The following is a 458,480-nucleotide window of genomic DNA, read 5'->3' as shown; positions in this document are numbered from 1 at the left end:
CGCACCTCCACCGGCCTGGTGGTGGAAACCGGTTCGGCCCGCGAAACGCACCACTTCGCCCTGCTGGCAGGCTATGGCGCCGAAGCGATCCACCCGTACCTGGCCATGGACACCCTGGCCGATCTGGCCAAGGGCCTGCCGGGCGACCTGTCGCCTGAGAAGGCCATCTACAACTTCCAGAAGGCGGTCGGCAAGGGCTTGCTGAAGGTCATGTCCAAGATGGGCATCTCGACCTACATGTCCTACTGCGGCGCGCAGATCTTCGAAGCCATCGGCCTGTCCAAGGCGCTGGTGGACAAGTACTTCAAGGGCACCGCGTCCAACGTCGAAGGCATCGGCGTGTTCGAAGTGGCCGAAGAAGCGCTGCGCCTGCACACCGCCGCCTTCAGCGCCGACCCGGTGCTGGCCAATGCCCTGGACGCCGGTGGCGAATACGCCTTCCGCATCCGCGGCGAAGAGCACATGTGGACCCCGGACGCGATCGCCAAGCTGCAGCACTCGACCCGTTCGAACAGCTACAACACCTACAAGGAATACGCCCAGATCATCAACGACCAGTCCAAGCGCCACATGACGCTGCGCGGCCTGTTCGAGTTCAAGATCGACCCCTCCAAGGCGATCTCGATCGATGAAGTGGAACCGGCCAAGGAAATCGTCAAGCGCTTCGCCACCGGCGCCATGTCGCTGGGCTCGATCTCGACCGAAGCCCACGCCACGCTGGCTATCGCCATGAACCGCATCGGCGGCAAGTCCAACACGGGTGAAGGTGGCGAGGACGTCAACCGTTATCGCAACGAGTTGAAGGGCATCCCCATCAAGCAAGGTGCGACCCTGGCTTCCGAAATCGGCCGCGAACACATCGAAGTCGACATTCCCCTGCTGGAAGGCGACTCGCTGCGCTCGCGCATCAAGCAGGTGGCATCGGGCCGTTTCGGCGTCTCCGCCGAATACCTGATCTCGGCCGACCAGATCCAGATCAAGATGGCCCAGGGCGCCAAGCCTGGCGAAGGCGGCCAGCTGCCCGGCCACAAGGTCTCGGAATACATCGCCAAGCTGCGCGTGTCGGTGCCGGGCGTGGGCCTGATCTCGCCGCCGCCGCACCATGACATCTACTCCATCGAGGATCTGGCCCAGCTGATCCACGACCTGAAGAACGTCAACCCGCGCGCTTCCATCTCGGTCAAGCTGGTCTCCGAAGTGGGTGTGGGTACCGTGGCGGCCGGCGTGGCCAAGGCCAAGTCGGATCATGTGGTCATCGCCGGTCACGATGGCGGTACCGGTGCTTCGCCGCTGTCCTCAATCAAGCATGCCGGTTCGCCGTGGGAACTGGGCCTGGCTGAAACCCAGCAGACCCTGGTCCTCAACGGCCTGCGCAACCGCATCCGCGTGCAGGCTGACGGCCAGATGAAGACTGGCCGTGACGTCGTCATCGGCGCCATGCTGGGCGCGGACGAATTCGGTTTCGCCACCGCTCCGCTGGTGGTCGAAGGCTGCATCATGATGCGCAAGTGCCACCTCAACACCTGCCCGGTGGGCGTGGCTACGCAAGATCCGGTGCTGCGCGCCAAGTTCTCCGGCAAGCCGGAACACGTGGTCAACTTCTTCTTCTTCATCGCTGAAGAAGCGCGCCAGATCATGGCCCAGCTGGGCATCCGCAAGTTCGACGAACTGATCGGCCGCGCCGACCTGCTGGACCGTTCCAAGGCCATCGCGCACTGGAAGGCCAAGGGTCTGGACTTCAGCCGCATCTTCCATCAGCCCGAGTCGCACCTGCCGGTGTTCCACACCGACGTGCAAGACCACGGCCTGGACAAGGCACTGGACCACAAGCTGATCGCGCAAGCCAAGATCGCGCTGGAGAAGGGCGAGAAGGTTTCCTTCATCTCCCCGATCAAGAACCTCAACCGTACCGTCGGCGCCATGCTCTCGGGTGAAGTGGCCAAGCGTTACGGCGATGAAGGCCTGCCGGACGACACCATCCACATCCAGCTGCAAGGGACCGCAGGCCAGTCCGCCGGCGCCTTCCTGGCCAAGGGCGTGACCCTGGACCTGGTCGGCGAAGGCAACGACTACGTCGGCAAGGGCTTGTCGGGTGGCCGCATCATCGTGCGTCCCAACACCGAGTTCCGTGGCCGTGCCGTGGACAACATGATCTCGGGCAACACCGTCCTGTACGGTGCCATCAGCGGTGAAGCCTTCATCAACGGCGTGGCCGGCGAGCGTTTCGCCGTGCGCAACTCCGGTGCCACTGCAGTGGTGGAAGGCACGGGCGATCACGGTTGCGAATACATGACCGGCGGCACCGTGGTGGTGCTGGGCAACACCGGCCGCAACTTCGCAGCGGGCATGTCGGGTGGTATCGCTTATGTGTATGACCCGGAAGGCGATTTCGCCGGCAAGTGCAATACCTCGATGGTCAGCCTGGAGAAGGTCCTGTCCGACACCGAGCAGGAGCAGACCCTGGGCCGCGACATCTGGCACAGCCTGCTGCGCGGTGGCGAGCGCCAGACCGACGAAGCCATCCTGCGCGGCTTGATTGAACGCCACTTCAAGTACACCGGCAGCACGCGTGCGCGCTACCTGCTGGATAACTGGGCGGCGTCGCGCGCCAAGTTCGTCAAGGTGTTCCCGACCGAGTACAAGCGTGCGCTGGCCGAACTGGCCGCCGCTGCCCAAACGAAGAAGGAAAAGGTCGCTGCCTGATTCATCCTCAGGCAGTGATCGGACTAATCAATCAAGCACGCCGGCGGGCGTGGCGCCACCCGGAGTGAGAGCGCAGCCCGCCGCAATCCTTAGCGAGAATGTGAGAGGAAAATGGGAAAAGCAACCGGTTTCATGGAGTACCAGCGCCTGAAAGAGGCCAGCGAGGCACCTGCCACGCGTACCAAGCATTACAAGGAATTCGTCCTGCACCTGAGCGACGCTGACGCCAAGATCCAGGGCGCACGTTGCATGGACTGCGGCATCCCCTTCTGCAACAACGGCTGCCCGGTCAACAACATCATCCCCGACTGGAATGACCTGGTCTATCGCGGCAACTACAAGGAAGCCCTGGACACCCTGCACCAGACCAACAACTTCCCCGAGTTCACCGGCCGCATCTGCCCGGCACCCTGCGAAGCCGCCTGCACCCTGGGCATCAACAACGACGCAGTGGGCATCAAGTCGATCGAGCACTTCATCATCGACAAGGGTTGGGAAAACGGCTGGGTCGTGCCGCAACCGGCCGCCATCAAGACCGGCAAGAAGGTTGCCGTGGTCGGCTCCGGTCCTGCCGGCCTGGCCGCAGCCCAGCAGCTGGCGCGCGCCGGTCACGACGTGACCGTGTTCGAGAAGAACGACCGCGTCGGCGGCCTGCTGCGTTATGGCATCCCCGACTTCAAGATGGAAAAGTCGCACATCGACCTGCGCGTGGAACAGATGAAGGCCGAAGGCGTCACTTTCCGCACCGGTGTCTTCGTCGGCAAGGAATTCCCCGAGACCGTCAACAACTGGTCCAAGGAAAGCGTGACTCCGGAAGAGCTGAAGAAGGAATTCGACGCAGTGGTCATCGCTGGTGGTGCGGAGTCCCCGCGTGACCTGCCGGTGCCGGGCCGCGAGCTGAAGGGCGTGCATTTCGCCATGGACTTCCTGCCGCTGCAGAACAAGGTCAATGCCGGCGACAAGCTGAAGAACCAGATCATGGCCACCGGCAAGAGCGTGGTCGTCATCGGCGGTGGCGACACCGGCTCTGACTGCGTCGGTACCTCCAACCGTCACGGTGCAGCGTCGGTGACCCAGTTCGAACTGATGCCGCAACCGCCGGAATCCGAAAACAAGCCGCTGGTCTGGCCCTACTGGCCGATCAAGTTGCGCACCTCTTCCTCGCATGAGGAAGGTTGCGAACGCGACTTCGCCGTCACCACCAAGCGCCTGGAAGGCAAGGGCGGCAAGGTCGAGAAGCTGATCGCGGCGCGCGTCGAGATCAAGGACGGCAAGATGGTCGAAGTGCCCGATTCGGAATTCGAGATCAAGGCTGACCTGGTGCTGCTGGCCATGGGCTTTGTCTCGCCGGTGCAGCAGGTGCTGGACGCCTTCGGCGTCGAGAAGGATGCGCGCGGCAATGCCAAGGCCACTACCGATGGCGAAGGCTGCTACAAGACGTCGGTGGAGAAGGTCTTTGCTGCAGGCGACATGCGCCGTGGCCAGTCGCTGGTGGTGTGGGCGATCCGCGAAGGCCGCCAGTGCGCACGTGCGGTGGATGAATTCCTGATGGGTTCTTCGCTGCTGCCGCGCTGATCGGCATCTGGTATCGATCGGTAAATGATTTATATGATTTATATGATTTAAAAAGTATCAAGCAGTACGCAGTATTCCGCAGTTTTCGTTTGACCCTGGACCCGGATCGGCGCAAGCCGGTCCGGTTTTTTTTCGTCATGTGGTTCGTTCCACGCCCGTGCGCCAAGCCCCATGCGCTTTGGCAGCGCGTGTAAAATGGCCCATCGCCGCATGCCGGCACCATCCCTACGCACATTGCAATGGCAACCCCGATCCGCTACCGCATCACTTCCCTCGATCCTGCCTCCCATCTCTACGACGTCAGCGTCACCGTCGATAGCCCGGCCGCTGACGGCCAGCTCTTCTCGTTGCCGGCCTGGATTCCGGGCAGCTACATGATCCGTGAATTCGGCAAGAACATCGTGCAATTGCGGGGCGAATCCAATGGCCGCAAGGTGGCAGTGAAGAAGCTGGACAAGCACACCTGGCAAGCCGCCCCCTGCAAGGGCGCACTGACGCTGCACTATCAGGTGTATGCCTGGGACCTGTCGGTGCGCACGGCCCACCTGGACCGCACCCATGGCTTCTTCAACGGCACCAGCGTCTTCCTGGCCGCGCATGGGTTCGAGGAGGGCGAGCAGGTGGTGGACATCGTTCGTCCCGAAGGGGAAGACTTCAAGCGCTGGCGTGTGGCCACGGCCATGCCTGAACTGAAGGCCAAGCGCTATGGTTTCGGGACTTACCTTGCACCGAACTACGATGCGCTGATCGATCATCCGGTGGAAATCGGCGACTTTGCCCTGGCCACTTTCCAGGCGCATGGCGTGCCGCACGATGTGGTCATCACGGGCCGCGTGCCCAATCTCGACCTGGCGCGCCTGTGCGATGACCTGAAGAAGATCTGCGAGGCGCAGATCGCCTTCTTCGAGCCGCGCAGCAAGCGTGCGCCCATGGATCGCTACGTCTTCATGACGCTGGCCGTGGGCGATGGCTACGGCGGTCTGGAACACCGTGCATCGACCGCGCTGATCTGCTCGCGGGCCGACCTGCCGGTCAAGGGCAAGCCGGAGCAGACCGATGGCTACCGCACTTACCTGGGCCTGTGCAGCCATGAGTATTTCCACACCTGGAACGTCAAGCGCATCAAGCCGGCGGTGTTCGCGCCCTACGATCTGCGCCAGGAAAACTACACCTCGCTGCTGTGGCTCTTCGAGGGCTTTACCAGTTATTACGACGACCTGTTCCTGGTCCGTACCGGTGTCATCGATGTCGACAACTACCTCAAGCTGGTCGGCAAGACGGTCACGGGCGTGCTGCGCGGCAGCGGCCGCAAGAAACAGAGCGTGGCCGAATCCAGCTTCGATGCCTGGGTCAAGTATTACCGACAGGATGAAAACGCCACCAATGCCATCGTCAGTTACTACACCAAGGGCTCGCTGGTGGCGCTGGGGCTGGACCTGACCATCCGCAGCCAGACCCGTGGCCGCCGTTCGCTGGATGATGTGATGCGCGGTTTGTGGACGCGCTATGGCCGCGACTTCTACGACGGCAAGCAGCAGGGCGTGCCGGAAGACGAGATCCTGGCCATCATGGAAGAGTTGAGCGGCGCTGACCTCAAGCGTTTCCATGACCGTCACATCCGTGGTACCGAGGATGTGCCGCTGGATGAACTGCTGCCCGCCTTCGGTGTGGCCTATGAGGCCAGCGTACCTGCTGATGCCAAGCCTTGGCTCGGCGCACGCATCGGCAAGGAAGGCGGCGACGCCAAGCTGGCCGCCGTCTATGAGGGCGGCCCGGCGATGCAGGCGGGCCTGTCGGCCGGCGACAAACTGGTCGCCATCGATGGCCTGCGCGTACCGGCGGCGGGGCCTGACGGTTTGCTGGCGCGCTATCGTTTCAATGACACCGTGCGCATCCACGCCTTCCGCCGTGATGAACTGATGGAGTTCAGCGTCAGGCTCAAGTCCGATACCGCACCGCAGGTTGCGCTCAAGGCGCTGGCCAAGCCGGTGGCGGTGCTGCGTCAGCGCCAGGCATGGCTCACCCTGAAGGGCCGCTGATTTGACGCGGCGTCGCTTGTCTCAATGACGCAAGACGAAAAAAAACCCGCCAACGCAAATCGGCGGGTTTTTTCTTGCAGCAGAAAAAGCGAATTACTTGGCTTCTTCAGCGCCGCCAGCAGCTTCACCTTCAGCGGCCACTTGACCAGCCGGCACGGTGGCGGTGGCGATGGTCAGGTTTTCCTGGGTCACGGCGGTCACGCCGTTGGGCAGCTTCAGGTCAGCCAGGTGGATCGATTGACCGACGTCCAGCTTGGCCAGGTCGACTTCGATGAACTCAGGCAGGTTCTTCGGCAGGCAGGTCACGTCCAGTTCAGCAGCCACGTGGCTGATGATGCCGGCGTGCAGCTTGACGGCCGGGGAGATCTCGGCGTTCACGAAGTGCAGGGGCACCTTGGTGTGCAGCTTCTGGGAAGCATCCACGCGTTGGAAGTCAACGTGCAGGACCAGTTGCTTGAACGCGTGGACTTGGAAGTCACGCAGCAGCACTTGCTCGACCTTGCCGTCGATTTCCAGGTCCAGGATGGACGAGTGGAAGGTTTCCTTTTTCAGGGCGTGGTACAGCGCGTTGTGGTCAACAGCGATGTTCAGCGGGGCAGCGGTGCCACCGTAGACGATGCCCGGGGTTTGACCCGCGCGACGCAGGCGGCGGCTCGCTCCGGTGCCCTGTTCATTACGCGGAAAGGCGATGACTTTCATGTGATAACTCCAATGTTGGCGGGGCTCGTCGTGGAATCATTCCATGGACGGTTGCCCCGTGAGATAAATATTCCCCGCGACCAGGGAATACGAAAAAACCTCGCTGCGAAAAAACGCAGCGAGGCGAATGCAAAATCTTATTCAGCAAACAGCGACATCACCGAGTCACCCTTGGTGATGCGCTTGAAGGTCTCGGCCAGCAGGTCGGCGCAGGTCAGCTGACGTACCTTCGGGCAGCCGCGTGCAGCGGGCGACAGCGGAATGGTGTCGGTGACGACCAGTTCATCCAGCGGCGAATTGGCGATGCGATCGATGGCCGGACCCGACAGCACCGGGTGCGTACAGTAAGCCACGACCTTCTTGGCGCCACGTTCCTTCAACACTTCCGCTGCCTTGGTCAGGGTACCGGCGGTATCGACCATGTCATCCATGATGACGCAGTTGCGGCCTTCGACTTCACCGATGATGTTCATCACTTCGGAGACGTTGGCCTTCGGACGGCGCTTGTCGATGATGGCCAGGTCGCAGTTCAGGCGCTTGGCCAGCGCACGGGCGCGCACCACGCCGCCGACGTCGGGCGAGACCACCAGCAGGTCGTCGTAGTTCTTGTTGACCAGGTCGCCAAGCAGGATCGGCGAGGCGTAGATGTTGTCCACCGGGATATCGAAGAAGCCCTGGATCTGGTCTGCGTGCAGATCCATGATCAGGACGCGCTCGACGCCGGCTTCCTGCAACATGTTGGCCACGACCTTGGCCGAGATGGCAACGCGCGCCGAACGCGGGCGGCGGTCCTGGCGGGCATAGCCGAAGTAGGGGATGGCGGCGGTGATGCGACCAGCCGATGCGCGCTTCAGAGCATCGACCATGATCATGATTTCCATCAGGTTGTCATTGGTCGGTGCGCAGGTGGACTGCAGCACGAAGACGTCCTTGCCGCGAACGTTTTCATTGATCTCGACCATGACTTCGCCGTCGGAGAACTTCGAAACATTGGCCTTGCCCAGCGGGATACCGAGTTTCTCAGCGACGCCGCGCGCCAGTTCGGGGTTGGCGTTGCCCGTAAAAACCATCAGGTTCTCAAGTGCCATGTGGGTATCCCTGAATGCAATCGTTAAAAAGTCGAAAAGCCGACAATGCTTGACTTGTTCGGTCTCACATTGACGGCTTATTTTTCTGACTGGACCCGGGCCTGATCAAACAAGGCCTGTCCGAATTAAATGGCAGGGGAACAAGGATTCGAACCTTGGAATGCCGGAATCAAAATCCGGTGCCTTAACCAGCTTGGCGATTCCCCTACGCAACTTGCTGTTTGCCGTGCCGGCGCGCTCATCTTCAGGCGCTGCGTCTTCGTCAAACCAATTCTCTAATTCTCTATTACGACTGCACTAAATGGGCGAGAGGATGTTCCTGCATCGCTTTGGCTTTCCAGCCGATCCAGCGCGAAGGCAATTGCTTGAGCACTTCGTCTGCCTCATGTTCGTGTTCGAATGCACTAAACACACAGGCGCCAGATCCGGTCATCCTTGCACTCCCGAATTTGCCCAGCCACTCGACTGCTGCTGCCACTTCGGGGAAATGTGCGGTTGCCACCATTTCCAGATCGTTTTTCCCGAAGCTGGAAGCAACTTGTTTCGTCGCATCAGGAAAGTCCGTTATTCTGACGGGTTGCGTATCCCTTGTCAACAACTTTGATGAAAAAATTATTGAAGTTGGAACAGATACGCCCGGTTCGATCACCACATACCAGCACTCGGCGGTATGCAGTACCGACAATTCTTCACCCACACCTTCGGCGAATGCATTGCGGCCGAACAGGAAGAAGGGAACATCGGCCCCCAGCTTCAGGCCCATCTCCATCAGCGAGGCGCGATTGTAGCCGCATTTCCATAAATGATTCAAGACCAATAATGTCGTTGCCGCGTCCGACGAGCCGCCACCGACTCCGCCGCCCATGGGCAGCACTTTGTGCACCGTGATGTCGGCGCCCAGTTGTAGCTGGCCGCTGGCCTCGCGCAGCAGGTGCGCGGCACGGATCACCAGGTCCGATGCCTCAGGCACGCCGGGGACCTCATTGGTACGGCGGATCTGCCCATCCTCGCGCAGGCTGAAATCAAGCGTGTCGCAGCGATCGATCAGCTGGAAGGCCGATTGCAGCAGGTGATAGCCATCCGGGCGGCGGCCGGTCACGTGCAGGAACAGGTTCAGCTTGGCCGGCGCCGGGCAGGCGGTGAGGGTGGTGGTCATGCGCAGTGCGAATTCTTCAGTTGTGGATCAAACGCGGTGCAGGTTCAGCCATCAGGCATTCCATCAAGGCCTCTTCCAGCCATCGATGGCGATGCGGATCGCCACCTTGCCGGCCTGCGTGGTGCTGCGGGTGAGGTCGATGCGCTTGGGGCGCGCCTGGCCGCTGGCGGCATCGCTCTCCCAGTTGGCATAGGTGACGCGCCAGCCATCGCGGGTGGTGAAGCTGGCATCGTTCTCGCCGGCCCTGGCCACGAAGGGTTTGCCGCTGGCATCGATGCCGCTGCCCTGCAGCCACTGGCGCATGCCCGAGACCGGCAGCGGCCAGCCCAACGATTGCGCGGCCAGGGCATCCACATCGGCCGCTACCTGCGGTGCGCGGCCTGACTGCACCAGCGTGGCGATGCCGGGCTTGACGTTGATGGTGGCCACCGTCTGGCCCAAGGGCGAGAACATCTCCAGGTTCAGCTCCTGCGCGGTCTGCTTCCAGAAGAAGCTGCCGTGCAGGGATTGCGGACGGTCATCCTGCTCGTACTGCACCGAGATGCGGCCATCGATCTCGATGCTGGACTGGTAAGCCGGAGCAGTGGTGTCCGGTGCCACGGCATCCTGCGACACCGTGGCGCAACCGCCGAGCAGAGCCGCCAGGCAGAGGGCAGCGGCCACCGGGAAAGCGCGTGTTTTGCTCATAACTTCACATTGAGACGCGACAGCGTGCTTTTCAGGACTTCGTTATTGGGTTCCTTGAGGCTGACTTCGCGCCAGACCTTGCGGGCTTCGTCCTGCTTGCCATTGGTCCACAGCACTTCGCCCAGGTGCACGCCGATCTCCACATCCGGGCGCAGGCCATAGGCGCGGCGCATCTGGGTTTCGGCCTGTTCGGCGCGGCCCATGCGGAACAGCACCCAGCCCAGGCTGTCGGCGATGAAGGGATCTTCCGGCGCCAGGTCGGCCGCTTTCTGGATCAGTTCCAGCGCTTCCGGCAGGCGGATGTTGCGATCGGCCAGCGAATAGCCCAGCGCGTTGTAGGCGTGCTGGTTGCCCGGCGCCAGCTGCATCACCCGGCGCAGCGACTTTTCCATCTCGTCGAACTGGCCCAGTTTTTCCAGGACCATCGAATAGTCGTAGAGCAGGTCGGTATTGTTGGGGAAGCGCTGCAGGCCACCCTTGAGCACGTCGGCCGCTTCCTGGTTGCGGTTGGCATCGCGCAGCAGGCCCGACTCGGCCACCAGCAATTGCAGCTGTTCGCCATCGTTGGTCGATTCGGCTTGCGCATCTTCCAGCGCTTTGCGCGCGCCTTCGACGTCGTTCTTGCGGGCCAGCAATTGGGCGCGGCGTACCTGGATGTTCAGATAGCCTTCGGTGCCGGGTTCTGCCTGGTCCAGGTAGCGCAGGGCCGAATCCAGGTCGCGGCGCTCCTCGGCGATGCGCGAGAGCAGCAGCAGGGCCTGGCTGGGATCGCGGTCTTCTTCAGGCTGGGCCGAGAGCACTTGCAGGTAGCGCTGCAGATAGTATTCGGCATCCTTCAACTGGTCGGTCTGGGCCGAGAGCACGCCCAGGGCGAAGAGGGTGGTGGCATCTTCGCCGTCTTCCTTCAGCAGGGTCTCGAACTGGGTGCGCGCCAGCTTGAAATCCTTCGCCTCGACCAGGCTGCGGGCATAGGCCACGCGCACCTCGCGCGCATCCGGATACTTGCGCAGGAAGTCCGTCACCAGCCTGGTCGCATCCTTGTTGTTGGAGGCGACCTGGGCGGCGGTGAGTACGGCCAGTTCCGAATCGGGCTTGATCTTCATGGCAGCGGCGGCTTCGCGCTGGGCGGTGGCGCCGTCGCCCATGCTGAAGGCACCCTGGGCCAGGGCCAGGTGGGTTTCCATCAGGTTGCCGTAGGGCTTGCTGATGTTTTGCAGGATGGTGTAGCTGGCCTGCTTGTCCTTGGCCCGTGCCAGCAGACGCTGAATTTGCAGCAGCATCGGTCCGCGCGCCTGCGGGGCGGCATCGGCCAGGCGCTGGGTGAGCAGCGGTTCGATCTCGTCCACGCTGTCCGAGAGCATGATCAGGCCCAGGTAATTCTGCAGGGCTTCATCCGAATGCGGTGCCAGCTCGGTCCACAGGCGCACCGCCACCAGCGCTTCGCCGGCCTGGCGCGCGGCCACCGCCATCTCGGCGGCCCGCTTGGCCAGGCGCGGGTCGCGCGTCTGCTGGGCCGCAGCCAGCATGGTCACGTAGGCCGATTGCCATTGACCGCGCTGGAAGGCGATCTCGGCTGTCAGCACTTTGTAAAGGATGTCCTCGCTCAGCTCCATGGCCGGCAGCGTATCTTCCTGCTGCTGGACCTTGGCCTTGGGCGTCTTCTTGCGATTGGCCGGCTTCGAGGAAGCCGTCTTCTGGTCAGTGGCCGCCTGCGTGTTCTCCTTGTCGCCGGGCTGCTGGAAGCTTGCGCAGGCAGTCAGCAGCAGGGAACTGGTGAGGAGGGCGATGGTTTTTTTCAAGATGTCATCCTGACGATTCGAGAGAGTGTCGATTTTACGCGCAACAACCGTGGCGTTGCTGACGGCGCTGATAGTGCAGATAGCGCAGTGTAATCCATCTTTGACAAGCTTCTGTCCCGAGGTTGCACACGCGGCTTCAGGTCTTGATTTCGGCAAGTGCATTATCATATGCAGCTTCCCGCTAGCCCCCGGCTAGCCTTGATCTCCCCGAACGCAAGCCCATGCCTGAATTACCAGAAGTCGAAGTCACCCGCCGCGGGGTCGCGCCCCATTTGGAAGGGCGCACCGTCAGCGGCGTCGTGCTGCGTCATACCGGCCTGCGCTGGCCTTTCCCCGAGGGCTTGCATGCGCTCCTGGCCGGGCGCGTGATCCGCAGCACCGGGCGGCGCGGCAAGTACCTGCTGATCCATTTCGACCATGGCACGCTCATCGTGCACCTGGGCATGTCCGGCCACCTGCGCATCCTGCCGCCGGGCATCGCGCCACAGAAGCACGACCACTTCGACCTCGAAGTCGGCGGCCAGGTCATGCGCATGACCGACCCGCGCCGCTTCGGGGCCATCCTCTGGCATGACCTGGCCGACGGCCACATCGAGGAACACCTGCTGCTGCGCAGCCTGGGGCTGGAGCCGCTGGAAGACAAGTTCAGCGCCCGCGAGCTGTTCAACCAGACGCGCGGCCGCAGCGCGCCCATCAAGCAGGTGCTGCTGGCCGGCGACATCGTGGTCGGGGTGGGCAACATCTATGCCTCCGAAAGCCTGTTCAAGGCCCGCATCAATCCCAAGACCCCGGCCTACAAGATCAGCCTGGCGCGCTATGAGCGCCTGGCCCAGGCCATCCGCGAGACGCTGGCCGCCGCCATCGAGCAGGGCGGCAGCACCTTGCGCGACTTCATTGCGGTCAACGGGCAATCGGGTTACTTCCAGCAGAGCTATTTCGTCTACAACCGCACCGGCGAACCTTGCCGCATCTGCGCGGCGCCGATTCGCCAGATCAAGCAGGGCCAGCGCTCCACCTTCTACTGCGTGAGCTGCCAGAAATGAAGGGCATCGTCGAATCCCGCCGCAGGAAGGCGGCACCCGGTGAGGATGCGGGCGCGCAGTATGAAGATCCCTCCTTTTCGGCGCAGGTCATCGCCTGGCAGAAGCAGCACGGCCGCCACAAGCTGCCCTGGCAGAACACGCGCGATGCCTATCGCGTGTGGCTCTCCGAGATCATGCTGCAGCAGACGCAGGTAGCGGCCGTGATTCCGTATTACCAGCGTTTTCTGGAACGCTGCCCGGACGTCTTCGCGCTGGCCGCCGCACCCTCCGAGGATGTGATGGCGCTCTGGAGCGGCCTGGGCTACTACACCCGTGCGCGCAACCTGCACAAGTGTGCGCAGCGCGTCGTGGCCGAATATGGTGGCCGCTTCCCGGACGATCCGGAACTGCTGGCTGACCTGCCCGGCATCGGGCGTTCGACCGCTGCGGCCATCGCCGCCTTTTCCTATGGACGCCGCGCGGCCATCCTGGATGGCAACGTCAAGCGCGTCTTTGCGCGGGTGTTCGGGGTGGATGGCTATCCCGGTGCCAAACCGGTCGAAGACCAGCTCTGGCTGCGTGCGGTGGCCTTGCTGCCCGAAGAGGATATCGAGTCCTACACCCAAGGCCTGATGGACTTGGGCGCAACGCTCTGCGTGCGCGGCAAGCCTGCCTGCACGCGCTGCCCGCTGGCAGGACGCTGCGTGGCGCTGGCCGAGGACCGCGTGGCCGAACTGCCGGTGAGCAAACCGAAGAAGGCCGTACCGGAAAAGGAAACGGTGATGCTGGTCATCACCCAGGGCGAAGATGTGCTGCTGGAGCAGCGCCCCGACAGCGGCATCTGGGGCGGCCTGCTGTCGCTGCCGGAAATCGGCGCAGGCAATGCCGAACACTTCGACACCGCCGTGCGCACGCTGGTGGCGCCCTATGGCGAACTGGACGGTTGCCGCAAGCTGCAGCCGTTCTCGCACGTCTTCACGCACTTCAAGCTGCATGTGGCGCCATTCCAGGTAGCCCTCAAAAGCCGTACCCACCACATCGCCGAGCGCGCACTGGTGTGGTATCCGGCGCGCAAGCTGGCCGATGCGCCCTTGCCGGCGCCGGTCAAGAAACTCCTGCTGGGGGTGTTGCGGACAGACGATTTGCTGGCCACCGCCTGAACAGTTCACCTGACAGTTCAGGTTCTTGCACCTGACACTTCAAGCCCGCGCTCCTGACACTTCGGGAGCGCGCACCTGTCAGTTCAACTGGCGATGCCTGCACACCACCTGTTCAGTGGCGCGGAAATGACTGGCCAGTTGCTCAGCCAGATAGACCGACCGGTGCTGGCCACCGGTGCAGCCGATGGCCACCGTGAGGTAGCTGCGGTTGTCGTTCTTGAAGGAGGGCAGCCACTTTTCGACGAAGCTGCGGATGTCGTTGTACATGTCGGCCACTTCCGGATAGGCCACCAGGAATTCGATCACCGGCGCATCGCGCCCGGTCAGCGGACGCAGCTCGGCGTCGTAATGCGGATTGGGCAGCATGCGGACATCGAACACCAGGTCGGCATCCAGCGGCAGCCCGTGCTTGAAGCCGAAGGATTCGATGAGCAGGGTCAGCGGCGAGCGTTGCAGGTCCACCAGGTCCTTGATCCAGCGGCGCAGCTTGTTGGAACTGAGCTGCGAGGTATCCATCACCAGCGCGATGTCCTGCAGGTCGCCCAGCATTTCTTTTTCCAGCGCGATGCATTCGGTCAGGGTCAGGCGGTCATTGGGATTGCGGCCCGGCAGCAGGCGGTGCGACAGCGGATGGCTGCGGCGCGTCTCGGAGAAGCGGGTGATGAGGGTTTCGTCGGAGGCGGTCAGGAAGAACACCTTGACGTCATGGCCGTCATCGCGCAACTGCGCGATGTCGGTGCGCAGCGTGGCCAGTGAATCGGCACTGCGCGCATCGGTGGCCACGGCCAGCATGCTGGCACCTTCCTTGATGCGGGTCTGCACCAGGTCGCACAGCAGGGCGGGCGGGAGATTGTCGACGCAGAAATAGCCGGCGTCTTCCAGCACGTGAAGTGCTACCGATTTGCCGGAGCCGGATATGCCGGTGATCAGAACGATTCGCATGGCGGAATCATAACGCATCGCCCGCGCCTGCGTGGCGGCACGGGTAGGCCAATGTGCCACCGAAAGTTTTCCCGGCAAGCGGGAAAATGACGTCCGGCTTATTCGCCGTTCATGGCGCGCCGCTGGCGCTCGATGAATTCCTTGAGGGTATCGATGCCGCGCAATTGCAGGATGGTGTTGCGCACGGCAGCTTCCAGCAGCACCGCGATGTTGCGGCCGGCCGCCACGGGAATGACCACCTTGCGGATCGGCAGGCCCAGCACTTCTTCGTATTGCGCATCCAGCGGCAGGCGTTCGTAATTCTCTTCCAGCGTGCTGCGGCGGACCAGGTGCACGATGAGTTTCAGGCGCATCTTGCGGCGTACGGCGGTCTCGCCAAAGATGGCCTTGATGTCGAGCAAGCCCAGGCCGCGCACTTCCAGCAGGTTGGCCAACAGCGGCGGGCAGCGGCCCTCGATCATGTTGGGCGCGATGCGCGCGAACTCCACCGCATCATCGGCCACCAGGCCGTGGCTGCGCGAGATCAGTTCCAGCCCCAGTTCGCTCTTGCCCAGTCCCGATTCGCCGGTGATGAGCACGCCCACGCCCAGCACGTCCATGAACACGCCATGCATGGTGATCTGCTGGGCCAGCTTCTTGGACAGATACACGCGCAGATAGTCGATCACCTGCGCGGCCGGCAGCGGCGTGGAAAACAGCGGGATGTTCTTTTCGTCGCACACCGCCAGGATATCGGGCGGGGTCGACAGGCCCTGCGCGATGATGAAGGCCGGCGGCTCGCCGGCCACCAGCTCGGCGGTCTGGTAGGCGCGCGAGGTGTTGGAGAGGCGGTTGTAGTACTCGATTTCCTGATGGCCGAAGACCTGCAGGCGGCCGGGGTGGATCAGGTTGAGGTGGCCGACCTGGTCGGAGGCCGAGACGGCATCGCCCGAGATCAGGCGCTCGCCGCCGGGGAAGCCGGCGAACCAGCCCAGTTGCAGGGATTCACGGTTTTCTTCGTACAGCTGCTGAATCGACAACGCGGAATAATTGGGCATGGAGATCCGGATCTGCTCACAGGATAGGGTGCGGCCTTGCCGCCGGCTTGGTGCAGCCTGATTGTGCCGGCCTCAGCCGGCTTTTTCCATCGACGTCTGCCAGGTCACGATGCGGGCATGGACCACGGCAGGGTCGGACTCGACGGTGAGTTCATTGCGGAAGGCATCATCGGAAAACATCTCGGCGATTTCCGAGAGGATTTCCAGATGCTGCTGCGTCACGTTGTCGGGAATGAGCAGGAACACCAGCAGCTTGACCGGCTGGCCGTCAGGCGACTCGAAGGGAATCGGTGCGGCCAGGCGCATGAACAGCGCCAGCGGCGCCTTCAGGCCCTTGATGCGGCCGTGCGGCACCGCCACGCCGTGCCCCAGTCCGGTCGAACCCAGGCGCTCTCGTGCGAACAGGTTTTCGGAAACGGTGGAGCGCGCGATGCCGCTGTTGTTTTCGAAGGTCAGGCCGGCTTGTTCGAAAGCTCTTTTTTTGCTGGACACTTCCAGATCCAGAACCACGTTTTCTGGAGACAGGATTTTTGCGAGATTAGTCATGACGCTCATGGAATTGCTACGGACTGAAGCTTTGAGCAGGATTATAGGCTTCTTTGTCGATGGCGGAATGCTTTGAAAGCGCTGAACAGGAGGGGATTTCGGGCAGAAAACCCCGAATTGTTGCGAGTTGTTGTCTTAATTCAGATGATCGTTGGCAACATGTTGCCTGAAGGGACAGGATGCCGTGATGGTTGGCGATGATGTGCGCAGGCCGCACCCTGCGCATCTTGCGACTTGCGTCTTACATCTCGATGCGGCCGAAGATCAGCAGCACGTCGCCGTTGTTCTTGTTGGAGGACAGGCGCGGCACGTAGGCGAACATGATCTTGGCCTTCTGCGTGCCGATGGAGGCCAGCGGCAGCGGGACCGGGAAGGGCACGCTGTGGAAGTAATCCTGGCGGCTCATGAGCATGGCGGTGCCGCCTACGCCCAGTTCCAGCCCGGTATGGGCGATCGGGAACACCCATTCATAGGCATAGCCGGCCATGTATTGCGGATGGCGGTGCGAATCCTTGATGACGAAGCCGTACAGGGATTCATCATTGCCCTGCTCATTGCGCAGGGTCTTGCCGTAGCCCAGGCCCCAGGCATGTTCGTTGAGCTCGTTGAGCTTGTCGCGGGTGTAGGTGCTGCGGCCATGATGCGCCACGCCGGACAAATAGATGGCGCCATCGCCCTGGTTCCAGATGTTGGCGGCGTGGTCGCGGGTTTGCTGCCAGAGGCTGTACTGGTTGTCTTCGGCATGCGCGGCCGGGGCGATGGCCAGGGTGGCGGCGGCCGCTAGTGCCGCCAGTGCCGCATTGCGCAGCATTGGGGCAAAAGTGAAGAAGGCGGCCTGGCGCCGGGGCTGGAGGGTGGTTTTCATGGTTGTTTTGAACGGAAATGCAAAAAGCGCGACAACAGGAAGCGGGAAAATCACAGGATCAAGAGGCCGGTGGCCCGAAAGGCGAGTCGCCTGCAAGCTCATCTGCAAGGAGTGGACAGGGACGAGGGTAAAAAATATCCCGTAATGAGGGTATTGCTGAAAAACAAGATGTTACCAAATCACAATCGTGATCACTGTACACCCGGGGCGACAAGCTGACCGATTGCAAGATCTGGTAACAATTTGCTGACACGCTGCGGCAGGGCGCCGCAGCGGAGGGAGGTGTTACTGGCGGGCGTTGCGCAGTTGCGAAGGGGGCTTGGCGCTGGAGAAATTGCTGCGCCAGGGATTGATGTCCAGCCCGCCGCGCCGCGTGTAGCGGGCATAGACGGCCAGCTTCTGCGGTTTGCAATGGCGCAGGATGTCGGTGAAGATGCGTTCCACGCATTGCTCGTGGAATTCATTGTGTTCGCGGAAACCGATGATGTACTTCAGCAGCCGCTCCTGGTCGATGGGCGCACCCACGTACTGGATCTGCACGCTGCCCCAGTCGGGCTGGCTGGTCACCGGGCAGTTGGACTTGAGCAGGTGCGACACCAGGGTTTCTTCCACCGTGGCTTCCTCCGTATTGGCACGCAGCAGGCTGCCATCGGGATGGGCCGCGCCGGTGGCCGCTTCGATTTCCACATCGAGCCGGTCCAGCAGCAGGCCGGAGAGTTCACCAAACTGCATCTGCCCGAACTGCGAGGATTCGGTCAGCGTCACCTGCACGCTGGCACCGGCGGCCGCCGACAGGTCGGTGCGCATCTTGTCGATCAACTGGTCGGCGCTTTCCAGACGCTCCTGGTTGAAGGAGTTCAGGTACAGCTTGAAGGACTTCGATTCGATGATGTTGGGCGAATCGGCCGGCACCATGAAGGTGGCGATGGCGATCTGGGGTTTGCCGCGCAGGTTCAGCCAGGAGATTTCATAGGCCGTCCACAGGTCCACGCCGAAGAAGGGCAGGGTGCCGCTGATCTGCAATTCGGCGCGCTTGGGCGCGCGCGGAATCGGGAACAGCAGGCTCGGATCGTAATGGGTGGGATATTCCGAGCTCTTGCCCAGGGGCGAGCTTTCCGGCGAATGGCTGATGGTGGATGCGGACGGGTTGGTGTGGTCCATGTGAATACTCCTGCGGTGCTGCGGGTGACGTTCTGTGATGTTGCCGCCGCGCGTCGGTGAATTGGCGCGCGGCGTCGGCGTTGATCAGCCGAGGAAGAGCTTGTACAGCGGGTTTTTGGTTTCGTCCCAATGGCGATAGCCCAGCTGGGCCAGGAAGACGCGGAATTCCTTCATTTCCTTCTTTGGCACCTGCAGGCCGATCAGGATGCGGCCGACATCGCCGCCCTGGTTGCGGTAGTGGAACAGGCTGATGTTCCAGCCCGGGTTCATGCTGGAGAGGAACTTCATCAACGCGCCCGGACGTTCCGGGAATTCGAAGCGATACAGCAGTTCATCGCCCGCCAGTTCACTCTTGCCGCCCACCAGGTGACGGATGTGGACCTTGGCCAGTTCATCGTGGGTCAGGTCGAGCACGCCAAAGCCTGCCTTCTCGAAATTGCGCGCGATCTTGCCCGCTTCATCAGCGGCCGACACCTGGATGCCGACGAACACATGCGCCGCCTTGGCATCGCTGATGCGGTAGTTGAATTCGGTGACGTTGCGCGGGCCGACCGTTTCGCAGAAGCGGCGGAAGCTGCCGCGTTCTTCCGGAATGGTGACGGCGAAGACCGCTTCACGCGCCTCGCCGTTGTCGGCCATTTCGGCCACGAAGCGCAGGCGGTCAAAGTTCATGTTGGCACCGCAGGCGATGGTGATCAGGGACTCGCCCTTGATCGGCTTCTTGCTGGCTTTTGCACGCTCCACGTAAGCCTTGGCGCCGGCCACGGCCAGTGCGCCGGCGGGTTCGACGATGCTGCGGGTGTCCTGGAAGATGTCCTTGATGGCGGTGCAGACGGCATCGGTGTCGACGATGATGATTTCATCGACCAGCTCCTTGGCGATGCGGAAGGTTTCTTCACCTACCAGCTTGACCGCCGTGCCGTCCGAGAACAGGCCCACGTCCGGCAGGGCCACGCGGCGGCCGGCTTTGAGGCTGCGCGCCATGGCGTCGGAGTCGGTGGTCTGCACGCCGATGATCTTGATGTCCGGGCGCACCGCCTTGACGTAAGAGGCCACGCCCGCGATCAGGCCGCCACCGCCGATGGCCACGAAGATGGCGTGGATCGGCTCCGGATGCTGGCGCAGGATTTCCATGCCCACCGTGCCCTGGCCGGCGATCACGTAGGGATCGTCGAAGGGGTGGACGAAGGTCAGCTTCTGCTTCTTTTCCAGCGTCAAGGCGTGTTCGTAGGCATCGGTGAAGGAGTCGCCGAAGAGCACCACTTCACCGCCGCGCGCCTTGACGGCGTCGATCTTCACCTGCGGGGTGGTGGTGGGCATGACGATCACGGCGCGGCAGCCCAGGCGGGCTGCGGAGAGGGCCACGCCCTGGGCGTGGTTGCCGGCCGAGGCGCAGATGACGCCGCGCTTCAGTTGCGCCGGCGTCAGGTGGGCCATCTTGTTGTAGGCGCCGCGCAGCTTGAAGCTGAACACGCTCTGCATGTCTTCACGCTTGAAGTAAATTCGATTATCAATCCTTTGCGACAGCGTATTCGCCAGTTCCAGCGGGGTTTCTTGGGCGACGTCGTAGACGCGGGCGGTCAGGATCTTTTTCAGATAATCGTTACTCATGTTGGTCATCAATGAAGTGAAGTCAGGCGAGCAGCAGCGGGTTCAGGCGCGGTCATATCGCAATCAGGGTAAAAGGAATCAAGGCTGGGTAAGCCGCTTGGGATTTCCTCCTGGACAGGGCTGGCAGGTCACCGGTCCGGGCCAGGGGAACTGGACATTATAAGGGAGCCGGCCAAGGCGACGGCAAGCTTGGCGTGCCTGATGCCAGAGATGAATCTTTCTTCACTTCTTGAATTCAGGCCCGGCGGCACCAGCTAGAATGCACGCTGCGCCACCGCACCGGCTTGACGGGTGGCAAGTTTTCTTCCTGGCTGCGGCCAGCCGATTCCCCCTACCTGCCTCCTGCATGATCGAATCCGCCGTCCTCTGGCTGCTCAATATCCTCGCCATTCCTACCGTCGGCCTGACCTCGGTGTTCCTGATCAGCTTCATTTCGGCCACGCTGCTGCCGCTGGGCTCGGAACCGGCGGTCTTTGCCGTCATCAAGGCCAGTCCCGAGATGTTCTGGCCGGTGATCCTGGTGGCCACTTTCGGCAACACCCTGGGCGGTATCGTTGATTACTGGATGGGCTATGGGGCCAAGCAGGCTTTTGCCAAGGAGCGTTCCTCGCGCTGGTTCCACTGGCTGGAGCGTTTCGGCGCCAAGACCATGCTGCTGGCCTGGCTGCCCGGCATCGGCGATCCCATCTGCACCCTGGCCGGCTGGCTGCGGCTGCCGTTCTGGCCTTCGGTGTTCTATATGGCCATCGGCAAGTTCATCCGCTACGTGCTCATGACCTGGCTGCTGCTGAACGTGCCGGATGGCTTCTGGCACAAGCTGGGCAACTGGCTGGCGTAAATTTTTGGAAAGATGAAGGAAAACGGCGCCGCAAGGGCGCCGTTGGCATTTCTGGGGGAAAGTTGGAATTATCCTGCCAAAGTCGGCACCAGGTTCTCCAGCAGGCGGATGGCCAGGAAAGTGGCCGTCACGCCCAGCACGGCGAAGTGGCGGGTCTTGAGCTTCATGGCCAGGCCGGTGTCTTCGTTGAGGATGGCGGTGTGCATGGTGATCTCCTTGAGGCGTCGTCGCGGCCCGGTCAGGCCTTGCATTGGGCATAGTCGGCCAGGGTAATGGCCAGGTTTTCCAGGAATTCGGTCATCAGGGTTTGCAACATGGGGCCTCCTTGGCGGGATGGGTCAGGGCATGTCCCTGAGGGCTGAGTCATTGAGATGGATTATAGATTTTGATAATCGATTTATTGAAATTGATTGTCAATATGAATCCAATTGGCTGAGGCTATTGCCACGCCCCTGGCGGCAAACGTCGCCGATCCGCCGCACAAGGTCTCTCAAAGCTCATGCAAGCGCGCCCAAAACCCGGGTCGGGCCATCGCGAGTTTTGCCAATAGGCTAAAATGCACCTCCGGCAGCAGATTTACCTCATACATCGATGAACGCCCCCGCACAGATCCAGGCTTTGCTTACAGACGCGCCGCATGGCGCCGCGACCCCGCGCTTGCGCGAAATCCCGTACAACTACACTTCCTTCTCCGATCGCGAGATCGTGATCCGGTTGTTGGGCGAAGCTTCCTGGTCCCTGCTCGACGAGCTGCGCGGCAAGCGCCAGACCGGCCGTTCGGCGCGCATGCTGTATGAAGTGTTGGGCGATATCTGGGTGGTCCGCCGCAATCCCTACCTGCAGGACGACCTGCTGGACAACCCCAAGCGCCGCGCCGCCCTGATCGAGGCCCTGAACCATCGCCTGAGCGAGGTCGACAAGCGCCGCCTGGCCACCGACCTGGCCGAATCCGGCGACGCCGAGGCCCAGCGCCGCAGCGCCAGCGTGGAAGCCTTGCTGAAGGCCGCCCGCAAGGCCATCGGTGACTTCGCCGAAGAATTCCGCCAGACCTATGACTTGCGCAAGCGCGCCACCAAGGTGCTGGGCCGCTATACCGCCAAGGACAACATCAAGTTCGATGGCCTCTCGCGCGTCTCCCACGTGACCGACGCCACCGACTGGCGCGTCGAGTACCCCTTCGTGGTGCTGACTCCGGACAGCGAAGACGAGATGGCCGGCCTGGTCAAGGCCTGTATCGAACTCGGCCTGACCATCATCCCGCGCGGCGGCGGCACCGGCTACACCGGCGGCGCCATTCCGCTCACGCCCATGTCGGCCGTCATCAACACCGAAAAGCTGGAACAGCTGGGCGCAGTCGAGATGGAAATCCTGCCTGGCCTGGACAAGCCCTACGCCACCATCTACTCGGGGGCCGGCGTGGTCACCAAGCGCGTCTCGGATGCGGCTGAGAAGGCCGGCTTCGTCTTCGCGGTGGACCCGACCTCGGCCGAAGCCTCCTGCATCGGCGGCAACGTCGCCATGAACGCCGGCGGCAAGAAGGCCGTGCTGTGGGGCACCGCGCTGGACAACCTGGCCAGCTGGCGCATGGTTGATCCCCAGGGGGACTGGCTGGAAGTGACCCGCCTGGACCACAACCTGGGCAAGATTCACGACGTCGAAGTGGCACGCTTCAAGCTGGAATGGTCGCATCCCGGCGAAAAGGGCCAGAAGACCGAAGTCTTCAAGACCGAGATCCTGGAAATCTCCGGCAAGAAATTCCGCAAGGAAGGCCTGGGCAAGGACGTCACCGACAAATTCCTCTCGGGCCTGCCCGGCGTGCAGAAGGAAGGTTGCGACGGCCTGATCACCTCGGCCCGCTGGATCCTGCACAAGATGCCCAAGCAGACCCGCACGGTCTGCCTGGAATTCTTCGGCCAGGCGCGCGATGCGATTCCCTCGATCGTCGAAATCAAGGATTACCTCGACGCTGAAACCAAAAAGGGCGGCGCCATCCTGGCCGGCCTGGAACACCTGGACGAGCGCTACCTGCGCGCGGTCGGCTATGCCACCAAGTCCAAGCGCGGCGTGCTGCCCAAGATGGTGTTGATCGGCGACATCGTCGGTGACGACGAGAATGCCGTCGCCGCTGCCGCTTCGGAAGTCATCCGCATGGCCAACAACCGCGTGGGTGAAGGCTTCGTGGCCGTGAGCCCGGAAGCGCGCAAGAAATTCTGGCTGGACCGTTCGCGCACGGCGGCCATCGCCAAGCACACCAACGCCTTCAAGATCAACGAAGACGTGGTGATCCCGCTGAACCGCATGGGCGAATACACCGACGGCATCGAGCGCATCAACATCGAGCTGTCGATCAAGAACAAGCTGCAACTGCTGGCCGAACTGGACAGCTTCTTCGTCAAGGGCAACCTGCCGCTGGGCAAGAGCGACGACGCCGAGGGTGACGACATCCCCGCGGCCGAAATGCTGGAAGACCGCGTCCACCAGGCCGAGAGCTTGCTGGAGCAGACCCACGCACGCTGGTCCTACCTGCTGGCCAACCTGGACAAGCCGCTGGGTGAAGCCAAGGGCGAACTGGCCGCGCTGGGCCTGGAAAAGATGCTGCCGGTGTTCGAGCAGCGCCTGATCGACCAGCCCGAAGCCGCCGTCTTCCACGTGGTACAGGACCGCACTGTGCGCATCTCCTGGAAGCAGGAAGTGCGGGCGCAATTGCGCCAGATCTTCTCGGGCGCGGCCTTCAAGCTGATCCTGGAAGAATGCCAGGCCATCCACAAGCGCGTGCTGCGCGGCCGCGTCTTCGTGGCGCTGCACATGCACGCGGGTGACGGCAACGTGCACACCAACATCCCGGTCAATTCCGACCATTACGAGATGCTGCAGGATGCCCACGTTGCCGTGGCCCGCATCATGAAGCTGGCCCGTTCGCTCAATGGCGTGATCTCGGGCGAGCACGGCATCGGCATCACCAAGCTGGAATTCCTGACCGAAGACGAAATCGGCGAATTCCGCGAATACAAGAAGCGCGTGGACCCGGAAGGCCGCTTCAACAAGGGCAAGCTCCTGAACCTGCCCGGCATGGAAGCCGACCTGTCCAACGCCTACACGCCGTCGTTTGGTCTGATGGGCCACGAGTCGCTGATCATGCAGCAGAGCGACATCGGTGCCATTGCCAGCAGCGTCAAGGACTGCCTGCGCTGCGGCAAGTGCAAGCCGGTCTGCTCGACCCACGTGCCGCGCGCCAACCTGCTGTACTCGCCGCGCAACAAGATCCTGGCGACCTCGCTGCTGGTGGAAGCCTTCCTCTATGAAGAGCAGACCCGCCGCGGCGTCTCCATCAAGCATTGGGAAGAGTTCGAAGACGTGGCCGACCACTGCACGGTGTGCCACAAGTGCGTCACGCCTTGCCCGGTCGATATCGACTTCGGCGATGTCTCGATGAACATGCGCAACCTGCTGCGCAAGATGGGCAAGAAGTCCTTCAATGCCGGTACCAATGCGGCCATGTTCTTCCTGAACGCCACCGACCCGGCCACCATCAACGCCACCCGCAAGGTGATGACGCAGTGGGGCTTCAAGGCGCAGCGCCTGGGCAACGACCTGATGAAGAAGTTTGCCAAGAAGCAGACCCAGAAACCGCCCGCCACCGTCGGCAAGCCGCCGGTCAAGGAGCAGGTGATCCACTTCATCAACAAGAAGATGCCGGGCAACCTGCCCAAGAAGACCGCCCGCGCGCTGCTCGATATCGAGGACGACAAGATCGTCCCCATCATCCGCAACCCCAAGACCACCACGGCCGATACGGAAGCGGTGTTCTACTTCCCGGGCTGCGGCTCGGAGCGCCTGTTCTCGCAGGTCGGCCTGGCCACGCAAGCGATGCTGTGGAACGTGGGCGTGCAGACGGTGCTGCCGCCGGGCTACCTGTGCTGCGGTTATCCGCAACGCGGGACCGGCGACTTCGAAAAGGGCGAGAAGATCATCACCGACAACCGCGTGCTGTTCCATCGCATGGCCAATACGCTGAACTACCTCGACATCAAGACCGTCGTGGTGTCCTGCGGTACCTGCTACGACCAGCTGCAGGGGTATGAATTCGAGAAGATCTTCCCTGGCTGCCGCATCATCGACATCCACGAATACCTGCTGGAGAAGGGCGTCAAGCTCGAAGGCGTGACCGGTACCCGCTACATGTACCACGACCCCTGCCACAGCCCCATGAAGCAGCAGGACCCGCTGAAGACCGTCAACTCGCTCATCACCACGGTGGACGCGCAGAAGATCGAGAAGAACGATCGCTGCTGCGGCGAGTCGGGCACCTTCGGTGTGTCGCGTCCGGATGTTTCGACCCAGGTCCGCTTCCGCAAGGAAGAGGAAATGAAGAAGGGCAGCGACAAGGTCCGCGCCGATGGCTTCACCGGCGACGTCAAGATCCTGACCTCCTGCCCGTCCTGCTTCCAGGGCCTGTCGCGCTACAACGAGGATGCCGGCACCACCGCCGACTACATCGTGGTGGAAATGGCGCGTCACCTGCTGGGCGAAAACTGGATGCCGGAATACGTCGAGCGCGCCAACAATGGCGGCATCGAACGTATCCTGGTGTAAGCCATGAGTGCCTCCGTGGTTCCCGCTTGCGAGCTGTGCGCCGGCGATGGTGGCGAGGTGCTGTGGCAGCATCCGGCGTTTCGCGTGGTACTGGTCGATGAGGCCGATTATCCGGGCTTCTGCCGGGTGATCTGCCATGCGCACGTGAAGGAAATGACCGACCTCGCCCCGGCCCAGCGCACGCTGCTGGCCAATGCGGTGTGGGCGGTCGAGGCCGCCCAGCGCGAGGTGATGCAGCCCGAGAAGGTCAACCTGGCCACGCTGGGCAACATGACCCCGCACGTGCATTGGCATGTGATCCCGCGCTTCACCGATGATCGCCATTTCCCCAGCCCGGTCTGGGCCGAGCCGCGCCGTGCGGCCGATGAGGCCTCGCTGGCCGCACGCCGTGCACTGCTGCCGCAGTTGCGCGAGGCAGTGCGCCGGCATCTCGATGCGGCAGGCCTGACGGCCTGATGCCGGCAGCAGCCCGGCGTGCGGTGACGCCGCCGAGCGCAATGTTTCTACTCACCAATTTCAACAAGGGAGAGCCCATGAGCGCCCCGTCTTCTCCGGTTCCGGTGTCCTTCAAGGTGCGCAAGCTCTCGCGCGTGGTCGAAGTCGAGTTCGATGACGGCGTGATGTTTTCCCTGCCCTTTGAATTGATGCGTGTCCTTTCCCCCTCGGCCGAAGTGCGTGGCCACGGACCGGGGCAGGAAGTGCTGCAGACCGGCAAGCGCGACGTGGAGATCCACGGCATCGAACCGGTCGGCAACTATGGCGTCAAACCGCTGTTCTCGGACGGCCACGCGAGCGGCATCTTCACCTGGGATTACCTCTACCAGCTCGGCCGTGACCAGGCTGCCCTGTGGGAAGCCTACCTGCAGAAACTGGAAGCGGCCGGCTTCACCCGTGAAAGCGGGCGCGATCACCAGCTCGAGGCGGCAGGCGGCCATGGCTGCGGCCATTCGCACTGAGGAGCGCCTCCTGCTGATCCAGGGCAAGCTCTGCGCTGGCCCGTCTCTTATAATGTCGTCTTCATCGTTACAGGCCCAGCCATGACCAACACCACCCACTTCGGTTACGAAACCGTCAAAGAAGAAGAAAAGGTCCGCAAGGTCGCGGAAGTGTTCCACTCTGTCGCTGCCAAGTACGACGTGATGAACGACTTCATGTCGGCGGGCCTGCATCGCATCTGGAAAGCCTTCACCATCGCCCAGGCCGGCGTGCGTCCGGGCTTCAAGGTGCTCGACATCGCCGGCGGTACCGGTGACCTCTCCAAGGTCTTCGCCAAGCAGGCAGGTCCGAGCGGCGAAGTCTGGCTCACCGACATCAACGAATCCATGCTGCGCGTGGGCCGCGACCGTCTGCTCAACAAGGGCATCGTCACCCCGACCATGCTGTGCGATGCCGAGAAGCTGCCCTTCCCGAACAATTATTTCGACCGCGTCTCGGTGGCCTTCGGCCTGCGCAACATGACCCACAAGGATGCCGCCCTGGCCGAGATGCGCCGCGTGCTGAAACCCGGTGGCAAGCTGCTGGTGCTGGAATTCTCCAAGGTTTGGGAGCCGCTCAAGAAACCCTATGACGTCTATTCCTTCTCGGTCCTGCCGTGGCTGGGCAAGAAGGTGGCCAACGATGCCGACAGCTATCGCTACCTGGCCGAATCGATCCGCATGCACCCCGACCAGGAAACCCTGAAGCAGATGATGGAACACGCCGGCCTGGATCGCGTGCAGTATTTCAACCTGACCGCCGGTGTGGCTGCACTGCATACGGGCATTAAGATGTGATTAATGCTGGCCGCGCCAGCATTAAGGCTGGCTTAATTCTGCCCGGCGACAATGATGGCTCCGATGTGGCGGCTTGCTTTTCCCTCGGCCCGCTCGCCACGTCGTCATCATCCACAAGAGGCAAGCCCATGAAAAAAATATTCCTCGCACTGCTGCTGGCGATCACTTCGCTCTCCCTCATCATGTCGCCCGCCGAGGCCAAGCGCCTGGGTGGCGGTGGTTCCTTCGGCAAGCAATCCTCCAATTACTCGCGCCAGGCGGCCCCCTCTGCGCCGTCTTCGCCGTCCTATAGCCAGCCTGCACGTCCTGCCGCACCGGCCGCCACGCCGCAAAGCGCCCCCATGCCCAAGCCCGCCAGCCCCTGGCGCAATGTGCTGGGCGGAGCCCTGCTGGGCTTTGGCCTCGGTGCGCTGATGTCGCACTTCGGGATCGGTGGCGCGCTCGGCGGCATGCTGGGTTCGCTGCTGACCATCGCGTTGCTGTGCGCGGCGGTGATCTTCCTGATCCGCCTGTTTGCCCGTGGCCGTGAAGCGCAGAACAACAACCCGGCCTATGCCACACCGATGCCGGGCGTGAGCCCCATCGGCAGCGCTGCCGGTGCCACACCGGAGATCGGTTCCGGCCTGCGCGACATTAATCCGCCGCCGGCGGTCCCGCACGCGCCGCCTGCCGCCCTGCAAGGCAATGGCTATGGCGGCACTGCCCAGCCGGCGCAGATCCAGCAATGGGGCATCCCCGAAGGCTTTGATACGGCCGGATTCGTGCGCAATGCCAAGACCTATTTCATCCGCCTGCAGGCGGCGTGGGATCGCGCCGATGTCAACGACATCCGTGAATTCACCACGCCCGAGATGTTCGCCGAACTGCGCATGCAGCTCACCGAACGGGGCGCAGCCCCCAATGCCACCGATGTCGTGCAGCTCGACGCGCAACTGCTGGGCATCGAGACCATGGCCTTCGATTACCTGGCCACGGTGCGCTTCCAGGGTCTGATCAAGGAAGCGCCGGATGCCTCGGCTGAACCCTTCGCCGAGATCTGGAATCTCTCCAAGCCGCTCAACGGCAGCGGCGGTTGGGTGCTGGCCGGGATCCAGCAAGTCTGATGCAAGCGCAAGGCGCGCTGGATCAAGCCAGCCGCAGTGCCTGAACCTTGCCAGTGCGCCAAGCTGGTACACTTGAAACCGCCCGGCTTTTGCGGGCGGTTTTGTTTTGGCGGAGGGAATTCTTTCTGCTCCGGCGTACTCAACCTGTAGTCCTCCGATCCACCCCGATTCTGGAATCCATGTCCGTGCTGCCCGATCCGTCCACTCTTGTCTCCGGCCTCGATCCGATGAAACCTGCCGCTGCGGTGATCAACCACCTGCTGGCCCAGGAACCGTGGGCGCGCGACACCCTCATGGCCCACGCCGGCAAGGTCGCCTGCATCGATACCGGCGTCATGCAATTGCGCCTGAAGGTGACCGGCGATGGCTACCTGCAGGAGGTGCCGGCCGATGCGCTGGCCAATGTCACGATCCGCCTGAAGCTGTCCGACCTGCCGCTGATCGCCGCCAACCGCGAGCGCGCCGTCTCTTACGTCAAGCTGGAGGGCGATGCCGATTTCGCCAATGCCATTTCGCAACTGAGCCAGAAGCTGCGCTGGGATGCCGAGGATGACCTCTCCCGCGTGGTCGGCGACGTTGCTGCGACCCGCATCGTCTCCGGCGCGCGTGGCCTGTTTGAAGCCGCCCGCACCACCCAGCGCAAGCTGACCGAAAACCTTGCCGAGTATTTCCTGGAAGAACAACCGATGCTGATCCGCCCCCGCCAGTTGCAGGATTTTTCCGCCGACGTCGTGCGCCTGCGCGATGACCTGGAGCGCCTGTCCAAGCGCATCGAGAAACTGGAGCGTCGTTAAATGCTGCTGCGTTCCATGCGTCTGCTCAAGATCATCCGTGTCGCCATTCTCTACGGCCTGGATGAAATCATCGCCTCCGAATTCGCGCCGCCGCGCATCGCCCGCATCATCAACCGCATCTTCTTCTGGCGCGACCTGACGGCGCCGCGCGGTGAGCGCCTGCGCCGCGCATTGGAGGATCTCGGTCCCATCTTCATCAAGTTCGGCCAGGTGCTCTCGACCCGGCGCGACCTGATGCCGCCCGATATCGCCAATGAACTGACGCTGCTGCAGGACCGCGTGCCGCCCTTCGATTCCGAGCTGGCGGTCAAGCAGATCGAGAAGTCCTTGGGCGCGCATCCGGACCAGCTCTTCGCCAGCTTCGAGCGCACCCCGGTGGCCTCGGCCTCGATTGCGCAGGTCCACTTCGCCACCCTGAAGGATGGCAAGGAAGTGGCCGTCAAGGTGCTGCGTCCCGGCATGCGCGACATCATCGATCACGACATCGGCCTGATGCACGTGGCCGCCGACTGGCTGGAACGGCTGTGGGCCGATGGCCGCCGCTTGAAGGCCAAGGAAGTCGTGGGCGAGTTCGACAAATACCTGCACGACGAGCTGGACCTCATGCGTGAAGCGGCCAATGCCAGCCAGCTGCGCCGCAACTTCGCCGAGTCCACGCTGCTGATGGTGCCGGAGATGTATTGGGATTATTGTTCATCCTCGGTCATCGTGATGGAGCGGATGTATGGCATCCCGATCTCGCAGACCGAGCGCCTGCGCGCCGAAGGGGTCGACCTGTCCAAGCTCTCGCGCGATGGCGTGGAGATTTTCTTCACCCAGGTGTTTCGCGATGGCTTCTTCCACGCCGACATGCACCCCGGCAACATCCTGGTGTCGGTGGCCCCGGAAACCTTCGGCCGCTACATCGCGCTGGACTTCGGCATCGTCGGCACGCTCAATGATTACGACAAGGATTACCTGTCGCAGAATTTCCTGGCCTTCTTCCGCCGCGACTACAAGCGCGTGGCCGAGGCCCACATCGAATCCGGATGGGCGCCCAAGGAAACCCGGGTCGATGAACTCGAAGCGGCCGTGCGGGCCTGCTGCGAACCGATCTTCGACCGTCCGCTGAAGGACATCTCCTTCGGCCAGGTGCTGCTGCGCCTGTTCCAGACCTCGCGCCGGTTCAACGTGGAAGTGCAGCCGCAACTGGTGCTGCTGCAGAAGACCCTGCTCAATGTCGAGGGCCTGGGCCGTCAGCTCGATCCGGACCTGGACCTGTGGAAGACCGCCAAGCCCTATCTCGAACGCTGGATGAGCGAGCAGATCGGCTGGCGCGGTTTCGTCGAACAGCTGAAGGTGGAAGTGCCGCGCTACAGCCGCCTGCTGCCGGAACTGCCGCGCCTGGCGCATCAAGCGCTGACGCGCTACACCGAAGGCGAGAGCCAGCCGCAGAACACCGAGCTGATCCGCAAGCTGCTGGCCGAGCAGCGGCGCACCAACATGCTGCTGGGCGTGATCGTCTATTTCGGAGGCGGGCTCATCGGCGGCATCATCGTGATCCAGGTGCTGATGCACTTCCTGAAGTTCTATTGATGTAAATGATTTGGATGATTCAGGGAATCTGAAGAATTCTCTTCTGCAAGCGCCGGCCTATGCCGGCGTTTCGCATGGTTCAACCAAAAACAACAGAGGCGGAAATACCGTGGGAACCAACGACAACAGCCTGCCCGATGCACGCGTGCGTATGTTGCCCTACATCGTGGCGGCGACTTTCTTCATGGAGTATCTCGATACCACCATCATCGCCACGGCCTTGCCGCAGATGGCGCAGTCCTTCGGTGTCGGCCCCAACGAACTGAGCCTGGGCATGACGGCCTACATGCTCACGCTGGCCGTCTTCATTCCCGTCAGTGGCTGGGTGGCCGATCGCTTCGGTTCGCGCACCGTGTTCGGTATCGCCATTGCCATCTTCACGTTCGCTTCCATCCTGTGCGGTTTTTCGCAGAACGTGTGGGAGTTCACCGCAGCGCGTGTGCTGCAAGGCCTGGGTGGCGCAATGATGGTGCCGGTCGGGCGCATGATCGTCGTGCGCAGTACCGGCAAGGACAGGCTGATGAAAGCCATTGCCACCATCACCTGGCCGGCCATCGTGGCCCCGGTGGTGGGGCCGTCCATCGGCGGTTTCATCACCACGTACGCATCATGGCATTGGATTTTCCTGATGAACGTACCGTTCGGGTTTGCGGCGTTCATTGCCGTCATGCGCGTGGTGCGCAATGAACACGGCCACAGCAAGCGGCCGCTGGACGTGATCGGTTTCCTGCTCTCGGGCGCGGCGCTGACGTCGCTGCTGTATGGCACCGAGATCGCCAGCCATATGGAATCCAACATCAAGGTCGCGCTCGGTTTCGTGGCCTTGGGCGTAGTGCTCGGGTACTGCGCGTGGCGGCACATGCAGCGCATCGAACATCCGCTGCTGGATTTTTCCAACCTGCGCATTCCGACCTATTCGGTGACGGTGCTGACCGGTTCGCTCACGCGTATTGGCGTCGATGCAGTGCCTTACCTGATGCCCCTGATGTTCCAGATCGGCTTCGGCCTGACGGCGTTCCAGTCGGGGTTGCTGCTGCTGGCCACTGCCCTCGGCAATCTCGGCATGAAGGCGTTCACCACGCGCGTCCTGCAGCGCTTTGGTTTCCGTAGCGTGGCGGTCAACAATGCGGCCATCGCCGGTTGCCTCATCATCGCCTGCGGCCTGCTCACGCCGGGCACGCCGCTGCCGGTGATCCTGGGGGTGATCTTCTGCTACGGGCTGTCGCGCTCGATGCAGTTTTCGACCCTGGCCACGCTGGCGTATGCGGACATCAGCGATGCCCGCAAATCTTCGGCCAGCACGCTCTGGAGCGTGGCGCAGCAGATGACCATCGGCATGGGCATCGCCTTCGGTGCGCTGGCCTTGCGTATTGCGGCGGCGATCCGGGGCGAGGAGATCGATGCCACCGGCGCGCATTTCACGCTGGGCGATTTCCAGTGGGCCTTTGCCATGGCCGGCGTGGTGACGCTCATTTCAGTGATCGGCTATCGCGGCCTGGCGCGGGACGCCGGCAGCAATATCGGTGGCGGGATGCGCGCCGCGCAAGGCAAGCGCTGAACTGCGCTGGCGCTGCTTCAGCGCTGCGCCGAAAAGCGCTCCGCCAGCCGCTCGCGGCGGAAGTGCTCGACCACGAAATCGACGAAGACCCGCGTCTTGGCCGGCAGCAGCCGCGCTGCGGTGAAGTAGAGCGAGAGCATGCCGGTATCCACGTACCAGTCCGGCAGCACCCGCACCAGCGTGCCGCGATCCAGATAGAGCAGGGCATGCGGCATCGACACCAGCGTGATGCCCAGCCCCGCTTCGGCCACCTCGCAAGCCGCATTGGCATCGCTCATGGTCATGCGTTGCTGCAGTGTGACCGGTGCCTGCTGGCCCCCGTGGTCGCGTAGCGAGAAGGGCCGCACGCGCCCCGTCTGGGGCGAGCGGATCAGGATGCCCGCATGCTCGGCCAGGTCGGCCGGCGAGCGCAAGGCGGGATGCGCCTCCAGATAGGCGGGCGAAGCCAGCAGCACCCGATGCGCCGGGGCCAGCTCGCGCGCCACCACGCCGGGCGAGAGCTCGGTGCCGCCAGCGATGGCGGCATCAAAGCCCTCGGTGATGAGATCCACCGAGCGGTTCTCGAAATGCCAGTCCGGCTGGATGCCCGGATAGCGCCCCAGGAATTCTCCCAACAAGGGCACGATGTATTGCCGCCCGAAACCTGTCCCCATGCTGACCTTGAGCGTGCCGGCCGGCTGCCCGCCAGCGCTGGCGAGATTGGCCACGGCATTGCGGATGGCTTGCAGGCCGCCGCCCACTTCCTGCAGGAAGCGTTCGCCCGCTTCGGTCAGCGAGAGCTTGCGGGTACTGCGATGAAACAGCCGTACGCCCAGCGAAGTTTCCAGCCGTGCCACGTTCTTGCCCACGGCCGCCGAGGTCAGGCCGAGCTGGCGTGCCGCCGCCGAAAAGCTGCCGGCGTGGGCCGCAGCGACAAAGCATTCAATGCTGGTCATGGTTTCCATTGCTCGATTCTAAACCATTGGTTTAAAAAGAAGATAGGGATTGCCAGCTAGTCGCCACATAATCAAACGCCGATACTTGCTTCAACCCGGACGCATACAGCAGCACGCCGCTGCAGGCAGACGGGGCCAACCCATCACTTTCAAGGAGCAAGATCATGAACAAGCAAATTCAAACTAACGCCGCATCCGCTACCACCCTGGCCTCCAAGGTTGCTTTCGTGCAAGGCGGTTCGCGCGGCATCGGCGCGGCCATCGTGCAGCGCCTGGCCGCTGAAGGCGCCACCGTCGCCTTCACCTATGTCACTTCGCCGGACAAGGCGCAAGCCCTGGTCTCCCGCGTGGAAGCCGCCGGTGGCCGCGCCCTGGCGATCCAGGCCGACAGCTCCGATGCAGCCGCCCTGCAGCAAGCCATCCGCCTGGCTGCCGAGACCTTCGGCCGCCTCGATATCCTGGTCAACAATGCGGGCGTGCTGGCCCTGGGCCACATCGATGAGTTCAAGCTGGAAGACCTGGACCGCACCCTGGCCGTGAACGTGCGCAGCGTGGTCGTGGCCACCCAGGCCGCCGTGCGCTACATGGGCGAAGGCGGCCGCGTCATCAGCATCGGCAGCACCAATGCCGACCGCATCCCCTTTGCCGGCGGCGCCGTGTATGCCATGAGCAAGTCGGCGCTGGTTGGCCTGACCAAGGGCCTGGCCCGTGACCTCGGCCCGCGCGGCATCACCGTCAACAACGTCCAGCCCGGTCCGGTCGATACCGACATGAACCCGGCCAACAGCGACTTCGCCACTTCCCTGACTGGCCTGATGGCACTGCCGCGTTACGGCAAGGCTGAAGAAATCGCCAGCTTCGTGGCTTATCTGGCAGGTCCGGAATCGGGCTACATCACCGGCGCCAACCTGATGATCGATGGCGGTTTCTCGGCTTGATCACTGCCGGGCCCGTCACGCTCAGGACGTAAAAAAACCTCGCTCCGGTTTGCACCGGGCGAGGTTTGTTCGTGCGTGCGGCAATCAGGCAGTCAGGCGAACAGGCGCGCCAGCTCTACGCCCGGCTCTGGCGCACGCATGAAGGCTTCACCGACCAGGAAGGCATGCACGTCGGCATCGCGCATGCGCTTGACGTCGTCCGGCGTGGTGATGGCCGATTCGGTGACCACCAGCTTTTCCGGCGGGATGCGCGGCAGCAGGTTCAGCGTGGTGTCGAGCGTGGTCTCGAAGGTGCGCAGGTTGCGGTTGTTGATGCCGAACAGACGCGTCTTGAGCTTCAGGGCGGCTTCCAGTTCGGCCTGGTCATGGACTTCCACCAGCACGCTCATGCCCAGCTCATGGGCGCAGGCTTCCATGTCGGCCATCAGGCCATGGTCCAATGCGGCCACGATCAGCAGGATGGCGTCCGCGCCCCAGGAGCGCGCCTGGTAGATCTGGTAATGATCCATCATGAAATCCTTGCGCAGCACCGGCAGGGCGCACGCTGCACGCGCCTGCTTGAGGTAGTCCGGCGAGCCCTGGAAGAATTGTTCATCGGTCAGTACCGACAGGCAGGCCGCGCCATGTTCGGCATAGCTCACCGCGATCTCGGCCGGCTTGAAGTCGGGACGGATCACGCCCTTGGAAGGCGAGGCCTTCTTGACTTCGGCAATCACGCCGGCCTGGCCGTTGGCGATCTTGCCGCGCAGGCTCTCTTCGAAATTGCGCAGTTCCGAGCGCAGTTCGCTGTCGGTTTCCACCTCGCGGCGCAGGCTGGCGAGGTCGCGCTGCTGCTTGGCGATGCGGACTTCCTCGGCCTTGACGTCGAGGATCTTGTTGAGGATGTCGGACATGAGGTTCCTTGTCGGTTTCAATGTTTGCCGCCGAGCTGGCGGGTCACCTGGACGAACTGGTCCAGCTTGGCACGGGCCGCGCCGGAGGCGATGGTAGCGCGCGCCGTCTGCAGGCCCTCGGCGATGGAAGGCGCAACCCCGGCCGCATAGAGCGCGGTGGCGGCATTGATGACTACGATGTCGTGCACCGGACCGGGTTCCCCGCGCAGCGCTTCGAAGATTTTCTCCTTGGACTCTGTCGCATTGCCGACCTGCAAGTTGCGGCTGGCAAACATGGACAGGCCGAAGTCTTCCGGGTGGATCTCGTATTCGCGGATCTCGCCGTTGACCAGTTCGCCCACCATGGTGGCGCCACCCAGCGTGACCTCATCGAGGTTGTCACGGCCCCAGACCACGATGGCGTGCTGCGCGCCCAGGCGTTGCAGCACGCGCACCTGGATGCCGACCAGATCTGCATGGAACACGCCCATGAGGATGTTGGGGGCACCGGCCGGATTGGTAAGCGGACCGAGGATGTTGAAGATGGTGCGCACGCCCAGCTCCTTGCGCACCGGCGCCGCATGCTTCATGGCGGCGTGGTGGTTGGGGGCGAACATGAAGCCGATGCCGGTCTGGGCGATCGATTGCGCCACTTGCTCGGGTTGCAGGTTGATGTCTGCGCCCAGGGCTTCGAGTACGTCGGCGCTGCCAGAGGACGAAGAAACACTGCGTCCGCCATGCTTGGCCACGCGCGCACCGGCGGCCGCCGCCACGAACATGGAGGCGGTGGAAATGTTGAAGGTGTGCGCACCGTCGCCGCCGGTGCCGACGATGTCGAGCAGGCGCGAAGTGTCGGCCATTGGCACCTTGGTGGCGAATTCGCGCATGACCTGGGCGGCGGCGGCGATCTCGCCGATGCTTTCCTTCTTCACGCGCAGGCCCATGGTGAGGGCCGCGATCATCACCGGCGACATCTCGCCGCCCATGATCTGGCGGAACAGGGTCAGCATTTCATCGTGGAAGATTTCGCGATGCTCGATACAGCGCAGCAGCGCTTCTTGGGGAGTGATGGGCATGTCTTGTCTCGATGTGTGTAATGGTCTCAGCCGTGGGCGCTGCCGGTCAGGAAGTTCTTGAGCAGGGCATGGCCGTGCTCGGAGAGGATGGACTCGGGGTGGAACTGCACGCCTTGCAGGTCGAACTCCTTGTGGCGCACACCCATGATTTCGCCATCATCGGTCCAGGCGGTCACTTCCAGGCAATCCGGCAGGGTGGCGCGTTCGATGGCCAGCGAGTGGTAGCGGATCACGGTGTAGGGAGTGGGCAGGTCCTTGAAGACGCCCACGCCGGTGTGCGCGATCTTGGACGTCTTGCCATGCATGACCTGCTTGGCGCGGATGATGTTGCCGCCGAAGGCCTCACCGATGGCCTGGTGGCCCAGGCAGACACCGAGGATGGGCAGCTTGCCGGAAAATTCCTTCAACAGGTCCACGCAGATGCCGGCTTCCTTGGGGCTGCAGGGGCCGGGGGAGAGGCAGATGCGTTCGGGGTTGAGCTTCTTGATGTCATCCAGCGTGATCTCGTCATTGCGGATGGTCAGCACCTCTTCGCCCAGCTCGCCGAAGTATTGCACCAGGTTGTAGGTGAAGGAGTCGTAGTTGTCGATCATCAGCAGCATTTAGATTTCTCCGTCCAGGCCATCTTGCACTTGTTCAGCAGCGCGCAGTACGGCACGCGCCTTGTTTTCGGTTTCTTCCCATTCCATTTCCGGCACCGAGTCGGCCACGATGCCGGCGGCCGCCTGCACGTACAGCGTGCCATCCTTGATGACGCCGGTACGGATCGCAATGGCCACGTCCATTTCGCCACCGAAGGAGAGATAGCCGCAGGCGCCGCCATAGATGCCGCGCTTGGTCGGTTCCAGTTCGTCGATGATTTCCATGGCGCGCACCTTGGGGGCGCCCGAGAGGGTGCCGGCCGGGAAGGTGGCCTTGAGCACATCCAGGTTGGACATGCCGGGTTTCAAGATGCCCTCGACGTTGGAGACGATGTGCTGCACGTGGGAATATTTTTCGATCACCATCTGGTCGGTAACCTTGACGCTGCCGGTGGTGGCGATGCGGCCGATGTCGTTGCGGGCCAGGTCGATCAACATCACGTGCTCGGCGATTTCCTTGGGGTCGGCCAGCAGTTCGCGCGCCAGCTGTTCATCGCGCTCGATGGTGGAGCCGCGCGGACGGGTGCCGGCCAGCGGGCGGATGGTGATCTTCTTCTGGCCTTCGCCGATGGATTCGTTGCGCACCAGGATTTCCGGCGAGGCACCGACGATCTGCATGTCGCCGAAGTTGTAGAAGTACATGTAAGGGGAGGGGTTCAGCGAGCGCAGCGCGCGGTACAGCATCAGCGGCGAATCCACATAGGATTTCCGGAGGCGCTGGCCGATCTGCACCTGCATCAGGTCGCCGGCCATCACGTATTCCTTGGCGCGGGCCACGGCCTTGAGATATTCGTCCTTGGGGAATTCGCGGATCGTTTCGGTACGCACCGAACCGGTGGTCACCGGTGCATCGGCCGGACGGCGCAGCATGGCGCGCAGGTCGCGCAGGCGCTGGCGGCCACGGGAGAAGGCTTCCGGCTGGGTAGGGTCGGCGTAGACGATCAGGTAGAGCTTGCCGGAGAGGTTGTCGATGACGGCCAGTTCTTCGGTCAGCAGCAGCTGGATGTCGGGCAGGCCCAGCGTATCTTGCGGGGCGCTGTTTTCCAGGCGCTTTTCGATGTAGCGCACGGCGTCGTAGCCGAAGTAGCCGGCCAGGCCGCCGCAGAAGCGCGGCATGCCTGGGCGGATGGCGACCTTGAAGCGGGATTGATAGTCGGCGATGAATTCCAGCGCATTGCCTTGGGCGGTCTCGATGACCTCGTCATTCTTCAGCACCTCGATCTGCTGGCCGCTGCAGCGGATCTTGGTGGAGGCGGGCAGGCCGATGAAGGAATAGCGGCCGAAGCGTTCGCCACCGACCACCGACTCCAGCAGGAAGGTGTTCTTGCCGGTGTTGTGGCTTTGGGCCAGCTTGAGATAGAGCGTCAGCGGGGTTTCCAGGTCGGCGAAGGCTTCGGCGATCAGGGGGATGCGGTTGTAGCCTTCGGCGGCCAGCGATTTGAATTCGAGTTCGGTCATGTGTCACTCCAGACCGCCATTGTAGGGTACGCGGGCCTGGCCGCAGACCGGCGCGCCCACGCCATGAAGCCATGGACGCGATGCACGCGGATGCAGCGAAACAGGTGCGGACTCTCGTCAGCGGTGTCGTTATGAGAATTACGGGAAATGCGGAGGATGCGGTACCACAACAAACGACCCGGCACGCAGGTGCGGCCAGGTCCAGGCGTCAATTACTGCGCCCGGAATTGCCAGCGTCGCCACAGCCAGGCCTCAGGGGCGGCTGTCGGTTGAGCGGTTCGTTTGTTGTTACGAAACATTGATGTGGGTCGCGATCGGATCTTCGGTCTGTCGACCGGTGAGCTGACGGGGTGTCAGTCCACCGAGATTTGCTGCGCTGCTTCTACAAGCGTCGAAACTATACCATCCGAATCGACGTCGTGTATAGATTCACCGTGATTGTATCCATACGGAACATTCAGGACACGGCAACCGGCCGCGCGGGCAGCCTGGGCATCGTTGCTGGAGTCGCCGATGGCCACGACCTGGGCCGGTGCCAGGGCGAAATCCTCACAGACCTTCAGCAAGGGCATGGGATCGGGCTTCTTTTTCGGGAAGGAATCGCCGCCGTAGACGATCTCGAAGAAATCGCGCAGCCCCTTCTTTTGCAGCAGCGGCACGGCAAAGGCCAGCGGCTTGTTGGTCACGCAGGCCAGGCGCAGGCCCTTGTCGCGCAGGGCTTGGAGGCCCTCGACCACGCCCGGGTAGAGCGAGGAATAGTCGCCATTGATGGCCAGGTAATGCTCGGTGTAGCTCTCCAGCGCCTGCTGGAAGTATTGCGCTGCCTCGTCCTCTGCATAGTCCACGGCGAGCACACGCCGGATCAGGTTCTCGGTCCCCTTGCCGACGAAGTTGACGATGGTTTCCTGGGACAGGGGCGTGAGTCCCAATTCTTCACGCATGCGGTTGACCGCGACGTGGAAGTCAGCGGCCGTATCCAGCATGGTGCCGTCGAGGTCGATGATGGCGGCCTTGATATTGGTCAGATTCTTCATATGCCCTGGAAACCTCGTTGTTTGTTCGTCTGGCGAAGGGGAGGCGCGCTCAGACCTGGGCCAGTTCGGCGCGCATGGCGTCGATGACGGCCTTGTAGTCCGGCTTGCCGAAGATGGCCGAACCGGCTACGAAGGTATCGGCACCGGCGCGGGCGGCAGCGGCGATGTTCTCGACCTTGATGCCGCCATCGACTTCCAGCAGGATGTCGCGACCGGATTCATCGATGCGGCGGCGCACTTCGGCGATCTTCTTCAAGGCTTCCGGGATGAAGGACTGGCCGCCGAAACCGGGGTTCACCGACATGATCAGGACCATGTCCAGCTTGTCCATCACGTGATCCAGGTAATGCAGGGGCGTGCCGGGGTTGAACACCAGGCCGGCCTTGCAGCCGTTGTCGCGGATCAGTTGCAGGGAGCGGTCGATGTGCTCGGAGGCTTCCGGGTGGAAGGTGATGAGGTTGGCACCGGCCTTGGCGAAATCGGGAATGATGCGGTCCACCGGCTTGACCATCAGGTGCACGTCGATCGGCACCTGAACGTGCGGGCGGATGGCTTCGCAGACCAGGGGGCCGATGGTCAGGTTGGGGACATAATGGTTGTCCATCACGTCGAAGTGAATGAAATCGGCGCCGGCGGCGACGACATTGCGCACTTCTTCACCCAGGCGGGAGAAATCGGCGGACAGGATGCTGGGGGCGATACGGAAGGTCGGCATGGCTGTAAAGAAAGGATGGCTGAATCGACATTGGCCGCCGGGCGCAGGCGCAAAGGCGGCAAAACCGCTATTCTACCTTGCTGCAGCGCCCACCGGCCTGGCCGATGAGCTGGCAGGCTTGCCCGCAGCGGGCCGGACACGCGAAACGCATCGGCTTGCGCAGCCCGCTGAATTCGTGTGCAATCCGGGGTGGCCGTGCGTGCGCCTGTCGGGCCGGCGCGGCGGCAGCCCCTTCACAACACAGGAAATCCCATGGCAGCGTATGAGTTCACGGTGACGGTCAAGACCCAGTACCTGGAGGAACAATCCGATCCATCGCGTTCGCACTACGTGTTCGCCTATGCGATCACCATCGTCAATACCGGCACGGTCCCGGCCCAGCTGATCTCGCGCCACTGGGTCATCACCGACGCCAACAACCACGTGCAGGAAGTGCGCGGCCTGGGCGTGGTCGGCCATCAACCCTTCCTGCAGCCCGGCGAGCAGTTTGAGTACACCAGCGGTACGTCGCTCAAGACCCCACAGGGCAGCATGCATGGTGAATATTTCTGCGTGGCCGAGGATGGCGAGCAATTTGACGTGCGCATTCCCGAGTTCGTGCTTTCACTGCCGCGCACTTTGCACTGAATTTTTCTTCCTGAGGCGGGACGACGGATTTTTCAGCGCGGGTCGCTGTCTGTCGTCTCTCGCGCTGGCTGCTGTTTCTTTTCCTGCGTTTCTTTCTGCCTGGCGCTGACGGGCCGGCCGTTGTGTTCCTTGCGGCCCGAAAACATGGTCCACCAGACGATGAAGACCAGCACGAAGAAGGCGGCACTGGCCTCCAGGATCAACCACAACATGAATTTGTCTCCGATGTCATTGAATCGTTTTGCCAAGCTGTCGACGCTGCGGCGTCTTAGTGTACCCGCGATGGCGATTTCGGTCGCCGTTCTGCTGGCGGCCTGCCAGACTACGCCGCTGACCACGCCGGCTCCGACCCAGCCCTCGCCCAAGCCAGTGGCCCAGCCGGGGCCGGCCATGCGTGCTACCACCTTCGCCCAGTTGCCCGGCTGGACCAACGACGACCTGCGCGAAGCCTGGCCGGCCCTGCAGTCTTCGTGCTCGGTCATGATCCGCAAGCCCGAGTGGCGCGCTGCCTGTGGCGCGGCCCAGCAGGTCAATGCCAATGACCTGGGCTTCCTGCGCCAGTATTTCGAGACCTATTTCACGCCGTATCAGCTGTTCAATCCCGATGGCACCGACACCGGGCTGGTGACTGGCTACTACGAGCCGCTGCTGCGCGGTTCGCGCCGCCGTGCCGGGCCATATCAGACGCCGCTGTACCAGGCCCCGGACGACCTGCTGACCATCGACATGGCCAGCGTCTATCCCGAGCTGAAGAACCTGCGCCTGCGCGGCAAGGTGGTCGGACGCAAGGTCGTGCCGTATCCGACCCGCGCCGAGTTGATGCAGGGCAATAATCTGTCCGGCAAGGAAATCGTCTGGGTGGATGATCCGGTGGAGGCCTTCTTCCTGCAGGTGCAGGGCTCCGGTCGCGTCTATCTGCCGGAGTCGCGCGAGACCATTCGTCTGGCCTATGCGGACCAGAATGGCCGTCCCTACAAGTCGATCGGACGCTATCTGGTGGACAAGGGCGAGATGGAGCTATCCCAGGCGTCCGCCCAGAACATCAAGGCCTGGGTGCAGGCCAATCCGGCGCGCAAGGAAGAGTTGCTCAATGCTAACCCCAGCTATGTCTTCTTCAAGGAAGAAAAGCTGCCGGATCCTTCCAAGGGGCCGAAGGGCGCACAGGGCATCCCGCTGACCCCGCAGCGTTCCATCGCCATCGACCCGCAGCATGTGCCGCTGGGCGCGCCGGTGTTCCTGGCGACCACGCTGCCCAATAGCGACCGTCCGCTGCAACGACTGGTGGTGGCGCAGGATACGGGCGGCGCCATTCGCGGGGTGGTGCGGGCCGACTATTTCTGGGGCTTTGGCGATGAAGCCGAGGATCGCGCCGGGGCCATGAAGCAGCGCGGCATGATGTGGGTGCTGCTGCCCAAGGGGATGACGCCGCCGGGAGGCAACTGAATTTCGGTGAATTCCTTGCGGAAATGAAAAAGCCTGATCCCGTCGAGGAATCAGGCTTTTTTGCCGATGGCGGGGCTTATCTATAAGGATCAGCGCAGTACCAGCACCGGGATGGTCGAATGGGTCAGCACTTTCTGCGTCTTGCTGCCCAGGAAGATGCGCGAGAGCCCGCTGCGCCCATGGGAGGCCATGAAGATGGCGTCGCAGCCGTGCAGTGTCGCCGCCTTGATGATTTCTTCATCAGGATTGAAGGACATCACGATCTCGGTTTGGCAGGGCACGCCAGCGGCGGCCGCAGCGTCTGCGATCTTCTTGATGTGCTGGTTGGCCAAGGTTTTGACGTTTTCTTCATAAAGGGCAGGATCGATGGCCATTGAGCTCTCGGCCAGCGGCGAGAAGGGGTAGGGTTCGGCCACCGAGATGCCGACGATGCTCGCGCCGCTGTTCTTGGCGTAGTCGATGGCCGTGGCGATGGCCTTGTCAGAGCGTTCGGAGCCGTCCGTGGGGACCAGGATGTTCTTGAACATGTTCGCCTCCTTCTATATAGGGATAGGGAATGCGCCAGGGGCGCCAAGGGGATGACTCCAATATAGCCCCGTGGTGCCTTGCCCGCATGAAATTCTTGGCAGTCATTGCGCCAGGTCGGACTGGCGCATAATTTTTGGCTTATTCTTGCGGTTCGCCGTGCCGGTTGCTGCCACGCCCGGGCGGATTGCCGATTCATTCATAAGAAGGAGACCCACTATGAGCTACCAAAACATCCTGGTCGAGACCCATGACAAGGTCGGCCTGATCCGCCTGAACCGTCCCAAGGCCCTCAATGCCTTGAGTGACGACCTCATGAGCGAGCTGGGCACGGCCTTGCTGGCCTTCGATGCCCAGGAAGAGATCGGCTGCATCATCGTCACCGGCAGCGAGAAGGCCTTCGCCGCGGGGGCGGATATCAGCGTGATGGCCGGGTTTGATTATATGGACGTCTTCAATGGTGAATTCATTACCCGCAACTGGGAGACCCTGCGCCGCATCCGCAAGCCGGTGATTGCGGCGGTGGCCGGTTATGCGCTGGGCGGCGGCTGTGAGCTGGCGATGATGTGCGACTTCATCATCGCCGCCGACAATGCGAAGTTCGGGCAACCGGAGATCAAGCTGGGCATCATCCCCGGCGCTGGCGGTACGCAGCGCCTGCCGCGTGCGGTCTCCAAGTCCAAGGCCATGGACCTGGCGCTGACGGCCCGCATGATGGATGCGCAGGAAGCCGAGCGTGCCGGGCTGGTGTCGCGCATCGTGCCGGCCGACAAGCTCATGGAAGAAGCCATGGCGGCTGCGGTGACCATTACCGAGATGCCGCGCCAGGTGGCCATGATGGTGAAGGATTCGGTCAACCGGGCCTACGAGACCACCTTGTCCGAGGGGATGAAGTATGAACGTGCGCTCTTCTATAGCTGCTTTGCGACCGAAGACCAGAAGGAGGGCATGAAAGCCTTCCTGGAAAAGCGGCCGGCGGTGTTCAAGAACGCCTGATCACTTCCATTTGGATGCAGCAGAAAGGGCCGCCCGTCAGGGCGGCCCTTTTTTCTGAATGATTTACTCTTTTGTTCATATCGCCTGTAACCCACGCCAGTAAAGGGTTTGGCGTGAAGCGCGAGAGCTTGGAGAAGGCTTCGTCTAAATTATTTTCGATTATTTTTCAAAAAGTGCTTGCGCGGTACATGGGCCGCTGCTATAGTTCGCCCCCTGCTGACGCGACACACGAAGCGAAGTTGAAAAACAGAGCGACGAAGGTGGGCGAAGCAAAGAGTAGTGAAGCAGGTTGAAGGCGTTTTAAATGGAAGTAGTCAAGCGGTAGCAAAAGCGAAGACGAAAAAATTTAAAACGAATCGCAAAAAAGTAGTTGACGCGATAAACAAACTGCTACATACTCTCGTTTCTCTGCTGCTGACGAACAAAACGATTCGCAGCGATGCAAACAGCGCCAAGCGCGTTTGCGGCAGACAAGATCTTTAAAAATTAACAGCCGATAAGCGTGGGCGTTTAATGAAGTGCGACAGAACTTCGGTTCTGGAAACTTTAAATATTAAATGCTCACAAGAAATATAGGTAAGTTCGCAAGAAATTACCTGTCAGTATTTTGAGAGAGCGATGCCCTTCGGGGTAGTCAGAAATGACACAAAACAGAGATTAAACTAAAGAGTTTGATCCTGGCTCAGATTGAACGCTGGCGGCATGCCTTACACATGCAAGTCGAACGGCAGCATAGGAGCTTGCTCCTGATGGCGAGTGGCGAACGGGTGAGTAATATATCGGAACGTGCCCTAGAGTGGGGGATAACTAGTCGAAAGACTAGCTAATACCGCATACGATCTACGGATGAAAGTGGGGGATCGCAAGACCTCATGCTCCTGGAGCGGCCGATATCTGATTAGCTAGTTGGTGGGGTAAAAGCCTACCAAGGCGACGATCAGTAGCTGGTCTGAGAGGACGACCAGCCACACTGGGACTGAGACACGGCCCAGACTCCTACGGGAGGCAGCAGTGGGGAATTTTGGACAATGGGGGCAACCCTGATCCAGCAATGCCGCGTGAGTGAAGAAGGCCTTCGGGTTGTAAAGCTCTTTTGTCAGGGAAGAAACGGTAGTAGCTAATATCTATTACTAATGACGGTACCTGAAGAATAAGCACCGGCTAACTACGTGCCAGCAGCCGCGGTAATACGTAGGGTGCAAGCGTTAATCGGAATTACTGGGCGTAAAGCGTGCGCAGGCGGTTGTGTAAGTCAGATGTGAAATCCCCGGGCTCAACCTGGGAATTGCATTTGAGACTGCACGGCTAGAGTGTGTCAGAGGGGGGTAGAATTCCACGTGTAGCAGTGAAATGCGTAGATATGTGGAGGAATACCGATGGCGAAGGCAGCCCCCTGGGATAACACTGACGCTCATGCACGAAAGCGTGGGGAGCAAACAGGATTAGATACCCTGGTAGTCCACGCCCTAAACGATGTCTACTAGTTGTCGGGTCTTAATTGACTTGGTAACGCAGCTAACGCGTGAAGTAGACCGCCTGGGGAGTACGGTCGCAAGATTAAAACTCAAAGGAATTGACGGGGACCCGCACAAGCGGTGGATGATGTGGATTAATTCGATGCAACGCGAAAAACCTTACCTACCCTTGACATGGATGGAATCCCGAAGAGATTTGGGAGTGCTCGAAAGAGAACCATCACACAGGTGCTGCATGGCTGTCGTCAGCTCGTGTCGTGAGATGTTGGGTTAAGTCCCGCAACGAGCGCAACCCTTGTCATTAGTTGCTACGAAAGGGCACTCTAATGAGACTGCCGGTGACAAACCGGAGGAAGGTGGGGATGACGTCAAGTCCTCATGGCCCTTATGGGTAGGGCTTCACACGTCATACAATGGTACATACAGAGGGCCGCCAACCCGCGAGGGGGAGCTAATCCCAGAAAGTGTATCGTAGTCCGGATTGGAGTCTGCAACTCGACTCCATGAAGTTGGAATCGCTAGTAATCGCGGATCAGCATGTCGCGGTGAATACGTTCCCGGGTCTTGTACACACCGCCCGTCACACCATGGGAGCGGGTTTTACCAGAAGTGGGTAGCCTAACCGCAAGGAGGGCGCTCACCACGGTAGGATTCGTGACTGGGGTGAAGTCGTAACAAGGTAGCCGTATCGGAAGGTGCGGCTGGATCACCTCCTTTCTAGAGTGCGCACGAAGTTAAGCGTCCACACTTATCGGCTGTAAATCAAGAACAGTTATTTGGTGAAGCACGGTCTGCAGCACAACGCTGTGATGACTTGCTACTGATACTGATCCAAGCGGGTCTGTAGCTCAGCTGGTTAGAGCACCGTGTTGATAACGCGGGGGTCGTTGGTTCGAGCCCAACCAGACCCACCAAAGTTTCGGGGGTTTAGCTCAGCTGGGAGAGCACCTGCTTTGCAAGCAGGGGGTCGTCGGTTCGATCCCGTCAACCTCCACCAAGAAATGTCAAACCTAAGTCAGCGTTATGCGTATGACGTAGTGATTTAGGTTTGATCTTTTACGATCAATGGCTGTTTTTGTTCTTTAACAATCTGGAAGAAGTAAAGATTCATTTAAACGATCGCCAGGACTTCGGTTCTTGCGAAAGTAAAAATGGGTGTGATTGTATCAATCAAAGTATTACGAAGTGATCTTAGCAATTAGAAGACTTACTTTGGAATACGGCAAACGCTAAAACTCAACGCTTCATATAACGCTCTTGCAAAAGAGGCTAACGTTATAGGAACAAGCGAATAAGTGCACATGGTGGATGCCTTGGCGATTACAGGCGATGAAGGACGTAGTAGCTTGCGATAAGCTGCGGGGAGCTGGCAAACAAGCTTTGATCCGCAGATTTCCGAATGGGGAAACCCGGCCGTAAGGTCATCGTTATCTGAATACATAGGGTAACGAAGCGAACGTGGCGAACTGAAACATCTAAGTAGCTACAGGAAAAGAAATCAACCGAGATTCCCAAAGTAGTGGCGAGCGAAATGGGATCAGCCTGCAAGATTTAGCATCAACGATAGCAAAACGGAATGGAAAGTCCGGCCATAGTGGGTGATAGCCCCGTATGCGAAATCGATGGTGTGGAACTAGGCTTGCGACAAGTAGGGCGGGACACGTGAAATCCTGTCTGAACATGGGGGGACCATCCTCCAAGGCTAAATACTCGTAATCGACCGATAGTGAACCAGTACCGTGAGGGAAAGGCGAAAAGAACCCCGGAAGGGGAGTGAAATAGATCCTGAAACCGTGTGCATACAAACAGTAGGAGCCTCGTAAGGGGTGACTGCGTACCTTTTGTATAATGGGTCAGCGACTTACATTCAGTGGCAAGCTTAACCGAATAGGGAAGGCGCAGAGAAATCGAGTCCGAATAGGGCGTTCAGTCGCTGGGTGTAGACCCGAAACCAAGTGATCTATCCATGGCCAGGTTGAAGGTGCGGTAACACGCACTGGAGGACCGAACCCACTAATGTTGAAAAATTAGGGGATGAGCTGTGGATAGGGGTGAAAGGCTAAACAAACTTGGAAATAGCTGGTTCTCTCCGAAAACTATTTAGGTAGTGCCTCAAGTATCACCATCGGGGGTAGAGCACTGTTATGGCTAGGGGGTCATCGCGACTTACCAAACCATTGCAAACTCCGAATACCGATGAGTGCGAGCTTGGGAGACAGACGCCGGGTGCTAACGTCCGACGTCAAGAGGGAAACAACCCAGACCGCCAGCTAAGGTCCCAAAGATTGGCTAAGTGGAAAACGAAGTGGGAAGGCTAAAACAGTCAGGAGGTTGGCTTAGAAGCAGCCATCCTTTAAAGAAAGCGTAATAGCTCACTGATCGAGTCGTCCTGCGCGGAAGATGTAACGGGGCTAAGCCAGTCACCGAAGCTGCGGATATCCGTAAGGATATGGTAGGAGAGCGTTCTGTAAGCCTGTGAAGGTGTCTTGTAAAGGATGCTGGAGGTATCAGAAGTGCGAATGCTGACATGAGTAGCGATAATGCGGGTGAAAAGCCCGCACGCCGTAAGCCCAAGGTTTCCTGTTCAACGTTCATCGGAGCAGGGTGAGTCGGCCCCTAAGGCGAGGCAGAGATGCGTAGCTGATGGGAAGCAGGTTAATATTCCTGCACCGTCGTTAGATGCGATGGGGGGACGGATCGCGGAAGGTTGTCCGACTGTTGGAATAGTCGGTTTTTGCATCGAAGAAGGCTGTTAGGCAAATCCGGCAGCGTAATTCAAGGGTGTGAGACGAGCGAACTTGTTCGCGAAGCAATCGGAAGTGGTTCCAAGAAAAGCCTCTAAGCTTCAGTCTAACGAGACCGTACCGCAAACCGACACAGGTGGGCGAGATGAGTATTCTAAGGCGCTTGAGAGAACTCGGGAGAAGGAACTCGGCAAATTGGTACCGTAACTTCGGGATAAGGTACGCCCAAGTAGTTTGACTGGCCTGCGCCAGAAGGACAAAAGGGTTGCAATAAAATGGTGGCTGCGACTGTTTAATAAAAACACAGCACTCTGCAAACACGAAAGTGGACGTATAGGGTGTGACGCCTGCCCGGTGCTGGAAGATTAAATGATGGGGTGCAAGCTCTTGATTGAAGTCCCAGTAAACGGCGGCCGTAACTATAACGGTCCTAAGGTAGCGAAATTCCTTGTCGGGTAAGTTCCGACCTGCACGAATGGCGTAACGATGGCCACACTGTCTCCTCCCGAGACTCAGCGAAGTTGAAATGTTTGTGATGATGCAATCTACCCGCGGCTAGACGGAAAGACCCCATGAACCTTTACTGTAGCTTTGCATTGGACTTTGAACCAATCTGTGTAGGATAGGTGGGAGGCTTTGAAGTAGGGACGCTAGTTCCTATGGAGCCAACCTTGAAATACCACCCTGGTTTGTTTGAGGTTCTAACCTTGATCCGTTATCCGGATCGGGGACAGTGCATGGTAGGCAGTTTGACTGGGGCGGTCTCCTCCCAAAGTGTAACGGAGGAGTTCGAAGGTACGCTAGGTACGGTCGGACATCGTGCTAATAGTGCAATGGCATAAGCGTGCTTAACTGCGAGACTGACAAGTCGAGCAGGTACGAAAGTAGGACATAGTGATCCGGTGGTTCTGTATGGAAGGGCCATCGCTCAACGGATAAAAGGTACTCTGGGGATAACAGGCTGATTCCTCCCAAGAGTTCATATCGACGGGGGAGTTTGGCACCTCGATGTCGGCTCATCACATCCTGGGGCTGTAGCCGGTCCCAAGGGTATGGCTGTTCGCCATTTAAAGTGGTACGTGAGCTGGGTTTAAAACGTCGTGAGACAGTTTGGTCCCTATCTGCCGTGGGCGTTGGAAGTTTGAAGGGGGCTGCTCCTAGTACGAGAGGACCGGAGTGGACGAACCTCTGGTGTATCGGTTGTCACGCCAGTGGCATTGCCGAGTAGCTAAGTTCGGAAGAGATAACCGCTGAAAGCATCTAAGCGGGAAACTCGCCTTGAGATGAGACTTCCCGGGAACTAGATTCCCCTAAAGGGTCGTTCGAGACCAGGACGTTGATAGGTCAGGTGTGGAAGCGCAGTAATGCGTTAAGCTAACTGATACTAATTGCCCGTGCGGCTTGTTCCTATAACATTAGCTCTGTTATAGACAAGTTGAGCATATATTGTGTTTGCCCTAGTGCATCACACCCCAAGAATCTATTAAATACTTCTTCCAGTTTGGGTTAGTTGCTGCTCCATCGAGAGCAACTGGCTTTACAAGTTATGCCTGATGACTATAGCAAGTTGGTACCACCCCTTCCCATCCCGAACAGGACCGTGAAACGACTTCGCGCCGATGATAGTGCTGCAACCAGTGTGAAAGTAGGTCATCGTCAGGCTTGTTATCCTCAAGAACCCTCGTTACGAAAGTAGCGAGGGTTTTTGTTTTGTGCGTTCGGTTTGTGACTGCAGGGCAGTTGAGGCCAGGTACGGTTCGGATGATCGGGGCAACCAGGTTCAGCCAGCCACAGAAACGATGCACTGCATGCAGTCTGGCCGGTGCCAGACGCAGTCCCCACCAATCAGCGCACCAAAAACTGTTGCTACTGCCAACTCCTCCTGCCGACGATCAACGTCTGTTCTTAGTTTTATTCACAGCCAGAAGCGAATCCTGCCAGCCGCTGTGCATTTTTTTATAGACAGACATTTAGGATCTAAGGCACTCAATCGGCCGCAACTGCCCATCACAAGCGATGCCTGGGAATCCAAACCTTAGATTTATACACAGCCTGCGCCAGCAGCCCCGGCAGCAGTTAATTTATGCACAGGTAAAAATCTAAGATTCGGGAACAACTCACGCGCTGACATACAACCGCAGGCATTGGCAGCGCGACCTCACCCTTCCAAAACTACAGACAATAAAAAAGCCGGCAAAGCCGGCTTTTTCATTTTCAGCAGTAGCAGCTCAAGTCATCAGAACTTGTAAGCCACACGTGCCACGGCAAAGTTCACGCCGCCATTGGGCTGCTTGATGCCGCCGTTGGAGAAGTGCTGCAGGCGGATACCCAGATCCAGGCCATTGCTGAACACATAGCCGGCGCCCACGTGGTCACCGAACTGGAAGGCCGTCGACAGCACCTTGTCGTTGTTGCGGTAGAGCTTGGAGAACAGGTGCACGCCGATGCCGGCTTCGCCATAGAAGCCCTTGCCATCGTCACGCTGGAAGCGCAGCACCGGGGTCAGGCCCAGGTCGACCAGGTTGCCGCTGCTGCTGGTGTTGTTATAGTGGTTCATGCGCCAGTTGGCCAGCGACAGATCCCAGTAGCCACCGATGTGGGTGCCGTTGGACTGCCAGAAATTCCAGTTCGGGCCCCAGTTGAACTGGGCACCGATACGGGCCAGCTGGGTGCTGTTGCCGGTACCGTATTCCAGCGACATGCCGTCGATGGCATAGCTGGGCGACTGGATGGCAATGGCGGCAACGCCAGCAAAAGCGATCTTGGCGACCAGGCTCTTCATTTTAGTCATGGATTCTCTTTCAGCGCGTAAAGTGTTTTGAAGGATCTTTGCTTGTATTCGGCGCGGCGCCAGGGCATCCGCGAGGACGCGATATTCTCTCATAATCGTCACAAATGCATACTCGCGTGAAAGATTATGCCGCGTCCTTACCACACACAGCTTAAAGGCTCAGGGGCGATAGCTGTACTCAAGTCTTCCCGGCACGTCCACACGGATGGCCAGCACATGGCCGGACAGGGGATATTGCGCCAGCTCGGCATCGCTGCGGCCATTGCGGCCGGTGGTGATGAAGAGCGTGCGCAGATCCTCGCCACCGAAGGCCACCATGGTCGGGCATCGCGCCGGTAGCCGGATTTCCTGCAGGATCTCTCCCTGTGGGGAAAGCCGCAACACCCGGCCGCCCTCAAACATGGCGCACCAGTAAGCCCCTTCACTATCGACCGCCGCCCCATCGGGCCGGCCGCCATAGTCGGGTGCGCTCTTGTCGCTGTCGAACTGGCGCAGCAGACGGCATTGGCTGGTCTGGCCGGTGGCCAGATCGTAGTCATACACGTTGATGCGGTGGGCCGGCGTATTGGCGTGATACATCAGGCGCTGGTCCGAGCTGAAGGCCACGCCATTGGACGTCACCACCGCATGATGCGCGTCGCGCAGCACATTGCGCTCGAAGCAGTAGAGCGTGCCGCCATCGCGATCACGCGGCTCATAGATGGTGCCGCACCAGAAGCGGCCGGCCGCATCGCAGCGGCCATCGTTGAAGCGGATGCGCGCCGTATCGTAGGGCGCCTCCAGCAGCAAGGACAGTGCGCCATTGCCGGTATTGAGATGGAACATTCCCGTGCGCAAGGCCACCACCAGCCCGCCCTGGGCATGCTTGACGATGCTGCCGGGTTCTTCCGGCAACTCCCAGCGCTGGTGCTGCTGCGTACCGAACGCCAGCTTGTGCACCGCCTTGCCGGGAATGTCGATCCAGTACAGAGCGCCTTCCTCGGCGTGCCACAAGGGCGATTCACCGAGCAGCATCGGTTCGGAAGTCACGGGAGTGAGCGTGTCGGCAGAAAATACCGGAGATGCCTGGGACATGGGCTTGCCTGTAAGCATGAATGAGGAAGCGCTCATTATGCCGCGAGCCTCCCGTTTGATAAACCTGATCCGCAACCGCGCCTGCAGGCTGCGACGCCGAAAAGAAAAACGGCATGCGCACAGCATGCCGTCCTGGCTTACCTGATCGCTCACGTCGCCCGGGCCCTCGTCAGACCCGAACCGTAAACAATTTTCGATCCCCAGCTTAGTTGGACCACCCACCATCAATCATGTGGACAGACCCGGTGGTGAAGTTCGACTCGTCCGAGGCCAGATACAAGGCCAGTGCCGCCACTTCCTCGGCCTTGCCAATGCGGCCCATGGGCTGGCGCGCCACGAAGGCGGCACGTACTTCGTCTTCGCTCTTGCCGCTCTCCTTGGCTTGGGTGCTGATGCGCTGGTTCAGCGAGGGCGATTCGATGGTGCCCGGGCAGATCGCATTGCAACGGATGCCCTGCGCCACGAAGTCCGCCGCCACCGACTTGGTCAGCCCCACCACGGCCGCCTTGGAGGCGCCATAGGCGAAGCGGTTGGCCACGCCCTTCACGCTCGAGGCCGCCGAGGCGATGTTGACGATGGAGCCCGCCTTCTTGGCCAGCATGCCCGGCAGCACCGCGCGGATGGTGTGGAACATGGCCTTGGCATTGAGGTTGAAGGAAAAGTCCCAGGCCTTGTCATCGCACTCAAGGATGTTGCCCGCAGCCACATACCCAGCGCAGTTGAAGAGGACATCGACGCTGCCGACCTTGGACACCAGCGCCTTGATGGCGGCGTCATCGGTCACGTCCAGCAGATGTGTTTCCACACCGGCGATCGATGCCAGCTCTTCCAGATGAGGCTTGCTGATATCGGTGGCGATCACGCGCGCCCCTTCGCGCGCAAACAGTTCGGTGGAGGCGCGGCCAATGCCCTGGGCGGCGGCAGTGATGAGGACAGTCTTGCCGGCGAGGCGGCCAGTGGATGCGGACATGCTTGTTCCTTTGCGGTTAAACGAGTTTGCGGTTGGCCAGGTTCTTGTACAGCGCGGTGAGCCCGAAGGTCCACGGTGCGGTCTGGTCGCTGAAGTTGACCGTGTTCACCAGCGCGCCCAGCTTGGAGGTGGAGATCGTCACGATATCGGCCACCTGGTGGGTGAAGCCCTGGCCGGGACCGAAACGGTCCTGGGTCGGAGCGAACATGGTCCCCAGGAACAGCACCAGTCCATCCGGATACTGGTGATTGGGGCCGATCGCATGTTCCACCAGCTGCAGCGGATCGCGGCTGATCATGGACATCGAGCTGCTGCCCTTGAGCGTGAAGCCTTCCGTACCATCGACCCGCATTGTAAGTTCGGCGCGGCGCACGTCGTCAATTGAAAAGTTTGCGTCGAACAGGCGAATGAAAGGCCCGACCGCGCACGACGCGTTGTTGTCCTTGGCCTTGCCCAGCAGCAGGGCGCTACGGCCTTCGAAGTCGCGCAGGTTCACATCATTGCCCAGGGTCGCACCGACCACCTTGCCACGGCTGTTGATGGCCAGCACGATTTCCGGCTCGGGATTGTTCCAGGCCGACTTGGGGTGAATTCCGACCTCATCGCCCAGGCCTACCGACGACATTGGCTGTGCCTTGGTGAAGATTTCTGCGTCCGGGCCGATGCCCACTTCCAGGTATTGCGACCACACGCCTTGCTCCAGCAGCACTTCCTTCAGGCGCGCGGCTTCCGGCGAGCCCGGCACCACGCTGGAGAGGTTGTCGCCGATCACCGCCGTGATCGCCTTGCGTACCGATTCCGCCTTGCCGGCGTCGCCGCGTGCCTGTTCCTCGATCACGCGCTCCAGCATGCTGGCCACGAAGGTCACGCCGCTGGCCTTGACGGCCTGCAGGTCGATAGGCGCCAGCAGCCAGGGGCGCGAGGTATCACGCTGTGCGGCGTCGGCATTGTCCAGCAGCTCCTGCAAGGTCGCGATACGGGTCATGTTGGTGGCAGCGCGCACGGCCGCGGCGGGGTCGTCCAGCTCCAGCAGTTCGCTGGAGGTGGCGGCGATGAGCGTGAGGTCGTACGCACCGTCGGCATCGATCCTCACCAGCACCGGGCCCACGCCCGGTTGCCAGAGGCGGCCGATCAGCGTGGCCTGCGCGTGGTCTTCAGGCAGGTGGGCCTGGAGCGAAAAAGTGTGTGCCATGTTCTTGGTTCCTTATGTTGGAGGCGGGCCCGGACTACACGGGAAGCGGACGTCGCCACGATGTACGGTTCTGCAAGGGGGAGACTGACTGCGGGCGAAACATCCTCGTCCCCGTGGATGCCCGAAGGCAAGGATGCTTGGCCGGCAGCCCGTAGTGCGCGCGCTGGAGCGGCGCACTACGGACCACTACGGATAACACTAGCCCAGCCGCCGCCGGGCCTTGATGATCTGCATCAGCATCAGGTGTAGACGCCGATGTGCCAGGGCACGAATTCGTCTTGCCCGTAGCCATGCAGTTCGCTCTTGGTCTTCTTGCCGGAGGCGGTATCGAGGATCATCTGGAAGAAACGCTGGCCGATCTCTTGCGGTGTGACATTCCCGTCGGCAATTTCGCCGCAGTTGATGTCCATGTCTTCTTCCTGGCGTTGCCACAGCGCCGTATTGGTGGCCAGCTTGAGCGAGGGCGCCGGTGCGCAGCCGTAGGCCGAACCCCGTCCCGTGGTGAAGCAGATCATGTTGGCGCCGCCGGCGACCTGGCCAGTGGCGGAGATCGGGTCGTAGCCCGGCGTATCCATGAAGACGAAGCCGCGCGCGGTCACCGTTTCCGCATACTTGTAGACATCCACCAGGTTGGTGGTACCGCCCTTGGCGACCGCCCCCAGCGATTTTTCCAGGATGGTGGTCAAGCCGCCGGCCTTGTTGCCCGCTGAGGGATTGTTGTTCATCTCGGCATCGTTCTTGGCGCAATACTCCTCCCACCAGGCGATGCGGGCCAGCAGCTTTTCACCGACTTCGGGGGAGACCGCACGGCGGGTGAGCAGGTGTTCGGCGCCATAGATTTCCGGTGTCTCCGACAGAATGGCCGTACCGCCATGCCGCACCAGCAAGTCCACCGCCGCGCCCAGTGCCGGGTTGGCGGTGATGCCCGAATAGCCATCCGAACCACCGCACTGCAGGCCCAGCGTCAGGTGCTTGGCCGACACCGGCTCGCGCTTGATGTCATTGGCCTTGGGCAGCATCTTCTTGATCTTCTCGATCCCCAGCGCCACGGTCTTGGCGGTACCGCCGGTGCCCTGGATGGTGAAGGTATGAAAGTATTCGCCTTCCTTCAGGTTGTGGCTTTCCATCAGGCCCGAGATCTGGTTGGTCTCGCAGCCCAGGCCTACCACCAGCACGGCAGCGAAGTTGGGATGGGTGGCGTAGCCGGCCAGCGTGCGGCGCAGGATCTGCAGCGGCTCGCCCTGCGAATCCAGCGCGCAGCCCTGGCCGTGGGTCAGCGCCACCACGCCATCGATGTTGGGATAGTCGGCCAGCACTTCGGGATGGATGTCGCGGCGGAAGTAATCGGCGATGGCGCGCGCCGCCGTGGCCGAGCAGTTCACCGAAGTCAGCACGCCAATGTAGTTGCGCGTGGCCACGCGGCCATCGGGACGCACGATGCCCATGAAGGTGGCCGGCTCGGCGACGAAATCGACCGGCTTCACGTCCGCGCCGAAATGGTGTTCACGCGAGAACTCGGCCATGGCCAGGTTGTGCGTATGCACGTGCTGGCCGGGCGCGATGTCCTGGCTGGCGGTGCCGATGATTTGGCCATAACGCTTGACCGGCTCGCCGGTGGCGATGGCGCGGGTGGCCATCTTGTGGCCGGCCGGAATAAGGCCCTGGACCTTGAGGCCGCCTTCGTCCTGCAGCACGGTGCCGGAGATGAGCTGCTGGCGGGCGATGACGACATCATCGGCCGGGTTCAGGCGAATGATGGGAGAGTTGGCTTTCATGTGGGTCTCGGAGAACGTGGAGGCTGCAGGCTGGCCGCGCAGGCGGCGGGCGCATGCCGCGCTTTCTGGCGCGACATGCCGGAAACGACGGTCTTACTTGGGCGCGAACTGCGCCAGGTCAGGCATGGGGCTGCCCACCCATTGCTGGTAGATGCCGGGCAGCTTGCCATTCTTGAGGTTGGCAGTGATCCATTCGTTGAGCCACTTTTCCAGTGCCGGCTCGCCCTTGCGCAGGCCGATGGCATAGGGGATGTCCTTGATGGCGAACTTGGTTTCCAGGTTCTTGGACGGGTTCTGCTTGGCAATGGCCGAGGCCAGCGAATTGGGCGTGCACAGTGCATCGACCTGGCCCGAGATGATGGCCGCGGTCACGGTGGCATCGTCATCGAAGCGCACGATGTTGGTTCCCTTGGGGGCCAGCGGGGTCAGCAGCGAATCCTGCATGTTGCCGCGAACCACGGCCACGCGCTTGCCGACCAGGTCATTGAGGCCCTTGATGTTCTCGCCCTTGGGCGCGGCCACCACGAACTGCGAGGCGCCATAGGGCTGGGTGAAGGCCACCACCTTCTGGCGTTCCGGCGTGATCGAGAAGGACGAGATCACCATGTCGGCCTTGCCGGTCATCAGGAAGGGAATGCGGTTGGGGCCGGTGACCTGCACGATCTCCAGCTCCACGCCCATGTCCTTGGCCAGCAGGCGCGCGGTTTCCACATCCGAGCCCTGCGGCTCCAGCTTGGCGTTGGTCATGCCGAAGGGGGGCGCGCCGAGGTCGATGGCGATCAGTACCTTCTTGCGTGCCTTGATATCGGCCAGGGCATCAGCATGCGCGGCCTGGGCAAAACAAGCCAGGCCCAGCACGACGGCGGCGGCCTTGCGGGTGAAGTTGAACAGTTTTTTCATTGATGTCTCCTGGGTGATTGTAGGGATGCTGCTGACAACAAAATCCATACAAGATGGATATGCGACCTTTTACAGATCGCTTGATACGAACTTCTGCAATTCGGCCGTCTTGGGATTGCTGAAGAGTTCGTCGGGCGGGCCGATCTCCCACACCTGGCCCTGGTGCATGAACACCAGCACATCGGCCAGCTTGCGGGCAAAGGCCATCTCGTGCGTGACCAGTACCATGGTCATGCCGCCACGGGCCAGGTCTTCCATGACCTTCAGCACTTCGGCGGTCAGTTCCGGATCCAGCGCCGAGGTCACTTCGTCGAACAGCATCAGTTCCGGCGCCATGGCCAGCGAGCGGGCAATTGCCACGCGCTGCGCCTGGCCACCCGAGAGCTGCTCGGGATAGGCTTCCTTCTTGTTCTCCAGGCCCACCAGCTGCAGGACCTTGTGGGCGATCTTCTTCGCTTCCTCGGTGGACATCTTCTTGATGGTGGTCAGCGCCAGCGTGATGTTGCGCTCCACCGTCAGGTGCGGGAACAGGTTGTAGCTCTGGAAGACGATGCCGACCTGCTTGCGCAATTCGCGCAGGTTCAGCTTGTCCGGATGATGAATATCATGTCCGCATACATGGATGTTGCCGCCATCGACTTTCTCCAGACCGTTCAGGCAGCGCAGCAGCGTGCTCTTGCCCGAACCGCTCTTGCCGATGATGGCCACCATCTGGCCCTTTTGCACATCCAGCGAAACGCCATTCAATACCTTGTTGCTGCCGAAGCTCTTGTGCAGATCATTGATCTTAACGATGGCTGACATTCAATTTCCTTTCAAAGTGCTTGGACAGCGCCGACAGCGGGAAGCACAGGCAAAAATAGATGAGTGCGACGCAGCCGAACACGGTGAACGGCTGGAAGGTCGAGTTGTTGATGATCTGGCCGGCGCGCGAGAGATCGACGAAGCCGATCACCGAGGCCAGCGAGGTGTTCTTGACGATCTGCACCATGAAGCCCACGGTGGGTGGCGTGGCGATCTTGACCGCCTGCGGCAGGATCACCTTGGTGAGCTGTTCGAAGCGGTTGAAGCCCAGGCATTCCGAGGCCTCCCACTGGGTCTTGGGGACCGCCTGGATGCAGCCGCGCCAGATCTCGCCGAGGAAGGCGGCGCAATAGATCGCAAAGGAAATCCCGGCCGCCACCAGCGGGGTGAGCTTGAAGCCGGCGATGGCCAGCCCGAAGTAGGCCACGAACAGGATCACCAGCAGCGGGATACCCTGCACCACCTGGATGTAGGTACTGGCGATGCCCCGCAGAAGGGCATTGGGCGAGACCCGCCACAGGGCGATCACGAAGCCGGCCACGCCGCCGAAGACGAAGGCCACCAGCGACAGCACCACGGTCCAGACGGCGGCTTGCAGCAGGTATTCCACGTGCAGGAAACTGAATGCGTTCATCGCGCCTCCTTACAGGTTGGTGCCAAGCTTGCGCTTGCGCACGAAGGCCATCTGGCTGATTGCCCAGAATGCGCCACGGAACAGGAAGGACAGGGCGAGATACGCCACCGCGATGACCGCATACACCTCGAAGCTGCGGAAGGTTTCCGACTGCACCAGGTTGGCGGTGGCGGTCAGCTCTTCGGCCGAGATCTGCGAGGTGATGCTGGAGGCCAGCATCAAGAGGATGAACTGGCTGGTCAGCGAGGGATAGACGCGCTCCACCGCCGGCAGCAGCACCACGTGCCAGTACACGTGGAAGCGCGACATGCCCAGGCATTCGGCCGCCTCGATCTGGCCCGGATGAATGGAGTTGATGCCGGCGCGCATGATCTCGGTGGTGTAGGCGCCGACGTTGACGGTCAGCGCAATGACGGCAGCGGTCTCGGCGGTGAGCTTCCAGCCGATGCTGGCCAGGCCGAAGAACACCAGGAACACCTGCACCAGCAGTGGCGTATTGCGGATGATCTCGACATACGCCTGCACCAGGCCACGCACCAGCGCCAGCCGGCTCTTGCCGGCAATCGCACCGAGCGTGCCGACCACGAAGCCCAGGGCGATGGACAGGGCCGAGAGCTGTATCGTCAGCCAGGCACCCATCAAGAGGCGATCCCAGTTGGCGAACACGCTCATGAAATCGAAGGTGTAATTCATCGACGCTCCGTCCGTGCAGCGTCAGGGGAAGGGGGATACAGCAGCATGAGGGTGGTCTCCTTTTTGATTTTCCTGGGGGCGGCCTCTTGTTGTGTGACCTTGAGGTCGGGGCCTTGGCATGATTGCCGTTACTGCTGCGCCTTGCGGCGCGCCTGGGTCCGGGCGGCGTGGCTACAGCTGCCTGATGCCACCCGGTCGCAAGGTCGATTGCACGTGCTCGATCCCATTGACCAGCGGTGCACCGAAATCGGGAATGCTGATCTCGATGCTGTCACCGTCCTCGGTACGCACGCTGTAGGCGAACGACAGGTTGGCCGCGCCCATGAAGTGCGCATGCACGTCGCCCGCCTGCAGCAGGTGCGCGTACTTGAAGGTGTGGTACTCGAGGTTCTCGATGGAGTGGCACATGTTGTCGGGCCCGGTCAGGAATTCCTGTTCCCATATCACGCGGCCACGGCGACGGATACGCGTCATGCCGACCAGGTGCGCCGGCGGCAGGCCCACCAGCAGCTCCGGACCGAAGGCGCAGTGGCGCAGCTTGGAGTGGCCTTGATACAGGTAATTGCGGCGCTCCATCACGTGATCCGAAAACTCGTTGCCGATGGCAAAGCCGAGGCGGCGCGGACAGAGTGCATCATCGATCAGGTAGAGTCCGACGATCTCCGGTTCTTCGCCGCCGTCGAGGGCAAAGTCGGGACGCGGCAAAGGCTGGCCGGGCGCGACGATGCAATGGCCATCGCCCTTGTAAAACCACTCGGGCTGCACGCCCACGGTACCCGGCGCGGGGCGGCCGCCGGCGATGCCCCATTCGATCATCAGTTGCGTATCGGTCTTGTCGAGTTCATCGCCCTCGATGCGGCGATGCATCTTGTCGCGCGTGGTGGCGCTGCCCAGGTGCGTGGTACCGGCACCGGAGACGCGGCAGTGGGCCGGGTCGGGATGGTCCAGCGGGGCCAGGATGCGGCCCTCGGCCAGGATCGCGGCATAGTCTTCGCACTGGTCGGTATTGAGCAACTGGGCCAGGCGCTCCAGCCCGGTATGGCGTTCGATGGCCAGCAAGCCCAGCTCGCGCATGGTGCCGACCTCGCCCAGCACCTGGACGCTGGCGCCATTGACGATGCCCACGCGCCGTTGGTCATGCAGGTCGCGATATTGAATCAGCCTCACCAGGTCTCCTTTGCCGTCGTCATCCACATGGCCGCCGGTCAGCGGCGGTCAGGGTCCGGGAGCGCGATGTGCAGAACAGGACTTGAGATTCGCACGCGGCAGGAAACTGCCGCCAGGCGAAGCCACCTGTGGATCAATCTGCCCGTCGTCTCCTGAGCTTTTTTCACGCATCGCCGTGGGCAGGGGGCAGATGCGCTAGCATTGTGTTTTTTCCGGGACGACTATAAGAGGCTGAACCAAGGATGTCTAATGAGCTTAATTCATCGGGTGATAACCGACTCGGCGAGGAGGGCGCGGCAGGCGATGTGCTGCCTTCGGTCGGGTCCATCGTCAGCCGCCTGCGCTTTCGCCAGGTGGCGCTGCTGACGGCGCTCGACGAGCAGGGCTCCCTGCACAAGGCAGCCGAAGTGATGCACATGACCCAGCCGGCCGCCACCAAGGCCTTGCATGAAATGGAAGATGCCCTGGGCGTGACCCTGTTCGACCGCTCACCGCGCGGCATCGAGGCCACCGAGCTGGGCCGCTGCGTGATCCGCTATGCGCGCCTGATCCAGAGCGATGTCGCCAACCTGCGCGAAGAATTGCAGAACATGATCAGCGGGCGCGGCGGCCGCTTGTCCATCGGCACCATCATGGGGGCGGCGCCCTTCGTCACGCGTGCGCTGTCGCGCCTGCGCGAGATCCAGCCGGAAGTCTCCATTGAGATCAGCGAAGACACCAGTGCCCGCCAGCTGCTGCTGCTGGACCAGGGCCGCATCGACCTGATGATCGGCCGTTCCTCGGTCAGTTCGCAGCCCAACCTCTACCATTACGAAATGCTGCGCGGCGAGCCCATGTGCATCGTCAGCGGCATCGACCATCCGCTGGCCACGGCGCAGAAGGTGCGCCTGCAGGAGTTGGCCGATGCCTCGTGGATCCTCTATTCGAGCAACATGCCCATGCGCATCTGGATCGAGCACGAGTTCAAGCTGGAAGGCGTGAAGGTACCGGGCAACGTGATCGAGACCGCCTCGCCCTTCGTCACCATCACCCTGCTGGCGCAATCGAACATGGTGGCGGTGATGCCGCTGGACATCGCGCATTTCTTTGCTGCGCGCCAGATGCTGGGGATCCTGCCGGTAAACCTCAAGACCAGGATCGAGCATTACGGCATCGTCACCCGCAAGAACAGTACCTTGTCGTCGCTGGCCAAGATGTTCATCCAGATCCTGCGGCAGCAAAACTGAGCCAACGGCCGCGTTGCATTCCTGACGTTTTTTTACCGGCTAGGGTTTTTCCGGATGCCGCCAGGCGTGATTTTCCTGTTAGTGTTCGTCTGCGGTCGGGGTGGCCGCAGACTTTCCCTCAGAATCCGCTTTTTCCGGTTGGCCTTCATGAATTTGCGTCTTACGCGTGTGCGCACGCGCCTTGCTGCTCTCGGTCCTGTTTCCCTTCCTGCCTCTGCCGCTCGTGCCGTGCTGGCCTCGCTCTGCGTGACCGGCGCCCTGCTGCTGGCAGGCTGCGCCGCACAGAAGCCCGCGCCGCTCGACGAGGCCGCCCGGCAAGCCAAACAGGCCAAGCTGGACCAGGCCCTGGCACTGTTCTCGGCCAACCCGCCCGAAGGCTTGCCGACCGGCTGGGAACCGCTGGTGTTCACCCGCAAGAAGATTCCTACCGAATACCGTCTGGTGCAGGACAATGGCCGCAGCGTCCTGCACGCCTTTGCCGACCGCGCCTCCTCCGGCCTGCGCCATGCGGTCGACATCGACATCAACAAGAAGCCCTGGCTGACCTGGAGCTGGAAAGCCGCCGGCCTGATTCCCACGGCCGATCTCACTCACCGGGAAACCGATGATTCGCCGGTGCGCATCGTGCTGGCCTTCGATGGCGACCACGACAAGCTATCGCTGATGGATACCATCCTCTTCGATACGGCCAAGCTGCTGACCGGGCATGAGCTGCCCTATGCCACGCTGATGTATGTGTGGGATCCCAAGATGCCGGTCGGCACGGTGATTGCCAACGGCCGCACCGGCCGCATCCAGATGCTGGTGGTGGAAAGCGGTGCGGAGCATGTGGGGCAGTGGCGCAATTACCAGCGCAACGTTGCCGAGGACTATGAGCGTGCCTTCGGTGAAAAGCCCGGCCGCCTGATCGGCGTGGGCGTGCTCACCGATACCGACAACACCGTGCAGAAGATGCAAGCCTGGTATGGCGATATCCGCCTGATGCGCGATGCCCAGGTGGCGCCGGCTCCCTGAGCCTTGACGTGCTGCGGGCTCAGACCCCGCGCCACCAGGCGGCGACGTGGCCCCAGAAGCCCTTGGGGCCGGTCTCGAAGAGCCAGGGCTTTTCGCGCTTGAGCTTGTCCATCATGTCCTGCTCGGCTTTCTCCGAGACATTTCCATAGGCGCGCCCGAGTTTCAACAGGGTGCGCAGGGCTCCCAGCTTTTCCCGCGCCACCATGCCCGAGGCATGTTCGATGGCGATATGCGTCTCGCGCAATTCCTGCACCATGGCATGGGCCAGTTGCGAGGCGGGGGTCTTCAGGCGTTCCTGCACCACCGCGATATTGGTGGCGGACGCCTTGATCTGCGAGGCCAGCACGTCGATCTGCGTTTCGTCGCCCTTGGCCTGCTTGATGATGGCGCCGGCCCAGGCGCGCGAGGCATTGACCAGTTCCTCGGTGCCCCAGTCGTGGCGCACCGCAATCCAGAAACCGTAATTGGCCGCCTGTTCGATCAGGATCTGGACCACGTCCGGGAATTCCTTGTCCATCGCCCGGCGTGCCCAGGCGTACTGGCCCGAGAGCATCAGGTGCTGCACCGCCTCTTCGGTGAGGAAGTTGGTGTTCTCGGAGAGCTTGGCCAGCAGATAGCTGTCGAAGGAGGGTTTGACGAAACCCGAATCGATCTTGGTCGAGAGCCGCACGAAGTTGTGATAGTCGCGCTCCAGCGAGTCGTAGATATCATCCTTGAGGATGAGTTTGATCTGTTTCATGCGGCTTCCCCTCGGACCGTGTCCGATGTTGTTGTTCCCCCGGCAAGGCCATGCGGCGCGCCGGAGAAGTTGTGATGACGCGGTGTCAACGCTGATGCTGCCAGGAAACTTGTTATCGGCAGCTGTCGTGCCAAACTTTACGCCGCCCCTGCGGCAAGCACCTCAATAACTGCGCAAGCCATAGCGCTGCCGGGTTTCCCCGTCCGGCAACAATTGGTCGCGATACAGCGCCCAGGCGGGATCGGCCAGGATGGCGGTACTGGTCTTGCAGCCCTGGCAGAGCTGGGCATGCACGCCCGCCACCACTGCTTCGAGTCCATTGGGATCGGTCACGTAGAACCAGGATTGCTGCTGGCCCTGGCTGAAGGCGGTGCCGGCGTAGATGCTGCGGGTCTTCTTGCCGATGGCCGCAGCCATCTGGTCGGACAGGGCTTCGAGCCGGTCCTGCTCGGCCAGCGCCGGCAAGCCGTCGGGCGTGCCCGGCACATAGCTCACCCGCGTAACCACCACATACGGAAAGCCGGACAGCGGGAAGCTGCGCCGCAAGCCCATGTCCAGCTTGACCACTTTGATGCGATCGCCGCGCTGGGCCTGGTAGTTCCACCACTCCGGCTCAGGATCCTGCGCCAGCCCATGGCGCGCCAGCAGGAGCAGCAAGGCCAGGAGCAGGGCGCGCTTCATGGTGGCGTTGCCCTGTCAGCCGGCCAGCAAGGCCAGCAGCGCCAGCAGGGCGGGCAGACCCTGGATGTAAAGGATGGAGCGCTTGGCGGTGAGACCGCCGTAGATCCCGGCCACCAGCACGCAACTCACGAAGAAGATTTGCACCGCATGGTCGCCCGTGGCCAGGCTCCAGAACAGGCCGGCGGCGAGGAAGCCGTTGTAGAGGCCCTGGTTGGCGGCCAGCACGCGGGTGGCTTCGGCGGCTTCGCGCGACTGGCGGAAGGTCTTCAGGCCCAGCGGCTTGGTCCACAGGAACATTTCCAGGATCAGGATCCAGACGTGTTCCAGGGCGACCAGCAGGACCAGGACGGTGGCAAGCGTGTGCAAGGTTTCTCCCATTATCGTTATACGTTCTTGCCGCGCGCTCGCAGTTGCAGGGTGCGCCGGGCGGCGGGCTTAGGCGATCATGCCTGAAATGCGCCCGCTCGCCAATGCCCCGCAGGCCGCCGCTGCGCTTACTGCGCCTGCAGGAATTTCTCGGCCAGGCGCACCCAGTAAGTGGCGCCGATGGGCAGCAGGTCATCGTTGAAATCGTAGCTGGGGTTGTGCAGGTTGCACGGACCCAGGCCATGGCCCTGGTCGCGGTGGCCGCCATCGCCATTGCCGAGGAAGACGTAGCAGCCCGGCTTGTGCTGCAGCATGAAGGCGAAGTCTTCCGCGCCCATGGTCGGTTCGGTCGCGGCGTCCACATGGTCGGCACCGAACAGTTCGGTCAGCACCTCGACGGCGAAGGCGGTTTCCTTGGGATGGTTGATCAGCGGCGGATAGTTGCGGTTGAAGCGGAACTCGACCGTGGCATCGAAGGCGGCCGCAGTGTGCTCGGCAATTTCCTGCATGCGGCGCTCGATGAGGTCCAGCACCGGCAGGCTGAAGGTGCGCACGGTGCCGACCATCAGGGCTTCATCGGGGATGACATTGGTGGCGCTGCCGGTGTGGATCTGGGTGATCGACACCACTGCCGGGTCATTCGGGTTGACGTTGCGCGCCACGATGCTCTGCCAGGCCTGGGCGATATGGACCGCCGTCATCACCGGATCGATGGCCTTGTGCGGCTGCGCCGCATGCGATCCCTTGCCCTTGACGGTGACGTGGAACTCGTTGCTGGACGCCATCTGCGGGCCGGGCGTGACGCCGAAGTGACCGGCCGGGATGCCGGGCCAGTTGTGCATGCCGAAGACGGCATCCATCGGGTATTTCTCGAAGAGGCCATCCTGGATCATGCGCTCGGCACCACGGCCGCCTTCTTCTGCGGGCTGGAAGATCACGTACACCGTGCCATCGAAGTCGCCGTGCTGCGCGAGGTGACGGGCCGCCCCCAGCAGCATGGCGGTATGGCCGTCATGGCCGCAGGCGTGCATCTTGCCGGGATGACGCGAGGCGTGGTCGAAGGTATTGATTTCGGACATGGGCAGCGCATCCATGTCGGCGCGCAGGCCGATGGCACGCGGGCTGTCGCCCTTCTTGATGATGCCGACCACGCCCGTCACCCCTAGGCCGCGCACGACCGGAATCCCCCACTCGGCCAGCTTTTGCGCCACCACGTCGGCGGTGCGCACTTCTTCGTAACACAGCTCGGGATGAGCGTGGATGTCGCGGCGGATTTTCTGCAGTTCGGTGTGGAACTGGACGATGGGGTCGATGAGTTTCATGGGATTGAACCAATGCGCAGGGGTATGGAAAGGACTTATCTTACCGCGCCCGTCCATCAGACGGGCTGGGTGCAGGTGTGGCAAGCAAGGGTCGGACCAGGTACCAGTACGGGCGTCGCGCCGGGCCGTTTTGAGATAAAGTAGCGGCCTGGCCACCAGCGCGGCTGGCAGCGGAGATGGTGTTTCCGGCTTGGCTGCGTGCGTCCTGTGTCCTGTTGCGCCCACTGCGGGCTGTTTTCTCTCCGCTATTTTCTCTGCCATGACCACCACCATCGTCCGTGCCGCCTGTCCCCATGATTGCCCTGATACCTGCGCCCTGCTGGTGACCGTCAAGGACGGCGTCGCCACGGAAGTGCGCGGCGATCCGGAGCACCCGCCCACGGCCGGCGTGCTCTGCACCAAGGTCTCGCGCTATGCCGAGCGCACCTATCACCAGGACCGCCTGCTGCACCCCATGCGCCGCGTGGGCAAGAAGGGCGAGGGCAAGTTCGAGCGCATCAGCTGGGACGAGGCCATCGCCACCATCGCAGCGCGCCTGGGCCAGATCGCCCTGCGCGACCCCCAAGCCATCCTGCCCTACAGCTACGCCGGGACCATGGGCCAGGTGCAGGGCGAATCGATGGCCGGCCGTTTCTTCAACCGCCTGGGCGCATCGCAGCTGGACCGCACCATCTGTGCCTCGGCCGGTGGCGCAGGCTATCGCTACACCATCGGTGCGCGCATCGGCACCGACCTGGAGCAGGTCGATCACGCCAAGCTCATCATCATCTGGGGTGGCAATCCGATTGCTTCCAACCTGCATTTCTGGACTCGCGTGCAAGCGGCCAAGCGCAACGGAGCACGCCTGATCGCCATCGATCCGTATCGCTCGCTGACCGCCGAGAAATGCCACCAGCACATCGCGCTCTTGCCCGGGACCGATGCGGCCCTGGCGCTGGGCCTGATGCACGTGCTGATCGCAGAAGACTTGCTGGACCACGATTACATCGCACGCTACACGCTCGGCTTCGAACAACTCAAGGAGCGCGCGGCCGAATGGACGCCGGCCCGTACCGCTGAGGTGTGCGGCATCAGTGCGGACGAAGTGCAGAACTTGGCACGCGAATACGGCCGCGTCGCGCTGGCCGGGGAGGGCGCCTTCCTGCGTATCAACTACGGCCTGCAACGCGTGCGCGGCGGCGGCATGGCCGCGCGCAACGTGGCTTGCTTGCCGGCGCTGGTCGGTGCCTGGCGTCAGGCGTCGGGGGGTATCCAGCTGTCGGTATCGGACAGCTTCCCCAAGGATACGGCCGCCTTGAGCCGCCCCGACCTGGCTGCGCGTCATGGCAAGCCCAGCCGCATCATCAACATGAGCACCATCGGCGATGACCTGTTGAAGCCGGCCTCGTCCGATTTTGGTCCGCAGGTGGAAGCGGTGATCGTCTACAACTCCAACCCGGTGGCGGTGGCCCCGGAGTCGGGCAAGGTGGCGCAGGGTTTTGCGCGCGAGGATCTGTTCACGGTGGTGCTGGAACATTTCCAGACCGATACCGCCGACTACGCCGATATCCTGCTGCCTGCGACGACCCAGCTGGAGCACATCGACGTGCACGCTTCCTATGGCCACGTCTACATGATGGCCAACAATGCCGCCATCGCGCCGCTGGGCGAGGCCAAGCCCAATACCGAGATATTCCGCCTGCTGGCCGCCGCGATGGGCTTTGAAGAAGACTGCTTCAAGGACAGCGATGATCAGCTGGCCGCCGTGGCCTTCAAGCGCGATGATCCGCGCAGCGCCGGCTACGACTGGGAGCAATTGAAGGAGAAGGGCTGGCAGCGCCTGTCGGTGCCGGTGGCGCCCTTTGCCGAAGGCGGGTTTGCCACGCCCTCGGGCAAGTGCGAGTTCTATTCCGAGCAGATGAAGCGTGCGGGTCTCGATCCCTTGCCGACCTATATCGCGCCCTATGAATCGGTGGCCAGCAATCCGCAGCTGGGCGCCAAATACCCGTTGGCGATGATCTCGCCACCGGCGCGCAATTTCCTCAATTCTTCCTTCGTCAACGTGCAGAGCCTGCGTGATACGGAGGGCGAACCACACCTCGACATGCACCCGCAGGACGCCGCTGCGCGCGGCATTGCGCAGGGAGATACGGTGCGCATCTTCAATGATCGCGGCAGCATGCAGGCGCGCGTGCGCGTGACCGACAAGGCGCGCGTGGGGCTGGTGGTGGGCCTGTCGATCTGGTGGAAGAAATTTGCGGCCGATGGCAAGAACGCCAACGAAGTCACCAGCCAGCGCCTGACCGACATGGGCAATGCGCCGACCTTCTATGACGTGCTGGTGCAGGTGGAAAAACTGCAGCAGCCGGTCGTGGCCGCCTGAGCATTTTCATGCTGCGCCGTGGCTTGCGTGGTTCCGTACGCTGGGGGCTCACCCTGGTGGCGCTGGCAGCGGTGTGCGGGTTGACGGCCTGCTCCACGGTGTCGTATTACGCGCAGGCCGCGCACGGCCAGTTCTCGCTGCTGGCGCAAGCCAAACCGCTGGAGGACTGGCTCGATGACCCGGCCACCTTGCCCGCGCTCAAGGCCAAGCTGCAGACGGTGCGCGCGATCCGCCGCTATGCCGTCACTGAACTGGATCTGCCCGACAACGGCAGCTACCGCAGTTACGCACAACTGGACCGGCCCTTCGTGCTGTGGAACGTGGTGGCCGCACCGGAGCTGTCGTTGCAGCCCCGGCAGTGGTGCTTCCCCATTGCCGGCTGCGTGGACTATCGCGGCTACTATCACCTCAGTGATGCGCAGGCCTATGCCGACACGCTCAAGGCCGAAGGGTATGACGTGCAGGTCGCCGGTGTACCGGCGTATTCCACACTGGGATGGTTCGATGATCCGGTGATCTCGACCTTCATCCAGTATCCCGATGGCGAACTGGCGCGGCTGATCTTCCATGAGCTGGCGCACCAGACCGTGTATGCGCCCGGCGATACGTCCTTCAATGAAGGGTTTGCGGTGGCGGTGGAAGAGCTGGGGGTGGAGCGCTGGCTGGCGGCGCGCCACGATCCGGCGCTGGTCGAGGCCTACCAGCGCTTTGCCGCCCGCAAGCGCGAGTTCCTGGCCTTGCTGGACAAGTACCGTGCGCAGTTGAAGGAGAACTACGACAGCGACGCCAGCGATGCCGACAAGCGCCAGCGCAAGGCGGCCATCTTCGATGCGCTGCGCGCTGAATATGCGCAGATCAAGGTCACCCGATGGAATGGCTATGCCGGTTATGACCGCTGGTTTGCGATGCCGCTGTCCAATGCGCACCTGGCCCTGGTGGGGGCGTATCACGACCTGGTCCCCGCCTTCCGCCAATTGTTTGCCCGCAGCAGCGGCTTCCCCGATTTCTATGACAAGGTGCGCGCCCTGGCGCGCATGGACAAGGCCGCACGTCATGCTGCGCTGGGAGACGCGCCCTTGACCACGGGCAAGGCGGATGCGGAAATGTTTCCCGCCTGCACCATTGACCGGCCCAAGGACGGCGACCCGGCGTATCATGCCGGATGAATTTGCGCAGACGACCGGCTGCCTGGACAAGCTGATATGCCCGAACTGCCCGTGATATCGCCGCCGTTGCCAGCCATTTTGCAAAAAATCTCAAATTTGGGGCGCAAAAAGCTTGCCCCGCAGTCGAATGCTGGATAGCATCTGCGATAAATAAAAAAACACTCGTGCTTTTTTTTCGCTGTGCGCGCCAACGCGGTGGCCTTGCATCACCGTCCAGCCCCAGCGCACGTTATGACCGGAGACAGAGGACACACTATGGAAAGATTCTGGCTTGCATCGTATCCCGCAGGCGTTCCCGCTGACATCGACCCCAGCCGTTACGGTTCGCTGGTGCAGATGATCGAAGAGGCTTTCGCCAAGCATGCCGATCGCAACGCTTACGTCTGCATGGGCAAGTATCTCCGCTATGGCGAACTCGATGCCATGTCGCGCGCCATGGGGGCCTGGCTGCAAGGCCTGGGCCTGCAGAAGGGAGCGCGCGTGGCGATCATGATGCCCAACGTGCTGCAATACCCGATCGCCATCGCCGCCATCCTGCGTGCGGGCTACACGGTGGTCAACGTCAATCCGCTCTACACGGCCCGCGAGCTGGAACACCAGTTGAAGGATTCCGGCGCCGAAGCCATCTTCGTGCTGGAGAATTTTGCCTGCACGCTGCAGAAGGTGGTGGCCCATACCCAGGTCAAGCACATCGTGGTGGCCAGCATGGGCGAGCTGCTCGGCACCCTCAAGGGGGCCATCGTCAACCTGGTGGTGCGGCACGTCAAGAAGATGGTGCCGACCTGGTCGCTGCCCAATGCGATCTCCTTCAGCCGTGCGCTGTCGCAGGGCGAGGGCAAGACCTTGCAGAAGGTATCGCTGAGGCCCGATGACGTCGCCTTCCTGCAATACACCGGGGGTACCACGGGCGTAGCCAAGGGTGCCGTGCTGACCCATCGCAATTTGATCGCCAACGTGCTGCAGGCCGAAGAATGGCTGACTCCGGCGCTGAAGTCCGGCAAGCCCATTGACCAGCTGGTGTTCGTCTGCGCGCTGCCGCTGTATCACATTTTTGCGCTGACCGTCTGCAACCTGCTGGGCACGCGTGAGGGTGCGCTGAACCTGCTGATCCCGAACCCGCGCGACATTCCCGGTTTCGTCAAGGAGCTGGCCAAGTACAAGGTCAACACCTTCCCCGCGGTCAACACGCTCTACAACGCGCTGCTCAACAATGCCGATTTTGCCAAGCTGGATTTCTCCGGCTATCGCTGCTGTGTGGGTGGCGGCATGGCGGTACAGAAGAGTGTGGCGGACAAGTGGAAGAAGCTGACCGGTTGCCCCATCATCGAAGGTTACGGTCTGTCCGAAACTTCACCCATTGCCAGCGCGAACCCTTGCACCATCGATGAATACACCGGCACCATCGGCCTGCCGCTGCCGTCCACTGAAATCGCCATCCTCGATGACGATGGCCAGCCGGTGCCGCTGGGCCAGCCGGGCGAGATCGCCATTCGCGGGCCGCAGGTAATGCCGGGTTACTGGCAGCGTCCGGATGAGACCGCCAAGGTCATGACGCCGGACGGTTTCTTCAAGACCGGCGACATCGGTGTGATGGATGCACAGGGCTACACCAAGATCGTGGACCGCAAGAAGGACATGATTCTGGTCTCGGGCTTCAACGTCTATCCCAATGAAATCGAAGGCGTGGTGGCGCAGCATCCGGCGGTGCTGGAGTGCGCCTGTGTGGGCGTGCCCGATGAACACACCGGCGAAGCGGTCAAGCTCTTCGTGGTGCGCAAGGACAAGTCGCTGACCAGTGAGCAGCTGATGGCTTACTGCAAGGAGCAGTTCACCGGCTACAAGAAGCCCAAGTACATCGAGTTCCGCGATGAGCTGCCCAAGACCAACGTGGGCAAGATCCTGCGCCGCGAGTTGCGGGATGATCCTGCGAAGGCGCCGCAGAAACAGGCAGCATGAAACGAGCGCTGCCGTAATCTGATCTCCTTGCGTTCGTCAGTCAGTTTCTGCATCAAGGCCTGAGTTCGGTATTGCACCGGACTCAGGCCTTTTCAGTTTGGGCGTACATGACATGGTGGTGGTGAGTCGTCATTTTCCTGGGCAGATCCGATTCTCGGGAGAGGCAGGCCGGCTCCTTGCCTGAAGGGGTATCGCACCTTGGGGCGAAAATTCATGCAGTCGCCCGCCATCGTCATTCAGGAGTTGCGCGTTTCCATTTGGAAATATTAAAATGCGCGCCGGTGTTACATCAGGGAGGGAAACTTGATGAACACAGGAATCCTGCATGCGCAAAACCCTCCGGGGTCTGGAGCAGTTGCTTTCAGACTATCAGCACGCCCGCATTCTGCGGCTCACTTTCCCGCACAACGACGCTCCCCTTTCTGAACTGCTCGTCAACAAGCTTGACGCCAGCGAAGGGCTGTCACGCGACTTCGAATTCACCGTCGAGCTGTTGGCCGACAACGCCACGCTCGAACTCAAGGACCTCCAGGGCAAACTGCTCTGCGTGGAGCTCGTCCGCCAAGACGGCAGCCTGCGCTACTTCACCGGTTACGTCTTCAGCTTCCGCTTCGTCAGGACTGACGGCGATGTCGCATTCTACGAAGCCAGGCTAGGTCCGTGGCTGAAGTATCTCTCCTTGCGCTCGAACTGCATGCTGTTCCATGGCGTGCGCCTGCCGGCCGCGGCTTCAACAGCGTCGAACCAAAGATCTACGGCCTGCAAACGGCTACCGTCGTCGGCCCCAAGGGCGAAGAGATCTACACGGATGAATATGGCCGCGTCAAAGTCCAATTCCATTGGGACCGCGACGGCGAGTTCGACGAAAGGAGTTCGGCCTGGCTGCGCGTGGCCACTGCCTGGGCAGGTTCGAACTTCGGCGCGACCTTCATTCCCCGCATCGGTTGTGAAGTCATCGTGCAGTTCCTGGATGGCAATCCGGATCGCGCACTCATCACCGGCATGGTGCCCAATGCCGCCAACATGCCCGCCTGGGAGCTGCCGGCGAACAAGACCCAGAGCGGCATCCTGACACGCTCAACGCCCAAGGGCGGCTACGACAATGCCAATGCGCTGCGCTTCGAAGACAGGAAGGGTCAGGAGCAGTTATGGCTGCACGCCGAGCGCGACCAACTGACCGAGGTCGAGCACGACGAAGACAAATGGGTCGGCCACGATCGCCGCAAGACCATCGATCACGACGAGACCTCGCATATCGGACATGACCGCACCGAGACCGTCGACAACGACGAGACCATCACGGTCCACCACAACCGTACCGAGACGGTCGATAACAACGAAACCATCCGCATCGGCAGCAACCGCACCAAGACCATCGGCAAGAACCGCAAGGACCAGATCGGCAAGAACTGGTCGACCCATGTTGCGCGGATGAAGACCGAAACCATCGGCATGGCCTACCTGCAGAACGTCGGCATGGGCCGCATGGAAAACGTCGGCCTGGCCTACAACCTCAACGTGGGCACGGTGATGGCGACGGTGGTTGGCATCAACCAGATCACCAAGGTCGGCAAGACCCTGTCGATCACGGCGGGTGACGGAGCAGGCCAGGCAAGGCCCGCTCATTTTCTCCAAGACGCTGCTTGTCACGGGCCCACGCGAATGGCGCAAACGATCTGCCTTGCTTCGGGCGCTGACGCTGTTTGTGCTTCCCGCATGGAAGCTGAGCACCCCACAAGCCATCACGACACTGCCACTGCGTTACGAGTACGCCTATGGGGGCGAGAACAAGATTCTTGAAACCGAGCCAGCGGCCGCACGAGTGAACAAAAAGCATCGACTGCCAGGGCGCAAGCCGCTTCCTGAATCTGCGCCTGACGGCGATATGCAGAAAGCCATCGCCCATGCAGTGCATGAACACAATCCGATTGGTCTTGGCTTCGCAGAGGATTGGTATCTCCGTGCGACAAAAACGACCCGGATACCCGCGCCACAAATTCAAGCGCTCAATCAGCCCCCGCTGCGTTTTAGTGAAGCGTGCATGCCAGCGGGTTTGGGCATTGTCGGGCGTGCCTGGCAGCCCCGCCTGCGCTTCGCCGGCACGTACGACCCGCAGTGGCTGGAAGGCCGGCATCCCGGCTTGCCGGCTGATTTTGATTTTACGTACTGGAACGCTGCGCCTGCGGACCAGCAAGTCATTCCTCATCTGGATGGCGATGAAACCATCACGCTGTCCAACCTCTGCCCTGCGGGTGCCGCAACAGCAAGGAAGCAGAGGAAGCCGCAAGAGTTGCGCGAGAAGCTAAAGTCGCGAAGGAAGCTGCACCTGGCCCCCAGCCACCCAAAAAGCCCAAGAAGGACGTCACCGTCAAGGCCCGGCAGTTTAAAGTGCCTTGTTTCCATCCGTATGATAAGAAACAATTCATGCGGATGAGCAAGGAGGAACAGAAGGCGTTTTTAAAAGAAATGGCGGAGCAGCTTAGACGTCAAGAGGAGGCCATCAACAGTCTGACTGCTAGTGAATACGCGATGGCTAGGGATGCGTTTAAGAAAATGAATCGGAATCCGGCGGCCACCGCGGCACAAGCCACGCATCGGCAAAGTACCCTTAAAGACATATCTGACGGTATTGCCGAGAGCAATCGTCAGCAAGGCATGAGCAGGGTATGCGAATGGTCTCTTTTGTACAGTTGACCCTGATGACTATGAAGACCTCGTTGATGAGTGGCTTGCAGACACCGGATTGGATGAGATTGACGCGTTCCACGTGATTGCAAGGACTGCGTTTGGCGAACTCTATGTGTGTGGTGAGAAGACAGGATGCAGCGCCACGATTTATTGCGCCCTCAATTTGGTCACTGCATTAGAAAATGACTTGAAAGAAAAAACTAAAGAAGACCTGGACTTTTCAATCCGTTCTTTTTTTGCGTTCAGTGAGCCGACCGAGCTTGACATGAAAGATGAGGACGGGCAACTGCTCTTCGAACGCGCCAGAGCCAAACTAGGCCCTCTTGAACCGCACGAAATCTATGGATTCGAGCCCGCCATCGTCCTAGGAGGAAAAATTCTCCTCGAAAATCTGGCGAAAGTGAATGCCAATGTGCACCTGACAATTCTCCGCCAATTCGCAGAACCCGAATTGCCACTCTCAGGAATCGATATTGAAAAGTTACTCGACTCTTGAAACATGCCGTCACGACAGAACGACTAAAAATTCATCCAACCGCAGGCTCACGCTACCTGAGTTTGGAACGAATCAAACTTAGATATTGAGATGAGAGACGAAGACCTCGAATATTTCATTAGCAATATTGGCGAGGCTACCAAACGCTCGACGGTACCCGCCGCAAGCCTTGAAAAATGGCGCGATAAGCTACCCGATCAACTACTGAAATATTGGCAGGAAGAAGGATGGTGCGAATACGCAAATGGTCTGTTTTGTACAGTCGACCCTGATGACTATGAAGACCTCGTTGACGAATGGCTTGCTGATACGGGATTGGATGAGATTGACTCCTTTCATGTGATCGCAAGGACTGCATTTGGCGAGCTATATTTGTGTGGTGAGAGAACCGGGCGCAGCGTCACTATTGTATGCCCCCTCAATATGGTCACTGCCCTACAAAACAAATTGAAGGAAAAATCGAAGGAAGACCAGGATTTTTCCATCCGCTCGTTTTTTGCCTGTAGCGATTCGGCCCGGTTTGACATGAAGGACGAGGGCGGAGAGCCGCTCTTCGAGCGCGCCAGATCCAAGCTGGGTCCACTTGAACCACATGAAATCTATGGATTCGAGCCCGCTATCGTACTAGGAGGAAAAATGCACCTCGAAAATTTAGCCAAGGTGAATGCCAATGTGCACCTGACTATTCTGCGCCAATTCGCGGAGACGGAATTGCCACTCGCGGGGATCGATATCGATAAGTTGCTCGACTCTTGAAATATGCAGCCATGGCGGGCGACTCAACATTCAGCCAAACGCGGGCGTAGGTCACCTGATTTGGGAATAGATCACGCTAAGGCATTGAGATGAGAGACGAGGACCGCGGATTGCCGAATGACCGAGAAAACTATGACGAGCCGCTTTGACATCAAGCCGCATATAGGTACTGGAAATCTTCGATTTGGTATGACCCATGCAATCGTCGAAGAGTTGATTGGCGCTCCCTCCAGGAAGAAGAAAGGCTTCTTGGGAGAGACCATCGAGTACAGAGGAGAAAATGGACTATTGACCACTTACGGATTGAATACTAACGAGCTCGTTGAAGTGGGATTCAGCCGGAACATACTCGAATTGGAGTATGAAGGCATCAAGCTATTCACTGATCCACCACGGAAAGTATTCGGCAGCCTGGTCAATATCGACGGAAGTCCCTACGAAAGTGTTGGATTTATCGTGTTGCTCAATCTCGGTATGACGCTGACGGGATTTCATGATGATGATATTTACCAGCGGGCAGTCACCGTGTTTGCAAAAGGGCGCTGGGATGGTGAGCTTCGGGACTTGAAGCCTTTTGATTTAGCCAATTTTTAAATCCATTACATCGCAATACATCTAGCGAACAGAATTCTTAAATCGTTCAACGCAGTCAGATTTAAAAAATCGAAACGGCAATCTTGTAGCTTTGAATTTTTGACCGTCATGCAAGAACATATCATTACGTCTTACATAGGCGTCGGACCACTTAAGTTTGGAATGACTAAGGGCGAGGTTCATAAAATTTTAGGCGAGCCACTATCCGTAGAGAAAAGTCTCTTCTCGGAAGAATCAAAAGAGTTTTGGAGCGAGAACGGTCTGCAGCTAACTTTTTCGGAAACAGGCGAGAGGTTGTTAGAGATTAGTCTGTCTCCCAATCTTTCAGATGTCCAACTGAATGGACTCAAATTGTTCGAAGTTCCAGGTCCGTATGCTTTTAAGGTTCTGCATGATTGGGACAATGCACCCCTTTCAATTGCTGGTGCGAGCATCTTTCTCAAACTCGGATTGGCCGCCGGCGGATTCCTGTACGACGATGACAATGACAAATCAGTGACAGCGTTTGCAAATGGGCGATGGGATTGGCTGGCAAACAATCGAAGCCATTGATTGCCCGCGGTCTTGCTGGTGTTTTCCAAAAAAGAATGAATAGGAGATATTCAGAGAAAGACGCTGTCCGTGACCCCCTCCGGCAGCGGCTTTCCCCCTGTATGAATCTTCAGTCAGGCACCGGCGTCACAACCGGCTTGCCAGAAAAATGCGCCTGCAAATTGGTGAACGCCAGTTCCGCCATGGCCGTCCTGGTGACCAGCGTGCCGCTGGCCATGTGCGGCGTCAGCACCACGTTCTCCAGCGCGGCCAGTTCGGCCGGAATGTTCGGCTCATTCTCGAACACGTCCAGCCCCGCACCGGCGATCGTCCCAGCCTGCAGCGCCGCGATGAGCGCCTTTTCATCCACCACCGAACCGCGCGCCACATTGATGAGGAAGCCCTTGGGTCCCAGTGCCTCCAGCACCTCGGCATTGACCAGCGCGCGCGTCCCGGCACCACCCGGCGTGATCATCACCAGGAAATCAACCTCGCGCGCCAGCGAGACGATGTCTTCCGCATAGGTGTAAGGCACATCCTTGCGCGAACGGTTGTGATACGCAATCCGCATGTCGAACGCCGCCGCTCGCTGTGCAATGGCTTGCCCGATGCGGCCCAGGCCGACGATGCCCAGGCGCGCGCCGCTGACCTTGGTGGTGAAGGGGAAGGGCCCCTTCTTCCATTCGCCGCTGCGGGCAAAGCGGTCGGCCCGCACCACGTTGCGCGCCACGGCCAGCATCAGCGCAATGGCCATGTCGGCCACATCCTCGGTGAGCACGTCGGGGGTATGGGTCACATGGATGCCGCGCTCGCGGGCAGCCGGTACATCCACCCCGTCATAGCCGACCCCGAACACCGAGACAATCTCCAGCGCCGGAAAGCGCGCCATGAACTCGCGTCCGACCTTGGCTTCGCCATTGGCGGCAATGCCGCGCACCTGCGGCGCGATGGCAGCGAGCGCTTCATCGGTGAGCGGATCGAGGATGAGGTTGTGGCAGGTGAAGTTCTGCTGCAGCAAGTCCAGCAGGTGCTGCGGCAGGCGGGCGACGATGAGGACGACAGGGCGGCTGGAGGAGGTCATGGGCAGTATGAAGAAGGGGAAGAGGAAGACAGTGAGCGAGGCATAACGATACGTCTGCGCTGCACCCTGCGGGCTGAAAAATTTTCAAGCCCGCAGGAGGGGAAGGGCGGCGCTCATGTCGCCGGGCTGGCGCCCGCTTCGCGCACCGGATCCAGCGGCGGCAGCGGGCGCGGCTTGCGGTTTTCATCGGTGGCCACGTAGGTGAGGGTGGCTTCGGTCACCTTGACGATCTCGGTCTGCAGGCGATTGCGCTCGGCATACACCTCAACGTTGACCGTGATGGAGGTATTGCCGACCTTGACGATATCGGCATAGAAGGACAGCAGGTCCCCCACGAACACCGGATTCTTGAACAGGAAGGAATTGACCGCAATGGTCGCCACCCGCCCGTTGGCGCGGCGCGTGGCCGGCAGCGAGCCGGCGATGTCGACCTGGGCCATGATCCAGCCGCCGAAGACGTCGCCATAGACATTGGCATCGGACGGCATGGGCATGACGCGCAGCTGCGGCGCCTTGCCCGGCGGAAGTTGGGAAACGGTCGATGACATGGAAGGCTCCTTTGCAGGTGATGTCCGGCGGCGCGCCGGGATGGCTCTTATAATTCGGGTTTGCGGGTTTGCGCCCGCAGGCGCCGCAACGGCCTAGTGTATCGGATGTTGCCCTCCTGCTGTGTTGCCGTGCCCGCCCCCCTTTCAACCTGACCCGCCCATGCGCCGCTACCCCAATTCCGCCTCCTCATCGCAAGCCCCCATCAAACGCCAGCGCGGCGACTGGGAAGTCGTCCGCACGCTGCTGCCCTACCTGTGGACCTACAAATGGCGCGTGATGCTGGCGCTGGCCTTCCTGGTCGGGGCCAAGCTGGCCAACGTGGGCGTGCCGCTGGTGTTGAAGAGACTGGTCGATGCCATGACCATCACGCCGACCCATCCGCAAGCCCTGCTGGTGCTGCCCCTCGGCTTGCTGGTGGCCTACGGCGCGCTGCGGCTGGCCACGGCGCTCTTCACCGAATTGCGCGAACTCATGTTTGCCCGCGTCACGCAGCGCGCCGTGCGCACCATCGCGCTGCAGGTCTTCCGCCATCTGCATGCGCTGTCGCTGCGCTTCCACCTGAATCGCCAGACCGGCGGCATGACGCGCGACATCGAACGTGGTACGCGCGGCGTCTCCACGCTGGTCTCCTATACGCTCTTCTCCATCCTGCCCACCATCATCGAGATCGTGCTGGTGCTGGCCTACCTGAGCACGCATTACGACATCTGGTTCTCGCTCATTACGGCCGGTGCGCTGGTGCTCTACATCCTCTTCACCATCACGGTGACGGAGTGGCGCACGCATTTCCGCCGCACCATGAACGAACTGGATTCGCATGCCAACACGCGCGCCATCGATTCGCTGCTCAACTACGAGACAGTGAAATATTTCGGCAACGAGGAATTCGAAGCGCGCCGCTATGACGAAGGCCTGCAGCGCTATGAACGCGCGGCCGTCAAATCGCAGAGTTCGCTGTCGCTGCTCAACACCGGGCAGTCGGCCATCATCGCCATCGCGGTCACGCTCATCCTGTGGCGCGCCATCGCCGGCGTCATCGATGGCAGCATGACGCTGGGCGACATGGTGCTGGTCAATGCCTTCATGATCCAGCTCTACATTCCGCTCAATTTCCTGGGCGTGCTCTATCGCGAGATCAAGCAGAGCCTGGCCGACATGGAACGTCTGTTCTCGCTGCTGGAAGAAAACCGCGAAGTGGCCGACCGGCCCGGTGCCCAGCCCTTGAAGACGCAGGGTGCGGAGCTGCATTTCGAGCATGTCGACTTCAGCTACGAGCGCAATCGCCAGATTCTCTTCGATGTCGATTTCAAGGTGCAGGCCGGCACCACCACGGCCGTGGTCGGCCACAGCGGCTCGGGCAAGTCGACCCTCTCGCGCCTGCTGTATCGCTTCTACGATGTCGACCAGGGCGCCATCCGCATCGATGGCCAGGACCTGCGCAACGTCACGCAAGCCTCGCTGCGCCAGGCCATCGGCATCGTGCCGCAGGACACGGTGCTCTTCAACGACACCATCGAATACAACATCGCCTACGGCAAGCCGGGGGCCACGCGCGAGCAGATCGTGGCGGCGGCCAAGGCGGCCTATATCCATGACTTCATCGAATCGCTCCCTGAAGGGTATGCCAGCATGGTCGGCGAGCGTGGACTGAAATTGTCCGGCGGAGAAAAGCAGCGTGTGGCCATCGCCCGCACCCTGCTCAAGGATCCGGCCATCCTCATCTTCGACGAGGCCACCTCGGCCCTCGATTCACGCGCCGAGCAGGCCATCCAGCAGCAGCTCGAAGAGATCGCGCGCGAGCGCACCACGCTGGTCATTGCGCATCGCCTCTCCACCATCGTCAATGCGCAGCAGATCCTGGTGATGGACCATGGCCGCATCGTCGAACGCGGCACCCATGCCGGGCTGCTGTTGGCCGATGGCCTGTATGCGCAGATGTGGCTGCGCCAGCAGGCCGGCGCGGAAGAAGAGGGCGCCTCGGTAGTACCGCAGCCGGAGGGCGTGGCAGCGGGGGCCGAGCCCGGGGCCGAACCGACGGTGCTGATGCCGGCCGAGCGTCGCTGATGTCCGCGCCCGCGCGCGCAGCTTGCGCCGGCGCGGGCACAGCGGCACAATTCGCGCATTCGACCTAGAACGGGAAGTGGGCGGGCAATGGAAAGCAAATGGCTTGAGGATTTCGTCTCCCTGGCGGAAACGCGCAGTTTCAGTCGCTCGGCGGAGTTGCGGCATGTGACGCAACCGGCCTTCTCGCGGCGCATCCAGTCACTGGAAGCCTGGCTGGGCACCGACCTGATCGACCGCACCTCCTACCCCACGCGCCTGACCGCTGCCGGTGAAGTCTTCTACGAGCAGGCCGTGGCCATGCTGGGCCAGATCAACAACACGCGCGCGCTGCTGCGTGGCAAGCGGCCCACGGCACAGACCACCATCGACTTCGCCGTCCCCCATACACTCTCGCTGACCTACATGCCCAAGTGGTTGAGCGCCCTGGAGTCGGGCTTTGGCTCGATCAACACGCGCCTGATCGCGCTCAATGTCCACGATGCCGTGATGACCATCGTCGAAGGCGGCTGCGACCTGCTGCTGTGTTATCACCATCCGCGCCAGCCGGTGCAGCTCGATGCCAGCCGCTACGACATGCTGACCATGGGCACCGAAACCTTGCGCCCGTATTCGCGCTGCGACCGCAACGGCAAGCCGGATTACGTCTTTCCGGGCAGTGCCAAGGCTCCCGTGCCCTTCCTCTCCTACACCAGCAATGCCTACCTGGGCCGCATGGTGGAGCTGATGATGGCCGATACCAAGCGCCCGCTGCACCTGATGAAGCACTACGAGACCGACATGTCCGAAAGCCTCAAGATGATGGCGCTGGAGGGCCATGGGGTGGCCTTCCTGCCGGAATCGTCGGTGCTGCGCGAAGTGCGCAACCGCCAGCTGGCAAGGACCGACGGGCCCACCGGGGAGTGGGAAGTGGAGATGGAAATCCGCCTCTATCGCGAGCGCCCGACCGCCCAGCGTACCGGCAAGGCGCTGGTGGCGCGGCTGTGGGAATACCTGGTGGAGCTGGATGCGCAGCGGCAAGAAAAGGCCGAGCGCAGCGAACGGGGGGAGCGTCCCAAGGGGGCTGGCGGAAAAAGCCCGCGAACGGCTGAAAAACGCGATTCCTGATCAAAAATTAACAGGTGAAAATGGCGCAATCCCTTATCCATCAAGGGATTTCAAAGGTTATGCAAGCGCTGCATAATTGCATGCTCACAAAGCATTAGCCTTGTGTTGAGCGGCTGGCTACGATGGCGGCGCTGAATCGGACAGGCACGAATTTCCAGCAGGCGCACCCCGCGCCCGGCTGGCAGGCGCGCCTCCGTCGCCGCCTTCTTGCGCGCCCTGTGGTGCGGCTTGCAGGCCGCTGCCGACGGAGTAACATGCCTGGCGGACTTTCGGAATTTGCAGGCCTTTTGTCCTTGAACAGCACGGCTATCCAAAGGAGCGATTGCATCATGTCGAACGTACCTAATCACGAAGTGCCTTCCTATCTCGTCCCGCACGGCATCGGTCCGTGGGGTGTCTATCTCGAACAGATCGATCGCGTCACGCCCCACCTGGGCTCGCTGGCCCGCTGGGTGGAAACCCTGAAGCGTCCCAAGCGCATCCTGGTGGTCGACGTGCCCATCGAGCGCGACGACGGCACCATTGCCCACTTCGAGGGCTATCGCGTGCAGCACAACACCTCGCGCGGTCCCGGCAAGGGCGGCGTGCGTTTCCACCAGGATGTGACGCTGTCCGAAGTGATGGCCCTGTCGGCCTGGATGACCATCAAGAATGCGGCCGTGAACGTGCCTTATGGCGGTGCCAAGGGCGGTATCCGTGTTGATCCCAAGACGCTCTCGCGTGGCGAGCTGCAGCGTATGACGCGCCGCTACACCAGCGAGATCGGCATCATCATCGGCCCCAACAAGGACATCCCGGCGCCGGACGTCAACACTGATTCGCAGATCATGGCCTGGATGATGGATACCTACTCCATGAACCAGGGCAGCACCTCCTCGGGCGTGGTGACCGGCAAGCCCATCTCCCTGGGTGGCAGTCTGGGCCGTCATGAAGCCACCGGCCGTGGCGTCTTCGTGGTCGGTTGCGAAGCCGCTGCCAAGCGCGGCATGGACATCAAGGATGCCAAGGTGGCCGTGCAAGGTTTCGGCAACGTCGGCGGCATCGCGGCGCGCCTGTTCGCCGAAGCCGGTTCCAAGGTGGTGGCGGTGCAGGATCACGTGACCACCGTCTTCAATGCCGGTGGCCTGGACGTGCCGGCACTGCAGGCTTATGTGGCCAAGAATGGCAGCGTCAAGGGCTTTGCAGGTGCGGATGAAATTACCGACCGCGCCCAATTCTGGTCGGTCGACTGCGACATTCTGGTGCCTGCCGCACTGGAACAGCAGATCACCGAAGCCAACGCCAATCACATCAAGGCCAAGATCATCCTGGAAGGCGCCAACGGCCCGACCACCCCGGCCGCCGATGACATCCTGCGCGACAAGGGCGTGCTGATCGTGCCGGACGTGATCGCCAACGCCGGCGGCGTGACGGTGAGCTACTTCGAATGGGTGCAGGACTTCTCCAGCTTCTTCTGGACCGAAGATGAAATCAACCTGCGCCTGACCCGCATCATGCGCGAAGCCTTCGCCGCCGTCTGGCAGCTGGCCGAAGAGAAGAACGTGTCGCTGCGTACCGCGGCCTTCATCGTGGCGTGTACCCGCGTGCTGCAGGCGCGTGAAATGCGCGGCCTGTATCCGTGATGCAGTGATGCGGTAAAAAAACGGTCCGGCGAGCACCGGACCACCACGGCCAAAGACGGCGGCGCACTGCGCCACAGACCGTCGGCCGCATGATTCCAGAGCACTCTGGTTCGGAGGAGACGTGGTTGCTGTGCGCATGCGCACCGCAGGCCAACCAGCCTTGCGGCGCAAGATCTTCAGTGACGGACCCGGCATCAACATGCCGGGCGCTGCCGCATGTGCGGAGGATTCGGTACAGGCCTCCGCCGCCTGCCATCCCGTTCTCGTGCACGCCATGGGGCAGCCTGCGTCAGGCACCTTGCTTCATGCCGGCCGCACTCGCATTGGCCGCAGCAGCGCTGGCTTCCCTTCTTTCCTGCACTTTCCTGCATATCGCCCTGCAAGCGGCGTCCACACTGGCTCTTCGCCGGTGCTTCCCGATTCTTTCCAACCCGTGGTCTCTGCTGTCATGATGCTGCCTGCCGCAGCACGCGTATGCGCTCGCATGCCGCGTGCGCAGGGCGTTTCTGGCATGGATATTGCTGAACGGAATGGGGTTGCTGCCGTGCTGCCGAGGTCCTCGCCAGCGCTTCCTGCGAGGTGCGAAGCGCTCCTCATCGGGTCGGATCGTGGTACTGGCGCCATGAGGGTTTTTGCGGATTGCCAGCCCGGGCGGCATATGTCGTACAATGCGCCCGCCGACAGTTGCGCTTGGGTAATTTGCCAGCTTGCGTCCCACCGAGGGGGTGGTCATCGCCATCGATCGCCAGTGGTGGAGCAAACAAAGCTGGCAAAGAACTGTGTTAGCACACAGAATAGGCGACACGGCAGAGAACAATAACAGGCTCGTCAATACGGCCGGCCAGCCCGGTAGGGGCAGCGCGCAAGCGGATTCGCTACCAGGCCATTTGAACCGTTACGTAAAAAATTTTTCCAGGAGGTCACACAATGAAGTTATTGAAGCTAGCAGGGGTTTTGGTTGGGGCAAGCGTACTGATGAGCTCGGTGCATGCTGAGGAATTCACCGGCCGTCTGAAGAAGATCAAGGACTCCGGCACCCTGACGCTGGGTGTGCGCGATTCGTCGATTCCCTTCTCCTATCTGGACGACAAGCAGTCCTACCAGGGCTACTCGATCGACCTGTGCCTGAAGGCCGCGACCGCGATCCAGAAGAAGCTGGGCCTGACCTCGCTGAACATCAAGATGGTGCCGGTGACCTCGGCCACCCGTATCCCGCTGATCGCCAACGGTACCACCGACATCTCCTGCGACTCCGCAACCAACAACCAGGAACGCTGGAACCAGGTGGCCTTCTCGGTGACCGAGTTCGTGACCGCCAACAAGTTCCTGTCCAAGAAGTCGGCCAACCTGAAGACCCTGGATGACCTGAAGGGCAAGACCATCGTCTCGACCTCCGGTACCTCCAACCTGAAGCAGATCACCGCGCTGAACGCCGAACGCAACCTGGGCATGAACATCCTGGCTGCCAAGGACCACGCCGAAGCCTTCCTGATGGTGGAAACCGGCCGTGCCGCCGCCTTCGTGATGGACGACATCCTGCTGTCCTCGCTGGCCGCCAACTCCAAGGCCCCGGCTGACTACCAGGTTTCTTCGGAAGCCCTGTCGGTCGAGCCGTACGGCCTGATCCTGCCCAAGGGCGACAACGACTTCAAGAAGGTCGTCGACGAAGCCCTGACCGTGGTCTACAAGGGTGACGACATCAAGAAGATCTACGCGAAGTGGTTCCAGTCGCCGATCCCGCCCAAGGGTGTCAACCTGAACGTGCCGATGAGCCCGCAGCTGCAGACCGTGCTGGCCAAGCCGACCGACTCCTACGATCCGGCTGCCTACGCTGTCGTGCCGGAAGCGCAGAAGAACATGGGCAAGAAGAAGTAAAAAGCGCATTGCTTCGTGCAATCGAATGAAACGGGGGCCTGTCCCCCGTTTTGTTTAGCCGGGACTGTCCCGCTTGCCCTGCGGCAAGGTGCGGATGGCGCCGGCGCTGACCGGACAAGAAGCGGCGCGGCATTTGCCTGGTGACCGCGCCCGAGAACACAGACTTCGAACACAGACGAGGCCATTTATGCATTACAACTGGAATTGGGGAATCTTCTGGGAGATGTCTCCCGATGGCATCCCCTACATCGACACGCTGCTGGCAGGCCTGAAATGGACCCTGGCCACAGCCGCCTGCGCCTGGATCATGGCACTGATCCTGGGCACCATCTTCGGTACCCTGCGTACCACCACCAAACCTTGGGTGGTGCGCATTGCCAACGGCTACGTGGAACTGTTCCGCAACATTCCGCTGCTGGTCCAGATGTTCCTGTGGTATTTCGTGATGCCGGAGCTGCTGCCCGGCGCCATCGGTGACTGGATCAAGAGCCTGCCGGATGCGTCCTTCGTGACCGCGACCCTGGCCCTGGGTTTCTTCACCTCTTCGCGTGTGGCCGTGCAGGTGACCACCGGCATCCAGGCGCTGCCGCGCGGCCAGCGCATGGCCGGTGCCGCCCTGGGCCTGACCCCGGTGCAGACCTATCGCTACGTGCTGCTGCCGATGGCTTTCCGCATCATCATCCCGGCACTGACCAACGAGTTCGCCGCCATCATCAAGAACAGCTCGGTGGCCCTGACCATCGGTCTGGTCGAACTGACCGCCGCGACCTACTCGATGCGTGAATTCACCTTCCAGACCTTCGAGGCCCTGACCGGTGCCACCATCATCTATCTGATCATTTCCGTGATCGCGCTGTTCATGGCGCGCCTGCTGGAAAAGATTACGGCCGTTCCGGGCTACATCACCGGCGGCAGCACCAGCGCAGGAGGGCATTGATCCATGTTCAGCAATTTCGATTTCGACGTCATCCAGCGCTCGTGGGTCTACCTCTTCACGACGGGCCTGAAGTTCACGCTCATCCTGACCTTCTCGGCCATGCTGGGCGGGATCATCCTGGGCACGCTGCTGGCCATGATGCGCCTGTCGTCCAACAAGCCGCTGTCGTTCGTCGCCACCACCTACGTCAACCTGATCCGCTCCATTCCGCTGGTGCTGGTGATCTTCTGGTTCTACTTCCTGGTGCCCTTCATCGGCGCCTGGATCATCGGTGCCTCCGAACCCATCCAGGTCGGTGCGTTCCAGTCGGCCCTGATCACCTTCATCCTGTTTGAGGCCGCGTACTATTGCGAGATCATGCGTTCGGGCATCCAGTCCATTCCGCGTGGCCAGGTGTTTGCCGGCTATGCGATCGGCATGAACTACTGGCAGATGATGGGCAACGTGGTGCTGCCGCAGGCCTTCCGCAACATGACCCCGATTCTCCTGACGCAGACCATCGTGCTGTTCCAGGACGTCTCGCTGGTCTACGTGCTGGGCTCGGTGCCGGACTTCGTCACCAGCGCTTCCAAGATCGCGCAGCGTGATGGCCGCCTGGTGGAAATGTATCTCTTCGTGGCCGTGGTGTATTTCGTGCTGAGCTTTGGCCTGTCGACCCTGGTCAAGCGCTTCCAGAAAAAGATTGCCATCATCCGCTAAATGTCTTTGACGGCCGCCGCCCGCGCTCTGCAGCGCCAGGCTGGCGGCCAGTGAATCCAGAATTCAGAAATCCAGGAGAATCCAAATGATCGAACTCAACAATGTCAGCAAGTGGTACGGCAGCTTCCAGGTCCTGACCGACTGCTCGACTTCCGTCAAGAAGGGCGACGTGGTGGTGGTGTGCGGCCCGTCCGGCTCCGGCAAGTCCACGCTGATCAAGACCGTCAACGGCCTGGAGCCGTTCCAGAAAGGCACCATCACCGTCGATGGCGTCTCGGTGGGCGACCCCAAGACCAACCTGTCCAAGCTGCGCGCGCGCATCGGCATGGTGTTCCAGAACTTCGAGCTGTTCCCGCACCTCTCCATCCGCGAGAACCTGACCATCGGCCAGATCAAGGTGCTGGGCCGCTCCAAGGAAGAGGCTACTGAAAAGGGCCTGAAGTACCTGGACCGCGTGGGCCTCTTGGCACACAAGGACAAGTTCCCCGGCCAGCTCTCCGGCGGCCAGCAGCAGCGTGTGGCCATTGCCCGCGCACTGTCGATGGACCCGATCGCCATGCTGTTTGATGAGCCGACCTCGGCGCTGGATCCGGAAATGATCAACGAAGTGCTTGACGTCATGGTCGGCCTGGCCCAGGAAGGCATGACCATGATGGTCGTGACCCACGAAATGGGCTTCGCCCGCAAGGTCGCCAACCGTGTGGTGTTCATGGACAAGGGCCTGGTCGTGGAAGATTGCGCCAAGGATGAGTTCTTCGCCTCGCCGCGTTCGGAACGCGCACGCGACTTCCTGGCCAAGATCATCACCCACTGATCGCACGCATTCGCATCGCTGCAAGGGCTGCCCCGGCAACGGGGCGGCCCTTGTCGTTTGTGCCAGGTCAAAAGCGGGTCAGGGCTTGCCCTCCGGGGTGCTTGACGGCTACGGTAGAATGTCGCCCTTGAAGACATCGCGGCTGGCTCTCCACAGCCCGCATCGGCCGGGATGCCTTGCCTGATCCGTAATCCTCAGACCGACACCACTCCAAGACCGAAAGATCCGCAATGAGCAACGTACTGACCATCACCCGCCCGGACGACTGGCACCTGCACCTGCGCGACGGCGCCACCATGCAGGACGTGCTGCCGCATACGGCACGCCAGTTCGCACGCGCCATCGTCATGCCCAACCTGAAGCCGCCGGTGACCACCACCGAGCAGGCCGGTGCGTATCGCGATCGCATCTTGGCCGCCTTGCCCGCAGGCATGTCCTTCGAGCCGCTGATGGTGCTCTACCTGACCGACAACACCCCGCCCGAGGAAATCCGCCGTGCCAAGGAAAGCGGTTTCGTCAAGGCCGTGAAGCTCTATCCGGCCGGTGCCACCACCAACTCCGACGCCGGCGTAACCGACCTGTCGAAGTGCTACAAGACCCTGGAGGTGCTGCAGGAAGTGGGCATGCCCTTCCTGGTCCATGGTGAAGTGACCGATCCCGAGATCGACCTGTTCGACCGCGAAGCCGTCTTCATCGACCGCATCATGAAGCCGCTGCGCCAGGCCATGCCGGAACTGAAGGTGGTCTTCGAGCACATCACCACCAAGGAAGCGGCCGACTACGTGCTGGCCGGCGAAGGCCCGACGGCCGCTACCATCACGGCGCATCACCTGCTGTTCAACCGCAACGAGATCTTCAAGGGCGGCATCCGTCCGCACTACTACTGCCTGCCGGTCCTCAAGCGCGAGACCCATCGCAAGGCGCTGGTGGCGGCAGCCACCTCGGGCAATGACAAGTTCTTCCTCGGTACCGATTCGGCCCCGCACGCCAAGGGCGCCAAGGAGCACGCCTGTGGCTGCGCCGGCTGCTACACCGCGCTGCATGCGCTGGAGCTGTATGCCCAGGCCTTCGACAGCGCCGGTGCGCTGGACAAGTTCGAAGCCTTCGCCAGCTTCAACGGTCCGGACTTCTACGACCTGCCGCGCAATACCGGCACCGTGACCTTGCAGCGCGAGACCTGGGCCATTCCGGCCGAGCTGCCCATGGGCGATGCCACGGTGGTGCCGCTGTCGGCAGGCGAACAGATCCACTGGAAGATGGTCTGATCCGGTTCAGGGATCAGCCGAATTCCTTCGTCCCCGGCCGGCACGCCCAGGCGGCACGGCCGGGATGTCCATCACAACGAGAGAAAGGCGAGCTGTATGCAAGTCGTCGATGAACTGATTACCGATTTCGACAAGGCGCTGCGCGTGATCAGCGGCGTGGTGTTCGAGAGCCGTCCCAATCCGGGGCGCGGCCTGCCGGACGGTGTCATGAACGAGGCCGAGAAGCGCCACGCGGCCGGGCTGATGCGGGTCAACAACGTGGGCGAGGTCTGTGCCCAGGCGCTCTACGACGCCCAGGGCCGCTTTGCCCAGACGGAAGATATCAAAGCGGCCTTCAAGCGCGCCGGCATCGAGGAAGAGGATCACCTCGCCTGGACCGCCGAACGCCTGCGCGAACTGGGGTCGCATACCAGCCTGCTCAATCCGCTGTGGTATGGCGGCGCCTATGTGCTGGGCAGCATTGCCGCACGGCTGGGCGATGCGCGCAACCTGGGCTTCGTCTCCGAGACCGAGCGCCAGGTCGAGCACCACCTGCTGGGCCACCTGGACAAGCTGCCGGCCCAGGACAACCGCTCGCGCGCCATCGTGGACCAGATGCGCCTCGATGAGATCGAGCACGGGCAAGCCGCTCGTGACCTGGGCGCAGCCGAGGTGCCGGCGCCGGTGCGCGGGTTGATGAAGGCCATGGCCAAGGTCATGACTACGGTGGCTTACCGGATCTGAATCCGGAAGGCGGCCGCATCGCCGGACATGAAAAAAGCGGCCCCGGCCGCTTTTTTTCTTGCTGCATCCTGCCGCGGACCTTACTGCTGCTGGGCGGCTGCGGAGGAAGTATCGGTGAGGTCGTCGATGATCTCGAAGGAGTGCGTGATCTCGGCCGTCTTCTCCAGCATGATCGAGGCCGAGCAGTACTTGTCGTGGGACAGCTTGATGGCGCGCTCGACCACGTTGGTCTTGAGGTTGCGGCCGCGCACGGTGAAGTGGAAATGAATCTTGGTGAACACCTTGGGATCGGTCTCGGCGCGCTCGGACTTCAGGGTCACGTCGCAGCCGCGCACGTCCTGGCCGCTCTTGCGCAGGATCACCACCACGTCATAGGCGGTGCAGCCACCGGTGCCGGCCAGCACCACTTCCATGGGACGCGGGGCCAGGTTGCGGCCGCCGCCGTCGGGTGCGCCATCCATCGTCAGCAGGTGGCCCGAACCGGTTTCCGCCGTGAAGGTCATGCCGGACAAGCCGGTCCAACGTACTGTGCATTCCATCTGTCTCGTCCCAATCGGTTCAATGAAGCTGCGTATTGTAGCTTTTGACGCGCCCGCCTGCAGCCGGCGCAGGGAAGGGCATGTGAAGCTTCGTGATTTTTGCGCTGCAGAAAAATTGTTGAATGATTATTCCTGTTTCGCATTCCAACAGGGCTTGCAGCGACTTGTAACCCAATAGTGACGCCGCTTGCACACAGTTACAAATTTATTCGTATCGCGTTATTGCGTTGCACAAACCGCTTTGCTATATTGAATTCAACGGAAGTTTTTGCAGCACGTAACGATGTCTCCTCCACCCTCCTCATTGGTGTGGATTAAACCCGGAACCTCAGTGTCCGGGTTTTTTTTGTCCTTTTTCTGGCCAGGCCCAGCGCAAAGTTGTGCCAGCGGCAACGAAATGCCGTCTTCCGGCGATAAAACCCGGGCAAATTGCCGGATCGACGCCACAATCCCCCGAAACCTTTTGACGCTAAGTCCTTGAAAAGGCTATACTTGCCGGCTTTCCCATGCGCTCGGGAAGATAAAAGGATGAGTCCGCAAAGCGAAGTACAAAGGACAGCAGGTTCCGGCCGGCTGGCCCGCATGAGCGGAACCGCCATTTGAGCGTTTATATACTGATAGAGAAAGTCAAACATGAAGACCTTTTCCGCTAAAGCCCATGAGGTTCAGCGCGAGTGGTTCGTGATTGACGCGACGGACTTGGTCCTCGGACGTGTTGCCAGCGAAGTGGCACTCCGACTGCGCGGCAAGCACAAACCCGAATTCACTCCGCACGTCGATACCGGTGACTTCATCGTCGTCGTCAACGCAGGCAAGCTGCGCGTGACCGGCACCAAGGCCACTGAAAAGACCTATTTCCGCCACAGCGGTTATCCGGGCGGCATCTACGAAACCAACTTCCTGAAGATGCAACAGCGTTTCCCCGGCCGTGCGCTGGAGAAGGCCGTCAAGGGCATGCTGCCCAAGGGTCCGCTGGGCTACGCCATGATCAAGAAGCTGAAGGTTTATGCAGATGGCAACCATCCGCACGCCGCGCAGCAACCGAAACCCCTCGCCCTCTAAGGAACAGACATGATCGGTAACTACAATTACGGAACCGGCCGTCGCAAGAGTGCAGTGGCGCGTGTTTTCATCAAGGCAGGTTCGGGCAACATCATCGTCAATGGCAAGCCCGCCGCTGAGTACTTCTCCCGCGAAACCGGCCTGATGGTGATCCGTCAGCCGCTGGAACTGACCGGCAACGTCGAACGTTTCGACATCAAGGTGAACGTCCACGGTGGCGGCGAATCCGGCCAGGCCGGCGCTGTTCGCCACGGCATCACCCGCGCCCTGATCGACTACGATGCTGGCTTGAAGCCCGCTCTGTCCAACGCAGGCTTCGTCACCCGTGACGCGCGTGAAGTCGAACGTAAGAAGGTTGGTCTGCGCAAGGCACGTCGCGCAAAGCAATTCTCGAAGCGTTAATCGTTTCTTGCATTACGGAAAGCCGTCGGCATCTGTGCCGGCGGCTTTTTGCTTTTCTGCGTTGCCGCTGTGCTTTTGCAGGGGGCCGGGTGGCACTTGCTTGCGCAACGTCTCGTAGTGTGACGATAATTTCGGCTATTTGCGGAAATTACTGTCCGAGCGGAAATCAGCGGGAAATATTCTCCTGCTAAAATTGACCGCTTTTCAGCGTGCCATGCACGCACGTCCGGCGCTCGTTCGCCATGGCGTTTTTTCTTCGCCTTTTCTCGCAAGGACCAGACATGATCAAGGTAGGTATTGTTGGCGGAACCGGTTACACCGGCGTCGAATTGCTGCGTATTTTCGCGACCCACCCGCAAGCCCGGGTGGAGGCCGTGACTTCGCGCAAGGAAGACGGCATGCCCGTATCCGAGATGTATCCCTCCCTGCGCGGCCGCGTGGACGTGGCGTTCTCCTCCCCCGACAAGGCCCGCCTGACCGACTGCGACGTGGTCTTCTTCGCCACCCCGCACGGCGTGGCCATGGCCCAGGCGCCCGAACTGGTGGCCGCTGGCGTGAAGGTGATCGACCTGGCGGCGGACTTCCGCCTGCAGGATGTGGCCGCCTTCGAGAAGTGGTACAAGCTGCCGCACAGCTGCACCGACCTGTTGAAGGAAGCCGCCTACGGCTTGCCCGAACTGAACCGTGAAGCCATCCGCAAGGCCCGCGTGGTGGGCAATCCGGGCTGCTATCCGACCACCATGCAGCTGGGCTTTGCGCCCCTGTTGAAGGCCGGCGTGATCGATGCCTCGCACCTGATCGCCGACTGCAAGTCCGGTGTCTCCGGCGCTGGCCGCAAGGCTGAACTGAGCCTGCTGTTCTCGGAAGCTTCCGACAACTTCAAGGCCTATGGCGTCTCCGGCCATCGCCACTCGCCCGAAACCATCGAGCGCCTGTCGCACCTGACCAGCGACAAGGTCGGCCTGCTGTTCACGCCGCACCTGGTGCCGATGATCCGTGGCATGCATTCCACCCTGTACGCCCGCCTGACCACGGACATCGACAACGCCGCCCTGCAGGCCCTGTTCGAAGACGCCTACAAGGACGAGCCCTTCGTCGACGTGCTGCCCTTCGGTTCGCATCCCGAGACCCGTACCACGCGCGCCTCCAACATGCTGCGCCTGGCTGTGCATCGTCCTGACAATGGCGATACGGTGGTGGTGCTGGTGGTCCAGGACAACCTGGTCAAGGGCGCTTCCGGCCAGGCCGTGCAGTGCATGAACCTGATGTTCGGACTGGACGAAACCACCGGCCTGCAGCAGGTCCCGGTCCTGCCGTGAAGTACCGCTTGTGGCGTCGGCGCATGAGCATTTCGGCGCCGAAGATGACCATCAAACGCCATCTCCCGCTGCCGCTGCTGATCCTGCTGTGGGCAGCGGTGGTGGCCGTGGGAGCGGCGGCGGCGGTCTGGACCTACCAGCTGGGGCGCAACAACCTGCCGGGCCTGCATGGTGACGCGGGCGAGCAGATCGAGCAATTGAGCGAACAGGTCAAGAAGCTGACTGCGGAAAATGAGCGCTTGCAATCTGCCTCCAACGCGTCGCAAAATGAACTCAAGATCGCCCAGACGGCGCAGGCCACGATGGCCACCCAGGTCAAGAACCTGGAGGCGGAAATCAACCGCCAGAAGGAAGACCTGGCCTTCTTCGACAGCCTGCTGCCGACCAACCTGGGCGCGCCCGGCATCACCATCCAGCGCTTCAAGGCCGAGCAGGCCGCGCCCAACCAGCTGCGCTATCGCGTGCTGGTCATGCAAGGTGGTGGGGGAACGCAACAGTTTGCAGGAAACCTGCAACTTAGTGTCAATATGGTGCAGGGCGGCAAAAGTGTTACCATCAACTTCCCGGAAGGTAATTCCGCTGACCCGGCGCGCTACCGGCTCGCATTCAAGTATTACCAGCGGGTCGAAGGCCTGCTGACCATTCCTGAGGGCGCCATCGTCAAGTCGGTGGCCGTCCGTGTTCTCGACCGCGGCCAGGTGCGTGCCCAGCAGTCGGTAGATCTGTGAGGTGATTCCATGTTTTCACGCAAGACCAAAAGCACGATCGACAGCCTGATCGGCATGTCCACCAGCATCACGGGCGATGTCGGCTTCAAGGGCGGCCTGCGCATCGACGGCGCCATCACCGGCAACATCAACGCAGAAGCCGGCCAGCCCAGCGTGCTGGTCATTTCCGAGCACGCCAAGGTGGTCGGCGAGGTGCGCGCGGCGCATCTGATCGTCAATGGCGAGATCGTCGGCGACGTCCACTCCAGCGAATTGCTGGAGCTGCAACCCAAGGCTCGCATTACCGGCAATGTCTTCTACAAGGCGCTGGAGATGCACGGCGGTGCCCTGGTGTCGGGCAAGCTTAGCCATGACCAGCAGGTCGAGACGCCGTTGTTGAAGCTGGCTGCGTCGTCGGAAGCATGAAAATCCGCAAGCGCTTATAATGGCTTTATCGATCTAATGTATTGATCCGCCTCAAGCCCAGCAGGAGCCCGAAATGAACGCCGTAGCCGAACTGCAACAAACTGACATCCCCGCCCCGATCAACTTCAGCGACAGCGCAGCCGCCAAGGTGGCCCAGCTGATCGAGGAAGAAGGCAATCCCGACCTGAAACTGCGCGTCTTCGTGCAGGGCGGTGGTTGCTCGGGTTTCCAGTACGGTTTCACCTTTGATGAAATCGTCAACGAAGACGACACCACGATGAGCAAGAACGGCGTCCAGCTGTTGATCGACTCGATGAGCTACCAGTACCTGGTGGGCGCCGAGATCGACTACAAGGACGACCTGGAAGGCGCGCAATTCGTCATCAAGAACCCGAACGCCACGACCACTTGCGGTTGCGGCTCCTCGTTCTCGGTGTAAGCGCCGCCAGACTCCCCGCCTGGCGCAGCTTTGCGGGGAGATGAAGAAAAAGGACGCCTCGGCGTCCTTTTTTCATGTCCTGAAGCTTCATATCGCCCTGGAGCCACCGTGCGGCGGGCGTTTCCGGGAACGGCCAGGCGCCACCGGAAATGCCCGCACCAGCCTCAGCCCAGTTCGGTGAAGGCCTTGGCCGCAGCGGCGATGGTTTCCTCGATGATGGCATCGCTGTGCTGGGCCGACACGAAGCCGGCCTCGAAGGCCGACGGCGCGAAGTACACGCCTGCATTCAGCATCTTGTGGAAGAAGCGGTTGAAGCGTTCCTTGTCGCCCTGCATCACCTCGGCATAGCTGGTCGGCACCTTGGCATCGAAGTAGAGGCCGAACATGCCGCCGATGGCATCGGCCGCGAAGCTCACGCCGGCTGCCTTGGCGGCAGCGGCGAGGCCATCGGCCAGCTTGCGGGTCTGGGTGGTCAGATGGGGGTAGAAGTCCGGCTGCTGGATGATCTTCAGGGTCGCCATGCCGGCCGCCACGGTCACCGGATTGCCCGAGAGGGTGCCGGCCTGGTAGACGCCACCCAGCGGCGCCAGATGCTTCATCACCTCGGCGCGGCCACCGAAAGCGGCCACCGGCAGGCCGCCGCCGATCACCTTGCCCAGCGCCGTTAGGTCGGGAACGATGCCGTTCAATTCCTGGGCGCCGCCACGGGCTACGCGGAAGCCCGACATCACTTCATCGAAGATCAGGATGGCGCCGTATTCGGTACACAGGCGGCGCATGGTGCGCAGGAATTCATCCGAAGCACGCACCAGGTTCATGTTGCCCGCCACCGGTTCCACGATCACGCAGGCAATCTCGTTGCCGGCCTTCTTGAAGGCCTCTTCCAGCTGGGCGGCGTTGTTGTAGTCCAGCACCAGGGTGTGCTTGGCGAAGTCTTCCGGGACCCCGGCCGAGGTCGGATTGCCGAAGGTCAGCAAGCCGCTGCCGGCCTTCACCAGCAGGGAATCGGCGTGGCCGTGGTAGCAGCCTTCGAACTTGATGATCTTGTCGCGCCCGGTGGCGCCACGGGCCAGGCGCAGCGCGCTCATGGTGGCTTCGGTGCCGGAGGAGACCAGGCGGATCTGTTCGATGGAGGGCACCAGCTTGATGATCTCTTCGGCCATCTCGATTTCAGCCTCGGTCGGTGCACCGAAGGACAGGCCCCGTGCGGCTGCCTGCTGTACCGCCTTGACCACTTCCGGATGGGCGTGGCCGACGATGGCCGGGCCCCAGGAGCCGATGTAGTCGATGTAGCGCTTGCCTTCGGCATCCCAGAACCAGGGGCCTTCGGCGCGCTCGATGAAGCGCGGGGTGCCGCCTACCGAGCGGAAGGCGCGTACCGGGGAATTGACGCCGCCCGGCGTGCTTTGCTGGGCGCGGGCGAAGAGTGTTGCATTGGTCTTGGTCATGAGTGTGCGGACAATTCAGTCCGGAGGCAGAGAATCAGTTGATGGAAGGCGGCGCGTCCAGATCGGCGGGGTCTTCCGATTCGCGCGCCCAGAAATAGCGGTCCGGCAGCAGCTTGCCCATGCCGATGCGCTGCGCATTGGCCAGCGCGGCCAGCGTGAACTCCTGCGCTTCGGAAGCGGCCAGCGGCACTTCCAGGTCATTGGCCAGCATCGCGGCCATGGCCGCCGAGAGCGTGCTGCCGGCACCGACGAAGGAGCCTGGCAGGCGCGGCCAGGCATCCTGGCGCACCAGGCCGGATTCGTCGAAGAGCGAATTGGCCACTTCCTGCAGGTCGGTCTGGGTATTGGTCACCAGCAGGTATTCGCAGCCCATTTCGATGATGCGCATCGCATCGAGCTCCAGCGCATCGCCCGGTACCGGTTCGCGCCAGGTTTCGGCCAGACGGGTCAGCTCTCCGGCCGAGCAGATCAGCACCGTGGCCTGCGGGACCAGCAGTTCGCGGATGGCGATCAGACGATCATCCTCGTCTTCCTGGTTGGCCAGGGCGCTGATGAAGGGATCGAGGATCAGCGGCACGTCGGGATAGTCGGAGACGATCTCGGCAATCACCGAGATGTTCTCGATGCTGCCCAGTGCACCGACCTTGAAGGCGGCCACTGCCATGTCTTCCAGGATCACGCGGGCCTGGTCGGCGACCCAGTCGACTTCAACGACTTGTACGTCTTCGACGCGGGCGGTGTCGCCGATGAGCAAAGCCGTCACCACCGACAAACCGTGGCAGCCCATGGCGGCGAAAGTGGCGAGATCGGCCTGGACGCCCGTGGCGCCGACCGGATCGGCTGCGCCGAAGCTGAGGATGAGGGGAGGAGTTTGGTTTTGCACGTCGAGTAGATTAAGATAGCTGACTTAGCATTTTACTTGATTGATTTTAGGGATAGTCAGCCGTGACGAATAGCAGCCAAACCGAATTCAAAACCTGGATGTGCCTGATCTGTGGTTGGATCTACGACGAAGAAGCAGGCCTGCCCGAAGAAGGCATCGCCCCAGGTACCCGCTGGGACGACGTGCCCATCAACTGGACCTGCCCGGAATGCGGCGCCCGCAAGGAAGATTTCGAGATGGTCGCCATCTGATCGCTTCCTGATCGCCTGCACCGCCGCCGACGGCTTCGGCATTGCGTCCCGCCGCCATCTGCCCGGCGGCATGCTGGCGGCGCTTCCTTGGCCGGGAGCTGCCGCTCACCCTCCTGTTTTCCCGTTTCACGGGATTTGATCTACATCAAACTCTCGCTTTGTCACGGGTTTCGTCGCGTTTTCCCGTCATTTTTTTCTGCCTGCTGGTGCCATGTCTTTGCCGGGCGGAAAAGCGGCGAACTTTTCTGGGTAAAATCTTCTCCAGTACCAGCTTTGCCCGCATGACCGGATAACAGGACGCGCAGACGTCCGCCCGGATCCTGTATGGCATCTCCCCCTACGGTCTTGTCCATTGAGCCCAGCCCCGCCATCGCGCCGCTGGCCCGGTTCGGCGTGCGCGCAAGCGTGCGGCGGCATGGCCTTTATTAACCGTTTCATGAGGGCTGGTATGCCACACACCAAGGATTTCGTCATCAACGCGCCGGCCGCGCGCAGTTTTCCGGGCCTGCCCGAGCGCGAGGGGCTGGAGCAGTTCCAGGCTTCGCTGCTGGCGCGCATGGCCGCTTCCGACAACGAAAGCATGCGTTCGCGCCGGCTGGCGGTGGCCATGGGCGAGCACTGCTATCTCGTCCCGCTGGCCCAGGCCGGCGAGATCGTTCCGCTGTCCGGCCTCGCCATCACCCCCGTACCCGCCACCCGCGACTGGTTTCGCGGCCTGCTCAACATCCGCGGCAGCCTGATCGGCCTGGCCGACCTCATGGGCCTGGCCGGCGCCGCCCCCCAGCAAATCGGACGCAGCAGCCACGTCCTGCTGCTGGCCCACGGCCTGGCACCGCAATGCGGCTTGCTGGTGTCAAGGGTATTGGGACTGCGTGACATCACAGAAATGACCCAAATATCGAAAAATTACGATACGGAAATTCCCTTGTTGGGGCTTGCCGGACGTTATAAAGACGGCGGTGATCAGCAATGGGACGAACTGGACCTGTCGCTGTTGAGCCAGGACAGCCGTTTTCTGCAGATCGGCCGCTAGCTGCCGCCTCGCAAGCGGCAGGGAGGCGGGATCGGCAAGCCACTGCATCACCAGGCCTGTAAAACAGAAAAACCTGAGAAATCCAGAAGATTTGCGAGATCTGCAAAGAGGGAATAGGAACGCCGGCCATGGAACCGACCTTGCCGTACCTGTCGAAAAAGAAACTCCCGGCCGCCCGTGGGGCCGGCACCGGGAGCGCCGCCGTGGCCAGCGCCGATCCGCCCGGACAGGGCGGTAATGGCCTGCGCCTGCCCTGGCTGCACCGTTATTCCCTGCGTACCCAGACCAGGGTGCTGCTGGGCGTGCTGGCGCTGTCGCTGGCGGCCTTATGCCTGTTCATGTGGCTGGGCGCGCGCCTGTACCTGCTGGCGACCTTGCAGACCAACCTGGCCTCGGACCTGGTGATGCATTCCCAGCGCATTGGCAAGGCCGTGCCCAATGCCATCCAGGGCAATCCGCAGGCCTTCTTGCAGCTGGCGCAAAGCCGGCTCGAATTCAATCGCGGCCTGCTGCTGCTGAGCAGCGGTGGCCCTTATCAAGGTCAGAACATCGGGCTGCCCGACCCGGCGCTCAAGCCGGCGCTGGAGAACGTGGCCCGCATGTGGCGCCGCACCGACCTGGCGGCCGAGACCATCCTCGGCATGGAAAAGGAATTGACCGGCTTCGGCACGACCTTGAAGCGCCTCAACCAGCTGCTGCCCGTGATGCTGGACTTGAGCGAGCAGATCGCCATGCTGCAGTCCCAAGGCCGGCCCACCACGCGCGAGATGGCCGCTGCCAGCCAGCTGGTGATGCTGACCCTGCGCCTGGGCCGCAGCTCCAATGAATTCCTGACCTCCGAGGGCGTCAATGCGGAAACCGCCTTCATGCTCGGCAAGGACATCACCGCCTTTGGCGACCTGTTGAAGAGCCTGCTGGAAGGCAACGAGATGCTGCGCCTGCGTGCTGCCACCGATGCCGATTTGCGCGGCAAGCTGCAGGAGCTTACGCGGGTCTTCGGCGAATACCAGCCGCAGATCGCCGGCATCCTCGGCAACCTGCAGAATTTCATCGCGGCCAAGCGTTCCGAGCAACTGGTGTTCATGGAAAACGAAACCTTGAAACGCCACCTCACCGAATTGCAGGATGCCTACCGTGTCGCCCTCAAGGCGCGCTCCTGGACCTTCTGGGCCATGCTGTGCGCCATGGCGATGGCCCTGGTGAGCGCCATCGGCATCGCCCTGGTGCAATTGCAGAGCAGCCGCAACAATGCCGCCGCCGCTGAAGCCCGGCGCCAGGAAGCCGAACTGCAACGCCAGCTGGCTCAGCAGGAAGAAGAAAAGGCCATGCGCGCCAACCACCTGACCCAGGCCGCCGTGCTGCGGCTGATGACCGAGCTGCAGCGCGTGGCCGATGGCGACCTCACGGTGCACACCACGGTCTCGGACGACGTCACCGGTGCCATCGCTGACTCAGTCAACTACACCGTGGAAGCCTTGCGCGGGCTGGTCGAGCAGGTCACGCAGATGGCGGCCAAGGTGGCCTGGAGTTCCGAACACGTGCGCGGCACCACCACCGAGCTGGGTGCGGCCGCGCGCGCCCAGGCCCGGCGCATCCAGCGCATCGCCCAGGCCATGCTGGAGATGTCCAACCAGATCACCGGCATCTCGGTGTCGGCCGATGAATCCGCCGATGTGGCCCGGCACGCCGTGGTGGTGGCCGAGCGCGGCGCGCGCGCAGTGGAAGATGCAGTCAAGGCCATGGATGGCATCGGCGAGCAGATCCGCGAGACCTCCGAGCGCATCAAGCGCTTGGGGGCGTCCTCGCAGATGATCGGCGAGATCACCGACCTGATTTCGGACATCACTGAGCGCACCAATGTGCTGGCGCTCAATGCCGCCATCCAGGCGGCGTCGGCGGGCGAGGCCGGGCGTGGCTTCTCGGTGGTGGCCGAGGAAGTGCAGCACCTGGCCGAGCGCTCCAGCGCCGCCACGCGCGAAATCGGCGCGCTGGTGCGCATGATCCAGGCCGATACCCGTGACGTGGTGGTGGCCATGGAAAAATCCACCAACGGCGTCACCGATGGCGCCGTACTGTCGGACGCCGCCGGCAGCGCCCTGGCCGATATCCGCAGCGTCTCCAAGCGCCTGGCCGACCTGATCCAGGGCATGGCGGTATCGACCCGTGAACAGGCGGTCTCGGCCAATGGCGTGGCCCAGCAGATCCAGGGCATCCTGAGCGAGAACGACATCATCGAGCAAAGCCGCGAGCAGGTCGCCACGCTCTATGAAGAATTGTGGGATGCGGCGCGCCAGCTGGAAAGTTCGGTCTCGCGCTTCCGCGTCAAGGTTTCCTGAGTCAGTCATCCCATGACCACCAGCACCGAACACGTCCAGGGGCAAGCCATTTACGCAAGCGCTCGCACCACCGGCGGTGACGAACGTCTGCGCGACACCTTGCGCCCGCTGCTGGCCATCGTGCGCCAGCAAAGCGCAGCCTGGTTTGCACGCCTGGGCCAGGAGGACGACAGCCCCGGGCTGCCGGCGCTGGTGCTGCGCACGCTGGCGGCCCTGCGCGATTACGCCGGCAGCAGCGGTGCCACGGCATTTGCCGAATCGGCCTCGGCCTTGCTGGCCTCAATAGAGAACCAGGGCAGCGATGCCGCCGCACAGGCGCGTACACGCGGCCTGCTCGATACCGGCATCCAGACCCTGGCGGCACAGCTGGAAGCACCCCTGACACTGCCCACTTCCTCGCCCCCCGAACTGATCGATCCGGTGCTGCTGCCGGTCTTCCTGGAAGAGGCGCAGGAACTCATCGCCGGCATCGGCGAGACCTTGCTGGTGCTCACTGACAGCGAGCATCCCGCAGCGGTCGATACCGGTCTGCTGGCCGAACTGGCGCGGCCCCTGCATACGCTCAAGGGCAGCGCCCGCATGGTCGGTGCGCTGCACCTGAGCCGCTGCCTGCACGATATGGAAGGCGCCCTGCAGAGGCTGGGAGAGGGCAGCCCGGCACCGCAATCGGTGGCCGCGCTACTGGCCTTGTATGACCAGGCGGTGGAACACTTCAGTACGCTGGAGCAGGGCATGTTGGCGATACCGGCCGCAGCGCCTTCCACGCCTGCGCCTGGCGTGATGTCGATGGAAGGGCGGCTGACCGCGCCCCTGGTGCGCATCCGGACTACAGTGCTGGATAAGCTGCTGAATCAGGTAGGTGAAGTTTCCATCAGCCGCGCCCAGCTGGACAACGAAATCGGGGCGCTCCAAGGCGACGCACACCTTCTGGGTGAAGAATTGGATGCCATGGCACAGCAACTGCAGCGATGGCAGCGCAGCTGGGAGCCGGGCAGCGGGCAGCCCCGGGCCGAGGCCGCGACCGGCCTGACCGAACTGGCCAAGGCCATGGAAGCCGCCCTGGGCGCTGCCGTGGCACGCCAGAAGCGGCTGCTGCAACGGGTGGTGAAGACCCGCGAAGGCTTGCGCCAGCAAGGCCGCACCACGCGCGAGCTGCAGCAGGAGCTGATGCATGCGCGCATGGTCAAGTTCAACAGCATGGAGCCGCGCATGCAGCACCTGGCGCGCCAGGTGGCGGCCGAAACCGGCAAGCCGCTGGCGCTGGACCTGTCGGACTGCCGCCTGCAGATCGACCGCGCCATCCTGGAACGCCTCATGGGCCCGCTGGAACACCTGGTGCGCAATGCCGCCGTGCATGGCATCGAGGAGGCAGCGGCGCGCCGCGCGGCCGGCAAGCCGCCCAATGGCTGCCTGCGCATCCAGGCGGGCCACGAGGGCAATGAAGCCGTCATCCGCGTCAGCGACGACGGCCGCGGGCTGGACCTGGCCGCCATTGGCCACAAGGCGAAGCAACGCGGATTGGCGGGCGTGGAACAGTGGAGCGAAACGCGCCTGGCCGAGCTGATCTTCGAGCCCGGCTTCAGCACGCAATCGCAAGTCTCTGCCCTGGCCGGACGCGGCATCGGCATGGATGTGGTGCGCGCCGAAGTGGCTGCATTGGGCGGACGCATGACGGTGCATTCGCGGCCCGGACAGGGCGTACTCTTCACGCTCTACCTGCCGCTCTCGCTGGCGGTGCAGCAGGTCTGCCTGCTGCATCACGGACAGCAGCAGTACGCCATTCCTTCCACCCTCATCGACAGCGTCATCCAGCTGCGCAGCCAAGAGGCGCGCCAGGCCCTGGCGCGGCGCGCGCTGGAGCTCAATGGCCGGGAACTGCTGTTGCATCCGCTGCACGTCCTGCTGGACGAGCCGCCGCCGGGCACGGGCGAAGCCGCTTCGGCCTTTGCCTTGCTCATCAAGAACGGCGATGAACTGATGGTCATCATGGCCGACCACGTCAGCGGTAATCGCGAGGTGGTGGTCAAGCCGGTCGGGCCGCAGGTGGCGACCTTGGCCGGCATGGTCGGGGCTACCGTGCTGGGGGACGGGCAGATCGTGCTCATCATCAATCCGCTGCTGCTGGCCGGTTCGCGCCGCGTCGATGGCAGCGGCAGGGCGGCGGGCGTACAATAGCGGGCTTTGGGTGCGCGGCGCTCACGCCTGCCGTTTGCCCCTGCATCGTCTTTCGCCCGAGGTCCGTCATCGACTCCACACTCGTCTCCATCCTGCTGGCCACCACCTTGGCCGGCGTGGTCAGCATTACCGCTGCGGCGGTGTTCTCCTTCGCGCTGCTGTCGAAGGTGGTCGAGCGCATGGTCAGCCTGTCGGTGGGCATCATGCTGTCGACCTCGCTGCTGCATGCGCTGCCGGAAGCCTTTGAATCGCAAGCTGAACCGCATACGCTGTTCGCGGTGCTGCTGGGTGGCCTGCTGGTGTTCTTCCTGCTGGAGAAGACGGCCATCCTGCGCCACTCGCACCATCACGAAGACGATGGCCACGGCCATCACCACGGTCACGACAAGAAGGAAGCCGGCAAGGCCGGCTGGATGATCCTGGTCGGCGACGGCCTGCACAATTTCACTGATGGCATCCTGATTGCGGCGGCCTTCCTGGCGGATCCGCACCTGGGGCTGGTCACCGGGTTGGCCATCATCGCGCATGAGATCCCGCAGGAGATCGGCGACTTCATCGTGCTGCTCAACGCCGGTTTTTCGCGCACCCGCGCCTATGTCTACAACCTCATCTGCAGCCTGATGGCGGTGGCCGGCGGCGTGCTGGGCTACTTCATGCTGGAGCGCGGGATGGAGTGGATACCCTTCGTGCTGGTGTTTGCCTCCTCGGGCTTCATCTACATCGCCGTTTCCGATTTGATGCCGCAGATGCAGCGCCGCGCCACGCTGCGCGAGACGATCCCGCAGGTGATCCTGATTGCAGCGGGCGTGCTGATCGTGCTGGCGCTGACGCATCAGTCACACGTTCACTGAGGGCGTCCGGCCGCTGCGACGTGTCACGCTTCTGGCGCACTATCCAGCGCATGCCCACGCTGCAGACCAGGCCCAGCAGGCCGAAGAACAACAAGAGATCCTGGAGCACGATCCATCCTTTCATCGCCTCAAGGCGGGGTTGCGGATGGCTTCACTGTAGGGGTGCCGCGCGCGGTACGCCAATATCAAATCAGCCGGCCCGCCATCTCGAAACGAGATGGATGTGCCGCCAAAACCGGGCAGGGGAGAACAGCATGATTTCCATCCGGCAGTTGCGCTACTTCGTCGAGATCGTCGAGGCCCGCGGCTATACCCGCGCCTCCGAGCGCCTCTTCATCGCGCAATCAGCGCTGAGCCGCCAGATCAAGGAACTGGAAGCAGATCTCGATGTGGTGCTCATCAAGCGCGAGGCCAAGGCCTTCGAGCTGACCCAGGCGGGCCAGGATTTCTATGAGCGCAGCCGCCGCATCCTGCTCGACCTGGACCGCGCCGTAGCGCAGGCACGCACCATCGGCAAGGGCGAACACGGGGCCTTGCGCCTGCTGCATTCCAGCTCGGTGCCGCTGTCGGCACCGCTGGGTCCGACCCTCAATGCTGCGTTGAAGGATTTTTCCGGCATCTCGCTGGAAATCTCGCAGGCGCCCTCCGAGCATCAGGCCCGCGAGATCGTCGAAGGCAGTGCCGATATCGGCCTGGCGCGTTTGCCCATCCTGCGCGCGCATCCGAATCTGGAAAGTACCGTGCTCTACCGCGAGCGTCTGGTAGCGGCAGTACCTGCCACGCACAGACTGGCCGGCCGCAGCGAAGTGGAGATTGCGGAATTGCGGGATGAATTCTTCGTGACGGTGCCCCATCGCGATCGCGGCGGCTTGAGTTATCTGGTGGCCGAGCGCTGTATTGCGCACGGTTTCTATCCGCGCGTGGCGCGTGCCACCTCGCGCAAGAATTCCTTGCTGAGCCTGGTCAATGCGGGCTTCGGCATCGCTGTCGTACCGCAGAGCATGGCCAGTATTTCACTCTCGGCGGGCGTCAGTTTTCCCGCGCTCAAGGATGCCGATTTTCATTCGGAAGTGGCCCTGCTGCGCCGACGCGATGCGCCGGCCATGGTGCAGCAGTTCGTGGCGGCTTTCGCCGCCCGCCTGCAGGAGGCGGGGATCACGGGAATGACAGGAATCGAGGCACCCGACCTGCCATAGGGTGCGGCATGCCTCCCTGCAAGGATCAGTTGCCGGTGGCTACCGGACGCTGCGGATCGGAACTCCATTCGCTCCAGGAACCCGGATACAGATGGGCGCCCGGCAAGCCCGCCACTTCCAGTGCCAGCAGGTTGTGGCAGGCGGTCACGCCCGAGCCGCACTGCATGACCGCAGCCTGCGGATCGCCCACCACCGAGAGCCATTCCTCGCGCAGCTGCGTGGCACTCTTGAAGTGGCCATCGGCCTGCAGGTTGTCCTTGAAAAAGCGGTTCTTCGCGCCCGGAATGTGCCCGCCCACTGCATCGATGGTTTCGTTCTCGCCACGGAAGCGATCCGGTGCGCGTGCATCGACCACTTGCAGGGTTTGGCTCTTGAGATTGTCCAGCAGCGCTTGCGCATCCACAGTCTTCACCAGCGAGGACAGATCCTGGATGTTGCCCGGCGCAGCCGGTGCCGGCGTCTCGCTGGTCAGCGTTTCACCCAGCGCCTGCCAGGCTGCCATGCCGCCATCGAGCACGGCCACGTCGCTGTGGCCGATCCAGCGCAGCAGCCACCACAGGCGCGCGGCATACATGCCGCCGTGGGCGTCATACGCGACCACTTGCGTGTCATTGTTGATGCCCAGCTCGCGCATGGCCTGCACGAATTGCTGGCGGTCCGGTAGCGGATGGCGGCCATGGAAGCGGCCGGCGGCATCGGTCTTGGGACCGGAGAGCAGCTCATCCAGGTGGGCGAAGCGGGCCTGCGGCAGATGGCCGGCGGCATAGGCATCACGGCCGTAGGCGGGGTTGGTCAGGTCGTGACGGCAGTCCACGACCACAATGTTCAGATACTGCGCGCGCGATTTCAGTTCGCTGGCGCTGATGAGGATCTGGTAGGTCATGCGGCTCTCCTTTTGTTCATAGGCCCTGCAAGCGGGCAGGATTCAGGGATTCATTGATTCCTGGATTCAGACTTCGGTGGCGATCGGGTCCACCTTGGGTACGTTCTTGGCCACGGCCTGGCTCTTGCGCTGGTTGCGATACGTCGCCAGCATGCCGCTGGCCAGGATGATCGCCATGCCCAGCCAGCCAATCCAGCCCGGCGCATCATCCCAGATCAGCACGCCGAAGAGGCTGGAAAAGACGATGCCCGTGTATTGCAGGTTGGCCGTCACCAGGGTATTGCCGAGCCGGTAGGCGCGCGTCATGGCGATCTGCGCCGTGGTGGCCGTCAAGCCTATCATGAGCACCAGCAGCGCACCGATCCAGGAATGGCTGTGCCACAGCGGCACGCGTCCCGTTACCACGCTGCCGACCAGGCCGGCCAACACGCCCGTGGCAGAAAAGTAGAACACCACGCGGTACTCCGGTTCCCCCAACAGGCCCAGCTTGCGCACCTGCAGGTAGACCAGCGCCGAGAGCACGCCCGAGGCCAGCGAGATGGCGCCACCCAGCAACTGCTCGGCATTGAGCGATGGGCGCATCAGCAGTGCCACCCCGAGGAAGCTCAGCGCCACCGTGCCGGCCAGGCCCCATTCGAATTTCTTGTGGCCCTGCCACCAGCCGGCCACGAACAGCATCACCGCAATCCAGATCGAGGACATGTAGTTCAGCGTGGTGGCCGTGGCAATGGGCAGCAGGCTGAAGGAATAGAACCACATCCACAGCGAGACCACGCCCACGCCGCCACGGATGAGGTGGTCACGCGGGAAAGGCGTGCGCAGCGTGCCCCCGCGCAGGCGGATCAGGCAGAGGATGAAGAGCACGCCGATCACGCCACGGCAGAGCACGATCTCGGAGGTCGTGTAGTACTGGCTGGCGAGCTTGACGCACACGCCCATGACGGCAAAGAGGAATGAGGCGACGAGCATCCAGAGCGATTGCATGGCGACGGTTCAGTAGTGGGAGGGGAAAATGGGCAAGGCGCACGTATGGCGAGCACCAAAGAAAACGGCAGCCCCGGCGTGAACCGGGGCTGCCGTCGTGCAGCGGGAGCGGGAGAGGCGGATGCGGGAGGGCGGGCGACAATGACGGCGCAGACTACGTCCGTCGTGAGCTTGCCGCATTGCCTGCATCTGCTTTCCCCCTGCGCGGCCTGTTGGCCTGGTTATGGTGTGCTGGTTCCTTGCGGCACGTCCAGCTGCTGGCGATACCACTCGTGGAAGTGCTGCATGCCGTCTTCCATGGGCGACTGGTAGGGACCGACTTCGCTGGTGCCGCGATCCATCAGTATACGACGGCCGGCATCCATGCGCAGGGCGATCTCGTCATCCTCGACGCAGGTCTCCATGTAGGCCGCGCGTTCGGCTTCCACCAGCTCGCGCTCGAACAGGGCGATCTCTTCCGGATAGTAGAACTCCACCACGTTGGTGGTCTTCTGCGGACCGGTCGGCCAGAGCGTGGACACCACCAGCACATGCGGATACCACTCCACCATGATGTTGGGGTAGAGCGTGAGCCAGATGGCGCCGTACTTGGGCGGTTTGCCGTTGGAGAATTGCAGCAGCTTTTCCTGCCACTTGGCATAGGTCGGCGAGCCGGACTTGATCAGGCCGTGGTTCACGCCCACGGTCTGGACGCTGTAGTCGCGGCCGAATTCCCACTTCAGGTCGGAGCAGCTCACGAAGTTGCCCAAGCCCGGATGGAAGGGCTCGACGTGGTAATCCTCCAGGTAGACCTCGATGAAGGTCTTCCAGTTGTAGTCGCACTCGTGTACTTCAGTGTGGTCGTACAGGTAGCCGGAGAAATCCAGGTCGCGCGTCACGCCCAGGTTCTTCAGCTTGTCGGCGATGTTGACGCCGTTGTTCTCGAACAGCAGTCCATTCCAGCTCTGCAGCGGGGTCTTGGACAGGTTCATGCACGGCGTCTCGCCGAAATGCGGCGCGCCGATCAGTTCGCCCTTCAGATCATAGGTCCAGCGATGCAGAGGACAGACGATGTTGGTGGCATGGCCACGGCCATCGAGCATCTTGGCCTGGCGGTGACGACATACATTGGACAGCAGTTCAACCCCTTGCGCATTGCGCACCAGCATGCGGCCTTCGTTTTCCCAGGGCAGCGTGGAGTAGTCGCCAGCTTCGGGCACCATCAGCTCGTGGCCGACGTAACGAGGTCCCTGCTGGAAGAGTTGTTTCAGTTCCCGCTGATGGAGCGGTTCGTCAAAGTAGACGTGGACTGGAAGTTGCGCGTTTGAACGCGCCAATTTGGCAAAAGTAGCAAGATCGGACATTTCCGCCCCCAAATTAATTTGCACCAACCTAAGGAAGAAAATCCGCAAAAACCTATGTTCAAATAATATGAAGAGGAAATTTTGGACAGAACCGAGGATTATGCCACAAAACCCCCATAAGGGGCCGGGTTTTGTGGCCAAAATGCCAGTAAATTGGCCGAATTTACAAGCTCAGCTCGAAATCCGCTGACATTTCCACGCCCTTGATTGACTTGGGCAGCGCCGGTTTGTTCTAAAATACCGGGTTGGAATTTTGAATGGGTCGATATGCCTAGAACCTCTGCCGCCGGACCTTCCGCTGCTGCCTTGCCTGCCTCCTTCGAGGAGGCGATGGCCGAACTGGAACAGCTCGTGGCCCGCATGGAAGCCGGCGAACTGCCGCTGGAAGCCTCGGTGGCCGCCTACAAGCGCGGCTCCGAACTGGTGAAGTTCTGCGCCGGCCAGCTCGACAAGGTGGACAGCCAGGTCAAGCTGCTCGAAGGCGACATGCTCAAGCCGTTCAATGCGGCCGACGCTGCTGGCGGGGACGACTGATGAATGCACAGATGCCGGCCGCCAGCGCGCAGGCCCCGCTGACGTTTGCCGACTGGATGCGCCAGGTGCAGGGCGGCATGGAAGACGTGCTGGACCGTTTCCTGCCGGCGACCTCGGTGGTGCCAGCGCGCCTGCACGAAGCCATGCGCTATACCGCCATGGACGGCGGCAAGCGCGTGCGTCCGCTGCTGGTCTATGCCGCCGGAGACATCTTCGATACCCCGCGCGCGCTGCTGGACCGGGCGGCGGCGGCCGTGGAGATGATCCACGTGTATTCGCTGGTGCATGACGACATGCCCTGCATGGATGACGATGCCCTGCGCCGTGGCAAGCCCACGGTGCACGTACAGTACGATGAAGCGACTGCGCTGCTGGTCGGCGATGCGTTGCAGGCGCAGGCCTTCGATACCTTGTCGGCCCCGCTGGAGGCGGAGCTTGGCAAGAGCGATGCCGGCGTGACGGCGCGCCAGTTGCGCATGGTGAACCTGCTGGCCCAGGCCGCCGGTTCAGTGGGCATGTGCGGCGGCCAGGCCATCGACCTGGCCAGCGTGGGCATGACCCTGTCGCTGGCCGAGCTGGAACAGATGCATCGCCTGAAAACCGGTGCCCTGCTGCGCGCAGCGGTGCTGCTGGGCGCGCTGGGCGGCAAGGCGCTCGCCGCCGACGAGAGTGCAGCGCTGGACGACTACGCACGCGCCATCGGCCTGGCCTTCCAGGTGGTGGACGACATCCTCGATGCCACGGCCGACTCGGCCACGCTGGGCAAGACGGCGGGCAAGGATGCGGCGGACAACAAGCCGACCTATGTCTCGATCCTGGGCCTGGCCGAATCGCAGGCGCTGGCCGAGAAGCTGCGCGGCAACGCCCATGCGGCGCTGGCACCCTTCGGCGAGAAGGCGCGCCGCCTGCGCGAGCTGGCCGACCTGATCGTGCAGAGAAAGACTTAAGCGACGTAACCCGGCATGAAGACGGACCGCGCGGCATGTGCCAGGCGCGGGCTTCAGACCCCAACACGGTAAGAACAGATGCTCCTCAATACCATCAATGACCCGGCCGACCTGCGCCGCCTGTCCCGCCATCAATTGAAGCCGCTGGCCGAAGAGCTGCGCGGTTTCCTGCTGGACTCGGTCTCCAAGACCGGCGGTCACCTGTCCTCCAACCTGGGCACGGTGGAGCTGACCATCGCGCTGCATTACGTCTTCAATACGCCGCAGGACCGCATCGTCTGGGATGTGGGCCACCAGACCTACCCGCACAAGATCCTCACCGGCCGCCGCGAGCGCATGGGCACGCTGCGCCAGCAGGAGGGCATCTCGGGCTTCCCGCGCCGCATCGAAAGCGAATACGACACCTTCGGCACCGCCCACTCCTCGACCTCGATCTCGGCTGCGCTGGGCATGGCGCTGGCGGCCAAGACGCAGGGTTCGGACCGCCACGCCATCGCCGTCATCGGCGACGGCGCGATGACCGCAGGCATGGCCTTCGAAGCGCTCAACAACGCAGGCGTGCATGAGGACATCAACCTGCTGGTGATCCTCAACGACAATGACATGTCGATTTCGCCGCCGGTGGGTGCGCTCAACCGCTACCTGGCGCGCCTGATGTCGGGCAAGTTCTACGCCAAGGCACGCGACGTGGGCAAGTCCGTGCTGCCCGGCCCGGTGCTGGAATTGGCCAAGCGCCTGGAAGAACATGCCAAGGGCATGGTGGTCCCGGCCACCATGTTCGAGGAATTCGGCTTCAACTACATCGGCCCCATCGATGGCCATGACCTCGACTCGCTGATCCCCACGCTGCAGAACCTGAAGCACCTGAAGGGACCGCAATTCCTGCATGTGGTCACCAGGAAGGGACAAGGCTACAAGCTGGCCGAGGCCGATCCGGTGCTCTATCACGGCCCCGGCAAGTTCAACCCCAGCGAAGGCATCAAGCCCAGTGCGGGCGGCAAGCTGACCTATACCCAGGTCTTCGGCGACTGGCTGTGCGACATGGCCGCCGCCGACGAGAAGCTGGTGGGCATCACCCCGGCCATGCGCGAAGGCTCGGGCATGGTGGGCTTTGAAAAGAAATTCCCGAACCGTTACTACGACGTCGGCATCGCCGAACAGCACGCCGTCACCTTCGCCGCCGGCATGGCCTGCGAGGGAATGAAGCCGGTGGTGGCGATCTACTCGACCTTCCTGCAGCGCGCCTACGACCAACTGATCCACGACGTGGCCCTGCAGAACCTGGATGTGACCTTCGCCCTGGACCGTGCCGGCCTGGTCGGCGCCGATGGCGCGACCCACGCGGGCAATTACGACCTGGCCTTCCTGCGCTGTATCCCCAACATGGTGGTGATGGCGGCTTCCGATGAAGATGAGTGCCGCAAGATGCTCTCGACCGCCTATCAGTATCCGGGCCCGGCCTCGGTGCGCTATCCGCGCGGTGCCGGCATCGGTGCGACGGTGGAGAAGACGCTTGAGACCCTGCCGCTGGGCAAGGGTGAAATCCGCCGCCAGGGCAAGGATGTCGCCATCCTGGCCTTCGGCAGCCTGCTGGCACCGGCCCTGGGCGCGGGCGACAAGCTCAACGCCACGGTGGCCAACATGCGCTTCATCAAGCCGCTGGACGTGGAACTGGTCAAGCAGCTGGCCGCCTCGCACGATGCGCTGGTGACGGTGGAAGAGGGCTGCATCATGGGCGGTGCCGGTGCTGCCGTCTCCGAGGCCTTGGCCGCCGCCGGCATCAACAAGCCGGTACTGCACCTGGGCCTGCCGGACCGGTTCATCGATCATGGCGACGCTGCGCAACTGCTGGCGCAGTGCGGGCTGGATGCCGAGGGCATCGCGCAGTCCATCACCCAGCGCTTTGGCAAGGATGAACCCAAGCTGGTGGTCAACAACGGCTGAGGATGTGCGGTTGCGGGACTTAGTTTTTGCTGGAAGGAAACTAAATAAATCGTCACGCAACACTAAGTCATTGGGTCACCCAAACTGAAAACGCCCCGCCGGTTTCCTGCGGGGCGTTTCGCATTTCTCGTGCGGAGGAACACCGATCAGCGCTCCCGCCCCTTCTCCCACAGCACATCCTGTCCACCCGCCTCCCGGTTGAGCACGCGCGCCAGCACGAAGCACAGGTCGGAGAGGCGATTGAGGTACTGCCGCGCCGGGGCATTGACGCCAGCCTCGGCCTTCTCCAGCATCACCACGCTGCGCTCGGCGCGGCGGCACACGGTGCGGCACACGTGTGCCAGCGCGGCCATGCGCGAGCCGCCGGGCAGGATGAATTCCTTCAGCGGGGGCAGGGTGGCGTTGTACTTTTCCAGCAGGGCGTCCAGCCGCGCCAGGTGCGCGTCGGCCAGCACCGTATAGCCCGGGATGCACAGCTCGCCGCCGAGGTCGAAGAGGTCATGCTGGATCGACACCAGCTCTTCCCGCTGCGCGGCCGGCAGGTTCTCGCACAACAGCAGGCCCAGCTGCGAATTGAGCTCATCCACATCGCCCAGCGCCTGGATGCGCAGGCTGTCCTTGCCCACGCGGCTGCCGTCGCCCAGGCCGGTGCTGCCATCATCGCCCGTGCGGGTGGCGATTTTCGAAAGTCGGTTGCCCATCATTGCTCCTAGTTGATCCGCCGGGCAGCTTAAGCGCAAGCCCGGCCCAAGGCAAGCGCTTCCCATGCGCTGCGAGCAGTCGCGCGCCAGCTGGAAAAAACGCGTAAACAATTCACTTGATTTGGCCGATCGGGCAGCATGGAGGGGGACATTTGCGCAAACTAAAGTCGGCAAGAGAGTAAAATTCATTGATTGGATCAGTGGTCAGTCCACTGGAGCAGGCCGGGACGCCGCTTCATGACCCTGCATCTTCCCCGCACAAGACCACAAGAACACCGAGACACCAGACCCCTGAGAGACATTGCATGAACCACCTAGTTGACGCCCGGAAACTGAAACGCCCCGTGCCCCAGGCCCTGCTCGACGAGCTCAAGGCCCTCTTCGGCGAGCGCTGTTCCACCACCCTGGCCATGCGCGAGCACCACGGCCGCGACGAATCCTCCTACGATCCCATGCTGCCCGACGCCGTGGTCTTCGCCCACAGCACCGAGGAAGTCGCCGCCTTCGTCAAGCTCTGCAGCCAGTACGACACCCCCATCATCCCCTACGGCGCCGGCACCTCGCTGGAAGGCCACGTGCTGGCCCTGCAGGGCGGCGTCACGGTGGACCTGTCGCAGATGAACCAGGTCCTGGCCGTCAACGCCGAAGACCTGACCGCCACCGTCCAGGCCGGCGTCACCCGCAAGCAGCTGAACCAGGAGATCAAGGACACGGGCCTGTTCTTCCCCATCGATCCGGGTGCTGATGCCTCGCTGGGCGGCATGGCCTCGACCCGTGCGTCGGGCACCAATGCCGTGCGCTACGGCACGATGAAGGAAAACACGCTGACCCTGACCGTGGTCACGGCCCAGGGCGAGATCATCAAGACCGGCACCCGCGCCAAGAAATCCTCGGCCGGCTACGACCTGACCCGTGTCTACGTGGGCAGCGAAGGCACCCTGGGCATCATCACCGAAGTGACCGTGCGCCTGTATCCGCAGCCGGAAGCCATTTCGGCCGCGATCTGCTCCTTCCCCAGCGTGGCCGATGCGGTCAACACCGTCATCCAGACCATCCAGATGGGCGTGCCGCTGGCGCGTGTGGAACTGCTCGATGAAAACGGCGTGCGCGCCATCAATGCCCACGACAAGCTGAACCTGCCGGTCAATCCGCTGCTGCTGTTCGAATTCCATGGCAGCGAGAACGGCGTCAAGGAACAAGCCGAACTGGTACAGGACATCGCCAAGGAATTCCATGCGCTCGGTTTTGAATGGGCCACCCGCCCCGAAGACCGCACCCGTCTCTGGACCGCCCGTCACAACGCCTACTTCGCGCTGCTGCAACTGCGCCCCGGTGCCCGTGCAATTTCCACCGACTGCTGCGTGCCGATCTCGCGCCTGGCCGAATGCGTGCTGGCCACCAAGGCCGATTGCGAAGAGCAGGGGCTCATTCACGCCATCATCGGCCACGTCGGCGATGGCAATTTCCACGTGCAGATGATGGTGGACCCCAACGATCCGGCCGACATCGCCCGCGCCGAAGGCGTCAACGCCCGCATGGTGGCGCGTGCCCTCGGCATGGATGGCACCTGCACCGGTGAACACGGCGTGGGCCTGCACAAGATGGACTTCCTGATCCAGGAACACGGCGATGGCGCCATTGCCGTCATGCGCGCCATCAAGCATGCCCTCGATCCGAAGAACATCATGAACCCCGGCAAGATCCTGCGCTGGGAGCAGTGAGGTCGATGTATCACCCAGGCCAGGGGAGAAAAACTTAGTTTTATGCACCTGGCCTTTTAGTTCTTCGGCAATGCATTGTTAGTTTTCATCAGTTTTGCTTGAACCGCAGCAGGAATCCACCATCCATGGCCACCCGCCTTCCCCCCGTCCATGCCCTGTCCGCCTTCGAGGCGGCAGCCCGTCACAACTCGTTTGCGATTGCCGCCGAGGAACTGTGCATCACCCCCTCGGCGCTGTCGCACCGGATCCGCCTGCTGGAAGAGTTCGTGGGCGAGCGCCTGTTCTATCGCGACGGGCGCTCCATCGGCCTGTCCGAATTCGGCCGCCGCTACCTGGATGTGGTGCGCAGCGCCTTGCGCACGCTGACCGATTTCCCGATGCCCCACCGCAATGCGGCCGTGCAGCCCAAGATCAAGGTGATGCTGCCGCCGACCTTCGCGCGCCACCTGCTCATGCCGCGCATCGCCGACTTCACCCAGCGCCATCCGGAGATCGTGGTCGAACTGTATCTCTCGGTACCGCTGTATGACCTGTCGCTCTCGGAGAGCGATGTCGAGATCCGTTTCGGTGCCGGCAACTATCCCAACATCATCACCGAGAAGCTGTTCGAGGAACCGGCCTTCGCCGTGGCCAGCCCCGGCTACCTGAAGACCCTGCCGCCGATGAAGTCGCCCACCGACCTGCAGCACGCAACCCTGCTGCGTTCGGCGCTGGAGCCCTGGCAGCCCTGGTTCGAGGCAGCCGGCCTGAAGGATTGGGTGGAGCCTTCGTCCGGCCTGCGCGTGGACGACCTCGGCCTGCTGCTGGAAGCGGTGCGCCACGGCTACGGCATTGGTCTCACGCGCCAGCACTTTGCCGAAGAACTGCTGGCCCGGGGCGAGATCGTGGAATTGTTCGACGTGCGCCTGCGCACTCCGCCGCATGCGTATTACGTGGTCTACGAGCGCGCCGTGCGCGAGCGGCCCGAGGTCGATACCTTCATCAGCTGGATGCAGAACGCCTTCCGCAACATCTGACCCGGCTTTGTATCGCCCATCCCGTCCGGCCGCCCTGAAAATAATTCACGGCGGCCGGAAATTCTTTTCAGTGGGCCGCCAGGCAATACGGCACCGTGCAGGGCGGCAAAATTCGTTACACTTGTCGGACTGAAAAAGCCCGCCCCACGCGGGCTGACAACAAACGAGACAGCGTGAGCCGCAGCACCGGATGCAAGAAGAGGGACATCCAGCGCCGCACGCCTGCCTAGCTTACCGCCGAGGTCCAGCATGAATGCTCCCGCCCAACCGTCCTTCGCGCCGGCCCGCCAGCGCGAAGTCGTCGATGCCCTGCGCAGGGTCGTCCCCGCGCACTGCGTGCTGTTCGACGAGGAAGACACCCGCCCCTACGAATGCGACGGCCTGGCCGCCTACCGCCAGTTGCCCATGGTGGTGGTGCTGCCCGAGAACGAGGCGCAGGTCATCGCCATCATGAAGGCCTGCCACGCGCTGCAGGTGCAGATCGTGCCGCGCGGTGCCGGCACGGGCCTGTCGGGCGGGGCCATGCCCATCGCCGATGGCGTGGTGGTCTCCACCGCCAAGTTCAACCAGATCCTCAAGATGGACAAGTATTCGCGCACCGCCGTGGTCCAGCCCGGCGTGCGCAACCTGGCCATCTCCGAAGCGGCGGCCCCGCACGGCCTGTATTACGCGCCGGACCCGTCCTCGCAGATCGCCTGTTCCATCGGCGGCAACGTGGCCGAGAATTCGGGCGGCGTGCATTGCCTGAAATACGGCCTGACGGTGCACAACGTACTGCGCGTACGCATGGTCACCATCGAAGGCGAGGTGGTGGAACTGGGCAGCGGTGCATTGGATGCGCCGGGCCTGGACCTGCTGGCCGTCTTCATCGGTTCCGAAGGCATGCTGGGCGTGGTCACCGAAGTGACCGTCAAGCTGGTGCCCAAGCCGCAGGCCGCGCGCGTGATCATGGCCTCCTTCGACGATGTGGTCAAAGGCGGCAATGCGGTGGCCAACGTGATCGCTGCCGGCATCATCCCGGCCGGGCTGGAGATGATGGACAAGACCAGCTCGCGCATGGTCGAGCCCTTCGTCAAAGCCGGCTATGACATCGATGCCGAAGCCATCCTGCTATGCGAATCCGATGGCACCGTGGAAGAGGTGGAAGAAGAAATCGGCCGCATGACCGACGTGCTCAACGCCAGCGGCGCGACGGCCATTGCCTGCTCGCAGTCGGAAGCCGAGCGCCTGCGTTTCTGGTCCGGCCGCAAGAACGCCTTCCCGGCGGCCGGCCGCATCTCGCCCGACTATTACTGCATGGACGGCACCATCCCGCGCAAGAAGCTGGCGCAAGTGCTGCTTGGCATCGCCGAGATGGAAAAGAAATACGGTCTGCGCTGCGCCAACGTCTTCCATGCGGGCGATGGCAACCTGCATCCGCTGATCCTCTTCGATGCCAACATCGCCGACGAATTCCACCGCGCCGAACTGTTCGGTGCCGAGATCCTGGAGCTGTGCGTGGAAGTGGGCGGCACCATCACCGGTGAACACGGCGTGGGCATCGAGAAGATCAACTCCATGTGCGTGCAGTTTTCACCCGCCGAGCGCGAGGCCTTCTTCAAGTTGAAGCGCGCCTTCGATCCGGCCTTCCTGCTCAATCCCGATAAAGCCATTCCCACCCTGCATCGCTGTGCCGAGTACGGCAAGATGCACGTGCAGCGCGGCCAGCTGCGCTTCCCCGATCTGCCGAGATTCTGACCATGCAAGCACAACAAGACATGGACGCCGTGCTGGCCTCCTTCCGCGAACGCATCCTCTCCGGCCGCGCCCTGCAGATCCGTGGCGGCGGCACCAAGGACTGGTACGGCCAGGACCCCTGCGGTGACCTGCTCGATACGCGCCCCTACAGCGGCATCATCGACTACGAACCGACCGAGCTGGTCATCACCGCCCGCTGCGGCACGCCCCTGGCCGAGATCGATGCGGCACTGGCCCAACACAACCAGATGCTGGCCTGGGAGCCGCCGCGTTTCGGCGGTGCCGCCACCGTCGGCGGCATGGTCGCGGCCGGCCTCTCCGGTCCCTCGCGCGCCAGTGCCGGTGCCGTGCGCGACTTCGTGCTGGGTGCGGTGTTGATGGATGCCCAGGGCGAGCAACTGCACTTCGGCGGACAGGTCATGAAGAACGTCGCCGGCTATGACATCTCGCGCCTCTTGGCCGGTTCGCTGGGCACGCTGGGACTGATCCTGCAGGTCTCGCTGAAGGTCTTGCCGCGCCCCATCGCCAGCAGCACCCGCGTCTTCGAGATCAACCAGGAAGGCGCGCTGCGCCTGCTCAACCAGAGCGCAGGACAACCCCTGCCGCTGGTGGCCAGCGCCTGGGTCAACAATGTGCTCACGATCCGTTTGGCGGGTGCCCAGGCGGCCGTGGATTCAGCAATCAAAAAGATGGGTGGCACCGAATTAAGCAATCCGGAAGATTACTGGATGGACCTGCGCGAGCAGACCCACCCCTTCTTTGCCGATCCGCAAGCCCCGCTGTGGCGCCTGTCGCTGCCCCCGGTGGCCCCGCCCATCGACCTGCCCGGCCGCCAGCTCATCGAGTGGGGCGGGGCACAGCGCTGGCTGCGGCCTGAGGGAAATGTGGATGCCGTGGCCATCCGTGCCGCGGCACTCGCCGTCGGCGGACACGCCAGCCTGCATCGTGGCGGCGACAAGGCCATTGGTGTCTTCCACCCCTTGCAGCCGGCCGTGGAAACGGTCCATCGCCGTCTCAAGCAGCAATTCGACCCGCAGGGCATCTTCAATCCCGGCCGCCTGTACGCCAGCCTGTAAGCGCCTCTTTTCCAAGCGATCATCATGCAGACCAACTTGGCTGATTTCATCCGCAACACCCAGGCCGGCGAGGAAGCCGACAGCATCCTGCGTTCCTGCGTGCATTGCGGTTTCTGTACCGCCACTTGTCCCACCTATCAACTGCTGGGCGATGAACTGGATGGCCCGCGCGGCCGCATCTATCTCATCAAGCAGGTGCTCGAAGGCAAGCCTGCCACCGCCGCCACGCAATCGCACCTGGACCGCTGCCTGACTTGCCGCAACTGCGAATCCACTTGTCCGTCCGGCGTGCAGTACGGGCGCCTGGTCGACATCGGCCGCAAGGTGGTGGAAGAGCAGGTGCAGCGTCCCTTCGGCCAGCGCGTCTTGCGCACCGCTTTGAAGGAGCTGGTGCCGCGCAAGTGGATCTTCCGTCCGGCCATGAAGGCGGGGCAGATGGTGCGCCCGCTCTTGCCCAAGCTGCTGCAGAACAAGGTGCCGTTGCCGCAGGACGCGGGAAGCTGGCCCACGCGCACCCATGCGCGCCAGATGCTGCTGCTCGAAGGTTGCGTGCAGCCGTCGATGGCTCCCAACATCAACAGTTCTACTGCCCGCGTGCTCGATGCCCTCGGCGTGCAATTGTTCGCGCCGCCCAAGGCCGGCTGCTGCGGGGCCATCCGCTATCACCTCAATGACCAGGACGGCGGCCTCGACGACATGCGCCGCAACATCGACGCCTGGTGGCCCTACATCGAAGGGCGTGACGGCGTGCGTGCCGACACCATCGTCATGAATGCCTCCGGCTGCGGCGCCACCGTCAAGGAATACGGCCACCTGCTGCAGCATGATCCGGTTTATGCCGAGAAGGCCCGCCGCATCTCCCACATGACGCGCGACATCAGCGAGATCCTGCCCGAGTTCGAAGAGCAGCTGCAGCACAGGCTCAAGGATTTCAACGGCAAGCGCGTGGCCTATCACCCGCCCTGCACCCTGCAGCATGGCCAGAAAATCCGTGGCAAGGTCGAAGGCATCCTGCGGGCCGCCGGGGTGGATGTGCAACTGTGTGCCGACAGCCATCTCTGCTGCGGTTCGGCCGGGACCTATTCGGTGCTGCAGCCGGAGCTGTCCTACCGCCTGCGCGACAACAAGATCAGCAAGCTGCAGGCCACCGATCCGGACATGATCGTCACCGGCAACATCGGTTGCGTCACGCATCTTCAGTCGGGCACCGAGACCCCGGTGCGGCACTGGATCGAACTGCTGGACGCCGCCCTGCAAGCGCCTTCCTGACGATTTGCTGACGATTTGCTGGCGATGGACTCACGGTGCCGTGCGCACCGTGAAGTTTCTTGCAACACAACACCAGCCCCGCTTTGCGGGGCTTTTTTGTTGCCGTTTGTAGGCTTTTTGATCACCTCCGGGGCATTTTGACCCTATTTATTCGATGCGGCTTGACGGCAGGGGGCATAAGTCAATAAGCTTCGTCCTTTTTTCCGGACGACGGGAAAAAACGGTCAGGGTTTCTCATCAGAAACTGACGCTTCCTGACCATCCAAAAGCATGGCGCCCCTGTCACCGCACCGGCCGGCGCCGCCCGCAAGCCTTACATCATCGTCCTCTCACCTGCCTCGTGCCGGTGCCGAGCGAGGGCAGGAGAACACATGAAGAAACGCATTCCACAAGCCGCCTACATCTTTGCCGCCATGCTGCTGGGCATCCTGGTCGGCTACCTGATTTTCAATCACTACGACAAGGGCGAGGCCAAGGAGCTGGCGGGCTATATCTCGATTGCCTCGGACCTGTTCCTGCGCCTCATCAAGATGGTGATCGCACCGCTGGTGTTCTCGACCCTGGTGGTGGGCATCGCCCACATGGGCGACGCCAAGTCGGTGGGCCGCATCTTCGGCAAGTCGCTGGCCTGGTTCTTCATCGCTTCGCTGGTGTCGCTGGCGCTGGGCATGATCATGGCCAACCTGCTGCAACCAGGCGCTGGCGTGGCATTGCCTTCGCCGGATGCTGCCGGTGCGGGCCTGGCCACCAGCAAGTTCACGGTCAAGGAATTCTTCAACCACCTGGTGCCCAAGTCGATTGTGGAAGCCATGGCGCAGAACGAGATCCTGCAGGTGGTGGTGTTCTCCATGTTCTTCGGCATCGCCCTGGCGGCGCTGGGCGAGCGCGGCAAGCACCTGCTGGCCGTCATCGACGACCTGTCGCACACCATGCTCAAGATCACCGTCTACGTCATGAAGTTTGCGCCCGTGGCGGTGTTTGCCGCCATGGCTGCAACGGTGGCCGTCAATGGCCTGGAGATCCTGGTCAGCTTCGCGGTCTTCATGCGTGACTTCTACTTCTCGCTGGTGCTGCTGTGGGTGATCCTGATCGCAGTGGGCTTCGTGTTCCTGAAGAAGCGCATCTTCCACCTGCTGGCGCTGATCAAGGAAGCCTTCCTGCTGGCCTTCGCCACCGCCAGCTCGGAGGCGGCCTATCCGAAGCTGCTGGACGCGCTGGACCGCTTTGGCGTCAAGCGCAAGATCTCCAGCTTCGTCATGCCGATGGGGTATTCCTTCAACCTCGACGGTTCGATGATCTACTGTACCTTCGCCACGCTCTTCATCGCGCAGGCTTATGGTATCCACATGCCCATCTCCACCCAGATCACCATGATGCTGGTGCTGATGCTGACCTCCAAGGGCATCGCCGGCGTGCCGCGCGCCTCGCTGGTGGTGATCGCCGCCACCCTGCACCAGTTCAACATCCCGGAAGCGGGCCTCTTGGTGATCCTGGGCATCGATACCTTCCTCGACATGGGCCGTTCAGCCACCAACGCGGTGGGCAACTCGATTGCTTCGGCCGTGGTGGCCAAGTGGGAAGGCGGCCTGCTGAGCGAAGAAGAAGCCGCGCGCGCCGAAGTCGAGATCGAACAGGAAGCCGAAGCCACGCTGCATACCGAAGCGTGATTCGATAGTTAGTTCAGGAATTGAACAATGCCGCCCGGTGATGCGCCGGGCGGCATTTTTCATGGGAGGAAGGAAAGTGATTCAGGCCGGCAGGGCCTCGGATTGCCTGACCGCAATCCATTCCTGCAAGGTGATCTCGATGGTGATGAAAGAGAGATTGGCGCCGCGCACGAAGCGTCCGGCAAAGATGCGGCCCTCGGTATCGGCTACCACGCCCTGCAGCGGATGCGTGCTGCCCGGCCCATCGCTAAAACCGATTTCACCGAAGACGTTGAGGATTTCCACGCCCGGCCCGTTGATCTCCATCGCACCCACCCCGGCCGGGGTGGCGTATTGCAGATGGGCATCGATGAGGCTGCCGATGGCACCCCGCACGATGGCCTTGTCCATGCCGTGCTGGCGGCACAGCGCTTCCACGCTTTCGGTCAGGTCCTGGTTGGGTTTGAGGCGGGCCATCACCAGCTTGCCGAGCTGGCCCTGTTCTACGTGGATGTGGTCGTCAAGGGAGTCGCTGTCATGGGCGGGGAGCGTCATCATCATTCCATGGGTGTCGGATGCAATAGACTGAAGTGCGTCTCTTCATCGCTGTTGACGACGAAGGCGCTGCGGGAGAACAGGCACAGGCGCAGGATGAGCGGATCGTCGCCCACCTCCACCGTGTCGAGCAGCAGATGGCCGCCATGCAGCGTGCCATCGCCATCGATGAAACCTGAGTGGCAATGCAGTAATACTTTTCCATCGGCGTTCTGGCCGATGGTGATGGCACCGGTCACGAAGCTGATGACGCCTTCCAATACATGCGGTGGTCCGTAGTCATAAGGCCGGCTGGCGTCGCCGGTCTGTTCGATGCGGTGGTAGTGCAGCCGCCGCGCAGTCCCGCCGCACAGCCGTCCCACGCCGCCGCGCTGGCCGTAGCGTGCCAGCACGCGCCGCAAGGCCGGGCCCACCGGTGTGCCTGGTTGCAGCGTGATACGAAGTTCCTCGGCCGGGTCGGCCTCCAGGTCCAGCGTGCGCGGATAGCTTGGCTGGCCTGCATGAAGGAACTTGCGCACCGCTAGGAAACCGGCGCTGGCCGTGGTCTCGCCTGGTTGGCTGGAGCGTTTCATAGACGGTAGTCGCCTTGCTCTTCCAGCAGCGCCTTGATCTGTTTCTTGACGATCTTGCCGTAGCCCGACTTGGGCATGCTGTCCCAGTAGACGAAGCGGCGCGGCCATTTGTACTTGCCGATGCGGGTTTCCAGATGCGCCAGCAAGGCCTCGCCATCGACCTGTTGCCCAGCCTTGCAGACGATCACCGCCAGTCCGCTCTCGCCCCACTTGGGATCGGGCACGCCCAGCACCGCCACTTCGGAGACGGCCGGGTGCGTCAGCAGGGCTTCCTCGATCTCGCGCGGATAAACGTTGGAGCCGCCCGAGATGTACATGTCCGAGGAACGCCCCGTGATGTAGAGGAAGCCATCCTTGTCCACATGCCCGAGGTCGCCGGTGTGGAACCAGTCATGCTTGAAGGCCTTGGCATTGGCCTCCGGATTGTTGTGATAGCCCATGAAGACGGCCGGTCCGCGCACGCAGATTTCACCGGTCTCGAAGGGGGCCAGTTCTTGTCCATCGTCGTTCAGGATGGCGACCTGCATGCCGGTACGCGGCATGCCGCAGCTGCCCACGCGCGCCTGCGGATGGGCATCATCCTCGAAGTGCAAATAAGACGGCAGGAAGGTAATGTTGCCGGTCACTTCGCCCAGGCCGTAATACTGCACCAGCACCTTGCCCAGCTTCTTCAATGCATGGACCTGGTCGGCGCGATACATGGGTGCGCCGGCATAGATGACATGTTTCAGCGAGCTGTGATCGTAGCGGTCCACGGACTCATCCTCGACCAGGATCTTGACGATGGTGGGCACCGTGAAGAGATTGTCCACCTTGTATTTTTCCACCAGCTGCCAGGCTTCCTCGACCACCAGCCGTTCGGAAGAGAGCAGGATGCTGGCCGCACCGCGCGCCGTATTGACCACCGCATGCACGCCTGCGCCGTGCGACAGCGGTGCCACTACCAGCGAGCGCGATTGATGCGTGAGGCCCGGCAACAGGTCGGCCAGGTGATTGGTCACCACGAAGGCCATCTGGCCGTGCGAGAGCATGCCGGCCTTGGGATGGCCGGTGGTGCCGGAGGTGTAGAAGAACCACAGCGGATCGTCGTAATCGACTTCGGCCTCGCGGAAGGTTTCGCCGCTGCCATCGGCCACCAGCGTTTCGTAATCGAGTTCGCCCGGCCGTGCGTCGGCCAGGGCCACCACGTGTTCGAGTGCGGGCGAGGCGGATTTCACCGCATCGACATACGGCGCGAAACCGCGGTCGTACAGCATCACGCAGGCGCCGCTGGACTGGCCGAGATAGGCGGCCTCGGGCGGCGTGATGCGGAAATTGGTCGGCACCCAGACCACGCCCATCTTGAAGGCGGCCCAGGCACTCTCGAAGATCTGCTGGTTGTTGCGCGAGTGGACCAGCATCTTGTCGCCCTTCTTGACGCCGCGCCGGGTGAGGGCGTGGGCCAGTGCATCGACACGGGCATTGATCTCGCGCCAGGGGATCAGGCGGTCGCTGCCATCGGCTGCGCCTTGCGCCAGGATCAGTCCCGGCTCCTCCGGAAAGCGGCGCGCCACGTCCGAGAGCAGGCGGCCCAGGTTCATCACTTTGCTTAACATCGTCTCACTCGTCCCGATTCTTCTGATGGAATTCTGATGGAAATTGGCGTGCTGCCTTGTTCTGTTCTTTTGTACATCACTTCATGCGGCGCACCGGCCTTCAACGACAGGACGGCGCGCCGGTGCTGCTACCGCATTGTCAGTTCACACGCTCCAGGATGCTCACATAGTTGGCCACCGCCGCGCCGCCCATGTTGAACACGCCGGCATAGCGCGCATTGGCGATCTGCATGTCGCCCGCATCATGGGACGCCTGCATGGCCGCCATCACGTGCATCGAGACACCGGTGGCACCGACCGGATGGCCCTTGGACTTCAAGCCGCCCGAGGGATTGACCGGCAGCTTGCCATCCTTGGCGGTGATGCCTTCGGCAATCACGCGCGCGCCCTGGCCGTGCGGGGCCAGGCCCATGGCTTCGTATTCGAGCAGTTCGGCCACGGTGAAGCAGTCGTGCGTTTCCACCAGCGAGAGATCATCGAGGCTCAGGCTGGCTGCGCCCAGCGCTTTCTTCCAGGCCAGCTCGGCCGCTTCGAAGCGGGTCGGATCACGGCGCGACAGCGGCAGGAAATCATTGACGTGGACCGCCGCACGGAACTGCACCGCGCGCGGCATGGACTTGGCCACATCGGCCGCGCTGATGACGAGGGCAGCTGCACCATCGGAAATGAGCGAGCAGTCGGTGCGCTTGAGCGGACCGGCCACGTAGGGATTCTTGTCGGAGACGGTGCGGCAGAAATCGAAACCGAAATCCTTGCGCATGTGGGCATAAGGATTGGCCATGCCGTTCTTGTGATTCTTGGCCGCGATCATCGCCAGCGCATCGGACTGGTCGCCGAAGCGATCGAAGTAGCTCTGCGCGATCTTGCCGAAGACCCCGGCAAAGCCGCCCGGGATGCCCGCTTCTTCCTTGGCGTAGCAGGCCTTGAGCAGCACCTCGCCCACTTGCGCGGTGGCCAGCTCGGTCATCTTCTCGAAGCCGATCACCAGCACATGTTTCGATTCGCCCGCCTTGATCGCCTGCAGGCCCGAATGGATGGCCGCCGAACCGGTGGCGCAGGCATTCTCCAGGCGCGTGGCGGGTTTGAAGCGCAGCTGCGGCAGCGTGTTGAGCACCAGCGAGGACGGGAAGTCCTGGTACAGGAAACCGGCATTGAAGGTGCCGAAGTGCACCGAGTCGATGTCTTCCGGTTGCAGCCCGGCGTGTTCGATGGCGGCCTTGGCGACCTGGCCGATCAGCACTTCCGGATCGATGCCGTCGAGCTTGCCGAACTGCGAATGGTTCCAGCCGGTGATGCAGGGTGAGGATGCAGAAACAGTCATGGGGTTGTCCTTGTGTCCGTAGTCAACGGGGTCAATGGAGCGGGGTCGCTCCGTTACACACAGGGGCAATATGCAAAATCGGTGCCACGCGCGGGACCGCTCGCACCACCGCATGCAGCCGGTGTCGCGCATCCCTTGCCTCGGCATCGCGCAGCCGGTGATGGCGCATCGCGCCAGGTGCCGGCCTGCATCTTGCCCGTCTCCTGAGAGTGCCGGCGCAAAGCCGCGCCGGGTCTCGCTTTGTTGTTGATGTTGATGCGTGCTGATGTGTTCGGCAGGCGGCCCGGTCATTCCCGGCATGCAGGAAAAACCGAACAGAACAGGGCCGCGCCTGCCGACCGCATGAAGATAGCACGTACTTTACGTTAACGTAAATCATTGCGCTGCAGCAGCCGGCAGGCAGCACTATTGCCGGTGAGCAGCATGAACAGGTGTCGACGCCTGCGACAGTATGGCGACACTCCTGCGACAGGTGTCGCAGGCCGCGCTGGGCGCAAATAAATGGCGGCGGCGATGATTGCGCGCTTGTACAGGCCCGCCCTTATCGCAGAGAATACAGGCGCAGTGCCGTTGAGGGAGAGGGGGAGCGCCATGCCGACAAGGGAAGACCGGAGGCTTGGCATCCAATTTGCTCTGTCGAGGCACAGGCAGTGTTGACCACCCGGAACAGGGAGCTGCACGCCCGATCCAGCACCCCTGGTAGCGCCGGATTCAGCGATTTTCAAAATTACAAACAGACAGACAGGAGACAAGCAGATGGAACAATCCACTGGCAAGATCACGCGCCGCCATTTTCTGAAGACGGTTTCGGTGGCGTCGGCTGCCGCCGCTACCGGCCTGGTATCCACCTCGGCGCATGCGGCCGAGTTCACCTTCAAGTACGCCAACAATCTGCCGGTCACCCACCCGATGAATGCGCGCGCCAAGGAAATGGCCGCAGCCATCGCGGAACAATCCAAGGGCCGCATCGAACTGCAGCTCTATCCCAACAACCAGCTGGGCACCGATACCGACATGCTCTCGCAGGTGCGTGCGGGCGCGATTGATTTCTTCACGCTCTCGCCGCTGATCCTGGGCACGCTGGTGCCGGCTGCGCAGATCTCCGGCATCGGCTTCGCCTTCAAGGATTACAGCCAGGTCTGGCCGGCCATGGATGGCGAACTGGGCGCGCACGTGCGCAAGCAGATCGAAGCCAAGTCCACGCTCTTCGCCTTCGAAAAGATCTGGGACAACGGCTATCGCCAGATCACCAACAGCACCAAGCCCATCAAGGCGGCCGACGACCTCAAGGGCATGAAGCTGCGCGTGCCGCCCAGCCCGCTGTGGACCTCGATGTTCAAGGCCTTCGATGCGGCTCCGACCTCGATCAACTTCGCCGAAGTCTATTCGGCCCTGCAGACCAAGATCGTGGAAGGCCAGGAAAACCCCATGGCCATCATCTCCACCGCCAAGCTCTACGAAGTGCAGAAGTACTGCTCCATCACCAACCACATGTGGGACGGCTTCTGGTTCCTGGGCAACAAGAAATCCTTCGAGCGCCTGCCCAAGGACCTGCAGGACGTGATGGCCCGCCTCATCAACGAAGCCGCCATGAACCAGCGCGCCGACGTGCGCAAGCTCAACGATTCGCTGGTCGATGAAATGAAGGGCAAGGGCCTGGCCTTCAACAATGCCGATGCCGATTCCTTCCGCGCCAAGCTGCGCAGCGCCGGCTTCTATGCCGAGTGGAAGAAGAAGTTCGGCGACGAGCCCTGGGCCCTGCTGGAGAAGTACACCGGCAAGCTGGCCTGAGCGCTTCGTTTGCCGGGGCTCATGCCTGCATGAGCCCGTGCGCCGGAGCACTGCCCTCATCGTGAGGGCAGTGCTCCCGCCCTGAATCCATTTCGCTGGAGCTTGATGATGGAAGCTGCAATGACTTACCGCGCCCCGGTCAACATGAACCCGGCTGCGCGCGCGCTGGTCGCATTCAATCGCATGGTGATGCACGTGGTCGGTGCCGTGGCCGCCGCCCTGGTGGTGGCTGAAACCGTGGTGCTGCTGACCGGCGTGATCTACCGCTATGCGCTGCATGACCCCCTGGTGTGGTCGGATGAACTGGCCTCGATCCTCTTCATCTGGCTCTCGATGCTGGGGGCCGTGCTGGCGCTAAACCGCGGCGAGCACATGCGGCTCACCGCCATCATCAACATGTGTTCCGAAAAGGGCCGCATCTGGCTCGAAACGGTGGCGGCACTGGTGGTCTGCATCTTCGTGCTGATGGTGATCCATCCGGCCGTGGACCATGCGGTGGAGCAGATGCCGATCACCACGCCGGCGCTGGAAATTCCCGATGGCCTGCGCGCCGCAGCCCTGCCGGTCGGCGCGATCCTGATGCTGCTGGCGGCGGTCTCGCGCATGGCGGCCATGACGACGATGCGCCTGCTGCTCTCCGCCCTGGCCGTGGTGGCCGTGATTGCGGGCGCGCTGTGGCTGGCCAAGCCGATGCTGCTGGGCATGGGCAATTACAACCTGATCGTGTTCTTCGTGCTGCTCATCGGCGTGTGCGTGGCCGGCGGCATTCCCATCGCGTTTGCTTTCGGTACGGCCACCATGGCCTATCTGGCCCTGGCCACCACGGCACCGCTGATGATCGTGGTCAGCCGCATGGATGAGGGCATGTCCAGCCTGATCCTGCTGTCGGTGCCGCTGTTCGTGCTGCTGGGCTCCTTGCTGGAAATGTCGGGCCTGGCCAAGACCCTGATCGACTTCATGGCTGCGCTGCTGGGCCACGTGCGCGGCGGCCTGCAATACGTGCTGCTGGGAGCGATGTTCCTGGTCTCCGGCATCTCCGGGTCCAAGGCGGCCGACATGGCAGCGATTGCCCCGGCGCTGTTCCCCGAGATGAAGAAGCGCGGTTCCAAGCCGGAAGAACTGGTGGCCTTGCTGTCTTCCTCCGGTGCCATGACCGAAACCATTCCGCCGAGCCTGGTCCTCATCACCATCGGTGCGGTTTGCAGCGTGTCGATCACGGCGCTGTTCATTGGCGGCCTGATGCCGGCGGCCATTGCCACCATCGCCATTGCGGTCGTGTGCTGGATGCGGGCGCGTCGCGAGCCGATGCCGGATGTGCAGCGTGCGCCGGTCTCGCTGATCGTCAAGACCCTGATCGCGGCCATTCCGGCGCTGGCGCTGCCCATGCTCATCCGCGTGGCCGTCATCGAAGGCGTGGCTACGGCGACCGAAGTGGCCACCATCGGCGTGGCCTATACGGTGGTGGTCGGGCTGATCATGCACCTGTTCCTGAAGCACCTGAACTTCAAGCGGCTCTATCCCATGCTGATCGAATCGGCGGCCTTGTCGGGCGCCATCCTGCTCATCATCGGCATGGCCACCGCGATGGCCTGGGCGCTCACGCAATCGGGCTTCTCGGCCAAGCTGGTGGCGCTGATGCAGGGCGTGCCCGGTGGCGGTGCCGGATTCCTGCTGATCACCATCGTCATCTTCATCGTGCTGGGCAGCCTGCTGGAAGGCATTCCCGCCATCGTGCTGTTCGGGCCGCTGCTGTTCCCGGTGGCGCGTTCGCTGGGCGTGCATGACGTGCACTATGCGATGGTGGTGATCCTGGCCATGGGCATCGGCCTGTTCGCACCGCCTTTCGGGGTCGGCTTCTATGCCGCCTGCGCCATCGGCAAGGTCTCGCCGGATGGCGTCTTCAACCGGGTCTGGGGCTACCTGGCCGCGCTGGTGGTGGCGCTGCTGGTGGTGGCCTTCGTGCCCTGGATTTCCATCGGTTTCCTCTGATCCCCTCAACAGTCCTGCGAGCGATCGGGAAGCTTCCATGATTGACCTGCGAACGACGAATTAAAAACGGCGGCCCCTTTCCCTCTTCCGGGGCCGCCCATATCCACGGAGACAATATGAATCGCAATGATAGCGGCGCCCGCGTGGCGCTCGTGACGGGCGGAGCCATGGGCATCGGTGCCAGCATTTCCGCACAGCTGGCCGCCAAGGGGCACACCGTCCTGGTGGCCGACATCAACCTGGAAGCGGCGTCCAAGACCGCCAATGCGCTGGTGGCCGCCGGCCATCGTGCTGCCGCTCTGCAGATGGATCTGGGCAGTCCGGAGGCGATTGCCCAGGCCTTCGCCCACATCGAGAAGGATTACGGACGCTGCGACGTGCTGGTCAACAATGCGGGTGTGGCGCGCACTTATTCCTTCCTGGACTATCCCCTCGACAACTGGCTGCAGACCATGAACGTCAACGTGACCGGCGTGCTCTTGGCGGGCCAGCACGCGGCGCGTCTGATGGTCAGGCACGGGTGGGGGCGCATCGTCAACATCTCATCCATCTCGGGCATCCGCGCCGGTGCCGGCCGGACGGCCTATGGCACCTCGAAGGCGGCGGTCATCGGGCTCACGCGCCAGATGGCCATCGAGCTGGCGCAGTACGGCATCACCGTCAACAGCGTCGCACCTGGTCCTGTCGATACGCCCATGACCCAGGCCATGCATTCGGAGCAGACGCGCGAGAGCTATTACCGCCTGGTCCCGATGCGCCGTTATGGCACCACCGATGAAATCGCTTCGGCGGTGTGCTACCTGGCGGCCGAAGAATCAGCCTATATCACCGGCCACGTCATTCCGGTCGATGGCGGCTTCGTTGCCGGCGGCGTGCTGGAAATCTGAGAGGACATCGATGGACAAGCTCATGCAAGACAAGGCCATCATCGTCACCGGTGCCGGTTCGGTGGGCGAGGGCTGGGGCAACGGCAAGGCTGCCGCCGTGCTGTATGCGCGCGAGGGTGGCCGGGTGCTGGCGGTGGATCGCAGCATCGAAGCCGCATTGGAGACCCAGGAGATCATCCGCCGTGAAGGCGGCGTGTGTGAAGTGCTGGCGGCGGACGTCTCGCGCAGTGCCGATGTGAAGGCCATTGCAGAGGCGGCCATGGCGCATTTCGGGCGGATCGACGTCTTGCACAACAACGTCGGCATCGCTGAAGTGGGCGGGCCGGTGGAGACCAGTGAAGAAAGCTGGAACAGGCTGGTGGCCGTGAACCAGACCAGCCTGTTCCTGACGCACAAGTACGTGCTGCCCATCATGGAACAGCAGAGGAAGGGCGCCATCGTCAACATTTCCTCGATGGCGGCGTTGCGCTGGATCGGTTTTCCCTACCTGGGCTATACGGCGACCAAGGCGGCGATCCTGGCCTTCACCAAGAACGTGGCGTCGCAGTATGCGCCCATGGGCATCCGCGCCAATTGCGTGCTGCCCGGCATGATGGATACGCCCATGATCCGCGAGCCGCTCAAGGCTTCCTATGGGGGTGACATCGAGGAGATGCGCGCCAAGCGCAATGCGCAGTGCCCGATGGATTTCATGGGGGATGCGTGGGACGTCGCGCATGCGTCGCTGTTCCTGGCGTCCGACCGCGCGCGCTACATCACGGGGCTGGACATGATCGTCGATGGCGGGCTGTCGCTGCGCTGTGTGGGATGAGTGTGGCTTGCTGAACCTTGTTTGTTGACCGTGGCCAGGCGGGCGTGGAAGCCGACCTGCTGCGGTTTGATGCCCGGGCGTCCAAGAGCGTCCGGGCTTTTTTTATCTTCAGGCTGTGGAGGACGTGGTTTGCATTCTCCCCCACACCTCCACCGCCGTCTCTGCAAACGTCCGTATGCAGGGATTGGTATTCTCCCGGTTCCAGATCACCGCCACCTCCACCGTCGGCGCACCGATGAGCGGCTTGAAGACCGTGGTGTCCAGGTGCATGGCCTGCATCGAGGTCGGCACCAGCGCCACGCCCAAACCTTCGCCGACCAGGTTGACGATGGTCTGCTGCAGGTTGGTCTCCAGCACGATACGCGGACGGAAACCGTGCAACTGGCAATGCTGCCGGATCAGGTCATACACCACCGGCGCAATCGGGCGCGGAATGCTGATGAAGGCATCCTCGGCCAGCTCGGCGGCCGAGATCTCCGGCTTGTGCGCCAGCCGGTGACCGCGCGGCAGCACCGCCAGCAAGGGTTCGGCATAGATGGTGTGGCTGTCGAGCCGGCGGCAGTCCTCGGGGCGATACATGATGCCCACGTCGATCTTCTCATCCTCGATGTCGGTGGCCAGCAGGTTGGGCACATATTCGCTCAGGCGCATGTCCACCTCCGGATAGGCTGCCGAATAATGGCGCGTCACCGCCGGCAGGATGTTGTAGGCCGAGGACATCATGAACCCCACCTTCAGCGCACCACTCTGCCCGGTGCTGGAGGAGGCCACATTGCGCTTGGCCCGCTCCAGTGCCTTGAAAATTTCTGTGGTGTCGCGATAAAAATATTTGCCCGCCGCCGTCAGCTGGATGGCGCGTTTGCTGCGGTCGAACAATTGCGCGCCCAACTCCTTCTCCAGCGCCGCAATCTGCCGTGTCAGCGGCGGTTGCGAGATATGCAGCAATGCCGCCGCGCGTCCGAAATGCAGGGTTTCTGCTACGGTGCGGAAATAGGTGAGGTGTCTCAATTCGATCATTTGATACCTTCAAGGTATTGATTCTGTCTGTACATTGTATTGGAAGTCATGGATCGGACTGGCTATTCTTTGCCGCAGACGTGCCGTTGCGACACGTCTCCGGGCCCGCCACAGGCGGCTTCCCGCGCATAAAGAACCGGCCCCGAGGGAAGCCGGCTCGATAAAAAAAGCAGTCCAAGACAGGAGACCATCATGCCGACCACCCCGGTAGCGCAGCCCTTGCCTGACAGTGACCTTTGCCTCACCCCCGCCCCCCCTTCGGCTAGCCCGCGCCACGCCCCGCGCTATCGCGACATCGGCCAGCTCGCCGCCGGCGACGAGCTCATGCGCGACCTGGTCGAGCGCGGCAAGCGCCTCATCGATCGCGGCATTCCCGTCCTGATTTTGGGCGAGACCGGTACCGGCAAGGAATACCTCGCGCGCGCCCTGCATGACTACAGCGCGCGCCGCCGCGCCAGCTGGATCGCCATCAACTGCGCCTCCATCCCCGAGAGCCTGGCCGAAAGTGAATTGTTCGGCTACGCCAAGGGGGCCTTCTCGGGTGCGCTCCCCGGCGGCATGAAGGGAAAGGTCCAGCAAGCCGATGGCGGCACGCTCTTCCTCGATGAAATCGGCGACATGCCCTTTGCCCTGCAGACGCGCCTGTTGCGCGTGCTCTCCGAACGCGAGGTGATTCCGCTGGGCGCATTGCGTCCGGTTCCAGTGGATGTGCAACTGATCTGCGCCACCCACCAGGACCTCAAGACCCTGGTCGCCGAAGGCCGCTTCCGGGAAGACCTGTATTACCGCATCGCCGGCGGCGTGCTGCGTCTGCCAGCCCTGCGCGAACGCAGCGACCGGCGCGCGCTGGTGATGCAGATGATTGCCGATGAGCTTGGCCAGGCGGCCGACGAGAGCGTGATCGATCCCGCCGCCCTGCAGCGCCTGCTGGCCTATCCCTGGCCGGGCAACCTGCGCCAGTTGCATGCGGTGATCCGCTACAGCTGCGCCGTCATGAATGACGGCCGCATCACCCTGCGTGACCTGCCGGAAGAACTGATGCAGTTCCAGCCCGTCACGCTGGCCCAGGTGTTGCCGCTGCACCGTCCGGCATCGCGCATGGAAGCCGAGGGCAGCCGCCAGGCCAATGCCGCCGATCCAGGGCGTGATGAACGCACCCGCGTCATCGAAGCCTTGAACGGCAGCCGCTGGAACATCTCCGCCGCCTCGCGGCAACTGGGCATGTGCCGGGCCTCGCTGTACCGCAAGCTGCGCCAGCTGGAGATTCCCCATGTACGCGATCAGGCCATGCCGGCGCATGCCGCCTACGCTGTTGCCTGAAACGCTATAAATCATTTGCGGCAAATCTGATGCATGGCAAGCGTGCTCCCCCGGTGCTCTTGCCAGCATTAAATTTCTGTTAATGCTCGCGCGTTTGTCATTCACTTGAAATAAATGCCCGCTACCCTCAGCAAGTCAAAAAGGGACAAGCAAAGGTGCCAGTCTCGGCACCATGATCAGGCGGGTGGGGATTGCGTAAGCCGTTATCGTTCGAGCCACAAGGGCTGCTGACCAGACTGCTCGCGGGCAGGGGCGTGTCGGCGGGGATGGTGCTGCTCGCCGTGGGCGCATTGTCGCTGCTGTGGTATTTCACGCTGATCCGCATCGAGAACGAAAAACAGCTGGCCATCGCCGGCTCGGTGGCCGATAGCCGCAACGTGGCCGCCATCGTCTCGGCCAATCTGGATGAAGTGCTGGGCAAGACCCTGCTGTATTCGCGCATCGGGCAGTCCATGCTCAATGGCGAGCAATCGTCCTCGGCGTATTTCAATCCGCTCTTCAACGGTGATTCCGCCTACCTGCGCGTAGCCATGTTCGATGCGCGCGGACGGCTGGTCTATTCCTCGGCACGCCAGAAGAGCGAGCCGGAACTGAGCCGTCTCATCAATGCCGGTTTCATGAGTACGCTCACCAGTACCGGCGAACAGAACCCGATGATCATCAAGCCGCCCATGAACCGCGACGGCTACAGCTGGCGGGTACCGCTGCTCATCCCGCTGCAGGATGGCAAGGGCACGCTGCAGGGATTCTTCGCCGCCATTCTCGATCTGGGCTATTTCCTCAAGACCTATGAAGAGGTCAGCGTCGATGGCGCCAGCCGCATCGAGATCATCAACACGGCCGGCCTGCAGCTGGCCGAACTGTCCGGCGGCATCCTCTCGGGCGGCTCCAACTATGCCGGGCAGGAGTACGCCACCTTCCTGCTCACCGGCAAGGGCGATGGCCTCATCCATGCGCTGCGTCCGGGGGATGCGGCCCAGCATGTGGGTGTGCAGCGGCGGTTGGCGCACTATCCGCTGGCCGTGGTGGTCAGCCGCGACCAGCAGGTATTGCTGGGCAAGCTGTGGCCGGCGCACCGCCAGTATTACCTGCAGGCCATCCTGATTTCGCTGCTGGTGGTGGTGCTCTCGGGGGGACTGATCACCATGGCGCACCGGCGTCGCTTCCTCTACGAGAAGCTGCTCTTTTCGGAGCGCGAGAAGAGCGGCCTGATCCAGCAACTGGAACAGGAAAAGAGCCGCGCCTATCAGCTGGCCTCGCACGACTACCTGACCGGCATCCCCAACCGCATGCTGTTCCATGAACTGGCGGCCACCGAACTCTCGCGGGCGCGGCGCAGCCGCAACCTGTATGCGCTGTTCTTCCTTGACCTGGACAAGTTCAAGCTCATCAACGATACCCAGGGCCATGCCGTGGGCGATGCGCTGCTGCAGGAAGTAGCGCGCCGCCTGCGTGCGGCCGTGCGCGAATACGACCTGGTGGCGCGTCTGGGCGGCGATGAATTCGTGGTGCTGGTCTCCGAGATCCGCAGCGAGGAAGTCGTCGCCGAGATCGCCGACAAGCTGGTCGAAACCCTGCGCGCCCCGTATCCCGACCTGCTGGGCTGCGAGGTGCAGACCGCGCCCAGCATCGGCATCGCCCTTTATCCGCGCGATGGCCAGAGCATCACCACCCTGATGACCAATGCCGACTCCGCCATGTACACCGCCAAGAGCGCCGGCAGCGGCCTCTATCGCTTCTATGATGCCTCGCTCAATGCGATTGCGGTGCGCGGGCTGGAGTTGCTGGGCCGCTTCCGCCAGGCCCTCAAGGAAAACGAATTCTGCCTGCACTACCAGCCCAAGGTGGCCCTGCAGGATTATCGCGTGGTCGGCGTTGAAGCCCTGATCCGCTGGCAGCATCCCGAGCACGGCCTGATCTATCCGGGCGAATTCATCGGCCTGGCCGAGACCCACGACCTGGTCCAGCCGCTGGGCCACTGGATCATCGAGGCGGTGTGCCGTCAACTGGCGCAATGGCGCGACGACGGCCTGCCGCTGGTGCCGGTGGCCATCAATGTCTCGGCCAAACAGTTGAATGACCAGAGCCTCATCGCCACCGTACGCGAATCGCTGCAGCGCCACCAGTTGAACGCGCAATGGCTGGAGATCGAGGTCACCGAAAGCTGCTTCATCACCGACCTGGAACAGGCGCGCCAGACCCTGGAAAAGCTGCGCGACGAAGGCCTGCGCATCTATCTGGATGACTACGGCACTGGCTATTCCAGCCTCAGCCACATCAAGGCGCTGCCGGTCTATGCGCTCAAGATCGATCGCTCCTTCGTGCGCGACATCCGCAACGACAACAGCGACGGCATGATCGTCGCCTCCACCGTCACGCTGGCCCGCAATCTCGGACTGAAGGTGGTGGCCGAGGGCGTGGAGACGCGGGAACAACTGATGCATCTCAAACTGATGGGTTGCGACGAGGTGCAGGGCTTTTACCTGCAGCGTCCGGTCGCCGCCGCGCAGCTGGCGCCGCTGCTGCAGAAAGGCTGGTTCGATTTCACATGAAGACCTTCGTCGCCACACTGGCCCTGGCGGCCCTCGCGGCCGGGATGATCTGCGTCTCCAGGCCCGCCATGGCCGCACCCAAAACGGCTTGCGAACGGCCGCAGCGGCTGCGTTTTTCCTTCGTGCCGCAGGGGCGCGACATCGACCAGCAGTCCGCCTTCGGCCCGCTGGTGGAGGAACTGCGCGAACGGCTGAAGATGCCGGTGGACGTGATCGTCCCGACTTCCTACGGGGGTGTCATCGAGGGGCTCATCGCCGGTGCCATCGATGTGGCGCGGCTGGGGCCGGCGTCCTACGTGACGGCGCGCAAGGGCGATGCGCAGATCACGCCCTTTGCGTCGATGGAGCAGGTGGAGCCCAATTTTGCGGCGCAGGGTGGCGTGTCGGCGGTGTATTACTCGCTGCTGATCACGCGCCAGCAGGGGCCGTATGACAGCGTGGCCTCGCTCAAGGGACGGGTGCTGGCGTTGGCCGACCCGGACAGCACCTCGGGCGCGCTGATCCCGCGCCATCTCTTTGCGCGCCAGTACAAGCTGCAGTTCGACCAGTATTTCTCGCGCATCGGCTATTCAGGCAATCATGAGAAATCGGTCATGGCCGTGCTGAACCACAATGCCGATGCGGCTTTCGTGGCCAGTACCAATCTCTCGCGCATGATCAGCGACGGCCAACTCAAGAAGAGCGATGTGCGGGTACTATGGCGGTCCGGGCCGATTCCGTTCGACCCCTTCGTTTATCGCGGCCAGTTGTGCGCCGATATCCGCAACAAGATCCGCGAGGTCTTCCTGGACAAGAACGCGCTGCGCGTGAAGCTGGCCCTGGACAACCTGCGTGCCACCCACTTCGTGCCGGTGCGTGACGCGGATTACCAGATCATCCGTGCCTTGCCGTAACGGCGCACTGCACGGCGCTTTGCAGGAGAGACGCTGTGCCCAAGGTGTTCGTCTATGGTTCGCTCAAGCGCGGGCAATCCAATGCTTTCATGATGGACGGTGCGCAGTTCGTGGCACCGGCCCGCAGCGTGCAGTGCTGGCGGCTGGTGGCCTTGCCGCATTATCCGGCGCTGGTGTGGGAGGAGGGGCCTTGCCGCATCTCAGGTGAAGTGTGGGAGGTGCCCGGGACCATGATGGCCGAACTGGACCGCTTCGAGGAAGTGCCGGTGCTCTACACGCGGCAGGAGATTGAGGTAGAGCTTGAAGCGGCGGATGCTGCGCAGTCGGGCCGCTTGCTGATGGCCCATGCGTATTTCATGCCGGCCGCGCTGGCGGCTGCCGGGCAGGAGCTGCACGCGGGCTGCTGGCCGGCATGAAGAGGCGCGTGGCTTATTCGGCCAGCAGCGTTTCGATATCGGAAATCATTTCCTCAGGGCGCGTCTGCGGCGCATAGCGCTTGAAGACGGTGCCGTCACGGCGCACCAGGAACTTGGTGAAATTCCATTTGATGGCCTTGCTGCCCAACAGGCCCGGCGCTTCCTTCTTCAGGTACTGGTAGAGCGGATCGGCCTGCTCGCCATTGACATCGATCTTGGCAAAGAGCGGGAAGCTCACGCCGTAATTCTTTTCGCAGAAGGCCCCGATTTCTTCGGCCGTGCCCGGCTCCTGCGCCCCGAACTGGTTGCAGGGGAAGCCCATGACTTCCAGCCCGCGCGCGTGGAACTGGCGGTGGATGGCTTCCAGCCCGTTGTATTGCGGCGTGAAGCCGCACTTGCTGGCGGTATTGACGATGAGCAGCACCTTGCCGCGCAGCTGTTCCAGCGGGAAGGGCGTCTGGTCGGCCAGCTTGGGCTGGAAATCGTAGAGAGTGGTCATGGATCGTTCCTTGAAGCTTGCATCGATGTGGCCGCCATTCTAAACCGCGGCGGGCGGGCTTGCTTGGGCTGCACGCTGCGGCCCTCAGCCCGTCATGCCCTGTGCGCGTGCGGTGGCCACACTGATGCGCCCCTGCTGTACCAGCGCGGCCAGGCTGGCCTGCAGCGTCTGCATGCCCTGCGCGGCACCGGCCTGCATGGCCGAAAGCAGTTGCGCGCTGCGTCCTTCGCGGATCAGGTTGCGCACCGCCGCCGTGGCCACCAGCACTTCATGGGCCGCCACCCGCGCGGCGCCGTCAGCGGCCGGCAGCAGGATCTGGGCGACTACACCCTGCAGTGCCTCGGCCAGCAGGGCGCGCGCAGTGTCCTTCTCGCCTTCGGCGAAGGCATCGATGATGCGGTCCACCGCCCGCGCGGCCGAGGCTGCGTGCAGCGTTGCCAGCACCAGATGGCCGGTTTCGGCGGCGGTCAGGGCCAGGCGGATGGTTTCCGTGTCACGCAATTCTCCGACCAGCAGGACATCCGGATCTTCACGCAGTGCCGCCCGCAGGGCCTGCGCGAAACTGGCAACGTGGGTGCCGATCTCGCGCTGGCTGACCAGGGCGCGGCCGGGCGCGTGCAGGTATTCGATGGGATCTTCGAGGGTGAGGATGTGGACCGGGCGCGTCTCGTTGATGAGCCGCACCATCGCCGCCAGGGTGCTGCTCTTGCCCGAGCCGGTCGGCCCGCTCACCAGCACCAGGCCGTGCGGGCGCGCAGCCAGTTCGGCACAGGCGGGTGGTGCGTGCAACTCGGCCAGTGCCGGCGGCTGCTGGCCCAGCGGGCGGATGGCCGCCGCCGGGCCGCGTTGCTGGTGGAAGGCGTGGATACGGAAGCGGCCCAGGCCCGGCAGCGCCAGTGCGAAGTCGCAGTCGGCCCCGGCGCAGTAGCGCGGTTGCAGGGGCGCGGGCATCACGGCCAGCAGGGATTGCTGCAGGTGAGGGCCGTCCAGCGGCTGCAGGTTGATGCGGCGTATCGCCCCGTGGACCCGCAGCAAGGGGGCCAGCCCCGCACAAAGATGCAGGTCGGAAGCCTGATTCCTGACGGCAAATGCCAGTAGGGTGGCAATGTCCATTTATAATCCCGGCAAGGTTGGACCAACAATATCGTTATCTCCCTGCAGGCTGCCCCTTCCGGCTCCCGGATTATGTCGTCAATCGCTCAACACTTGCAACACGTGCAACAACAGATCGCCCAGGCCGCCGGCCAGGCCGGGCGGGCGCCGTCCTCGGTGCAACTGCTGGCCGTATCGAAGACCTTTGGGCCCGAGGCGGTGGCTGAAGCTGTGGCCGCCGGCCAGCGCTCCTTTGGCGAAAATTATTTGCAGGAAGCGCTCGACAAGATCGCCGCGCTCCCCGCCCTGGTGCCGGAGACGCCGCTGCAATGGCATTTCATCGGCCCCATCCAGAGCAACAAGACCCGGCCCATCGCCGAGCACTTCGACTGGGTGCATTCGGTGGACCGCCTCAAGATCGCCCAGCGGCTGTCGGAACAGCGGCCTTTGGAACTGGGCGCACTCAACATCTGTCTGCAGGTGAACATCAGCGCCGAGGCCAGCAAGAGCGGCCTGAGCCCGGAAGAATTGCCCGAGGTCGCGGCCCAGGTGGCGCAATTGCCCCGGCTGCGGCTGCGAGGCCTGATGGCGATTCCGGCGCCCAGCGACGATATGAAGCAACAGCGCGCCGCCTTTGCGGCGGTTCGCGGCCTGTATGAACAATTGCGCGCCAGCGGACTGCCGATGGACACTCTGTCCATGGGCATGTCGGCCGACCTGGAGGCAGCGGTGGCCGAAGGGGCCACCATCGTGCGGGTCGGCAGTGCCATCTTCGGGGCAAGGCATTACGCCTGACGGTAGCGCGAAGGTGCCGGAAATGGCCCCTATGAAGTTTTGAACCCAACAGCAACAGCCTCAAACAAAGACACAAGGAGCGGAAGTGAAGATAGCGTTCATCGGCGGCGGCAACATGGCAGCGGCATTGATCGGCGGATTGGCCGGCAAGGTCGCGGCCGCAGAAGACATCCACGTGGTCGACCCCAATGCCGACGCGCTGCAGGCGCTCAAGGACAAGTTCGGTGTGACGACCGCGCAGTCCATCGACGGCGCCCTCGCCAACGTGGATGTGGTGGTGCTGGCGGTCAAGCCGCAGCAGATGCGCGATGTGGTGGCCAGCCTGAAGCCTTTCGTCGGGGCCCAGCTGATCGTCTCCATTGCCGCCGGCATCCGCATGGTGGACCTGTCGCGCTGGCTGGACGGCCACCAGGCCATCGTGCGCGCCATGCCCAATACGCCGGCGCTGATCGGCCGTGGCATCTCCGGAGTAGTACCGCATGAGCAAGTCTCGACCCTGCAGCGCGCGCAGGCCGATTCCATCCTCAAGGCCGTGGGCGAGACCCTGTGGCTGGACAGCGAAGAAAAGCTCGACGCCGTCACCGCCGTCTCCGGCAGCGGCCCGGCCTACGTGTTCTACTTCCTCGAAGCGATGGAGCAGGCGGCAGCGCAATTGGGCCTGTCGCCGGAAGACGGCCTGCAACTGGCCAAGGCGACCTTCGCCGGTGCCACCGAACTGGCGCGCCGCTCCGATGAATCGGTGGCCACGCTGCGCGAGCGCGTGACCTCCAAGGGCGGCACCACCTATGCCGCGCTGACCAGCCTGGAGCAATCGGGCGTGAAGGGGGCCATCGTGCAGGCCCTGCAAGCCGCCGCCCATCGCAGCAAGGAGCTGGGCGACGAGTTCGGCAAGGCCTGATGGGACAGGCTTACCGCTTCCTGGCCCTGCTGGCGGCCTTGCCGCTGGCGTCCGTGCTGCTGCTCTCCGGCTGCGCCTCCACCGCCGACAGCGAGGGCTATTACACGGTCAAGCGCGGCGACACGCTCTACAGCATCGGCCGCGACTTCGACCAGAGCCCGGCCAACCTGCGCAGCTGGAACCGCCTGCGCAATCCCGATGACCTGGAAGTTGGCCAGCGCATCCTGGTGCGTCCGCCGGCTGGCGTGGTGGCGCGTACTGGTGCCGGGCAGACGCCGCGTGCGTCCGGCTCTTCCGGGGCCGAGAGCACGCCGCGCAAGCCTGCCGCCAAGCCCGCCGCCAAGCCTGCACCGAAGTCGCAGGATGACGATGACGCCCCGGCCCCGGCCGATGCCAAGCTGGACTGGATGTGGCCCACGCAGGGCAAGTCCGCGCCCAGTGCTGACAGCTACAAGAAGGGCATCGACATCGCCGGCACCCAGGGCCAGACGGTGGTGGCTGCCGCCGCAGGCAAGGTCACGTATGCAGGGCATGGCATTCGCGGCTACGGCAACATGGTGATCATCAAGCACACGCCGCAGCTGCTGTCGGTGTATGCGCACAATGCGACGATCACGGTCAAGGAAGGCCAGATGGTCACGCGCGGCCAGCAGATCGCCACCATGGGCAACAGCGACACCAACAAGGTCAAGCTGTATTTCGAAATCCGCCGCAACGGCAAGCCGGTCAACGTGATGGCGCTGCTGCCGGCGCGTTGAGGCCGACGGCGACGCAGGCGCGTTGCCGGCTTCAATCCCATCAAGAATCAGGAATCCACATGGCCAAACTGGAAGACATCGTGCGCCGGCAAAAGACCGGCGCCACCTTCGTCATCAGCGCACAGATGCTGCAGATGACCCCGCGCGACTTCGATGCACTGGCCCAGGTCTGGGACGACGAGGGCGGCCCCGGCTTCAACGTGGCCGGGGTGCCGTTTCGGGTGGTGGTGGAGGGGGAGTTCCTCATCAGCCGGGTGACGGTGGTGAGGACGACGGCTGAGGTGTAATACGCCTGTCGACATCCTTCGATCTTCTTCCATCAATTGCGCTGCTGTTTTTGGCGGGCTCAAGGGATCTTGTATATACGAGGCTGGGCGCGATGCCCGTCATGCCAACTTAACAGGAGCCTTAAATGAGCAAGCCGAAGAAGATCATGGAGTCGACGCGCAATCTCAAGAAAGCCGTTTCCGGTCGGGACACGATACAGGCCGAGGCTGTGTCAAAAGAGTCCGAGGTTGAGATTGAAGAATCCGTGACCTTGCAAGCCATGTCGATCCGAGTGGACCACGAACTGATCGAGACCTTCAAGCAGATTGCCCGCATTCATCACATGCCGTACCAGCCGCTGATGCGTGAAGCCTTGCGGCGCTTCGCCGATGCGCAAATGAAGTCGATCTTGACCGCTGTAGCGGACGCCTGCCAGGAAGTTGGTCAACAGGGAGGCAAGAATACCATCGAGATCAAATTGGAGCATCCCTATCGCCGTACGGCGTAATACATCAGCCGGGAGCACTGGGCACAGAGGCATGGCGGACTTCGTTTTGTCCGCCATGCGTCCAGTCAATCAACGCATCCGCTCCAATCGATACACCACCGTATCGAGCGCCCGCAATCCGCGCTCCAGGAACTTGGGTTCCTTCTCCAGGATATCGCGCCGGTCGATGGCCACCGCCTCGCTGTGCGATGCGTAGAGGCGCAACACTTCTTCTTCGGCCACCGAGAACGGCGGGCCTTCCATTTTTTCCTGATCGTATTCCAGCGTGATCAGGAGGCTGCGTGCCTGGGCTGGCAGCCGTCCATAAATCTCTTCCACGTAGCGCGCACGCATGTCCGGGGGCAGGGCGATGAGGGCGGCGCGGTCATAGGCACCGGCACAGTTGGCCAGGGTGGCATCGTCCAGCGCGAAGATGTCGCCGCAGATCAGTTCGATCTGTCCCGCCACGTAATGGCGGCCCTGCGCGCTTTCATGCACTGCCGGGGTCAGCTGGTGCTCGCTGAAGAACTGGGTGATGGCCAGTTCCGACAACTCCACCCCCAGCACGCGATGGCCCTGTTCGGCCAGCCACAGCATGTCCAGCGATTTGCCGCACAAAGGCACCAGTACCGTGCTGCCGGCCGGCAGCGCCAGTTGCGGCCAGTATTTCTGCAGCAGCGGGGTCACCCGCGACTGGTGAAAGTGCGTGCGTCCGTCGCGCCAGCGTTCGAGCCAAAATTCCGCTTTCATCCCGTTTCCTTTGAATTTGCGCCAGGCAGCCGCAGTGCCTGGCAGGCATCAATGCATCAGCGCACCAGGTAATCGAGCGCGACACCGGCGAAGATCGCCGCGCCCAGCCAGTTGTTGTTGTTGAAGGCGGCGAAGCAGCGCATGCGGTCGCGTTCGCGGATCAGGGTGTAGTGATACACGGCAAAGCCGCAGGCCACCAGCATGCCTGCCGTGAACCACAGGCCCAGTCCGTATTTCAGGCCGACCACCCAGATCAGCGCCAGCGCCGCCACGTAGCACAGCATGATGGCTGCGACATCGTAGCGGCCAAAGGTGATGGCGGAGGTCTTGATGCCGATCTTGAGATCGTCGTCGCGGTCCACCATCGCATACTCGGTGTCATAGGCCACGGCCCAGAAGATGTTGGCCACCAGCAGCACCCAGGCCGCCAGCGGCACGCTGCCGGTCACGCTGGCAAATCCCATCGGAATGCCGAAGCCGAAGGCAATGCCCAGGTAAGCCTGGGGGATGGCGAAGAAACGCTTGAAATACGGATAGCTGCCCGCAATGATCACGGCCGCCACCGACAGTTGCAGCGTGAGCGCATTGAGCGGCAGGATCAGCAGGAAGGACACCAGCGCCAGCACCCCGGCCACCATCAGCGCTTCCCACGATTTGATCTTGCCGGAGGTGAGGGGGCGCTGTTCGGTGCGTTTCACATGCCGGTCGAAGTCGCGGTCGGCATAGTCGTTGATGGCGCAGCCGGCCGAACGCATCAGCACCGTACCCAGCACGTAGATCACCAGGATGCGCCAGTCGGGTACGCCCCCCGAGGCCAGCCACAGCGCAATGAGCGTGGGCCACAGCAAGAGCAGGATGCCGATGGGTTTGTGGGCGCGCACCAGCAGCGCGTAAAGCCTGAGCCTGTCCATGGAATGTCCGCAAAATCGAAAGTCCGCATTATAATTCGCGTCGCCGTTTCCGCACTGTCGTGCTTTTCAAGGCTTGTTTGCTGATGAGCTGACAAAGTGCTGACAGTGGATGCGGTGTGCTACACATCAGCAGAACTTATAAAAACGAATTCTTATTTTCCGAGACATCCCCCGGGTTTCGTGCTGCACGGCCACATGCATTTCTTTTGCCCAAAGCCGGCAGTACGGCTAATGTAACGCGGCTGTCATGGAGCGTTGTTAGCATCAAAACCCCTTTTTCCGAGAGGTCCCCTCTGATGAACATGATGAAAACGCTGATCGCGACCGGTGTCCTGGCGACGATCACTTCCTCTGCCTTCGCTGCAACCGAGATCACCTGGTGGCATTCCATGACCGGCGCCCTGGGCGAACGCGTCAATGCCCTGGCCGACGACTTCAACAAGACCCAGGGCGATTACAAGATCGTGCCGGTCTACAAGGGGACCTACGACGAATCGATGTCGGCCGCGATTGCCGCCTATCGTGCCGGCAATGCGCCCAACATCCTGCAGGTGTTTGAAGTGGGCACCGCCACCATGATCTACGCCAAGGGCGCGGTCAAGCCGGTCTATGAAGTGATGCAGCAGGCCGGCGAGAAGTTCGACCAGAATGCCTACGTGCCTGCGGTGGCCGGTTACTACTCGACCCCGAAGGGCATGATGTCCTTCCCCTTCAACAGCTCCACCACCATCATGTTCTACAACAAGGACATGTTCGCCAAGGCCGGCCTGGATCCGGAAAAGCCGCCCGTCACCTGGCAGGAATTCGTCGGCATGGCCGCCAAGATCAAGGCCAGCGGTGCCTCGTGTGCTTACACCACGACCTGGCAATCCTGGGTGCATTTGGAATCGTTTTCAACCTGGCACAACGTTGAGCTGGCGACCAAGAACAACGGCTTCGGCGGCCTCGATGCGCGCCTGAAGATGAACAGCCCCCTGCACGTGCGCCACATCGAGAACCTGTCGAACTGGGCCAAGCAGGGCTACTTCACCTATGCCGGCCGCAAGGACGAAGGCAATGCCAAGTTCAATGCGGGCGAGTGCGCCATCATCACCGGTTCGTCCTCGGCCTATGCCGATATCCGCAAGAACGCCAAGTTCAAGTTCGGCGTAGCGACCCTGCCGTATTACAACGACGTGGACGGCGCACCGCAGAACACCGTCATCGGCGGTGCCTCGCTGTGGGTCATGAACGGCAAGAAGAGCGAAGAGTACAAGGGCGTGGCCAAGTTCTTCAGCTATCTCTCCAAGCCGGAAGTGGCCGCCAAGTGGCACCAGGACACCGGTTACCTGCCGGTCACCAAGGCCGCCTACGAGCTGACCAAGAGCTCCGGTTTCTATGAGCGCAACCCGGGCACCGACGTGGCCGTCAAGCAGATGATCGTCAAGACCACCGAGAAGTCGCGCGGCCTGCGCCTGGGCAACTACGCCCAGGTCCGCACCGTCTTCGACGAGGAACTGGAAAACGTCTGGACCGGCAAGAAGACCGCCAAGGAAGCCCTGGACTCCGCCGTCAAGCGCGGCGACGAACTGCTGGTCCGCTTCGAGAAGGCCAACAAGGGCAATCAGTAAGTCTCATCAGCAAGCCCTCCCGTCCCGCGTGAACGCGGTGACGGGGCTGGAACCGGCGGTGTGCTCCGTGATCGCGGAGGGCAGCGCCGGCTTCCGTTTTGGGATGTCAGTAAGCTGACCTCCGTTTCCGATTCATTCAACTTCTGCGGCCAGGCGATCCCTGGCTGGAACGATCGTGGAAAAACGCGCGCGATTCACCTCGAAGTGGTTGCCTTATCTGCTGGTGGCACCGCAGATCATCATCACTTTGCTGTTCTTTTTCTGGCCGGCCGTGCAGGCTCTGGTTCAGTCCATGCTGCTGCAGGATGCCTTTGGCGGCTATTCCGAATTTGTCTGGTTCGACAATTTCAAGACGCTCTTCGCCGACCCGACCTATCTCGAATCCTTCCGCACCACCGCGCTCTTCTCGGCGCTGGTGGCCTTCTTCGGGCTGGCGCTCTCGCTGCTGCTGGCGGTCTTCGCCGACCGCGTGCGCCGGGGCGCTTCGGTCTACAAGACTTTCCTGATCTGGCCCTATGCGGTCTCGCCGGTGGTGGTGGGGGTGCTGTGGATGTTCCTGCTGAGTCCCTCGCTGGGCATCCTCTCGCACGTGCTGGCCTGGCTGGGTTTGCCGTGGGATTACATGATCAATGGCACGCACGCCATGATCCTCATCGTCATTGCCGCCATCTGGAAACAGATCAGCTACAACTTCCTTTTCTTCCTGGCCGGCCTGCAATCGATTCCCAAGTCGCTCATCGAAGCGGCGGCCATCGACGGTGCAGGTCCGGTCAAGCGCTTCTTCACCATCGTCTTCCCGCTGATCTCGCCGACCACCTTCTTCCTCTTCGTGGTCAACGTGGTCTATGCCTTCTTCGACACCTTCGTCATCGTCGACGCCACCACCCACGGCGGTCCCGGCAAGGATACCGAGATCCTGGTCTACAAGGTCTTCACCGATGGCTTCAAGGGCGGCGACCTGGGGGGCTCGGCGGCGCAATCGGTGGTGCTCATGGCACTGGTGATCCTGCTGACCGTGGTGCAGTTCAAGTACGTTGAAAAGAAGGTGCAATACGCATGATGCCCATCGCCAACAACGCTTTCCTGATCTTCCTCACTGAAGAGGTGGCCGCATGATCGAACGCCGTCCCGTCCTCGATTTCCTCAGCCACGTGGTCCTGGTGCTGGGCGTACTGATCGTGTTCTTCCCCCTGTATGTGGCCTTCGTGGCCAGCACCCAGACTGCCGAGCAGTCGGCCCTGTCGCCGCTGTCGCTGGTGCCGGGCGGGGAATTCATCAACAACTACAGCGCCGTGCTCTTCAAGGGCGCGGCCGGGCAGGTCACCGCACCGCCGGTGCTCAACATGCTGTGGGTGAGCCTGGCCACGGCGCTCATCATCGCCATCGGCAAGATCTCCATCTCCATGCTGTCGGCCTTTGCCATCGTGTATTTCCGTTTTCCGGGGCGGGGGCTGTTCTTCTGGATGATCTTCGTCACGCTGATGCTGCCGGTGGAAGTGCGTATTACGCCAACCTACCAGGTGGTGTCCGATCTGGGCATGCTCAACAGCTATGCAGGCCTGAGCGTGCCGCTGATCGCATCGGCCACAGCCACCTTCCTGTTCCGCCAGTTCTTCCTGACGGTGCCCGATGAACTGGCCGAAGCCGCGCGCATCGACGGGGCCGGGCCGCTGCGCTTCCTCAAGGATGTGCTGTGGCCGCTGTCGCGCACCAATGTCATTGCGCTGTTCGTGATCATGTTCATCTATGGCTGGAACCAGTACCTGTGGCCGCTCATCATCGCCACCGACACCAGCATGTATCCCATCGGCATCGGCATCAAGACGCTCATTTCCGGCGGTGATTCGGCGGTGGAATGGAACCTGGTGATGGCCACCATGATCCTGGCCATGCTCCCGCCCGGGCTGGTGGTGGTGGTGATGCAGAAATGGTTCGTCAAGGGCCTGGTGGATTCCGAGAAATAATTTATATCATTCCGAGAGTTAGAGACTGACAATCATGGCAGCAATTCATCTCAAGCAAGTCCGCAAGACCTATGGCGCCGGCACCAAGGCCGTCGACGTGATCCATGGCATCGATGCCGACATCGCCGATGGCGAATTCATCGTCATGGTCGGCCCCTCGGGCTGCGGCAAGTCCACGCTGCTGCGCATGGTCGCGGGGCTGGAAGAGGTCAGCAGCGGGCAGATCGTCATCGGCGATCGCGTCGTCAATGACCTGGAACCCAAGGAGCGCGACATCGCCATGGTATTCCAGAACTATGCGCTCTATCCGCACATGACGGTGTACCAGAACATGGCGTATGGCCTGAAGATCCAGGGCCTGTCCAAGACCGAGATCGACGAGCGCGTACAGCGTGCCGCCGCCATCCTGGAACTGGGCGCGCTGCTGGAACGCACGCCGCGCCAGCTCTCGGGCGGCCAGCGCCAGCGCGTAGCCATGGGGCGCGCCATCGTGCGCAAGCCCGCCGTGTTCCTGTTCGACGAACCGCTCTCCAACCTGGACGCCAAGCTGCGTGTGCAGATGCGGCTGGAAATCCAGAAGCTGCATGCCAGCCTGCGTACCACCAGTCTCTACGTGACCCACGACCAGGTCGAGGCCATGACCCTGGGCCAGCGCATGATCGTGATGAATCGCGGCGTGGCCGAACAGATCGGCACCCCGGCCGAGGTCTATGCCCGTCCGGCCACCACCTTCGTGGCCAGCTTCATCGGTTCGCCGCCGATGAATTTGCTGCAGGGCAGCCTGTCGGCTGACGGGTCCAGCTTCGAGGCCAGCAGCGGCGAGGCCACCGCCTCCGTGCGCCTGCCGCAGCCGGTGGCCGGTGCCGCCGGCCAGGAGCGCATCCTGGGCGTGCGGCCGGAACACCTGCTGCCCATCCTCGACGGCTCGGCCGCGCAGCTTTCACTGGAAGTGGAGCTGGTCGAAGCGCTGGGGGCGGAATTGCTGGTGCATGCGCGCTGCGGCGGACAATCGCTGGTGCTGCGTTGTCCGGCCAATGTGCCGGTCAGCACCGGTCAGCGCATCGGGGCGTCCTTTGGGGCGGGGGATGTGCATTGGTTTGATGTGACGACGACCAAGCGTTTGGGTTGATCTGGTGGGGCGTTGTGGCGCAGAGCAGGGCCGGTTGCCTCTGCTCCGGGCTTCACCTATGATGAACGCCTTACCGAGGAAGATCACGCCATGAAACCTTCTGAAGCCCTTGCCTCCCATCGCGCTGCCATCCGGCAAGTCGTGGAAGCGCATCACGCGCGCAACGCCAGGATATTTGGTTCGGTCCTGCATGGAGAGGATACCCAGAGCAGTGATCTCGATCTCCTCATCGATCCGACGCCGGAGACGACGCTCATGGACGTCGCCGCCATTCAGGTAGAACTGCAGCGCTTGCTGGGGGTGACGGTTGACGTACTGACGCCCAAGGCACTGCCCGAGGCTGCCCGTAACCGGATTCTGGCGGAGGCCCGGCCGGTATGAACAGATCCGGGCGCGTGCCCGATTATCTCGACCACATTCTTGACGCCATAGCGCGCATCGAGCGCTATACGGCCGATATGGTGGAAACGGTCTTCCTCGACAGCGAACTGGTACAGGATGCCGTCATCCGCAATATTGAAATCATCGGCGAGGCCGCCAACAATGTCATGCGGGTTGATCCGGAGTTCGCCACCCGCAACGACCATATTCCGTGGATGATCATGTACACGATGCGCAACCGTGTCGCGCATGGATATGACAAAGTGGATGTCGGTGTCGTCTGGAAAACCATACAGCGCGATCTACCCCCGCTGTATCGTGACGTCCATGCCTTGAGGACTGCGTTGTCAGCGCCTTGATGGCGCTGACATCTGATGGGGTGTGCGTGACAGCTCCTAGTTGGCCGCCGCCGCTTCGTCCACCAGCATTTCCACTCCATTGAGCTTGCACGCCAGCACCGCCTGATGCACGGTGTCGATGGCCGCCTGCCGCGTAAAGCTCTTGCGCCAGGCGATGACCACGCGGCGCGAGGGGGCCGGTGCCACGAAGGGCACATAGCGCACCATGCCTTCGCGCGTATCGGCGTCGGGAATGGAGGCGCGCGGCAGCACGGTCACGCCGATGCCGGAGGAGACCATGTGACGGATGGTCTCCAGGGACGAGCCTTCGAAGGTGCGGGCGATGCCATCGCCATTGGTGGAGAAGCGCGACATCTCCGGGCACACTTCCAGCACCTGGTCGCGGAAGCAGTGACCGTTGCCCAGCAGCAGCATGGTCTCGCTCTTGAGTTCACGGGCATCGATTTCCTTGCGCTCGGCCCACTTGTGCTGGCGCGGCAATGCCACCATGAATTCCTCATCGTAGAGCGGCAGCACGTTGAGGCCATGCTCGGGGAAGGGCAGGGCCATGATGGCCGCATCGAGTTCGCCCTGGCGCAGCAGTTCGATCAGGCGCGTGGTGAAATTTTCCTGCAGGATCAGCGGCATCTGCGGCACCCGCTCGATCATGGTCTTGACCAGCGAAGGCAGCAGGTAGGGGCCGATCGTGTAGATGATGCCCAGGCGCAAGGGACCGGAAAGCGGATCCTTGTTCTGGTTGGCGATTTCCTTGATGGCGGCGGTCTGTTCCAGCACGCGCTCGGCCTGGGCCACGATCTGCGCGCCCAGCGGCGTGACCGAGACCTCGGTGCCGCCGCGCTCGAAGATGACCACGCCCAGCTCGTCTTCCAGTTTCTTGATGGCCACCGACAGCGTGGGCTGGGCGACGAAACAAGCTTCTGCTGCATGGCCGAAATGCTTCTCCCGCGCGACGGCCACGATGTATTTGAGTTCTGTAAGTGTCATGCTGTTATGCCGGAATCGTTTTCGGGACTATAGCGTATTTTCGACCGGCTGGTTCTGTGCGGCATCATGGCGCTTTCCCACCCGTTGGCGCAGGATGGAGGGTCTAGCGCCCGGGCGGGCGGCCCGGGACTGCCTTGTTATCGGCCTGTCATGTCTTGGTCACAATGGGCAGGTATGTTGTCACGCACTTTTCAGGCGAAGGGGAGTGCAGCGTTCGCCACTTTATCTTGGATACGAGGACATGATGGATAAGGAAGAACTGGTCAAGCGCGTCCACCGCGAACTGGCCGACAGCTACGACGAAGAAATGGAACTGGAGCTGGAAGACCGCACTGTCGATCCGGTCACCGGCGAATTTTCCAGCGCCCACGGCAGCGAGGAAAAAGAATACCGCCGCCTGTATTTCCGCGAACTGTTCCGCCTGCAGGGCGAACTGGTCAAGCTGCAGGACTGGGTGGTGCAGACCGGCCACAAGGTGGTGATCGTCTTCGAGGGACGCGACGCGGCCGGCAAGGGCGGCGTCATCAAGCGCATCACCCAGCGCCTGAACCCGCGCGTGGCCCGCGTAGCGGCGCTGCCGGCACCCAACGACCGTGAACGTACGCAATGGTACTTCCAGCGCTATGTGTCGCACCTGCCGGCGGCCGGCGAAATCGTGCTCTTTGACCGCAGCTGGTACAACCGTGCGGGCGTGGAGCGCGTGATGGGCTTCTGTACCGATGAACAGTACGAGGAATTCTTCCGTTCGGTGCCCGAGTTCGAGCGCATGCTCACCCGTGCCGGCATCCAGGTCATCAAGTACTGGTTCTCGATTACCGATGAAGAGCAGCACCTGCGTTTCCTCTCGCGCATCCACGATCCGCTCAAGCAATGGAAGCTCAGCCCCATGGACCTGGAATCGCGCCGCCGCTGGGAGGAATACACCAAGGCCAAGGAAGTGATGCTGGAACGCACCCACATTCCGGAAGCACCCTGGTGGATCGTGCAGGCGGTGGACAAGAAGAAGGCCCGCCTGAACTGCATCAGCCACCTGCTGCAGCAGATGCCTTACGCGGAAGTGCCGCATCCGACCGTGCAACTGCCCGAGCGTGAACGCCATGAGGATTACGAGCGCCATCCGGTGCCCGATTCCATGATCGTGCCGGAGATTTACTGATCGGCAGAGCAAAGCGCCTCAACAAAAATGGCCGGAGACTAAGCTCCGGCCATTTTTGTTTGGATGGTGCGACGGGCTGCGCCGCAGACTATCCCGAAGCGCTATCAGGCTCAGTCGAAGTACTTGGAAATGACTTCACCGAAAGCCTGTTCAGCCGACATGCCATTGAGCATCAGCTTGCTGATCTCATCGGAATGCTGGTTGATTTCATCGGGCAGCATATGGCGGTTGGCCTTGAAGTAGGCGTACTTCTCGCCATCGACCGCTTCGCGCGCACGGGCTGCGGCGGTGGTGGGGCGGGCGGTGCCGGCGGCGCTGGGGGCCGAGGAGGCGCGGGCCGAACGGGGCGTACTGCGGGTGCCGCTGCCGCCGGTGGCGACGATGCGCTTGATCTGGTCGAGGGTGAAGATGGGGGTCACGTTGCCGGGACCGAACTCGGTTTCTTCGGCGCGGTGCAGGTGGTGGTTGCCATCGAAGGCCATCTTCTTGTCGAAGCTGTTGATGACTTCATAGTGCGGCTTTTGCACCGAACCGAACATGCTGAAATGGACACGGTCGCCGTAGGAGGTCATCTGGGTAATCACGCCGTTGAGGAATTCGGCCTTGATCGCCTCGACGTTGCCATGCCAGCGTTTGGTTTTGCTTGAACTCAAAATAACTCTTCCAATGATGCAGGCGCGGCCTGGTGTCGATGCTCTAGCCATCGATGCGGCAAAAACGCCGCCAAGGTCGCGCGAATTAAAAACGGGGGGATAGAGGCAATATTATCCTCCTCCGCGCGTCTTCTTGCATGCCTGTGGCGGACTTTTTCTTCATGTGGCCGTTTCTGCTGCCTGCCGATGAGCCATTTTGGGCAGGATTTACGAGGTTTTCGCAGAAATTGCTTGAAAAGCATCCCTCTTGCCTTCATATGTTTGCTTTCCGGCAAGCTCCGGCCGGCCTTCTCAGCCGCGGGCGATGTTTCCTCTTTCAAAGGTTTTCCATGCGCCGTAGCCTCTTCTCGCTGTTGACCGTCCTCGGCCTGCTGGCCGCCCTGCATGCCTGGATAGGCTGGCAGCTGCTGCCGGCCCTGACCACCCACGCGGGCTGGATCACGCTGGGCGCAGTGGTGCTGCTGCTGTCCTTCCTGCTCATGCCGGTGGCGCTGGCCGTGCCCTACCTCAAGCGGCGCGGCCTGTCGGAGATCGCTGCCGACCGTATCGCCTGGGCCGGCATGCTGGCCATGGGGGCGTTCTCCTCGGCGCTGTTGCTCACGCTCTTGCGCGCGCTGGCATTGGCCGCACTGCCCTGGCTGCACCTGCCGGCCATCCAGCAGCACGAGATGGTGGAACTGAGCGCCTGGCTGGTGCTGGCCTTGACTGCAGCGGCCACCGTCATCGGCTATCTCAACGCCCGCCGTACCGCCGCCGTGGTGGAGGTCAGCGTGCCCATCGCCAACCTGCCTGCAGCGCTGGAGGGGTTCACCATCGTCCAGATCAGCGACATCCACGTCGGCCCCACCATCAAGGCGCCGTATCTGCAAGCCATCGTCGACAAGGTCAACGCCCTGCAGCCCGACGTGGTGGCCATCACCGGCGACCTGGTCGACGGCAGCGTGCGCCAGCTGGCCCCCCACACGGCACCGCTGGCGCAACTGCGGGCGCGCCACGGTGCCTACTTCGTCACCGGCAACCACGAGTACTACTCCAATGCCCACGAATGGATCGATGAAGTCCGCCGCCTGGGCGTGACCGTGCTGATGAATGAACACGTGGTCCTGCTCCATGAAGGGGCAGGCCTGGTGCTGGCCGGGGTGACGGACTACACCGCCCATCATTTCGATGAAGCCCATCGCAGCGATCCGCATGCGGCCATTGCCGATGCGCCCAGCGGGCATCCGCGCGTGCTGCTGGCCCACCAGCCGCGCAGCGCCACGGCGGCCGTCGAGGCCGGTTTCGACCTGCAACTGTCGGGCCATACGCATGGCGGACAATTCTTCCCGTGGAATTTCTTCGTGCCGCTGCAACAGCCGTATGTGGCCGGTCTCAAGCGCCTGCAGGGGCTATGGATCTACGTCAGCCGCGGCACCGGCTACTGGGGCCCGCCCAAGCGGCTGCTGGCCCCGTCCGAAATCACGCGCGTGCGCCTGACCACGCGCTGAGCGGTCATTGCTCATCCAGTCGCGCCAGCCTGCGCATGGCTTGCGGCGGTTGCCCGAACAGCCGCAAGCAGGCGCGCCGCATGCGGTCGGCATCGCCAAAGCCGGTGGCGCGTGCGATGCTCTCCAGGCTGTCCTGTGATTGTTCGATGCGCAGCCGCGCCGCTTCCGCGCGCATCTGTTCGATGGCGCGCGCCGGGGTCTGGCCGGTCTCGGCCGCAAAGCTGCGGTCGAACTGGCGACGACTGAGACAGGCCACGTCGGCCAGCGTGTCGACGGTCACTTCCTGATGCAGATGCGCGCGCGCAAAACTGAGCGCGCGGCGTATGCGTTCCGAGCCCCCATCCATTTCCTGCAAGGCCGAGAATTGCGATTGTCCGCCCGGACGGCGGTGATACACCACCAGTTCGCGCGCCACCGATTTGGCCAGTTCCGCGCCGAGGTCTTCTTCGATCAGGGCCAGCGCCAGGTCAATCCCGGCGGAAATCCCGGCCGAGGTCCAGACCTTGCCATCGCAGGAATAAATGCGGTCGCTATCCACCTTCACCTGCGGATGCATCTGCTGCAGCTTGGCCGCCATGCGCCAGTGCGTGGTGGCGCGCTTGCCATCGAGCAGGCCTGCGGCCGCCAGCACGAAGGCCCCGGTGCATACCCCGGCAATGCGGCGCGACCGGCTGGCTGCGCGCAGGATGTAGCGGCGCAGCGTTTCGGACACCAGCCCCTCGCGCGGTGCACCGCCACCGGCCACCACCAAGGTATCGAAACTGGCGCGGCCAATGCGCTCGGTCTGGATCATCGCCCCGGCCGAACTGCGGATCAGTCCGCCCGGCTCGGAGTACAGCGTGATCCGGTAGAGCGCGCGTCCACTCACGCGGTTGGCGGCATCGAAGGCCGACAGCGGGCCGGTGAAGTCGAGCATGCTGCAATCGGCAAAAATGAGAAAGGCGATGTCGCGCGCGGGCATGGTGCAGAAAACGTCAAATGGCCGGGAATGCCGGAATTATGACATTCAAGCCATGAGGCTGCACGCCACACTGCAAGGCCTGATCCTTACCGGAGCCTGCCTTGTCTACCTTGTCCACCCATCCCTCCACCCACTCCGGCAGCCCGTCGGCCCATCGCTGGAAGGTCCTGGCCGCGGGCGTTGCCGCCAATGCCAGCTTCTCGGCCGTGTTCTCCGGTATCCCCGTGACTTCGCTGGTGCTGCGCAGCGACTATCACCTGAGCAATGCGCAACTGGGCCTGGCGCTCGGATTGCTGAGCCTGGGTGTGGCGCTTGGCGAACTGCCTTGGGGCGTGCTGACCGATCGCCTGGGGGACCGCAAGGTGCTGCTGGCCGGGCTGTTGGGGACCAGCGCCGCGCTGTGCCTGCTGATGGCGATGGCGCGGCCGGGGCAGGGCGGTTCGGCCTTCGTGTGGCTCTGTGCCGGTCTCACCCTGGCAGGATTATTGGGCGGCAGCGTCAACGGCGCCAGCGGACGCGCCATCATGGCCTGGTTCGCCGAGGGCGAGCGGGGACTCGCCATGAGCATCCGCCAGACGGCAGTGCCGCTCGGCGGCGGTATCGGTGCTTTGCTCTTGCCCACGCTGGCTGCGCGAACCGGCTTTGGTGCGGTGTATGGCTTCCTCATGGCACTGTGCCTGGCCAGCGTCGCGCTGGTGTTGCTGTGGCTGCGCGAGCCGCACAAGGCATCGCCCTCGCACACGGCGACTGCTCCTGCGATGCCGGCCCTGCGCAGTCCGCTGGTCTGGCGGCTGGCGCTGGGGACCGGCCTCTTGTGCGCACCACAGGTGGCGCTGATCAGCTTCGGCGGCATCTTCCTGCATGAAGCGGGGCAGGCTGGTTTGCTGCTCATCAGCGTGTTGCTGACGCTGGTGCAAGTGGGCGCGGCGGTGGCACGCATCGCCAGTGGCCGCTGGACCGACCGGCGCGGCCAGCGCCGTCCCTATCTGCGCGCTTGCGCATTGGGCAGTGCACTGCTGTTCCTGCTGCTGGGCGTGTCTTCGCTCAGCGGGCTCCCGGTATCGCTGCCGTGGCTGGGCGGCGTGCTGGTGGTGGCGGGCGTGGTGGTCTCCGCATGGCATGGCGTGGCCTACACCGAGCTGGCGGTGGCGGCGGGTCCGGCCCAGGTTGGCACCGCGCTGGGACTGGGCAACAGCTGCGTCTTCGGGGTCTTCTTCCTCACCGCCTAGGCCGTCCCGCTGCTGCTGCACTGGCACGGCTGGCCCGCCGTATGGATAGTCACGGCAGGGGTGGCCTTGCTGGTGTGGCCGCTGTTTCCACCCGCGCGCAAGGCACCGGCATCACCCTGATCCGGCGAAAAAGACCGGTCTTAGACGACCGGTCTAATTTTCCGTTAGAATGGCCCGCATGCGAGAACACTACGACCACAACAAGCGCCACATCCTGCAAGCCGGCCATGCGCTCATTGCGCAGAAGGGCTACACCGGGGTCGGCCTGGCCGAGATCCTGGCGGCGGCGCAGATTCCCAAGGGTTCCTTCTATCACTACTTCGGATCGAAGGAACAATATGGCCGCGAACTGATCGAGCATTATGTGGCCGGCTACCTGGACCGGCTGGATCACGTCCTGTCCGACCGCAGCCGGGGCGACAATGCCCGCCAGCGCCTGCTGACCTACTGGGGTTACTGGCTGGAAAGCCAGTGCTGCGAGGAAGCCGAGCAGCGCTGCCTGGTGGTCAAGCTCTCCGCCGAAGTGGCCGATCTCTCCGACGACATGCGCCAGGTATTGCACGGCGGCACGCAGCGTTTCATCGAACGCATTGCCGGCTGCATCGAGGAAGGCATCGCCGAAGGCTCGCTGCACACCGTGCTGGAGCCGCTCTCCACGGCCACCATGCTGTACCAGCAGTGGCTGGGGGCCAGCCTGCTGTCCAAGCTGGGCCGTGACCGTGCACCGATGGAAGCGGCCATGCTGGTCACGCGGCATGTGCTGGTGGCACCGCAGTAAGCAAGCCTTATCCAGCCAGATGGAGCCGATGGCCCCGCGCGCCTCTCAATGAACCGAATACGGAAAGGATTTCCATGACCCAATTACCCAAGACCAACCGCCGCATCGTCCTCGCCTCGCGTCCAGCGGCCGCCCCCACCGCCGAGAATTTCCGGCTGGAAGAAGTGGCCATTCCGGAAGTGCAGGAAGGCCAGATGCTGCTGCGCGGTGAATGGCTCTCGCTGGATCCCTACATGCGCGGCCGCATGAGCGATGCCCCTTCCTACGCACCGCCGGTGGAAATCGACGGCGTCATGACCGGCGGCGTGGTCTCGCGCGTGGTCAGCTCGCGCCATCCCGATTTCAAGGAAGGCGACCTGGTCATGGCCTACACCGGCTGGCAGGAATACGCCATCTCCGACGGCAGCGGCGCCAACAAGCTGCCCGCTGACTTCGCTCACCCGTCGCATGCGCTGGGCGTGCTGGGCATGCCCGGCTACACCGCCTATGCCGGCCTGATCGACATCGGCCAGCCGCGCGCCGGTGAAACCGTGGTCGTGGCCGCCGCCACCGGTGCGGTCGGCTCGCTGGTCGGCCAGATCGCCAAGCAGCGCGGCTGCCACGTGGTCGGTATTGCGGGCGGCGCACAGAAGTGCGAATCGGCAGTCAAGGAACTGGGCTTCGATGCCTGTATCGACCACCGTGCGCCCGACTTCGCCGCGCAACTGAAGGCGGCTTGCCCGCGCGGCATCGACGTGTATTTCGAAAACGTCGGCGGTGCCGTGCTTGATGCCGTCATCCCGCTGCTCAACATCCACGCCCGCGTGCCGGTGTGCGGCCTGATCGCCCACTACAACGGCGGCAGCCTGGCGACCGAAAGCAGTGCCATCCTGCGCCGTCTGCTGACCCAGCGCATTCGCGTGCAGGGCTTCATCATCTTCGACTACTACGTCAATCGCCCCGACCTGTATGCGGCCTTCCAGAAGGAAGTCGGCACCTGGCTCAAGGAAGGCAAGCTGCGCTACCGCGAAGACGTGGTACAAGGCCTGGAGAATGCGCCCGAAGCCTTCATGGGTCTGCTGCAAGGCAAGAACTTCGGCAAGCTGGTGGTGAAGCTGGACTGAGTCCGCGCACCGACCATCGCACGCCTTTTTCCGGGGTAGCTACCCGGCCACCGGCACGGCCTGCGAAGGCCGTGCCGACTCGACAAGGATTTCCGCATGATTCCGTTTTCCGTCCTCGATCTATCCCCGATCAACCAGGGCAGCACTGCCGCCCAGGCCTTCAACAACAGCAAGGAACTGGCACAGCACGCCGAAGCCCTGGGCTACAAACGCTACTGGCTGGCCGAGCACCACAACATGCCCGGCATCGCCAGCGCGGCCACATCCCTGGTGATTTCGCATGTGGCGGCCAACACCAAAACCATCCGCGTCGGCTCCGGCGGCATCATGCTGCCCAACCACTCGCCGCTGGTCATCGCCGAGCAGTTCGGCACCCTGGAGTCGCTCTATCCCGGCCGCATCGACCTGGGCCTGGGCCGCGCGCCGGGTTCCGACCAGCGCACCGCGCGCGCCCTGCGCCGCCACATGGGCGGGGATACGGCGGATAACTTCCCGCAGGACGTCATTGAACTGCAGGAATATTTCGACGAAGCCTCGGACTACCAGAACCTGCGCGCCGTTCCGGGCAGCGGCCTGAAAGTGCCGATCTGGCTCTTGGGTTCCAGCATGTTCAGCGCGCAGCTGGCGGCCGAACTGGGGTTGCCGTTTGCCTTCGCTTCGCACTTTGCGCCGGGCTTCATGAAGTCGGCCGTGCAGATCTACCGCGAGCGCTTCAAGCCCTCGGCCACCTTGAAGAAGCCTTACGTGATGCTGGCCCTGAACGTCTTCGCTGCCGATACCCAGCGCGAAGCCGAGCGCCTCTTCACCTCGCTGCAACAGCAGTTCCTCAATCTCATCCGGGGCACGCCCGGCCAGTTGCGCCCGCCGGTGGATGATATCGATGCGCTGTGGCAGCCGGGCGAACAGGCCCATGTCGAGCGCTCGCTGTCCTGCGCCGTGGTGGGTGACCGCGAGACCGTGGAAGAAGGCCTGCAAGCCTTCATCGATGAACATGCGCCGGACGAGCTCATCATCACCGCGCAAATCTTCGATCACGCGGCGCGCCTGCATTCCTTCGAGATCGCAGCGCAAGCGCGTGAGGCATTGAAGGAATCGGTCACGATCTGATCGGCGCTGCGAAGAAAAAATGGCGGCAGGGACTTCAGTCCTTGCCGCCATTTTTTTCATCCCTACAAAGCGATGCAGGTGATGCAGGTGATGCGGGTGATGACCTTATTCCATCCCCAGCATCCGCGCCAGACTGTTGCCGCTCTTTTCGCTCACCAGGTGAATGTGCTCCTCCAGCGAGACCAAGTGCGCTTCCATGGCGGCCACCGCGCCCTCGCTGTCGCCGCGTTCGATCAGGTCGACGATATGGGTATGTTCATCATGCTCGCAGGCCGCATACCCGGCCGGCTCATGCAGTGCCACGATCAGCGAGCAGCGTGACACCAGTTCGCCCAGGTAGCGCTGCAGCGTGGCATTGCGCGACAGCTCGGCCACCCGCATGTGGAAGGACGAGGCCAGGCGCGCCCAGTGGGTCTGCGCATAGCTGTGCATGACCTGGTGTTCTTCCTTCAGTTGGCGGCGCAGCTTGGCCAGGTCTGCGCGCGTCGCATTGCGCACGGCCAGCCGCATGATGGCCCCTTCCAGTGCGCGCCTTGCCTCGAAGATCTCTCGTGTTTCTTCCGGTGTCGGCATGGCCACCACGGCACCGCGATTGGGCCGCAATTCGACGATGTGCTCGTGCGCCAGTTTCTGCAGCGCCTTCTGCACCACCGTGCGGCCCACGCCGAACAGTTCGCACAGCGCCGCCTCCGGCAGCTTGGTGCCGGGGGTGAGGCGCTGGCTCATCACGCTGTCGAAGACGGTCTGGTAGATGCGCACGATGATGTCCTCGCCCGCTTCGCCTTCGAGTACCAGGGGCGCGGTATCGGCCAGGTCATCGTGCCGCACGCGCGGACGGCCGGCGCGGCTCTGGCGGGCCGGTGCCGGTGCCGGTTTCGTGGCGTGCTCCTGGGACTTGCCAGTGCGGGAAGACGGCTTGGCCGTCTTGCGGGGGGAGAGGTCGCTCATCGTCTTGTCGTAGGGTGGATCGTGCCCGGTCCTATTGCGCTGCCTGCAGGCTGCGCCACAGGCGCGTGGCCAGCCCGATCAGGGCCAGGTCGCTGCCGGCCGGGCCGAGCAATGATACGCCGATCGGCAGTCCGGCGGGAGTGGTGAAGGGCATGCTCACCTGCGGCAAGCCCGCCAGCCCGGCGACGCAGGTCAGGCGGAAGGTGCGCGCACGCACCTGGTCGATCTCGGCCGCCGTGGCATCGCGCAAAGGGGCCACGCTGGAGGCCGAGGGAATCACCGCCACCCCGTCGGCGCCCAGCAGCGAACGCACGCGATGCCGCACCAGGTCCTGCTTCTCGCGCGCGGCGCGGGCGGTCTCGGCGCTGATGTCCTGCGCCATGTCCCAGCGCGCCTGCACGGCCGGGCCGAACACCGGGCGCGCCGAACTGATCCACGCCCCGTGGCATTGCCAGGCATCGAAGGCCGAGGCCTGGATGTAGGCCAGGCGCCATTTCTCCAGTTCGCCTTCGTCGCCCGACAGGCGCATGTGCTGGCCGGACATTTCGCTGCGCAGCGCATCGTAGACCCGATGCAGCACGGGGTGGAAATCGGCCTCGGCCAGTTCCAGCATGTCGAAGGGCAGCAGGGCCTGGCGCAAGGGCAGCGTGCCGGTCTTGGGCAAGAGGACCTGGCCGACGCGCTCGAAGGTGCCGGCATCATGGGCCAGCCAGGTGGCCGTATCGAAGCCGGGGCACAGCGGCGCCATATTGGCCGTGGAGAGCAGGCCGAAGCTGGTGCGCAGGCCCCACACGCCGCAATAGCTGGCCGGTACGCGGGTCGAGCCGCCGGTATCGGTGCCCAGCGCGAAGTCGCACAGGCGCGCGGCCACCGCAGCGGCCGAGCCGCTGGAGGAGCCGCCCGGCACGCGCTCCGGTGCGGCGCTGTTGACCGGCGTGCCGTAATGATGGTTGTCGCCGTGGATGCTGTAGGCCAGTTCATCGGTCAAGGTCTTGCCGACCAGGGTGGCGCCGGCCTGCAGCAACTGCTCCACCAGCGCATTGCTGCGGGTGGGGATGGGATGGCTGCGCAGCCAGTCCGGGTTGCCGGCGCCGGTCGGGTGCCCGGCCACGTCAAACAAGTCCTTGGCGGCGAAGCGCAATCCGGCCAGCGGGCCACGGGCGGCGCCCGGCAGGGTGAAGCGGCCATGCGGCACGAAGGCACCGACGTGGTCATTGATCTCGAAGGCGGTGGTGCGGGTGGCCGTGGCCTGGGCAGTGCTCAATTCATTCTCCTGGTGCGTCATGCCGGCTCAGAACGGCTGGCGTAATTGGTCGAGGCTGTCCACGTGGTCGCAGATCGCGCCGGGGGTGGTGAACCAGATCTCGCCGCGATCGCGCGCCGCCGCCAGGTGCTGCAGGGCGGTGCGCAGGTGGCGCAGGCGATAGGGCTGGCCGACCAGGTAGGGATGCAGGGCAATGCCCATCACCAGCGGCTGGCGCAACGCCTGTTCGCGCATCTCGTCGAAGTTGTCCACGATCATGCGGGCGAAGTCGCGGCCATCCATCTGGCGCGCCACGATCATGGGGATGTCGTTCAATTCCTGCGGATAGGGAATCGACCACAGCGTCTCGCCGGTGCGGGTGCGCATGCGTACCGGCTGGTCGTCATGGGCCCAGTTCAGGTTGTAGCGATAGCCGGTTTCCTGCAGCAGGTCGGGCGTGACCAGGCTCTCCGAAATCCAGGGCGAGAGCCAGCCCGTGGGCTCTACGCCGCTCTCGGCCTGGATGCGGGTGCGGCAATGGCGCAGCAGGGCGGCTTCGGCTTCCTCGTCCAGCCGGCCTTGCTGATGCGCATTGGTGTGGCCGTGGCCGATCAGTTCATCGCCGCGCGCAGCAAAGGCTTCCACCAGTTCCGGGCAATGATCGTAGAGCGCGGTGTTGATGAGCACGCCGGCAGGCAGGCCCAGTTGCTCGAACAATTCCAGGCAGCGCCAGGCACCGACGCGGTTGCCGTATTCACGCCAGGCATAGTTGAGGACGTCGGGCTCCGGGCAGACCGGCCCCAGCTTGGCCCCCAGCCCTTCACCAAAGGCGAAATGCTCGATGTTGAAGCCCAGGTACACCGCCAGTCTGGCGCCATTGGGCCAGCAGTAATCGGGCCGGCGATGGATGGGCGAATAGCCGAAGCGGCCATGCGAGCGCAGCACGCCATAGGCGTCGCGTCCATCATCATGGCCCAGCGCTTCGCCCGCATTGGGCGGCAGGATCGTCGCTTGCATGCAGCCTCCTTACAGCTCGGCCAGGCCGGCGCGCACCAGCAGGCGTTCGGCACTGTCGTTCCATACATCCATCTGCACGATCAGCCCGTGGCGGATCACGTAGCGGTCCACGTAGCGATTGCCTTCGAAGGCCTCGCCGTCGGGCCACACGCCATAGAGCGTGCCACGGTTGTAGACGATGGCCTGTTCGACCGTGGCACCGGCCACCACTTCGGTTCCCTCGAAACGCTTCTTGACCCAGCCATAGCGGGTGGCATTGAAGGCCGCGCATTGGGCCGGATCGATCATTTCCCGGCCGCCGGTAAAGCGGATCTTCAGCTCCGGTGAGACGAAGCGGCGCGCGGCCACCGGGTCGGGAATCATCAGCACGCGCAGGTATTCGTCCACCAGGGCGGCCGGATCATAGGGCAGGGGAGGCAGGGTCGTTCCCTGTCCGGTGATTGATGATGGTGCGGCGTGCATCATTTTCTCCATGGTTTGCACAATCATTGTGCATTATTGACTGCAAGTTAAATATCCGATCAGCAGCAATATTCCGTATTTAATGCCGCCACTATTAGAGAGATATTGTCGGCAAAAATTAAGCCTTCCTGCTGCGCTTGGCATAGCCCTTGCATAAGTCATGCCGGGCAAAGCCACACACTCACTTCTCGCAACCTAATGGAGGCAACACCATGATTCGCCTGACCCGCCGTACCCTCATCGCCGCTGCAGCCGCCACCCTCGCCGCCGCGCTGTCGCCGTTGGCATTGGCGGCCGACACCATCAAGATCGGCCTGGTCACGGCCCTTTCCGGCCAGTCGGCCCAGGCCGGGGAAGCCTTGACGCGCGGCATGAGCATCGCCATCGACGAGATCAACGCCAAGGGCGGACTGCTGGGCGGGCGCAAGCTGGAACTGGTGCGCCGCGATGATGAAGGCAATCCGGCCAAGGGCGTGGTGGCCGCACGCGAACTGATCTTCAAGGAAAAGGTGGCGGTGCTCTTCGGCGGCCTGGATACGCCGGTCTCGATGGCCATCGTGCCCATCATCAACCAGGAGAAAGTGCCCTTCGTCGGGCCCTGGGCGGCCGGTACAGGCGTGACGAAGAATGGCGCCAATCCCAACTACGCCTTCCGCGTCTCGGCGGTGGATGAACTGGTGGACAAGGCCATGCTCAACTACGCGCAAAAGACCTTCAAGAGCAGCAAGGCCGGCCTGATCCTGGTCAACAACCCGTGGGGCGAATCGAATGAAAAAGGCATTGTCGCCGCGCTCGCTGAGAAGGGCCTGAAGCCGGCCGGCATCGAGAAATTTGAAGCCAGCGACGTCGACGTGGTGCCGCAACTGAGCCGCCTGAAGGCGGCCGGTGCCGACACCCTCTATCTGGTGGGCAACGTCGGGCCGTCGGCCCAGGTGGTCAAGTCGCTCGACCGCATGGGCTGGAAGGTACCGGTGGTCTCGCACTGGGGCCCGGCCGGCGGCCGCTTCACCGAACTGGCCGGACCGAATGCGAAGAACGTGCACTTCATCCAGACCTTCAGCTTCTTCGGCAAGCTCTCGCCGGTGGGCGAAAAGGTGGTGGCCGATCTGAAGGCCAAGTATCCCGCCATCAAGGGCCCGGACGACATCACCCCGGCCGTGGGCGTGGCCAATGCCTATGACGGCATGCAGCTGGCCGCGCTGGCCATCGCCAAGGCCGGCTCCACCAATGGCGATGCGGTGCGCGAAGGCTTCTACAAGATCGACCGCTACGAAGGCCTGATCAAGACCTACGTCAAGCCCTTCAGCCCGACCGTGCATGACGCCCTGCAAGCCGATGACTATGTCTGGGCGCAATTCATCGACAACCGCATCCTGCCGGTTGGCCTGGCCCAGTAACACCTTTTGCAAAGACGATGCGCCGCCGCTGCTTGCATGAGCGGGCAGGGCGGCGCCAGGAGAACACAATGCTGCTGTTGTCGGCACTGATCAGCGGATTCGGACTGGGCAGCATGTACGGTCTGATGGCGCTGGGTTTTTACATGACGTATGCCGTCTCCGGCACCGTCAATTTTGCGCAGGGCAGCTCCATGATGCTGGGGGCCGTGCTGTGCTTCACCTTTGCCCAGACACTGGGCTGGCCGATGTGGCTGGCTATCGTCCTGGCGCTGGCCGCCTGCGCGCTCTACGGCATGCTGGTCGAGGTGCTGGCCGTTCGCCCCTTCGCGCGCCAGGGCTCCAATGCCTGGCTGATGTCCACCGTGGCCCTGGGCATCGTGCTGGACAACCTGGTCATGCATACCTTCGGCAAGGAACCGCGCAGCCTGCCTTCGCCGTTGGCGCTGTCCTCCATCGAGCTGGGCGGCATGGGGCTGGGCGTCTATCCGCTGCACCTGCTGATCCCCGCCATCGGCCTGGCGCTGGCCGCACTGCTGCACACCATCTCGCGCCGTACGCGCTGGGGCACGGCCCTGCTGGCGGTGGTGCAGAACCGTGATGCGGCGCGCCTGATGGGCATCCCGATCACGCGCGCCATCGCGGTCGCCTTCGCGCTCTCGACGCTGCTGGCCGGCGTGGCGGGCGTGCTCATTGCCCCGCTCTTCAACGTCAATGCCGACATGGGCACGCTGTTCGGCCTCAAGGCCTTTGCGGTGGCCATCCTCGGCGGCATCACCAGCGCCTGGGGCGTGATGATCGCGGGCCTGCTGTTTGGCATCGCCGAAGCCCTCATCACGGCCACGCTCGGTTCCGGCTATACCCAGATCATCACCTTCGCGCTGGTGATCGCGGTGCTGGCCATTCGTCCCAATGGCCTGTTCGGCCGCGCACAGGTGAAAAAGGTATGAATCGTTTACCCCATTCCATCGCCCGCAGCCTGCAGGCGGCCACTCATCCGGCAGTGGCCCCGGCGGCAGGCAGGATCAAGCTGGGCCTGGGCACACCCGCTGCGCTGGCGTTTTCTGCAGTGGGCCTGATCGCGGCCATCACGCTGGCCTTGTCGATCAACAGCTACTACGTCTTCGTGCTGGCCGGCATCGCGCTGGTGGCCATCGTCGGCATCGGGCTCAATGTGCTCATCGGACTGACCGGCCAGGTCTCTTTCGGCCATGTCGGCTTCTACGCCGTCGGTGCTTACACCGTCGCCATCCTCACCACCAAGGCCGGACTGTCGTTCTGGCTGGCCTGGCCGCTGGCGGCCGTGGTAGCGGGGGCGCTGGGCGTACTGCTGGCCTTGCCCGCGCTGCGCGTGAAGGGGCCGTACCTGGCGATGATCACCATTGCCTTCAGCTTCATCATCCAGCACGCCATCATCGAACTGCGCGACCTGACCGGCGGCCAGAACGGCATCATGGGCCTGGCGGCACCCGCTTTCCTTGGCTTGCAGGCGGAGCGTGCGATTGCGGTGCTGGGCATCATCACGGCCGCCGTCGTGCTGGCCGCCTACTGCTGGCTCTCGCGCGGCGGCTGGGGCGCGGCCATGCGCGCGGTGCGCGACAGCGAAACGGCCGCCGAATCCATCGGCTTGAATCCGCTGGTCATCAAGACCGTAGCCTTTGCGCTCTCGGCGGCGCTGGCCGGTCTGGCCGGGGGGCTGTTCGCACCGCTCTCCACCTTCGTCACACCGGATACCTTCAGCTTCATGCAGTCCATCCTGTTCGTGCTGGTGGTGGTGCTGGGCGGCTCGGGCTCCATCCTCGGTCCGGTGATCGGTGCGGTCATCGTGGGGGCCTTGCCGGAACTGCTCTCCAGCCTGGAAGACTATCGCCTGCTGTTCTTCGGTGCCTTGCTGCTGCTGGTGCTGTGGGTGGCGCCCGATGGCGTGACCGGCCTGCTGGGCAAGCTGGCGGCACGCCTGCGCAAGCCGGTGGATGCCGTCCGCGATGCCGCCTTGCAGGAGGATGCGCAAGACGTCGCCCTGCCGGTACGCGCGCGCCGCACCCTCGCTGCCGACGGCCTGACCATGGTGTTCGGCGGTGTGCGCGCTGTCAGCGATCTCGGCTTCGAGGTCCCCGGCGCGGCCGTCACCAGCCTCATCGGTCCAAACGGGGCGGGCAAGACCACGGCGCTGAACATGCTTTCCGGTTTCTATCGTCCCAGCGCCGGCCAGTTCACGCTGGGCCAGACGCCGCTGGCCGGGTTGCCCGCCTTCCGCATCGCGCGCCACGGCGTGGCCCGCACCTACCAGACCTCGCAACTGTTCGGCAGCCTCACGGTGGCCGACAACGTGGCCCTGGCCTGTGGCCGCGGGCGTCTGGGCGGCCTGCTGTCGGCGCGGGGTTTCGTCTCTGGTGACGTGCGTGCGCGTTGCCGCCAGCTGCTCGACTTCTGCGGCTATCGCGGTGCGCTCGATATTCCCAGCGCCGACCTGGCCCACGTTGACCGCCGCCTGGTGGAAATCGCTCGCGCGCTCGCGGCCGATCCCGATGTGCTGCTGCTGGACGAACCGGCTGCCGGTCTCTCGCGCGAAGACAAGACCCTGCTGGCGCAATTGCTGACCAGGATCGCCGAGGCCGGCGTCAGCGTGGTGGTGGTCGAACACGACATGGAACTGGTGATGCAGATCTCGCGCCGCATCGTCGTGCTCGATGCCGGCCAGCGCCTGGCCATCGGCACGCCGCAGGAAGTGCAGAACGATCCGGCGGTGCGCAAGGCCTATCTCGGTGAGGGATCGCAACAGGCGGTGGCGGCCGTGCGCAACGCCGTCACCGGCGCCGACGAATTGCTGGGCGTGGGCGAGCTGGTCACCGGCTATGGGGCCGAACCGGTCCTGCACGGCATCAACCTGCAGGTGCGCCAGGGCGAGATGATTGCGCTGCTGGGGGCCAACGGTGCCGGCAAGTCGACGCTGATGCGCTCGCTGGCCGGGCTGCATCGGCCGGTGCAGGGCGGCATCCATGCCGGTGGCGTGAACCTCATGCACCTGCGCGCCGAACAGATCGTGCGCCACGGCGTGGTGCTGGTACCGGAGGGACGGCAGGTGTTCCCCGAACTTTCGGTGCTGGACAATATCCGCCTCGGTGCCTTCCTCTATCCGCAGGATGTGGAGGCGCGCGTGGAAGACATGCTGGGCCGTTTCCCGCGCTTGCGCGAGCGCCTGCATCACCGTGCCGGGCTGCTCTCCGGCGGCGAGCAGCAGATGCTGGCCATTGCACGCGGCCTGATGTCGCGACCGCGCGTGCTGTTGCTGGACGAACCTTCGCTTGGCCTGGCCCCCAAGGTGATCGCCGAATTGTTTGCCGCCCTCGATCAACTGCGCCGCGAGAACATGACCATCGTGCTGGTGGACCAGATGGCCGCACTGGCGCTGTCGCTGGCCGACCGCGCCTACGTCATCGAAGGCGGACGCGTGGTGGCGCAAGGCACGGCCGCCGAGATCGCCGCCAATGACGCGCTGGCCAAGGCCTATCTCGGCGCACATTGACCCTGAGTCACTGCAAGGATTGAACATGGAACCGACCCAGCCTTACGCCATCAACCTGCCCGACGTGGTGGCCGAAGTACGCCACGTCTTTGAACGCTACGAAGTGGCGCTCACCACCAATCAGGTCGAGGTCCTCGATGAACTGTTTCTCGACAGCCCGCACACCGTGCGCTACGGCGCTACCGAGAACCTGGTGGGCACCGAGGCCATCCGCGCCTTCCGCCAGGGACGTTCACCCAAGAACCTGATGCGCAGCCTGCACGCCACCGTCATCACCACCTATGGCCAGGACTATGCGGTGGCCGATACCGAATTCACGCGCGCGGGCGAAACGCGCATCGGCCGCCAGAGCCATACCTGGCTGCGTTGTCCGCAAGGCTGGCGCATCGTGGCCGCCCACGTTTCGTGGATGGATGCACCCAAAGCGCCGGCCGCCTGAAAGCCCGGCCATCCGCAGGTATCATCCTCGCAGCAGTTTTTTCATCACGACAAGAACATCAGGAGTCAGCCATGTTGTACAGCAAGACCTGTCTGGGCGGAATGGTCACCGCTCCCCATCACCTGGCCGCGCAAGCGGGTGCGCAGATCCTGCGCGAGGGTGGCAATGCGGTCGAAGCCATGGTCGCGGCGGCGGCCACCATCGCCGTGGTCTATCCGCACATGAACGGCATCGGCGGCGATGGCTTCTGGGTCATCAGCGAACCGGGGCAGGAACCGGTGGCCATCCGCGCCTGCGGTCCCTCGGCGGCATTGGCGACCAAGGAGTTCTATGCGCAGCACGGCCACAGTGCCGTACCCACGCGCGGGCCCCACGCCGCGCTGACGGTGGCCGGTGCGGTCGGTGGCTGGGCAGCGGCACTGGAACATGCGCGCCGCTTCGGCCGCGCGCTGCCCTTGCCGGTGCTGCTGGCCGATGCCATCCGGCATGCGAACAACGGTGTACCCATCACCCGCTCGCAACATGAACTCACCCGCGACAAGTGGGACGAGCTCAAAGACCAGCCCGGCTTTGCTGCCACCTATGCCGCCGACGGCATTCCGGCCCAGGGCAAGGTGCTGAAACAGTCAGCCCTGGCGGCGAGCCTGTCGCGCCTGGCCGAGGCCGGTCTGGATGATTTCTATCGTGGCGATCTCGCGCAACGCCTTGCTGCAGGCCTGGAAGCGGCCGGGAGCCCGGTGCGCCGCAGCGACCTGGAAGCCTTCCGCGCGCAGGTGGTCAAGCCGTTGATGGTGCAGTTAACGTCAGGCCGCGTCTACAACCTGCCGCCGCCGACACAGGGCGTCTCGGCCCTCATGATCATCGGCCTGTTCGACCGTCTCGGCATCACGCAGGCCGAAGGCTTCGAACACATCCACGGCCTGGTGGAAGCCACCAAGCGCGCCTTCATCCTGCGCAACCAGCACGTCACCGATCCGGCCCACATGAGCGTGGATGCCGCGCACTGGCTGCTGGCCGAGGCGCTGGAGCAGGAAGCCAAAGAGATCGACATGCGGCGCGCCGCCCCCTGGCCGCACCCGGCCAAGCCGGGCGACACCATCTGGATGGGCGCCGCCGACGCGCAAGGCCGCGTGGTGAGCTACATCCAGAGCATCTTCTGGGAATTCGGCAGCGGCGTGGTGGTGCCCGACACCGGCATCGTGTGGCAGAACCGGGGCGCCAGCTTTACGCTCGATGACGGGGCCAACCAGCTGCAACCGGGCAAGCTGCCCTTCCATACGCTGAACCCCTCGCTGGCACGCCTCAACGACGGCCGCACCCTGGCCTACGGCACCATGGGCGGGGAAGGGCAGCCGCAGACCCAGGCAGCGGTCTTCACGCGCCACGTGCTGTTCGGCCAGAACCTGCAGGCGGCCGTGAGCGCACCGCGCTGGCTGCTGGGCCGCACCTGGGGCGATGTCTCCACCAACCTGAAGGTGGAAGGGCGGGTGCCTGCCGCCACCATCGACGCCTTGCGCCAGGCCGGCCATGAAGTGCAGGTGGTGGAGGATTACACCGACATGATGGGACACGCCGGCGCGGTCTGCGTGCATCCGGATGGCGTCATCGAAGGCGCCACCGATCCCCGTGCCGACGGGGTCTGCGCCGGGGTGTAGTGCCCGGCACGGTGGCCGGGCCGCCACAGTGCATTGACGGATGGCGCAGATCCTCACGGATGTTCGCCATCCGTTGTCTTTTTGCATTTCCCGAATGACGGGAAATGGCGTCTATTGCACGCTTTTACGGGCTTTGTCTCCGGTTTGAATCGGGAGGATTCGTGAGTTTTTCGTTGTAGAAAAAAATTCTCGAAGTTTTTCGGGAAATGCGATGAAAAACCATAGCTGTTCTGGCAAGATGCCGTAAACCTATGCGGTTCACAGGGGAGCCGTCATGCATCAAGCCGCGTCGCAATTTTGTCTGAATTGAACAAGAATAAAGCCCCATCCCCGCCCAATCTGTCGTCACTGATTACGCTGGGGGTGGTCATTACCGTGCTCATCACGACCGTGTCGGTACTGATCCTGGTGGATCAGTTCACCCGCGGCTATGCGCGTTCCGAGAGCGAAACGCGCATGAAACAGCTGGCCTGGCAGATGCAGGACGCGCTGGAACGCGGCATGACCGAGCGCGAAATCGACCTGCGCCTGCTGGTGCAGCGTCCTTCGGTGCGCGCCGGACATGATCTGCCGCGCGTGCGCCGCGTCTTCAACGAACTGCAGGCCAACGTGCCGCATTACGCCTGGATCGGCCTGGCCAATCCCGAGGGCGTCGTGATGGTGGCCACCAACGGCCTGCTGGAAGGCGCCAGCGTCGCCGAGCGCCCGTGGTTCCAGGAAGGCAGCAAGGGCGAATACGCTGCCGATTTCCATCCGGCCGTGCTGCTTGCGCAGAAACTTCCCCCGCAATCCAATCCCTGGCGTTTCGTCGATCTCTCGGCCCCGGTGCACGACATGAACGGCCATTACCTGGGCGTGGTGGGCATGCATCTCTCGTGGTCGTGGGCGCGTGACATCGCCTCCAAGCTGCTGGACCCGACCGGCAACCGTTATGACGTCGAGGTCCTCATCGTGCGCGACGATGGCACCGTCATCCTCGGCCCCAAGGGCATGGAAGAGACCAAGCTCGACACGGCCAGCGTGCGCGCCGCCCAGACCGCCAGCAACGGTGGATCGCTCATCGAAACCGGACCGGATGGCCGCCGCTACGTCAGCGGCTATGCGCGCACCGGCGCCAAGGGCGGCATGAAACTGCACTGGGCCGTGATCGTGCGCCAGCCCGAGACGGTGGCCCTGGAAGCCTTCCGCGACCTGGAAAAGCGCGTCATCGTGGTGGGTGCCCTCTCCGGTGCGGTGCTGGTGCTGCTGGCCATCCTGCTCACGCGGCGCCTGGTGGGGCCCATCAATGCCTTGTCCGCTGCGCTGGAACTGCGTGCAGCCGGACGGCCCGACGTCGCCATCCCGCAGATCAACAGCTACCGCGAAATCCAGCTGCTCTCCTCGACCCTGGTCAACATGGTCGAGCGCGAAGAGAGCTACCTGCGCGAGGTGCGCTCCCTCAACGAGAGCCTGGAGCAGCGCGTGGCCGAGCGCACCAGCCGCCTGCACGAAACCGCCAGCGCCCTGCAGGAAGCACTGGACCAGCAGCAGGCCAACCAGATCCAGCTCGAAGAAAGCGCGGCCGAACTGCGCGCCATCCTGGAAAATGCCCAGGACGCCTTCATCGCCGCCGACGAGCACGGCCGCGTCGTGGAATGGAATCGCCAGGCCGAGCTGTTGCTGGGCTGGCCGCGCGACCAGGTGATGGGCCGCGACATGGCCGAACTGATCATCCCGCCCGACATGCGAGCTGCCCACAATCGCGGCATGGCGCAGTTCCTCAAGGATGGCACCAGCGTGGTCATCAACAACCGCATCGAGCTGCAGGCCCTGCATCACGATGGCCACGAGCTGCCCATCGAGATCACGGTGGGCCACGTCAAGCGCCAGAGCGGCCACCTGTTCATCGCCTTCCTGCACGACATCACCGAGCGCCTGGCCTTCCGCGACCAGATGCGCGAACTGGCCCTGACCGACGTGCTGACCAGCCTGCCCAACCGCCGCGCCTTCAGCGACCGCCTGCCCGAAGGCATGATGCGCGCACGCCGTGCCGACCAGTTGCTGGCCCTGTTCTTCATGGACATCGATGGCTTCAAGGGGGTCAATGACCGTTACGGCCATGAAGCGGGCGACGAACTGTTGGTCGAGTTCGCGCGCCGGCTGCAGCGCTCGGTGCGTGACGTCGATACCGTGGCGCGCCTGGCCGGTGACGAATTCGTGGTGATCCTGGAAAACCTGCAGACCCAGGAAGACGCGGTGATGGTAGCCGAGAAGATCCTGGTGACCATCCGCGAACCCTTCGAGCTGACGCATTCCACCGTCAACATCTCCAGCAGTATCGGCGTGGCCGTCTACCAGCCCAACCTGGATGGCGAAGTCGGCCCCGAGGAACTGCTCTCCATGGCCGACAAGGCCATGTACGCCGCCAAGCGCCTGGGCAAGAACCGGGTCGAACTGGGGCGCGCAGGCGACGTCTGATCCGCCGGGCGCGATCGCGTCCGGTTCTTCCACTTTCCTTCCTTTCCTGGCTTTTCCTTTTCGCGCTCGTCCTTGCTGACGAGCCGCACCGTCTCATTTACGGTTTGTTTACGCGCCTGCGCCAAACATTTACCGGGATTTGATGCGGCTTTCCCTATCGTTCGACTGTCTCGTTTTCCGTCCCTGGAAGCGAACAACAACGTCAACAATGGAGTGGGAAATGTTGCAAACGGATTTTCTCTACATAGGCATGCTGCTCGTCTGCGGCCTCTCGATGTGGGCCTTCATCGCCCTGTGCAGCCGTCTGGAACGGCAGGAAGGGGAGAAGAAATGAACCTCATGTATCTGCCGGGGCTGGTGGTTTCCATCGCCCTCCTGCTGTACCTGGTCTACGCCCTGATCAAGCCGGAGGATTTCTGACATGGACAGCAACAATTATTTCCAGCTCGGCCTCTACCTGGCCGTCCTGCTGGTGCTCTCGCTGCCGCTGGGCTGGTACATGGCCCGCGTGATGGAAGGCAAGTCCCGCGTGAACCGTCTCTTCGGCGGCATCGAACGCGTTTTCTATCGCCTCTGCGGCATCAGCCGCGAGCACGAGATGGACTGGAAGCAGTACGCCATCGCGGCCGTGCTGTTCAACTTCCTGGGCCTGGTGGTCGTCTACCTGCTGCAGCGCGTGCAGCAGTGGCTGCCGCTGAACCCGGCCGCGCTGGCCAACGTCAGCCCGGACTCGTCCTTCAACACGGCGCTCAGTTTCGTCACCAACACCAACTGGCAGGGCTACGTGGGCGAAGCCACCATGAGCTACCTGACCCAGATGGCCGCACTGGCCGTGCAGAATTTCCTGTCGGCCGCCACCGGGATCGCCATCGCCTTCGCCCTCATCCGTGGCTTCGCCCGCCACAGCAGCAAGGGCATCGGCAACTTCTGGGTCGACATGACCCGCAGCACGCTCTACGTGCTGCTGCCGCTGTCGGTGGTGTTCGCGCTGGTGCTGGTACAGCAGGGCAGCATCCAGAACTTCCGTTCGTACCAGGAAGTGAAGACGCTGGAAGTGACCAACTACACCATCCCCAAGCTGGATGCCGCAGGCCAGCCCTTGAAAGATGCCAAGGGCGAACCGCTGACCGAAGCGCAGAGCACCGACCAGCAGACCCTGCCCATGGGCCCGGTGGCTTCGCAGGAAGCCATCAAGATGATCGGTACCAACGGTGGCGGCTTCTTCAACGCCAACTCGGCGCACCCGTTCGAGAACCCGACGCCGCTGACCAACTTCCTGCAGATGCTGGCCATCCTCATCATCCCGGCGGCACTCTGCACCAGTTTCGGCGTGCTGGTCGGCGACCGTCGCCAGGGCTGGGCCATCCTGGCCTCGATGACGATCCTGTTCGTGGTGTTGACGCTGGTGCTGATGTATGCCGAGTCGCAGCCCAATCCCATGCTCGCTTCGCTGCACGCTTCCGGCCCCGGCATGATGGAAGGCAAGGAGACCCGCTTCGGCATCCCGGCCTCGGCGCTGTTTGCCTCCATCACCACGGCCGCTTCCTGCGGTGCGGTCAATGCCATGCATGACTCGCTCTCGCCCTTGGGCGGACTGGTGCCGATGCTGCAGATGCAGCTGGGTGAAGTGGTGTTTGGCGGGGTCGGCTCGGGCCTGTACGGCATGCTGATCTTTGCGGTGCTGGCGGTGTTCATCGCCGGCCTCATGATCGGCCGCACCCCCGAATACCTGGGCAAGAAGATCGGCGTGTTCGACATGAAGATGATGTCCATCGCCATCCTCATGACCCCGGCGCTGGTGCTGATCTTTACGGCCCTGTCGGTGATGGTGGAAGCAGGCCTGGCCGGTATCGCCAACCCCGGTGCGCACGGTTTCTCGGAAATCCTTTACGCATTCAGCTCGGCCGCCAACAACAACGGCAGCGCCTTCGCCGGACTTTCGGCCAACACGCCGTACTACAACATCACCACCGGCATCTGCACCTGGCTGGGCCGCTTCGGCATCATCGTGCCGGTGCTGGCCATGGCCGGTTCGCTGGCCGGCAAGAAACGCCTGGCCGCCACCTCCGGCACCCTGCCCACGCATGGCCCGCTGTTCGTGGCGCTGCTCATCGGTGCGGTGATCCTGGTGGGTGCCCTGACCTACGTGCCGGCGCTGGCGCTGGGACCGGTGGTCGAGCACCTGCAGATGATGGCGATGTAAATGATTGGATGGATTCCCCCGGGCACTGCGCCAGGGGGAGCAACCCGCAACGGATACCCTTATGACTACCCCTTCCAGCAATACTCCGGCTGCCAGCACCCAGGCCGTGCCGGCCGATGCCCTTCCTTCCGCCGCGCAGACTGCGCGCTGGATGTTCGATCCCATGATCGTCAAGCCGGCCCTGGCCGATTCCTTCCGCAAGCTGTCGCCGCGCGTGCAATGGCGCAATCCGGTGATGTTCGTGGTCTACCTCGGCAGTATCCTGACCACGCTGCTGTTCATCCAGGCCGTCACTGGCAAGGGTGAAGCGCCGGCCGGCTTCATCTTCGCCATCGCCGCCTGGCTGTGGTTCACGGTGCTCTTCGCCAACTTCGCCGAAGCCCTGGCCGAAGGCCGCAGCAAGGCGCAAGCCGCCGCCCTGCGTGGCGTCAAGAAAAGCGTGATGGCCAAGAAGCTGCGCAGCAGCGACCAGACACGCGGTGGCGTGGCCGCCGCCGCTGCCCAGTGTGAAGTGGTCGAAGGCGGCAGCCTGCGCAAGGGTGACCTGGTGCTCATCGAAGCGGGCGATACGGTGCCCGCCGATGGCGACGTCATCGAAGGCGTGGCCACCGTCGACGAGAGCGCCATCACCGGCGAATCGGCACCCGTGATCCGCGAATCCGGCGGTGACTTTTCGGCCGTCACCGGCGGCACGCGCGTGCTGTCGGACTGGATCGTGGTGCGTGTCTCGGTCAATCCCGGCGAAGCTTTCCTGGACCGCATGATCGCCATGGTCGAGGGCGCACGCCGCCAGAAGACCCCCAACGAACTGGCGCTGACCCTGCTGCTGGTGGCGCTGACGCTGGTGTTCCTGCTGGTGACGGTGACCCTGCTGCCGTTCTCGATCTTCTCGGTGACCGCCGCCGGTGCCGGTTCGCCGGTCACGGTGACGGCGCTGATCGCCCTGCTGGTGTGCCTGATCCCGACCACCATCGGCGGCCTGCTCTCGGCTATCGGCGTGGCCGGCATGAGCCGCATGATGCAGGCCAACGTGATCGCCACCTCCGGCCGTGCGGTGGAAGCCGCCGGTGACGTCGACGTGCTGCTGCTGGACAAGACCGGCACCATCACCCTCGGCAACCGCCAGGCCGCCGCCTTCATGCCGGCACCGGGCGTGGCCGAGCGCGAACTGGCCGATGTCGCCCAGCTGGCCTCGCTGGCCGACGAAACGCCGGAAGGCCGCAGCATCGTGGTGCTGGCCAAGAACCGTTTCAACCTGCGCGAACGCGAGATGGCCAACCTGGGTGCCGAGTTCATTCCGTTCTCGGCCCAGACCCGTGTCTCCGGCATTGACATCGGCACTCGCCGCATCCGCAAGGGCGCCGCCGACGCCATCCGCAAGCTGGTGCGCTCGGCCGACCAGCGCCTGCCGGCCCAGGTGGAAAGCGATGTGGAAGCCATCGCCCGTCGTGGCGGTACGCCGCTGGTGGTGATCGAATGGAACAACGAGGCGGCCGTCATCAACCAGGGCGCACCGATCCGCATCCTCGGTACGGTGGAGCTGAAGGACATCGTCAAGGGCGGCATCAAGGAACGCTTCGGCGAACTGCGCCGCATGGGCATCAAGACCATCATGATCACCGGTGACAACCGCCTGACGGCCGCGGCCATCGCCGCTGAAGCGGGGGTCGATGACTTTCTCGCCGAAGCTACGCCGGAACAGAAGCTGGCCCTGATCCGCCAGCACCAGGCCGAAGGCAAGCTGGTGGCCATGACCGGCGACGGCACCAACGACGCCCCGGCGCTGGCCCAGGCCGACGTGGCCGTGGCCATGAACAGCGGCACCCAGGCGGCCAAGGAAGCCGGCAACATGGTCGACCTCGATTCCAATCCGACCAAGCTGATCGAGATCGTCGAGATCGGCAAGCAGATGCTGATGACGCGCGGCAGCCTCACCACCTTCAGCATCGCCAATGACGTGGCCAAGTACTTCGCCATCATTCCGGCCATGTTCGTGGCCAGCTATCCGCAGCTGGGCGCGCTCAACGTGATGCGTTTGAGCAGTCCCGATTCGGCCATCATGTCGGCGGTGATCTTCAATGCGCTGGTGATCGTGGGACTGATCCCGCTGGCTTTGCGTGGCGTGCGCTATCGCGCGCTGGGTGCGGCCGTGCTCCTGCGCCGCAACCTGCTGATCTATGGCGTGGGTGGCCTGGTGGTGCCGTTCGTGGGCATCAAGCTGATCGACCTGCTGCTGACCGCCTTCGGCCTGGTCTGAACCTGATTACGACTCTCAAGGAAAGTCACATGAAAACCTCGACTCCCCATCCGCTGCGTCCGGCCATTACGCTTTTCCTCCTGTTGGGCGTGCTGCTGGGCGGCCTCTATCCGCTGCTGGTGACCACGCTGGCGCAAGCCTTCTTCCCGCAGCAGGCCAATGGCAGCCTGATCGAACGGCAAGGCCAGGTGGTCGGCTCGGCACTGATCGGCCAGAACTTCACCAGCCCCGCTTACTTCTGGGGCCGTCCTTCGGCTGCCGGTACCTTCCCCAACAATGGCATGGCCTCCGGCGGCAGCAACCTGGGCCCGACCAATCCGGCCCTCAAGCAAGCCGCTGAAGACCGCGCCAAGGCCTTGCAGGAAGCCGATCCCGACAACAAGGGGGCCATCCCCATCGACCTGCTTACGGCCTCGGCCAGTGGCCTGGATCCGCAGATCAGCCCGGCCGCGGCCGAGTACCAGGCCGGCCGCGTGGCGCGTGCGCGCGGCATCACGGTGGAGCAGGTGCGTGCGCTGGTGCGCCTCAACAGCGAGACACCGCAGTGGGGCCTGTTCGGTGAACCGCGCGTCAATGTGCTCAAGCTGAACCTGGCGCTGGACGCGGCCGCCCCCTTGCCCAAGACCGACGCGGCCAAGTAAGTCCTTCGCCGTTTGCAGGATGGCCGGTGGCACGCAACCCGCGTGCCGCCGGCTTTTTGCCACTACAATGCTGCAACCCTGAACGCCCGATATGAACACCCGCCCCGATCCCGACGACCTGCTGGAACGCGTGATGCGCGATGAAGAGCGCCAGGCGCGCGGCCGCCTGAAGATCTTCTTCGGCTTCTCGGCCGGGGTCGGCAAAACCTTCGCCATGCTGGAAGCCGCCCAGGCACTGGCCGCGCAAGGGTCCGACGTGATCGCCGGCGTGGTCGAGACTCATGGCCGCGCCGAGACCGAGGCCCAGCTCGCCGGCCTCACGCGCCTGCCCATGAGCATGGTGCCGTACCGCGATCGCCAGTTGCCCGAGTTCGACCTGGATGCCGCACTGGATCGTCAACCCGGCGTGATCCTGGTCGATGAGCTGGCGCATTCCAACGTGCCCGGTTCGCGCCATGCCAAGCGCTGGCAGGACATCGATGAACTGCTGCGTGCCGGCATCGATGTCTACACCACCCTCAACGTGCAGCACATCGAAAGTCTCAACGATGTGGTCGGCCAGATCACCGGCATCCGTGTCTTCGAGACGGTGCCCGACCATGTCTTCGATGAAGCCGACGATGTCATGCTGGTGGATATCCCGCCCGATGAATTGCTGGCCCGCCTGCAGCAGGGCAAGGTCTACCTGCCGCAGCAGGCCGAGAAGGCCGGGCGCAACTTCTTCCGCAAGGGCAACCTGATCGCGCTGCGCGAGATCGCTTTGCGCCGTACCGCCGACCGCGTCGACGCCGACATGCGCCAGTACCGCGCCGACCGTTCCATCGCCCAGCTGTGGCAGGCGCGCGAGCGCATCGTGGTGGCCGTCGGCAGCGGGGCCGGCGAGGAACGCCTGATCCGCGAAGCGGCCCGCCTGGCCGCCAAGCTGCAGGCCGAATGGCTGGCGGTTCACGTGGACCTGCCGGGCCAGCGCCAGGCGATGGAGGCGCGCGAACGCGTGGTCTCTTATCTGAAACTGGCGCAGTCCCTGGGCGCGGAAACGGCCAGCATCAGCGGTGAGGAATTGTCTGCCGCGTTGCTGCAATTCGCCCGCAGCCGCAATGCCGGCAAGCTGGTCATCGGCCAGGAAGAGGGCGGCCTGCGCCAGCTGCTGCGCTGGCCGCGCGGCACCCTGGCCCAGCGCATCGCCCGCAGCGGCAGTGAGATCGATCTCTACACCATCGCCCGCAGCCGCACCCGGGTGCCGCAGGAACAGACCCGCACCGACAGTGCCGCCAGCGCCGCCGAAGCCTTGCTCACGCGCCGCCGCCGTACGCGTGGCACGCTGTGGGCGGTGGCCAGTTGCATGGCCACCACGACGCTGGCCTTCGTGCTCGATGGCAAGCTGCATCCGGCCAACGTCATCATGCTCTACCTCGTGGGCGTGATGCTGGTGGCGATGCGCTATGGCCGCGCGGCCTCGGCGCTGGTGTCGGTGCTGTCGGTGCTGTCCTTCGATTTCTTCTTCGTCGATCCGCGTTTTTCCATCACGGTCTCCGACGCGCAATACCTGCTGACGCTGGCGGTGATGCTGGCGGTGTCGCTGTTCATCAGCTCGCTCACTGCGCGCCTGCGCCGCCAGGCCAGCGTGGCCATGCAGCGCGAAGGACGCGCCGCCAACCTCTACATGCTGGGCAAGGAATTGTCGGCGCTGCTGACGCTGGACCAGATCCTGGAAATCGGCCGCCGCCATCTGGCCGCCGTGTTCGGTGCGCGCATCGCCTTCTTCCTGCCCGACAGCGCCGACCAGTTGCGCCTGGCCGAGCCCGAGCAGGACAGCGGCGGTCCGCACGTCCTCAAAAGTGTGGATGCGGGCGTGGCCCAATGGGTCTATGACAACGGCCAGGCCGCCGGCAAGGGCACCGCCACCTTGCCTTCGGCAGCGGCGCTGTACCTGCCGCTGACGGCCACCATGCGCACGCGCGGCGTGCTGGCCTTTGCCATCGAGGGCGCCAGCGAAGAGGAGCGTCAGCTGGCCGCCGCGCAACTGGCCCTGCCCGAGAACCGCCAGATGCTGGAAATCTTCTGCTCGCAAATTGCCATGGCCATCGAGCGCCTGCACTATGCCGAGGTGGCCCAGGATGCGCTGGTAACGATGGAATCGGAACGCCTGCGCAATTCGCTGCTCTCGGCCATCTCGCATGACCTGCGCACGCCGTTGACCTCGCTGGTGGGCAGCGCCGACGTGCTGGCCGCCAACGAACGCCTGGATGAGGATGCCCGGGCCATGGCGCGCACCATCAGCGAACAGTCGCAGAAGATGGTCGGACTGATGAACAACCTGCTGGACATGGCGCGCCTGCAGGCAGGCGTGGTGACCTTGAATCGCCAATGGAATGCACTGGAAGAGCTGACCGGCTCGGCCTTGCGCCTGCTGTCCAAGGCACTGGAAGGACGCCAGGTGGAAACGCGCATCGCGCCCGACCTGCCGCTCTTGCGCGTGGACGCGGTATTGCTGGAACGGGTGCTGGCCAACCTGGTGGAAAATGCCATCAAGTATTCGCCTGCCGGCAGCCCCATTGCCATCAGTGCGCATGTGGAAGACAGCGATGGCCAGCCCCAGGTCAAGGTCTGTGTGAGCGACCACGGGCGCGGCTTTGCGCCGGCCATGACGCAGCACGCCTTTGAAAAATTCACGCGCGGCGACAATGAATCGTCCACCCCCGGCGTCGGCCTGGGCCTGGCGATCTGCCGTGCCATCATCGAGGCGCACCAGGGCCGCATCTGGATCGCGCCGCAGGAAGCCGGGCAGGGCGCAACGGTCTGCTTCATGCTGCCGGTGGAAACGCAACCCGCCCTGCCCGAGGAATAAGGACACCCCATGCAAGAACACGCAGGCAACATCGTCTTCATCGAAGATGATCCGCACATCCGCAAACTGGTCAGGAGTGCGCTCGAACAGGAGGGCTTCATCGTCCACGAAGCCAAGAGCGCGCGCGAAGGCGTCACCGAAGCCGGCACCCGCAAGCCCGACCTCATCATCCTCGACCTCGGCCTGCCCGACGGCGACGGCAAGCAGGTCATCAGCGAGATCCGCAACTGGAGCAGCGTGCCCATCGTGATCCTCTCGGCCCGCACGCAGGAGTCCGAGAAGGTGGAAGCCCTCGACGCCGGCGCCGACGACTACCTGGTCAAGCCCTTCGGCATGCCCGAGCTGCTGGCCCGCATGCGCGCGCAATTGCGCCGCCATGCGCGCGCCTCAGGCGCAGGGCAGTCCAGCGGCCGCTATCGTCTCGGGGAAGTGGTGGTGGACCTGCCGGCCCGCAGCGTGAGCCGCAACGGCGAGGCGCTGCACCTGACGCAGATCGAATATCGTTTGCTGGCCACGCTGCTGCGCGATGCCGGGCGCGTCATCACGCACCGGCAATTGCTGGTGGCCGGATGGGGGCCTTCGCATGCGGAGGATGGCCACTACCTGCGCATCTACATGCAGCGCCTGCGCCAGAAACTGGAACGCGATGCGGCCCAGCCGGTGCACATCCTCACCGAGATCGGCGTGGGCTATCGGGTGGCCGATGTGGTGGCCGAATGAAACTGGAATGAACCGGCCTCAAGGCCAGTTCAGCAGCGGCAGGGCCAGCACCACCATGACGATGCAGCCCAGGTTCAGCAGCATGCGCTGGCGCTTGAGCACGAAAGAGAGCAGCCACGCACCGGCCACGAAGACGATGAAGTTGGCCAGGTATTGCTTGCCCGCAGCGGCCACCGGCAGCTCCGGCGCATCGGCCAGTCCGGAGAATTTCCAGGCGCAGACCAGGGCGGCCAGCACGGCGCAGTTGAAATAGGTATTGACGGTCGGGAAGCTTTCTTCCAGATGATCGGAGACCTCCACGCTCTCGCAGCGGCCTTCACGATAGAGCGCTTCCAGCCAGTGCCGTTCACCGCGCCAGCGGTAGAGCAGGGCGCCGTCTTCGCGCGTCTCCTGGGCATGGGGTGTACCTAGCCGCGCGGCCATGAAATCCGGTGCGGTGTTGCGCCATTCGGCGGTCTGCGCAGCGCGAAAGCGCTGTTCCAGCGCGCGCGCCTTGCGGCGTCGGCCCAGTTGCTTCAGGGCCAGCTGGGCCAGGGCCAGCGAATTGAACAGGTAGATCCACTGCAGGATGGTGGCGTAGTCGGCTTGCATGGGCAGGTCGGTCAGTTGGGGCATCGATAAGGATGCCGCATCTTGCCGTCAGCCCGCCCGATTGTCCAGCCCGGCTGTGTGCTCAGCAAGGGAATGCCCGCCGGACGGCGGTTCTAGCGCGATATGAACCTAAAGATCCCCCCAGATATCAATCTGGCGGCGGATCTGGCCGGTGCGCGCATCGCAGATGAAGAGAACTTCCCGCAGGGCATGGCGCACCACGTAGCGGAAGTATTCGTGGTCGGTGCGGGCCACGAATTCCTCGCTCTCGATCTTGCCCGGCATGAAGTCGCTGATCTGGCGTCGACACTCGTCGCGATGCTGCAGGGCTTGCGGCGAGGGGCCGTAGTCTTCCGGCGCGCGGTAGGGCGCGACGGCCTGCGTGAGCGGCGCGATGCTGGCGCACAGCACGAAGATCAGCAGCGCCACCAGCACGCAGCGATAGCGGCGGCGCTGGGCGGTACGCAGGAAGAGATGGCGGGGCGAGAGCGGGTGGAGGCGATCCTCGCCACGTTTCCAGTGCAGACGGCTACGCATGATGATGCACCTCCTTGTGATGTTCTCTCGTCAGAAGACGGGCAGGCTTCAGAAGCTCTTGTTGACCGAAGCGATCCACTGGTTGCTGCCGATGTTCTTGCCACGCAGCGTGTAGCCGGCAGCGGGCGCATTGCTGCTGGTCCAGGCCAGCCCCAGCACGTAGCCGGAGAAGTCGCGCGTGAGACCCAGCTTCCAGTCGGTGTAGGAGAGGTTGGCCGCATTGGGGCCGGTATAGCGCTGGCGGCCGATGTGGGCCAGGCCGGTGATGCCGGCGACGAGTTCATGCGTCACCGACAGGTCGGCATAGGTGCTGCCGCGCGTATCGGCATTGCCGAAGGTATTGCCGGTGCTGTACGAATACTTGAAGGCGATCCACTTGGCATCCACGCCGAGGTAGACCTCGGTGGTATCGGGTTTGGTCATGCCGGCCGGATAGCTGCCGGGATAGGCGTAGTGCAGCACGCCGATGTCGCCGGTGAGCCAGTCGGTGAGCGCCGGTTTCCAGCCGCCGTAGAGATCGGCTTCCAGGCTGGCCGAGGCGGCCGGGTTGGTATCCGAGATCCAGCTGATGTTGGACAGCCAGACACCGGCATAGAGGCCATTGTCATGGGTCAGGTCGAAGCCGCCTTGCAGCGCCGGTTTCTGGTTGGTCTGGGTGGTACCACGGAAAACGTACTGGCTGGCGATGCCGATGTTGCCGGCCAGGTGCAGCGGGGAGGCGCTGGCGTCCGGTGTGGCGGGAGCGGCTTCCTGCGCCTGGGCCGGTGCGATCACGGCGATGGCCAGCAGGGCGCTGGCGGCGGCCAGGGTGGCCAGCCCGGCCAGCTGCGCACGGCGCAGGCGACGCTGGCCCAGCGGTGCCATGTCTTGCTGTGCGGGAGTGTCGATGTGTTGTGGGGTGCGGCGATTCATGATGCTGGTGGCTCCGTCGGTTGAAGAGCCGCAAGTTTGGATGTTGATGCATTTAATCCGGATAAAACTTTGCTGCCGGCTTGTAAACATCCCGTAAAGAAAACACGCTCCCGATCACCGGACGGGCTTTGCATGGAAGTGCGCCAGTGTTGTGCCATACATCAAAAGACCCGCGCACCGTCTAGAATTTTTTTGCCTCTGGCATGGATGAATTTCTAAATTCCCTTCATTTGTCCGCGTGACTGATCTTTTCGGTGCGCCAAGGCGGCACAGTCCTGCCTTTGCACCTGCATGCCGCAGGCGCTGTCATGGCAGGAGCTTGTATGGGCGCATCACCGACATCCATCCGGACATCCATTCCGACCACGGCCGAGGCCTTCCTGCGCTGGGTGCGGGAAGCGCAGCACGGGCGCCTCATGCGCCTGCACTTTCCCCATGGGGATGGACCGGAGGCGCCCTTGCTGGTGCAGCGGCTCGATGCCGAGGAGTCGCTCTCGCGCGACTTCAGTTTTGTGGTGGAGCTGCTCAGCGATGATCCGCACCTGCCGCTGAAGGCCTTGATGGGCAAGCTGCTGGTGGTCGAGCTGGTGCGCGAAGATGGTCACCTGCGTTACTTTTCCGGCTACGTGTTCGGGTTCTCCCGCCAACGCGCCGATGGCGCCATCGTGGTCTATGAAGCGCAGCTAGGGCCGTGGTTCAGGATGCTCTCCTTGCGGCGCGATCACTTTCTTTTCCATGACAAGACCCTGCAGCAGCAGACGGCCGAGATCTTCGCCGACTACCCGCTGCATGCGCGCTGGCAGTGGCAGGTCAGCAGTGGCGACGCCGTCATGACCGACGCCTGCCAGTATGGCGAAAGCGATCACAACTACCTCAGTCGCCGCTGGGAAGCCGCCGGCTGGCACTACTGGTACGAGCATGATGCCACCGGCCATACCCTGGTCGTGGGCAGCGACAGCCGCCAGCAAAGCGCCATCGAGGGCGATGACTGCGTGCGCTTCCACGGCGAAGGCGGCAGCGGTGAAGACGACGCCATCGACCGCTGGTCGCCACAGCGCGAGATGACGGCTGGCAGCGTGGTGCTGGGCAGCTTCGATTTCAAGTCGCCCACGCCGCGCTGGATGGCGGTGCCGACGCTGAACCGGCAAGGGGTGGCGCCGTCCATCGAGCACTATGTGTTCACCGGCCACTATGGCTACCGCAACCGGGACGATGGCGATGCGCAGAGCCGCCTGCGTATCGAGGAGATCGAGGCCCGCGCACGCCAGGTGGAGGGAGAAGGAAACTGTCGCGCGCTGATGCCGGGGCGCTGGTTCCGGCTGGTGGAGCATTTTGAGTTGCCGAACCTGGGGTGGCAGGCGGCGCAGGGCCGGGATGAGTTCCTGCTCCTGGCGGTGCGCCATCGCGTGCGCAACAACTATCTTCCTGCTGCGCAGGGGGAGGATGCGCGTCCTTATCGCAACCAGTTCCGCTGCATGCGCCGCCTGGTTCCCTGGCGCCCTGGGTCGGGCTACAACAGCCAGCAGCCTGTCGCGCGCGGCGCGCAGACGGCGACCGTGGTCGGCCTGCCGGGGCAGCCTGCGCTCTACACCGATGAGTAACGCAGGCGCTCCTCGTCAAGCGCGCTCGCGCTTTCCATGACCGACAAATTCCACCAGGCCACCCTCATGACCAATCCATCCGACCCCGACATCGAATCCACCCCCGACGATTTCATCCGCGCCGTCCTCTATCCCTTCGCCATGGCCGACTAAGATGGTGCGCAATCCATCCGCCTGAGTGCCGTGCCGGATTCCGATGTGCTGCAGGGACTCCCCATCGACCTGGTCAACGAGGCCTTGTCGGCCGCCCAGGAAGCGGGCCTGATCGAGAGGGTGGAAGAACGCCCCGGTGCCATCGCCATGACCCCGCTGGGCAGGAAGAAATTCCTGCTGGTGCGCGACGGCTTCTACGATGACGATGCCATCGACGATTTGCGCCGCATCCTGGCAACGCTGGACCTGCGTGCCTTGCGCCTTTCCAGCGATTATCACCAGCACCGGCAGAGCTGCACGGCGCTGGCCGCCTATCCGGATCAGCCTTGCCCGCGCACGGGCCGCTGGCTCGCAAGGCGTCTGGAGCAGCGGCAATGCGAATTGCGGGAGGGAGATGCCGTGCCCTTGCCCGAAGTGGACGCGCAGGACCGGCCCGTTTTCTGGTACCTGATGAAGACCTGATCAATCCCCACGCCCAGCCCAGTTGGGGGGGCGCTTCTCCAGAAACGCCTGTATCCCCTCCATCGCCTCCGCATCCATGATGTTGCAGGCCATCACCTCGGCTGCATGTGCGTAAGCATCGGGTAGCGCCATCATCTGCTGGCGGTACACCATGGCCTTGCCGCGCGCAATCGAGATGGCGGGCTTGCTGCAGATCTCACGCGCCAGTGCTTCGGTGGCCGCATCGAGTTCATCCGCACGCACCGCCTGGTTGATGAGCCCCCATTGCGCGGCTGTGTCGGCATCGATGAATTTGCCGGTCACCAGCATTTCGAAGGCGCGCTTGATCGGCAGGTTGCGCGTCAAGGCCACCGCTGGCGTGGAACAGAACAAACCGACGTTGATGCCCGAGACCGCAAAGCGCGCACCCTCGGAAGCCACCGCCAGGTCGCAGGCAGCCACCAGCTGGCAGCCCGCCGCCGTGGCCAGTCCCTGCACCTTGGCGATGACCGGCACCGGCAGCGCACGCAAGGACTGCATCAGGCGGCTGCAACGATCAAACAATTGCTGGTAATACGCCTCTTCGGGCGTGGCACGCATCTCGCGCAGGTCATGGCCGGCGCAGAAGGCGCGGCCGTTGGCGGCCAGGATCACGCAGCGTACCTGCGGGTCCTGCGCCAGCGCATCGAGCTGCGCCTGCAGCGCCGCCAGCATCGCTTCAGAGAGTGCATTGAATTGTGCCGGCCGGTTCAGGGTGAGGGTGGTGATGCCCTGCGCGTCTTGGCGCAGCAACAGGTCCTGGCTTGCGTCTTGCATGGTGTCTCCTCCACAGGTAATGGGCGCCGCGTATTGCCTTACACCATGCCCAGCAGCGCTTCCAGGTCTTCCTCCTCACCCTGCGGCGCGGACATGTCGAGCACGCTTTCGATGTGGTGCAGGTGCGCCAGCATGGTCTCCACCGCCTCTTCGGTACGGCCGGCGGAGATGGCATCGATGATGTCGCCATGGTCGTCGTGGGTGCAGGCCGGCACCGTCGGCGAATCGTACAGCACGATGATGAGACAGGTCAGCGATGCCAGCTCGCGCATCATCTTGCTCATCACCGGGTTGTCCACCATGTCGGCGATGCGGATGTGGAATTCGCCGGAGAGCCGGATGATGGCGCGCCGGTCATTGCTGGCGCGCGCCTGCGCTTCTTCGGCCACGTGGGCGCGCAGCAGCGCGATGTGCTCGGGACGCGTGTGCTCGCACAGGTGGCGCAGCAGCGCCGGTTCCAGCATGCGGCGCGCAGCAAAGATGTTGCGCGCCTCTTCCGGCGTCGGGCTGGCCACGAAGGCGCCGCGATTGGGGATGGTCGTGATCAAGCCCTCATGGGCCAGCCGCGCCAGCACCTCGCGCACCCGCGTGCGGTTCACGCCGAAGATGCCGGCCAGCTTCTCCTCGACCAGCTTGGTGCCGGGCGTGAGGCGGTGTTCCATGATGGCGCCGACGATGCGCTCATAGATCGCATCGCCCGCCAGCGGCCGTACGCTGAAGGCCTGGCCGGGCAGGGGGCTGGTGTCCGGATGCTCGTGCTTGCTGTGTTTCTTGCGGGGGCTGCTGGCGGGAGTCGGGCGCATGGGTCTCTGTGATGATGGTTTTGCCCGCCATGATAGCGGAAAATTGTGGGATTTGATTGTCACAAAATGGACTGCTTAATGTTGCACTCTTGCGGGGCGAATTTGCGCCCCGGCTTGGCTGAAATGAATTGCTTTGGTGCGCGACCTCCTGTTTCTTGTCGGAAACCGCAATCGCGAAATACTGCGGGAAGTCGCTCTGTGCAAGCGGTTTGGGGGTATTTCCCAAGCCGTGCGACAGCCGTTTCCGAGGCTGGCACAGGCTTTGCATAAACGGTGGCAATAGAAATCAGGATTGTCACAAAATAATCCGTTCCGATTGTCCACCTGGGAGAAAACCATGCAACAGCAAGTCCGCAAGTCCCCCTCCGGCCTGTTCTTCAAGGCGCTTGCCCTGGCCGGCCTCGTGGCCTGCAGTACCTTGGGCGCCGGTTCGGCCATGGCCCAGGCCAAGCCGAAGATCAAGCTGGCCTATGCCAAGTGTGCGCACTGCATGTCCATGGCCATGGTGCCGGGGCTGGCCCAGAACGTGGAGATCGAAGGCATCAACTTCACCGCCGGCAGCGATGCGCTGACTGCACTGGTGTCCAAGAGCGTGGACATCGCCCAGGTCACCTACCTGGCCTACGTCAGCGGTCTGGACAAGGGCTTTGACCTGGTGGCCGTGTCGGGCCAGGTCAATGGCGGCTCGGAGATGCTGGTCGGCAAGGACAGCCAGCTGGCCTCCGATGACTGGGCCGGTCTCAAGAAGCTGATCGCGCAATACAAGGCCGAAGGCAAGCCCTTCCGCATCGCCGCCTCGCGCGGCAATGCGCAGGACCTGCACATGCGGGGCGAGCTGGCCGGCCACGGCATCGATCCTTCCAAGGACGTGCAGTTCGTCAACATCCCCAACCCTTCCGACCACGCCGCCGCACTCTCGCGCGGCGAGGTGGAACTGATCTGCTCGGTCGAGCCCTTCGCATCGCAGATCCGCATGACCGGGGTTGGCAAGCATTTTGCGTATCCGTATGACCAGGCGGCCGGACGTCTCACCAATCTCATCGTCACCCGTTCGGATGTCATCAAGGAACAACCGGCGGCCGTCAAGGAAACGGTCGCCGCCGTGGTCAAGCTGGTGGATGGCCTGCAGAAGGACAAGCAGGGCTGGATCAACAGCATCGTCAAGGGCACTGGCCTGGATCCCAAGATCGCCACCGAAGCCCTCAACAATGCCTATCCCGACTACCGCATGTACCGCACGCAAACCAAGGCCATCGCCGGGATGATGAAGGACCTGAAATACGTTTCTACCGACGTGTCTGCGCTGGCCGAGAAGAACATGGACTACAGCTTCCTGATGAGCGTGACCGGCAAGCCCAAAACCGAACTGGGTTATTGATCCAGCACCCCACAGCATTGAAGGAATCATCATGAGCGGATGGAAGCAATCCCTGTCGGAAGCCAAGTGGCGCTTTGCGGTGCCACTGTTGCTGGTGCTGTTCTGGGAGGCCTTCTCCCGCTCGGGCGTGATTCCGGCCTCGCTCCTGCCGGCACCCTCGCGGGTGTTTGCTACCTGGATGGACTGGATCTTCGGCATCAATGAAGCGGCCCAGGACAGCAGCGGCAAATGGATCTATGACGCCATGGCCAGCTGCCTGCGCGTGACGGCCGGCTACCTCATCGCGGCACTCTCGGGCATCGCCCTGGGCGTAGCCATCGGCTGGTGGCGCTGGGTCGAGCGCACCATCGAACCGACGGTGCAGATGCTGCGGCCGATTCCGCCGGTGTCGTGGATTCCGCTGGCCATCATCTGGTTCGGCATCGCCAACAAGCCCGCTATCTTCCTGGTGTTCCTGGGGGCCTTCTTCCCGATCCTGATGAATACCGTCCACGGCGTCAAAACCGCCGACCGCAACCTGCTGCGCGCGGCCGCCATGGCCGGGGCCAAGCAAAGCCAGCTGCTGCGCTTCGTGATCCTGCCGGCGGCCATGCCCAGCATCTTTGCGGGCCTGCGCATCGGCATCGGCAGCGCCTGGATGCTTACCGTCACCGCCGAGATGGTGGCCGTCAAGAGCGGGCTCGGCTATGCACTGTGGGATTCGTATTACTTCCTGCGCTATGACCTGGTGATCGCGGCCATGATCAGCATCGGCCTGCTGGGCTTCCTGGCGGACTGGATCCTCAAGCAGATCATGCATTCCATGCTGCGCTGGCAGCACGTGGCCACCGTGCAGGGCAAGGCCTGAGTACGCATTCAACCCTCAAGGACATCGCATCATGGCATTCATCGAATTGAACGATATCGTCAAGGTCTTCAAGGACCGCAAGCGCGGCACCGACATGCTGGCCATCGATCACGTGAGCCTGCGTCTTGAAAAGAAGGAATTCCTCTGCCTGCTCGGCCCCTCCGGTTGCGGCAAGTCCACGCTGCTGAACATGATTGCCGGTTTTGAATTCCCGACCAGCGGCGTGGTCACGGTCGCCGGCAAGCCCATCAGCGGTCCCGGCGCGGATCGCGGCATGGTGTTCCAGCAGGCCAACCTCATGCCCTGGCTGCCGGTGTGGGACAACGTCGCCTTCTCGCTCAAGTTGCAGGGCAAGAGTGCGGCCGAGCGGCGCGCGGCGGCCCAGCCCTTCATCGAGACGGTCAAGCTCAAGGGCTTCGAGAACCACTATCCGAGCGAACTCTCGGGCGGCATGGCGCAGCGCGTCGGCATTGCCCGCGCGCTGTTGCAGAACCCCTCGGTGATCCTGATGGACGAACCCTTCGCCGCCCTCGATGCGCAGACCAAAATGGAAATGCAGGAAGAACTGGTGGCCCTATGGCAGCGCTACGAGGGCACCATCGTCTTCGTCACCCACAGCGTCGACGAGGCCCTGATCCTGGCCACCAAGGTGGCGGTGATGACGCATCGTCCTGGCCGCATGCGCGAGCTGATTGACATCGACCTGCCGCGTCCGCGCGATACCACCACGCCCGAATTCAACCAGTACAAACGCCACGTGCTGAGCCTGATCCGCGAGGAATCGGCGCTGGCCCATGCCGACGCTGCACTTCTGGCAGCCTGAAAGGAAACAAGATGATCCCCCGCACCCTGCTCGGCATGCTCACGCCGTCCTCCAATACCACGCTGGAGCCGGTCACCACCGCCATGCTGGCCGACATCCCGGAGGCCAGCGCCCACTTCGGCCGCTTCCGCGTGACCGAGATCGCGCTGTCCAACCAGGCGCTGGCGCAGTTCGACGACAGCGAGATCCTGCGCGCCGCCGAACTGCTCTCGCATGCCAAGGTCGGCAGCATCGCGTGGAATGGGACGTCCTCGGGCTGGCTGGGTTTCGATGCCGATGAACGCCTGTGCCGCCGCATCACCGAAGCCACCGGCATTCCGGCCTGCACCTCGGTGCTGGCCTTGAACGAGATCTTCGATCTCACCGGGGTGAAGCGCTTCGGGCTGGTCACGCCTTACCTGGACGACGTGCAGGCCGCCATCATCAAGAGCTATGCGGCCTCGGGCCTGGAGTGCGTGTCCGAACGCCACCTGCGCAAGCAGGACAATTTCTCCTTCTCCGAAGTGGGTGCGCAAGAGCTGCGCGCCATGGTGCATGAGGTGGCCAAAGACAAACCGCAGGCCATCACCATCTTCTGCACCAACCTGCGCGGTGCGCCGCTGGTCGAAGAACTGGAGCGCGAGGTCGGCATCCCGATCTACGACACCATCTCCACCGTGGTGTGGAAATCGCTGCAGCAGGCCGGGGCCGATCCCTCGCGCATTCGCGGCTGGGGCAGCCTGTTCCGCGACGTGCGCTAACGCTCACGCTGGCGCGGGCACCGGCCGCGCCGGTGGCCTCTTCCATTTTCATCTTCAGACTCACGCCCCGGCGCATGCCGGTGGCGCGGGGTGAACCACGCTCGTTCGAAAGGAATACAGATGAACAGCTTTGACCTGGTGATCCGCAACGGCACCGTTGCGACGGCCTCCGACATCATGCAATGCGACGTCGGCATCAAGGACGGCAAGGTCGCCATGCTGGGTCGCGGCCTGCCGCCCGGCCGCGAGGAGATCGATGCCAGCGGCAAGCTGGTGCTGCCCGGCGGCGTGGATGCCCATTGCCACCTGGACCAGCCGATGGAAGAGGGCCTGCGCATGGCCGACGATTTCAGGAGCGGCACCATCTCCGCCGCCTGCGGCGGCACCACCACGGTGATCCCGTTTGCGGCCCAGGCCAAGGGCGGCTCGCTGCGCGCGGCCGTGGAGGATTATCATCGGCGCGCCGAGGGCAAGGCGGTGATCGACTATGCCTTCCACATGATCGTCAGCGACCCCAGCGAAGAGGTCCTCAAGAACGAACTGCCGCAACTGGTGCGCGAGGGCTATACCTCCTTCAAGATCTACATGACCTATGACGATCTCAAGCTCAATGACCGCCAGATCCTCGACCTGCTGGCGCTGGCCCGCCGGGAAGGGGCGCTGGTCATGGTCCATGCGGAAAATGCCGACTGCATCGGTTGGCTCACCGAGCAGCTGGAAGAGGCCGGCCTGACCGCGCCCAAGTATCACGCCCAATCGCGCCCCATGATGGTCGAGCGCGAAGCCACCCACCGTGCCATTGCGCTCTCGGAGCTGGTGGACGTACCCATCCTGATCGTGCATGTCTCCGGCCGCGAAGCCATCGAGCAGATCCGCTGGGCGCACGGCCACGGCCTGCGCATCCACGCCGAGACCTGCCCGCAGTACCTGGTGCTGACGGCCGATCACCTCGATGACGGCTACCACGGCGCCAAGTGCGTCTGCAGCCCGCCGCCGCGCGACAAGGCCAACCAGCAATACGTCTGGGATGGCCTGGCCAGCGGTCTCTTCACGGTGTTCTCGTCAGACCACGCGCCCTTCCGCTATGAAGATCCGCAAGGCAAGAAGCCGGGCGGCCAGGAGGTGCCGTTCCGCTACATCCCCAATGGCACGCCGGGACTGGAGACGCGCCTGCCCATCCTGTTCTCCGAAGGTGTGGGCAAGGGACGCATCGATCTCAACCGCTTCGTGGCCCTGACCGCCACCGACCCGGCCAAGATGTATGGCCTCTATCCGCGCAAGGGCACCATCGCCATCGGCAGCGATGCCGATATCGCCGTCTGGGATCCGCATCGCCAGGTCACGGTCAGCAACAGCATGCTGCATCACGACGTCGACTACACCCCCTATGAAGGCATGCAGTTGACCGGCTGGCCGGTGCTCACGCTCTCGCGCGGCGAGATCGTCTGGCGCGATGGCGAGGTGCTGGGCACGCCGGGGCGCGGGCAATTCCTCCCCTGCGGCTTGCCGGACCCGGCCCGGCCCAAGGTGCAAATTCCTGCCTAGCAGGAATTTATAAACAATTTATCGATTAATTGTCAGTTTGGCCTTTAGTGCGCGTGTCGTTGACCGTAACCTGCATTGGGGGAGGATCGCCATGCATTGCCTGGCGGCAAGCTGGGGGCCGCGTGGTCGTGTCATTCCCGCCAATGACGTTCCATTCGCCATTTCCACAATGACCACGCCTCCACGCCCATGATGAATCGACTCTCGCTGAAGAAAAAACTCTGGCTACCTTTGGTGTTTTCCTGGATAGCCTTGCTGTTCCTCTCCGTCTGGCACGCCTACCAGACCCGTGATTTGCAGATCGCCGAGCGCCAGCGCGGCCTGGAGGACGTGACCGAAATGGCCTATACCACCGTAGCCGGCTATGCCAAGCTGGAGGCCGACGGCAAGCTCTCCCGCGTGGAAGCCCAGCAGGGCGCCATCGCCCGCGTGCGCGACCAGCGCTATACCGGCGACGGCTACGCCACCCTGGTGGGTGCGGACTCCACCATCGTCATGCATCCCATCAACACCAAGCTCGATGGCCGCAACATGCTCTCCTTCAAGGATGCCAAGGGCAACGAACTCTACAAGATGATCGCCGCCACCGGTGCCTCGCCGGCCGGCAAGGGTTTCCTCGAATACTGGTGGCCGCGCCCCGGCAGCGACAAACCGAGTCCCAAGATGGGCTTCGTCAAACGCTTCAAGCCCTGGAATTGGGACCTGATCTGCAGCGTCTATTCCGATGACATCGAGGCCGACTTCCGCCGCGCCCTGGTGCAGGCCGTGGTGGTGCTGGTGGCCCTGGGCGTGCTGCTGTCCATCATCGCCGGACTGGTCTCGCGCAACATCTTCCGCTCCATCGGCGGCGAACCCGCCGAAGCGGCCGAGATGGCCCGCAAGATTGCCGGCGGCGACCTTACCGGCACCATCCGCACCAGCGGCGGCGACCAGCACAGCCTGGTGGCGGCCGTGGCCTACACGCGTGACCGCCTGGTCGATACCGTGCACGGCATCCAGGGCGCGACCACCTCCATCAAGACCTCGGTCGATGAAATCGCCAACGGCAACATGGATCTGTCCAACCGCACCGAGCAGCAAGCCGGCTCGCTGGAGGAGACCGCCTCCGCCATGGAAGAGCTGACCTCCACCGTCAAGCAGAACGCCGCCAATGCCCAGCACGCCAATGAGCTGGCCTCGGGCGCCGCCAAGGTGGCGATCCAGGGGGGCGAAGTGGTGGGCCAGGTGGTGCAGACCATGGCCTCCATCAATGCCTCCTCGCGCAAGATCGTGGACATCATCAGCGTCATCGACGGCATCGCCTTCCAGACCAATATCCTGGCCCTGAATGCAGCCGTGGAAGCGGCGCGCGCCGGTGAGCAGGGGCGCGGCTTTGCCGTCGTCGCCTCCGAAGTGCGCTCGCTGGCCCAGCGTTCGGCCGCAGCTGCCAAGGAGATCAAGCAACTGATCGATGACTCGGTCGGCAAGGTCGATGCCGGCACCCACCTGGTGCAGCAGGCCGGGCAGACCATGCAGGAAGTGGTGGCCAGCATCCAGGGCGTCTCCACGGTCGTCAGCGAGATCGCCACGGCCAGCCACGAGCAGAGCGCCGGCATCGAACAGGTCGGCGAAGCCATCACCCAGATGGATGAAACCACCCAGCAGAATGCCGCCCTGGTGGAACAGGCCGCCGCCGCCGCGCAGTCGCTGCAGGAGCAGGCCGACAAGCTGGTCAATCTGGTCGGGGTCTTCACCCTGGATCGACCGGGGCAAGGGGGCTTGGCCGTGCGCTGAGGCTGGGCGGCCGCCGGGCCGCTTTTTCTTTCAACTCGACCAAAAGCGGGGCGGTTGCTGCGGGACGGCAGGCCGCCCTTTTAACATGGGGCGGCGCCGGCCCGCAGTGGTGCATGCTGCACCAAATGCGTTATCGCGGATAAATAATTTTCAAAAATGCGATTTGGCAGCAGAAAGTGCTGCCAGGGCCGTTTCCTGCCATCAAATACGGCAGCACTATTGGCCGCCTCTTCTCTACCATGGGAGCCGTTTGGATGCGCTGCAGCATGCCTGCTGCAACGTACCGTTTCCCCTCTGGAGCCCCTGATGTCCACCGCCATTGCCGCACCCGCCCGATCCGCCAGCACCCCTTCCTCCCGGCCGCAGCCGATGAGCCGGCTGTTCCTGGTGTGCGTCGTGGTGGCGATCTGCATCTGGGGCGGCAACTGGCCGGTGATGAAGTTCGGCAGCCAGTTCATCCCGCCGCTGTGGTTTGCGGCCAGCCGCTTCCTGTCGGCGGCCATCCTCAGTTTCATCATCGCCGCAGCCCTGGGCAAGCTGCGCCTGCCCACCCGCCAGGAGTGGCCGGTGGTGGCCGGGGTGGGCGTGCTGCAGATGGGCCTGTTCACGGCGCTGGTGACCGGCGCGCTGCACTTCGTCATGCCGGGCCGCGCCTCGCTGATCGCCTATGCCACCTCGATCTGGGTGGTGCCGGGCGCAGCCCTGGTGTTGAAGCACAAGCTGAGCACGCAGCAATCGCTGGCCACCGTCTGCAGCTATGCGGGCATGGCTGTCATCGTGCTGCCGGCGCTGCTGCATGCGGACATGCACAGCATGATCGGCTACCTGATGCTGGGCGCGGCGTCGCTGTCCTGGGCCATGAACATCCTGCAGATCAAGATGACGCCGGGCGTGAAGCTGGACTTCGACCTGCTGCCCTGGCAGACCCTGGTGGCCGCCGTGCCGCTGTGCGTGCTGGCCTTGCTGGTGGATGGTGCGCCGACCTTCCTGGCCGATCCGCACTCCTGGGGCGTGATCGCCTACACCGGTCCGCTGGCCACTGCGCTGACCTTCCTGATCGTGCTGCAGATGACCCAGCGCCTCTCGCCGGTGACGGTGTCGGTGTGCATGCTGGGGGTGCCGGTGGTGGGACTGACGCTGTCCTCGCTGATCTTCGGCGAGACGCTTTCGGCGGACCTGCTGCTGGGCATGGGCCTGCTGTGCCTGGGCCTGGTGTTGCCGGCGCTGCCTTCGCTGGGTTTGCGTCGCGTGCTCAGCAAGGCTTGATGTTTTCTGACTAGCGATCGGTGAGATAACGCGCGACGCGCTCACCGAGCAATTCGCGCAGGGCACGCACGGTGGGCGAGAGGCTCATGCGATGCGTGCAGACCAGGTTCAGCGGTGACGCCTCGCCCTGGTAATCCTCCATCAGCGCTTCCAGTTTTCCGTTGCGCAGGTCGGCCAGCACGTCCAGCCGCGACTTGTAGGCAATGCCCCGGCCTTCCACGGCCCAGCGGTGTACCAGTTCGCCATCGTCGCAGACGCGGTCGCCGCTGACCTGTACTTGTACCGGCGTACCGTCCTTGAAGAACGTCCATTGCGAATGCAGCATGTCCGACAGCAGATAGCGCAGGCAATTGTGCTGGCGCAGGTCGGCCGGCGTGCGCGGGCGGCCGTGGCGGGCGAGGTAGTCGGGCGAGGCGCACAGCACGCGGCGGTTGTCCGGGGCGAGGGGCAGGGCCACCAGGCTGGAATCTTCCGGCGGGCTGTAGCGGATCGCCACCTCCACCGGCTGGCGGAACATGTCCGCCACGCGGTCGCTGATGCGTACCTGCAGGCTCACTGCCGGATGCTGGGCGAGGAATTCATCGAGCCACTGGCACATCAGGTTGCGCCCGAGATCGGAGGGCACCGACAGCGAAAGGTTGCCGCCGACCACGCGCCGGCCGTGTGCCACGGCATCGCGTCCGGCATTGACTTCGGCCAGCACGTTGCGGGCGTATTGCAGGTAGCGTTCGCCATCGGGCGTCAGGCGCAGGCTGCGGGTGGAGCGCGCCAGCAGGCGTGCGCCAAGTTCGCCTTCGAGGCGTTTCATGGCGGCACTGGCCACGGCCGGGGTGACATCGTGCTGGCGGGCGGCAGCGGAGAGGCTGCCGTTGTCGGCGGCGCAGACGAAGATGGCGAGGTCTTCCAGGCGGATCATGAGCGGGAACAATGAAGATGTCGATCAAAGTCGATATTCTACTTTCAATTTATTTTTGAAAATGTTTCTGCCACGCTCCGCTTTTTTGAAACCGCATCCTGCCCGATGATGTCATTCAAGCCGCAGTCGATCATTGATGCGCATTTCAGAGCATTAAGCAAAATTGAATGCTCAACGCCAACACCATTAAACGCAAGGAACCCCCATGAGCCTGCTCCAAGCCGCCCGCAAACGCCACTCCACCAAGGCCTTCGATCCCAGCCGCAAGGTCCCCGAGAACATCATCGCCGAACTGCGCGAGCTGCTGCGCCTGGCCCCGTCCTCGGTGAATTCGCAGCCTTGGCATTTCGTGGTGGCCTCCAGCGATGCCGCCAAGGCCCGCATCGGCAAGGCTGCCGAAGCCGGTTATCCCTACAACCTGCCCAAGATCCTGAATGCCTCGCATGTGCTGGTGCTGTGCGCCCGCACCGGCATCAGCGAACCGCACCTGGAAGCCCTGCTGGATAAGGAAGAAGCCGACGGCCGTTTCGCCAACGCTGACGCCCGTGCCGGCCAGCGCGGTTCGCGCCTGCTCTACAGCAACCTGCATCGCTATGAGTTGAAGGATGCCCAGCACTGGATGGAAAAGCAGGTCTACCTGGCCCTGGGCACCTTGCTGCTGGGCGCGGCCGAACTGGAAGTGGATGCGGTGCCGATGGAAGGCTTCAATGCCAAGGTGCTCGACGAAGAACTTGGCCTGCGCGAGAAGGGCTTCACCAGCGTCGTGCTGGTCGGCCTGGGCTACAGCGGTGCCGAGGACTTCAACGCCAAGCTGCCGAAGTCGCGCCTGGCGGCCGAGACCATCTTCACCGATCTGTAATCGGCATTACGCACTGGTCCCTCACACCTGATGGATCAGCGCATTGGCTGCCTGCTGCAAAGCGGGCAGCACGCGTGCCAGGGTCTGCTCCCGCGATTCCACCGCCAGCGGGAAGCTCAGGCTGAGCGCACCCACCACCTTGGCATGCCGATTCTTGAGCGGCACCGCAATGCCGCGCACACCCGTCTGCAATTGCTGCTCCACCAGCGCATAACCCTGCTGGCGCGCCTGCGCGATCAATTCGTAGAGGCGATCCGGATCGGTGATGGTGTGCGGTGTGAAAGGCGTCATGGCACAGGTGGCCAGCCACTCGCGCACCTGCTGCTCGGGCAGCGCGCCCAGCATCACGATGCCCGGTGAAGCCAGTTGCGCCGGCACCCGTGCGCCCAGCACGAAGCCGGTGGTCATCACGCGTGAAGTCCCATTGCGTGCGATGAAGACCAGGTCCCAGCCATCGAGCACGCTGGCATAGACGGCCTCGCCGGTCTGCCCGGTGATCTGCTGCAGGTGCGGCTGCAAGATGCGCGGCAGCGGCGCCGAATCGAAATACGACCAGCCCACTTTCAGCACCCTGGGCGTCAGGGCGAAGGTCTTGCCTTCGCTGTGCAGGTAGCCCAGGTGTTCCAGCGTGAGCAGGTAGCGCCGCGCCGCCGTGCGCGAAAGCCCGGTGCGGGCGGCCACTTGCGCCGAGGTCATGCGCTGGTTGTCGTAGTCGAAGGCTTCCAGGATCAGCAAGCCCTTCTCCAGTCCGGCGATCCAGTCGCGCCGGGCCAGGCCGCCTTCGCCGGCCTCGCTGCCATCCTCCGGCGCGTCCATTCTCTCCACATCGCTCATCGCGCATTCCTCTTGTGCAGGGTCTTCATACCCACATCATCAGCGTGTTGGCCGTGGTCTGCAGGGCCGGGACGCCGCGCGCGATGGCGTCCTCGCGCGAGCAGGCGGCGATGTTGGAGGTCACGCTCAGCGCACCGATGACGCGGCCGTTGCGGTTCTTCACCGGGATGGCGATGCCGCGCATGCCCATCTCGAACTGGTTCTCGGTGATGCCGTAACCCTGCTTGCGCATGGTGACGATCTCGGCAAAGAGCGCCGCCTTGTCGGTCATGGCCATGTGGGTGTGCGGGATCAGGGTCACGCGGTCGAGATAGGCGGTGATCTCCGCATCCTCGCGCATGCCCAGCAGCACGCGGCCGGCGGTGGTGGTGTAGGCCGGCAGGCGTGTGCCCGGTTCGAAACCGGCATTGACCAGTTGCGCGGCCGTGACGCGGGTGACATAGACGATCTCGTCGCCATCGAGCAGCGAGAAGTTGGTGGATTCCTGCAACTGCTGCGTCAAGCGCTGCAGGAAGGGCACCACTGCGCGCGGCACGCGGGCCGATTCCAGATAGGACTGGCCCAGGTTCAACAGGCGCGGCATGAGCCAGAACTTCTTGCCATCCGAGGCCGCCATGCCGGTATGCACCAGCGTGAGCAGATAGCGGCGCGCAGCGCTGCGGGTCAGGCCCACGCGCTCGGCCACTTCGCTGGCGGTCAGCTGCGGCGACTCGCTGGTGAAGGCGGTGATGACGTCAAAACCCTTCATCAATCCTTCGATCAGGTCTCGCTTCTGGATGTCCAGTTCTACCGAGTTTTGGTCGATCATCGTAAAAAAATTCCAGAAATGAGTGATTGGCGAACAAGTTGCGCGATTATCGCACGTTTTGCTTCATATCGGCCTTTTTGCAGGGGGTGGCCTTGGCTATACTCGGCTCCGAGACAAATCATCGGGATCATGATGAACACCATAGAAAACAATCCTGTCCCCACCAATCCGCTGGGCATCGACGGCATCGAGTTCATCGAATACGCCACCACCGAGCCGCTGGCTTTGGGGGCCGTGCTGGAGCGCATGGGCTTCGAACAGGTCGGCCGCCATCGCTCGCGCGAAGTGGTGCTCTACACGCAGGGCGAGATGAACGTGATCGTCAACGCCGACGTGTCGGCCTGGTCCGGTTTCGACCATGAGGTGCAGGCCACCAACCTGAGCGCCATCGCGCTGCGGGTGCGCGATGCCAACGAGGCCTATCGCCGCGTCACCGAACTGGGGGCCTGGCCCATTCCCACCCGCGCCGGGGCGATGGAACTGAACATCCCGGGCGTGCATGGCTGCGGCGACTCCATCATCTACTTCGTCGACCGCTATCGCGATTTCTCCATCTACGACGTCGACTTCAAGCCCTCCAGCCAGGAGCGGCGCAAGACCACGGCGCTGTCAGGCATGCATTTCTTCGGCCTGGTGCAGGCCGTTGGACCGGAGCGCACGCGTGAATGGATCGACTTCTATTCCTCATTGATGGGATTTTCGGTACTGCCCGAGGGGCAGTTCTTCGGCATCCTGCCCAAGGGCAACCTGCTGGCCAGCCCCTGCCGCCAGTTCTACATCCAGCTGGTGGAGCCGCCCGAAGGCACCGAAGACATCCACTGGGAAGAAGAGTGGCTGCGCCTCGGCCTGGGCACGCCCGACGTGCTGCAGGCGGTGCGGCAATTGCAGGAGCGCGGCGTGATCTTCGTCGACCGCGCCCCGACCCAGATCAGCGAGCGCGGTGCGCTCACCCAGCTTTACAAGGGCGGCGTCAGTTTCGAACTGGTCCGCAGCCAGAAAGAGAAGAACTGAGACCATGAAGGAAATCACAGGCACCACCCGCATCTTCCCCGTCATCGGCTGGCCGGTGGAACAGGTGAAGGCACCGACCCTCTTCAACGCCTATTTCAAGCGCCACGGGCTGGATGCGCGCGTGATCCCGTTCAAGATCGAGCCGGAGCGCTACTGCGAGGCCGTGCGCATGTTCATGAAGACGGAAAACGTGGGCGGCATCTTCGTCTCCATTCCGCACAAGCCCATGACCCTGGAGGCGGTCGAACAGGCCACCCTGCGCGCCCGGGTAGCCGGTGCCTGCAATGCGGTCTATCGCGATGCCGAGGGCGTGATCTGGGGCGACCTGATCGACGGCGAAGGCTTCATCCGCGCACTGGCGCGTACCGCCGCCGACCGTCCGCTGGTGTGGAACAAGACGCGCGCCCTGGTGGTCGGTACCGGCGGTGTCGGTTGCGCCATCGTCGCCTCGCTGGCGGCGCAGGGCGTGGCCGAGATCAGCGTCTTCGATACCAATCGCGCCGGGGCCGAAGCCTTGCTGGCGCGTGTGGAAGCAGCCTATCCCGCGACCCGCGTGCGTTTCGCGCAGCCCGACGCCAGCGGTGTCGACCTGCTGGTGAACTGCACGCCGCTGGGCATGCACGTGGGCGACCCGATGCCCTTCGCGCTGGAGGGCGTGAGTGCGGAGGCTATCGTCGCCGACTGCGGCATGAAGATCGAGATGAGCCAGTTGCTGGTGCAGGCGCAGGCCAAGGGCTGCCGCATCCAGAAGGGCAAAGAAATGCTCATCGAGCAGGCGCCGCTGTATCTCGAACTGTTCGGCTGGCCGGGCGTGGCCGCGGAAGATTTCCGTCACCTGGAGGCATTGTGAACCTCGACAATTTCGGCATGGATACCATCACCCTGCCGGGTGGGCTGGAATCCAAACTGGCCGCCTCCAAGGCGGCCGGTTTCTCGCAGCTCATGCTGTGGTCCAAGGACCTGGTGGGCTATCCCGGCGGGCTGGAGGCGGCCGTGAAACTGGTGCGCGAGAGCGGCGTACGCGTGACCGGCATCCAGGTCATGCGCGATTACGAAGGCCTGCAGGGCAGTCTGCACGACTACAAGGTGGACGTGGCCCGCAACCTGCTGCAGATCTGCAAGGCGGTCGGTGCGCCGCTGCTGATGGTGTGCTCCTCGACCTCGCAGCACGCCAGCGGCGACACCCGCCACATCGCGCGCGACCTGGCCAAGCTGGCCAACCTGGCGGTGCCGCTGGGTTTCCGCGTGGGCTTCGAGGCCTTGTCGTGGGGACGTCACATCAATCAAACCATGCAAGCCTGGGAAGTGGTGGAGATGGCCGATCACGCCAATCTGGGCGTGGTCATCGATTCCTTCCACCTCCTCGCCAATCGCGGTGCGCTGGAAGACCTGGATGCCATTCCCGGCCGCCGCATCGTGATGGTCCAGTTGTCCGATTTCATGTGGCGCGAGATCCGTACGCCCGAAGAACGGCTGGAGACGGCGCGCCATCTGCGCGTCTTCCCCGGCGAGGGCGAGCATTCGCTGGAGCTTTCCGACATGGTGCGCCGACTGCATCGCGGCGGCTATCGCGGCGACTACAGCTTTGAAGTGTTCAACGACGATTACCTGCAGATGTCCCCGGCCGTGGTGGCCGAACGCGCGCGCCGCTCGGCCAAGTGGGTGACCGACCAGGTGCTGCGGCGCGGCCTGCGGGTGCGCGAAGCGGTGGCCGCGTAAGCGCGCAAAGCGATCCTTAACCTGCAGTCAACAATCAGAAATCAGCATCAGCATCCGCAATCGGTATCAGCAGCACCGCCGGCTCGCCACAACAAAACCATAGCGAGCGGGTTTGACGATGCGTCACCGTACCCCCAAGGTGCGGGCCGCATGATCACAACAGAGGAGACCCCATGACACCGCAGCGCCCTTCATCCTGATCCACCGGCCCCTTCCCTGAACACGCCAGGGTGCAGCGGGTCCATCGTTTCCTCCCGTTCGGAACATGCCGCGCAGCGCGCCGGCAGGGGACGCATTGCGTGTGCCGGGAGTCACGCTCCACCACCATCACCACAACCATAACCACAAACACAACAGAGATCCGAGACATGACACCACGATCCACCCGCCCAACAAGCGCACTGCGCACGCCCGTCGCCATGGGCCTGCTGCTGGCCGCCTCCGCCACGGCCCTGGCGCAGAGCACCAGCAACGTCACCCTCTATGGCACGGTCGACCAGTACCTGGGCTACATGCACAGCAGCAGCGGCAAGAGCCTGTGGGCGCTCAACGATGGCGCCATCCTGCGCAGCCGCATCGGCCTCAAAGGCGTGGAAGACCTGGGCGGCGGCTATGCCGCCACCTTCACGCTGGAAAACGGATTCGCCGGCGACACCGGCGGCCTGGCCGACAGCACGCGCCTGTTCGACCGCCAGTCCTGGGTCGGCATCAAGACCCCGGCCGCAGGGGAATTCCGCGTGGGCCGCCAGAACAGCGTGCCGTTCTTCATCGGCGGTGCCATCGACTACACCGAGCGCACCACTTACGGTTCCATCATCAACACCTTCGGCGTGCCGTCGCGCTTCGACAATGACCTCTCGTGGAAGTCGCCACGCTGGGCCGGTTTCCAGTTCGATATCCACTACGCCATGCCGGAGACCGCAGGCGAGGGACTGGGCCGCCGTGGTGTCTACCAGTTCGGTCTGGATTACACTAACGGCCCGTATCGCGCAGGCTATGCCGGCCTGGTGGCAAAACCCAATGCCGGCGGCCTCTACAGCAATACGGTGCAATACCATAACGTGTATGCCGACTACGACTATGGCCCGGGCAAGATCTACCTGGCCTACGTACGGAGCAACAACACCACCGCCAACGCCAATGGCAACAATGCCGCGACCATCCTCAACAATGTCAGCAATCCCAACAATTTCTTTGCCGGTAACGATCCGAATATCCAGCGTTTCTACAACGTCTACCAGGTCTCGGCGGATTATCGCCTGACCCCGCAGCTGCGCATCGGCGCGCTGTATGGCGTGATGGTCGACACCTCCCACAAGGATGGTGGTGCACAGGGCGGCAACGTGGGCGCCTACTATGACCTCTCCAAGCGGACTACGCTCTATGGATTCGCCAACTATATGAAGAACCAGGCCAATGCCGGCTGGCGCTTCAGCGGCTCGGCCGGACCGGGCAGCAACCTGGCCGGCGCCGACATCAATGGCAAGAGCCTGATCGGGCTGCAGATGGGCATCCTGCATCGATTCTGAGTTCGCCCCCGAGCCAGCCCTTTCTCAATATCGGCAGGCCGTCATCGCGCAAGCATCGATGGCCTGCCCGGCAACACCACGGAGACACCATGCAATCCTCTCATTCCAGCGATCACTCGCAGCAGAGCAAGAAGGCCGCCGCCAGCGGCTGGATCGGCTCGGCGCTCGAATACTATGACTTCTTCATCTATGCCACGGCTGCTTCGCTGATCTTCCCGCAGCTGTTCTTCCCCAAGGGCGATCCGACCACCGCCATCATCGCCTCGCTGGCCACCTATGGCGTGGGCTATGTGGCGCGTCCCATCGGTGCCTTCGTGCTGGGGCACCTGGGCGACACCCACGGCCGCAAGAAGGTGCTGCTGTGGTGCATGTTCCTGATGGGCTTCTCTACCATCGGGGTCGGGCTGTTGCCGACCTATGACCAGGTCGGCCTGTGGGCGCCCGCACTGCTGGTGCTCATGCGCCTGGCGCAGGGCTTTGCCGTGGCCGGTGAAATCTCCGGGGCCAGTTCCATGATCCTGGAGCACTCGCCCTTCGGGCGACGCGGCTACTACTCCAGCTTTACGCTGCAAGGGGTACAGGCCGGGCAGATCCTGGCGGCCGCCGTGTTCCTGCCGCTGGCGCACTACATGCCGGCCGAGCAGTTCAATGTGTGGGGCTGGCGCATTCCCTTCCTGCTGAGCTTCCTGGTCATCATCGCCGGCTGGATCATCCGCCGCACCGTGGATGAGACGCCGCTGTTCAAGGCCACCGACAAGAATGAACTCAAGCGCCGTTCGCCGGTGGTGGAAGCCTTCCGCGACAGTTCGCCCAACATGCTGCGCGTGGTCTGCATGGCGCTCATGAACGTGATCCCGGTGGTGGCCACCATCTTCGGCGCGGCCTATGCGGTGCAGCCGGCCTATGGCATCGGCTTCGCCAAGGATGTCTACCTGTGGATTCCGGTGGTCGGCAATATCGTGGCGGTGCTGGTCATTCCCTATGTGGGCAAGCTGTCGGACCGCATCGGCCGCCGTCCGCCTATCATCGTCGGTTCCTTGCTGGCGGGCCTGTTCGCCTTCGCTTACCTGTACGCGATCAGCATCCGCAACGTGCAGCTGGCGTTCGTGATGTCGATCCTGATGTGGGGGGTGGTCTACCAGGGGTACAACGCGGTCTTCCCCAGCTTCTATCCGGAACTGTTCCCGGCCCGTTCGCGCGTCTCGGCCATGGCCATCGCGCAGAACGTGGGGACCGCCATCACGGCCATGCTGCCGGCACTGTTCACCGCCGTGGCGCCTCCGGGCTCAAACAATATCTGGCTGACCGTGGGCGGCATCGCCTTCGGCATCACCATCGTATCGGCACTGGCAGCGCTGTCCGCCCGCGAGACCTATCGCATCCCGCTGGAAAAACTGGGCGAGCGTGATGCCCAGCCGATGCCGCTCAACGAGTACGAGCGTCTGCGTGCGCAGGCTGATCTGGAAGGGCGTTACGCCAAGTCCTGAGCTGTGCTGGCGGCGTCCAGCCGTCAGACCCCAAACGCTGTTCCTTGAGATCCGGGAACAGCGTTTTTTTTTTCGTCCTTCCCCCCCCGACCGGCAGAACTGACAGGCCGTCAGCATATTTTGCGCGCCGCAGGTGCAACTTTTAGTCTGTATGACAACCTTAGTCATACCGTGGGCAATCGTATAATGACGAAAAACTCATTAAACCTCTGCACAATAAGAACACTTGGCCTTCATCCACATGAGCGATCACCTGCCGTCCAATCCACCTGCCGCCGTTGCGACGCTGCGGCCCAGCCGCATTTCGTTGATCAGCACCGGCATTGCCGGTTTCGATGAGATCCTGGGCGGTGGCCTGCCGGCAGGTAGCCTCTACCTGATCCAGGGCCTGGCTGGCAGCGGCAAGACCACGCTGGCTTCGCAGGTCGGTTTCGCCCAGGCGCGCAGCGGCAACAAGGTGATGCTGCTCACGCTGATCGCCGAATCGCACGCCAAGATGCTCAATCATGTGAGCAATTTTGACTTTTTCGACGAAAGCCTGGTCGGCGACCAGATGCAGATGTTGAGCGGCTACGGCGCGCTGGCCAGCGAAGGACTGCGCGGCCTGCTGCGCCTGATCAGCGCCGAACTGAATCGCCATCGCCCGGCCATGCTGATCATCGACGGTTTCCGTTCGGTGCGCGATTCGGGGCCGTCGGACCTGAACCTGTCCGAATTCATGCATTCCTTGAATGCGCTGGTGTTCACCATGAATTGCACCACCTTGCTGCTCTCGCCGGTCGAAGGCAACATGCCCGAGTCCGAAAACACCCTGGTCGATGGCGTCATCGAACTGAGCCAGCACGAGTCCGGCATGCAGCTGGAGCGCGAGATCAAGGTCTTCAAGCTGCGCGGGGCCAACCACCTGCTGGGCAAGCACGTCTTCGAGATCAACCAGAGCGGGGTCGAGATCTTCCCCCGCTTCGAAGCCACCGCCACCCGCGCCGGCAAGGTGCCGGGTACCTCGGATCGTTATGTCAGCGTCGGTATCCCCTCCTGGGACAAGTGCATCGGCGGCGGCGTGGTCAGCGGTTCGCTCACCTGTCTCTTGGGCAGCCCCGGCGTGGGCAAGACACTCATGGGGTTGCACTTCATCGAACAGGGTTTGAAGGACGGCCAGCAATGCCTGATCCTGGGCTTCTACGAATCCCCCGAACGCCTGCTGGCCAAGGCCCGCAAGGCCGGCATGCAGCTCGATGAACATATTGACAGCGGCGCGCTGCAGGTGATGTGGCAGCTGCCGCTGGAAATGCTGTGCGACGACCTGGCCAAGCGCATGCTGGACAACATCACCCGCCGTGGCGTGACGCGCCTCTTGATCGATGGCGTGGACGGCCTGCGCAGCATCGTGGTGCAGCAGCAGCGCATGCGTCCCTTCCTGGTGGCGCTGACCAATGAACTGCGCGCGCGCGGCGTAACCACCTTCATCACCGAGCAACTGCCGTACTTCCGGGAATCGCGGCCGCAGGTCGATCCCAGTTCCTCGCAACTGTACGAGAACATGATGCTGCTGGAATACGTGGTGAAGGACAACGTCAACCGCCGCCAGATTTCGGTCATGAAACTGCGCGAGAACGGCTATGACGGCGCCAGCCGCCTGATGAACATTTCGGATGCCGGCATCGAGATCGATGGCCTGGTCACCCCACTTGCCGCGCCGGTTGCGGATGGACGTTGAGCATGTCCGGCGTGTCACCCCCACAGCAGGCGGCACTGCCCCTGCTCCTGATCGTCGACGATGAGATCGATATCGTCGACACCTATTCCATGCTGCTGGAGCTGCACGGCTATCGGGTGATGACGGCTTCGCACGGCGCCGATGCCCTGGCCAAGGCGCAGCAGCAATGGCCCGACCTGGTCATCTCGGACTGCATGATGCCGGTGATGAACGGGCTGGAGTTGTGCGCGGCGCTGCGTGCGCTGCCCGGCGGCGCCACGCTGCCCATCATCCTCTGCAGCGGCGCCCCGGAGCGCCATAATCTGTCGCAATCCAGTCACAACCTGTTCCTGCGCAAGCCGGTTTTCTTCGAGCAATTGCTGGCCGATATCGCGCGCCTGCTGCCGCCGCGTTCCTGATTCCTGACGCTTCCTGACATGGCGCCCGGCCAAGCTCAGCCTTGGCCGGGCGCGGCCTTGTGCCGCCTTCCTCTTCGCTGTTGATCGCGTGCGCCCTGTGTTGCGCGCAGAGCGCGCCAGCCTTGCGCCAGCGCAATGTTGTCCAACTTTCAGGAATTTCCTGATATCGCGTTTTGTCGCCAACCATCACCATCAATCACGACAAGTCACCGTGACATCAGGTACGGGATAGAGGGCAGGAGGAGATGTGATGGGAACTACCAATAATGCGCCGACCGTGTTGGTCGTGGAAGATCATGCCGAGTCGCGCGAGATGCTGTGCGGGATATTGCAGCAGGGCGGGCTGCAGGCCAAGGGGGCGGCCGATGGCGTGGATGCCATTGCGCAGATGCAGGAGCACGCCCCCAGCCTGGTGCTGACCGACCTGCGCATGCCGCGCATGGATGGCATGGAGCTGGCGCGCTACATCAAGTCGCATGAACGCTTCTCCCAGATCCCGGTGGTGTTGATCAGCGCCCACCTTCCTGCCGCCAGTGCGCGCATTCCCACGATTGCCGCTTTCCTGCTCAAACCTTGTTCGGTCGACCACCTGCTCGGGACGGTCACCGGCCTCTTGCGCCAACACGCGCAAAGCCAGGCCCAGTGGAGTTTTCAGGTGTAAGGCATCTGCGAGTTTTTATGATTTTATCCGCAGATATTTTCTGTATAACGTTGTGATTATGGAAAGCATTTCCGCGCCTGCAGATGGTTCCGGGGTCACGTCCCGGTGGAGGAGCGGGGGTGCTCCGGCAATCATAAAAACAGGTTTCGTCCGGAACATAAGAGTGATGAAAGTACTTATCGTAGAAAGCGATCTCGACTGGCGTAACACGTTGAGCGCACATGTGGGGGAATTGGGTTACGAAATCTCGGTCTGCTCGGCACTGGGCCAGGCCAGGGATATCCTCAAGAGTCGTCAGCCCGATATCCTGTTATCCGACATCGGCTTGCCAGACGGCAGCCTGCTGCCCGAACTGGCGTCGTTGCGGCAGAACTTCCCGTCCATGGGCATCATCATCCTCACCGCGGCCACGCGCAGCGAGGAGCGGGTGCGCTGCATGAGCGACGGCGCCGATTATTACCTGGTCAAGCCGGTCAAGCTGGAAGAAGTCTCGGCCACGCTGACCGCCCTGGCGCGCCGCATGAAGACCGCGCCGCACCAGAGTTCGCCGCAGTCGGAGAAATGGGCCTTCAACCGCCGCTCGGGACGTCTGTCCGGCAATGGGTCGGTGGCGCTGCAATTCACCGACAAGGAAAGCACCGCCCTGGCCGCGCTGCTGCAGAGCCCCAACTATCCGGTCTCGCACGCGCAACTGTTTGACCTGCTGCGTTCCGGTGGCGAAGAATATGACGCCCATCGCATCGATGCCCTGATCTACCGCGTGCGCCAGAAATTGCGTTCGCTGGAGGAAGCGCCCATGCAAATCCGCAACATCTATGGCGAAGGCTTCCTGATGCTGCGCCGCTCTTCAGCGGTCGACATCGTGCTGGAGTCCTGAAGCGCAGCGGCTGGCCCGGCTCGCCGTGGCGAGCGGGCAGGGTGCTCGCGGCGTTGGATCAATCGTTTCACCTTCTCTTGAAGCTCGCCTTGCAGCAGTGGCTGCCCGGCGGGCTTCTGTGCTTTTGCAGGTCAGGAAACTTCATACCTGCCGCCACCGGCATCGATGCTGCCACCCTGCGTGAAGACAGCAAGAAATGCTGCGTTGCGGAAGCTTTGCCGCTTTTGGGGTATCATTAAGCAAGTTTCGACGCTAAATCGTATTTCTTCGCTTTACGTTTTCCGCTGAATCTGTCCTTCGCAGACATGTCCTGATGTTTCCCGGCATGCCCTCTGCGGCCACCCGACCGAACAAGTTGAAGCAGGCCACCCGGCCCGCTGCGGCATTGCCATGGACCTGCCGGTCCCGGCGCTGCTGGCAGCGGACTGCCGTGCCGCTTTGCCGTTAGTGAACCATCATGACCACTTCCGCTGAATCTGCTGAATTTACCGGGGCTCTGAACGAGTCCCAGCACCGACCGCTCACTTCCTCCGACTACCGCACCCTGGGCCTGTCCGCCCTGGGCGGCACGCTGGAGTTTTACGACTTCGTCATCTACGTGTTCTTCGCGGCGGTGGTCGGCAAGCTGTTCTTCCCGGCCGACATGCCGGAATGGCTGCGCATGCTGCAGACCTTCGGCATCTTCGCCGCCGGTTACCTGGCGCGTCCGGTGGGCGGCATCATCATCGCCCACTACGGCGACGTGATCGGCCGCAAGCGCATGTTCACGCTCTCGATCTTCCTGATGGCCGTGCCCACGCTGGTCATCGGCCTCTTGCCGACCTACGCCAGCATCGGCGTGGCCGCACCCATCCTGCTACTGCTCATGCGCACCCTGCAGGGCGCGGCCATCGGCGGTGAAATGCCCGGCGCCTGGGTCTTCGTGGCCGAACACGTGCCGGCCAACCGCTACAGCTTCGGCGTCGGTTCGCTGACCGCCGGCATCACCGGCGGCATCCTGCTGGGTTCGCTGATGGGCATTTTCATCAACAGCGTCTACGCACCGGCCGAAGTGGCGGGCTACGCCTGGCGCATTCCCTTCATCCTGGGCGGCGTGTTCGGACTGGTGTCGGTCTACCTGCGCCGCTATCTGGAAGAAACCCCGGTTTTCCGCGAACTTGCCGCACGCCGCAAAGAATCCAACGAACTGCCGCTCAAGACCGTGCTGCGCGAACACCGCGCCGCCAGCGTCCTGACCGCCGGCATGACCTGGTGCCTGTCGGGCGCGGTGGTGGTGGTGATCCTGATGACGCCGTCCTACCTGCAGACCGTGCACCACCTGCCGGCCAAGCTGGTGATGCAGGCCAACTGCGCCGGCACCCTGATGCTGACCATCGGCTGCCTGGCCATCGGCTGGCTGTGCGACCGCATCGGTACCCGCGCCAGCATGATCATCGGCTGGGGTGGCCTGGGCCTGTCGACCTGGTGGTTCTACGGCCAGTTGCCGGGTTCGCCCGAGTCGCTGATCTGGGGCTATGCACTGGTGGGCCTGTTCGTGGGCAGCATCTCGCTGACTCCCATCGTCTCCACCCGCGCCTTCCCGCCGGCGGTGCGCTTTACCGGTTTGTCCTTCGCCTACAACATGGCCTATGCCGTCTTCGGCGGACTGACGCCGGTGCTGATCTCGCTGTGGATCAAGGCCGACCCGCAAGGGCCGGCGCTGTAAGTGATCGGCCTGTCCATCCTGGGCGTGCTGCTGGCCTTCGTGCCGATGAGCAGCAAGGGCTACCAGGCCTGATCGCTCCCCTCCTGCAAGGCTGACCAAGGCCCGGTGACCGCAAGGTACCGGGCCTTGGTTTTTGTGCGTCGCCTCGCGTACAATGCCGGCCAACCGGAACTCCCCCTCAGCGTCGACCATGCCCCTCGCTTTCCTGCCCGCGCGCTTTGCCAGGCGCAGTTGCCTGTGTCTGATCTGGATGCTGCTGGCCGTGCTGCTGGCGGCGTGTTCCCGCCATCCCCTCCCTGCCGAGAAGCTCTCCCAGGACGTCTACATCTGGCAGCGCCAGTGGACCCCGTCCCTGCGCACGGCGCTCTCCGCGTCCAATGCCCAGGTCGCGCGCTGGCATGTGCTGGCCGCCGAACTGGGGGCCTCCGGCCGCTGGATCGACATCACGCCCGACGCCGAGGCGCTGGCCAATACCGGCCGCCCGCTGCTGATGACGGTGCGCATCAACGGCCAGCTGGCGCGCTTCGATGCGGCCGCGATCCAGGATCATCTGCTCGACCTGCTGGCCGCCTGGCGCCAGCGCGGCCTGCAACCGGCGGCACTGGAAATCGATTACGACTGCGCCACGGCGCGCCTGCCTGAATACACCGCCTTCCTGCGCAGCCTCAAGGCCCGCATCGCACCGACCGACCTGACGGTGACCGCCTTGCCGACCTGGCTGGCCAGCCCGCAACTGGCGCCGCTGCTGGCCGTAGCGGATGCTTCCACGCTGCAGGTCCACGCGGTGCTCGATCCGCGCCTGGGCCTCTTCGATGGCGAGCGCGCCCGGGACTGGATGCGCCAGTACGCCGCGCAGACGCGCCGCCCCTGGCATGTGGCGCTGCCGGCCTATGGTTCGCGCGTGAGCTGGGACAGCCAGGGCCGCATCGCCGCAGTCGAAAGCGAACGTGCGCTCCTGGCCGGTGGCCTGGGGCGCGAACTGATGGCCGAACCGCAGGTGATGGCACGCTTCGTGGCCGAGGTGGAAGCGGCCCCGCCGCCGGGACTGGCCGGGCTGATCTGGTTCCGCCTGCCGACCGGGGACGACCGCCGCGCCTGGAGTCTCTCGACCTGGCTGGCCGTGCTGGAACGCAAGCCCCTCAAGGGCGGCCTGGCCGTGCAATTGGTCGCCGGGCAGGGCAACGACGCGAGCGCCGATATCCGCATCGACAATGCCGGCAACGCCGACGCGCCCTTGCCGCTACGCGTGCGGGTGAACCTCGCGCCAAGTGATGCAGCGTCTTCAGGGAACGTCTGCAGTGGTGACGGCATCAATGGCTACACGCTGGAAAGCGATGCCCGGGGACGCTACCTGCGCCTGGGCCAGGCCGGCCTGCTGCGCGCCGGCTCCAGCCGCACCATCGGCTGGCTGCGCTGCGCCGACGGCACACCGGCCCCCGAACTCACACTGGAAATGGGATCCTGATGACCAACATGAAGTTGTCTGCCGCTGCCCCCCGCGCCACGGGCCAGCGCAGCCTGCCCCGCCTGGGCCGCATGACCAAAATCGCCTGCGCCGCCAGCAGCCTGCTGGTGCTGGGTGCGGCTACGGTGGTGGCCTGCGGGCCGGACTTCCCGCTGCAACTGCTGGATGACCGCGCCGGTACCCTCAGCAATACGCCCGCCAATGCCTTCGCCTGGGAAGCCGCCCATCTGGTGACCCCGGCCGACAAGCTGCAAGCCGACGAACGCAGCGGCTACGAGCAGCCCGCCGGCCAGCCTGACGATCCGCGCTCGCTGCGCATGATCGAGAAGGGACAGCTGGAGGGGGCGCAGTGGGCTGCGCTGCAGGCCATGCGTGCCGCCCCCGATGGCGAGTCCGCCTATGCGGCCGGTGCGGCCTTGCCGCCGGCCATTCGTCTCTACACGGCAGGGGCGCAGGATTTCCGCGCCAATGCCCTGGCAGCGGCCCGCCAGCGGTTTGAAGCGGTACTGGCACTGCCGCCGCCACAGGCCAGCGAACGCGCAGTGTGGGCGGCCTTCATGCTGGGCCGGCTGCACGCCATCGAGGGGCGCCGTGCCGAGGCGGTGGCCAGTTTCAGCAAAGCACGCGCGCTGGCCGTGGGCGGCGCACCCGATCCGCTGGGACTGGCCGTGGCCAGCTACGGCGAGCAGGCGCGGCTGATGCTGGCGGGGGAGAACGGTCCCTGCAACTGGTCCGATTTCAACGAAGGGCGGGATTGCGGCGAGACCATCCCGCCGGCCGATTTCAAAGAGGCGATCCGCTTGTATGCAGAGCAGGCCGCACGCGGGTCAACCAACGCGCAGGATTCGCTGACGGCACTGGCCTCATGGAGCCTGGGGCACGCCGACATCAGCGCGGCGCTGATCGATGATCCGGTCGCACAGCGGCTGCTGGTGGCCTATGCGCTGGCACGGGTGGGCGACATGGCCGAAGGCAGCGGCAACGGCGACAGCTACTACGACCCGTCCGCGCCCGGCAGCGGATCATCCGGCTATCCCGATGCGGCGCGCAGCGCCAAGGTCAAGCCCAACAGCGTCCTGGTGACATTGATCGATGCCCTCAAGCGGCGCGGCCTGGAAAAGATCGAAGGGGCCGACCGCGTGGCTGCCCTGGCCTATCGCACCGGCCGCTACGACCTCGCTGCCACGCTGGCGAACCGGCAGGAGACCGCCTTGTCCTGGTGGGTGCGCGCCAAGCTGGCCTTGCGCCGTGGAGACACCGCCGCCGCCGTACAAGCCTACGCGCGTGCTGCGCAGGCCTTCCCGCGCAACGATGCCAGCCTGGACCCGTCCAATGGCAGCCTGCTCATGGGCGAACAGGGCGTGCTCACGCTCTCGCGCGGACAGTATGTGGAAGCGCTGGCGCAGTTCCACCAGGCCGCCAGCGAGAGCGCGCGACAGTCACGCGGCGGCTACTACGGCGACTATGCCTACGCCAATGACATGGCCTATGTGGCCGAGCGCGTGCTCTCCACCGATGAACTGAAAACCTATGTCGATGCCCATGCCCCGGCCTCGCCCATGCCGGCCCCGGAAGCCGTGGCCAAGGCGGTGCAGAAGCAGGGCGGGGGGCCGCAGTCGGTGCGCTGGGTGGCCGTGGGCCTGTCGGCCATCACCGTCGAAGACAACCTGCGCCAGTTGCTGGCGCGGCGCCTGGTGCGCGACGGGCGCGTGGAAGAAGCGCTGCCCTACTTCCCGGACGACCGCGATGAGCGCTTCATCCAGAGCACCTACGATGCCGAGGGCCATGAAGTCCCGGCCGGCTGGCGCATGCGCGCCAAGGCGCGCGAGTATGGCCAGGCACTCGATCGTGGCCAGCACGCCTGGCGCGCCAACAGCCGCGCCCAGGGCTGGTACGAGGCCGCCGTGATTGCACGGCGCCAGGGCATGGAGATCATGGGCTATGAACAGGGACCGGACTATGCCGTCTATGGCGGCAGCTATCCGGGCGGTGCCGGACGCGGCATGGGCATGTATGGCAACGAGGACAAGCCATTGCCGGACAACCCGCAAGCCAGGGCCCAGGCCGATCTCCCGGGGCCGCTGGTGACCGACGGCGAGCGCCAGCGCTATGCCGCCACTGAAGCCAAGCCCTACAAGCGTTTCCATTATCGGGATATCGCGGCGGACTACGTCATGAAGTCGGCCGATGCCTTGCCCGCGCGCTCGCAAGCCTTCGCGGCGGTGTTGTGCCAGGGGGTGAATTTCGTGTATTACGATCAGCCGCGCGCAGAACAACTTTATCGGCGCTACGTGAAGGAGGGAGCGGCCGTGCCGTTCTCGGCCGACTTCGGCCAGAACTGCGTGGAGCCGGATTTTGCTGCTGCCGCCCGCTTCCCGTACGTACAGGCCTGGCGCACCACGCGCCGCTGGGTGGCGCAGCATCGCGCCTTCAGTGCGGCGCTGTTGCTGGCGGCCGTGGCGGGTGCAGGATTGGGCGTGGCGCAGTGGCGCCGCCGCCGTGCCGCAAGAAAGACGCTCGCCTGATCTTCAGTTGACCAGTTCGCGCTTCAATTCGGAAATGAGGGCAGGTTGCAGCGAGCCGGAACACAGAAAGGCCGGCCACTGCCCCTTGACCAGATCCATCTCGCGCTCGTCGCGGCACAGCAGGATCACCGGCACGTCGGCCAGCTGCGCCTGCGCCTTGAGGTAATGCGCCAGGCGCAGTCCGCTCATACCTTCCATGGCCAGTTGCGCCAGCACCACGTCGGGCCGGTCCAGGGCGATGTGCTCGATGGCGTCATTGCCGCTGCTGGCGATCTGGATGTCGATGTCGTTGATGGCCAGCCATTCGGTCAGCGCACGGCTGACTTCGGGCTGGGTGGTGGCGATCAGGGCGGTCTTGTGCATGAGCGGGCTCTCGCGAAGTCGTGGGGGCAAGCTCATCATGCCCTGGCGGCAACATGGCGGCCATCGGGGTTTTCCTGAGGCAACGTGCCGGATTTGCATGTATGGACAACTTGGTGCGATGCATGCAGACAAGCTCAGGTATTGACGATCTCCCCGCCGTTGGGATGCAGCACCTGCCCGGTCATGTAGGAGGCGCCTTCGGTGGCGAGAAAGACATAGGCCGGCGCTACTTCATCGGGCTGTCCCGGCCGCCCCAGCGGCACGTTCTTGCCGAAGCTGGCCACTTCTTCCTCACTGAAACTGGCGGGAATCAAGGGTGTCCAGATGGGCCCCGGTGCCACTGCATTGACGTGAATGCCGGCCGGGGCCAGCTGCTGCGACAGCGAACGCGTGAAGGCCACGATGGCGCCCTTGGTGGCGGCATAGTCCACCAGGTGCTTGCTGCCGCGATACGCCGTCACCGAGGTGGTGTTGATGATGCGCGCGCCCCGCGTGAGGAAGGGCATGGCTTCCTTGACCAGGTAGAACATCGAGAAGATGTTGGTGCGGAAGGTATGCTCCAGCTGCTCGGCCGAGATCTGCTCGATACTTTGTGCGGGGTACTGCTGGGCCGCATTGTTGACCAGCACGTCCAGCCGTCCATACGCATCCATCACGGACCGCACGGCGCTGCGGCAGAACTCGGGGGAACCGACGTCGCCGGGGATCAGCAGGCAGGGTGCATCCATGGCCTGGATGTCTTTCTGGGTCAGTCGCGCATCCTCTTCCTCATCCAGATAGACGATGGCCAGCCGGGCCCCTTCGCGCGCATACGCCAGCGCCACGGCGCGGCCAATGCCGCTGTCGCCACCCGTGATGAGGGCGACCTTGCCTGCCAGCCGCTGTCCGGGTTGGCCGGCCGGTGCGCTGTGCGGGCGCGGCTGCATTTCTTGTTCGCTGCCTGGTTGATGGGCTTGGTGCTGGGGCGGAAGGCCTTCGGGTTTGTGATCGCTCATGCTGTCCTCCATGGTGGGATCTCCCATGGTAGGAATTCCAACCGGGCCGGTCTGTAGTCCCGCACCGTGATGTGGGTGCGGCCGCTCACTGACGGTGATGACGGAGAGGCTGAAGATGAGGTCAACGCATATTCTTGTGCGCAGTTCTTCGTTGACGGTATCGCATTGCGCTCACACACTGTCAGGCCCATGGCAAGCTATGCAAATGATTTATAGTTGGGGCTGAACCGGCGCAGACCGGTTGCTGCGGACCGCAGCCATCCGTTGTCTACAGAAAGGGAGACATGTCCACACCCCATCCAGCTGGCAAGCAGCTCTGGCGCTTGCGCGAATTCGTGACCGGGTTTTCCGGGCTGCTCGATGTGCAGGCCGATCAGGCCGCGATCCTGCACGGCGGCGGCGCCTTGCTGCGCCAACTGGTCGCCCACGATGACTGGCTGCCCGATGCCTATGCCCGGCCGCATCCCGAGCGCTACCAGCAGTTCCTGCTGCATGCCGACTCGGCACAACGCTTCTCGGTGGTGAGCTTTGTATGGGGGCCGGGCCAGCGCACACCCATACATGACCATACGGTCTGGGGGTTGATCGGCGTGCTGCGCGGGGCCGAATACGCGCAATCCTTTGCCTGGCAGGCGCAGCAACTGCTGCCCGTGGGCGAACGCACGCTGTTGCAGGCGGGGCAGGTGGAGGCGGTCTCGCCTGACTTGCCCTCGCTGCACGATGTGCACCAGGTCAGCAATGCCCATGCCGACCAGGTCTCCGTCAGCATCCACGTCTATGGCGCCAACATCGGCGCGGTGCGGCGTTCGGTCTACCATCCCGATGGACGGCGGGTGCCGTTCACCTCGGGTTATTCCAATTCCACCTTGCCCAACATCTGGGACCTGTCCATCGAAACTGCTACCTCATGAGTCAAGAACACGCTACTGCCGCCCTGCCCGTTGTCAGTTATGCCGAAGTGCGCGCCGCCTTGCTGGCGCGCGAGGAAATCGCCCTGCTCGACGTGCGCGAGGAAGCGCCGCATGCGCAATCCCATCCGCTGTTTGCGGCCAATTTTCCGTTTTCGCATCTGGAGTTGAATGCCTTTGCGCGCCTGCCGCGCCGCGATGTGCGCATCGTCACGCTCGACGATGGCGAAGGCCTGGCCGTGCGCGCCGCGCTGCGCCTGCGTGCGCTCGGCTACAGCCGGGTCGGCGTGCTGGCCAGTGGCGTGCGGGGGTGGCGCGAAGCGGGGGGCGAGCTGTTCCAGGATGTGAACGTGCCCAGCAAGGCCTTTGGCGAACTGGTCGAATCGAAGCGGCATACGCCGTCGCTGGCCGCCGAAGAGGTCAAGGCCCTGCTCGACAGCGGTCAAGACGTGGTAGTGGTCGATGCGCGCCGCTTCGACGAATACCAGAACATGAACATCCCCGGTTCCATCAGCGTGCCGGGCGCGGAGCTGGTGCTGCGCCTGCCCGCCATCGCGCCCGATCCCAAGACGCGGGTGATCGTCAACTGTGCGGGCCGCACGCGCAGCATCATCGGTACGCAGTCGCTGGTCAATGCAGGCCTGCCCAATCCGGTCCATGCATTGCGCAATGGCACCATCGGCTGGACCCTGGCGGGGCAGGCGCTGGAACACGGACAGGCGCGTCGCTTCCCGGAAACGGTCGAGGCCAGCCAGCGCGAGCAGGCGCGTCGGCAGGCGCGCAGCGTGGCCGATCGTGCCGGCGTCAAGCGCATCCCGCTTTCACGGCTGGCCGAACTGGCGCAGCCGGACCGCACCGTTTATCGATTCGATGTACGCACGCCCGAGCAATACCGATCCGGACATCTGCCGGGCTTCCTCTCCGCGCCCGGCGGACAGCTGGTGCAGGAGACCGAGATGAATGCCCCCGTGCGCGGCGCCCGCATCGTGCTGGTCGATGACGATGGCGTGCGTGCTGACATGACCGCCTCCTGGCTGGCACAGATGGCGTGGGAAGTGTTCGTGGTCGACGGCGTGACGGCGGCCGATTTCACGGTCAGCGGCGACGCCCCGCGCGAGCTGCCGGTGGCGGCGCTGCGGCCCGAGCAGCGCATCAGCGCGCAGCAGTTGCAGCGCTGGCTGCAGGCCGATGACGGTACGGTGGTGCTGGATGTGGCCCTGAGCGCGCGCTATGTGGCCGGACATGTTCCGGGGGCCTGGTTCGTGTTGCGCTCGGAGATTGCGGCAGCAGCGCGCCGCTTCCCCTCGGCCACGCGCTTCGTGATCACCTGCGGCAGCGCCTTGCTGGCGCAGTTCGCCGTGCCGGATTTGCAGGCGCTGGTGAGCCAGCCGGTGTTTTTGCTGGAAGGCGGCAACGCGGCCTGGTCACAGGCCGGCCTGCCGCTGGAAAAAGGCGAGACCCATCTGCTGTCGCCGCGCATCGACCGCTATCGCCGTCCCTATGAAGGGACTGACAATGCGGCCAGCGCCATGCAGGCTTATCTCGATTGGGAATTCGGCTTGGTGGAACAATTGGGGAGGGATGGGACGCATGGGTTCTTCGTGATCTGACAAGACGCATCGTGTCGCGTAGTTGGTTGATTGTCGCTCAACAGCGTCACATTGTTGTCACAGGAATGAAATATGATCGCCGGTCTATCCAAAAATCACGACGCGGGCGAGCACGGTGGAAAGTCATTTCAGTCTGACTCCGGCGACAGGGAGCAAGTTGTTCCAACCGACAGCGGGAGCGCTGGCGGTCCAGGTGCCGGTGGTGCAGTTCGATGAGAACAACGCTACCGTCCTGGAGATCTTCGGCCAGCACAAGGAGCTGGTGAGCCTGCCCGTAGTGGAGCGGCAGCGGCCCATCGGGCTCATCAGCCGCCACATCTTCATGTCCCAGATGTCCAAGCCGTATCACCGCGAGCTCTACGAGCGCAAGAGCTGCATCGCGTTCATGGACAAGGACCCCCTCATCGTCGAAGCCGATACCCCCATCGAAACCCTGGGCGCACTGGCCGTGGCCTCGGGCGACAAGACCCTGGCCGATGGTTTCATCATCGTCGACCAGGGCCAGCTGGCCGGGCTCGGTGCGGGCCTGGCGCTCATGCGCGAACTGGTGGCGATGCAGGAAGAGAAGAATCGCCAGGTCATGCAAAGCATCGACTACGCCAGCGTGATCCAGCGCGCCATGCTGAGCGCCTCGCGAGCGGCCATGACCGAGGCGCTGGCCGATGCCTGCCTGGTGTGGGAACCGCGCGACGTGGTCGGCGGCGACTTCTATCATTTCGAACCGCATCCCGGTGGCTGGTTTGCTGCGGTGGCGGACTGCACCGGCCATGGCGTGCCGGGCGCCTTCCTGACCCTGATCGCTTCGTCGTCGCTGAAGCAGGCGCTGGAACTGCACGGCCCGCATGATCCGGCGCGTCTCATGCGTGAGGTCAACCGCAGCATGAAGCGCGTGCTGGGACAGCACGGCCAGTCCGGCAAGCCCTCCGAATCGGACGACGGCATGGATGCCTGCTTCTTCTGGTTCGACAGCGCCACCCGCACCCTCACCAGCAGCAGCGCCAAGATGCCGTTGTTCCTGCTGGTAGCCGATGGCACCGAGGTGCTGACCATCGAAGGCAAGCGCGTCGGTCTGGGCTACGTCGATACGCCCGACGACATGCAGTGGGACAACCACAGCCAGCACCTGGCACCGGGGTCCATGATCTTCGTCTGCACCGATGGCGTGATCGACCAGATCGGCGGCCCCAAGCACATCGCCTTCGGCAAGCAGCGCCTGTGCCGCACCCTGCTGGAACACGGCAGCCTGGCCATGCCGGCGCTGGGCCGCGTGGTCATGGACATCCACGCGCATTACCAGGGCACGCAGCGGCGGCGTGACGATATCTGTTTCTTCGGCGTCCGCCTGGACGCCGCTCATCAAGATTCTCAACACGGAACACACGCATGAACGGTATCCAGCAGGAGTGGGCGGAGTTCCACAGCTATGTCGCACGGCGCGACATCGTCTTCTACTACGTCGGCTATTTTTCCCAGACCATCATCGCCGCCATGGCCGAGGCCGTGAAACTGCGCGCCGAGCACACCGGCGCGCTGGCGCAGACCCGGCGCAAATTGTTCTCTTCCTTCATCGAGATGGCGCAGAACATCGTGCACTACTCGGCAGACCTGCATGAGAAGGAAGGAAAAGTCACAGAGCCGCCAATGCGCCACGGGGCGGTCTACATCACCCAGACCGATAGCCACTACTTCCTGCATTGCGCCAATCCGGTCGATGCTGACATGGCCGACAAGCTGCGCGAGAAACTGGAACACCTGCGCTCGCTGACCAATGAAGAAATCAAGGCCGCCTACAAGGAAATGCTGCGCGCCGAAACGCCGGCCGACAGCAAGGGTGCGGGCCTCGGTTTCCTGACGGTGGCGCGCGATGCCAGTGCGCCGCTGGACTTCGAATTCTCCCAGCCCGCCGACGACGGCGCGCAGACCTTCTATCTCCGGGCCACCATCTGAGGGCCCGCTGCCTCTGACACACGACACCATGGACAATCTATTCATCGCCGCCAGCGCCAGCTCTCCCGAAGTGGACTTCCGCTTCGACCAGCGCACGCTTTCGCTGAAGGGCGAATCCTATCCCGAGAATGCCGCCCAGTTCTGGGGCGAGATCATCACCACCTTGCGCCGCTTCCTGGCCGACGATGAGCAGGGCAGCACCATCACCGTCAACGTGGCCCTGGCCTACTTCAACAGCTCCAGCACCAAGATGCTGTTCTCGCTCTTCGATGCCTTGAACGAAAAGGCCGAGAGCGGTACCGAAGTGGTCCTGAACTGGTACCACGATGAGGAAGACGACACCATCTTCGAATTCGGCCAGGAGCTGCAGGAAGATTTCTCCGCACTGGTCTTCCACGATCACGCGGTCCAGAGCTGATGGACGGCGGCGACCTTTTCGCGGCCGAAGCCGAAGCCCTGCACCGCGCCAATGCGGTGCTGGCCGATCCTGCCAGCGACCCGGCCAGCCATCGCGCGGCGCTCGAAGAACTGGTGCAGCACTATGGCCAGCTGATGCGCCAGAGCCGCCGCCTGATCTCGCGCAGCGACCGCACCGAGCGCGAGCTGAACCTGCTCAATGCGCGCCTGAAGCAACTGAGTGATGAGCTGGACTACAAGGCGCGCCATGACAATCTCACCGGTGCCCTCAATCGCGGCGCGGTGTTCGAGCAGGCGCACCAGATCCTGCAGCACTCTTCGATGTCGCTGGTCGTGCTGGACATCGATTTCTTCAAGCGCATCAACGATGAGTTCGGCCACCCGGCCGGCGACGCCGTGATCCGCGAACTGGTCGCACGCCTGCGCACCACTCTTGCCGGCCAGGGCGTCATCGGCCGCGTGGGGGGCGAGGAATTCACCATCCTGCTGGCCGGCGTGGCACTGGATCAGGCCGTGGTCCTGGCCGGCAAGATTCGCCAGGCCATTGCCGGCGAACGCTTCCAGTGCCTGCCGGCGCGGCCGGTCACCTCCAGCTTCGGCGTGGCTTGGGCCGCAGCGGGCACGGATTTCGAAGAAGCCTACGCGCGTGCCGACCAGGCCTTGTACCAGGCCAAACGCAGCGGACGCAATCGGGTGGAATCGGAGGAGTCGGTCACCGGCTGAGCGCCGGCGGACTTGATGGAGCAGGGGGAGCGGGCGGCACTGGCCGCCCGTTGTTTTTCTTCACTCAGTAGCGCGTCATCGCCGCCACCAGCGCGGCCAGCGAACCCGCGTTCATCTTGCGCATGACCTGCTGGCGATGGGCCTTCACGGTCCGTTCCGAGGTCCCCAGTTCGGCGGCGATCTGCTTGTTGAGCCGCCCCTTCACCAGACGTTCCAGCACTTCACGTTCACGCCGCGTCAGGGTCTTGAGCCGCTGGTAGTGTTCCTGCCGCTGCTGCATCTGCGGGCCGGATTCATCGAAGGGCATGAGCGCGCCACGGAAGGCCTCCACCAGCTGCTGGCGCAGCATCGGCGGGGTACCGTGCTCGGCAGTGGGTGACTGCGGCAGGCGTGGGGCTCCTTCCGGGCGCACGCCGTAGCGGATGTCTTCCGGGACAGTGGCCGGCGGCGCTCCCGTGATGACGATCAGGGGGCGGCCCAGTTCGCGTTCATCCAGCAGGGAGCGCAGACGCGGCGCATCCAGATTCTGCATGTGAACTTCCAGCACCATGCCGCCCGGGGCGTTGCCGGTGGTCTGTTGCAGGAACTGGTCGGCCGAAGGGTGGTGGGCGACGTGGAATCCGGCGGCCTCCAGCAGGCGGACCAGCGGTCCGCCGTGGGAATCTTCACCACCGACGATATGAGCGAGATGTGCAGTTGTCATGTTTTCTTCCTTGACCGATACGGACGCATCGAACGGGTCGATGGGCTAGCCCGCTCCCTCGTCGGGGCGGGCTGCGCTCCGGAGTCGAGGACATGCGGGAAGAGAACGCAGTTTTACCGGGATGTCGAAAATAGTCGACGAAGGCTGAAAATCAGGACAGATAGTTCAATTTAATTCGAAAAATACCTCGTATTTATTCGAGATCGCGTTGTGGCGGAGCGACTGGCGGGGGCCGGGCACGCCCCACTGAGCGCCTCACCCCCGGCCGCAACGGGCCCAAATCGCGCTTGGGGCCAAGTGCTGGGGCTGGTCCGGGGCCGGCATGGCGGCCCCGGCCGGGAGGGTATTGTCAGGTGGTGCAGTGGCGCTGGGGCGCACTGGCTGGTCAGAGCACCGGGGCCTGGGTGGCGGCGTCGACCTGCGCCCCGCCGAACACCTGGGCCCGTCCATGCGCCTTGGCCTGGTAGAGGTTCTGGTCGGCCAGGGCGATCAGCGAGGCCGGGGTGCTGCTGTGGCCGGGGCATTGTACCGAGGCCACGCCGATGCTCAGCGTGACGTGTTTGCTGGCTTCCGAGCGGGCATGCGGCAGATGCAAGCGGGCCACGGATTCGCACACGGCGTTGGCCAGCGTGAGGGCCTGTTCGGGACCGGCCATGGGCAGGATACAGGCAAACTCCTCACCGCCATAGCGCGCCACGCAATCGTAGCTGCGGTGGAAATTGCTGCGGATGGCGTGTGCCACTTCGGCCAGGCAGTGGTCGCCGGCCTGGTGGCCGTAATGGTCGTTGTACTTCTTGAAGTAGTCGATATCGATCATCAGCAGCGACATGGCTTGGCCGGAGCGCTTGCACAGCTCCCACTTCTCGGCCAGTTCGCTGTCGAATTTGCGGCGGTTGAACAGGCCCGTGAGCGAATCGGTGACGGCGATGTTGCGATAGAAATCGGATTGCAGCTTCAGCGTCAGGTGGGTCAGTACACGTGCCTTGAGTACCGTGCCGTTGATGGGCTTGCTGATGAAATCCACCCCGCCCGCATCGAAGCCCTTGACCTCGTCTTCTTCGCTTTTCAGCGCCGTCAGGAAGATCACCGGAATGCCCAGCGTAGCGGTGTTCTGCTTGAGCCGTTCGCAGGTCTCGTAGCCGCTCAGGCCGGGCATGTTCACATCCATCAGGATCAGGTCCGGCGCCACCTTTTCGCACAGCTCGATGGCCTGCATGCCGCTGGTGGCCATGAAGATCTCGTAGTCGCCCTTGAGCAGGGCATTGGCCAGACGGATGTTGATGGGCTGGTCATCGCACAGCAGGACCCGCGGACGGCTGCCGCGCAGGGAGGAAAGTTCTTCCAGGATGCGTTTCAACGAGGTTCTCCGAAATGGTCATCGAGATGGGCCAACGCCGCCGGGAAGTCGAGTTTCTCGATCAGTTCCCACAACTGCTGGTAGCGCGTCTGGCGCATCAGCCCATGGCGCTTGCCGATAGCTTCGGCCAGGTCCAGCGCTTCGAGGTTGCTCGACAATAGCAAAGCCCGCAGCGCCTGCCTATCAGGGAAATCGGAAGCCTCTGCTGTCGCCGTTGCCGGCTCCGCGCCGGCCTGCGGCGCAGCCGGCCCCGGTGAGCCGGAAACCCCCTGCAGCGCCTGCATCGCCAGTTGCTGCAAGACCACACCCGCATCGCGCCGCACCGCGATCAGTTCTTCGCGCCAGGCTGGGAAAAGACGATCGGACGGCACACCTTCGCCAGCGCGGCACACGCGCTCGATCCCGGCGAAATACGCAGCCAGGCCGCTGGCCCCGATGGTGGCGCACAAGCCCTTGAGCGCATGGGCGGCCTGCTCGATGCCGCCCGGCGAAGCCTGCGCCAGCACTGTGTCGTAGTCCGCGAAGAGGCGTTCCAGTTCCGGCCCGGCAGCATCCAGCGTGGTGCGATAGACGTCGCTGGCCTGACGGTAGCGGCGCATCAGATCGGCATGGAGGTCGACCTGCTGGCGGTCGGCGGGCTGCACGTCGACGCGCGCGGCCTCAGCGGGCAGCGGCTCTTGCGCAGCGATGCTGCGGTCATGCTGGAGATGCGACAGCAATGTCGGCACCAGCGTACTCACGTCGATGGGCTTGGCGATGTGTCCCGCCATGCCGGCATCGATGCAGCGGCGGCGGTCTTCCGGCGAGGCATTGGCGGTCATGGCCAGGATCGGGATGTGGCGCAGATCCTGCTGGCGACGGATGCGCCGGGTGGCTTCGATACCGTCGATGCCGGGCATCTGCAGATCCATCAGGATCAGGTCGTAGTGGCGCTCGGGATCACTGGCCATGGCCACGCCCGTGCTGCCATTCTCGGCGCAGCTGATGTGCGCGCCATACAGGGACAGCAGGCCGGTGGCGACCTGGCGATTGACGGCATTGTCTTCCACCAGCAGGATATGCACGCCTTCCAGTTCGCGCGCAGCCTCGCCGGCGGTCGCATGCTCGGCCTGCGTGTGCTCGTGCGCTGCAGGCGCCTGCGACAGCGGCGTGGCGTCCTCGATCTCCATGGGCAGGTCGAACCAGAAGCGGCTGCCGTATCCCGGTTCGCTGCTCACCTGCAGTTGGCCGCCCATGAGCTGCACCAGATGGCGGCTGATGGCCAGCCCCAGCCCGGTGCCCCCATAGCGGCGGGTGGTGGAGGCTTCGGCCTGGGTGAAGGCATCGAAGATGTCCTTCAGGCGTTCCGGGGCAATGCCGATGCCGGTGTCGCTGACCTCCACCCGCAGCATTACCTGCCGGGTGTTGTCCGCCGCCAGCCGCCGCAGTGCTACGTCGATGCGGCCCAGATGCGTGAACTTGAGGGCATTGCTGATCAGGTTCACCAGCACTTGCTGCAGTCGATAGACATCGCCCACCACGCGCTGCGGCAGGTCGCCATCCAGTTCGATGTGCAGGCTCACGCCCTCCTGCGGCGGGTTGCCGGCCAGGATTGCGGTCAGGTCGTGGCGGAAATGCTCCAGCGAAAACGCCTGCAAATCCAATTGCACCTGCTGGGCATCCATCTTCGAGAAATCCAGCAGGTCATTGAGCAGGTTGAGCAGCGACTTGGCCGAGATCTCGGCCTTGTTCAGGTAGTCGCGCTGGGCCGGCTGCGGTTGCGTTCTCTGCAGCAGCTGGATCATGCCCAGTACGCCATTCATGGGGGTGCGGATCTCGTGGCTGACGCTGGCCAGGAACAGACTCTTGGCGGAGTTGGCCTGTTCGGCTTTCAGACGGGCCTCGACCAGGTTGTTTTCGAATTCGATGCGCTGGGTGATGTCCAGATTGATGCCGATCACGCGCACCGGCGCGCCCATGCCGTTGCGGTCCACGTGGGCGCGTGCCTGCACGAAGCGGATGCTGCCGTCGGCGCGCACTACGCGAAACACCGGTTCGAATTCTCCGGTACCGGCCAGCGCCGCCTGCAGGGCCGATTCCACATAGCCGACATCGTCGGGATGCACGCGCCTGCGCCAGCCTTCATAGGTGGTCACCTGCGCGCTGCGGCCATCGCTGATGCCGTAGATCTCGGCGATCTGGCGGTTGAATTCAAAGGTGTCGCCGGCGCGGTCCCAGACCCACACGCCCAGCTTGGCTACTTCGGCGGCCAGCATCAGCTGGTCGCGGGCGGCTGCCAGTTCGGCTTCCTGCTGGCGTTGCAGGCTCATGTCCATGGCAATGTAGAGGTCGCCGATGTGGCGCTGGCGGTGATCCAGCATGGAGGTTTGCTGACGCGTGACCGGCAGCGTCACGCCATCCTTGCGGCGATAGCGCAGGTCACTGACTGCCTTCTCGTCCAGTGTCGCCTGGGCACGGATGGCGGGATTGTTGAGGCGGCCCGAGAAGGCTTCTTCCTTCATCTGCCCGATCACGTCCTCGGCGCGATAGCCCAGCATGCGTTCGGCCCCGCGATTGAAGAGCGTGATCACGCCATCCGGTGCTGTGGCGATGATGGCTACGCCGGTGGCCGAACTGAGCACGTTGTTGAGCAGGGCGTTGGACTGCTGTACCTGGTCCAGCAGCGACTGGTTCTGCGCCAGCGCATCGCTGAGCTGGTTGCGGTTATGGGTGATTTCGGTGACGTCATGGGCCACCACATAGAAGCCGATCACCTCGCCTTCTTCCGTGATGTCGGGGATATAGGTCGTCAGGACGTGCTTGTATCCGTTGACGGCATCGGTGAACGTACGCTCGAAGGTCTGCTTCTGGCCGGCCAGCACGGCATCGATATGTGGCAGGCCGCCTCGAACAGCTCGTAGCCCACCAGGTCGGGCATGTATATGCCTGTGATCTCGCCGGGGCCGCGTCCGAAAATACGTTCGTAGGAGGCATTGGCGAAGCGGTTGATGAGATGCTTGTCCCAGTAGCCGACCAGCGAGGGCATCACGTTGAGCACGGTCTGCAGCATGGTCTTGGCCTGGTGCAGCGCATGGGTGCGCTGTTGCACGGTCAGTTCCAGTTCCTCGTTGATGCGGTGCAGTTCACGTTCGATGCGTTTTTCGCGGGTGACGTCGCGCAGCATGAAGGCTTTGCCGATCTGCTTTCCGCTGCTGTTGCGCAAGGGGAACAGCAGCGCCGAGGCATAGCCCACGGCCTGGCCATGCAGGCTGATCACGTGGGGCGATTCGTGCCGGTCAGCGGCGGCGACCAAGTCGTATTGCGGTTGCAGCGCGCTGCGGCGCTGGTCCAATTCGTGCAGCGCCGCGTGCGTGGCCAGGGGCGTGCCCAGCGCCATGGATTCGGGTACGCGCAGGGTCTCGGTGGCGCCCTTGTTCCAGGAAGTGATGATGCCCCGGGCGTCGGTGGTCACGATGGCGTCCGGTGAGCCTTCCACCACCGCGGCCAACAGTGCCCGCGCTTCCTGCAGCTTGCCTTCGCGGGTGGAAAAACTATGGTAAGCCAGGGCGATGGCCACGATCAGCATGACCAGCGTGGCGCACGACAGCAGCATGGAGCGGTCGCTGATGAACTGGTGGGCCTGCGTGTACTCGGGCGCTGCGCGCACGACCAGTTTCCAGGCCCGCCCGTAGAGGGGCAAGGCGGTATCGAGACTGACGGCGCCAGCGAGCTGCTCAAAACCGTCGCTGCGGAAGAGCTCCACGGTGGGTTCATCCGTGGCCACGTCTTCCACCAGGATCTCCAGCGCATGCATGCTCCAGCGCCGGTTCAGTTCGGAGAGAATGTCGTGCACCGACAAGGGCGCATAGGCCCAGCCGATGATCTTGTCCTGGCGCTGTTCCATGGTCGGCGGGGTGAACGAACCGGCATAGATGGGCAGCAGGAACAGGTAGCCGTTGGCGGTATTGCCTTGCCGCTGCACCAGCCTGATCGGCGTGGTCAGTTCGGCGCGGCCGGTGAGCATGGCGTGGTCGGCGGCCGAGCGGCGTTGCGGCGAGGAGGCGATGTCCAGTCCCAGCGCCTGGCGGTTGGGCCCGATGGGCTCGATGTATTCGATGACGTAGCGCTCGCCGGGATTGGCGGTCATCTCGGTGATGCTGGAAAACAGGAAGTGATCCTCCTGCACCTTCTTGTCATAGGCTGCGCGATCGGCCTGCGTGACGTAGCGGATGAAACCGAAGCCCCCGGCCCAGGGGAACTCCTGGGTCAGGTCGCGGCTGTCCATGTAGCGCAGCAGCTTCTCCCGGCTCAGGTCATTGGCACCGATGGCCAGGATGGCGCCGCGGGTGCCGCGCAGTCCGTGTTCATAGCGGCGCAGCAGCGATTCGATATCGTCGCGGATCCAGCGGCTGTCCAGCGTCAGGCTGTCGCGCACCTCCTTCTGGTTCAGTTGGGACAGGCCGGCGATGCCCGCCAGCAGCAGGCTCAATGCGATCAGCAGGAAGAGCCCGGTATTTCGGGTGATTCTGTTCATGGTTGTCGAATTATTGTTGTGAGTCCCTGGCAGCGTCGTATCCCCCGAATGCTGCCCGATGTGATGCCTTCTCTAACTTGTGCACGTCCCTGCAGCGGCCGGCCCGGCGCGCGCCGCCGCGCTGGCCTGCAGCGGACCCAGCTGCTCCCGGTGGTCCCACAGTGCGTAAGTGTGCTCGTCGTTGCCGTCAGCCTGGCGGGTGAGGACCAGGTGCATGCGCCGGCCACCCTGTCCCTGGAGGGAAACGCGGCGACAGGCTGAAGCCGCCACGATCTTCTGGGGCGTGTCGAAGACCACGCCGGCCTCGCTGTCGCCGGTACGGACGATGACCACGCTGTGTCCGCCGCCCGTGCCGGCTGCGGCGCGCTGGCGATCCTGCCCCTCCAGCACCCGCGCGTCGATGTTCCAGACGGCCAGGCTGCGGCCCTCGTGGATCATGTGCGCCACACTCCAGGGCTGGCCATCGCCGCTCACGCCATGCTGCCAGACAAGGTTGTCGGGCAGGGTGGTCACGCGTATCACCTCGTCCATCGGCAAGGCCCAGTCGTGGCGTCCCTTGACGATCATGTGCGCCGAAGTGTTCAGGGGACCTGTCCGGCTGAGGGACGTATCCTGCGCGCTCGGTGCCGTATCGTTCCCCAGCGGACAGAAGCTGGTCAGGGCTGCCGCATCCAGCAGCGCCATGTGGCCGCCCTCCTGCGTGGCCAGCAGGCCGCGTACCAGTGCAGAGGCGCACAGCCCGGCCTCGGCGGCGGGCCGCAGCACAGTCATGTCCTGTGCATGGACGCCCTCGGTGGCGCTCACCGGTATGCCGGCCCAGGCACCGGCGTGCTGCACCACCGCCAGGTAGGGCGTGTCGGCCTGGCCATCGGCACCCAGCAGGGCCGTTGGCAGCACCGGCAGTTTGCGGCCGCGCCAGCTGGTATAGCCGCGCAGTGCCGATTGCAGCGCGATGCTGGAGATGGCGGGCATCACATCGACGGCGACCACCTCGGCCGACGGGATGCAGAATTGCTGCGATCCGATACGCAAGCGGGCCAGCAGCATCTTGTTTTGCTCGCTGCGGACAGGGGCGGGAGAGGCCGTGGTGGCAGGCTTCCCGTCGTCGGCCGCCTGCTGCCAGACTTCACACAAGGCAAACAGCCGTTCTTCGTCCAGCACCGGGAGCGCACCCATGGCGGGTACGCTGACTGCGCTTTGGAAAAGGTCTTCACCTGAGGCCGAACGCTGGGCCAGCGTGGTCAGCGCAAGCGGCTCGCGCAGCACGGCTTTGGTGGCATCGACCTTGATGGCCACCTGGCGCCCATGCCACTGCAGGATCAGCGCGACCTGCGCATCGCCGGGGCAAGTGCGCTCGGGACTGGGCCACTGCAGCCAGCGCCGCAGGTCCAGCAGGGGAATGCAGCTTCCTTCCAGTGTCACCAGGCCGACGCAGGCGCCGGCGCGCCGCGGCAAAGGCGGCGGCAGGTCCGACAGCGGCAGGGCGGTGCGTACGGCCGGCAGCGCCATGGCGAAATCCACACCGTCGAGGGTGCACACCACGCCGCCCGGCAGGCACAGAGCATCGGCCGTCATCGTCATGCCTGGTGGGCAATGGCGTCCAGCCGCGTCAGCACCTCCAGCACGCTGCGGGTCTCGCGCGATTGCTGGGCGCTGGAGGCGCGGATGGCATCGACCGAAGCGGAGGTGCCGTCCACCGTTTGCGAGATGTCGGCAAAGGCGTCCGTGACTTGGGTCGACTGGCGCACGCCCTGGTCGATCAGCAGCAGGGTCTGGCCGATCACGCCCGAGATCTCGCGCGCAGCATGGGTGGATCGTTCGGCCAGCTTGCGGACCTCGTCGGCGACCACCGAGAAACCGATGCCGTGTTCGCCGGCGCGCGCCGCTTCGATGGCCGCATTGAAGGCCAGGATGTTGCTCTGGCCGGCAATGCCGGCGATGAGATCGACGATCTCGTTGATGCGCTTGGCCGAGGTCTGGATCTCGCCGATCGAGCCGATGGTGCGGTCCAGCGTGGTCTTGCCCTGGCTGGCAGCGCTCATGGCCATGCGGGCGCGCGTGAGGGTGGTCTCGGTCTCGGTGGAGATGGTCTCGATGGAGGAAGTGAGCGCAGTCATCGAACCCTTGATTTCGCTGATGCTGTCGCTGATTTCAATTTCCTTGCTGACCTGGGCCGTGATGTCGTAGGCGAACTTGACGATCTTGATGATCTTGCCGGACTCGTCGAGGATGGGGTTGTAGCTGGCCTGGATCCAGACCGGTACGCCATGCTTGGCCAGGCGTTCGAATCGTCCGGCCTGGAAACGGCCTTCGCCGAGATCGGCCCAGAAGTTGCGATAGGCGGGCGACTGGATCTGTGCCGGCTGGCAGAACATGCTGTGATGCTGCCCCTTGATTTCGTCGAGGGTGTAGCCCATGGTGCGCAGGAAATTCGGATTGGCCCCCAGGATCTGGCCGCGCAGGTCGAATTCGATGATGGCCGTGGAGCGTGCCATGGCCTCCATCATGCCGGCATGCTCCATGCTGCGCTGGCGATACTCGGTGATATCGGAGGCGAATTTGATGATGCCGGTGACCCTGCCGTCCTGGTCCAGCACAGGGTTGTAGGAAGCCTGCAGCCAAATCTGCTGTCCGTCCCTGGTCTGCCGCAGGAACTGGCCGTGCTCGGCCTGTCCGTCGGCCAGTCGGCGCCAGAAGCTGCGATATTCCGGCGATTTCACATACTCGGGACCGCAGAAGATGCGATGGTGCTGACCCTGCAGTTCCTCCAGCTCATAGCCCACGGCTTCCAGGAACAGCCGGTTGGCCCTGACGATCTCGCCCGTGGGCGTGAATTCAATGATGGCCTGGGTGCGGTCCAGTGCGCGGCGGATGGCCTGGTGGTAGTGCTCTTGATCCTGCTCCGGGGTGTCTGTCAGGAGGGGTTCGCTTACGGTATTCATCGGTTTCCTTGTCGGGTCTTTTGTGTGATGCATCGGGTGGATGCAGCTGGCCTTTTGCCGGCATGGCTGCGTTGACTGGGCCGGCGGCATTTGCCGCCGGGTTCGGGTTGTCGGTCAATGCAACAGGATTTTGGCCTTCAGCGGCATTTCATCGATCTGCTCGAAGCGACGCAGCCGCGCCAGGATAGCTTCGTCCAGTACGTGGTCCTTGTTCAGCAGCAGCACGCCGGACTTGGTGCGCAGGTCTTCGGCCAGCTTCATGCCCACGCGCAGGTCTTGCGGGGCCAGCAGGCGGGTCTGCTGTTGCATGGCCAGGCGCTGTTCTTCCATCATGGCGATGAAGGTGTTGACCACCACCGGGTCATAGCGATGGCCGGCATGTGTGCGCAGCATGGACAGGGCTTTTTCGGGACTCACGTTGTGGCTGGTGATGCCGCCGTTGCACAGGCCCTCGAAGTCGCGTACCACGGCCAGGATGCGCGCGCCCATCGGGATGGCGTCGCCCGAGAGGCTTTCCGGCACGCCGCGGCCGTCATAGCGCTCGTGCTGGTGTCGGATGATCTCGCCGGTCTCGGCCAGGGTCGGGATGGGTGTCAACAGCATCTGGCCCTTGACCGGATGCCACAGGAAACGCTGCAGTTCATCGCTGCTCATCTTTTCGATGGGCTTTTTCACCAGCTCATCGGGCAGGTCCAGTTTGCCGATGCCGTGCAGCATGCCGGCCATCATCATCTCCTTGGCGTGATGGCTGTTCATGCCCATGCGCAGCGCCAGCTGCTCGCACCAGCGTGCAATGCGGGCGGACTGGCCGTTGGCCAGGCCGGCACGCAGTTCGCTGATGTCGGAAAACACATGCAGCATGGAGAGGAAGGCCTTCTGTTCTTCTTCCTGGGCGTTCTCCAGGAACAGCACGGTCTGGCGCAGTTCCTCAGTGCGGGCCTGCACCTGGCGTTCCAGCTGGCGGTTGAAATCGGCCAGTTGCAGGTTCTGTTCGCGCACCTTGCGTTCCAGCGCCATCTTCTGCTTGCGCAGCTGCTGTTCCTCCAGTGCGTGGGTCACGACCATGAGCAGCTCGCGGTCTTCCCAGGGCTTGGAGAGGTAATGGTGGATGCCGCCATCGTTGATGGCCGAGATGGTGCTGCCGATCTCGGAATAGCCGGTCAGCAGGATGCGCATGGTGGCCGGCCACTGCTGCTTGACCTGGGCCAGGAACTGGGCGCCGTTCATGCCGGGCATGCGCATGTCGGAAATGACCAGGTCGACATCGGCGCTGGCCAGGATGTCGAGTCCGGCTTCGGCGCTGGTGGCCGTGAGCAGACGATAGCCCTGGGGGCGGAAGGTACGTTTCAAGGCCGACAGGATGCTCTGTTCATCATCGACCAGCAGCACGCAGGGCGGCGGCAGGGCGAACGGGTCGGCTTGTTGCAGGGTCTGGAGTTCCTGGCTGTGGATGGCGGTCATGATGCTTCTCCTGGTTCGCCCGATGCCTTGCTCGGCGGCTGGGCGCTGGCGGGATCGATGGGCAATTCGATCCGGAAGGTGGTGCCTTTGCCCGGTTCACTGCTGACATGAATATCGCCGCCATGCTTCTTGATGATGCCGTAGGACAGCGACAATCCAAGCCCGGTCCCGCTGCCGACCGGCTTGGTGGTGAAGAAAGGTTCGAAGATGCGGTTGATGTGTTCCGGCGCGATGCCGTGTCCGGTATCGCTGATGCAGACGGCCACGCGCTGGCCGCAGCGTTCGGTGCGGATGGTCACGCTGCCGCGCTCCTGGATGGCCTGGGCCGCATTGACCAGCAGGTTCATGAAAACCTGGTTCAGTTCCGAGGCCAGGCACTTGATCATGGGCAGCTCGCCGTATTGCTTGACGATGGTGACCTTGTACTTCAGCTCGTTGTTGGCGATGTTGAGCGTGCTGTCCAGGCCGCGATGCAGGTCGGCCATCTGCCAGTTGCTTTCGCCCGTGCGCGAGAAGTCCTTCAGCGACTGCACGATGTTCTTGACGCGTTGCAGGCCCTCGTTGGATTCGGCCAGCAGTTCAGTCACGTCTTCGCTGAGGAATTGCAGATCGGCGCGGTCCTCGAAGGCCTGCACCTCGGACTGCGCCACGCTGGAGGGCAGGCTGCCGTTGGTGATGCACTGGTACAGCTTGATGCCTTCGAGCAGCGTGGCCACATAGTTGCCCAAGGTGTTGAGGTTGGCGTTGACGAAGCCGATCGGATTGTTGATCTCGTGCGCCACCCCGGCGGCCAGCTGGCCGATGGAGGCCAGCTTCTCGGACTGCATGAGCTGGGCCTGGGCCATTTTGAGCTGTTCGATCAGGGCGCTCTGTTCTTCGGCCTGGCGCTGCAGGGTGTCTTCCATCTGCTTGCGGCCGGTGATGTCGGTCATGAGGCCGATGACTTCCAGCGGAGTGCCTTCCGCATCGCGGATCAAACGCAGGGTGTCGTGCATCCACAGGTAGCTGCCGTCGTGGGTGCGGAAACGGTACTCGTAGATCTTCTGGTCTTCCACGAACAGCATGGCCAGGCTGGAGAAGATGGCGGCCGTGTCGTCGGGGTGGATGTGGTTGAACCAGAAGTTGGGGTCGTCCAGCATTTCCCAAGGCTCGTAGCCCAGCACGCGGGAGGCGTTTTCGCTCACGAAGGTGAGCTGGAAATCGCCCGAAGGTACGCTGCTGTAGATGATGGCGGGGGTATTGCCGATGATGTGGCGGTACCGTGCATTGGCCTTGACCAGTGCCCGGGTGTCGGGCGCGTCATCGGCATGGGTGCGTTGGCTGGCGCACTCGTTGGCCATCAATGCTTCGCTGTGTCCCATGTTCGCCTCCTCAGCGATGGCTCCGGATCAGGGGCTGGAGCCGCGCCCTCCAGTTCAGGCAGCGCGGGGCAGGGCCACACGCGTGTTTTCGTGCGTGGGCAAGGCCACGACGGTGGCCGCCATGCCGTCCAGGTTGAACACGCTGATGGCCTGGATCATCTGCTGCGTCGACTCCTCCAGGCTGCCGGCGGCGGCTGCTGCTTCTTCTACCAGCGCCGCGTTGCGCTGGGTCACTTCATCCATCAGGACCACGGCTTCGTTGACCTGCTGGATGCCGGTCTGCTGTTCGCCCGAGGCCGCGGTGATCTCAGCCACGGCGGTGGCGGCCTGCGTGACCGCGCGCATGATGCCGCCCATGGTGTCGCGCATGTCGCCGGCCAGTTTCACGCCGGTACCAACCCGCTGCGAGGATTCGTCGATGAGCTGTTTGATTTCCTTGGTGGCCTGGGCCGAGCGTTGTGCCAGGTTGCGCACTTCACCGGCGACCACTGCAAAGCCGCGTCCCTGTTCACCGGCGCGTGCAGCTTCCACGGCCGCATTCAAGGCCAGGATATTGGTCTGGAAGGCGATACCGTCGATCAGTCCGGTGATCTGCTTGATCTGCTCGGCGCTCTTGTGGATGGCATCCATGGTGTCGTTGATGTGACCGATGGACGCTTCGCCATCGCGCGTGGTGGCCAGCGCTTCTTCCACCAGGCGGTTGGCCTGACGGGCGTTTTCGCTGTTCTGGGTCACGGTGGAGGCCAGCTCTTCCATGCTGGCAGCGGTTTCTTCGAGGCTGCTGGCCTGTGATTCGGTGCGCGAAGAGAGGTCCATGTTGCCGCGTGCGATCTCGCCGGTGGCCTGGGCAATGTGCATGCCGCTGCGGCGCACGTCGCCTACCGATGCCACCAGGTTGACCCGCATCTGTTCCATGGCCTGCAGCATCGCCCCCATTTCATCGCGGCGGGCCTGCAGGTCGGTGGCCGACAGGTCACCGCCCGCCACCCGGCGCGCCTGCGCCACGGCGCGCCGCAAGGGGGTGAAGATGCGCTTGGCCAGGGTCATGCGCATGAGCGCCAGGCTGCCCAGGGCGGCGCCGGTGGCGGCCAGCGTGGGCAGGCTGCTGGCGTAATCCGTGCACTGCCCGTTCAGGAAGGCCAGCGCACAGATGCCGGCTCCGGCCGTGCCCAGCACCAGATCCAGCCGTGTCTTCAGCGAGACCTGCGAAACCTGGCGCAGCTTGCCGCGCAGGCCCGTCGGCACCACTTCTCCGCGATGCACGGCGATGCGGGCGCATTCCTGCTTCAGTTCCTTGTAGGCCTGCTCGGCGGCGGTGATCTCGGCGCGCGTGGGCTTGGTGCGTACCGACATGTAGCCGGTGCATTTGCCGCGTTCCCAGATCGGCGTGACGTTGGCCTTGACCCAGTAGAAGTCGCCATTCTTGCAGCGGTTCTTGACCAGTCCGGTCCAGGGCAGGCCGGCCTTGAGGGTGCTCCACAGGTCGGCGAAGGCCAGCTCGGGCATGTCTGGATGGCGCACGATGTTCTGCGGCGCACCGATCAGCTCTTCTTCCGTGAAGCCGCTGATGTGGATGAAGGTCGGGTTGACGTAGGTGATGCGCCCCTTGGTATCGGTCTTGGAAACGATGGAGCAGTGGGCGTCGATCTCGCGCTCTTGTTGAGTGACGGGCAGGTTCAAGCGCATGATCGGTCCCTTGAAAATTGATTGATGGAATCATTAAAGCATAAAATCATTGAAATCGCTAAAAAAATGATTCTTCTTGGGAATAAACGATAAATTCGTTGTTCTGGCCCCACTGTGTTGTCAAGGCGAAAAGCCCACTCCAGCTTCTGGGAAGAATGTCCTTTCTTATTGATTAATAAGGAAAAATGCCGAATTTTTAGGCAGTGGGGCGGGCCTTTTCCCAGCCGATGCAAAGACCATTCATCATTTTATAAAATGATTAAATTGATTTAATCGTTTGTTCGCGGTCTAATGATGAGCATCCGACAGGAATTCCGGGGCGAACGGGCCGCGACGCAAGCGGCGGCACTAGGGGGGAATGTGAACAACAAAAGCAAGGTGGTGGTCCTGACCATCATCGCCACCATCGTGGCGGCCACGGTGCCGGTGATCGGCATGCTGTGGCTGTCGCGCCAGGCAGTGATCCAGTCCGAGCATGAGCGCCTGGCGCGCTATGCACATAGCGTGGTGGACCGGGCCGAGGCCACCTTCCAGAACAGCCAGAGCGCGTTGAGGTCGCTGTCGCCCTTGCTGCTCTTTCCCTGCTCGGATGATCACATCGCACAGATGCGGCTGATCGCCGTCAATTCCGGCGCCATCGAGGAAATGGGCTATTACGAGTCCGGCCAGTTGAAGTGCACTTCCTGGGATCGCCGTGCCCAGGCGCTGCGCCGGGCACAGCCGGAACTGGCCTTTACCACCGGTGACGGCATCGGTGTGGCGCTGGCAGAAAGTTCTTTCGTCGCCGACGGACCCAGCATGATGGCGCTCCAGTACGGTGCTCATGTGGCGCTGGTACACCGGCAACGATTCGTTGATGTGGTACTGGAAGACGGCGTGCACGTGGTCCTTGCACGCAATGGTTTCGGGTTGGTGGCGCAATATGGCATGCCGGTGTCGGCCGGCATGGCCGGCCGTGCGCTGCGCGGGCTGGGCGCCCAGGATTTCGATGGCTTCTTCGTCTCGACCGTCAGCCGCGATGGCTGGACGGCCGCGGCCCTCACCGACGGTCAGCACGTGCTCGACGTGATGACCGCCGAACAACGCTGGTTCCTGCCGGTGGGGGTGCTGCTGGGGCTGATCCTGGTGCTGCTGGTGCTGCGCGTCTCGCAGGCCCGCCTGTCACCGCTGGCCGATTTGCAACTGGCGGTACGCAAGAAGGAATTCATCGTCTTCTACCAGCCCATCATCGAGCTGGCCACCGGGCGTTGCGTCGGTGCCGAGGCGCTCATCCGCTGGCGCCGGCCGGACGGCAGCATCGTGCGGCCCGACCTGTTCGTGCCGCTGGCCGAGGAGAGCGGCCTGATCCTGCCCATGACCGACCTCGTGATCGCCGCCGTGGTGGATGAATTGGGCGATACCTTGCGCGCGGACCGCGCACTGCATGTGGCCGTGAACGTGGCCGCCCATGACATCAAGACCGGGCGCATCATCGACGTGGTCAGCCAGACCCTGGCCGGTACCGACATTCGCACCGAACAGCTCTGGATGGAAGCCACCGAACGCGGCTGCATGGACATCGCTTCGGCCCGCGTGACGCTGGCGCGGGCGCGCGAGCTGGGGCATTCGATGGCACTCGATGATTTCGGGACCGGCTACTCCAACCTGCAGTACCTGCAAGGGCTGCCCATGGATGCGCTCAAGATCGACAAGTCCTTCGTCAGCACCATCGGCACGGGCGCTGCCACCAGTGCCGTGATCGATCACATCATCGCCATGGCCAAAAGCCTCAATCTGTTCATCGTCGCCGAAGGCGTGGAAACCCTGGAGCAGGCCGCCTACCTGGGCGGGCACGGGGTCGACTTTGCCCAGGGCTGGCTGTTCGCCAAGCCCTTGCCGGCCGACGAGTTCATTGATTTCTACCGGGCCACGCTGGCTGATTACGGCACCGGGCCGGAGATCATCCGCGTTTCCCTGCCCGACCTGGCCTGACCTGACTTCTCCACCGTTCCTGACGACCCGCTCCGCGTGCGGCGGGTCAGCGCTGGCCTGATGCTGCGCCCTGCATGCGCAAGGCCAGCGCCAGCGCCTGGTCCATTCCCGCCATGTGCCGCACCAGCATGGCCGGGATCATGCCCATGACGATGTCGGCCAGCGGCGCATTGCCATCATCCAGGTAGGGCCGCAGGCGATGCAGCAGTGCCAGCAGCTCGGCATGGTCGCGGCGATGGGCGCGGATCTCGCCGTAGCCGATCTGGTCCATCATCTGTTCTTCTTCCCTGAATCCTGCTTCGATCTGCGCAACCAGGGCCGCATAGGCGCTGGCAAACCGCGCCGGCGGCACCACCGCCAGGGCAGCCACGCTCTCCAGCACTTCACGATGCTCGGCATCCATCGCAGCCAGCAGGGCCGGAATGCCTTGGGCCGGCCCCTTGCTGCCGGCGCCAGGGACGAGGGAAACGACACGTTCAGAAGTGGGAACCATGGCCAGCCTCCTGGTACAGGACGACCGCGCGCGGGTCGGGGCGGAGACATCCGCATCGCCGGCAGGGCGCGGGCGTGCCGGAGGGATGTTCACTGCCGATTCTAGGAGCCTGGCCTCGAAATAATTTGAGATAGCTCAAGCCAGCCCGGATTGGCGGGGTGCTGCGCCGCGGCCCTATGAAGAAAAGCCCCACGGCACCGTCAGGGTGGCGTGGGGCCGGTCTTGACGGCCGACGGGGTGTCGGCCGTGCGCTTGTAAAAAGCGCCGTTCCTGGCTCTGCAGTAGGTGCCGTCAGGGGGGCAGCACCTTGCGCAGCATTGCTGCCAGTTCAGGCGGTGAAAACTTGGCGACATAACCATTGGCGCCCACCGAACGCACATGGTCTTCGTTGGCCGCGCCGGTGAGCGAAGAATGGATCACCACCGGCAAATGTTTGTAGAGGTCCGAGGCCTTGATCTTGCGGGTCAGGGTGAAGCCATCCATCTCCGGCATTTCGAGGTCGGTCAGCACCATGGCGACCTTGTCGGTGAGGGGCTTGTGTTCCTGTTCCGCTTCGCGGGCCAGTTCCTGCAGTTTCTTCCAGGCTTGCAGGCCGTCGGTGGCCATCACGTAGGGCAGCTTGAGATCGTTGAGGCACTGCTCGATGAGGGCACGCGCCATGCGTGAATCATCGGCGGCCAGCACTACCGAGCCGGGCTTGATCTTCAGTTCGTTGCCACCCGGTGCGGGGGGCTGGATCTGCTCCTTGACCGGCGAAACCATGTTGAGGATCTGTTCCACGTCCAGCACCTGCACCAGGCGGCCGCCGTCCTGGGCCGAATCGAGCCGGGCGATGCTGGTGACCACGTTGCCGGAGGCATTGGAGTCGGCCGGCAGGACCTGGCTCCAGTCCAGGCGCACGATTTCTTCCACTGATTCCACTGCGAAGGCCTGGGTATGCCGGGCGAACTCGGTGATGAGCAGGATGTTCAGTCCATGGCCCGGCTTGCAGCCGGCCACTGCCGGCAGGTCCACCACCGACATCACCTGGCCGCGGATGTTGACCATGCCCAGCATCGGGGAGCGCATGCCGGCAGCAGCCGTGATGTCCATCATCGGGACGATCTCGCGGATCTTGAAGACGTTGATGCCATACAGTTCGCCCGGCTTGTCGGTCGTGCCTTCGGGGTTGCCGAGACGGAACAGCAGCAGCTCGAACTTGTTGCTGGAGGTCAGGTTGGTACGTTCGTCGATTTCTTTTTGGAAGGCGTCCATGTCGTCCTCAGGTCTTCAGAATTGTTCCCAGTCGCCGTTGTCGGCGCTGTCGTGTTGGCTCTTGGCCGGGGCCGACGAACGTGCCGACGGTGCGGACGCGGCGATGGCCTTGGGACGCGCTGCGCTCACTGCCGGGCGTGCCGGGGTGATGTTGCGCGGGGCAGCGGCCATCATGGCCGGCTTGGCGCTCACCGGCGCCGGCACGTCGCTGGCATCGAGGCGGAACACGCCCACCGTCTGGCTCAGGCGTGCGGCCTGTTCCTGCAGGGCCTTGGCGGCAGCCGCAGCCTGTTCGACCAGGGCGGCGTTCTGCTGGGTGTTTTCATCCATATGCACGACCGCATTGTTGATCTGCTCGATGCCCTGGCTCTGCTCGGCGCCGGCGGCGGTGATTTCGGCCACGATGTCGGAGACGCGCTTGACGCTGGCCACCACCTCGTTCATGGTCTGGCCGGCTTCGCCGACCAGCTTGGTGCCAGTATCGACCTTGGCCACCGAGTCGTCGATCAGGGCCTTGATTTCATGCGCTGCCGAGGCACTGCGCTGGGCCAGCGAACGCACTTCCGAGGCGACCACCGCGAAGCCGCGTCCCTGTTCGCCAGCACGGGCTGCTTCCACGGCGGCGTTCAGGGCCAGGATGTTGGTCTGGAAGGCGATCCCGTCGATGACGCCGATGATGTCGGCGATTTTGCGCGACGATTCATTGATGGCATCCATGGTGTGAACAACCTTGCCCACTACCTGGCCTCCGGCCTGGGCCACCTCCGATGCGGAGACCGCCAGTTGGTTGGCTTGGCGGGCGTTGTCGGAGTTCTGACGCACGGTGGAGGTCAGTTCTTCCATGGCCGAGGCGGTTTCTTCCAAGGCACCCGCCTGTTGTTCGGTACGGGAAGACAAGTCCATGTTGCCGGTGGCGATTTCGGCCGAGGCGGTGCTGATGGTGTCGGTGCCGGTGCGCACTTCCTGCACGATGGTGAGCAGGTTGTCGTTCATCTGCTTGAGCGCTGCCATCAGCTGCCCGGTTTCGTCACGGCCGGCGTTCTCAGGGATGCGGGCGGTCAGGTCGCCATCGGCCACCTGGCGGGCAATCGATACAGCTTGAGTGAGCGGACGGGCCACGAGACGGGCAATCCACCAGGACAGGGTCAGGGCCAGCACGACACAGGTGGCGACCAGGGCGAAGATGGCCATGCGGGCTTGTTCGTAGACGCTGCTGGCCTGCTGTTCCGAGACGGCTGCGCCCTTGGCATTGACCTCGCTGAGTTCATTGATCTGGTCCTGCAGCTTGCGATAGACGGGCGTGGAATCGTTCAGGAGCACGCCATAGGCCGTCTGCTTCTGGCCATCGATGAACAGTTTCTCCATGCGCTCATGGGCGGCCTTGTAGGCGGCAATGTTGCGCTGGATTTCCGGGTACAGCTCCTTTTCGCGCGGCTCCGAGATCAGGGTGCCGTAGCGCGCCACTTCCTTTTCCAGCACGGCCATCTGCTTGTTGCCACGTTCGCGCGACGCCAGCTCTTCCTTCTTGTCGTCGGTGAGCAATTGCTGCATGTCGAAGCTGCGCGAGCGCGCCATCGCCAGGCTGATCTTGGCCAGGCTGTCGATGCTGGGCAACCAGTTGCGGGCGATATCGGCGGAACTCTGGTTGACCTGGGCCAGCTGCGTAATGGAGAAGCCACCCAGCGCCACGATGAACATCAGCACGACCAGGAAGCCGGCATTGAGTTTGTGGGCGATTTTCAGATCGTAGAACCATTTCATGATGACACTCCTGATAAATGCGCGGTGTTGGAATATTCATGTGCGCTCAGGAACCATCATAAGACGGCCAAACAAATAAATCAAATAAAACAATTTAAGCAGTTGTTTTATTTCCTTAGGGATTTTCCTGAATTCAACTCAGGTTTGTTGATCTCAGGCTTTCTGCAACCACTTTTCCACCGCATTCATCAGGCCGACCTGGGTGAAGGGCTTGCTGAGGTAGTCATCCATGCCGGCGTCGAGGCAACGCTGGCGGTCGCCTTCGATGGCGCTGGCGGTCAGGGCGATGATGGGCGTGCGCGGGCGGCCATGCGCCTGCTCGAAGCTGCGGATCTCGCTGGTGGCCTGGTAGCCGTCCATGACGGGCATCATGCAATCCATCAGCACCAGGTCATAGTTGCTGCTGCGGATGGCCTCCAGCGCCAGCTGGCCGTTCTCCACCTCCTGCAGGATGCAGCCGCGCCGCGCCAGCAGGATGCGCAGCAACTGGCGGTTGATCTCGGTATCCTCGGCCACCAGGATGCGGGCGCCGGTGAGAGAAGAAGGCGCAGACGTGGCCGTCGGGGGCGATGCGGGGAGCGGGTTCACCTGGGCTGGCACTGCCGGCGCGGGGGGGACTGGGCTGGCGGCGGGTTGCGGCGCGAGTGAAGCATTATTCTGCACAGTCTTCTGCGGCGGCGCGTCCGGGCGGTCGACGGCCGCGCCTTCCGGGCAAAGAATGTCGAAACTGAATTTGGTGGATTGTCCGGGCACGCTCTGGCAGGCGATCTTGCCGCCCATCAGTTCCACCAGGTTCTTGCTGATGGCCAGGCCCAGTCCGGTCCCGCCGAAACGACGAGAAATCGAGGTGTCTGCCTGGGTGAAGGGCTGGAACAGCTGGGACAGGGCTTCCGGGGCAATGCCGATGCCGCTGTCGGCCATGGAAAAGAAGATGCGCCAGCGCGCCGGCGTGGCGTCATCCCGTTGCGCCGACATGCTCAGCCGCACGTAGCCGGCCTGGGTGAATTTGATGGCATTGCTCAGCAGGTTGCCCAGCACCTGTTTCAGCCGCGACGGGTCGCCGACCAGGCAGAGGGCGTCATCGCAATCGATGCGCACATCCAGCTGTACATCCTTGTTGTGGATAGAGGGCCGGTACAGTTCGGCGACCTCGCGCACCAGCCGCGCCGGGTGGAAGGGCACGCCCTCCAGATCAAGCTTGCCCGATTCAATCTTGGAAAAATCGAGGATGTCGTTGATGATGCGCACCAATCCGCCGGTGGCATTGTGGATGCTGTCGGCATAGTGCTGCTGCTTGCTCGACAAGCCGGACTCCTTGAGCAGTTCGGACAGGCCCAGGATGCCATTCATGGGCGTGCGCACTTCATGGCTGACCATGGCCAGGAAGCGCGACTTGGCCTGGTTGGCCTGGTCTGCTTCTTCCTTCAACTGCAGGGCCAGCTGCGCATCCTGCTCGCGCCGCTGGACCTGGCGAAGGGCCACGCCAAAGCCACCGATGAGGCCGACCAGGCTGATGGCGGCCACCAGCATCAATGGATACATCGATTCCAGCCATTCGGTGAAATAGACCTTGTCGGTCACGCCGATTTCCAGGTACATCGGCGCATTGCGCACCGGCCGGTGGATACCGAGCCAGTGGGCCTGCATGAAGTAATAGGGCTCCTTGGCGCCGGCGCCGGCCGGGCGCGGCAGGTGCAGGTCGGCCAGCGGCTTGATGTCTCGCCGCACCGAGGTGTCGTGGACCAGGGAAGTGGTGATGAGCGGTTTCTCGTCTTCGCGCGCCAGCAGGATGGAAAAGGGCTTGTCCTTCGTGACGGCGTTGAAGAACTCTTCAAAGAACGAACTGGGCAAGGCCACCACCACGATGGCCAGCATGCGGCCCTGGCGGTCATTGATGCGGCGGGTGAGGTAGAAGGTCGGCACGCCGGCCGCGCGCGAATTGACCGTTTCGCTCAGGAAATCCTCGGTCGACGCATTCTGGCTGTGATGGAAGAAATAGTCGCGGTCGGTCAGGTCCAGCGGTGGCGGCGGGAATGCGCGTGACAAGCTGATGATGCGGCCCTGCGCATTGCTGATGCCGATACCCGAAATGAAGGGCAGGCCACGGATCTTTTCGCGCATGGTGCGGGAATACTCGGGCGTGCTGACGTGTTCGCGCAGCTGGGTGTCATCGCTGACGTTGGCGGCCTCGATATCAGACTGGATGCTGTCGAGCACCAGCCGGGCCGAGGAGATGGTCTGGGCGGTGCTCTCGGCCAGCACGGTGGAAAGCGTGGCCAGGTCGTTGCGCCAGTCGTTGAGGCTGGCACGGTACAGCAGGCTGCCGGAAATGATGACGGTGGCCGCCAGCAGCCCCAGCAACAGGGCGCCAAGGGTGACGGCGGACTTGCGGATGCGCGGCGGGGCGGGCGTGGAGGGCGTCATGGGCAGGCGGGCTGGGCAGGTGCGCCCGTGCAGGTCAGGACCGGGGGAGGGAGCGCGCACAGCGCCCGATTTCATCCAGCACCAGCGCAAAGCTGGCCTGCAACTGCACCAGTTCTTCCGGTCGCGGCGTCTGGCCGTTGCGGGCGGCCTGTTCGGTCTGCTGCAGCAGCATCGTCAGTACCTGGGCCTGGAACATGGCACTCATGCCTTTGAGGCTATGGCTTTCGTGCCGGCTGCGCTCGGCATTGCCTTCCTGGGCGGCCTGTTCCAGTCGGGCAAAGATGGCCGGTGCGCTGTCGATGAACGTACGCGCCAGCGAAGCAACAGTGCCGGCGTCGCCACCCACCGCTTCCAGCAGCTGGCTCGGGTCGATATGGTGATAGTCGGTCAGTGGCTGGCCCGGTTGCACGGTATTCCCCTCTCTTCTTGGCGGCCGATTACTTCGGCTCTTGCAGCGGCAATGTGAAGCTGAACGTCGATCCTTGATGTTGTTTGGACTGTAACATGAGTTGGCCGCCCATGAGCGTCACCAGGCGCTGCGCAATGGTCAGTCCGAGGCCCGCGCCGTCCTTGGCGCGCCGTTCGCTGTCATCGGCCTGGGTGAACTTCTCGAAGATGGTATCGAGTTGCCCGGCGGGAATGCCGATGCCGGTGTCCTTGATGCGGATGGCCAGCTGGTCGCTGCTGCGGTCGACCTCGACCAGTACGCGCCCGGTGTCGGTATAGCGCACGGCGTTGCCGATCAGGTTTTCCAGCACGCGCAGGACCTTGCGCTGGTCGCACACGATGATCTGCGGAACATCGTCGCTGATGCGGCATTCCAGCTGCAGGCCCTTGGCCTGGGCGCCCTGGTAGTGGCGGGCGATGGCCTGGCTGACCAGTTCGCGGATGTTCTCCGGTTCGCGATGCACGGCCACACGGCGGTCTTCCAGGGCCGTGACTTCGAGGATGGATTCGACCAGGCCCAGGAGGCGGTTGCCGCTGTCGTTGATGGCGGTGGCGTATTGCGCCAGGGGCGACTCGCCCAGTTCCTCGCGCAGCGCATCGGAATAGCCCAGCACGCCGTTGAGCGGGGTACGGAATTCGTGCGACATGTTGGACAGGAAGCGCGATTTGGCCTGGCTGGCCTGCATGGCTTCCTGGCGGCTTCTCACCAGCGACCCGGCCATCCAGATCAGGATGGCATTGAAGATCAGTACGGCCAGGGTGATCAGCGAGACCAGCGTCAGGGTGCGCGTGCGTTCGCGGTAATAGGGGGCCAGGCGCTCTTCGATGTCGATGCCCACCGAGGCGTAAAGCGGATAGTCGCGCAGCTTGTGGAAGGCGTAGATGCGCTCGCGGCCATCGATGCGGCTGGCCGCCTCGATCACGCCATTGCCTTGTGCCAGCATGGCCGCGAGGACCTTGCTGCCGTTGACCTGCTCGCCCATGGAATCCGTGTCACCGGTGCGGCGTACGCGTGCCACACCGTCGGCACCGAGCAAGGTGATCACGCCATGGTGCCCGACATCAATCTGGTGGTACAGGCTGGTGAAATACTGCGGATCGATGGACACCACGATCACGCCGCCAAAGCTGCCGTCAGCACGGTTGATGCGGCGCGTGAGCTGCAGCGACCATTTCTTGGAAACGCGTCCAAGTACCGGTTTGCTGATGAAGAGCTTGTCATCGCCCCCCTGCATGTGCACCTGCACGTGCTCGCGGTCGGACAGATTGATCGGGGTGAAGGGCTTGCTGGAGAGCACCACATCACCCTTGGCATCGACAATGGTGAAGAGGTTGTAGACGTTGCGTGCCACCAGGCCATTGGAGATCTCGGTGGCCAGGTCCAGTGACTGGCCGCGTTCGGCATAGCGGTAGCGCAGGTAGAGCGCCGCCTGGTCGGCGGCCTCGATGGTGCGGTAGGCGTGTTCGAGGAACAGGCGCGAGAGCGACTGGGCATCGCGGCGGGCATCCTGCAGATGGTTCTCGCGGCTGGTGTTGAGCTCCTTGAAGGCGCCCAGCCACAAGCCGCAGACCAGCAGCAGCGAGAACAGGCCCAGGGCCAGGCGCAGGTCGATGCGCGCGAACCGGAGGGAGAGAGAGGGGTGTTTCCGGTCATCCATGGCACTGCTGGCCTTTCCTGTGTGGGCCCTTAGCGGGTCTCGCGCTCCCTGCGGGCACAGCAGGCCCGCATGTAACCGCGCAATTCATCAAAATTGACCGGTTTGGGGAAGTACACCACCCCGGCTGGAATACCACCGCGCATGGCCATTTCTTCTTCGTCCAGGCTGCTGACGATGGCAATGCTCACATCTTGCAGCTCCGGATCTTGGAGGATGGTCTTGACCACTTCGTAGCCATCCATGCCTTCCATCACGATATCGGCCAGCACCACATCGGGTTTGCTGCGCGCGATCTCCAGGAGCGCCTTGTAACCGTTGTCGCAATACACCAGGTCCAGCGGCAAGCCCCAGGAACCCAGCGCGCCGGCATAGAGCTCGCGCTGCAGACGGTTGTCCTCGATCACCAGCACCGCCGTGCGGCCATTGCCAGGGCGCGGCGCCGCGCTGCTGCGGCCATGTTCGGCCGCCTCGCCCGACGACGACGAGCCGGGCGTGGACTTGTAGGCATGCACGGCCGCCAGCGGAATGCGGCGATGTCCACCCTTGGTCTTCCAGGCCTCGATGATGCCGGCCTCCACCAGTTGCTGGACGGAGGACACCGAGATACCCAGGATGTGCGCTGCTTCCTGCGTGGTGCACACCTCGGAGCTGGTTGTCTTTGCGGTTTTCATGAATTCATTATCAGTATTTTGCCCAAATAAATCAAATTCATTATTTAGAATTTGAATTCGGTATAATCGGTTTTCGACGAAAAGCAACAGTGATGCCTTCAGGCAAGGCTTTCCTGGCCCATTATGCAGAGAATTCCGTGACTTTGTCAGATTTTGTGTATTTTGCCTGCTTTTACCGGATCCGGCAGCTTTATCGCGCGGTGGGAGATCCTGCCAGGGGCGGTGTCAGAGGGTATCGAGCTGGCTGCGCAGGGTGGCGGCGCGTTCTTGCAGGGCCTGGATGTCCTCGGCCTGCATTTTTTTGATCTGCTGATAGGCCATGCCCATGCGCGGGTTGTTGCCGAAGGTGGACTGGTGGCGCAGGAAGAAGTCCCAGTACAGGGCGTTGAAGGGGCAGGCATCGCTGCTGGTCTTTTGCTTGGGGTCGTAGGCGCAGCCCTGGCAATAGTCGCTCATGCGGCCGATATAGGCGGCGCTGCTGACATAGGGTTTGGTCGCGATGATGCCGCCATCGGCCCACTGGCTCATACCCAGGGTATTGGGCAGTTCCACCCATTCGAAGGCATCGATGTAGATGCCCAGGTACCAGTGATGCAGTTCTTTCGGGTCCAGGCCGGCCAGCAGGGCGAAATTGCCGATCACCATGAGGCGCTGGATGTGATGCGCATGGGCCGTCTCCAGCGACTGGCCGATGGCGTGGCGCAGGCAGTTCATGCGGGTCTGGCCGGTCCAGAACCACGCCGGCAGCGGCAGGCGGTGTGCCAGCGCGTTGCGCTCGTCGTAGCCGGGCATCTGCGACCAGTAGATGCCGCGCACATATTCACGCCAGCCGATGATCTGGCGAATGAAACCTTCCACCGCCGCCAGTGGCGCTTTCCCTTCGCGCCAGGCCTCCTCGGCGCGGCGAACCACTTCCAGCGGATGCAGCATCTTCACGTTGAGCGCGAAGGACAGCAGCGAGTGAAACAGGCGCTGCGCCCTGCTGCTCATGGCGTCTTCGTAGTCGCCGAAATGTGGTAGCACGGTAGTGATGAAATGATCCAGATGCAGCAGGGCTTCTGCGCGGTCCAGCGGCCAGCGCAGCTGCGTGGCCTGGGGATCGCCGAAGCTGCGCACGCCTTGTGCCTGCAGCATCTCCCACAGCGCGCCATGGTCGTGCGGCTGGCGCCAATCCCGGGGCTCGGGCGGATTGCCGGGCCAGCGCTTGCGATTGTCGTGGTCGAAATTCCATTGGCCACCTTCGGGCTTGCCGTCGGCATCGAGCAGCAATTCGAAGCGGCCCCGCATCTGCCGGTAGAAATGTTCCATCAGCCATTGCTTGCGGCCCTCGAATAGGCGCGGCAGTTCATTGCGGGCGGTGAGGAAATGTTCACTGTCGACCACGGCGGTCTCGCCCTGGCGGGCTGGGGCCCAGGCGCTGCCCCACTGCAGCAGGGCCTGGTCGACGCGCCATTCGTCGGGCGACTGCCACTGGACGCGGCGAGCCTGGTAGTGCGCGGCCAGGGCGTCGAGATTGTCCGCCAGCGACTGCCGGTTGCTGGGGTCGTCCAGGCGGATGTAGCGCACGCGATGGCCGCGCTCACGCAACTGCTCGCCGAAGGCGCGCATGGCCGCGAAGATGGCCAGGATCTTTTGTGCATGGTGCAGCACGTAGTCGGTCTCGGAGCGCACTTCCATGAGTACGTAGACCACCTCGGGATCGATCTGGTCGAACCAGGAATGCTGCGGGTTCAACTGGTCGCCCAGGATCAGGCGCAGGGTGGCGGCGGGAGTGGCTTGCGCTTCGGTCTTTTTCTTCATGATCTGCGAACGGAAAATGGCTCAGGCAGCGTACTGGCGGCCATAGCGGCCCAGCGCCATGAACGCCGCCAGTTTCAGCACGCAGGGCAAGGCTGCATAGACCAGCGGCAGGCTGCTGCTGGGCCCTTGCCCGGGTTGGTAATCGAGGGCTGACAGCAGCGGCAGGGCGATGCCCGCCAGGGCCAGCGCCAGCTTGCCCAGCATGGTCAGGATGCCGAAGGCGGCCCCGACTGACGCGCGCTGCGTGACCACGCGTGCCAGCAGCACCGGGGGCAGCAGCAGGTCGGCGCCCAGCGCGGCGCCGGTGGCCAGGCACACGAGCAGAAACGCCCAGCGGTCGCCCGGCCCCAGCAGGACCGCGCCGACGAAGCCGGCAATGGAGAGCAGCATGGCCTGGCGCCAGCAGGCGATGGTGCCGAAGCGGCGCGCCAGGGCGCTCCACAGCGGCAACCCCAATGCGGCCGCGCCGAAGTAGGCCGCCAGGAAACCGCCTGCCAGCGCGCGTTCCTGCAGTTGATCCTCGATGAAGAACAGCGCCAGCGTGGCCGGAATGGCGGCCGACAGCGCATTGAGCAGATAAGGGGGAAGCAGCGAACGAAACGCCCGGTTGGCCCACAGTCCTCGCAATGACACGCTCCAGCGCGCACCCTGCGCCATCATTGGCGGGGCCGGCTGGCGCAGCAGCAACAGCAATGACAACGCCAGCACGGCACCAAAAAACAGGCAATACCAGGTGATGCGCTGGTCGACCAGCGCCGGATCGGCGGCGAGAATGCCGACCGGCACCACGCTGGCCACGATCACCCCGGCCAGGCCCGCGCCTTCGCGCCAGGGAACGGCGCGCAGGCCTTGCTCCGGCAGGCGCGAGCCCCAGGACAGGTAGGCGATGCTCAGCATGCTGTGCGCGCCATAGGCCAGCACCAGCATCGCCACCAGCCACACCATGGCCGCCTGCGGCGAGGACGGCGGTTTCCAGAGACAAATGAAGGCGGCTGCAAGCACCACCCCAGCAGCCGCCATCCAGCGCTTCTGTCGTTGTGCCGAGCGATCCAGCAAGTGACCAAACAGGGGATCCTGCAGCATGTCCAGCAGGCGCGCGGCGAACAGCACCCAGCCCAGCGGTGCCAGGGCCAGGCCTACATGGCTGGCGTAATACGCCGGGATCTGCACGAACAGCGGCAGCGCCGCCATGGCCAGGGGCGCGCCCAGCATGCCGTAGGCGGCATTGCTGCCGCCGGTGGAAGGCACCGGCGAGGCGTGAGGTAGTGCGCTCAAGGCGTCTCCCCGAGCAGGCGGCGGCGCAGGCTTTCATCGCGGCTGGGCTGCCCCAGCCAGATATTGAAGAAGGAACGCGCCAGTTCCGGATCAGCGATCTCGGCCAGCATCTTGTCGCGGTCATACAGGCGCATGCCGCGCTGGGGCAGGTAGACACCGACCAGCTCGTCACCATCGGCCACGTCGATGAAGGCACGGTTCAGTTCGCTCTTCCAGCGCGCCAGCGTCGTGCCGGCGATGGGCGTGGGGCTCATGCGCTGGATCTCTTCAATGGAGGTGGCGGCCAGCTTGTCACGGCTGACCTTGACCTTGTAGTCGAGCTGCAGGGCAAACGGCTGGCTGTCATCGAGCGGTTTCTGCGGCGCCCACAGGGTGGCCTGGTAAATGCGGAAACCCAGCCAGGTCATGGTGCCGCTGCCCACTGTCTGCAACTGTGCCGGCAGGGCCTCGCGCCAAGGCTGGGCGGCATGTGCGGCGCGGCCCGGCCAGAGCGCGAAGAGCGCCACCAAGAAGGCGCAGCAAACCAGGCGCAGCGGTTGGCGGTCAAGGGCGCGGACGGTGGCGTTGGACATCGGATGTCTCCTCATGGGCAACAAGATGACTACCAGTATAAGATAAAAGCTACCAATTGGTATTTAATATTTACTGATTGGTATGATTTGCCGGAATGGCTTCCGGGGGCCGTTCAGCGGGTCCACTTGCGCTCGTAATCCATCTCAGCAAAATGCTGCACCAGGAAGTCGACTAAGACCCGGACTTTGGCCGGCAGGTGCTTGCGGCCCTGGTAGGCGATGTTGATGGTCAGGCGCGGCAGGTCCCATTCGTCCAGCACTGGCACCAGGCGGCCGGCCACCACGTCGTCATAGATGATGTAGTTGGGCTGGATCAGGATGCCCAGGCCCTCCAGTGCTGCGGCACGGATGATCTGGCCATCGTTGGATTGCATCAGCGCGGCGATGTCGAGTTGCTGCTCGCGGCCATCGCGATGGGTGAAGCGCAACTGGTTGGGATTGTTGGAGTGGCTGTAGACCAGCAGGTCATGGGTGGCCAGCTCTTCCAGCGAACGTGGCACGCCGCGTGCGGCCAGGTAGCCGGGCGAGGCCGCCAGGATGCGGCGGGTGGCGGCCAGCCGCCGCACGGCGATGTTGGAGTCGGGCTCGAACTCGCGGGTGCGGATGGCCACGTCGATGCCGCTGTCGAGCAGGTCCACGTAGCGGTTGGCCGAGACCACCTCCAGCGTGATGTCCGGATAGAGGCGATGAAAGCGCGGCAGCAGCGGGCTGATGTGCTTCATGCAGAAGGACAGCGAGGACGTCACCCGCAGCAGCCCGCCGGGGGCGACGCTGTTGGCATTGACCAGGGCTTCGGCTTCCTTCATCTGCGTCAGGGCGGCCTTGCACTGGCGATAGAAAGCCTCGCCGGTCTGGCTCAGCCCCAGGCGGCGCGTGCTGCGTTCCACCAGGCGCGCGCCCAGGCGTTCTTCCAGCGCGGCCAGGCTGCGGCTGGCGGCGGCATTGGACATGCCCAGCACCTCGGCCGCGCGCGAGAGGCTGCCCAGCTCGGCGACCTGCACGAAGAGTTCGAATTGATTCCAGCGGTCCATGCGGCGGGCTTCCTGGCGAGGTGGACGGTCCGAAGTGGAAAACAGTTTTCCACTTTCGTCATATATCTGCGAAAAGATAAGACCTATATTACCGCTCAGCGGAAAAATCAGTCTGATGACAACAACGACGAGGAGACCATGCTTAATCTCAATGAAGACACCATCACCCAGGCCGTGCTGGCACGCCATGCCGGCATGCCCGACGAACGCCTGCGCCAGATCATGACCAGCCTGGTGCAGCACCTGCACGCCTTCGCCCGCGAGGTCAAGCTGACCGAGCAGGAGTGGTTCGAGGGCATCCGCTTCCTGACCGAGACCGGCCAGCTTTGCTCGGACAAGCGCCAGGAATTCATCCTTCTCTCCGATACCCTGGGGTTGTCGACCCTGGTGATGGCGCAGCAGAACCACAAGCCGGCCGGCTGCACCGAGGCCACCGTATTCGGTCCCTTCCATGTGGAGAATTCGCCGGTCTATCCGCTGGGCGCGGATATCTCCAACGGCGCCAAGGGCCAGCCCTGCTTCGTCAGCGGCAGCGTGCGCGGGCTGGATGGGGAGCCCCTTGCACACGCCAGGATCGAAGTGTGGCAGGCCGATGAGGATGGCTTTTATGACGTCCAATATCCGGACCTCGACCAGTTGCAGGCGCGCGGCACGCTGCACACCGATGCGCAGGGGCGATACCACTTTCGCAGCATCCTCGCCAATTCCTATCCGATCCCGCATGACGGGCCGGTGGGCAAGATGCTGGAGACCTTGGGGCGTCATCCGTGGCGGCCGGCGCACCTGCATTTCCGCATCCAGGCCGAGGGTCATGAAACGCTGATCACCCACGTCTTCCGCCGCGGCGACCAGTACCTGGAGTCCGATGCCGTCTTCGGCGTACGCTCCACGCTCATTGCCGACTGGCCGCGCCACGAGGCCGGACCGGCGCCCGACGGCAGCACTTGCGACCAGCCGTTCTATACACTGGACTATGATTTCATCCTCAATCCCCAGCGAACCTGACTCTGCCATGACCTTGCCCACGCATAGCTTCACCTATACCAGCACGGCTGCCCGTGTCGTCTTTGGCGCCGGCAGCTTGCAGCACCTGGTGCGCGAAACCGAGCTCTTGGGCGCGCGCCGCGCCCTCGTGCTCTGCACACCCGGCCAGCGCGCCGAGGCCGAGCGCGTCGCGGCCCTGATCGGGGACCGTTGTGCCGGGGTGTTCGACCAGGCGGTCATGCACGTGCCCATCGAGACCGCGCGCCATGCCCGCCAAGCCGCACGCGAACTCGGTGCGGATTGCGCCATCGCCATCGGTGGCGGCTCCACCATGGGATTGGGCAAGGCCATCGCGCTGGAATCCGAGCTGCCCATCCTGGCCATCCCGACCACCTATGCCGGCAGCGAGATGACGCCGATCTACGGCATCACCGAAGCTGGCCTCAAGAAGACCGGACGTGCGGCCCGCGTGTTGCCGCGCACGGTGATCTACGATCCCGAACTGAGCGTGGGCCTGCCGCTGGCGCTGTCGGTCACCAGCGGCATCAATGCCATGGCCCATGCGGCCGAAGGCCTGTATGCGCCGGACGCCAATCCCGTCATGTCGTTGCTGGCCGAAGAGGGATTGCGCGCGTTGGCGGAGGGTTTGCCACAGCTGGTGGCGCGCAGCGATGATCTGGCCGCACGCAGCCAATGCCTGTATGGCGCCTGGCTGTGCGGCACGGTGCTGGGCAATGTCGGCATGTCGCTGCATCACAAGCTGTGCCACACCCTGGGCGGCAGCTACAACCTGCCGCACGCTGAAACGCATACCGTGATCCTGCCGCATGCACTGGCCTACAACGCACCGGCCGCACCGCAAGCCATGCAGCGCATCGCGCGGGCCCTGGGAGCCGACGATGCCGCGCAAGGTGTGCATGCATTGGCTACCCGTCTGCAGGCGCCGCTGTCCTTGCGCGAGTTGGGCATGCCCTATGAAGAATTGGATCGCTGCACCGACATCGCCCTGCAGAATGCCTATGCCAATCCGCGCCCGCTGGAGCGCACGGCGCTGCGGGCCTTGCTGGAGAATGCCTGGCAAGGGCGTGCGCCGGGCGATTGAGGCGGGACAGTCGCCGTGTTGAGCGCGCTTGTCTCGGGCCGATCCGTGTGCGGTACGGGTTCAGCTAGCCTGGGGCGCCGTGGGATCGGGATGCACGGTGCTGCTACCAATTTTGAAGATGGCTACGGACTCGGCCATCAAGTGCGCCTGGACCTTCAGGCTTTCCGCTGCGGCTGCCGCTTGTTCCACCAACGCGGCGTTTTCCTGCGTCATCGACTCGATGGCTGCCAGTTCTGAGGAGGTCGCCTCGATGTCACTGCGCTGGCTCATGCTGGACGAGGCGAATTTGGAGATGATCTGGGCTACTTCGGCAATCGAGGCGCCGATGTCACTCATGGATTGCGCCGCGCCATCAACTTTGAGGCGCCCGGCATTGACCTGGCTGGTGGATTCCTGAATCAGTGCCTTGATTTCCCGGGCGGCAGTGGCAGAACGTTGAGCCAGCATCCGCACTTCAGAAGCAACCACTGCAAAGCCGCGACCTTGTTCGCCGGCCCGCGCTGCTTCGACTGCAGCGTTCAGGGCGAGGATATTGGTCTGGAAGGCCAGGCTGTCGATCACCCCCGTGATATTGGCAATCTGGTCTGAGCTTGCCGAGATGGCGGTCATGGTATCGACGATATCGCTGACCACTTCTCCACCCCGGGTGGCGAACGCTGATGCCGAATCGGCCAGCCGGTTGGCGCGTGCCGCTTCGTCTGCATTGTTGCGCACGATGTCATTGAACAACTCCATCGAGGCGGTCGTCCGTTGCACGCTGCGGGCCTGGGCTTCAGTGCGCTCGGAGAGATCGGCATTGCCTTGAGCGATTTCTTTCGACGCAAGGGAAACCAGATGGGCACTGGAACGAATGCCCGCTATGACCTCGCACAGGCTGTCATTCATCCTGTTGAATGCATTGCCGAGTTTGCCGATCTCGTCGTTGCCATGAAATGGTATCCGTACTTCCAGGTTGCCCAGCGCCACGTTCTCGACGGCATGACTCAACGATGCGATTTCCTTTTTCGTGGCAATGTAGAAACCCGCCAGCGCATAGGAGGCCAGCAGGATGACCACGACGATCACGGCCAGGGTCAGATTCCTGCGCGTGGTCAGTTCTTGCTTGCGCTGGCTGAGCTGCTCGTCGAGCAGGCTGGAAAGGGTGCCGGAGAGCTTCTGCATTTCCGCAATGGCCGCAACTCCCGCATTGGAGAATTGCTCTCCCGATGTCTGGTCCACCGATTTGAGAACCTCATTGGAAGTGCGCTCGAAGAATGCGCTGGCAACGTTCATCTGGTTGGCATACGGACCAATCCGGCCCGACCATTCGGGTACCGAGGCCAGCAGGGTCTTGAGTTGTTCGCCGAGCTGGACCAGATCGTGCTTGCCGGTGCCCACCAGAGACGCCAGCACCAGTTCTTCATTGGGCTCCATCAATCCGGTGTCGATATAAGACCCGCCGCGTCCGGCCAGGATGGCGACAGCATCGCTGACGGCGGGAACATGGTCGAGCAGGGTGAGGGCAAGATGATGCGTATTGATTTCCTGATCAAGCCTCACGCCAGACTTGTTGGAGGCATCGTTCTTGAGGCTCTGCGTCAAGGCAATAAGTCGCTCATGCGCGGTGAAATCGTCCTTGGGGCTGGGAGCCTGCTTCGCCTTGATATCGTTCCAAGACTTGGCTATCTCGCTCAGGGACCCGGCAAGGTCAAGTTGAGGGATGGCATGATCCTGCGCGGTCAAGCTGCTGAGGGATTGATCAACTGCAGCCCGCGCCTCGCTTTCGCGGGCCTTCATGCCGACGTTGCCGTGGAGTGCCATGAAGCGCACCATCTGGTGCCGGAAGAGGGCGCGGCGGAGGTCTTCGATATTGCCGATCAGACGCAAGCCATTCTGCTCGACGGCTGCCTGGTGGATGGTCTTCTGCATGCCCGTGATCAGGATGCCGGTCACCAGCGCCAATGGACCGATGAACATGATGGACACCAGGCAGAATTTTGGGAACAGGCGTAGCTGTCCCATCAGCCATGCAGCTGGAGAAAAAAGACGATTCAAGGGAGTCCCCGGCGGAAGTTGGATGGGAAGTATGTAGGACGAATATGACGTTTTTGTGAAAACCCTGGCGTAGACCGGAAATTGACGCAGGCTTTCGCCGAGAGTGGCGAAATGGTCACGCCAATGAGAGGGCTGAACTTGCCTGCGAGTAGCAGCGATGAAGCTGCGGTGGCGATTGCTGCCCGCGTGGATATCAAAGGCCCACAGCACTGAATGAAAGAAAGCCGCCGTGGTAGTGTGGCGGTGCAAGTGTTACGTAGACGACATTGAGACCATCAGGAGACCGCCATGCAACGAACAATCCCGAGGCCGGTGCTGCATCCGGCCTTGTTGAGTCCATTGATCATCGCGCTGCTGGCCGCATGCAGCAGCCTGCCCGAGAAGGCCGTCAATGACAGGCTGGTAGGCACACCGCAAAGCTGCAGCCAGTTGCGCGAGACCAAGCTCCCGGCTGCGTCCATCGGACTGCCCACAGGTGGCGCACGCGTGACTGCGACCGACATGGTGGCCGCCGGCGGCGAGGGCGCCAAGGCCATCGGTGCTTACTGCAAGGTGAGCGGCGAGATCAGCCCGGTCGATCCCGCTGCACCGGCGATCCGTTTCCAGGTAGACCTGCCGGCGCAATGGAATGGCAAAGCGCTCATGTTCGGCGGTGGCGGCTATGACGGCACCATTCCGGACGTGGCCGCCAACGTCCCTGCCGGCGCGGCCACGCAGCCCGGTCCTTTGGGGCGCGGCTATGCCACCTTCGCCAGTGATTCCGGCCACCAGGCCAATGCCACCACGTCGCGCGATGGTTCGTTTGGCAGCAACGACGAAGCCTTGCGCAATTTCGCCGGCGATGCCTTGAAGAAAACCCGCGACGTGGCGCTGGCCATCGTCACCGCCCACTATGGGAAGCGGCCTGCACGTGTGTATTTCGCCGGCGGCTCCACGGGCGGGCGCGAAGCCCTGGCCATGGCCAGTCGCTGGCCCTCTGATGTGGATGGCGTGATTGCCCTGTATCCGGCCTGGAATGCCGTCGCACTGAACCTGCAGTTCGGCCGCATGACGCAGGCCATGGCACAGCCGGGAGCCTATCCCAATGCGGCCAAGCGCAAGCTCCTGTTCGATGCCGCCATGGCGGCGTGTGACCGCCTCGATGGTGTGGCCGATGGCGTCATCAGCAATGTCGATGCCTGCAACGCGCGTTTCGATCCGGCCACGGCCTCGCTCAACGGCAAGCCCTTGCGTTGCGAAGACGGAGGCGAGGGCGGTGACGGTTGCCTGTCGGACGCACAGATTGCTGCTTTCAAGGTCTTCAGCACGCCGCTGGAGTTGCCTTATCCACTGGCCAGCGGCGAGACGCGCTATCCCGGTTTCAACACCTGGGGCACGGATTGGGGCACGGGTACCGGTAGCCCTTTCCAGGCCATCATCCAGACACTGGGACTGGGCACCGAGCAGCCCGCCAATCCGATGCCGGGCGTGAGCAGCAAGGGCAGCCCGCCGTATCACAGTACCTTCTGGGATCAGTGGGTGCGCTACTTCGTTACGCGCGATGTGAACTTCAATCCGCTGGCGCTGGATCCGCTGCGGCCGGGCGGCTATCAGGCGCGGGTGGTGGCATTGAACGGCTTGCAGGATGTGAACCAGACTGATCTCTCGGCCTTCCGCAACAAGGGTGGCAAGATCCTGATGGCGCATGGCACGGCCGATGCGCTGGTCAGCACGCAGGCCACGCGGCAGTATCTTGGGCGCTTGCAGAAGGCGATGGGGGAGGATCAGCTCGAAGGATTTGTCCGTTACTACGAGATCCCCGGCTATGGGCACGTGTTCGGTACCGCTTTCAATGCGTCCTGGGATTCACTGACTGCGCTGGAACAGTGGGTGGAGCAGGGGAAGGCGCCGGTGGATCAGATCGTGGTGGATACCACCGCGGTGCCGGGGCGCAGCCGGCCGTTATGCCCGTATCCGGCTTGGCCGCAGTATCGGGGAAGCGGGTCTGTGAATGAAGCGGGGAGTTTTGTTTGTGTCACGAATTGATGATCTGCTGCATTCGCCACTTCTATGTAAATTCTAATAATTGCTGATGGTCATCCGCCGGTTGGTATATTGCCGCGACCTGCATTTGCGCGACGGGTTTCTGATCCCTGGCTTAGCCGGATGATCGGATACAATGGAGGGCTTATGCCGAAATTTGAGAAAAACGAATGATTGCTTATCAGAAAGATCACTTCTCATCGAACAAGATCTTTCCGAACATTCTGATCGCAGCCTGTATTGTAGGCTCGCTTGTGTTGATCGGATGGCTCCTCAATTACAGCAGGTTTGGCTTCGACTTCACTGACGAGAGCTTTTATGTCGTCTCGATGGCCAATCCCTTTCTTCATGATTACTCACACACGCAGTTCGGTTTCCTTTTTCACCCCATCTATTTGTTGCTGGGTGGCGATCTGGTTCTGTTGCGGCGTCTCAACATCCTTCTGACCTTTTTTCTTGCACTGTGGTTGAGCCATGCCTATTTGCGTGCGCTGGTTCCTGAGCTGCGTGATGGCTGTTGATTTGCATTGAAAACTGACCCACTTTCCCAGGAAATTTGCATCCAAAGTTGACCCATGTTTAGACCACAATCCTGCTCATGACAGCGAGCGGGAGAACGGAGTGATAGACGTGGCCCTACTTGGAATTATTCGACGCTGGTACATCAGAGACCGCATCTCAATTCGGGAAATCGCCCGCAGGCTCGACATATCCCGCAACACAGTTCGCCGCTACATCCGATCCGATGTCAGCGAACCTGCTTATCCAGCAAGGCGTTCGCCAAGCTCGCTCGATGACTTCACCGCCAGGCTCTCCGCTTGGCTCAGCGCAGAGGCGGTCAAATCTCGGAAGCAAAGAAGGACCCTGAAACAGATGTTCCTGGACTTAAGAGAGCTGGGATACGAGGGGTCGTATGACCGGGTGGCTGCCTTCAGCAGGCAATGGAAGGTGGGTCAAATGGAGAGGGTCAAATCTGCGAGCAAATCAACAATTTCACCCAACCATTTTCTGCACGGGATAACCATTCACGTGCAATAACCTCAAAACTGTTAGCTGCTTGTTCAAGACCCACTAATTTCTTCGCCTTGCGATTGTCGCTTGGGTCGATTCCATCAGATAACAGCTCCTTGTTTGAGTCACGGCGTTTTCGTGCTTCTTGGAGGCCAACCTCTGGATAAGTACCTAATGAGATTAGCTTTTCTTTCCCTTGGTATAAGTATTTGAGTCGCCATCCCTTTCCTCCAGCAGGCGTGACAAGCAAATAGAGGCCACCACCGTCGGCGAGCTTGTAAGGCTTGTCTTTGGGTTTGGCATTTTTTACTTGTAGATCCTTGAGGGGCTCAACGATTCTTGGCATTTTGGGGGTAGCTGCTTATGGGGTAGTAAAGTTACCCCTAAAATTACCCCTACCCCTATTGGATGTCAACGGACAAAATCCAAGGTTAAAAAAACAAAAGGCCGCCCGAGCACCAGGCTGGGGGCGGTTTTTCGTACTTCCTTGGAAATTTCTGGAAGGGTATTTGGTGGAGCCGGCGGGAATTGAACCCGCGTCCAGAAGCACTCTACAGACAGTTCTACATGCGTAGTGCAGTCAATTGGTTTTAATCCTGGCGACGCGGACGCACACGCTTCGACAGGACGAGTTACCTTGGATTTAATGACGTATGAAGTAACCCCATACGCCACGATTCCCTGTAAATGACTCTACCGCTGTTGCCAGCACACCCCAGGGAAGAAGTGCTGTAGAGCTAGAAGTTTCTTAGGTTTCTAGGTGCGATTTACGCTGCGAGAGCGTAAGATTCGTCGTTTGCATTTAAGCAGTTCCGGATGGATTAACGAGGTAACCAGTCCTCGGCATGCCCTGTTCCGCTTTGCAACCCCTGTCGAAACCAAGTCGGCCCCGTGGTGTTGAAGCTTCGCAAATCCCGCTGGGCGCGTGAACTTGCGTATTACGCTTGCCTCTCTCCGAATCTCTTCAAGAGGCGCCCGCTTGTCCGGCGGGAGGTGAATTATAACCTACTCCCTACTGTATGGGCAGCGCACGGCTTTTCAAGAGCCGCGCCGCCCGCTGGCGCATCGCCCTTTCACTGGATGGTCAGCTCCACCCGCGCCTTCGGTTCTTTCTCGGGAATGCCCGCGCCATTCAGCTTGGGGGCGATCAGGAAGATGCGCGCCGGATCGATCACGCTCTGTTCCTGCAAATAATTTCGCACCTGGTCGGCCCGGCGCTGGGCCAGGTTGCGCAAATCATCCTTGGTCACCTCGGTGTGCTCGAGGATCAGCTTTTCCATCTCGGCTTCGGGCAGGCTCTTGCTCAGGCCAATCATGTTGCGCGGCTTGTCGAACTTGGCTTCCTTGTAGACGCGCTCCAGGTACTTGGCGCGCTCGGCCGCGCTCACGCGCACCGGGCCGGCCGGTTGGCCTTCCTTGGCGATCAGGTCGGCACGCTTGAGGCTGCGCATGGCACGTTCCAGCGATTCGCGGCGCAGGCCCTGGTCATCGACCTGGGGATCGACGCGGCCGGTGATGTCGAGCTTGATGCCCGGACGCTCATGCAGCGCGTAACCGAGCGCATCCAGTTTCTTGCGCACCTCATCGGTGACTTCCGAGGAACCCGGCGAAAACTCGATGTAGCGCAGCTCGCCAATGTGCTCGTCCGCGCGGAACATCGACCCGATCAGCGCGAAGGGCGAGGTGACGGCCTTGACGATCAGGTTCACGAATACCCGCACGATGATGCCGCCGACCGAAAACTCCGGATCCGACAGCGAGCCCGAAATCGGCAGGTTCAGGTTGATGTTGCCATCGCGGTCCTTGAGCAGCGACACCGCCAGCATCACCGGCAGGTTGGTGGCATCGGGGCTGTCCACGCGTTCGCCGAAGCTCAGCTGTTCAATGCGCAGATCGTTCTGGGCCACCAGCTTGTCGTTCTCGATCTTGTATTGCACATCCATCGACAGCTTGCCCTTGGTGATCGGATAGCCGGCGTACTTGGCCGAGTAGGGTGTCAGGCGCGGCAGCTGCACACCGTTGGCGCTGGCCTTGAGATCCAGGTACATGGGCTTGAAGAGCGGATTGAGCGAGCCCGAGATCTGCAGCGGCGCATCGTTGTCGATCTTGCCGCTGATGTTGACCGGCGCCGGTTGCGGTTTCTCCGAAGAGATCTGGCCAATGCTGCCGGACAGCCCCGTCATGTTGGCGGTGTAGTTGGGTTTGACGAAGTTGTCGGTGTAGTTGATGTTGCCGCCTTCCAGCACCACCTGGCCGACCCGCACGATGGGTGCATCGGCGGGCGCGGCAGCGGGCGTGACCGGGGCGGCTGAGACGGTCTTGCGCGCGCTTGCCGTGCTGGCAGGCTTGCCGCCCTTCTTGCTGTCATCCGTGATCGAGCCCTGTTCCTGCGCATCAGTCACCACGATGTCCTGCAGGTTCAGGCGGCCCTTGTCGGAAAGGATGGCGCGGGCGTAGAAGTTGGACAGCGTCACCTTCTCCAGCGCCACCTGCGCACGTCCACCCAGCTTGGCCTGGAGGCCGGCCAGCTCCAGCGTGCGCCAGCGCAGGAAGTCGGTGGAGGTCTGCTTGTCCTGCATGCGCAGGTTGGTGATGGCGGCGCTGCCCTTGTAGTCCAGCGCCAGCTTGCGATCCTCCAGCGGCGGCGTCAGCTCCAGCTTGCCCTTGGCGCTGGCCAGGCCGCTGCTGATGGTGACATTGAGCACATCGGTGAAATAGTGCTGGAAGGGCGTGATGGGCAAATCCTTCACCTCCAGATCCAGGGCCACGCTCCTGAAATGCGCTGCTGCCTGCCCGGCCAGCTCGGCGCTGCCGTTCTTGTCGAAGCGCGCCTGCAGCTTGAAGGGAATGGCCTGGTCCAGCGTATCGGTGAGCGTGGGAGCCTGCAGCGAGAGCGATTCCAGTGCCAGCGGCTGCGCCCCCTTGCCCGGGGGCGTCAAGCGCAGGTCGGCCAGTTGAACCTTGCTGTCGTCGAGTTTGTAATGGCCGTTGCGCAGCTGCAGTGTGGTCTGGCCGGAGAGTTTGCCGGCCACGCCGCTGATGGGGGCGCGTGACAGGTAATTCTGGTAGCCGGCGAGGTCGATGTTCTCCAGCGTGATCTTGCCTGCCACGCTGGCCTTGAGCGGCTGCAGCTGGCCATCGAAGGCCAGCTTGCCGCGGCCGTTTTCCACCGCCGACAGGGCCAGGTGCGCGGGCTTGGCATCAGCGGCGGTAGAGAGTTGGGTGGCATTGATGTCGATCTTGCTCAGCTTGATGGCCTGGGCGGGCGTTGCATTGGCTTCGTCGCGCCAGTTCACTTCGCCACCGCGCACGGTCAGTTGTTGCAGCACGATGGGGGTAGCCTGCTGAGGTGTACCGGTCGCTGGGGCGGGCGCTTCCTTCTTCGTTGCACGTGCGCTGCTCTGGCCGCCACCGGCCAGCGCGCGCTGCCAGTTGATTTCGCCACGCGCATTCATGCTGGCCCAGATTTGCGGCTGCTCCAGCGCGAGCTGGTTCAGTTCGCCGCTGGCGGCCAGTACGTCGAATTGCTTCACCTGCAGCGCTACCGACTTGGCTTTGAGCAGCGGTGCGCGGGCCTTGTCCTGCAGGGCGACGTCATCCAGGCGCACATCGCCGGCCAGGGTGACGGTCGGCTTGTCGTCCTTGCGGGTGAAACCCAGATCCAGCTTGGTGCTCAGCTTGGCGCTCTGGATCAGCACCGGCAATTCGGCAGGGAGGAAGGGCAGGTAGCCCACCAGGTCGAGCTGGTCAATATCAATGGCGAAGGCCGATTCCTGCGTCGAGGCGAAGGGTTTGCTGCGGCCCTTCAGGTGCAGCGGCGTACCGTTGATGGTGGCCGACAGTTGCGGCTGCACGAAGCTGTCGATGTTGCCGGGCAGGTTGGAGATGAAGGGCAGGCCCACTTGCAGCGCGGCGATGTCGATGTTCTTGCCGCTGACCTTGTCCTCGAAGCGGATCTGTCCATCCTGCAGTTGCACGTTGGCCAGCGAGAAGCGCGCCTGGCCTTCGCTTTTGGGCTGCGCGGCCAGGCGCTGCAGGATGTCGGAAAAGTTGTAATGGCCGCTGCCCTCGGCATCCACCCGCACCACGTGCAGTTGCGGCGTGTTCAGCTTGATCTCGTCCAGCACCGGCGCCAGGCGCAGTAGGGACGCGGCCGAGAGGTCGGCCAGCAAGCCCTTGGCGCTGAAGAAGGGCTGCGTGCCATCGGCTTCATACAGCGTAATGTCGGAGGCGCGCAGGGCCAGCTTGAAGGGGTTGAAGGCGATCTCGCCGATCTCCAGCTTGCGGCCGATCTGGGCCTGCGTCTGGTCGACGGCGATCTTGCGCACCAGCGCGGGCAAGGCGGCCCAGCTCAACGCGGCCAGAACCAGCAGGACGGCCAGCGTCCAGCCGGCCCAGCGCAGCGGGCGTCTCATTCGTTGCCAGGCGATGTGCTGGGTGAGAGAGGCGCGGTCCGGCTTGCTCATGACGGTTTCCCTTGTCGGTGCCGGTCCGTCCTGGGGCGATGCCTGCGCAGGTGGCCGGTTCTGGTTGTGATGGTGTGTGGTGCAGCGGCGTGCGCCGGGTTGTCGCCATTCTAATGCGAGGCGACACGGCACTGCTAGGAGGGTAATGGCGCGCCCAAGTTTCCCTGCGCGCGCCAGTAAAGGCGGGGCAGCGGATCAGTCCAGCAGGGTCAGGATGTCCAGCGGTGCATGCAGCAGCGCATCGGCCTGCCACGCGGCCGGTTCGGTGTGGCCGCAATAGCCCCAGGCGGCGGCAATGGTCGGCATGTTGGCGGCGCGTCCGGCCTGGATGTCGCGCAGGTCGTCGCCGACGTACCAGCAATCCTCGGCTGGCAGTCCCAGGCGCTTGGCGGCTTCCAGCAGCGGCGCGGGATGCGGCTTGGGATGCGGGGTGGTGTCGCCGGAGACGATGCAGCCGGCATGGCCCAGACCGATCTGCGGGGCCAGCACGTCGGTGAAGCGCGCCGCCTTGTTGGTGACGATGCCCCAAGCAATGCCGCGCGCTTCCAGTTGCGCCAGCAGTTCCGGGATGCCGTCGAAGAGGCCGCTGTGGGTGGTCATGTTGGCCTGGTAGCGGTCCAGGAACAGTACGCGCAAGTCTTCATATTCCGCATCGCCCGGATGGATGCCCAGCGCTGCACCGATGAGCCCGCGGGCACCGGCCGAGGCGACCGGACGCAAGCTTTCATAGGGGGCATTTTCCAGGCCCCTTTGCTGGCGCAGGTAGTTGGCGGCGGCCGCCAGGTCGGGAGCAGTGTCGGCGAGCGTGCCGTCGAGGTCGAACAGAATCGCGCGGGGAGGGCGGAGTGGCATGGGCTTGAGGATGGCAGGAAGAAAAGCGCCGCAGCGCAGGGCTGCGGCGAGGGGAACGAACCGGCGAGGCGTGAGCGAGGCCGCTCAGCCCAGCTTGGTACAAGCCACCAGGTAGTTCACACTGGTGTCGTCGTTGAGTGAATAGATCTTGGTCAGCGGGTTGTAGCCCATGCCCTTGAAGCCGTCGATCTGCAGACCGGCCTCGCGCGTGTAGTGCGCCAGCTCGGCCGGGGTGATGAACTTGGCGTAGTCGTGCGTACCCTTGGGCAGCAGGCGCAGCACGTATTCGGCGCCGATGATGGCCATGACGTAAGACTTCATGTTGCGGTTCAGCGTGGAGAAGAACAGCTTGCCGCCCGGCTTGGCCAGGTCGGCCGCGGCGCGCACGATGGCGGCCGGATCGGGGACGTGTTCCAGCATTTCCATGCAGGTCACGACGTCGTACTGGCCGGCTTCACGCGCGGCCATGTCTTCGGCGGCGATCTTTTCGTAGCGCACTTGCACGCCGGACTCCATGCTGTGCAGGTCGGCCACTTTCAGGGCCTTGTCGGAGAGGTCGATGCCGGTGACGTCAGCCCCTTTCTTGGCCATCGATTCTGCCAGGATGCCGCCGCCGCAACCGATGTCGATCACCTTCTTGCCGGCCAGCGGGGCGCGGGCGTTGATCCACTCCAGGCGCAGCGGGTTGATTTCGTGCAGGGGACGGAATTCGGAACCCGGGTCCCACCAGCGATGGGCCAGTTCACTGAATTTCTGGATCTCTTGGGGATCGGCGTTCATGGTCGCATTGGTCGTGTTCATGGGGCCTAATGATAGCCCAATCCGACGCAACGGGTGGCCTGCACCAGGTCAAGATGCGCCGCAATGGCGGGACAATTGCTTGCAGAGGCGTGCATGACCAGCAAATGAAACAGGAATAAAAAAACCCCGCCGAAGCGGGGTTTTCATAACAGCCTTGTAGCGGCAATCGATTACTTGCGGGTACCCACAACTTCGATTTCCACGCGACGGTTCTTGGCGCGGCCAGCAGCGGTCTTGTTGTCGGCGACCGGTTGCGACTTGCCCTTGCCTTCGGTGTAGACGCGGTTGGCTTCAACGCCCTTCGAGACCAGGTAGGCCTTGACGGACTCAGCGCGGCGAACCGACAGCTTCTGGTTGTAGGCGACCGAGCCGATCGAGTCGGTGTGGCCGACGGCGATGATGACTTCCAGGTTGATGGCCTTCAGGTTGCCAACCAGTTCGTCCAGCTTGGCCTTGCCAGCCGGCTTCAGGGTTGCCTTGTCGAAGTCGAAGAACGCATCAGCAGCGTAGGTGACCTTTTCCGAGGTCGGAGCAGCGGCAGGTGCCGGAGCAGGAGCAGGAGCAGCAGCGGCAACCGGAGCCGGTGCGGGCGGTTCTTCGCACGGACCGTTCACGTAAGCGGTTTGCCAGCACAGACCGTAACCGCTGCGGGTCACGACGTCACGGCCATCTTGCAGGTACAGGCTGCCCGGACGAACCTTGATGTCCTTGGTTTCCTGAGCGGTGGCAGACAGTGCGATGGCTGCGGACGCAGCAGCGAAGACGAGTTTTGCTAATTTGTTCATGTTTCTCCTCTCGGGTGAGATATCCGCAGATAAACTGCGCTACAAGATTACGACATCAAAAAAATGAATAATATCATGTGTTCAGGTCGTCACAGGCCCTTGTTCCATGGGGCTAGTAATGAACTTAGCCGCCATTCTGCCACACGGATTGACCTTCAGCGATGCTTGCCAATTGGTCCAGACAACGTTTTTGGGACTGTGTTGTTTCTTCGCAACGCGATATTTTTGGCCCGTTTTTGTTCCTTTAAGGCTGAAAAAAGCCGGATTTTTTAAAGAAAATCCTTATTTTTCATACAGTTCGCGCATTTTCACTTGGGCAAGTAGTTGCCATTTTCTCCGGGGCATCGTGCTTCCCGGCAGGTGGGGTTTCTCCCGATGGCGTGCACCGCGAAAGTGAGTTTCGGAAAATTTTCCCCAAATTGGTCATTTGACATCAATCAACGGCGAAGAAACATCTGATGCTGCGTGGCAATGCCGTCGCTGAGTTCGGGCACGCTAATATATATAGATGCCCGGACCCGGCAGATTGTCGCTCTCAGGCGCTGGGAGGCGCTTTGCGGTGCATGCGGTCATCGCGTGCACCGGGCCGGGTACCATCGCGAAGCATGCCGTTGCGGGGTCATTGAGGGCCTTTGACGGGCTTTTGACCCTCCTGGCGTGCTAGAATGCGCTGTTCTGATCAGTCCAAGGGCCACGCCCGCCCGGCACGATTTCCTGGCCGGGAAACATCTTTCGACTCTCCAATGGATCAATTCGCTAAAGAAACCATCCCCATTTCCCTCGAAGAAGAGATGCGCAAGAGTTACCTCGATTACGCCATGAGCGTGATCGTGGGTCGGGCACTGCCGGATGTGCGCGATGGCTTGAAGCCGGTGCACCGCCGCGTGCTGTATGCGATGCACGAGATGAACAACGTCTGGAATCGCCCGTTCGTGAAGTGCGCGCGCGTGGTCGGTGAAGTCATGGGTAAATACCACCCGCACGGCGACGCCTCCATCTACGACACCCTGGTGCGCATGGCCCAGGACTTCTCGCTGCGCTACACCCTGGTCGACGGCCAGGGCAACTTCGGTTCCATCGACGGCGACGGCGCTGCGGCGATGCGTTACACCGAGTGCCGCCTGGACAAGATCTCCAACGAATTGCTGGCCGATATCGAGAAGGAAACCGTCGATTTCGTGCCCAACTACGACGGCAAGGAAAAGGAACCCTCGGTCCTGCCCACGCGTATCCCCAACCTGCTGGTCAACGGCTCCTCCGGCATCGCCGTGGGCATGGCCACCAACATCCCGCCGCACAACATCACCGAAGTGATCAACGGCGCGCTGCACCTGCTGGCCAATGAACACTGCACCATCGATGAACTGATCGAACTGGTCCCGGCACCGGACTTCCCGACCGGCGGCATCATCTATGGCGTCTCGGGCGTGCGCGATGGTTACCGCACCGGCCGTGGCCGCGTGGTCATGCGCGCCAAGACCCACTTCGAAGAGTATGGCCGCGAAGGCCGCATCGCCATCATCGTCGATGAGCTGCCCTACCAGGTCAACAAGAAGGCGCTGCTCGAACGCATCGCCGAACTGGTGCGCGACAAGAAGCTCGAAGGCATCTCCGACCTGCGCGACGAATCCGACAAGTCGGGCATGCGCGTGGTCATTGAATTGAAACGCGGCGAAGTGCCCGAGGTCGTGCTCAACAATCTCTACAAGCAGACCCAGCTGCAAGATACCTTCGGCATGAACATGGTGGCGCTGGTCGATGGCCAGCCGCGCCTGCTCAATCTGAAGCAGCTGCTGGAATGCTTCCTGTCGCACCGTCGCGAAGTGGTCACCCGCCGCACCGTGTTCGAACTGCGCAAGGCGCGCGAACGCGGTCACGTGCTCGAGGGCCTGGCCGTTGCGCTGGCCAACATCGATGACTTCATCGCCATCATCCGCGCCGCACCGACCCCGCCGATCGCCAAGGCAGAACTGATGAACCGCGCCTGGGATTCGTCCATGGTGCGCGAGATGCTGGCCCGCACCGGCGAAGGCAATCCGGGCGGCATCGAAGCCTTCCGTCCGGAAAGCCTACCGGCACATTACGGCATCCAGTCCGACGGCCTCTACAAGCTCTCCGATGAACAGGCCCAGGAAATCCTGCAGATGCGTCTGCAACGCCTGACCGGCCTGGAGCAGGACAAGATCGTCAACGAATACAAGGACGTGATGGGGCAGATCGCCGACCTACTGGATATCCTCTCCAAGCCGGCCCGCGTGACCGCCATCATCACCGACGAACTCAACGCCGCCCGCAACGACTACGGCATCGGTGCCAAGGACGAGCGCCGCTCCACCATCGAGCACAACGCCACCGACCTGGCCACCGAAGACCTGATCACCCCGCAGGACATGGTGGTGACGCTCTCGCACACCGGCTACATGAAGTCGCAGCCGGTCTCCGAATACCGCGCGCAGAAGCGCGGCGGCCGCGGCAAGCAGGCCATGGCGACCAAGGATGACGACTGGATCGACCAGCTCTTCATCGCCAATACGCACGACTACATCCTGTGCTTCTCCAACCGTGGCCGCCTGTACTGGCTGAAGGTCTGGGAAGTGCCGCAGGGTTCGCGCAATTCGCGCGGCAAGCCCATCGTCAACATGTTCCCGCTGCAGGACGGCGAGAAGATCACGGTGATCCTGCCGGTGTCGGGCGCCAATCGCAGCTTCCCGGATGACCGCTACGTCTTCATGGCCACCAGCCTGGGCACGGTCAAGAAGACCCCGCTGTCGGACTTCTCCAACCCGCGCAAGGCCGGCATCATTGCCGTGGACCTGGACGAGGGTGATTTCCTGATCGGTGCTGCCCTGACCGATGGCGCGCATGACGTGATGCTGTTCTCCGACGGCGGCAAGGCCGTGCGTTTCGATGAAAACGACGTGCGCCCGATGGGCCGTACCGCCCGTGGCGTGCGCGGCATGAATCTGGAAGAAACCCAGCAAGTCATCGCCTTGCTGGTGGCCGAAAACGAACAGCAGTCCGTGCTCACCGCCACCGAAAACGGCTTCGGCAAGCGTACCCCGATCACCGAGTACACCCGTCACGGCCGTGGCACCAAGGGCATGATCGCCATCCAGACCAGCGAGCGCAACGGCAAGGTCGTGGCCGCCACGCTGGTCGATTCCAGCGATGAGATCATGCTCATCACCACCGGTGGCGTGCTGATCCGCACCCGTGTCTCGGAGATCCGTGAGATGGGCCGCGCGACCCAGGGCGTGACCCTGATCGCAGTGGAAGACGGCACCAAGCTGTCCGGCCTGCAGCGCGTGGTCGAGTCCGATGTGGAAGACGTGATCGAAGGCGAAGGCGCAGAGGCGGCCGGCGGCGAAGCACCAGCCGCAGGCGAGTAAAGCAAGTCCAGGGCGGCGGGCCGCATGCCCGCCGTCTTTTTTGATGGCGAACGCAGACATGGTTTATAACTTTTCCGCCGGTCCGGCGGTATTGCCCAAGGAAGTGCTGCAACAGGCAGCCGACGAGATGCTGGACTGGCATGGCAGTGGCATGTCGGTCATGGAGATGAGCCATCGCGGCAAGGAATACATGTCCATCATCGAAGCCGCGCTGGCTGATGTGCGCGCGCTGATGAACATTCCTGCCAACTACAAGGTGCTGTTCCTGCAGGGCGGGGCCATCGCCGAGAACGCCATCATCCCGATGAACCTGGCGGCGCTGCGTTCGCCGGCAGGCAAGCATGAAGCCGGCGTGGCCGACTACATCAACACCGGCTCCTGGTCGACCAAGTCGATCAAGGAAGCGGGGCGCTACTGCAGCGTGAACGTGGCCGCCTCCTCGGCTGATCACAAGTTTTCCAGCATCCCGGCACGTGCCGACTGGAAGCTCTCGCGCAATGCCGCCTACGTGCACATCTGCAGCAACGAGACCATCGACGGCGTCGAATACCAATACACGCCGGAAGTCGCGGCTGACACCGGCGGCGCACCCTTGGTGGCCGACATGTCCTCGCACATCCTCTCGCGCGAGGTGGATGTCTCGCAATACGGCGTCATCTATGGTGGTGCCCAGAAGAACATCGGCCCGGCCGGTGTGACCATCGTCATCGTGCGCGAAGACCTGCTGGGTCATGCACTGCCTTTCTGTCCCTCGGCCTTCGACTGGAAGATCGTGGCCGACAACGATTCCATGTACAACACCCCGCCGACCTACGCGATTTACATCGCCGGCCTGGTGTTCCAGTGGATCAAGCGCCAGGGTGGCGTGGCCGCGCTGGAAGCGCGCAACATCGCCAAGGCCGAACTGCTCTACGGCTACCTGGACAGCACCGATTTCTACAGCAACCGGATCGCAGCGGACTGCCGTTCCCGCATGAACGTGCCGTTCTTCCTGCGCGACGATGCGCTCAATGACACTTTCCTGGCCGGCGCCAAAGAGCGCGGCCTGCTGCAGCTGAAAGGCCACAAGTCGGTCGGCGGCATGCGTGCATCGATTTACAACGCGATGCCGATCGAGGGCGTACAGGCTCTCGTCGATTATCTGAAAGACTTCGAACAGCAGCACGGCTGAGGCCGCATCTGGCCGGGCGCATCATCGCCCGCGCAGTGCAGGCCGTGGCCGTGCGCCAAGCCAACGCCATGCCCGGTGCGCCGCCGGCCGCTCATAGCGCCCGTGCGCCGTGCAGAACCTGAAAGAGCAAGATGAGTGACGACAAGTTGCTGCCCCTGCGCCAGAAGATCGATGCCATCGATGCGCAGATCCTCGACCTGCTGAACCAGCGCGCCCGCGTCGCGCAGGAAGTGGGCCACGTCAAGGCCGAGACCAATGCCCCGGTGTTTCGTCCCGAGCGCGAAGCGCAGGTCCTGCGCCGCGCCGCCGACCGCAATCCCGGCCCCTTGCTGGGCACCGATATCCAGACCATTTTCCGTGAAGTGATGTCGGCTTGCCGCGCGCTGGAAAAGCGTGTGGTGGTGGCCTATCTCGGCCCCGAAGGCACCTTCAGCGAACAGGCCGTGTACCAGCAGTTCGGCCATGCCATCGAGGGCTTGCCCTGCGTGTCCATCGATGAAGTGTTCCGCGATGCCGAAGCCGGTACCGCCGATTTTGGCGTGGTGCCCATCGAGAATTCCTCCGAGGGCGTGATCAACCGCACCCTCGATCTGCTGCTGCAGACGACGCTGACCATCAGCGGTGAAGTGGCCATTCCCGTGCATCACAGCCTGATGACCGCCAGCGGCAACATGGAAGGCGTCACCCGCATCTGCGCGCATTCGCAGGCCCTCGCCCAGTGCAATGCGTGGCTCAACCAGAACTATCCTTCCATCGAACGCCAGGCGGTGGCCTCCAACGCCGAGGCCGCGCGCATGGCAGGTGAAGATAAGAGTGTGGCGGCCATTGCCGGTGAAATCGCGGGCCAGAAGTACAACCTGCAGACGGTCAATGCCCACATCCAGGACGACCCGCACAACCGCACCCGCTTCGCCGTGATCGGCCGCCTGCGTACGGCACCGTCGGGGCGCGACCAGACTTCCATCGTGCTGTCGGTGCCCAACAAGGCCGGAGCGGTCTACAACCTGCTGGCACCGCTGGCGCGGCACGGCGTGTCGATGACGCGCTTCGAGTCGCGTCCGGCCCGCATGGGCGCGTGGGAATATTATTTCTACGTCGACCTCGAAGGCCACGAGCAGGATGAGAAGGTCGCCAAGGCGCTCGAAGAGCTGCGCCAGAACGCCGCCTTCTTCAAGCTGCTGGGCTCCTATCCGCTGGGCCTGTGAGCGCCTGCCGTCCCGCCATTCTTCAAGGCTGAATCCAACGTGTTCAAGAAAGTCGTCATCTTCGGTGTGGGCCTGATCGGCGGCTCGTTCGCCCTGGCGCTGCGCCGTGCCGGCCAGGCCGCGCACATCGTCGGCGTGGGCCGCTCGCTGGCCAGCCTGGAACGTGCGCGCGCGCTGGGCATCATCGATGCCATCGCCACCGATGCGGCCGCTGCCGTCACCGGTGCCGACCTGATCCTGGTGGCCGCGCCCGTGGCGCAGACCGAAGCCATCCTCGCGTCCATCCAGCCGCATCTCGATGCCCGGGCCATTGTCACCGATGCCGGCAGTACCAAGAGCGATGTGGTGGCCGCCGCCCGCAAGGCGCTGGGTGAGCGCATTGCGCAATTCGTCCCGGCGCATCCCATTGCGGGTCGTGAGAAACATGGGCCGGAAGCCGCGCTGGCCGAACTGTATGAAGGCAAGAAGGTGGTCATCACCGCCTTGCCCGAAAACAGCGACGCCGATGTCGAGACCGTGGCCGCGGCCTGGCGCGCCTGTGGCGCGATCATCCATCGCCTCTCGCCGCAGGAACATGATGCGGTGTTCGCTTCGGTGAGCCACCTGCCGCACGTGCTGGCCTTTGCGCTGGTGGACGACATCGCCGCCAAGCCGCATGCCGAGACCTTGTTCCAGTATGCCGCCAGCGGTTTCCGCGATTTCACCCGCATCGCTGCCTCCTCGCCCGAGATGTGGCGCGACATCACGCTGGCCAACCGTGATGCCTTGCTCACCGAGGTCGATGCCTATCTGGTGCAATTGCAGGGCATACGCGCGATGATTGCCGACAGCGACGGCGCGGGCCTCGAAAAGATCTATGCCAGCGCCCAGCATGCCCGCCAGCAATGGGCGGCGGCCATCGAGGCGGCCGAACGCAAGGTCAACTGAACATTCTTTCCCGGTCACATCGTCAAGGCCGCCTGGGCGGCCCGATTCCACCACCGCATCATCCACAGAAAAGCAAGCCAGATGAAACAGCCTTCCTACCCCCGCCATATCGACCTGAACCCGGTCCCGCACGTGCAAGGCACGGTCAAGCTGCCGGGCTCCAAGAGCATTTCCAACCGCATCCTGCTGTTGGCGGCGCTCTCGGGCGGCACCACCCGCATCTTCGACCTGCTGGCTTCCGACGATACGCTGGTCATGCTCATGGCCCTGCAGACCCTGGGCGTGAAGTGGGAGCAGATCGAAGGCACCCAGGATTACATCGTCCATGGCGTCAACGGCGTGCTGCCGGTGCACCAGGCTGATCTCTTCATGGGCAATGCCGGCACTGCCATCCGTCCGCTGACGGCGGCCCTGGCCGTGCTGGGTGGCGACTACACGCTGCATGGCGTGCCGCGCATGCATGAGCGGCCGATTGGCGACCTGGTGGATGCCTTGAATGCGGTCGGCATGCGCATCGAATACACCGGCAATCCCGGCTACCCGCCGCTGCATATCCGCCGTGGCCAGCTGACATCGGCGCGCATGAAGGTGCGCGGCAACGTCTCCAGCCAGTTCCTGACGGCCTTGCTGATGGCCGCGCCCCTGATGGCGCGCGAAGAAGCGATGCAGATCGAGGTGGTCGGCGAGCTCATCTCCAAGCCCTACATCGAGATCACCCTGAACCTGATGCGCCGCTTTGGCGTCGAGGTCGAGCGTGACGGCTGGCAACAGTTCACCGTCAAGCCGGGCCAGCATTACCGCAGCCCTGGCAGCATCCACGTCGAGGGCGATGCGTCGTCTGCGTCCTATTTCCTGGCGGCCGGTGCCATCACCGGCGGCCCGATCCGGGTCGAGGGCGTGGGCCGCGACAGCATCCAGGGCGACGTGCGCTTCGTCGAAGCGCTGGAGCAGATGGGCGCGACCATCACCATGGGCGAGAACTGGATCGAGGCCTCCTCCAATGGCCCGCTCAAGGCCATCGATGCTGATTTCAACCACATTCCGGATGCGGCCATGACCATCGCCGTGGCTGCGCTCTACGCCGACGGCCCCAGCACCCTGCGCAACATCGCCAGCTGGCGCGTCAAGGAAACCGACCGTCTTTCGGCCATGGCGACCGAGTTGCGCAAGCTGGGTGCACAGGTGGAGGAGGGCGCGGATTACCTCACGGTAACTCCCCCGGCCGAGATCGGCACGGCCGCCATCGATACCTATGACGACCATCGTATGGCCATGTGCTTCTCGCTGGCAGCGCTGGATGGTGCATTGCGGCGTGGCAACCGCATCCGCATCAACGACCCCAAGTGCGTGGCCAAGACCTTCCCCGATTACTTCGAGGTCTTCAAAAAGATTGCCGAACAAACCTTGATCTGATAAACCCTTTATTTGACGGAATTACACTAAATTATTCACAGATAAAGGGATCAGGCCATGGAAAAAGCAAAGATACCGGTCATCACCATCGATGGTCCGACCGCCTCCGGCAAGGGCACCGTGGCCCAGAAGGTGGCCCGGGAACTGGGCTTCCATTACCTGGATTCGGGTGCGCTGTACCGCCTGACGGCGCTGTCCGTGCTGCGCCGCGGCGTAGCCCTGGACGACGAACACGCCCTGGCCAAGGCTGCCGAGCACCTGCACTGTCATTTCGATGGCGGCCACATCTTCCTGGCCAACGAAGACGTATCCCAGGCCATCCGGGCCGAGGAAGTCGGCAATACCGCCTCCAAGATCGCCGCCCTGATCACCGTGCGCCAGGCCTTGTATGGCCTGCAGTTGTCATTCAGGAAACCGCCTGGCCTGGTGGCCGACGGTCGCGACATGGGCACCGTCATCTTCCCGGGCGCCCGATTGAAGGTGTTTTTGACGGCCAGTGTGGAAGCGCGCGCCACAAGGCGCTATAAGCAATTGATTGACAAGGGTTTTTCTGCTAATATCGAAGACCTCTCCAGAGATTTGAAGGAACGCGACGAACGCGACATGAATCGCTCGTCTGCCCCCTTGAAGGCTGCGGAGGGTGCATATCACCTGGATACATCCGACATGACCGCTGACGAAGCGGTGCAGCAGGTACTCAGCTGGTACGCTGCCCTGGGGCACTGAAATCCGTTGCAATCCGCTTGAAACGGCAACTTCAGCACCCATCATGGGCAAGTCCTTGTTGTACCCGTAGTGCCATTGGTGCCCGGCAGATGCAAAGTCTGACGGGTGTTGATAAACCTAACCCAGTACCCATGTCGTCGGCGGCAACGAAGACGGCAGTGCAAGTCAGCCTGATTGCATCACACGGATACCGGCCAATCTTTCTTACTTTCTTTTATGTCTACCACTACCGTTATCGCTGCAGGTGTTGATACCTCCAGCGAATTTGCTGCTCTGTTCGAAGAATCGCTGTCGCGTCAGGACATGCGTTCGGGTGAAGTCATCTCGGCAGAAGTCGTGCGCCTGGATCACAACTTCGTGATCGTCAACGCCGGCCTGAAGTCCGAAGCGTTCATCCCTGTTGAAGAATTCAAGAACGACAACGGCGAAGTCGAAGTCAACGTCGGCGACTTCATCTCCGTTGCGATCGAATCCCTGGAAAACGGTTTCGGCGACACCATCCTGTCGCGCGACAAGGCCAAGCGTCTGGCATCGTGGCTCTCGCTGGAAAAGGCGATGGAGTCCGGCGAGATCGTCACCGGTACCGTCAATGGCAAGGTCAAGGGCGGCCTGACCGTTCTGACCAACGGCATCCGTGCCTTCCTGCCGGGTTCGCTGGTCGATACCCGTCCGGTCAAGGACACCACCCCGTTCGAAGGCAAGACCCTGGAATTCAAGGTCATCAAGCTGGACCGCAAGCGCAACAACGTCGTTCTGTCGCGCCGTGCCGTGATCGAAGCCTCGATGGGCGAAGAGCGCGCCAAGCTGATGGAAACCCTGAAGGAAGGCACCGTCGTTACCGGTATCGTCAAGAACATCACCGACTACGGTGCGTTCGTTGACCTGGGTGGCATCGACGGCCTGCTGCACATCACCGACCTGGCATGGCGTCGCGTGCGTCACCCGTCGGAAGTGCTGTCGGTTGGCCAAGAGATCACCGCCAAGGTCCTCAAGTACGATCAAGAGAAGAACCGCGTCTCCCTGGGCGTGAAGCAACTGGGCGACGATCCTTGGACCGGTCTGTCGCGTCGCTACCCGCAAGGCACCCGCCTGTTCGGCAAGGTCACCAACCTGACCGACTACGGTGCATTCGTGGAAGTCGAACAAGGCATCGAAGGCCTGGTGCACGTCTCCGAAATGGACTGGACCAACAAGAACGTGGCCCCGAACAAGGTTGTCCAGCTGGGCGACGAAGTCGAAGTCATGGTTCTGGAAATCGACGAAGAGCGTCGTCGTATCTCCCTGGGCATGAAGCAGTGCAAGCCGAACCCGTGGGACGACTTCGCCATGAGCCACAAGAAGGGCGACAAGGTCAAGGGTTCGATCAAGTCGATCACCGACTTCGGCGTGTTCATCGGCCTGCCGGGCAACATCGACGGCCTGGTGCACCTGTCCGACCTGTCCTGGACCGAAGCTGGCGAAGAAGCCGTGCGCAAGTTCAAGAAGGGCGACGAGCTGGAAGCCGTTGTGCTGGCCATCGACGTGGAACGCGAGCGCGTCTCCCTGGGCGTGAAGCAGCTGGAAGGCGACCCGTTCAACAACTTCGCCGCCCTGAACGACAAGGGTGCGATCGTCAACGGTACCGTCAAGTCGGTTGAGCCCAAGGGCGCCGTGATCCAGCTGAACGACGAAGTCGAAGGCTACCTGCGCGCTTCCGAAATCTCCCGCGACCGCGTGGAAGATGCCGGTACCCACCTGAAGGTTGGCGACGCCGTCGAAGCCCTGGTCATCAACATCGACCGCAAGGCTCGCAGCATCCAGCTGTCGATCAAGGCCAAGGACAACGCCGAGACCCAGGAAGCCATGCAGAAGATGTCGGCTGACTCCAACGCTGCTTCGGGCACCACCAGCCTGGGCGCGCTGCTGAAGGCCAAGCTCGACAACAAGAACTGATCTTCCGGTCACGATGACAAAGTCGGAGCTGATCGCCCGTCTGGCTGAGCGTTATCCGCAACTTGTCGCCAAGGATGCGGATTACGCGGTCAAAACCATCCTCGATGCCATGGTCGACGCTCTTGCGACCGGCCAGCGCATCGAGATCCGTGGCTTTGGCAGCTTCGCGCTCAACCGCCGTCCGCCGCGTATCGGCCGCAATCCCAAGTCCGGCGACAAGGTGATGGTCCCTGAAAAACGGGTCCCCCACTTCAAGCCGGGCAAGGAACTGCGCGAACGCGTCGATGCGATGGTCGGCCAGCCAATCCGCGAGGATTGACCCGGCTGGGCCTGTGACCAGGCAGTTCTTGCGGTGCGCAGATGAAGTTGTCTGCGCCCGCGAGCAGTAACAATGGTTGAAAGCTGCACACTCGCGCACTGCGAGGTGAACGGGTGTAAAGGCAGATCAACAAAATGAACGGCATCTTTGGATGCCGTTTTTTTTCACGTACAATCCCGATTTACCCTGGATTGACCGGGAATGCGCGCGAAATCGTCGCGATTTTTCCGGCCAGCGCAATAATGCTGCGGACCGGCGCCGTCTTCACGCATCGCCTTTGACGTTTCGGGTGCTGCGCATCGCCGGCCGGGCAGCTTGGCCTTCGGGCCTCCGGGCTAACCACGACCCGCCAGAAAGGATTACGCCATGAAAATACTGTCCCGATTGATTGCGGCCATCCTGTTCGTGTTCTTCTTTTTCTTCGCCCTGCGCAATACCCAGGAAGTGACCATGCACTTCTTCCTCGGCTATGAACGCACCGACCCGCTGGTGCTGGTCTTGCTGGCCTTCTTCGTGATCGGCGCGATCCTGGGCGTGCTGGCCATGGCGCCGCTGGTGCTGCGCCACCGCCGCGAAGCTTCGCGCTACAAGAAGGCGCTGTCGCAAGTCCAGAAGCAGCAGGAAGAGATCGCCCAGGTGCAGGCCCAGCCGCCGCAGCCTGACAGCGTGATCACCGCGCAGCACATCCTCTAATTGCCCCTCACTGTTTATGGAATTTGAATTTTGGTGGTTGCTTGGCATCCCGGTCTTCTTCGGCCTGGGGTGGATTGCCGCGCGGGTGGATATCAACCAGTTGCTGTCCGAGTCGCGCACCCTGCCGCGCGGTTACTTCAAAGGGCTCAATTTCCTGCTCAACGAGCAGCCGGACAAGGCCATCGATGCCTTCATCGAAATCGTCAAGCTCGATCCCGAGACGGTGGAGCTGCATTTTGCCCTGGGCAACCTGTTCCGCCGCCGTGGCGAGACCGAGCGCGCCATCCGCGTGCACCAGAACCTGCTGGCGCGTCCCGACCTGCCGGCCGAGCACCAGGGCCATGCGCTCTATGAACTGGGCCAGGATTACCTGAAGGCGGGTCTGCTGGACCGCGCTGAAGAAACCTTCAACAAGCTCATCGACACCCCTTACAGCGCCCAGGCCGGCCGTGCCTTGCTGGAAATTTACCAGCGCGAGAAGGAATGGGAGCGCGCCATCTCGGCCGCCGAAATCCTGCAAGCCACCGGTGCCGGAGGGCGCCAGCGCGAGATTGCCCAGTTCTACTGCGAACTGGCCGCCGATGAACTGGTCCGCACCAACACCGATGCCGCCATGGCCCTGCTGGACAAGGCCCTGGCCGCCGACCGCAAGAGCGTGCGCGCCACCATGCTCATGGGCGACGCCCTGCGCGCGCGCGGCGACATTGAAGCTGCCCTGGAAACGTGGCGCCGTGTGGAGCACCAGAGCGTGCCGCACACCGCCCTGGTGGCGCAGCGCCTGATGGATGGCTACATCGCTGTCGGTCGCCCGCAAGAGGGCATCAACCTGCTGCGCGCCTACTTGGCCGAAGCCCCCTCGATCGACCTGCTGGAAGTGGTCTTCAAGGCAGTGCTGGAGTCCGACGGGATCGACGCGGCCAACGTGCTGGTGAGCGACGAACTGCGCCGCACGCCCACTCTGCTTGGTCTGGACAAGTTCCTGGAAGCGCGGATAATGAGCGCGCCCCAGAACGTGCGCCCCGAACTGGCCGTGGTCAAGACCCTGGTGCACGGCTACACCCAGAAGCTGGCGCGCTACCAGTGCAACCATTGCGGTTTCAAGGCTCGCCAGTTCTACTGGCAGTGCCCGGGCTGCAGCCAGTGGGAGACCTACCCGCCGCGCCGTACCGAAGAATTGAATGTCATGAATTGAGGCTCTCTCGGGCCGTACTTGAACTCTGGATCTACTATGAAAATTACTATCATCGGCACCGGCTACGTTGGCCTGGTGACCGGCGCCTGCCTGGCCGAACTGGGTAACGACGTGTTCTGTCTCGATGTCGATCAGCGCAAGGTCGACATCCTCAACAACGGCGGCATCCCCATCCACGAACCTGGCCTGGAAGAGGTGGTGGCCCGCAACCGTGCAGCCGGCCGCCTGCAGTTCTCCACCGATGTGGCCGCCAGCGTGGCCCATGGCGATATCCAGTTCATCGCCGTGGGCACGCCGCCCGATGAAGATGGCTCGGCCGACCTGCAATACGTGCTGGCGGCGGCACGCAACATCGGCCGTCACATGGAAGGCTTCAAGGTGGTGGTCGACAAGTCCACCGTGCCGGTCGGGACCGCCGACCGCGTCACTGCAGCGATCAGGGAAGAGCTGGTCCAGCGGGGCAAGACCGATCTCGGTTTCTCGGTCGTCTCCAATCCGGAATTCCTGAAGGAAGGTGCGGCCGTCGAAGACTTCATGCGCCCGGACCGCATTGTCATCGGCCATGACCAGAGCGCCGACGGCCTGCGCGCGCAGACCCTGATGAAGAAGCTCTACGCGCCCTTCAATCGCAATCACGAACGCACCTACTGGATGGACGTGCGCTCGGCCGAGTTCACCAAGTACGCGGCCAACGCCATGCTGGCCACGCGTATCTCCTTCATGAACGAACTGGCCAACCTGGCCGATCGTGTCGGTGCCGACATCGAATCCGTGCGCCACGGCATCGGCTCGGACCCGCGCATTGGCCACAGCTTCCTGTATGCCGGCTGCGGCTATGGCGGCTCCTGCTTCCCCAAGGATGTGCAGGCGCTGGAACGCACCGCGCGTGACTATGACCAGTCGCTGCTGATCCTGCAGGCCGTGGAGCAGGTCAACGACCTGCAGAAGCACGTGCTGGGCAAGAAGGTGGTCAAGCGCTTCGGCGAAGACCTCACCGGCAAGCATTTCGCCATCTGGGGCCTGGCCTTCAAGCCCAATACCGACGACATGCGCGAGGCCTCCTCCCGCGTGCTCATCGGTGAGCTGGTACGTCGTGGCGCCAGCGTGGCGGTCTACGATCCGGTCGCCATGAAGGAAGCCGCACGGGTGCTGGAACTGGACTTCGCCGACGAGTCCGCCCGCCTGCAGCAGGTTCGCTTTGCCGCCTCGCCCATGGATACCCTGCAGGGCGCCGATGCACTGGCCATCGTCACCGAATGGAAGGCCTTCCGCAGCCCCGATTTCGAACGCGTCAAGACGACCCTGAATCATCCGGTCATCTTCGATGGCCGCAACCTGTTCGATCCGCAGCTCATGGCCGACATCGGCATCGAGTACTACGGCATCGGCCGTTCCCTGCAAGCCCGCGCGCAGTAAGCTGCCGCGTCCCTGAGCATGAACACGGACAACATCGTGGACAAGAATATCGCTGCAGCCTGGGATGCGGCGCGCATCCTCATCGTGGGCGACGTCATGCTGGACCGCTACTGGTTCGGCGAAGTCAATCGCATTTCGCCGGAAGCCCCGGTGCCGGTGGTGCGCGTGGAGCGCAAGGAAGAGCGCCTGGGGGGCGCTGCCAACGTCGCCCGCAATACCGCCAGCCTGGGCGCCCAGACGGCACTGCTGGGCGTGACCGGCGATGATGAACCGGCGCGCGTGATGGAGAGCATGCTGCGCGAGATGGGCATTCATAGCCATCTCAACCGTGATCCCGGCATCTCCACCATCGTCAAGCTGCGCGTGATCGGCCGCCAGCAGCAGCTGGTGCGCATCGATTTTGAAGAAGCGCCTACTGATACGGTCTTGCGCGACAAGCTCACGCAATTCAATTCACTGGTGGCCGATTACGATGTGATCATCTTTTCCGATTACGCCAAGGGTGGCCTGGTCAACGTGGCCGAGATGATCGCCACGGCCAGCAAGCTTGGCAAGCGTATCCTGGTCGATCCCAAGGGCGATGATTTCGCCCGCTATGCCGGGGCCTCCGTGCTCACGCCCAACAAGTCGGAACTGGTGCGCATCGTCGGCCAGTGGAAGAACGAGGAAGACCTCACCGCCCGCGCCCAGAAGCTGCGTGCCGAGCTCAAGCTGGAAGCCCTGCTGCTGACCCGCTCGGAAGAAGGCATGAGTCTCTACCGCGACGGCGAGGTCACGCACTTCCCGACCATGGCGCGTGAAGTCTTTGACGTCTCCGGTGCCGGGGATACCGTCATCGGCACGCTGGCCGTGATGCTGGGCGCAGGTGCGTCGCTGGTCGATGCGGTGACCATGGCCAATCGCGCCGGCGGCATCGTGGTCGGCAAGCTGGGCACGGCCACCGTCACCCGCGAGGAGTTGCTGGCGGGCTGATTTGCAGGCCATTTCTAGCGGGATTTCGGTCAACAGGCTGGTTCGGCTGTCGTTGAGCAAGGGCAGTCCACTTTCGGGTGGACTGCCCTTTGTTTTTCCTCCAACCGTACGTTGAAAGTCGAAAGGAAACATCATGTTGCAGAAAACCCTGTTGTTCATCCTCAGCTTCTTCGCCGCTACCGCCCTGGCCTGGGCCGAGGTGGACGTCAACAAGGCCGACCAGGCCGCCCTGGATGGGGTGCGCGGCATCGGCCCCTCGATGTCCAAACGCATCCTGGAAGAGCGCCAGAAGGGTGGCGCTTTCAAGGACTGGGCCGACCTGGAAAAGCGCGTCAAGGGCATCAAGGACAAGGCCGCTGTGAAGCTCTCTGCCAACGGCCTGACGGTCAACGGCCAGGCCAAGGCGGGCGCGGCAGCGCCGGCGGCCAAGGACGGCAAGCCAGCCAAAGCCCCGCGCGCTGAGAACAAGGCCAAGGAGGCCGAGGCCAAGCCTGCCAAGGTGGAGGAGAAGGCAGCAGACAAGCCTGCGGCCGGCAAGTGAGGCGAAGGCAGGCCAGGGAGCAGGGGAGCCTGCCGTTTCGGCACTGAGATGACCGGGACAGGGTGATGTGGCTTCATATTTTGATAAGTATTTGTGAACAACTAATTCTTGTTTCTGCAAAAAATTGGGGTTAAAGTCGTCTGCAGCCTGTCGTTAACGTCGGCAACAATGTCCACTCCGCGCTGATGATCATGAGAATCGCCGAGCTACCCGCCAATGAAGCCGCCCGTATCGACGCCCTGCATTCGCTGCGCATCCTCGATACCCCGCGCGAAGAACGATTCGATCGCCTGACACGCCTGGCGCGGCGCCTGTTTGACGTTCCCATGGCGGTGGTGACGATGATCGACGTGCATCGCCAGTGGTTCAAGTCCTGCGTGGGCCTGGGCGACGCCACGGAAACCACGCGTGATGTTTCCTTCTGCGCCCACGCCATCCTGCATGAAGGCCTGACCATCGTGCCCGATGCCCGCCTGGATCCGCGCTTCTCCGGCAATCCGCAGGTCACCGGCGAACCCTACATCCGCTTCTATGCGGGATGCCCCATCAAGAGCGAAAGCGGTTTCACCCTCGGCACCCTGTGCCTGGTCGATACCGTCCCGCGCGATTTCGATACCGACGAACAGGCCCTGCTCAAGGACCTGGCCGCCATGGTCGAACAGGAGCTGGCGGCGGTGAAGCTGGCCACCATCGACGACCTGACCGGGATCTCCAACCGGCGCGGTTTCGAGTCGCTGGCGCGCCATGCCATGGCCTCCAGCAAGCGCACGGGCCGTCCGGCCTGCATGCTGGGATTCGATCTCAATCATTTCAAACGGATCAATGACGAGCTGGGGCACGCCGCCGGCGACCTGGCGCTGGCCGACTTTGCCGGCCTGCTGCTGACCAATTTGCGCGAGTCCGATGTCGTCGGCCGCCTGGGCGGCGATGAATTCGCGGTGTTCCTGACCAATACCGCCGAGCCGGATGTCCCCGTGGTGCTGGCGCATCTGCAAGCGGCCGTGCAAAGCTTCAACCAGAACGGTGGCCGCCCGTACCAGCTCGATTATTGCGTGGGCGTGGCGCAGTACGATGCGGCGCTGCATCCCGACCTGGCCGCGCTCATGCGCAGCGCCGACGAGGCCATGTACGTGCGCAAGAAGGCGCGCAGCGCAACGGCCTGAACGCGAGGCAGCACAGCGGCATGCAGGCAAAGGCGTTGGCGGCGGCGAAATAGCTTAAAATGCCCCCCTGAGCCAAAAAGCCCACAGCAGCCACTCCATGTCCTATCAAGTTCTCGCCCGTAAATACCGTCCCCGCAGCTTCGACACCCTGGTCGGCCAGGAACACGTCGTGCGCGCGTTGACGCACGCGCTCGAACAGCAGCGGCTGCATCACGCCTATCTCTTCACCGGCACCCGCGGTGTGGGCAAGACCACGCTCTCGCGCATCCTGGCCAAGTCGCTCAATTGTGTCGGCCCCGATGGCAACGGCGGCATCACTGCGGCACCCTGCGGCGTGTGCGAAGCCTGCGTGGCCATCGATGCCGGCCGCTTCGTCGACTACATCGAGATGGATGCGGCCTCCAACCGTGGCGTGGACGAGATGGCGCAACTGCTGGAGCAGGCCATCTATGCGCCCTCCAACGCGCGCTTCAAGGTCTACATGATCGACGAAGTGCACATGCTCACCAACCACGCCTTCAACGCCATGCTGAAGACGCTGGAAGAGCCGCCGGAACACATCAAGTTCATCCTGGCCACTACCGATCCGCAAAAGATTCCCGTGACCGTGCTCTCGCGCTGCCTGCAGTTCAACCTCAAGCAGATGCCGCCCGGCCACATCATCGGCCACCTCGACAACATCCTGAACCAGGAAGGCATCGAGTTCGATCCGCCCGCGCTGCGCCTGCTGGCGCAAGGGGCCTCGGGTTCCATGCGCGACGCGCTCTCGCTGACCGACCAGGCCATCGCCTATGCGGCCGGCAAGGTCACCCTGGAAGCGGTGCAGGGCATGCTGGGTGCGCTGGACCAGTCGTACCTGATCCGCATCCTCGATGCGCTGGCGGTACAGGATGGTGTCGCCCTGCTGGGCGTGGCCGACGACATGGCCACCCGCAGCCTGTCGTACAACGCCGCCCTGCAGGACCTGGGCACGCTGCTGCACCAGATCGCGCTGGCCCAGGCCGTGCCGGCGGCGCTGGCCGATGACCTGCCCAACCGCGAAGATATCCTGCGCTTGTCCGCTCAGTTCAGTGCGGAACATGTGCAATTGTTCTACCAGATCGCCGTGCACGGCCGCAATGAACTGGGCCTGGCTCCCGATGAATATGCAGGTTTCAGCATGACCCTGCTGCGCATGCTGGCCTTCCGCCCGGTCAGTGCCACTGCCACCGGTCCGGTACCGGCAGCACCCGCACCGGGTGGCGCTCGCCCGGCTTCGCCGCGCCAGGCGGCGCCCCTGCTGGCACCGCAGGCCGCCGTGACCAGTGCGCCGGTGACCCGCGTGCAACCGGCCGCTGCTGCTGCACCCGCTCCGGCGCCGGTCGCACCGGCGGCTCCCGCCGCAAGCCCGATGGGCGCGGCAGCACCCGTACCGGCAGCACCGGCGCCTGCTGCAGCTCCCCCAGTGGCCGCCGCTCCTGCAGCGCCCGCTGCCCCGACATCGGCCCGCGAAGCCGCGCTGATGGCCTTGCGCGGTGGCAAGGGGGGGAAAGGCGCAGCCAGGCCTGCAGCGGCTGCACCTGCGCCAGGCCCTGCACCTTCAGTGGCCCCGTCTGCGCCCGCACCGGTGGCCAGCGCGCCGGTCGCCGCTCCCGCTGCTGTAGCGGTACCGGCGCCCAAGGCGGCCCGTACTGCCTCGGCGATGCCGCCGGACATGCCCGAGCCGCCGCCATTCGATTCCATCCCGCCTTGGGAGGACGACACTGGTGCCTCCGCCATGCCGCCGTCGGCCCCCATGCCGGGGCTTGCGGAAGAACGCATGGAGGCTGCCCCAGCGGCATCGGCCCCCGCAGAACCGCCCGCGCCCCAGCGTCCGGCCGCCACGCCTGCGCAGCAGCAGGAAACTGCGCGCATCGCCGCCGAACTGGGTTGGGATGGCCACTGGCCGACGTTGGCTGCCAGCCTCACCAGCTTGCGCGGTGTGGCCCACCAGATGGCCTTCCAGAGTGAACTGGTGCGCTGCGAAGCGCTCAATGGCGGCAACGTCTGCTTCCATCTGCGTATCCCGCTGGAAACCCTGCTGTCCTCGGGCAGCATCGAAAAACTGGTGGCCGCCTTGTCCGAGCGTTTCGGCAAGGAAATCCGTGTCGAGACCGAGATCGGTGCCGTCTCCGATACCGCCAATGCGGTGGCCGAGGCCCAACGGGCCGAGCGCCAGCGCAAGGCCGAGCAGAAGATGAAGAGCGATCCCTTCGTGGTGAGCATGATGCGCGAGTTTGGCGCCACCATCGTCCCCGGCTCGATCCAGGCGTTGTGAGGCGTGCACGGCGCTGCCGGCGAGATTGCCGGCCACCGTGCCAAACGCGATAGAATCCCGAAAATTGAAACAAGGAGCAATGAGCATGATGAAAGGTCAACTGGCAGGTCTGATGAAGCAAGCACAGGCCATGCAGGACAACATGAAGAAGGCCCAGGAACAGCTGGCCAGCATCGAAGTCGAGGGCCAGTCCGGCGCCGGCCTGGTGAAGGTGGTGATGACCTGCAAGAACGACGTCAAGCGCGTCGCCATCGATCCGTCGCTGCTGGCTGATGACAAGGACATGCTGGAAGACCTGGTCGCCGCCGCCTTCAACGACGCCGTGCGCAAGGCCGAAGCCACCGCCCAGGAAAAGATGTCGGGCGTGACCGCCGGCATGCCGCTGCCCCCGGGCTTCAAGATGCCCTTCTGATGCTGCGCCGGCCCGGTGGTTGCGACCGCCGGGCGCAGGCAGCACCGCGCAGGATAGTCTGATTCTGATGGAATGCAGGATTGCTTAGTGGAGGCACCATGTTCATCGTCTCGATCACGTACACCAAGCCGGCAGGCGAAATTGATTCCTTGCTGACCGCGCACAAGAAATTCCTCAACCAGCAATATGCCGAAGGCGTATTCCTGATGTCCGGCCGCAAGGTGCCGCGCACCGGTGGCATCATCATCGCCGACTGCGCCGACCGTGCCGAGATCGAAGCCATCATGGAGTCCGATCCCTTCTTCATCGGCGGCGTGGCCGAATACGAGATCATCGAATTCGTCCCCTCCATGACGGCCGAGGCACTCGAAGCCTTCCGCTATTCCGTAGACCGCAATTGAAAACGCCCTCCAGTCTCACCCTCCTGACCGAATCGCTGCGCCGGCTGCCCGGCATCGGCCCCAAGACCGCGCAGCGCATGGCTTTCCACCTGCTGCAGCATGACCGCGACGCGGCCGCCGAGCTGAGCCAGTCGCTGGCCAAGGCGCTGGAGACCATCCGCCACTGCGCCCTGTGCAATACCTTCACCGAGCAGGTCGTCTGCGAGACCTGCCAGGACAGCCAGCGCGACCATACCCAGCTGTGCGTGGTGGAGTCGCCCTCGGACCAGGTCATGATCGAGCAGACCCTGACCTTCAAAGGGCTGTATTTCGTGCTCATGGGCCGGCTCTCGCCGCTGGACGGCATCGGCCCGCGTGACATCCATCTCGAAAAGCTCATCACCCGCGCCACCGATGGCGTGGTCAGCGAAGTGGTGCTGGCCACCAATTTCACCAACGAAGGCGAAGCCACCGCCCACTACATCAGCGAAACCCTCAAGGCCCGTGGCCTGAAGGTGAGCCGCCTTGCGCGCGGCGTACCGGTGGGGGGCGAACTGGAATACGTGGACGCCGGCACCATTGCCCGCGCCATGCTGGACCGCCGCACGACCTGAGGCCGGCCCGGGCGCGGCATCGTTTTCAGATGAAAAACTTGCAGGCATGGCTTCTGCAATGCAGGTCAAAATGCGCGACATCGTGCGCATGCTGCAATAGAATGTCGGACGCCGGCCTGAACGTATGACGTCAGGCCAGGGAGGTGCAGGGCTCTACCGGTCCGCGCATCATGGTCCCTGTGCCAGCCGCGCAGCATCACCCGAATCCATCGCATTCCAGGACACTGGCCGCTACCCCACAAGAGCCAGGTCCCGCACCATCGACCAAGAGGAGAACACCGGAGGCCGCGCCTGCCAGGCGCCCGGTGCAAGCACGATGAGCACAGCCACATCCAAGCCCGGCCCGCTGGCCGGCATCAAGGTTCTTGAACTGGGCACGCTGATTGCGGGGCCTTTCTGCTCGCGCATGCTGGCCGAGTTCGGCGCCGAGGTGATCAAGATCGAAGCGCCCGGCAATGGCGATCCGCTGCGCCAGTGGCGCGTGCTCAAGGACGGCACCTCGCTGTGGTGGTCGGTCCAGGCGCGCAACAAGAAGAGCATCACCCTGAACATGAAGGATGAGCGCGCCCAGGAGATCGCCCGCCAGCTTGCCCTGGACGCCGACGTCATCATCGAGAATTACCGCCCCGGCGTACTGGAAAAGTGGAAGCTCGGCTATGAGGACTTGAAGCAGCTGAACCCCGCCACCATCATGGTGCGCCTGTCCGGCTACGGCCAGACCGGCCCGCTGCGCGACCTGCCGGGCTTCGGGGCCATCGGCGAATCGATGGGCGGCATCCGCTACGTCTCCGGCCATCCGGACCGTCCGCCGGTGCGTATCGGCATTTCCATCGGGGACTCCATCGCCGCGCTCCATGGCGTGATCGGGGCCATGATGGCGCTGCGCCATCGCGACGTCACCGGTGGCCGCTGGAACGGCAAATCCGGCGCGCACTGCGTGGCAGGGCAGGGCCAGATGGTGGATGTGGCCTTGTACGAAGCGGTCTTCAACATGATGGAATCGATGGTGCCCGAGTTCGATTTCGCCGGCGTGGTGCGGGAACGCACCGGCGGCGCGCTGCCCGGGATCGTCCCCTCCAACACCTACACCACGGGTGACGGCATGAACATCGTCATCGCCGGCAATGGCGACGCCATCTTCAAGCGCCTGATGAGTGCCATCGGCCGCGACGACATGGCCAATGATCCGGGCCTGGCGCGCAACGACGGCCGCGTACCGCGCACCGAAGAAATCGATGCCGCCATCCAGCAATGGTGCAGCACGCAGACCATCGATTCGGCCCTGGCCACGCTGCAGGCGGCCGATGTCCCGGTCGGCAAGATCTATTCGGTCAAGGACATGATGAGCGATGCGCAATTCCTGGCGCGCGACATGTTCGAGCAGCACCAGTTTGCCGACGGCACGCCGGTCAAGCTGCCGGGCATCACGCCCAAGATGTCCGAGACGCCCGGCCAGACCCGGTGGCTGGGCCCGGAGCTGGGCGCCCACAGCGATGAAATCCTGCAATCGCTGGGGTATGATGAGGCCCACATCAAGAAGCTGCGGGACGACGGCGTGCTCTGAAGGATTCTGCACAGCATTGCGTAGCCAATTCCGTACCGAATGCTGTACATGAAACAGTACACAAAGCAGCATATAAAGCAGTACATAAAGCAGTACAGAGCAGCACCCCCATCCACACACGGAGGAGACATAATGAAATTGAGCTGGAAGCAATTGCTGATCGCCGCTGGCCTGTTCCTGGCCGGCTATTTTTCATTCAACGGCAGTGCCGGCGCGCAGGCGCTGGAAAAACCCAAGGTCTCCATCGCCGTGGGTGGCAAGAACCTGTTCTACTACCTGCCGCTGACCATTGCCGAGCAGCTCGGCTATTTCAAGGATGAAGGCCTGCAGGTCGAGATCTCCGACTTCGCCGGCGGTGCAAAGGCGCTGCAGGCCATGGTGGGTGGCAGCGCCGACGTGGTCTCGGGCGCATTTGAACACACCATCAACATGCAGGCCAAGAACCAGCCCATCGTGGCCTTCGTGCTGCAGGGCCGGGCCCCGCAGATCGTGCTGGCGGTCAACAACAAGACCATGCCCAACTACAAGACCGTGGCTGACCTGAAGGGCAAGAAGATCGGCGTCACCGCACCGGGCTCTTCCACCAGCATCATGGCCAGCTACGTGCTGGCCAAGGCGGGCTTGAAGCCCACCGATGTTTCCTTCATCGGCGTGGGTGCCGCAGCCGGGGCCATCTCGGCCATCCGCTCGGGCCAGATCGATGCGATCGCCAACCTCGATCCGGTCATTTCCATGCTGGAGCAGAACAACGAGGTCAAGGTCGTTGCCGACACCCGTACCCTGAAGGACACCAATGATGTCTTCGGTGGCCCGATGCCGGCGGCCACCCTGTATGCACCGGCGGCTTTCGTGCAAAAGTATCCCAACACCACGCAAGCCTTGACCAATGCCATGGTGCGCGCGCTGAAGTGGATCCAGAAGGCCGGTCCTTCCGACATCATCAAGGCCGTCCCGGAAAGCTACCTGCTGGGCGACCGCTCGCTCTACATCGATGCCTTCATGAAGGTGCGCCAGGCCATTTCACCCGACGGCTACTTCCCGCCAGGCGGTCCGGATACGGCGCTGCGCACGCTGAAGGCTTTCGAGCCCTCGCTGGCGGACAAGCAGATCGACCTGTCGAAGACCTTCACCAATTCCTTCGTGCAGAAGGCCAACGCCAAGTACAAGTAAGCGCAGGCCCGGCGTTCCCGGTCCGTGCGAATGCACCGCAAATGCCCGGCAACGGGCATTTGCGCATCTTGGGCCGGGAGCGCTGAGCTTCCTTTGAGCTTCTTTCGTCTTCTCCTACCGGGCCGCAGCCGCCCGCACCACCATGACGCCAGCACTTCAGTTCGACAACATCACCTGCACCTTCGTCTCCAAGGACGACCGTTCCCAGCGCTACACCGCCGTGGCCAATACGGATCTCTCGATCGCGCCGGGCGAATTCGTTTCCGTGGTCGGCCCCACCGGCTGCGGCAAGTCCACCTTGCTCAACGTCGGGGCCGGACTGCTGCAACCGTCCTCGGGCAGCGTCAAGGTTTTCGGTGAAGAACTCAAAGGCATCAACCGCCGCGCCGGCTACATGTTCCAGGCCGAGGCATTGATGCCCTGGCGCAGCGCGCTGCAAAACGTGATCGCCGGCCTGCAGTATCGCGGCCAGGACGAAAAGGCGGCAGCAGAACTGGGCGAACAATGGCTGGCGCGCGTGGGCCTGCAAGGCTTCGGCGACCGCTATCCGCACCAGCTCTCCGGCGGCATGCGCAAGCGCGTGGCGCTGGCGCAGACGCTGATCCTGGACCCGGACATCATCCTCATGGACGAACCCTTCTCCGCCCTCGATATCCAGACCCGCCAGCTGATGGAAAACGAAGTGCTGGACCTGTGGAACGCCAAGAAGAAAGCCGTGCTCTTCATCACCCACGATCTGGATGAAGCCATCGCCATGTCCGATCGCGTCATCGTCCTCGCGGCCGGCCCCGGCACGCACCCCATCGGTGAATTCAGGATCGACCTGCCGCGCCCGCGCGACGTGGCCGAAATCCGCATGCATCCGCGTTTCGTCGAACTGCACCAGCAAATCTGGGATGTGCTGCGCGATGAAGTGCTCAAGGGCTATCAACAACAAAAGCGCGCAGCGTAAGCCGTACCGAAAAGATCAGGGAAGAGACTCAGCATCATGTGGAAATTATTTAAACCGAATCACAAGAACATCCGTTTCTGGCAGCTGATGGTGTTGGCCGTGGTGCTGCTGGTCTGGCACGTGGCCACGCGCAATCCGCAGACCGCCTTCTTCTTCGGCGAACCGCTGAAGGTGGCGCAGCGCATCTGGGAATGGTTCACCGTCGGCAGCGGCTCGCTGGAAGTGGGCATGGGCGACACCACCTTCTTCACGCTCAGCTTCCCGGCAGAAATCTATTCACACCTGTTGATCACGCTCACCGAAACCGTGCTGGCCTTCCTCATCGGCACCGTCTTCGGCCTGGCCATCGGCCTGTGGCTGGCGCTCTCGCCGACCGCCTCGGCCATCCTCGATCCTTATGTGAAGGCGGCCAACTCCATGCCGCGCGTGATCCTGGCACCGATCTTCGCGATGTGGTTCGGCCTGGGCATCTGGTCCAAGGTGGCGCTGGCGGTGACGCTGGTGTTCTTCATCGTCTTCTTCAACGTCTACCAGGGCGTCAAGGAAGTCAGCCCGGTGGTGTTGGCCAATGCCCGCATGCTGGGCGCCAATGCACGCCAGCTGCTGCGGACGGTCTACCTGCCCTCGGCCACCTCGTGGGTGTTTTCCAGCCTGCACACGTCCATTGGCCTGGCCTTCGTCGGTGCGGTGGTGGGGGAATACCTGGGCTCGGCGCGTGGCGTGGGCTACCTGATCCTGCAGGCCGAGGGCAGCTTCGACATCAACACCGTCTTTGCCGGCATCGTCGTGCTGACCGTTTTTGCGCTGGTACTGGACCTGGCCGTGGGCGTGATCGAGAAACGGCTCATGAAGTGGCAGCCCAAGAGCGGGGAGACCGAGAAGCTCTGAACCGGTCGCCATGGGGCGTGGGTTTGGGGCGCGATGAAGCGTCAACTCGTATCGCCAGGCAAAAAAAATGCTCCTCAATCGAGGAGCATTTTTTCATGCGCGAGCGTTGCAACTTTCGGGATAACGCCAGCGCATTCCAGTAGCAGCGTGATGCGCAGATGCATCGCTGGCCCAAACTGCGATGCATCCTTGCATCATCACATCAACGCTTCAATGCAGGCTGCGAACTCTTGCCCAGGACAAGGTTGGCGATGACCGCCACCACCACGTTCAGGGCCAGCGCAATGAGGCCGGTATAGAGCGTGTAGGTCTCGCCGCCGACCAGGAAGCTGTGCACCGGCTTGATGCCATCGCTGAAGGCCAGCCAGCTGCCGCCGACGATGCCCACGGCCCAGCCGCACAGCAGCGCGCGGGCGCCGAACCAGCCGACAAACAGGCCGAACACCAGCGCCGGGAAGGTCTGCAGGATCCACACGCCGCCCAGCAATTGCAGGTCCAGCGCGAACTTGGTCGGCAGGAACAGGATGAACACCAGCGCACCGAACTTGACCACCAGCGACACAACCTTGGCCACCTTGGCCTCGCCCTCATGGCTGATGCCAGGATTGACGTAGGGCTTCCAGAAGTTGCGGGTGAAGAGGTTGGAGGCGCCGATGGACATCACCGCCGCCGGCACCAGCGCACCAATGGCAATGGCGGCAAAGGCAAAGCCCGCGAACCAGCCCGGGAACAAGCCATTGAACAGCGCCGGCACCACGTCGTTGTTGGCCTGCACCTTGATGCCCGCCGCATAGGCCATGTAGCCCAGCAGCGCGATCAGCCCCAGCAGTACCGTATAGGCCGGCAGGAACACCGCGTTCTTGCGGATGGTATTGGCATCCTTGGCCGCGAAGATGCCGGTCAGGGTGTGCGGATACATGAAGGCCGCCAGGGCCGAACCCAATGCCAGCGAAGCGAAGGGCAGGAATTGCGTGGGTTTCAGGGTCAGGCCGGTCGCGCCGCCCTTGAGCGCGAAGGCATCGCGCGCCGAGCTGAACACCGCACCATAGCCGCCCAGCTTGGCCGGCACCACCACCACCGCCACCAGCACCACGATGTAGATCATGATGTCCTTGACGAAGGCGATCAGGGCCGGTGCCCGCAAGCCGGCCGAGTAGGTGTACAGGGCCAGGATCACGAAGGCCGCCAGCAGCGGCAGTTCACCGGTCAGGCCCAGGGCCTTGATGACCACTTCCATGCCGATCAGCTGCAGGGCGATGTAGGGCATGGTGGCCACCACGCCGGTCAGCGCAATGGCGAACTCCAGCGGACGCGACTGATAGCGTCCCCACACCACATCGGCCGCCGTGACGTGGCCGGCCTTGTGGGCTGCATGCCATAACTTGGGCATGATCACGAACACGATCGGGTAGACCAGGATGGTATAGGGCAGGGCGAAGAAACCGTAGGCCCCGACCGCATAGACCAGCGCCGGCACCGCGATGACGGTGTAGGCGGTATAGAAGTCGCCGCCGACCAGGAACCAGGTGATCCAGGTGCCGAAGTTGCGGCCACCCAGGCCCCACTCATCGAGGTGGGCACCCTTGTTACTGGGGCCGGCCATCCATTTGGAGGCCAGGAAGCCCATCACGGTGACCAGGGCGAAGAAGAACAGGAAGACCCAGAGTGCGGTCCAGTGGATGTTGGAGGTCTCCATTATTCGACTCCCTTTTTCAGGCCATCACGATAGACCAGCCAGATGATCAGCGAAGTCAGCGGGACCCAGGCGAACTGGTACCAGTAGAAGAAGGGAAAGCCGAACAGGCTCGGCAATTCGGCGTTGTAGAAGGGGACCCAGAGCAGGCCGATGAAAGGCAGCAGAAGTAGTAGCCGCATGTTTGTTGCTCCTCGAACTTTTGGCGGAAGAATTTTTATGTCGACGCTGGCTCAGCCTTGCGGGCCGGGGGCGCCGTGAAAGTTGCAGGCGAATTATAGGGAGATTCGGACAATCGCGTTCGGCGCCGCCCGCAGCTCAGGGAATTCCCGAGGAGGGGCGTCTTCCGTCCGGCGTACAATGGCGGCTTCAACAGCATGGCCGGGTCTCCGCTACGGAACACTGCTTGCGGTGGCCCGTCGGGGGGGCGAGCACCGCAGGTCCGGCAAGCGCCCTTGGGAGAGGCCGACATGAGCCAGCAAGATGACCTGACCGAATACAGTTCCGCCAACGCTTACCGCCTGCTGGTACAGCGCATCAAGGATTACGCCATCTACCTGCTGCGCCCGGATGGCGTGGTGGCCAGCTGGAACGCCGGCGCCCGGCGCTTCAAGGGATACACCGACGAGGAAATCATCGGCCAGCATTACTCGGTCTTCTACGAAGTGCCCGACCGCCTGGCCGGCCTGCCCGAGACCAACCTGGCCATCGCCCTGCGCGAGGGCAAGTTCGAGGATGAGGGCTGGCGCGTGCGCAAGGATGGCTCGCGCTTCTGGGCCCATGTGGTGATCGATCCCATCTACCAGGAAGACGGCACGCTGCTGGGCTTTGCCAAGATCACCCGCGACCGTACCGAACAGCTGGAAACCAGCGAGAAGATTCTTTTCATGGCCCGCCACGATGCCATGACCGGGCTGCCCAACCGCGTCCATTTCCTGGAGCGGCTCGATGAAGCCATGTCCACGCTGCAGCCGGGCCAGCAGCAGGTGGCCGTGGTCAGCATCGACCTGGATGGCTTCAAGGAAGTCAACGATGCCTTCGGCCACGGCGTGGGCGACCAGCTGCTCTCCGAGCTGGGCCGCCGCCTCAAGGCCAGTGTCGGCGAGAACGAAATGGTGGCGCGCTTCGGCGGCGACGAATTTGTTGCCTTCAAGCTGATCCGTCATCCGCGCCAGCTGAGCGACTTCATCACGCGCCTGCAACGCGCGCTGACCGGCATGCTGCGCCTTGCGCAAACCGACATCGTGCCGGGCGCCAGTCTCGGGGTGGCGCTGTTCCCCGGCGACGCCATCGACCGCGCGCAACTGCTCAACAATGCCGACCTGGCCATGTATCGCGCCAAGAAGAGCCTGGACGAGAAGATCTGCTACTACGAAGCCAACATGGACGAGGCCTCGCGTGCACGCCGCGCCATGGCGCGCGACCTGTGGGTGGCACTGGAGCAGGGGCAGTTCTTCCTCAACTTCCAGATCCAGCGGGCGGTGAGCAGCGACGAGATCACCGGCTACGAAGTGCTGCTGCGCTGGCAGCATCCGACCCAGGGCTTGATCCCGCCGGGGATCTTCATCCCGGTGGCCGAAGAATGCGGCGCCATCAGCGCCATCGGCGACTGGGTGCTCGAGCATGCCTGCCGCGAGGCCGTGCTGTGGAATCTGCAGCCGCGCATTGCCGTCAATCTTTCAGCTTTGCAATTGTCCAACGCCGGCCTGGTGGAAAAGGTGCGCGCCGTGCTGGCGTCCACCGGATTGCCTGCGCACAGGCTGGAACTGGAAGTGACCGAGACCGCCCTCATTGCCGACCGCGACCGTGCGCTGCACCTGCTGCAGCAACTCAAGGCCATGGGCGTGACCATCGCCATGGACGATTTCGGCAGTGGCTATTCCTCGCTGGAAACCTTGCGCAGCTTTCCCTTCGACAAGATCAAGCTGGATCGCAGCTTCATCAGTGAGCTCGAAACCAGCCAGCAGGCCAAGGCCTTCGTGCGTGCCATCCTGGCGCTGGGCCACAGCCTGAATGTGGCGGTGCTGGCCGAGGGTGTGGAGACCGAAGCCCAGCGCACCATCCTCGAAGAGGAAGGCTGCCAGGAGGGTCAAGGCTATCTGTTTGGCTATCCGGCGCTCTTGAGCCGCCTGGGCGAACTGGACCAGGCGGTGCCGCCGCACGAGGTCCAGCGCCGCGCCTGAGCGCTGCAGGCGCGGGCAATTTCGCGTAGGCTGGCGGCTGTCGTGATTTCTCCAGCGAGTTTGTCCATGAGCCAGAGCCTGTCCCTTGTAGCGGATGCCGCCCCCCTTGCCCCCGCCGAAGAAGCGCCCGGGACCGGCCCGTTGGCTGCGCTGGCGGAGCTGCTCCAATCCCGCCGCCAGGTGCTGGTCCTGACCGGGGCCGGCATCAGTACCGCATCCGGCATTCCCGACTACCGCGACGACAGCGGCGTGCGGCGTGGCCGCCTGCCCATCCAGGGCACCGAGTTCCGCCAATCGGAAGCGGCCCGCAAACGCTACTGGGCGCGCAGCATGCTGGGCTGGCCACGCCTGGCGCTGGCCGCGCCCAATGCGGCGCATCGCGCGCTGGCGCAATTGCAACGGGCCGGCCATCTCGGCGGCATCCTGACCCAGAACGTCGATGGCCTGCACCAGCAGGCCGGCAGCCGCGACGTGATCGAACTGCATGGCAGCATCCATGCGGTGCGCTGCCTGGCCTGCGACACCGTCTATCCGCGTGCCGAGATCCAGCAGGAGCTGGCACGCTGCAATCCCGCTTTCGTTGACCTGCAGGCCGAGGCCTTGCCCGATGGCGACGCCCGCCTGGAACCGCAGGCTGATGCCGCCTTCCATGTCCCGGCCTGCGTGGCCTGTGGCGGCATGCTGCAACCGGATGTGGTGTTCTTCGGCGATGGCGTGCCGCCCGCGCGCACGGCCCAGGCCGAGGCGGCGGCCCAGGCCTGTGATGCCATGCTGGTGATCGGCTCTTCGCTGATGGTGTTGTCGGGCTTTCGCTTCCCGCGCACGGTGGCCGCGGCCGGCAAGCCGGTGGTGGCGATCAACCGCGGCGTGACCCGCGCCGATGACTTGCTGGCCTTCAAGCTGCGCGAGGATGCCGAAGCGGTGCTGCCGCGCCTGGCTGCGTTGCTGGGTGCAGACGGGCACTGAGCCAAGTCCCGCGCTTGCCTCGGCGAGCAACGATCAACTATCGACATGCGGATTGCTTCGTTCAATTCCGCACTGTGTCTCCCTACACTGGCAGGCGACCCTTCTTCTCCCGGAAAGCGAACCTGCCATGTTGAAGTCCCTGCAGCCCCTGCTGCGCCTGTCGCACATCGTCCTCCTCGCTACCGCCCTGGTCGGCAGCGCCCAGGCCGCACCGCCTGCCCGCGAACTCAAGCTCGGTTTCGTGCCCGGCCCCTACATCGATGAATTCAAGCTGGGCGTGCAGCCGCAGCTGGAGCAGAAGGGCTACAAGATCCGCTACTACGAATTCTCCACCGGACTGGAAGCCAACAGCGCCGTCTTCAAAGGCGACATCGATGCCAACGTGATGCAGCACTCGGTATTCCTGGCCTCCTACAACGAACGCAACAAGACCGACCTGGTCGGCATCGTGCAGGTCCCCACGCCGCCGATGGGGCTGTATTCGCGCAAGCACAAGAGCCTGGACAATCTCAAGAAGGGCTTTACGGTGGCCGTGCCCAATGACCCGGTCAACCTGCAGCGGGCGCTGTGGATCCTGCAGCGCCTGGGCTGGATTCGCATCCGCGAGAACAAGCCGGTGGACGTGACTGAACTGGACGTGGTCGAAAACAAGGTCGGCCTGAAACTGGTCCTGCTGGAAAACGCCCAGGGACCGCGTGCCCTGGACGATGCCGATTTCGCGGCGATCCAGGGCAACTTCGCCATCTTCGCCAAGCTCAAGCTCTCCGAGGCCTTCATCCTCGAAGACATGAAGTCGCCCTACATCAACGTGGTGGCCGTCAAGAAGACCAAGCAGGAGGAGACCTATGCACAGGACATCGTGCAGGCCTATCGTTCCGAATTCTTCCAGAAGGCCATCCGCTCGGAACCCTTCTATGACGGCTTCACCTTGCCCGATTATTTCAGCGCCACCAGCACGCTCAAGCTCGGCAAGAACTGAGCCGCTCTCCAGCAAAAAGGCCGCGCCGGGTGTACCGGCGCGGCCTTCATTGTTTCCGGCTTCTGCGCACTTTCTTCACCCGGCCGGGCTCATGCCGCCCGCGCCGTGGCGTCGCTGCCGGCAGGCGCCAGCGGACGCGCCAGTCCGAGGTGCTCGCGCAAGGTGCTGCCCTCATAGTCATATCGGAACAAACCGCGTTGCTGCAACAGGGGTACCACGCCATCGACGAAGTCCTGCAGCCCGCCGGGCAGGGCATCGGGCATGAGGTTGAAGCCATCGGCCGCGCCTGCCTTGAACCAGCGTTCGATCTCATCGGCGATCTGCTCGGGTGTACCCACCAGCACGCGATGCCCGCCGCCGCCGCACAGGGCGCGGATGACGTCGCGCACCGTGTGTGAGCGTCCGCGCACCAGCGACAGCGTGGCCTGGAAGAAGGTGTGGTTGCCATTGCCGCCATTGGGCAGGGCGAGCTTGTCCGGCAGGGGACCATCCAGATCCAGGCTCGCCACCGGCACGCCCAGGATGCCCGCCAAACGCTTGAGGCTGTAGCTCCACGGAATCATGTCGATCAGTTCGTCACGCCGCTGCAATGCCTGCGCTTCGGTGGCACCGATGATGGTGGCCAGGCCCGGCAGGATCTTCACTGCCTGCGGCTGGCGTCCCAGTGCGGCGGCGCGGGCGTGGATAGCCAGGCGGTAGGCGCGCGCTTCCTCAATGGTGTGGGCGGCCGAGAATACGGCTTCGGCATGGCGCGCGGCCAGCTCCCGGCCATCGCCGGAGCCGCCGGCCTGCACCAGCACCGGCTGGCCCTGGGGCGTGCGCGGCAGGTTCAGCGGCCCTTGCACCTGGAAGTGCGCGCCGCGATGGGCTATCGGATGCACGCGCGTGTCGTCGATGAAGCGGCCGCTGGCGGCATCGCCCACGACGGCATCTTCTTCCCAGCTGTTCCACAAGGCCTTGACCACCAGCGTGAATTCGTCGGCGCGGGCATAGCGCGCCGCATGGTCGGGGACTTGCTCCAGCCCGAAGTTGCGCGCCGAGGGCAGGTCGGCCGTGGTGACGATGTTCCAGCCGGCGCGCCCGCCACTGACGTGATCCAGCGACGCAAAGCGGCGGGCGATGTTGTAGGGCTCGTTGTAGCTGGTGGAGGCCGTGCCGATCACGCCAATGTGCGTGGTGGCGGCCGCAATCGCGGCCAGCAGCACGGTCGGCTCCAGCGCCGTGATGGGGCGGAAGTCGATCTGCTCGATGATGGCCGCATTGTCGGCCAGGAAGACCGCATCGAACTTGGCTGCCTCGGCGATGCGCGCCACCTCGACGTAATGCGAGGCCTTCACGAAGGCGTGCGGATCGGCCCCCGGCAGGCGCCAGGCGGAGGGGATGAAACCGGAATGCAGGATGTTGACGTTCAGGTGCAGCTGCTGCGGCGCTTTGGGTGGCTGGGACATGCGGATTCCTCGGGGAAGACTGGCGGGTCTCCGATTGTGGAACCTGCGCACCCCGGCGGCCACGAATGCTTTCGCATGAACTTATGCGTTCCCGGCCACAGCCTGCCGGCTCGCGACGCGCCGCATCGACCACAGCACCAGCAGCGTGGTAGCCGCCGCCAGCAAGGCTGCCGCTGCGAAGGCATGCGCAAAGCCCTGGCCATAGGCCTGCCGCGCCAGCGTCATGGCCTGCGCACCGTGCTGCGGCAGCAGGGCCGCAGCCTGTGCCAGGTCGCCGGCCAGTACGCGGTCGATGAAGTCTGGTGCCTCGGCAGCCGCATCGAGCGTGGCCAGTGCCGCTGTCATGGCATGGCGCGCGGTCTCTGCCAGCACCGCACCCAGCCCGGCAAAACCGGCCAGCACGCCGGTGAAGCGGGCCGTCGTGCTGATACCCGAGGCCATGCCGGCCCGCTCGGGCGGCACATTGCCCATGATGGCCTTCTGCGTCTGTCCGTTGAGCAGGCCGCCGCCGCTGCCCAGCACGGCCATGCCGAGCACGGTCCAGCCATGCGCCGCCGACTGCGCCGCCAGCATCATCAGGAGGTTGCCCAGGGCGGTCACGCTCAGTCCCAGCGCCAGCATCTGTGATGAGGACAGCCAGCGCCCCAGCACGCGTCCGGCCTGCGGCAGCAGCAGCATGGCCAGCGCAAACGGCAGCATCGCCAGGCCTGCCTGGCCCGCGCCCAGACCGCGCGCATTCTGCAGGAACAGTGGCAGCAGCGAGGCCATCACCTGGGCCGAGGCGGCATAGGCGAACATGGCGGCGACGGCGGCGACGAAGCCGCTATGACGAAACAGCGACAGCTCCAGCATCGGATGGGCGCAGCGGCGCTCCCAGGCGATGAAGAGGGTGAATAAAAGAGCGCCACCCACTGCGCGGGTGACGCAAGCAACGCTGGTCCACCCGTGTTCCGGCCCGGTGATCAGGGTCCAGGTCAAGAGGAAGACCGCGCTGGAGGAACTGAGGATGCCCAAGGGGTCCAGCGGCCGTGGCAGCGGATTGCGCGACTCCGGCACATGGCGCCAGACCGCTGCGGCCAGCAGCAGGCAGGCGGGCAGGTTGACCGCAAACGCCCAGCGCCAGCCCAGCAGGGTATTGACCGCGCCGCCGATGAGCGGGGCCAGCACCATGGTCAGGCCCATGATGCCGCCCCACAGGGCCCAGGCGCGTTCGCGCTGGCTCTCCTCGTGGAAGGCGTGGCCCACCACCGCCAGTGCCGGCGCCAGCAGGAACGCGGCGCCCACACCCTGCAGGGCGCGTGCGGCATACAGGGCCGGTGCCGTGGGCGCCAGGGCACAGGCCAGCGAGGTCAGCGCAAACAGGGCGATGCCCGCCAGCAGCACGCGCTTGCGGCCATAGCGGTCGGCGATGGCACCGGCCGGCAGCAGCAGGGCGGCAAAGCAGAGCACGTAGCTGCTGACCACCCATTCGATCTGGCTGAAGGTGGCGCCGAGATCGCGCGCCACTGTAGGCAGGATGATGCCCACCACGTTGGTATCGAGCACCGTCATGGCGCAGCCGAAGGATCCGGTCAGCAGGACGCGGCCAGCGGGAGAAGACAGGCGCAGGGACATGGCGGGCAGGCAAAGGAAATCGGATTCCCATTGAAGCAAGATCAATGATTCGCTTCAATCATGGATTTCCGTCTTTTAATTAGGTATAAGCTAATTATCCGTCTCCCATTTCAACCGCACCCAGGAGCCCGTTTCGATGGATCTGCGACACCTGCGCTATTTCCTCACCGTGGCCGACGAACTGCATTTCGCCCGTGCCGCCGAGCTGCTGGGCATTGCCCCGCCCACGCTGAGCGTACAGATCCAGCAACTGGAGCGGCAATTGCAGTGCCAGCTGTTCGTGCGCAGCAAGCGCTCGGTGGCGCTGACCTCGGCGGGCGAGGATTTCGTGATCCAGGCGCGTGCCGCACTGGCACGCTTCGACCAGGCCATCGATGCCGGCCGCCGCGCAGGCCGTGGCGAGCTGGGGCGGGTGGAGGTGGGCTATGTTGGCTCGGCAGTCTTCGGCGGCATCCTGCAACAGCAGCTCAGCACCTTTCGCCAGCGCTGGCCGCAGGTACTGGTGCATGCGCGCGAGTGGCCGATGCTGCAGCTTGGTGCCGCGCTGGAGGAGGGCAAGCTCGATATCGCCTTCGTGCGCCTGCCGGTGCCGCTGGGGCAGACATTGCAATCCCACGTGCTGCTGCGCGACCGCTTTTGCCTGGCGCTGCCCTCGGATCATCCGCTGGCCGCCAATGACGGCGCGATCCGCTCGCGCGCCCTGGCCGGTGAAGCCTTCATCCTCCCCGAGCAGGAACTGGGCAGCCGCGAAGTGTGGCGGCGCGGCGGTCTGGTGCCGCGCAGCCTGAGCCGGCCCGGCGGGCTGCTGGCCGTGCTGGCCGAAGTGGCCGTGGGCGCCGGCGTGGCCGTGGTGCCGGGGGTACTCACCACGGTGGTGAATTTGCCCAACGTCAGCTACCGGGCGCTGGCCGGCGCACCCATCGTCTCCGAGGTGGCCGCCGTCTATCGCCGATTTGAGCGGGCCCCGGCGGTGCGCAACATGATCGCCGCGTTACGTGCCAGCAAGCCGGTGCAGGTTCACGCCGCTACAATGGTCTGAGCCGGCCGCTTCGCTCTCCTCTTCATCCGACCAGAAAACGTACCGATGTTCTTTCTCCAAGCAGCGCTGTTGATCGTATTGGGTTTCTTTACGCTGGGGCTGGCGGTGTGGGGCGGGTTTGCGCTGTGGTTCCAGTTGCCGGTGGCGGCCTGGCTGCGCATCGTGGCCATCGTGCTGTGGAGCCTGCCACCGGCCGCAACGCTGGCGCTGGTGGCGGGTGCGCCGGGCCTGCCGGGTCTCTCCTTGCGCTGGGGGCCGCTGGCCTTCGTGCTGGCGGGCATGGCCATGGCGCTGTGGTGGAACAGCATTCGCCCCAGCCACGAGCGCGACTGGGCCGACGATGTGGCGCGCCTGCTGGTGCCGCAGGTGCAAGGCGACATCGTGCAACTGGACAACGTACGCAACTTCACCTGGCGCAGCGAAACCGACTACGACATCCGCTGGGAGTCACGCCGCTACGATCTCTCGCAACTGGTTTCGGCCGATCTGGTGCTGTCTTACTGGATGGGCCCGGCCATTGCGCACACGCTGGTGTCATTTGGCTTTGCCGATGGGCGGCGCCTGGTGTTTTCGCTGGAAATACGACGTGAACGCGATGAAGCCTTCTCGGCCTTGGGCGGCTTCTTCCGCAAGTTCGAGACCGTCATCGTCGCCGCCGACGAAACCGACATCATCCGTACCCGTACCAATGCGCGCGGGGAGGATGTGTATCTCTATCGGCTGCAATTGCGTCCGGACCAGCTGCGCCGGGTCTTCCTCGGCTACCTGGAGCGTGCGGCGCAATTGCGGGAGCGTCCGCGTTTCTACAACACCCTCACCAGCAACTGCACCACCATCGTCTTTGAACTGGCACGCCGTCTTTCGCCCTCCTTGCCGCTGGATGTCCGGCTGCTGCTCTCGGGCTACTTTGCGCACTACGTCTTCGACCAGGGCGTGTTGACGCCGGGCTACCGCTTCGCGCAATTGCAGGCGGCCGGGCGCATCACCGAGCGCGCGCTGCAAAGCGGCCCGGAGCAGGACTACAGCAAGCGCATACGGCAAGGGGTACCGGGTGTGCCTAATGCCGAGCTGCGCTGAAGCCTAATCCGTTTACCGGATATCCAAACACAAAATCATTCGTATTCCCTCGCCGCGAAGCTGATTACGATTTCCTTCTTTGCACGACCCGGCGGCCTGCCGGGTGCATCCTCGCTACCACCGAGAAGGAAACGCCATGCCCGAAGCGGTCAATCATTTTCCCCTGCCGGCGGCGGGGCTGACTCCGCCTCTGCTGCGCCCGAGACAACGCCGCGCAGCCCGCGGGTGCTTACTGCACGCAGCCTCTTCCTCATTTCATGGACCGCACCGCTGGTGCTGCTGCTGGCCTGGGAAGCACTGGCCCGTGCCGGCGTGCTCTCGCCGCAGGTGCTACCGGCCCCTAGCAAGGTCTTGCAAACCGCACTGAACCTGATTGCCCAGGGCCGCCTGCTGTCGGACCTTGGTGCCAGCCTCTTGCGCGCCGCTGCCGGCTTTGCCATCGGCGGCAGCATCGGCTTCGTGCTCGGTACGCTGGTGGGCTTCTCACGCCTGGCCGAGGCGCTGGTGGACCGCAGCGTGCAGATGGTGCGCGCCGTGCCTTTCCTGGCGGCGCTGCCGCTGGTGATCGTGTGGTTCGGCGTGGGCGAGGGTGGCAAGGTGTTCCTGGTCTCGCTGGGCGTGCTGTTCCCCATCTACATCAATACCGTGCTGGGCATCCGCCAGGTCGATCCCAAGCTGCTGGAGCTGGGCCGCGTGACAGGCCTGTCCAACTGGACCCTGATCCGCCGCATCGTCCTGCCCGGCGCGCTGCCGTCGATCCTGGCCGGGGTGCGCTATGCGCTGGCCGTCGCCTGGCTGGCGCTGGTGATTGCCGAGACCATCGCTGCCAATACCGGCATCGGCTCGCTGGCCATGGATGCGCGTGAATTCCTGCAGACCGACGTGATCGTGCTGACCATCGTCATCTATGCCGGCATCGGCGTGGTGTCGGACGCCATCGCCCGCCTGCTGGAGCGCCGCCTGCTGGCCTGGCATCCCAACTACGCCGCCAAGGGGAAATGATGAGCGAGACCTTGTTTGAGCGCCATACCCTGCACCCCGCCACGGCCGATGAACTGGCCGTGAGCGTGGCCGGCCTGAAGCGCCGCTACGGACAACGCACCGTGATCCAAGGCCTGAACCTGCGCATTGCGCGCGGCGAATTCGTGGCCTTGCTGGGCGAGAGCGGTTGCGGCAAGACCACCTTGCTGCGCGCGCTGGCCGGGCTGGACCCCATCGACGGCGGCCGCATCGACGGACCGGCGCAGCCCGCCGTGGTGTTCCAGGAACCGCGCCTGATCCCGTGGGATCCGCTGTGGCGCAATGTTTCACTGGGCCTCGATGACCGCCGGGGCAAGCCGCTGGCGCAAGCCGCCCTGGAAGAAGTGGGCCTCGGTGACCGGCTCGACGACTGGCCGCGCAATCTCTCCGGTGGCCAGGCCCAGCGCGTGGCGCTGGCACGCGCCCTGGTGCGCGAGCCGCGCCTGTTGCTGCTCGATGAACCTTTCGCCGCGCTGGATGCGCTCACTCGCATCCGCATGCATGCCCTGGTGCGCCAGCTGCTGGCGCGCCATCGCCCCGGGGTGCTGCTGGTGACGCACGATGTGGATGAAGCCATCGTCCTGGCCGATCGCATCCTGGTCATGCGCGAAGGGGCCATTGCCAATGATGTCCGCGTCGCTCCCGAAGCAGCCCACGACCGCAGCCATCCTGCTGCCCAGGCCCTGCGTGCGCAGTTACTGGCCGAGCTGGGCGTGGTGGCCGCCCAGGCTGCGTAGCGGCGGCATTAAGTTTTCCTGAATGCTGTTTTTCTTCTCATTAAATCCTGCTTAATGCTCATGTCCCACGATTCCAAGCCTGCCAATCTCCATCGTCGTCAACTGTTGCAAGCTGCGCTGGGCGGCGCGGCCCTCGGCGCCAGCGGCCTGCCGCTGCTGGCGCGCGCCGCCGGCAAGTCGCGCAATACCGATACGGTGCGCCTGGCCTGGGGCAAGGGTGGTCTGCCCGGTATCGCCCGTACGCGCGGCGAGTTCGAAAAGACGCTGGCCCGCGATGGCATCAAGGTGCAGTGGGTCGGTCCTTTCCCCAACCATGCGCCGTCGTTGCAGGCCGTCACCGGTGGCAGTGCCGACTTCGGTTTCGGTGGCAGCACTACCCCCGCACTGGCCGCGATGATCGCCGGTTCGCCGCTGGTATTCACCCAGTTCGCCGTGGTCGAGCCGCGCAGCACGGCCATCATCGCCAAGGATGGGTCGGGCATCAACAAGGTCAGTGACCTGGTCGGCAAGACGGTGGCGGTCAATCGCTCCGGGCTCGGTGAGTTCCTGCTGGTGGCCGCACTGGAAAAGCACGGCATCGCGCGCGACAAGGTGAATTTCGTCTACCTCAATCCGCCGGATGCCGGCCCCGCTTTTTCGCAGGGCAAGGTCGATGCGTGGTCCATGTGGAGCCCGGGCGTGGACATCGCGCGGGTGGAGTACAAGGCGCATGACGTTTTCTTTGAAGGACGCGACCTCGATTTCCTGATCGACTTCAACTCCTACGTCACGCACCGCAAGTTCGCCGAAGAAAACGCCGACATCGTGCGCGCCGTCAACGCTGCCTATCGCGCCGAGGGCGAGTGGATCAGCAAGAATCCGCGCGAGGCCGAAACCCTGGCGCAGAAGGATGCCGGCTATTCCGACGCGGTGCGCGATTCGCTCATCAAGCTGGCGCGCCGCTGGGAATTCCACGGCACCGACGACGCCAAGTTCATCGCCACCTTCCAGGGCGCGGCCGACTGGCTGGCCGCGCGCAAGATCCTGCCGCAGAAGGTGCAAGTTTCCGATTACATCGTCAAGGTCTGATTCATCTACCGCCTGCCCCGCAGGCCATCAGGAGAGCAAGCATGAGCGTCAATTTCATCGGCATGGTCACCACCCACAAGAACTCCGAGATCCATCCTTCGGTCGGGCCGGCCATCGACACCGACTACCTGCTGCGCTTTGCGCGCGCCCACGAAGAGGCGGGCTTTGACCGGGTGCTGGTGCCGTATCACTCCAACGGCCCGGATGCCATCCTCACCATCGCGCAAGTGGCTGCTGCTACCCAGCGCATCCAGCTGATGCTGGCGCATCGTCCGGGTTTCGTCGCACCCACGCTGGCGGCCCGCCAGCTGGCGACGCTGGACCATTTCAGCGGTGGACGGCTGGGCGTGCACATCATCTCGGGCGGTTCCGACATCGAACAGCGCCGTGATGGCGACTACCTCGATCACGACCAGCGCTATGCCCGTACCGATGAATACCTGCAGATCCTGCGCCAGGTGTGGACTGCCGACAAGCCCTTCGATCACCAGGGTGCGCACTATCGTTTCGAGCAGGCGTACTCTGAAGTCAAGCCGCTGCAGCAGCCGCAACTCCCGATCTTCTTCGGCGGGGCCTCCGAGGCCGCCATTCCGGTGGCCGGCCGCCATGCCGATGTCTATGCGCTGTGGGGCGAATCGCTGGAGCAGGTGCGCGACCTGACCGGACGCGTGCGCGCCGAGGCAGCACGGCATGGACGCGAGATCAGTTTCTCGGTGTCCTTCCGCCCCATCCTGGCGGCCACCGAGGAGCAGGCGTGGGCGCGTGCCGAACGCATCCTCGATGAAACGCGCCGCCTGCGCTCGGGCAATGGCACACGCCATCCGGCCTACACCGGACCGCAAGAGAGCGAAGGCGCGCGCCGCCTGCTGGCTGCCGCCGCGAAGGGCGACCGGGTCGACAAGCGCCTGTGGACGGCCATCGCCAGGGAGACTGGTGCACGCTACAACTCCACGGCGCTGGTCGGCACGCCCGAGCAGGTGGCCGAGGCGCTGCTGGATTATTACGATCTGGGCGTGACCACGTTCCTCATCCGTGGCTTCGACCCGCTGGAAGATGCCATCGACTATGGCCGTGAACTGATCCCGCGTACGCGTGAGCTGGTGGCGCAGCGCTTGCAGCAACGGGCAGCGCAAAAGCAGGCCGCCTGATTTATCCACTGCCTGAAACGAAAATGGCTCCGCATGCGGAGCCATTTTTTTTGAGGACAGATCAGATCACGCCGACTGCAAGGCTTGTTCCAGGTCAGCCAGCAGATCATCGATATGCTCGATGCCGATGGACAGGCGCACCGTGTCTTCGGTCACGCCGGCTTTCTCCAGTTCGGCGGGCGACAACTGGCGGTGCGTGGTGGAAGCCGGATGCGTGGCCAGTGACTTGGCGTCACCGATGTTGACCAGCCGCGTGAACAGTTGCAGCGCATCCTGGAAGCGCGCCCCGCCGTCGCGGCCATTGGCCACGCCAAAGGTCAGTACGCCCGAGGCGCGGCCCTTGAAATACTTCTGCGCCAGCGCATGGTCGGGATGGTCTTCCAGCCCCGCATAGTTGACCCAGCGCACCTTCGGGTGGCGCTTCAGGTATTGCGCCACGGCCAGCGCATTGGCGGTGATGCGATCCAGCCGCAGGGACAAGGTTTCGATGCCCTGCAGGATCTGGAAGGCGTTGAAGGGGGAGAGCGCTGCGCCGGTATTGCGCAACGGGACCACGCGCGCGCGGCCGATGTAGGCAGCCTCGCCCAGCGCTTCGGTATAGACCACGCCGTGATAGCTGACGTCCGGTTCGTTGAGGCGCTTGAAGCGTTCCTTGTGCTTGGCCCAAGGGAACTTGCCCGAGTCCACGATGGCCCCGCCCAGCGTAGTGCCGTGCCCGCCGAGATACTTGGTCAATGAGTGGACCACGATGTCGGCCCCATGTTCGAAGGGACGCAGCAGGTAGGGCGTGGCCACGGTGTTGTCCACGATCAGCGGGACGCCATGGCGATGTGCGATCTCGGCCACGGCGGCGATGTCGGTGACGTTGCCCAGCGGATTGCCGATGGATTCGATGAAGATGGCTTTGGTGCGCTCATCGATCAGCGGCGCAAAGGACTCCGGCTGGCGCGGATCGGCGAAGCGCGTCTGGATGCCGAACTGCGGCAGCGTGTGGGCGAAGAGGTTGTAGGTACCGCCATAGAGGGTGGAGGCCGAGACGATGTTGTCGCCTGCTTCGGCAATGGTCTGGATCGCGTAGGTCACGGCGGCCTGCCCGGAGGCCAGGGCCAGGGCGGCGATGCCGCCTTCGAGTGCGGCCAGGCGTTTTTCCAGCACGTCCTGGGTCGGGTTCATGATGCGCGAATAGATGTTGCCCTGGACCTTCAGGTCGAACAGGTCGGCACCGTGCTGGGTATCGTCGAAGGCAAAGGCCACGGTCTGGTAGATCGGCACGGCCACCGCGCGCGTGGTCGGATCAGGATCGTAGCCGCCGTGGACGGAGAGGGTTTCGAATTTCCATTGCGGGTTGTCTGGCATGTCGTCTCTCTTTTTCTCGTGAATGGGATGCGGGAACACTGTCGCATCCCAGACGCTAGCGCGAGCGGGCAGGGCGCGCCAAGAAATGATTTCTCATAAGCATATGCGCCCGATGCCGGAGAGGTCGCATCGATGTCAGGCCAATCTCCATCCGTATTCGAACTGCTCGGTAACACTGCATCAGTCACGATGGGTGGCATGCAGGGCAAGCTTGCCTGCGGGCGCTCCGGCCCCAGCCGGTCACGCACCGGCCGCGCGCCTCACTGCACCTTGACGATCACATAGGCGGTGGCAAACACCCGTCCCGCTGCCACGGTTTTTCCCGGCAGCTTCTGCAGCGTGGCGGTCAGCCGCTTTTCCACCGTGAACTGATACGCGGGCGCAGCAGGTGCCGGCGGCAGACAGCGCGATGCATTGCTGGCATCGAGCCGATACCATCCGGCGTTGCGACCCGCTGGCAGTGGCCGGGATAATCCTTGTCCGGCCAGCGGCGAACTGAGGAATTGCATCGGCTGCTGACTGTCGCTGTCGCTCAGGCTGATGCCCACACCCTTGGCCAGGGAAGGATCCAGGCCGTAATAGTCCGAGAGCAGATACCGCACGCCCTGGTCCTGGTTCACATACCCCAGCTGCCGCGCTGCGGCCAGTGCGCCCGGTGAGACCTGAATGCCAAAGGCGGTCTGGTTGTCGTCAGTGCCGGCGGTGGCCGGCGGGCGGGTATTGACGCCCTCGTCACAGCGAAAGGCCAGCGTGAATTCCACCTGACGTGTCCCACCCTGGTTGAGTTCCTCTTCCGAGATCGTCGGAAAAACCACTTCCGGCGTCACGTTCTGTACCACGCACGAGGGCAGCACGCTCAGGGTGGCGGCCTGGCGCATGCCGAAAGCGATGCCGTTGGCGGCACCAAAGAAGAGGAAGCGCGTCGCGTGGTCTTCACCATCATCATCCATGTCGCCACTGGCGCGGTTGTAGCCCGGGCCGCGCAGCATCAGGTAGCCGTTGGGCTGCAGACAGCGGTAAGGAACGGCCGCCTGCAGCCGGTTGTCCGGACGGTCGCCGCACCAGTTGCTGGTGCCGGTTCCCGGACTGAGATCGGAGACACGGGCGATCTCGGCCTTGACCGGACTGAGATGCCTGGCGCGGATCAGGATCTTCTTGCCGGCTTCATCGACGTCGTAATTCTCCAGGCGGGCCGACTGGTAATAGCGCGAAAACACCTTGCCTGAGCGCAGATGCGTGAGCCGGATCGCCACACCGGGAAACCAGGTGCGGTAGAAACCCGGCAAACCATCCTGCGTGCCGATCTCGGCAAAGCCGCCCACGCGGTCATCGCCATTGGTGGAAAACACTTCGGAGATCTGCCCGGCATCGGCCAGGTCACAAGTCCACAGCAGCGTATCGCCGCTGATGCCGGAGGCCTCGGCGGCCGTGGCCACCGCGCTGCCCAGGAGCGTGCCGGCCGGCTGCAGGGCGGTGCTGGCGAGATTGATGCGGCCGAACCAGAACTGGGCCGACCCGCCATCGCTCAAGGGCGTAAAGGGATAGTCGATGCGATTGTTGCGCTTGCAGATGGCCTCTGCCGGTACCGACAGCAGGCACAGCGCCAGCAAGGCTAAGAGCAGGTGCAAAGGGCGCGGCAGGAACCATGCAACAGGCACGCCGGGCCTGGCGTGATCGGGCGGGCGAGCGGACAAAGGATGACTCCGGCAGGAATGGGAAGCCCCGCATCTTCGCGCAGCACGCCTGCGCGCGACATGGGCCGCCTCTGCAATGCGCATGGGCCAAATCCCATTGTGCGGCGGGGCCCGCGTTTGGGATTTGGCCTATGCGCGAATCAGACATGGCCGACGGCTGCTTGGGGCTGTGCCGATTCTGCTGTGCCGCCTGCCTGCCTATGATTCGTCTGGTGCCGCACGCATCGGTTGGCGTCGGCATTCTTCGTGGATCGACCGAATTCTCCTTGGGGGTAAACATGAAAAAGCATCTCGCAATTCTGCTGTTGGTCTCGCCGTCGCTGGTGCTGGCGGCCGGCAGTACCATCAATTTCCGTGGCCAGGTCAACAGCCAGACCTGCCAGGTGATGGTCGATGGCGCAGCCAATCCGGTGGTGCTGCTGCCCACGGTGGCCACCGGTGACCTGGCGGCGGCAGGTGCCTCGGCCGGGGAAACGCCCTTCGTCGTCAGTGTCAGCGGCTGCACGGCATCGGCCACCGACAAGCTGAAGATCAAGACGCAGTTCCTGGCCAGCGCCGCCACCAGCGGCAACAACATTCCCAACCTGGGCAGCGCCAAGAACGTGGCGCTGCAATTGCGCAAGAGCGTCGGCGGCGATCCGATCAGTCTGGTGGGAGGCAGCGGCGTGTCGGCCGAGGGGCTGGAGATCGCCGCCGGCAGCACCAGTGCTTCGCATACCTTTGCCGTACGCTACGTTGCCGAAGGCGCCGCGGCCGAAGCCGGCTCCGTGATTGGTTCGGTGCAGTACGCCCTCGACTACTTCTGATGCGCCCGTCCGGGCGCGGACTTCCGTTTCCCCGTAGGTCTCACCCCTGTCGCTGCCGGGATCGCTCCCGGCGGCGCATTCCCGTTTTTGCCATGAACAGAACAAGCTTGCGCGCAGGTCTCCTCATGTTGCTGGTCTTCCTGCTGAATGCGCACGCCAGCGCCAGCGTGACCATGCTCGGTACGCGCGTCATCTATCCGGCCGACGCCGGCGAGCAGGTGCTGCGTTTCAGCAACCCTGACGATCATCCCAATCTGGTCCAGCTATGGCTGGATGACGGACACGCCGGCCGGCCCGATGGGCAGGCCTCGTCCTTCCTGGTCATTCCGCCGGTGTTCCGCATCGAGCCGCATGGCGGCCAGGTGGTGCGGCTCTCCTACGTGGGCGCGGCGCTGCCGCAGGACCGCGAGTCGCTGTTCTTTCTCAATTTCCTGCAGGTGCCAGCCCTCAAGGCCGATTCGGTCAATGACAATCAGCTGGTGCTGACCGTGCGCAGCCGCATGAAAGTCTTCTATCGCCCCCCCGCCCTGGCCGCCGAGACCGATGCGGCACGCGCTCCGGAGGCGCTCTCCTTCACCATCGACAGCAGCGATGGCACGGCCAGCATGGTGGTGCGCAACGGCAGTGGCTATCACCTGATGGTGCAACAGGCCGATCTGGTGCTGGGTGGCCAGGCACAGGCGCTGGCCAGGACCACGGTGATCCAGCCTTTCCAGGAACTGCGCTGGCCGCTGGAACACCTGCCGGCTGACCGCGCGGGCATGCGCATGCGATTGCGTCTGCTCAACGATGTGGGTGTGGAAGTGCAGCGCGACTATCCCCTGCGGTGAGGAGGCCACGGTGAGCGTGCATCCCTCGCGTCTGCGGCGCGTGGTTCGATCCGTCCTCTCGCTCGGGGCCGGGCTGCTGGCCTCTCCGGTGGCCGGGGCCGGCCAGCCGGAGAGCAGCTATCAATTCCTGGAATCGCTGGAGATGGCCTCGCCCATCAACAAGGGCAGCCTGTCGCGTTTCAATCGCGTGGGCAATGTCGAGCCCGGCATCTACAGTGTGGATGTGTTTGTCAATGGCAGCTACAGCCACCGCCGCGCGTTACGCTTCGACCTGGTCGAAGGGATGGGCGCGGCGGCCTGCTTCAAGGCCGAGGACGCCGTTCTGCTCGACCTGCGCCAGGATCTGGTAGCGCAGCTGGGCCAGCGTGAGTGCGCCCGCATCGACGAGCTGGCACCGGGAGCGCAGGCCGTGTTCGATCTGTCGCGCCTGCGGCTGGACGTCAGCCTCCCACAGGCGCAACGCAACCATGTGGCACGCGGCTATATCGATCCCGCGCTCTACGATGCGGGTGACAGCATGGGCTTCCTCAACTACAGCATCAGCCAGTATTACGCCCACACTGCCCAGGGCAGCAGCAGCTCGGTCTATGGTTTCACCAACAGCGGTGTCAACCTGGGCCTGTGGCGTTTGCGCCAGCAAGGCAGCCTGGGCTATGACAGCCGCAGCGGACTGCGCTGGAATCCGGTGCGCACCTATGCCCGCCGTGCCTTGCCCGACTGGACCAGCGAACTGACGGTGGGCCAGAGCTATACCTCCGGCAAGCTGCTGTCGGGATTGGCCTACCAGGGACTGGAACTGAGTTCGGATGAGCGCATGCTGCCCGATTCGCAGCGCGGCTATGCACCGGTCATTCGCGGCAGTGCCCGCAGCAACGCGCAGGTGATCGTCAGCCAGAAGGGGCGCGATATCTATCGCACCACGGTCGCCCCGGGCAGTTTCGTGATCGACGATCTGTATCCGACCAGCTACAACGGCGATCTCGACGTCACCGTCATCGAGGCCGATGGCACCCGGTCCCGTTTCAGCGTGCCTTACTCGGCGCTGCCGGAATCGATGCGGCCCGGCAGCACGCGCTACAGCCTCACGCTGGGGCGCACCCGTGATACCGACAGCAGCTTGCCGTTCGTGGATGCGCTGGTCCAGCGCGGGCTGAGCAACAGCATGACCGGCAGCCTTGGGCTGCGCCTGGCCCCGGCCTATCAGTCGGCGGTGCTGGGCACCACCCTGGCCGGGCCGCCGGGTTCGCTGGGCATGTCGCTGAACTATTCGCATGCCGACACCGGTGGCGGTGCACGCGGTGGCTGGATGATGGGCCTGTCGTATTCACGGGCCTTCGATGTCACCGGCACGCAGTTCTCCATCGCCAGCTATCGCTACTCCACGTCCGGTTACCGCGAACTGGCCGACGTGATCAGCGAGCGCCAGGTGCGGCGTACCGGATTCTCTTCGCTGGCCAGTTCCACCAGCTACCAGCAGCACTCGCGCATCGATCTCTCGCTCAGCCAGCAGCTGGGGAGCCTGGGCTCGCTCTATCTCTCCGGCCTGACCCAGACCTTCCACCATGACCGCAGCCGCATCAGGCAATTGCAGTTCGGGTATTCCACCCTGTGGCGCAATGGCGTGAGCCTGAACCTCGCCTTCCAGCGGCAGCAGGTCAGCAATGTGGCCCGCAGCGCCAATGATCTGGACGGGCGGCTGGCGGCGGTGGCGCAACCGGGCTCCTCGTTGATGCTGTCGCTGTCGATCCCGCTGGGGCGCGAGGGCGGGGAGCGGCCCATCGCCAGCACATCGGTCGTCAGGGCGGCGGACCAGGACCTCTATCAGACCCAGGTGTCCGGCATGCTGGCGGGCGAACGCCATCTCAGCTACAGCGTAGGGGCCAGCCACGTGGCGGGCGGCCAGCAGGACAGCGTCAACGGCAACCTCGGCGCGCGTCTGCCCAAGGCCAACCTCAATCTCAATCTCACGCACGGACGCCGCTACTGGCAGGTGGCCGGCAATGTGCGCGGTGCGCTCGCAGTGCATGCCGGCGGCATCACGCTCGGTCCCTACCTGGGCGATACCTTTGCCCTGGTCGAAGCCAAGGGGGCCGAAGGCGCGCGGCTCTTCAACGGCCAGGGCGCGGTGATCGACAGCCACGGCTACGCCTTGCTGCCCTCGCTCTCGCCCTATCATCGCAACGTGGTCGAGCTGGCGGCCAGCGGCAAGGGCCACAAGACCGAACTGCTGGAGAGTCAGCGTACCGTCATCCCCTATGCCGGGGCCACGCTCAAGCTCAGTTTCAGGACGCGCACCGGCCATGCACTGCTGATCCGCCTGCAGCGTGATGGCGCCTCGCCCTTGCCGATGGGAGCCGACGTGCTCGATGCGCAAGGCAGCGTGATTGGCATGGTCGGGCAGGGCAGCCAGGCTTATCTGCGCACGGACCAGTTGCAGGGCGAGCTGCTGGTGCGCTGGGGCGATGGCCAGCAGGAGCGCTGCGCCGCCCGCTACGACCTGCAGGGGCAGGACCTGGCGCAGGAGCTGATCCGGCTGGAAGCGGCCTGTGTGGCCGCACCCCGCCGTGCCGAGTTCCTGCCGGCAGAGGCCGCACCACCGCGCGCAACGGGAGTGCCGCAATGAGCCGCCACCGGATCGGCCGGCTGGCGCGCTGGCTGCTGCTGTCCATGATGCTCTGCTGCACGCGTGCCGAGGCCGGGCTCATGCCCGAGCGTACGCGCCTGGTCTTCAGCCAGGGCGCGCGCGAACTCAGCCTGCGCCTGGCCAATACCAACCCGCATGCCGTGGTGGTACAGAGCTGGGTGGACCAGGGCGAGGGCAGCCAGGCCCCGGACACGGTCCAGTCTGCGCTGTTCGTCCTGCCCGCCGTGCAGCGGCTGTCGCCGCAGGCCATCAGCCAGGTCCGGGTGCTGACCACCGGCGAGCCGCTGCCGACCGATCGCGAATCGGTGTTCTGGCTCAATCTCTACGAGATCCCCCTGCTGGCGGATGCGCCGCAGGCAAGCGCGCCGCGCCTGCTGCTCGGGCTCAATACCCAGATCAAGGTGTTCCATCGTCCTGCCGGTCTTGCCGATCCGGGGCCGCAGTGGAGCGATGCACTGCACTTCCGGCTGCAATGGCAAGCCGGGCAATGGGTCCTGGTCTGCCGCAATGACAGCCCTTATTTTGCTTCCCTTGCCAGCCTGCGGGTCAGCGACGGTAGCCGCGAGCTGGTGCCGCGCGCGGCTCCCGACCAGATGGCACCGCCCTACGGCGAACAGGTCTTCGTGCTGCCCGTGGACGATGCCACCCTGCCGTGGCAGAACCCGCGCCTGAGCTTCCAGCTCATCGATGACGACGGGCGATCCAGCGATCACGCAAGGTCCCTGATGCTGCCCAACCTGCCATGAAGGAAATTCCCATGCATGCCCCCGCTCATTGCGGCCATTCGGCCGCTGTCCCGCCCATGGATCGCAGGCACTTGCTGCTGGCCTTGCGGCGGCGCCAGTTCCAGCCCTTCCTGCAGCCCATCGTCGGGGCCGACGGCGACTGGCAGGGAGCCGAGATCCTGATGCGCTGGCAGCATCCGCACGCCGGTGTGCTGGCACCGGCGGTTTTCCTGGAGCGATTGTCCGAGGAGGGCCTGCTGGCCGCCACCACGCGCCAGATGCTGCAGCAGGTACGCACGGCGTGGGGCAGCGCACCTGCCTGCCTGCGCCAGCCCTTCGTGCTGTCCTTCAATGCCTGTGGCGAGCAATTGGCGGGCGAGACGCTGGTGGCCCAGTGCCAGGCCCTGCTGCGCCGCCTGCCGTGGCCCCAGTTGCAGCTGATGATCGAGATGCCCGAGCGCGGTGCCGACCTCGGGCCGGAGCGCTGCCGCCGCCTGTTCGCCCAGTGCGAGCGGGCCGATATCGCCATCGCCCTGGACGATTTCGGCATCGGCGACGCGCGCCTGCACCAGCTGGCCTGTGGCCGCGTCAGCTGCCTCAAGCTTGACCGCTCATTTGTTGCTGCCATGCAGGGCAATTCCCTGTACAGTCGCCTCATCGAAACCATCGTCAGCCTGGCCGCCGAGTTCGATGCGACCGTCACCGCCGAAGGCATCGAGACCCGGGGGCAGTGGCAACGTCTGCGCCGGATGGGGGTGCGGCGCTTCCAGGGATATTATTTCGCCAGGCCACTGGCGATGCCGGAGTTCTTCCGGCAGATGCAGCGCCGCCGGGGCAGGGCGGCCACCACCGAACCAGCGCAGGAAAGGGAATGCCTACATGGCCACTAAGGGGACATTGATACGGGTTGGAATTGCCGATGATTATCCGGTCGTCTTGCGGGGCATCGAAGCCATCCTGGCCACGTGTGCCGACCTGGCACTGGTCTTCTCGGCCGAGAGCATCACGCAACTGATGAGCTGCCTCGAGCGCGATCCGGTGGACGTGCTGCTGTGCGACTATGCCTTTGATGATGACCCCCAGGCCGACGGCCTGGACCTGCTCAAGCGCCTGCGCCGCCAGCATCCGGCGATGAAGGTGATCTTCCTCAGCGCCCATGCCCAGCCGCAGATCGTTTCCAGCGCACTGGAGCTGGGGGCGGCCGGTTTCATCGGCAAGAACCGCAGTGATTTCGTGAACCTGCCGCAAGCCGTCTGCAGCGTCCACCACGGCCAGGTCTATCTGCCACAGTCGCTGTCGTCGGCCTTGCTGGGCAGCCTCTTCAATGTCAACGCACGCCAGACCGGGCTGGCCCAGTTGTCCGAGCGCGAGCTGGTGGTGGCGCGCATGATCTGCCAGGGCATGTCCATCAGCGACATCGCCGAGCGCCTCAACCGCAGTCCCAAGACCATCAGCAACCAGAAGGTGGCGGCCATGAAAAAGCTGGGCGTGAGCAATGACGTCGAACTGAGCCGGATCTTCCAGAGCCTGGGCCACTGAGAGCCGCGATGCCGCGCCAGATCCTTGCCCTCTCGGAGCGCTACTATCGCCGGCTCCTGTATGGCTGTGCCACGCTGTTGTCGGTGGCCATCGTCTGCGCCGTGATGTTTCTGGGCTACAGCGCCTTCACGCAATTCCGTGAACGGCAGATCGGCAGCTTCACCAGCAAGCGCGAGCAGATCAAGTCCGAGGTCGATCGCCTCACCGCGCGCGTGGTCCAGTTCGCCGAGATGTATGGCCGTCTGCAGCATCTCTACAAGAAGGAACTGATGGTGCTCGACACCTACAGCGAGCGCGTCGATCCTGGCGAGATCACCCGCAGTCCCGAGAGTCTGACGGTGGTGCCCTTTTCCCTCGTGATACGCGGTGACACCGCTGCCGACCGCCTGCGCCTGGCCACCCTGCTGCTCCTGCTGCGGCAGGCCTCGGCCTTGCCGATGTTCAATCCGGCCGAGCCCGGGGTCACGCTGGACGGCTTCATCTATACCGCCGACGCCGGCTTCCTGGCGATCTCGCCACCGCTGTCCGGCGCAGAAGAGCAAGAGGTACGCGGGTCCGGCATCTCGCCCACCATCAGAGCCATCAGCGCACCCGTCGATGCCGCCTTCGCCGCCGAACGCGAACGGGCCGCGCGCGCCCAGGGCAGCACCGGGCAGCGCGTGCTGTGGATGAGTCCGGCCCTGAGCGCGCCCCTGCAGCGCTCGGCCGTGACCCGGCTGGCCGTGCGCATTGCGCTGGACAAAGGCGATCAGGCAACGGCAGTGTTCTCGGTGCCGGCCAGCCAGTTCCGCCAGTTCTTCATGAAGAACGAAGAGATGCCCGGCCTGATGGTGTTTGAAGGGCAGGGCAGCACACGCTTGCTGAGCGCGCCCGATCCGCACGTCAATGCGCAGCTGATGCGCCACATCGAGGAGCATGTGCGGCATGCTACCGATCCGCATGATCACGTCGGCCATTTCCACGACGATGGCAGCTTCTTCATTGCCCAGACCATCGAGGGACCGGAGTGGGTGGTGGTGCTCACCTTCACCTGGCGCGACGTGCTGGCCGGCTTGCAGGGCAACTTCACCACGGGCGCCGTGTGGGGATTGTTTGCGCTGCTCTTCGTCTGGGTCGCCACCCTCTATTTCGACCGCTGCGTGATCGGACCGCTGCAGAAGAAGGCACTGGCCATGGTGGAGAGCCGCCAGTTCAGCCAGACCATCATCGATACCCTGCCCGTGGGCATTGCCGTCTATGCGCCCGGCTCCGGCGAGGTGGTGCTGCGCAACGCGGTGGCCTCGCGCATGCTGGAGCAGTCGGCGCTGCCCAGCGCGGCTTTCTATGCGCAGATACTCACTGCGGTGCGGGTCGGCGACAATCTGCGCCAGGCCATGATCGAAGCCGAACTGCCGCTGCGCGATGGCGGCATCAGCCATCTGGGCGCGGTCTGGTCGCGCACGCGCTTCTCGGGCCAGGACGTGCTGCTGCTGGGCATGATCGATCTCAACATGCAGAAGGCGCACGAAGCCCTCATGCGCGAAGCCAAGAGCATGGCCGACCGCGCCAACCAGGCCAAGTCCATGTTCCTGGCCCAGGTCAGCCACGAGATCCGCACGCCCCTGCATGGGGCCATCGGGCATATGGAGCTGCTGGCGCGGGAAGACCTGCCGTTGCCGCAGCGGCAACGCATCGAGCTGATTCGCCGTGCCTTCGACATGCTCATGGGGCTGGTCAACGACATCCTCGACATCACCAAGATCGAATCGCAATCCATCACGCTGGCCTCGGAAACGCTGCAGCTCAACGACTTGCTGGAAGAGTGCGCGCAGCTGTTCGCACCGCTGGCGCTGGACAAGGGACTGGCCTTCTCCTGCCTGCCCGCCGTGGCGCTGGAAGCGCCGCTGCTCGGTGATCCGCGGCGGCTGATGCAGATCCTGCACAACCTGGTCGGCAATGCCGTCAAGTTCACGGCGCAGGGGCGCATCGGCTTGTCGGTGCGGCTCCTGCATTGTGAGCCTTCTCGCATGGCGGTGCGTTTCGAGGTCAGCGATACCGGCATCGGGGTCTCGCCCAGTGCGCGGCAACGCATCTTCAAAGCGCTGCAACAGGCCGACGACAGCATCAGCCAGCGCTTCGGCGGCACCGGTCTCGGCCTGGCACTGTGCCGGCGCCTGGCCGAACTGATGGGAGGCGATATCACCCTCGACAGCGAGCCGGGCCGGGGCAGCATCTTTGGTGCGGAGCTCACGCTGCCGCTGGCCGAGGGTGGCGGTGCGCTGCCGCTGCCGCGTCCCTTGGCGGGCAAGACCGTGGTACTGCATTGCCACGATGCGGACATGGCGGCCACGCTCTGCGACTATCTCGCCGTGTGGGGCGCAGCGCGGATTGACAGTGCCAGCGCGTCTGCCGCCGCAATCCATCTGGTCGCACCGGATTGCGTGCATGATTTCATCGCCTGCGCAGAAAACCAAGCCGTGCCAGCCGTGCTGATCTGCCCTGAGGTGGTCATTCGCGCCAGCCTTGCGCCTGGCTGGCAGCAGGTCAGCGCCTTCGACCGGCACGACTGGCTGCGCGCGCTGGGCAGCCGGCCTGCCCTTGTGGAACCGCAAGCGGCGGCAGAGCTCGTGAGTGTGGCCGCCGGGCTCGACGTGCTGGTAGCCGAGGATGACCATGTGAACCTGACCTTGATGCAGCAGCAATTGCAGGCGCTGGGCTGCACCTCTCCGCGGCTGGCCCGCGATGGTCTGGACGCGCTCGCGCAATGGCAGGCGCGCCCGGCCGATGTGCTCATCACCGACCTGGGCATGCCCGGTCTGGATGGCGTGGCGCTGGCCACGCGCGTGCGGGAGCAGCAGCCGCACGCCCGCATCATCGCCACTACCGCGGCCGGTCCGGGCAGTCTGGCGCAACTGCCGCAGGCGCTCTTCGATGCCCTGCTGACCAAGCCGGCCTCACTGCAGCAGATGCAGGAGATCCTGGTGCGCCTGGTACGCACCACGCCAGCGCCCTCGGTGCAGGTGGCGCCGGTCGATCCGTTTGAACGTGTGTTGCGGGAAGCATTCCGGCAGAGCTGGCCGGTGGAAAAGGACAAGCTGCAGCAGGCCATTGAGCGCGGTGAGCATGCGCGCGTGCTGCGCATCCTGCATCGCCTGCAGGGCGGTCTGCAAGCCATGGGGCGCGATGACCTGGCCGCGCGCAGCGTCGAACTCCAGCACGCCATCACGGCCGGTGAGAGCACCGCACTGGCAGCCTGCAGGCAATGGATGCACGCCATGGACTCTGCCAGCTGAGCGACAACAGGTTGTCGCGGCCCCGTGCTCGCGCACCGGGACCGCGCCGGCCTCAGCCGATTCAGAAGGTGTGCCGCACCCCCGTCATCACCCCCAGCTGATTCATGCCGGCACCGACGGTGCCACCCACATCCAGCGGGATGGCGGCCCGGCCCGCGTTTTTCATGTAGCCCAGCGAGGTATGCAGCGCCGTGCGTTTGGAGAGGTTGTAGGTCAGGCGCGCCACCGACAAGGTGGAGGTATTGGCCGACCCCTTGATGTTCAGGCGGGCCACCTGCGCATCCAGGACCAGCGCGGCTGACAGGGGCGTGGAGAAACCGAGGTAGTAAAGGTCGGAATCGGTATTGCCGGTGGCCGCGCGCGTCTTGCGGTCGATCCCGCCACCGCCGATCTTGCTGTTGCCCAGCATGACGTAGCCGTTGAGCGTGACACGCTGGTCGTGGTTGTCGCTGCTGGTGAGGCCATTGGCTGCACCGGCGTTGCCGTAGAGGATGTCGTAGGAACCCGAGACACCAAAGCGGCTGCTGTCATAGGCCAGCATGCCGGTCACCTGGCGGCAGGCCTTGGCATTGCCCGCCACTTCGCCCGGGCAGCCGGTGGCACTGGCACCGCCGGCCGTGGAGGTGTCGCGCCCGAAGCTGTAGGTGGCGCCCAGCGTGAAACCGCTGAAGCTGCCAAGGTAGCCGATGGCGTTGTCGCTGCGTGCATTGGGAATGTAGGCATCGATGCTGCTGATGGAGAAAAGGTTGGGTCCCATCACATCCGACTTGGCCGTGACCAGGTAAGTCATGTTGACCTGGCGTCCCAGCATCAGGCTGCCCCAGCTATCTTTGAGGCCGACATAAGACTGGCGGCCGAAGAGACGATTGCCCTGGCCCATGGCGCCGGTGTCCACCGAAAAACCGGACTCCAGCACGAACATGGCCTGCAATCCGCCGCCCAGGTCTTCGGTCCCCTTGAAGCCCAGACGCGACGGAAACGACGATGTCAGGCTCGGCATTTTCAGCACCGAGTTGCCGGCTGCATTGGCGTGGTTGGTATAGACCACGCCGGTATCGATGATCCCGTAGACGCTGACCTGGCTCTGCGCCAGCGCCTGCTGCGTACAAGCCATTGCCGTGAGCGCCATGGCGCTTGCGACCCATTTCTTCATGTTCTTCCCCATTTGCTGATGATTGAGTCTTCAGGGCCGCGCACACCGGATTGGCCGGGACGCAGGTCCTGAAGCGCGGTGGTAACAAGCACGGATGAACTTCTCGACAGGCCGCGTGCGTGGACACGCGCATGCCAGTGCTTGCTGCGGCGATCTTAGTGAAGGAAGGGACCGAAAAATATCCGCCGCTTGCATCATGCAGCCGCAGGCTTATCCGTTTTTTTCACAGGGGAGGCGTGCGGTGTGAGCCTTGCTGCGCGCTGGTGCAAGAACGATGGACAATGCCGCCGCGTGGTGCAGGGACGAAAAAAATGGCACCGTGCCGATGCCATTGTCGAGAGGGCCGGTACGTAGTCCGGCGGTCGAAAAAATCAGCGCGTGACGCTGCGCGTCTGCTTGGGCAATTCGCCAAACCGTTCGCGGTAGTAAGCCGAGAACCGTCCCAGATGCCCGAAACCGAACTCGAAGGCGGTATCGGTGATGTTGGCACCGGGATGCGTGAGCAGGCGTTCGCGCACGGCATCGAGCCGGATGTTGCGCAGCAGGTCCATCGGGGCCACGCCATATTGCTGATGGCACAGCGCATTGAGCGCGCGCACGCTCACGCCGGCCGCACCAGCCAGGTCGGCCAGCGCCAGCGGCGCGCACAGGCGGCTGCGGATGTAGCGCTCCAGCATGTCCAGGCGCTGCAGCTTGCCGGCGCCGACCAGGCTGTCGGCCGATTCGCTGGCCGCACGTTGACCGCTGCTGGAGGCATGCACGGGCTCCACCGTGGACGTCAGTTGCGAGAGCAGGAATTGCGCAGCGCTGCGTTCGAAGTGCTGCACCCATTCACCCTGGCCTGCGCCCTGGCCGGGCAGGGCCAGCACGCGCAGCAGCGACTGGATCAGCAAGTCCCAATAAGGCGCGGCCTGCTGCGGCAGCAGGAACACCGAGGGCACATCCATCGGCCCGCGCTGGCCGACCGCGCGCAATTCGTCGAACAGGGCCAGCGGCACCTTCAGGATCAGTTGCTCGGAACCGGCCTGCCACCACAGGCGCAGATTGCGTTTTGGTGCGATCAATGCGGTGTGGCCTTGCGGGATGCACACCTTGCGGCCATCGGACTCGATCTCGGCGCTGCCCGAGAGCGTCATGTGGACCAGCGCGAAACCGTTGAACAGGCGCGGACGCACGACCACCTCGGCGCCATACTTGAGCATGAAGATCTGCAACTGCTGGATCGCTGCCTTGAAGAGCACGGTATCGACATCGTCACCCTTCCAGAACAGGTCATGTTCCGAGAGTTCGTTGGCGACCTGCGCGTGGCAGTCGACCTTGCGGGTGGACTGGAAAACGCGGCGGCGATACAAGGGCTCCAGACTGAGCGCATGGACAGTGTTGAGCATGTTAACCTCTTAACGCTGTCCCTCCGCACGGGGCCGGTGGCGGAAGGACGGTGAGACCGGGTAGGGGTGCTGCTGCGTGCAGACGGCGGCGCTGCCGGTCTGCCCTGCACCTTCATGGACGATGCAAACGAGCTGTGCGCTGGCTGCTTTCCCTCAGCCAGTGCATGCGGCGTTTGCTAGCGCGAAGTTGCAAGTTTCATGCCCGCCATCGGGCATCGTCGGACGTGGGCGGGCCAGGGCAGGCCTGTGCGGGCGGGTGGGTACATGTCGGTCTCCTCTAGGGTCTTCTGGACGGGCCCTGCTGTCGTGGACGCGGGCCTCGTTGCTCTGGGGCACGGCTCTGCGGCCGGCTGATCGTCGATTCTATGCGCTCGGCCGATGAACGTACAATATCAAATCAGCATCATGGTATGCCTCGGAGGTATAGTGGAACTGCGTCATCTCAAGTATTTCAATGCCGTCGCCAGCACGCTCAGTTTCAGCCGTGCGGCCGAATTGCTGCACATCGCCCAGCCGCCCCTGAGCCGGCAGATCCGCCAGCTCGAGGAAATGCTCGGGGCCGAGCTGATCGACCGCGCCTCGCGTCCGATTGCGCTCACCATGGCGGGCAAGTTTTTCTACGAACAGACCTTGCAGATATTGTCCCGGCTGGAACAGATCGAGGAAGGAACGCGCGTCATCGCCCGTGGACAGCAGCACTGGTTCAACATCGGTTTCGTGCCCTCGGCGCTGTATGGTTTGCTGCCGGAGATGATCAAGCGTTTTCGCACCGACATGCCGGAAATCGAAATCGGATTTTCCGAGATCGTGACCATGGAACAGATCGAGGCGCTCAAGTCCGGCCGCATCGACGTCGGCTTCGGACGCCTGCCCATCAGCGACCCCGACATCATCTGCGAGACCATCGTGGAAGAGCCGCTGGTGGCGGTGTTCCCGCTGGGCCATGCGCTGCTGGCGCGCAGCAAGGTGACGCTGGCGCAGCTGGCCGAGGAACGTTTCATTCTCTATCCGGCCAAGCCCCGTCCCAGCTATGCGGACCAGGTGCTGGACATCTTTTCCAGCCGCGCCCTGCGGCCGGCCATCGTCAAGGAAGCCAACGAGATGCAGACCGCCATCGGACTGGTCGCCGCCGGCGTGGGCGTGACCCTGGTGCCGCGTTCGGTGCAGGGGCTGCACCGTTCGGATGTGGTGTACCGGCCGCTGTCGAACAAGGGCGTGCATTCGCCGGTGATCATGAATTTCCGCGCCAATGACCGCTCGCTGCTGCTGCAAACATTGCGGGCCACCGCAGCCTCGATTGCACGCATGCATGCCGAGCAATACGCCTGATCGCAGATCTTCCATGCGCCAGGTGCAATGCACACGGGCCATGCAATCGCATGGCCCGTGGTCGTTCAGGTCAGCGCAATATCACGCGGCCAGACGCGGACGATTGATGTCGGCCTTGGGCAGGTCGTTCTGTTCCGGCAGCAGGTTGAAGTTGAACTCGATGGCATAGAAGGGTGCATCGACTTCGTGCTTGCGGATCTCGGCCGGATCGGTGACGTGCTTCAGTTCCGGCACCAGGCCTTCGCGGGTAGCGAAGGCGAAGTCATCCCACAGGTACGGATCACCGGCGATGTTGATCTGCGTGGTCAGCTTGCGATAGCCCGGCACGGTGACGAAGAAGTGGATGTGCGCAGGACGGCTGCCATGACGGCCCAGCTTGTTGAGCAGGCGGTCGGTGGCGCCACCCGGCGGCACGCTGTAGCCGACCGGCACGCGGCTGCGGAAGCGATAGCGGCCTTGCTCGTCGGTACGGATGGAGCAGCGCAGGTTGAACGGGCTCTGGTCCGGATCGAAGAAGGAATAGCGGCCCAGGTGATTGGCGTGCCAGACTTCCACCAGCGCATTGGCCAGCGGCTTGCCGTGTTCGTCGAAGACCTGGCCTTGCATGAAGAGGGTGTCGCCCGGCTGGGGGTCCTTGTCCATGCGCGCAAAGCCCTTCTGCTCGGGCGCACCCGAGACGTACAGCGGTCCTTCGATGGTGCGCGGGGTGCCGCCCTGCACGCCACGGCGCGCTTCGGCTTCATCCATGCGCAGGTCGAGGAAGTGCTCGAAGCCCAGGCCGGCGGCGATCAGGCCGAACTCGCCCGACTTGCCGGCCGAGGTCAGATAATCCACGGCAGCCCAAAATTCTTCCGGCTGCACATCCAGCTCTTCAATCGTATAAAACATGTCGCGCACGAGGCGGTTGACGACGGTCTTGACACGCTGGTTGCCCTCCGCGAGTTCGGTGCTTTCGATTTTTTGCAGTACGGCGTCGATGGCTTTCTTGTCCACGTTGTCTCTCCTGTCTCTGGTTGGATATGTGTGGGGGTGGGTGCGGTCGGTCCGGGCCGATGGTTCAGGCTACGGAGACCAGCGGGGTCTTGCGGTCGCGGCGCAGTGCGTTGACGCGATCTTCGTCCAGGGTAATGCCCAGGCCGGGGCCGGTCGGCAGTTCCAGGGCGAAGTCGCGGTAACGCAGCGGCGTGGCCAGGATTTCTTCGGTCAGCAGCAGCGGGCCGAACAGTTCGGTGCCCCAGGCCAGGGTGCCGAAGGTGGCAAACAACTGGGCCGAGGCCATGGTGCCGATGGCGCCTTCCAGCATGGTGCCGCCATACAGTTCGACCTGGGCGGCAGCGGCGATGGCCGCGACTTGTTGCGCACCTGCCAGTCCGCCGGATTGGTTGATCTTCACGGCGAACACATCGGCAGCTCCCACGCGGGCCAGTTGATAGGCATCCTGCGGGCCATGCAGGCTTTCATCAGCCATGATGGCGATGCGATTCTTCTGGCGCAGGCGGCCCAGGCCATCGTGATGGGTGGCGGCGATGGGCTGCTCCACCAGGTCCACGCCGGCATCGGCCAGCAGCCGCATGCCCAGCATGGCTTCGGTTTCGGTCCAGGCCTGGTTCACATCCACCCGCACGCTGCCGCGCTCGCCGAGGGCGCGCTTGATGGCGGCCACGTGGGCGCAATCCTGCTCTACGGTGCGTGCGCCGATCTTGAGCTTGAAGATGTTGTGGCGGCGCTGGGCCAGCATCTTCTCGGCTTCCTCGATGTCGCGCGCCGTGTCGCCGCTGGCCAGGGTCCAGGCAATCGACAGGCTCTCGCGTACCCGGCCACCGAAGAGCGTGGACAGGGGCACGCCCAGGCGGCGCGCCAGCGCATCCGACAGCGCGGTCTCGATGGCGCATTTGGCGAAGCGGTTGCCCTGTACGTGCTCGGCAATGTGATGCATGCGGGCGGCAACCTGGTTGGCATCGGCGCCCAGCAGCAGCGGCGTGATGTAGGTGTCGATGTTGACCTTGATGCTTTCCGGACTTTCTTCGCCATAGGCCAGGCCACCGATGGTGGTGGCCTCGCCCCAGCCGGCCACGCCATCGTTGCCGGTGATGCGCACCAGCACCAGGGTCTGGCGGTGCATGGTGGTCATCGACAGGCGGTGCGGGCGGATGGTGGGAACGTCCAGCAGCAGGACCTCGACGGTTTCGATGGAGGTGGCGGGCAGGGTGGAATTCAAGATGCAGTCCGTAGAAAAGAAGAGGGCGAAAACTGACAATGTCTGACTTGGGATGGATGATAGGAACAAAGCCGCCCGGGTGTCCAAGACCGATTCGGGCATGCTGCATACCTTTTGGGTATAACGTGAAAGGTATGCAAAAAACGGACAAGACTGCCCCGCAACTATGCAAATGGCGGATATTCGTCCTTGCGCAGTCTGCCTAAGATGGCTCATCGTCCAGGCCCCGCCTGGCATCCAACGATGAGGACCGTCGCATGAGCACATCCACCGAACTCGAACAGCAAGGCTATGCACCGCTGGTGCAATTCCCCCGCACCGATGGTGCGCGCACGCCCTACAAGGTATTCAGTTCCAAAGAGGTCTATGACCTGGAGCAGGAACGCATCTACCGTGGCGAAACCTGGAGCTTCCTGGCCCTGGAAGCCGAGATTCCCAATAACGGCGATTACAAAAGCACCTTCGTCGGCGACACCCCGGTGGTGGTCACCCGCACCGAAGATGGCACCCTGGCGGCCTGGGTCAACAAGTGCTCGCACCGTGGCGCCATCGTCTGCCGCACGCCGCGCGGCAATGCCAGTTCGCACAGCTGTGCTTATCACCAGTGGAGTTTCGATGCGCGCGGCAACCTGCTGGGCGTACCGTTCCGCCGCGGCCAGAAGGGCGCCACCGGCATGGCCAAGGACTTCGATCCCAAGTGCCACGGCCTGCGCCAGTTGCGCGTGGACAGCTACAAGGGCCTGGTCTTTGCCACCTTCAGCGAGACCGTCGAATCGCTGCCGGACTACATCGGCGCCGAGATGCGCCCGTGGATCGACCGCATCTTCCACAAGCCCATCGTCTACCTCGGCTGCACGCGCCAGTATTCCAAGTCGAACTGGAAGCTCTACCTGGAAAACGTCAAGGACCCGTATCACGCCAGCCTGCTGCACCTGTTCCACACCACCTTCAACATCTTCCGCGTGGGCATGAAGGCGCGCTCGCTGGCCGACAAGCACCATGGCCTGCACAGCATCATCACCGCCACCAAGAATGAAGTGGAGACGGCGGACGCCTACAAGCAGCAGGAAATCCGTTCCTTCGATGAGGGCTTCTCGCTGCAGGATCCGTCGGTGCTGGGCCAGATCAAGGAATTCGAGGAACTGACCACCAACCACATCCAGCCCATCTTCCCGCAGCTGGTGGTGCAGCAGATCCATAACACCCTGGTGGCGCGCCAGTTGCTGCCCAAGGGACCGAGCAATTTCGAACTGGTCTTCCACTTCTTCGGCTACGAGGACGACACCCCCGAGCTGCGCGCGCTGCGCATCAAGCAGGCCAACCTGGTGGGGCCGGCCGGCTACATCTCGATGGAAGACACCGAGGCCACCGAACTGGTACAGCGTGGCACCGCCCGTGACCCGGACCACTGCTCGGTGATCGACATGGCGCGCGACAACCCCGACCAGGAAGACACTTTGATTACCGAAAGCCTGATCCGCAAATTCTGGATGGGCTACCAGAAACTGATGGGCTTCCCGTCCATCGAGAAGGCATGAGCGAGGCAAAGCAGATGCAAAACATGGAACAGATGAGCTTGTGGTTCGAGCTGCACCAACTGCAGGAGCGCTACGTGCATGCGCTCGACAACGACCGCCTGGAACAGTGGCCGGAGTTTTTCACCGACGACTGCCTGTATGAAATCGTGCCGCGCGAGAACGCCGATGCCGGCCTGCCCATCGGCATCATCTATTGCGACAGCAAGAAGATGCTGCAGGATCGCGTGCTCTCGCTGCGCCACGCCAACATCTACGAGGCGCACACCTATCGCCACATGACTTCCGGGCTGGTGTTCTCGCAGAACGCTGACGGCTCGGTGGATGCGCAGTCGAGCTACGTGGTGGTGCAGACCTTGCAGAACGGCGAGTCCTTCGTCTACCAGGCCGGCCGCTATGAGGACCGCGTGGTCAAGACCGAGGCCGGCTGGCGCTATGCCCGCCGCCGCGTGATCTACGACACGCTGCGGGTGGCGACCCTGTTGGCCACCCCGATCTGAGGCGGCCATGAGCGAGTGGTTCGATGTCGGCCATGCCGATGATTTCGCCGAAGGCGAAGTGGCGGCTGCCCGCGCGGGCAGCCAGGCGGTAGCGGTGTTTCGCCTGGGCGAGGAGATCTTTGCGCTCAAGGACCTGTGCACCCACGGCAATGCCAAGCTCTCCGATGGCTATGTGGAAGATGGCTGCGTCGAGTGCCCGCTGCACCAGGGGCTGTTCGACATACGCAGCGGTGCACCGCGCTGTGCGCCGGTGACCGAGGCGGTGCGCAGCTTCCCGGTGCGCGTGGTTGCTGGCCGGGTCGAGATTGGCGTGGGCGGGGAGGGCGACGCAGCCGCCATCGCCAGCGCCAGCGCCGAACCGGCATTGCAGCCAGTGCAGGCCACGCTGGAAAACATCACACGCGCAGCCCCGGATGTGGCCATCCTGCGCCTGCGCTGTGCAGCGCCGCTGTCCTATCGCGCCGGCCAGTATATCGACCTGCTGCTGGAAGACGGCCAGCGCCGCAGTTATTCCATGGCGACCTATGCCAGGGACGGCAGCGATCTGCTGGAGCTGCACGTGCGCCACTTGCCCGGCGGACTGTTTACGGACCGCCTCTTCAACGGCATGCAGCGGGGGCAGCAGTTCGAGCTGGAGGGACCTGCCGGGAGCTTCTTCATGCGCGAGGGCAGCGAACCGGTGATCCTGCTGGCCAGTGGCACAGGATTTGCTCCGGTCAAGGCACTGGTGGAAGAGGCCATCGCCACCGGCAGCACGCGTGCGATGCGCCTGTACTGGGGTGGCCGTCGCGCCGCCGACCTGTATCTCGATGCACTGTGCCGCGACTGGGCGGCCAGCCTGCCCTGGTTCGAATACGTGCCGGTGCTCTCGGAGGCCGACGCCGCCAGCGGCTGGACCGGACGCACCGGATTCGTCCACCAGGCCGTGATGCAGGATGTGCCGGCGATGCAGTCGTACCAGGTCTATGCCTGTGGCGCGCCGGTCGTGGTAGAGTCAGCGCGGCACGATTTCACGGCGTCCTGCGGCCTGCCGGGGACGGCTTTCTTTGCGGATGCCTTCGTCTCGAAAGCCGACCTGCGGAAATAGTTTTTCCAGGTCGCACGGGCGGTGAAATCCAGATTTCACGCGCCGCTGCGTTTCCAGCGTCACACCGAATTCAAACCAAAGAATCTAGAGGGGAATCCAGGCATGAATCGACTCACTAAAGTGGCAGGTGCGGTAATGATGGCGATGGCGGCGGGCGCAAGCCTGTCCGCGCAGGCGGCCGATGTGGTGAAGGTGGGCTTCCTGACCACCCTGAGCGGCCCGGCCAGTGCGCCCGGCGTGGATGAGCGCGAAGGCTTCATGCTGGCCATGAAGATGCTGGGCAACAAGCTCGGCGGCGTGCCCGCCGAAGTCATCGTGGTCGACGACCAGTTCAGCCCCGATGCCGCCAAACAGGGCGCGGACCGCCTCATCAAGCGCGAGAAGGTCGATATCCTGAGCGGCTTCGTCTATTCCAACATCCTGCTGGCCGTGGCCCCGGCCGCCTTCGCCAGCAAGACCGTGGTGGTCAGCGCCAATGCCGGTCCGGCGCAACTGGCCGGTGCGGGCTGCAATCCCTATTTCTTCAGCGCCAGCTACCAGAACGACGCCACCCATGAAGCGGCCGGCAAGCTGATGGCCGACAAGGGCTACCAGCGCGTGGCCATCATCGCCCCCAACTATCCGGCGGGCAAGGATGCCTCGGCCGGCTTCAAGCGTTTCTTGAAGAAAGACCCTGCGGTCGAACTCTTCCCCAAGCTGGGCCAGCTCGATTTTGCGACTGAGATCGCGCAGTTGCGTGCGGCCAATATCGATGCCCTGTATTTCTTCCTGCCGGGCGGCATGGGCGTGAACTTCGTCAAGCAATACGCGGCTGCTGGCATGGACCCCAAGATCGTGCGCGTGATGCCCGCCTATGATGCGGACCAGCAGATGCTCTCCAACGGCGACCTGATCGCCGGCGTGGCCAACACCGGCCAGTGGTCGGCCGACCTGCCCAATGAACAGAACCGCGCCTTCGTGGCGGCCTACGTCAAGGAATACGGCCATCAGCCTTCGATGTTCGCTTCCCAGGCGTATGACGCAGCCATGCTCATCGACAGCGCCGTCAAAACCATCGGCGGCAAGGTCGAGAATCGCGAAGCCCTCATTGCGGCCATCAAGGCGGCCAACTTCAAGTCGGTGCGCGGGGGCTTCAAGTTTGCGGCCAATCACTTCCCGATCCAGAATCAGTATGCGCGGGTGGTGACCAAGGGCGCGGACGGCAAGTACGTCAACAACATGACCCAGACGCTGCTGCCCGATCACGTCGACGCCTACGTCGGTCAATGCAAGATGCCTTGAGGACGGTGCACCTTGGGTAATCTGATCTTCGAGCAGGTGCTCAACAGCCTGCAGTTCGGCGTCATGCTGTTCCTGATCGCCTCGGGATTGACGCTGATCTTTGGCGTGATGAACTTCGTGAACCTGGCGCACGGCAGCTTCTTCATGATCGGCGCCTACGTGGCGGCGGTGGTGGCCGGGGCCAGCGGTTCCTTCTGGCTGGGCCTGCTGGTGGCCCTGCCGGCCACGGCAGCGCTGGGCTTCCTGCTGGAGTGGCTGGTGTTCCGGCGGCTCTACAAGAAGGACCACATGGTGCATGTGCTGGCCACCTTCGCCTTCATCCTGATCTTCAACGATGGCGTGCGCATGATCTGGGGGCCGCAGCCGCTGCCGCTGAACATGCCGCCGGCCTTTGCCGGGCCGGTCAATCTCTTCGGGCTGCCGTATTCCAGCTATCGGCTGCTGGTCATGGCGGTGGGCGTGGCGGTGGCCGTGGCGCTGTACTTGCTCATCAACCGCACGCGCATCGGCATGTGGGTGCGCGCCGGGGCCAACAACCTGGAGATGGTCACGGCCATGGGCATCAACATCCGCCTGCTGTTCCGGCTGGTGTTCAGCTTCGGTCTGCTGCTGGCGGCGCTGGCCGGCATCATGCTGGGCCCGTTGGTGGCAGTGCAGGCCGGCATGGGCGATGACGTGCTGATCCTGGCCTTCGTGGTGGTGGTCATCGGCGGCATTGGTTCGGTGCCGGGCGCGGCCATCGGCGCGCTCATCGTGGGCGTGGTCGATACGCTGGGGCGCAGTTTGCTGCCGCAGCTCTTCGCGCTCTTCCTCAGTGCCGATGCGGCCGCCTCGGTCGGTCCGGCGCTGGGCTCGATGATGATCTACCTCGTGATGATCGCGGTGCTGTTCTGGCGCCCCAGCGGTCTGTTCCCTGCCCGTACCTGAGGAATCCCATGCAACGTCTGTTCGTTCCCCTGCTGCTCGTCCTGGCGGTGCTGCTGCCGCTGCTGGCGCAGGCCAGCGGGATGGAGTACTACATCGGCGTGGTCACCCGCATCCTGATCTTTGCGATGGTGGCGGCCAGCCTCAATTTCATTCTTGGTTACGGCGGCATGGTCAGTTTTGGTCATGCGGTGTTCTTCGGGCTGGGTGCGTATGTCACGGCCATCGCCAGTTTCCATGGCGTGACCAGCGCCTGGCTGATCTGGCTGCTGGCTGCGCTGGTGACGGGCCTGGTCGGCCTGGTGATCGGGGTGATTGCCCTGCGCACGCGGGCGGTGTATTTCATCATGATCACCATGGCGCTGGCGCAATTGTTCTACTACTTCTTCGTCGGCTTCCGGTATTACGGCGGCGACGATGGCCTGCAGGTGACGGCGCGTCCGCTGCTGGGCTTCGGTCTCGACATGAGCGGCGACAACGCCTTCTACTGGGTCGTGCTGGCCTGGCTGGCGGCCAGCTTCGTGTTGCTGCAGCGGCTCCTGGCTTCGCGCTTCGGGCTGGCCTTGAATGCGATCCGGCAGAACGAGCGGCGCGCCCAGGCCATCGGCTATCCGGCGCTGCGCTACAAGCTGGCGGCCTTCGTGATCGCCGCCGTCATCGCGGGACTGGCCGGCAGCCTCATCGGCATGAGCAATCTCTTTGCCAGCCCCAAGCTGCTGCACTGGTCGCAGTCCGGCATCCTGCTGGTGATGGTCGCGCTGGGCGGGGTCGGCTATTTTTACGGCGGCCTGCTCGGTGCAGCAGCCTTCCTGTTGCTGGAGGAAGTGCTGTCGACCCATTTCGAATACTGGCAGATCTATGTCGGCCTGATCCTCTTGCTGGTGGTCATGGTGGCACCGCGCGGCGTGAGCTCGCTGGCCACCATCGGCAAGACACTCAAGCAGGGAGAGCAGCATGGGGCGTGAACAGGCAGCGGTGGCCCTCTCGGTCAAGGGCCTGAAGAAAAACTACGGCGGCCTGGCGGCCACGCGCGATGTCGACCTGGAGATTGCAGCGGGCCACGTGCACGCCATCATTGGTCCCAATGGCGCGGGCAAGACGACCTTGCTGTCCTTGCTCTCCGGCGCGCTGGCAGCCGATGCCGGCGAGGTCCATCTGTTCGGTCAGCCCATGCATGGCCACGCGGAACAGGCGCGGGTGGCGGCCGGGCTGGTGCGTTCGTTCCAGATCACCAGCGTCTTCGATGAACTGAGCGTGCTGGAGAACCTGCAGGTGGCCGTGCAGCGCGGGCAGCATCGCAGCTATGGCTTCTTCCATGCCAGCGCGACTGATCGCGCCGCCCGCGAAGCGGCCATGACGGTGGCGCGCCGGGTCGGATTGGAGAAGGCCGTGCATCAGTTGTCGTCGCAGCTTTCACATGGTGCGCGGCGCCGGCTGGATGTGGGCCTGGCCATCGCCTGTGGTCCGCGTGTGCTGTTGATGGATGAACCGATGGCCGGCATGGGGCATGAGGAATCCGGCGACATGATCGCGCTAATCCAGTCGCTCAAAGAGGAGCTGACGGTGGTGCTGGTGGAACATGACATGGAGGCTGTCTTCGCCCTGGCCGACCGCATGACGGTGCTGGTGCAGGGGGCGGTGCTGGCCACCGGCAGCGTGGAGGAGATCCGCGCCAATGCCGAGGTCAAGCTGGCCTACCTGGGCGAGGAGGAAACGCAATGAGTGCTTTGCTGGAAGTGGAAGGACTGACCGGCGGCTATGGCGCGAGCCAGGTGCTGTTCGGGATCGACATGCAGGTCAGGGAAGGCGAAGTGGTGACCCTGCTGGGCCGCAATGGCATGGGCAAGACCACCACGCTGCGCACCATCCTCGGATTGAATCGCCCGACCGGCGGCGTGGTGCGCTTTCGTGGCGAAGCCATCCACAGCGCCAGTGCCGATGCGATTGCCCGGCGCGGCATCGCCATCGTCCCGGAGGGGCGGCAGATCTTCAAGAACCTGAGCGTGGAAGAAAATCTGTCCGCCTTCGCGGCGCGCCGCAACGGCCGCGACAATCCCTGGACGCTGGAAAAGATTTATCAACAGTTCCCGCGCCTGAAGGAGCGCCGCCACAATGGCGGTGGCCAGCTCTCGGGCGGCGAGCAGCAGATGCTGGCCATCGGCCGGGCGCTGATGACCAATCCTCATCTGCTGATCCTCGATGAAGCCACCGAAGGCCTGGCGCCGCTGGTGCGGGAAGAAATCTGGGCTTGCCTGAAAGCCTTGCGCGACTATGGGCTGACCATCATCGTCATCGACAAGTACATCAAGCGGTTGATCGGCTTTGCCGACCAGCACACCATCCTCGAAAAGGGCAAGGTGGTCTGGCAGGGCGATTCGGCGCAGCTGTCGGTGCAGACGGAATTGTGGGATCAGTATCTGAGCGTGTGAGGCGCTTGTTGCGCGGATATTGATCCATTAACGCAGGTTTAATGCTGTTGCAAACAGCATTAAGGAAAACTGAATGCTCCCCAATCAAGTCGAGACGGACGCTCGCCGCGTTCTTTGCCCCATCGCCGAGTGCGAAGCGGGCTACAACCTCAAGGCCGCCTTTCCGGATTTTCCGCAGGTGCTGCAGCAATGGCAGCAGGCAACGGCGGCCATTGCCGACACGCTGCTCAGCCAATCCGATATCGCCTTTGGTGACGCACCGCTGCAGCGTTTCGATTTCTATCGGGCGGCAGGGGAGCAGCGGCCCTTGCTGGTCTTCATCCATGGTGGCTACTGGCAGGGCGGCGACAAGCGCGACATCGGCTTCATCGCCGCGCCTTACGTCAAGGCCGGCATCAGCGTGGCCGTGATCAATTATTCGCTGGCCCCCCAGGCGCGTATTGAGGACATGGTGACGGAGGTGCAGGCGCTGCTGGCCACCATTGCGCAGCAGGCTGAGCAGCTCGGCATCGACATCAATCGCGTCTCGCTGATGGGGCATTCGGCAGGCGGCCATCTGGCGGCCTTCGTTGCCGCGCAGGCCAGTGCCTTGCCGGTGCAGGCGGTCTTTGCCATCAGTGGCGTGTTCGATCTGGCGCCGTTGATCCCGACCTCGCTCAACAAGGCGCTCACGCTGGACGAGCAGCGCGCGGATGCGCTCTCGCCGGTGCTGCAGGCCGGACCGACGGGCACGCGCGTGCACACCATCATCGGTGAACTGGAGACCGCGCAGTTCCACCTGCAGGCGGCCGTGATGGCCAATTGCTGGCCGCAGGTGGTGGCGCATCACGTGGTGCCGCAGACGCATCACTACACGGTGTTGTTCCCGCTGGCGGATGAGAACAGTCCGGTGTGCCGTGCGGTGGTCGCGGAGATCCTGCGCTAAGGCGGCTGCTGCCTCATACCCGACATAGCCCGGCAGGCGATACACGCGCCCGCCGGGGCAGGGCGTTGCGGCCCTCGATTCTCTCCGTTCCGCTCGGAACCTTGTCTCACCTCTCCCCGGTCACACTCCCCCGGCATCTCCGTCCGATCTGATGGACCAAGGCGGGCCCCAGCCTTCCTGTCTCATTTTTGCTCAGTCGCGCCTAGTAACTTGCATAATGATAGTGGCTTGCGTATAGTGACTTTCAAAATACAAGTTACATTTTCAGAAGGACGTTGCCGTGGCGCATTGATGGGCCGCGTGGCGGGGCAATGCCTGCCGCGTCCTCGTTCTCTTTCTCATCCATCGTTCTTTGCAAGGAGCTGTGCCATGGCGACACCCACCTCACCCGATCCCGCGCCCCCGGCGGTCCGCAAGCCCATGGCGGGGCGGCTGCATCTGGGCTTGGCCGTCGGGGCGGCGGCCGCCATCGCGCTGGGCTTCTATGGCTGGCACTGGTGGCAGCATGGGCGCTTCATGGAAGACACCGATGACGCCTACGTGGGCGGCGACATCACTGTCATCAGTGCCAAGGTGCCGGGCTACATCGCGGCAGTAAAGGTGACCGACAACCAGTTCGTGCATGCCGGCGAGCTGCTGGCCAAGCTCGATGACAGCGACTACCGCGCCGCCCTGGCGCGTGCCGAAGGCGGGGTGGCGGCGCGGCAGGCCGAGATCGCCAACCTGGAAGCCACGCGCGCGGTGCAGACAGCCTTGATCGCCCAAGCTCGCGCCGGGGTCGATGCCACCCAGGCCGAGCTGGTGCGGGCGCAGGACGATGACCGCCGCTTCGAGCGCCTGGTGGACCGCGCTGCCGTGTCGGTACAAAGTGCCCAGAAAGCGGCGGCCGATTTCCGCCAGGCTGCCGCCAACAACCAGAAGGCGCAGGCAGGGCTGGCCGTGGCAACCCGTCAGCTGGAAGTGATCCAGACCCAGCGCCAGCAGGCCGAGGCCGGACTGGCCCAGGCCCGGGCCGAGCGGGAAGCGGCGCAACTGAACCTGCGCTATACCGAATTGCGTGCGCCCATCGATGGCGTGGTCGGCAATCGCCGCGCCCGACCCGGCGCCTATGCCGCCACGGCCAGCCAGCTGATGGTGATCGTGCCGGCTCGCGGGCTGTGGATCGATGCCAATTTCAAGGAAAGCCAGCTGGCCGGGATCCGCCCCGGCAATGCCGCCACGGTCGAGGCCGATGCGATTCCCGGCCGCGTCTTCCATGGCCATGTGGCCAGCGTGGCGCCGGCTACCGGCGCGCAGTTCAGCGTGCTACCGCCGGAAAACGCCACCGGCAACTTCACCAAGATCGTCCAGCGGGTGCCGGTGCGCATCCTGCTCGATAGCGCCGATGGCGTGCTCGACGCCTTGCGGCCCGGGCTGTCGGTGGTGGCCAGGGTGGATAGCCGGGGCCAGGGTTCATGAACGCCGCCAGTGCAGCGGCTGCGCAGCTGATCCAGCCTGCGCAGATGAGCACGTCCTCCAAGGTGTTTGCCTTTGGCGTGATGTGCATCGGCATGTTCGTGGCCTTGCTGGATATCCAGATCGTATCGGCCTCGCTGCGCGACATCGGCGGCGGGCTCTCGGCCGGCAATGATGAGACGACCTGGGTGCAGACCAGCTACCTGATCGCCGAGATCATCGTCATCCCGCTCTCGGGATGGTTGACGCGTACCATGTCCACGCGCTGGCTGTTTGCGTTCTCGGCGGCTGGTTTTACCCTCACCAGCCTGCTGTGCGGCCTGGCGTGGAACATCCAGAGCATGATCGTGTTCCGGGCCCTGCAGGGCTTCCTGGGCGGCTCGATGATTCCTACCGTGTTCACCACGGCTTTCGCTTTCTTCGACAACAAGCAGCGCGTGATCGCCGCCTCCACCATCGGCGCCATCGCCTCGCTGGCACCGACGCTGGGCCCCACCGTCGGCGGCTGGATCACCGACCACTACAGCTGGCACTGGCTGTTCTTCATCAACCTGCTGCCGGGCATCTTCATCACCCTCACCGTCCCGCGCCTGGTGCGTATCGACCTGCCGGACTGGTCGCTGATCCGGCGGGCTGACTATCCGGGCATCCTGCTGATGTCGCTCTTCCTCGGCTGCCTGGAATACACCTTGGAAGAAGGGCCTCGCTGGGACTGGATGAGCGATCCGGTGATCGCCACCACGGCCTGGGTGGCGGGGATCTCGGGCGTGCTTTTTGTCTGGCGTAGCCTCACTGCTGCCGAGCCGGTGGTGGACCTGCGGGCGCTGAAGGAACGCAATTTTGCGCTGGGATGTTTCTTCTCCTTCGTCACCGGCATCGGCATCTTCGCCACCATCTACCTCACGCCCCTGTTCTTGGGGCGGGTGCGCGGCTTCAGCGCGCTGCAGATCGGGCTGGCGGTGTTTTCCACCGGGCTGTTCCAGATCATGTCCATCCCGCTCTATGCCTGGCTCACGCGCCATCTCGACCTGCGCTGGATCATGATGATCGGGCTGGCGCTCTTCACGCTCTCGATGTGGCAGTTCGTTCCCATCACGCATGACTGGGGCTGGGCCCAGCTGCTGCTGCCGCAAGCCCTGCGCGGTGTTGCCCAGCAACTGGCGGTGCCGCCGACGGTGACGCTGACCCTGGGCAGCCTGGCCCCGGCGCGGCTGAAGTTCGCCTCGGGGCTGTTCAACCTGATGCGCAACCTGGGTGGCGCCATCGGTATCGCGCTGTGCGCCACCATCCTCAACGACCGGACCAACCTGCACTTCATGCGGCTGGCCGAGCACCTCAACGGCGTCAATGAAGCCATGCTGCAATGGCAGGGGGCGCTGGGCGGCGATCTCGCGGCCCAGCTGGGCGACGCCCTGGCAGGCCAGGCAGCGGCTTTGCGCCAGCTGTGGCAGCTCACCTATCGCGAGGCCTTGACGATGACTTTTGCGGATGCCTTCCTCGCCGTAGGCTGCTGTTTCGTGATTGCTACATTGATGGTGCCGCTCATGCGCAAGGTGGCGCCGCCCAAGGCGCCCTCGGCCGATGCGCATTGAGCGTCATGCAGGCCCCGGGGCGTGGCACAATGCGGGTCGCGCTGCAGGGCGGGCCGGACGGCCAGGCAGTCGCTGATGGTAGCGCTATGAAATGGAGAGCAAGACATGCAACGCAAGCGTTTTGATGACATGCAGTGCCCGATCGCCCGCTCGCTGGATCGCGTGGGCGAGTGGTGGAGCATCCTGATCTTGCGAGACGCGTTTTACGGGCTCACGCGCTTTGATGAATTCCAGAAGCACCTGGAGATCGCGCCCAACATCCTCACGCGCCGCCTGGCGGGGTTGGTGGAGGAGGGCTTGCTGGAGAAGGTGCAGTATTCGGAACGGCCGCCCCGCTACGAATACCACCTCACGCCGCGCGGCCGGGATTTCCGGCCGGTGCTGCTGGCCCTGCTGCAGTGGGGCAACAGCCATTTCGCACCGGAAGGGCAGAGCGTGATCCTGACCGACATCGAGACCGGCAAGCAGGCCATCCCGCTGATGGTGGACGCCGAGACCGGCAAGCCCATCACGCCGTCTACGCACATCATTGCCGAAGGGCCGGCGGCCGGCGAGAAGATCCGGCGCCGCATTGCCGAGCTGGTGGCCCGGCGCACCGGCAAGCCGGCCTGAGACTGGTTCAGGCGGAAGGGGAGGCCGGGGAAGTCTGGGACGAGGACAGCATGCGCTCCACATAGCGCGCAATGAGGTCAATCTCCAGATTGACCTTGCTGCCCGCCTTCAGGTGCTTGAGCGTGGTCACTTCCACCGTATGCGGAATCAGGTTGATGGAGAAGCGGCAGGCGTCAGCCAGGTCTTCCACGCGGTTGACCGTCAGCGACACGCCATTGACCACGATCGATCCCTTGTAGGCCAGGTACTTGCCCAAGGCCTTGGGGGCATCGACGATCAGTTCGCGCGATTCGCCCACGGGCTCGAAGGAATGCACCTGCCCCAGGCCATCGACGTGGCCGGAGACCAGGTGGCCGCCCAGGCGCTCGGCCAGGGTCAGGGCCTTTTCCAGGTTGACTTCGCCGGGGGCGTCCAGGCCGGCCGTCAGGCGCAGGCTTTCACGGGAGACATCGACGGTGAAGCCGCGTTCGCTCTTCTCGACCACGGTCATGCAGGCGCCATTGAGGGCAATCGAATCGCCCAGGCCGACATCGGCCATGGGCAGGCTGCCCGCATCGATACTCAGGCGCACGCCGGCGTCCGGGCCGGCTGCCAGGGGGGTGACGGAGGTGATGGTGCCGACGGCGGCAACGATTCCTGTAAACATGATTCAGTCCTGATACAAAAAATCTGAAAGAAAAAGCAAAAAACGCTTACGCGAAACGGGCAAGGATACGCAAATCCGGCCCGACCTGCTTGACCTCGTGGAAGTGGATGCCGATCTTGCCCGACAGGTCTTCCAGCGGCGGCAGCTCGAACATGTTGCGGCCATCGCCGATCAGGGCCGGGGCCAGGTAGACCAGCAGTTCATCCACGCAGCCTGCGCGGATGAACGCGCCATTGAGCTTGGCGCCGGCTTCCACATGCAATTCATTGATCTGGCGCTGGCCCAGTTCGCGCACCAGGCCTGGCAGGTTGACCTTGCCTTCGGCGTTGTCCAACAGGATGACTTCGGCCCCCTCGGCTTCCAGTGCGGCGCGTTTTTCGCGGTCATCGGTGGCGGTGAAGACCCAGGTATTGCCGCCCTGGATCACGCGCGCCTCGGGCGAGACGATCAGCTTGCTGTCGACCACGATGCGGCGCGGCTGGCGCGGGGTGTCGATGGCGCGCACGGTGAGCTGGGCGTCGTCCTTCTGGATGGTGCCGATGCCGGCCATGATGGCGCAGGCACGTGCGCGCCAGATATGGCCGTCATCGCGCGCGGCCTGGCTGGTGATCCACTGGCTCACGCCATTGTGCAGGGCGGTCTTGCCATCGAGGCTGGCGGCGCTCTTCATGCGCACCCAGGGACGGCCGGTGCGCATGCGATGCAGGAAACCGATGTTGATCTCGCGCGCTTCTTCTTCCAGCAGTCCGCAGGCGACCTCGATGCCGGCCGCCTGCAGCCGCGACAGCCCCTGTCCGGCCACCAGCGGGTTGGGATCGGCGATGGCCGCCACCACACGGGCTACGCCGGCTCGGACGAGCGCATCGGCACAGGGCGGGGTGCGGCCGAAATGGCTGCAGGGCTCCAGCGTGACGTAGACGGTGGCGCCCCGCACGTCATGTCCGCGTGCGGCCGCGTCGGCCATGGCCTGGATCTCGGCATGGTTGCCGCCGGGCGGCTGGGTGAAACCGGCGCCGATGATGCGCCGATCCTTGACGATGACACAGCCCACGCGCGGGTTGGGGGTGGTGTCGAGCATGCCGAAGCCGGCCTGCAGCAAGGCCAGCGCCATGGCTTGCTGGTCATTCTCGATATCGAACTGGTAGAGCGGATCTGCGGTGGAAGTCATGGTGTGCGAAGACGATAAAGGCAGCGAGGCCTGCCAGGGGCAAGGCCGGATGCCCGTCAATATACACGGCTTTGCGCCAATGCCCGTGAGGCCATGGCCCTGCACTTCACTCGATGGCGGCCTGGCTGCACTGGTTGTCGATGATCGGGTTGCAGATGCGCACCCGGCCCAGGAAATTGATCACCACCGCCCGCGCAGTGGCGCCGCTGCTGAAATACCAGGTGCCGCGCGTGACCGGTTGCCCGTCCGGCTGGTAGCCCACCATGTCGGCACCGTTGGTGTAGGCCACGGCAATGCCCAAGTCCAGCGAGGGATGGCGGGAAACGACCTGCTGGCCCACGCGGATCTCCCATCCGCTATGCCAGTCGCGGCCATCGCTGGGGCGCATCTCGGCGCGGCGGCCGGCGCGCAAGGCTTCGGAACGGGTCAGTTGCACGCTGTGGAAAAAGTCACTGCCGGCGGCGGCCAGCTGGTGTTCGCTGGAGAGGTTCTGCAGGGCAGGGATGCCTGCGGCCAGCACCAGGGCGGCAATGAGCAAGACCACCATCAGTTCGATCAGCGTAAATCCTTTGCTTTGCATGAGTTCACCAGCAATCGCGGCCGTCGGCGCGGCGGTTGCCCCGGCTGTCGGCCTGCAGCACGCCGCAGCGGGCATCCTCATAGGCGGTGTTGACGCCGCTTCCGCCGGGCGTGGCCAGGACCAGCACGCAGCTGGAGAGGTCCTCGTCCTCGCAGGCCCGGGCTGAGAGCGAATAGGCACTGGTTTGCGGGGAAACCCCGGAATACCACTTGAAACCGTGCCCCGTACTGCCCGGCTGGAAAGCCTTGTAGCGGTGCTGGTAGGCGTGGTGCCGCTCCTGCTGCTGCAGCACTTGCAGCACAGCGGCGCGCCCTTCGGCACGGCTGGCCTTTTGCACGACATGGCGATAAGCGTTCCAGCCGAGACCGGCCAGCAGGATCACGATGGCCAGGCTGACCAGGATCTCCAGCAGCGTGAAGCCACGTGAGGGGGAGCGAAGGGAAAGTGAAGTCATGTTCATTCCGGGTTGGGTAGATAAAGGGGACGCCAGGCGAGCAGCGGACAACTCGCCATGGCGCCGGAACGGGTCGCCGGCCACTGCACCAGCGCCTGCAAGGCAGCAACGGCGCCATGGCGGCCATAGCCGACTGCGCTGAGGCGATAGAGGGTGGCGGCGGGCTCTTCGGGGGACGGCTGGCCAGATTGCTTGCCGGATTTGGGCGGCAGGCGTTCGATCAGATAACGGGGCACCGCCATGCCGGGCGCTGCACGAAAGCGTCGTCCCGTGAATTGGCCATAGGTGGCGGAGATGGCCTGCGGCCCGTGCAACTGTCCGGGCTCCCAGCCGCTGCGTTCATGCTTGCCCAGGCACAGCCCGGCACCGGCGGCATCGCCGCGGCATCCGAGCGCCGTATCGAACTGCGCCGGATCGATGCGGCGCTGCCCGCGCAGGTCGTCACAGGCGTCTTCCAGCGCGGCCTGGGCCGCGAGCCGCGCTTGCGCATGTTCACGATGGTTGCGGGCGGCGCGTTCTTCCAGCAGGAGCAGCGACGTCGTGGCCGCGCCCAGCAGCAGCATCAGGGCCAGCAGCATGAGGGCGATCATCAGGGTAGCGCCGCGCTGAGGCCGGCGGGTGTGCAGGATCTTCATTCGCTGTCCCGTGCGGCTGAAAGATTGCGCAACATCACCGTGCCCTGGAACACCGCACGGCGGCGCTGTTCCAGGTCCTGTTCGGTGAAGCGCCAGGCGGCCTCGCCGCGCCGGCCTTGGAGGAAAAGGTCGTAGCTGCGCGGCGTGGCGTCATGGCTGGCGGGACGCCGCTGCAAGCCCCTCACCAGCAGCGCGATGCGCACCAGCACCACCTGGCGCCAGGCCGGGGCCGACATGGATGAAGCGTCCAGCCAGCGGTCGGGGCGGCCGTCGCCGTCGCTGTCGATGGCGTAGCGCAGCTGCATGGCTTCGACGCCGCGCGCGATGGCGTCCGAGGTCCAGTTGCCGTTCTTGCCCTGGTAGCGGCAGCGCAGTTCGGGTTCATCGCCGGTGCCGGGCGCGATGAAATAGATCACCCAGCTGCGCGAGGCTTCCTCGGGCGGCCCGGCCGCCACATCGGCACCGCTGCAGTTGCCGACCTGGGCGCGGCTGCCCCGTGGTGCGCCGAAAAAACCCAGCATCAGCAGGTCGCTGTGATTGACGCCATCCCCCGTGCTGCTGCCGAAGACGCCCCGGGCGGGATCGAGCGATTCGGCCTGGCGGCTGTCGTCGAGCCCGCGCAAGCCGGGGGCCAGCAGCGGGACGGCCTCCCCGGCGAGTGTTTCCACCGGCAGATGGCCGGCCTGGCGCAGCGCTTGTTGCAGGTGGTCGAGCACCAGGCGGCCGGTTTCCTCGACGCGGGCGGCGTCATCCATGTCCTGGTAAGCGCTGCGTGCCTGCTGCAGCAGCGTACCGGCCACCAGCACCACCAGCAGCCCCACGGCCAGCGCGATCATCAGTTCGACCAGGGTCAGCCCGCGTTGATGAGGCACGCACGAGGGGCGGGAGAATGAGCTCTGAGGGCGCATGGTCAATGGCCCAGGATCACGCTCAGCAGCGGGGTGGCGGCCACCGCGGGTGCGCTGGCCGTGCCCAGGCGGCGCCAGGCCAGCTTGAGCACCACCGGGCTGCTGGCCAGGCCATCGCAGTTCCAGTCCGGATGCGGGGTTTGCTGCGCATCCCGGCAGACGGTGGCGCGTGCCTGCGGGAAATCGCGGACCAGCCGTCCACTCCAGTCGGCCAATACGGCCTGGGTGAAATCATGCGGGTGGCAGGCAGCCTGTCCGCAATCGACCGGCGCCTGTGGGGGGCGCCCTGGACTGAGGGTAAAGAGCGTGGGATCGGTGGCGCCGGGTAGCGGCGGCAGGGCCGCGCGCAGTTCTGCCAGTTCCTGCGCCATCAGGGTGGCGCGCGCCTGCAGGCTGCTGTCCTGGCCGCTGCGCAGTGCATGCAGCTGCAGCATGGCGATGGCCAGGGCACCGGTGCCGATGACCAGCATGGCCACCAGCACCTCCATCATCGAAAAACCACGGGAGCGAGCACGCATGGCAAATCCTGCAAAGGAAAGCCCGCGAGTCTAGGGAAAAAGAAAATGACGCTCCAGCAAAACGCCGAATCAGTTTGCCACTATCGAAAACTTCAGAAGGCCGAACCCGGTTGCTTGAGGAATTCGGCTTCTTCCGGCGTGTTCTCGCGCCCCAGGATGCGGTTGCGATGGGGGAAGCGCCCGAAGCGTTCGATCACGGCATGGTGCCGCCGCGCATAGTCGGCATAGCCGTCGAAGGCCGGCTTGTCCTCGCCGCTGGCCGACTTGGCCAGGCTGCGCATGAGTTGCACCACGTACTCCTGGTCGTCCAGGTCTTCGGCGTGTTCCAGCGGCAGGTAGACGAACACGCGGGCCAGCGGCGGCAACGCTGCATCCAGTCCCATGGCCAGCGCCAGGTGGCTGCACTGGCGTGCCAGTTCATCGAAGGCGAAGGCTTGCGGGGTATCGCGGTAGATGTTGCGCGGCATCTGGTCCAGCAGCAGGATCAAGGCCAGCATGCTGCGCGGGGATTCGGTCCAGTCGTCGAGTTGGTTGGCGGCAGCCTGTTGCACCAGGGGCTCGAAGCGGGTGCGGCATTGGGCGTCGATGTCGGGATTCTTGCTCCACCAGAGTTTTTTCTGGCGTTCGGCGACCTGGTGCGCGGGTAGCTGGTCCCAGCCGCTGCCGAACCAGAAGTCCAGTACCTCCTCGGCGCTGGCGTGCGGGCTCATTCGGCCAGCACCGTGATCTGCACGTCGCCCAGGGTGACCTTCTGGCCGGCGGTGATCTTGCAGGTCTTGCGGGTTTCCAGCTTGCCATTGACCTTGACCTGGCCATCGGCCACCAGTTGCTTGCCGGCGCCGCCGCTGTCGCACAGGCCGCAGAGCTTGAGCAGCTGGTTCAGCTCGACATAGGGATGGCCTTGCAGCGGGAAGGTGATCTTTTGCATGTGATGTCTTTCGGAAACCCCAGCCGCAACAGGCGGGTCGGGGGAGCGGTACGGTACGCCCGGCGCGGACTTTTGTCCAGCCGCCCCGGGGTTCAGGCGGCGTTGTCCAGCGTCTGCCGGGCCTTGTCCAGCCAGGTGGAGAGGCTGTCGGTGAGGTCCTTCTGGCTGAAGGAGCAGCTTTCTTCGGTAAAGAGGCTGCCTGCTTCGAGGCGGCCCAGCAGGTCTTCGGCCACCTGGCGATAGCGCGGCGGCAGGGCATTGAAGACCTCTTCCTGTGCACGCCAGGTGCGGCACAGCGTAGCGATGTCGCCCTGGCCTGCCCGCAGGTCTTCCAGGGCAGTGCGCATCGGGGCCAGTTGGACGGCGGCGGGATGGGGCATGGCCGGCTCCTGTCTCAGGCGCGCGCAGCGATGACGAACAGCGCGACCACGCTGAGGTAGCCGATGAGCCATACCGCCGAACGGGGCGAGGGTTTGTCGGTCAGGTACAGCACCGTATAGAGAATGCGGGCGGCGATGAAGACCAGCGCGGCGATATCGATCTGTTCCTGCGGTGCAGCTACTTGCTGCGCCACCAGCACGGCAGCGGCGAAGAAGGGGAAGGCCTCGAAATGGTTGCGGTGCGCATAGTCGGCGCGGCGGCGCACGCCGGTCTGCTTGTCCAGCCAGGCGCGCGGTTCGGCATTGTCGAAGTCGCGCCGGCCATACTTGGCCACGGCAATGGTGAACACCGGCATCAGGCCGGCAATCAGGATGCACCAGTAGGATAGGGTCATGCGGGAAGTCTCCTCGTTGTGATGTCAGTTGTCAGTGAATCAAAGTTCCTTGGCAGCGAAGGTGTTGCAGGCGCTGACCTTGCCTTCGGAGATGCCGCGCTTGAACCAGGTCACGCGCTGCGCCGAGCTGCCATGGGTGAACGAATCCGGTACCACCACGCCGCGCGCCTGGCGTTGCAGGGCATCGTCGCCGATGGCCGAGGCGGCATTCAAGGCATCTTCGATGTCGCCTTCTTCCAGGATGTGGCGCGCCTGGTTGGCGTGGTAGGCCCAGACGCCGGCGAAGCAGTCCGCCTGCAGTTCGAGCCGCACCGACATGGCATTGGCCTGCTTTTCGGTGGCATTGCGGCGGGCGGCGTCGACCTTGTCGGAGATGCCCATGAGGTGCTGCACGTGGTGCCCCACTTCATGCGCGATCACGTAAGCCTGCGCGAAATTGCCGGACACCTTGAAGCGCTGCTTCATCAGTTCATAAAACGACAAATCGATATACACCTTCTGGTCGCCTGGGCAGTAGAAGGGGCCGGTGGCAGTCTGGCCGGTGCCGCAGGCGGTCGGCGTGCTGCCGGAAAACAGCACCAGCTTGGGCCGCACATATTGCTTGCCGTTGTTGGCGAAGATCTGCCCCCAGGTATCTTCGGTATCGGCCAGGACGGTCGAGACGAAGCGCGCCATCTGGTCGTTGGGCGAAGGCTTGTGGGAGGGCGCCTGCTGCTGCACCGGCGCGGGTGAGCCACCGGAGAGCAGGTTGAGCATGGTCAGCGGGTTGATGCCCAGGAAGTAGGAGGCCACCAGGGCCACCGCGACCGTGCCCAGCCCGATGGAGCGCCCGCCGAAGCCAAAGCCGCCGCCCCCGCCGCCCTCCTCGCCACGGCGGTCTTCCACGTTGTCGCTTTCGCGATTGCCTTCCCATTTCATGATCTGTTCTCCGGTGCTGCGGTCTGCAATGGCGCGATTGTAATGGATGGCATGGGCCGCGACATGTCGGGCGTTGTCTGACCGGGCGAGGCTGCACTGTCCGATTCCGCCCGATGAGCTGGCGGTGTAGGGTGAGGCAGCAAGAGGGTGGCCGGGCGGCTTGGCGCTGTCGGCAATCGATGCCACACTGTTCCCGGCAGTCTGCATTGCTCATGCTCACAATCACAACAGTACAGGAGACGACATGATCATCTGGCTCATTCTTCTCATCGCCGGCGCGCTGGTCCTCATGATGATGCGCGCCAGCGCCTGGGTCTGGCTGGTAGCTGAAGCGGTCCTGATCTGGCTGGGCGCGCGCCTGGCCGATATCGAGTTGCCGGTGCTGGTGCTGCTGGCCATCCTTTTCTTCACACCCACGCTGCTGGTGGCGATCAAATCCGTCCGACAGTCCCTGATGACGCGCCCGGCGCTGGATCTGTTCCGCAGAATCGCCCCGCGCATGTCCGCCACCGAACGCGATGCCATCGAGGCCGGCACCGTCTGGTGGGATGCCGAACTCTTCTCCGGGAAGCCTGACTGGAAGCGCCTCTTCGACCTTCCCGCGCCGCGCCTGACGCCGGAAGAACAGAGCTTCCTCGACAACGAGGTCGAACAGCTCTGCGCCATGGTCAGCGACTGGGACACCAGCGTGAAGACCCAGGACCTGCCGCCCGAAGCCTGGCAGTTCATCAAGGACAAGGGTTTCCTCGGCATGATCATTCCGCGCCAATATGGTGGCAAGCAGTTCTCGGCCTACATGCATTCGCAGGTGGTGATGAAACTGGGCTCGCGCAGTTCGGCCGCGGCCATCGCGGTGATGGTGCCCAATTCGCTGGGCCCGGCCGAATTGCTGCTGCATTACGGCACCGATGCCCAGAAAAATCATTACCTGCCGCGCCTGGCGCAGGGGCTGGAGATTCCCTGCTTTGCGCTCACCAGTCCCTATGCAGGCTCGGATGCGGCAGCCATTCCCGATGTGGGCATCGTCTGCAAGGGCGAGCATGAGGGCCGCGAGACGCTGGGCTTTCGCGTCACTTGGAGCAAGCGCTACATCACCCTGGCGCCGATTGCCACCGTGCTGGGCCTGGCCTTCCGCGTACGCGATCCGGATGGCCTCCTGGGGAGCGACGCCGAACCCGGCATCACCTGCGCACTGATCCCGACTGATCATCCGGGCGTGATCACCGGACGCCGTCACTGGCCGCTCAATGCCGTCTTCCAGAACGGGCCGACCGAGGGGCGCGATGTCTTCATTCCGATGGAGTGGGTGATTGGCGGTGCCGGTCAGGTCGGACGCGGCTGGCGCATGCTCATGGAATGCCTGGCGGCCGGGCGGGCGATTTCGCTGCCTTCCTCCAGCGTCGGTTTTTCCAAGCTGGCCGTGCGCGGGACCAGTGCCTACACCGCCATGCGGCGCCAGTTCAAGATCGAGATCGGCAAGTTCGAAGGCGTGCAGGAAGCCCTGGCGCGCATGGGCGGGCATCTCTACCTGATGGATGCCACGCGCCGCTTGTCGGCGCTGGCAGTGGATGCCGGCGAGAAGCCCTCGGTCATCTCGGCCATCTCCAAGTACCACGTCACCGAGCGCGGGCGCATGGTGGTCAATGACGGCATGGACGTCATCGGCGGCAAGGGCATCTGCATGGGGCCGGGCAACTTCCTGGCGCGCGCGTATCAGCAGGTACCCATCGCCATCACGGTGGAAGGGGCCAATATCCTGACGCGCTGCCTCATCATCTTTGGCCAGGGTGCAATCCGCTGCCATCCCTACGTCCTGCAGGAACTGGCCACCGCCGCCGACGAAGACCGCGAGCGTGCCGTGCAGGAATTCGACCGCCTGCTCTTCGGACATCTCTCCTTCGTGGCCGCCAATGCGGCGCGCAGCTTCGTGGGCGGCATCAGCCGGGGCTGGCTGTTGCCCTCGTCCAGCCATGCCGCACGCGCCACGCGGGGCTATTTCCGTGCGGTGGTGCATCTGTCGTCGGCCTTTGCGCTGCTCACCGATGTGAGCATGGGCGTGCTGGGTGGTACGCTCAAATTGCGCGAGCGGATTTCGGCGCGGCTGGGTGATGTGGTTTCACAGCTCTACCTGGTCTCGGCGGTACTGAAGCGTTTCGAGGATGAGGGCCGGCAGGAAGAAGACCTGCCCTATGTGGACTGGTCGGTGCAGGATGCCTTGCATCGCGCCGAGGAAGCCATCATCGATGTCTTGCACAACTTCCCCAATCCGTTCATCGCGGTACTGCTGCGGGTGCTGATCTTCCCGCTGGGCCTGCCGTATCGCAAGCCTTCCGATGTGCTGGGCACGCGCGTGGCCCAGGCCATGCAGACCCCGGGGGAGAGCCGCAACCGCCTGGTGGCCGGTGCCTACATGCCGCGGGAGGGCGATCCGCTGGCTTGCGGCGAGAAAGCCTTCGTGCTCGCACCGGTGGTGCAGCAACTGGAGCATCGCCTCAAGGCCGACATCAAGGAAGGCAAGCTGCCGCCGATGCCGCAGAGCCTGCTGGAAGTTCCGGCCTGGAGCGCGCTGGCGCTGGAACGCCAGCTGATCTCGCAGCAGGAGAAGGAAGCGGTCGATGCCTTCGCCCACTATGGCGATCAGAGCGTGCAGGTGGATGATTTCGGCGCAGATTTCGATCGTGCGGCGATCGTGGAGCAGCTGCGTTCATAAGGAGATGAAGGTTTGCGTTATCCTGCCGGTTCCCGCGTATTCCACAGGATGAACCATGACCCCGCAGCCCCGCATCTACATGGCCGGCCCCGACGTTTTTCAGCGCGACTATGCGCAGCACAAACTGCAGATCAAGCAGTGGTGCGCCGACCTCGGGCTGGTGGCCCTGTGCCCCGGGGATGACGAGGTCAGCGGCGAGAGCAAGGCCGAGGTGGCGCGCCGCATCTACGAGATCAACGTGGCCCTGATCGATTCGGCCGATTATGTGGTGGCCAATGTGTGCGATTTCCGTGGCCATGAGCCGGATTCGGGCACGGTCTTCGAGATCGGCTATGCCGTCGGGCGCGGCAAGAAGGTGTGGTGCTACAACACGCCTGCGCAAGATCTGCTGCAACAGGTGCCGCAGGCCGAACCGGGCGTCTGCCATGCCGGCATGTTCATCGAGGACTTCGGCCTGCCGCGCAACCTCATGCTGGCGCATGCCGCCGAGCTGGTGCAGGGCGGCCTGCATGACTGCCTGCAACGGGTGGCGCGCTGGCACGCGGGCCAGCGCTGATCGCCACCGCTTTCCCGCTTTACTGCTGGGGCAGGCGCCCCAGCAGGTAGAACTCTTCATTGGGCCGCATGCTGGTCACGTTGGCCAGCCGGTTCGACATGCCGAAGAAGGCCGCGATGGCGGCCATGTCCCACGCATCCTCCTCATTCCAGCCATGCGCCTTGAGCGTGGCGAAATCCTCTTCATTGACAGCCCAGGCGCTGGCCGAGACCTTCATGGCGAAGTCCAGCATGGCTTTCTGCCGCACGCTGAGATCGGCCTTGCGGTAATTGATGGCGACCTGGTCGGCCAGCAGCGGGTCCTTGGCGCGGATGCGCAGGATGGCACCATGCGCCACCACACAGTACTGGCACTGGTTGGCATTGCTGGTGGCCACCACGATCATCTCGCGCTCGGCCTTGGTGAGGCCGCCGGGTTTGTCCATCAGCGCATCGTGATAGGCGAAGAAGGCGCGGAATTCATCCGGGCGATGCGCCAGCACCAGGAACACGTTGGGGATGAATCCGGACTTTTCATGCACGGCCAGGATGCGGCTGCGGATGTCCTCCGGCAAGGTATGAAGATCGGGGATGGGGAAGCGGCCGATGGGCGCATCGGGGGCGGCGGCTGGGATCATGCGTGTCTCCTTGTTCATTTGTTGTGGATGCAGCATCAAGAACTTAGCACTTCTGGCCCACGGCTAATGTCGCCGGACTGACGGTGAAGCTTTTTGCTTCAGATTTCCTTTTTGGAAACCCTTCTGAAATATTATTAAGATATATCTTGAAATGCGGGATATTAAGATATATCTTGGCTATATCGATCGACCCGCAGCGTGCGTCAGTCGCTGCCTCAGCTACCTGACAAGAAGGAAAAACCATGTTCAAGCATTTATTCAGTCACTCCGGCCAGCCCGGCCATGGCCCCAAGCACCAGCGTCACGACCGCCCGCATCATGGCGGCGGCCTGTTTGAAGACGACGAGCCGCGCGGTCCGCGTGGCCATCATGGCCCCGGCGGCCGTGAAGGCGGCGGCGGACGCGGAGCGCGCATGTTCGAGCAGGGCGCATTGCGCATCGTGATGCTGCATCTGCTGCAGGAAAAGCCGCGCCACGGCTACGACATGATCAAGGCCATCGAGCAACTGGTCGGCGGTGGCTACAGCCCCAGCCCCGGTGTGATCTATCCGACCCTGACCCTGCTGGAAGAAATGGGCCATGCCTCGGTGCAGGGCGAAGACGGCGGCAAGAAGCTCTACACCCTCAGTGCCGAGGGCCAGGCTTATCTGGAAGAAAAGGAAAACGCCGAGCTGCTGCAGCAGGTGCTGCGCAAGTTCGAACTGCGCCGCCAGGAGCGTCCCGATGCCGATTCGCCCGAACTGCGGCGCGCCGTGCAGAACTTCCGCATGGCCCTGCATACGCGCCTGGCCAAGGGCAAGCTGGCCAAGGAAGAACTGCATGCCATCATCGACATCATCGACCGCGCCGCCGTGGCGGTGGAACGCGCCTGATCCGGCGATCCGGGATTTTGGAAAGGAACTTCACATGAAAGAACATCGCTACCGCATCACCCTGGAGCACCTGGCCACGGCCTCGGAGGGACAGCCTTTGCACGCGCCCCTGAGTTTCGAGGCGGGCAACCATGACGATATTTTCAGTATCGTCGCCCGCCTGCGTGGCAACGGGCAATTCGACAGCGATACCAGCGCACAGCTGGCGCTGGGCTTGAAACTGTTCTCGGAGGTGATGCTCAAGAATCGCAAGCATCCGCTGTTTGAAGATATCCAGCCGGCCCTGCGCGACTTCATCATGAAGCTGAAGTCGCAGGGCAAGGCCGCTGCCGCAGCGCAGGGCGAAGCCGCCGCCGAATAAGACAGACGCGCCGGATCTTACTGATTGGCCGGCGCAATCATCTCCGCGTAGTCGTACAGCGCACCGAGGATATCCTGGGTGCGTTCGTCATCGGCTTCTTCCTGCAACTGGTCGATCTGCTCGAACAGTTGCGCGACGGTACGCGCACCGCCAGCGCCTTCAAACAAGCGCGCGGCGCGGTGTTCTTCCCAGTGCTGCGCTTCCTCGGGGCTCAAGGTCTCGGGGAAGTTGCGTGCGCGATAGCGGAACAGGATTTCATTCAAGCGCATATCGTCAAAGGCTACGCTGGCCCCGGCCAGCGCCTGCGGCGGCAGGGTGCGCAGCTGCGTCAACTGGCGGCGGTCGCCGTTGCCGATGAAGCCGCCGTAGAGATCTTCATCCACGTCCGGCGGCGCTTCCTGCTCGCGCTGGTAGACCTCGCGCCACAGCGGGCCCAGGTCGGGCAGGGCGGCGGCTTTTTCCGCATGGCGCAGGGCCAGGTCGACATCGATGTTCAGTTGCGCGGCACGCTCGGCAGACAGCGTCTTGAGGCTGCCCACGACCATCGGCGACTTGTTGATGTGTATGCTCTTGACAGGCAGGCGGACCATGCCTTCCGGCATCTCGTCGCGCTTGGTGAACATGCGTTCACGCACGGTGGCGGCGTCCATGCCCGCCAGTTCGCTCGGGTCATAGCCGAGATCCCAGGCGATCACTTCATTCTTGTTGGTCGGATGCATGCCCAGCGGCCACATCAGCGCCAGGCAGCCGTTGGCCACCGGGAACATGCCGGAGACGTGCAGGAAGGGTTTGGCGGCCGGCAAGCCGATCTCGGCCGCGGCCTTGTCCTTCTTGTGCAAGGCCAGCGCGAAGTCGAACAGGCGCGGATTGTTCTGGCGGATCAGGCGGGCCAGGGCGATGGTGGCGCGCACATCCGAGAGCGCATCGTGCGCCGCTTCATGCACCAGGCCATTGGCCTTGGACAGATGTTCCAATTTGAAGCTGACGCTGCCGTCTTCCTTGGTCGGCCACTGTATGCCCTCGGGGCGCAGCGCATAGGTCAGGCGCACCACGTCGAGCAGGTCCCAGCGGCCGCAGCCGTTGGCCCATTCGCGGGCATAGGGATCGATCAGGTTGCGCCAGAACATGAAGCGCGTGACTTCATCATCGAAGCGAATGGTGTTGTAGCCCACGCCGATGGTGCCGGGCTCGCCCAGCGCCTGCTCGATGCGGGCGGCAAACTCGTGCTCGGGCACGCCATGCGCCAGGCAATGCTGCGGGGTGATGCCGGTGATCAGGCAGGACACCGGGTCAGGCAGGTAGTCCGGGGCCGGCTTGCAGTACAGCATGATGGGCTCGCCGATCTCGTTGAGCTCGGCATCGGTGCGCACGGCGGCGAACTGCGAGGGACGGTCGCGGCGCGGCACGGCGCCAAAGGTTTCGTAGTCGTGCCAGAGGAAGGTGTGATTGGACATCGCGGACGGCTTCTAAGGGAATCGCGCGATTATAGAGCCTGCGCTGCCCTTGCCGCCACGCAAAGGGGCAGGCGGCGTGATGAAGCTGGTTTTTTTCGAGCTGCTGCGCTGCGCTGGCCGGGGTCGTTACCGGCCTGGGCTCATTTGGCCGGCGCGGCGGGAGCGGCCGGTGCCAGCGGCGCCATGGGGGCCGCGTCGCGTTTCAAGACCGTGCGCATGGCCTCCTGCAGCGTGCCGCTGCGCATGGGGGCATTGCCACCGGCGTACTGGATGTTGTCGATGATCCAGCCGCGCGCATCGCGGGTCATCAGGATCTTGTCGGTCCACTTGGCCGGCGACTGCAGCTTGGCGTCGCTATAGATCAGTTCCACGCTACAACTGGCCTCGCGCTCCTGCGCCTCGCACTGGACCACGCGGAAGGTGGACGCGCCATTCGGGTTGCCCGTGAAGAGGTCGCCTTGCACCAGCGGCGGCAAGGGATCGGCATCGGGATCGGCCGCCACTTCGGCAGCGGACTGCGCGGCGCGCGCTTCCTGCGCCACCGAGACATCCTTCAACAGGTCGAACAGCGGCACCGACAGGAAGCGGCGGAAGGTAATCAGTTCCTTCAGCGTCAGGGCGCCCGAGGGACGGTTCGAGGCATGGGTCTGGTAAAACTCCGTCACCAGCTCCTTGGCCTTGCCCTCTTCATTGGCCGAGCACGCTGCAAGCAGCAGGCTGGCGGCGACGATGAGTGTCTTACCGATCCGCTTCAATCCGATTCTCCCTGGGCCAGCCGCAGGGGCGTGCTGGCGTGTTTTTCCGTGATGCCATTGTCATTCTGATATTTTCTGCCGGCCGGTGCGCAGCGGGACCCGAGGGGCGCAACACGACCAGCCTGACAGAGCCGCATCTTACGCGCTGCGGCTCAGCAGGAAGAGCGGGAACACACCGCCAAAAGGCCGCCAATTCCGCTGCGCACAGGCCGCGGCGAGCCGCCCCGGCTCATTCGGCCTGGGCAATGGCGTCGGTGAGGTTGTCGCTCAGGTATTCGCGCTGGGAGGATTGGTCGTTGCCGATGAACTCGATATCGTCGATGCGCCACTGGCGCTCTTCGCGCACCAGCAGGATCTTGTCGTTCCAGGATTCATCCGCGCCTTCTTTCTGGTAGCGGAAGGCCACCTGGCAGGAGGCCCGGTCGGCTTGGCTGTCGCAGGATTGCACCGCGAAGGAGGTGGCGCCTTCATACAAGGAGGTGAACACGTCTCCCTCGATGATGGGTGCGGCCTGGGGGCCGGCTACGCTGTGGTAGCGCACGTCGGCGGCTTCGGCGCGGGTCAGCAGGGAGTACAGCGCACGGCTGACCAGCGGCTCGAACTGCTTGAGTTCCTCGGCTGAAGGCAGGCCGGGGGCGTGGTTCTTGAGGTGGATGCGATAGAAGTTGCCGATGACCTCGGCCTGCTGCTGTTCGTCGCCGCTGAAGTTGTTGCAGCCGGACAGGGCCAGCAGCAGGCCCAGCGCACAGGCGCCGGCGCGCAGGGGGCGGGCAGAGGGGGAGGCTAAACGGGACAGTGTGGTCATTCTGGTGTTCCTGCGCGCGGTGCGGACCGGCGCTGTTGTCATGGCGGCGCTTCATTGGTAGGCGGCCGGCGGGGGCGGCCGGTTCAGCCTGCCCCCTGGGCCTGCCCTTTAGTCAAAGGCAGGCGTCAAACGTTCCGCAGCGCCGGGCGCATTGGCGCTGCCGGTGTGCGATGTCGTGTCGGCGCTGGTGGCGCGCCTGCGGTCTCAGGCCGATTCGGTCAGCAGCGCGAAGTGTTCCACCACCGGCGCACCGGCGAAGAAGGGGCCGACGATGCCGCGCCATTCGGTGAAGGCGGGCGATTCACGGAAATCCACGGTATGGTTTTCCAGGGTGGCCCAGTACACCATGAGCAGGTAGCGCTCGGGCGATTCGACGCCTTTTTGGACCTTGTGGCCGAGATAGCCGCGCGCCTTGCTGATGGTCTGCGCCAGGCCGCGCTGGATGGCTTCGTCGAATTCTGCTTGCTTGCCGGGTTGGATGCGGATGTCCGCCAGTTCCAGGATCATGTAGGTCTCCAGTGCGTAGTCGAGGGGTACCCGGCGCCAGCCGGGCGGCTCGATTATCACATGTTCGCCCGAACCGGGCTTTGAACCGGATTGCACCCTGCCTGAAAAGCTTTCATTCGACCAGGATGCCGCGCTTCTCCAGCTTCTGCGCCATGTCTTCCAGCGTGATCTCGATGGCGCGCGTGCTGATCATGATTTCCCACAGCGACACCAGCAGCGAGGCCACCAGCAGCATGAGGCTGATGCCGAAGAACACCTCGGCCCAGCGATTGAAGTCCACGAAGATCAGGTACATCGAGACGGCGCACATGATGAAGCTGGAGACGCCCAGCGCCTGCATGTAGCGGGTCAGCACGATGCGTTTCCTGAGATTGAGGATCTGCCGGATCACCAGCCCGCGTTCATCGTTCTGGCCCTGGTTCTGCAGGTTGCGGATCAGTTGCGCCAGCACCAGGAAGCGGTTGGTATAGGCCAGCAGCAACAGCGAGGTCGCGGGGAACAGCAGGGCAGGGGTGGTGAGGTTGATCATCGACATGGCAGGGAACAATCGGGGACGTGATTCTAACCGCTCCCGAGGCGCAAGAAACATGCCCATGCCATGGCGGCCGCGTTTGCGCAAATGCATGGATTGTTTTGGGGCATCGGGCTGGTGCAACGGCGGTTTTTGCACCGCCGCGCAGCAGGCCACGCCAAGGCCGAAATCTTTTACGGATTTTTTTGGCGGTGCAGCCCTGCAGCAATTGTTATTTGTGCGGGTGCTCAATACACTAGCCCCCGTTCCACATCCACGTACAAATCAAAACAAATCCACAACGAAAGGGATCTCCATGTCGGGTTCGTATTTCCCCCAATGGCGGCTGCGCCAAAGCACCAACGACGGCCAGGGGGCCGTGATCGCCGCCGATGAGCGGCTGCCTGCGCCGCAGACGCTGGCCATGGGCGTGCAGCACGTGGTGGCCATGTTCGGCTCGACCGTGCTGGCACCGCTGCTCATGGGCTTCGATCCCAACCTGGCGATCCTGATGTCGGGCGTCGGTACCTTGCTGTTCTTCCTGATGGTGGGCGGCCGCGTGCCGAGCTATCTGGGGTCGAGCTTTTCCTTCATCGGCCTGGTCATTGCCGTGACCGGTTATGCCGGCGCCGGTCCCAACGCCAACCTCGGCGTGGCACTGGGCGGCATCATCGCCTGTGGCGCCGTGTATGCGGTGATCGGCCTGATCGTCTCCGGCGTGGGCACGCGCTGGATCGAATCTCTGATGCCGCCGGTGGTCACCGGCGCGGTGGTGGCGGTGATCGGCCTGAACCTGGCACCGATCGCGGTCAAGGGCGTCTCCGGCAGCAGCTTCGACAGCTGGATGGCGCTGGCCACCATCCTCTGCGTGGGCTTCGTGGCGGTCTTTACGCGCGGCATGCTGCAGCGCCTGCTGATCCTCATCGGCCTGCTGCTGGCCTATGTGCTCTACGCGGTGCTGACCAATGGCCTGGGCCTGGGCAAGCCGATCGACTTTTCCACCGTGGCCAATGCCGCCTGGTTCGGTCTGCCGCACTTCGCCGCCCCCGTGTTCCAGGGCAGCGCCATGGCACTGCTGGCCCCGGTCGCCATCATCCTGGTGGCCGAGAACCTGGGCCACATCAAGGCCGTCTCGGCCATGACCGGCCAGAACCTAGACCGCTACATCGGCCGCGCCTTCATCGGCGACGGGCTGGCCACCATGCTCTCGGGCAGCGTCGGCGGCACCGGCGTGACCACCTATGCCGAGAACATCGGCGTGATGGCCGTCACCAAGATCTACTCCACCCTGGTCTTCGTGGTGGCGGCGGTGATCGCCATCCTGCTGGGCTTCTCCCCCAAGTTCGGCGCGGTCATCCTGACCATTCCGGGCGCGGTGCTGGGCGGCGTGTCGATCGTGGTGTTCGGTCTCATCACCGTCTCGGGTGCCCGCATCTGGGTCGAGAACAAGGTTGATTTCTCCAACAATACCAACCTGATCGTGGCCGCCGTCACGCTGGTGCTGGGTGCAGGCGACTTCACCCTCAAAATGGGCGGCTTCGCCCTGGGCGGTATCGGGACCGCCACCTTCGGTGCCATCATCTTGCACGCCCTCCTGAAACGTCGCGGATGATTCCATCCTGATAAGACGGCGATGCAACAGCCCCAAGGCCGGTCCTCGTGACCGGCCTTTTTGTTCTACCATGGCGTGAGGAGAGTGAAGATTTCCGTTGAGCAATCCTCGGCGGCTGTCTATACTCTGTCGCGTTGCAGCGCAGCGTCGCCGTCACGGCCCCGGGGAAGGGCCGGCCGGAGGCGCATTCCGGCCGCTGCCTGTCGCGGGCCTGGCCCGCCTTTCAGGGGAATCACCGCATGAACTCCGCCCTCCGCCTGCCAGCGTTGCTGTGCATTGCACTGCCTTTGCTGTCGGCTTGTGACATCGTCAGTGGCAAGAAGGATTACGCCTATTTCCGCAAGAACATCGACGAGGCCAAGTCAGTCTCCGACCAGTGCCAGTTGAACGGCACGTCCGGCATGAACGAGGAGCAGATCCGGATCTGCGGTGCGGCCCGCGAAGCCTGGGGCAACCGCAACTTCAATTACTGAGCCGGCGCGGCTGCGGGCGGCGGCGGTCACGGCGCTGTCACAAATTTGTCAAAACCGGTGGTTAGAATGCGGGGTCGTTCATTGCCCCTGGCCCACTGTTGACCCGCCTGCCCATGCACAATCCGCCGGACACCCCGCAAGCCCTGCACCTGCTCTATGAGCCGGCCGGATTCATCTGCGCCTTCCGCTTCGAAGAGGGGCATGCACGCCAGATGAACTGGAATGAAGTCATTGACTATCATCCGAGTGCGCCGGATTTCACCTGGCTGCACGTCAAGACGGCCGATGTGAAGATCCAGCAATGGCTGGCCCATCACAGCGACATTCCCGAGTACATCACTGAATTTTTGTTGAGCAGCGACACCCATCCGGGCCTGCATGCCACCCCCGAGGGGGTCTACGGCACCTTGACCGATATGAAGATGGAGATCGGCGACACCGGCACCGAGAAGGGCGCGCTGCACTTCTACCTGGATCGCACGCGCCTGTTGACGCTGCGCACCCAGCCGCTGATCTCGACCAACATGCTGCGCCAGAAGGTGCTCGACGGCGGCGACTTCGACAATCCCATGGATCTCTTCGCCGAGCTGCTGCGCTGCCTGGCCGATGGCTTCAATGCACGCCTGGACAAGCTCAACGACAAGGTCGACGACATCGAATTCTCGGTGCTCTCGGACCGCCGGGCCGAAGACCGTGCCGAGCTCTCGGGCATCCGCCGCCAGCTGGCCGAACTGCGTCGCTTCATCGCACCGGAACGCCGCATCCTGGCCCAGTTCCAGCGGCTGCGCCCGGCCTGGGTGCCGCGCGAGGCGCTGGAAGACCTGACCCATGCCCTGGATGAACTCAACGAACTGCATTCCACCGTGGAAGCCGTCTATGAGCGCGCCAAGCTGCTGCAGGAAGAAATCGCCTCACAGATGTCGGAACAGATGAACCGCAACCTGATGGCCCTCTCCATCCTGACCGCGCTGCTGATGCCGGCCACGCTGGTGTCGGGGATTTTCGGGATGAACGTGGCGGGTTTGCCGGGTCTGCATGACGAGACCTCGTTCTGGATCGTGATGGGATTGATGGGCGGCCTCGGGGTAGCGACCGTGGCCTTCCTGAAGTGGATGAAGATTTTCTGATACGCAGCCGGGCGGCTGCGGTGGCGGCCCTGCGTGCCGGGTCTCAGTCGCGCGCAGCCATGGCCTCTTCGCTCTCGCGAATGAGCTTGTCGATGTCCAGGTTGTCCACCGGCTCCACCTTCAGCGACAGTGGACGCCACAGCGAATACAGCCACAGGCCGATGCAGCACATGGTACCCAGGAAGAGGGTGATGAAGGCCGACAGGAACAGGCCGATGAAAGGCGAGGCGATCAGGCCGTCATAGCCGATCAGGTGCTTGCCATCCCAGGTGATGGTCTGTGCGCCGAACAGCGAGAGCACGCCCATCAGGGTCGAAAACGGCACCAGCGAAAACGTGGTCCCCACCGCCAGCAGCTTGTAGATGGATGACATCGACAGGCGCTGGATCTTGATCTGCTCGAACATGCGTTCCCCTTGCTCCGCTTGTGGACTGTGCCATCAAGCTGCGCCATCCCGTTGGCACGGGCGGCTGGCGCACTGCCGCCCGCGTGGCCTTGCGGCCGTATTCCCCTGCCGGACCCCTGACGGGTCCGGTCTTGTCCTGCTGCGCCCGGGCTTACTTGCCCCAGCTGTCCTTGAGCGTCACGGCCCGGTTGAAGATCGGCTGGCCTTCGGTCGAATCGACGCGGTCGGCCACGAAGTAGCCGTGGCGTTCGAACTGGTAGATCTCGCCGGGCTTGGCGGTCTTCAGGGTTGGCTCCAGGTAGGCGGTGATGACTTCCTTGGAGTTCGGATTCAGGGCGGCCAGGAAGTCCTTGCCGCCGGCGTCCGGATGCGGGTCCGAGAACAGGCGGTCGTACAGGCGCACTTCCGTGGCCAGCGCGTGTTCGGCGCTGACCCAGTGCAGGTTGCCCTTGACCTTGTAGTTGGAGCTGCCTTCGGTGCCGCTCTTGCTGTCTTCGAAGTAGTTGCAGTGCACGGCGATGACGTTGCCGTGTTCATCCTTGTCGCAGCCGGTGCATTCGACCACGTAGCCGTAGCGCAGGCGCACCTTGTTGCCGGGGAAGAGACGGAAGTAGCCCTTGGTCGGTTCTTCCATGAAGTCTTCGCGCTCGATCCACAATTCCTTGGTAATCGGGAAGTGGCGGTGCGCGGTGTCATGTTCCGGATGCGCCGGCGGATAGACCGGGGCGCTGCAATCGATGGACACGCCTTCCGGGAAGTTGTCGATGATCAGCTTCAGGGGACGCAGCACGGCCACCGCACGCGGGGCCTTGGGGTCCAGGTCTTCACGCAGCGCGCCTTCGAGCACGCTGAAGTCGATCCAGCTGTTGTTCTTGGATGCGCCCGTGCGGTCGCACATCAGGCGGATCGCCTCGGGCGTGTAGCCACGGCGGCGCAGGCCGACGATGGTGGGCATGCGCGGGTCATCCCAGCCGGAGACGATCTTTTCATCCACCAGCTGGCGCAGCTTGCGCTTGCTGGTGATGATGTAGGTCAGATTGAGGCGGGCAAATTCATATTGATGCGGCAGCGGCTTCTTGAAGAAACCTTCTTCAGCCAGTTGCTCCAGCAGCCAGTCGTAGAACGGGCGCTGGTCTTCGAATTCCAAGGTGCAGATGGAGTGCGAAATGTTTTCCAGCGCATCTTCGATGGGATGCGCGAAGGTGTACATCGGATACACGCGCCACTTGTCGCCGGTGTTGTGGTGGGTGGCGTGGCGGATGCGGTAGATGGCCGGATCGCGCAGGTTCATGTTGGGGCTGGCCATGTCGATCCTGGCGCGCAGGATCATGGAGCCGTCCGGGTGCTTGCCGTCGCGCATTTCCTCGAACAGGCGCAGCGACTCCTCCACCGGGCGGTCGCGCCACGGCGAATCCTTGCCGGGTTCGGTCAGGGTGCCGCGGTTTTCGCGCATCTGCTCGGCGTTCTGCTCGTCCACATAGGCCAGGCCCTTGCGGATCAGGGCCTGGGCGCAGGCGTACATGACATCGAAATAGTTGCTGGCGTAGTACAGGTGCGACTTGCCTTCATGCTCCCAGGAGAAGCCCAGCCACTTGACCGAGTCCAGGATGGTGTCGACGTATTCCTGTTCTTCCTTCTCGGGATTGGTATCGTCGAAACGCATGTGGCAGCGGCCGGCATAGTCAGCGGCCAGGCCGAAGTTCAGGCAGATCGACTTGGCGTGGCCGATGTGCAGGTAGCCGTTCGGCTCGGGCGGAAAACGGGTGACCACCTGCGGCAGGGCCTCGCCATCCTGGCTGCTGCGCTCGGCATAGGTACCCGAAACCAGGTCGGATTCGATGATGCCGCGCAGGAAATTGGTGGAGGGGGCAGGGGTGTGACCGTTTTTCAGTTCGTTGCTCATGGGATGAATCGGGAGGAATGCCTGTTTATTCAGATGGCAAGCATTTTACCGCAGCTGCCCGGTTCCACGGGCGTTGCGGCCGTTCCTGCGGGAATTTTTGCCCGCTGACAACGCGGCTGGAGCCGATATGAAGCTTTTTTACCGGTTCTTGTTACAGAAGATACGCCCATGCATTACCTGTCAGGCATGCCGGCTGGCACTCTGCGAGCGTGGCCTGGCATCCCGCCGGGCGCAGTGAACAAAAACGCCAAACACAAGGAGTGCATCATGAGCCGTTGGATCAAGCTGATCGTCGCCGCTGCGGTGGCCGCTGCCACGCTGTCGGCCTGCGTGGTGGTGCCGGTGGGCCCGCCGCAGCCGCATTACTACCGTCCTTATTACGGACCCGGTTATTACTATGGCCGCTGATGGCTGAGGAGGGATCCGCTACATCTGCCTGAACAGATGGGCGAACAGGCGGCTGACCGCCAGTTTCTCCGGGCGGTCGCGCAGGGTCACGAAGAGCTTGCCGCTCTCTTCCCGCAGCGCCGCCTGGATCTGCCGCACCTGGACCACGGTGCCGCGATGGATCTGCCAGAACTGGCGGCCATCGAGCTGGGGGATCAATTCCCGCAGGCTGGTCCGGATCAGCGCGCTGCCCTCGTCGCTGACCACATTCACATACTTGTCGGTGGCTTCGAAATAGATCACCTCGTCCACCGGAATCAACTTCACCTTGTTGCCGACCGCCGCGCGGATGTAGTCCAGCCGGGGCGGCGTATCGTCCACGGCGGGCGCAGATAGCGCCCGCAACTGTGCCAGCGCGCGTTCCAGGTGGCTGTCCTGGTCACTGGCGGCGCGCTGGGCCAGCAGCCCTTGCAGGCGCGCCACCGTCACGGCCAGCCGGTCCTGGCTGACCGGCTTGAGCAGGTAATCGATGGCCGCCCGCTCGAAGGCTTGCAGGGCGTAGTCGTCATAGGCCGTCACGAAGACGATGAGCGGGAAGGCCCGCCCGGCAGGCCACTCCTCGGCCAGGTCGCCGGCCACCTCCAGCCCGCTGCGGCCGGGCATCTTGATATCCAGGAACAGCACATCCGGCAGCAGGGCCAGCGCCTGCTCCAGCGCTTCATCGCCATTGGCGGCCAGGTGCGGCGCGGGCAGATCCGGCCAGCAGCGCGCCAGGGCCTGGCGCAGGGCATTGGCCAGCAGGGGTTCGTCTTCGGCAATCAGGGCAGTGGGCGCGGCCATGGTGGACTCCGGACAAAGCGGCAGGGTGCTCATTGATGATCCAGCAGGCGGGTGTTCTTGCTGCTGCGGTGCGCCGCCTTGAGGGCCTTGAGCGGGATGGTGATCTGCGCCATCGCGCCGGCCGGTACGTTGTGGGTGATGATGAGTTCGGCCAGCGGACCGTAGAGCGTCACCAGGCGCTCGCGGATGTTGTCCAGCCCGAAGTGCATGCCGATCACCGGTTCCTTCTGGGCCGGCGGCTGGTTCAGGCTCACGCTGGTGGGCAGGCCCATGCCGGTATCGAGCACGCTCAAGACCAGCATGTCATTGTGCACCGCGGCCCGCACGGTGCAGTTGCCGCCGGCCACCTTGGGCTCCAGCCCGTGCTTGATGGCGTTTTCCACCAGCGGCTGCAGCAGCATCGGGGCCAGGCGCAGCTTGCCCAGGTGTTCCGGCAGTTGCAGGGTGTAGGAAAGGCGCAGCCCCATGCGCAGCGACATCAAGCCCAGGTAGGCCTTGATGAGGTCGAATTCCTTTTGCAGCGAGGTGCTGTCAGCCCGCGAGGCCGACAAGGTCGTGCGCAGGTATTGCACCAGCTGGTTCAGCATCAGCTCGGCCTGCAGCGGATCGGTACTGATCAGCGACTGCAGCGTGGCCAGCGTGTTGAAGAGCATGTGCGGTTCGATCTGGGCTTGCAGCATCTGCAGTTGCGCCTGTACCGCCTGTTTTTCGACCTGGCTGGCGTGGGCTTGCAGGGCGGCCATCTTCTGGCGGTTCCAATAGAAGACGGTAGCGCCGAAGCACACCAGGAAGGTCAGCACGATCACCGCAATGATGTTGTCGCTCTGCTCCGGGACCATGTTGAGGATGGGCTGGTCCATCAGCAGGCTGGCCAGGATGCGCCCGAGGAGCACCGCCAGCGGAGCCATCACGGCGATGATGGCCAGCAAGCCCAGCTTGTTGGGCTCGCCATCGCCCCAGATCGCCAGCCGCGTGCCGTTGATGAACAGCATGGCCAGCAGGCCGATGCACATCGAGACCTGCAGGTTTTCATAGAACGTGCCGCCGATGCGCATCAGGTAAGTCACGGCCAGTGCGCACAACAGGTTGATGACCAGCGTGGGCAGCAAGGCCAGCGCCAGCTGGCGCAGCAGGACGATCAGGCGGGGCGGAAGGGCGGTATCGTGTTGGGTCATGCGTTTCCAGGGATGAAGCAAGCAAGCGGCCCGGCGTACCGGGCCCTCTTTAGCGGCGGCGCAGTTCACGGGCGATCAGCGCCTGCTTCCAGCCGGCGGGAAAACGCCCGAACACGCTCAAGGCGTGGAATAGTACCCCGATTCCCCAGCCAAGGAGAGGCCCCAGGCTCCACCAGTGGCGGTGCTGGCCCATCAGGTTCAAGAGTATCAGGCCGGCGTTGACCGCCAGGTAAATGGCGAAATGATGGAAAAAGCCGACCTGGCGCGCTACCCGCCGCTCGGCACGGGCCAGCTCCTCGGGCGAGGCCGCGGTCATATGAACATGTTGGTCAGAAAGGGGGGAGGGGGCAGTGTCGCGCATGATGGCCTCGCAGTGGTGGGGTGAACGATGGCGCAAGCATGCGCCGCCGCGCCGACTCCGGCGAGCCCGTTGCGACGGGCGGCATTCTGGCGGGTGCCAACGGCTTGTGGCGCGGCGTGATCTGCTCTACCTTATGCGCCGATCGCCTTGATCCTTCTGCAAGGCCTACCCTCGGAGAGAACATCATGTGGCCCTATCCCCGCATCCTCGCCCATCGCGGCGGCGGCACCCTGGCACCGGAAAACACCTTGGCCGGCTTTCGCTGCGGCCTGGAACACGGCTATCGCGCCGCCGAATTCGACGTCATGCTCACCCGCGACGAAGTCCCCATCCTGATGCACGACCCGCAGCGCGGCCGCACCCTGCCCGGGGCCGGCCAGATCGCCGAGAGCGACTGGGCCGAGCTGCGCGACCTGGAAGCCGGAGCCTGGCTGGAGCCGCGCTTCGCCGGGGAACGCATCAGCACGCTGGAGCAGGGATTGGATTTCTGCCTGGCCGAAGGCATCTGGATGAACGTCGAGATCAAGCCCGCCGCCGCCGAATTCGCGCGCCGTACTGGGGAGCTGACCGCCCAGGCCGTGGCGCGGCGCTTCAGCGGCAAGAGCGGGGCGGCGCTGCCGGTGTTGTCCTCGTTCTCCTTCGATGCGCTGCTGGCGGCCAAGGATGCTGCGCCGGCACTGCCGCGCGGCTATCTGGTGGATGTGATTCCCGAGGACTGGCAGGCGCGTCTGGAACAGCTGCAGGCCGTGGCCCTGCACACCAATCACAAGCACCTCACGCCGTCCCTGGCGGCTGCCGTGAAGGCGGCGGGCTATGGCCTCTTCTGCTACACCGTCAACGACATGGCGCGTGCCGAGGAAATCCGCCAGTGGGGCGTGGACGCCTTCTGCACCGATCGCATCGATCTCATCGCAGCCGACGCCTGGTGATCCACGGCAAGCTCCACGCTGCCCGCATTGTCCATATCGCGCAGCGTGGAAATGAACGGCAAATTACGCTCTTACCGGCGGACTGAATCCTCACACGCTAGCTATGATTTGCATGCGGACAACAATAACTGGAGGGCAGTCGACAGTTGTTGTCAACGCGTCGCAAAAATCTTGCGTTAAGGAAGCACAAGGCCGGCGCCCGTGAGCACGCCGGTGGACTTGTGGAAGCACACAACACTGAGAGATAGAGGAAAACGATGAAGATCAACAAACTGCTGGCTGCCGTACTCGTCGCCGCCTTCGCCATGCCGGTCCTGGCCCAGCCCGCACCGGCTCCGGCTGGCGCACCCGCCGCTGAAGCCCCGGCTGCCAAGCCTGCTCACAAGAAGCACAAGAAGCATGCGAAGAAGGCCAAGAAGCACAAGCACAAGAAGGCCAAGAAGAACAATCCGGTGCCGGCCAACAAGGGCGCCTGATTGTCCGGTCTTCTGGTGGCGGCCCGCACAGCGCGGCCCGCACTTGGTTTTACCGGAAGGTTCGGCTGACGCAGTTAAGGTCCGGCGGCGCAGGTTAGCGCGCCATGCCGGGTCAGCCGGCCCTGTAACCCGCGCGGGATTTTTCCCGGCGGGTTTTTTTTCGCCTGCAGCGCGCTGCCGCCGGCCGGGCTGGCAGGGCAGCGCGGCATTGGAGCGCGGCGGGCAAGCCTGCGTATCCGCGCCGGGATCACGTATAATCATCGGTTCGCAATCGTTTTTTGCACCGACTCCCATCCGGGCCGGATCTGCGCGTTAGTGGCGGCATCAGGCCCATTTATCCGTCTTCGAACATGAACTCAGCCGAAATTCGCGACAAGTTTCTGAAATTCTTTGAATCCAAAGAACACACCATCGTCCGTTCCTCCAGCTTGGTGCCGGGCAATGACCCGACCCTGCTGTTCACCAATTCCGGCATGGTTCAGTTCAAGGACGTGTTCCTGGGCACCGACAAGCGCAACTACGTGCGCGCAGCCTCCGTGCAGCGCTGCCTGCGCGCCGGCGGCAAGCACAACGACCTGGAAAACGTCGGCTACACCGCGCGCCACCATACCTTCTTCGAGATGCTGGGCAACTGGTCCTTCGGCGACTACTTCAAGCGTGAATCGCTGAAGTGGGCCTGGGAACTGCTGACCCAGGTCTATGGCCTGCCGGCTGACAAGCTCTGGGCCACCGTCTACCAGACCGACGATGAAGCCTACGACATCTGGACCAAGGAAATCGGCCTGCCGCCGGAGCGCGTGGTGCGCATCGGCGACAACAAGGGCGCACCCTACGCCTCCGACAACTTCTGGCAGATGGCCGAGACCGGCCCTTGCGGTCCTTGCTCGGAAATCTTCTACGACCACGGTCCGGACATCTGGGGCGGCCCCCCGGGCAGCCCCGACGCCGACGGCGACCGCTACATCGAGATCTGGAACAACGTGTTCATGCAGTTCGACCGCCAGCTCGACCCGGCCACCGGCGAATACACCCTGACCCCGCTGCCGGCCCCGTGCGTGGATACCGGCATGGGCCTGGAGCGCCTGGCCGCGATCCTGCAGCACGTGCACAGCAACTACGAGATCGACCTGTTCCAGGCGCTCATCAAGGCCGCTGCCCGCGAAACCGGCATCAGCGACCTGTCCAACGCCTCGCTGCGCGTGATCGCCGACCACATTCGTGCCACCTCCTTCCTGATCGTCGACGGCGTCATCCCCGGCAATGAAGGCCGTGGCTACGTCCTGCGCCGCATCATCCGCCGCGCGCTGCGTCATGGCCACAAGCTGGGCCAGACCAAGCCCTTCTTCCACAAGCTGGTCAAGGACCTGGTGGTGCAGATGGGCGCGGCCTATCCGGAACTGCCGGAAGCCGCCGAGCGCGTGGAGATGGTCCTGAAGCAGGAAGAAGAACGTTTCGGCGAAACGCTGGAACACGGCATGAAGATCCTGGAAGCCGCGCTGGCCGCCAACAGCAGCAAGCTCGATGGCGAAACCGCCTTCACCCTGTACGACACCTACGGCTTCCCGCTGGACCTGACCGCCGACATCTGCCGCGAACGCAATGTCGAGCTGGATGAAGCCGGCTTCACCGCCGCCATGGAACGCCAGAAGAGCGCAGCCCGCGCCGCCGGCAAGTTCAAGATGGCCGCCGCCATCGAATACACCGGCGACAAGACCCGCTTCGTCGGCTACGAATCCTTGGCGCAGTCGGCCAAGGTGGTGGCCCTGTACGTGGCCGGCAGCCCGGTGCAAAAGATCGAGGCCGGCCAGGACGCCATCGTGGTGTTGGACACCACTCCGTTCTACGCCGAATCCGGCGGCCAGTCGGGTGACGCCGGTGCCCTGGAAGCGGCCAATGGCCTGTTTGTCGTGGCCGATACGCAAAAGATCCAGGCCGAGGTGTTCGGCCATCACGGTCAACTGATCAAGGGCAGCCTGGCCATCGGCGATGCTGTCGATGCCAAGGTCGATGCCGATCAGCGCGCCCGCACCATGCGCAACCACTCGGCCACCCACCTGATGCACAAGGCCCTGCGCGAAGTGCTGGGTTCGCACGTGTCGCAGAAGGGTTCCCTGGTCGACGCCGACAAGACCCGTTTCGACTTCAGCCACAACGCCCCGATGACCGCCGATGAAATCCGCCGCGTGGAAGACATCGTCAACCGCGAAGTGCTGGCCAACGTCGCCACCGGCGCCCAGCTGATGGGTTATGACGATGCGATTGCCGCTGGCGCCATGGCGCTCTTCGGCGAGAAGTACGGCGACCAGGTGCGCGTGCTCTCCATCGGTACCTCCACCGAACTGTGCGGCGGTACCCACGTCACCCGTACCGGTGACATCGGCCTGTTCAAGATCGTCTCCGAAGGCGGTGTCGCCGCCGGTATCCGCCGTGTCGAAGCCGTCACCGGCGAAGGCGCGCTGGCGCTGGTACAGTCGCTGTCGACCCGCGTGGCCGAAGCCGCTGCGGCCCTCAAGACCCAGCCGGAAGAACTGCTGCCGCGCATCGGCCAGGTCCAGGACCAGGTCAAGGCGCTGGAAAAGGAACTGGCTTCGTTGAAGTCCAAGCTGGCCTCCAGCCAGGGCGACGAGCTGGTCAACCAGGCCGTTGACATCAACGGCATCAAGGTGCTGGCGGCCACGCTGGAAGGCGCTGACGTGGCCACCCTGCGCGAGACCATGGACAAGCTGAAGGACAAGCTCAAGACCGCCGCCATCGTGCTGGGCAGCGTCAAGGATGGCAAGGTCAGTCTGATCGCGGGCGTCACGGCCGATGCCACCTCCAAGGTCAAGGCCGGTGAACTGGTCAACTTCGTCGCCCAGCAGGTGGGCGGCAAGGGTGGCGGCCGTCCGGACATGGCCCAGGCCGGCGGCACCGAACCGGCAGCCCTGCCGGGCGCGCTGCAAGGCGTGGCGGGCTGGGTTCAGGCCAAGCTGTAATTTCCACAGGCCCTGGCCCGGAGCGCACATGAGCGATTTCAAGTTTTGCCCGGTCTGCGCAGCATCGCTGGTGCTGCGCGCCGATGAAGGCGAAGCCGGCAAGGTTCGGCTGGCCTGTCCCGATGGTCACTGGACGCATTGGGACAACCCCCTGCCGGTGCTGGCTGCACTAGTGGAGATCGACGGCAAGATGCTCACTGCGCGCAACGCCGCCTGGGCCGAAGGGCGCTTTGCGCTCATCACCGGTTTCATGGAGCGCGACGAGACCCCTGAACAGGGGATCGCCCGCGAACTGAAGGAAGAGACCGACCTGGACGCCGAGCAGATCGAATTGATCGGCGTCTATGAATTCATGCGCAAGAACGAGCTGATCATCGCCTATTACGTCAAGGCGAGCGGCACCATCAAGCTCTCCCCGGAATTGGTGGAATATCGTCTGAGCGCACCGGCCGACCTGCGTCCCTGGCCGGCCGGGACCGGCCATGCGGTGGCCGACTGGATGCGCCAGCGCGGGCTGGCCGTGCAGTACGTCGAATTTGCCGGTTCCACCACGCCCATCGAGGCGCCGCAGGTCCTGAAGTAAGTGGTGCGCCGGCAAGACGCTGCGTTCCATCTTGGGCCGTGTTTTTCTTGCTTTTGCACAAGCCTAGTGCGGTGAAAACAACAGAACTTGTGCAATGCATCAAGTCGGCGCATTTTGCAGTAAAATCGTTTTCGTCGTGATCCATTTTGAGTCGAAGTAATGGCCATACAATTTCACCGGGAACTTGATGCGCGCGGACTGAACTGTCCGCTGCCCATCCTCAAGACCAAGAAAGCCCTGGCCGATATGGCCAGCGGGCAGGTGCTCAGGGTGACCGCCACCGATACCGGTTCGGTGCGCGATTTCCAGGCCTTTGCCAAGCAGACCGGCAACGATCTGCTGGAGCAGTCGCAGAATGATGAACATGAGTTCATCTTCTTCATGAAGCGCAAATAAGCAGCACCCCTGTCCATCCCGGAAAGATCAGGCTGGCAGCATTGAACAACCCGCAGCTCGGATGAACTGCGGGTTTTTTATTGTCTGGCGCGGCGCCAGGTGAAGCTTGCTTCAGAACTCCGGATGGAAGCTCTCGGCGCGCGCAATCGGCCAGAACTTCTCATAGACCCGATAACGATAATTGCCTTCCAGCAAGTCATTGGGCTGCAGGTATTTCAGCACGTTGGACATCAGCTGGATCTCGTGATCATTGATGCGGCGCACGATGTGGTGCGGGCGCAGCGCCGAGGTGTGCGGCAGGCCGGCCGCCTGCACCAGCTCCTGCAGGGCGTGCAGGGTGCTCTGGTGGAAGCGGTAGACGCGCTCGGCCTTGTCCGGCACCACCAGGGCGCGGGCGCGCTGGGCGTTCTGGGTAGCCACGCCCGTGGGGCAGCGGTCGGTGTGGCAGCTCTGCGACTGGATGCAGCCCAGCGCGAACATGAAGCCGCGCGCCGAATTGCACCAGTCCGCTCCCAGCGCCAGCGTGCGCGCCACATCAAAGGCGGTGACGATCTTGCCGCTGGCACCGATCTTGACCTTGTCACGCAGGCCGATGCCGGTCAGCGTGTTGTGGACCATCACCAGCCCCTCCTGCAAGGGCATGCCCACGTGGTCGACGAATTCCAGCGGGGCCGCGCCGGTACCGCCCTCGGAACCGTCCACGGTAATGAAGTCGGGCACGATGCCGGTCTTCAGCATGGCCTTGGCGATGCCGAAGAATTCCCAGGGGTGGCCCACGCAGAGCTTGATGCCGACCGGCTTGCCGCCGGAGAGGCCGCGCAGCTTCTCGATGAATTCCAGCAGCCCGACCGGGGTCGAGAAGGAAGAGTGCACCGCCGGCGAGATGCAATCCACGCCCATCGGGATGCCGCGCGTGGCAGCGATTTCCGGCGTGATCTTGGCGGCCGGCAGCACGCCGCCGTGGCCGGGCTTGGCGCCTTGCGAAAGCTTCACCTCGATCATCTTGATCTGTGGCGATTGCGCCTGGGCCGTGAATTTTTCTTCATTGAAGCTGCCATCCGCATTGCGGCAGCCGAAGTAGCCCGAGGCGATCTGCCAGACCAGGTCGCCGCCGAATTCGCGGTGGTATTCCGAGACCGAGCCCTCGCCGGTATCGTGGGCGAAATTGCCTTTCTTTGCGCCTTGGTTGAGGGCGCGGATGGCATTGGCCGAGAGCGAACCAAAACTCATCGCCGAGACGTTGAAGACCGACATCGAATACGGCTGCGCCCGGTCGGCGCCGACGACGACGCGAAAATCGTGGCTGGCGATCTTGGTCGGGGAGAGCGAATGGCCTATCCATTCATGGCCTGCCTGCTGCATGTCCAGCTCGGTGCCGAAGGGCCGGCTGTCGACCTCGGCCTTGGCGCGCTGGTAGACGATGCTGCGCTTCTTGCGGGAGAAGGGGCGGCCGTCCATTTCATCTTCAAAGAAATACTGGCGCAGTTCCGGACGGATGGATTCGAAGATGAAACGGAAGTGGCCGATCAGCGGATAGTTGCGCAAGACCGCGTGGCGCCGCTGCACCAGGTCATGAATGCCGATCACGGTCAGCACCAGGGGAATGAGCGCCCAGCCCCAGCTCAGGCCATGGGTGGCCGCCAGCACCAGCAAGCCGACGGTCAGCACCGTCACGGCCCAGAACACGAAATACCGATTTGCCCACATAGAAGAGTCCGCTAGTTGTCAGGATGGAACCGGCACCGGCCGGTGGGCCAGTGGGCGGGATTGCAGGGATTCTACCGCCCGGGCTCAACAGTCGTGCGCGACGAAGTGAAGGGTTTTTCCTGCCGATTTGGCTGGACTGGCCTGGGTACTGGCCTGCAGGCCAGCTGCTTGCGCAGTGGCATCCTTATTGCTTTGAAGACTCCTCCAGCCAGGCGCCGTGGGGAACCGTCGCCTGAGCGAACTCCACAACCACAGCGCGCCTGCACGCAAGGGCGAGAGACACGATGTCGTTATGAAAACAGTTGCTTCACGAGGCGCAGCGGCGGCCTCTTCCTCCTCCTCGCGGCCAGCCGCCCGGGCCTTGTGCCGCCACGATGGTGCGCAGAGCGAGGCGGTGGTGGCCATGGCGCGCCCGCCACGGCTGCTGGAAACCCTGCTGGCCAACCTCGACGGCATGGTCTACCGCTGCCGCGACGACGCCCACTGGACCCTGGAATTCGTCAGCGAAGGCTGCCACGCCCTGACCGGCTACGTCCCCGAGGATCTGCTGCTCAACAGCCGCATCTCCTTCCTGCAACTGACCCATCCGGAAGACCGGGCGATGGTGCGCAGCCATATCGATACCTGCATGCGCGAGCGGCGCCGCATCGACATCGAATACCGCATCCTGCACGCCGACGGTGGCGTACGCTGGGTGTGGGAGCGCGGCGTGGGGCTGTACAACGCGGCCGGCAAGGTGGAAGCCATGGAAGGCTTCCTGCAGGACGTGACCGAACGCAAGGAGGCGGCCCAGGCCCTGCAGGAGGCGGAGCGTCGTTATCGCAGCATCTTCGAGAACGCCATCGAGGGCGTATTCCAGACCACGCCCGATGGCACCTACATCGCCGTCAATCCGGCGCTGGCGCGCATCTACGGTTATCACTCGCCGGAAGACCTGATCGTGGGCCTGCGCGACATCAGCCATCAACTGTATGTGGAAGCGGAGCGGCGCACGGAATTCATGCGGTTGATGGAGCAGCATGGCTCGGTCTCCAATTTCGAGTCGCGCGTGTACCGGCGCGATGGCGACATCATCTGGATTTCAGAGAACGCGCGCGCCGTCTATGACGACAGCGGCAAGCTGGTCTGCTACGAAGGCACGGTCGAAGCCATCACCGAGCGCAAGCTCTACGAAGCCGAGATGCGCCACCACGCCACCCACGATGCGCTCACCGGATTGCCCAACCGCAACATGCTCCATGAACACCTGCAGCGGGCCATCCAGGTGGCGCGGCAGAAGGGCGGCTTGACCGCAGTGGCTTTCGTGGACCTGGACCAGTTCAAGTTCATCAATGACAGCCTGGGCCACCAGGTCGGTGACGAATTGCTCAAGACCGTGGCGCAGCGCCTGCAGGCCTGCCTGCGCGACACCGACATGGTGGCGCGCCAGGGCGGCGATGAATTCGTGCTGGTGCTGCAGAACCAGACTGGCGGCGAGCTGGGCATCGCCGAGGTGATGCAGCGCATCCTGGCCACGGTAGCGCGGCCCTGGCAGGCCGGCGACCGGGAATTCCAGGTCACCGCCAGCATCGGGGTGAGCCGCTATCCGGTCGACGGCAAGGATGTCGAGACCCTGCTGAAACAAGCCGATTCCGCCATGTACCGGGCCAAGGAGCAGGGGCGCAACAACTTCCAGTTCTTCGCGCCATGGATGGATACCCAGGTCAGCAATCGTCTGGAAATGCTAATCAATTTGCGCCGCGCGCTGGATCAGGACGAATTCAAGCTCTATTACCAGCCCAAGCTGAGCCTGAAGGATGGCAGCGTGATCGGCGCCGAGGCGCTGATTCGCTGGCAGTCGCCGGAGCAGGGCATGGTGCCGCCGGACCGCTTCATCCCGTTTGCCGAAGAGGCTGGCCTGATCCTGCCGATCGGTGAATGGGTGCTGCGCACGGCCTGCCACCAGAACAAGCGCTGGCAGCAGGCTGGCTTGCCCACCATTCCGGTGGCGGTCAACCTGTCGCCGCGCCAACTCAACCAGAGCTTGCCGGAGTTCGTCTCCGATGTGCTCCGGCAGAGCGGTCTGGACGCCTCCTGCCTGGAGCTGGAGATCACCGAAAACGTGGTCATGAAGGATGCCGAGAAGAGCGTGGCGACCCTGCATGCCTTGAAACGCCTGGGGTTGCAGATTTCGGTGGATGATTTCGGCACCGGCTATTCCAGCCTCTCCTACCTGCGCCGCTTCCCGGTGGATGCGCTGAAGATCGACAAGTCCTTCGTGCGCGACATTGCGCGCGATGCCGACAGCGCGGCCATCGTCAAGGCCATCATATCGCTGGCCCACATCCTGAACCTGCGCGTCATCGCCGAAGGGGTGGAGGATGAAGAGCAGCATGCTTTCCTGAAGGAAAATGCCTGTGATGAAGTGCAGGGCTACTTCTTCGGCAAGCCCATGACGGTGGAGGATTTCACGGCCTGGCTGACCCGGCAGGCGGGAACGGGTCGGTAATGGTCATGCAAATAATTGTCCGCAGGCTGCAACAGGCTGCATCGGCGCAAATCTTTGTGCTACACTCCGCGCAGTACTTTTGATGCCTTGCGCCCCGACCGCCGCAGCCTGTGCGGCCAACAAAGGCTCCATGACGCAAGGCCGGTAGTTGAAAAGGTGCAGGTCGGCCGTCCGCAACCCCGCGACATGACGGCTTTGCGAAAGCGCGAGTCCTCCGCGACGCCGATTTGCCCGGGTCTTAGATTCCAGCTCATTCAATCTCCAAACACCGGAAGGCAGCGCCGCCGCATCCAGCACTGCGCAAGACTTGCCGCACCTGGCCCGTTCCAGCTTTCGCTGCAGGCCGGACTGGCTGCAGCTGCAGCGCCGGAGACCAGCTGCCAGCTGAACTTTGTTAACAACAAGACGCACAAGAGTGGTACATGAATATTGCTGAGGCCAAGAAAGTCCTCGAAACTGCATTGCTTTGCACGCATGAGCCCCTGTCGATCAATGACCTGAAAAAGCTGTACGTCGATCCCGAGAGCGAACAGAGCAGCGACATCAATGCCGAGATGATCCGGCAGATGCTCGATGAACTGCGCACCGAATGGGCCGACAAGGGGGTGGAAGTGGTCAGCCTGTCGACTGGCTGGCGCTTCCAGAGCCGCAAGGAAATGAAGGTCTACCTGGAACGTTTGAACCCGGAGAAGCCGCCCAAGTACACCCGCGCCACCCTGGAAACGCTGGCCATCATCGCCTACCGCCAGCCGGTCACGCGCGGTGACATCGAAGAGATTCGCGGTGTGGCAGTCAATACCCAGACCATCCGCATGCTGGAAGACCGGGGCTGGATCGAGTCGATCGGCCACCGCGACGTACCGGGCCGGCCGGCGCTGTTTGCCACGACCCGCAAGTTCCTCGATGACCTGGGCTTGAGTTCGCTGGAAGAATTGCCGCCGCTGCAGCAGGTCAGCGGCGAAGCAGCCGCCCAGGGCGCGCTGCTGGAATTGCAGGCACTGGAGGGCGGCGTGGCTGCCCTGGCTGAAGCTGAGCAGGAAGAGGGCGAGGATGCAGGCGTGGTCGAAGCGGCTGAGTCCGCTGCCACGGCAGAATCCACTGAAGTCGCTGAAGCCGCCGAGGCAGAGGTGCCGGCGCAGGATGCACCTGCTGCCGACGCTGAGGAGCCCCAGGCTGAAGAGGTCGCCGCAGAGGCGCTCCAGCCAACCGATATCGAAGCAGCCGCCGCCGGGGAAGAGCGCGCTGCAGGCAGTGAAGACGCTTCCCCAGAAGCGCAAGAACCTTTTGAGCAAGACGTTGCCGTAACTGGCACGGACGCCACCGAAGCCGCCGGCGAAGCGGCAGGCGAGCACAACGACACCACCGAGCGGGCCGATCAGCGGGAAGATGACGCGCGTCCGCCACATCCAGATTCGAAGAATGAAGCCAACTAGTTCCAAAGACGAGACCCAGGTCGACCTGGCCGCGGCCGATGCCGCCGCATCCGACAAGCCGGTGAAAAAGCGTACCCGCAAGCCTGCGGCCAGCGCCGCACCGGCCGAGGCAGTCGCTGCTGCGCCGCAAGCCGCCGCTGACGAGGCTGCGCCGAAGAAGCGTGCGCCGCGTGCCAAGAAGGCCGCTGCCGATGAAGCTGCGCCGGCCCCGGCCGCCGCAGCCGTGGCTGAGTCCGCACCTGTTGCTGAAAAGAAGCCGCGCGCTGCCAAGCCGCGTGCCAAGAAGGCGGATGCGGCAGACGCCCCGGCCGCCGAGGCACCGGCCCAGATGAGCCTGGCCATGGAGCCCGCGCCGGCCAAGCCCAAGCGCGCTGCCAAGCCCAAGGCTGCCGCACCCGAGGCGGCTGCACCTGCACCGGCTGCGCCTGAACTGCCCAAGGTCATCGTCACCGTGGGTGAAGAAGTGGTCGCGCCGCCCGTCCTGCTGGATGCGCCCGTCGATCCGAATCGCGCCAAGCCGGCCCGTCGTGGCGTGCGCGGCCCGCGTGCCTTGCGCAACAACCGCGCCGCCCAGCGTGCCGCTGCCGGTGGTGCAGGCGATGCGGCCCCGGCGCATGGCAAGAACGAGGGCGAGGCCGCTCCCGTTGCTGCCACTGAGCGCCAACCGCGCGGCCAGTTCGGCAAGAACAATGGCCAGCCCGGCCAGCAAGGCAAAAAGAATTTCGAGAAGAACGGCAAGAAGCCCAAGGCCCCGCAACTGGGCCTGCGCTCGGCCGAACCGGTCGATGACATCTTCTCCTATGTGACCTCCGAAGCGTATGACCGCGACGAAGGCGCCAAGGCCGGTGGCCGCCAGCCGCACCAGATGCGCGGCAAGAACGGCCGTCGCGACCTGACCGCCGAGGACGACGCACCCAAGCTGCACAAGGTGCTGGCTGACGCTGGCCTGGGTTCGCGCCGCGACATGGAAGAGTTGATCGTCGCCGGCCGCGTTTCGGTCAACGGCGAGCCGGCCCACATCGGCCAGCGCATCCTGCCCACCGATGCCGTGCGCATCAACGGCAAGCTGATCCAGCGCAAGGTGAGCAAGCGCCCGCCGCGCGTGCTGGTCTATCACAAGCCTTCGGGTGAGATCGTCAGCCATGCCGACCCGGAAGGCCGCAGCTCGGTGTTCGACCGCCTGCCGACCATGAAGGCCGGCAAGTGGCTGGCCGTGGGCCGCCTGGACTTCAATACCGAAGGTCTCCTGCTGTTCACCACCTCCGGTGACCTGGCCAACCGCCTGATGCACCCGCGTTACAACATCGAGCGTGAATACGCCGTGCGTACCCTGGGCGAGCTGGAAGAAGGCATGCGCCAGAAGCTGCTGTCGGGCGTGGAGCTCGATGACGGCCCGGCCCAGTTCTCGCGCATCGCCGATGGCGGTGGCGAAGGTGTGAACAAGTGGTATCGCGTGACCATCGGCGAAGGCCGCAACCGTGAAGTGCGCCGCATGTTCGAAGCGGTCGGCCTGACCGTCTCGCGCCTGATCCGTACCCGCTACGGTGCCATGACCCTGCCGCAGACCTTGAAGCGTGGCCGCTGGGAAGAGCTGGAAGAAAATGCCGTGCGCAACCTGATGGCCGTCTGTGGCCTGGAAAAGCAGGCAGGGGAAGCCAAGTCCGGCAACGGCGGCAACGCCGGTCACGCTGGCCGCCCCCAGAACAACGGTCCGCGCGGCAACGCCATGCAGAACAAGGGCCCGCAGAAGGGTCGCCAGGGCGGCAACTTCGGCCAGGGCGGCAACGGTGGTAATGGCGGCAACTACGGCAACGGTGGTGGCTATGGCGGTGGCAACAAGGGCGGCCAGCCCAAGAGCCGCCAGCCGGATCCGCTGCAGACCGCACTGGGCTTCCCGGATGCCGGCAACCAGCGCCGTGGCAATCGTCCCCAGCGCGGTGGCAACAGTGCTCCCAACTTCATGCTGGGCGGCCTGCCCGGCATGAATCGCCGTCGCGGCGGTCGCTGAGGTTTCTGCTTGCTCGTTGGCAATGCTGCTGACGAGCAAGGTCTCCCTCCGAAGGCCAGCAGCGCGTGAAATGCACCAATGACGTTTTTTATGAACGTTTTTGTCGCTGCGATCACAATTGACATCATTCCGGATTTGCTGTGAATAGCTGAATCGGTTATAATATGTTAGTTAAACGCAACCTGCCGCGAATCGCATATGTGATAAATCATTGATAGATCCGCCTGCGCCATGATGGATGGAAGTGCGGTGGTTCGCGTGATGTGTGATCTCGCGTTGCGTGGGATAACAAAAGATGGGCAGATGCCCATTTTTTTTTTGCTGATCAATTTTAGATGTCCGCCTGCCCTCGCTGGCCATGCGGCGTCCTGATGGAGAAATAGTCTTGCAATTGCTGGAACTGATCGAATCCACCCTCGCGGGCCTGGGCTACGAACTGGTTGAGTTCGAGAAGGCACCGCGCGGTCTGGTGCGCGTCTTCATCGATTTCCCGTTCGACCCTGAAGCAGAAGAAGCGCGTTCGATCACTGTCGAGGATTGCGAGAAGGCGACGCATCAGCTGCTGCACGTCTTCACCGTGGAAAACGTGCTGTATGAACGCCTGGAAGTCTCCTCGCCCGGGCTGGACCGCCCCCTGAAGAAGTTTTCTGACTTCGTGCGTTTCGTGGATTGCGAAGCCGTCGTCAAGTTGCGCGTGCCGCTGCCCGGCACGTCCAACCGCAAGACCTATGAAGGCGTGCTGCGCGAACCGGAAGGCGAGGAACTGGTATTGGAATTTGAAGCAAACGATGGGTCGGCTGCCGTGTTGAATTTCACGCTGGCCGATGTGGATAAGGCACACCTGGTGCCGCAGGTCGATTTTAGGAGTCGCAAAGGATGAGTCGCGAAATTTTGTTGTTGGTCGATGCGCTGGCGCGCGAAAAGAACGTCGATAAGGAAGTCGTCTTCGGCGCATTGGAGCATGCGCTTGCGCAGGCTACCAAGAAGCGCTATGAAGGCGAGGTCGACATTCGCGTCTCGATCGATCGCGAAAGCGGCGAGTTCGAATCCTTCCGTCGCTGGCACGTGGTGCCCGACGAAGCCGGCCTGCAATTGCCCGACCAGGAAATCCTGCTGTTTGAAGCCAAGGATCAGTTCCCCGATATCGAAGTCGACGAATACATCGAAGATCCGATCGAATCCGTCGAATTTGGCCGCCGTTTCGCGCAAGACACCAAGCAGGTCGTCCTGCAGCGCATCCGCGACGCCGAGCGCGAACAGATCCTGGCCGACTTCCTGGCCCGTGGCGATGCCCTGGTGACCGGCACCATCAAGCGCATGGAGCGCGGTGACGCCATCATCGAATCCGGCAAGATCGAAGCCCGCCTGCCGCGCGACCAGATGATCCCCAAGGAAAACCTGCGTATCGGCGACCGCGTGCGTGCCTACATCCTGCGTGTGGACCGTGGTGCCCGTGGCCCGCAGGTGATCCTGTCGCGCACCGCGCCGGAATTCATCATGAAGCTGTTCGAGCTGGAAGTGCCGGAAATCGAACAAGGCTCGCTGGAAATCAAGTCGGCCGCCCGTGACCCGGGCGTGCGCGCCAAGATCGCGGTCTACACCGCCGACAAGCGCATCGACCCCATCGGTACCTGCGTGGGCATGCGCGGTTCGCGCGTCCAGGCCGTGACCGGTGAGCTGGGCGGCGAGCGCGTGGACATCGTACTGTGGTCGGAAGACCCGGCGCAGTTCGTCATCGGCGCACTGGCCCCGGCCAATGTGACCTCCATCGTGGTCGATGAAGAAAAACACGCCATGGATGTGGTGGTGGATGAAGAAAACCTCGCCATCGCCATCGGCCGCGGCGGCCAGAACGTGCGTCTGGCAGCCGAGCTGACCCGCTGGCAGATCAATATCATGACGGCCGAGGAATCGGCCGACAAGTCGGCGGCCGAGACCGCGCTGATCCGTACGCTGTTCATGGAAAAGCTCGATGTTGACCAGGAAGTGGCCGACATCCTGGTCGAGGAAGGTTTCTCGACCCTGGAAGAAATCGCCTACGTGCCGATCACCGAGATGCTGGAGATCGAATCGTTCGACGAAGAGACCGTCAATGAGCTGCGCAACCGCGCCCGCGACGCCCTGGTGACCGAAGCGATCGCCTCCGAAGAAGGCCTGGAAGGCATGGAAGAGGAGCTGATCAACTTCGAAGGCCTGGACCGTGTGCTGGCCGGCAAGCTGGGCCTGGCAGGCGTGAAGACGCTGCCGGCCTTCGCCGGCCTGGCTTATGACGAATTCGGCGCGATCCTGGCCCTGCCTTCCGAGCGCGCGCGCCAACTGATTGAAAATGCATTTGAAGATGTGACCGACGATGAAATGAAGCTCATCGATTCCAAATACGATGAGCGCGCCAAGGCCCTGCAGGCCAAGGCATGGAGCGCAGTCGAAGGCCGCTGAGAAGCGGAGCGTCTCCACATCATCTGCCGAGCCACATAGAAAAGAGGACTGAATGGCGAGTAACAACGTTGCCCAATTTGCCACCGAGCTTAAGATGCCCGCTGACCTGCTGCTGACCCAGCTGCGTTCGGCCGGTGTCGAGAAGAGCTCTGCATCCGACTCCCTGTCGAAAGAAGACAAGGACCGCCTGCTTGAACACCTGCGCCGTTCGCGCGGAGCCGCGCCGGAAGGCGAGAAGAAGAAGATCACGCTGACCCGCAAGGAAACCACCGAGATCAAGCAGGCCGATGCAACCGGCAAATCGCGCACGATCCAGGTGGAAGTGCGCAAGAAGCGCACCTTCATCAAGCGTGACGAGCCCGGTGCCGACGAGTCCGCAGCGCGTGCTGCGGCCCCTCAGCGCGACCCGGCCATCGAAGCGCAGGAACGTGAGCAGGAAGAGGCTCGCCGTCAGGCCGAACTGAAGGCCCAGCAAGAACGTCTGGCGCAACTGGAGGCCGAACGCGCCGCCCAGGCCAAGGCTGCCGAACTGGAACAGCAACGTGCCCGCGAAGAAGCCGAAGCCGAAGCCAAGCGCCAGGCGGCTGAAGCTGCCGCTGCGGCGGCCGAAGCCGAGAAGGCCAAGGCTGCGGCGGCTGCGAGCCCGAAGGCCCCCGCTGCGGCGGCTGCCCCGGCCCCGGCACCGGCCGTCGATCCGGCTGCGGAAGAAAAGAAGCGCGCTGCTGCTGAAGAAGCGAAGAAAAAGGCAGAAGCTGCCGCCAAGGAAGCCGCTGACCGTGCTGCCGCCGCTGACCGTGCGCGCAAGGCCGTGGAAGACGAAGTGGCCCAGATCAAGGCCATGATGAATGCGCCGCGTCGCGTCATCAAGGCACCGGAACCTGCACCGGCCCCGGCCAAGACCTCGGAAGGCACGCTGCACAAGCCAGCCACCGCGGCCAAGCCGGGCGAAAAGAAGGATGACAAGAAGCCCGCCGTGGCGGCAGACAAGAAGTCGATCAAGTCGGCCAACGTCTCCTCCACCTGGCAGGATGATGCCAAGAAGCGTGGTGCCGGCGGCATGAAGTCGCGTGGCGCCACCGGTGGCGGCGGCCGTGACGGCTGGCGTGCCGGCCCCAAGGGCCGTCGTCATTCGCATGGCGATGACCAGCGCGAAAGCAACTTCCAGGTGCCCACCGAAGCGGTGGTGCACGATGTCTACGTGCCCGAAACCATCACCGTGGCCGAAGTGGCCCACAAGATGGCGGTCAAGGCCTCCGAAGTCATCAAGCACCTGATGAAGCTGGGTCAGATGGTCACCATCAACCAGGTGCTGGATCAGGAAACCGCGATGATCGTGGTGGAAGAAATGGGCCACCGCGCCCACGCCGCCAAGCTGGACGATCCGGAAGCGCTGCTGGTCGAAGGCGAAGAACACGCCGACGCCGAAGCCACCCCGCGTGCACCGGTGGTCACCGTCATGGGTCACGTCGACCACGGCAAGACCTCGCTGCTGGACTACATCCGCCGCACCAAGGTGGCCTCGGGTGAAGCCGGCGGCATTACCCAGCACATCGGTGCCTACCACGTGGAAACCCCGCGCGGCATGATCACCTTCCTGGATACCCCGGGCCACGAGGCGTTCACCGCCATGCGTGCCCGTGGTGCCAAGGCAACCGACATCGTGATTCTGGTGGTGGCCGCCGACGACGGCGTCATGCCCCAGACCAAGGAAGCGATTGCCCACGCCAAGGCCGGCGGTGTACCGCTGGTGGTGGCCATCAACAAGATCGACAAGCCGGGTGCCAACCCCGACCGCGTCAAGCAGGAACTGATCGCCGAAGAAGTGGTGCCGGAAGAGTACGGTGGCGATGCCCCGTTCATCACCGTCTCCGCCAAGACCGGCGAAGGCATCGACTCGCTGCTGGAAAACGTCCTGCTGCAAGCCGAAGTGCTGGAACTGAAGGCACCGGTGGATGTGCCGGCCCGTGGCCTGGTGATCGAAGCCAAGCTGGACAAGGGCCGCGGCCCGGTGGCAACGATCCTGGTGCAGTCCGGTACCTTGAAGCGCGGCGACGTCGTGCTGGCCGGTTCGGCCTACGGCCGTGTGCGTGCGATGCTGGACGAAAACGGCAAGAACATCGCCGAGGCAGGCCCGTCCCTGCCGGTGGAAATCCAGGGCCTGACCGAAGTGCCCTCCGCCGGTGAAGAAGTGGTGGTCATGACCGACGAGCGCAAGGCGCGCGAAATCGGCCTGTTCCGCCAGGGCAAGTTCCGCGACGTGAAGCTGGCCAAGCAACAGGCCGCCAAGCTGGAAAACATGTTCGACCAGATGACCGAAGGCGAGGTCAAGAACCTGCCGATGATCATCAAGACCGACGTGCAAGGTTCCCAGGAAGCCCTGGTGCAGTCGCTGCAGAAGCTGTCGACCGCCGAGGTGCGCGTCCAGGTGGTGCACGCGGCAGTGGGCGGCATCAGCGAAAACGACGTCAACCTGGCGGTGGCTTCGAAGGCCGTCATCATCGGCTTCAACACCCGTGCCGACGCGTCGGCGCGCAAGCTGGCCGAAGCCTCGGGCGTGGACATCCGTTACTACAACATCATCTATGATGCGGTGGATGAGGTGAAGGCCGCGATGTCGGGCATGCTGTCCCCGGAGAAGCGCGAACAGGCGCTGGGCCTGGTGGAAATCCGCCAGGTGTTCGTGGTCAGCAAGGTTGGCTCGATCGCCGGCTGCTACGTGCTCGAAGGCCTGGTCAAGCGTGGCTCGCAAGTACGCCTGCTGCGCAACAACGTGGTGGTGTGGACTGGCGAACTGGACTCGCTCAAGCGCTTCAAGGACGACGTCAAGGAAGTCAAGTCGGGCTTCGAGTGCGGTCTTTCGCTCAAGGGCTACAACGACATCGAAGTGGGCGATCAGCTCGAAATCTTCGAAGTCCAGGAAGTTGCCCGTACCCTGTAATGCAATACGCCGGCGTATCGTTCGCGATGCGCCGGCTTCACTGGCAAGATCCGTCGCAGCAACGCGGGAATCCTCCCGCCACGCCCTCGGCGGATTGTTTTTTTAAAGCATGGCAAAACACAGCAAATCCATTCCCGGACGCGGCTTGCGCGTCGCCGACCAGATCCAGCGGGACCTGTCGGAGTTGATCGCCTTCGAGCTGAAGGATCCGCGGGTGGGCATGATCACCATTACCGAAGTGCAGGTCACCCCGGACTACGCGCACGCCAAGGTCTTCTTCACCACGCTGGTGGACAACCCTGAGGCGATCAAGAACACCCTGGCCGGCCTGCGCAAGGCGGGCGGTTACCTGCGCACCCAGCTGGGCCGCAGGCTGACCATCCACACCCTGCCGGAACTGCACTTCGTGCACGACAACTCGACCGCACGCGGCATTGAAATGTCGCGCCTGATCGACGAAGCCAACGCCACCCGCGCCAAGGATTCGGACGACGAGGCTTGATGACGGGCGGTTCTCTTCCCGTTGCATTGCAGTTTTCTTCACACTTTTCATGCCGGTCTGCGTTTCCCTTCAGCGGGGCGTGGGCCGGTCTTGCATTTCATGGCCGACGATACGACGGCGGACCTTGGTTCCGCTTCCCCTGAACCGCTGCAGCCGCGCCCCAAGCGCGGCCAGCAGGCCCGCACGCCGCGTCCCCCCCGCGTGCCGGTGCATGGCGTGCTGTTGCTGGACAAGCCGGTGGGCCTGTCCTCCAACGACGCCCTGATCCGCGCCAAGCGCATGCTCAATGCGCCCAAGGCGGGTCACACCGGTACCCTGGACCCGTTTGCCACTGGCCTGTTGCCGCTGTGCTTCGGCGAAGCCACCAAGTTCTCGCAGGACTTGCTGGAAGCCGACAAGACTTACGAGGCCCTGGTCCACCTGGGTGTGCGCACCGATACCGGCGACACCGAAGGCCAGGTCCTCAGCGAGCGCGCCGTTGAGGTCAGCGTGGCGCAGATCGAAGCCGCGCTGGCGCAGTTCCGTGGCCCCATCAGCCAGGTGGCGCCCATGCACTCGGCCTTGAAGCGCGACGGCAAGCCCTTGTATGAATATGCACGCGCCGGCATCACGCTGGAGCGCGAAGCCCGCAACGTCATCATCCATACCCTGGAACTGCTGGACTACCAGGCCCCCATGCTGCGCATCCGCGTCACTTGCAGCAAAGGGACATATATCCGCGTGCTGGGTGAAGATATTGGCGAAGTACTGGGCTGCGGGGCTCACCTCAATGCCCTGAGACGCACTGGAGTCGGCGCTCTCGCGCTCGATGGCGCAGTCACGCTGGAGACCTTCGATGCCGCCGCTGAGCTGGAGGCCCGCAAGGCCTTGCTGCTGCCGGTGGACGGCCTCTTGCGCAGCTTCCCGGCGGTGCAGCTCAGCGATGAACTGGCGCGCCGCTTCCTGCACGGCCAGCGCTTGCCGCTGGGCAAGGAAGGCGTGGCGGTGCCGGAGCAGACCGGCCGCGTGCGCGTCTATCGCAGTTCGGACGCTGCCTTGCTGGGCACCGGACTGTTGCAGGAATACGCCATCCTGGCCCCCGAAAGGCTGGTGTCCACCGCCTGAGGACAGATAGCGTCAAAAACGGCTTGCAGCCAGACCTTCCGGGATAGCCCGAAGGGCTCGGCAAGCCGTTGATAACACAGGTTTTTCCAAAGTTCATGCGTCGCAACATGCTATAATGCGCGCCTCCCGAGATTCGGCATTCCCAACCACATTCACCATGTCAAACAATATCCGCGCAATTCGCAACATCGCCATCATCGCCCACGTTGACCACGGCAAGACCACCCTGGTGGACCAGCTGCTGCGCCAGTCCGGCACCTTCCGCGACAACCAGCAAGTGGACAACCGCGTGATGGACTCCAACGACATCGAAAAGGAACGCGGCATCACCATCCTGTCGAAGAACTGCGCGGTGGAATACAAGGGCACCCACATCAACATCGTCGACACCCCGGGCCACGCCGACTTCGGCGGTGAGGTCGAGCGCGTGCTGTCGATGGTGGACTCGGTGCTGCTGCTGGTGGATGCGCAGGAAGGCCCGATGCCGCAGACCCGCTTCGTGACCCGCAAGGCACTGGCCCTGGGCCTGAAGCCCATCGTCGTCCTCAACAAGATCGACCGTCCGGGCGCACGCGCCGAGTGGGCCATCAACGCCACCTTCGAACTGTTCGACAAGCTGGGCGCCACCGAAGAGCAGCTGGACTTCCCCGTGATCTACGCCTCGGGCCTGAACGGCTACGCCAGCCTGGATCCGGAAACCCGCGAAGGCAACATGGAGCCGCTGTTCGACGCGATTCTGAAGTATGTCCCGGCCCGCAAGGATGACCCGGACGCACCGCTGCAACTGCAGATCACCTCGCTGGAATACTCCTCCTACGTCGGCAAGATCGGCGTCGGCCGTATCCTGGCTGGCCGCGTCAAGGGCGGTCAGGACGTGGTGTGGATGAATGGTCCGGAAGACAAGCCCACCAAGGCCCGCATCAACCAGGTGCTGACCTTCAAGGGCCTGGAGCGCGTGCTGGTCGATGAAGCCCTGGCTGGCGACATCGTGCTGATCAACGGTATCGAAGAAATCGGCATCGGCTCCACCATCTGTGCGCCGGATGCCCCCAACGGCCTGCCGATGCTGAAGGTCGACGAACCGACCCTGACCATGAACTTCATGGTCAACACCTCGCCGCTGGCTGGCCGCGAAGGCAAGTTCGTCACCACCCGCCAGATCCGCGACCGCCTGGAAAAAGAACTGAAGTCCAACATGGCGCTGCGCGTGGTACAGGCCGAAAACGACGACTCGACCTACGAAGTGTCGGGCCGTGGTGAATTGCACCTGACCATCCTGATCGAAAACATGCGCCGTGAAGGCTTCGAGCTGGCCGTCTCGCGTCCGCGCGTGGTGTTCCGCATGGTTGACGGCGTGCGCGAAGAACCGTACGAAAACCTGACCGTCGACGTCGAAGAAACCCACCAGGGCGGCGTCATGGAAGAACTGGGCCGCCGCCGTGGCGACCTGCAGAACATGGAACCGGACGGCAAGGGCCGTGTGCGCCTGGAATACCACATCCCGGCACGTGGCCTGATCGGCTTCCAGGGTGAATTCATGACCCTGACCCGCGGCACCGGCCTGATGAGCCACGTCTTCGACGACTACAAGCCGGTCGATACCACCAAGGGCGAACTGGCCGGCCGTCGCAACGGCGTGCTGATCTCTCAGGACGACGGCGCTGCCGTGGCCTACGCACTGTGGAAGCTGCAGGATCGCGGCCGCATGTTCGTCAGCCACAACGACCCGGTGTATGAAGGCATGATCATCGGTATCCACTCGCGTGACAACGACCTGGTCGTCAACCCGATCAAGGGCAAACAGCTGACCAACGTGCGCGCTTCCGGTACCGACGAAGCAGTGCGCCTGGTGCCGCCGATCGAACTGTCGCTGGAATACGCGGTGGAATTCATTGAAGACGACGAGCTGGTCGAAGTGACTCCGAAGAGCATCCGCCTGCGCAAGCGTCACCTGAAGGAACACGAGCGCAAGAAGGCGTCGCGCGAAGAATCCATTTGATTCGTTGGCAGGAAAGGGCAGTCGCTGGATGGGCTGCCTGCAGTGGGGAGCGGGAAGTGTCAGGCTGGGCGGGTGGTGATATCTGGTTTGTGAATAACTGATATCAGCATAAAAAAGCAGACAGTCATGATGCACTGCCATATAGTTACACCTGTCTCCTCCAATTTCCTCCTAAAGAATTGGATTCAAGCCCGCAACTTCGGTTGTGGGCTTTTTTTTTGCCTTTTGGCGTGAAGTCCCGGTGAGGGCGGTGTTGAGCCTGCCGGGCGAAGTGAATTCGCTCTCATTTTTCCTTCGAACGTTGTGTGAGATGAACGTTTGTCCCAAAACAGTGTGGGTTGCGCTGTTTTTGTGCAATGCGAAATGACGGCTGCCGGATTGTGGTGCAGAATCGTGTCCGCTGTACGAAAAATCCTATCTCGAAGAGGATAGAGGGGACACCAGCCCGCAACGCGCAAGCCTTGCGGGCTTTCTATTTGCGGCGGCGGCCGATCTTCGGTGCTAAAACGGTTAATTGAAAGCTTGTTCACCTCGTCTGCCAAGCAGGCGCTTGTTGCCTGGTTTTCCGGTATCCAGCCCGGGACTTTAATGAAGTATTTCGTCAGTTTATGAAGAAATCCCTGCCTCCCCGTACCTTGTCGGTCGCCCCCATGATGGACTGGACCGACCGCCACTGCCGCGTCTTCCATCGCCAGATCACGCGCCACACCTGGCTCTACACCGAGATGGTCACCACCGGTGCGCTGCTGCATGGGGATGTGCCGCGCCACCTCGATTTCGACGAGCAGGAACACCCGGTCGCCCTGCAGCTGGGCGGCAGCGAGCCGGCCGATCTGGCCCAGAGCGCCAAACTGGGCGAGCAATGGGGCTATGACGAGATCAACCTGAATTGCGGCTGCCCGTCCGAGCGCGTCCAGAAGGGCGCCTTCGGTGCCTGCCTCATGGGCGAGCCCACGCTGGTGGCCGATTGCGTCAAGGCCATGCGCGATGCCGTGTCCATCGACGTGACCGTGAAGCACCGCATCGGCATCGATGACGTGCAATCCTATGACTTCGTGCGCGATTTCGTCGGCCAGGTGGCCGAGGCCGGCTGCAAGACCTTCATCGTGCATGCCCGCAATGCGATCCTCAAGGGCCTGAGCCCCAAGGAAAACCGCGAGATCCCGCCGCTGAAGTACCACTATGCCTATCAGCTGAAGCAGGATTTCCCCGATCTGGAAATCCTCATCAACGGCGGCATCAAGACCCTGCCCGAGATCGATGAACACCTGAAGCACGTAGACGGCGTCATGCTGGGCCGCGAGGCCTATCACAACCCCTATCTGATGGCGAGCTTCGACGCCCGTTACTACAGTGATCTGGAAGGCGGCCGCCAGCCCAGCCGCACCGAGGTGATCGAGGCCATGTTGCCCTATATCAAGCGCCAGCTGGAATTGCACGGCGACAATGGCCGCGGCCTGCGCTTGAACAGCATCACGCGCCACATGCTGGGCCTGCTGACCGGCATGCCCGGCGCACGCGCCTTCCGCCAGACCTTGTCGGACTCCAAGCGCCTGGCGCTGGGCGACCCGGCCCTGCTGTTGGAAGCCCTGCAACGGTCCCAGGCCACACAGGCGGCACAAATGGCCTCATTGGCGTAATTGGCCAGCGGAGCAGGCCCGCTATCCTTTAAAATAGCGGGTTCCAATTGGGAAAAGAGCGCGAACATGCCACTTGCTACAACCGAAGAAATCGTCGCCGAACTCCGTGCCGGACGCATGGTGATCCTGGTCGACGAAGAAGACCGTGAAAACGAAGGCGACCTGGTACTGGCCACCGACTTCGTCACCCCTGAAGCCATCAATTTCATGGTCACGCATGCGCGCGGCCTGGTCTGCCTGACGCTGACCGAAGAACACGTCGACCAGCTCGACCTGCCGCTCATGGCCAGCCGCAACGGCACCGCCTACGGCACCAACTTCACCGTCTCCATCGAAGCCGCCGAGGGCGTGACCACCGGCATTTCCGCCGCCGACCGCGCGCGCACCATCCAGGTGGCCGCCTCCAAGGGCGCCAAGCCCTCGGACCTGGTGCAGCCGGGCCACATCTTCCCGCTGCGCGCGCAAAAGGGCGGCGTGCTCATGCGCGCCGGCCACACCGAAGCCGGTTGCGACCTCACCGCCATGGCCGGACTCACCCCGGCCTCGGTGATCTGCGAAATCCTGAAGGAAGACGGCACCATGGCCCGCCTGCCGGACCTGCTGGAGTTCGCTGAAAAACACAATCTGAAGATCGGTACCATCGCCGACCTGATCCACTACCGCAGCCGCAATGAAAGCATCATCGAACGCGTGGCCGAGCGCGAGATGCAGACCGCACACGGCAGCTTCAAGGCCATCGCCTATCGCGACACGCCCTCGGGCGGTGCCCACCTGGCGCTGGTGCATGGCGACATCCAGCCCGGCCGCGAAACCCTGGTGCGCGTGCACCAGCCGGTCTCCATCCTGGACCTGCTCGACGCCGGCGTGACCACCCACTCCTGGAACCTGGCCGCCGCCATGCAAGCGGTGCAGGCTGCCGAGTCGGGCGTGATCGTGCTGCTCAACTGCGAGGAATCGGCCCAGCAGATGTTCGACCAGTTCGGCGCCCTCAACAAGGTCGGCACGCCCGCCGCCGCCAAGCCGAGCCGCGCTGACCGCATGGACCTGCGCACCTACGGTATTGGCGCGCAGATCCTCAAGGATCTCAAGGTGTGCAAGATGAAGCTGCTGGCCAGCCCCCGCAAGATGCCCTCGATGACCGGTTTCCAGCTCGAAGTGACCGGCTACCAGGCACGCGAAGCCACCTGAGCCGCCACACGCAAACCGTCATATGCTCCAAGCAACAAGCAATTACGCAAGTCAACCTATCAAGAAGGAACAGCCATGACCATCGGAACCTATGAACCAGACTTCAATGGCGAGAGCTTGCGCATCGGTATCGTCCAGGCCCGTTTCAATGAAGACGTCTGCCACGGCCTGCTGGCCGCCTGCCTGGCCGAACTGAAGCACCTGGGCGTGGCCGACGAGGACATCCTGCACGTGACCGTGCCGGGCGCCCTGGAAATCCCGCTGGCGCTGCAGAAGATGGCCGAGACCGAGCAGTTCGATGCCTTGATCGCCCTGGGTGCGGTCATCCGTGGCGAGACCTATCACTTCGAGCTGGTGTCCAATGAATCCGGTGCCGGCATCACCCGCATCGGCCTGGATTTCGGCCTGCCCATCGCCAACGCCGTGCTGACCACCGAAAACGACGAGCAAGCCGAGGTCCGCATGGCCGAGAAGGGCGCTGACGCGGCCCGCGTGGCGGTGGAAATGGCCAACCTGTCCATCGTGTTGGAAGAACTCGGCCAGGCCACCGAAGAAGAATAATTCACGGGCAGCGGCGGGGTGCCTATCCCGCTGCCGTCCCGCCGGCCTGTGCCGGTACTCGCATTCCTTTGTTTCAGTTATCCAAGGCTCCGGCCGCATTCATCATGTCGAACAAAACTCCACACGCCAATTCGAACAAGAACCGCACCCCGCGCCATCGCGCGCGCGAGTTCGCGTTGCAGGGCTTGTACCAGTGGCTGCTCAACCACGAGCACGCGGGCGCCATCGAAGCCCACATCCGCGAAGCCCACGGGTTCGACAAGGCCGACGCCGAACACTTCGATACCCTGCTCACCGGTACCATCCGTGACGCCGAAAAGCTGCGTGCAGGCCTGGCGCCGCTGATCGACCGTCCGCTCAAGGAACTCTCGCCGGTGGAACACGCGGCCCTGCTGATCGGCGCCTACGAGCTGCAGAACCACATCGAGATCCCCTACAAGGTGGTCATCAACGAAGCCGTTGAACTGACCAAATCCTTCGGCGGTATCGACGGCCACAAGTACGTCAACGGCGTGCTCGATCGTTTCGCCGCCCAGGCGCGCGCTACCGAAGTGGAAGCTGCCGGCCGCCGTTGATCGTCGCAGTCCTGCCGCTTTGCTCGTTTTTTGGACGGCGCCGTTGGTTCGGACGCCGTCTTGTCTTTTTTGTCCCTGTTGTTTCCTTGTTGGCTGGAATTAGCGCATGAACCTGAATCAACTTGCTTCACGTTTGCAACACATCGCTCCCTTCCACGTGATGGAATTGTCCAAAAAGGCTGAAGTCCTGGCCCAGCAGGGACGCGACCTGATCCACATGGGCATCGGCGAGCCCGATTTCACCGCCCCCCCTGCGGTGGTCGAGGCTGCCACCCGCGCCATGGCCGAAGGCAAGATGCAGTACACCTCGGCCACGGGCTTGCCGGCCTTGCGCACGGCGATCTCGGATCACTATCGCAGCGTTTATGGCCTGGAGATCGCGCCGGAACGCATCGTCATTACCGCCGGCGCCTCGGCAGCCCTGCTGCTGGCCTGTGCGGCGCTGGTCGAGCGTGACAGCGAAGTCCTGATGCCCGACCCCAGCTATCCCTGCAACCGCCATTTCGTGGCGGCCTTCGAGGGACGCGCCAAGCTCATCGCCAGCGGTCCGGAACATCGTTTCCAACTGTCGGCCCAGATGGTGCGCGAGCACTGGAGTGAGAAGACGCGCGGTGTGCTGCTGGCGTCGCCTTCCAATCCCACCGGCACGTCCATCGTGCCTGAGGAGTTGCGCGCGATCCTGGGTGAGGTCCGCCAGCGCGGCGGCTTTACCATCGTCGATGAGATCTACCAGGGCTTGTCCTATGAGGGTGCGCCGTTCTCGGCCTTGTCGCTGGGCGAGGATGTGGTGGTCATCAACAGCTTCTCCAAGTACTTCAACATGACCGGCTGGCGCCTGGGTTGGCTGGTGCTGCCACCGGCCCTGGTGCCGCAAGTCGAGAAGCTGGCGCAGAACCTGCTGATCTGTGCTTCTTCGATCGCCCAGCATGCCGCCGTGGCCTGCTTCACGCCGGAGACGCTGGCCATTTACGAAGATCGCAAGGCCGAGTTCAAGCGCCGCCGCGACTACATCGTGCCGGCGCTGGAAAGCCTGGGCTTCACGGTGCCGGTGGTCCCTGACGGTGCCTTCTATGTCTACGCGGACTGCAGCGCGCTGTCCGACGATGCCGACCAGCTCAGCCTGGACATGCTCAATGAAGCCGGCGTGGTACTCGTGCCGGGGCTGGATTTCGGGCCCTTCACGGCGCGCCGCTACATCCGCCTGTCCTATGCGACATCGATGGAAAAGCTGCAGGAGGCGGTGGCGCGGCTGCGGGTCTTCTTCGAAGGCCGGCGCAAGGCGGCCTGAAGCAGCAAATGAACAGACGTAAAAAAAGGAGCCCGAGGGCTCCTTTTTTTGTGCGTTCTGAATACCGGTAATATTCACATCGCAACACGCCAGTCTGCACAATTCATCACAGGGCAGCGAGTTGTTCTTCCGTCTTGGGCTTGGCGGCCGAGGCCACGTTGTTGTTGGCAGGGGCCTTGGGCTGTTCAGCGCTGGCCGAGACGGGCAGCTTGACGGTGGCCGTGGTGTAGATGGAGATGTTCTTGCCCATCGCCACTTCCTTCAGGTTCTGGTATTCCGACAGCACCTTGATGCCATAGCCACCATCATTGGCCATGTCAGCCGCGCCCACGTAGCTCTTCAGGCCGGCTTCCACCGAACCGCCACGGGTGACGTATTCCTTCAGAATCTGCGAACCGACACGGATGTTGGCCACCGGATTGAGGGCCGCCTTGATGCCGCCGAGCTCCTGGAACTTGTCATGGTGCACCTTGGCCATCACCTGCATCAGTCCCTGCGCGCCCATCGGGCTTTCGGCGAAGGGATTGAAGCGCGATTCGATGGCAATCACCGACAGGATCAGCAGCGGATCGAGCTTGATGTCGCGTGCCGTCAGGTAAGCCGCCGAGACCAGCATGTCGGCCGCATCGCTGGCCACGCGATAGCGCTTGGCCAACCAGTTGGTCACCAGTTTCTGCTGGCGCGGATTGCCGAGCAACTGGCGTTCCTCTGGTGACAGGGCCGGGGCCGCTACCGGTGCGGTGGCTTGCTGCACCGAGCCGGCTGCCGCAGCACCCGCCAGGGCGCTGACGGTGGCCATCGGTGCGGTGGGACCCATCAGCTCGGCCAAAGGCGGAGTGGCGGGTGCATCGGCTTCTGCGACCTCTTCAGTGGCATCCGAGAAGGGCGACATGCTGATGAGCTTGTCGGCCAGGTCGGGATTGAAGAACATCAGGCCCAGAACGAACAGCGCGGCGATACCCAGTATCGTCAGCAGACGATGGGCGATGCCAAAAAATTGAGCAATGCGTGGGTTCCCGGAGAGATTCCGGAAATTCACGCGGCGAACCATCTGCGAGGTGCCCGCTAAAGGCGCCTCGGAAGCTTGGTTGGACATTGAACCTCCTGCGTTATTGCGGCAAAAACAGGGCGCGCCTGGCCAAGAAGTGAAGACCAAACGGCTGAACTGTCGTCGCTGCAATCTATTACGTTACCGTCGCAAGGCGTTACGGCAAGGCCATCCGCGAGGCCTGCTGGCCCTGCCGTCGGATGGCACGTTTCGGGGGGTAGGGCTGACGCCCTGGACACACTTCTTGAGTTGCTGGGACCCCGGATCCCTGGATACCTTGCTTGGCTCGACTCTTTTCGATCAAGCCTCTACGAGCCCACGGCTCACCTCTTCGGTTTAGAGTGGGCGCATTGTAGAAGCCACTTTATATCGAGTCAATACTATTAAAATAGTTCTTTATAACTTTTGTGTATCATATTGCGCGTGGCCTTCCGTCAAAAATCAATAGAATCAAGCGTTTGCCGGGGTTAGTTGAGCCGGCTGTGATGCAAAAAGAAATTTGTGAAAAAGTATGAAATACACTGATTTACGCGATTTTATTTCTCAACTGCAACAAAAAGGTGAACTCAAGCGTGTCTCGCACCCGGTGTCGTCGCATCTGGAGATGACCGAAATCGCTGACCGCACCCTCCGTGCGGAAGGTCCGGCGCTCCTTTTTGAGCAGGTCGACAAGAAAAATATCCCGGTTTTAGCGAATCTTTTCGGTACACCGCATCGTGTCGCCCTGGGAATGGGGGCCGACAGCATCAGCGAACTGCGCCGCATCGGCCATCTGCTGGCGCGCCTGAAGGAGCCGGAGCCGCCCAAGGGCATCAAGGATGTGCTGGATCTGGGCGGGCTGGTGAAGTCGCTCTGGGACATGGCCCCCAAGGAGCGCGGTTCGGCGCCCTGCCAGGATGTGGTGTGGGAAGGCAGCGATGTTGACCTGTCGCGCCTGCCGATCCAGCACTGCTGGCCGGGCGACATCGCGCCGCTCATCACCTGGGGCCTGATCATCACCAAGGGCCCGAACAAGAAGCGCCAGAACCTGGGCATCTATCGCCAGCAGGTGCTGGGTCCGAACAAGGTCATCATGCGCTGGCTGGCCCATCGCGGCGGCGCGCTGGACTTCCGTGAGCACTGCATCGCCAATCCCGGGAAGCCCTATCCGATCGCCGTGGCCCTGGGTGCCGATCCCGCCACTATATTAGGTGCAGTCACGCCGGTACCGGACAGCCTCTCCGAATACCAGTTCGCGGGCCTGCTGCGCGGCAGCCGCACCGAGCTGGTCAAGGCCATGGGCAGTGATCTTCGCGTGCCGGCCTCGGCCGAAATCGTGCTGGAAGGGCATATCTATCCGGATGAACAACACGCGTCCGGATTCGAGCACGCGCTGGAAGGCCCGTATGGCGATCACACCGGTTACTACAATGAGCAGGACTGGTTCCCGGTCTTCACCATCGACCGCATCACCATGCGGCGCGATGCCATCTATCACTCCACCTATACCGGCAAACCGCCCGATGAGCCGGCCGTGCTGGGTGTGGCGTTGAATGAAGTTTTCGTCCCGCTGCTGCAGAAGCAGTTCGCCGAAATCACCGATTTCTACTTGCCGCCGGAGGGATGCAGCTATCGCATGGCGGTGGTGCAGATGAAGAAATCTTACGCAGGCCACGCCAAGCGGGTCATGTTCGGAGTGTGGAGTTTCCTGCGCCAGTTCATGTACACCAAGTTCATCGTGGTGGTCGATGAGGATGTCGATATCCGCGACTGGAAGGAAGTGATCTGGGCCATCACCACCCGCGTGGACCCGGTGCGCGATACCGTCATGGTGGACAACACCCCCATCGATTACCTGGACTTCGCCTCGCCCATCAGCGGCCTGGGCAGCAAGATGGGCATCGATGCCACCAACAAGTGGCCCGGTGAAACCAGCCGTGAGTGGGGCACGCCCATCGTGATGAGCGACGATGTGAAGAAGCGTGTCGATGCCATCTGGCAGGACCTGGGTATCTGAGCGGGCAGGGCAGGCGCGCTGCTTGAAGCGCCTATCGCCGAAGTGAAGCTTCAGGCAAAAAGCCGCGTAAATTGTTTAATCAATTTGCGCGGCTTTTCACTTTCTGATGCACTGCAATGATTTCTCTGGCGGCAAGTGTGTGATCTGGGATACAATGCACCCCGGCGGGCCCCTGCGCATTGTGGCATGGTCAACCTGGTCAGGTCGGGAACGAAGCAGCCACAGCCATTTCCCGCAAGTGCCGCAGACAAGGCTCGCCTCTTATCTTCTTCTGTTTCTTCTGTTTCTTCTGTAGTTCCGGCAGGTCCTCCCTCTCGTTTCACCTCCTCAGATTTTTCCTCGTTGTTGAGCTGTTGCCTTTTCGCGCGATGCCATGAAAAAAAGGCTGACGCGAACGTGTCGGATCAGCCTTCTGCAAACCTCTTGGCCCTGCTTGCTTTACTCGTGCGGATCGAGCCGATCGGCCAGGATCGCCGACACGCCCGTGAAGGCCGGATATTGCGCCGTGATCACATAGGTCGGAATGGCCTTGGTCAGCACCGACATGCGGCCCTTGTTCTCGAAGCGTGCGCGGAAGGGCGAACGGGCGAAATATTCGCCCAGGTGCGGCACCACGCCGCCACCAATATAGATGCCGCCGAGTGCGCCCAGCGTCAGCGCGAGGTCGGCTGCCACGGTACCGAGCATGCTGCAGAACAGGTCCAGCGTTTCCCGGCAGATGGCATCGCCATGCTTGAGCGCACCGTCCACGATTTCTGCGGCCTTCAGTTCCGCGGCGGGATGGCCATCGATGGCCAGCAGGGCGCGATGGATGAATTCGAGGCCGGGACCCGAGACCAGGCGTTCAGCCGAAACGTGTTCATGGAATTGCCAGGCGTAGGCCAGCACGGCCGCTTCACGCGCATTGGCCGGGGCGAAGGCGACGTGGCCGCCTTCGCTGGCCAGCGGCAGCCAGTGCCCGTCACCGCGCACCAATCCCCCCACACCCAATCCGGTGCCCGCTCCGACCAGGCCGACCGGCAGGCCTGCCTTGGGCGCCCCGCCACCGATCTGCTGCAACTCATCGGCCCGCAATTGCGGCACCGCCATCGACAGCGCCGTGAAGTCATTGACCACCAGCAGCAGGTCAAGGCCCAGCAACTGGCGCGCCGCCTCGATGGAGAAGGCCCAGTCATGATTGGTCATCTTGATCTGGTCGCCTTGCACCGGATTGGCGATGGCCACCACCGCGTGTTTTACGGCGGGCTGGCCGGCCAGCTTCAGGTAGGCCTGTACGGCATCGGTGAATTGCGGATAGTCGGCACCGCGCAGGACCTGCACCTGTTCTATTTGCCCGGGTGAAGTTTCCAGCGCGAAGCGGGCGTTGGTGCCGCCGATGTCGGCCAGCAGGCGCGGGCCGGCGGCGTGGGGAGGCTTGCTCGGGGAAGCAGTGGGGGCGTGCATCGTCTTGTCCTTGTTGTCTTCATGCCGACAGGCGGCAGGGCGCGTGGCCGTGCCGCCTGTCCGATTGCAATGGGGATCGGGCTGGTGGAGCGTTACAGGGTATGAGCCGGGCCGGCGCGCCAGGTTCCGGCGGATGAGCTGCTCATCCGCATCGGCGCGCATGGTACCAGCATCAGGCCAACTGTTGAAGCAGGGCCGCGCGGACCTCTGCGATCACGTCATTCCAGTTGCCGGTGTTGGCCTGGCGGAACAGGCGGAAGTTGCGATACCAGGGGGTATCGCTGCGCTCCAGCTGCCAGCGCCAGCAGGTGTTGGCCCGGTTGAGCAGCCAGACAGGCGTGCCCAGGGCACCGGCCAGGTGGCAGACCGAGGTATCGACACTGATGAGCAGGTCCAGGTGCGCGACCAGGCCGGAGGTGTCGGCAAAGTCGCCCAGTTGCAAGGAATGATCGTGCACCCGCGCGCCCAGGGGGTGCGCATGCTGCTGTGCCACGGCCGCCTGGCCGACCTGGACGGAATGGAATTCCAGTTGCGGATGGTCTTCGGCCAGTGTCACCAGCGGTGCCAGCGCCTCGAAGGGCAGGGAACGTTCACCGTCGATACGCACCGCATCGCGATGGGTCTGGGCCGAGCTGCCCGCCCACACCAGGCCCACGCGCAAGGCGCGGTTCTGCGGCAGGCGCTGCAGCCAGCCGGCCCAGGCGCCGGCGTCGGGCAACAGGTAGGGCGCGCGCGGGATATCGGCTTGGCTGAAGCACTTGCAGGCCAGCGGCAAGCTCATCAGCGGGCAATGGAAGTCGAAGCTGGGACGGATGAACTGCTCGCTGCTGATGACTTCAGCAGCACCCGGCGCCTTGGCCAGCAGGCGCAACAGCGCCGGCGGCACTTCCAGGATCACGCGGGCGCCCAAGGCAGCCACGCGGGGCAGGTAGCGCACGAATTGCAGGGTATCGCCAAAGCCCTGTTCAGCATGGATCAGGATGGTCTTGCCGTACAGCGCGGTCTCTCCCAGCCACAGGGGCTGCAGGAACTGGCGCCGCTGGGAGAGCATCTGTTCAGTTTCCCAACGGGTCTCGAAGGCCGGCCAGCCTTGGGCGAAGTCGCCCTGGCGCAGCTTGAGCAGGGCATCGTTCCAAGCGGCCGAGCTGGCGTTGGGCTTGAGCTCGCGGGCGCGGCGATAGCACTCGGTGGCTTCCTCGAAGCGAAACAGCTGCTCCAGCGTCGAGCCGCGGTTGAACCACAGGTCGGGCGAGCTGTCGTCCAGCGCCATGGCGCGGTCATAGGCTTGCAGCGCCTCCATCGGACGATGCATCTTGAAGAGCACGAAGCCACGGTTGGACTGGGCCTCGAAGAAGTCCGGCTGCACCTCCAGTGCATGGTCGTAGGCGCGCAGGGCCTGGTCGAACTGGAAGTTGTCCTTGCAGGTATTGCCCAGGTTGAACCAGGCTTCGATGAAATCAGGGCGCAACGCCACCGCGCGTTCATAGCACTCGCGCGCATCCCGATAGGCGTAGCGCTCGTGCTGCAGGTTGCCCAGCTGGAACCAGGCATCGGCATTGTCCGGGGCCAGCGATGCCGCCCGCTGCAGATCCTCCAGCGCTTCCCGGCTCATCTTGAGCCGGCGCAAGGCGTCACCGCGCGCCAGCAGGGCCTCGGGGAAGTCCGGGTTCTGCGCCAGGATCTGGCTGTAGCGTTGCACGGCTTCGGCATCACGGCCCAGGTGGACCAGGGCACCAGCATGGTCGAAATAGGTATCCCGATGGTCGGGATTGAGTTCGATGGCCTTGGCCAGTTGGGCTTCGGCGGCTTCCCAATCTTCCTGATGCAGCTTGAGCATGCCGTAAAGATAGTTGGCCTCGAAATGGCGCGGCAGCTTGACCAGTACCTTCTTGTAGAGCTCTTCGGCCGGTCCGAGCTGGCCTTTCTGGTGAAGTGCCAAGGCTTTTTGCAACAGGATCTGGGAAGCGTTTGCTTGCGGATGCATGGATAGTGTCGAGATGTGGGAAAGAGCCGACAGCGCCGGAATCTGGCAAGTGTCTCAAATTCGTTCGCTTTCTGCCAGCGGATTACCGGGGCAATCGCCCTCCAATTGCGGGCTATGGCCGCACGCCAGGGAGGCGGCGCGAGCGGGGCCGGCTCTTTTCTTTTACACTACCCGGACATCAGACAACTGATGCGCTAGCCGGCATCGACCGGTTCCTCATCCACCGCATGCCGCTGCATGCATGTCGCCACTACGGAGTCTTCCCGATGAGTTTCGCCATTCCCGCCCCCGCCCAGGCCACTGTCCCGGTGGTTGGCGGTGCTCCCTTCCCGGTTCGCCGCATCTATTGCGTGGGCCGCAACTACGCCGCCCACGCCCGCGAAATGGGCCATGATCCCGACCGCGAGCCGCCGTTCTTCTTCATGAAGCCGGCCGATGCCGTGGTGCCGACCGATTCCGTGGTGCCGTATCCTGCCGCGACCGCTGACTATCATCACGAGATCGAACTGGTGGTGGCGCTGTCCGGCGGTGGCCGCGATATCCCGGTGGAGAAGGCCCTGGAGCTGGTGTACGGCTACGCAGTCGGCCTGGACATGACCCGCCGCGACCTGCAGGCGCAAGCCAAGAAGCTGGGCCGCCCCTGGGACATGGCCAAGGGCTTCGACCAGTCCGCGCCCTGCGCCCCCATCGTGCCGGTGGGCCAGTGCGGACATCCTGACAAGGGCGCCGTCTGGCTCAAGGTCAATGGCGAAGTGCGCCAGCAGGGCGACCTGTCGGACCTGATCTGGAACGTGGCCGAAACCATTTCCTACCTGTCCGGCCTGGTCGAGCTGTTCCCCGGCGACCTGATCTATACCGGCACTCCCGAAGGCGTGGGTGCGGTGGTCAAGGGGGACCAGCTGCAAGGGCATGTGGACGGCTTGCCGGACATCAATATCACCATCGGCTGAAGCGCCCGCAGGCCGGATGCCGCCGCTTTTTTGGCGGTCCCGGCCTGGCTCCTGCAGCCAGCTTCCGGCACCGGTCCGGCACCGGGCGCAGGGTGCCGAAACCAAACTGTCATGAAGCCGGCGGCGATGCGGCGTATAATACGGAGTTCCGCAAGGAATGCCGGGCATGGCAAATCGCTCGCCCGGCCAGCATCGTCTTTAGCGTTTGCATCATCCGAAGCGCCCGGCCGAGCAGGTTTGGCCGGTTCGCCCGTAACACATCAACACAGAAAGCAATCAGAACCCGTGCGCATGCACCCCATGCACCGGAGCCGCCTGGCGGCTGCCGCGGCGCTGTCGCACCGTTCGCAATAAACCATGTCCGACACCACGTCCGCGTCCGCAGCACCGGCTGCCCCTGCCGTCCGTTTTGAAGATTTCGGCCTTTCGCCCGATATCCTGCGCGCCTTGTCCGAACAAGGCTACGTCCATCCGACCCCGATCCAGGCCCAGGCCATTCCAGTGGTGCTGCAAGGCCGTGACGTGATGGGCGCCGCCCAGACCGGCACCGGCAAGACCGCCGGTTTCTCGCTGCCGATCATCCAGCGCCTGCTGGCACACGCCAGCCACAGCGCTTCGCCCGCCCGCCACCCGGTGCGCGCCCTGATCCTGACCCCGACCCGCGAGCTGGCCGACCAGGTGGCCGACAACGTGAAGGCGTATTCACGCTTCACCCCGCTGCGCTCCACCGTCGTCTTCGGCGGCGTGGACATGGCACCGCAAACGGCCACCCTGCGTGCCGGCGTGGAAATCGTCATCGCCACCCCGGGCCGCCTGCTGGACCACGTGCAGCAAAAGACGGTGAACCTGTCCCAGACCCAGATCCTGGTCATGGACGAAGCCGACCGCATGCTCGACATGGGCTTTCTGCCGGACCTGCAGCGCATCATCAACCTGCTGCCCAAGCAGCGCCAGAACCTGCTGTTCTCGGCCACCTTCTCGCCCGAGATCAAGAAGCTGGCCGCCAGCTTCCAGAACAACCCGGTGACCATCGAAGTCGCGCGCAGCAATGCCACGGCAGAAAACGTCACCCAGACCATCTACAAGGTGGAGGAAGCTGCCAAGGCGGATGCGGTCAGCTTCATCATTCGCCAGCGCGCACTGAAGCAAGTGATCGTCTTCTCCAATACCAAGATCGGCGCTTCGCGCCTGGCGCGCACCTTGCTGGCCGAGGGCGTGAAGGCTTCTGCCATCCACGGCGACAAGACCCAGTCTGAGCGCATGGCCGCGCTGGAGTCCTTCAAGCAGGGCCAGATCGAAGTGCTGGTCGCCACCGACGTGGCCGCACGCGGGCTGGACATCGCCGAGCTGCCCTGCGTCATCAACTACGACCTGCCCTACAACGCCGAAGACTACGTGCACCGCATCGGCCGTACCGGCCGTGCCGGTGCCTCGGGCGACGCCATCTCGCTGTTCTGCGACAAGGATGAGCGCCTGCTGGTCGATATCGAGAAGCTGATCAAGAAGAAATTCGAGCGCGCCGAGCTGACTGGTTTTGCGCCGCGCATGCGCGCTGACCGTGGGGAGCGAGGTGAACGTTCGGAACGTGGTGAGCGCAGCGACCGGGGCGAACGCGCCGAGCGTGGCGAACGCAGTGACCGTGGCGAGCGCAGCCGCAGCAGCCGCGACGGCGCAGCCCCGTCGGGACGCCGCGAGAAGGTCGATCCCTGGTTCCTCAAGCCCTATGAGCCCAGCGCCACCGAGACCGTCTCCACCAAGCCGGAACTGCCCAAGAACAACCGTCCCAAGCCCAAGGTCGCGGCCTTGCTGGGTGGCATGCCCAAGCGCTGATCCGTTTTTCAGCGTGGACCGAAGCGCGCTCGCCAGCCGGTGAGCGCCAGGGTCCAGAATCCTTCCCTGTCACGGGCTGCGTCCGTGTCCAGTCCAAGAAAAGCCGCCGCCTGATGTAAGGCTTGCAGCGGCTGGCCCAAGTCCAGTGCCTGGGCGCCGTTCTGCTTGGAAAACTTTTCCCCCGACGCATTCATCAACAGCGGCACGTGCAGGTAGCGCGGCGTCGCGTAGCCCAGCAGCCCCTGCAGGTAGATCTGCCGCGCCGTCGAGTCCAGCAGGTCGGCCCCGCGCACGATGTCGGTGACGCCCTGTTCTGCATCATCCACCACCACCGCCAGCTGATAGGCCCAGAAGCCATCGGCCCGCTGCAGCACGAAATCCCCGGCTTCCGAGGCCAGGTGCTGGGCCTGCGGCCCCAGCCAGCGGTCCGTGAATTGCACCAGTTCGCCCGGCTGCCCGGCATCAGGCACGCGCAGCCGCAGCGTGCGTGGCATCTTGCCGGGGGCCAGTCCGTGGCGGCAGGTGCCGGGATAGAGCGCAGCACCGTCACTGGCCGTGCCTACCCGGGAGTCGGCGATTTCCTTGCGGCTGCAGCCGCAGGGGTAGGCCAGTGCGCCCAGGCGCTCGCGTGCGAGCTGGTAGCGTGCCTTGCGCTGGCTCTGCACCAGGATCGGTCCGTCAGAGTGCATATCCAGTGCCGCCAGGGTGGCGACGATGTCGTCGGCCGCACCGGGCACCGTGCGGGTCTCGTCGATGTCTTCGATGCGCAGCAGCCAGCGGCCGTGATGCACGCGGGCATCCAGATAACTGGCCAGCGCCGCCACCAGCGAGCCCGCATGGAGAGGTCCGGAAGGTGAGGGCGCGAAGCGGCCTACATAAGCTTCGCCGCTCATGCGGGATCCCGCATGGATATCGGTCCGATCAGCGACTGGCGCACGTGCGGCTGCGCCAGGTGCTGGATGAACCACTTCAGCGACTTGCCCTGCTCGGCCTTGGGCCAGGCCACCATGAAGTTGTCGTTGGGTTTGGCGGCCAGGGTCTGCTTTTCCACCAGCGCACCGGTGGCGAGATAGGGTTCGGCCCAGATGCGCGGCAGATGGCCGCAACCGAGGCCGGCCAGCTGGGCCTGCAACTTGTCGGCCACGGTAGCCACCGTCAGCGTTTCCTGGCCCGACAGCAGGCCCATGGTCAGCGTGGGCAGGGACTGGCTGTTGTCGCCCACGGCAATGGCCCGGTGGCTGCGCACCAGTTCCGCCGACAGTGGTTCGGTTGCCGAGGCCAGCGGGTGCGTCGGGGCCACTGCAAAGACCCAGTCCACCGCTCCCAGCTCCTGCATCTGGAAGCGCCCGCTGGTGCGCACCACTTCCGGCCCGTCCAGCGTCACCCCGATGACCAGGTTGGCGCGGCCCTCGATGAGCTTTTCCCAGGCCCCGGTCAGTACGCCGGGCGTGAAGCGCAGGCGGGTGCCGGATTCTTCACGGTCAAAGGCTTCGATTACCGGCAGCATCTTGTCGAAGGGAATCAGGCTGTTGAGCACGATGTGCAGTTCGGTTTCCCGCCCGGTGGCGGTGCGCTTGACGCGCTGCTCCAGGTCGCTGGCGGCCAGCAGCAGGTGACGGCCTTCCTGCAACAATTGCAGGCCGGCCGGTGTCAACTGGGCCCGGTGGCCACGGCGGTCGAAGAGCAGCACATCGAGGTCATCCTCCAGCTTGCGCACGCTGTAGGTCAGGGCCGAGGGCACCCGGTCCAGTGCCACGGCCGCCGCGGCAAAGCTGCCCTTGCGGTCGATCATGTCGAGGATCAGCAGGGATTCCAGGGTCAGGTTCACGTCTTGCTCCGCTTGTTTAAATTTTTTGAACGAACACTACGGATTTTAGACCTTATCTGCATAAAAGTTAGCCACTATAGTGACGCCATCGACAAACATTTTGACCAAATCAATTCCGGTTTGGTCCCACTCAAGAAAGAGGTGTTGACATGATGGAACTTCGCAAAGCGAACGATCGTGGCCACGCCAACCACGGTTGGCTGGATTCGTATCACAGCTTTTCCTTCGCGGACTACTATGATCCCAAGCACATGGGCTTCGGTCCGCTGCGGGTGATCAACGAGGACCGCGTGGCCGCGGGCCAAGGCTTTGGTACCCATGGCCACCGTGACATGGAGATCATTTCCTATGTGCTCGAAGGTGAACTTGCGCACAAGGACAGCATGGGCAATGGCAGCGTGATCCGTCCCGGTGACGTGCAGCGCATGAGTGCCGGCACCGGCGTGCGCCATTCGGAGTACAACCACTCCCAGGATGGCACCACGCACTTCCTGCAGATCTGGATCATGCCTGACCGTGCTGGCGCCGAGCCGGGTTATCAGGAAGCCCACTTCTCGTCGGCCGACAAGGATGGCAAGCTGCGCCTGGTGGCTTCGAGTGATGGCCGTGAAGGTTCGGTCAGCATGAACCAGGATGCCCAGCTGTACGCCGGTCTGTTCGACGGTGCGCAAGCGGCCGAGTACACCTTGCCGCAGGGCCGCCTTGGCTATGTGCATGTGGCCCGTGGCAAGATCAGCGTCAATGGCCAGGCCCTGCAGGCGGGCGATGCCGTCAAGCTCAGTGCGGTCGACCGCATCGAGATCAGCGGCGGCGAGAAGGCTGAAGTCCTGTTGTTCGACCTGCCGCGCTGAGTTTTGCTGCGGCGGCATGCAGTAATGCAGTAAGCAGTTTGCAGTAGCAACCCGCCGGTACCGATCACACCGGCGGTTTTTCCCCGCGTCACTTCACTCTCTAGAGAAGGAATTTCGTCATGACCAAAGTTGCCATCGTTTACCACTCCGGCTACGGCCACACCAAGAAACAGGCCGAAGCCGTGCAGGCTGGCGCGGCCGGCGTTGCCGGTGCCGATGTCGAGCTGATCGCCATCAGCGCCGAAGGCACCATCACCGATGAACAGTGGGCCAGCCTGGACGCGGCCGATGCCATCATCTTCGGTTCGCCGACCTACATGGGTACGGTCTCCTGGCAGTTCAAGAAGTTCGCCGACGCCTCCTCCAAGCCCTGGTTCAGCCAGAAGTGGAAGGACAAGGTCGGTGCCGCCTTTACCAACTCGGCCACCATGAACGGCGACAAGCTCTCGACCCTGCACTACCTGTTCACCCTGGGCATGCAGCACAGCATGATCTGGGTCGGTACCGGCCTGATGCCTTCCAACAGCAAGGCGGCCCAGCGCAATGACATCAACTTCGTCGGTTCCTTCTCGGGCCTGATGGCGCAAAGCCCGTCGGACTCCTCGCCGGAAGAAGGCCCGCTGCCGGGCGACCTGGAAACGGCCAAGCTGTTCGGTGCACGCGTGGTGGAAACGGCTGCCAAGTTCAAGAAGTAATCTTCATCTCATCGACGCAAGTCGTGAAGATGTAAAAAAGCCGACCTCGCAAGGGGTCGGCTTTTTCGTTGCCAGGGTGCGCTGCAATCAGCCCGCTGCAGAGCTGGCTTCCTGCGCCGCCCGCTGCTTGGGTGAGCAATGCGGACAAGACTTGCCCGGCACGTAATCCGGCGAGAGCTGTTCACGCGGGGTGACCACGGCGCGGCAGGCGAAGCATTGGGCGGTCTGGGTTTCCTTCAACTCCGGGCTCAGCGCGGTGCGATAGTCGAAGACGAAACAGTCGCCGTTGTAATGGGCACCGCCGACATCCTCGAAATACTTCAGGATGCCGCCTTCGAGTTGGTAGACATGGTCATAGCCGATGTTCTGCATATGAATCGCGGCCTTTTCGCAACGAATGCCGCCGGTGCAGAAGGTGACGACCGTCTTGCCCTCGAAATCGGCCTTGTGGTCCTCGATCACCTGCGGGAATTCCGTGAACTTGCTGATGCGGTAGTCCACCGTGTTATCAAACGTACCCACATCCACCTCGAAGCCATTGCGGGTATCCACCATCACCACCGGACGGCCTTCGTCGTCGTGACCCTGGTCCAGCCAGCGCTTGAGCTCCTTCGGCTCCACGAAAGGCGCACGGCCCAGCTCCGGCTTGATCAGCGGATGCTTCATGGTGATGATCTCGGCCTTCAGTTTCACCAGCATGCGGGTGAAGGGCTGCTTCTCGGAATAGCTTTCCTTGACGGTCAGGTCGGCAAAGCGCGCATCGGCGCGCAGCCAGGCCAGGAAGGCGTCGATCTCATGGCGCAGGCCGGCCAGGAAGAGGTTGATGCCTTCCGGGCTCAGGATCACGGTGCCACGAAGATTGTTCTTCTGACAAATTTCCAGGAACGCCGGACGCTTTTCAGCGGTGTCATCGAAGCTGATGAATTTGTAGGCGGCAATGTTGACGTAGGGGGTCTGCGGGGACTGCATGATGGCGTACTCAACTGTAAGTCTTTGAATCGTCAGCATTATAACCGTCCACCCCGGGTCGCCGCAGCTATTTGGCCGGTGCCTGCCGCTTCTCTGATACAGATCAAGGCATCCCTGTTCGGAAGAGGCATGGCCTGGGTGTAAAGTCTTCATATTTCTCACAAATTGAGATCAATCTAGAATCGGTCGTGGTCACAAGCTCCGGTAAAATGTCGACCCTATGACTACCCCGCAATTTGTACACCTCCGTATGCACTCGGAGTACTCCATCGTGGATGGCCTGGTGCGTATCGACGACATCGTCAAGGCCGCCGCCAAGGATGGACAGGCCGCCCTGGCGGTGACCGACCTTGCCAACCTGTTCTGCATGGTGCGCTTCTACAAGGAAGCGCGCGGCAAGGGCGTCAAGCCCATCGCCGGCTGCGACCTGTGGATCACTAACGACGCCGACCGCGAAAAGCCCTTCCGCCTGCTGGTGCTGATCAAAAGCCGTCATGGCTACCTGCAGTTATGTGAAGTCTTGTCCCAAGCCTGGCTCACCAACCAGTACAAGGGCCGCGCTGAGGTTCGCATGGAATGGCTGGATGCACTGCGCCACCAGGAAGGCGGCAATGGCCTGATCGCCCTGTCGGGTGCCGCCATGGGTGACATCGGCCAGGCCATCGACAATGGCAACCTGGCCCAGGCCGAAGCCTGCGCGCGCCGCTGGTCCGAGATCTTCCCCGGGGCCTTCTACCTGGAGCTGCAACGCGCCGGCCAGGCCAACATGGAACTGCAGGTGCGCCAGAGCGTGGCCCTGGGCGCCAAGCTGGGCCTGCCGTGCGTGGCGACGCATCCGATCCAGTTCCAGAGCCCTGAAGAGTTCATTGCCCACGAAGCCCGCACCTGTATCGCCGAAGGCGAGATCATGGCCAATGCGCGCCGCGTGCGCCGCTTCAACGAGCAGCAATACTTCAAGTCGCAAGCCGAGATGGCCGAGCTGTTCGCCGACCTGCCCGGTGCGATTGCCAATACCGTGGAAATCGCCAAACGCTGCAACCTGGTGCTGCAGCTGGGCAAGCCGCAACTGCCGGACTTCCCTACGCCCGACGGCATGACCATCGATGACTTCCTGGTGGCCCAGACCAAGGCCGGGCTGGAAGTGCGCCTGAAGGAACTGTTCCCCAACGAAGCCGAACGCGAGAAGCAGCGCCCCCGCTATGAAGCGCGCCTGGAGTTCGAGAACAACACCATCATCAAGATGAAGTTCCCGGGCTACTTCCTGATCGTGGCGGACTTCATCCAGTGGGCCAAGAACAATGGCGTACCGGTCGGCCCCGGCCGGGGTTCCGGTGCCGGCTCGCTGGTGGCTTACTGCCTGTTGATTACGGACCTGGATCCGCTGCGCTACAACCTGCTGTTCGAACGTTTCCTGAACCCCGAACGCGTCTCGATGCCCGACTTCGACATCGACTTCTGCCAGGAAGGCCGCGACCGCGTCATCCAGTATGTGAAGGATCGTTACGGCAAGGAGGCGGTCTCGCAGATTGCCACCTTCGGTACCATGGCCGCCAAGGGCGCGGTGCGCGACGTGGGGCGCGTGCTGGACCTGGGCTACAACTTCTGCGACGGCATCTCCAAGCTGATTCCCTTCAAGCCGGGCAAGCTGGTTACGCTGGCCGACGCCATCGAGGAAGAGCCGCTGCTCAAGGAGCGCCTGGACAACGAGGAAGAGGTCAAGCAGTTGATGGGCCTGGCCCAGCAGGTCGAAGGCATCGCCCGCAACATCGGCATGCACGCCGGTGGCGTGCTGATCGCACCCGGCAAGCTGACCGATTTCTGCCCGCTCTACACCCAGGGTGGCGACTCCGGCGTGGTCTCGCAATACGACAAGGACGACGTGGAAGCCGTCGGCCTGGTGAAGTTCGACTTTTTGGGCCTGACCACGCTGACCATCCTCGACCGGGCAGTGCGCTACATCCGCATGCTCGATCCGGCCATGGCCGAGTTCGACCTGGCCAAGCTGCCGCTGGACGACCGGCCCTCCTACGAACTGCTGACCAAGGCCAAGACGGTCGCCGTGTTCCAGCTGGAAAGCCGCGGCATGCAAGGCATGTTGAAGGATGCGCGTCCCGACCGCTTCGAGGACATCATCGCCCTGGTGGCGCTGTACCGTCCGGGTCCGATGGACCTGATCCCCGACTTCTGCAAGCGCAAGCACGGCGAAGCCTTCGACTATCCTGACCCGCGTACCGAGGGCATCCTCTCCGAGACCTACGGCATCATGGTCTATCAGGAGCAGGTGATGCAGATGGCGCAGGTGATCGGCGGCTATTCGCTGGGCGGCGCCGACTTGCTGCGCCGGGCGATGGGCAAGAAGAAGGCCGAGGAAATGGCCAAGCACCGTGAACTGTTCCGCGAAGGCGCGGCCAAGAACGGGCTGGACCAGGCCAAGGCCGATGAAATCTTCGACTTGATGGAAAAGTTCGCCGGCTACGGCTTCAACAAGTCGCACGCCGCGGCCTATGCCCTGCTGTCCTATTACACCGCCTACCTGAAGGCGCATCACCCCGCCGCGTTCATGGCCGCCAACTTGTCGCTGGCCATGGAAGACACGGACAAGGTCAAGATCCTGATCGAAGATTCGATCGACATCTGCAAGCTGGCCATCCTGCCGCCGGACATCAACAAGTCCGACTACCGCTTCATGCCGGTGGGCGAGCCGGGCAAGAAGGCCACCCAGATCCGCTATGGCCTGGGCGCCGTCAAGGGGGCCGGGCAGAACGCCATCGAAGCCATCCTGGAGGCGCGCAAGAACGGTCCTTTCAAAGACCTGTTCGACTTTGCCAAGCGGGTGGACAAGAAGCAGATCAACCGCCGCACCATCGATTCGCTGATCCGCGCCGGTGCCTTTGACTGCTTCAAGGTCGATCGTGCCATCCTGCAGGCCTCGGTCAACCTGGCCTGGGAAAGTGCGGAGCAGGCCGAGAAATCGGCCAACCAGGTCAGCCTCTTCGGTGGCGACGACAGCGACCTCGAAGCGCCGCTGGAATACGTGCAGGTGCCGGCCTGGAGTGACAAGCAGCGCCTGACGGAAGAGAAGGGCGCGTTGGGCTTCTATCTGTCCGGCCACCTGTTCTCGGCTTACGAAAAGGAAGTGCGCCGCTTCGTGCGCACCAAGATCGCCAGCCTCGAACCTTCGTGGGAACCGCGCAGCCTGGCCGGCATCATCACCGGCGTGCGGGTGCAGATGACCCAGCGCGGCAAGCTGGTGATCTGCACGCTGGACGATGGCACGGGCGTGATCGAGGCGACCATCTACAACGAATTGTTCGAGCCCTTCAAGCACCTCATCAAGGAAGATGAATTGCTGGTGGTCTCCGGCAAGGTGTCGGAAGACCGTTTCAATGGCGGCCTGCGGGTGGCTGCCGACAAGGTCATGGACCTGGGCGCGGCGCGCATCCAGTACGGTGTGCGCATGGTGGTATCGATCAACAAGGCGGTCGATCCCAATCACCTGCGCGACACCCTGGCCGCGCATCGCCAGGAGCAGGGCCTGCCTTTCGTGATGAAGTATCGCCAGGCCGATGCAGCCTGCGAAGTCGTGCTGGGCGATGCCTGGCGCGTCAATCCCAGCGACAGCCTGCAATCGACGCTGGTGGCTTCCTTCGGGAAAGAAGCCGTAGTGGTGGAATACTGAACTCAATAAAACACTGATAACGACGAATTCAGGCAATCAATAATGACAACGACATCAACAACAAAGGACGATGACGTCCTGCACGGCAGCGCGGGTGGGGCGCTGCACGTAGCCTTCGGCGTGGACAGCGGTTATTTTCGCGGGATGGGGGCGGCCATCGTGTCGCTGCTGCAGCACAATCCCGAGCAGCGTTTCGTCTTCCACGTCTTCGCCTTTTCGGTCTCTGATGACAGCCGTGCCCGGCTGGACCGGCTGGCGCAGATGTACGGACTGGACATCCGCAAGCACGTGCTGGATGCCCACATGCTGGATGCCTTCCGCGCCTTTCCCTGCTTTGCGCAGCATCATCTGGGCACGTTCATTCGCTTGCTCATTCCCAACCTGCTGCAAGGGATCACCGAGCGGGTGCTTTATCTCGATGCCGATCTGCTGTGCTTCGGCAGCCTGGCGGCGCTGCATGCCGTCGATCTCGATGGTGCCATCGCCGCGGCCGTGCATGACGAGATCTCCACCACCGCCCGCACGCAAATCGCTGCGCTCGCGCTGCCCATGCCCGAATACTTCAATGCCGGCGTGATGCTCATCAATGTGCCTGAGTGGATCAAGGCCGATGTGCAGACGCGCGCCTTGACGGTCCTGTCCACGCAGCAACTTGTCTTTGCCGACCAGGACGCGCTCAACGTGGCCCTCAATGGCCGCGTGGTCTATATCGGCGACGAATGGAACACGCGCTATCACCTGGTCGACTACACCAGCCGTGGCGAGAGCGAACTGATCGTGCCGCCCCAGGTCGTATTCATGCATTTCACCGGCCCGGTCAAGCCCTGGCAGGATTGGTGCCTGCATGATGCGCGGCAAGTCTTCGTGAAGGTGCAGGACAAGTCGTCCTGGAGCGACATGCCGCTGGATCCGCCCCGTACTGCACGCGAGTTCAAACTCTATTCCAAATCGCTGTTCAAGCACGGTCGCTGGAGAGAAGGCATCTGCGCGCAGCTGCGCTATCTGCGCAGACGATCCAAGGTCAAGAAAGGCTGAGTGAGCGCCGTTTTCCGTTGATCCACCCCGGTTGGACCGCGCTCAATGCGGTCCCAGGCTTGTCGGATGATGATCCTGAGCCGAATCCCCATGCTGGATATCTGGAGTCTTCCTTGCGTTATCTGAAATTCTTCGCCGCTGCACTGTTTGCGCTCTTCTTTGCGTTCGCCCTCGTGGTCGATCGCCTGGCCGGCGCTACCTACAGTCTCATGATCGTCACCGGCATGGTAACCGCCGTGTCCGGCCTGCGTCCCGATGGTTTGCGCTTCGTCTCTTTCCTGCGCCGTTACTGGCTGGTGTCGGTGGCCATGGCACTGCCCCTGCTGGCCGTACTGGTCAACCAGGTGGTCACGCACCATTATGCTGCCCGCGCCTACGATGCGCAGAGCCGCCTGGCCTTTTTCTTTTTCATGCTCTGGCTGATGCTGTTCCTGCCACTGGATGTCCTCAAGCGCTTGCAGTGGCCGATGGTATTGGGAGCATTACTGGCCTTGGTCAAGATGTACATTCTCACCGAGGGCGGCACGATTCGGTATGGAACGGACTTCATTCCCATCATCATCTGCGCCCATATGGGTTTGCTGCTCGGCGTGTTCAGCACGCTGTCGCTGGGCTGGCCGCATTCGAATTCCCGCCTGCACACGCTGGTCAAGCTGGCTGCACTCGGCGCCGGGCTGGGCATGGCTTACCTGTCGTGGTCGCGCGGGGTGTGGATGACCATCCCGGTCTACGCAGCCATTTCCAGCATGGCGCTCAAGCACGTCAAGCGTTCCTACAAGCTCGCTGCTCTTGGCGCATTCGTGGTGATCGTGGCCGGAAGTCTTGTGTTCGGGCACTCCATCCGACAGCGTATGGAGGCGGCGCAAGTCGACCTGGTGCAGTATTCGGCGGGGGCCGACAAGGAAACCTCGCTGGGCACCCGCCTGCAACTGTGGGCGGGCTCCTGGGTACTGTTCAAGGAGAATCCGCTAGTGGGCGTAGGTATCGACCGTTACCAGAAGGCGCTAGGAGAACTGGCCGAGCGCAAGATCATCTCGCCCCTGGCTGCAACGTACCCGCACTCCCATAACGAGATGTTATTCATGATGGTACGCTTGGGGAGTCTGGGCGCACTGGCCCTGCTGGCCATTTATCTGGTACCCCTCTGGATGTTTGCACGCCTAGGTAGCCATGCTGATCACGAAATACGCTGCAGCGCCGCCATGGGTATGTCGCTGGTGGCCGGCTTCATGGTGCTGGGCCTGGTGGACGTGGTGTTCCTCTGGTGGGAGTGCTATCCGTTCTACGGCATCGGCGTCGCCTATTGCCTGGCTTGCATCCACAAGCGTCAGCAGCAGTTGCAGCCATCGCTCAGGCAGCTTGCCTGAGCGATGGCTGCGGGCAGGCTCAGGCGCCTGCCGCCTTTCCCTCGATCCAGCGTGACACCACGCCCAGCACCTGGTCTGGCGTGATCTTGCGCATGCAATCGCAGGTCATGATGCGCAGCTTCTCGCAACCCGGGCAGGACGGGTCATCGGTGCACAGGTTGCTGGCACGCTTGCCCAATGCCGCCCATCGTCCCGGATGCATGGGGCGGGTCGGCGGGAACAGGCCCAGCGTCCGCTGGCCGATTGCCGCCGACAGGTGCAAGGGGCCGGTGCCGCTGGCGATGAGGCCATCGGCCTGGGCGATGAACTGGGTCAGCCTGGCCAGGCTCATGCTGCCGCAGGTATTGCTCACGTTGGGTAGAGCCAGGAGCGCCGGGGCATGCTGCTGCAGCCATTCGCCTTCGCCGGCACTGCCGGTGAGCCAAATGCGCACGCCCGCGTGCTGGGCCAAGGCCAGCGCCAGCGCGACGTAGTGATCCACCGGCCATTCGCGGCCGTGACCATTGGACTTGGTGTGCAGGATCAGGTTGAACTGGTTGGGCGCAAAGGCGGCTGCCAGCGCCTCGTCGTGTGGCACGGTGAAGTGATACAGACCGGGAATCTCTTCTCGCGTGGGAATGTGGTCATCGCCATACGGGCGCAGGAATTCGAAATTGATCTGCGACTCGTGGTTCTCCGAGAGCCCCTTGCTGAAACGCACGCGGTCATTGCAGTAGATCAGCTGGTACACCTTCTGCCGCGCATTGCCGATGCGGTGCTTCACGCGGGCGAAGAAGGCGGCCTTGGCCAGTTCACGGCTGGGCTGGGCCAGGATTACGGTATCGATGTCGCTGCCGCGCAGGAAACCGTAGAGATCATCGGCCACATTTTCTTCCTCCACCACCTCGTCGATGTCGTCGCAATAGCGCACCACGTCGGCCGCATAGCGCCGGCACAGCAGGCTGATCTTCACGCCCGGGTTGAGTTGCTTCAGGCGCGCTGCCATGGGCAGGGTCAGCACGATGTCGCCGATGTTGTCGGTGCGACTGATGAGGATATGCTTGCTGGTGATCGGCATGACAAAGAGGTGTGTTTCTGTTCTTGCGGTTGTACGGGCTCAGGCGGAAAGCGGCGCGGTGCTCAGCGGGCGCGGCGTTTGCGCAGGTAGCGCACGTACCACTTCAGGCTCTCCAGCGGACGTCCCTGGCGGTACATGAAGCGCGAGTGCATGCGCAGTTCCTTGGTATTGCGCGGCTCCTGGTCCAGCGCCATGTCGGCCCAGGGCGAGATGTCGAGATAACGGCGGAACAGCGTGCAGGCCTCATGCCGGCTCCATGCCGCCCACGGCTTCACGGCACCGGCGAAGTGCACGAAGATGGCCTTGCCGACCGGCTTGAGCGCGAACTTGTTCACGTTCAAATCGTGGATCAGGTCATACAGGTAATTCCACTTCGGCGACAGGGTGCGCGCACGGCCGTTGAGGACGATGTTGAGCGCATCCTGGTCATTGAAGCGCATGTCGGTGGTGCTGTTGAGCAGGGCATCCAGGGTCTTGGGCGTAATATCCTCCGCCAGCCACTTGGGGATGTTGATGAAGATCACGCCGCCGTTGAAATATTCATTGTGCGCCAGTCCCAGTGCCGCTACCCGGCGCTGCAGGGTGACCGGGGCATCCGGTACCACGACCGCGATGTCCTGCGAGATATCCATGTCCACCAGTTCATCGACGCGGTTGAAGCAGAGGATATCAGCATCCAGGTAGAGCACCCGGTCGGTGACGTTGGCCAGTACCGTGGGGATGACCAGGCGCGTGAAGATCGACAGCGAATAATGCGAATGGCCGAGGAAGTGCGAGAACTGGGTGAAGTCCGCCAGGTTCAGCAGGTGCAGCTCGGTCTTGACGCGATACATCGATTCGAGCTGTTTGAGGCGCCGCTGATGCTCCTCCGACACCTCGAAGGCCAGCACGTGGAAAGTGAAATGCTGTCCCGGATTGTTGGCCACGATGGAGGCGATGGTGCCGCCCATGGCGCGAAAATAATTGTTGTCCACGCAGAAGGCGATGTGGAAGGAAGGCTTGCCGTTTTCCGGCACGGCCATGATCTCTTGCTGGCTTGGGACGTTCATCAGATCGCTTTCATGACTTGTTCTACGCTCACCGCCTTGACCCAGTCGCGGCGGCCGGGGGCCGTGATGACGGTGCTGTGGTCGCGGTCGACCGGCACCCATTCCGGATTCTTCTGGCGCATCAGGGCAATCACCGGCACCTGTACCGCATTGGCCAGGTGCATCACCGCTGTTTCCACCGAGATGATGAGGTCGCAGCAGGCCAGCATGGCCGGCAGCTGGAAGAAGTTTTCCTCGGCGCTGAAGAGCTGCGTGCGCTGCAGGCCGTAGCGGCCGATCACCTCGCGTGCTTGGGCCAGTTCCTGCGGGACGGCGTTGACGATGAAGCAGGTCTCTTCCCAGCCCGGCCGCGCCTGTATGGCCTGGATCAGTGCGGCCACGTGTTCCAGTGGCCAGCAGCGCTTTTTGGTCTTGGCATAGGGATTGATGAAGACCAGCTTGCCCTGGCGCGGTGCGAACTGCCAGGCCGCCAGTTGGTCCTGCGCGTACTGGTGCCACTGCGGCGGGATGTCGACGAAGGGAAAGCGTGCCGCGCCGGTGACTTCGACGCCGCTCAACTGCCTGAACCAGTGCGCATAGACATCGCTGATGTGATGCTCGGGTGCCGGGCTGCGGTAGGGCGGCATGGCAGCATCGAGCTTGCGGTAGGCCAGCAGGTGATGCGGCTGGAACAGTTTCACCTTCTTCTTCATGCCCACCACCCAGCCCTCGGGGCTGATCTCGCGCGCCAGTGCGGCGTACAGGTGGGGGCGCAAGGTGGCCAGCGAGACCACGATGGGATAGTCCTCGCGGCGCGCCTCGGCGATGGACTCGCGGTAGAGTTCAGGGCTGTAGCTGCGGGTATAGACCTTGGCGAAGAAGGGGCAGGCGGCGGTCCAGTCGTACAGGGCGTATTTCTTCAGGTGCGGCCACTGGCCGGCGTCTGCGGTGCGCCGTACTTCGTCGACCCACAAATGAATCTTCATATGCGGGTTCTGCTCGGCAAAGCCCTTGAAGAAATTCTGCAGATAGGTGAAATCGCCCAGGGCCAGGTGGGCGATGAAGAGGATCTTGTCCGACTTCTGCAGCAGGTCGGCGGGGATCAGGGTGTCGTCTTGGCGCATGCTCAGGCGGAGGCTTCCTGTTGCTGGGAGAACTGCAGGCGGTAGAGGTTGGCATAGACGCCTTCCTTCTGCAGCAGCTCCTGGTGGTTGCCGATCTCGGCGATCTGTCCGTGCGAGAGCACCACGATGCGGTCGGCGCCTTCGATGGTGGACAGGCGGTGGGCGATGACGAAGGTGGTCCGGCCCTGCATCAGGCGGTCCAGCGCAGCTTGCACGGCGCGTTCGGATTCGGTATCCAGCGCCGAGGTGGCTTCGTCCAGGATCAGGATCGGCGCATCCTTGTAGATGGCGCGGGCAATGGCTACGCGCTGGCGCTGTCCGCCGGACAGGCGCGAGCCGTTGTCGCCGATGCGCGTCTGCAGGCCTTCGGAGAGGCCCGCGACCACGTCGGTGAGGTGCGCTGCTTTCACTGCCGCATCCACCCGCGCCGGATCCGGCCTGGGGTCGCCATAGGCGATGTTGGCGGCCAGTGTGTCGTCGAAGAGCACCGTGTTCTGGTTCACCATGGCGATCTGCTGGCGCAGGCTGAGCAGGGAAATGGTTTCGATGGGACGGCCGTCGAGCAGGATCTCACCCGAGGTGGCCGAGTAGAAGCCCGGTACCAGGCTCACCAGCGTCGATTTGCCGCCGCCGGACATGCCCACGAAGGCGATGGTCTCGCCGGCACTGACCTGCAGGTTGATGTTCTTGAGCGCGAGTTGCTCATGGCCGGGATAGGCGAAGCTGACGTCGACGAAATCGAGCGAACCGGTCGCACGCTGGGTCAGTGCCTGGCCGGTGGTGCGTTCGGTGGTCTTGTCGATCAGCTTGTAGACCTCTTCGGCAGCGGCCATGCCGCGTTGCAGGGGGCCGTTGATTTCGGCCAGTTGCTTCAGCGGAGCCAGCAGCATCAGCATGGCGGTGATGAAGGAGACGAAACCGCCTACCGTGATCTGGCCGTTGCCGGACTGGATCAGCGCCATCACGATCACGACCGCTACCGCGGTAGCCGTCATCAGCTGCGTGATCGGGACCGTGGAAGAGAACGCTGCCGTCATGCGCATGGTGTAGCTGCGCAGGTTTTCGGCGCGGCGATGGAAGCGTTCCTTCTCGTAGTCATGGCCGCCGAAGATCTTGATGACCTGCTGGGCACGCGTGGTTTCCTCGATGACCTGGGTCATCTCGGCATTGACGTTCAGGGAGTCGCGATTGAGTTTCTTGAGGCGCTTGCCGGTGGTGCGCACCACGATGGTCACCAGCGGCAGCAGCACCAGGGTGACGATGGTCAGCACCCAGTTCAGGTACAGCAGCCAGGCCAGGAGGCCCAGCACCGTCAGGGCCGAGCGCAGGATGGAGGTGAACACCTTGGTGACCATGTCGATGATCTGCTGCACCTCGAACATCATGGAGTTGATGACCTTGCCCACCGTATTGGTGGCATAGAACTGCACCGGCAGGTCCAGCATGCGGGCAAACATCTGGCGCCGCAGCTCATTGAGGATGCGGGTGGAGACCCAGGTCATCATGTAAGAGCTGGTAAAGGTGGCGATGCCGCGGATGAAGAAGATGCCGATCACCGCCACCGGCACCAGCCACAGCGAAAACGTCGGCTTGCCCACGAAACCCTTGTCCAGCAGCACCTGGAAGATATAAGGCACGACCGGTTCGGTCGCCGCCGTGACGATCATGGCAATGAAGGCGATGGCCAGCCGTTTCTTGTAGGGCCAGTGCAGGGCGGCCAGGCGTTTCATGTTGTGGGACAGCATCGGGATCCTTGCTTGCAGGTCATGCAGATAACGAAAAAGAGAGATTATGCCGTGTTCGCCGCGCTCACAGGCTGTTCCTGCGCCAGCGACCACAAGATCACCATCAGGAAGGCCAGCATCATGACGCCGTTGTTGTGCGTCAGGAAAGCCTGGGTCAGGCCGAAGGCCAGATAGCTGAGCATGAGCATCATGCCGCCCGTCGCCGCCAGCCGGGCTTCGCGGCCGCCGGCCTGGCACAGCCGCCGGGCAAACAGCCGCAGCGGCAGCAGATACATGGCCAGTACGGCCAAGAGGCCAGGCAGGCCATGCTTGACCACGGCATCGAGGTATTCATTGTGCAGGTGGGTGTGTTCCTCGACCGAAGGCGAGGCCAGGCCTTCGCGCACCATCTGCTGCTTGGCCTGCATCATGCCCTCCTTGCCCCATCCCAGCAGCAGGTGCTGCGGGGCCAGGTGCAGGCCCACGCGCAGTATTTCCAGGCGGGCGCCCACGGACGAGTCGGCATTGGCGCTGCGGGTGTAGTGATCCGCTTCGGTCATGGCCTGGCGCACGCGGGCCGTCAGCGGGGAGTTGGGCAACAGGGCCAGGACGGCCACGGCTGCCAAGGCCGCGCTACCCAGCTTGAGCAGGAGCCGGCCGCGTCCTGCCCGCAGCAGCAGCCAGCCAGCCAGCAGGGCACAGCAGGGCAGGGCCAGCCAGCTGCCGCGGCTGCCGCTGAGCAGGCAGGCGGCCAGGCCCAGCAGCACGCCGGCGGCGCAAAGGAGCTTCCAGGGGAGGGATTGGCGCCGCTGGATGGCGCGCACCAATCCGCAGGCGGCCAGCACGGCCAGCAAGGCGCTGATGTTGCCGAACTGGATGGGATTGGTACTGCCGCCGGGACGGTCCAGGTCCAGCGCCAGCCATTGCCACAGGCTCAGCAGTCCGGCCCCGATCGCCCCCACCGCCGCGCCCTGCCACAGGGCGGCAGGATGCGGCGGCCAGGCGCGCAGGAGCAGCAGGGCCGGGATGGCCAGCAGGAAACGTGCGGGCGCATCATATTGGCGGCCGGGCGCGTGATGGATCAGGTTCAGCAGGACATGCAGCCCGAAATAGCAGGCCAGCACGGCCCCCAGCAGCCAGTCCTCCCGCTGCAGGCGCACACGGGGCGCCGCTGGATGCAGCAGCGCCAGGGCTCCCAGCACCAGCATGGCCGCGCCCAGCGAGAAACCGCTAGGGATGACCAGTGAAATTGCGCAAAGAAGGAAGACGGCGACGGAGGTATAAATGGGCATGGAAAGCAGGAAAGCGCAGGCGGCCGGCCGCAGAGTGCGCATTGTAATGCATGCGCTGCGGCCGGCCGCTGAGCTGGCCATTACATCAGGATGATGTCGTATTGTTCCTGCTGGTAATCACTCTGCACCTGCAGGGACACCGGCTTGCCGATGAAATCCCCCAGCATGGCCAGGTGTTGCGATTCCTCTTCCAGGAACATGTCCACCACCACTTGCGAGGCCAGGATGCGGAATTCGCGCGGATTGAACTGCTTGGCCTCGCGCATGACCTCGCGCAGGATCTCGTAGCACACCGTGCGGGGCGTCTTGACCTGGCCGCGTCCCTTGCAGGCCGGGCAGGTCTCGCAGAGGATGTGGGCCAGCGATTCGCGGGTACGCTTGCGGGTCATCTCCACCAGCCCCAGCGTGGAGAAGCTTGAGACCGAGATCTTGGTGCGGTCGCGTTGCAGCGCCTTGCCCAGCTCGGCCAGCACCGCCTGGCGGTGCTCCGTACTCTCCATGTCGATGAAGTCGAGGATGATGATGCCGCCCAGATTGCGCAGCCGCAGCTGGCGCGCAATCGCATGCGCCGCTTCCAGGTTGGTCTTGAAGATGGTGTCGTCGAAGTTGCGGCCGTTGACGAAGCTGCCGGTGTTGACGTCGATCGTGGTCATCGCTTCGGTCTGGTCGACGATCAGGTAGCCGCCCGACTTCAGGTCCACGCGGCGGCCCAGGGCGCGCTCGATTTCCTCTTCCACGCCATACAGGTCGAAGAGCGGACGCTCGCCCCGGTAGTGCATCAGCTTGGGCAGCACCGAGGGCGTATAGATGGCGCCGAACTCCTGCAGCATGTGAAAGTTCTCGCGCGAATCGACCTGGATGGTGGCGGTCTGGTCGGAGACGAAGTCGCGCAGCACACGCTGCGCCAGCGACAGGTCCTGGTGCAGCAGCGTCGCGGCCGGCCTGGTCTTGGCCTGCTTGATGATGGTGGCCCAGGTGGTGCGCAGGTATTCCACGTCCATCTGCAGGTCGGAGTCGGAAGCATCCTCGGCCATGGTGCGGATGATGAAGCCGCCTTTTTCTTCCGGCGGCAGCAGCGCCTGCACCTTGCTGCGCAGGAGTTCGCGCTCGGCTTCGTTCTCGATGCGCTGGGAGATGCCGATGTGCTTGTCCTGCGGCAGGTAGACCAGCATGCGCCCGGCAATGGAGATCTGCGTGGACAGCCGCGCCCCCTTGGTGCCGATGGGGTCCTTGATGACCTGCACCGTAATGGTCTGGCCATCGTGCAGCAGCTTCTCGATGGGAATGGCCGGCGCGTTCTGGCCGTCGTGCGGACGGGCTTCCCAGATGTCGGCTACGTGCAGGAAGGCGGCACGCTCCAGGCCGATGTCGATGAAGGCCGATTGCATGCCCGGCAGCACCCGCACCACCTTGCCCAGATAAATGTTGCCGGCCAGGCCGCGCGAAAGGGTGCGCTCGATATGCAGTTCCTGCACGGCGCCTTGCAGGATCAGCGCCACGCGCGTCTCCTGCGGCGTGATGTTGATGAGGATGTCTTCGCTCATAGGATGCGAACGCCCGCTTGTTGTAATAGTTGAGCCGTCTCGAAGAGCGGCAGCCCCATGATACCGGAATGGCTGCCCACGATATGGCTGATGAAGACCGAGGCCAGCCCCTGGATGCCATAGGCGCCGGCCTTGTCGTAAGGTTCGACGGTATTGCAATAGGCGGCAATGGCCTCTTCGGTCAAGGGCGCAAAGCTGACATCGGACTGCTGCACGATCTGCCAGACCTCGGTTTCCACACCGTGGGTCACACCCACGGCCACGCTGGTGAGGACCTGGTGGGTGCGCCCGGAGAGCAGGGTGATCATGCGCACGGCTTCATCGTGATCGGCCGGTTTGCCCAGGATCAGGTCGTCCACCACCACGGTGGTATCGGCCGCCAGCAGCGGACGATGCGGCAGCTGGCGCAGGATCATGGTCTGCTGGGCGCTGTCGAGCTTGGCGCGGGTGACGCGGGCGACATAGTCCAGCGGAGCTTCGCCGGGCAGGACGCTCTCGTCGACTTCCTTGTCCGAGAGCATGAGTTCGAAATCGATGCCGATCTGGCGCAGCAGTTCGCGGCGTCGCGGGCTTTTCGAGGCGAGGTAGATTTTGTGGTCCGCTTGTTTCATTGAGCCAGGATGTCAATAGCCGGTACCGGGAGGCCGGAAGCCGGCGGTGGACGCCGTCAGGCGCGGTGATACGGATGGTTCTGCGTGATCGACCAGGCGCGATAGAGCTGCTCGGCCAGCATCACCCGCACCATGCCATGCGGCAAGGTCATGCTGGAGATGCGGATGAGCGTATCGGCCCCGGCCTTGAAGCCGGGATCGAGCCCGTCAGCCCCGCCGATGACGAAGGCTACGTCGCGTCCATCCTGCTGCCATTGCACCAGCTGCTGGGACAACTGCACCGAAGTCCAGTCGCGCCCGCGTTCGTCCAGGGCAATCACGCGTGCACCCTTGGGCAGTGCCGCTTCGATCTTCTCGCGCTCCTGCGCCATCACGGTTTCTGCCGTGCGGCTGCCGGAGCGTTCGACGGGTTTGATTTCCTTGAGGATGATCCGGCATTCCGGTGGCATGCGCTTGGCATACTCCTGGAAGCCGGTTTCTATCCACGCCGGCATCTTGTGGCCGACGGCCGCGATGACCAGCTGCATCAAGCCTTGCTGGTGCGCTTGGCGGCCGGCTTCTTGGCGGTCTCGCTCTTGGCGGGCGCCACGCGCACGGTCTTGCCGGTCGGGGTCTTGGGCGCAGCGGCCTTGCGGGTGGTGCCGGCCTTGGTGGTAGTGGTCTTGCTGCCGGCCGCCGTGCCACGGGTGGTGGTGGTCTTGGCCGCCGTGGTCTTGGTGCCGGTAGTACGGGTGGTGCGGGTCGTGCCGGCAGCAGCGCGGGTACCGGTGGTGGTGCTGGTGGTCGTTGCGCGCGGCTTGCGGGCCGGCTTCTTCGGTGCGTCCTCGTCGTCGTCCAGGGCCTGGCTGGCTTCGACGGCTTCAGCCTGGGCACGGGTGCGGCGGGTCTTGGGGGCCGGGGCATCGTCCACGGCGGCGCGCTTGGCGGCAGCCGAGGTACCGGTGCGCTTGGCTGCGCCCAGCTTGACTTCCTTGTCGCCCCAGATTTCTTCCAGGCGGTAGTAGGTACGGATGGCCGGCTGCATGATGTGCACAATCATGTCGCCCAGGTCAACCAGCACCCATTCACCGGTGTCTTCGCCTTCGACGCTGACGACGTTGCCGCCCTTGGCCTTGACCTTGTCGCGCACCGAGGCGGCCAGCGCCTTGGTCTGGCGGTTCGAGGTACCGGAGGCGATGGCCACGCGGTCGAACAGGCTGGTCAGGTGCGAGGTGTCATAGATGCGGATTTCTTGCGCCTTGACGTCTTCCAGAGCGTCCACGACCAGGGTTTGCAGTTTTTTGATGTCCATTATTGATTTCGGTACAGATGTTGTTGTTCGATATAGTCTAGCACCCTGCCCGGGATCAGCGAATCGGGTCGGGTGCCGCGTTGCAGCTGGGCACGGATTTCAGTCGACGAGATATCGACCGCCAGCCCGAGGGCCAGGTAGCCGTATCCGTGCGTGGTGCTGCGGATCTCTTGCGGCGCAGCGCTGCGCCGCTTGAATTCGTCGCGCACGGCCGGTGGCACGTGCGCATCGGCCAGCGCGAAGCCAGGCCGGGAGGCCGCGCACAAATGCGCGTACTCGAATAATTCCTGCCAGTGCTGCCAGGTGTCCAGGTGCTGCAGCTGGTCGGCGCCCATCAGGAACACGATCGACACCGCCGGCCCCAGCTCCGCGCGCAGTGCGCGCAGGGTATCGATGGTATAGGTCGCGCTGGTGCGGCGGATTTCCTGCTCATCGATGACCACCGGTACCTGCTGCTGGCCGAAGGCGCGCCTGACCATCTCCACCCGGTCGGCCGCTTCGGCCTGCAGGCCGTGCTTCTGCCACGGATTGCCGGTGGGGATGACGCGCAGCTCATCGGGCTGCAGCAACTGCACGAAATGCTCGGCCAGCAGGACATGGCCATTGTGCACCGGATCGAAGCTGCCGCCGAGCACGGCAATGCAGCGTTGCGCCGCGGGCGGCGCCATTACAGCCATTCCTTGTGCACCAGGAAGTCCGAATACAGCGCCGCTTCCGGGCTACCCGCCTCGGGATGCCAGTCATAGCGCCACTTCACCAGCGGCGGCATGGACATCAGGATGGATTCGGTGCGTCCGCCGGATTGCAGCCCGAACAGCGTGCCCCGGTCGAAAACCAGGTTGAATTCCACATAGCGCCCCCGGCGAAAGGCCTGGAAGTCGCGTTCACGTTCGCCATAAGGCGTCTCCCGGCGCGCCGCCACGATGGGCAGGTAAGCGTCGAGGAAGGCATCGCCCACGCTGCGTTGCAGGGCAAAGGCCTGCTCGAAGGGCAGGGCATTGAAGTCATCGAAGAAGATGCCGCCGACGCCGCGCGGCTCCCTGCGGTGCTTCAGGTAAAAATAGTCATCGCACCACTGCTTGAAGCGCGGGTACAAGTCATCGCCATAGGGCTGCAGCGCCTCGCGGCAGGTGCGGTGGAAGTGCACTGCATCTTCCTTCACACCGTAGTAGGGCGTGAGGTCCATGCCGCCGCCGAACCACCAGACGGCTTCTTCCCCTTCCGCATGGGTGGTGAAGAAACGCACGTTCATGTGCACCGTCGGCACGTAGGGATTGCGCGGATGCAGCACCAGCGATACGCCCATCGCTTCCCAAGCGCGGCCGGCCAGTTGCGGACGGTTGGCCGCGGCCGAAGGCGGCAGGTTCTTGCCCATCACGTGCGAGAAACCGACACCGCCACGCTCCAGCAGGTTGCCTTCTTCCAGCAAGCGCGAGGTGCCGCCACCGCCTTCGGGGCGTTCCCAGGAATCCGACAGGAAGGTCTTGCCATCAGCGGCTTCCAGCGCCGCGACGATGCGCTGTTGCAGGTCCTGCAGGTAAGCCTTGACGGCAGCGGTGTTGGTGGAGGCGTTGGAATGGATGGTCACGGCGGGGCGCTCTGGTACACGGTTACTGGACGGAAATGCGTTCCAACCCGCCATTGTACCTTGACAGCCCCAGGCTGGGGCGTCAAAAGCCGGTCCGCAGGCGATGCCGGACCGGCGTTGTGGGGCAAAGGCCTCAGTTTTGCGGCGGCTGGGCCAGTGGTACGGCCACCTGGTAAGTCGCAGGCGCCGGCCAGCCTTCCTTCAGGCAGACCTCGGCGATGGCGTTCTGCACGTCGTTGTAGACCTGGCCGAAATTGGGCGTGGGCGCGTGCACGCGCAGGGCGATCAGGGTGCCGGTGGCATTGAATTCCTGGATCACGATGCCCGGTGCCGGCGTCTGCAAGACGTTGGGAATGGCGTTGATGCGTTCGGAGAGCTTGGCGATGGCCTGCTGGGGATCGACGCTGTAGGCAATCTGGCAACGCAGGTCGGTACGGCGGGTGGCGTTGACGTTGTAGTTGATGATGTTTTCCGAGAACAGCTTGTTGTTGCCGATGATCACGCGCAGGTTGTTGTCGGTGGTGATGATGGTGGTCACCAGGCCGATGTCGGAGACGGTGCCGGTCTGGCCGGCGGCGGTGATGTAGTCGCCCACCTTGAAGGGACGCAGCACCACCAGGAAAATGCCGGCCGCAAAATTGGACAGCAGGCCCGACCAGGCCACCCCCAGCGCCACGCCGACCGCGCCGATCATGGCCGCAAAGGAAGTGGTCGGGATGCCGCACACTTCCAGGATGCCCATCACCAGCAACACGCGCAGGATCACGTGGATGGCCGAACTGGCGTAGTTGACCAGTGTGGTCTCGAACTGGCGCGCGGTCAGCACGCGGCGCACGATCTTGGAGAGTGTATTGATGAACATGCCGCCGACGATCCAGATGACGATGGCGGCAATCACCTTGAGCCCGAAAGGCACCAGGTAGAGGTTGATCAAAGTTTCAAAATTGAGCAGGTGGTCTGGCATCGATATGTCCTTTTCTTCTGGGAATGCGGGTCGTGGCGGGGGCATGCTGCCCGGAAACGCCCGTCGTGCTTAGGCTACGGAGGCGTCATTTTGTTGCAGTGGCAGGGAGAACTGCTCCAGCCCTCAAAATGAAATCCCCCGCAACACGCACGGCGTTGCGGGGGATGGAGACGGCATGCGGCCCGGCTTAGCGCTTCAGGGCGCGCCAGCCGATGTCGCGGCGCATCTGCGAACCGGCGAAGTGGATCAGGTCGGCGGCGTCATAGGCGTGCTTCTGCGCGACCTTCACGCTGTCGCCCAGGCCCACCACGCACAGCACGCGGCCACCGTTGGTGGTCAGCTTCTCGCCATTGAGGACGGTGCCGGCATGGAACGTGACGCAATCGACGGTCTCGGCCGGGATGTCGGTGATCAGGTCACCCTTGCGCGGTTCATCCGGATAGCCATGGGCGGCCATGACCACGCCCAGCGCGGTGCGGCGGTCCCATTCCAGTTCGACCTTGTCCAGGGTGCCGGTGACCGCATGTTCGAACACGGTCAGCAGGTCCGTCTTCAGGCGCGCCATGATGGGCTGGGTTTCGGGGTCGCCCATGCGGCAGTTGAATTCCAGCGTCTTGGGGTTGCCCTCGGCGTCGATCATCAGGCCCGCATACAGGAAGCCGGAGAAGGGGATGCCATCCTTGGCCATGCCCTGCACGGTCGGCACGATGATCTCGCGCATGACGCGCGCATGCAGTGCCGGGGTGACGATGGGCGCGGGCGAGTAGGCACCCATGCCGCCGGTGTTGGGACCCTGGTCGTGATCCTGCAGGCGCTTGTGGTCCTGGCTGGTGGCCAGTGGCAGGATGTTCTTGCCGTCGACCATGACGATGAAGGAAGCTTCTTCACCGGCCAGGAATTCCTCAATCACCACGCGCGCACCGGCGTCGCCCAGTTTGTTGTCGGAGAGCATCATGTCCACGGCCGTATGCGCTTCTTCCAGCGTCATGGCGACCACCACGCCCTTGCCGGCCGCCAGGCCATCGGCCTTGATGACGATGGGCGCGCCCTTTTTGGCGATGTAGTCATGCGCGGCTGCCACGTCCGAGAAGGTCTGGTACTCGGCAGTCGGGATGGCATGGCGCTGCATGAAGGCCTTGGCGAAGTCCTTGGAGCTTTCCAGCTGCGCTGCTTCCTTGGTGGGGCCGAAGATCTTCAGGCCACGGGCGCGGAAGACGTTGACGATGCCGGCCGCCAGCGGGCCTTCCGGGCCGACCACGGTCAGCGCCACGTGTTCCTGCTCGACGAAGTCGGCCAGGGCCACGGGATCGGTGATGGCGATGTTCTGCAGGCGCTCGTCGAGCGCGGTGCCGCCATTGCCGGGAGCAACATAGACCGTCTGGATGCGCGGCGACTTGGCAATGGCCCAGGCCAGCGCATGTTCACGGCCACCGGAGCCAACAACTAGGATTTTCATGGGATAGGAAGATAAAAGTGGCGAATGGGGCGAAAAAGGGTCGTCTTGTCCGTATCTGTATAAACCGGCTGGGTGATCAGGTGAATTATTCTTCGATCACGGCATTGGTATAGAGCTCCTGGGTATCGTCCAGGTTCTCCAGCGCATCCAGCAGCTTCTGCATCCTGACGCCGTCCTCGCCCGCAAACACGGTCTCGGTGGAGGGCTTCATGGTGATCTCGGCGACTTCGGCCTTGAAACCGGCGGCTTCCATGGCGGACTTCACGGCCGAGAAATCATTGGGTGCGGTCAGCACTTCGATGCCGCCTTCGTCGTCGGTGAGGACGTCTTCGGCACCGGCTTCGAGCGCGGCTTCCATGACGGCATTCTCATCGGTACCGGGCGCGTACATCAGCTGGCCACAGTGCTTGAAGAGGAAGGCCACCGAACCTTCGGTACCCATGTTGCCGCCGAATTTGGAGAAGGCGTGGCGCACTTCGGCCACGGTCCGCACGCGGTTGTCGGTCATGCAATCGACGATGATGGCTGCGCCGTTGATGCCGTAGCCTTCATAGCGCACTTCTTCATAATTCACGCCGTCCAGGGCACCGGTGCCGCGCTGGATGGCGCGGGTGACGTTGTCCTTGGGCATGTTGGCGTCGGAGGCACGGTCCACGGCCAGGCGCAGGCGCGGGTTGGTGTCCGGATCGCCCCCGCCCATGCGGGCGGCGACGGTGATTTCCTTGATGAGGCGGGTCCAGACGCGACCACGCTTTTCATCCTGACGGCCTTTACGGTGCTGAATATTGGCCCATTTGCTGTGTCCAGCCATGTTCAATCTTTCCTGCGAGAGGGTGGGGCCAGAACCGTCCTGCCTGCGCAAGCCGCGCCTGAAAGCGCCTCGGCAAGACCGGCGGGCGCGGGCAGGGCATCGCTGCAGCAGGGGGACCCGGCATCCAGGGCGCGATAATGCATTTCCTGGCGCCATGTTCTGACTATAATCGGGCGGGCATTTTACCATACCGCCACCCCGTCATTTTTGCCTTGAAGGCTCAGTCGAGATGATTAATCCGCTTCCCATCGCCACCCATCCCGGCGGGCAACTGTGCCTGCTGCCGCAACTGGCCAACCGCCACGGCTGCATCACGGGTGCCACCGGCACCGGCAAGACGGTCACCCTGCAGGTGCTGGCCCAGGCCCTCTCCGACATCGGCGTGCCGGTCTTCATGGCCGACGTCAAGGGCGACCTCTCCGGCTTGGGCCGGCCCGGCAGCGCATCCCCCAAGACCACCGCACGCCTGGCCCAGCTGGGCCTGCCCGAGCCGGCCTGGGCCGCGGCCCCGGTGGCGTTCTGGGACGTCTACGGCGAATTAGGCCATCCGGTGCGCGCCACCGTCTCCGACATGGGCCCGCTGATGCTGGCCCGCATGCTCAACCTGAACGATACCCAGCAGGGCGTGCTGCAGCTGGTGTTCAAGATTGCCGACGACCACGGCCTGCTGCTGCTCGATACCAAGGACCTGCGCGCCATGCTGCAGCACGTGGGCGAGAATGCGGCGCAGTTCAAGACTGAATACGGCAACATTTCGGCCGCCAGCGTGGGCGCCATCCAGCGCGGGCTGATCGCCATCGAAGAGCAGGGCGGCGACCAGTTCTTCGGCGAACCGATGTTGAACATCGAGGACTGGATGCAGACCGATGCCCAGGGACGCGGCATCATCAACATCCTCGCCGCCGACAAGCTCATGAATGCGCCGCGCCTGTATTCCACCTTCCTGCTGTGGATGCTCTCGGAACTGTTCGAGCACCTGCCCGAAGTGGGCGACCTGGACAAGCCCAGGATGGCCTTCTTCTTCGATGAAGCGCACCTGCTCTTCGATGAGGCCCCCAAGCCGCTCTTGCAGAAGATCGAGCAGGTGGTGCGCCTGATCCGCTCCAAGGGTGTGGGCATCTACTTCGTCACGCAAAATCCGCTGGACATCCCCGACACCGTGCTGGGCCAGCTCGGCAATCGCGTCCAGCACGCCCTGCGTGCCTACACGCCGCGCGACCAGAAGGCCGTGCAGGCCGCTGCCGAAACCTTCCGTCCCAATCCCCTGGTCAATACCGCCCAGGCCATCACCGAGCTGGGCGTGGGCGAGGCGCTGGTGTCCTTCCTCGATGAGAAGGGGCGGCCCAACATGGTCGAGCGCGGCTATGTGCTGACGCCGGCCTCGCAGATCGGCCCCCTCAGTGTGGAGGAACGGCGTGCCCTGATCGCATCTTCGCTGGTGGCCGGCGTCTACGAACAGGCCATCGACCGCGAATCGGCCTATGAGCGCCTGAAGGGACGCGCTGTCCAGCAGCCACAGGCAGCGCCTGCTCCGGCGCCGCAACCAGTCCCCGCTCCAGCCGATGACAATGCCTGGGGCGCATCGGCAGGCCGCAGCGCACCGGCCCCTGCCAGCACCGCGCGTCCCAGTGGCGGTGCACGCATGCCGCAGCCACAACCCGCTCCACAGCCACAGTCACAGCAGGATCAGGGCGGCGGCCTGGGCGATCTGCTCAAGGATGCCGCCGGTGGCATCTTCGGCAGCGGCAGCGGCAATCGCCGCAGCGATTCTCCCCTGCAGGCCATGGTCAAGTCGGCCGCACGCAGCATCGGTTCGCAGGTCGGACGCGAACTCATTCGCGGCGTGCTTGGTTCGCTGATGAAGAAGCGCTGACGCGGTGCTGCGCCCGCCCGCGCGGCGCGTGCGCAGCCCAGGGTTTACAATCGCGGCCATGACTGCCGCCCCCACCCCCGCTCATTCCACCCCGCGCCAGGCCTTCCTGGGCGGGCTGCTGCTCGCCATCATCGGCGCCATCTTCTTTTCCGCCAAGGCCATCGTGGCCAAGCTGATGTACCGCTATCAGGTCGATGCGGTCATGGTGATCACGCTGCGCATGCTGTTTTCCTTCCCCATGTTTGCCGCCGTGGCGCTCTGGAAAGCCCGCACCCAGCCGCCGCTGGCGCGGGCCGACGTGCTGCGCATCGTGGTGCTGGGGCTGATGGGCTATTACCTGTCGAGCTTCCTCGATTTCCTCGGGCTGCAATACATCTCGGCCGGGCTGGAACGATTGATCCTGTTCCTCACGCCTTCCTTCGTGATGCTGATCGCCTTTTTCTTCTTCAAACGCAAGGTCGGCTGGATCGAATGGGCGGCGCTGCTGGTGTCCTATTTTGGTACCGTGCTGGTGCTGCAGCATGACCTGCATACCGGCGGCAGCAACGTCATCCTCGGCAGCGCCCTGGTGCTGGGGTCGGCCCTGAGCTATTCGATCTACCTGATCTCTTCCGGCGAACTGGTGCGCCGGGTCGGGGCGGTGCGGCTGGTGGCCTATGCCATGTGCGTCTCCAGCGTGGCCTGCCTGGTCCAGTTCTTCATCTTGCGCGCGCCCGCCGACCTGGTCACGCAGGTGGCCCCGGTGTACCAGCTTTCGCTCTTCAATGCGGTGTTCTGCACGGTGCTGCCGGTGTTCCTGACCATGGTGGCGGTGGCCCGCATCGGCGCTCCCACGGCCGCCCAGGCGGGGCTGGTGGGGCCGGTCTCGACGCTCTTCATGGGGGCCGTGCTGCTGGATGAACCGATCACCGGCATCCAGCTGGCCGGCACCGCCCTGGTGCTGGCGGGCATGTGGCTGCTGTCGCGCAAGAAGCGCTGAGGCGTTCTATACTGCCTCTCGACTTATTCGACATGTGAATGTTCAGGCTTGAAATCCACCCAATACAAGGAGACCCAGATGGCAAAAGCAATCCGCATGAGCAAGACCGGCGGCCCCGAAGTCATGGAATACGTGGACGTGGAAGTGGGCGAACCGGGTCCCGGTGAAGTCCGCATCCGCCATGCCGCCGTCGGCCTGAACTTCATCGATTGCTATTTCCGCTCCGGTCTCTATCCGCAGCCGCTGCCAGCCGGCCTGGGCCAGGAAGCGGCCGGCACCATCGAAGCGGTGGGTGCGGGCGTGGCCGGTTTCCAGGTCGGTGACCGCGTGGCTTATGCCGGCCGTCCCAATGGCGCTTATGCCGAAGCGCGCGTGATGCCGGCCGACATCCTGGTCAAGCTGCCGGATGCCATCAGTTTCGATACCGCAGCGGCCATGATGCTGCAGGGCATGACGGTGCAATACCTGCTGCGCCAGACCTATGCCGTGCAGCCGGGCGAGACCATCCTGTTCCATGCGGCTGCCGGCGGCATCGGCCTGATCGCCTGCCAGTGGGCGCGCGCCCTGGGCGTGAACCTGATCGGCACCGTCAGCAGTGATGAGAAGGCGGCCCTGGCCAAGCAGCATGGCGCGGCCCACGTCATCAACTACACCACCGAAAACTTCGTCGAGCGCGTCAAGGAAATCACCGGCGGCAAAGGCGTGCCAGTCGTTTATGACGCCATCGGCAAGGACACCTTCACCGGCTCCCTGGACTGCCTGCGCCCGCGCGGCATGATGGTCAGCTTCGGCAATGCCTCCGGTCCGGTGCCGCCGTTCGGCGTGTCCGAACTGGTCTCGCGCGGCTCGCTCTTCCTGACCCGCCCCTCGCTGGGCAACTATGTCGCCACCCGTCCCGAACTCGATGCCACCGCCGGCGACCTGTTCGACATGGTCGAGAGCGGCAAGATCAGCATCGAGATCAACCAGCGCTATGCCTTGAAGGATGTCGGCCAGGCCCATGCTGACCTGGAAGGCCGCAAGACCACCGGTTCGACCATCCTGATCCCGTGATGGCCGCCTGATCGACCGATGACCCAGCCACAAGAGGAATCCTCATGGACCAGCCCCCGCGCGACCCCGGCCTCGACAATCCCATGGGCCATCCCCCCGAGCAGGCGGCCGGCGCCGACGGCTCGCCCAAGTTCGGGCGGCTGTTGGCGGTGCTGATCTGTGCGGTGCTCATGATCGTGGTGATCACCTTCGCCAGCGAAGCCTATTTCTCCTGATTTTTCGCCGGATATCGAAATTCTTCGGTACGGATCTCGCAAGTTATCGGGGTTTACCCAAGACTATGCGTGGATCACGCATTTTTCTTCGTCTTGATCGTCAAATGCTGCCTTCGGCCCTGGGGTGATTTCCTTCACACCCAGGTCTCCGGGGAGAACATTTTTGGCGGGAGAGGACGATGGGAAGGAGCTGGCACGCGGTCGCCGTCTGGTGCGGCCGCCTGGCATGGGTGATGGCGTGTTGCCTGCAGGTGGCGCTGGCCGCCGAGAACGGGATTAGCCCGCAAGAGATCGTACTGGGCCAGTCCGCGCCCTTTACCGGGCCGGCCGCCGAGGTCGGGCGTGATTTCCAGGAAGGTGCGCGCACCTATTTTGCCCAGGTCAATGCCCGAGGCGGCGTGTACGGCCGCCGCGTGCGGCTGCTGAGCCTGGACGACCGCTACGAACCCGAACGTACCCTGGCCAATACCCAGCAACTGATCTGGCGCGACAAGGTGTTCGCGCTGTTCGGTTTTTCCGGTACGCCCACGGTGCTGGCGGCACTGCCGGCCATCCGCGAAGCCGGCATTCCGCTCATTGCCCCGCACACAGGCGCCTCCGCCCTGCGGGAACCCTTCAACCGCCTCATCTTCCACGTACGCGCCGGCTACGAGCAGGAAACCGATTTCCTGTTGCGCCAGCTGCAAGGCACCGGACGGCTGCGTGTGGCGGTGTTCTACCAGGACGACGAACTGGGCCGGGCGCTGCTGGAGAACCTGCGCCAGCGGGCGGCCGTCTATGGCCTGACCGTGGTGGGGAGCCACCCCATCGAGCGCAATACCGATGCCGTGGTCGCCGCGGCCGAACAATTCATGCAGATGCGCCCGGATGTGGTGATCCAGGCGGTGTCCTATCAACCGGCGGCCGCGCTCATCCTGCGCATGCGGGCAGCGGGCTACCTGGGCGGTTTTTCCCACTATTCCTTCGTGGGCAGCCAGTCGCTGGCCGCGCGCTTGAAGCAAGGCGGGGTCGGCACCGAGATCACGCAGGTGGTGCCCTTTCCCAACAAGGCCAGGCTGCCCATCGTCTACGAATACCAGAAGGCGGTCGAACGCCACGGCGGTGCCGGCTGCAACTTCATCGGGCTGGAGGGCTACATCGCCGCCCGCGTGCTGGTGGAGGGTTTGCGCCGCGCCGGCCCGCAGCTCACGCGCGCCGGCCTGATCCGGGCGCTGGAGAGCATCACCCCGGCCAACTATGATGGCGGCGGCTTCAGCCTGCACTTCAGCCGCAACGATCACAGCGGCTCGGATTTCGTCGACCTGACCGCCATCGGCAGCGGCGGACGCTTCATCAATTGAGCTGCGCGGGCCGCGCCAGCAAGCCGGCAGGGTGATGGGCTACACTGTGGCGCTGTGTCCGGCACTGGCCGGGACACCATGACCACCCCATTGCAAGGAGATGCCGTGTCCGGCTCCCGTTCGCCCTCGCTGGCTGCGCCCCATTACTCGGGCGTGGCCCTCATTGCCGCCTGCAGCGCCGGCTTCCTGTGGGGGACCGGTGCCCTGGTGGTCAACATCCTGATCGCACAATACGGCTTCGCCCCGGGGGATATTTCCTTCTGGCGCTTTGCGGTCGGTGCCGTGTTCCTGTGCCTGGTGTTCGGCAGGCGCATCCACCTGCCGACCCTGCGCGCGCTGTTGCTGCCGGTCGTGCTGGCGGGGACCACCATGGCGGGTTACGTGCTGTTCTGGTTCCTCGGGATCGAGCGCATCGGTGCGGCCATTCCCACGCTGATCGCCCTGTGCCTGCCGCCGGTGTTTTCCACCGTGATCGCGCTGCTGCGCGGACAGGAGAAGCTGGACTGGACACTGGCGGCGGTGCTGGCCGCCGCGCTGGGCGGTACCGTGCTGATCGTGGCGCGGCACGAGACGAATGGCGCTGCGGCATCGGGCCAGACGGACCTGCTGATCGGACTGGCCTGTTCGGTCGCCTCGGCCTTGCTCTACACCGGATTCACGATGGTCAGCGGGCGGCTGTCCACGGCCTTGGGTGCCGGGCCATCGGCCACCTGCCTGACGGTGGTTGCCGCCCTGGTGATGGGCCTGGCCAGCCTTGCGCGGCCGCTGCACTGGCCCAGCGGCTTGCCGCCGCAAGCCTGGTACCTGTACCTGGGCGTAGTCACGGCGGCGCTGGCGCTGCTGGTGTTCAGCTGGGGCGCCGCGCGTCTGACGCCCACGGCCCTGACGGTCGCGACCCTGATCGAACCGCTCACGGCAGTCCTGCTGGCCGCCGTATTGCTGGGCCAGACCCTGAGCGCCACCCAATGGCTGGGCGGGGCGCTGTTGTTGCTGAGCATCTGGGGCCTGGGCAAGCGGCTCGGGCGGGCGCCGCACGGCTGAGCCGGATCAGTTTTCAGGCTGGCCGTTCTTGTCGACCTTGATGCGGATGTGCCGCGCCACCCCGCTGGGGCCGGGGAAGTCCTCGAAGGCCGCGCGCACCATGGCCGGCATGGCGGCCGTCAATCCGGCGCGCTGGCCTTCGCTGTCCACCACCACGTCGAACAGCTTCTTGCCGTCGCCGGCCTGGCTGATGCCGATCTGCAGCCGGCGCAGGAAGACCGGATAACTCGTGGTCTGCATCGGCCCGCCATCCCAGAAGGGGTCATAAAACGGTCCGTAAGGGCCGTAGAAGCCGAAGGGACGCGGCCCGAACGGGCCGAAGCGTCCCCAGCCCGGACCGTAGAAGTAGGGATCATAGGCCGGCCGGCTCACCACCACCTGCTCGGTATTCATCCCGTAGCTGAAGCTGACCTGCAATTGCGCCGCCTTCACATCGCGCGCCTCGGTAAAGCCGAGGAATTGCAGTTCCTGCCGGATCAGCCCGGCGTAATTCTGGTATTGCAGGTCATTCTCCTGTTCCTTGGCAGGGGCGAAGGCATAGGCGCGCTGGTTGTAGTTGGGCGACCAGGCGTGGAAGGACGTGACGTTGCTCTCGATCACCGAGGCGCAACCGGACAGCAGCAGGCTGGCCGCTGCAAGAAGGGGATAAAGCCAGCGTTTCATGAACGAACTCCATCAGAAAAAGGCCAGGCACCGGGCAACAGGCTGGGGGCCATGGGAAGGGCGCTTGCGGGGCGATATGAAGCAAAAGGCAGAAAGCCGGGCCTCGTGAGACCCTGCGCGCGGCCATTTTGATCCCCCCGTCGAAAGCGATCGCCGGAAAATCCCGCTGCGCCTGCCTGCTCCGCCCCAATCTGGGGCAAGTGCCGGTTCCGCCATTGTACTGGCCAGGGGCCGATATGAACCATGCTTCCCGCCAACAGTCCCTGACGGAGAAGAGCGCGGCAAATCCGGCCTATTCCATTCGCGCAGTGCGGGATGATTGGTAAAATCGGGTTTTTGCTGCACCTGAATTGGCTTTGTGCTGTCTTAGCCTTCACCTTAGCCCTCATTTTCTGACCTCCATTTCCCTTCCCGGACAGGCCTCCATGCGCACCGATACGCCCCAGACGATCTACCGTAAAGACTACGCCGCTCCCAATTACCTGGCTGACACCGTCGAGATGGGTTTCGACCTCGATCCCGCTGACACCCATGTGGCCACCCGCATCACCCTGGCCCGCAACCCGGCCGCCAAGGGCCGCGACCTGATCCTCTTCGGCGAGGAGCTGGAACTGGTGGCCCTGCGCCTGAACGGCAAGACGCTCTCCCAGGCCAAGGGCGATTTCCGCATCGCCGGCGGCGTGCTGACCATCCCCGCCGCCCCGGCCAAGGTGACGCTGGAGATCGAGACCCTGGTCCATCCGGACCGCAATACCTCGCTCATGGGCCTGTACGTGTCCAACGGCAATTTCTTCACCCAGTGCGAAGCCGAAGGTTTCCGCAAGATCACTTACTTCCCGGACCGTCCGGACGTGATGGCCAAATTCACCGTCATGCTGCGCGCCGACAAGGCACGCTATCCGGTGCTGCTGTCCAACGGCAACCTGATCGAAGAGGGTGAGCTGCCCGATGGCCGCCACTACGCCAAGTGGGAAGATCCGTTCAAGAAGCCCTCTTACCTGTTCGCCCTGGTGGCCGGCCAGCTGGTCTGCCAGGAAGAAACCGTGCGCCTGCACTCCGGCCGCGATGCGCTGCTGCAGGTGTGGGTGGAAGAGGGCAACCTCGACAAGACCCAGCACGCCATGGAGTCGCTCAAGAACAGCATCACCTGGGATGTGGAACGCTTCGGCCTGGACCTCGACCTGGACCGCTTCATGATCGTGGCGGTGGGCGACTTCAACATGGGCGCCATGGAAAACAAGGGCCTGAACATCTTCAACACCAAGTACGTGCTGGCCAATCCGCGCATCGCCACCGATGTCGACTTCGCCAACATCGAAGCGGTGGTCGGCCACGAATATTTCCACAACTGGACCGGCAACCGCGTCACCTGCCGCGACTGGTTCCAGCTGTCCCTGAAGGAAGGCCTGACCGTCTTCCGCGACCAGGAATTCTCGGCCGACATGATCGGCAGCGACAGCGGCCGCGCCGTCAAGCGCATCGATGACGTGCGCGTGCTGCGCCAGGCGCAGTTCCCGGAAGATGCGGGCCCGATGGCGCATCCGGTGCGTCCTGACTCCTTCGTCGAGATCAACAATTTCTACACCGTCACCGTCTATGAAAAGGGCGCTGAAGTGGTGCGCATGTACCAGACCCTGCTGGGCCGTGACGGCTTCCGCAAGGGCATGGATCTGTACTTCAAGCGCCACGATGGCCAGGCCGTGACCTGCGACGATTTCCGCGCCGCCATGGCCGACGCCAATGGCCGCGACCTCTCGCAATTCGAACGCTGGTACAGCCAGGCCGGCACGCCGCTGGTGCAAGCCAGCGCGGACTACGACGCCAAGCGCAAGACCCTGACCCTGACGCTGGAACAAAGCTGCCCGGCCACGCCCGGCCAGAAGAAGAAACAGCCCTTCCACATTCCGGTGGCCGTGGGCCTGCTGGATGCGCAGGGCCGTGACCTGGCGCTGACCCTGCAAGGCGAGAAGAAGGCCGGCGCCACCACCCGCGTGCTGGAACTGACCAAGGCCCAGCAGAGCTTCACCTTCATCAACGTCGATGAAAAGCCGGTGCCGTCGCTGCTGCGCGGTTTCTCCGCGCCGGTGGTCCTGCAATACGACTACAGCGATGCAGAACTGGCCTTCCTGATGGCCCACGACAGCGATGCCTTCAACCGCTGGGAAGCCGGCCAGCGCCTGGCCACGCGCCGTTTGCTGAACCTGACGGTAGCCGTGCAGGCCGCGCGCCAGTCGGGCCATGTGGTGGCGGTCGATACCGTGCTCAACAACATCGAGCACGATGGAGCACTCGCTGACGCGCTGCGCGCCACCCTCAAGGACGAGTCGCTGGACCCGGCCTTCCGCGAACTGGTACTGACCCTGCCGTCGGAAACCATGATCGCCGAACAGATGGAAGTCATCGACCCCCACGCCATCCACGTGGCGCGCCAGTTCCTGCGCCGCTCGCTGGCGCGCGCACTGCGCGATGACCTGCTGGCCGTGTATCGCGCCCACCAGACCCCGGGTGCCTACAGCCCCGACGCCGCGTCGGCCGGTCATCGTGCCTTGAAGAACGTGGCCCTGTCCTACCTGGCGGAGCTGGATGATGAAGAAGCCATGGCCCTGGCCCAGCAGCAGGACCAGGACGCCAACAACATGACCGACCGCCTGGCCGCACTCTCGGCGGTCTTGAACAGCGCCGCCCCCGGCAAGAGCGAAGCCCTGCAGCGCTTCTATGCCGAGTTCGAACAGGAAGCCCTGGTCATCGACAAATGGTTCACCCTGCAGGCCACCGCCCGCAATGCCGACGTGAACACCGTGCGTACCCTGACCGAGCATCCGGCCTTCACATTGAAGAATCCGAATCGCGCACGCAGCCTGATCTTCAGCTTCTGCAACGGCAACCCCTCGGCCTTCCATGCGCTGGACGGCAACGGCTATGCCTTCTGGGCCGAGCAGGTGATCGCCTTGAACGGCAGCAATCCGCAAGTGGCCGCGCGCCTGGCGCGCAGCCTGGACCGCTGGCGCAAGTACACCCCGGCGCTGCAGGAAAAGATGCGCCTGGCCCTGCAACAGGTTGCAGCCACCCCCAAACTCTCGCGCGATGTGGCCGAAGTCATCACCAAGGCCCTGGCCGATTGATCTGTCAGACAGATAATTGACCCCTCACTCATTCATCCGATTCATTAAATAAAAACCACTGCAAGGAAGACCACCATGAAACGTATCAGCCTCACGCAACACCTGATCGAGCAGCAGCGTCTGCACAACAAGATCCCGTCCGAACTGCGCCTGCTGATCGAAGTCGTCGGCCGTGCCTGCAAGTCGATCTCGCATGCGGTCGGCAAGGGCGCGCTGGGCGAAGTGCTGGGCAGCGCCGGCAGCGAGAACGTGCAGGGCGAAGTGCAGAAGAAGCTGGACGTGATCTCCAACGAGATCCTGCTGGAAGCCAATGAATGGGGCGGCCACCTGGCAGCCATGGCCTCCGAAGAAATGGAGACCATCCACCGCATCCCCAACCGCTATCCCAAGGGCGAATACCTGCTGATGTTCGACCCGCTGGATGGCTCCTCCAACATCGACGTCAACGTCTCCATCGGCACCATCTTCTCGGTGCTGAAGGCCCCGGAAGGCATGACCGAACCCAGCGAGCAGGACTTCATGCAGCCCGGCACCAAGCAGGTCGCCGCCGGCTATGCCGTCTATGGCCCGCAAACCGTGCTGGTGCTGACCACCGGCGACGGCGTGCACTGCTTCACGCTGGACCGCGAAATGGGCGCCTGGGTGCTGACCCAGAAGGACATCAAGATTCCCGAAGACACCAAGGAATTCGCCATCAACGCCTCCAACCAGCGTCACTGGTTCCCGCCGGTCACCCGCTACGTCGATGAAATGCTGGCCGGCTCCACCGGTCCGCGTGGCAAGGATTTCAACATGCGCTGGATCGCCTCCATGGTGGCCGACGTGCATCGCATCCTGAACCGCGGCGGCATCTTCATGTATCCCGCCGATGCGCGTGAGCCGGGCAAGCCGGGCAAGCTGCGCCTGATGTACGAAGCCAACCCGATGGCCTTCATCGTCGAGCAGGCCGGTGGCGCCGCCACCGATGGCCAGCAGCGCATCCTCGACATCCAGCCGGAAAAGCTGCACCAGCGTGTGGCCGTGTTCCTGGGTTCGAAGAATGAAGTGGACCGCGTGACGGCCTATCACAAGGCGTAAGCCCGGCGATTCTTTCGTCCGTTGCACAAACGAATGCCGCCGGGCTTGCGCCGGGCGGCATTTTTCATGTCTGCTTTTCTGTGAGGATTTCTGTAGCGATTGCTGCAGGGATTTCTGTACGGGTTTTTCAGAACTTGACCGGTGGCAGCTCCGCCTGGGCCAAGCGCACCTGATTGCGCCCACCGTGCTTGGCCTCGTAGAGCGCGGCATCGGCGCGGCCCACCAAGTCTTGCACCGCGCGTTCGCCGGGCGCCAGCAATTCCATTGCACACACGCCGGCGCTGACGGTCACCACGCCGCGCGGATTGCTGCGATGTGGCAGGTCCAGTGCCTGGATGCCGGCGCGGATCTTTTCGGCCACCTGCATGGCCCCGGCGGCGTCGGTCTCGGGCAGGAGCATCAGCATTTCCTCGCCGCCATAGCGCGCGGCCAGGTCGCCCGGGCGGCGCTGGCGTTCCTTCAAGAAGGCACCGATGCGGCGCAGGCATTCGTCACCGGCCTGGTGGCCATAGCAATCGTTGTACTGCTTGAAGAAATCGACGTCGATCATGATCAGCGACAGCGCCGACCCGCTGCGCAGGGCGCGCCGGAATTCCGTTTCCAGCACCGTATCGAGATGGCGCCGGTTGGCCAGCCCCGTGAGTCCATCCTGGTGGGCCAGCAATTCCAGGCGCTGGTTGGCCTGGTGCAGTTCTCCCATGACCTGCAGCGCGCGGTCCTCGGCGGCCAGGCGCAGTTCGATCTGGCCGATCAGGCGCCAGCCGAACAGGCCGATGATGAGCAGCAGCAGCACCACGGCGGCCGCATAGAAAATGGTCTGCTGGCGCCACGGGGCCAGGGCTTCGTCGCGCGCGATGGTCACCGTCACCATCAGCGGGAAATCCTGCACCGGCTGGTAGGACACGTAGCGGTCCACCCCGTCCAGCGGCGAATGCAGCAGGGTGTGGCCGCTCTGGCGGCCGGCCAGGACCTGGCCTACGGCCGGGTCCTGGCTGAGATCGCGGTTGATGTAGGCAGGGGTGAAGGGTTGGCGCGTGAGCACTGTGCCGGGCAACAAGATGAGCAGGATGGAGCTGTCGCGGCCGATCTCCACCGTCTGGTACAGCGCATTGAAGTGATCCAGCCGCAGGGTCGCCAGCAGCACCCCGGCAAAGCGTCCGTCGGGATGGTTCAGGCGGCGCGACATGGGGATGATCCACTGGTCGGTGCTGCGGCTGATGAGGGTCGGATGGATGTGCGGCTCGGGATCGTCGTGATCGCGGTGATAGAAGAAATAGGCGCGGTCGGCATTGTTGGCATCGGCCGGCCGTGGCCGCGACGAACTGGCAATGCGATTGCCCTGGGCATCGTAGATGTAGAGCCCGTCCAGCTGCGGCATCTCGCCGGCCATGCGGCGCAGGATCGGTCCCATGTTGCGCACTTGCGCACTGTTGACGCCCACTTCGTCGATGCGGTCGCTGATGTTGATGAGCGCCCCGTGCGTGGCCTGGAAGACGTCATAGGCATGGCGCGCCAGGGCACGGGCAATGTTGCTGGAAAAGATGCGGGTATTCTCCAGTTGCGTGGTGCGGGCCTCGATGCTTTGCCAGAGGTGGCCCACGGCGATGGCCACGCAGATCAGCACGACGAACAGCCGCGCCCGCCGCGCCACCGAATGGCGCGCCACCCGCCCTGCCTTTGCCAGCATTGGCCGCATGTGATGTGTCTCCCCCTCTGGCCGGCCTGATCCCTCCCCAGGGTTGACCGTTTTAACCAGTATAAGGAGAAGCGCCGGCCGCGCTGGCCGCGATCAGTCCGCGAAAAAGCCCTCAATTCATGGGCTGGACCGCCGGCCGGCGCATCAGCTTGACGCTGTGCAGGGCGGTCAGCAGCACCGACAGCCAGATCGGCACATAGGTGCCCAGCTGCGCGGCCTGCAGCGTCTCGCCCAGCACCGCCATGGCCACCAGCACCAGCAACACCGGCTCCACATAGCCCAGGATGCCGAACAGGCCCATGGGCAAGAGCTTGCCGGCGCGCAGGTAGCTGGTCAGCGCGATCATGCTCAATATGCCCAGGCCGGGCAGCAGCAGCCACATGGCCGGCGTGTGCAGGGTGGGCAGCGTTGCGGGGCTGAGCATCAAGGCCGCCAGCGAGGGCAGCGCCAGCACCATCAGTTCCACCGCGAAGATGAGCATGGAATCGAGCCGGATGCGCCGGCGCAGCATGAAGTAGGGCGGATAGCCCAGCGCCACCGCCAGCGTCGGCCAGGAGAAGGCGCGCGTCATCCACAGCTCGTGGGCCACGCCAATGCAGGCGCACAGGACCGCCAGCCGCTGCAGCAGGTCCATTTTCTCGCCATAGTGGAAGCGCCCCACCAGCACCATCGACAGGGGCAGCATGAAGTAGCCCAGCGAGACTTCCAGTGCCCGGCCATTGACCGAGCCCCACAGGAAGAGCCATTGCTGCAGGGCCAGCAGGGCCGCCATCAGCACCAGCAGCGCGATACGCGTGGGGCTGGCCAGCAGCTCGCCCATGGCCGCGCGCAGGCGTGGCAGTTCGCCGCGCCAGGCCAGCAGGCCCAGCACGCAGAGCAGGGTGATGAGGATGCGCCAGGCGAAGATGTCCGTGCCATCCAGGGGCGCGAGCAGGCGGGTGTAGCCGGAAAGGAAGGCAAACAGGGAAGAGGCCAGTACGGACAAGCCGATGCCGCGGCCGACAAGTTGAGGATTCATCGCAGGACCAGGTGCGCGCGGCGCAAGGAAGAGGCACCGGCAAAAGCGCGATTCTACGGCATGCCGCGTGCGCAGGTGGGGCCCATGCAAAAAGCCCCGGCCTGGGCCGGGGCTTTGAGGTCGACGCGAGCGAAGAAAATTACGCGCCCGGGGAGGTGCCCAGCGGGCCGTCCTTCTGTTCACGTGCGTAGTTGTTGGGGCGGCCATTGGGGACTTCATAGCTCTTGCGGTCGACATAGCGGCCGTTCTCGCCGCTTTCCTGCATGGCGGCCGGCGAGCTGGTCTGGTCGCCCTGGTAGTTGTAGTACTGCGACTGCGAGGACGAGGACGACGAGTCGTATTGCTGCTGCGGGTTGCCCTGCATGGTGCTGCCGCCCTGCTCATAGGACTGGGCATAGGCGCCGGTGGCGAAGGTGGCGGCGGCCAGTACGGCGGCGGTGAGGAAGGTCTTGGTCATGGCTGTTCTCCTTTATCCTTGGTTACGCATTCGTCATGGCTGAATGCAATCGGGACTTCAGTGGCGAATGCGTTCTTGCATGCATCCACAGGGTTGGCCTTCGTTTCCAAGGGCTTGCTGCATTCCCTGAAAACTTGGTTTCATCATAGGAAGCCGGGCCCGCTGCGGCAGTCGGAAAGCCCAGCATCTTCTTGTCGGACTTTTCGCGCGCGTCTGACAGCCGGGCCGGGCCGTGAGCGGCGCAGCAAACCGGTTTTTCGATTGATGCAAACTTGAGGGATATCCAGCTCATCAATGCACAATGCGCATCAGTCCGGATTTTGTAGCGAGTCGTAGTGCGAGCAATTTGTTTGATGTGCAAGGCCGGGCGCGTCAGTCTTCAGGCTGACGCGCAACGGTGGTTTCGTTACCAAACGTATCACTGCGTCATTTCCGCGTCGCGCTCTGATCCGGAACAGGGCAGTTGCAGACGACTGTGGTAAAAACACGTTTACTCTCACGCTGCGCGAAATACGTTTTGGCATGTGGCACAACCGGGTTATTCTCAACGGCAGAGGAATTGCTCGCACCGCCCGCCCAGGGTTGCGTGATGAAGCAAGCAACAGGGGGAACCATGTACACGAGATCCTGCGCCGCGATGCTGGCCGTGCTGGTGGCGCTGAGCGCGCCAGCGGCAGCGCGGGCGGCCGATTGCAGCAAGGTCGTCATCTCGGCCGACTCCGATTACGCGCCCTTGCACTGGTATGACGGCAAGCGCCTTACCGGCGCCAGCATCGAGATCGCGACGCGCGCCTTGAGCGCACTCAACATAGCTTACGAGGTCCGTTACGTCGGCCCCTTCCAGCGCGTGCTCAAGGAAGCTGAGAGCGGCGAAGTGGCCATGGTGGCGTCGCTGAAGAACACGCCGGAACGCCAGCAATACCTGGCCTATGCTTCGGTGCCGCTGTTTTCCAATCCGATTGCGGTATTCGTGCCGCGCGACAAGCGTTTTGCCTATGCCGGCTGGAAGGACCTGGTCGGCAAGCGCGGTGCCATCACGCTGGGCAACCAGTTCGGTGGCGGCTTCGATGAATTCATGCGTGACAACCTCATCATCGAGACCGCGCAGAAGTTCTACATGAATTTCACCAAGCTCGATTCGGGCCGTATCGACTACCTCATCACCGGCTACTACACCGGCGTCATCTACCTGAACCAGACCGGCCAGACCGACCGCTTCATGCCGCTGCGGCCCTTCGTCAGCGAGAGCGACAACTACATCGCCATGAGCCGGGCCAACCCCTGCGTGAAGCTGCTGCCGCGCATCAACGCCCAGCTCGACGCCATGCAGAAGCGCGGCGAACTGCGCGCCGTGCTGCAAAGTTTCGAGAGCGACCTGCGCATCGATTCGGCCACGCAGGCCGAGGGCGGCCGCGCCAAGTGAGGCCGTGGCAGCATCAGCCGGGCGCGGCGCGGGCAGGCTGATGGCCGTTTGCGCTATGGCGCTTTCATGGCAAGATGCAGGCCGGTCTTGTCCGACTTACTTAGTGCCAGAAAGCGCCACCTTGCCACGCCGTCCCGCCATTGCCGTCGACCCCCGCTATCGCCCTCTCGATGCCGAGCAGGAGAAGCTGGTGCTCGACTACATCGAAACCCATCTGCAGGACAACATCATGGTGGCCACCCTGGCCAGGATGTGCCAGCTTTCATCGAGTTGCTTCAGCCGCGTCTTCAAGGCCAGTACCGGCTACACGCTGTGCCAGTGGATGCTGCGCCAGCGCCTGGCGCGTGCCCGCACCTTGCTGGCCGATTCCCGCCTGAGCGTGGTGGATGTGGCGGTGGCGGTGGGTTTTCATGACCAGAGCCATTTCCTGCGGCAGTTCAAGCGGGTCACGGGGATGACCGTGCAGGAGTGGCGGCAGCGCGCTGCGGCCTGAGTGCATATCGGCCGGATGGGCGCGTGCGGTTGATGCGCCGGATCGATGAATCGCACCTGATTGATCGATTGCGCGGATGAATGTCATGCGGGCCAATCGCGCCATGCGACGCTTCGCGGCCCGTTCCAAAGCAAAAAGCCCGCAACAGCTTGCGGGCTTTCTTTTTATTGCCGAAAGGAAATGGCGGAATGGCGGCGATCAGCGATAGAACGGCTCGACTCGTCCCTTGAGCTTGGTCAGCATGGGATTGCCCTTGCGGTCCAGGGCGCGGCCGGCCGGGATCTTGATCCAGCCTTCGCTGATGCAGTACTCGCTGACGTTGTTGAATTCCTTGTCGTTGAGCTTGATGCCGATGTCGTGCTCGAAGATGGCCGCATCGTAATGCGGGCTGCGGGGATCGATGCTGAGGCGATCGGGGAGGGCGGGGCGTTGTGCGGTATCGTTCATGGCCGCGATTATCGGACATAAGAACCGCCAAGACAATGGCCCTGCGGCCGGCCGTGCTGCATCCTCCTACCGTCCCCGGGGCGTTCTCCGACACCAAGGCTGGCCGGGCGCTGATAGCGCCGCCGCACCACAGCGCGCATGCTGCAGGCAGTTGACTTTGCGCGAGGACGTATGCGATCTACCGTCGAGGAAATGCAGGCCGCCCGCTCGGCCGCCCAAGCCTACCGCCACCAGGGCGGCCCCCTGCAGGCTGCACAGGTGTATGCGCAGCTGTTCGTGCCCACCCCCGATGAGGCCGCCCTGGCCATGGGGCGCGACTACCTGGCACAGCAAATGGAGCAGGCCGCCAGCTTGCCCTGCGACTTGCCCGATGACCCCGCTGCCTTGGCCGCGTGGATGGAGGCGCGCGCCACCGAGGTTGGCCTCGCCTATGAAAACTACCTGAAAGAGCGCCAGCAAGGCGCACCCCGCCGCTACTTTAGCGGCCGGGCCCATGCCCTCAATTTCCTGCGCCGCGTGGCGCCGACCAAGCTGGTCGATGGCGCCTGGCTCTACAGTGCCGTCAAGCGCTGGCGCGACCCGCTGTTCCGACCGCTCATTCTGACGTACCTGGAGGAGCTGGGCGATGGCGACGCCGCCATGAACCACGTGACACTCTATCGCAGCCTCTTGGCGGCCAATGGTTGCGAGCATGGACCGGCCCTGTCCGATGACCACTATGTGCAGGGCGCCATCCAGCTGGGACTGGCTCACCATGGTGAACAGTTCGAGGCCGAGGTGTTCGGCTTCAACCTGGGCTATGAACAGTTGCCGCTGCATTTGCTCATCACGGCCTACGAGCTCAATGAACTGGGCATCGATCCCTATTACTTCAGCCTGCACGTGACCATCGACAACGCCGCCAGCGGCCATGCCCGCAAGGCCGCCGAGGCGGTCGCGCAGGCGGCCGCCCAGGCTGCGGATACGCGAGCCTTCATGGCCGGCGTGCGGCGCGGCTACCTGCTCAATGAGCCGGGTGCCAGCACGCTGGGCGTGATCGGCTCCTTCTCCCTGCAGCAGGAAGTGGTGCGGGTGCTGGCCGAGAAGGCCGCGTTCGGACGCATGATGCATTCGGACTATTGCCGCATCGGCGGCAAGACGGTGAACCAGTGGCTGGAAGAACCCGAGGGCATGGCCCGCTTCCTGGAAGAGATGGAGAAGGCCAAGTGGATCACGCGTGGCAAGGAGGCCAGCGAGAGCCGCTTCTGGCGCCTGATCGATGCCGCCGGGGGCCAGATGTTCGGGGTCTTTGATGGCTACGAAAAGCAGGTCATCCGCGAATGGATCGAGGAGGGCTGGACCGACGGCCGTCGCCAGCCGAGCTTCCGGGCGCTGGCACGCGGCCGTGACAACGCCGCCGCCGAAGCCCCGGCCGTGCCGGCCCTGGCCGCGCGCGAGGTGGATCTGGATGCACTCGTGGCCGAGCTGGGGCCGGGGCGGCATCATTTCGCCCCTGGCCTGGCGGCGACCCGGCTCTACAGCGAGCGCTACCGGCGTGCTTGCGTGGCTTGAAGCGGCGCATTGCCGGATCGCAGGCGCGGCCCGGCAGTCGGCTATAATGTCGGGCCTTGGCCGCTGGCCGCCCCGCTGGATGCACGCTCGCAGCCGATGTGAAGATGCAGGCGCGGAGGCGGCGGCCCGACCCGTCAACCCGCCGGCCCTGCGCCGGCTGCTGGAGAAACCATGAACATTCGCGCAAGAAAACGCCTGATCTATCGCCGTCACCGCATCGGCATGCTCATCGCCGCCATCGAATCCCTGATCGCCCTGGAAGAATCGATCCTGGAAGGCAAGCAGGCTGCCTGAGCGACCTGTCCTCGGCGTACCAGCTTCCTGAAACCGGCCCCCGTGGCCGGTTTTTTCTTGGGGTGCGGCCAGGTCACGGGGCCTGCCGCGCTGTGGCACAATCGCCATCCCCCGTGAACGCGATTGTGCAGCCATGTGCGTCAACTACAAGCCCACCCCCAAGTCCATGATCACCGCGCTGACCGGTGCCGATACCGCCGCCACGCCCGACTGGCCGGAGGAGACCTGGCAGGACTACGCCGCCCCGGCGGTGCGTGCCGGCCTGGAGGGCGAGCCCGAACTCATCGTGGCCACCTACGGCATGATGCCGCGCCGCAAGCTGCAGGCCGGACTGCAGATCTCCACCATGAATGCGCGCGCCGAGACCATCGCCGAGAAGCGCAGCTACGCCGGCCCGTGGCGCCAGGCCCAGACCTGCCTGTTGCCCATGCAGTGGTTCTATGAACCCAATTACGAAAGCGGCCGCGCCCAGCGGTGGGCCATCGGCATGGCCGACGACCAGCCATTCTGTGTGGCCGGCCTGTGGCGCGCCTGGGAAGAGGCTGAAGGCGGGTATGCATTTTCGTTTACCCAGATCACCATCAATGCCGACGACCATCCCTTGATGAATCGTTTTCACAAGCCCGGCGAAGAAAAGCGCAACCTCGTCATCATCCCGCGCGCCCACTATGCCGACTGGCTGCATGCCGGCCACCCCGAGCGGGCGCGCGAGCTGCTGCTGAACTATCCCGCCGGCGACATGAAGGCCTGGCCCGCGCCCAAGAGCGAACCCGATGGCCGCGCTCAGCAGGGCGCGTTCCTGTTTTGAATTTCCCTCGCGGCGCCGGGCTTGTCCTGCCGTTGTAAAGAATTGTTGACCTTGCTGGTGATTTTCTGTGAAATTGCGCGGTGGCATGTTGCCGTCCGCGCTTGAAGGACATGCCACGGGTCACGTCATCATCACAACATCAGGGGAACGGGGCATGGGGATCATCAGGTCAGGCAATACGGGGCGGGCATGCAGATGGGGCGGCGTATTGCTGGCCAGCGCCTGGGTACTGGGGCAGGGCAGTGCGGCGGCCCAGGAGGCCACGGCCAGCCAGGCCGGCATCGTCAAGGTCCTGCAAGGCGACGTGCGCGCCGAGCGCAGCGGCAAGAGCCGCCCCTTGTCCGCCGGGGAACGGCTCTACGCCGGTGACCGCGTGGTCACCGCCGCCGCCAGCTCGGTCGGTTTTACCTTGCGGGACGATACGCTCATCTCCCTCGGCTCCAACAGCCAGTTCCTGCTCGAACAGTTCGCCTACAACGAAACGACCGACGAAGGCAGCATCGCCGTGCGCCTCTCCAAGGGCACGCTGCGCTACGTCTCGGGACTGATCGGCAAGCGGTCCCCGCAGAGCCAGTTGCTCTCGACCCCCACGGCCACCATCGGCATCCGTGGTACCGACTTCATCGTGGAGGTGGCCGGTGAATAAAGCCTGGATGAGTTGCGCCGTGATGGCGCTGGTGGCCCTGCTGGCAGGATGCGCGGGCCCCAAGGAGCGTTTCGTGCTGCTGCCGCAGGCCGACGGATCGGCCAGCAGCATCTTGGTCAAGACAGCCAGCGGCGAGACCGCGCTGAGTTCGCCCTATGCGGCGGTGGAGACGCGCGGCGGCAAGCCCGAGCCGACCCAGACCCTGTCGGCCGCCGAAGTGGAGCGCCGCTATGCCGAGGTCATGCGCAGCCTGCCGGCGCGACCGCGCAGCTACGACCTGTTGTTCGAACTGGGTACCGATCGTCTTACGCCGGCCTCGCAGGAATTGCTCAAGAAGGCCATCGCCGAGATCAAGGAATTTCCCGCCGGGGAATTCATCCTCACCGGCCATGCTGACGCCATCGGCAGCGATGCCAGCAATGATGCCTTGTCCCTGCGCCGCGCCCGCCTGATCGAGCGCGAACTGCAGCGCGCAGAGGTCAAGGCCCTGAGCATCGAAGTCATCGGCAAGGGTGCGCGCGATCCGCGCGTGCCGCAGAAACGCGGCGTGGCCGAGCCGCGCAATCGCTTTGTCGAGATCAAGATAAGGTGAGCACACCAAGTGGCCCGGTGGCCGCAGCGATTTCGCTGGGGCTGCCGGGCGCGCTGTACGTACCTGTTTCGGGAATAAATGCTTTGCGAGCTATCCAATAGCTCAGCAGTAGAGTGTGTGCGATACAACTAGGAAATTTCCTGATATTGCGGCAATGATATAAAACATAAGATCACGCCATCGACCCGAACCTCCTACGCAAGGACGCATGGCCATGATCCACACTCTTCTTCACTACGGCAGTTATGCCGCCGCGTTTTATGCCGCCTATGTCGTGGTCGGGATGGCGGTCTCGGGCGTATTCCTGTGGCGCATACTGCGGCAGCCTCAGGTGCGCGTAGTGCCAGCCATGCTGCCCGCGCCTGCCGTACCGGAAGAACTGCCTTCGGGCTTGCAGTAACGATGAGGGAGCCCGGTTGCACATTTCCGTCAGGATATGTGCGAAGCGCGGGCCGATCGGCACGCATACAAAAACGCGCCGTCCCTTTATCGGGGAAGCGGCGCGCGGGCCTAGCGATCAGGCTGCCTGTTGAAGCGAATCAGCTGGTTCAGCTGTTCTTGTGGCTTTGCTGGCCGGCCTTGACGTGCTGCTCATGCGAGCCGCCCCGGGTGGAATCACCCTGCTGCTGGCCACTGCCGCTGCTGCTTTGATTCTGCTGGTCATTCTTGTGGCTCTGCTGTCCGGCTTGCACATGCTGTTCATGTGATCCGCCACGGGTGTTGCCACCCTGCTGCTGGCCGGAAGAACCGCTGCTCTGGTTCTGCTGGTCGTTCTTGTGGCTTTGCTGTCCCGCCTGGACGTGCTGTTCATGCGATCCGCCACGGTTGCTACTGCCTTGCTGCTGGCCGGAAGCGCTGCTGCTCTGGTTCTGCTGGTCATTCTTGTGGCTTTGCTGGCCGGCCTGAACATGTTGCTCGTGGGAACCACCGCGGGACCCGCCTTGATTCTGATTCGACATGATTTCACTCCTTGATGAATGCCCTGCGCTCATGCGCAGTTCTTGCATCATCGCGCCTGGGTTCAGGGCCGGGGATCGGTGAAGCTCCCTTGATGGTGTCGGTGTCGGCTGTCGGACGGGTAGCGTCTTCGTTACCACTGGCGGCCGAGCTGAAGCAAGCCTGGCGCGGCCGTCTTACTGCACGCCTTCCACCGTGGAGAGCAGTCGGTCAAAGGAACAGGGTTTGGTCAGCAGGGCAGAAAATACATCCAGCGCCTGCCAGGAGTTGGTCATCGGCGTGGCGCTGAGCAGCACCACCGGAATGCCCGAGAAGCGCACATCGCCCTTGATGCGGGTGGCCAGTTCGAGTCCATCCATGACCGGCATGCGCAGATCGGTCAGGACTACATTGACCGGGTCATGAGCGCAGGCCATGACCTGCAACGCATCTTCGCCATTGGCGGCTTCGAGCACGCAATAGCCCACGCCCTGGAAGACTTCCGCAAAAATGCTTCTGACATCCTTGTTGTCTTCCACGATCAGCAGGGTGCGAGCGCGATTGCTCGGATTCATGAAGCGATCTCCGGGTGGATTGGCTACGTCCTGACACCAGAACGAACGGCTCCAGGATTATGTGACTGAAATTGAAAAACTTGCATCAGTCATTTCCTGAATCGCGGGAAAAACGCGCTGACAGCATCGTAAGAATATGCGCTTCACCTGCGTGTCAGCCCGCGCACCGCTAGAATGTGCATTTCGTCGACCTGCGCGGGCGGCCGGGCAGGGCGGCGGCATTGGTGAGAGCTTCCCACAACCACACCCTTACTTCACAAGGATCCGCGATGTCCCTGGAAAGCCTGCTGCTGTTCATCCCTTCCTGCTTTGCGCTGAACATGGCTTTCGGGCCCAACAACCTGCTCTCCATCACCATCGGTGCGCATCATGGCTTGCGCCCTGCGCTGCTGGCGGCTGCCGGGCGCCTGGTAGCGTTTGCCTTGATGATCGGGGTGGCGGCACTGGGCATGGGGGCCTTGCTGATGGCCTCGCAGATGGCCTTCACGGTGGTCAAGCTGCTGGGTGCGGCTTACCTGGTCTGGCTGGGATGCAAGCTCTTCCTTGCCAAGGCCCAAGTGAGTGGCCAGCGCCTCGAGCCGCAGCAGGGCATTGCCGGCTATGTGCGCAAGGAGTTCCTGGTGGCCATCGGCAACCCCAAGGCCATCCTGGTGTTTACGGCCTTCTTCCCGCAGTTCGTGGTCCCTGAAAATTATTTATCCAGTTTCCTCACCTTGGGGGCGATTTTCCTGGCGCTCGAACTGGTGGCCATTGCGGCCTATGCCTACGCGGGAACGCGGCTCAAGGGCCTGCTGCAGGATGCGCGCGGTTTGCGCTGGATGAACCGCATCAGCGGCGGCATGATGATCTTCTTCGGGATGGTACTGGCGCTGGCCAAGCGACCGGCGGCATGAGCCGCCGTGCTTCCCGGCTTACGGGAAAGTCAGCTCCAGGCCGAGCATGCGCGAGATGAACATGGTGCCCACGCCCAGGACCACCAGCGACACCACGAAGATCACGGCCACCTTGCCGCTGGCGCGCAGCACGGCGCGCTGTTCCGCCTGCTTGCCCTTCCTGCCCTGGTCGTAGTGCCATTTGATGGCGTAGAACATGCCGATGCCAAGCACGGCCACCTTGAAGATGATGAAGACGATTGGAACCCAATCCATGATGTCTGGCCTTCGATTCGCTGGGAGATCAATCCGGTGCCAGCTTTGCGAATCTGAAAGTAGCAGAGGTGAATCACTGTCTCGGTAACAGTGTCCTGTGCATTCTAACCAAGGCCTTGTATGCGGGTCCAGCAGACATGATCCATACAAGCTGACAGGCCGGCTTTGTCGGCCTGCACGGCATCTGCCGTCATGCTCATCGCGTTTTTCCTGATGCGCTGGCAACGAACGTCCAGGCAAGTTACCATGCGGCCCGTATGGCAACAAGACAAAAAAAGGCAGCCCCGCGCAAGCGGGCCACCTCAGGCAAAAGCAAGCAGAAGCGATCGGGACCCTTCCGCCGTTTCCTGATTTCATTCACCAGCACGACGATCCTCGTCTTCAGCATTGCCAGTTGCGTATTGAACCCGCAGCTGGCCGATGGCCTGCGCGAGCGACTCAGTCTGCCGCACCTCGACCTGCCCGCCGAGGACCTGCCCGCCCCGGCGCGGCACGCTGATTCCGCACACGCCACCGTCACGCGCTTTGCGCAATGCCCGCAGTTCTTCCCGGGCGCACATCCGGCGCAATTGCCTGCGGGGCCGCATTTGCGGGAGCTGTGTTTCAGCGCGTTTGCCGTGCTCTACAACAGCCAGACCAAGACCCCCTTGGTGGTCGTGGAGCGCCTCAATCGTGCCGCGCTGGTGCATGCGCGCGAGCAGCACCGCACCGACCGTTTCTACCCGGAGGCTCGCTTGCCGCGCGCCGAGCGTGCCGAACTGGAGGACTACCGGGGATCGGGCTATGCGCGGGGCCACATGGCGCCGGCCGGCGACATGTCCACGCCGGAGGCGATGGCGCAGAGCTTCTCGCTGGCCAATATGGTGCCGCAGAACCAGAAGCACAATTCCGGACCGTGGTCCAAGGTCGAGCGTGATACGCGCAAGTACGTCATGCGCGCGCAGGGTGATGTCTTCGTGTTTACCGGCCCTTTGTTTGACGCCGCACCCAGCACCATCGGGGGCGGCCATATCGCGGTGCCGTCGCGGATCTTCAAGCTGGTGTATGACGCCAGCAATGGACGGGCCTGGGCGTATATACAGGCCAATCGCGCCGATACCGTGGTGGAAGCGCCGATGGATTACGCGGGCTTCGTGCGCAGGACGGGATTGCAATTGCTGGGGCAGGGTGGGGGTGCGGCCGCATCGTGAGCAGCATGCCAGGTAATTCGGCTGAATTACGGCAAAAAATCATTTTTACTCACACGATTGAAAGCAGGGTTTCTTCCCCATACTGCCATGGCTTAGACGTCTCCCTCCGAACACGTAGATCGAAGCATGACCTCACAAGGAACCAATGCGATGATGATTTCCGGCACCCAGGCCACGACACTGGCAGCAGCAGCCAAGCTGAGCTCGACGGCGCCCCAGGCCGCAGCAGATTCAGATAAAAGACAGGCTGGCGATTCGACCAAGGTCACGATTTCCTCCGAAGCTCTGCAGCAAGCCAGCGTGGCCGGAGCGCAGACCGATGAGCTTGCCAGCCCGTATCGCCTGACGGGTCCGGCCACCCTAGTGAGCTCCCTGAACCCGGTCGTTTATCAGATGCCGGAAAACCTGATCAAGGAGATGGAGGTCCGTGCCAAAGAGGAGGCGGCCCGCAACGCAGTGAGCGCGCAGTACGCAAGCGAGCATGCCTATCAGACGGTCGGGCAGGTGCTGGTCAACGGCCAGCTGTTTGCCGAGGTCAATGATGCAGGCGGCTATGGCTCAGTCAAGAATTCCATTCCTGGCCTGAGCGAAGCCCCGTTGAATCCGCAGCAGCGACTCGAAGAGATCGCCCAAGCCGTGAAGGGGCAGGGCAAGGTAGAAATCAGGACTTCCGATTTCCTGCCCGGCCTGGGTGGCGGGGGTGGTCCGGGCGCGCCGGAATCCATGCTGCCGGCTTTCACGGCACGAAGCATGCATGAAATCTTCGCCGAGGCGATGGAGGCGGCCGGGCGTTTGCGCTCCGGCACGTTGCCGGCGCCGGGGTCTGAACATTCCTAGATTCTCCTGGGTGCGCGGGAGTATTAGCTGATTCGGAATACTGGCTTTCCATTTGGCAAAAAAAATTAAATCAAGAATTCTTGTTGAAGTTGTCACAGGCGGCATCGTCCAGCCGTCTTGAGTGCAGCGGGATATTGAATTTTCATCCGCTCCATTCAACTTCAAGGAAGGATTCATGAAACGTCCAAATTGGTTTCACATTTCCGGCGAGGGCGCCAAGGCTGTTGGCGCGCTTCATCATTACGTCACCACCAGCACCGGCTTGCCCGATGAGTTGATCCATCTGGTCTTCTTGAGGGTGTCGCAGATCAACGGATGCGCTCACTGCATCGACATTCACACGCGCGACCTGATCAAAGGCGGGATGTCGTTTGAGAAGGTGGTTCTGGTGCCGGTGTGGGAGGAAGCAGGCTATCTGTTCACCGACCAGGAAAGGGCGGCGCTGGCCTGGGCAGAAGAAGTGACGCTGGTCAGCCAAACGCATGCGTCCGACGATGCCTATGCTGCGGCTCTGGCCGTCTTCGGCGAAAAGCCTCTGGTTGAACTCACCATCGTGATCGCCACCATGAATGCCATCAATCGCATGGGCATCAGTTTTCGCATGAAGCCGCTGGCGAAGGCCTAGCATTGTTTGTGGTAACAGGCCTTTGGCAAGCATGGCCAAATGGACAAAGGGGTTTCAGATGAATGTCTGGAGCCCCTTTTTTTTGTCTGGTGCTCATGGGCGGTAGTGCCTTTGGGTTTCTCAGGCATTTCCTGATGCTCGGAGGAAAGCGGTTGCACTATGCTTGAGCTCAATATCTTCTGGGAGGCAACGATGAGCATCACAGCTTTAGCCGTCAGCCATCACATGGTCCTGGTCAAGAACGTGGCCTATCTCTCGGTCAGCGGAGTGGAATTCAGTGACAGGATGCGCACGGTCCTTTCGAACGCAGTTGCCCACATCAGCTTTTCCGGCAGTGTCAACGAGGCGCAAGCAAGATTGATGCTGCGCACTGCGGTGGAAGAGGAATTGGCCGACCCGCGGATAGAACATCCACGCTATGCGCAGGCCCTGAGTTGCGCCAGGGAAATGCTGGCGGGTGAGCTCATCCCCGCTTGATCCTTGCTCGCCGGGCTTGACAGCCGGGATGCGCCATAGCGTATGCAGTGCATTGATCCCGTCGTGGCACAGGAAATCGCTGAAGATTTGTCGATCAAAAATCGCAAATCCTCGTGATTACTCGAACTGATCGTATGTTTGCTTTGATCCAAATCAACTTTGGATGTTTTATTTTCAAATATTTTTTCGGTTAGCGGGAATTTCCTGATCGTTGAGATAGGGTAATGCTCCATAACTATTAAGCGTGTTTTTCAATTCTCGTGGGGGGAGTATGAAGAATCTCAAAATTGGTCAGCGTCTTACCTTGGGACTGGCTGCTGTCATCTTTTTGCTTGTCTGTGTCGCCGGGTTCGGTCTTCGGCAAATATCGTCACTGAATGACCGGATAGAATTCCTGACCTCAGTGGATGAGGGGAAATTGAAGGCGCTTGCCAAGACGCAGTTTGGCATCACGTTGCGTGCCATTGCTGCGCGCAATCTCACTCTCATTACTGATCCGGCTTTGCAAAAGAACGACGCCCTTCTGGTCGCCAAGACGCAAAAGGATATCAATGACGGGCTGGCGGAATTGAAACGATTGGTGGCCGAGTCGGCAGCTTCTGATGTCGAACGTCAGCTTCTCGAGCAACTGGCCGATCTCGAAAAGCAGTATTACCCGGTGGCGGTAAAGGTGGTAGAGCTCGCCCTGGCCTTGAAGAATGACGAGGCGCGAGTTGCCCTGAACAAGGAGTGCATGCCGATTCTTCAGTCGGTCATTACGCACGTTCAGAAAATCAACGATTACCTCTATCAAAACTCCCAGGAAAACGCAGCCGCAGCCGAACGCGCCTATGCACAGGCGAAATTGACGATGGCCGGTATCAGTGCGCTGGCATTGGTCGTCGGGATGTTGATCGCCTGGCAGCTGACCCGGTCGATCGCAGTACCTTTGGCGGGTGCGGTAGAGATTGCCCGCAAAGTGCGCGACGGCGACCTCACCAGCCGCATCAGCGTGGATAGCCGCGATGAAGTAGGCGAGCTGGTCGGCGCGTTGAAAGATATGAATGAAAGTCTGGCCGCCATCGTCACCGATGTTCGCGAGGGCACACACACTATTGTCGCGGCTTCCGGAGAAATACAACGCGGAACCGTCGACCTGTCGGCGCGTACGGAACAGCAAGCCAGTTCGCTGGAAGAAACCGCGTCCGCCATGGAGCAGCTTACGGCCACCGTCAAGCAGAATTCCGAGAACGCGGGTCAAGCCAATCGGCTGGCCAACGATGCCTCGAACATTGCGGCCGAGGGCGGCGAAGCCGTTGCTCTTGTGGTCGATACGATGAGAGCCATCAGCGGTTCATCCCGCGAAATCGTGGAAATCATCAGTGTCATCGACGGTATCGCGTTCCAGACCAACATCCTTGCCTTGAATGCCGCAGTGGAAGCAGCCCGGGCGGGCGAGCAGGGGCGAGGCTTCGCTGTCGTGGCAGCAGAGGTGCGGGCGCTGGCCCACCGGTCCGCCAGCGCTGCGAAGGAAATCGAGGCATTGATCAACCAGTCGGTGACCAGGATTGCCACTGGCGAGCAACAGGTGAACCAGGCCGGCGCGACGATGGGCAGGGTGGTCGAAAGCATCAAGAACGTCTCGGGCATCGTCCAGGAAATCAGCGTTGCCAGCGCCGAGCAGACGCGAGGACTTGAGCAGATCAACCAGGCCATCGCACAAATCGATGAGGCGACGCAGCGAAACGCCGCACTCGTCGAAGAAGCTTCTGCTGCATCGTCAACGATGAAGCAGGAAGCAGCTTCGCTGACACAGCTGGTCAGTACCTTCAAGCTGTCTTCGACGGCCGGACCCGTCGTGGTCGATATCCCGCAACGTCAGTTCGAAACACTGCCAGCTTGAAGAAGGCCTCATCTTGATGCCTATGCAGTCGGCGGCTGTGCGTTAGTGCAGCCGTCCAGCAGGCATCCCCTCCACACGCTCATTGTTCTTCAGCGCAAGAGCAAGACATTTCCATCTTCAAAAAACCATCATGGACAATTTTCAAAAAGAAATCGATGAGCGCACGAACCTGACCTCCACCAACAAATTCGAACTGTTGCTCTTCCGTGTCGGGACCCCGGACGGCTCCACCGACAGGCCTGGAGAACTTTACGGCATCAATGTTTTCAAGATCCGGGAAATCGTTCCGATGATGCCCATCACTGCGGCTGCGGGCATGACGCCGCCGATGATGGGGATGGTCAATATTCGTGGCCAGGTGATGTCCGTAGTGGACTTGTCGGCGGTCACAGGTTGCACGGCCTCGCAAGGGCTCAATATTCTTCTGATTACGGAATTCGCCCGGCATACCCAAGCCTTTGCGGTTGAATCGGTGGAAGAAATTGTTCGCCTGGACTGGAGCCAGGTGCTGCCCGCTGGTGCCCACGCTCCGGGCGGGTTGGTGACCAGCATCGCGCGAATGGATACTGAGCGCGACGGAGGCCGCCTGGTGCAGGTCCTGGATGTGGAGCACATCCTGAACCTGGTCTCCCCGATGAAGGAATCGATCGAGCCGAGCAAGGGTGGTGTCCGCCCGGTCACGTTGAAGCCAGGTACTGTCGTGCTGGCCGCCGATGATTCCCGAGTGGCACGCGCATTGATAGAGCAGTGCCTCAAGGAATTGAATCTTCCGTTCATCATGGCCACCGATGGGCTCCAGGCCTGGAACAAGCTGCAGCAGCTGACTGCCGAAGCCGAGGCCGAGGGCAAGTCGGTCACTGACAAGGTGGCGATGGTGCTGACGGATCTTGAAATGCCGGAGATGGATGGTTTTACCTTGACCCGCAAAATAAAAGGTTCTGACAAATTCAAGCGCCTTCCCGTGGTGATCCACTCATCGCTGACCGGGGCCGCCAACGAGGATCACGTGCGCTCTGTCGGGGCGGATGGATATGTCGCCAAATTTGCGCCCAGTGATTTGGCCGCGATGTTGGGGAAGGTGCTGCCTGCATAGGGTTCATTGCGTGGCAATCTTTCAAAAACGGCAGCAAGCTTCAAAAGGCTTGCTGCCACTGCGCCTGTTCCTTCAGCAGCCTATACGGTAGGAACAGTACCTCCATCTATCCGAACCTCGGTCCCGGCGATCGACGCGGATCTCGGGGATGCCAGGAAAGCGATCAGATCAGCGACCTCATTGGGTTTCGCTGGCCGTCCTGCGGGAATGCCTCCCAGCCACTCCATGATGATTTTCTTGCCGCCCTCGTAGTCTGTGCCGGCATGCGCCGCCGTGCGCTGCGGAAATGCTACCGATGCTTCGGTCTCGATCCAGCCAGGTGCAACGCTGAGCACGCGAACTCCCTTGGGGGTTACCTCTCTGGCCAGCGCCTTGCTGTAGGTCGAGAGAGCCGCTTTTGCAGCGGCATAGGCCGTCGTTGAGTCTGGCAAAGGCAGCACGCGCTGGATGGAGCTGACGTGGATGATGACCCCCGACCCTTGGTCCAACATGCCCGGCAACAGCGCACGGTCCATGCGTACGGCCGGCATCAGGTTCAGGTTGAGTTCGGCGAACCAGTGCTCATCACTGATCGCGGCGAAACCGCCCCCGGGTGTCTTCGATCCGCCGAGCACGTTGATGAGGATATCCACGCCCCCCCACTGCTTCAACACCGTCTCGGAAAAACGTCGTGTGCCCTCTGCCGTGGACAGGTCGGCCGCGACGTAGGTCACGCCCTCGGCCGAATGCTGGGGCAAGCTACGGGCCGATGTGGCCACCCGTGCGCCAGCCTGCGCAAGGGTTCTCACGACGGCGGCGCCGAGACCCTGTGTACCGCCGGTCACCACGGCGCGCAGGCCGCTCAGGTAGAGGTCAAAGCTCATGCCGTGATCTCCAGCGATGCGATCAGGCCTCGTTCGAGGCCAAAGCGGTAGGACAGCACAATCGGACTCCCGGGGAAGTTGCCGGTGACGTTGGCGCGAACGCATTGGAGGTCTCCCTCCTGCTGGATGTCCAGGGGCACGCTGGTCGGACCGTACTGGGCCGATGCCTTGGCCAGGAAGGCGGTGATCGCCGCGACTCCGGTGTAGGTGTGGCCGTCATCTTTCATGACGGCCTGCGCCGTGAAGCAGCGCGCCAGCGCTTCAGGATTGTGTTCGGCCGCGAAGTACGCGGCGATTGGGTGGGGCAGGATCAAGGTGTTCACGTTGGTTGGCTCCATACGGTCAATAAGGCCACAGGATGCGCGTCAAAGTGAATTTAGTTACTATCCCTTAATCTTGATGAACTATGTAGTAAAAAATACATAATGCGCGGATCCGATTTTAACGAATTGAAGGCATTCGTGGCCGTGGTGGAGCGCCAGAGTTTTGTGCGTGCGGCGGAGCATCTGGGCCTGTCGCCGTCGGCACTAAGCCAGACCATCCGGCAGCTCGAAGAGCGCATCGGCGCCCGTCTTCTGAACCGCACCACGCGCAGCGTCGCGCCCTCGGCCAGCGGAGAGCTGCTCTATAGCCGCGTGGCGCCGCTGTTTCGGGAAATGGCTGCAGCCGTCGCAGAGGCAAGCGAGGCCACCGGAAAAATGAGCGGCACGTTGCGCATCAACACATTGGGGATTGCCGCGAGAACCGTCATTGCGCCTCGGCTGGCGCGCTTTCATCGAGCGAACCCTGGCGTGGTGCTCGACATCGTGGTTGACGACACGCTGGCCGATATCGTGGCGGGTCGCTTCGATGCGGGGATCCGCGTGGGTAACCGGGTCGAGAAAGACATGGTGGCCATCCGCCTGACTCCTGACCTGAAGATGGTTGCCGTGGCCTCTCCAGACTACCTCGCGCGCCGGGGGATCCCCAGGTCTCCTGCGGATCTGCATGCGCATACGTGCATCAACTGGCGGCTGCAGACGGACGGCAGGCATTATCGCTGGGAGTTCAAGAAACGAGGCCGGCAAGTCGAGGTCGCGGTGGAGGGGCCCGTCGTGACCAATCATGCTGACATCGGCATTGCTGCGGCGCTGGACGGGCTTGGCATTGCTTATCACTTTGCGCGGGATGGCGTGGATGAACTGCTGGCCCAGGGGCGGCTGGTCCAGGTGTTGGCGGACTGGTCGATATCGCGGCCGGGATTGTTTCTCTATTATCCGAACAGGCGGCACCGGCCGGCGTTGCTGGGGGCGTTCATTGATTGTTTGCTGGATCGGGATACGGTTGATTGACGCTTGCTCACTCAGCCCGATGACCGCATTTCACTTGCAAGCGCGATAGCATCCCGGCTCGGCGGGCGACCGAATTCACGCGAATATTCACGGCTGAACTGGGTCGGGCTTTGGTAGCCAACTTCGTGCGCCGCCGCCGTGACACTGTATCCGGCCGCAATGAGCAGGGTGCGAGCCTGCAGGAGCCGGATCTGCTTCTGGTATTGCAAGGGGCTCAGTGCAGTAGCCGCCTTGAAGTGGCGGTGAAAAGCCGACACGCTCATCGCGGCGCTGCCGGCGAGGTCTTCTATGCGCAGAGGTTGCGCGTAGTCGCGGCGGATTTGCTGAATGGCCAGATTCACCCTTGCCAGAGCGCTGTCCGGCAGCGCGATATCGCGCAGCATCCATCCCATCGGACCCTGCAGTACGCGGTAGAGAATCTCTCGTTCGTAAACTGGCGCCAGTGCCGCAATATCTGCGGGTTGCTTCATCAGCCTGAGCATCCTCACCCATGCATCAAGCAGTTCGCGCGTGACTGGCGCGACGGAAAATGCGCGTGCGTCACCAAGACGGTTGGCAGTATCGGGCAGATCCCCCAGGAGGTTGGAAATGATCCTGGCGTCCAGCGTCAGGCTGACCGCAAGATAAGGCGCGCCATCGGCGGCGGCATGGACTGTGCCTGCTGCCGGCAGGTCCACCGACATGACGAAGTAAGTGGCCGGATCATAGTGCAGGCAGCGTCCGCCCACTGTCATGGATTTTCCGCCCTGCAAGATCAGGTTGATCATGGGATCGTAGACGGCCGCCAATTGATGCTGTGGTATCGCCCCCTGCACCATGGCTACGCGAGCAATACCGGTTTCAGTACGGCGATTTTCGGCACCCGCGGCCAGCGCGCGCAGCTCTTTGAGTTGATCATCCATGGCTGGATTAAACCGTAGCGGGACCAGGTTGGCAATAAAGAAGCAGGAACAGGCAGATTTAAGGCATGAACCGGCAGGCTTGCCCGGGCCCGATTCTCTATCGTTGAGGCTTCTCGTCACCCCTTGCCGTAGCCATCGATGAATCAATCGAATATCGTCCTTATCACTGGCGGCAGCCGTGGCATCGGCGCCGCCTCCGCACTGGAATGCGCCCGATCGGCATGCTGCTCTCCCGCGAGGGCGGTGGGATCAACGGACAATCTATCGAAGTCGCGGGTGGCTACCTCGTCTGAATCGAAAAGGAGAAACCAGCATGTTGGACCATGTATTTCTGTCAGTCAGCGATATGGAACGCTCCGTCGCTTTTTACACTGCCGTGCTCGCGCCGCTCGGCGTCGTCAATCGGCATGACTATGATGGCAAAGACGGGCCGCCGGGCCACCCCGACTTGAAGGGTTTCGGCGCCAACGGGCGGATGTTCTTCTGGCTGCGCGAAGGTGTGGCCGACGGCAGGGCGGCCCATGTCGGTTTCGTCGCGCATAGCCGTGAACACGTTGACGCGGCGTATGCCGCCGCCATGATGGCCGGCGCTACCGACAATGGCCCCCCGTCGCCGCGCCTCTACTATGACCCACGCTATTACGCGGCCAATGTACTGGACCCGGACGGCTATAGCCTGGAGTTCGTCTACAAGAGCTGGCAGCATGAGGAGCGGTGATGGCGGAGGCGATGGAGATCACCACTTTTCACTTGAGCCGGGGCGTGACGATGAAGGACTTCATCGCAGCCAATACCGATGTGGATGAATGGCTTAAAAGACAGCCCGGATTTATCCTGCGTCGGATGAGCCAGCGAAGAGATGGCCTGGTGACGGATATGCTCCTGTGGACTTCGGTGGCCAACGCTGAACGCGCTGCGCGCGGCATCGTTACCGAGCTGGCCGGTTCGCCTGTGCATGCTGCTATCGACCACTCCACGGTCGAGTGGTCAGTCGGGCTGTGCCGGCATCGTATTAACTAAGACTTCCGCAATCGGCCAGAAGAGGCCATCCCCTTAAAAAATGCCCAACGAAAGATTGGGCTTTTTTTATGAGCTGAAAGAAGGAATACGAACGGCGCTCATAAAGAATCGGGCAATTCAACTGGCTTTCATAGTCCAATTGGACTATGTCAAATCGGAATTATTGCTGCTAGCCTACGGCCGGATTTTCTTCTTTAAGTTCCTCCCTTATGGGCGCCAGATGGGTGCGCCATAACTTATTGTGGTCATGCTGCAGTAAATCAGTACAACAACAATTCAGCGACGGATCGCTCGCCAATCGCACCTGGCTGAATCAAAAATAATCAAAAAAAATACCGAACCGCCTGGGGCGCAAATGAAATACAAATTAATGTCTGGAGATCGCAATCTGTGTTCATTCCTTATCCGTATTGTGTTCTTGTTGATGTCCTGCTTGGTTTGGATCAACCCTGGACATGCCGCTGTGCTGCTTCCAACCGGCACCGCTGGAGTTGCATATTCCTACAGCATTGTTATTCCCTCAGATGATCCAAGCTGCAGTTCTGGCATCAATTTCAATGGCCGCCTACCAACGGGAATGGGAATTTCATATTCAGGTTGTACGCTAACTTTCATGGGTACACCCAGAAATACAGGTAGCTTCTCAATGACGTTTAAAGCCGTCGGTTCATCTGGTGTCTCTACCGCCTATCAATTAAATATCGAGGCCTTTGCTACAAGCATCGCGTTGTCCACCTCTGCCACATCGATCAGCTATGGCAATCAGGTAACGCTCTCTGTAGCCCTTCTCAGTGGTGCTGCGGCGACGGGAAGTGTGACGTTCAAAGATGGTGCCAATACAATCGGATCAGCAACGGTGAGCGGAAATGCGGCGTCATTGTCGATCAACACGCTCAGCCCCGGGACGCACGATATTACGGCTGTTTACTCGGGTGACAGCTACAACGCCACAGTGACTTCCAGTGCTGTTACCGTTACAGTCAGCAAGGTGCCGCCCACTATTTCGGTCTCCGCTTCAAATACGGCCCCTTCAGCAGGAGCCAGTGTCAGCATCACTGCTAACCTGAATAGCCCTTTGCCTGTCACTGGCACGGTTATTTTCAAAGATGGCTCAACCACGCTTGGTAGTGCCTCTGTCTCAGGAACATCCGCCACATTCAGTACCTCATCGCTTTCAGTTGGGTCACATTCCATCACGGCTGTCTATGGCGGGGATGCTTATAACCTCACTGTCACTTCAAGCGCTGTCAATATCAATGTCATCGCTGCACCGACCCTCACGCTCAGTACGAGTCTGTCGTCGGTTACGCTCGGTGGCAGCCTTACCTTCACTGCATCGCTTGCGACGGGAGCCTCGCCTACCGGCACAGTGACGTTCAAGGACGGAGCAAGCACGCTAGGCAGCGTCTCTTTGTCCGGAACAACGGCCAGTTTCAGTATCTCTGCCTTATCTGCCGGCCAACATTCAATTACCGCTATTTATGGCGGTGACGCCAATAACCTGTCAGCTACCTCCAGTACCGTCGTTGTGACCGTGACTGCTTCACCCGGTCTGACACTGACCGCAAGTCAGTTAACCATCAACGTGGGCACTGCCGTTACTTTGACAGCCAACCTCAGCGCAGGCGTTTCGCCGACCGGTACGGTCACCTTCAAAGATGGTGCCAATACAGTCGGTAGCGCCAATGTCGTCGGCTCATCCGCTTCTCTGGTACTTTCCAACCTCGTTGCCGGGACCCACAGCCTGACAGCGAGTTATGCGGGCGACGCTAACAACGCCATGGCGAACTCTGGCGTAGTCACGGTTGTGGTGAATGCTTTGGTTCTCACTCCCTCCGTTACCAGTGTTTTACCAGCGAGCGGGCCTGCAGCCGGTGGCACTGCGGTCACACTCAGTGGCAGCAATCTGGGCGGTGTCACTTCCGTCTCTTTCGGTGGTACTGCGGCAACCATAGTGGCCAGCTCCCAAACCAGTATTACCGTGACTACGGCAGCACATGATGCAGGTACGGTGGATGTCGTACTTGCCAGCAGCTCCGGCACGATTACGGCAAGCAAGGCTTACACCTACGCAGCCTTGCCAGATCCGACCAAAAACGCTGCCGTGATTGCCGGGCTGACTGCGCAGGCACAGTCGGCAAGGATGTTCGCCAATACCCAACTCGGTAACTTTACGCAGCGCCTCGATTCCCTGCGCTCTGGCCGGGCTTCTTCCTCCTTTGGCTTGACGTTCAATAACCGCGCGCGTGATGTTGCTGCAGAGACGGCCTGGGCCAGGAATGGCGACGTTGTGGCCAGCCCGGTTATTTCTGATTCATTGCAATCCGCGAATTTGCGCAGCTTGCGTCATGGCTTGAAGAAAACGGCCCTGGGTGCCGAAAAGAGCACACCTGACGAGGCAGCAAAAACGGCCAGTAACAATTACAACCTGCCGGAGATGCCTTCTGGTAGTGGCGAGATACCTCAGCCTTTTTTGCTATGGATAGGCGGGGCGGTTGATTTTGGAGAGCAAAAACCAGGTGTCGGCCAAAATGGCCTGCGCTTCACCACCAGCGGTATCAGCTTTGGGGGCGACTATCGTCTGGATGAAAAGCTGACGCTTGGTTTGGGCTTTGGATATAGCCGTAGCAATAGCGATACCGATAACTTGGGCTCGAAGAATATTGGTCAAGGCATGTTCACGGTCATCTATGGTAGCTATCGCCCCGTGAATCATTGGTACATCGATGGCATCCTCGGTTATGGTTCACTCGACTTCGACCTGACGCGCCATAACGTCGCAGACGGCGGCAGTGTCAAGGGATCACGACGGGGCAGTCAGAAATTCGCCTCGCTGACGAGCGGGTATGAGTTTGAGGGTGAGTCCTGGATGCTGTCCCCTTATGGTCGTCTCGATCTGGTACGTAGCAGTCTCAATCCATTCAGTGAGACTGGTGGAGCCAGCGCCCTCGCATACTCGAAACAAACGATCAGCAGCGATGCGGTCTCACTTGGTTTGCGCGGTGAAGTGCGCCATGCGCTTGATATCGGTACGCTGGTGCCACAGGCTCAGATTGCCTATCAGCAAGGGCTGCAGCACAACGGCCGCGCCGGTATTTCGTACGCCAATCTTGCCGATGCGGGGCCTGCGTATTTTGTATCCGACTCGTCGCAAGATAATAAGCAGTGGCTTTCCAACCTGGGCTTCAGGCTATTGCTCAAGTCCGGCATGACAATTTCCATGTATTACAGCCGCAGCATCGCCAACGCTTTGGTGAGTGCGCAATCAGTGTCGTTGACGCTCAGTGGCAGGTTTTGAGCTGCAGGGTAGTTGATTTGCATTGAAGACTGATTCACTCTCCCAAAAACTTTGCATCCAAAGTTGACCCATGTTCAGAGCACAACCCTGCTCATGAACGCGGGCGGGCGAATGGGGAGATAGACGGACCCCGCCGGGAGCATTCGGCGCGGCCGCATCAGCGATCGCATCTGCGTTCAGGAAATACCCGGTAGGTTCGACAGTTCCCGCAACACAGTTAGCCAAGCGCGGCGGGCGATGATGGAGTGCCGTGCACCGAGTCTGCAATCAGCTCAAAATCACGCGTCACTGCATTCAGTGCCTTTGGGCATGGCATGCAGTGGTGGACGTAGTCGGCCATCAGATAAAGATAGTAAGAAATACTGCCGCAGATTTTTTATCGAGGCGACGGGGTCGTAATAAAGTTGAGGATACTTAATATTTCGTCCTGATCTGTATTAAACCACTCATCACCAGGCGCATCTTCCTTCCATCTTCCTCGCGCTTTCAATACGGCATGAATCGCATCTTCAACTTGGGCGACCCGCCGGACTTTCCAACTGCCCAGAATTTCCGGCTTTTCGAAGAAGCCTGCCCCTTTGCACTGGCTGTACACTCTTGTTTCCGCATCTGCTGCCGCAGTCATACCGATCTTGATCGGAAAAACCGCGTTTGATTTCTTGAGAACAGGAAAGGTAAACGCATAAATCCATCCGTTGAATTCCACATCCACTAATTCTTCAATTTCCTCGTCCTCATCTTCCGCAGCTTCTTGGGTGACTTCCTTGTCAGATTTCAGGCGATACAAGCCTGACTGTCCGAGCCAAACAAATGGAGATTCTCTTCCGCGTTTTGCTCTTAGAGAGGTAAAGAATCGGATTCCGCTACCGACTTGATTGAGCTTCCCTTCGGCATCACGAGCCGGGTAGCTCAATGCCATTTGCTCCTCGGTGAAGTATTGGGGCAGAAGGCGACTGATGACCGTGTTCAGCTTGAAAGGATCGCCAGTCAGGGCTTCAGGCTCGCCAGCAATTTCTGGCAGCAGGTGATAGCGTGCGAAGCGGTAACAAAATGACGCATTGGGTTCGAAAGGGAATGGCAGTGGTTTCATTATGTTTGCTGCTTCTAAGTTTCATTGGGGGGCTGGGAAGCGATTGTTCTTTACGCCAATATGATGCCAGCAGCCTTGAGTCTGTCCATAGGATCGTTGATCCCAAATTGCCATCCTGCGGGCATTTTGTTTTTGAGTCCAAGCGTGACATCCAAGTGGAAGCGCTCCTCGCTTGAAATCATGGCGATCAACAAGTTGCGCTCGATCATCTCGGCGACCGCCTCGATGGAACTGCCTTCGCGAAACATCCGTAACGCCTGGTCTCGGAGCAAAGCACAGGGAACTACGTGTTCTCTACGGTGGGCCCCTTTGAGAGAGCTTCCTATACGGACGTAGTCATCATGGACCAATACCTCGAATATGCGTGAATGAATTCCGAGAACGCCTTCCTCATGATGCCCGTGAATTACTTGAGCTGCTCGGAGAATGGCCCGTTTTTTCTTTTGCTCGGTTGTATAGCTCTGATTCATTGGTAGGGACGCTGCGAAGGCAGGAAGGTGTTGAGTCAAGGTCGTGAGCGATAATCACGTAGAAGAGTCTGAATTCTTCAGGGCCGCTATCTCGCCTCACCATGAAATACGGCTTAAAGTAATTTTTAATAATAGCAATTATTTGAAAAGGGGAGCTCATGGGAAACAAAATCTCATTGCCAGGCAATTGGGTATGCGACGGCAGGGAATTGAAGCCGAAATCAGGGGCATCCTCGTCCAATACGTGGCTGTTCGACGGCAAGGAAATCAAACCGAAATCGGGAGCATCGTCTTCGAATACCTGGATATGGGATGGGAAGGAGTTGAAACCAAAATCGGGTAGCAATTCTTCCAATACGTGGATAATAGAGGGCAACAGGGTCAAACCGAAAAGCGGTGCCTCATCGTCAAACACCTATGAGGCAGGCGCTGGATCCATATTAATCATCGCCGGACAGCTGGTATTGAGGCTCTGGTAAATGACCCTGCAGGACGGACAAAGAATTTTTGTAATGCTGGAGGACATCAAAAAAACACTCTGGGCAAGCTCTGAAAAGCTGCGTGCCAACATGGACGCAGCTGTCGCTACTGGCGTTATATGCGATTAGGTCCATATTTGCAGGCGACCATGTCTGCTACCGGTCAGAAGAGGACTATGCATACGTCATCCGGGGGCAT

The 458,480-nt window shown here is 63.3% G+C and carries 408 protein-coding genes, 3 tRNA genes, 3 rRNA genes, 2 other RNA genes and 5 pseudogenes (1 of these 421 cut by a window edge); 253 read left to right on the top strand and 168 right to left on the bottom strand.

Annotation, left to right across the window (positions count from 1 at the left end):
* From ACLRDN_RS20575 to ACLRDN_RS20565, 3 genes are all read left to right on the top strand, one after another.
* A protein-coding gene (locus ACLRDN_RS20575) for a glutamate synthase-related protein (RefSeq protein WP_413457787.1) crosses the window boundary here: on the top strand, positions 1–2,703 show its 3' portion. It extends 1,974 nt beyond the left edge of the window; only the last 2,703 of its 4,677 coding nucleotides appear in the window; its start codon lies off the left edge, out of view; it ends in the stop codon at positions 2,701–2,703.
* Between the two features lie 111 nt (positions 2,704–2,814).
* Positions 2,815–4,278 carry a glutamate synthase subunit beta gene (locus tag ACLRDN_RS20570; protein WP_413457786.1) on the top strand — a complete coding sequence of 488 codons (1,464 nt, stop codon included), beginning with the start codon at positions 2,815–2,817 and terminating at the stop codon, positions 4,276–4,278.
* Positions 4,279–4,517: 239 nt separating this feature from the next.
* On the top strand, positions 4,518–6,317 hold the full coding sequence (locus ACLRDN_RS20565) for a M61 family metallopeptidase (RefSeq protein ID WP_413457785.1): 1,800 nt from the start codon (positions 4,518–4,520) through the stop codon (positions 6,315–6,317).
* Between the two features lie 93 nt (positions 6,318–6,410).
* Here the strand turns inward: ACLRDN_RS20565 and ACLRDN_RS20560 are convergent, their stop codons facing one another.
* The 6 genes from ACLRDN_RS20560 to ACLRDN_RS20535 form a co-directional block, all read right to left on the bottom strand.
* Complete coding sequence (locus ACLRDN_RS20560) at positions 6,411–7,016, bottom strand: 50S ribosomal protein L25/general stress protein Ctc (RefSeq protein WP_039784118.1); 606 nt, start codon at positions 7,014–7,016, stop codon at positions 6,411–6,413.
* Between the two features lie 137 nt (positions 7,017–7,153).
* Positions 7,154–8,104 carry a ribose-phosphate pyrophosphokinase gene (locus ACLRDN_RS20555; RefSeq protein WP_008332043.1) on the bottom strand — a complete coding sequence of 317 codons (951 nt, stop codon included), beginning with the start codon at positions 8,102–8,104 and terminating at the stop codon, positions 7,154–7,156.
* A 130-nt stretch (positions 8,105–8,234) separates the two neighbouring features.
* Positions 8,235–8,311 (bottom strand) — tRNA-Gln (locus ACLRDN_RS20550).
* Between the two features lie 79 nt (positions 8,312–8,390).
* Complete coding sequence (gene ispE, locus ACLRDN_RS20545) at positions 8,391–9,260, bottom strand: 4-(cytidine 5'-diphospho)-2-C-methyl-D-erythritol kinase (RefSeq protein WP_413457784.1); 870 nt, start codon at positions 9,258–9,260, stop codon at positions 8,391–8,393.
* A 63-nt stretch (positions 9,261–9,323) separates the two neighbouring features.
* Positions 9,324–9,947: a lipoprotein insertase outer membrane protein LolB gene (gene lolB / locus ACLRDN_RS20540; protein ID WP_413457783.1), complete on the bottom strand. Its 624-nt coding sequence runs from the start codon at positions 9,945–9,947 to the stop codon at positions 9,324–9,326.
* Positions 9,944–11,746 carry a tetratricopeptide repeat protein gene (locus ACLRDN_RS20535; RefSeq protein ID WP_413457782.1) on the bottom strand — a complete coding sequence of 601 codons (1,803 nt, stop codon included), beginning with the start codon at positions 11,744–11,746 and terminating at the stop codon, positions 9,944–9,946. Before ACLRDN_RS20535 ends, lolB begins: the two co-directional genes overlap by 4 nt.
* A gap of 221 nt (positions 11,747–11,967) precedes the next feature.
* Between ACLRDN_RS20535 and mutM the strand changes: the two genes are divergently transcribed.
* Positions 11,968–12,789 (top strand): bifunctional DNA-formamidopyrimidine glycosylase/DNA-(apurinic or apyrimidinic site) lyase, encoded by an 822-nt coding sequence (gene mutM / locus ACLRDN_RS20530; protein ID WP_413457781.1) that lies wholly within the window; start codon positions 11,968–11,970, stop codon positions 12,787–12,789.
* Positions 12,786–13,928, top strand: coding sequence for an A/G-specific adenine glycosylase (mutY, locus tag ACLRDN_RS20525; RefSeq protein ID WP_413457780.1), 1,143 nt, complete (start codon positions 12,786–12,788; stop codon positions 13,926–13,928). The genes mutM and mutY overlap by 4 nt, the downstream gene beginning before the upstream one ends.
* 78 nt (positions 13,929–14,006) lie before the next feature.
* On the opposite strand, the gene rapZ is transcribed toward mutY, so the two are convergent.
* From rapZ to ilvA, 6 genes are all read right to left on the bottom strand, one after another.
* On the bottom strand, positions 14,007–14,870 hold the full coding sequence (rapZ, locus tag ACLRDN_RS20520; protein WP_413457779.1) for an RNase adapter RapZ: 864 nt from the start codon (positions 14,868–14,870) through the stop codon (positions 14,007–14,009).
* A 98-nt stretch (positions 14,871–14,968) separates the two neighbouring features.
* Positions 14,969–15,907, bottom strand: coding sequence for an HPr(Ser) kinase/phosphatase (gene hprK / locus ACLRDN_RS20515; RefSeq protein ID WP_034330851.1), 939 nt, complete (start codon positions 15,905–15,907; stop codon positions 14,969–14,971).
* Positions 15,908–15,979: 72 nt separating this feature from the next.
* Positions 15,980–16,453: a PTS sugar transporter subunit IIA gene (locus ACLRDN_RS20510; protein ID WP_034330862.1), complete on the bottom strand. Its 474-nt coding sequence runs from the start codon at positions 16,451–16,453 to the stop codon at positions 15,980–15,982.
* A gap of 241 nt (positions 16,454–16,694) precedes the next feature.
* Positions 16,695–17,318, bottom strand: a complete 624-nt coding sequence (locus ACLRDN_RS20505) for a hypothetical protein (RefSeq protein ID WP_413457778.1) — start codon at positions 17,316–17,318, stop codon at positions 16,695–16,697.
* Positions 17,319–17,603: 285 nt separating this feature from the next.
* Positions 17,604–18,479 (bottom strand): NADPH-dependent 7-cyano-7-deazaguanine reductase QueF, encoded by an 876-nt coding sequence (gene queF, locus ACLRDN_RS20500; protein ID WP_413457777.1) that lies wholly within the window; start codon positions 18,477–18,479, stop codon positions 17,604–17,606.
* Between the two features lie 84 nt (positions 18,480–18,563).
* The gene (ilvA, locus tag ACLRDN_RS20495; protein WP_413457776.1) at positions 18,564–20,099 is read right to left on the bottom strand and encodes a threonine ammonia-lyase, biosynthetic; all 1,536 of its coding nucleotides are present in this window, start codon (positions 20,097–20,099) and stop codon (positions 18,564–18,566) included.
* Between the two features lie 337 nt (positions 20,100–20,436).
* On the opposite strand from ilvA, the gene ACLRDN_RS20490 reads away from it, so the two are divergent.
* A complete protein-coding gene (locus ACLRDN_RS20490) occupies positions 20,437–20,928 on the top strand; it encodes a YqaA family protein (protein WP_088756130.1) in 492 nt (163 codons plus the stop codon).
* 68 nt (positions 20,929–20,996) lie between these two features.
* Here the strand turns inward: ACLRDN_RS20490 and ACLRDN_RS20485 are convergent, their stop codons facing one another.
* The gene (locus ACLRDN_RS20485; RefSeq protein ID WP_167386309.1) at positions 20,997–21,134 is read right to left on the bottom strand and encodes a hypothetical protein; all 138 of its coding nucleotides are present in this window, start codon (positions 21,132–21,134) and stop codon (positions 20,997–20,999) included.
* A 385-nt stretch (positions 21,135–21,519) separates the two neighbouring features.
* Here ACLRDN_RS20485 and ACLRDN_RS20480 point away from each other — a divergent pair, with 385 nt between their 5' ends.
* From ACLRDN_RS20480 to ACLRDN_RS20445, 8 genes are all read left to right on the top strand, one after another.
* Entirely contained in the window at positions 21,520–25,521 is a 4,002-nt protein-coding gene (locus tag ACLRDN_RS20480; protein ID WP_209584678.1) for an FAD-binding and (Fe-S)-binding domain-containing protein, read from the top strand.
* A gap of 3 nt (positions 25,522–25,524) precedes the next feature.
* On the top strand, positions 25,525–25,977 hold the full coding sequence (locus ACLRDN_RS20475; RefSeq protein WP_286866854.1) for an HIT family protein: 453 nt from the start codon (positions 25,525–25,527) through the stop codon (positions 25,975–25,977).
* Between the two features lie 77 nt (positions 25,978–26,054).
* Entirely contained in the window at positions 26,055–26,477 is a 423-nt protein-coding gene (locus ACLRDN_RS20470; RefSeq protein WP_413457775.1) for a gamma-butyrobetaine hydroxylase-like domain-containing protein, read from the top strand.
* A gap of 81 nt (positions 26,478–26,558) precedes the next feature.
* On the top strand, positions 26,559–27,293 hold the full coding sequence (gene ubiE, locus ACLRDN_RS20465) for a bifunctional demethylmenaquinone methyltransferase/2-methoxy-6-polyprenyl-1,4-benzoquinol methylase UbiE (protein ID WP_413457774.1): 735 nt from the start codon (positions 26,559–26,561) through the stop codon (positions 27,291–27,293).
* A 128-nt stretch (positions 27,294–27,421) separates the two neighbouring features.
* A complete protein-coding gene (locus ACLRDN_RS20460; protein WP_413457773.1) occupies positions 27,422–28,396 on the top strand; it encodes a Tim44 domain-containing protein in 975 nt (324 codons plus the stop codon).
* A gap of 179 nt (positions 28,397–28,575) precedes the next feature.
* Positions 28,576–29,190: an SCP2 domain-containing protein gene (locus ACLRDN_RS20455; protein WP_286866859.1), complete on the top strand. Its 615-nt coding sequence runs from the start codon at positions 28,576–28,578 to the stop codon at positions 29,188–29,190.
* A complete protein-coding gene (gene ubiB, locus ACLRDN_RS20450; protein WP_413457772.1) occupies positions 29,191–30,765 on the top strand; it encodes a ubiquinone biosynthesis regulatory protein kinase UbiB in 1,575 nt (524 codons plus the stop codon).
* A gap of 151 nt (positions 30,766–30,916) precedes the next feature.
* A complete protein-coding gene (locus ACLRDN_RS20445) occupies positions 30,917–32,323 on the top strand; it encodes an MFS transporter (protein WP_413460427.1) in 1,407 nt (468 codons plus the stop codon).
* A gap of 17 nt (positions 32,324–32,340) precedes the next feature.
* Here the strand turns inward: ACLRDN_RS20445 and ACLRDN_RS20440 are convergent, their stop codons facing one another.
* Positions 32,341–33,267 (bottom strand): LysR substrate-binding domain-containing protein, encoded by a 927-nt coding sequence (locus ACLRDN_RS20440; protein ID WP_413457771.1) that lies wholly within the window; start codon positions 33,265–33,267, stop codon positions 32,341–32,343.
* A gap of 155 nt (positions 33,268–33,422) precedes the next feature.
* Between ACLRDN_RS20440 and ACLRDN_RS20435 the strand changes: the two genes are divergently transcribed.
* Positions 33,423–34,196, top strand: coding sequence for a 3-oxoacyl-ACP reductase family protein (locus ACLRDN_RS20435; RefSeq protein ID WP_413457770.1), 774 nt, complete (start codon positions 33,423–33,425; stop codon positions 34,194–34,196).
* Between the two features lie 92 nt (positions 34,197–34,288).
* On the opposite strand, the gene trpC is transcribed toward ACLRDN_RS20435, so the two are convergent.
* The 6 genes from trpC to rpe form a co-directional block, all read right to left on the bottom strand.
* Positions 34,289–35,089, bottom strand: coding sequence for an indole-3-glycerol phosphate synthase TrpC (gene trpC, locus ACLRDN_RS20430; RefSeq protein WP_413457769.1), 801 nt, complete (start codon positions 35,087–35,089; stop codon positions 34,289–34,291).
* 17 nt (positions 35,090–35,106) lie between these two features.
* A complete protein-coding gene (trpD, locus tag ACLRDN_RS20425) occupies positions 35,107–36,144 on the bottom strand; it encodes an anthranilate phosphoribosyltransferase (RefSeq protein WP_088756142.1) in 1,038 nt (345 codons plus the stop codon).
* Positions 36,145–36,170: 26 nt separating this feature from the next.
* On the bottom strand, positions 36,171–36,746 hold the full coding sequence (locus ACLRDN_RS20420; RefSeq protein WP_039786828.1) for an aminodeoxychorismate/anthranilate synthase component II: 576 nt from the start codon (positions 36,744–36,746) through the stop codon (positions 36,171–36,173).
* Positions 36,747–38,243, bottom strand: a complete 1,497-nt coding sequence (gene trpE, locus ACLRDN_RS20415) for an anthranilate synthase component I (RefSeq protein ID WP_413457768.1) — start codon at positions 38,241–38,243, stop codon at positions 36,747–36,749.
* A gap of 353 nt (positions 38,244–38,596) precedes the next feature.
* Positions 38,597–39,277 carry a phosphoglycolate phosphatase gene (locus tag ACLRDN_RS20410; RefSeq protein WP_413457767.1) on the bottom strand — a complete coding sequence of 227 codons (681 nt, stop codon included), beginning with the start codon at positions 39,275–39,277 and terminating at the stop codon, positions 38,597–38,599.
* A 49-nt stretch (positions 39,278–39,326) separates the two neighbouring features.
* Positions 39,327–39,992 carry a ribulose-phosphate 3-epimerase gene (gene rpe, locus ACLRDN_RS20405; protein WP_413457766.1) on the bottom strand — a complete coding sequence of 222 codons (666 nt, stop codon included), beginning with the start codon at positions 39,990–39,992 and terminating at the stop codon, positions 39,327–39,329.
* Positions 39,993–40,244: 252 nt separating this feature from the next.
* On the opposite strand from rpe, the gene apaG reads away from it, so the two are divergent.
* The gene (gene apaG / locus ACLRDN_RS20400) at positions 40,245–40,619 is read left to right on the top strand and encodes a Co2+/Mg2+ efflux protein ApaG (RefSeq protein ID WP_088756145.1); all 375 of its coding nucleotides are present in this window, start codon (positions 40,245–40,247) and stop codon (positions 40,617–40,619) included.
* 32 nt (positions 40,620–40,651) lie between these two features.
* Here apaG and ACLRDN_RS20395 read toward each other — a convergent pair whose 3' ends face one another.
* Positions 40,652–40,831: a hypothetical protein gene (locus ACLRDN_RS20395; RefSeq protein ID WP_413457765.1), complete on the bottom strand. Its 180-nt coding sequence runs from the start codon at positions 40,829–40,831 to the stop codon at positions 40,652–40,654.
* On the opposite strand from ACLRDN_RS20395, the gene ACLRDN_RS20390 reads away from it, so the two are divergent.
* A complete protein-coding gene (locus ACLRDN_RS20390; protein ID WP_413457764.1) occupies positions 40,830–42,062 on the top strand; it encodes a murein transglycosylase A in 1,233 nt (410 codons plus the stop codon). The two genes, ACLRDN_RS20395 and ACLRDN_RS20390, sit on opposite strands and share 2 nt — an antisense overlap.
* 89 nt (positions 42,063–42,151) lie before the next feature.
* Here the strand turns inward: ACLRDN_RS20390 and ACLRDN_RS20385 are convergent, their stop codons facing one another.
* The gene (locus ACLRDN_RS20385) at positions 42,152–42,589 is read right to left on the bottom strand and encodes a universal stress protein (protein ID WP_039786852.1); all 438 of its coding nucleotides are present in this window, start codon (positions 42,587–42,589) and stop codon (positions 42,152–42,154) included.
* Between the two features lie 217 nt (positions 42,590–42,806).
* Here ACLRDN_RS20385 and ACLRDN_RS20380 point away from each other — a divergent pair, with 217 nt between their 5' ends.
* From ACLRDN_RS20380 to rrf, 7 genes are all read left to right on the top strand, one after another.
* Positions 42,807–43,583, top strand: coding sequence for an enoyl-CoA hydratase (locus ACLRDN_RS20380; RefSeq protein ID WP_034340169.1), 777 nt, complete (start codon positions 42,807–42,809; stop codon positions 43,581–43,583).
* A 279-nt stretch (positions 43,584–43,862) separates the two neighbouring features.
* Positions 43,863–44,066 (top strand): hypothetical protein, encoded by a 204-nt coding sequence (locus ACLRDN_RS20375; RefSeq protein WP_413457763.1) that lies wholly within the window; start codon positions 43,863–43,865, stop codon positions 44,064–44,066.
* A 176-nt stretch (positions 44,067–44,242) separates the two neighbouring features.
* Positions 44,243–45,775: ribosomal RNA gene (locus tag ACLRDN_RS20370) — 16S ribosomal RNA — on the top strand.
* A gap of 120 nt (positions 45,776–45,895) precedes the next feature.
* A tRNA-Ile gene (locus ACLRDN_RS20365) sits at positions 45,896–45,972 on the top strand.
* Between the two features lie 7 nt (positions 45,973–45,979).
* Positions 45,980–46,055 (top strand) — tRNA-Ala (locus tag ACLRDN_RS20360).
* A 284-nt stretch (positions 46,056–46,339) separates the two neighbouring features.
* Positions 46,340–49,211, top strand: a 23S ribosomal RNA gene (locus ACLRDN_RS20355).
* Positions 49,212–49,351: 140 nt separating this feature from the next.
* Positions 49,352–49,464 (top strand): 5S ribosomal RNA (gene rrf, locus ACLRDN_RS20350).
* Together the 16S, 23S and 5S rRNA genes with 2 tRNA genes alongside form the textbook arrangement of a ribosomal RNA operon.
* A gap of 574 nt (positions 49,465–50,038) precedes the next feature.
* Here the strand turns inward: rrf and ACLRDN_RS20345 are convergent.
* The 10 genes from ACLRDN_RS20345 to araD1 all read right to left on the bottom strand — a co-directional run bounded on the left by ACLRDN_RS20345 (position 50,039) and on the right by araD1 (position 59,802).
* Positions 50,039–50,593, bottom strand: a complete 555-nt coding sequence (locus ACLRDN_RS20345; protein ID WP_088755739.1) for an acyloxyacyl hydrolase — start codon at positions 50,591–50,593, stop codon at positions 50,039–50,041.
* Between the two features lie 159 nt (positions 50,594–50,752).
* Entirely contained in the window at positions 50,753–51,703 is a 951-nt protein-coding gene (locus ACLRDN_RS20340; RefSeq protein WP_413457762.1) for an SMP-30/gluconolactonase/LRE family protein, read from the bottom strand.
* Between the two features lie 169 nt (positions 51,704–51,872).
* A complete protein-coding gene (locus ACLRDN_RS20335) occupies positions 51,873–52,637 on the bottom strand; it encodes an SDR family oxidoreductase (protein ID WP_413457761.1) in 765 nt (254 codons plus the stop codon).
* A gap of 16 nt (positions 52,638–52,653) precedes the next feature.
* On the bottom strand, positions 52,654–53,829 hold the full coding sequence (locus ACLRDN_RS20330; protein ID WP_413457760.1) for a fumarylacetoacetate hydrolase family protein: 1,176 nt from the start codon (positions 53,827–53,829) through the stop codon (positions 52,654–52,656).
* Between the two features lie 239 nt (positions 53,830–54,068).
* Complete coding sequence (locus ACLRDN_RS20325) at positions 54,069–55,604, bottom strand: UxaA family hydrolase (RefSeq protein WP_413457759.1); 1,536 nt, start codon at positions 55,602–55,604, stop codon at positions 54,069–54,071.
* 93 nt (positions 55,605–55,697) lie between these two features.
* Complete coding sequence (locus tag ACLRDN_RS20320) at positions 55,698–56,504, bottom strand: transporter substrate-binding domain-containing protein (protein ID WP_039786863.1); 807 nt, start codon at positions 56,502–56,504, stop codon at positions 55,698–55,700.
* A gap of 69 nt (positions 56,505–56,573) precedes the next feature.
* The gene (locus ACLRDN_RS20315; protein WP_034333235.1) at positions 56,574–57,308 is read right to left on the bottom strand and encodes an amino acid ABC transporter ATP-binding protein; all 735 of its coding nucleotides are present in this window, start codon (positions 57,306–57,308) and stop codon (positions 56,574–56,576) included.
* Complete coding sequence (locus ACLRDN_RS20310) at positions 57,292–57,942, bottom strand: amino acid ABC transporter permease (protein WP_121043912.1); 651 nt, start codon at positions 57,940–57,942, stop codon at positions 57,292–57,294. Before ACLRDN_RS20310 ends, ACLRDN_RS20315 begins: the two co-directional genes overlap by 17 nt.
* A gap of 9 nt (positions 57,943–57,951) precedes the next feature.
* Entirely contained in the window at positions 57,952–58,635 is a 684-nt protein-coding gene (locus ACLRDN_RS20305) for an amino acid ABC transporter permease (protein ID WP_121043909.1), read from the bottom strand.
* Between the two features lie 171 nt (positions 58,636–58,806).
* The gene (araD1, locus tag ACLRDN_RS20300; protein WP_413457758.1) at positions 58,807–59,802 is read right to left on the bottom strand and encodes an AraD1 family protein; all 996 of its coding nucleotides are present in this window, start codon (positions 59,800–59,802) and stop codon (positions 58,807–58,809) included.
* A 242-nt stretch (positions 59,803–60,044) separates the two neighbouring features.
* Between araD1 and ACLRDN_RS20295 the strand changes: the two genes are divergently transcribed.
* Positions 60,045–61,028, top strand: a complete 984-nt coding sequence (locus ACLRDN_RS20295) for a LysR family transcriptional regulator (RefSeq protein ID WP_413457757.1) — start codon at positions 60,045–60,047, stop codon at positions 61,026–61,028.
* Between the two features lie 228 nt (positions 61,029–61,256).
* Positions 61,257–62,042 carry a DUF3047 domain-containing protein gene (locus ACLRDN_RS20290; protein WP_413460426.1) on the top strand — a complete coding sequence of 262 codons (786 nt, stop codon included), beginning with the start codon at positions 61,257–61,259 and terminating at the stop codon, positions 62,040–62,042.
* A 19-nt stretch (positions 62,043–62,061) separates the two neighbouring features.
* Here the strand turns inward: ACLRDN_RS20290 and ACLRDN_RS20285 are convergent, their stop codons facing one another.
* The 4 genes from ACLRDN_RS20285 to ACLRDN_RS20270 all read right to left on the bottom strand — a co-directional run bounded on the left by ACLRDN_RS20285 (position 62,062) and on the right by ACLRDN_RS20270 (position 65,150).
* Positions 62,062–62,781 (bottom strand): DUF4088 domain-containing protein, encoded by a 720-nt coding sequence (locus ACLRDN_RS20285; RefSeq protein ID WP_121043903.1) that lies wholly within the window; start codon positions 62,779–62,781, stop codon positions 62,062–62,064.
* 162 nt (positions 62,782–62,943) lie between these two features.
* On the bottom strand, positions 62,944–63,462 hold the full coding sequence (locus tag ACLRDN_RS20280) for a DUF695 domain-containing protein (protein WP_413457756.1): 519 nt from the start codon (positions 63,460–63,462) through the stop codon (positions 62,944–62,946).
* 15 nt (positions 63,463–63,477) lie between these two features.
* Entirely contained in the window at positions 63,478–63,828 is a 351-nt protein-coding gene (locus ACLRDN_RS20275; RefSeq protein WP_413457755.1) for a DUF1304 domain-containing protein, read from the bottom strand.
* A gap of 128 nt (positions 63,829–63,956) precedes the next feature.
* Positions 63,957–65,150, bottom strand: a complete 1,194-nt coding sequence (locus ACLRDN_RS20270) for a M20 aminoacylase family protein (protein ID WP_413457754.1) — start codon at positions 65,148–65,150, stop codon at positions 63,957–63,959.
* Positions 65,151–65,409: 259 nt separating this feature from the next.
* Between ACLRDN_RS20270 and ACLRDN_RS20265 the strand changes: the two genes are divergently transcribed.
* From ACLRDN_RS20265 to ACLRDN_RS20210, 12 genes and pseudogenes are all read left to right on the top strand, one after another.
* Positions 65,410–67,512 carry a molybdopterin-dependent oxidoreductase gene (locus tag ACLRDN_RS20265; protein ID WP_413457753.1) on the top strand — a complete coding sequence of 701 codons (2,103 nt, stop codon included), beginning with the start codon at positions 65,410–65,412 and terminating at the stop codon, positions 67,510–67,512.
* A gap of 8 nt (positions 67,513–67,520) precedes the next feature.
* The gene (locus ACLRDN_RS20260; protein WP_413457752.1) at positions 67,521–68,678 is read left to right on the top strand and encodes an aminopeptidase; all 1,158 of its coding nucleotides are present in this window, start codon (positions 67,521–67,523) and stop codon (positions 68,676–68,678) included.
* A 255-nt stretch (positions 68,679–68,933) separates the two neighbouring features.
* A complete protein-coding gene (locus ACLRDN_RS20255; RefSeq protein WP_413457751.1) occupies positions 68,934–70,634 on the top strand; it encodes a long-chain fatty acid--CoA ligase in 1,701 nt (566 codons plus the stop codon).
* 325 nt (positions 70,635–70,959) lie between these two features.
* Positions 70,960–71,295, top strand: a pseudogene (locus ACLRDN_RS20250) (contractile injection system protein, VgrG/Pvc8 family); the annotation flags it as partial.
* 11 nt (positions 71,296–71,306) lie between these two features.
* Positions 71,307–72,233: pseudogene (locus ACLRDN_RS20245) on the top strand (type VI secretion system Vgr family protein); the annotation flags it as partial.
* Positions 72,229–73,068 (top strand): DUF2169 domain-containing protein, encoded by an 840-nt coding sequence (locus ACLRDN_RS20240; RefSeq protein WP_413457750.1) that lies wholly within the window; start codon positions 72,229–72,231, stop codon positions 73,066–73,068. The pseudogene ACLRDN_RS20245 and the gene ACLRDN_RS20240, both read left to right, overlap by 5 nt.
* Positions 73,059–73,328: a polymorphic toxin type 15 domain-containing protein gene (locus ACLRDN_RS20235; protein WP_413457749.1), complete on the top strand. Its 270-nt coding sequence runs from the start codon at positions 73,059–73,061 to the stop codon at positions 73,326–73,328. Before ACLRDN_RS20240 ends, ACLRDN_RS20235 begins: the two co-directional genes overlap by 10 nt.
* Before the next feature lie 28 nt (positions 73,329–73,356).
* A pseudogene (locus ACLRDN_RS20230) lies at positions 73,357–73,416 on the top strand (hypothetical protein); the annotation flags it as partial.
* Positions 73,402–73,818, top strand: coding sequence for a T6SS immunity protein Tdi1 domain-containing protein (locus ACLRDN_RS20225; RefSeq protein WP_413460425.1), 417 nt, complete (start codon positions 73,402–73,404; stop codon positions 73,816–73,818). The pseudogene ACLRDN_RS20230 and the gene ACLRDN_RS20225, both read left to right, overlap by 15 nt.
* A gap of 90 nt (positions 73,819–73,908) precedes the next feature.
* Positions 73,909–74,574 carry a GAD-like domain-containing protein gene (locus tag ACLRDN_RS20220; protein ID WP_413457748.1) on the top strand — a complete coding sequence of 222 codons (666 nt, stop codon included), beginning with the start codon at positions 73,909–73,911 and terminating at the stop codon, positions 74,572–74,574.
* Between the two features lie 117 nt (positions 74,575–74,691).
* Positions 74,692–75,168 (top strand): hypothetical protein, encoded by a 477-nt coding sequence (locus ACLRDN_RS20215; RefSeq protein ID WP_413457747.1) that lies wholly within the window; start codon positions 74,692–74,694, stop codon positions 75,166–75,168.
* A gap of 108 nt (positions 75,169–75,276) precedes the next feature.
* The gene (locus ACLRDN_RS20210; RefSeq protein ID WP_413457746.1) at positions 75,277–75,720 is read left to right on the top strand and encodes a hypothetical protein; all 444 of its coding nucleotides are present in this window, start codon (positions 75,277–75,279) and stop codon (positions 75,718–75,720) included.
* A 109-nt stretch (positions 75,721–75,829) separates the two neighbouring features.
* Here ACLRDN_RS20210 and ACLRDN_RS20205 read toward each other — a convergent pair whose 3' ends face one another.
* A complete protein-coding gene (locus ACLRDN_RS20205; protein ID WP_413457745.1) occupies positions 75,830–76,780 on the bottom strand; it encodes a 2-hydroxyacid dehydrogenase in 951 nt (316 codons plus the stop codon).
* A 113-nt stretch (positions 76,781–76,893) separates the two neighbouring features.
* Positions 76,894–77,328, bottom strand: coding sequence for an acyl-CoA thioesterase (locus ACLRDN_RS20200; protein WP_413457744.1), 435 nt, complete (start codon positions 77,326–77,328; stop codon positions 76,894–76,896).
* Positions 77,329–77,488: 160 nt separating this feature from the next.
* Between ACLRDN_RS20200 and ACLRDN_RS20195 the strand changes: the two genes are divergently transcribed.
* The 9 genes from ACLRDN_RS20195 to coq7 all read left to right on the top strand — a co-directional run bounded on the left by ACLRDN_RS20195 (position 77,489) and on the right by coq7 (position 88,432).
* Positions 77,489–79,393, top strand: coding sequence for an ABCB family ABC transporter ATP-binding protein/permease (locus ACLRDN_RS20195; RefSeq protein WP_413457743.1), 1,905 nt, complete (start codon positions 77,489–77,491; stop codon positions 79,391–79,393).
* An 87-nt stretch (positions 79,394–79,480) separates the two neighbouring features.
* Positions 79,481–80,497, top strand: a complete 1,017-nt coding sequence (locus ACLRDN_RS20190; protein ID WP_134223291.1) for a LysR family transcriptional regulator — start codon at positions 79,481–79,483, stop codon at positions 80,495–80,497.
* Positions 80,498–80,826: 329 nt separating this feature from the next.
* On the top strand, positions 80,827–82,119 hold the full coding sequence (locus ACLRDN_RS20185) for a Glu/Leu/Phe/Val family dehydrogenase (protein WP_413457742.1): 1,293 nt from the start codon (positions 80,827–80,829) through the stop codon (positions 82,117–82,119).
* A gap of 927 nt (positions 82,120–83,046) precedes the next feature.
* On the top strand, positions 83,047–83,994 hold the full coding sequence (locus tag ACLRDN_RS20180) for an amino acid ABC transporter substrate-binding protein (RefSeq protein ID WP_413457741.1): 948 nt from the start codon (positions 83,047–83,049) through the stop codon (positions 83,992–83,994).
* A gap of 187 nt (positions 83,995–84,181) precedes the next feature.
* Positions 84,182–84,931, top strand: coding sequence for an amino acid ABC transporter permease (locus tag ACLRDN_RS20175; RefSeq protein ID WP_088755719.1), 750 nt, complete (start codon positions 84,182–84,184; stop codon positions 84,929–84,931).
* A 3-nt stretch (positions 84,932–84,934) separates the two neighbouring features.
* A complete protein-coding gene (locus ACLRDN_RS20170) occupies positions 84,935–85,630 on the top strand; it encodes an amino acid ABC transporter permease (protein WP_413457740.1) in 696 nt (231 codons plus the stop codon).
* Between the two features lie 85 nt (positions 85,631–85,715).
* The gene (locus tag ACLRDN_RS20165; RefSeq protein WP_008331909.1) at positions 85,716–86,444 is read left to right on the top strand and encodes an amino acid ABC transporter ATP-binding protein; all 729 of its coding nucleotides are present in this window, start codon (positions 85,716–85,718) and stop codon (positions 86,442–86,444) included.
* Positions 86,445–86,674: 230 nt separating this feature from the next.
* On the top strand, positions 86,675–87,709 hold the full coding sequence (pyrC, locus tag ACLRDN_RS20160; RefSeq protein ID WP_413457739.1) for a dihydroorotase: 1,035 nt from the start codon (positions 86,675–86,677) through the stop codon (positions 87,707–87,709).
* 96 nt (positions 87,710–87,805) lie between these two features.
* Positions 87,806–88,432 carry a 2-polyprenyl-3-methyl-6-methoxy-1,4-benzoquinone monooxygenase gene (gene coq7 / locus ACLRDN_RS20155; protein ID WP_039786897.1) on the top strand — a complete coding sequence of 209 codons (627 nt, stop codon included), beginning with the start codon at positions 87,806–87,808 and terminating at the stop codon, positions 88,430–88,432.
* Positions 88,433–88,512: 80 nt separating this feature from the next.
* Here the strand turns inward: coq7 and ACLRDN_RS20150 are convergent, their stop codons facing one another.
* Positions 88,513–88,971 (bottom strand): OsmC family protein, encoded by a 459-nt coding sequence (locus ACLRDN_RS20150; RefSeq protein ID WP_034350979.1) that lies wholly within the window; start codon positions 88,969–88,971, stop codon positions 88,513–88,515.
* 633 nt (positions 88,972–89,604) lie between these two features.
* Between ACLRDN_RS20150 and rplM the strand changes: the two genes are divergently transcribed.
* The 6 genes from rplM (at position 89,605) to erpA (ending at position 93,326) form a co-directional block, all read left to right on the top strand.
* A complete protein-coding gene (gene rplM / locus ACLRDN_RS20145; protein ID WP_013235788.1) occupies positions 89,605–90,033 on the top strand; it encodes a 50S ribosomal protein L13 in 429 nt (142 codons plus the stop codon).
* Between the two features lie 9 nt (positions 90,034–90,042).
* On the top strand, positions 90,043–90,435 hold the full coding sequence (rpsI, locus tag ACLRDN_RS20140) for a 30S ribosomal protein S9 (RefSeq protein WP_088755717.1): 393 nt from the start codon (positions 90,043–90,045) through the stop codon (positions 90,433–90,435).
* Positions 90,436–90,716: 281 nt separating this feature from the next.
* Positions 90,717–91,754: an N-acetyl-gamma-glutamyl-phosphate reductase gene (argC, locus tag ACLRDN_RS20135; protein ID WP_413457738.1), complete on the top strand. Its 1,038-nt coding sequence runs from the start codon at positions 90,717–90,719 to the stop codon at positions 91,752–91,754.
* Positions 91,755–91,777: 23 nt separating this feature from the next.
* Positions 91,778–92,482, top strand: coding sequence for a DUF6776 family protein (locus tag ACLRDN_RS20130; RefSeq protein WP_413457737.1), 705 nt, complete (start codon positions 91,778–91,780; stop codon positions 92,480–92,482).
* 9 nt (positions 92,483–92,491) lie between these two features.
* Positions 92,492–92,887, top strand: coding sequence for a bactofilin family protein (locus ACLRDN_RS20125; protein ID WP_413457736.1), 396 nt, complete (start codon positions 92,492–92,494; stop codon positions 92,885–92,887).
* Between the two features lie 73 nt (positions 92,888–92,960).
* The gene (gene erpA / locus ACLRDN_RS20120; RefSeq protein ID WP_077234788.1) at positions 92,961–93,326 is read left to right on the top strand and encodes an iron-sulfur cluster insertion protein ErpA; all 366 of its coding nucleotides are present in this window, start codon (positions 92,961–92,963) and stop codon (positions 93,324–93,326) included.
* A gap of 164 nt (positions 93,327–93,490) precedes the next feature.
* On the opposite strand, the gene hemL is transcribed toward erpA, so the two are convergent.
* A complete protein-coding gene (gene hemL / locus ACLRDN_RS20115; protein WP_413457735.1) occupies positions 93,491–94,774 on the bottom strand; it encodes a glutamate-1-semialdehyde 2,1-aminomutase in 1,284 nt (427 codons plus the stop codon).
* A 34-nt stretch (positions 94,775–94,808) separates the two neighbouring features.
* Positions 94,809–95,657, bottom strand: coding sequence for a bifunctional hydroxymethylpyrimidine kinase/phosphomethylpyrimidine kinase (gene thiD, locus ACLRDN_RS20110; RefSeq protein WP_413457734.1), 849 nt, complete (start codon positions 95,655–95,657; stop codon positions 94,809–94,811).
* A gap of 98 nt (positions 95,658–95,755) precedes the next feature.
* On the opposite strand from thiD, the gene ACLRDN_RS20105 reads away from it, so the two are divergent.
* A complete protein-coding gene (locus ACLRDN_RS20105) occupies positions 95,756–95,908 on the top strand; it encodes a rubredoxin (protein WP_006461975.1) in 153 nt (50 codons plus the stop codon).
* Between the two features lie 161 nt (positions 95,909–96,069).
* Here ACLRDN_RS20105 and ACLRDN_RS20100 read toward each other — a convergent pair whose 3' ends face one another.
* On the bottom strand, positions 96,070–96,261 hold the full coding sequence (locus ACLRDN_RS20100) for a hypothetical protein (protein ID WP_413457733.1): 192 nt from the start codon (positions 96,259–96,261) through the stop codon (positions 96,070–96,072).
* Positions 96,262–96,356: 95 nt separating this feature from the next.
* Here ACLRDN_RS20100 and ACLRDN_RS20095 point away from each other — a divergent pair, with 95 nt between their 5' ends.
* From ACLRDN_RS20095 to ACLRDN_RS20075, 5 genes are all read left to right on the top strand, one after another.
* Positions 96,357–96,941 carry a chemotaxis protein CheW gene (locus tag ACLRDN_RS20095; protein WP_413457732.1) on the top strand — a complete coding sequence of 195 codons (585 nt, stop codon included), beginning with the start codon at positions 96,357–96,359 and terminating at the stop codon, positions 96,939–96,941.
* Positions 96,942–97,069: 128 nt separating this feature from the next.
* Positions 97,070–99,277, top strand: a complete 2,208-nt coding sequence (locus ACLRDN_RS20090; RefSeq protein WP_413457731.1) for a methyl-accepting chemotaxis protein — start codon at positions 97,070–97,072, stop codon at positions 99,275–99,277.
* 12 nt (positions 99,278–99,289) lie between these two features.
* Entirely contained in the window at positions 99,290–101,452 is a 2,163-nt protein-coding gene (locus ACLRDN_RS20085) for a chemotaxis protein CheA (RefSeq protein ID WP_413457730.1), read from the top strand.
* 116 nt (positions 101,453–101,568) lie between these two features.
* Positions 101,569–102,303 (top strand): ZIP family metal transporter, encoded by a 735-nt coding sequence (locus ACLRDN_RS20080; RefSeq protein WP_413460424.1) that lies wholly within the window; start codon positions 101,569–101,571, stop codon positions 102,301–102,303.
* 254 nt (positions 102,304–102,557) lie between these two features.
* Positions 102,558–103,499: a LysR family transcriptional regulator gene (locus ACLRDN_RS20075; protein ID WP_413457729.1), complete on the top strand. Its 942-nt coding sequence runs from the start codon at positions 102,558–102,560 to the stop codon at positions 103,497–103,499.
* A 25-nt stretch (positions 103,500–103,524) separates the two neighbouring features.
* On the opposite strand, the gene ACLRDN_RS20070 is transcribed toward ACLRDN_RS20075, so the two are convergent.
* The 3 genes from ACLRDN_RS20070 to ACLRDN_RS20060 all read right to left on the bottom strand — a co-directional run bounded on the left by ACLRDN_RS20070 (position 103,525) and on the right by ACLRDN_RS20060 (position 106,709).
* Positions 103,525–104,382 carry a sulfurtransferase gene (locus ACLRDN_RS20070; RefSeq protein ID WP_413457728.1) on the bottom strand — a complete coding sequence of 286 codons (858 nt, stop codon included), beginning with the start codon at positions 104,380–104,382 and terminating at the stop codon, positions 103,525–103,527.
* A 66-nt stretch (positions 104,383–104,448) separates the two neighbouring features.
* Complete coding sequence (locus ACLRDN_RS20065) at positions 104,449–105,366, bottom strand: DMT family transporter (RefSeq protein ID WP_088755707.1); 918 nt, start codon at positions 105,364–105,366, stop codon at positions 104,449–104,451.
* Between the two features lie 221 nt (positions 105,367–105,587).
* Complete coding sequence (locus ACLRDN_RS20060; protein ID WP_413457727.1) at positions 105,588–106,709, bottom strand: aromatic ring-hydroxylating oxygenase subunit alpha; 1,122 nt, start codon at positions 106,707–106,709, stop codon at positions 105,588–105,590.
* Positions 106,710–106,976: 267 nt separating this feature from the next.
* On the opposite strand from ACLRDN_RS20060, the gene ACLRDN_RS20055 reads away from it, so the two are divergent.
* From ACLRDN_RS20055 to dxs, 3 genes are all read left to right on the top strand, one after another.
* Positions 106,977–107,243 (top strand): exodeoxyribonuclease VII small subunit, encoded by a 267-nt coding sequence (locus tag ACLRDN_RS20055; RefSeq protein WP_413457726.1) that lies wholly within the window; start codon positions 106,977–106,979, stop codon positions 107,241–107,243.
* Complete coding sequence (locus tag ACLRDN_RS20050; protein ID WP_413457725.1) at positions 107,243–108,190, top strand: polyprenyl synthetase family protein; 948 nt, start codon at positions 107,243–107,245, stop codon at positions 108,188–108,190. Before ACLRDN_RS20055 ends, ACLRDN_RS20050 begins: the two co-directional genes overlap by 1 nt.
* Positions 108,191–108,268: 78 nt before the next feature.
* Complete coding sequence (dxs, locus tag ACLRDN_RS20045) at positions 108,269–110,134, top strand: 1-deoxy-D-xylulose-5-phosphate synthase (protein WP_413457724.1); 1,866 nt, start codon at positions 108,269–108,271, stop codon at positions 110,132–110,134.
* A 146-nt stretch (positions 110,135–110,280) separates the two neighbouring features.
* Here the strand turns inward: dxs and ACLRDN_RS20040 are convergent, their stop codons facing one another.
* On the bottom strand, positions 110,281–110,835 hold the full coding sequence (locus ACLRDN_RS20040; protein WP_413457723.1) for a cob(I)yrinic acid a,c-diamide adenosyltransferase: 555 nt from the start codon (positions 110,833–110,835) through the stop codon (positions 110,281–110,283).
* A 305-nt stretch (positions 110,836–111,140) separates the two neighbouring features.
* On the opposite strand from ACLRDN_RS20040, the gene ACLRDN_RS20035 reads away from it, so the two are divergent.
* The 6 genes from ACLRDN_RS20035 (at position 111,141) to ACLRDN_RS20010 (ending at position 119,321) form a co-directional block, all read left to right on the top strand.
* Entirely contained in the window at positions 111,141–112,556 is a 1,416-nt protein-coding gene (locus ACLRDN_RS20035; protein WP_088755702.1) for an FAD-binding oxidoreductase, read from the top strand.
* 125 nt (positions 112,557–112,681) lie between these two features.
* Entirely contained in the window at positions 112,682–113,572 is an 891-nt protein-coding gene (locus ACLRDN_RS20030) for a LysR substrate-binding domain-containing protein (protein ID WP_088755701.1), read from the top strand.
* A gap of 249 nt (positions 113,573–113,821) precedes the next feature.
* The gene (locus tag ACLRDN_RS20025; RefSeq protein ID WP_039786927.1) at positions 113,822–115,309 is read left to right on the top strand and encodes an FAD-linked oxidase C-terminal domain-containing protein; all 1,488 of its coding nucleotides are present in this window, start codon (positions 113,822–113,824) and stop codon (positions 115,307–115,309) included.
* A gap of 2 nt (positions 115,310–115,311) precedes the next feature.
* On the top strand, positions 115,312–116,385 hold the full coding sequence (glcE, locus tag ACLRDN_RS20020; protein WP_413457722.1) for a glycolate oxidase subunit GlcE: 1,074 nt from the start codon (positions 115,312–115,314) through the stop codon (positions 116,383–116,385).
* 24 nt (positions 116,386–116,409) lie between these two features.
* Positions 116,410–117,654 (top strand): glycolate oxidase subunit GlcF, encoded by a 1,245-nt coding sequence (gene glcF / locus ACLRDN_RS20015; RefSeq protein WP_413457721.1) that lies wholly within the window; start codon positions 116,410–116,412, stop codon positions 117,652–117,654.
* A gap of 371 nt (positions 117,655–118,025) precedes the next feature.
* Entirely contained in the window at positions 118,026–119,321 is a 1,296-nt protein-coding gene (locus ACLRDN_RS20010) for a dicarboxylate/amino acid:cation symporter (RefSeq protein ID WP_413457720.1), read from the top strand.
* An 81-nt stretch (positions 119,322–119,402) separates the two neighbouring features.
* Here the strand turns inward: ACLRDN_RS20010 and ACLRDN_RS20005 are convergent, their stop codons facing one another.
* From ACLRDN_RS20005 to ACLRDN_RS19990, 4 genes are all read right to left on the bottom strand, one after another.
* The gene (locus ACLRDN_RS20005; RefSeq protein ID WP_413457719.1) at positions 119,403–119,855 is read right to left on the bottom strand and encodes a PPC domain-containing DNA-binding protein; all 453 of its coding nucleotides are present in this window, start codon (positions 119,853–119,855) and stop codon (positions 119,403–119,405) included.
* Between the two features lie 2 nt (positions 119,856–119,857).
* Positions 119,858–120,427: a hypothetical protein gene (locus ACLRDN_RS20000; RefSeq protein WP_413457718.1), complete on the bottom strand. Its 570-nt coding sequence runs from the start codon at positions 120,425–120,427 to the stop codon at positions 119,858–119,860.
* Positions 120,424–122,040 carry an acyl-CoA synthetase gene (locus ACLRDN_RS19995; protein ID WP_413460423.1) on the bottom strand — a complete coding sequence of 539 codons (1,617 nt, stop codon included), beginning with the start codon at positions 122,038–122,040 and terminating at the stop codon, positions 120,424–120,426. The genes ACLRDN_RS20000 and ACLRDN_RS19995 overlap by 4 nt, the downstream gene beginning before the upstream one ends.
* Before the next feature lie 121 nt (positions 122,041–122,161).
* Complete coding sequence (locus tag ACLRDN_RS19990) at positions 122,162–123,343, bottom strand: acetyl-CoA acetyltransferase (protein WP_413457717.1); 1,182 nt, start codon at positions 123,341–123,343, stop codon at positions 122,162–122,164.
* Positions 123,344–124,099: 756 nt separating this feature from the next.
* On the opposite strand from ACLRDN_RS19990, the gene ACLRDN_RS19985 reads away from it, so the two are divergent.
* The 4 genes from ACLRDN_RS19985 to ACLRDN_RS19970 all read left to right on the top strand — a co-directional run bounded on the left by ACLRDN_RS19985 (position 124,100) and on the right by ACLRDN_RS19970 (position 128,821).
* On the top strand, positions 124,100–125,134 hold the full coding sequence (locus ACLRDN_RS19985) for a TRAP transporter substrate-binding protein (protein WP_413457716.1): 1,035 nt from the start codon (positions 124,100–124,102) through the stop codon (positions 125,132–125,134).
* A gap of 105 nt (positions 125,135–125,239) precedes the next feature.
* Positions 125,240–127,123, top strand: coding sequence for a TRAP transporter large permease subunit (locus ACLRDN_RS19980; RefSeq protein WP_413457715.1), 1,884 nt, complete (start codon positions 125,240–125,242; stop codon positions 127,121–127,123).
* 116 nt (positions 127,124–127,239) lie between these two features.
* Complete coding sequence (locus tag ACLRDN_RS19975; protein ID WP_413457714.1) at positions 127,240–128,010, top strand: SDR family NAD(P)-dependent oxidoreductase; 771 nt, start codon at positions 127,240–127,242, stop codon at positions 128,008–128,010.
* Positions 128,011–128,020: 10 nt separating this feature from the next.
* Complete coding sequence (locus ACLRDN_RS19970; protein ID WP_413457713.1) at positions 128,021–128,821, top strand: SDR family NAD(P)-dependent oxidoreductase; 801 nt, start codon at positions 128,021–128,023, stop codon at positions 128,819–128,821.
* 108 nt (positions 128,822–128,929) lie between these two features.
* Here ACLRDN_RS19970 and ACLRDN_RS19965 read toward each other — a convergent pair whose 3' ends face one another.
* Complete coding sequence (locus ACLRDN_RS19965; RefSeq protein WP_413457712.1) at positions 128,930–129,838, bottom strand: LysR family transcriptional regulator; 909 nt, start codon at positions 129,836–129,838, stop codon at positions 128,930–128,932.
* A gap of 192 nt (positions 129,839–130,030) precedes the next feature.
* Between ACLRDN_RS19965 and ACLRDN_RS19960 the strand changes: the two genes are divergently transcribed.
* The 4 genes from ACLRDN_RS19960 (at position 130,031) to ACLRDN_RS19945 (ending at position 135,019) form a co-directional block, all read left to right on the top strand.
* Positions 130,031–131,158: a sigma-54-dependent Fis family transcriptional regulator gene (locus ACLRDN_RS19960; RefSeq protein ID WP_413457711.1), complete on the top strand. Its 1,128-nt coding sequence runs from the start codon at positions 130,031–130,033 to the stop codon at positions 131,156–131,158.
* 266 nt (positions 131,159–131,424) lie between these two features.
* Positions 131,425–133,710, top strand: coding sequence for an EAL domain-containing protein (locus ACLRDN_RS19955; RefSeq protein WP_413457710.1), 2,286 nt, complete (start codon positions 131,425–131,427; stop codon positions 133,708–133,710).
* Positions 133,707–134,603: a phosphate/phosphite/phosphonate ABC transporter substrate-binding protein gene (locus ACLRDN_RS19950; protein ID WP_413457709.1), complete on the top strand. Its 897-nt coding sequence runs from the start codon at positions 133,707–133,709 to the stop codon at positions 134,601–134,603. Before ACLRDN_RS19955 ends, ACLRDN_RS19950 begins: the two co-directional genes overlap by 4 nt.
* A 35-nt stretch (positions 134,604–134,638) precedes the next feature.
* On the top strand, positions 134,639–135,019 hold the full coding sequence (locus ACLRDN_RS19945) for a gamma-glutamylcyclotransferase (protein WP_413457708.1): 381 nt from the start codon (positions 134,639–134,641) through the stop codon (positions 135,017–135,019).
* 13 nt (positions 135,020–135,032) lie between these two features.
* Here the strand turns inward: ACLRDN_RS19945 and ACLRDN_RS19940 are convergent, their stop codons facing one another.
* Both ACLRDN_RS19940 and ACLRDN_RS19935 read right to left on the bottom strand, forming a co-directional pair.
* Complete coding sequence (locus tag ACLRDN_RS19940) at positions 135,033–135,518, bottom strand: glutathione peroxidase (RefSeq protein WP_413457707.1); 486 nt, start codon at positions 135,516–135,518, stop codon at positions 135,033–135,035.
* Positions 135,519–135,602: 84 nt separating this feature from the next.
* Positions 135,603–136,631 (bottom strand): type IV pilus twitching motility protein PilT, encoded by a 1,029-nt coding sequence (locus ACLRDN_RS19935; protein WP_413457706.1) that lies wholly within the window; start codon positions 136,629–136,631, stop codon positions 135,603–135,605.
* A gap of 72 nt (positions 136,632–136,703) precedes the next feature.
* Here ACLRDN_RS19935 and ACLRDN_RS19930 point away from each other — a divergent pair, with 72 nt between their 5' ends.
* The 5 genes from ACLRDN_RS19930 (at position 136,704) to ACLRDN_RS19910 (ending at position 139,836) form a co-directional block, all read left to right on the top strand.
* Complete coding sequence (locus ACLRDN_RS19930; protein WP_413457705.1) at positions 136,704–137,405, top strand: YggS family pyridoxal phosphate-dependent enzyme; 702 nt, start codon at positions 136,704–136,706, stop codon at positions 137,403–137,405.
* 85 nt (positions 137,406–137,490) lie between these two features.
* Complete coding sequence (gene proC, locus ACLRDN_RS19925) at positions 137,491–138,303, top strand: pyrroline-5-carboxylate reductase (protein WP_413457704.1); 813 nt, start codon at positions 137,491–137,493, stop codon at positions 138,301–138,303.
* Positions 138,303–139,061, top strand: coding sequence for a peptidoglycan DD-metalloendopeptidase family protein (locus ACLRDN_RS19920; protein ID WP_413457703.1), 759 nt, complete (start codon positions 138,303–138,305; stop codon positions 139,059–139,061). The genes proC and ACLRDN_RS19920 overlap by 1 nt, the downstream gene beginning before the upstream one ends.
* 59 nt (positions 139,062–139,120) lie before the next feature.
* Positions 139,121–139,348: a hypothetical protein gene (locus tag ACLRDN_RS19915; protein WP_088755680.1), complete on the top strand. Its 228-nt coding sequence runs from the start codon at positions 139,121–139,123 to the stop codon at positions 139,346–139,348.
* 125 nt (positions 139,349–139,473) lie between these two features.
* Positions 139,474–139,836: a hypothetical protein gene (locus tag ACLRDN_RS19910; protein ID WP_413457702.1), complete on the top strand. Its 363-nt coding sequence runs from the start codon at positions 139,474–139,476 to the stop codon at positions 139,834–139,836.
* A gap of 69 nt (positions 139,837–139,905) precedes the next feature.
* On the opposite strand, the gene ACLRDN_RS19905 is transcribed toward ACLRDN_RS19910, so the two are convergent.
* Positions 139,906–140,565: a thiopurine S-methyltransferase gene (locus tag ACLRDN_RS19905; protein WP_413457701.1), complete on the bottom strand. Its 660-nt coding sequence runs from the start codon at positions 140,563–140,565 to the stop codon at positions 139,906–139,908.
* Positions 140,566–140,621: 56 nt separating this feature from the next.
* Complete coding sequence (ubiA, locus tag ACLRDN_RS19900) at positions 140,622–141,476, bottom strand: 4-hydroxybenzoate octaprenyltransferase (RefSeq protein ID WP_413457700.1); 855 nt, start codon at positions 141,474–141,476, stop codon at positions 140,622–140,624.
* Between the two features lie 296 nt (positions 141,477–141,772).
* Here ubiA and ugpB point away from each other — a divergent pair, with 296 nt between their 5' ends.
* From ugpB to ACLRDN_RS19870, 6 genes are all read left to right on the top strand, one after another.
* Entirely contained in the window at positions 141,773–143,086 is a 1,314-nt protein-coding gene (ugpB, locus tag ACLRDN_RS19895; RefSeq protein ID WP_413457699.1) for a sn-glycerol-3-phosphate ABC transporter substrate-binding protein UgpB, read from the top strand.
* A gap of 175 nt (positions 143,087–143,261) precedes the next feature.
* The gene (gene ugpA / locus ACLRDN_RS19890; protein WP_145604535.1) at positions 143,262–144,146 is read left to right on the top strand and encodes a sn-glycerol-3-phosphate ABC transporter permease UgpA; all 885 of its coding nucleotides are present in this window, start codon (positions 143,262–143,264) and stop codon (positions 144,144–144,146) included.
* Between the two features lie 52 nt (positions 144,147–144,198).
* Positions 144,199–145,050 carry a sn-glycerol-3-phosphate ABC transporter permease UgpE gene (ugpE, locus tag ACLRDN_RS19885; RefSeq protein ID WP_034341291.1) on the top strand — a complete coding sequence of 284 codons (852 nt, stop codon included), beginning with the start codon at positions 144,199–144,201 and terminating at the stop codon, positions 145,048–145,050.
* Positions 145,051–145,084: 34 nt separating this feature from the next.
* Positions 145,085–146,179: a sn-glycerol-3-phosphate import ATP-binding protein UgpC gene (locus tag ACLRDN_RS19880; RefSeq protein WP_413457698.1), complete on the top strand. Its 1,095-nt coding sequence runs from the start codon at positions 145,085–145,087 to the stop codon at positions 146,177–146,179.
* A gap of 90 nt (positions 146,180–146,269) precedes the next feature.
* Positions 146,270–146,560 (top strand): nucleotidyltransferase family protein, encoded by a 291-nt coding sequence (locus tag ACLRDN_RS19875; protein ID WP_343725779.1) that lies wholly within the window; start codon positions 146,270–146,272, stop codon positions 146,558–146,560.
* Complete coding sequence (locus ACLRDN_RS19870; RefSeq protein ID WP_413457697.1) at positions 146,557–146,919, top strand: DUF86 domain-containing protein; 363 nt, start codon at positions 146,557–146,559, stop codon at positions 146,917–146,919. The genes ACLRDN_RS19875 and ACLRDN_RS19870 overlap by 4 nt, the downstream gene beginning before the upstream one ends.
* 36 nt (positions 146,920–146,955) lie before the next feature.
* Here ACLRDN_RS19870 and ACLRDN_RS19865 read toward each other — a convergent pair whose 3' ends face one another.
* A complete protein-coding gene (locus tag ACLRDN_RS19865) occupies positions 146,956–147,903 on the bottom strand; it encodes a LysR substrate-binding domain-containing protein (RefSeq protein ID WP_413457696.1) in 948 nt (315 codons plus the stop codon).
* 244 nt (positions 147,904–148,147) lie between these two features.
* Between ACLRDN_RS19865 and ppk2 the strand changes: the two genes are divergently transcribed.
* Complete coding sequence (gene ppk2, locus ACLRDN_RS19860; RefSeq protein WP_209534339.1) at positions 148,148–149,059, top strand: polyphosphate kinase 2; 912 nt, start codon at positions 148,148–148,150, stop codon at positions 149,057–149,059.
* 110 nt (positions 149,060–149,169) lie between these two features.
* Here ppk2 and ACLRDN_RS19855 read toward each other — a convergent pair whose 3' ends face one another.
* Both ACLRDN_RS19855 and ACLRDN_RS19850 read right to left on the bottom strand, forming a co-directional pair.
* A complete protein-coding gene (locus tag ACLRDN_RS19855) occupies positions 149,170–149,712 on the bottom strand; it encodes a hypothetical protein (RefSeq protein ID WP_413457695.1) in 543 nt (180 codons plus the stop codon).
* Positions 149,709–150,032: a hypothetical protein gene (locus ACLRDN_RS19850; protein WP_413457694.1), complete on the bottom strand. Its 324-nt coding sequence runs from the start codon at positions 150,030–150,032 to the stop codon at positions 149,709–149,711. Before ACLRDN_RS19850 ends, ACLRDN_RS19855 begins: the two co-directional genes overlap by 4 nt.
* A gap of 9 nt (positions 150,033–150,041) precedes the next feature.
* On the opposite strand from ACLRDN_RS19850, the gene ACLRDN_RS19845 reads away from it, so the two are divergent.
* Positions 150,042–151,199 (top strand): metallophosphoesterase, encoded by a 1,158-nt coding sequence (locus ACLRDN_RS19845; protein WP_413457693.1) that lies wholly within the window; start codon positions 150,042–150,044, stop codon positions 151,197–151,199.
* Positions 151,200–151,203: 4 nt separating this feature from the next.
* On the opposite strand, the gene ACLRDN_RS19840 is transcribed toward ACLRDN_RS19845, so the two are convergent.
* Positions 151,204–152,160 carry a GlxA family transcriptional regulator gene (locus tag ACLRDN_RS19840; protein ID WP_413457692.1) on the bottom strand — a complete coding sequence of 319 codons (957 nt, stop codon included), beginning with the start codon at positions 152,158–152,160 and terminating at the stop codon, positions 151,204–151,206.
* Positions 152,161–152,261: 101 nt separating this feature from the next.
* On the opposite strand from ACLRDN_RS19840, the pseudogene ACLRDN_RS19835 reads away from it, so the two are divergent.
* From ACLRDN_RS19835 to ACLRDN_RS19820, 4 genes and pseudogenes are all read left to right on the top strand, one after another.
* Positions 152,262–153,509: pseudogene (locus tag ACLRDN_RS19835) on the top strand (MFS transporter).
* 58 nt (positions 153,510–153,567) lie between these two features.
* On the top strand, positions 153,568–154,167 hold the full coding sequence (locus ACLRDN_RS19830) for a TetR family transcriptional regulator C-terminal domain-containing protein (RefSeq protein ID WP_413457691.1): 600 nt from the start codon (positions 153,568–153,570) through the stop codon (positions 154,165–154,167).
* Between the two features lie 74 nt (positions 154,168–154,241).
* The gene (locus ACLRDN_RS19825) at positions 154,242–155,270 is read left to right on the top strand and encodes an NADP-dependent oxidoreductase (RefSeq protein WP_413457690.1); all 1,029 of its coding nucleotides are present in this window, start codon (positions 154,242–154,244) and stop codon (positions 155,268–155,270) included.
* A gap of 96 nt (positions 155,271–155,366) precedes the next feature.
* Positions 155,367–156,377 carry an LLM class flavin-dependent oxidoreductase gene (locus ACLRDN_RS19820; protein ID WP_413457689.1) on the top strand — a complete coding sequence of 337 codons (1,011 nt, stop codon included), beginning with the start codon at positions 155,367–155,369 and terminating at the stop codon, positions 156,375–156,377.
* Positions 156,378–156,482: 105 nt separating this feature from the next.
* Here ACLRDN_RS19820 and ACLRDN_RS19815 read toward each other — a convergent pair whose 3' ends face one another.
* From ACLRDN_RS19815 to ACLRDN_RS19800, 4 genes are read right to left on the bottom strand one after another with little or no spacing between them, the layout of a single operon-like run.
* A complete protein-coding gene (locus ACLRDN_RS19815) occupies positions 156,483–157,325 on the bottom strand; it encodes a GntR family transcriptional regulator (protein ID WP_088755666.1) in 843 nt (280 codons plus the stop codon).
* Between the two features lie 31 nt (positions 157,326–157,356).
* Positions 157,357–158,589: an amidase gene (locus ACLRDN_RS19810; RefSeq protein ID WP_413457688.1), complete on the bottom strand. Its 1,233-nt coding sequence runs from the start codon at positions 158,587–158,589 to the stop codon at positions 157,357–157,359.
* Positions 158,590–158,616: 27 nt separating this feature from the next.
* A complete protein-coding gene (locus ACLRDN_RS19805; RefSeq protein ID WP_413457687.1) occupies positions 158,617–159,585 on the bottom strand; it encodes a polysaccharide deacetylase family protein in 969 nt (322 codons plus the stop codon).
* 9 nt (positions 159,586–159,594) lie between these two features.
* Positions 159,595–160,047 carry a nuclear transport factor 2 family protein gene (locus ACLRDN_RS19800; RefSeq protein WP_413460422.1) on the bottom strand — a complete coding sequence of 151 codons (453 nt, stop codon included), beginning with the start codon at positions 160,045–160,047 and terminating at the stop codon, positions 159,595–159,597.
* A 212-nt stretch (positions 160,048–160,259) separates the two neighbouring features.
* Here ACLRDN_RS19800 and ACLRDN_RS19795 point away from each other — a divergent pair, with 212 nt between their 5' ends.
* From ACLRDN_RS19795 to ACLRDN_RS19740, 12 genes are all read left to right on the top strand, one after another.
* On the top strand, positions 160,260–161,444 hold the full coding sequence (locus tag ACLRDN_RS19795) for an ABC transporter substrate-binding protein (RefSeq protein ID WP_413457686.1): 1,185 nt from the start codon (positions 160,260–160,262) through the stop codon (positions 161,442–161,444).
* 68 nt (positions 161,445–161,512) lie between these two features.
* On the top strand, positions 161,513–162,391 hold the full coding sequence (locus ACLRDN_RS19790; protein WP_413457685.1) for a branched-chain amino acid ABC transporter permease: 879 nt from the start codon (positions 161,513–161,515) through the stop codon (positions 162,389–162,391).
* Entirely contained in the window at positions 162,388–164,967 is a 2,580-nt protein-coding gene (locus tag ACLRDN_RS19785; RefSeq protein ID WP_413457684.1) for an ATP-binding cassette domain-containing protein, read from the top strand. The genes ACLRDN_RS19790 and ACLRDN_RS19785 overlap by 4 nt, the downstream gene beginning before the upstream one ends.
* A 25-nt stretch (positions 164,968–164,992) precedes the next feature.
* A complete protein-coding gene (hpxZ, locus tag ACLRDN_RS19780) occupies positions 164,993–165,406 on the top strand; it encodes an oxalurate catabolism protein HpxZ (RefSeq protein WP_413457683.1) in 414 nt (137 codons plus the stop codon).
* A gap of 71 nt (positions 165,407–165,477) precedes the next feature.
* Positions 165,478–167,061 carry a gamma-glutamyltransferase family protein gene (locus ACLRDN_RS19775; protein WP_413457682.1) on the top strand — a complete coding sequence of 528 codons (1,584 nt, stop codon included), beginning with the start codon at positions 165,478–165,480 and terminating at the stop codon, positions 167,059–167,061.
* A 306-nt stretch (positions 167,062–167,367) separates the two neighbouring features.
* Positions 167,368–169,518 carry a diguanylate cyclase domain-containing protein gene (locus ACLRDN_RS19770; protein WP_413457681.1) on the top strand — a complete coding sequence of 717 codons (2,151 nt, stop codon included), beginning with the start codon at positions 167,368–167,370 and terminating at the stop codon, positions 169,516–169,518.
* A 330-nt stretch (positions 169,519–169,848) separates the two neighbouring features.
* Positions 169,849–169,938 carry a K(+)-transporting ATPase subunit F gene (gene kdpF, locus ACLRDN_RS19765; RefSeq protein WP_413457680.1) on the top strand — a complete coding sequence of 30 codons (90 nt, stop codon included), beginning with the start codon at positions 169,849–169,851 and terminating at the stop codon, positions 169,936–169,938.
* Position 169,939: 1 nt separating this feature from the next.
* Positions 169,940–171,721, top strand: a complete 1,782-nt coding sequence (gene kdpA, locus ACLRDN_RS19760; protein ID WP_413457679.1) for a potassium-transporting ATPase subunit KdpA — start codon at positions 169,940–169,942, stop codon at positions 171,719–171,721.
* A 61-nt stretch (positions 171,722–171,782) separates the two neighbouring features.
* Positions 171,783–173,978, top strand: coding sequence for a potassium-transporting ATPase subunit KdpB (gene kdpB, locus ACLRDN_RS19755; protein WP_413457678.1), 2,196 nt, complete (start codon positions 171,783–171,785; stop codon positions 173,976–173,978).
* 29 nt (positions 173,979–174,007) lie between these two features.
* Positions 174,008–174,619 carry a potassium-transporting ATPase subunit KdpC gene (gene kdpC, locus ACLRDN_RS19750; protein ID WP_413457677.1) on the top strand — a complete coding sequence of 204 codons (612 nt, stop codon included), beginning with the start codon at positions 174,008–174,010 and terminating at the stop codon, positions 174,617–174,619.
* A 91-nt stretch (positions 174,620–174,710) separates the two neighbouring features.
* Positions 174,711–177,467 (top strand): DUF4118 domain-containing protein, encoded by a 2,757-nt coding sequence (locus ACLRDN_RS19745; RefSeq protein WP_413457676.1) that lies wholly within the window; start codon positions 174,711–174,713, stop codon positions 177,465–177,467.
* A 9-nt stretch (positions 177,468–177,476) separates the two neighbouring features.
* Positions 177,477–178,187 (top strand): response regulator, encoded by a 711-nt coding sequence (locus ACLRDN_RS19740; protein ID WP_034332893.1) that lies wholly within the window; start codon positions 177,477–177,479, stop codon positions 178,185–178,187.
* A gap of 18 nt (positions 178,188–178,205) precedes the next feature.
* On the opposite strand, the gene ACLRDN_RS19735 is transcribed toward ACLRDN_RS19740, so the two are convergent.
* The 3 genes from ACLRDN_RS19735 to ACLRDN_RS19725 all read right to left on the bottom strand — a co-directional run bounded on the left by ACLRDN_RS19735 (position 178,206) and on the right by ACLRDN_RS19725 (position 180,227).
* Positions 178,206–178,802 carry a hypothetical protein gene (locus ACLRDN_RS19735; RefSeq protein WP_413457675.1) on the bottom strand — a complete coding sequence of 199 codons (597 nt, stop codon included), beginning with the start codon at positions 178,800–178,802 and terminating at the stop codon, positions 178,206–178,208.
* A 105-nt stretch (positions 178,803–178,907) separates the two neighbouring features.
* Positions 178,908–179,315 carry a hypothetical protein gene (locus ACLRDN_RS19730; RefSeq protein ID WP_134136611.1) on the bottom strand — a complete coding sequence of 136 codons (408 nt, stop codon included), beginning with the start codon at positions 179,313–179,315 and terminating at the stop codon, positions 178,908–178,910.
* Between the two features lie 48 nt (positions 179,316–179,363).
* Positions 179,364–180,227, bottom strand: coding sequence for a TorF family putative porin (locus ACLRDN_RS19725; protein WP_413457674.1), 864 nt, complete (start codon positions 180,225–180,227; stop codon positions 179,364–179,366).
* A 323-nt stretch (positions 180,228–180,550) separates the two neighbouring features.
* On the opposite strand from ACLRDN_RS19725, the gene ACLRDN_RS19720 reads away from it, so the two are divergent.
* Both ACLRDN_RS19720 and ACLRDN_RS19715 read left to right on the top strand, forming a co-directional pair.
* Complete coding sequence (locus ACLRDN_RS19720; RefSeq protein ID WP_413457673.1) at positions 180,551–181,828, top strand: type VI secretion system Vgr family protein; 1,278 nt, start codon at positions 180,551–180,553, stop codon at positions 181,826–181,828.
* 183 nt (positions 181,829–182,011) lie between these two features.
* Positions 182,012–182,443: a hypothetical protein gene (locus ACLRDN_RS19715; RefSeq protein WP_413457672.1), complete on the top strand. Its 432-nt coding sequence runs from the start codon at positions 182,012–182,014 to the stop codon at positions 182,441–182,443.
* On the opposite strand, the gene ACLRDN_RS19710 is transcribed toward ACLRDN_RS19715, so the two are convergent.
* Positions 182,444–183,238, bottom strand: a complete 795-nt coding sequence (locus ACLRDN_RS19710) for an enoyl-CoA hydratase (RefSeq protein WP_413457671.1) — start codon at positions 183,236–183,238, stop codon at positions 182,444–182,446.
* 38 nt (positions 183,239–183,276) lie between these two features.
* Positions 183,277–184,041, bottom strand: a complete 765-nt coding sequence (locus ACLRDN_RS19705) for a GntR family transcriptional regulator (protein ID WP_413457670.1) — start codon at positions 184,039–184,041, stop codon at positions 183,277–183,279.
* 337 nt (positions 184,042–184,378) lie between these two features.
* On the opposite strand from ACLRDN_RS19705, the gene ACLRDN_RS19700 reads away from it, so the two are divergent.
* From ACLRDN_RS19700 to ACLRDN_RS19670, 7 genes are all read left to right on the top strand, one after another.
* Complete coding sequence (locus ACLRDN_RS19700; protein ID WP_186450109.1) at positions 184,379–185,419, top strand: ABC transporter substrate-binding protein; 1,041 nt, start codon at positions 184,379–184,381, stop codon at positions 185,417–185,419.
* A gap of 31 nt (positions 185,420–185,450) precedes the next feature.
* Positions 185,451–186,266, top strand: coding sequence for an ABC transporter permease (locus ACLRDN_RS19695; RefSeq protein WP_034330553.1), 816 nt, complete (start codon positions 185,451–185,453; stop codon positions 186,264–186,266).
* Between the two features lie 31 nt (positions 186,267–186,297).
* The gene (locus tag ACLRDN_RS19690; protein ID WP_413457669.1) at positions 186,298–187,089 is read left to right on the top strand and encodes an ABC transporter ATP-binding protein; all 792 of its coding nucleotides are present in this window, start codon (positions 186,298–186,300) and stop codon (positions 187,087–187,089) included.
* A gap of 11 nt (positions 187,090–187,100) precedes the next feature.
* Positions 187,101–187,829 carry an aspartate/glutamate racemase family protein gene (locus ACLRDN_RS19685; protein ID WP_413457668.1) on the top strand — a complete coding sequence of 243 codons (729 nt, stop codon included), beginning with the start codon at positions 187,101–187,103 and terminating at the stop codon, positions 187,827–187,829.
* Between the two features lie 120 nt (positions 187,830–187,949).
* Complete coding sequence (hydA, locus tag ACLRDN_RS19680; RefSeq protein ID WP_413457667.1) at positions 187,950–189,374, top strand: dihydropyrimidinase; 1,425 nt, start codon at positions 187,950–187,952, stop codon at positions 189,372–189,374.
* A 189-nt stretch (positions 189,375–189,563) separates the two neighbouring features.
* Positions 189,564–191,147, top strand: coding sequence for a methyl-accepting chemotaxis protein (locus ACLRDN_RS19675; protein ID WP_413457666.1), 1,584 nt, complete (start codon positions 189,564–189,566; stop codon positions 191,145–191,147).
* Between the two features lie 306 nt (positions 191,148–191,453).
* The gene (locus tag ACLRDN_RS19670) at positions 191,454–192,413 is read left to right on the top strand and encodes a DMT family transporter (RefSeq protein WP_413457665.1); all 960 of its coding nucleotides are present in this window, start codon (positions 191,454–191,456) and stop codon (positions 192,411–192,413) included.
* Positions 192,414–192,423: 10 nt separating this feature from the next.
* Here the strand turns inward: ACLRDN_RS19670 and ACLRDN_RS19665 are convergent, their stop codons facing one another.
* The gene (locus ACLRDN_RS19665) at positions 192,424–193,329 is read right to left on the bottom strand and encodes a LysR family transcriptional regulator (RefSeq protein ID WP_034330560.1); all 906 of its coding nucleotides are present in this window, start codon (positions 193,327–193,329) and stop codon (positions 192,424–192,426) included.
* Between the two features lie 205 nt (positions 193,330–193,534).
* Between ACLRDN_RS19665 and nfsB the strand changes: the two genes are divergently transcribed.
* A complete protein-coding gene (nfsB, locus tag ACLRDN_RS19660; RefSeq protein WP_413457664.1) occupies positions 193,535–194,188 on the top strand; it encodes an oxygen-insensitive NAD(P)H nitroreductase in 654 nt (217 codons plus the stop codon).
* Positions 194,189–194,209: 21 nt separating this feature from the next.
* Here the strand turns inward: nfsB and ACLRDN_RS19655 are convergent, their stop codons facing one another.
* Positions 194,210–195,022 (bottom strand): IclR family transcriptional regulator C-terminal domain-containing protein, encoded by an 813-nt coding sequence (locus tag ACLRDN_RS19655; RefSeq protein WP_413457663.1) that lies wholly within the window; start codon positions 195,020–195,022, stop codon positions 194,210–194,212.
* Positions 195,023–195,047: 25 nt separating this feature from the next.
* Positions 195,048–195,830, bottom strand: coding sequence for an IclR family transcriptional regulator C-terminal domain-containing protein (locus ACLRDN_RS19650; RefSeq protein WP_039787035.1), 783 nt, complete (start codon positions 195,828–195,830; stop codon positions 195,048–195,050).
* Positions 195,831–195,959: 129 nt separating this feature from the next.
* Here ACLRDN_RS19650 and ACLRDN_RS19645 point away from each other — a divergent pair, with 129 nt between their 5' ends.
* The 12 genes and pseudogenes from ACLRDN_RS19645 (at position 195,960) to ACLRDN_RS19590 (ending at position 210,924) form a co-directional block, all read left to right on the top strand.
* On the top strand, positions 195,960–196,841 hold the full coding sequence (locus tag ACLRDN_RS19645; protein WP_413457662.1) for a 4-hydroxyphenylpyruvate dioxygenase: 882 nt from the start codon (positions 195,960–195,962) through the stop codon (positions 196,839–196,841).
* A 4-nt stretch (positions 196,842–196,845) separates the two neighbouring features.
* Positions 196,846–197,691 carry a shikimate dehydrogenase family protein gene (locus ACLRDN_RS19640; protein ID WP_413457661.1) on the top strand — a complete coding sequence of 282 codons (846 nt, stop codon included), beginning with the start codon at positions 196,846–196,848 and terminating at the stop codon, positions 197,689–197,691.
* Positions 197,688–198,560 carry a sugar phosphate isomerase/epimerase family protein gene (locus ACLRDN_RS19635; RefSeq protein WP_413457660.1) on the top strand — a complete coding sequence of 291 codons (873 nt, stop codon included), beginning with the start codon at positions 197,688–197,690 and terminating at the stop codon, positions 198,558–198,560. The genes ACLRDN_RS19640 and ACLRDN_RS19635 overlap by 4 nt, the downstream gene beginning before the upstream one ends.
* A 419-nt stretch (positions 198,561–198,979) precedes the next feature.
* The gene (locus ACLRDN_RS19630) at positions 198,980–200,089 is read left to right on the top strand and encodes a porin (protein WP_413460421.1); all 1,110 of its coding nucleotides are present in this window, start codon (positions 198,980–198,982) and stop codon (positions 200,087–200,089) included.
* 89 nt (positions 200,090–200,178) lie between these two features.
* On the top strand, positions 200,179–201,576 hold the full coding sequence (locus ACLRDN_RS19625; protein WP_413457659.1) for an MFS transporter: 1,398 nt from the start codon (positions 200,179–200,181) through the stop codon (positions 201,574–201,576).
* A gap of 241 nt (positions 201,577–201,817) precedes the next feature.
* Complete coding sequence (locus tag ACLRDN_RS19620; protein ID WP_413460420.1) at positions 201,818–203,293, top strand: ATPase domain-containing protein; 1,476 nt, start codon at positions 201,818–201,820, stop codon at positions 203,291–203,293.
* A gap of 2 nt (positions 203,294–203,295) precedes the next feature.
* Positions 203,296–203,691 (top strand): response regulator, encoded by a 396-nt coding sequence (locus ACLRDN_RS19615; RefSeq protein ID WP_413457658.1) that lies wholly within the window; start codon positions 203,296–203,298, stop codon positions 203,689–203,691.
* Between the two features lie 250 nt (positions 203,692–203,941).
* A complete protein-coding gene (locus ACLRDN_RS19610; protein WP_413457657.1) occupies positions 203,942–204,352 on the top strand; it encodes a response regulator in 411 nt (136 codons plus the stop codon).
* 166 nt (positions 204,353–204,518) lie between these two features.
* The gene (locus ACLRDN_RS19605) at positions 204,519–205,229 is read left to right on the top strand and encodes a response regulator transcription factor (RefSeq protein WP_413457656.1); all 711 of its coding nucleotides are present in this window, start codon (positions 204,519–204,521) and stop codon (positions 205,227–205,229) included.
* Between the two features lie 457 nt (positions 205,230–205,686).
* Positions 205,687–207,006, top strand: a pseudogene (locus ACLRDN_RS19600) (MFS transporter).
* 118 nt (positions 207,007–207,124) lie between these two features.
* Positions 207,125–208,399 carry a DUF3142 domain-containing protein gene (locus tag ACLRDN_RS19595; RefSeq protein WP_413457655.1) on the top strand — a complete coding sequence of 425 codons (1,275 nt, stop codon included), beginning with the start codon at positions 207,125–207,127 and terminating at the stop codon, positions 208,397–208,399.
* Between the two features lie 8 nt (positions 208,400–208,407).
* On the top strand, positions 208,408–210,924 hold the full coding sequence (locus ACLRDN_RS19590) for a hypothetical protein (protein WP_413460419.1): 2,517 nt from the start codon (positions 208,408–208,410) through the stop codon (positions 210,922–210,924).
* A 3-nt stretch (positions 210,925–210,927) separates the two neighbouring features.
* Here ACLRDN_RS19590 and ACLRDN_RS19585 read toward each other — a convergent pair whose 3' ends face one another.
* A complete protein-coding gene (locus ACLRDN_RS19585) occupies positions 210,928–211,287 on the bottom strand; it encodes a response regulator (RefSeq protein WP_413457654.1) in 360 nt (119 codons plus the stop codon).
* Between the two features lie 134 nt (positions 211,288–211,421).
* Positions 211,422–212,282 carry an SDR family oxidoreductase gene (locus tag ACLRDN_RS19580; RefSeq protein ID WP_413457653.1) on the bottom strand — a complete coding sequence of 287 codons (861 nt, stop codon included), beginning with the start codon at positions 212,280–212,282 and terminating at the stop codon, positions 211,422–211,424.
* Positions 212,283–212,566: 284 nt separating this feature from the next.
* Between ACLRDN_RS19580 and ACLRDN_RS19575 the strand changes: the two genes are divergently transcribed.
* From ACLRDN_RS19575 to ACLRDN_RS19550, 6 genes are all read left to right on the top strand, one after another.
* Positions 212,567–213,193 (top strand): cysteine dioxygenase, encoded by a 627-nt coding sequence (locus ACLRDN_RS19575; protein ID WP_413457652.1) that lies wholly within the window; start codon positions 212,567–212,569, stop codon positions 213,191–213,193.
* Positions 213,190–214,800 (top strand): rhodanese homology domain-containing protein, encoded by a 1,611-nt coding sequence (locus ACLRDN_RS19570; protein ID WP_413457651.1) that lies wholly within the window; start codon positions 213,190–213,192, stop codon positions 214,798–214,800. Before ACLRDN_RS19575 ends, ACLRDN_RS19570 begins: the two co-directional genes overlap by 4 nt.
* A 115-nt stretch (positions 214,801–214,915) precedes the next feature.
* Positions 214,916–216,187, top strand: a complete 1,272-nt coding sequence (locus tag ACLRDN_RS19565) for a PP2C family protein-serine/threonine phosphatase (RefSeq protein ID WP_413457650.1) — start codon at positions 214,916–214,918, stop codon at positions 216,185–216,187.
* On the top strand, positions 216,184–216,747 hold the full coding sequence (locus ACLRDN_RS19560) for a SiaB family protein kinase (RefSeq protein WP_413457649.1): 564 nt from the start codon (positions 216,184–216,186) through the stop codon (positions 216,745–216,747). The genes ACLRDN_RS19565 and ACLRDN_RS19560 overlap by 4 nt, the downstream gene beginning before the upstream one ends.
* A gap of 28 nt (positions 216,748–216,775) precedes the next feature.
* Positions 216,776–217,165, top strand: coding sequence for a DUF1987 domain-containing protein (locus tag ACLRDN_RS19555; RefSeq protein WP_088755620.1), 390 nt, complete (start codon positions 216,776–216,778; stop codon positions 217,163–217,165).
* A complete protein-coding gene (locus ACLRDN_RS19550) occupies positions 217,165–217,887 on the top strand; it encodes a GGDEF domain-containing protein (RefSeq protein ID WP_413457648.1) in 723 nt (240 codons plus the stop codon). Before ACLRDN_RS19555 ends, ACLRDN_RS19550 begins: the two co-directional genes overlap by 1 nt.
* A 64-nt stretch (positions 217,888–217,951) precedes the next feature.
* On the opposite strand, the gene ACLRDN_RS19545 is transcribed toward ACLRDN_RS19550, so the two are convergent.
* From ACLRDN_RS19545 to ACLRDN_RS19505, 9 genes are all read right to left on the bottom strand, one after another.
* Positions 217,952–218,590, bottom strand: coding sequence for a response regulator transcription factor (locus tag ACLRDN_RS19545; protein ID WP_413457647.1), 639 nt, complete (start codon positions 218,588–218,590; stop codon positions 217,952–217,954).
* A 385-nt stretch (positions 218,591–218,975) separates the two neighbouring features.
* The gene (locus ACLRDN_RS19540; protein WP_413457646.1) at positions 218,976–219,947 is read right to left on the bottom strand and encodes a diguanylate cyclase; all 972 of its coding nucleotides are present in this window, start codon (positions 219,945–219,947) and stop codon (positions 218,976–218,978) included.
* Positions 219,944–222,808, bottom strand: a complete 2,865-nt coding sequence (locus tag ACLRDN_RS19535; RefSeq protein WP_413457645.1) for an ATP-binding protein — start codon at positions 222,806–222,808, stop codon at positions 219,944–219,946. The genes ACLRDN_RS19540 and ACLRDN_RS19535 overlap by 4 nt, the downstream gene beginning before the upstream one ends.
* Entirely contained in the window at positions 222,736–224,460 is a 1,725-nt protein-coding gene (locus ACLRDN_RS19530; RefSeq protein ID WP_413457644.1) for a CHASE domain-containing protein, read from the bottom strand. The genes ACLRDN_RS19535 and ACLRDN_RS19530 overlap by 73 nt, the downstream gene beginning before the upstream one ends.
* Positions 224,461–224,532: 72 nt before the next feature.
* Entirely contained in the window at positions 224,533–226,035 is a 1,503-nt protein-coding gene (locus ACLRDN_RS19525) for a chemotaxis protein CheW (protein ID WP_413457643.1), read from the bottom strand.
* Between the two features lie 2 nt (positions 226,036–226,037).
* Positions 226,038–227,402: a methyl-accepting chemotaxis protein gene (locus ACLRDN_RS19520; RefSeq protein ID WP_413457642.1), complete on the bottom strand. Its 1,365-nt coding sequence runs from the start codon at positions 227,400–227,402 to the stop codon at positions 226,038–226,040.
* Positions 227,403–227,516: 114 nt separating this feature from the next.
* Positions 227,517–228,863 carry an HD domain-containing phosphohydrolase gene (locus ACLRDN_RS19515; RefSeq protein WP_413457641.1) on the bottom strand — a complete coding sequence of 449 codons (1,347 nt, stop codon included), beginning with the start codon at positions 228,861–228,863 and terminating at the stop codon, positions 227,517–227,519.
* The gene (locus ACLRDN_RS19510) at positions 228,860–230,224 is read right to left on the bottom strand and encodes an ATP-binding protein (RefSeq protein ID WP_413457640.1); all 1,365 of its coding nucleotides are present in this window, start codon (positions 230,222–230,224) and stop codon (positions 228,860–228,862) included. The genes ACLRDN_RS19515 and ACLRDN_RS19510 overlap by 4 nt, the downstream gene beginning before the upstream one ends.
* A gap of 54 nt (positions 230,225–230,278) precedes the next feature.
* Complete coding sequence (locus ACLRDN_RS19505; RefSeq protein WP_413457639.1) at positions 230,279–231,910, bottom strand: methyl-accepting chemotaxis protein; 1,632 nt, start codon at positions 231,908–231,910, stop codon at positions 230,279–230,281.
* Positions 231,911–232,270: 360 nt separating this feature from the next.
* On the opposite strand from ACLRDN_RS19505, the gene ACLRDN_RS19500 reads away from it, so the two are divergent.
* The gene (locus tag ACLRDN_RS19500; protein ID WP_413457638.1) at positions 232,271–233,881 is read left to right on the top strand and encodes an EAL domain-containing protein; all 1,611 of its coding nucleotides are present in this window, start codon (positions 232,271–232,273) and stop codon (positions 233,879–233,881) included.
* A gap of 46 nt (positions 233,882–233,927) precedes the next feature.
* On the opposite strand, the gene ACLRDN_RS19495 is transcribed toward ACLRDN_RS19500, so the two are convergent.
* From ACLRDN_RS19495 to ACLRDN_RS19445, 11 genes are all read right to left on the bottom strand, one after another.
* Positions 233,928–234,374 (bottom strand): bacteriohemerythrin, encoded by a 447-nt coding sequence (locus tag ACLRDN_RS19495; protein WP_413457637.1) that lies wholly within the window; start codon positions 234,372–234,374, stop codon positions 233,928–233,930.
* Between the two features lie 291 nt (positions 234,375–234,665).
* Entirely contained in the window at positions 234,666–235,628 is a 963-nt protein-coding gene (locus ACLRDN_RS19490; protein WP_413457636.1) for a chemotaxis protein, read from the bottom strand.
* Between the two features lie 15 nt (positions 235,629–235,643).
* Positions 235,644–237,389 (bottom strand): methyl-accepting chemotaxis protein, encoded by a 1,746-nt coding sequence (locus tag ACLRDN_RS19485; RefSeq protein WP_413457635.1) that lies wholly within the window; start codon positions 237,387–237,389, stop codon positions 235,644–235,646.
* A 153-nt stretch (positions 237,390–237,542) separates the two neighbouring features.
* On the bottom strand, positions 237,543–239,813 hold the full coding sequence (locus ACLRDN_RS19480) for a response regulator (protein WP_413460418.1): 2,271 nt from the start codon (positions 239,811–239,813) through the stop codon (positions 237,543–237,545).
* 34 nt (positions 239,814–239,847) lie between these two features.
* On the bottom strand, positions 239,848–240,222 hold the full coding sequence (locus ACLRDN_RS19475; protein WP_413457634.1) for an Hpt domain-containing protein: 375 nt from the start codon (positions 240,220–240,222) through the stop codon (positions 239,848–239,850).
* A 28-nt stretch (positions 240,223–240,250) separates the two neighbouring features.
* Complete coding sequence (locus ACLRDN_RS19470; protein ID WP_413457633.1) at positions 240,251–241,918, bottom strand: ATP-binding protein; 1,668 nt, start codon at positions 241,916–241,918, stop codon at positions 240,251–240,253.
* 29 nt (positions 241,919–241,947) lie between these two features.
* Positions 241,948–242,589 (bottom strand): response regulator, encoded by a 642-nt coding sequence (locus tag ACLRDN_RS19465; protein WP_413457632.1) that lies wholly within the window; start codon positions 242,587–242,589, stop codon positions 241,948–241,950.
* Between the two features lie 225 nt (positions 242,590–242,814).
* Positions 242,815–244,389, bottom strand: coding sequence for a cryptochrome/photolyase family protein (locus tag ACLRDN_RS19460; protein WP_413457631.1), 1,575 nt, complete (start codon positions 244,387–244,389; stop codon positions 242,815–242,817).
* 21 nt (positions 244,390–244,410) lie between these two features.
* Positions 244,411–245,664, bottom strand: coding sequence for an MFS transporter (locus tag ACLRDN_RS19455; RefSeq protein ID WP_413457630.1), 1,254 nt, complete (start codon positions 245,662–245,664; stop codon positions 244,411–244,413).
* Positions 245,661–246,236, bottom strand: coding sequence for a chalcone isomerase family protein (locus ACLRDN_RS19450; RefSeq protein ID WP_413457629.1), 576 nt, complete (start codon positions 246,234–246,236; stop codon positions 245,661–245,663). Before ACLRDN_RS19450 ends, ACLRDN_RS19455 begins: the two co-directional genes overlap by 4 nt.
* Positions 246,237–246,349: 113 nt before the next feature.
* Entirely contained in the window at positions 246,350–247,267 is a 918-nt protein-coding gene (locus tag ACLRDN_RS19445; protein ID WP_413457628.1) for a LysR substrate-binding domain-containing protein, read from the bottom strand.
* Between the two features lie 138 nt (positions 247,268–247,405).
* On the opposite strand from ACLRDN_RS19445, the gene ACLRDN_RS19440 reads away from it, so the two are divergent.
* A complete protein-coding gene (locus tag ACLRDN_RS19440; RefSeq protein WP_413457627.1) occupies positions 247,406–248,272 on the top strand; it encodes an intradiol ring-cleavage dioxygenase in 867 nt (288 codons plus the stop codon).
* 7 nt (positions 248,273–248,279) lie between these two features.
* Positions 248,280–249,353, top strand: a complete 1,074-nt coding sequence (locus ACLRDN_RS19435; RefSeq protein ID WP_413457626.1) for a maleylacetate reductase — start codon at positions 248,280–248,282, stop codon at positions 249,351–249,353.
* A 60-nt stretch (positions 249,354–249,413) separates the two neighbouring features.
* Here the strand turns inward: ACLRDN_RS19435 and ACLRDN_RS19430 are convergent, their stop codons facing one another.
* Positions 249,414–251,387, bottom strand: coding sequence for a methyl-accepting chemotaxis protein (locus ACLRDN_RS19430; RefSeq protein ID WP_413457625.1), 1,974 nt, complete (start codon positions 251,385–251,387; stop codon positions 249,414–249,416).
* Positions 251,388–251,675: 288 nt separating this feature from the next.
* Here ACLRDN_RS19430 and ACLRDN_RS19425 point away from each other — a divergent pair, with 288 nt between their 5' ends.
* The 3 genes from ACLRDN_RS19425 (at position 251,676) to ACLRDN_RS19415 (ending at position 254,447) form a co-directional block, all read left to right on the top strand.
* Entirely contained in the window at positions 251,676–253,412 is a 1,737-nt protein-coding gene (locus ACLRDN_RS19425; RefSeq protein WP_413457624.1) for a tannase/feruloyl esterase family alpha/beta hydrolase, read from the top strand.
* Between the two features lie 167 nt (positions 253,413–253,579).
* On the top strand, positions 253,580–253,930 hold the full coding sequence (locus tag ACLRDN_RS19420) for a hypothetical protein (protein WP_413457623.1): 351 nt from the start codon (positions 253,580–253,582) through the stop codon (positions 253,928–253,930).
* 100 nt (positions 253,931–254,030) lie between these two features.
* Complete coding sequence (locus tag ACLRDN_RS19415; protein WP_413457622.1) at positions 254,031–254,447, top strand: winged helix-turn-helix transcriptional regulator; 417 nt, start codon at positions 254,031–254,033, stop codon at positions 254,445–254,447.
* On the opposite strand, the gene ACLRDN_RS19410 is transcribed toward ACLRDN_RS19415, so the two are convergent.
* The 6 genes from ACLRDN_RS19410 to ompA all read right to left on the bottom strand — a co-directional run bounded on the left by ACLRDN_RS19410 (position 254,377) and on the right by ompA (position 261,324).
* A complete protein-coding gene (locus tag ACLRDN_RS19410) occupies positions 254,377–254,766 on the bottom strand; it encodes a tyrosine-type recombinase/integrase (RefSeq protein WP_413457621.1) in 390 nt (129 codons plus the stop codon). The genes ACLRDN_RS19415 and ACLRDN_RS19410 overlap by 71 nt on opposite strands.
* A 164-nt stretch (positions 254,767–254,930) precedes the next feature.
* Positions 254,931–255,311, bottom strand: a transfer-messenger RNA (tmRNA) gene (ssrA, locus tag ACLRDN_RS19405).
* Positions 255,312–255,493: 182 nt separating this feature from the next.
* Positions 255,494–258,886 carry a DUF748 domain-containing protein gene (locus tag ACLRDN_RS19400; protein WP_413457620.1) on the bottom strand — a complete coding sequence of 1,131 codons (3,393 nt, stop codon included), beginning with the start codon at positions 258,884–258,886 and terminating at the stop codon, positions 255,494–255,496.
* Positions 258,887–259,081: 195 nt separating this feature from the next.
* A complete protein-coding gene (locus tag ACLRDN_RS19395) occupies positions 259,082–259,738 on the bottom strand; it encodes an HAD family hydrolase (RefSeq protein WP_034332742.1) in 657 nt (218 codons plus the stop codon).
* An 84-nt stretch (positions 259,739–259,822) separates the two neighbouring features.
* Entirely contained in the window at positions 259,823–260,539 is a 717-nt protein-coding gene (ubiG, locus tag ACLRDN_RS19390; RefSeq protein WP_134223184.1) for a bifunctional 2-polyprenyl-6-hydroxyphenol methylase/3-demethylubiquinol 3-O-methyltransferase UbiG, read from the bottom strand.
* Positions 260,540–260,709: 170 nt separating this feature from the next.
* Positions 260,710–261,324, bottom strand: coding sequence for an outer membrane protein OmpA (gene ompA / locus ACLRDN_RS19385; protein WP_413457619.1), 615 nt, complete (start codon positions 261,322–261,324; stop codon positions 260,710–260,712).
* 743 nt (positions 261,325–262,067) lie between these two features.
* Between ompA and gyrA the strand changes: the two genes are divergently transcribed.
* From gyrA to ACLRDN_RS19275, 22 genes are all read left to right on the top strand, one after another.
* The gene (gene gyrA / locus ACLRDN_RS19380; protein WP_413457618.1) at positions 262,068–264,713 is read left to right on the top strand and encodes a DNA gyrase subunit A; all 2,646 of its coding nucleotides are present in this window, start codon (positions 262,068–262,070) and stop codon (positions 264,711–264,713) included.
* A gap of 58 nt (positions 264,714–264,771) precedes the next feature.
* Positions 264,772–265,884, top strand: coding sequence for a 3-phosphoserine/phosphohydroxythreonine transaminase (gene serC, locus ACLRDN_RS19375; protein ID WP_413457617.1), 1,113 nt, complete (start codon positions 264,772–264,774; stop codon positions 265,882–265,884).
* A 131-nt stretch (positions 265,885–266,015) separates the two neighbouring features.
* Complete coding sequence (gene pheA / locus ACLRDN_RS19370) at positions 266,016–267,089, top strand: prephenate dehydratase (protein WP_413457616.1); 1,074 nt, start codon at positions 266,016–266,018, stop codon at positions 267,087–267,089.
* Positions 267,090–267,128: 39 nt separating this feature from the next.
* Positions 267,129–268,016 (top strand): prephenate dehydrogenase, encoded by an 888-nt coding sequence (locus tag ACLRDN_RS19365; RefSeq protein WP_413457615.1) that lies wholly within the window; start codon positions 267,129–267,131, stop codon positions 268,014–268,016.
* An 81-nt stretch (positions 268,017–268,097) separates the two neighbouring features.
* Positions 268,098–269,429 carry a 3-phosphoshikimate 1-carboxyvinyltransferase gene (aroA, locus tag ACLRDN_RS19360; RefSeq protein WP_402709873.1) on the top strand — a complete coding sequence of 444 codons (1,332 nt, stop codon included), beginning with the start codon at positions 268,098–268,100 and terminating at the stop codon, positions 269,427–269,429.
* 57 nt (positions 269,430–269,486) lie between these two features.
* On the top strand, positions 269,487–270,155 hold the full coding sequence (cmk, locus tag ACLRDN_RS19355; protein WP_088756372.1) for a (d)CMP kinase: 669 nt from the start codon (positions 269,487–269,489) through the stop codon (positions 270,153–270,155).
* 216 nt (positions 270,156–270,371) lie between these two features.
* Positions 270,372–272,087 carry a 30S ribosomal protein S1 gene (gene rpsA / locus ACLRDN_RS19350; RefSeq protein ID WP_075259476.1) on the top strand — a complete coding sequence of 572 codons (1,716 nt, stop codon included), beginning with the start codon at positions 270,372–270,374 and terminating at the stop codon, positions 272,085–272,087.
* Between the two features lie 13 nt (positions 272,088–272,100).
* Positions 272,101–272,406 carry an integration host factor subunit beta gene (locus tag ACLRDN_RS19345; RefSeq protein WP_006462119.1) on the top strand — a complete coding sequence of 102 codons (306 nt, stop codon included), beginning with the start codon at positions 272,101–272,103 and terminating at the stop codon, positions 272,404–272,406.
* A gap of 366 nt (positions 272,407–272,772) precedes the next feature.
* Complete coding sequence (locus ACLRDN_RS19340) at positions 272,773–273,099, top strand: LapA family protein (protein ID WP_413457614.1); 327 nt, start codon at positions 272,773–272,775, stop codon at positions 273,097–273,099.
* A 16-nt stretch (positions 273,100–273,115) separates the two neighbouring features.
* Positions 273,116–274,291, top strand: coding sequence for a lipopolysaccharide assembly protein LapB (lapB, locus tag ACLRDN_RS19335; protein WP_413457613.1), 1,176 nt, complete (start codon positions 273,116–273,118; stop codon positions 274,289–274,291).
* A gap of 36 nt (positions 274,292–274,327) precedes the next feature.
* The gene (locus tag ACLRDN_RS19330; protein WP_413457612.1) at positions 274,328–275,707 is read left to right on the top strand and encodes a UDP-glucose dehydrogenase family protein; all 1,380 of its coding nucleotides are present in this window, start codon (positions 274,328–274,330) and stop codon (positions 275,705–275,707) included.
* A gap of 18 nt (positions 275,708–275,725) precedes the next feature.
* Positions 275,726–276,679: a D-glycero-beta-D-manno-heptose-7-phosphate kinase gene (rfaE1, locus tag ACLRDN_RS19325; protein WP_413457611.1), complete on the top strand. Its 954-nt coding sequence runs from the start codon at positions 275,726–275,728 to the stop codon at positions 276,677–276,679.
* Between the two features lie 133 nt (positions 276,680–276,812).
* The gene (locus tag ACLRDN_RS19320) at positions 276,813–277,220 is read left to right on the top strand and encodes a ComEA family DNA-binding protein (RefSeq protein WP_413457610.1); all 408 of its coding nucleotides are present in this window, start codon (positions 276,813–276,815) and stop codon (positions 277,218–277,220) included.
* Between the two features lie 191 nt (positions 277,221–277,411).
* A complete protein-coding gene (locus ACLRDN_RS19315) occupies positions 277,412–278,383 on the top strand; it encodes a diguanylate cyclase domain-containing protein (RefSeq protein WP_413457609.1) in 972 nt (323 codons plus the stop codon).
* 97 nt (positions 278,384–278,480) lie between these two features.
* Positions 278,481–280,679, top strand: coding sequence for a DNA polymerase III subunit gamma/tau (locus tag ACLRDN_RS19310; protein WP_413457608.1), 2,199 nt, complete (start codon positions 278,481–278,483; stop codon positions 280,677–280,679).
* Between the two features lie 85 nt (positions 280,680–280,764).
* Positions 280,765–281,091, top strand: a complete 327-nt coding sequence (locus tag ACLRDN_RS19305) for a YbaB/EbfC family nucleoid-associated protein (protein WP_413457607.1) — start codon at positions 280,765–280,767, stop codon at positions 281,089–281,091.
* 98 nt (positions 281,092–281,189) lie between these two features.
* Positions 281,190–281,492, top strand: a complete 303-nt coding sequence (locus ACLRDN_RS19300) for a YciI family protein (protein WP_088756366.1) — start codon at positions 281,190–281,192, stop codon at positions 281,490–281,492.
* Positions 281,489–282,085: a recombination mediator RecR gene (recR, locus tag ACLRDN_RS19295; protein ID WP_413457606.1), complete on the top strand. Its 597-nt coding sequence runs from the start codon at positions 281,489–281,491 to the stop codon at positions 282,083–282,085. Before ACLRDN_RS19300 ends, recR begins: the two co-directional genes overlap by 4 nt.
* A 316-nt stretch (positions 282,086–282,401) precedes the next feature.
* A complete protein-coding gene (locus ACLRDN_RS19290; RefSeq protein WP_413457605.1) occupies positions 282,402–283,649 on the top strand; it encodes a CaiB/BaiF CoA transferase family protein in 1,248 nt (415 codons plus the stop codon).
* 132 nt (positions 283,650–283,781) lie between these two features.
* Entirely contained in the window at positions 283,782–284,819 is a 1,038-nt protein-coding gene (locus ACLRDN_RS19285; protein ID WP_413457604.1) for an ABC transporter substrate-binding protein, read from the top strand.
* 142 nt (positions 284,820–284,961) lie between these two features.
* Entirely contained in the window at positions 284,962–285,771 is an 810-nt protein-coding gene (locus ACLRDN_RS19280; RefSeq protein ID WP_259433068.1) for an ABC transporter ATP-binding protein, read from the top strand.
* Positions 285,772–285,807: 36 nt separating this feature from the next.
* Positions 285,808–286,659, top strand: a complete 852-nt coding sequence (locus ACLRDN_RS19275; RefSeq protein ID WP_413457603.1) for an ABC transporter permease — start codon at positions 285,808–285,810, stop codon at positions 286,657–286,659.
* A gap of 202 nt (positions 286,660–286,861) precedes the next feature.
* Here ACLRDN_RS19275 and mctP read toward each other — a convergent pair whose 3' ends face one another.
* Positions 286,862–288,355, bottom strand: a complete 1,494-nt coding sequence (gene mctP / locus ACLRDN_RS19270; RefSeq protein WP_413457602.1) for a monocarboxylate uptake permease MctP — start codon at positions 288,353–288,355, stop codon at positions 286,862–286,864.
* Positions 288,355–288,534 (bottom strand): DUF3311 domain-containing protein, encoded by a 180-nt coding sequence (locus tag ACLRDN_RS19265; RefSeq protein ID WP_034332747.1) that lies wholly within the window; start codon positions 288,532–288,534, stop codon positions 288,355–288,357. Before ACLRDN_RS19265 ends, mctP begins: the two co-directional genes overlap by 1 nt.
* Positions 288,535–288,822: 288 nt before the next feature.
* Between ACLRDN_RS19265 and ACLRDN_RS19260 the strand changes: the two genes are divergently transcribed.
* From ACLRDN_RS19260 to ACLRDN_RS19250, 3 genes are all read left to right on the top strand, one after another.
* Positions 288,823–290,535, top strand: coding sequence for a putative bifunctional diguanylate cyclase/phosphodiesterase (locus ACLRDN_RS19260; protein WP_413457601.1), 1,713 nt, complete (start codon positions 288,823–288,825; stop codon positions 290,533–290,535).
* Between the two features lie 66 nt (positions 290,536–290,601).
* Complete coding sequence (locus tag ACLRDN_RS19255; protein ID WP_413457600.1) at positions 290,602–291,501, top strand: NAD-dependent protein deacetylase; 900 nt, start codon at positions 290,602–290,604, stop codon at positions 291,499–291,501.
* Positions 291,502–291,628: 127 nt separating this feature from the next.
* Positions 291,629–292,480, top strand: coding sequence for a MetQ/NlpA family ABC transporter substrate-binding protein (locus ACLRDN_RS19250; RefSeq protein WP_413457599.1), 852 nt, complete (start codon positions 291,629–291,631; stop codon positions 292,478–292,480).
* 89 nt (positions 292,481–292,569) lie between these two features.
* Here the strand turns inward: ACLRDN_RS19250 and ACLRDN_RS19245 are convergent, their stop codons facing one another.
* Positions 292,570–293,928 (bottom strand): LLM class flavin-dependent oxidoreductase, encoded by a 1,359-nt coding sequence (locus ACLRDN_RS19245; RefSeq protein WP_413457598.1) that lies wholly within the window; start codon positions 293,926–293,928, stop codon positions 292,570–292,572.
* 81 nt (positions 293,929–294,009) lie between these two features.
* On the bottom strand, positions 294,010–295,587 hold the full coding sequence (locus ACLRDN_RS19240; RefSeq protein ID WP_413457597.1) for an MFS transporter: 1,578 nt from the start codon (positions 295,585–295,587) through the stop codon (positions 294,010–294,012).
* 91 nt (positions 295,588–295,678) lie between these two features.
* Here ACLRDN_RS19240 and ACLRDN_RS19235 point away from each other — a divergent pair, with 91 nt between their 5' ends.
* From ACLRDN_RS19235 to ACLRDN_RS19210, 6 genes are all read left to right on the top strand, one after another.
* The gene (locus ACLRDN_RS19235) at positions 295,679–296,581 is read left to right on the top strand and encodes a LysR family transcriptional regulator (RefSeq protein ID WP_413457596.1); all 903 of its coding nucleotides are present in this window, start codon (positions 295,679–295,681) and stop codon (positions 296,579–296,581) included.
* A 45-nt stretch (positions 296,582–296,626) separates the two neighbouring features.
* The gene (locus ACLRDN_RS19230) at positions 296,627–297,658 is read left to right on the top strand and encodes a DUF4105 domain-containing protein (protein WP_413457595.1); all 1,032 of its coding nucleotides are present in this window, start codon (positions 296,627–296,629) and stop codon (positions 297,656–297,658) included.
* A 225-nt stretch (positions 297,659–297,883) separates the two neighbouring features.
* Positions 297,884–298,660 (top strand): ABC transporter permease subunit, encoded by a 777-nt coding sequence (locus ACLRDN_RS19225; protein WP_413457594.1) that lies wholly within the window; start codon positions 297,884–297,886, stop codon positions 298,658–298,660.
* A complete protein-coding gene (locus tag ACLRDN_RS19220) occupies positions 298,660–299,415 on the top strand; it encodes an ABC transporter ATP-binding protein (protein WP_343726132.1) in 756 nt (251 codons plus the stop codon). Before ACLRDN_RS19225 ends, ACLRDN_RS19220 begins: the two co-directional genes overlap by 1 nt.
* A 60-nt stretch (positions 299,416–299,475) precedes the next feature.
* Positions 299,476–300,483, top strand: coding sequence for an NrtA/SsuA/CpmA family ABC transporter substrate-binding protein (locus ACLRDN_RS19215; protein WP_413457593.1), 1,008 nt, complete (start codon positions 299,476–299,478; stop codon positions 300,481–300,483).
* Between the two features lie 41 nt (positions 300,484–300,524).
* Positions 300,525–301,631, top strand: coding sequence for an LLM class flavin-dependent oxidoreductase (locus ACLRDN_RS19210; protein WP_413457592.1), 1,107 nt, complete (start codon positions 300,525–300,527; stop codon positions 301,629–301,631).
* Between the two features lie 66 nt (positions 301,632–301,697).
* On the opposite strand, the gene ACLRDN_RS19205 is transcribed toward ACLRDN_RS19210, so the two are convergent.
* Both ACLRDN_RS19205 and ACLRDN_RS19200 read right to left on the bottom strand, forming a co-directional pair.
* Positions 301,698–302,987 (bottom strand): O-acetylhomoserine aminocarboxypropyltransferase/cysteine synthase family protein, encoded by a 1,290-nt coding sequence (locus ACLRDN_RS19205; RefSeq protein WP_413457591.1) that lies wholly within the window; start codon positions 302,985–302,987, stop codon positions 301,698–301,700.
* Positions 302,988–303,247: 260 nt separating this feature from the next.
* Complete coding sequence (locus ACLRDN_RS19200; protein ID WP_413457590.1) at positions 303,248–304,681, bottom strand: fimbrial protein; 1,434 nt, start codon at positions 304,679–304,681, stop codon at positions 303,248–303,250.
* Positions 304,682–304,959: 278 nt separating this feature from the next.
* Here ACLRDN_RS19200 and ACLRDN_RS19195 point away from each other — a divergent pair, with 278 nt between their 5' ends.
* The 7 genes from ACLRDN_RS19195 (at position 304,960) to ACLRDN_RS19165 (ending at position 314,497) form a co-directional block, all read left to right on the top strand.
* Entirely contained in the window at positions 304,960–305,487 is a 528-nt protein-coding gene (locus tag ACLRDN_RS19195) for a fimbrial protein (protein ID WP_413457589.1), read from the top strand.
* 125 nt (positions 305,488–305,612) lie between these two features.
* Positions 305,613–306,317: a molecular chaperone gene (locus ACLRDN_RS19190; RefSeq protein ID WP_413457588.1), complete on the top strand. Its 705-nt coding sequence runs from the start codon at positions 305,613–305,615 to the stop codon at positions 306,315–306,317.
* Between the two features lie 10 nt (positions 306,318–306,327).
* Entirely contained in the window at positions 306,328–308,940 is a 2,613-nt protein-coding gene (locus ACLRDN_RS19185) for a fimbria/pilus outer membrane usher protein (RefSeq protein ID WP_413457587.1), read from the top strand.
* Positions 308,937–309,707 (top strand): molecular chaperone, encoded by a 771-nt coding sequence (locus ACLRDN_RS19180; RefSeq protein ID WP_413457586.1) that lies wholly within the window; start codon positions 308,937–308,939, stop codon positions 309,705–309,707. Before ACLRDN_RS19185 ends, ACLRDN_RS19180 begins: the two co-directional genes overlap by 4 nt.
* A gap of 11 nt (positions 309,708–309,718) precedes the next feature.
* On the top strand, positions 309,719–310,576 hold the full coding sequence (locus ACLRDN_RS19175; RefSeq protein WP_413457585.1) for an EAL domain-containing protein: 858 nt from the start codon (positions 309,719–309,721) through the stop codon (positions 310,574–310,576).
* Positions 310,566–311,225, top strand: coding sequence for a response regulator (locus ACLRDN_RS19170; protein WP_413457584.1), 660 nt, complete (start codon positions 310,566–310,568; stop codon positions 311,223–311,225). The genes ACLRDN_RS19175 and ACLRDN_RS19170 overlap by 11 nt, the downstream gene beginning before the upstream one ends.
* Before the next feature lie 8 nt (positions 311,226–311,233).
* The gene (locus ACLRDN_RS19165) at positions 311,234–314,497 is read left to right on the top strand and encodes an ATP-binding protein (protein WP_413457583.1); all 3,264 of its coding nucleotides are present in this window, start codon (positions 311,234–311,236) and stop codon (positions 314,495–314,497) included.
* Between the two features lie 61 nt (positions 314,498–314,558).
* Here ACLRDN_RS19165 and ACLRDN_RS19160 read toward each other — a convergent pair whose 3' ends face one another.
* Positions 314,559–315,650 (bottom strand): porin, encoded by a 1,092-nt coding sequence (locus ACLRDN_RS19160; protein ID WP_413457582.1) that lies wholly within the window; start codon positions 315,648–315,650, stop codon positions 314,559–314,561.
* 371 nt (positions 315,651–316,021) lie between these two features.
* Positions 316,022–317,038 carry an AraC family transcriptional regulator gene (locus ACLRDN_RS19155; RefSeq protein ID WP_413457581.1) on the bottom strand — a complete coding sequence of 339 codons (1,017 nt, stop codon included), beginning with the start codon at positions 317,036–317,038 and terminating at the stop codon, positions 316,022–316,024.
* 426 nt (positions 317,039–317,464) lie between these two features.
* Here ACLRDN_RS19155 and ACLRDN_RS19150 point away from each other — a divergent pair, with 426 nt between their 5' ends.
* Positions 317,465–318,367, top strand: coding sequence for a LysR family transcriptional regulator (locus ACLRDN_RS19150; protein ID WP_413457580.1), 903 nt, complete (start codon positions 317,465–317,467; stop codon positions 318,365–318,367).
* A gap of 81 nt (positions 318,368–318,448) precedes the next feature.
* Here the strand turns inward: ACLRDN_RS19150 and catA are convergent, their stop codons facing one another.
* Together catA and ACLRDN_RS19140 are read right to left on the bottom strand one after the other, a co-directional pair.
* Positions 318,449–319,360: a catechol 1,2-dioxygenase gene (catA, locus tag ACLRDN_RS19145; RefSeq protein WP_413457579.1), complete on the bottom strand. Its 912-nt coding sequence runs from the start codon at positions 319,358–319,360 to the stop codon at positions 318,449–318,451.
* Positions 319,361–319,424: 64 nt separating this feature from the next.
* Complete coding sequence (locus ACLRDN_RS19140; RefSeq protein ID WP_413457578.1) at positions 319,425–320,585, bottom strand: muconate/chloromuconate family cycloisomerase; 1,161 nt, start codon at positions 320,583–320,585, stop codon at positions 319,425–319,427.
* A 257-nt stretch (positions 320,586–320,842) separates the two neighbouring features.
* On the opposite strand from ACLRDN_RS19140, the gene andAc reads away from it, so the two are divergent.
* The 12 genes from andAc (at position 320,843) to ACLRDN_RS19080 (ending at position 332,925) form a co-directional block, all read left to right on the top strand.
* On the top strand, positions 320,843–322,123 hold the full coding sequence (gene andAc, locus ACLRDN_RS19135; RefSeq protein ID WP_413457577.1) for an anthranilate 1,2-dioxygenase large subunit AndAc: 1,281 nt from the start codon (positions 320,843–320,845) through the stop codon (positions 322,121–322,123).
* Positions 322,120–322,620, top strand: a complete 501-nt coding sequence (gene andAd / locus ACLRDN_RS19130; RefSeq protein WP_413457576.1) for an anthranilate 1,2-dioxygenase small subunit AndAd — start codon at positions 322,120–322,122, stop codon at positions 322,618–322,620. Before andAc ends, andAd begins: the two co-directional genes overlap by 4 nt.
* Positions 322,621–322,627: 7 nt before the next feature.
* Positions 322,628–323,707: an anthranilate 1,2-dioxygenase ferredoxin subunit AndAb gene (gene andAb, locus ACLRDN_RS19125; RefSeq protein WP_413457575.1), complete on the top strand. Its 1,080-nt coding sequence runs from the start codon at positions 322,628–322,630 to the stop codon at positions 323,705–323,707.
* A gap of 102 nt (positions 323,708–323,809) precedes the next feature.
* Complete coding sequence (locus ACLRDN_RS19120; protein WP_413457574.1) at positions 323,810–324,988, top strand: ABC transporter substrate-binding protein; 1,179 nt, start codon at positions 323,810–323,812, stop codon at positions 324,986–324,988.
* Between the two features lie 12 nt (positions 324,989–325,000).
* On the top strand, positions 325,001–325,915 hold the full coding sequence (locus tag ACLRDN_RS19115; RefSeq protein WP_413457573.1) for a branched-chain amino acid ABC transporter permease: 915 nt from the start codon (positions 325,001–325,003) through the stop codon (positions 325,913–325,915).
* An 8-nt stretch (positions 325,916–325,923) separates the two neighbouring features.
* Positions 325,924–326,877, top strand: coding sequence for a branched-chain amino acid ABC transporter permease (locus ACLRDN_RS19110; protein ID WP_413457572.1), 954 nt, complete (start codon positions 325,924–325,926; stop codon positions 326,875–326,877).
* Positions 326,867–327,634: an ABC transporter ATP-binding protein gene (locus ACLRDN_RS19105; protein ID WP_413457571.1), complete on the top strand. Its 768-nt coding sequence runs from the start codon at positions 326,867–326,869 to the stop codon at positions 327,632–327,634. The genes ACLRDN_RS19110 and ACLRDN_RS19105 overlap by 11 nt, the downstream gene beginning before the upstream one ends.
* Positions 327,631–328,341 (top strand): ABC transporter ATP-binding protein, encoded by a 711-nt coding sequence (locus tag ACLRDN_RS19100; RefSeq protein WP_413457570.1) that lies wholly within the window; start codon positions 327,631–327,633, stop codon positions 328,339–328,341. The genes ACLRDN_RS19105 and ACLRDN_RS19100 overlap by 4 nt, the downstream gene beginning before the upstream one ends.
* Before the next feature lie 73 nt (positions 328,342–328,414).
* Positions 328,415–329,266 carry an alpha/beta hydrolase gene (locus ACLRDN_RS19095; protein ID WP_413457569.1) on the top strand — a complete coding sequence of 284 codons (852 nt, stop codon included), beginning with the start codon at positions 328,415–328,417 and terminating at the stop codon, positions 329,264–329,266.
* A gap of 369 nt (positions 329,267–329,635) precedes the next feature.
* On the top strand, positions 329,636–330,724 hold the full coding sequence (locus ACLRDN_RS19090) for an HlyD family secretion protein (protein WP_413457568.1): 1,089 nt from the start codon (positions 329,636–329,638) through the stop codon (positions 330,722–330,724).
* A complete protein-coding gene (locus ACLRDN_RS19085) occupies positions 330,721–332,313 on the top strand; it encodes a DHA2 family efflux MFS transporter permease subunit (RefSeq protein WP_413457567.1) in 1,593 nt (530 codons plus the stop codon). Before ACLRDN_RS19090 ends, ACLRDN_RS19085 begins: the two co-directional genes overlap by 4 nt.
* A gap of 105 nt (positions 332,314–332,418) precedes the next feature.
* Positions 332,419–332,925: a winged helix-turn-helix transcriptional regulator gene (locus tag ACLRDN_RS19080; protein ID WP_209582615.1), complete on the top strand. Its 507-nt coding sequence runs from the start codon at positions 332,419–332,421 to the stop codon at positions 332,923–332,925.
* A 7-nt stretch (positions 332,926–332,932) separates the two neighbouring features.
* Here ACLRDN_RS19080 and ACLRDN_RS19075 read toward each other — a convergent pair whose 3' ends face one another.
* The 12 genes from ACLRDN_RS19075 to ACLRDN_RS19020 form a co-directional block, all read right to left on the bottom strand.
* Entirely contained in the window at positions 332,933–333,571 is a 639-nt protein-coding gene (locus tag ACLRDN_RS19075) for a riboflavin synthase (RefSeq protein WP_209582618.1), read from the bottom strand.
* A gap of 46 nt (positions 333,572–333,617) precedes the next feature.
* Entirely contained in the window at positions 333,618–334,739 is a 1,122-nt protein-coding gene (gene ribD / locus ACLRDN_RS19070) for a bifunctional diaminohydroxyphosphoribosylaminopyrimidine deaminase/5-amino-6-(5-phosphoribosylamino)uracil reductase RibD (protein WP_413457566.1), read from the bottom strand.
* A 106-nt stretch (positions 334,740–334,845) separates the two neighbouring features.
* A complete protein-coding gene (locus ACLRDN_RS19065) occupies positions 334,846–335,319 on the bottom strand; it encodes a GspH/FimT family pseudopilin (RefSeq protein ID WP_413457565.1) in 474 nt (157 codons plus the stop codon).
* A gap of 4 nt (positions 335,320–335,323) precedes the next feature.
* Positions 335,324–335,773, bottom strand: a complete 450-nt coding sequence (locus ACLRDN_RS19060; protein ID WP_413457564.1) for a type IV pilin protein — start codon at positions 335,771–335,773, stop codon at positions 335,324–335,326.
* A 2-nt stretch (positions 335,774–335,775) separates the two neighbouring features.
* Entirely contained in the window at positions 335,776–336,408 is a 633-nt protein-coding gene (locus ACLRDN_RS19055) for a pilus assembly protein (protein WP_413457563.1), read from the bottom strand.
* Positions 336,405–337,280: a PilW family protein gene (locus tag ACLRDN_RS19050; RefSeq protein WP_413457562.1), complete on the bottom strand. Its 876-nt coding sequence runs from the start codon at positions 337,278–337,280 to the stop codon at positions 336,405–336,407. Before ACLRDN_RS19050 ends, ACLRDN_RS19055 begins: the two co-directional genes overlap by 4 nt.
* A 38-nt stretch (positions 337,281–337,318) precedes the next feature.
* Positions 337,319–337,834 carry a type IV pilus modification protein PilV gene (gene pilV / locus ACLRDN_RS19045; protein ID WP_413457561.1) on the bottom strand — a complete coding sequence of 172 codons (516 nt, stop codon included), beginning with the start codon at positions 337,832–337,834 and terminating at the stop codon, positions 337,319–337,321.
* 92 nt (positions 337,835–337,926) lie between these two features.
* Positions 337,927–338,544 carry a DUF924 family protein gene (locus ACLRDN_RS19040; protein WP_413457560.1) on the bottom strand — a complete coding sequence of 206 codons (618 nt, stop codon included), beginning with the start codon at positions 338,542–338,544 and terminating at the stop codon, positions 337,927–337,929.
* Positions 338,541–338,762, bottom strand: a complete 222-nt coding sequence (locus ACLRDN_RS19035; RefSeq protein ID WP_413457559.1) for an RNA-binding S4 domain-containing protein — start codon at positions 338,760–338,762, stop codon at positions 338,541–338,543. The genes ACLRDN_RS19040 and ACLRDN_RS19035 overlap by 4 nt, the downstream gene beginning before the upstream one ends.
* Positions 338,763–338,854: 92 nt before the next feature.
* Positions 338,855–339,142, bottom strand: coding sequence for a hypothetical protein (locus ACLRDN_RS19030; RefSeq protein WP_413457558.1), 288 nt, complete (start codon positions 339,140–339,142; stop codon positions 338,855–338,857).
* A gap of 14 nt (positions 339,143–339,156) precedes the next feature.
* The gene (locus ACLRDN_RS19025) at positions 339,157–339,537 is read right to left on the bottom strand and encodes an MAPEG family protein (RefSeq protein WP_413457557.1); all 381 of its coding nucleotides are present in this window, start codon (positions 339,535–339,537) and stop codon (positions 339,157–339,159) included.
* 39 nt (positions 339,538–339,576) lie between these two features.
* Complete coding sequence (locus ACLRDN_RS19020; RefSeq protein ID WP_413457556.1) at positions 339,577–340,455, bottom strand: neutral zinc metallopeptidase; 879 nt, start codon at positions 340,453–340,455, stop codon at positions 339,577–339,579.
* 244 nt (positions 340,456–340,699) lie between these two features.
* Between ACLRDN_RS19020 and ACLRDN_RS19015 the strand changes: the two genes are divergently transcribed.
* Together ACLRDN_RS19015 and ACLRDN_RS19010 are read left to right on the top strand one after the other, a co-directional pair.
* Positions 340,700–343,165, top strand: coding sequence for an acyl-CoA dehydrogenase (locus ACLRDN_RS19015; RefSeq protein ID WP_413457555.1), 2,466 nt, complete (start codon positions 340,700–340,702; stop codon positions 343,163–343,165).
* Positions 343,166–343,220: 55 nt separating this feature from the next.
* On the top strand, positions 343,221–343,721 hold the full coding sequence (locus ACLRDN_RS19010) for a nucleoside 2-deoxyribosyltransferase (protein WP_413457554.1): 501 nt from the start codon (positions 343,221–343,223) through the stop codon (positions 343,719–343,721).
* Between the two features lie 19 nt (positions 343,722–343,740).
* On the opposite strand, the gene ACLRDN_RS19005 is transcribed toward ACLRDN_RS19010, so the two are convergent.
* Complete coding sequence (locus ACLRDN_RS19005) at positions 343,741–344,337, bottom strand: peroxidase-related enzyme (protein WP_413457553.1); 597 nt, start codon at positions 344,335–344,337, stop codon at positions 343,741–343,743.
* Positions 344,338–344,579: 242 nt separating this feature from the next.
* On the opposite strand from ACLRDN_RS19005, the gene ACLRDN_RS19000 reads away from it, so the two are divergent.
* Together ACLRDN_RS19000 and ACLRDN_RS18995 are read left to right on the top strand one after the other, a co-directional pair.
* Positions 344,580–345,209 (top strand): PadR family transcriptional regulator, encoded by a 630-nt coding sequence (locus tag ACLRDN_RS19000; RefSeq protein ID WP_413457552.1) that lies wholly within the window; start codon positions 344,580–344,582, stop codon positions 345,207–345,209.
* Between the two features lie 34 nt (positions 345,210–345,243).
* Positions 345,244–345,570, top strand: a complete 327-nt coding sequence (locus tag ACLRDN_RS18995) for a DUF3861 domain-containing protein (RefSeq protein WP_034335703.1) — start codon at positions 345,244–345,246, stop codon at positions 345,568–345,570.
* Between the two features lie 17 nt (positions 345,571–345,587).
* On the opposite strand, the gene sbcB is transcribed toward ACLRDN_RS18995, so the two are convergent.
* From sbcB to ACLRDN_RS18970, 5 genes are all read right to left on the bottom strand, one after another.
* Positions 345,588–347,024 (bottom strand): exodeoxyribonuclease I, encoded by a 1,437-nt coding sequence (gene sbcB, locus ACLRDN_RS18990; protein ID WP_413457551.1) that lies wholly within the window; start codon positions 347,022–347,024, stop codon positions 345,588–345,590.
* 140 nt (positions 347,025–347,164) lie between these two features.
* The gene (locus ACLRDN_RS18985; protein WP_413457550.1) at positions 347,165–347,779 is read right to left on the bottom strand and encodes a hypothetical protein; all 615 of its coding nucleotides are present in this window, start codon (positions 347,777–347,779) and stop codon (positions 347,165–347,167) included.
* Between the two features lie 229 nt (positions 347,780–348,008).
* Positions 348,009–348,584 (bottom strand): DUF3828 domain-containing protein, encoded by a 576-nt coding sequence (locus tag ACLRDN_RS18980; protein ID WP_413457549.1) that lies wholly within the window; start codon positions 348,582–348,584, stop codon positions 348,009–348,011.
* A gap of 204 nt (positions 348,585–348,788) precedes the next feature.
* Positions 348,789–349,091, bottom strand: a complete 303-nt coding sequence (locus ACLRDN_RS18975) for an antibiotic biosynthesis monooxygenase family protein (RefSeq protein ID WP_413460417.1) — start codon at positions 349,089–349,091, stop codon at positions 348,789–348,791.
* Positions 349,092–349,203: 112 nt separating this feature from the next.
* On the bottom strand, positions 349,204–349,620 hold the full coding sequence (locus ACLRDN_RS18970; RefSeq protein ID WP_121043954.1) for a DUF2721 domain-containing protein: 417 nt from the start codon (positions 349,618–349,620) through the stop codon (positions 349,204–349,206).
* A gap of 298 nt (positions 349,621–349,918) precedes the next feature.
* Here ACLRDN_RS18970 and ACLRDN_RS18965 point away from each other — a divergent pair, with 298 nt between their 5' ends.
* The 3 genes from ACLRDN_RS18965 to ACLRDN_RS18955 all read left to right on the top strand — a co-directional run bounded on the left by ACLRDN_RS18965 (position 349,919) and on the right by ACLRDN_RS18955 (position 352,814).
* Positions 349,919–351,214 (top strand): solute carrier family 23 protein, encoded by a 1,296-nt coding sequence (locus ACLRDN_RS18965; protein ID WP_413457548.1) that lies wholly within the window; start codon positions 349,919–349,921, stop codon positions 351,212–351,214.
* Positions 351,215–351,453: 239 nt separating this feature from the next.
* Positions 351,454–351,687, top strand: coding sequence for a hypothetical protein (locus ACLRDN_RS18960; RefSeq protein ID WP_413457547.1), 234 nt, complete (start codon positions 351,454–351,456; stop codon positions 351,685–351,687).
* 113 nt (positions 351,688–351,800) lie between these two features.
* Positions 351,801–352,814, top strand: a complete 1,014-nt coding sequence (locus ACLRDN_RS18955; protein ID WP_413457546.1) for a transporter — start codon at positions 351,801–351,803, stop codon at positions 352,812–352,814.
* A 43-nt stretch (positions 352,815–352,857) separates the two neighbouring features.
* Here the strand turns inward: ACLRDN_RS18955 and ACLRDN_RS18950 are convergent, their stop codons facing one another.
* Together ACLRDN_RS18950 and ACLRDN_RS18945 are read right to left on the bottom strand one after the other, a co-directional pair.
* The gene (locus ACLRDN_RS18950; RefSeq protein ID WP_413457545.1) at positions 352,858–353,220 is read right to left on the bottom strand and encodes a hypothetical protein; all 363 of its coding nucleotides are present in this window, start codon (positions 353,218–353,220) and stop codon (positions 352,858–352,860) included.
* A 151-nt stretch (positions 353,221–353,371) separates the two neighbouring features.
* Positions 353,372–355,123, bottom strand: a complete 1,752-nt coding sequence (locus tag ACLRDN_RS18945) for a glutamine--tRNA ligase/YqeY domain fusion protein (RefSeq protein WP_413457544.1) — start codon at positions 355,121–355,123, stop codon at positions 353,372–353,374.
* A 267-nt stretch (positions 355,124–355,390) separates the two neighbouring features.
* Between ACLRDN_RS18945 and ACLRDN_RS18940 the strand changes: the two genes are divergently transcribed.
* Entirely contained in the window at positions 355,391–355,531 is a 141-nt protein-coding gene (locus ACLRDN_RS18940; RefSeq protein ID WP_008331432.1) for a hypothetical protein, read from the top strand.
* A gap of 18 nt (positions 355,532–355,549) precedes the next feature.
* Here the strand turns inward: ACLRDN_RS18940 and ACLRDN_RS18935 are convergent, their stop codons facing one another.
* From ACLRDN_RS18935 to ACLRDN_RS18925, 3 genes are read right to left on the bottom strand one after another with little or no spacing between them, the layout of a single operon-like run.
* Positions 355,550–356,350 (bottom strand): LytR/AlgR family response regulator transcription factor, encoded by an 801-nt coding sequence (locus tag ACLRDN_RS18935; RefSeq protein WP_413460416.1) that lies wholly within the window; start codon positions 356,348–356,350, stop codon positions 355,550–355,552.
* A gap of 29 nt (positions 356,351–356,379) precedes the next feature.
* Positions 356,380–357,525: a sensor histidine kinase gene (locus tag ACLRDN_RS18930; protein ID WP_413457543.1), complete on the bottom strand. Its 1,146-nt coding sequence runs from the start codon at positions 357,523–357,525 to the stop codon at positions 356,380–356,382.
* 49 nt (positions 357,526–357,574) lie between these two features.
* A complete protein-coding gene (locus tag ACLRDN_RS18925; protein WP_413457542.1) occupies positions 357,575–357,886 on the bottom strand; it encodes a 2TM domain-containing protein in 312 nt (103 codons plus the stop codon).
* Positions 357,887–358,071: 185 nt separating this feature from the next.
* Between ACLRDN_RS18925 and ugpQ the strand changes: the two genes are divergently transcribed.
* The 5 genes from ugpQ to ACLRDN_RS18900 all read left to right on the top strand — a co-directional run bounded on the left by ugpQ (position 358,072) and on the right by ACLRDN_RS18900 (position 363,245).
* Positions 358,072–358,815, top strand: a complete 744-nt coding sequence (ugpQ, locus tag ACLRDN_RS18920) for a glycerophosphodiester phosphodiesterase (protein ID WP_413457541.1) — start codon at positions 358,072–358,074, stop codon at positions 358,813–358,815.
* A gap of 257 nt (positions 358,816–359,072) precedes the next feature.
* On the top strand, positions 359,073–359,291 hold the full coding sequence (locus ACLRDN_RS18915) for a hypothetical protein (RefSeq protein ID WP_039784299.1): 219 nt from the start codon (positions 359,073–359,075) through the stop codon (positions 359,289–359,291).
* Positions 359,292–359,641: 350 nt separating this feature from the next.
* Complete coding sequence (gene alaS / locus ACLRDN_RS18910; protein WP_413457540.1) at positions 359,642–362,266, top strand: alanine--tRNA ligase; 2,625 nt, start codon at positions 359,642–359,644, stop codon at positions 362,264–362,266.
* A gap of 28 nt (positions 362,267–362,294) precedes the next feature.
* The gene (locus tag ACLRDN_RS18905; protein WP_413457539.1) at positions 362,295–362,849 is read left to right on the top strand and encodes an NUDIX domain-containing protein; all 555 of its coding nucleotides are present in this window, start codon (positions 362,295–362,297) and stop codon (positions 362,847–362,849) included.
* A gap of 159 nt (positions 362,850–363,008) precedes the next feature.
* Positions 363,009–363,245 carry a sulfurtransferase TusA family protein gene (locus tag ACLRDN_RS18900; protein ID WP_013235553.1) on the top strand — a complete coding sequence of 79 codons (237 nt, stop codon included), beginning with the start codon at positions 363,009–363,011 and terminating at the stop codon, positions 363,243–363,245.
* 111 nt (positions 363,246–363,356) lie between these two features.
* Here ACLRDN_RS18900 and ACLRDN_RS18895 read toward each other — a convergent pair whose 3' ends face one another.
* Entirely contained in the window at positions 363,357–364,952 is a 1,596-nt protein-coding gene (locus ACLRDN_RS18895) for an FMN-binding glutamate synthase family protein (protein ID WP_413457538.1), read from the bottom strand.
* Positions 364,953–365,355: 403 nt separating this feature from the next.
* Between ACLRDN_RS18895 and ACLRDN_RS18890 the strand changes: the two genes are divergently transcribed.
* The 14 genes from ACLRDN_RS18890 to ACLRDN_RS18825 all read left to right on the top strand — a co-directional run bounded on the left by ACLRDN_RS18890 (position 365,356) and on the right by ACLRDN_RS18825 (position 385,112).
* Complete coding sequence (locus tag ACLRDN_RS18890) at positions 365,356–367,440, top strand: putative bifunctional diguanylate cyclase/phosphodiesterase (RefSeq protein WP_413460415.1); 2,085 nt, start codon at positions 365,356–365,358, stop codon at positions 367,438–367,440.
* 422 nt (positions 367,441–367,862) lie between these two features.
* The gene (scpB, locus tag ACLRDN_RS18885; RefSeq protein ID WP_413457537.1) at positions 367,863–368,873 is read left to right on the top strand and encodes an SMC-Scp complex subunit ScpB; all 1,011 of its coding nucleotides are present in this window, start codon (positions 367,863–367,865) and stop codon (positions 368,871–368,873) included.
* Positions 368,860–370,881 (top strand): 23S rRNA pseudouridine(2605) synthase RluB, encoded by a 2,022-nt coding sequence (gene rluB, locus ACLRDN_RS18880; protein WP_413457536.1) that lies wholly within the window; start codon positions 368,860–368,862, stop codon positions 370,879–370,881. Before scpB ends, rluB begins: the two co-directional genes overlap by 14 nt.
* Positions 370,882–371,266: 385 nt before the next feature.
* Positions 371,267–371,761 carry a ribosome maturation factor RimP gene (rimP, locus tag ACLRDN_RS18875; protein WP_259433020.1) on the top strand — a complete coding sequence of 165 codons (495 nt, stop codon included), beginning with the start codon at positions 371,267–371,269 and terminating at the stop codon, positions 371,759–371,761.
* Positions 371,758–373,317: a transcription termination factor NusA gene (nusA, locus tag ACLRDN_RS18870; protein WP_039784315.1), complete on the top strand. Its 1,560-nt coding sequence runs from the start codon at positions 371,758–371,760 to the stop codon at positions 373,315–373,317. Before rimP ends, nusA begins: the two co-directional genes overlap by 4 nt.
* Before the next feature lie 52 nt (positions 373,318–373,369).
* Positions 373,370–376,255 carry a translation initiation factor IF-2 gene (infB, locus tag ACLRDN_RS18865; RefSeq protein ID WP_413457535.1) on the top strand — a complete coding sequence of 962 codons (2,886 nt, stop codon included), beginning with the start codon at positions 373,370–373,372 and terminating at the stop codon, positions 376,253–376,255.
* A gap of 109 nt (positions 376,256–376,364) precedes the next feature.
* The gene (gene rbfA, locus ACLRDN_RS18860; RefSeq protein ID WP_013235544.1) at positions 376,365–376,757 is read left to right on the top strand and encodes a 30S ribosome-binding factor RbfA; all 393 of its coding nucleotides are present in this window, start codon (positions 376,365–376,367) and stop codon (positions 376,755–376,757) included.
* A gap of 99 nt (positions 376,758–376,856) precedes the next feature.
* The gene (gene truB / locus ACLRDN_RS18855) at positions 376,857–377,861 is read left to right on the top strand and encodes a tRNA pseudouridine(55) synthase TruB (RefSeq protein WP_413457534.1); all 1,005 of its coding nucleotides are present in this window, start codon (positions 376,857–376,859) and stop codon (positions 377,859–377,861) included.
* Between the two features lie 157 nt (positions 377,862–378,018).
* Complete coding sequence (gene typA, locus ACLRDN_RS18850) at positions 378,019–379,860, top strand: translational GTPase TypA (protein ID WP_008331395.1); 1,842 nt, start codon at positions 378,019–378,021, stop codon at positions 379,858–379,860.
* A 608-nt stretch (positions 379,861–380,468) separates the two neighbouring features.
* Positions 380,469–381,500, top strand: a complete 1,032-nt coding sequence (gene dusA, locus ACLRDN_RS18845; protein ID WP_413457533.1) for a tRNA dihydrouridine(20/20a) synthase DusA — start codon at positions 380,469–380,471, stop codon at positions 381,498–381,500.
* Positions 381,501–381,566: 66 nt separating this feature from the next.
* The gene (gene ribBA / locus ACLRDN_RS18840) at positions 381,567–382,688 is read left to right on the top strand and encodes a bifunctional 3,4-dihydroxy-2-butanone-4-phosphate synthase/GTP cyclohydrolase II (RefSeq protein WP_413457532.1); all 1,122 of its coding nucleotides are present in this window, start codon (positions 381,567–381,569) and stop codon (positions 382,686–382,688) included.
* A gap of 75 nt (positions 382,689–382,763) precedes the next feature.
* A complete protein-coding gene (gene ribH, locus ACLRDN_RS18835) occupies positions 382,764–383,249 on the top strand; it encodes a 6,7-dimethyl-8-ribityllumazine synthase (protein WP_006465461.1) in 486 nt (161 codons plus the stop codon).
* 104 nt (positions 383,250–383,353) lie between these two features.
* Positions 383,354–383,824 (top strand): transcription antitermination factor NusB, encoded by a 471-nt coding sequence (gene nusB, locus ACLRDN_RS18830; protein ID WP_413457531.1) that lies wholly within the window; start codon positions 383,354–383,356, stop codon positions 383,822–383,824.
* Positions 383,825–383,930: 106 nt separating this feature from the next.
* A complete protein-coding gene (locus ACLRDN_RS18825; protein ID WP_413457530.1) occupies positions 383,931–385,112 on the top strand; it encodes a pyridoxal phosphate-dependent aminotransferase in 1,182 nt (393 codons plus the stop codon).
* Positions 385,113–385,218: 106 nt separating this feature from the next.
* Here ACLRDN_RS18825 and ACLRDN_RS18820 read toward each other — a convergent pair whose 3' ends face one another.
* On the bottom strand, positions 385,219–386,208 hold the full coding sequence (locus ACLRDN_RS18820) for a transglycosylase SLT domain-containing protein (RefSeq protein ID WP_413457529.1): 990 nt from the start codon (positions 386,206–386,208) through the stop codon (positions 385,219–385,221).
* 463 nt (positions 386,209–386,671) lie between these two features.
* Between ACLRDN_RS18820 and ubiD the strand changes: the two genes are divergently transcribed.
* Positions 386,672–388,156: a 4-hydroxy-3-polyprenylbenzoate decarboxylase gene (gene ubiD, locus ACLRDN_RS18815; protein ID WP_413457528.1), complete on the top strand. Its 1,485-nt coding sequence runs from the start codon at positions 386,672–386,674 to the stop codon at positions 388,154–388,156.
* A 163-nt stretch (positions 388,157–388,319) separates the two neighbouring features.
* Positions 388,320–388,418: signal recognition particle sRNA small type (gene ffs, locus ACLRDN_RS18810), an RNA gene on the top strand.
* Between the two features lie 176 nt (positions 388,419–388,594).
* Here the strand turns inward: ffs and ACLRDN_RS18805 are convergent.
* Both ACLRDN_RS18805 and ACLRDN_RS18800 read right to left on the bottom strand, forming a co-directional pair.
* Positions 388,595–389,599 (bottom strand): glucokinase, encoded by a 1,005-nt coding sequence (locus tag ACLRDN_RS18805; RefSeq protein ID WP_413457527.1) that lies wholly within the window; start codon positions 389,597–389,599, stop codon positions 388,595–388,597.
* A 172-nt stretch (positions 389,600–389,771) separates the two neighbouring features.
* Positions 389,772–391,583: a tetratricopeptide repeat protein gene (locus ACLRDN_RS18800; RefSeq protein ID WP_413457526.1), complete on the bottom strand. Its 1,812-nt coding sequence runs from the start codon at positions 391,581–391,583 to the stop codon at positions 389,772–389,774.
* Between the two features lie 266 nt (positions 391,584–391,849).
* Between ACLRDN_RS18800 and ACLRDN_RS18795 the strand changes: the two genes are divergently transcribed.
* The gene (locus ACLRDN_RS18795) at positions 391,850–392,533 is read left to right on the top strand and encodes a fumarylacetoacetate hydrolase family protein (protein WP_413457525.1); all 684 of its coding nucleotides are present in this window, start codon (positions 391,850–391,852) and stop codon (positions 392,531–392,533) included.
* A gap of 357 nt (positions 392,534–392,890) precedes the next feature.
* Positions 392,891–394,363 carry a DEAD/DEAH box helicase gene (locus ACLRDN_RS18790; RefSeq protein WP_343742928.1) on the top strand — a complete coding sequence of 491 codons (1,473 nt, stop codon included), beginning with the start codon at positions 392,891–392,893 and terminating at the stop codon, positions 394,361–394,363.
* A gap of 8 nt (positions 394,364–394,371) precedes the next feature.
* On the opposite strand, the gene gluQRS is transcribed toward ACLRDN_RS18790, so the two are convergent.
* Positions 394,372–395,256: a tRNA glutamyl-Q(34) synthetase GluQRS gene (gene gluQRS / locus ACLRDN_RS18785; RefSeq protein ID WP_413457524.1), complete on the bottom strand. Its 885-nt coding sequence runs from the start codon at positions 395,254–395,256 to the stop codon at positions 394,372–394,374.
* Positions 395,253–396,191, bottom strand: coding sequence for a LysR substrate-binding domain-containing protein (locus tag ACLRDN_RS18780; protein ID WP_134136720.1), 939 nt, complete (start codon positions 396,189–396,191; stop codon positions 395,253–395,255). Before ACLRDN_RS18780 ends, gluQRS begins: the two co-directional genes overlap by 4 nt.
* A 149-nt stretch (positions 396,192–396,340) precedes the next feature.
* Here ACLRDN_RS18780 and ACLRDN_RS18775 point away from each other — a divergent pair, with 149 nt between their 5' ends.
* Positions 396,341–397,042, top strand: coding sequence for a pirin family protein (locus ACLRDN_RS18775; protein ID WP_413457523.1), 702 nt, complete (start codon positions 396,341–396,343; stop codon positions 397,040–397,042).
* Between the two features lie 119 nt (positions 397,043–397,161).
* Entirely contained in the window at positions 397,162–397,737 is a 576-nt protein-coding gene (locus ACLRDN_RS18770; protein ID WP_134223116.1) for a flavodoxin family protein, read from the top strand.
* Between the two features lie 87 nt (positions 397,738–397,824).
* Here ACLRDN_RS18770 and ACLRDN_RS18765 read toward each other — a convergent pair whose 3' ends face one another.
* On the bottom strand, positions 397,825–398,706 hold the full coding sequence (locus tag ACLRDN_RS18765; RefSeq protein WP_413457522.1) for a sulfurtransferase: 882 nt from the start codon (positions 398,704–398,706) through the stop codon (positions 397,825–397,827).
* Between the two features lie 220 nt (positions 398,707–398,926).
* Between ACLRDN_RS18765 and dnaE the strand changes: the two genes are divergently transcribed.
* The 3 genes from dnaE to ACLRDN_RS18750 all read left to right on the top strand — a co-directional run bounded on the left by dnaE (position 398,927) and on the right by ACLRDN_RS18750 (position 404,787).
* Positions 398,927–402,385, top strand: a complete 3,459-nt coding sequence (dnaE, locus tag ACLRDN_RS18760) for a DNA polymerase III subunit alpha (protein WP_413457521.1) — start codon at positions 398,927–398,929, stop codon at positions 402,383–402,385.
* Between the two features lie 42 nt (positions 402,386–402,427).
* A complete protein-coding gene (locus ACLRDN_RS18755; protein WP_413457520.1) occupies positions 402,428–403,420 on the top strand; it encodes a glycosyltransferase family 8 protein in 993 nt (330 codons plus the stop codon).
* Between the two features lie 113 nt (positions 403,421–403,533).
* Positions 403,534–404,787, top strand: a complete 1,254-nt coding sequence (locus ACLRDN_RS18750; protein ID WP_413457519.1) for an O-antigen ligase family protein — start codon at positions 403,534–403,536, stop codon at positions 404,785–404,787.
* 19 nt (positions 404,788–404,806) lie between these two features.
* On the opposite strand, the gene ACLRDN_RS18745 is transcribed toward ACLRDN_RS18750, so the two are convergent.
* The 14 genes from ACLRDN_RS18745 to ACLRDN_RS18680 all read right to left on the bottom strand — a co-directional run bounded on the left by ACLRDN_RS18745 (position 404,807) and on the right by ACLRDN_RS18680 (position 419,277).
* Positions 404,807–405,844 carry a glycosyltransferase family 9 protein gene (locus ACLRDN_RS18745; RefSeq protein WP_413457518.1) on the bottom strand — a complete coding sequence of 346 codons (1,038 nt, stop codon included), beginning with the start codon at positions 405,842–405,844 and terminating at the stop codon, positions 404,807–404,809.
* A 62-nt stretch (positions 405,845–405,906) separates the two neighbouring features.
* Positions 405,907–406,893, bottom strand: coding sequence for a glycosyltransferase family 8 protein (locus ACLRDN_RS18740; RefSeq protein WP_413457517.1), 987 nt, complete (start codon positions 406,891–406,893; stop codon positions 405,907–405,909).
* Entirely contained in the window at positions 406,893–407,996 is a 1,104-nt protein-coding gene (locus ACLRDN_RS18735) for a glycosyltransferase family 9 protein (RefSeq protein ID WP_413457516.1), read from the bottom strand. The genes ACLRDN_RS18740 and ACLRDN_RS18735 overlap by 1 nt, the downstream gene beginning before the upstream one ends.
* A 2-nt stretch (positions 407,997–407,998) precedes the next feature.
* Positions 407,999–409,741, bottom strand: coding sequence for a lipid A export permease/ATP-binding protein MsbA (gene msbA / locus ACLRDN_RS18730; RefSeq protein ID WP_413457515.1), 1,743 nt, complete (start codon positions 409,739–409,741; stop codon positions 407,999–408,001).
* Positions 409,742–409,785: 44 nt separating this feature from the next.
* Positions 409,786–411,012: an O-antigen ligase family protein gene (locus ACLRDN_RS18725; RefSeq protein WP_413457514.1), complete on the bottom strand. Its 1,227-nt coding sequence runs from the start codon at positions 411,010–411,012 to the stop codon at positions 409,786–409,788.
* 80 nt (positions 411,013–411,092) lie between these two features.
* Positions 411,093–412,556 carry a ribonuclease G gene (gene rng / locus ACLRDN_RS18720; RefSeq protein WP_413457513.1) on the bottom strand — a complete coding sequence of 488 codons (1,464 nt, stop codon included), beginning with the start codon at positions 412,554–412,556 and terminating at the stop codon, positions 411,093–411,095.
* On the bottom strand, positions 412,553–413,167 hold the full coding sequence (locus ACLRDN_RS18715) for a Maf family protein (protein WP_121043269.1): 615 nt from the start codon (positions 413,165–413,167) through the stop codon (positions 412,553–412,555). Before ACLRDN_RS18715 ends, rng begins: the two co-directional genes overlap by 4 nt.
* Before the next feature lie 56 nt (positions 413,168–413,223).
* Positions 413,224–413,694, bottom strand: coding sequence for a 23S rRNA (pseudouridine(1915)-N(3))-methyltransferase RlmH (rlmH, locus tag ACLRDN_RS18710; protein WP_006464668.1), 471 nt, complete (start codon positions 413,692–413,694; stop codon positions 413,224–413,226).
* The gene (rsfS, locus tag ACLRDN_RS18705) at positions 413,694–414,458 is read right to left on the bottom strand and encodes a ribosome silencing factor (RefSeq protein WP_413457512.1); all 765 of its coding nucleotides are present in this window, start codon (positions 414,456–414,458) and stop codon (positions 413,694–413,696) included. The genes rlmH and rsfS overlap by 1 nt, the downstream gene beginning before the upstream one ends.
* Positions 414,458–415,126 carry a nicotinate-nucleotide adenylyltransferase gene (locus tag ACLRDN_RS18700; protein WP_413457511.1) on the bottom strand — a complete coding sequence of 223 codons (669 nt, stop codon included), beginning with the start codon at positions 415,124–415,126 and terminating at the stop codon, positions 414,458–414,460. Before ACLRDN_RS18700 ends, rsfS begins: the two co-directional genes overlap by 1 nt.
* The gene (gene hemF, locus ACLRDN_RS18695) at positions 415,126–416,046 is read right to left on the bottom strand and encodes an oxygen-dependent coproporphyrinogen oxidase (protein WP_413457510.1); all 921 of its coding nucleotides are present in this window, start codon (positions 416,044–416,046) and stop codon (positions 415,126–415,128) included. The genes ACLRDN_RS18700 and hemF overlap by 1 nt, the downstream gene beginning before the upstream one ends.
* A gap of 133 nt (positions 416,047–416,179) precedes the next feature.
* Positions 416,180–417,010 carry a mechanosensitive ion channel family protein gene (locus tag ACLRDN_RS18690; RefSeq protein WP_413457509.1) on the bottom strand — a complete coding sequence of 277 codons (831 nt, stop codon included), beginning with the start codon at positions 417,008–417,010 and terminating at the stop codon, positions 416,180–416,182.
* A 187-nt stretch (positions 417,011–417,197) separates the two neighbouring features.
* Positions 417,198–418,466, bottom strand: coding sequence for a phosphoribosylamine--glycine ligase (gene purD / locus ACLRDN_RS18685; RefSeq protein ID WP_413457508.1), 1,269 nt, complete (start codon positions 418,464–418,466; stop codon positions 417,198–417,200).
* Positions 418,467–418,551: 85 nt separating this feature from the next.
* Complete coding sequence (locus ACLRDN_RS18680) at positions 418,552–419,277, bottom strand: YebC/PmpR family DNA-binding transcriptional regulator (RefSeq protein ID WP_034336305.1); 726 nt, start codon at positions 419,275–419,277, stop codon at positions 418,552–418,554.
* A gap of 229 nt (positions 419,278–419,506) precedes the next feature.
* Here ACLRDN_RS18680 and ACLRDN_RS18675 point away from each other — a divergent pair, with 229 nt between their 5' ends.
* The 6 genes from ACLRDN_RS18675 to ACLRDN_RS18650 all read left to right on the top strand — a co-directional run bounded on the left by ACLRDN_RS18675 (position 419,507) and on the right by ACLRDN_RS18650 (position 425,778).
* Positions 419,507–421,150, top strand: coding sequence for a helicase HerA-like C-terminal domain-containing protein (locus ACLRDN_RS18675; protein ID WP_413457507.1), 1,644 nt, complete (start codon positions 419,507–419,509; stop codon positions 421,148–421,150).
* A gap of 58 nt (positions 421,151–421,208) precedes the next feature.
* Entirely contained in the window at positions 421,209–422,129 is a 921-nt protein-coding gene (locus ACLRDN_RS18670) for a DMT family transporter (protein ID WP_413457506.1), read from the top strand.
* 78 nt (positions 422,130–422,207) lie between these two features.
* On the top strand, positions 422,208–423,182 hold the full coding sequence (locus tag ACLRDN_RS18665; RefSeq protein WP_413457505.1) for a quinone oxidoreductase family protein: 975 nt from the start codon (positions 422,208–422,210) through the stop codon (positions 423,180–423,182).
* A 44-nt stretch (positions 423,183–423,226) separates the two neighbouring features.
* Positions 423,227–423,397, top strand: a complete 171-nt coding sequence (locus tag ACLRDN_RS18660) for a hypothetical protein (protein WP_166675083.1) — start codon at positions 423,227–423,229, stop codon at positions 423,395–423,397.
* A 179-nt stretch (positions 423,398–423,576) separates the two neighbouring features.
* Positions 423,577–424,737 (top strand): ABC transporter substrate-binding protein, encoded by a 1,161-nt coding sequence (locus ACLRDN_RS18655; protein WP_413457504.1) that lies wholly within the window; start codon positions 423,577–423,579, stop codon positions 424,735–424,737.
* Positions 424,738–424,842: 105 nt separating this feature from the next.
* Complete coding sequence (locus ACLRDN_RS18650) at positions 424,843–425,778, top strand: DMT family transporter (protein WP_413457503.1); 936 nt, start codon at positions 424,843–424,845, stop codon at positions 425,776–425,778.
* A 6-nt stretch (positions 425,779–425,784) separates the two neighbouring features.
* On the opposite strand, the gene ACLRDN_RS18645 is transcribed toward ACLRDN_RS18650, so the two are convergent.
* Positions 425,785–426,441 carry a DUF4136 domain-containing protein gene (locus ACLRDN_RS18645; protein WP_413457502.1) on the bottom strand — a complete coding sequence of 219 codons (657 nt, stop codon included), beginning with the start codon at positions 426,439–426,441 and terminating at the stop codon, positions 425,785–425,787.
* Positions 426,442–426,866: 425 nt separating this feature from the next.
* Between ACLRDN_RS18645 and pepN the strand changes: the two genes are divergently transcribed.
* Both pepN and ACLRDN_RS18635 read left to right on the top strand, forming a co-directional pair.
* Positions 426,867–429,563: an aminopeptidase N gene (gene pepN, locus ACLRDN_RS18640; protein ID WP_413457501.1), complete on the top strand. Its 2,697-nt coding sequence runs from the start codon at positions 426,867–426,869 to the stop codon at positions 429,561–429,563.
* A 75-nt stretch (positions 429,564–429,638) separates the two neighbouring features.
* Entirely contained in the window at positions 429,639–430,640 is a 1,002-nt protein-coding gene (locus tag ACLRDN_RS18635; protein ID WP_413457500.1) for a class 1 fructose-bisphosphatase, read from the top strand.
* 127 nt (positions 430,641–430,767) lie between these two features.
* Here ACLRDN_RS18635 and ACLRDN_RS18630 read toward each other — a convergent pair whose 3' ends face one another.
* The 3 genes from ACLRDN_RS18630 to ACLRDN_RS18620 form a co-directional block, all read right to left on the bottom strand.
* Positions 430,768–432,336 carry a diguanylate cyclase domain-containing protein gene (locus tag ACLRDN_RS18630; RefSeq protein WP_413457499.1) on the bottom strand — a complete coding sequence of 523 codons (1,569 nt, stop codon included), beginning with the start codon at positions 432,334–432,336 and terminating at the stop codon, positions 430,768–430,770.
* Positions 432,337–432,448: 112 nt separating this feature from the next.
* Positions 432,449–433,354: an EamA family transporter RarD gene (gene rarD, locus ACLRDN_RS18625; RefSeq protein WP_413457498.1), complete on the bottom strand. Its 906-nt coding sequence runs from the start codon at positions 433,352–433,354 to the stop codon at positions 432,449–432,451.
* Between the two features lie 139 nt (positions 433,355–433,493).
* Positions 433,494–433,811, bottom strand: coding sequence for a hypothetical protein (locus ACLRDN_RS18620; protein ID WP_413457497.1), 318 nt, complete (start codon positions 433,809–433,811; stop codon positions 433,494–433,496).
* 613 nt (positions 433,812–434,424) lie between these two features.
* Between ACLRDN_RS18620 and ACLRDN_RS18615 the strand changes: the two genes are divergently transcribed.
* Positions 434,425–435,234: a substrate-binding periplasmic protein gene (locus tag ACLRDN_RS18615; RefSeq protein ID WP_413457496.1), complete on the top strand. Its 810-nt coding sequence runs from the start codon at positions 434,425–434,427 to the stop codon at positions 435,232–435,234.
* Between the two features lie 121 nt (positions 435,235–435,355).
* The gene (locus ACLRDN_RS18610) at positions 435,356–435,727 is read left to right on the top strand and encodes a helix-turn-helix domain-containing protein (protein ID WP_413457495.1); all 372 of its coding nucleotides are present in this window, start codon (positions 435,356–435,358) and stop codon (positions 435,725–435,727) included.
* A gap of 198 nt (positions 435,728–435,925) precedes the next feature.
* On the opposite strand, the gene ACLRDN_RS18605 is transcribed toward ACLRDN_RS18610, so the two are convergent.
* Positions 435,926–436,174: a DUF3297 family protein gene (locus ACLRDN_RS18605; RefSeq protein WP_044530646.1), complete on the bottom strand. Its 249-nt coding sequence runs from the start codon at positions 436,172–436,174 to the stop codon at positions 435,926–435,928.
* Between the two features lie 171 nt (positions 436,175–436,345).
* Between ACLRDN_RS18605 and ACLRDN_RS18600 the strand changes: the two genes are divergently transcribed.
* From ACLRDN_RS18600 to ACLRDN_RS18575, 6 genes are all read left to right on the top strand, one after another.
* On the top strand, positions 436,346–437,725 hold the full coding sequence (locus ACLRDN_RS18600) for an iron-containing redox enzyme family protein (RefSeq protein WP_413457494.1): 1,380 nt from the start codon (positions 436,346–436,348) through the stop codon (positions 437,723–437,725).
* A gap of 171 nt (positions 437,726–437,896) precedes the next feature.
* Positions 437,897–438,019 carry a hypothetical protein gene (locus tag ACLRDN_RS18595; protein WP_255475323.1) on the top strand — a complete coding sequence of 41 codons (123 nt, stop codon included), beginning with the start codon at positions 437,897–437,899 and terminating at the stop codon, positions 438,017–438,019.
* Positions 438,020–438,152: 133 nt separating this feature from the next.
* Positions 438,153–438,827, top strand: a complete 675-nt coding sequence (locus tag ACLRDN_RS18590; RefSeq protein ID WP_413457493.1) for an SOS response-associated peptidase — start codon at positions 438,153–438,155, stop codon at positions 438,825–438,827.
* A gap of 154 nt (positions 438,828–438,981) precedes the next feature.
* Positions 438,982–439,473 carry a FecR domain-containing protein gene (locus tag ACLRDN_RS18585; RefSeq protein ID WP_413457492.1) on the top strand — a complete coding sequence of 164 codons (492 nt, stop codon included), beginning with the start codon at positions 438,982–438,984 and terminating at the stop codon, positions 439,471–439,473.
* Complete coding sequence (locus tag ACLRDN_RS18580) at positions 439,466–440,065, top strand: OmpA family protein (RefSeq protein ID WP_413457491.1); 600 nt, start codon at positions 439,466–439,468, stop codon at positions 440,063–440,065. The genes ACLRDN_RS18585 and ACLRDN_RS18580 overlap by 8 nt, the downstream gene beginning before the upstream one ends.
* A gap of 214 nt (positions 440,066–440,279) precedes the next feature.
* Positions 440,280–440,465, top strand: coding sequence for a hypothetical protein (locus ACLRDN_RS18575; protein ID WP_413457490.1), 186 nt, complete (start codon positions 440,280–440,282; stop codon positions 440,463–440,465).
* A 148-nt stretch (positions 440,466–440,613) separates the two neighbouring features.
* Here the strand turns inward: ACLRDN_RS18575 and ACLRDN_RS18570 are convergent, their stop codons facing one another.
* Together ACLRDN_RS18570 and ACLRDN_RS18565 are read right to left on the bottom strand one after the other, a co-directional pair.
* A complete protein-coding gene (locus ACLRDN_RS18570) occupies positions 440,614–441,024 on the bottom strand; it encodes a hypothetical protein (RefSeq protein ID WP_413457489.1) in 411 nt (136 codons plus the stop codon).
* 174 nt (positions 441,025–441,198) lie between these two features.
* Positions 441,199–441,576: a response regulator gene (locus ACLRDN_RS18565; RefSeq protein WP_413457488.1), complete on the bottom strand. Its 378-nt coding sequence runs from the start codon at positions 441,574–441,576 to the stop codon at positions 441,199–441,201.
* A 269-nt stretch (positions 441,577–441,845) separates the two neighbouring features.
* Between ACLRDN_RS18565 and ACLRDN_RS18560 the strand changes: the two genes are divergently transcribed.
* Positions 441,846–442,469, top strand: coding sequence for a LysE family translocator (locus tag ACLRDN_RS18560; protein ID WP_413457487.1), 624 nt, complete (start codon positions 441,846–441,848; stop codon positions 442,467–442,469).
* A gap of 18 nt (positions 442,470–442,487) precedes the next feature.
* Here ACLRDN_RS18560 and ACLRDN_RS18555 read toward each other — a convergent pair whose 3' ends face one another.
* Complete coding sequence (locus ACLRDN_RS18555) at positions 442,488–442,724, bottom strand: hypothetical protein (protein WP_413457486.1); 237 nt, start codon at positions 442,722–442,724, stop codon at positions 442,488–442,490.
* A gap of 257 nt (positions 442,725–442,981) precedes the next feature.
* On the opposite strand from ACLRDN_RS18555, the gene ACLRDN_RS18550 reads away from it, so the two are divergent.
* From ACLRDN_RS18550 to ACLRDN_RS18525, 6 genes are all read left to right on the top strand, one after another.
* Positions 442,982–443,914 carry a DNA/RNA non-specific endonuclease gene (locus ACLRDN_RS18550; RefSeq protein ID WP_413457485.1) on the top strand — a complete coding sequence of 311 codons (933 nt, stop codon included), beginning with the start codon at positions 442,982–442,984 and terminating at the stop codon, positions 443,912–443,914.
* Between the two features lie 126 nt (positions 443,915–444,040).
* Complete coding sequence (locus ACLRDN_RS18545) at positions 444,041–444,751, top strand: hypothetical protein (protein ID WP_413457484.1); 711 nt, start codon at positions 444,041–444,043, stop codon at positions 444,749–444,751.
* A 175-nt stretch (positions 444,752–444,926) separates the two neighbouring features.
* Positions 444,927–445,376: a carboxymuconolactone decarboxylase family protein gene (locus ACLRDN_RS18540; RefSeq protein WP_413457483.1), complete on the top strand. Its 450-nt coding sequence runs from the start codon at positions 444,927–444,929 to the stop codon at positions 445,374–445,376.
* A gap of 159 nt (positions 445,377–445,535) precedes the next feature.
* A complete protein-coding gene (locus ACLRDN_RS18535) occupies positions 445,536–445,853 on the top strand; it encodes a hypothetical protein (RefSeq protein ID WP_413457482.1) in 318 nt (105 codons plus the stop codon).
* Positions 445,854–446,124: 271 nt separating this feature from the next.
* The gene (locus tag ACLRDN_RS18530; protein ID WP_413457481.1) at positions 446,125–447,735 is read left to right on the top strand and encodes a methyl-accepting chemotaxis protein; all 1,611 of its coding nucleotides are present in this window, start codon (positions 446,125–446,127) and stop codon (positions 447,733–447,735) included.
* Between the two features lie 130 nt (positions 447,736–447,865).
* Complete coding sequence (locus ACLRDN_RS18525; RefSeq protein ID WP_413457480.1) at positions 447,866–448,828, top strand: chemotaxis protein; 963 nt, start codon at positions 447,866–447,868, stop codon at positions 448,826–448,828.
* A gap of 80 nt (positions 448,829–448,908) precedes the next feature.
* Here the strand turns inward: ACLRDN_RS18525 and ACLRDN_RS18520 are convergent, their stop codons facing one another.
* Together ACLRDN_RS18520 and ACLRDN_RS18515 are read right to left on the bottom strand one after the other, a co-directional pair.
* Positions 448,909–449,691: an SDR family oxidoreductase gene (locus ACLRDN_RS18520; RefSeq protein WP_413457479.1), complete on the bottom strand. Its 783-nt coding sequence runs from the start codon at positions 449,689–449,691 to the stop codon at positions 448,909–448,911.
* Positions 449,688–450,014: a nuclear transport factor 2 family protein gene (locus tag ACLRDN_RS18515; protein ID WP_413457478.1), complete on the bottom strand. Its 327-nt coding sequence runs from the start codon at positions 450,012–450,014 to the stop codon at positions 449,688–449,690. The genes ACLRDN_RS18520 and ACLRDN_RS18515 overlap by 4 nt, the downstream gene beginning before the upstream one ends.
* A 102-nt stretch (positions 450,015–450,116) precedes the next feature.
* On the opposite strand from ACLRDN_RS18515, the gene ACLRDN_RS18510 reads away from it, so the two are divergent.
* Positions 450,117–451,022, top strand: coding sequence for a LysR family transcriptional regulator (locus ACLRDN_RS18510; protein WP_413457477.1), 906 nt, complete (start codon positions 450,117–450,119; stop codon positions 451,020–451,022).
* Positions 451,023–451,033: 11 nt separating this feature from the next.
* On the opposite strand, the gene ACLRDN_RS18505 is transcribed toward ACLRDN_RS18510, so the two are convergent.
* Complete coding sequence (locus ACLRDN_RS18505; protein ID WP_413457476.1) at positions 451,034–451,924, bottom strand: AraC family transcriptional regulator; 891 nt, start codon at positions 451,922–451,924, stop codon at positions 451,034–451,036.
* A 313-nt stretch (positions 451,925–452,237) separates the two neighbouring features.
* On the opposite strand from ACLRDN_RS18505, the gene ACLRDN_RS18500 reads away from it, so the two are divergent.
* The 3 genes from ACLRDN_RS18500 (at position 452,238) to ACLRDN_RS18490 (ending at position 456,242) form a co-directional block, all read left to right on the top strand.
* Positions 452,238–452,642, top strand: coding sequence for a VOC family protein (locus tag ACLRDN_RS18500; protein WP_413457475.1), 405 nt, complete (start codon positions 452,238–452,240; stop codon positions 452,640–452,642).
* Positions 452,642–452,944 carry a hypothetical protein gene (locus tag ACLRDN_RS18495; protein WP_413457474.1) on the top strand — a complete coding sequence of 101 codons (303 nt, stop codon included), beginning with the start codon at positions 452,642–452,644 and terminating at the stop codon, positions 452,942–452,944. The genes ACLRDN_RS18500 and ACLRDN_RS18495 overlap by 1 nt, the downstream gene beginning before the upstream one ends.
* 355 nt (positions 452,945–453,299) lie before the next feature.
* The gene (locus ACLRDN_RS18490) at positions 453,300–456,242 is read left to right on the top strand and encodes an Ig-like domain repeat protein (protein ID WP_413457473.1); all 2,943 of its coding nucleotides are present in this window, start codon (positions 453,300–453,302) and stop codon (positions 456,240–456,242) included.
* Between the two features lie 376 nt (positions 456,243–456,618).
* On the opposite strand, the gene ACLRDN_RS18485 is transcribed toward ACLRDN_RS18490, so the two are convergent.
* The 3 genes from ACLRDN_RS18485 to ACLRDN_RS18475 all read right to left on the bottom strand — a co-directional run bounded on the left by ACLRDN_RS18485 (position 456,619) and on the right by ACLRDN_RS18475 (position 458,217).
* Positions 456,619–457,332: a GIY-YIG nuclease family protein gene (locus ACLRDN_RS18485; RefSeq protein WP_413457472.1), complete on the bottom strand. Its 714-nt coding sequence runs from the start codon at positions 457,330–457,332 to the stop codon at positions 456,619–456,621.
* 50 nt (positions 457,333–457,382) lie between these two features.
* Positions 457,383–457,580, bottom strand: coding sequence for a hypothetical protein (locus tag ACLRDN_RS18480; RefSeq protein ID WP_413457471.1), 198 nt, complete (start codon positions 457,578–457,580; stop codon positions 457,383–457,385).
* Positions 457,581–457,722: 142 nt separating this feature from the next.
* Entirely contained in the window at positions 457,723–458,217 is a 495-nt protein-coding gene (locus ACLRDN_RS18475; RefSeq protein WP_413457470.1) for a hypothetical protein, read from the bottom strand.
* Positions 458,218–458,480: the final 263 nt, after the last annotated feature.

Source organism: Herbaspirillum huttiense, from assembly GCF_047300815.1.
GTDB lineage: Bacteria > Pseudomonadota > Gammaproteobacteria > Burkholderiales > Burkholderiaceae_D > Herbaspirillum > Herbaspirillum huttiense_A.
Note: the sequence above shows the minus strand (reverse complement) of the source record. Positions and strands in the feature narration are given on the sequence as shown.

Coding starts and splice junctions, on each gene's coding strand:
- ACLRDN_RS20570 (WP_413457786.1), top strand. CDS start 2,815: ATGGGAAAAGCAACCGGTTTCATGGAGTACCAGCGCCTGAAAGAGGCC.
- ACLRDN_RS20565 (WP_413457785.1), top strand. CDS start 4,518: ATGGCAACCCCGATCCGCTACCGCATCACTTCCCTCGATCCTGCCTCC.
- ACLRDN_RS20560 (WP_039784118.1), bottom strand. CDS start 7,016: ATGAAAGTCATCGCCTTTCCGCGTAATGAACAGGGCACCGGAGCGAGC.
- ACLRDN_RS20555 (WP_008332043.1), bottom strand. CDS start 8,104: ATGGCACTTGAGAACCTGATGGTTTTTACGGGCAACGCCAACCCCGAA.
- ispE (WP_413457784.1), bottom strand. CDS start 9,260: ATGACCACCACCCTCACCGCCTGCCCGGCGCCGGCCAAGCTGAACCTG.
- lolB (WP_413457783.1), bottom strand. CDS start 9,947: ATGAGCAAAACACGCGCTTTCCCGGTGGCCGCTGCCCTCTGCCTGGCG.
- mutM (WP_413457781.1), top strand. CDS start 11,968: ATGCCTGAATTACCAGAAGTCGAAGTCACCCGCCGCGGGGTCGCGCCC.
- mutY (WP_413457780.1), top strand. CDS start 12,786: ATGAAGGGCATCGTCGAATCCCGCCGCAGGAAGGCGGCACCCGGTGAG.
- rapZ (WP_413457779.1), bottom strand. CDS start 14,870: ATGCGAATCGTTCTGATCACCGGCATATCCGGCTCCGGCAAATCGGTA.
- hprK (WP_034330851.1), bottom strand. CDS start 15,907: ATGCCCAATTATTCCGCGTTGTCGATTCAGCAGCTGTACGAAGAAAAC.
- ACLRDN_RS20510 (WP_034330862.1), bottom strand. CDS start 16,453: ATGACTAATCTCGCAAAAATCCTGTCTCCAGAAAACGTGGTTCTGGAT.
- ACLRDN_RS20505 (WP_413457778.1), bottom strand. CDS start 17,318: ATGAAAACCACCCTCCAGCCCCGGCGCCAGGCCGCCTTCTTCACTTTT.
- queF (WP_413457777.1), bottom strand. CDS start 18,479: ATGGACCACACCAACCCGTCCGCATCCACCATCAGCCATTCGCCGGAA.
- ilvA (WP_413457776.1), bottom strand. CDS start 20,099: ATGACCAACATGAGTAACGATTATCTGAAAAAGATCCTGACCGCCCGC.
- ACLRDN_RS20490 (WP_088756130.1), top strand. CDS start 20,437: ATGATCGAATCCGCCGTCCTCTGGCTGCTCAATATCCTCGCCATTCCT.
- ACLRDN_RS20485 (WP_167386309.1), bottom strand. CDS start 21,134: ATGCACACCGCCATCCTCAACGAAGACACCGGCCTGGCCATGAAGCTC.
- ACLRDN_RS20480 (WP_209584678.1), top strand. CDS start 21,520: ATGAACGCCCCCGCACAGATCCAGGCTTTGCTTACAGACGCGCCGCAT.
- ACLRDN_RS20475 (WP_286866854.1), top strand. CDS start 25,525: ATGAGTGCCTCCGTGGTTCCCGCTTGCGAGCTGTGCGCCGGCGATGGT.
- ACLRDN_RS20470 (WP_413457775.1), top strand. CDS start 26,055: ATGAGCGCCCCGTCTTCTCCGGTTCCGGTGTCCTTCAAGGTGCGCAAG.
- ubiE (WP_413457774.1), top strand. CDS start 26,559: ATGACCAACACCACCCACTTCGGTTACGAAACCGTCAAAGAAGAAGAA.
- ACLRDN_RS20460 (WP_413457773.1), top strand. CDS start 27,422: ATGAAAAAAATATTCCTCGCACTGCTGCTGGCGATCACTTCGCTCTCC.
- ACLRDN_RS20455 (WP_286866859.1), top strand. CDS start 28,576: ATGTCCGTGCTGCCCGATCCGTCCACTCTTGTCTCCGGCCTCGATCCG.
- ubiB (WP_413457772.1), top strand. CDS start 29,191: ATGCTGCTGCGTTCCATGCGTCTGCTCAAGATCATCCGTGTCGCCATT.
- ACLRDN_RS20445 (WP_413460427.1), top strand. CDS start 30,917: ATGTTGCCCTACATCGTGGCGGCGACTTTCTTCATGGAGTATCTCGAT.
- ACLRDN_RS20440 (WP_413457771.1), bottom strand. CDS start 33,267: ATGGAAACCATGACCAGCATTGAATGCTTTGTCGCTGCGGCCCACGCC.
- ACLRDN_RS20435 (WP_413457770.1), top strand. CDS start 33,423: ATGAACAAGCAAATTCAAACTAACGCCGCATCCGCTACCACCCTGGCC.
- trpC (WP_413457769.1), bottom strand. CDS start 35,089: ATGTCCGACATCCTCAACAAGATCCTCGACGTCAAGGCCGAGGAAGTC.
- trpD (WP_088756142.1), bottom strand. CDS start 36,144: ATGCCCATCACTCCCCAAGAAGCGCTGCTGCGCTGTATCGAGCATCGC.
- ACLRDN_RS20420 (WP_039786828.1), bottom strand. CDS start 36,746: ATGCTGCTGATGATCGACAACTACGACTCCTTCACCTACAACCTGGTG.
- trpE (WP_413457768.1), bottom strand. CDS start 38,243: ATGACCGAACTCGAATTCAAATCGCTGGCCGCCGAAGGCTACAACCGC.
- ACLRDN_RS20410 (WP_413457767.1), bottom strand. CDS start 39,277: ATGAAGAATCTGACCAATATCAAGGCCGCCATCATCGACCTCGACGGC.
- rpe (WP_413457766.1), bottom strand. CDS start 39,992: ATGCCGACCTTCCGTATCGCCCCCAGCATCCTGTCCGCCGATTTCTCC.
- apaG (WP_088756145.1), top strand. CDS start 40,245: ATGGCAGCGTATGAGTTCACGGTGACGGTCAAGACCCAGTACCTGGAG.
- ACLRDN_RS20390 (WP_413457764.1), top strand. CDS start 40,830: ATGAATTTGTCTCCGATGTCATTGAATCGTTTTGCCAAGCTGTCGACG.
- ACLRDN_RS20395 (WP_413457765.1), bottom strand. CDS start 40,831: ATGTTGTGGTTGATCCTGGAGGCCAGTGCCGCCTTCTTCGTGCTGGTC.
- ACLRDN_RS20385 (WP_039786852.1), bottom strand. CDS start 42,589: ATGTTCAAGAACATCCTGGTCCCCACGGACGGCTCCGAACGCTCTGAC.
- ACLRDN_RS20380 (WP_034340169.1), top strand. CDS start 42,807: ATGAGCTACCAAAACATCCTGGTCGAGACCCATGACAAGGTCGGCCTG.
- ACLRDN_RS20345 (WP_088755739.1), bottom strand. CDS start 50,593: ATGACTAAAATGAAGAGCCTGGTCGCCAAGATCGCTTTTGCTGGCGTT.
- ACLRDN_RS20340 (WP_413457762.1), bottom strand. CDS start 51,703: ATGAGCGCTTCCTCATTCATGCTTACAGGCAAGCCCATGTCCCAGGCA.
- ACLRDN_RS20335 (WP_413457761.1), bottom strand. CDS start 52,637: ATGTCCGCATCCACTGGCCGCCTCGCCGGCAAGACTGTCCTCATCACT.
- ACLRDN_RS20330 (WP_413457760.1), bottom strand. CDS start 53,829: ATGGCACACACTTTTTCGCTCCAGGCCCACCTGCCTGAAGACCACGCG.
- ACLRDN_RS20325 (WP_413457759.1), bottom strand. CDS start 55,604: ATGAAAGCCAACTCTCCCATCATTCGCCTGAACCCGGCCGATGATGTC.
- ACLRDN_RS20320 (WP_039786863.1), bottom strand. CDS start 56,504: ATGAAAAAACTGTTCAACTTCACCCGCAAGGCCGCCGCCGTCGTGCTG.
- ACLRDN_RS20315 (WP_034333235.1), bottom strand. CDS start 57,308: ATGTCAGCCATCGTTAAGATCAATGATCTGCACAAGAGCTTCGGCAGC.
- ACLRDN_RS20310 (WP_121043912.1), bottom strand. CDS start 57,942: ATGAACGCATTCAGTTTCCTGCACGTGGAATACCTGCTGCAAGCCGCC.
- ACLRDN_RS20305 (WP_121043909.1), bottom strand. CDS start 58,635: ATGAATTACACCTTCGATTTCATGAGCGTGTTCGCCAACTGGGATCGC.
- ACLRDN_RS20295 (WP_413457757.1), top strand. CDS start 60,045: ATGTCTAATGAGCTTAATTCATCGGGTGATAACCGACTCGGCGAGGAG.
- ACLRDN_RS20285 (WP_121043903.1), bottom strand. CDS start 62,781: ATGAAACAGATCAAACTCATCCTCAAGGATGATATCTACGACTCGCTG.
- ACLRDN_RS20280 (WP_413457756.1), bottom strand. CDS start 63,462: ATGAAGCGCGCCCTGCTCCTGGCCTTGCTGCTCCTGCTGGCGCGCCAT.
- ACLRDN_RS20270 (WP_413457754.1), bottom strand. CDS start 65,150: ATGAAACTCATCGACCCCATCGTCCAGTTCCACACCGAACTGCAGAAA.
- ACLRDN_RS20265 (WP_413457753.1), top strand. CDS start 65,410: ATGACCACCACCATCGTCCGTGCCGCCTGTCCCCATGATTGCCCTGAT.
- ACLRDN_RS20260 (WP_413457752.1), top strand. CDS start 67,521: ATGCTGCGCCGTGGCTTGCGTGGTTCCGTACGCTGGGGGCTCACCCTG.
- ACLRDN_RS20255 (WP_413457751.1), top strand. CDS start 68,934: ATGGAAAGATTCTGGCTTGCATCGTATCCCGCAGGCGTTCCCGCTGAC.
- ACLRDN_RS20235 (WP_413457749.1), top strand. CDS start 73,059: ATGCGGATGAGCAAGGAGGAACAGAAGGCGTTTTTAAAAGAAATGGCG.
- ACLRDN_RS20220 (WP_413457748.1), top strand. CDS start 73,909: ATGAGAGACGAAGACCTCGAATATTTCATTAGCAATATTGGCGAGGCT.
- ACLRDN_RS20215 (WP_413457747.1), top strand. CDS start 74,692: ATGACCGAGAAAACTATGACGAGCCGCTTTGACATCAAGCCGCATATA.
- ACLRDN_RS20210 (WP_413457746.1), top strand. CDS start 75,277: ATGCAAGAACATATCATTACGTCTTACATAGGCGTCGGACCACTTAAG.
- ACLRDN_RS20205 (WP_413457745.1), bottom strand. CDS start 76,780: ATGACCTCCTCCAGCCGCCCTGTCGTCCTCATCGTCGCCCGCCTGCCG.
- ACLRDN_RS20200 (WP_413457744.1), bottom strand. CDS start 77,328: ATGTCATCGACCGTTTCCCAACTTCCGCCGGGCAAGGCGCCGCAGCTG.
- ACLRDN_RS20195 (WP_413457743.1), top strand. CDS start 77,489: ATGCGCCGCTACCCCAATTCCGCCTCCTCATCGCAAGCCCCCATCAAA.
- ACLRDN_RS20190 (WP_134223291.1), top strand. CDS start 79,481: ATGGAAAGCAAATGGCTTGAGGATTTCGTCTCCCTGGCGGAAACGCGC.
- ACLRDN_RS20185 (WP_413457742.1), top strand. CDS start 80,827: ATGTCGAACGTACCTAATCACGAAGTGCCTTCCTATCTCGTCCCGCAC.
- ACLRDN_RS20180 (WP_413457741.1), top strand. CDS start 83,047: ATGAAGTTATTGAAGCTAGCAGGGGTTTTGGTTGGGGCAAGCGTACTG.
- ACLRDN_RS20175 (WP_088755719.1), top strand. CDS start 84,182: ATGCATTACAACTGGAATTGGGGAATCTTCTGGGAGATGTCTCCCGAT.
- ACLRDN_RS20170 (WP_413457740.1), top strand. CDS start 84,935: ATGTTCAGCAATTTCGATTTCGACGTCATCCAGCGCTCGTGGGTCTAC.
- ACLRDN_RS20165 (WP_008331909.1), top strand. CDS start 85,716: ATGATCGAACTCAACAATGTCAGCAAGTGGTACGGCAGCTTCCAGGTC.
- pyrC (WP_413457739.1), top strand. CDS start 86,675: ATGAGCAACGTACTGACCATCACCCGCCCGGACGACTGGCACCTGCAC.
- coq7 (WP_039786897.1), top strand. CDS start 87,806: ATGCAAGTCGTCGATGAACTGATTACCGATTTCGACAAGGCGCTGCGC.
- ACLRDN_RS20150 (WP_034350979.1), bottom strand. CDS start 88,971: ATGGAATGCACAGTACGTTGGACCGGCTTGTCCGGCATGACCTTCACG.
- rplM (WP_013235788.1), top strand. CDS start 89,605: ATGAAGACCTTTTCCGCTAAAGCCCATGAGGTTCAGCGCGAGTGGTTC.
- rpsI (WP_088755717.1), top strand. CDS start 90,043: ATGATCGGTAACTACAATTACGGAACCGGCCGTCGCAAGAGTGCAGTG.
- argC (WP_413457738.1), top strand. CDS start 90,717: ATGATCAAGGTAGGTATTGTTGGCGGAACCGGTTACACCGGCGTCGAA.
- ACLRDN_RS20130 (WP_413457737.1), top strand. CDS start 91,778: ATGAGCATTTCGGCGCCGAAGATGACCATCAAACGCCATCTCCCGCTG.
- ACLRDN_RS20125 (WP_413457736.1), top strand. CDS start 92,492: ATGTTTTCACGCAAGACCAAAAGCACGATCGACAGCCTGATCGGCATG.
- erpA (WP_077234788.1), top strand. CDS start 92,961: ATGAACGCCGTAGCCGAACTGCAACAAACTGACATCCCCGCCCCGATC.
- hemL (WP_413457735.1), bottom strand. CDS start 94,774: ATGACCAAGACCAATGCAACACTCTTCGCCCGCGCCCAGCAAAGCACG.
- ACLRDN_RS20105 (WP_006461975.1), top strand. CDS start 95,756: ATGTGCCTGATCTGTGGTTGGATCTACGACGAAGAAGCAGGCCTGCCC.
- ACLRDN_RS20100 (WP_413457733.1), bottom strand. CDS start 96,261: ATGGACAAGACCGTAGGGGGAGATGCCATACAGGATCCGGGCGGACGT.
- ACLRDN_RS20095 (WP_413457732.1), top strand. CDS start 96,357: ATGCCACACACCAAGGATTTCGTCATCAACGCGCCGGCCGCGCGCAGT.
- ACLRDN_RS20090 (WP_413457731.1), top strand. CDS start 97,070: ATGGAACCGACCTTGCCGTACCTGTCGAAAAAGAAACTCCCGGCCGCC.
- ACLRDN_RS20085 (WP_413457730.1), top strand. CDS start 99,290: ATGACCACCAGCACCGAACACGTCCAGGGGCAAGCCATTTACGCAAGC.
- ACLRDN_RS20075 (WP_413457729.1), top strand. CDS start 102,558: ATGATTTCCATCCGGCAGTTGCGCTACTTCGTCGAGATCGTCGAGGCC.
- ACLRDN_RS20070 (WP_413457728.1), bottom strand. CDS start 104,382: ATGACCTACCAGATCCTCATCAGCGCCAGCGAACTGAAATCGCGCGCG.
- ACLRDN_RS20065 (WP_088755707.1), bottom strand. CDS start 105,366: ATGCAATCGCTCTGGATGCTCGTCGCCTCATTCCTCTTTGCCGTCATG.
- ACLRDN_RS20060 (WP_413457727.1), bottom strand. CDS start 106,709: ATGTCCGATCTTGCTACTTTTGCCAAATTGGCGCGTTCAAACGCGCAA.
- ACLRDN_RS20055 (WP_413457726.1), top strand. CDS start 106,977: ATGCCTAGAACCTCTGCCGCCGGACCTTCCGCTGCTGCCTTGCCTGCC.
- ACLRDN_RS20050 (WP_413457725.1), top strand. CDS start 107,243: ATGAATGCACAGATGCCGGCCGCCAGCGCGCAGGCCCCGCTGACGTTT.
- dxs (WP_413457724.1), top strand. CDS start 108,269: ATGCTCCTCAATACCATCAATGACCCGGCCGACCTGCGCCGCCTGTCC.
- ACLRDN_RS20040 (WP_413457723.1), bottom strand. CDS start 110,835: ATGGGCAACCGACTTTCGAAAATCGCCACCCGCACGGGCGATGATGGC.
- ACLRDN_RS20035 (WP_088755702.1), top strand. CDS start 111,141: ATGAACCACCTAGTTGACGCCCGGAAACTGAAACGCCCCGTGCCCCAG.
- ACLRDN_RS20030 (WP_088755701.1), top strand. CDS start 112,682: ATGGCCACCCGCCTTCCCCCCGTCCATGCCCTGTCCGCCTTCGAGGCG.
- ACLRDN_RS20025 (WP_039786927.1), top strand. CDS start 113,822: ATGAATGCTCCCGCCCAACCGTCCTTCGCGCCGGCCCGCCAGCGCGAA.
- glcE (WP_413457722.1), top strand. CDS start 115,312: ATGCAAGCACAACAAGACATGGACGCCGTGCTGGCCTCCTTCCGCGAA.
- glcF (WP_413457721.1), top strand. CDS start 116,410: ATGCAGACCAACTTGGCTGATTTCATCCGCAACACCCAGGCCGGCGAG.
- ACLRDN_RS20010 (WP_413457720.1), top strand. CDS start 118,026: ATGAAGAAACGCATTCCACAAGCCGCCTACATCTTTGCCGCCATGCTG.
- ACLRDN_RS20005 (WP_413457719.1), bottom strand. CDS start 119,855: ATGACGCTCCCCGCCCATGACAGCGACTCCCTTGACGACCACATCCAC.
- ACLRDN_RS20000 (WP_413457718.1), bottom strand. CDS start 120,427: ATGAAACGCTCCAGCCAACCAGGCGAGACCACGGCCAGCGCCGGTTTC.
- ACLRDN_RS19990 (WP_413457717.1), bottom strand. CDS start 123,343: ATGACTGTTTCTGCATCCTCACCCTGCATCACCGGCTGGAACCATTCG.
- ACLRDN_RS19985 (WP_413457716.1), top strand. CDS start 124,100: ATGGAACAATCCACTGGCAAGATCACGCGCCGCCATTTTCTGAAGACG.
- ACLRDN_RS19980 (WP_413457715.1), top strand. CDS start 125,240: ATGATGGAAGCTGCAATGACTTACCGCGCCCCGGTCAACATGAACCCG.
- ACLRDN_RS19975 (WP_413457714.1), top strand. CDS start 127,240: ATGAATCGCAATGATAGCGGCGCCCGCGTGGCGCTCGTGACGGGCGGA.
- ACLRDN_RS19970 (WP_413457713.1), top strand. CDS start 128,021: ATGGACAAGCTCATGCAAGACAAGGCCATCATCGTCACCGGTGCCGGT.
- ACLRDN_RS19965 (WP_413457712.1), bottom strand. CDS start 129,838: ATGATCGAATTGAGACACCTCACCTATTTCCGCACCGTAGCAGAAACC.
- ACLRDN_RS19960 (WP_413457711.1), top strand. CDS start 130,031: ATGCCGACCACCCCGGTAGCGCAGCCCTTGCCTGACAGTGACCTTTGC.
- ACLRDN_RS19955 (WP_413457710.1), top strand. CDS start 131,425: ATGGTGCTGCTCGCCGTGGGCGCATTGTCGCTGCTGTGGTATTTCACG.
- ACLRDN_RS19950 (WP_413457709.1), top strand. CDS start 133,707: ATGAAGACCTTCGTCGCCACACTGGCCCTGGCGGCCCTCGCGGCCGGG.
- ACLRDN_RS19940 (WP_413457707.1), bottom strand. CDS start 135,518: ATGACCACTCTCTACGATTTCCAGCCCAAGCTGGCCGACCAGACGCCC.
- ACLRDN_RS19935 (WP_413457706.1), bottom strand. CDS start 136,631: ATGGACATTGCCACCCTACTGGCATTTGCCGTCAGGAATCAGGCTTCC.
- ACLRDN_RS19930 (WP_413457705.1), top strand. CDS start 136,704: ATGTCGTCAATCGCTCAACACTTGCAACACGTGCAACAACAGATCGCC.
- ACLRDN_RS19920 (WP_413457703.1), top strand. CDS start 138,303: ATGGGACAGGCTTACCGCTTCCTGGCCCTGCTGGCGGCCTTGCCGCTG.
- ACLRDN_RS19915 (WP_088755680.1), top strand. CDS start 139,121: ATGGCCAAACTGGAAGACATCGTGCGCCGGCAAAAGACCGGCGCCACC.
- ACLRDN_RS19910 (WP_413457702.1), top strand. CDS start 139,474: ATGAGCAAGCCGAAGAAGATCATGGAGTCGACGCGCAATCTCAAGAAA.
- ACLRDN_RS19905 (WP_413457701.1), bottom strand. CDS start 140,565: ATGAAAGCGGAATTTTGGCTCGAACGCTGGCGCGACGGACGCACGCAC.
- ubiA (WP_413457700.1), bottom strand. CDS start 141,476: ATGGACAGGCTCAGGCTTTACGCGCTGCTGGTGCGCGCCCACAAACCC.
- ugpB (WP_413457699.1), top strand. CDS start 141,773: ATGAACATGATGAAAACGCTGATCGCGACCGGTGTCCTGGCGACGATC.
- ugpE (WP_034341291.1), top strand. CDS start 144,199: ATGATCGAACGCCGTCCCGTCCTCGATTTCCTCAGCCACGTGGTCCTG.
- ACLRDN_RS19880 (WP_413457698.1), top strand. CDS start 145,085: ATGGCAGCAATTCATCTCAAGCAAGTCCGCAAGACCTATGGCGCCGGC.
- ACLRDN_RS19875 (WP_343725779.1), top strand. CDS start 146,270: ATGAAACCTTCTGAAGCCCTTGCCTCCCATCGCGCTGCCATCCGGCAA.
- ACLRDN_RS19870 (WP_413457697.1), top strand. CDS start 146,557: ATGAACAGATCCGGGCGCGTGCCCGATTATCTCGACCACATTCTTGAC.
- ACLRDN_RS19865 (WP_413457696.1), bottom strand. CDS start 147,903: ATGACACTTACAGAACTCAAATACATCGTGGCCGTCGCGCGGGAGAAG.
- ppk2 (WP_209534339.1), top strand. CDS start 148,148: ATGGATAAGGAAGAACTGGTCAAGCGCGTCCACCGCGAACTGGCCGAC.
- ACLRDN_RS19845 (WP_413457693.1), top strand. CDS start 150,042: ATGCGCCGTAGCCTCTTCTCGCTGTTGACCGTCCTCGGCCTGCTGGCC.
- ACLRDN_RS19840 (WP_413457692.1), bottom strand. CDS start 152,160: ATGCCCGCGCGCGACATCGCCTTTCTCATTTTTGCCGATTGCAGCATG.
- ACLRDN_RS19830 (WP_413457691.1), top strand. CDS start 153,568: ATGCGAGAACACTACGACCACAACAAGCGCCACATCCTGCAAGCCGGC.
- ACLRDN_RS19825 (WP_413457690.1), top strand. CDS start 154,242: ATGACCCAATTACCCAAGACCAACCGCCGCATCGTCCTCGCCTCGCGT.
- ACLRDN_RS19820 (WP_413457689.1), top strand. CDS start 155,367: ATGATTCCGTTTTCCGTCCTCGATCTATCCCCGATCAACCAGGGCAGC.
- ACLRDN_RS19815 (WP_088755666.1), bottom strand. CDS start 157,325: ATGAGCGACCTCTCCCCCCGCAAGACGGCCAAGCCGTCTTCCCGCACT.
- ACLRDN_RS19805 (WP_413457687.1), bottom strand. CDS start 159,585: ATGCAAGCGACGATCCTGCCGCCCAATGCGGGCGAAGCGCTGGGCCAT.
- ACLRDN_RS19800 (WP_413460422.1), bottom strand. CDS start 160,047: ATGCACGCCGCACCATCATCAATCACCGGACAGGGAACGACCCTGCCT.
- ACLRDN_RS19795 (WP_413457686.1), top strand. CDS start 160,260: ATGATTCGCCTGACCCGCCGTACCCTCATCGCCGCTGCAGCCGCCACC.
- ACLRDN_RS19790 (WP_413457685.1), top strand. CDS start 161,513: ATGCTGCTGTTGTCGGCACTGATCAGCGGATTCGGACTGGGCAGCATG.
- ACLRDN_RS19785 (WP_413457684.1), top strand. CDS start 162,388: ATGAATCGTTTACCCCATTCCATCGCCCGCAGCCTGCAGGCGGCCACT.
- hpxZ (WP_413457683.1), top strand. CDS start 164,993: ATGGAACCGACCCAGCCTTACGCCATCAACCTGCCCGACGTGGTGGCC.
- ACLRDN_RS19775 (WP_413457682.1), top strand. CDS start 165,478: ATGTTGTACAGCAAGACCTGTCTGGGCGGAATGGTCACCGCTCCCCAT.
- kdpF (WP_413457680.1), top strand. CDS start 169,849: ATGAACCTCATGTATCTGCCGGGGCTGGTGGTTTCCATCGCCCTCCTG.
- kdpA (WP_413457679.1), top strand. CDS start 169,940: ATGGACAGCAACAATTATTTCCAGCTCGGCCTCTACCTGGCCGTCCTG.
- kdpB (WP_413457678.1), top strand. CDS start 171,783: ATGACTACCCCTTCCAGCAATACTCCGGCTGCCAGCACCCAGGCCGTG.
- kdpC (WP_413457677.1), top strand. CDS start 174,008: ATGAAAACCTCGACTCCCCATCCGCTGCGTCCGGCCATTACGCTTTTC.
- ACLRDN_RS19745 (WP_413457676.1), top strand. CDS start 174,711: ATGAACACCCGCCCCGATCCCGACGACCTGCTGGAACGCGTGATGCGC.
- ACLRDN_RS19740 (WP_034332893.1), top strand. CDS start 177,477: ATGCAAGAACACGCAGGCAACATCGTCTTCATCGAAGATGATCCGCAC.
- ACLRDN_RS19735 (WP_413457675.1), bottom strand. CDS start 178,802: ATGCCCCAACTGACCGACCTGCCCATGCAAGCCGACTACGCCACCATC.
- ACLRDN_RS19730 (WP_134136611.1), bottom strand. CDS start 179,315: ATGCGTAGCCGTCTGCACTGGAAACGTGGCGAGGATCGCCTCCACCCG.
- ACLRDN_RS19725 (WP_413457674.1), bottom strand. CDS start 180,227: ATGAATCGCCGCACCCCACAACACATCGACACTCCCGCACAGCAAGAC.
- ACLRDN_RS19720 (WP_413457673.1), top strand. CDS start 180,551: ATGGGCGCATCACCGACATCCATCCGGACATCCATTCCGACCACGGCC.
- ACLRDN_RS19710 (WP_413457671.1), bottom strand. CDS start 183,238: ATGCAAGACGCAAGCCAGGACCTGTTGCTGCGCCAAGACGCGCAGGGC.
- ACLRDN_RS19705 (WP_413457670.1), bottom strand. CDS start 184,041: ATGCGCCCGACTCCCGCCAGCAGCCCCCGCAAGAAACACAGCAAGCAC.
- ACLRDN_RS19700 (WP_186450109.1), top strand. CDS start 184,379: ATGCAACAGCAAGTCCGCAAGTCCCCCTCCGGCCTGTTCTTCAAGGCG.
- ACLRDN_RS19695 (WP_034330553.1), top strand. CDS start 185,451: ATGAGCGGATGGAAGCAATCCCTGTCGGAAGCCAAGTGGCGCTTTGCG.
- ACLRDN_RS19690 (WP_413457669.1), top strand. CDS start 186,298: ATGGCATTCATCGAATTGAACGATATCGTCAAGGTCTTCAAGGACCGC.
- ACLRDN_RS19685 (WP_413457668.1), top strand. CDS start 187,101: ATGATCCCCCGCACCCTGCTCGGCATGCTCACGCCGTCCTCCAATACC.
- hydA (WP_413457667.1), top strand. CDS start 187,950: ATGAACAGCTTTGACCTGGTGATCCGCAACGGCACCGTTGCGACGGCC.
- ACLRDN_RS19675 (WP_413457666.1), top strand. CDS start 189,564: ATGATGAATCGACTCTCGCTGAAGAAAAAACTCTGGCTACCTTTGGTG.
- ACLRDN_RS19670 (WP_413457665.1), top strand. CDS start 191,454: ATGTCCACCGCCATTGCCGCACCCGCCCGATCCGCCAGCACCCCTTCC.
- ACLRDN_RS19665 (WP_034330560.1), bottom strand. CDS start 193,329: ATGATCCGCCTGGAAGACCTCGCCATCTTCGTCTGCGCCGCCGACAAC.
- nfsB (WP_413457664.1), top strand. CDS start 193,535: ATGAGCCTGCTCCAAGCCGCCCGCAAACGCCACTCCACCAAGGCCTTC.
- ACLRDN_RS19655 (WP_413457663.1), bottom strand. CDS start 195,022: ATGAGCGATGTGGAGAGAATGGACGCGCCGGAGGATGGCAGCGAGGCC.
- ACLRDN_RS19650 (WP_039787035.1), bottom strand. CDS start 195,830: ATGATCGACCAAAACTCGGTAGAACTGGACATCCAGAAGCGAGACCTG.
- ACLRDN_RS19645 (WP_413457662.1), top strand. CDS start 195,960: ATGATGAACACCATAGAAAACAATCCTGTCCCCACCAATCCGCTGGGC.
- ACLRDN_RS19640 (WP_413457661.1), top strand. CDS start 196,846: ATGAAGGAAATCACAGGCACCACCCGCATCTTCCCCGTCATCGGCTGG.
- ACLRDN_RS19630 (WP_413460421.1), top strand. CDS start 198,980: ATGGGCCTGCTGCTGGCCGCCTCCGCCACGGCCCTGGCGCAGAGCACC.
- ACLRDN_RS19625 (WP_413457659.1), top strand. CDS start 200,179: ATGCAATCCTCTCATTCCAGCGATCACTCGCAGCAGAGCAAGAAGGCC.
- ACLRDN_RS19620 (WP_413460420.1), top strand. CDS start 201,818: ATGAGCGATCACCTGCCGTCCAATCCACCTGCCGCCGTTGCGACGCTG.
- ACLRDN_RS19615 (WP_413457658.1), top strand. CDS start 203,296: ATGTCCGGCGTGTCACCCCCACAGCAGGCGGCACTGCCCCTGCTCCTG.
- ACLRDN_RS19610 (WP_413457657.1), top strand. CDS start 203,942: ATGGGAACTACCAATAATGCGCCGACCGTGTTGGTCGTGGAAGATCAT.
- ACLRDN_RS19605 (WP_413457656.1), top strand. CDS start 204,519: ATGAAAGTACTTATCGTAGAAAGCGATCTCGACTGGCGTAACACGTTG.
- ACLRDN_RS19595 (WP_413457655.1), top strand. CDS start 207,125: ATGCCCCTCGCTTTCCTGCCCGCGCGCTTTGCCAGGCGCAGTTGCCTG.
- ACLRDN_RS19590 (WP_413460419.1), top strand. CDS start 208,408: ATGAAGTTGTCTGCCGCTGCCCCCCGCGCCACGGGCCAGCGCAGCCTG.
- ACLRDN_RS19585 (WP_413457654.1), bottom strand. CDS start 211,287: ATGCACAAGACCGCCCTGATCGCCACCACCCAGCCCGAAGTCAGCCGT.
- ACLRDN_RS19580 (WP_413457653.1), bottom strand. CDS start 212,282: ATGAGCGATCACAAACCCGAAGGCCTTCCGCCCCAGCACCAAGCCCAT.
- ACLRDN_RS19575 (WP_413457652.1), top strand. CDS start 212,567: ATGTCCACACCCCATCCAGCTGGCAAGCAGCTCTGGCGCTTGCGCGAA.
- ACLRDN_RS19570 (WP_413457651.1), top strand. CDS start 213,190: ATGAGTCAAGAACACGCTACTGCCGCCCTGCCCGTTGTCAGTTATGCC.
- ACLRDN_RS19560 (WP_413457649.1), top strand. CDS start 216,184: ATGAACGGTATCCAGCAGGAGTGGGCGGAGTTCCACAGCTATGTCGCA.
- ACLRDN_RS19555 (WP_088755620.1), top strand. CDS start 216,776: ATGGACAATCTATTCATCGCCGCCAGCGCCAGCTCTCCCGAAGTGGAC.
- ACLRDN_RS19550 (WP_413457648.1), top strand. CDS start 217,165: ATGGACGGCGGCGACCTTTTCGCGGCCGAAGCCGAAGCCCTGCACCGC.
- ACLRDN_RS19545 (WP_413457647.1), bottom strand. CDS start 218,590: ATGACAACTGCACATCTCGCTCATATCGTCGGTGGTGAAGATTCCCAC.
- ACLRDN_RS19530 (WP_413457644.1), bottom strand. CDS start 224,460: ATGAACAGAATCACCCGAAATACCGGGCTCTTCCTGCTGATCGCATTG.
- ACLRDN_RS19525 (WP_413457643.1), bottom strand. CDS start 226,035: ATGACGGCCGATGCTCTGTGCCTGCCGGGCGGCGTGGTGTGCACCCTC.
- ACLRDN_RS19520 (WP_413457642.1), bottom strand. CDS start 227,402: ATGAATACCGTAAGCGAACCCCTCCTGACAGACACCCCGGAGCAGGAT.
- ACLRDN_RS19515 (WP_413457641.1), bottom strand. CDS start 228,863: ATGACCGCCATCCACAGCCAGGAACTCCAGACCCTGCAACAAGCCGAC.
- ACLRDN_RS19510 (WP_413457640.1), bottom strand. CDS start 230,224: ATGGGACACAGCGAAGCATTGATGGCCAACGAGTGCGCCAGCCAACGC.
- ACLRDN_RS19505 (WP_413457639.1), bottom strand. CDS start 231,910: ATGCGCTTGAACCTGCCCGTCACTCAACAAGAGCGCGAGATCGACGCC.
- ACLRDN_RS19495 (WP_413457637.1), bottom strand. CDS start 234,374: ATGGTTCCCACTTCTGAACGTGTCGTTTCCCTCGTCCCTGGCGCCGGC.
- ACLRDN_RS19490 (WP_413457636.1), bottom strand. CDS start 235,628: ATGGACGCCTTCCAAAAAGAAATCGACGAACGTACCAACCTGACCTCC.
- ACLRDN_RS19485 (WP_413457635.1), bottom strand. CDS start 237,389: ATGAAATGGTTCTACGATCTGAAAATCGCCCACAAACTCAATGCCGGC.
- ACLRDN_RS19480 (WP_413460418.1), bottom strand. CDS start 239,813: ATGACGCCCTCCACGCCCGCCCCGCCGCGCATCCGCAAGTCCGCCGTC.
- ACLRDN_RS19470 (WP_413457633.1), bottom strand. CDS start 241,918: ATGGATGACCGGAAACACCCCTCTCTCTCCCTCCGGTTCGCGCGCATC.
- ACLRDN_RS19465 (WP_413457632.1), bottom strand. CDS start 242,589: ATGAAAACCGCAAAGACAACCAGCTCCGAGGTGTGCACCACGCAGGAA.
- ACLRDN_RS19460 (WP_413457631.1), bottom strand. CDS start 244,389: ATGAAGAAAAAGACCGAAGCGCAAGCCACTCCCGCCGCCACCCTGCGC.
- ACLRDN_RS19450 (WP_413457629.1), bottom strand. CDS start 246,236: ATGTCCAACGCCACCGTCCGCGCCCTTGACCGCCAACCGCTGCGCCTG.
- ACLRDN_RS19445 (WP_413457628.1), bottom strand. CDS start 247,267: ATGGACCGCTGGAATCAATTCGAACTCTTCGTGCAGGTCGCCGAGCTG.
- ACLRDN_RS19440 (WP_413457627.1), top strand. CDS start 247,406: ATGCTTAATCTCAATGAAGACACCATCACCCAGGCCGTGCTGGCACGC.
- ACLRDN_RS19435 (WP_413457626.1), top strand. CDS start 248,280: ATGACCTTGCCCACGCATAGCTTCACCTATACCAGCACGGCTGCCCGT.
- ACLRDN_RS19425 (WP_413457624.1), top strand. CDS start 251,676: ATGCAACGAACAATCCCGAGGCCGGTGCTGCATCCGGCCTTGTTGAGT.
- ACLRDN_RS19420 (WP_413457623.1), top strand. CDS start 253,580: ATGATTGCTTATCAGAAAGATCACTTCTCATCGAACAAGATCTTTCCG.
- ACLRDN_RS19410 (WP_413457621.1), bottom strand. CDS start 254,766: ATGCCAAGAATCGTTGAGCCCCTCAAGGATCTACAAGTAAAAAATGCC.
- ACLRDN_RS19400 (WP_413457620.1), bottom strand. CDS start 258,886: ATGAGCAAGCCGGACCGCGCCTCTCTCACCCAGCACATCGCCTGGCAA.
- ACLRDN_RS19395 (WP_034332742.1), bottom strand. CDS start 259,738: ATGCCACTCCGCCCTCCCCGCGCGATTCTGTTCGACCTCGACGGCACG.
- ubiG (WP_134223184.1), bottom strand. CDS start 260,539: ATGAACACGACCAATGCGACCATGAACGCCGATCCCCAAGAGATCCAG.
- ompA (WP_413457619.1), bottom strand. CDS start 261,324: ATGAACAAATTAGCAAAACTCGTCTTCGCTGCTGCGTCCGCAGCCATC.
- gyrA (WP_413457618.1), top strand. CDS start 262,068: ATGGATCAATTCGCTAAAGAAACCATCCCCATTTCCCTCGAAGAAGAG.
- serC (WP_413457617.1), top strand. CDS start 264,772: ATGGTTTATAACTTTTCCGCCGGTCCGGCGGTATTGCCCAAGGAAGTG.
- pheA (WP_413457616.1), top strand. CDS start 266,016: ATGAGTGACGACAAGTTGCTGCCCCTGCGCCAGAAGATCGATGCCATC.
- aroA (WP_402709873.1), top strand. CDS start 268,098: ATGAAACAGCCTTCCTACCCCCGCCATATCGACCTGAACCCGGTCCCG.
- cmk (WP_088756372.1), top strand. CDS start 269,487: ATGGAAAAAGCAAAGATACCGGTCATCACCATCGATGGTCCGACCGCC.
- rpsA (WP_075259476.1), top strand. CDS start 270,372: ATGTCTACCACTACCGTTATCGCTGCAGGTGTTGATACCTCCAGCGAA.
- ACLRDN_RS19345 (WP_006462119.1), top strand. CDS start 272,101: ATGACAAAGTCGGAGCTGATCGCCCGTCTGGCTGAGCGTTATCCGCAA.
- ACLRDN_RS19340 (WP_413457614.1), top strand. CDS start 272,773: ATGAAAATACTGTCCCGATTGATTGCGGCCATCCTGTTCGTGTTCTTC.
- lapB (WP_413457613.1), top strand. CDS start 273,116: ATGGAATTTGAATTTTGGTGGTTGCTTGGCATCCCGGTCTTCTTCGGC.
- ACLRDN_RS19330 (WP_413457612.1), top strand. CDS start 274,328: ATGAAAATTACTATCATCGGCACCGGCTACGTTGGCCTGGTGACCGGC.
- rfaE1 (WP_413457611.1), top strand. CDS start 275,726: ATGAACACGGACAACATCGTGGACAAGAATATCGCTGCAGCCTGGGAT.
- ACLRDN_RS19320 (WP_413457610.1), top strand. CDS start 276,813: ATGTTGCAGAAAACCCTGTTGTTCATCCTCAGCTTCTTCGCCGCTACC.
- ACLRDN_RS19315 (WP_413457609.1), top strand. CDS start 277,412: ATGAGAATCGCCGAGCTACCCGCCAATGAAGCCGCCCGTATCGACGCC.
- ACLRDN_RS19310 (WP_413457608.1), top strand. CDS start 278,481: ATGTCCTATCAAGTTCTCGCCCGTAAATACCGTCCCCGCAGCTTCGAC.
- ACLRDN_RS19305 (WP_413457607.1), top strand. CDS start 280,765: ATGATGAAAGGTCAACTGGCAGGTCTGATGAAGCAAGCACAGGCCATG.
- ACLRDN_RS19300 (WP_088756366.1), top strand. CDS start 281,190: ATGTTCATCGTCTCGATCACGTACACCAAGCCGGCAGGCGAAATTGAT.
- ACLRDN_RS19290 (WP_413457605.1), top strand. CDS start 282,402: ATGAGCACAGCCACATCCAAGCCCGGCCCGCTGGCCGGCATCAAGGTT.
- ACLRDN_RS19285 (WP_413457604.1), top strand. CDS start 283,782: ATGAAATTGAGCTGGAAGCAATTGCTGATCGCCGCTGGCCTGTTCCTG.
- ACLRDN_RS19280 (WP_259433068.1), top strand. CDS start 284,962: ATGACGCCAGCACTTCAGTTCGACAACATCACCTGCACCTTCGTCTCC.
- ACLRDN_RS19275 (WP_413457603.1), top strand. CDS start 285,808: ATGTGGAAATTATTTAAACCGAATCACAAGAACATCCGTTTCTGGCAG.
- mctP (WP_413457602.1), bottom strand. CDS start 288,355: ATGGAGACCTCCAACATCCACTGGACCGCACTCTGGGTCTTCCTGTTC.
- ACLRDN_RS19265 (WP_034332747.1), bottom strand. CDS start 288,534: ATGCGGCTACTACTTCTGCTGCCTTTCATCGGCCTGCTCTGGGTCCCC.
- ACLRDN_RS19260 (WP_413457601.1), top strand. CDS start 288,823: ATGAGCCAGCAAGATGACCTGACCGAATACAGTTCCGCCAACGCTTAC.
- ACLRDN_RS19255 (WP_413457600.1), top strand. CDS start 290,602: ATGAGCCAGAGCCTGTCCCTTGTAGCGGATGCCGCCCCCCTTGCCCCC.
- ACLRDN_RS19250 (WP_413457599.1), top strand. CDS start 291,629: ATGTTGAAGTCCCTGCAGCCCCTGCTGCGCCTGTCGCACATCGTCCTC.
- ACLRDN_RS19245 (WP_413457598.1), bottom strand. CDS start 293,928: ATGTCCCAGCCACCCAAAGCGCCGCAGCAGCTGCACCTGAACGTCAAC.
- ACLRDN_RS19235 (WP_413457596.1), top strand. CDS start 295,679: ATGGATCTGCGACACCTGCGCTATTTCCTCACCGTGGCCGACGAACTG.
- ACLRDN_RS19230 (WP_413457595.1), top strand. CDS start 296,627: ATGTTCTTTCTCCAAGCAGCGCTGTTGATCGTATTGGGTTTCTTTACG.
- ACLRDN_RS19220 (WP_343726132.1), top strand. CDS start 298,660: ATGAGCGAGACCTTGTTTGAGCGCCATACCCTGCACCCCGCCACGGCC.
- ACLRDN_RS19215 (WP_413457593.1), top strand. CDS start 299,476: ATGTCCCACGATTCCAAGCCTGCCAATCTCCATCGTCGTCAACTGTTG.
- ACLRDN_RS19210 (WP_413457592.1), top strand. CDS start 300,525: ATGAGCGTCAATTTCATCGGCATGGTCACCACCCACAAGAACTCCGAG.
- ACLRDN_RS19205 (WP_413457591.1), bottom strand. CDS start 302,987: ATGCCAGACAACCCGCAATGGAAATTCGAAACCCTCTCCGTCCACGGC.
- ACLRDN_RS19195 (WP_413457589.1), top strand. CDS start 304,960: ATGAAAAAGCATCTCGCAATTCTGCTGTTGGTCTCGCCGTCGCTGGTG.
- ACLRDN_RS19190 (WP_413457588.1), top strand. CDS start 305,613: ATGTTGCTGGTCTTCCTGCTGAATGCGCACGCCAGCGCCAGCGTGACC.
- ACLRDN_RS19180 (WP_413457586.1), top strand. CDS start 308,937: ATGAGCCGCCACCGGATCGGCCGGCTGGCGCGCTGGCTGCTGCTGTCC.
- ACLRDN_RS19175 (WP_413457585.1), top strand. CDS start 309,719: ATGCATGCCCCCGCTCATTGCGGCCATTCGGCCGCTGTCCCGCCCATG.
- ACLRDN_RS19170 (WP_413457584.1), top strand. CDS start 310,566: ATGGCCACTAAGGGGACATTGATACGGGTTGGAATTGCCGATGATTAT.
- ACLRDN_RS19165 (WP_413457583.1), top strand. CDS start 311,234: ATGCCGCGCCAGATCCTTGCCCTCTCGGAGCGCTACTATCGCCGGCTC.
- ACLRDN_RS19160 (WP_413457582.1), bottom strand. CDS start 315,650: ATGAAGAAATGGGTCGCAAGCGCCATGGCGCTCACGGCAATGGCTTGT.
- ACLRDN_RS19155 (WP_413457581.1), bottom strand. CDS start 317,038: ATGCTCAACACTGTCCATGCGCTCAGTCTGGAGCCCTTGTATCGCCGC.
- andAc (WP_413457577.1), top strand. CDS start 320,843: ATGAGCACATCCACCGAACTCGAACAGCAAGGCTATGCACCGCTGGTG.
- andAd (WP_413457576.1), top strand. CDS start 322,120: ATGAGCGAGGCAAAGCAGATGCAAAACATGGAACAGATGAGCTTGTGG.
- andAb (WP_413457575.1), top strand. CDS start 322,628: ATGAGCGAGTGGTTCGATGTCGGCCATGCCGATGATTTCGCCGAAGGC.
- ACLRDN_RS19120 (WP_413457574.1), top strand. CDS start 323,810: ATGAATCGACTCACTAAAGTGGCAGGTGCGGTAATGATGGCGATGGCG.
- ACLRDN_RS19110 (WP_413457572.1), top strand. CDS start 325,924: ATGCAACGTCTGTTCGTTCCCCTGCTGCTCGTCCTGGCGGTGCTGCTG.
- ACLRDN_RS19105 (WP_413457571.1), top strand. CDS start 326,867: ATGGGGCGTGAACAGGCAGCGGTGGCCCTCTCGGTCAAGGGCCTGAAG.
- ACLRDN_RS19100 (WP_413457570.1), top strand. CDS start 327,631: ATGAGTGCTTTGCTGGAAGTGGAAGGACTGACCGGCGGCTATGGCGCG.
- ACLRDN_RS19095 (WP_413457569.1), top strand. CDS start 328,415: ATGCTCCCCAATCAAGTCGAGACGGACGCTCGCCGCGTTCTTTGCCCC.
- ACLRDN_RS19090 (WP_413457568.1), top strand. CDS start 329,636: ATGGCGACACCCACCTCACCCGATCCCGCGCCCCCGGCGGTCCGCAAG.
- ACLRDN_RS19085 (WP_413457567.1), top strand. CDS start 330,721: ATGAACGCCGCCAGTGCAGCGGCTGCGCAGCTGATCCAGCCTGCGCAG.
- ACLRDN_RS19080 (WP_209582615.1), top strand. CDS start 332,419: ATGCAACGCAAGCGTTTTGATGACATGCAGTGCCCGATCGCCCGCTCG.
- ACLRDN_RS19075 (WP_209582618.1), bottom strand. CDS start 333,571: ATGTTTACAGGAATCGTTGCCGCCGTCGGCACCATCACCTCCGTCACC.
- ribD (WP_413457566.1), bottom strand. CDS start 334,739: ATGACTTCCACCGCAGATCCGCTCTACCAGTTCGATATCGAGAATGAC.
- ACLRDN_RS19065 (WP_413457565.1), bottom strand. CDS start 335,319: ATGCAAAGCAAAGGATTTACGCTGATCGAACTGATGGTGGTCTTGCTC.
- ACLRDN_RS19060 (WP_413457564.1), bottom strand. CDS start 335,773: ATGACTTCACTTTCCCTTCGCTCCCCCTCACGTGGCTTCACGCTGCTG.
- ACLRDN_RS19055 (WP_413457563.1), bottom strand. CDS start 336,408: ATGAAGATCCTGCACACCCGCCGGCCTCAGCGCGGCGCTACCCTGATG.
- pilV (WP_413457561.1), bottom strand. CDS start 337,834: ATGCGTGCTCGCTCCCGTGGTTTTTCGATGATGGAGGTGCTGGTGGCC.
- ACLRDN_RS19040 (WP_413457560.1), bottom strand. CDS start 338,544: ATGAGCCCGCACGCCAGCGCCGAGGAGGTACTGGACTTCTGGTTCGGC.
- ACLRDN_RS19035 (WP_413457559.1), bottom strand. CDS start 338,762: ATGCAAAAGATCACCTTCCCGCTGCAAGGCCATCCCTATGTCGAGCTG.
- ACLRDN_RS19030 (WP_413457558.1), bottom strand. CDS start 339,142: ATGCCCCATCCCGCCGCCGTCCAACTGGCCCCGATGCGCACTGCCCTG.
- ACLRDN_RS19025 (WP_413457557.1), bottom strand. CDS start 339,537: ATGACCCTATCCTACTGGTGCATCCTGATTGCCGGCCTGATGCCGGTG.
- ACLRDN_RS19020 (WP_413457556.1), bottom strand. CDS start 340,455: ATGAAATGGGAAGGCAATCGCGAAAGCGACAACGTGGAAGACCGCCGT.
- ACLRDN_RS19015 (WP_413457555.1), top strand. CDS start 340,700: ATGATCATCTGGCTCATTCTTCTCATCGCCGGCGCGCTGGTCCTCATG.
- ACLRDN_RS19010 (WP_413457554.1), top strand. CDS start 343,221: ATGACCCCGCAGCCCCGCATCTACATGGCCGGCCCCGACGTTTTTCAG.
- ACLRDN_RS19005 (WP_413457553.1), bottom strand. CDS start 344,337: ATGATCCCAGCCGCCGCCCCCGATGCGCCCATCGGCCGCTTCCCCATC.
- ACLRDN_RS19000 (WP_413457552.1), top strand. CDS start 344,580: ATGTTCAAGCATTTATTCAGTCACTCCGGCCAGCCCGGCCATGGCCCC.
- ACLRDN_RS18995 (WP_034335703.1), top strand. CDS start 345,244: ATGAAAGAACATCGCTACCGCATCACCCTGGAGCACCTGGCCACGGCC.
- sbcB (WP_413457551.1), bottom strand. CDS start 347,024: ATGTCCAATCACACCTTCCTCTGGCACGACTACGAAACCTTTGGCGCC.
- ACLRDN_RS18980 (WP_413457549.1), bottom strand. CDS start 348,584: ATGACCACACTGTCCCGTTTAGCCTCCCCCTCTGCCCGCCCCCTGCGC.
- ACLRDN_RS18975 (WP_413460417.1), bottom strand. CDS start 349,091: ATGATCCTGGAACTGGCGGACATCCGCATCCAACCCGGCAAGCAAGCA.
- ACLRDN_RS18970 (WP_121043954.1), bottom strand. CDS start 349,620: ATGATCAACCTCACCACCCCTGCCCTGCTGTTCCCCGCGACCTCGCTG.
- ACLRDN_RS18965 (WP_413457548.1), top strand. CDS start 349,919: ATGTCGGGTTCGTATTTCCCCCAATGGCGGCTGCGCCAAAGCACCAAC.
- ACLRDN_RS18960 (WP_413457547.1), top strand. CDS start 351,454: ATGAACTCCGCCCTCCGCCTGCCAGCGTTGCTGTGCATTGCACTGCCT.
- ACLRDN_RS18955 (WP_413457546.1), top strand. CDS start 351,801: ATGCACAATCCGCCGGACACCCCGCAAGCCCTGCACCTGCTCTATGAG.
- ACLRDN_RS18950 (WP_413457545.1), bottom strand. CDS start 353,220: ATGTTCGAGCAGATCAAGATCCAGCGCCTGTCGATGTCATCCATCTAC.
- ACLRDN_RS18945 (WP_413457544.1), bottom strand. CDS start 355,123: ATGAGCAACGAACTGAAAAACGGTCACACCCCTGCCCCCTCCACCAAT.
- ACLRDN_RS18940 (WP_008331432.1), top strand. CDS start 355,391: ATGAGCCGTTGGATCAAGCTGATCGTCGCCGCTGCGGTGGCCGCTGCC.
- ACLRDN_RS18935 (WP_413460416.1), bottom strand. CDS start 356,350: ATGGCCGCGCCCACTGCCCTGATTGCCGAAGACGAACCCCTGCTGGCC.
- ACLRDN_RS18930 (WP_413457543.1), bottom strand. CDS start 357,525: ATGACCCAACACGATACCGCCCTTCCGCCCCGCCTGATCGTCCTGCTG.
- ACLRDN_RS18925 (WP_413457542.1), bottom strand. CDS start 357,886: ATGCGCGACACTGCCCCCTCCCCCCTTTCTGACCAACATGTTCATATG.
- ugpQ (WP_413457541.1), top strand. CDS start 358,072: ATGTGGCCCTATCCCCGCATCCTCGCCCATCGCGGCGGCGGCACCCTG.
- ACLRDN_RS18915 (WP_039784299.1), top strand. CDS start 359,073: ATGAAGATCAACAAACTGCTGGCTGCCGTACTCGTCGCCGCCTTCGCC.
- alaS (WP_413457540.1), top strand. CDS start 359,642: ATGAACTCAGCCGAAATTCGCGACAAGTTTCTGAAATTCTTTGAATCC.
- ACLRDN_RS18905 (WP_413457539.1), top strand. CDS start 362,295: ATGAGCGATTTCAAGTTTTGCCCGGTCTGCGCAGCATCGCTGGTGCTG.
- ACLRDN_RS18900 (WP_013235553.1), top strand. CDS start 363,009: ATGGCCATACAATTTCACCGGGAACTTGATGCGCGCGGACTGAACTGT.
- ACLRDN_RS18895 (WP_413457538.1), bottom strand. CDS start 364,952: ATGTGGGCAAATCGGTATTTCGTGTTCTGGGCCGTGACGGTGCTGACC.
- ACLRDN_RS18890 (WP_413460415.1), top strand. CDS start 365,356: ATGGCGCGCCCGCCACGGCTGCTGGAAACCCTGCTGGCCAACCTCGAC.
- scpB (WP_413457537.1), top strand. CDS start 367,863: ATGAATATTGCTGAGGCCAAGAAAGTCCTCGAAACTGCATTGCTTTGC.
- rluB (WP_413457536.1), top strand. CDS start 368,860: ATGAAGCCAACTAGTTCCAAAGACGAGACCCAGGTCGACCTGGCCGCG.
- nusA (WP_039784315.1), top strand. CDS start 371,758: ATGAGTCGCGAAATTTTGTTGTTGGTCGATGCGCTGGCGCGCGAAAAG.
- infB (WP_413457535.1), top strand. CDS start 373,370: ATGGCGAGTAACAACGTTGCCCAATTTGCCACCGAGCTTAAGATGCCC.
- rbfA (WP_013235544.1), top strand. CDS start 376,365: ATGGCAAAACACAGCAAATCCATTCCCGGACGCGGCTTGCGCGTCGCC.
- truB (WP_413457534.1), top strand. CDS start 376,857: ATGGCCGACGATACGACGGCGGACCTTGGTTCCGCTTCCCCTGAACCG.
- typA (WP_008331395.1), top strand. CDS start 378,019: ATGTCAAACAATATCCGCGCAATTCGCAACATCGCCATCATCGCCCAC.
- dusA (WP_413457533.1), top strand. CDS start 380,469: ATGAAGAAATCCCTGCCTCCCCGTACCTTGTCGGTCGCCCCCATGATG.
- ribBA (WP_413457532.1), top strand. CDS start 381,567: ATGCCACTTGCTACAACCGAAGAAATCGTCGCCGAACTCCGTGCCGGA.
- ribH (WP_006465461.1), top strand. CDS start 382,764: ATGACCATCGGAACCTATGAACCAGACTTCAATGGCGAGAGCTTGCGC.
- nusB (WP_413457531.1), top strand. CDS start 383,354: ATGTCGAACAAAACTCCACACGCCAATTCGAACAAGAACCGCACCCCG.
- ACLRDN_RS18825 (WP_413457530.1), top strand. CDS start 383,931: ATGAACCTGAATCAACTTGCTTCACGTTTGCAACACATCGCTCCCTTC.
- ACLRDN_RS18820 (WP_413457529.1), bottom strand. CDS start 386,208: ATGTCCAACCAAGCTTCCGAGGCGCCTTTAGCGGGCACCTCGCAGATG.
- ubiD (WP_413457528.1), top strand. CDS start 386,672: ATGAAATACACTGATTTACGCGATTTTATTTCTCAACTGCAACAAAAA.
- ACLRDN_RS18805 (WP_413457527.1), bottom strand. CDS start 389,599: ATGCACGCCCCCACTGCTTCCCCGAGCAAGCCTCCCCACGCCGCCGGC.
- ACLRDN_RS18800 (WP_413457526.1), bottom strand. CDS start 391,583: ATGCATCCGCAAGCAAACGCTTCCCAGATCCTGTTGCAAAAAGCCTTG.
- ACLRDN_RS18795 (WP_413457525.1), top strand. CDS start 391,850: ATGAGTTTCGCCATTCCCGCCCCCGCCCAGGCCACTGTCCCGGTGGTT.
- ACLRDN_RS18790 (WP_343742928.1), top strand. CDS start 392,891: ATGTCCGACACCACGTCCGCGTCCGCAGCACCGGCTGCCCCTGCCGTC.
- gluQRS (WP_413457524.1), bottom strand. CDS start 395,256: ATGAGCGGCGAAGCTTATGTAGGCCGCTTCGCGCCCTCACCTTCCGGA.
- ACLRDN_RS18775 (WP_413457523.1), top strand. CDS start 396,341: ATGATGGAACTTCGCAAAGCGAACGATCGTGGCCACGCCAACCACGGT.
- ACLRDN_RS18770 (WP_134223116.1), top strand. CDS start 397,162: ATGACCAAAGTTGCCATCGTTTACCACTCCGGCTACGGCCACACCAAG.
- ACLRDN_RS18765 (WP_413457522.1), bottom strand. CDS start 398,706: ATGCAGTCCCCGCAGACCCCCTACGTCAACATTGCCGCCTACAAATTC.
- dnaE (WP_413457521.1), top strand. CDS start 398,927: ATGACTACCCCGCAATTTGTACACCTCCGTATGCACTCGGAGTACTCC.
- ACLRDN_RS18755 (WP_413457520.1), top strand. CDS start 402,428: ATGACAACGACATCAACAACAAAGGACGATGACGTCCTGCACGGCAGC.
- ACLRDN_RS18745 (WP_413457518.1), bottom strand. CDS start 405,844: ATGCCGATCACCAGCAAGCATATCCTCATCAGTCGCACCGACAACATC.
- ACLRDN_RS18740 (WP_413457517.1), bottom strand. CDS start 406,893: ATGAACGTCCCAAGCCAGCAAGAGATCATGGCCGTGCCGGAAAACGGC.
- ACLRDN_RS18735 (WP_413457516.1), bottom strand. CDS start 407,996: ATGCGCCAAGACGACACCCTGATCCCCGCCGACCTGCTGCAGAAGTCG.
- msbA (WP_413457515.1), bottom strand. CDS start 409,741: ATGCTGTCCCACAACATGAAACGCCTGGCCGCCCTGCACTGGCCCTAC.
- ACLRDN_RS18725 (WP_413457514.1), bottom strand. CDS start 411,012: ATGCCCATTTATACCTCCGTCGCCGTCTTCCTTCTTTGCGCAATTTCA.
- rng (WP_413457513.1), bottom strand. CDS start 412,556: ATGAGCGAAGACATCCTCATCAACATCACGCCGCAGGAGACGCGCGTG.
- ACLRDN_RS18715 (WP_121043269.1), bottom strand. CDS start 413,167: ATGAAACAAGCGGACCACAAAATCTACCTCGCCTCGAAAAGCCCGCGA.
- rlmH (WP_006464668.1), bottom strand. CDS start 413,694: ATGCAGCTGGTCATCGCGGCCGTCGGCCACAAGATGCCGGCGTGGATA.
- rsfS (WP_413457512.1), bottom strand. CDS start 414,458: ATGGACATCAAAAAACTGCAAACCCTGGTCGTGGACGCTCTGGAAGAC.
- ACLRDN_RS18700 (WP_413457511.1), bottom strand. CDS start 415,126: ATGGCGCCGCCCGCGGCGCAACGCTGCATTGCCGTGCTCGGCGGCAGC.
- ACLRDN_RS18690 (WP_413457509.1), bottom strand. CDS start 417,010: ATGCCAGACCACCTGCTCAATTTTGAAACTTTGATCAACCTCTACCTG.
- purD (WP_413457508.1), bottom strand. CDS start 418,466: ATGAAAATCCTAGTTGTTGGCTCCGGTGGCCGTGAACATGCGCTGGCC.
- ACLRDN_RS18680 (WP_034336305.1), bottom strand. CDS start 419,277: ATGGCTGGACACAGCAAATGGGCCAATATTCAGCACCGTAAAGGCCGT.
- ACLRDN_RS18675 (WP_413457507.1), top strand. CDS start 419,507: ATGATTAATCCGCTTCCCATCGCCACCCATCCCGGCGGGCAACTGTGC.
- ACLRDN_RS18670 (WP_413457506.1), top strand. CDS start 421,209: ATGACTGCCGCCCCCACCCCCGCTCATTCCACCCCGCGCCAGGCCTTC.
- ACLRDN_RS18665 (WP_413457505.1), top strand. CDS start 422,208: ATGGCAAAAGCAATCCGCATGAGCAAGACCGGCGGCCCCGAAGTCATG.
- ACLRDN_RS18660 (WP_166675083.1), top strand. CDS start 423,227: ATGGACCAGCCCCCGCGCGACCCCGGCCTCGACAATCCCATGGGCCAT.
- ACLRDN_RS18655 (WP_413457504.1), top strand. CDS start 423,577: ATGGGAAGGAGCTGGCACGCGGTCGCCGTCTGGTGCGGCCGCCTGGCA.
- ACLRDN_RS18645 (WP_413457502.1), bottom strand. CDS start 426,441: ATGAAACGCTGGCTTTATCCCCTTCTTGCAGCGGCCAGCCTGCTGCTG.
- pepN (WP_413457501.1), top strand. CDS start 426,867: ATGCGCACCGATACGCCCCAGACGATCTACCGTAAAGACTACGCCGCT.
- ACLRDN_RS18635 (WP_413457500.1), top strand. CDS start 429,639: ATGAAACGTATCAGCCTCACGCAACACCTGATCGAGCAGCAGCGTCTG.
- ACLRDN_RS18630 (WP_413457499.1), bottom strand. CDS start 432,336: ATGCGGCCAATGCTGGCAAAGGCAGGGCGGGTGGCGCGCCATTCGGTG.
- rarD (WP_413457498.1), bottom strand. CDS start 433,354: ATGAATCCTCAACTTGTCGGCCGCGGCATCGGCTTGTCCGTACTGGCC.
- ACLRDN_RS18620 (WP_413457497.1), bottom strand. CDS start 433,811: ATGACCAAGACCTTCCTCACCGCCGCCGTACTGGCCGCCGCCACCTTC.
- ACLRDN_RS18615 (WP_413457496.1), top strand. CDS start 434,425: ATGTACACGAGATCCTGCGCCGCGATGCTGGCCGTGCTGGTGGCGCTG.
- ACLRDN_RS18605 (WP_044530646.1), bottom strand. CDS start 436,174: ATGAACGATACCGCACAACGCCCCGCCCTCCCCGATCGCCTCAGCATC.
- ACLRDN_RS18600 (WP_413457494.1), top strand. CDS start 436,346: ATGCGATCTACCGTCGAGGAAATGCAGGCCGCCCGCTCGGCCGCCCAA.
- ACLRDN_RS18595 (WP_255475323.1), top strand. CDS start 437,897: ATGAACATTCGCGCAAGAAAACGCCTGATCTATCGCCGTCACCGCATC.
- ACLRDN_RS18590 (WP_413457493.1), top strand. CDS start 438,153: ATGTGCGTCAACTACAAGCCCACCCCCAAGTCCATGATCACCGCGCTG.
- ACLRDN_RS18585 (WP_413457492.1), top strand. CDS start 438,982: ATGGGGATCATCAGGTCAGGCAATACGGGGCGGGCATGCAGATGGGGC.
- ACLRDN_RS18575 (WP_413457490.1), top strand. CDS start 440,280: ATGATCCACACTCTTCTTCACTACGGCAGTTATGCCGCCGCGTTTTAT.
- ACLRDN_RS18570 (WP_413457489.1), bottom strand. CDS start 441,024: ATGTCGAATCAGAATCAAGGCGGGTCCCGCGGTGGTTCCCACGAGCAA.
- ACLRDN_RS18565 (WP_413457488.1), bottom strand. CDS start 441,576: ATGAATCCGAGCAATCGCGCTCGCACCCTGCTGATCGTGGAAGACAAC.
- ACLRDN_RS18560 (WP_413457487.1), top strand. CDS start 441,846: ATGTCCCTGGAAAGCCTGCTGCTGTTCATCCCTTCCTGCTTTGCGCTG.
- ACLRDN_RS18555 (WP_413457486.1), bottom strand. CDS start 442,724: ATGGATTGGGTTCCAATCGTCTTCATCATCTTCAAGGTGGCCGTGCTT.
- ACLRDN_RS18550 (WP_413457485.1), top strand. CDS start 442,982: ATGGCAACAAGACAAAAAAAGGCAGCCCCGCGCAAGCGGGCCACCTCA.
- ACLRDN_RS18545 (WP_413457484.1), top strand. CDS start 444,041: ATGACCTCACAAGGAACCAATGCGATGATGATTTCCGGCACCCAGGCC.
- ACLRDN_RS18540 (WP_413457483.1), top strand. CDS start 444,927: ATGAAACGTCCAAATTGGTTTCACATTTCCGGCGAGGGCGCCAAGGCT.
- ACLRDN_RS18535 (WP_413457482.1), top strand. CDS start 445,536: ATGCTTGAGCTCAATATCTTCTGGGAGGCAACGATGAGCATCACAGCT.
- ACLRDN_RS18530 (WP_413457481.1), top strand. CDS start 446,125: ATGAAGAATCTCAAAATTGGTCAGCGTCTTACCTTGGGACTGGCTGCT.
- ACLRDN_RS18525 (WP_413457480.1), top strand. CDS start 447,866: ATGGACAATTTTCAAAAAGAAATCGATGAGCGCACGAACCTGACCTCC.
- ACLRDN_RS18520 (WP_413457479.1), bottom strand. CDS start 449,691: ATGAGCTTTGACCTCTACCTGAGCGGCCTGCGCGCCGTGGTGACCGGC.
- ACLRDN_RS18510 (WP_413457477.1), top strand. CDS start 450,117: ATGCGCGGATCCGATTTTAACGAATTGAAGGCATTCGTGGCCGTGGTG.
- ACLRDN_RS18505 (WP_413457476.1), bottom strand. CDS start 451,924: ATGGATGATCAACTCAAAGAGCTGCGCGCGCTGGCCGCGGGTGCCGAA.
- ACLRDN_RS18500 (WP_413457475.1), top strand. CDS start 452,238: ATGTTGGACCATGTATTTCTGTCAGTCAGCGATATGGAACGCTCCGTC.
- ACLRDN_RS18495 (WP_413457474.1), top strand. CDS start 452,642: ATGGCGGAGGCGATGGAGATCACCACTTTTCACTTGAGCCGGGGCGTG.
- ACLRDN_RS18490 (WP_413457473.1), top strand. CDS start 453,300: ATGAAATACAAATTAATGTCTGGAGATCGCAATCTGTGTTCATTCCTT.
- ACLRDN_RS18485 (WP_413457472.1), bottom strand. CDS start 457,332: ATGAAACCACTGCCATTCCCTTTCGAACCCAATGCGTCATTTTGTTAC.
- ACLRDN_RS18480 (WP_413457471.1), bottom strand. CDS start 457,580: ATGTTTCGCGAAGGCAGTTCCATCGAGGCGGTCGCCGAGATGATCGAG.